Source organism: Actinopolymorpha sp. NPDC004070, assembly GCF_040610475.1.
GTDB lineage: Bacteria > Actinomycetota > Actinomycetes > Propionibacteriales > Actinopolymorphaceae > Actinopolymorpha.
In genome coordinates this window covers 115088-576460 of sequence record NZ_JBEXMJ010000001.1, presented here as the reverse complement: position 1 = coordinate 576460, position 461373 = coordinate 115088, and the positions used below count along the sequence as shown (strand labels likewise).

Genomic DNA, 461373 nt, shown 5'->3' with positions numbered 1-461373 from the left:
ACCATATCCGCGCATACCGACACCGGAGACGTAGCGCGCCGGTCACCCTCCGAAGTCCGGAGTATTCGTACCGGCTCGGTCAGTTGTTGTCGGGGTTGCGGAGTACGCGCAGATGGCCCCGCCGGCCCAACTCGGGCGACGGCTCCGGCGCGGTGTCGCGCGGGCGAGCCGCCTCGCGGACCGCGTTGGCCAGCGCCTCGAGGTCGTCGGCGGAGGGCCGCAGGGACTCGGGGTCGGGGGCGAGCCGGATGACCTCCCAGCCGCGCGGGACCGTGAGACGTTCGGAGTGCTCCGAACACAGGTCGTAACAGTGCGGCTCGGCGTAGGTGGCGAGGGGCCCGAGCACGGCCGTGGACTCGGCGTAGACGTAGGTCAGCGTCGTCACGGCAGGGCGGGAGCACGCCGTACGAGAACATTTCCTGAGCGTGCCCACGAGGGGGGATGGTACCGGTCCACCGCCTCGGCAGACCACCTAACACGCTCATACCTGTCGCAGACCGGCAAAGCGGCTGGTTGCCGCGGGCCGGTCGGTATCGGACCGGGCATCACCGGTCACCGTGTGTCGTACCGGACCGGCAGTGCGTCTCACCGGCCCGGTCGCCGCGGCGAATCGGTCCGACCTGCGTACCCCGAGGCGCGTCCGCGGGGCACGCCCTAAGCTCGGATCGTGAGCGCACCCGAGGCACCAGACGACGCCGGTGCCGGCCGATCGGTACCCCCCACGGACCCACCCGGATCCTCGCTGCCGGCGGCCGACTCCGCCGCTCCCACGGCCGGCGGGCCGAACGGACGGCCCGCACGCCGCCGGGACCGGCACGGCCGGGGCATGCGCGGGCCGATCGCCACCCGCGGGCCACTGGCGCCGAGCGGCGTCCCCATCGCCCGCAGCCGTGCCGAGCGTTTCGACGAGTTCGTCCTGGATGCGGTCGAGGAGCTCGAACGCCGGTTCGCCACCGAACTGGACGGCGTGGAGTTCGCCGTCGAGGACGTTCCGGACCCGCGCCGCGACCACGGGCTGGTCGACATCCCGCTCGGTGCCGTGCTGGCGTCGTCCGGACGCGACGAGCCCGCCCGGATCGTGGTCTACCGCCGCCCGATCGAGCTTCGCGCGGTCGGAGTGACGGAGTTGTCCGAGCTCGTGCACGACGTCGTGGTCGAACAGGTCGCCGACCTGCTGGGGCTCGGGCCCGCCGACATCGACCCGGACTACGGCGAGGAGTAGGCCGGCTCGCAGGGGCGGCACGGCCCGCGGCACGCGCACCCCCCGGCCGTACGCCGGAAGGCCTCCGGCGCTGCCCCCGGCCTACTACCGGAACATCGGGTCCACGGTCTCCCGGACCCCGATCCCCGCACCGATGTCGGAGCGGGCCGCCGGGCGCACCACGGTCGACTCGGCGGAGGTCAGCGTCCACGACGAAGCCATCGGCCCGTCGGGGTCGTCCTCCACCCGCAGCCTGGTGCCGAACAACGGGCCGCCGCTGTCGGGCGTGACAACCACGGTGTAGCGGCTGACGTCCTTCGGCTCCAGCTTGGTCTCCACGGTGCTGCCGGGTCGGACCGTCACCTTCGTCGACCCCACCTCGCGACCGTCGTCGGAGTACAACCGCACCGAGGCGTTCACCGCCTGCTGGGAGGGGCTGGACAGCAGCAGGCTGGCGGACCTGCCCTCCCCCGCGTCGGTGGACGGCACCACGGCCGGACCGGCCAGCGAGGCCGACGCCGCGGAGTACGCCACGTCGTGCGGCTTCGAGCCGGAACCGAACACGCTCCGGACGGTGGCCGTGACGGGAACGTCGGACTCCACCCGCACCGCACCCGCCTGCTTGCGGAGCGCCTCCTGCAGGGGGATCTCCGCGACCGTGCCCGGCTTGACCTCCAGGTCGCCGAGCCCGGACGGGCGGAAGGTGCCGTCAGGGCCGAGCACGGAGAGGTTCACGCTGGCGGTGGAGTCTGCCGGGGCCACCACGCTGAGGACGCGTTCGCCGTCACCGGGAGCGACGCCGGGCACGAGGACCTGCTTGGCCGGCGCCGACGCCGAGGGGATCCAGTCGACGCCCATCGCGGTGTCGGCATCCTGGGCGTCGTTGCGCAGTGCCGCGGCGACCCGGCCGCGCTGGGCCACCACCGCCACCGCGAGCCGCTTGCTGGTGGGTGCCAGCTTGTCCAGCTCGACGACGGTCTGCCGGCCCGGTGCGACGGTGAGCCCGCGGGCGGCGTCGGCGTCGACCGGGCCCTTCTCGTCGTACAGGCGCAGGTCTACCTGGGCCGAGCCCTCGTCGCTGTTGGTGAGGTACAGGCGGCCGTGCTGACCCAGCGCGCTGCCGGTGCCGACGAACCAGAACTGCGTGCCGGGCTGGGTGCACGGTGCCTCCGCCAGACCGCGCAGCGGGCCGGACCCGGACCGGGTGAACTGGCCGGCGGCGGCTCCCGGGGCCACCGCACCCTGGGCATTGACCAGCAGCGGCGGCGTGCGGTCCTTCCGGACCTCGTAGGCGGCCAGGCGTTCGCGCTGGTCGACCGAGGTCAGCGGCTTGGCCGACCCCAGAGGCAGGACGGCGAGCTTGCCGGGTGCGGCGGCACCACGGCGGGCGGCCTGCGCACCCACACCGGGTGCGTCGATCCGCGCCGGTGCGGCCACGGCGGTCACGTCGGTCGCGCTCTCCGAGGGCACGTAGCGGGACTCCGGGCACACCAACGTCGTGCGGTCGAGCGGAACGCGGGTGGGCCGGCCGGCCGCCTGAGCCGGCTCGCCGGCCGAGGTCAGCGCCGGGGTGGCCAGCGTCGCGCCGCCGACCAGCACAGCCGCGGCCACCACGACGGCGCCGAGCCGGACGAAGGGGTTGCTCATCGGTTTCGGGCCCCCTCACGAGGACGGTCGGGATCTCGTGGGCCGGTCGGGGTGCCGCCGGTCGGGGGGTCGCCGGCCTGTGATCCGGACTGTGGGCCGCCGGTCCGGGTGGTTCCGCTGAGCGTGCTGCCGGTCAGGGTGTCCCCCGCCGAGGACGCACCAGCGGGTGCACCCGCCGCGGCCGACCGCCTTCCGGGCCTGCCGTCGGTGCCGAACGAACCGCCGACGCGCCGGCCGCCCGCCTGCTCCATCGGCTGCGGGTCCCGCCGCTGCCGGGTGGGCAGGGCGAGGATCAGGAACACCAGGACCAGGAAGCCCTGGACGGCGAGGAGTTCGCCGTGCAGCTTCGGCGTCGAGTCGAGGACCAGCCGGCCGCCGTTCGCGGGCAACTCGAACGCCTGCGCCCAGCCGTCGTGGCGTACCGGCTTCAGGTGCTCACCGGCCAGGCTGGCCCGCCAGGACGTGTCGTATGCCTCGGCGAGCACCAGCAACCTGCCCGCGGGCCCGTCCGGCACCGTGATCGCGGCGCCGTCGGGGTCCACTCCGACGACCTTGGCCGACGTGGCTGCGGACGCGGATCCGGACGCGCCGGCACCGCCGGCCGTCGCCCGCGGGTCGAGGATCCGCAGCCGGCCGACCGGGAGGTCGACCTTCCAGGCGGCCGCGCCGTCGGGCGCGCTGGACCGGAGGAGACCCGGCGTCGCGTCCAGGCGTTCGGCCGACGCGGCGTCGGCGGGGGCGGGGAGGTAGACGTACCCGATGTCGTAGGAGGCCAGCCGGGCGGCGGTGGCTTCCCGCTGGGTGTCGCCGAGCAGGTCACCGACGGTGCTGTCCAGCCGGTCGAGTGTGCGGGCGGGTGTGCCGGTCTGGGCGTCGCCGAGGCGGGCGGCCGTGCCGCGCAGCAGTGCGTACCTGACCGAACCGTCGTCGGCCTGGACGACCAGCGCCCGGGGCTGGGCAGCGGACTTCTGCGCGGCCCGCATGTAGGCCGGGACCGCGGGCCCGGCGTCCCGGTTGAGCGGGCCGTCCGCGCCGCGGATGATCCACCACCCGGCGACGAGCAACGGGGCGATGACCGCGACCACGACGGCCACACCGATGCCGGGCTGACGCCAGGAGAAGCTGCGCTGCCGGAAGACGCGGCGGGCGCCGTCGGCGCCGTGCACGATCGCGAGGATCCAGCCGGCGAGGACGAGCACCGATGCCAGACCGGGCCAGGCCGGGACTCCCACCGGCGCCCACTCCACGCCGACGGTGAGCCGGCTCTGCACCAGGCCGAGCGCGAGCCCGGCCAGGCTGAGCCCCCAGGCCGCGAGGACGCCGCGCGCCCGGTCACGGCGCAGCAGCGCCACCAGCGCCACCGCGCACAGCAGGCCGAACATCCACACCGGGGCCACGCCGGGTCCGCCCGGGCTGCCGAACGCCAGCCGCAACGGAGCCAGCCGGGAATCGGCCAGTCCCGGTGCCGCCAGCCCGGCCTCGCCCAGCAGGACGCGGGGGTCGCGGGCCACGACCGGAAGCCAGGGCAACAGCGCCAGCGGCGGCACCGCGAGCGCCACGACGATCCGGCCCACGCTTCCGGGCTTGCGCAGGGTGGGCAGCGCGATCGCCACCAGCCCGAGCAGCAGCGCCGCGACGTATCCGACGGGGACGAACGCGGTGAGGACGGCGAGCAGCAGGCCGGCGGCCCAGGCGGCGCTCCAGGAGCCGACGGTCACCCCCGGTCCGTACGTCCGCAGCACCGCCAGCGCGACCAGGGGCAGGACCACGATCGCCACGCAGGTGCCGATCCGGCCGGCCGCGACGGCACCGGTCACCACCGGCAGCAGGGCGTACGTCGCCGTCGCCCACAGGCGCAGCGGCCGGGTCGCGACCACCGGACGCATCAGGAGGTAGCAGGTGATCGCGGCCAGCGGCACCGAACCGAGCAGCAGCACGTCGACGGCCAGCCATGCCTTGCCGAGGAACAGCGAGCTGACCAGGGCGAGGACGCTGAGGTAGGGCGGCGCGGCGCGGCTGCTGCCGAGCTCGACCGGGTGCCAGCCTTCGTACGCGCGGCGCCACAGGTCGGCCGCGCCGTCGGGGGCGGGCAGCAGCGCGCCACCGCCGAGCGTGCCGCCGCCGAGCAGGTTGCGGCACGCCACCAGCGTCACCACGGTCACCGCCAGGACGACCAGCAGCGCCGGCCGGGCGACCAGCCACCGCCAGACGCCCGGGGTGTCGTCGTCGAGTTCCTCGGTCTCCTCCGCGACCGGGCCGGTCTCGATCACCCGCCGGGACCGCCGGCCGGTGCCGACGTGGGTGCCGGACCGGGCCGAGACCAGGGCCATCAGCCCGTCGAAGGCGTGTTGCAGGCCGATCCACGGCGGTGGGAGCAACCGGCGGACGGCGCCGCTGCCGACCTTCGCGGTCCGGGCGCGCCGGCGCCGGCCACGCAGGATCAGGTCGGGCCGGGAGTAGGCGCCGACGAAGGCGCGGAACTCGTCGTACGCCGCGTCGGGCCACTTCGCGACCAGCAGGCCGAGCACCCGCAGCAGCGAGCCCACCGCCAGCCGGACGAGGAGGAAGGGGACCCGCCAGGCCGCGGAGTCGACCAGCAGGGTGTAGAGCGCGTTGCGGCGGTCGGTCAGCCGCGGCCGGTGGGGAACGGCGTCCAGCAGGCGGTGGCGTTGGCGACCCGCCTCCGCGTGGTGCACGACGGCGTCGGGACAGGTCAGCACCTGGTGGCCCGCACGCACGACGCGCCAGCAGAAGTCGACGTCGTCGCGGAAGAGAGGCAGCTGGGGATCGAAGCCGCCGAGGTGCTCGAACACGTCGCGGCGGACGAACATGCCGGCGGTGCTCACCGCCAGGACCTCGCGTACGCCGTCGTGCTGGCCCTGGTCGTACTCGCCGAACTCCAGACCGGTCTCGCGGGCGCCGCTGCCGGCGATGGTCACCCCGACCTCGAGCAGCCGCCGGCCACTGGGCCAGTCGCGCAGCTTGGGGCCGAGGACCGCGGCCCCGGAGGCGGACTCGGCCTGGCGGACCAGCGCCTCCAGCGCACCGGGGGCAGGGGCACAGTCGTCGTGCAACAGCCACAGCCACTCGCCCGGCTCGGCCGGAGGAAGCGCCTGGACGGCGCGGGCGACGGCGGCACCGAAGCCGGTGCGTGCCGGCGCGTCGATCACCGGACCGCCGAGCCTGCCGACCAGCAGGTCGCGGGAGTCGTCCAGGCTGCCGGTGTCGACGGCCACCACACGGTCCGCCGGACGGGTCTGTGCCTGGATCCCGGCGATCAGCTCATGCAGCCACGGCGCGCCGTTGTGGGACACGACGACGGCGGTGACGATTGGGCGCGACGACGCCTCGGCTCCTGAACGCTCGCTCATGCGGAAAGCGGGACCTCACAGAGTGGGGGGCTCGGTGCAAGGCCACACACTACGCGACGCTTCCGGCGAACGACCTCAGCCTGGGACAGGCCGGGCATCCACCTGTGCGTGGACGCCCCGGATCAGCGCTCGGACCGGTTCTTACGGCTCGGGACCGCGAGCACATGACCCGCGGTCCCGAGCCCGACGGCCTGAGGGCTGTCGCTCAGACCGCGCGTTTCTTCATCCGACGGCGCTCCCGCTCGGAGAGGCCGCCCCAGATACCGAAGCGTTCGTCATGCTCCAGTGCGTAGGTCAGGCACGCGGATCTGACCTCGCACACCATGCACACCCGCTTGGCTTCGCGGGTGGATCCGCCTTTTTCCGGAAAGAACGCCTCCGGGTCGGTCTGCGCGCACAGCGCGCGGTCCTGCCAGCTGAGCTCTTCCTCGGCGCTGCCGTGCAGCAGGCTGGGCTCTGCCACGGTCCTCGCCTCCTCGACCCACGTCCCCGTGAGCAAACAATCCCCGTTGCCGACCAGTTACTCGGGTTACTCGCTGCGCAGACCGGGTCGACGTCGCCGTCCGTTCCCGCACCAAACTCCGAGTGGTGCTTCCGTGTCACACCGTTCTGGTACTTCCCCGGAACGGCGGGAATGACACAGCTGAAATTACATGCCGGAAATCCCGCTACGTCAACTTGAGGTCTGCTATAAGCGGACATAGCCACCCGGAGCGGGGCGGAAACCTCAACCGGACAAGACGATCGAGGGTGCGGAAGGGAGAAAATCCCAACCACACAAAGGGATCCGATCGCCGACAACGCGATCGGGCCCGGCCAGAAGCTGGGTTCTGGCCGGGCCCGATCGTCACGCCCACGGTGGCGCGTCGCGCTTCACGCCTCAGCGTGGCGGCTGCGACCACCAGCTCTGCTGCTCCTCCCGGGGCTGCGCCTGGTCACCGCGGCCGGCGCCGTGCTCACCCTGCGCCTGCGGGGCCTCGTCCGGACCCGGCTCGCCGTCGGGCCCGTCGAGATTCCCCAACCGGACGACGCGGGTGTGGTCGTCGTCCTCGTCGTCGGCCTCGGCCGGCCGCCGGGCGCCCTGCTCCTCCGGCCGGGCGGCCGGGGCGTCGGCTCCTTCGGGGTAGTCGCGGCCGAAGAACTGCGTGCTGTCCGGGTCACGCCGGGCAGCGCGGCCCGCGGGCCGGCCGTAGTCGGGCTCACTCTGCTCGTGCCGCGGGTCGCGGGTGTCAGGGTCGGCGTGGTGGTCGCGGGGCTCGGTCGCCCCGGCCTCCTGACCGGCGTCCTGACCGAACGACGGGTAGGGGCCGTGCTGCCCGCCGTCGCCGGTCTCGGAGAAGTCGCGACGCTGGTCGTGGCCGCCGTACTCGCCCCGGCCGTACTCCGGCCGGCCGTACTGCTGCTGCTCGTACTGCTGGGCGTACTGACCCTGGCCGTACTGGCCCTGGTCGTAGCCCTGCTGGCCGTACTGCCCCTGGTCGTGACCGTGCTGGGCATAGCCCTGCCGGCCGTACTGGTCCTGCCCCTGGGCGTACTGGTCGTAGCCAGGCTGTCCCTGCTGGGCGTACTGGCCGGGCTGGCCGTACTGACCCTGGTCGTAACCAGGCTGGCCGTACTGACCCTGGTCGTAACCGGGCTGGCCGTACTGGCCCTGGTCGTAACCGGGCTGGCCGTACTGGCCCTGGTCGTAACCAGGCTGCGCGTACTGGTCGTAGCCCTGCTGGCCGTACTGGCCCTGGTCGTAGCCCTGCTGGGCGTACTGCCCCTGGTCGTACTGGCCCTGGTCGTACTGGCCCTGGTCGTACCGGCCCTGGTCGTACTGGCGCTGGTCGTACTGGCGCTGGTCGTATCCGCCGGCATACGCCGACTGGGCGTACTGGCCCTGGTGCTGCTCGTCACGCTGGTCGTGTCCGCCACCGTGCTGCCCACCGCCGAACTGGCCGAGGAGGCCGCCGGACTTGTCCTGCGCGCGCCTGTCCTTCCGGCTCTCGCGCTTGCCGCCGGTCTTGCTCCCGATCTTGTCGCCGAGCTTGCCGCCGGTCAGGCTGCCCACCGGCTGCGGCAGTGCCTTCAGCGTGGTGAACATGAAGAAGAGCGCGGCGCCGGCGATCGCGAGATACGCGAGCTGCTGCACCGCGGTGGCCAGCTTGCCGTCGATACCGAAGGCTCCGGCACCGTTGGGCAGGCGAACGTCGGCCGCCATGCCGCCGAGCCAGGTCACCAGCCCGAGCAGGGTCAGGATCGCCAGCACGGCCAGCGCGACCAGGGTGATGACGCGCGCCTTCGGCGTGGGCTCGCCGAGGTGGGTCACGAGGACCACCGCGAGCACAAGGAGGGCCACGAGGACCGGCTGTACGAAGCGGCCCTGGTAGGCGAACGCCGTCAGCGCGAAGCCGGAGCCGCTGTCGATGCCGAGTCGCGACACCGCCACCAGTCCGACCAGGATGCCGGCGCCCAGCAGCACCCATGCGAACAGCTCACGCTGCGGCTTGGTCGTCTCGGTAACCACGTGCTACCCCCAAATCTGGGTGTGAAGTCGGCTGCAGCCTCCCACACGTGGGCCTGTCATGGGGACCCACGTGGTGGGCCCATGATCGATCCCATGGGCGGCTGGTCGCAGCGAGCCCCCCGGCGACCGGCACCACTATGGCGCAGATCGCCCGATCCGTCCCGACCGGCCTGTGGACAAGACGCGGCGACCGCCCCATGAGGGAGAGGGGGCACACTGGTGGCGTGCGGATCACGGTTCTCGCCGGCGGTATCGGCGCCGCGCGCTTCCTGCGCGGCCTGCTCGCCCACTCCCCCGACGCCGAGGTCACGGTCATCGGCAACACCGGTGACGACCTCACCCTCTACGGCCTGCGCGTCTCGCCCGACCTGGACACGGTCATGTACACCCTGGGCGGAGGCAACGACGACGCCCGCGGCTGGGGCCGCGCGGACGAGTCCTGGAACGCCCTGGAGGAGATCCGGGCGTACGACTCGGTGCCGTCGTGGTTCGGGCTCGGTGACCGCGACATCGGGACCCACCTGGTCCGTACGGCGATGCTGGCCGAGGGCCGGACCCTCTCCGAGGCGACCGCCGCGCTGACCGCGCGCTGGCGGCTGCCGGTACGCCTGATCCCGATGACCGACGACCGGGTGGAGACTCACGTGGTCGTGGAGGACCCGGACTCCCCCGGCGGCCGGCGCCGGCTGCACTTCCAGGAGTACTGGGTACGTCACCATGCGTCCCTGCCGGTGCTCACCGTCGACGTCGAGGGAGTCGGGGACGCGACCCCCGCGCCCGGCGTACTCGAGGCGATCTCCGGTGCCGACCTGCTCCTGCTGCCCCCGTCCAACCCGGTGGTGAGCGTCGGGCCGATCCTGTCCGTGCCCGGTGTCCGCGATGCCGTGCGCTCCGCCTCCGCGCCGGTGGTCGGGCTGTCCCCGATCGTGGGCGGCGCGCCGGTACGCGGGATGGCGGACAAGCTTCTCCCCGCCATCGGCGTCGACACCTCCGCGGCCGGCGTCGCGCTGCACTTCGGCGCCCGCGCAGGCGGCGGGCTGCTGGACGGCTGGCTGGTCGACGAACGCGACGCCGACTCTGTGGGTCGGATCCGCGAGGCGGGCATCGCCGCCCGCGCCGTGCCGTTGATGATGACCGACGTCGCCGCCACCGCCGCGATGGCCGACGTCGCCCTGGAACTCGCCGAGGAGGCTCGCCGGTGAGCGACGACCCGCGTACCGGCTCGATCCTCGTCACCCCCGTCCTCGGGATCCCCGAGGTCCGGGCCGGTGACGATCTCGCCGCCCTGGTGGCCGAGCACGCCACCGACGTCCGCGACGGCGACGTGATCGTGGTGTCCAGCAAGATCGTCAGCAAGTCCGAGGGCCGCGTGGTCGCCGGGGACGACCGGTTCGCCGCGATCCGCTCCGAGACCGTACGCGTGGTCGCCGAACGCGGACCCACCCAGATCGTCCAGACCCGGCACGGGTTCGTGATGGCCGCCGCCGGCGTGGACGCGTCCAACGTCGAGCCCGGCCGGTTGCTGCTGCTGCCGCTGGACTCCGACGACTCCGCGCGCAGGCTGCGGCGAGGGCTGACCGAACGCCTCGGCGTACGGATCGGCGTCGTGGTCACCGACACCTTCGGCCGGCCCTGGCGGCTCGGCCAGACCGACCTCGCCATCGGCGCCGCCGGCGTACGCGTGGTCGAGGAGCACCGCGGCCGGGTCGACGCGTACGGCAACGAGCTCGTCGTCACCGCCCCCGCGCACGCCGACGAGATCGCCGGCGCGGCCGAACTCGTCAAGGGGAAGAGCGCGCAGGTCCCGGTGGCGATCGTCCGCGGACTCGCCGCGCTGGTCACCGACGAGGACGGGCCGGGCGTGCGTGCCCTGGTCCGGTCCGCCGAGGACGACATGTTCCGGCTCGGCGCGCGGGAGGCCCGGCGGGAGGCACTGCGGCTCCCGGTCACCACCGGACCGCCGGCCGACGTGGCGGTGGACGCCGACCAGGTACGCCGGGCGCTGTCCGGAGTGATCGGTGAGCCGGCCGAGTCCACCGAGCCGGCCGAACAGGCCGACCTGGCCGACCTGGCCGACCTGGCCGAGCCGGGGGCGCACAGCCGCTGGGGCGCGGTCGAGATCACCGAGGCGCGGGATCTCAAGCCGATCCTGGACGCGCTCGGCCTGCCCTCCTCGATACCCGTCCTGGTCGTCGTCCACGTCCGCGCGGACGGCGGGTCGGGCCGTACCGACGCCCTCCTCGGGGCCGGCGGACTGCGCGAGCGGCTGGTGCGTTCCTGCGTGGTCGAGGGGCTCGCCTGCCAGTGGCTGCCGGCCGAGGTCGCCGCGCCCGCGGTACGCCACGTCCTGCCCGCGGACGCCGAACCGATCGGGGCACTGGCGATCGGCGCTGCCGGGACGAGGGCTCAGAAGGCGCGGTAGTCGCGCGGGGAGAAGCGCGGGCCGCGGCGCGGTGCGGTGATCCCGGCGAGTTCGATCAGCCGGGTGACGCGGTAGCGGTGGCCGCGCCAGCGTTCCAGCACCGCCAGCATGGTCTCGTCGTCGTACCGTTCACCGGCCAGCGCCCAGCCCACCGACTTGGCGACGTGGAAGTCGCCCACCGACACCGCGTCGGCGTTGCCGTGCGCCCGCTGCATGACCTCCGCGGCGGTCCACACCCCGACCCCGGGGACGCTGCGCAACCGGCGTTCGACCTCGGCGAAGTCCAGCCCGACCGTCCGCTCCAGGGCCGTCGCCACCCGGGCACAACGGACGAGCGTCTCGGCCCGCTGCGGACCGACTCCCGCGCGGTGCCACTCCCACGACGGCAGCCCGGCGAGCGTACGGGCGTCCGGCTGAACCCACAGCGGGAACGGCGTCGGGCCGGGCGCGCGCTCACCGAACCGCCATACGAGTTCGCGCCACGACCGCCACGCCTCGGTGGAGGTGACCTTCTGCTCCAGGATCGCGGGGGTGAGGGACTCCATCACCAGGCCCGTACGGCACACTCGCCAGCCGGCGAACCTGCGGTGCAGGCGTTCCAGCAGCGCGAGCCCGGGCTCGAAGCCGGCCGGGTCGTCCTCCGCGCCCACCAGCCCGGGCAGGTGGTCGAGGATCCAGCCCGCGCCGGGACCCCACGCGCGTCCCTCGATCGCGCCGTCGGCGGGCCGGGCCGAGACCGCGACGGTGGCCACGCCCTCGGGGGTGCGGGTGCCGCGCCAGATCGCGCCGTCGGGCCCGGTGCGGTGCACGGGGTCGCCGCCGCCACGCCGGAGTCCGCGCAGGGTCAGCACCGGGTCGACCGGAGCGTCGGTCACCACCGTGCGGGTGCGTTCGACGGTCGGCGCGGACATGGGTCCAGTCTGCTGGACGCGGCGCCGCACACCGACATCGACATCGACACCGACGCGGCGATCACCCCGGGATCAGGCAGCGCGGTGATCGGCCGGAGCGGCGGTCAGGCGTACCGATCTCCGTGGGTCTGGCGAACCCGGGCCACGAGATCCTTCACGCGCTCGGCGTCGTTCTTCGGGCAGACCATCGTGACGTCCGGGGTGTGCACGACGATCGTGTCGCGCAGCCCGACCGTGGCCACCAGGTGCTCGGGGTCGTCGCTGACCACGATGTTGCCCTCGGAGTCGACCAGCACCGTGACAGCGTTGCTGGCGTTGTGCGCCGGGTCGTTGGCGAGCGTGCGCGCCAGCGCCGGCCAGGCGCCGACGTCGATCCAGTCGACCGACATCGGGACCACCACGACCCGGGCGTCGTCCTCGCCCCGCGCCGCCGGCTCCATCACGGCGTAGTCGATGCTGATCTTGGGCAGCTCGGCGTAGGCCTTCTCCGCGACGGTCGTCCGCTCGGGGGTGTCCCACGCCTTGGCGATCCGGGTCACGCCGTCGTAGGCGCCGGGCAGGTGCCGGTGCAGCTGGGTGAGCAGGGTGTCGGCCCGCCACACGAACATGCCGGAGTTCCACAGGTGGCGCCCGCCCGCGACGTAGGCCTGCGCGGTCGCGGCGTCGGGCTTCTCGGTGAACGCCGTGACGCCGAACACCGCGGGCCCGCCGCCCGGACCGGCGCTGTTGGGCGCGTCCGGCAGCGGGTCGGCGCGTTCGATGTAGCCGAGGCCGGTGTGCGCCGACGTGGGCGGGACGCCGAACGTCGCCAGCATCTGCGGGTGGGCCTCGACCGTCTCGAACGCGGTGCCGAGCGCCTCGCGGAACGACTCCACGGGTTCGATCACGTGGTCGGCCGTGACGAACGCGGCCACCGCCTCCGGATCACGCTCGACGATCACCGCGCAGGCCAGGCCGATCGCATTGGCGGTGTCGCGGGCGACCGGCTCGCCGAGGAAGTTCTCCTCCGGAAGCTCGGGCAGGTGCTCCATGATCACCTGTTGGTGAGCCGTGCCGGCGCAGACGAAGATCTGCTCGTCGGGGACGAACCCCTCCAGCCGCTCGTAGGCGAGCCGGAGCAGGCTCTTGCCGCCCCGGACACTCAGCAGTTGCTTGGGGAAGCTGGCGCGGGAGAGCGGCCACAACCTCGTGCCGGATCCCCCCGCGTTGATGACGGCGTACCGCATGACCGCGAGCCTACGGGACACACCTGCCCACCGTGGCGGATCACGCCGCCCGGCGTGGCGAATCGGTCGCGAAGCGTGGCCGTACATGATCGGCGAGAGATCGCGACCACCCGGCCGGGGCGTCCGGTGGATCAGGCCGGATCCGCGAGGCATGCCCCAGCGCATGGCCTAGGCTCGGCGGGTGGCGACCCCCAACACTCCTGCACGCGTGCTGGCCGCGGCCCTGGCGGCCGACCCGGCGACCCCGTTCCTCACCTTCTACGACGACGCCACCGGCGAACGCGTCGAGCTGTCCCTCGCGACGTTGGACAACTGGGTCGCCAAGACCGCGAACCTCCTCCAGGACGGCCTGGGCACCGACCCGGGCGAGCGGGTGGCGATCATGCTGCCGCCGCACTGGCAGGGCGCGGTGTGGATGCTCGCAGCGTGGTCGGCCGGGCTCACCGTCACGCTGGACGACGGGGCCGGCGGCGACCCCGACATCCTGGTCACCGGCCCCGACCGGCTGGCCGAGGTGACGGCCGGGCCGGGCGCGGGTGCCCGCGACACGGTGGCGCTCGCGCTGCGCCCGCTGGGCGGGCCGTTCACCGAGCCGCTGCCGGCGGGAGTGCTGGACTACGGCGCGGAGGTGCCGGGGTACGCCGACCAGTTCACGGCGTACGTCCCGGTCGATCCACACGCGCCCGCGCTGGTCACGCCCGGCGCCACCCTCACCGGCGAGGAACTCCTCGCCGCCGCCACCAGGCGCGCGGAGGAGATCGGCCTGGAGCCGAGCGGACGGCTGCTCACCGACGCCAACCCGGCCGATCCGTACGGCTGCCTGGAAGCGCTGCTGGCACCGCTCGCCCAGCAGGGGTCGGTGATCCTGGTCCGCAACCCCGACCTCGGGCAGGTCGACCGGCGCTGCGAGGTGGAGAAGGTCACCGTGACCCGGCTCCGCGCGGCCGGCACGCCCGGCGCCTGACCTCGCCGACCGCGGGCACCGGCCCGGCCCAGAGCCCGGAGCGGCCCGGAGCGGGTTCTACTGGTGGTCGCGCCGCCTCCGGGCGTACGCCTCGAACGCCGTGAGCGCGCCCGGATCGGACAGCGCGCCGGTGCTCGCGGCCTCCTCCACCGGCCGGCCCTCCAGGATCCGCTTGACCGGCACCTCCAGCTTCTTGCCCGACAGCGTTCGTGGGATCGCACGCACGGCGACTATCTCGTCCGGCACGTGCCGGGGCGACAACTCGCGGCGCAGGTCGGCGGCGAGCCGACGGCGCAGGTCGTCGTCGAGTTCGGCACCCTCGGCGAGGACGACGAACAACAGCAGCTCCTCACCGGCGTCGGTGTCGGCGCCCGCGGGCCGGGCGTTCTCCAGGTGGACCACGAGGCTGTCGGCGATCTCGGGGAACCCGTCGACCACGGAGTAGAACTCCGCGGTGCCCATGCGTACCCCGCCCCGCTTCAGCGTCGCGTCGGAGCGGCCGGTGATGACGCAGGTGCCGCGCGGCGTGATCTCCACCCAGTCGCCGTGCCGCCACACACCGGGGAAGTCGGCGAAGTACGCGGCGCGGTAGCGGGAGCCGTCCGGGTCGCCCCAGAACCCCACCGGCATGGACGGCATCGGCCGCTCCAGCACCAGCTCGCCCAGCTGCCCGACGACAGAGTGCCCGGCCGGGTCGTACGCCGCGACGGCCGCGCCCAGGCACGCGCAGGACAGCTCGCCCGCGTACACCGGAAGCAGTGGCGAGCCGCCGACGAACCCGGTGCACAGATCCGTCCCGCCGGAGAACGACTGCAGCTGCAAGGTCGGGTTGACGTTTTCGTACACCCAGCCGAAGCCCTCGGGCGGCAGTGGCGCACCCGTCGACCCCAGACCGCGGATCCGGGACAGGTCGGCCACCTCGGCCGGACGCAGCCCGGCCCGGCGGCAGCTCATCAGGAACGGCGCACTCGTCCCGAAGAACGTCACGCCGGTCTCGTCGGCCAGCCGCCACAGGTGGCCGAGATCGGGCTGGGCGGGGTTGCCGTCGACCAGGACGACGGTGGCGCCGACGAGCAGCCCGGACACCAGGACGTTCCACATCATCCAGCCGGTGGTGGAGAACCAGAAGAACCGGTCGCCGGGCCCCAGGTCGAAGTGCAGGGCGAGGGTCTTCAGGTGCTCCAGCAGGATGCCGCCGTGCCCGTGCACGATCGGCTTGGGCAGCCCGGTGGTGCCCGAGGAGTACAGGAGGTAGAGCGGATGGTCGAACCCCACCGGCTCGAACTCCGGCTCGCCCGGGTCGGGACCGGCCAGCAGGTCCGCCCAGTAGCTCGCCTCGGGTATCCCCCGCGCGGCGTCCTCGGACAGGTAGGGCACCACGACCACGTGCGCGAGCGTGGGCAGCGCCGCGCGGATGGCGGCCAGCTCGTCGGTCCGGTCGATGTCCTTCGCGCCGTAGCGGTAGCCGTCCACCGCCACCAGCACCTTCGGCCCGATCTGGCTCCACCGGTCGACGACGCTGCGGGTGCCGAACTCGGGTGCGCAGGAGGAGAACACCGCGCCCAGGCTGGCGGTCGCGAGCAGCAGAACCAGGGTCTCCGGGATGTTCGGGAGGTACGCCGCGACCCGGTCGCCGTGTCCTACCCCGAGCCGGACGAGCCCGGCCCGCGCCCGGGCCACCTCCGCGCGCAACTGCGCCGCGGTGAGCTCGACAGGTTCCCGGGTCTGCGACCTGGCCACCACCACCGGCCCCTCGTCGGGGAGGTCGGCCAGCATCTGCTCGGCATAGTTGATCCGGGCGCCGGGGAACCACCGCGCACCGGGCATGGCGTCACCGGTGAGGACGGTGTCGCCGCGCCGGCCGCGCACCTGGAAGTAGTCCCACACGCTGGCCCAGAACGCCGGCAGGTCGTCCACCGACCATCGCCACAGGGACGCGTAGTCGGCGAACCGCAGCGAGCGTTCGCGGTCCAGCCACCGGAGGTAGTCGCCGATCCTGGTGCGGTCGAGGACGTCGGCAGGCGGGCTCCACAGGACCCGGCCCTGCTCGCTCATCCCCTGCTCCCGGCCCCGTCGTCACGGCGGGCCTCCGGATGGTGGAACACCCACCCCTCCCAGGCCGCCGCGACCGTGGACCGCATGTCGTGCGCGGCCGACCAGCCGAGCACCTCGCGGATCCGGTCGACGCCGGCGATCGATGCCGCCGGGTCGCCCGGCCGGCGGGGGAGGATCTCGGGCTTGAGATCGGTGTAGCCGGAAACGTCGAGGACGGTCTCCACGATCTCGCGGGTGGACGCCCCCCGGCCGGTGCCGACGTTGAGGATCTCGCGGGCCTGGTGCCCGGCCGTGAGGTGCCGGGCCGCGGCGACGTGTGCCGAGGCGATGTCACCGACGTGGATGTAGTCGCGGATGGTGGTGCCGTCGGGGGTCGGGTAGTCGTCGCCGAAGATCTTCGGCGGCAGGCCGGCGGTCAGGCGTTCGAACACCATCGGGATGAGGTTGAACGCGCCGGTGTCGGCGAGTTCGGGGGCGGCGGACCCGGCGGCGTTGAAGTAGCGCAGGCTGATGTGCCGCAGGCCGGAGCTTCGGGCCACGTCGGCGATCAGCCACTCCCCCACGAGCTTGGTCTCGCCGTACGGGGAGACCGGCCGGCAGGTCGCGTCCTCGGTCAGGACGTCGGTGTCCTGGTCGCCGTAGGTCGAGGCGCTGGAGGAGAAGACCAGGGCGTCCACGCCCACGTCGGTCATCGCCCGCAGCAGTGACTCCAGCCCGCCGACGTTCTCACGGTAGTAGAGCAGCGGGTTGTCGACCGACTCACCCGGCTGCTTCTTGGCGGCGACGTGCACGACGCCGCTGATCTCGTACTCCCGCAGGAGCTTGGCGACCAGGCTGGTCGCCTGCACCGACCCCCGGACGAGCGGGACGTCGTCGAGGTCGGCGATCCGGGCGGGCACCCCGGTGGACAGGTCGTCGAGCACGACGATCTGTTCTCCCGCGGCATGGAGTGCATGGACGACGTGCGCGCCGATGAAGCCGGCGCCTCCGGTGACGAGCCAGGTCATGGCTGCACCTTAGTAGGCGTACGCCCGGCGCCTGGAGCGATCCGGAACCGCCCGGAGCCACCCCTTCGCCCCCCACGGGCGACCCGGACGATCCCGACGTCCTCAGGCGATGCGGCTTTCGGTGAAACGGTTCGCGGCGCTGGTGGTGCGGTGGTGCTGCGGTTTTGTCGCTGGCGTTGCGTTCGTTCGCGTTGCGTTCAGGTGGCGTTCGTGGTGCGGCCTCGTCGGGGGTCAGGCGGTGCGGTCCCAGACGACGCGGCGGCCGGTTCCGACCCCACTCACCCGGGCCGGCCCGGGTGCGCGGTGTCTACCGCCGCGGTCGCGCGGGTTGCGCCACAGCCGTCCCAGCGGCGACAGCCAGGAACTGGCCCACGCCGCCTCCGCGCAGGTCCACTCCTGGGCGCAGTAGAGACACCGTGGCCCGTCCACGCGGCGGGTGCCCACGAGGCGGAGCTTGGTCCACGCCTGGTCGGGTTGGTGGAGCAACAGCAGATACCTGGCCTGGGCGTCGAGGAGCTCCTTCGACCACTCCACCCATCCGTAGCCGGGTACGAAAACCGGTGCCTCGCTCCGGTGCGGCGACACCGCCGTCGACGCCACGAATGACGTCGCCATCGACATCGACCTCCCTCTTCTCCTTCTCGGCGAGTCTGCGTGGACCCGCCCTCTGCGTCGATGGATCGTGGAGGCGGCCCGCCCGGCCCGGGCAACCACCTGCCATCTCGGTTCGTGCTGGAGATCGTACGGACTGTCACGGCGCGATGACAGTAACTCTGCCGATTTCGTGTGCAAATTTTCCCTTTAATGATCACCCTCCAATGAACCGCCGGCCGGCGGCGAGGCCCCCGGCGACCTGCGGGAACGATCAGCGCGCGCCGTCCGTACGGACGGCGACGGCCGGTGAACAGACCACGCACCAGCGCCGCGGGAGCGGGTGGTGGGTGGTGCACGAACCGGCCGGGCGGCTACCGTCAGGGCGCCGAGCCCACGGTGGGTGCGGCGGGCCGGAGCCTGGCGCGCCTGCCGGCCCGTGCGCCGCCGGCGCCGCGTCCCCTGCGCCCACGTGCACCCGCGGGCAGCCACGGGCACGCGGCCGGCCGACGCACACGCTCTAGGATGAGCCGACTCCACAGACAGGGGTGATCCCGCTGCCGACCGCGTTCCTCGTCGGACCCGTCGTCTCCGCCGGACCGGGACCCCTGCCCGTCGCCCGCCATCTGCGTGCGCTGGGTTACGACGTGGTCGAGGTGGACGCGCTCGCGCAACTGCCGGCCGCGGTGGCCTCCGCGCCGCCCGGACGGGTCGCCCTGGTCGACGGCCGGTTCGTGGGTCACCTGCACGCGCTGCGACGGGCCGTGTGCGACTCGCGACCTCCGGCAATCTCCGGCCCCGGAACCCTCGCCGTCGCACCCTCGGCCCGCGCCCACCTGCTCGACGCCCTCACCGCGGCGACCGCTGCGACCGCGGCGACCCCGACGACCGCCCGGACGGCTTCGGCGACTCCGACGGCCCCGCCGGCTCGCCCGAACTCCCCGCGCCCGGGCGACACCCCCGTGGACATCGCCCGGGTCGCCGACGCGCTCGCCGCACGCGTCACCGTGGCCAGGACCGACCCCGCTCCGCTGGTGGCCGGCATCGCGGAGTCCCCCCAGGAGCGGGCGGCCCTGGAGGCCCGCGCCAGCGCCGTGGACGAGGAGGCCTACCGGCTGAAGAGCGCGGTGAAGGCCGAGGACACCGCGTTCACGACGTTCTTCGTCCGCAGCTACTCCGGGTACGCCGCCCGGTGGTTCGCCCGGCTAGGGCTGGGACCCAACCACGTCACGATCCTGTCGCTGATCGTCGCCCTCGGCGCCGCGGCGACGGTCGCCACCGGCACCCGCCCGGGCTACGTCCTGGGCGCGCTGCTGTTCCACGCGGCCTTCTCGCTGGACTGCATCGACGGCGACCTCGCCCGCTACACGGTCTCCTTCAGCAAGCTCGGCGCGCGGATGGACCTCACGTTCGACCGGGTGAAGGAGTACGCCCTCTTCGCCGGGCTGGCGATCGGTGCGGCCCGCGACGGCGACCCGCACATCTGGTGGCTGGCCGCGGCGGCGATGGCGTTCCAGACAGTGCGGCACCAGATGCACGCGGCGTACGAGGAGGTCAGCGCGGGACCCGCCGAGGACGCGCCGGCTCTCGCCGACCAGGTGCAGGCGCGCATCGGCGGAAGCCGGTGGAAGGTCTGGCTGCGCCGCGGAATCGTGCTCCCCCAGGGCGAGCGGTCGGCGCTGATCTGTCTGCTGGTGGCGTTCACCAACCCGCAGGTGGTGTTCGTGGTGCTGCTCGCGGTGGGAGTCGTCGCCGCGGCGTACGCCTTCCTCGGCCGGTTCCTGCGCAGCCTGCGGCGGGTCCGCCGGCCGTGGTCGAAGTCGGCCGGACTGTCCCTGGGCGCGCTGGTCGACGTCGGGCCGGTCGGCTGGGTCGTGCACTCCTCCCTGCCCGGCCGCTCGCTGCCCGCGCCGCTGGCCGCGCTGGTCGCCCTGCTGGTGCTGGTGTTCTCCCTCGCGGTGATCCCGTCGGTGGGCGTGGACTGGGTGCTGATCGGCACGTTGTGGTACGTCCTGATCGTGGGGTTCGCCAGCCGGCAGCCGCTCAACGGCTGGGCCGACTGGGTGCTGCCGCCCACGTTCCGCGCCGCGGAATACTCCCTGGCGATCGTTCTCGCCGCCGCGCTCGCCCCGGCCGCGCTGCCGGCGGCGTTCGGCTACGTCGCGGCGTGCGCGTTCCACCACTACGACACCATCTACCGCCTGAGCGAGGACGGCACCCATCCCCGCCGCTGGCTCACCGTCGTCACCGGCGGGCACGACGGCCGGATGCTGGTCCTCGCGCTGCTCGCCCTCGGCGGGGCGACGGTGTTCGCCGTGGGCCTGACCGTCCTCGCAATCGCGCTCGCGGTGGTGTTCGTGGCCGAGAGCGTCACCGCCACGGCGGCGCAGATCCGTGACCGTGACGCGACCGGGATCCCGGCCGCCGAAGCCACCGCTGGAGCCGCCCGATGATCGGCCTGGTCCTCGCCGCCGGCACCGGCCGGCGACTGCGCCCGTACACCGACACCCTCCCCAAGGCCCTGGTGCCGCTCGCGGGCGCGCAGCCGCCGGAGGCCGACTACCCGCTCACGCCGCTGGACACGATCCTCGCCAACTTCGCCGCCGTCGGGGTCACAGAGGTGGCGGTGGTGGTCGGCTACGCCGCGCAGGCCGTGCACGAGCGCCGGGACCATCTCGAACGCACCCACGGCGTGACGCTCGACCTCATCCACAACGACCGGGCCACCACCTGGAACAACTGCTACTCGCTGTGGTGCGCGCGCCACCTCTTCTCCCAGGGCTGCCTGCTGGCCAACGGCGACACGGTGCACCCGGTGCAGGTGGAGCACGCCCTGCTCGCCGCGGCGGCCGGCTCCGCGGTGGGCGACGGCGGCGCCACCCCCGACCTGCTGCTCGCCCTGGACACGGTGAAGCCGCTGGCCGAGGAGGAGATGAAGGTCGTCTGGTCGCCCGACCGCGGCGTCACCCGGATCACCAAGGAACTCGACCCGGCGACGGCGACCGGTGAGTACATCGGGGTCAGCCTGATCGCGCCGGGCGCGGCCGAGCCGCTCACCGCCGCGCTCGAGCAGACCTGGCGCAAGGACCCGACGCTCTACTACGAGGACGGCTACCAGGCAGCCGTCGACGCGGGCTTCCGGGTCGACGTCGCGCCGATCGGCGACCTGCCCTGGGTCGAGATCGACGACCACGCCGACCTCGCCCGGTCCGCCCGGGTGCTGGCGGCCATCGCCGAGACCACCGCCGACGGCACGGACGCCGCCGGCACGACGACCGCCACGACCGAGCCCGGGCTGGAGCGGTAGTGCCCCTGCTCGCCCGGATGATCCCCACGCCCGTCGTCGTCGACGTACGCCGGGGCGCCATCGCAGGCCTCGCCGACCTGCTCGCCGACCAGCGCATCTCCGCGGCGGGCCGGGTGGCCATCGCCGTCGGCCCGCGCTCGGGTGAGTCGCTGGCCGCCCAGGTGCGCCCTTACCTCAGCGAGGCCGACTTCTTCTCCGTCGCCGACGGCACCGTCGACGCCGCGCTCGACCTCGCCTCCCAGGTCCGCGGCGGGTCATACGACGCGATCGTCGGGATCGGCGGCGGCAAGGTGCTGGACGCCACGAAGTTCGCCGCTGCCCGGGTCGGCCTGCCGATGGTCGCGGTGGCCACCAACCTCGCCCACGACGGCATCGGCTCGCCGGTCAGCATCCTGGACAACGACGCCGGTCGCGGCTCCTACGGCGTCGCCGCGCCGCTGGCGGTTGTGGTCGACCTGGACGTCGTACGCCGGGCGCCGGCGCGCTCGGTCCGGGCGGGCATCGGCGAGGTGGCCTCCAACCTGTCCGCGATCGCCGACTGGGAGCTCGCCCACGAACTGCAGGGCGAGCCGCTGGACGGCCTGGCGGTGGCACTGGCCCGTACGTCCGCCGAGGCGGTGCTGCACCACCCGGGGACGCTGACCGACGACGACTTCCTGCGCGTGCTCGCCGAGGGCCTGGTGCTGTCCGGGGTGGCGATGGTGGTCGCGGGGTCGACGAGGCCCTGCAGCGGCGCCTGCCACGAGATCTCCCACGCGATCGACCTGCTCTTTCCGGACCGCGCGGGTGCGCACGGTGAGCAGGTCGGCGTCGGCGCGGCGTTCGCCTCCACGCTGTGGGACGATCCCGACGGCCGGGCCCGGGGCGACCTGATCACCCGGTGCCTGGTGCGGCACGGACTTCCTGTCGACCCGGCCGGGCTCGGGTTCAGCTGGGAGGAGTTCGCCGCGATCGTGGCCAGGGCGCCGCAGACGCGTCCAGGTAGGTTCACCATCCTGGAACACCGCGACCTCGACCAAGCAGGGGTGGCGGCCGCCGTGCGGGAGTTCGCCCGGCACCTGCACGAAAGCCGCGAAGGTGAGGAGAGCGGACGTACATGACCAGCCTGCCGACGATCGCCGAGCTGCGCGCCAAGGCGCATCCGCCGGGCCTGCTCGAACGCCGCAGCGGCGAGCACTGGGCGGGCCGGCTCTACATGCGCCGGATCTCGCTGTACGCCACCCGCGGGTTCCTCGCCACCGGCCTGTCCCCCAACCAGCTCACCGGCCTGATGATCGTGGCCGGCATCGCGGCCGGATTCGCGCTGCTGATCCCCGGCCTGCCGGGCGCGATCCTCGCCGCCGTGCTGGTCCAGCTCTACCTCCTGCTCGACTGCAGTGACGGCGAGGTCGCCCGCTACACCGGGCGTACCAGCACCACCGGGGTCTACCTCGACCGGGTGGGCCACTACATGTGCGAGGCGGCGCTCCTCGTGGGGCTGGGTTTCCGGGCCGCGCAGGTGCATCCGACCGGATACGCCGTGCTCGGCCTGGTGGCCGCCCTGGGCGCCGTTCTGATCAAGGCCGAGACCGACCTGGTCGACATCGCCCGCGCCCGGAGGGGCCAGGAGACGGTGACCGAGGACGCGGTGGAGCCGCGTGGCTCGGCGCTGGCCAAGGCCCGGCGGGTGGCCCTCGTGCTGAAGTTCTACCGGCTCATCCTGGCCATCGAGCTGTCGCTGGTCATCGTGGTGGCCGCGATCGTCGACGCCGTACTGGGCAACCTCCTCGCCACCCACGTGCTCACCGTGGCGGTCGCGGTGATCGCGGCCGTCCAGGTGGTGCTGCACCTGGTGAGCATCCTGGTGTCCCGGCGGCTCGCGTGAGCGTGACACCGCCGGCGAGTACGCCACTGCGGGTGGCCGCCGTCTTCCTCACCATGGGCGACCGGCCGGTCGAGCTCGAGCGGGCGATCCGCAGCGTCGCCGACCAGCTCGGCGAAGCCGTGGAGATCGTGGTCGTCGCCAACGGCGTACCCGCCCCGGACGTGCCGGAAGGCGTCAGGGTGGTGACGTTGCCCGCCAACGCCGGCATCCCGGGCGGCCGCAACGCCGGGCTGGCCGCGGCGAGTGCCGACATCGTGATGTTCGTCGACGACGACGGGTGGCTCCCCCGGCCGACCACGGTCGAGCGGCTGCGTGACCTGTTCGCCGAGGACCCTCGGCTTGGGATCGTGTCGTTCCGCATCGTCGATCCCGAGTCCGGGGTGAGCCAGCGCCGGCACGTGCCGCGGGTGCGCGTGGGCGACCCGAACGAGTCGTCGGAGGTCACGACGTTCCTCGGCGGCGCCGCGGCGATCCGGCAGGCCGTCTTCGACGACGTGGGGACGTTCCCGGCGGCGTTCTTCTACGCCCACGAGGAGACCGACCTCGCCTGGCGGGCGCTGGACGCGGGCTGGCGGATCCGTTACGACGCCGACTGTGTGCTTTGTCACCCCGCGACGTCGCCGGCGCGCCACTCGGCATACTTCCGGCTGAACGCCCGCAACCGCGTCTGGCTGGCCAAACGCAACCTGCCCAAACCCGTCGCTGCCGCCTATCTGGTCACCTGGGTGGTCCTGACCCTGGCCCGGACGCGTACCATCTCGGGGCTGAGCGCCTGGTCGTCCGGCTTGCTGGAAGGCCTCCGCACGCCGTGTGGGCGCCGCAAACCGATCGCGTGGCGCACCGTGTGGCGCATGACCCGCCTGGGAAGGCCTCCACTGGTATGACGATCTGGCAGAACCCGGCCGGCCACCAGCCGTGTCGTACGCTCGGCGGCATGCGTTCGGTGCATTCCGGGAGGCATCGGTGACCACCACCACGACCCCCGCCTCGCCGTCGGAGCTCGCTGCGCAGTACGGCCTGGCGCCGAGCTCGGCCCGCCCGCCGCTGGGTGACTACATCCGGCAACTGTGGCAGCGGCGGCACTTCATCACCGCGTTCGCGACCTCGCGCACGGTGACGATGTACTCCGGAGCCCGGCTCGGGCAGCTCTGGCAGGTCCTCACGCCGCTGATGAACGCCGCGGTGTACTACCTGATCTTCGGCGTGCTGTTCAACACCAAGCACAACATCGACAACTTCACGGCGTTCCTGGTGACCGGCGTCTTCGTGATGTCGTTCTGCACCCGCTCGGTCACCTCCGGGGCCCGGGCGATCTCCGGGAACCTCGCGATGATCCGGGCGCTGCACTTCCCCCGGGCGACGCTGCCGTTCTCCTCCACGATCGTCGAGCTGCAGCAGATGCTGGTGTCGATGATCGTGCTGTGCCTGATCGTGCTGGCCACCGGCGAGCCGATCACCTGGTCGTGGCTGCTGGTCGTTCCGGCGCTGGCGCTGCAGACGATGTTCAACATCGGGCTGAGCCTGGCGATGGCCCGGATCGGTGCCACGATCCCGGACATCAGCCAGCTGCTGCCGTTCATCACCCGCGTCTGGCTCTACTTCTCCGGCGTGTTCTTCCTGATCCCACAGCGGGTGCACAACCCACTGATGCGGGAGATCATGATGGCCAACCCGGCCTCGGTCTACATCGAGTTGGTCCGGGACGCCTTCATCGAACGCCACGACGCACCGCACCACGCCTGGCAGCTCGCGGTCGCCTGGGCGATCGTCGGGTTCGTGGTCGGGTTCTGGTACTTCTGGGGAGCTGAGGAGAAGTACGGCCGTGGCTGAGCATCTGACCGGTGAAGTGACGGACGCGCACGGCCGGCCCGTGCGCCGCGAGGCCACCTCGGGCGAGGCCACCTCGGGCGAGGCGGCGCCGACCGTGATCGTGGACGACCTGCACATCACCTACCGCGTCTACGGCGCGACCGCGGGCAAGGGCAACGCCCCGGCGGCGTTCAAGCGGATCCTCAAGCGGCAGAACTCCCCGGCGCTACGGGAGGTGAAGGCCATCCGCGGGGTGACGTTCACCGTGCGCCGCGGTGAGTCCGTCGGCCTGATCGGCCGCAACGGCTCCGGCAAGAGCACCCTGCTGCGCGCCATCGCGGGCCTGCTGCCGCCGACCAAGGGCGCGGTCTTCACCGACGGGCAGCCCACCCTGCTCGGCGTCAACGCCGCCCTGATGACCGGCCTGAGCGGGGAGCGCAACGTCATCCTCGGCTGCCTGGCCATGGGCCTGACGCCCGAGCAGGCCAGGGAGCGCTACGACGACATCGTGGAGTTCGCCGGCATCGGCGACTTCATCGACCTGCCCATGCAGACGTACTCCTCCGGCATGCAGCAGCGGCTCCGGTTCGCGATCGCGGCGGTGAAGAGCCACGACGTGCTGATGATCGACGAGGCGCTGGCCACCGGCGACGCGGAGTTCCGCAAGCGCAGCGAGGAACGCATCCGCGAGCTGCGCGACGAGGCCGGGTCGGTGTTCCTGGTCAGCCACAGCCTGGACGTCGTGACCGAGACCTGCAGCCGGGTGATCTGGCTGGACCAGGGCCAGATCAAGATGGACGGCGACGCGGAGTCGGTGGTCAAGGCCTACAGTTCCGCCACCAGCCGCTGACCCGGAGGTCACCCACGGAGCCCGTCGGAAAATGTGCCGCGGGCGGGCTCAGGCCGTTTTCGCCGGCTCCGGCGTCGGCCGGCCCAGCGAACGCGGGCTGACCAGGAAGCCCGCTCCCCAGGTCATGTGCATCGTGGCCACCACGACGGGCAGCCACGCCCGCCCGCGCAGGGACATCCCCCGCCCCTCGACCGCCGAGGCGGCGACCACGAGGAGCAGGTAGCCCGCGGGGAGCACGAAGCCCAGCAGCAGCCACGGCACGCCCGCGAGCAGGCCGGCCAGGCCGAGCACGAGCCCCAGCCCGCAGCCCAAGACGGCCAGCGGCGGGGCGAGGTAGCGGTAGTTGAACGTGCCGGGGTGGGTACGCCCGATCGCGCGGCGCCACTTGCCGGTGAGGTAGAACTGCCGCACCAGGGCGCGCAGGTTCGATCTCGGCCGGTAGGTCACCCGAAGGTCCGGGCTGAACCACACCGTCCCGCCGGCCTGGCGGATCCGGTGGTTGAGCTCCCAGTCCTGGGCCCGGGCGAAGACGTCGTTGAAGCCGCCCAGCCGGTCGAGGGTCTCCCGGCGGAAGACGCCCAGGTAGACGGAGTCGGCCGGTCCGGCCTCGCCGCCGACGTGGAAGCGGGCGCCGCCGAGCCCGATCGGGCTGACGTACGCCTTGGCAGCGGCCTCCTCGAAGCCGGGTTCGCCCTCGGCCGCCATCACGCCACCCACGTTGTCGGCTCCGGTCTCGGCGAGGAGCTCGACCGCGCGCCGGATGTAGCCCGGCGACAGGATGCCGTGCCCGTCCACGCGGACGACCACCTCGTACCGCGCCACCCTGATGGCGGCGTTCAGCCCGCTCGGTGTGATCCCGGCCGGGTTCTGCACCAGCCGGACGCGGGAGTCCTCGGCAACGAGTTCCTCGGCGATCTGCTGGGTGCGGTCGCGAGACGGGGCGATGGCGATCACCAGTTCCATCCGGCCGGGATAGTCCTGGGACAGGACCTGCGCCACGGCGGTCCGCAGATGGCGCTCCTCGTTCAGGACCGGCATCACCACCGAGACGCCCGGCCAGGCGGTGTCGGCGGGTTCAGGAGGCCCGGGCTGGGGTGTTCCCGTCACGGCGGCCCTTTCGAAACGACGGCGGTGAAGATCGGTGCGGCAGCGGGCCGGCCGGAGCCCCCGGCGGACCGGCGGGGGACCAACTTACCGACCCGGCGCACCGCGACCGTCCCGGGGCGGCGCGCCGCACCCGGCCCCGGCCCGACCGCCGGGCGTCGCTCAGCCGGCGGAGCAGACCTCGCCGAGCTCGTGCACGGCCTGCTTGTCCTCGCTGCCCGACCCGCCGCCGGAGCTGCCCGATCCGCCGGACGCCCCGGAGCTGCCCGAGGCGGCGCCCGCGCCCGAACCCGATCCCCGGCCCCCGCTCGCCGTGGCCTTCCCGGCGGACTTCGCCGTGGGACCGGCGCTGGGCGTCGCCTTGGACGCCTCGATCGCGGCGTCCACGTTCTTCCTGATCACCGAGAAGTCCGGGCGCGCGGTCTTGATCAGCGGCGGCACGAACTGCACCGAGACGATCTTCTGCCGCTTCGCCTTCAGCGCGAGGTCGACCATGGTGTCCAGCTGACTGGCCGGGATGTCGGTGGAGACGATCTGCTGGCCCGCCTCGGCGATCTTCTGGAACTTCAGCAGCACCGTGGGCGGGTCGAGCTGGTGCAGCATGGCGGCCATCACGCAGCGCTGCCGGGCCATCCGGTCGTAGTCGCTGGTGGTCGCCCGTGACCGGGAGTACCACAACGCGTGGTAGCCATCGAGCCGCTGGTCGCCTGCCTTGATGATGCCGCGTACGGTGCCGTCCCGGCCGGTGATGGGCACGTCCGCCTTGACGTTCACGCGGACGCCGCCCACCGCGTCGACCAGCTGCGTGAATCCGCCCATGTCGATCAGGGCGTAGTAGTTGACCTTCAGCCCGGTCATCTGCCGGATGGCGTCCTCGGTGGCGGTGATCCCTGGGTTGGGGTCGCCGGGGAACAGCTGCTTGTGGTCGGTGGCCCAGGTGTAGATGGCGTTCAGCAGGCACTCGTCCCCGCAGTCGAAACCGTTGGGGAACTGCCTGTGCATCACCGAGCCGGGCGGGAACGGCACCCGCTGGAGGTTGCGGGGGAAGCTGAACATCGCGGCCTGGCCGGTCCGCTCGTCGATGGACACCAGCGTCATGCTGTCCGGGCGCAGGCCCACCCGGTCCTTGCCGGCGTCGGCACCGAGCAGCAGCAGGTTGTACCGCCCCGCGGTCGGGTCGGTCGTGGTGGTGCCGGCGAAGATGCGGGAGATGGAGTCGCGGGCCACTCCGACGTAGTGGGCGGAGGTGAGCACCAGGGTCACCGCGACCACGGACGCCGCCACCATGGTGACCGTCGAGGTCAGCCGCTGCTTCTGCCGCATCCGGAGCGGGCGGCCGAGCCGCCAGGCGTCCACGAACAGCGCCAGCCAGCCCACGGCGACGACGACCAGCGCGATCTGGCCGAAGCGGAGCACACCGGGGTTGGAGATCAGGGAGATCAGCAGGCGCGGGGAGACGAGCCCGACCAGGGCCAGGAGCACGGCGACGGAGAGTACGGCCGCCGCCACCCTTAGCGCGAACTTCCCGACGGCGCGGTTGCCCGCCACCAGCTGCGCCGATCCGGGGGCCACCAGCGTCATCAGCAGCAGGCAGATCGCCCGCCGGAGCCACCGGCCGCTCTCGGCGCCTCGCGGGTCGTTCGGGCCGCCGCCCGACCCGCCGCCCGGCGACCCGGGCGGTCCGGAGGGCTTGGAGGGCCGCGAGGTGTTCCGGCCGGCGGAGGTGGGGCGGGGCCCACCGGAAACGCCGGCGGAGTTGCCGCCGCGTGACGGCGCGTGGTGACGCGAGGACGTGGGGGTCCGGGAGGACGGGTGGGTACGGGAGGAGGGAGGCCGTGCGCCGCGCCGCTGGTCGCGGACATCCCCCGAGCGCGGCCCACGCCGCTGGTCCCACCCCGTCATGGCGGCATACCAACACATCGGGTGGCGCGATCATCCCCGCCACGCCGACGGGACGCCAACTGAGCAGGATGTGCCGGATCCAGGCCGACCGGGTACGGTGCCTCCATGCCGAACGGCGGCCGCCCCCAAGGACCGCGTGAACCCGACGACCAAGGTCGGGAGTCCGCACAGTACGGCTGGCTCTACGATGGAGCCGGCCGGGAGCGATCCGCGCGCGAGAACCGCTCCCGAGCCCGCCGGGGCGAGGCGCCGCCGCCGGAGTCGACCCAGGTGATGCCCACCCGTTCCGGGCCCGACCGCGGCCGGGGCGACCACGCCGGATACGCCGGCGACCGCGGGGACCAGTACGGCAACGACTACGGCGGGCGTGGCAACGACTACCGGGACGAGTACTCCGACCCCCGGGACGACCGCGGCCGTTCGGGCGCGCGGGAACAGGCCGGGCGGTCCCGCGGTGGCGGCGGCCGCGCCGCTCCGCCGGCGAGGGGTCCGGGTGGGCGGCTGCTGCCTGAGCCACGGCCACCACGCCGCCGGTCGGGCATCCGGCTGCGGCGGATCCTGCTCCTCCTGCTTGTCGCCTGGCTGGTCATCCTGGTCGGCGTACCCATCATCGCCTGGAGCCGGGTCACCAAGGTGCCGTACGAACCCGCCGGCGAGCGCCCCGCGAACAGCTCGGGCACCAACTTCCTGCTGGTCGGCTCCGACAGTCGGCAGGGCCTCACCGCCGAGCAGCGCAACGCCCTCGGCACCGGGCGGGCGGCCGGTCAGCGCACGGACACGATCATGATCCTGCACGTGCCGAGTCTCGCCGGTTCGCCGACGCTGGTGTCCCTGCCTCGCGACTCCTACGTCCCGGTCCCCGGGCACGGCCGGAACAAGATCAACGCCGCCTTCTCCATCGGCGGTCCCAAACTTCTCACCGAGACGGTGGAGAACGCCACTGGCCTGCGGATGGACGACTACGTCGAGATCGGGTTCGGCGGCTTCGTCGGCGTGGTCGAAGGGCTCGGCGGCGTCACCATGTGCCTGCCGAAGGCGATCAAGGACGAGAAGGCGCACATCGACCTGCCGTCCGGCTGCCAGAACCTCAACGGCCCGAACGCCCTGGGATACGTGCGTGCCCGCTACTTCGACCCCAAGGGCGACCTCGGCCGGGTGGAGCGTCAGCGGCAGTTCCTGTCCGCGGTGGTGAAGAAGACCGCGAGCCCCGGCACCATCGTCAACCCGGTCCGCTACACCCGGGTCGGGCTGTCCGCCGGCGACGCGCTGACCGTCGGCGAGGGCACGAACATCGTCGACATGGCGCGGTTCGGGCTGGCGATGCGGTCGTTGTCGTCCGGCAGCGGCACCACCCTCACCGTGCCGGTGTCCAGCACGTCGGTGAGCACGCCAGTCGGAAGCGCGGTCCGCTGGGACCGCCAGCGGGCGCTCAACCTCTTCCACGCGCTGCGCGACGGCGGACCGATTCCGCCCAGCCTGATCCCCCACGACTGACCGCCGCCGCCGAAGATCTTCGGCCGGTCCTCCTCCCGTCCGCCGCTGGTCCGTCGTATGTCCCTCGTGGACCCTCGCCTGGTCCGCTCCCCCGCCGACATGCTCGGGACCTCGCTCCGGAATCCCGGTGCGGGCTCACCCAAGCTGCTCGTGGAGGACGTCCCATGGCCCCGCGGACACCTCAGTTGTCCCCGCGTTCCCTCATCCGTTCGGTCACTCTCGCCAGCGAGTACGGCGCTGAGTGGGTCGAGGTCCTGGCCCGGGAGATCGAACGCAACCACCGGCCCGACCGGTCCCGGCTCACCGTGCGGTGGGTCTGGCGCGTGCTACCGGTTCCGCGGCTGCGGCAGGCGCGATGCCTTGTGTGCGCCGACCGCTGGATCTGCCCGGACGTCGTCTGGGCGGAAGGGCTGATGTCGTCGGGCCGCCGCGCCCTCGACTGACGATCCCTCCGGCCCGATCGGCTGCTGGAGATCAGTGCGCCGCGGACGGCGTGCCGGGTCTTCGCCGGCTGCGCGTGCTACCTGAGGCCGCCCGGCTACTTCAGCACCTGGCGGGCGAGCACCACCCGCTGGATCTGGTTGGTGCCCTCGTAGATCTGGGTGATCTTCGCGTCGCGCATCATCCGCTCGACGGGGTAGTCCTGCACGTAGCCGTAGCCGCCGAGCAGCTGCACCGCGTCGGTGGTGACCTCCATCGCCATGTCGGAGGCGAAGCACTTGGCGGCGGCGCCGAAGAACGTCAGGTCCGGGTCGGTGCGCTCCGAGCGCGCGGCGGCGGCGTAGGTCAGCTGCCGGGCGGCCTCCAGCTTCGTCGCCATGTCGGCGAGCATGAACTGCACGCCCTGGAAGTCCGCGACCGCCTGCCCGAACTGCCGGCGCTCCTTGACGTACGACACCGCGTAGTCGAGCGCGCCCTGCGCGATCCCGACCGCCTGCGCGGCGATGGTCACCCGGGTGTGGTCCAGCGTGCGCAGCGCCAGCTTGAACCCCTCCCCCACGACGCCGACGAGCCTGCTCGCGGGCAGGCGTACGTCGTCGAGGTAGACCTCACACGTGGGCGAGCCCTTGATCCCGAGCTTCTTCTCCGGTGCCCCGAAGCTCACTCCCGGGTCGGTCTTCTCCACCACGAACGCGGAGATGCCGCGAGCCCCGCGGTCGGGGTCGGTGCTGGCGAACACGGTGTAATAGTCGGACACGCCGGCGTTGGTGATCCACCGCTTGACGCCGTTCAGCCGCCAGCCGTCACCGTCGCGGACCGCGCGGGTGCGCATCGCCGCCGCGTCGCTGCCGGCGTCGGGTTCGGACAGGCAGTACGAGAACATCGCCTCCCCGGCCGCGACCGGGGTGAGGTAGCGCTTGTTCAGTTCCGGCGAGCCGGCGAGGAGCAACGGCATCGTCCCGAGCTTGTTCACCGCCGGGATCAGCGAGCTCGACGCGCAGGCCCGGGCCACCTCCTCGATCACGATGGCGGTGGCCAGCGCGTCGGCGCCCACGCCGCCGAAGATCTCCGGGATGTGCGGTGCGTGGAAGTCCGCGGCCCGCAGCGCGTCGTAGGACGCCCGGGGGAAGGCGGCGTCGCGGTCGACGGCGGCCGCGTGCGGGGCCACCTTGTCGCGGCAGAGGTCCCGGCAGGCGGCGCGGACCGCCTCGTGCTCGTCGGTGGGCGCGAAGAGCGGGACGTCGTTCACGGATACCTCCTCAGGCCGGTCACCTGGGCGGCCTCCCCGGGCGGGCTCCGGGGCGGTCGGCGACCGCGTTCCTGCGCCAGCGGCGGACGCGGTCCACCGGCCGGCCGACGGCGACACTACTGCCAGGTAACATACGCCCGCCGGTGCGGGACGAGAAGCCCACCGGGGTCGGCGAACCCAGGGTCGGACCACTGTGCGACGACTTCGCTACAAACCGCAGCCGACGGTACGGCAGGATACGGTAGCCTGCCGGTCGCGGGTCCATGGTCGCCGACGCACGGCAACCGCCGGACCAGGCCAACACCGGCCGCAAGACCGGCCCTCATCCCGGCACCCACCATCGCCGGGACATCCGCACGCTGGAGGCTCGACTCGTGTCCTACCGCATCACCGTTCTCGGTACCGGCTACCTCGGCGCCACCCACGCCGCCTGCATGGCCGAGCTGGGTTACGAGGTCCTCGGCGTCGACCTCGAGCCGGCGAAGGTCGCCTCCCTCAACGAGGGGCAGGTGCCGTTCTTCGAGCCGGAGCTGGAGCCGCTGCTGCGCAAGCACGTGGAGTCCGGACGGCTGCGGTTCACCAGCTCCTACGCGGAGGCCGCGGAGTTCGGCGACGTGCACTTCCTCTGCGTGGGCACGCCACAGCGTGACGGCGAGTACGCCGCGGACATGTCCTACGTCGACTCCGCCATCGAGAGCCTGGTCCCGCTGCTGACCCGGCCAGCGCTGATCGTCGGCAAGTCCACCGTGCCCGTGGGCACCGCGGGCCGGCTGGCCGGCCGGATCGCCGAGCTGGCCCCGCCGGTGCCCGTCGAGCTGGCCTGGAGCCCGGAGTTCACCCGCGAGGGCCTGGCCGTCGAGGACACCCTGCGTCCCAACCGCCTGGTGTTCGGCGTCCGGTCCGAGCACGCGGAGAAGCTGCTGCGGGAGGTGTTCGCGCCGGTCATCGACGCGGGATCCCCGGTCGTCGTCTGCGACTACGCCACCGCGGAGCTGGCCAAGGTGGGTGCCAACTCCTTCCTGGCCACCAAGATCTCCTACATCAACGCCCTGGCCGAGCTGTGCGACACCACCGGCGCCGACGTGACGCTGCTCGCTGACGCCCTCGGCCACGACGAGCGCATCGGGCGGCAGTTCCTCAACGCCGGCCTCGGCTACGGCGGCGGCTGCCTGCCCAAGGACCTGCGCGCCTTCATGGCCCGGGCCGGCGAGCTCGGCGCGGAGGAGGCACTGACCTTCCTGCGCGAGGTGGACGCGATCAACATGCGCCGCCGGCAGAAGGTCGTCGACGTGACCGCCGACGTGCTGGGCAACCAGTGGATCGGCAAGCGGGTCGCGGTGCTCGGGGCGGCGTTCAAGCCCAACACCGACGACATCCGCGACTCCCCCGCCCTGAACGTGGCCGGCCGGATCCACCTGCACGGTGCCGCGGTGAGCGTCTACGACCCGAAGGCGATGGACAACGCCCGCCGGTCGTTCCCGACGCTGCGGTACGCCGAGTCGGTGATGGACGCCTGCCAGGGCGCACACGTCGTCCTGCACCTGACCGCGTGGCAGGAGTTCCGCGAGCTCGACCCGGCCGTGCTGGCGAAGACGGTCGCCGTGCCCACCGTGATCGACGGGCAGAACTGCCTGGACCGCCCGACCTGGCGTCGCGCCGGGTGGACCTATCGCGGTCTCGGCCGGTCCTGACCGGCGTTCACCCGCATCCACCTGCGCTCGTCCGCCGATCACCGGCCGTCGGACCCTCCGGCGGCCGGTGTTCGCCGTCGGCCTCGTTCGGGCAGGTCGCGTGCCGTAGCGGCCGCGACCGGGCATGATCGGATGCGTGACGCAACCCTGGACCGATCCGCAGATCGTCGACGAGATCCTCGCCGAGTGTGAGACCTGGGCCGTGGTCGGCCTGTCCACCAACGCAGAACGCGCGGCCTTCCGCGTCGCCCAGACCCTGCAGAAGCACGGCAAGCGCATCGTCCCGGTGCACCCGCGCGCGGAGACGGTGCACGGTGAGCAGGGCTATGCCAGGCTTTCCGACATCCCGTTCCCGGTCGACTGCGTGGACGTGTTCGTACGATCCGAGCTCGCCGGCGCCGTCGCCGACGAGGCGGTCGCGATCGGCACCAAGGCGGTGTGGTTCCAGCTCGGCGTCCTCGACGAGGACGCCTTCGACCGCACCACCGCGACCGGAACGGTCATGGTGATGGACCGCTGCGCGGCGGTCGAGCTTTCCCGTCGCGACGGGAAGAACGGGAGATCCTCATGACGGTGGTCGACACCACCACGACGTTCGGCGCGCACGTCGCCGAGCGCCTCGAACGCGACCGGCTCATCTGGCTCACCACGGTGAGCGCCGACGGCACGCCGCAGCCCAGCCTGGTGTGGTTCCTGTGGACCGAAGGTGAGCTCCTCATCCGCAGCCAGCCGGACAAGCCGAAGCTGCGGCACATCGCCCGCAACCCTCGGGTCGGCCTGCACCTGGACAGCGACAGCACGGGCAACGACGTCGTGGTGCTGACGGGCGAGGCCCGCACACCGGCGGAGCCGCCGACCGAGGAGGAGGCGGCCCGCTACTTCCGCAAGTACGCCCAGGGCATCGAGGCGCTGGGCATGACCGAGGAGACGTTCGCGCAGGAGTTCAGCGTGCCGATCCGGGTCGCGGTCTCGAAGGTTCGAGGGTGGGTGTGAGCCGTGGCCGACGACTACTCGTACGAAGTCGCCCTGCACACCGGCGACGCGTGGCGGATCACCGACACCGGTGACCTCGCGAGGATCCCCGACCGGGATCCGAAGGAGACCGCCAGGGCCCTGCTGCAGGACTGGCTGCTGGCCAACCCGAACAGCCTCATCGGCGGTCAGCGGCTGGAGGTCTTCGGTGACGACCCCGGTTCCTACCCCGCCCAGGCGCGGTCGGGAGCGCGGGTGTGGGTCTTCCGCGGCCGCCGCGTCGCCCACGAGGAGCTGCCGACGGCGGCCGCCTACCTCGTGACCGAGCAGGAGGACCTGGGCGAGCCCGACCTCGACATCCGGATCTGAGTCCGCGGGGCTCAGGGGTCCGGGTCCGTCCTAGGCGGTGAGGTCGGGGGTTCGGTAGAGAGTCGTGCCGTCGACGGTGATCTCCACGTCGCGAAGGTAGGGCCGCAGGTCGTCCGGGCTGACCTCCAGGCCGAGCCCGGGACCGTCCGGCAGGTGCACCTGCCCGCCGTCGTCGGGGACGATCGGCGTCGTCGTCGCGGCCAGGGCCAGCGGCGACGCCTCGACCGGAAACTCGCACAGCACGTGGTCGGCGAGCCCGGCGTACGGCTGCAGTGACGCCGACAGCGCCAGCGGCGAGGTGAAGGTGTGGTTGACGAACCTCACCCCGGCCTCGACGGCGTACGCCGCGACCTCGCGGGCGGGGCCGATGCCGCCGATCCGGCCGGTGTCGATCTGGACGAACCCGATCCCGCCGTAGTCGACGAGGTGCTGGGCGAGGTGCGGGTTGTGCGCGCCCTCCCCGCCGGCCAGCCGTACGCCGCGGCAGCGCCGGGCGAGTTCGGCGTACGACCGGAGCGCACCGGTCTCGAACGGCTCCTCCAGCCAGGTGACGTCGCACTCCTCCAGCGCGGGCAGCCGGGCGGCGGCGGCCTCGACGTCCTCGCCCCACACGGTCCCGGCGTCCACCAGCAGGTGCCGGCCGGGCCCGAGGCCGGCACGGGCGGCGCGTACCTGCTCGGCATCCGCGGCCACGTCACCACGCCCGTAGGGTCCCCAGCCGAACTTCGCCGCCCGGAAGCCGTCCGCGCGCACCTTCGCCGCCTTGGCCTCCGTCTGCTCCGGAGTGTCGCCGAACAGGGCCGAGGCGTACGCCGTCTTCGGGTACGCACGCGGGTAACCGAGCAGGGTGTGGACGGGCACCTCCAGCCGCCGACCGACCAGGTCCCACAACGCGATCTCGACGCCGGACAGCACGTGCGCGGCCTGCAGCAGGTCGAGGCTGTTGGCGCGGACGTCCCGGCCGATCCGCACGATGTCGCCGGGGTCCGCCAGCCGCTGCCCGAGCACCGACGCAGCCACCGGCTTGCACGCGCTGTGCGACATCGGGCAGATCAGGCCGGCGATGGTGGGCAGCGGCGCCGCCTCGCACTCACCCCAGCCGGTGTGTCCCCCGGCGCGCACCCGGACCAGCAGCATGTCCTGGCTGCCGTCGCCGATGTCCTCGATCCGCGGCATCGACAGGTAGAAGAAGTCGATCTCCTCGACCACCGGAGCCGTCATCGGCCGTCGCCCCCTTCGCTTCGGACCCTGCGAAGGACGACCACGGCCGACCCCTCCTCGGGCAGCGACACGGTCCACCCGGACGCCTGCAGGTCAGCGCCCGTACGCCGGTCACCCCCATCGAGGGCGTCCGGGCCATCGGGGGGGCCGGGCAGGTCGAGCGTCAGCGAGTCCAGCCGGTCGACCACGACGTCGCGGTCGCCGCCGTTGGTGACCTCCACCCAGGCCTCGGTCACTCCGGTGCCCTCGTGGTGCAGCGTGTGGCCGCGGACCCGCAGCCCCTCGGACGGTCCGTCGGTACGGACGCCCTCGCCGAGCGTCACGGGGGTCGGCGAGCTCAGCGACATGGGTCCTCCGCGGTGTCGGGGCGGGGCCGAAGCGGTGCCGGGTGGGCACTCCCGGGCGGTCAGCGGAAGCCGATGGTCCGGCCGCGCCGGGACTTCAGTGCCGCACCCTTGGCCCGCGCCTGGTCGGCGAGATCGGTCTGGAACGTCTTCATCTGCTCGAGCAGGTCCGGGTCAGTGGCGGCCAGGATCCGGACGGCGAGCAGTCCGGCGTTGCGGGCGTTGCCCACCGCGACGGTCGCCACCGGCACCCCGCCGGGCATCTGCACGATCGACAGCAGGGAATCCAGCCCGTCCAGGTGCTTCAACGCGACCGGGACGCCGATCACCGGCAGCGGCGTCACGCTGGCCAGCATCCCCGGCAGGTGCGCGGCACCGCCGGCGCCGGCGATCAGCACCCGCAGGCCGCGGTCGGCTGCCCGCTCGCCGTAGTCGATCATCTCCCGCGCCATCCGGTGCGCGGAGACGACGTCCACCTCGTAGCTGACGCCGAACTCCTCCAGCGCCTTGGTGGCCGCCTCCATCGTGGGCCAGTCGGAGTCCGAGCCCATCACGACTCCGACCGCGGGCCCGTCCTGCGCCGGGCCCGGCGCGGCGGGCGGGGCCTCCGCGGGCGTTCCCTTACTCATCGATCTCTCCCGTGAGATAGGCGGCCGCGTGCCGGGCACGGGCGCGTACGTCGTCCAGATCGTCGCCGAAGGTGGTCACGTGGCCGATCTTGCGGCCCGGGCGCACCTCCTTGCCGTACAGATGTACCCGGAGCGCGGGGTCGCGGGCCTGGCAGTGCAGCAGGCCGCGGTGCATGTCGGGGTAGTCCCCGCCCAGGATGTTGACCATCACCGTCCAGGGGGCCCGGGCCTGCGGTGAACCCAGCGGCAGGTCGAGGACGGCACGCAGGTGGTTCTCGAACTGGCTGGTGACCGCGCCGTCGATGCTCCAGTGGCCGGTGTTGTGCGGGCGCATGGCCAGCTCGTTGACGAGGATGCGGCCGTCGCGGGTCTCGAACAGCTCCACGGCGAGCAGACCCACCACGTCGAGTTCGCCGGCGATCCGCAGCGCGATCCCCTGGGCGTGCACGGCGAGCTCCTCCGGCAGGCCCGGCGCGGGCGCGATCACCTCGTGGCAGATGCCGGCGCGCTGCACCGACTCGACCACGGGGTAGGCGATCGCCTGCCCGGACGGGGACCGTGCGACGAGCGCGGACAGCTCCCTGGCGTAGTCGACGCGTTCCTCGGCGAGGACGGGGATGCCGGCGTCGAAGACACCCGTCTCCTCGGCGGCGCGCGCGTCCTCGACCACCCACACACCCTTGCCGTCGTACCCGCCCCTGGTCGTCTTCAGCACCAGCGGCCAGCCGCCGAGCTCGGCCGCGACGTACTCCAGGTCGGCCAGGCCCTTGGGGGTGGCGTGGCGGGGGCAGGGCACGCCGAGCGCGGTCAGGCGTTCGCGCATCGCGCCCTTGTCCTGCGCGTACAACAGCGCGTGCGGTCCGGGGCGTACGGCCACGCCGGCGTCCACCAGCTGGTGCAGGTGATCGGTGGGTACGTGCTCGTGGTCGAAGGTCACCGCGTCACAGCCGGCCACGAAGTCGCGAAGGGTACGCAGGTCGCGATAGTCGCCGACCGTGACGTGCCGGGCAACCTGGGCGGCGGACACCTCCGGGCCCTCGGCGAGCACCCGGAACGTCACCCCCAGCGCGATCCCGGCCTGGTGCGTCATCCGGGCCAGCTGGCCGCCGCCGATCATCCCTACGGTCGGGACACCCACGAGGTTGGACACGTCCGCGAGGCTACCGGGCGGCGCCGGGCGTGCCCGGACCGGGCGGGCGGTGGGGTTGCCGGTAACCTCCCCCGGGTGAAACCGCTCGACGCGCTCCAGTCCCGGGTTCGCCGGCTCGCCGAGGAGCTGGCGAAGTTCGGCACGGTCGGCGCGGTCGCGTTCGTCGTCGACCTGGGCGGGTTCAACCTGCTGCGCTACGGCCTGGACCACCACGGCCCGCTGGAGCACAAGCCGCTGACCGCGCGGACGATTTCGGTGGTCCTCGCCACGTTGGTGGCGTACTTCGGCAACCGGCACTGGACCTGGAAGGACCGTCCGCGCCGGGCCCTGCACCATGAGTACGCGCTGTTCTTCCTGCTGAACTTCGCCGCGCTCGTGGTCAACCTGGCGATCCTCGGAGTCGCCAACTACGTGCTCGGCCTGCACGACCCGCTGTCCAACCTGGTCGCCAACCTGGTGGGGATCGGCCTGGGCACGCTGATGAGGTTCTGGTCCTACCGTCGCTTCGTCTTCCGCGCGCCGGTCACGGTGAACGCCGACGGCGAGCCGGACCCGCGGCTGTCCTCGCCGGTCTGAGCGTCGGCCTGGTTCACGGTCTGGTCACCCGTCTGCCTGCCGGCTTCCCTGCCGGCTTCCCTGCCGCTCTGGCCGACGCCACCGCGCGGCAGGAAGACCGCGAACACCGCGGGGCTGCGGGAGATCATCTCCAGCCGGCCGCCGCCGGCCTCGGCCAGGTCGCGGGCCAGGGCGAGACCCAGCCCGGTGCCGCTGCGGCCGCTGACCGCCCGCTCGAAGACCCGCTGTCCGAGCTGCGCGGGTACGCCCGGACCGGCGTCGGACACCTCCACCACCACCGAGCCGCTGGGCGGCGGACCGGTGGTGCGACGGCGGACCACCACCGTGCCGCCGCCGTGGTGCAGGGCGTTCTCCAGCAACGTCGCCAGCACGTGCCCCAGCGTCCCGGGGGTCGCGTTCACCGACAGGCCGGGCACACCGGTCACGTCGATCCGCCGGCCCACCCGGTCGAATGCCGGCCGCCACTCCGCCACCTGCTGGCGTACGACATGGTCCACGTCGACCAGGGTCCGCTGTGCGACGTGGGTGTCCCGGCTCTGCGACAGCAGCCGGTCCACCACGTGCGACAGGCGTTCGACCTGGCCGAGCGCGATGCCGGCCTCCTCGCGTACCACCTCGGGGTCCTTGGTGGCGAGGATCTCCTCCAGCCGCATCGACAGCGCGGTCAGCGGCGAGCGCAGCTGGTGGGAGGCGTCCTGGGACAGCTGGCGTTCGGCGGCCAGCAGGTCGGTGATCCGGATGGCGCTCTTCTCCAGCGCGCCCGCAACCCGGTCGAGCTCGGGCAGGCCGTACCGGCGGCGGTGCGGACGCGGGTCGCCCGAGCCCAGGCGTTCGGCGGCGTCCGCGAGCTCCTCCAGCGACCGGGAGATCCCCCGTGCCTGCCAGACCCCGATGGCGATCGCGACCAGCACCGCGATCGCCCCGAAGGCGACCAGGGTGAGGCGTTCGGTCCAGCCGGCGCCGAAGTAGTGCCCCCTGAACGCGGCGATCGGCAACGCGAACAACGTCGCCGTCACCACAGCGATGACCACCGTGGTGACGACCAACCGGCGACGCATCCGACCCTGCCTACCCGGCCGCTCGGCCGCTCAGCCGCGCTCGAAGCGGAAGCCGACTCCGCGCACGGTGGTGATGAACTTCGGGTCCGAGGCGTCGTCGCCCAGCTTCCTGCGCAGCCAGGAGATGTGCATGTCCAGCGTCTTGGTCGACGACCACCAGGTGGTCTCCCAGACCTCGCGCATCAGCTGGTCACGGGTCACCACCCGGCCGGTCTCCCGGACCAGGACGCGCAGCAGGTCGAACTCCTTCGCGGTCAGGTGGAGTTCCTCACCCGCGAGCCAGGCCCGCCGGGACTCGGCGTCGATGCGTACGCCGACGCCCTCCTCCGTGGGCCCGTCCGACCAGCCCTCCGGCTTGCCCCGCCGCAGCAGCGCGCGCACCCGGGCCAGCAGCTCGGCCAGCCGGAACGGCTTGGTCACGTAGTCGTCGGCGCCGGCGTCCAGGCCGACCACCGTGTCCACCTCGTCGGCACGTGCGGTGAGCACGAGAACGGGGACGCGGTTGCCGTCGACCCGCAGCCGCCGGCAGACCTCCAGGCCGTCGACGTCGGGCAGGCCGAGGTCGAGGACCACCAGGTCGAACGGGCCGCCGGACAGGATGGCCAGCGCCGGCTCGCCCGCCGCGGTGACCTTCACGTCGTAGCCTTCCCGGCGCAGTGCCCGGGCCAGCGGGTCGGAGATCGCCGGATCGTCCTCGGCCAGCAGGATCTGGTGTCCGTGCCGGCCAGGATTGTCGTTCACCTGGGCGCCGCTCACGCCGATGCGCTCGCCCTCGGCGCCGGGCTCACCCGGCGGTCGCTCGAGCGTGCGCCGCCCACTCTGCTCCCCCACCACAGACGCGCTTGGTGTCATGGGGCCGATCGTACGACCGCGACCATGGCGGGCCGCCGCTCACCCGCCCGGGGATCTCGCCCGGCCGGGGCTGGGTGCTGCAGGCGATGCTCCGGGGCATGCTCCGGGGGCGGCCTCGGCGGCGTTCTTACCGGGCGTTCGGTGGCATTTCAGGTGGGAAGTTACGAGCCGGGAGGGATGTCCGGTGTGCCCCACCGTCCTGCGCGAAGATCGGCTGGGCACCGGAATCGGAGGAGTCGCAGTGACCGTCCGCGGAGGAATCCTGCCGAGGCTCCGGCCGTTCGGGACGGTCCCTCCAGACCTGCCGTGGGCCCTGGTTAGCACGCCGGGACGCCTGGGTAGGTCGTCACCGGCGCGACCTGGCGGGCCCCGCCTACGGAGCGCCCGGGTGGCAGGGGGTCTGCGTGATGAGGTCGACGCCTCTCACCGCGCGTGGCCGCTCCGGGTCCGCGCCGGCCTGGAGCAGGGCCGCCGCGACGACGGCGGCAGCGATCGTGACCGTGACCGCCTCGGCACTGGCCGGCGGGTGCTCGGGACCGTCGCCGTCGTCGGACAGGTCCCCCTCGCCGACCGCGACGCCGTCGCCCATGATCGGCACGATGGAGGCCGACGGAGTCGGCGCCTCCGGGATGAGCGATGTGGTGGTCGGACCCGGTCGCCACCCGCTCTACCGCAACTCCCTGGACACCGCCACCAGGATCAGGTGCGTCGGTGCCTGCGCGCGTGCCTGGCCGCCGGTGCTCGTCCCCGCCGGGATGACCATCCCGGAGAAGGTGGCCGGGGTGAACGGCACCTTCGGCGTGGTCCGCCGCCCCGACCGGACCCTCCAGCTCACGCTGGACGGCAGGCCGCTGTACCGCTATGGCGGGGACCGGGTGGACGGGTCGGTCGGCGGCAACGGGTCGAAGGTCGACTTCGACGGCCGCAAGTACACCTGGTGGGTGGTCACCACCCTCGGCACGGTGCCCTCGCAGACGCCGACACCGACCAGCACCGAGGATTCGCACTACCAGGGGTACTGAGAGCACCGGTCCGCACTGCTCCCGGCGTACTCCCGCCCGACTCGCTCTACTGCCCGGGCCGGAGGTTCGCCGGGGAGGGGACGGTACGGCTGCGTGGCCCGGCCCGCAGCACCTGCGAGGGCACCGTGTGTCCGACCAGCCGCTCCGCGGTCGCCGCCACGTCGAGCAGCAGGTCGAGGTCGACGCCGGTCTCCACACCCATGTCCTCGAGCATGTGCACGACCTCCTCGGTGGCGATGTTGCCGCTCGCCCCGGGTGCGTACGGGCAGCCGCCAAGCCCGCCGACGCTGGCGTCGAAGTCGGTCACACCGAGCCGCAGCGCGGCCAGCAGGTTGGCCAGCCCGGTGCCCCTGGTGTTGTGGAAGTGCAGGGCGAGCGACGTGTCCGGGAACGCCTCCCGGGTGCGGCCCACGAGATCCTCCACCCGGGTGGGCGTGGCCATGCCGGTGGTGTCGCCGTACGCCAGGGAGTCCGCTCCCGCGGCGAGCGCCGCCCGGGCCACGCCGACGGTCTGCTCGACCGGGATGTCCCCTTCGTACGGACAGCCCCACGATGTCGCGACGATGACCTGGCAACGGGCCCCCCGGCCGTGGGCGTACTCGACCAGCGGTTCGAGCTCGGCGAGGGACTCCGCGGTGGTGCGGTTGAGGTTGGCGCGGTTGTGCGTGTCGGAGGCGGAGACCACCACCTCCAGCTCGGTGAAGCCGGCCTCGACCGCCCGCCGCGCACCGACCAGGTTGGGCACCAGCGCCGAGTAGGTGAGGTGCGGGTTCTTCGCCGCGGCCGCCCACACCTCCGCCGCGTCACCCATCTGCGGAATCGCCTTCGGGTGAACGAAGCTGACCGCCTCGATCCGGCTCAGGCCGGTCTTCGACAGCGCGTCCAGGAGCTCGATCTTTCCCGCGGTGGGTACGGGCGGTTCGTTCTGCAGCCCGTCGCGCGGACCGACCTCGCGCAACCAGACCCGGCTGGGCACCTGCATCGTGGCCACCTCCCCCACCAGTGTGGCGCACGGGAGCCAGGGCCTGACCTGGGCGGCCGCGACGCCTCACGCCGCGACGCCTTGCGCCGTGCTGATTCAGGCCTCCGGGGCGGACCAGGGCACGACCCAGGCCCCCTCGTCGGAGTCGGCGCCGCCGCCGGCGTCTGCGTGGCCCGGGTTCGCCTCGCCGCGGGTCTGCCGGGGAACGCCCGGGGGCCCCGCCCGTAGGCCGGCGTCCTCACCCGCGCCCGGGCCGTCCCCCACGTTCGCGGGGCTGTTGTCCGCGCTGTTCGCGGGGCTGTCGTCCGGTCTGTGTTCCGGGCCGGGCTCCCATGTGGGGCCGGGTCCGCTCGCGCGGTCCAGCAGGACGAGCGCGTACGCATAGCGCCGGCGCAGCGCCTCCTGGGCCGCGTCGTCGAGGCGGGCCAGCCGCGCGGGGCTGAGGTTGTGCCGGATGTCGGCGCGCTTGACCAGAATGGCGGGCGGTGTCTCCACCAGCCGGTCGAGGTGGTCCTCGTACGACTCCCCCGACCGACGGGTGAGCGCGTCCACCATGTCCACCACGTCGGCCGGGACACCCAGGTCGACCAGCTGGGCCAGGCTGAGCTCGGTGTCCTCCACGCAGTCGTGGAGGAGCGCGGCCAACTGTTGTTCGGGGGTGCCGCCGCCGTCGCGGGTGAGCCGGGCCACTGCGCGGGGGTGCTCCACCGCGGGCCGGCCGGAGGGGTCGAACCGGTCGTGGTGCACGACCTCGACCAACTGCTGTGCCGCGCCGAGGTGGTTCACCGGCTGCCGGAGGTAGGCGTACGCGTGCTGCCAGGAGGAGAACAACTCGTCGAAGACCGGCTCGGTGGCCACCGCCAGCGGGATGAACCGCTCACAGGTCTCGTGGTAGATCTCCCGCTGCGACTCCACCGTCGGGTAGATGTGCAGCCGCTGCACCAGGGCGTACCTCCCGGCCAGCCGCACCATCGGGGAATCCACCAGTCCGGCGACGCGGCTGCCGAAGCGTTCCTCGACGTGCTCCATCGTGCAGGGATAGTCCTCCACCAGGTGGTGCAGAAGACCGGCCGTGAGCAGGCCGAGTTCGGTGACATTGAACTCCCGGACCAGCAGGTCGGCCACCTCGTAGCGGGTGGGACGACCGCCCCAGTGGTCGGCGAACCGGACGGCTCGCCGAAGGTGCGGTGTGGTGCCGGTCGGCAGGTAGCGCGACAGAACGCGGGAGGCCTCCGCCCACGTGGCCCAGCCCCGATAGACCTTCATTCCATTCCCCATTCCCCCGGTGACCCTCTCATTCCCCGGGCCAGACCGGCGGACGCTTCTCGTTGAACGCCGCGATGCCCTCCTTCCGGTCCGGGGAGAACGCGGTGGCCCGCCAGGCGGCGTCCTCGATCGCCAGCCCGGCGGCGAGTGCGGCGTCGGCACCGAGGCGCAGTGCCTGCTTCGCCTGCCGTACGCCGACTGGTGAGTTCGCGGCGATCTGGGTGGCGACGTCCAGCGCCGTCTGCCGGGCTCGTCCCGCGGCCACCAGCCGGTCCACCACGCCGAGCCGGTCCGCGTCGGCGGCCTCGATCCGGCGGCCGGTGAGAATCAGGTCGGCCGCCCGCGACCAGCCGACCCGGCGGGCCAGCAGTTGTGTGCCCCCGCCGCCGGGGACCAGGCCGACCGAGACCTCCGGCAACCCGAACACCGCGGTCTCGTCGGCGACGATGAGGTCGCAGGACAGGGCCAGCTCGAACCCGCCGCCGAGGGCGTAACGGTGCACCGCGGCGATCACCGGCATCGGCAGGTCCAGGATGCTCCCGAACAGCCGCCGGATCACCGGCCGCTGCCGCCACAGGTCCTGGTCGTCGAAGTCGTTGCGCTCCTTGAGGTCGGCCCCCACGCAGAACGCCTTCTCACAGGCGCTGGAGAGTACGACCGCGCGGACCCGCCGGTCGGCCGCGAGCGACGTGGCGGCCCGGATGATCGCCTCGGCCTGGGCGGTGGACACCGCGTTCAGCGCCTCGGGACGATCGAGGGACAGCTCGGCCACGTGGCCCGCGTCGTCGACCCGGCGGACCTGGACACCCTTGGACGTCGAGGACATGCCGGCAAGCCTAGGGGGCGAGCGCGGAATTCTTCCGCGGAAGAATCCCCCCGCTCCTCCGCGCGGTGGTCGGTCAGTACGGCCGCTCGTAGTCGCGGCGGGTCCGGGGACCGTCCGAGCGCGTGCGCTGCCGGCGGGTCGGCGTCTCGTCATCGTCGTCCTCGCGGGCGAAGACGAGTTCGGACAACGTGCGCTGGACCGTCTCCACGTGCGGCACGTCGGGCAGGGTGACCCGGCCCTGCTCCCCCGCCGACCAGACGACGAGGGTGCCGCAGCCGAGGATCCGGTCGGTGAGGCCGCGTTCGCTGGCCACGTCGTTGATGCGGGTGAGCGGGATGTCGCGGCCGGTGCGGGTGATGACGCCGGTACGGGTGATCAGCCGCCGGTCGGTGACCGCGTAGGTGGAGGACAACCAGGTGAGGGCCGGCCAGACGGCGTAGACGAGTACGCCCACCACGGCCGCGGCGACGATGAACATCTGGACGAACGGCTGGTAGGCACCGCCGGGCACCAGTGAGATCAGCACCAGGGCCGCGCCGAGGGTGAGGAAGAACAACACGACCGGCCCGATCATGATCTTCCAGTGCGTACGCATGCTGAGGTAGACCTGCTCGCCGTCGCCCAGCATCTTCGACGGGATGCCCATCAACGCTCCTCACTCACCGGCTCACCGGGCGAACCGGAGGTGTTTCCGGGGCGCTCGATCGGCCGGGCTCACGAACTCGGCCGAACCCGCTGGATCCGACCGAATGGGTCCTGACCTCCGATCATGCCCGACCGATACCGGTCAGCGCACGTGCACCACGTCACCGGCACCGAGCGCGTGGTCACCGTCGGTGGTACGCACCACGAGCCGGCCGCCCTCGTCCACGTCCATCGCCCGCCCCTCGAGCCAGCGGTCGGGCGCCAGCTGGACCCGCACGTCCCGGCCCACGGTCGCACACCGGGCGCGGTAGGCGGCCCGCAGCCCGCCATGCAGATCGTGGGACAGGTCGCGCGGATCGTCGGCACCGGTCCGCCACGCCGCGTACAGCGCCTCCAGCGTCCGGACCACCGCGACCAGGAGGGTGGCGCGGTCGGTGGTGGTGGCGCCGGCAAGCCGCAGCGAGGTGGCGTGGGTGCCGGGAAGCTCGGCGGCGGTCGTGGTGACGTTCAGCCCGACGCCGACCACGGCGGCCGATCCGGTGGGGGTCTCCACGCGCTCGAGCAGGATGCCGCACAGCTTGCGGTCGTCCAGGAGTACGTCGTTGGGCCACTTCAGCCGGAGCCGTACGCCGGCCACCGACTCCACCGCCTCGACCACGGCGCACCCGGTGAGCAGCGGCAGCCACGGCCAGTGCTGGGCGGGGACCTCGACCGGGCGCAGCAGCAGCGAGAACATCAGCCCGGACCGGGGCGGAGAGGTCCATTCGCGCAGGAGCCGGCCGCGGCCCGCGCTCTGGTAGTCGGTGGTGACCAGCGTGCCCTCGGGCGCGCCGACGACGGCGAGCGCCCGGACGTCGGCGTTGGTGGACCCGGTCTCGGCGACCACCCTCAGGTCGGCGACCAGCCGGCCGGGACGCACCAGCGTCGACCGCAGACCGGCCGCCGCGAGGGGCGGCCGGTCCAGGTCGACGTACGGGGACGACATCCCGCCAGCCTAGGCCGCCGGGCGATGCCGGTTGCGAGGACCCGACGGCGCGGGGTCCTCCGCGGCGTACTACTTGAGGAAGATCTCGACCACAGGGACGAGCTGGTCCGGCCGCTGCACCGGAAGCTCCAGCGTCACCGTCCCGTCCGGCACGCCCTTCACGCCGATGTTGCTGTCGGTGTCCTCCCGGGCGTACTCCCGGAACTTCACCTCCGACGCGTCGTGCAGCAACTGGGCGTACTTGATCCGGCCGGCGAGCCCGGGCAGGTGCGCGTGCCGGAACGGCCAGCCGAACAGGTGCAGGTAGAGGCGGTCGCCGCGTTGGGTGTAGCGGCCGTCCTGCGGCGGGGTGAACTCCGAGGGTCCCGCGCCGTAGATGGACCGGCCGTGCAGGCGGGTCCAGCGGCCGATCTCCGTCAGCGTGGCGAGGGCCCGCTCGTCGAACTCGCCGCGCCCGGTGGGGCCGACGTTCAGCAGCAGGTTGCCGTCCTTGGAGACCGAGTCGACCAGCATCCGCACCAGCAGGTCCGGCGACTTCCAGTCCAGGTTGTCCCGGTCGTAACCCCAACTGCCGTTGAGCGTCTGGCACGCCTCCCACGGGACCTCGCGGCCGTCGATGGTGGGCGGGGTGGCCGGCTGGAACTGCTCGGGCGTGGTGAAGTCGCCGGGGTAGTCGAGCCGGTTGTTGATCAGGATGTCCGGCTGCAGCCCCCGCACCAGCTTGACCAGCGCCTCGGAGTCCCAGTCGTCGCGGCCCTTGCCGGGCAGGTCGTACGCCGACATGCCGGGGTAGGAGAAGTCGAACCACATCACGTCGATGTCGCCGTACCGGGTGAGGAGTTCCTCGACCTGGCCGTGCAGGTAGCGGCGGTACTTCTCGATGTCGCGCTTACCCGCCTGCGAGGCGCGGAAGTCGGCGTCGTCGACCCGCGGGTGCAACGTGTCCACCGGGTACTCGGGGTGGTGCCAGTCGATCAGCGAGTGGTAGAAGCCGACCCCCAGGTCCTCGGCGCGGAACGCGTCCACGAACGGCCGTACCAGGTCGCGGGCGGCGGGAGTGTTGGTCGCCTTGTAGTCGGTGAGGCCGGAGTCCCACAGGCAGAAGCCCTCGTGGTGCTTGGTGGTGAGGACGGTGTACTTCATGCCGGCCTCGGCGGCGGCCTTCGCCCACACCCGTGGGTCGTACAGGTCAGGGTCGAAGTGGTCGAAGTACGGCTGGTACTGCTCGTCGGTGAGCTTCTCGCGCTTCTTCACCCACTCGTGCCGCGCGGGCAGGGCGTAGAGACCCCAGTGCACGAAGAGCCCGAACCGGCGGGCCCGGAGCTTGTCAACTGATGCTTGCGGTGCCGGCATGGCGCAGCCTTCCTGCGACGACGAAGCGCGCGGTCGATAGGTCTGATGTCTACCAACGCACCCGCCGGACGAACAAGCGCTCGCCCTGACCGAAACCTGCCGGTCCGCGTCCCCCGGGCGATCCCCCCGGGAAGGCAGCCGGCCTCAGCCTGCGAATCAGGCCGCGGAACCGGCCCCCACGATCAGCCGGTGTTCTGCAGGCCGGCCGCCACGCCGTTCACGGTCAGCAGCACCAGTCTGCGCAGCCGCTCGGTCTCACCCTCGGACAGCTTCTGCGTACGCAGCGCCCGGAACGCCCGCAACTGCAGGTAGGACAACGCATCCACGTAGGGGTTGCGCAGCTCCACCGCGCGGCCGAGCACCCGGCGATTTTCCAGCAGGCGTTCGTGTCCGGCGACCTTCAGCACCCACTCGGTCGTACGGGCGTGTTCGGCCAGCACCTGCTCGGCGAGGTCGGGCCGGTCGCCGAGCTCGAGGTAGCCGCGGGCGATCCGGGCGTCGGTCTTCGCCAGCGACATCTCGACGTTGTCCAGCGTCACCGCGAACAACGGCCACTGCGCGTACGCCTCACGCAGCGCGTCCAGGTCGCCGACGGCCTCCAGTCCGGCACCCACGCCGTACCAACCGGTGAGGTTGACCCGCGCCTGCGTCCACGCGAACACCCACGGGATGGCCCGCAGGTCCTCCAGCGAGGACAGCGCGAGCCCGCGGCGGGCCGGCCGCGAACCGATCGGCAGCTGGCCGAGCTCCTCCACCGGCGTGACCCGGGCGAACCACTCGGCGAATCCGTCGCTGCGTACCAGCCGGTGGTAGGTGGCCCTGGCCGCCTCGTCCATCGTCGCGGCCAGTCCGGCGAACTTCTCCGCGGCGTTGGCGGTGCGCTTCTCCACCGCGGGGGTGGAGGCGAGCAACGTGGCCGCCGCGACCTGCTCGATGTGCCTGCGGGCGATGATCGGGTCGCCGTAGCGGGCGAAGATGACCTCGCCCTGTTCGGTCAGCTTGAACCGGCCGCTGACCGAGCCCGGTGCCTGCGCCAGCACCGCGCGGTTGGCCGGGCCGCCGCCGCGGCCGAGCGCGCCGCCGCGGCCGTGGAAGAGGGTGAGCCGGATCGAGTTGCGGTCGGCCCACGCGGCCAGCGCGGCCTGCGCCTCGTACAACGCGAGCGTCGCCGACAGCGGACCGGCGTCCTTGGCGGAGTCGGAGTAGCCGAGCATCACCTCGAAACGCCGGTCGGTCTCGGCCAGCCGGCGCTGGATCGGCTCCAGCTCCAGTGCCTGGTCGAGGATGCCGATCGAGGCGCGCAGGTCGTCCTCGGTCTCGAAGAGGGGTACGACGTCCAGGGCGAGCGGCCGCCCGTCCAGCGCGTACCGCGCGAGCTCCGGCACCGCGGCGAGGTCGTCGACGGACTGGGTGAACGACACGACGTAACGGCGGCACGCGTCCGGGCCGAACCGCTGCTGGATCTGCGCCATCACCCGGAAGACCGCGAGCACTTCCTCGGTCTCCGGCGACAGCTCGTCACCGGCGCGCAGCTCGGCGAGGGCGCGCGCGTGCACCTTGGAGTGCTGGCGTACCTCCAGCTCGGCCAGGTGGAAGCCGAACGTTTCCACCTGCCAGATCAGGTGCTGCAGCTCGCCGTAGGCCTGCCGCGGCGCGCCGGCCGCGTCGAGGGAGGACTGGACGGTACGCAGTTCCCGGAGCAGCTCACCGGCGTTCGCGTAGGCGAAGTCGGCGTCGCGCTGCCGGGTGGCGGCGAGCTTGCGCGCGGCCAGCAACAGCACCTGCCGGTGCGGCTCACCGGGCGACCGGGTGGCGACCTCCTCGGCCAGGTCGGGGAAGGCCGCGCGGGCGTCGGCCAGGATACGGCGCACGCCCGCGGCCGGCGGGGTGGTCTCGGCGTCGGCGGTCAGCGCGCGGCCGAGCCGCTCGCAGACGCGTTCGAGGGCGCGAAGGACGTGGTCTGCCTGGATGGCCATAGCCTTCTGGGTGAACGCCGCGGTGACGAACGGGTTGCCGTCCCGGTCACCGCCGATCCACGAACCCAGCCGGACGAACGCCGGAACCCGCGGCGGCTGCGTACCCGCCTTGGCGCCCGCGATCTGGTCGTCGAGCTGGCGGTAGACCTGGGGCAGGACCTGGAACAGCGTGTCGTCGAACACCGTCATCGCCGTGCGCACCTCGTCCAGCGGGCCGGGCTTGGTCACCCGGATCTGGGACGTGCGCCAGAGGACGTCGATCTCCTCCAGCAGGCGGCGTTCGTTCTCGGCCAGCTCGCCCGCGCCGAGCCGGCTGTCGTCGCGCTGGGCGAGCAGGGTGGAGATGCGCCGGATCGTCGAGGACACCGCACGCCGGCGGGCCTCGGTGGGGTGCGCGGTGAGGACCGGGCGGAACTCCAGCCCGGACAGCAGATCCAGTGCCTGCTCCTCGCCGTACTGCGCGGTCACCTCGGCGACCGCGGCGGCGACCGAGTCGCGAACCGGCGCCTCGCCGGTGTCGTACTCACGCAGTGCGCGGACCCGCTGGAACTCCTCGGCGAGGTTGGTGAGGTGGAAGTAGCAGGTGAACGCCCGGGCGACATTGTCGGCCCGCTCGATGTCCCAGGAGGAGACCAGTTCCTCGCAGGCGGCCGCGGCCTGGTCGGCGCGCTCGTGGTCGTCGTCGTGGACGGCGATGGTCAGCTCACGGAGCTTCTCCACGTCGTCCAGGAGGTCCTGGCCGCCGTACTCCTTGAGCACGGTGCCGAGTAGTTCCCCCAGCAGGCGGACGTCGGCGCGCAGCGGAGCCGGCATCTCGAAACGAGCATGGACACGGGAAGCCTGGGACGTGGGCATATTGGCAAGCGTAGTCCGCCCGGGTGTGAGCCCCTCGGCGCGCCGGTACGACCGCGGAACGGCCGGTAGAGGCGGCGGGTTTGGGCGGACCTGGCGGTTGTCGTTCCGCATCCGGACGGTATCCGAGGGTAGGTGTCGGCCTGTCCGGGGACTCCGCCGCGAGCCGGATCATCGGCCATGCGGGACCGGCGGAGTAGAGTCTCGGCCGCACCGAAAGAGCTGGGTTGGGGAGGTTCGATGGCAGCCGGGCAGCCGGACAGCGCCCGCGAGCAGGGCACCGGGGACAGCAACCCGGCAGGCGCCGACCGCGACGGCGCGATCGACATCCACTCGACCGCGGGCAAGCTCGCCGACCTCGAACGCCGGCTCGACCAGGCCGTGCACGCGGGCTCGGCGCGGGCGATCGAACGCCAGCACGCGCGCGGCAAGCTCACCGCCCGGGAGCGCATCGAGCTGCTGCTCGACGAGGGCTCCTTCGTCGAGCTCGACGAGTTCGCGCGGCACCGGTCCACCAACTTCGGCCTGGACGGCAACCGCCCCTACGGCGACGGCGTGGTGAGCGGGTTCGGCACGATCGCCGGCCGCCAGGTGTGCGTGTTCAGCCAGGACTTCACCGTCTTCGGCGGCAGCCTCGGCGAGGTGTACGGCGAGAAGATCGTCAAGGTGATGGACCTCGCCCTCAAGACCGGGTGCCCGATCATCGGGATCAACGAGGGCAGCGGCGCCCGGATCCAGGAGGGCGTGGTCTCCCTCGGCCTGTACGGCGAGATCTTCCGCCGCAACACGCTCGCGTCCGGGGTGATCCCGCAGATCTCGATGATCATGGGCACCTGCGCGGGCGGGCACGTCTACTCCCCCGCGCTCACCGACGTGACGGTGATGGTCGACCAGACCTCGCACATGTTCATCACCGGGCCCGGCGTGATCAAGACCGTCACCGGTGAGGACGTGTCGTTCGAGGATCTGGGCGGTGCGCTCGCCCACAACACCAAGAGCGGCAACGCCCACTACCTCGCCACCGACGAACGCGACGCCGCCGACTGGGTCAAGGCGCTGTTGTCGTACCTCCCGCAGAACAACCTCGAGGAACCGCCCGTCTACGACGAGGAGCCGGCCGTCGAGGTGACCGACGCCGACCGCGAGCTGGACACGCTGATCCCCGACTCGGCCAACCAGCCCTACGACATGCACACGGTGATCGAGCACGTCCTCGACGACGGCGAGTTCCTGGAGCTGCACCCGATGTTCGCTCCCAACGTCGTCTGCGGCTTCGGCCGCGTCGACGGGCGCAGCGTCGGCGTGGTGGGCAACCAGCCGCTGCAGTTCGCCGGCTGCCTGGACATCGACGCGTCGGAGAAGGCGGCGCGGTTCGTGCGCACGTGCGACTCCTTCAACGTCCCGATCCTCACCTTCGTCGACGTACCCGGCTTCCTGCCGGGCACCGACCAGGAGTGGAACGGCATCATCCGCCGGGGCGCGAAGCTGATCTACGCCTACGCCGAGGCGACCGTGCCGCTGGTCACCGTCATCACCCGCAAGGCCTACGGCGGCGCGTACGACGTGATGGGGTCCAAGCACCTCGGCGCGGACGTCAACCTCGCCTGGCCGACGGCGCAGATCGCGGTGATGGGTGCGCAGGGCGCGGTGGAGATCCTCTACCGCAAGGAGCTGGCCAAGGCGGAGGACCCCGACGCCCAGCGGGCGAAGTTCGTGCAGGAGTACGAGGACACCCTCGCCAACCCCTACGTCGCGGCCGAGCGAGGCTACGTTGACGCGGTGATCTTCCCGCACGAGACCCGGGTGGAGATCATCCGCGCGCTGCGCCTGCTGCGGAACAAGCGGGAGACCATGCCGCCGCGCAAGCACGGCAACATTCCGCTGTAAAGGCGTGGTTGACAACCCGGCAACGGTATTTCCGACGGGCAGGCGGAGGAGGAGCACGCGATGACTGGTGAATCGGGCGGTACGCCGGACGCCGGCGCGGCTTCGATCGACTCCTCGGGCATGCCGGAGCCGGTGCTGCGAGTGGTGAAAGGCAACCCCACCCCCGCGGAGTTCGCGGCCCTGGTGGCGGTGGTGACGGCCAAGCAGCGGGCGGCGGCCGCAGCGGCCGCAGACGACCGCCGGCGGGGCCGGCGCGGCGCGAAGTCCGGGTGGGCGGCGTACTGGCGCCGGACCTCCCAGCAGCCGGCCCGGCCCGGCCCCGGCGCCTGGCGGGCCAGCGCCCTCCCCCACTAACGCTTCGCCGAACGCCGAACCGCAGAACGCCGTACAAATCCTGCGTGTACGACATGGAGCGTCCCCTAAGCTCTCGCCTCATGGGGCGCACTGACGAGATCGCTGACAGGTACGTCGACGACTACGCCGCGGCCGACCCGGTGGGCGCGACGTTCGCCGGCATCGCCGGGTACGACGACCAGCTCACCGACTACTCCCCCGACGGCTTCACCCGTCGCGCCGACCTGGCCCGCGCGGCCGTCCGCGAACTGGAGGAGACCGAGCCGGCCGACGAGCGGGAGACGGTCGCCCGTGCGGCCATGCTCGAACGCCTCGGTCTCGAACTCGAACGCCACGACGCCGGTGTCACCACCAGCGACCTCAACGTCGTGGCCAGCCCGCTGCAGGACGTCCGCGGCGCGTTCGACCTGATGCCCACCGACAGCGAGGCGGCGTGGGCCGCGGTGGCTGCCCGGCTGGCGCGGGTTCCCGAAGCGCTCGGCGGCTTCCGGCGCACGCTCGCCGAGGCCGCCGCCGGCGGGCGGGTCGTGTCCCGCCGGCAGATCGAGGCGTGTGCCGACCAGTGCCGGTCCTGGCTTCCGCCCGAGGACGACTTCTTCGGGTCGCTGGTCGCGCAAGCGGAGGTTGACAGCGAAGGTGCCGCCGCCGGGCCCGCGCTGAGGGCCGACCTCTCCCGGGGTGCAGAGGTGGCCCGGCAGGCGGTCGCGGACTTCGAGCGGTTCCTGCGCGACGAGCTGGCGCCGAAGGGCCGGGCAACCGACGGAGTGGGTGAGGAGCAGTACGCCCTCGCCTCCCGCTACTTCCTCGGTGCCGCCGTCGACCTCGCCGAGACCTACGCCTGGGGCTGGGACGAGCTGACCCGGATCGAGACGGACATGCGCGGCGTCGCCGACCGGATCGTCTCCGGCGGCACGGTCGCGGACGCCGTGGCCGCGCTCGACGCCGACCCTGAGCGCCGGATCGCCGACAAGGACTCCTTCCGCGACTGGATGCAGGAACTCGCCGACCGCACCGTCACCGAACTCGCCGGCGTCCACTTCGACATCCCGGACGAGATCCGCCGGATCGAGTGCCGGATCGCGCCCACCAGCGACGGCAGCATCTACTACACCGCGCCGAGTGAGGACCTCGCCCGCCCGGGCCGGATGTGGTGGTCGGTCCCCAAGGGCGTCACGTCGTTCGCCACCTGGAAGGAGGTGACCACGGTCTTCCACGAGGGCGTGCCCGGTCACCACCTGCAGGTCGCGCAGACCGTCGTACGCAAGGACCTCCTCAACCGCTGGCAGCGCCTGCTGTGCTGGGTCTCCGGACACGGTGAGGGCTGGGCGTTGTACGCCGAACGCCTGATGGACGAGCTCGGCTACCTCGACGAACCCGGCGCGAAGCTCGGCATGCTGGACGCGCAGGCGTTCCGGGCCGCACGCGTGGTGGTCGACCTCGGACTGCACCTCGGCTACCCGATCCCGCCGAACGCCTTCGGCTGGCGGGTCGGTGAGAAGTGGACTCCCGAACTCGCGCTGGAGTTCATGCTCGCCCACACCCGGATCGACGAGGACTTCCTGCGCTTCGAGGTGAACCGCTACCTCGGCTGGCCGGGGCAGGCACCGTCGTACAAGGTCGGCGAGCGGATCTGGTTGGCCGCCCGCGACGACGCCAAGGCACGCAAGGGTTCGACCTTCGACCTGAAGGGGTTCCACCGCGCGGCGCTCGACCTCGGTTCGCTCGGCCTCGACCCCCTGCGGGACGCCCTCGCCCGTCTGTGATTCCTGCGTGGGCGCGCCGCGCGTCTCACGCCCATGGCGAAGCGTCCGACCGCCGCTCACCAACTGGCGCCGTTCCCCTCCACGAGTGCCAGGACGGCGAACTCCCCCACTACTGCCAGTACGGCGAACAACGGATACCAACGGTATTTCCACTGCGCGGCGAACCAACCCGTCCACGCGAAATAGCAGGCAAGACCTCCCAGCAGGCCCATCACCCCGACACCCCAGTCATCCGGCTCCAAACCGCGTTGCAGCCTGAACCATATTGCTAGCACGGCTATGAGGAACGCGAAAATTGCTGGATACATCACAAAGAAACGAAGGTCGTCGAAGGAGCGATATCCGAGTCCTCGTCGGAACGCCGCGCGTCGGGGGGACCTCTCCATCCCGCTCTCTCGTTCGGCCCGCTCGAGTTCCTCGATACTCCTTCGCATGCGGCCTTGCCGGTAGATCCGGCCCATTGTCAACAGGAACTTGTCAAGGATCCTGTCGACGCCTCGAAGGAGCGTCATCGCTCTGACTGCCCTCCTCGCGCTCGTTCTATCGGAAATCCGGAGCTTATCGGACGGCCAACCTCGCCGTCTCGATTCATCCACAGCGTGACCGCACGAGCGTCCACAGGCAGCCGTTCGGCGCAGTTGTCCACAGCGCCTACGCCGAGAGACGAGCTACAGGTTGCCACGGACCTATGCTCCCTGACGTCAGATCCGTCGAGCGAAAGCGCGGTGCCGTGAGCCTCACCGTTGTTCCTGATGACCTCGATGACTTCGCCCGACTCCTTGGGAGGGCAGGTGACGACGCGGAGGCGATCCATGCGCACGCCCGTCGGTATGGCGCGATTTCGCTGACGTCGAAAGGGTTCATAGCGCTGGTGAAGGACTGCCACCAGGAGTTCTACGGCCCTCTGTGCACCCAGCTCGGCGAGCTCTCCCACCTCTTGGAGAATGCAGAGAGGCAGGTCCGACTGGCGGCATCGCGCTATCGATCGACCGATCTCGAAGCGGCGCAGCGACTCGATGGTGCGCTGCCTCCGACCCGACGGTGAGGCGTGGCCATGAACACGGACAACACCTATGGCGACACCGGGTTCGCCGACGTCGTGGATCCGCAGGAAAACCTCGTTCACCCGAGCGGCATCAACGGCTATCCCGCGACACTCCTCGACGCCGTCGACGATGTGATGGCCCTGACAAGCCCGTCGGCCTGGATCCTCGAACTCGTTTATGGAACGCTCGGTACGGACCCCTTCCAGGAGGTCGCGGCCCGGCTGGCAGGAGATTGGAAGTGCTTCGCCGACTGTGTTGACCTGTGGCACATGCTCGGTGACGCCTACGGAGCCGTTGCCACCAACCTGCGCCGCGGTAACGCTCTCCTCGACGCGACCTGGGACGGCAACGCGGCCGACGCCGCCTTCGCCTACTTTCGAGACCTCACGACCTATCTTGACTCTCTCGATCGGGCGCTCAAAGTCGGCTCCGAAGAGTACGAGCGTCTCGCGCTGCTCGTGTGGTACGGCGCAAAGGGGCTCGGCGAACTACTCCAGACACTCGTTGACTTCGCGCTGTGCGCAGCGACTGCTCTCGCCGCAGGCGGCGCCACCGCGGCAACGGGCATCGGACCGGTCGTGGCGGCGGCAGTTGCGGCGGCGGCGCTTACCAAGATTGGTCAGACGTGGATTCTCATCACGAGGATCCTGACCAGGATGGAGGTTGGCATCTTCGCGGTTTGCGGGAGCATTGCCCGGGTCTGTCACACCATCAAGCACCTGCCCCGGCCCCCTGTTGATCCCGCATTGTCCACGGCTCCCGCGGCCGGTGACTGGGGTGCACACGGTCATGGGTCCTGACGCGATGTCCGGTGGACGGTTCGGGGTGGACTACGAGAAGGAATTGGACGGGCTCCGGCGGCTCGCCGACGATCCTGGTCGTGATCGTCTCATCCGCCGGTCGCTGGACATACTCGCCGCGGACAGCACCCGCCCCGTGCTGCGCGACTTCGCCGAGGACGTCCGCCACGGGCGGATGGGCCTGGCCGAGGCCGCTTCCTCCTCCGCGTACGCGGGGGAGTTCACCACCCACGTGCGCGGTTTCCTCGACTGGTACACCCAGCTGTCCAGCGACGAGCGAGCGGCGCAGGCCGCCGCGGGCGAGGCCTACCTGGCCTCGCTCACAGAGGAGGACAACCTCGAGGAAGCCTCATGACCCCTTGGAGAGCGACCGGCTCACCACTCGGCGAGCGAGCCGTCGTCGCGCCGGAAGGTCGGGGTACGCCACCGGTGGCCCACCTCGGCGGCCCGCGCGACCTCCTTCTCGTCCACCTCGATGCCGAGCCCGGGCTTGGTCGGCCGGGTGACGTAGCCGTCGGCGAACCCGAACACCGACGTGTCCACGAGGTAGTCGAGCAGGTCCGAGCCCTCGTTGTAGTGGATGCCGAGGCTCTGCTCCTGGATGAGCGCGTTGGGGCTGGCGAAGTCGACCTGGAGCGAGGCGGCCAGGGCGATCGGCCCGAGCGGGCAGTGCGGCGCCAGAGCGACGTCGTACACCTCCGCCTGTGCGGCGATCCGGCGTACCTCCGAGATCCCGCCCGCGTGGGAGAGGTCCGGCTGCGCGATCGCGATGCCTGCGGACAACACGTCCTTGAAGTCCCACCGGGAGTACAACCGCTCCCCGGTGGCGATCGGGATCGACGTGGAGGAACAGATCTGGCCGATCTGGTCGGTCAGCTCCGGGACGAGGGGCTCCTCGACGAAGAACGGCAGGTAGGGCTCCAGCAGCGGCAGGGTCCGCCGGGCCATGGCCACCGTGAACCGGCCGTGGAAGTCGATGGCGATGTCGAAGTCCGGTCCGCATGCCTCCCTGATCGCCGCCACCCGGTCGACCAGGGCCAGGCACTGCGCGGCGGTGTCCACCCGCCGCATCTCCCCGCCGCCGTTCATCTTGATCGCGGTGAAGCCCTGGTCCTGCATGTTCTTCGCCGCGTCGGCCACCACGTCCGGCCGGTCACCGCCGATCCAGCCGTAGACCCGCATCCGGTCGCGGACGTGACCGCCCAGAAGTTGGTAGACCGGAACGCCGTGCACCTTGCCGGCGATGTCCCACAGCGCCTGGTCGATCCCGGCGACCGCACTGGAAAGGACTGGGCCGCCGCGGTAGAAGTTGCCCTTGCTGAGCACCTGCCAGTGCTCCTCGATCCGCAGCGGGTCCTGGCCGACGAGGTAGTCGGCCGCCTCGTCCACCGCAGCCGCGACGGTGTGCGCGCGACCCTCGACGATCGGCTCGCCCCAGCCCGTCACACCCTCGTCGGTGTCGATTCGCAGGAAGCACCACCGGGGCGCCACGAGATAGGTCGTCAGGCCGGTGATCTTCACCGCGGAACTCCTTCCACGCATTCGTCGATGCGAGCGACCACAGCTCGCACAGGGAGCGGGGTCGCCGTCGCGTACATCCGCGACGACGCTACCGGAGACATCACCGCGGTGGACCGTGCCCGGCCGGTCGCGACCGGACCCGGCCCACCGGCTCCGGCCACCCACCGAAGCCGGGCGGACGCCACGGGGCTCAGCCCGTGGCGGGGCGTCCCGCCGCCACGAAGGCGGGGGGCTAAGGTCGGCGGTGCGGTTGGTTCGCCGGTCCGCTCGCCAGGACCGGTGAGGCAAGAGGGAACCCGGTGCAAGCCCGGGACTGCCCCGCAGCGGTGAGTGGGAACGACAGCCGTGAGATCGCACTGGGCGGCATCATCAGCCACCTGGGAAGCGACGGCCAGTAGGACCACCGGCAGATGACGGCCGGTACGCCCACGAGTCCGAAGACCTGCCATCCGTGCGTGGGCCGACCGGCCCGCGGTGGTCCGTGGCCTCGTGGGAAGGCGACCGGGCGACCGGCACGACGCCGCCGTCGTTCGACCTCGTCTCCCCTCGTCCGCCCCGGACCGTCCGAGTTCCCGAGGGAAGGACTCCATGGAAACCGTGCGTACGACCGTCCTCGGCTACCCCCGGATCGGGGCGCGCCGTGAACTGAAGCGAGCCACCGAGGACTACTGGGCCGGCCGGATCGACGCCGCGGCACTGCACCAGGCCGCCGCCGACCTGCGCCGCGACACGTGGGAAACCCTGCGCGACGCCGGCGTCGATCTCATCCCGTCGCACACTTTCTCGTTCTATGACCACGTACTCGACCACGCCGAGTTGTTCGGCGCCGTGCCGCGCCGGTTCGCCGGGCTGGAGGGGCTGGACCGGTACTTCGCGATGGCCCGCGGCACCGAGGGCGTGCCGCCGCTGGAGATGACGAAGTGGTTCGACACCAACTACCACTACCTCGTCCCCGAACTCGGGCCGGACACCACGTTCCGCACCGCCGGTGCGCGGTCCCGGCCGGTCGCGGAATACCAGGAGGCGGCCGCGCTCGGCGTCACCACCCGGCCCGTTCTGCTCGGCCCGCTGAGCTTCCTTCTCCTGGCGAAACCCGCGGTTGACGCACCGAAGGACTTCCGCCCGCTCGACCTGCTCGAGCCTCTGCTGGACGCCTACGTGGGGCTTCTGGACGCACTGGCCGACGCCGGCGTCGAGTGGGTCCAACTGGACGAGCCGGTGCTCGCCGCCGACCGTGACGCAGCCGAACTCTCCGCGCTGAGGACGGCGTACGAACGCCTGGGATCGACCGCCCACCGGCCGAAGCTGATGGTGGCGACGTACTTCGGGCCGATCGGCCCGGCACTGCCCGTCCTGGCCGGCACCCGGATCGACGGACTGGCGCTCGACCTCGTGGCCGGAGCCGCCGACGCGGACCGGATTGCCGCCGCCGGGCTCGGTGACCGCACGGTGGTGGCGGGTCTGGTCGACGGCCGCAACATCTGGCGTACCGACCTGTCCCGTGCCATGTCCGTCGCGGCGTCCCTGCTCGGCTCCGTCAGGGACCTGGTGGTCGGCACCTCCTCGTCGTTGCTGCACGTGCCGCTCGATCTCACCCTCGAGGAGGACCTGCCCGCCGGGCTGCGCGACCGGCTCGCCTTCGCCCGCCAGAAGGTCGACGAGGTGGTCCTGCTCGGCCGCGCCCTGCGCGAGGGCCACGGCGCGGTCGAACGCGAACTCTCCGCGGCCTCGGCCGGCACCGGCACCCCTGCGGAGACCGTGGACGGCCGGGTCCGGGCCAGGCTGGCCGGCCTGGGCACGGGCACTGCCCGGCGCGACTACGCCGACCGCGCCCGCTTGCAGGCCGAGGCCGGCGGGCTGCCCCCGCTGCCGACGACCACGATCGGCTCGTTCCCGCAGACCGCCAGGATCCGCCGGGCGCGGGCCGACCTGCGAGCCGGCCGGATCGACCAGGCCACCTACGACGCGCGGATGCGGGGCGAGATCGACGAGATCATCGCGTTGCAGGAGGACATCGGACTGGACGTGCTCGTCCACGGTGAGCCCGAACGCAACGACATGGTGCAGTACTTCGCCGAAAGGCTGTCCGGATTCGCCAGCACGTCCCACGGCTGGGTGCAGTCCTACGGCACCCGCTACGTCCGGCCGCCGATCCTCTACGCCGACGTGGCCCGGCCGGAGCCGATGACGGTGGAGTGGACCACGTACGCCCAGTCCCGGACCGGCAGACCTGTCAAGGGAATGTTGACGGGGCCGGTCACCATGCTGGCCTGGTCCTTCGTACGCGACGACCAGCCGCTGGCCGAGACCGCCCGGCAGGTGGCGCTCGCGCTGCGCGACGAGATCCGCGACCTGGAGGCGGCAGGTATCCGCTACATCCAGGTCGACGAACCCGCCCTGCGTGAACTGCTCCCGCTGAGGGCGGCGGACCAGCCCGCCTACGTCGACTGGGCTGTGGCCGCGTTCCGGCTGGCCACCTCCGGGGTCGCGGAGCGAACCCAGATCCACTCGCACATGTGCTACTCGGAGTTCGGGGAGATCGTCGACACCATCGACGCCCTGGACGCCGACGTCACCAGCGTGGAGGCGGCGCGGTCGCGGATGGAACTCGTCACCGACCTGGCCAAGGCCGGCTACCGGCGCGGCATCGGCCCGGGCGTCTACGACATCCACAGCCCGCGCGTGCCCACCGTGGACGAGATCGAGGAGGCGCTCCGGCTGGCACTGGAGGCGGTGCCGCCCGACCGGCTGTGGGTCAACCCCGACTGCGGTCTGAAGACCCGCACCTACGCCGAGGTCGAGCCGGCGCTCCGGCACCTGGTCGAGGCCACCCGCCGGGTCCGCGCCACGCTGACCAGCTAGCCCGCCCTGCCTGGGCCACCCAGGATCAGCCCGCCCGGGCTGGGCCCACCCAGGATTGGCCCGCGGGCTGGGCCTACCCAGGATTGGCCCGCGGGCTGGGCCTACCCAGGATTGGTTCGCTCGGACCGGGCCCACCCAGGCTTGGCCCACCTGCGTCCGGTTGGTACTCCGCCCGGCACCGCTCGTCGCGAGCGGTGCCGGGCGGGCCGGACCGCTCCCTCCCCCGCACTGTGGCGGGCGACGGCCTACCCTGCTGCACGTGGCGCAGTACGCCTCGCAACCCACCCTGATCCTGCGGACCGGCCCGGAGATCGCCGAGTATCCGCCGAGGACGACGTTCGGTCCCCGGACCCTCGTCGACTTCGAGTTCGTCTGGCTGCTGCGCGGCAGCGCCCACTGGCAGTGCGGCGACCACCGGCTCGACCTGCACCCCGGCACCCTGCTCCTCGCCAGGCCGGGCATGCGCGACCACTTCCGCTGGGATCCCGAACACCCCTCCGCCCATGCGTACGCGCACTTCCGCGTCACCGACGCCGGCGGACTGGGCGACCCCGACCACTGGCCGCTCACCAGGTCCCTGTCACCCGCGGACCCGATGGCGGCACTGTGCGGGTACGCGCTGTGGCTCGCCGGCGACGCCCCGAACCCCGACCTCGCCCGAACCGCGGAGGTTCTGGGCTGGCTGCTGGACCTGTTCGTCCGCGGGCCGGTACCCGACGACGTGGCCCCCGACGCAGGGCTGTCGCCGCATCTGCGCCGGCTGGCCGACTCGGTGGCCGCCGCCTGGCGCGACCACGGCACCCGCCCGCTCTCACTCGGCGAACTCGCCGCGGCCGCCGGGGTCTCGCCGGGGCACCTGAGCCGGCTCTTCCGGGCGGACTACTCCGTCGGCCCGGTCGCCGCGATGGAACTCGTCCGCCTCGCCCGGGCCGCCACCCTGCTCCAGCGCAGCAATCTCACGGTCGCGGCGGTCGCGAACGCGTGCGGCTTCAGCAGCCCGTTCCACTTCTCCCGGCGCTTCCGCGCGGTCTACGGCGTACCGCCCCGCACCTACCGGACGGCCCACGCCACCGACGACCCACACGAACCACTCACCCGGGCCGGCCTGCTCCGGCTCGCCCGCCGGCTCCTCGCCGACCACACCTGACCAGGCTCATACAGGACGGGACACACCACACCGGAACCGGCTCATACCGACACCGGGTGGCGGCCGGCGTAGGTGCGGGCCAGCGTGAAGGTGCGCTCGGCGACGTCGCGGATGCTGCTCCGGTCGAAGCCGTACAGCGCGCTGCGCAGCACGTCGCCGAACGGCGAGGTCCAGTGCCGTGGGATCCCGCCCCGCCCGGCGAACGCCCCGGCGGCCGACCCGACCGTGGCGCCGTTGGAGTCGGTGTCCAGGCCCGCCTGCACGGCCAGCCCGATCGCCGTGCCGTAGTCGTCGCCGGCGTAGAGCAGGGCGAGCGCGCAGACCGCGGCGTTGTTGATGGTGTGGATCCAGTGGTAGTGGCCGTACCGCTTCCGCAACTGCGCCGACGCGTCGTGCCAGTCGGGGTAGGCGTCGCGCGCCTCGACCGCCCAGCGCAGCGCCTCGGCCAGGCGGGACCGCGACGGTACGTGCCGGATCGACTCCTCCACCGCCTCCCGCAGGGAGCCGGCGGTGAACGCCGCGGACACCAGTGCCGCCGCCCACATCTCGCCGTAGATGCCGTTGGCCACGTGCGACAACGAGGCGTCGGCGAACGCGAGGACGGCCGCGTCACGTGGCCTGCCCGCACAGACGTACCCGAACACGTCACCGCGGATCTGCGCACCGATCCACTCGCGGAAGGGGTTGTCGACCACGGCCGACCTGCCGGGCTCGACGCCGCACACCAGGTTGCGGTAGGTGACGCGTTCGGCGGTGTAGGTGAGGTGGTACGGCAACCGCTGGAGCCACTCCCCCGCCACGTCGGCGGTGGTGAAGCCGAACCCCCGGCTCTCCAGCAGGTGCAGGCCGAGGAGGGTGTAGTCGAGGTCGTCGTCGCGGGGGGCGTAGCGGATCCGGCCCTTGGTGCTCTCCCCCCACGACGGGTGCAGCGCGTAGCCGTCGGGCATCGGCTGGAGCCGGCTCACGTAGTCGCGGAGCGGGTAGTTGCCGGTGAGCTCCAGGTACGAACGCAGCCGCTCCGGCGTCCAGAACTCACCGTCCTCGACGGGCTTGCCCAGACAGTTGCCCGCGCACCGCCCGAGCCAGGCGGCCTGGATCCGGTCGCGGAGTTCGGCGGCGCCGATCGGCCGGACCGGTGCGGTGCAGCCGGAGGGGAGCTCGGCGAGGATCTCGGGGAGAGTGGAGGGTTCGACGTAGGGCCAGTCCGGCCGTACGGGCGCGTCGGCCAACTGGTCGAGCAGTGTCCGGGCGCGGTCCGGCGCCACCTCCCACGCCGGGCCGGTCAGTTGTGCGGTCACCGCCGACACGTCGTGACCGGACTCGCTCCGCTGGGCGAGTTCGTGGTCGAGAACAGTCGGCAGGCTGGAGTACTCGATTGCCACGGGCTCTCCTCACAGGTCCGTTACGGGCTCCCGCAGGTGCCGATGCGGGCCCGTCCCGCGTCCGGCGGGCCGAAAAGATGCTCGAAGCGTGCGATGAGGATCCGACACGAACCCCGCTCCGTTTTGCCGCCGGTCCGGCAGCGGACCCCCATGATCGCGATGATCCCCAGAGTGCGCTGCGGGGCCCGGCATTTCACAACCGCGGTGGTCGGCCCGCTCGGATCGGGCGGGTTCGTAGAATGCGCCGATGACCGCAAGCTCCTCCGGCAAGGTCCGGCTGGTTCTGGCCTCGGCTTCGCCCGCCCGGCTCGCCACGCTGCGAGCCGCCGGGATCGAACCCGACGTGATCGTGTCCGGCGTGGACGAAACGGTGGACACCGAAGCGACCGACACCGCCGGGCACGCGCTCGTCCTCGCCTGCCGCAAGGCCGAGGCCGTGGCCGCCGGCCTCGTCCGAGGCGACGCCGACGCCGGCCGCTCCGGCGGTCAGGGCGGCCTGGTGGCCACGTCCACGCTGGTCCTCGGCTGTGACTCCGTACTCGAGTTCGACGGCGAGACGCTCGGCAAGCCCGGAACCGCCGCGGAGGCCCGGCTCCGCTGGCTGCGCATGCGCGGTCGAAGCGGCGTCCTGCACACCGGCCACTATGTGATCTCGGCCGAAAGTGGCCGGACCGCCCAGGGCACCGCCTCCACGACGGTGTGGTTCGCCGACGTCACCGACGAGGAGATCGAGGCGTACGTCGCGACCGGCGAGCCGCTGGCGGTGGCCGGAGCGTTCACCGTGGACGGCCTCGGCGGCGCGTTCGTCGAGCGGGTGGAGGGCGACCACCACAACGTCGTGGGAGTCTCCCTGCCGTTGCTGCGCAGGCTGCTGCGCAGGCTCGACGTCACCTGGCCCGAACTCTGGAACCGTTCCCACTGATCCCACCGGATCCCGCCTGGTCCCGTTCGGGACGTCAACCCCGGCTTGCGTACGGCGAGTGCGGCTGAGACGCCGCCGCACGCAGGCCGGGGTCGCGGGACCGGCCGGGCGGTGGGCCCGTCGTCAGGACTTCGGGCGCAGCCGGAGGTTCTGCATGCCGCCGTCGACACACAACTCGACGGCCGTGCTGGCGGCGGCGCCCGGCGAGGCGAGGTAGACGATCCCCTGCGCCACCTCCTCGGCCGACACCAGCCGGCCCATCGGCTGCCGGGCCTCCAGCGCCCTGCGCTCGGCCTCGGGGTCCTCGGCCTTGTCCAGCAACCGGCCGACCCACGGGGTGTCCGCGGTGCCGGGGTGGACGCAGTTGACCCGGATGCCGTCGTCGAGGTGGTCGGCCGCCATCGCGAACGTCAGCGCCCGCACCGCACCCTTGGACGCGCTGTAGAGCGCCCGTTGCGGGATGCCCGCGGTGGCCGCGATCGAACAGGTGTTGACGATCACCGCCGACGGTGACTGCCGCAGGTGCGGGAGGGCCGCCCGGCTGACCCGGGCGATGCCGACCACGTTGACGTCGAACACCCGGTGCCACTCGGCGTCGTCGTTGTCGGCGACGGTGCCCTGCGCGCCGATCCCGGCGTTGTTGACCAGGACGTCGAGCCGGCCGAACCGGCGTACGACCTCGGCGATCGCCGCGGTGACCGACGCGTCGTCGGTGACGTCGCAGGCCACACCCGCCAGCGGTGCGGGTACGTCGTCGGGCTTGAGGTCCAGGCAGGCGACCTGGGCCCCCTGCTGGGCCAGCCGGCCCGCCGTGGCCAGGCCGATGCCGGAGGCGCCGCCGGTGACCGCGGCGACCAACCCGTCGAACTCACCCATCGAACTGCTCCCCTCGTTCGTACTCACGCTTCACGCGTCGACCAGTCGCTGCCGCTGCTTGCCCAGGCCGTCGATCTCCAGCTCCATCACGTCACCGGAGCCGAGGTAGGGGAAGCGCCCGGACAGCGCGACACCCTGCGGCGTGCCGGTGTTGATCAGGTCACCGGGGTCGAGCACGAGGTACTGCGACAGGTGCCAGACGAGGTAGGCGACGTCGAACACCATGTCGGCGGTGGTGGAGTCCTGGCGGACCTCGCCGTTGACCGACGAACCGAGCCGCAGCTTCTGCGGGTCGACCTCGTCCGCGGGCACCAGCCACGGCCCGAGCGGGTTGAACGTCTCCGCGCACTTGCCCTTGGACCACTGCCCGCCGGACTGTTCGATCTGGAAGGCGCGCTCGGAGACGTCGTTGGACACGACGTAGCCGGCCACGTGCTCCAGCGCGACCTCCGGGGACTCGAGGTAGCGCGCGGTCTTGCCGATCACCACGCCCAGCTCGACCTCCCAGTCGGTCCGGGTCGCACCGCGCGGCACCACCACGTCGTCGTACGGGCCGACGACGGTGTTGGGGTGCTTGAAGAACAGGATCGGGGTCTTCGGCGGCGGGTCACCGGACTCGGCGGCGTGCGCGGCGTAGTTCTGGCCGATGCACAGGACCGCTCCGGGCCGGGCGATCGGCGGACCGACGCGCAGTCCGCTGCCGTCGCCCGGGTCGTCGATCGGCGACAGCCGGTCGGAGGCCACCGCCTCGCGAGCCGTGGCGATGCCGCCACCGGCGAGGAACGCCCCGTCGATGTCGTTGGTCACCGGGGACAGGTCGAGGAGCCGGCCGTCGTCCGTACGGACCGCGGGCCGCTCGGCGCCGGGGGCGCCAAGTCGCAACAACTGCACGTACGTGCCTCCTTGTCGCGGCGTCTCGGCGGACGTCGCACGTGGTGACGGCACCGCTCCCGGCGACTCACCGGATCGTCGCCGCCGGAAGCGGTGCCGTCGCGAACATCGGGACCGGCAGCCAGGACGTGCCCGACAGGCACGCCCCGGACGCCGGGGTCAAGGGTCAGCTCCAGCTGGACAGGCCGCGCTCGACCAGCCACTCCGCACCCGTGCGGGAGACGTCGAAGGGGTCTCCGGGCGCCTCGTCGAGCTCGATGACGTGGTAACCCACGTTGGTGCCGGCGGCGATCGCGGCGGGGTTGTCGACCGACCCCTGGCCGACGGCCGTCTGCAGCTGGCCGCGCACACCCGGGCCGTCCTTGACGTGCAGGGTGAAGACGCGGTCGACGTAGGAGGAGATGACCTGGGCGGGGTTCTGCCCGGCGGTGTGTGCCCAGTAGACGTCCACCTCCAGGAACACCCGCGGGTCGAGGTGGCCGACGAGGATGTCGTACGCCGGGGTGCCGTCCTCGACGGGCTGCCACTCGAAGTCGTGGTTGTGGTAGCCGACCTTGACCCCGCGCGCGGCGGCCCGCTCGGCGGCGGCGTTCAGGCCCTCGGCCAGCAGCTTCACGCCGTCGGCCTTGGCGAGCACGTCGTTGCCCATGCCGCCACCCACACCCGCGACCGCGCCGGGCACCGGCGCGACCAGCCGGTCGGTGCCGAGGATCTCCAGCTCGTCGTAGACCCCGTCGGCCTCGTCGCCCGCGGACACCGAGCCGTGCACGGCGACGACCTTCAGGCCGTTGGCGTCCAGCTGCGAGCGGAACTCGCGCGCGTCGGCCAGCCGCTCCTCCAGCGGTCGCTGGGGGTTTCCAATACCGAACGGCTCGACGGCCCGGAAGCCCTGCTCCGCGGCCCTGGCCAGGGCGGCGCCGCGATCAGCGGCCATCGCGTCGCGCACGGTGTACAACTGCAGGGCGAGGGGTGTCGCCATAACTTCACACTCCGTTGTCGGTTGGACGGTGGATCGGCCGCCAGGGTCGAGACAGTCGGGCACCATCCTGCCGCAGCAGCCTCTGAGCTCGTCCAGCGTCCCAGTGCCTGAGACGTGGCGTCCGCCAGAGGCCGCCCAGGTCAGCGGGCGTGTCGCCGCTCACGTCGGCGCGTGCGGGCCCGGACGGACGTCCGGGATCGGACAGCCGCCGTCACATCGGCGGGACGCCGCGCCGTTTGTCCGGGGTACGCCGGTCCTTGGTCTGCGCCGCGGCCAGCCGGGCCACGATCTCCGCACGCAGGTCGGCGGGCTCCACGATGGCGTCGATCACCAGGTCGGACGCCAGCCGGAGAATGTCGATGTCGTGTTCGTACTCCGCCCGCAGCCGTTCGACGTAGGCGGCCCGCTCCTGCGCGTCCTCGATCTGGGCGATGCGGTTGTAGTAGACGGCGTTGATCGCCGCCTCCGGCCCCATCACCGCGATCTTCGCCGTGGGCAGCGCGATACACGCGTCCGGGGAGAAGCCCGGCCCGCACATGGCGTACAACCCGGCTCCATAGGCCTTCCGTACGACCACCGACACCGTGGGGACGGTCGCGTCGGCCACCGCGGTGATCATCTTCGCACCGGCCCGGATGATGCCCTGGCGTTCGACCTCGCTGCCGATCATGAAGCCGGGCACGTCGGCGAGATAGACCAGTGGCACGTTGAACGCGTCGCAGAGCCAGATGAACCTCGCCGCCTTGTCCGCGCTGTCCACGAACAGCACGCCACCGCGCACGGCCGGGTTGTTGGCGACGATGCCGACGACCTGTCCCTCCAGTCGGCCGAACCCGACGATGAGTTCGGCGGCGTAGAGCGGCTTCACCTCGAAGAAGCTGTCCGCGTCCAGCAACGCGTCCAGCAGGACGTGCATGTCGTACCCCGCGCTGTCCTGTGCCGGCACCAGGTCGGCGGTGAACGGCCGGCCCGGCGGGCGGGCGTCGAACTCCGGCGGCTGGTCGCGCCAGGTCGCGGGCAGGTAGGAGAAGTACTCCCTGGCGAGCTCGATCGCCTCCTCGTCGTCGGCGGCGAGCAGGTCCCCGCAACCGGAGACGGTGGTGTGCATCCGCGCACCACCCATCTCCTGAAGCGAGACCTTCTCACCTACCACCATCTCCGCCATCCGCGGCGAACCGAGGTACATCGACGCGTTCGACTCCACCATGATCACCAGGTCGCAGAACGACGGGATGTAGGCGCCACCGGCCGCCGACGGTCCGAACAGGCAGCAGATCTGGGCGACCTTGCCCGACAGCGCGACCTGGTTGGCGAAGATCCGGCCCGCGCCCCGGCGGCCGGGGAACAGCTCCACCTGGTCGGTGATGCGCGCGCCCGCGGAGTCGACCAGCCAGAAGATCGGCAGCTCGTCGCGCAGCGCGACCTCGGTGACGCGCACGATCTTCTCCACCGTCCGCGCGCCCCAGGATCCGGCCTTCACCGTGGGGTCGTTGGCGACCACCAGCACCGGCCGCCCGTCGACCAGTCCGCGCCCGGTGACCACGCCGTCGGCCGGCAGCCCGTCGGCCAGCGCGTTGGCGAGCTGGCCATCCTCGACGAACGTGCCCTCGTCGACGAGCAGTGCGATCCGCTCGCGGACGTAGAGCTTGTTCTGGTCGGCCAGCTTGGCCGCGCCCTTCTCGGTGGGCCGCAGGGTGGCTTCCCGGGCGGCGGCCATCTCGCGCGCGCCGTTCGTTCGTACGGGCACACCCGGCCGGAGGGGCTCACCCGCTCCTAGGGGCTGATCAGTCACGCCAACTCCCCGTTCTGCCGACTTTCCGCAGCCGTTCCCCGCAGGCTAGGCCATCCCCCGTGGGTCCCGCCGAACCCGCGCCAGAACATGCTTCAGGCGACCGGGAGTCCGAGCCCGCGGGCGATCACCATGCGCTGGATCTCGCTGGTCCCCTCGCCGATCTCGAGGATCTTCGCGTCACGGTAGAAGCGGGCCACGGGGTACTCCTCCATGAACCCGTAGCCGCCGAACACCTGCGTAGCGGTGCGCGTCGCGGTCACCGCGGCCTCGCTGGCGAACAGCTTGGCCATCGCGGCCGCCTGCTTGAGCTCCGCGGCCGGTCGCCCGGCGTCCTTCATCGCCGCCGCCTTGTACGTCAGCAGCCGGCTGGCCTCGATCGCCACCCGCAGGTCGGCGAGCTGGAACGACAAGCCCTGGTTGACACCGATCGGGCGGCCGAACGCGATCCGGTTCTTCGCGTACTCCGTGGCCTCGTCAAGGCAGCCTTGCGCGAGCCCGGTGGCCAGCGCCGCGATGGCGATCCGGCCCTCGTCCAGCGTCGCCAGGAACTGCCGGAGACCGGAGCCGCGCTCGCCCAGCAGGTGGTCGGCCGGGACGCGGCAGTTGTCGAACGACAGCGGGTGGGTGTCGGAGGCGTGCCAGCCGAGCTTGCGGTAGGCGGGCTCGACGGTGAAGCCGGGCGTGCCGGCGGGGACGATGATCGCGGAGATCTCCGGACTGGCGTCGTCGGCCTGGCCGGTGCGGGCGGTCACCGTCACCAGCGACGTGATGGGTGTCCCGGAGTTGGTGATGAACTGCTTCCCGCCGTTGATCACCCAGGAATCGCCGTCCAGACGGGCGCGGGTGCGGGTGGCCCCGGCGTCCGAGCCCGCCTCGGCCTCGGTCAACCCGAACCCGGCGAGCGCCTGGCCGGTGGCAAGGTCGGGCAGCCATCGGGTCTTCTGCTCCTCGGTGCCCCACGCCAGGATCGGGCCGATGCCGAGCCCGACCGCGGCCTCCAGGGTGAGCCCCATCGACTGGTCGACCCGGCCGATCTCCTCGATCGCGACGCACAGGCTGGTGAAGTCGCCGCCGCTCCCGCCGTACTCCTCCGGCACCACCAGGCCGAACAACCCGAGCTTGCCCATCGCCGCCACCGCCTCGACGGGGAAATGGTGGGCTTCGTCCCAGCGGGCGACGTGCGGGGCGATCTCGGCCCGGGCGAAGTCGCCGACCACCTCGCGGAAGGTCTCGTGCTCGGGAGAGAGCTCGAAGGTCATGGTGGGCTCCCAGGAGCTCGCAGGTTTACGCTTACGTAAACGTAAGCCGAGGCCGTCGATCCGCGCAAGGGGACGAAGGACATGCCGGGAGCAGGAGCAGACGCCCCGACCTGGACGATCACGCAGCTCGCCGAGGAGTACGACGTGACGCTGCGGACGATCCGTTTCTACGAGGACAAGGGTTTCCTGGCGCCGGAGCGCCGGGGCAGTCAGCGGATCTTCCACGCGCGCGACCGGGTGCGGCTGGGGCTGGTGCTGCGCGGGCGGCGACTGGGGTTCTCGCTGCGGGAGATCGAGACGATCATCGGGATGTACGACGCGGAGCCGGGCGAGCAGGGGCAGTTGCGCTACCTGCTGGAGCAGATCGGCTCGCGCCGCCGGGAACTGGAGCAGCGCCGCCGCGACATCGACACCACGCTCGCGGAACTGGCCGAGGTGGAGCGGCGCTGCAAGGAGGACCTGGAGCGGCTCGGCGCCGAGTGAGCGAAGTGGTCGGCGAGGAACGAGCCGCCCGCGCAGCGAACGAGGAGCCGAACGCGACCATCGAACCAGAGCGGCTCGGCGCCGAGTGAGCGATGTACCCGTGAAGCTTCACGCTTCGCCGTGAGCCGGGTCCGGCGCTCCGCGCAGCCGAGATCCCAAGCTGGGAAGACTTACGGGTGCTATAGGCCCCACAGGTCTTCCCAGCTCGGCGACACAGCCGCACGAAGGAACGTCCCTGGATCAGTCACGGAGCTCACACCGGATCATGGGCTTGCGCATATACCGTAGGGGGGTATGGTGTGCGGCATGGAGAAGGTGAGATCCGTGAGCGCACCGCAGCCTGAGAACGCACCGCCCGGTCGGGCCGGGCAGGACGAACGGGCCGCGCATGCTGGCCATGCCCCCGCACACACCGGGCATGACAACCACATGGCGCATGCCGGACACAGCGAGCAGGCCGAGCAGGCCGAGCAGGCCGGGCACGCCGGGCACGGCGGGCACGACAAGCACGCCGGACACGACCCGGAGATGTTCCGCCGGAAGTTCTGGCTGAGCCTGCTGCTGACGCTGCCGATCGTGGCGACCAGCGAGATGGTGATGCGATGGTTCGGCTACTCGCTGGACTTCCCCGGGATCACCTGGGTCGGCCCGGTGCTGGGCACGGTCGTCTTCCTCTACGGCGGCTGGCCCTTCCTGGCGGGAGCCGTCGCCGAGCTTCGCGACCGCGCGCCGGGGATGATGCTGCTGATCTCGCTCGCGGTCGTCGTCGCCTACGTCGCGTCCGCGGCCAGCAGCCTCGGCTGGTTCGACCTGGAGTTCTGGTGGGAGCTCGCCGCGCTGATCACCATCATGCTGCTGGGGCACTGGCAGGAGATGAAGGCGATCGGCCAGGCGCAGGGTGCCCTTGCGGCGTTGGCGAAACTGCTGCCCGACGATGCCGAGCGCGTCACGCCGGACGGCACCGAGCGGGTGCCGGTCGACGCACTGACGGTCGGTGACGTCGTACTCGTCCGGCCGGGCGCCCGGGTGCCCGCGGACGGACGGGTGGTCGACGGGGGCGCCGAGGTCGACGAGTCGATGATCACCGGGGAGTCCCGCCCGGTTCCGCGTACGGTCGGGGACCGCGTGGTCGCCGGCACCGTGGCGACCGACTCCGCCGTCCGGGTGGAGGTGCAGGCGGTCGGCGAGGACACCGCATTGGCCGGGATCGCTCGCATGGTCGCCCAGGCGCAGGCCTCCGGTGGCCGGGCACAGGCACTGGCCGACCGGTTCGCCGCGCTGTTGTTCTACGTGGCGGTCGCGGCCGGCGTCGTCACGTTCGCCGTCTGGTGGCTGCTCGGCGACCTCGACAACTCGGTGGTGCGGAGCGTCACCGTCCTGGTGATCGCCTGCCCGCACGCACTCGGCCTGGCCATCCCGTTGGTGATCGCGCTGTCCACGGCGTTGGCCGCCCGCGCCGGCATTCTCGTCAAGGACAGGTTGGCACTGGAGCGGATGCGTACCGTCGACGCGGTTCTGTTCGACAAGACCGGAACGCTGACCAAGGGACAGCACAAGGTCGTCGCCGTGACCACCACGTCCGCGCGGACCGGGGACGCCTCGCCGCTCTCAGAGGATCGGCTGCTCGCGGTGGCCGCGGCGGTCGAGGCCGACAGCGAGCACCCGCTGGCGCGCGCGGTCGTCAGTGCCGCGAAGGAACGCACCTCCCCGGCGACGGCGAGCGACTTCCGCTCCCTGGCCGGTCGCGGGGTGCAAGCCAGAGTTGACGGTACGTCGTACGCCGTCGGCGGGCCGGCGCTGCTGCGGGAGTTCGGCACGGCGGTCCCTGACGACCTGCACGACACCGTTGCCGGCTGGGAGGGGCGCGGCGCAGCCGTTCTCTACCTGGTGCGGACGGACACCGGCACCGGCACCAACACCGGCGCCTACACCGGCGCCCACGTGCTCGGCGCCATGGCGCTGGAGGACGAAGTACGCCCGGAGGCGCGGGAGGCGATCGCGCACCTGCGGGAGCTCGGCGTCACCACCATCGCCATGGTGACCGGCGACGCCCGTCCCGTCGCCGAGGCGGTCGCGGCGGACCTCGGGTTCGTCCCGGGGGTGGACGAGGTGTTCGCCGAGGTGCTCCCTGCCGACAAGCAGCGCGCTGTGGCCAGGCTGCAGGAACGCGGGCTGGCGGTCGCCATGGTGGGCGACGGCGTCAACGATGCGCCCGCCCTCGCCGCGGCCGACGTCGGCCTCGCGATCGGCGCGGGCACAGACGTGGCGATCGAGTCCGCCGGTGTGGTGCTGGCCGCCTCAGACCCGCGGGCGGTGGCCGGCGTGGTCCGGCTGTCGCGCGCGTCGTACCGCAAGATGGTGCAGAACCTCGGCTGGGCGGCCGGCTACAACGTCGTCGCGATCCCGCTGGCCGCGGGCGCCCTGGCCTGGGCCGGTGTCACCCTCAGCCCCGCCGTCGGTGCGGTGCTGATGTCGGTGTCCACGATCGTGGTGGCGCTGAACGCCCAGCTGCTCCGCCGCGTCCGGCTCTCGCCGTAGGCACAGGCGTCCGGATGGCAACACGGCCCGTCCGCCGCGCACCGAACGCCGCTACAATCGTCCGATGAGCGAGACGTCAATCTCGAAATTCGAGACGATCGAATCGGCGTTCGGTGCGGCAGCCGGGACGTACGACAGTGCACGGCGCCGGCTCGTTCCCTGCTTCGACGACTTCTACGGCACGGCCCTGCGGTTCGCCACCCTGGACCTGCCCGAGGCTCCGCACGTTCTGGACCTCGGCGCCGGTACCGGGCTCTTCTCGGCGCTGGTCGCCGCGGTGCGGCCGCGCGCCCACCTGACCCTGGTCGACTCCGCCGAGCCCATGCTGGCCGAGGCCACGAGAGCGCTGTCCGCCCGCGGGGTCGCCCACGAGGTACGCCACCAGGACCTCGCCGAGCCGCTCCCCCACGGCCCCTACGACGCGGTGATCTCCGCCCTGGCCATCCACCACCTCGGCGACGACGGCAAGCGCGACCTCTACCGCCGCGTCCTCGGCGTCCTCGCACCCGGCGGCGTCTTCGTCAACGCCGAGCAGGTCGCCGGGCCGACTCCCCGGCTGGACGAGCTGTACGACAGGTGGTGGGAGGACGACGCGCGCGCCCGCGGGTCCGGCGACGCCGAGCTCGCCGCCGCCCGGGCGCGGATGGCCTTCGACCGCCCCGCCACCGCCGCCGACCAGGTGGGCTGGCTGTGCGAGGCAGGCTTCACCGACCCGGCCTGCCCGTACGCCCACTTGCGGTTCGCGGTCCTGGTCGGCTGGTCACCGAGCTGATCACCCGGCTGGTCGCCCGCCTGATCGCGCGACCACCGCCGTCCCCTCTGTCCTAGACTCCGGGAAGTCATGGGGTCGCGCGGGCATGGGGCGACGGCGGCGAACGCTGCGTCGGACCGCGACCCGCAGAGGGAGGACCACAGGGTGTCGACCATCAGCAAGGTGCTCATCGCCAACCGTGGCGAGATCGCCGTCCGGATCGCGCGGGCGTGCCGGGACGCGGGCGTGGCCAGCGTCGCCGTGTACGCCGATCCCGACCGGGACGCGCTGCACGTCCGGGTCGCCGACGAGGCGTACGCACTGGACGGCGCGACCCCGGCGGACAGCTACCTCGCGATCGACAAGCTGGTCGACGTCGCCCGGCGTGCCGGAGCAGACGCGGTGCACCCCGGCTACGGCTTCCTCGCCGAGAACGCCGGGTTCGCGACCGCGGTCGCCGACGCCGGCCTCATCTGGATCGGGCCCCCACCGGCCGCGATCGACGCCCTCGGCGACAAGGTCAAGGCCCGCCACATCGCGCAGAAGGTCGGCGCCCCGCTGGTTCCCGGCACCGCCGACCCGGTCGCCGACGCCGAGGAGGTGCTGGCGTTCGCCCGCGAGCACGGCCTGCCGGTGGCGATCAAGGCGGCGTACGGCGGCGGTGGCCGGGGCCTGAAGGTCGCCCGCACCGAGGAGGAGATTCCCGAGCTGTTCGACTCGGCGGTGCGGGAGGCGGTCTCGGCGTTCGGGCGCGGTGAGTGTTTCGTGGAGCGCTACCTCGACCGGCCGCGGCACGTGGAGACGCAGTGCCTGGCCGACACCCACGGCAACGTCGTGGTGGTGTCCACCCGTGACTGCTCGCTGCAGCGCCGCCACCAGAAGCTGGTCGAGGAGGCCCCGGCGCCGTTCCTGTCCGCCGAGCAGCTGGACACTCTCTACTCCGCCAGCAAGGCGATCCTGCGCGAGGCCGGCTACGTCGGCGCGGGCACCTGCGAGTTCCTGGTCGGCCAGGACGGCACCATCAGCTTCCTCGAGGTCAACACCCGGCTGCAGGTCGAGCACCCGGTGTCGGAGGAGGTCACCGGGCTCGATCTCGTGCGCGAACAGCTGCGGGTCGCCGCGGGTGAGCCGCTGGGCTACGACGACCCGGCCGTGCGCGGGCACTCCATCGAGTTCCGGATCAACGCCGAGGACGCCGGCCGCAACTTCCTGCCCGCGCCCGGCACGCTGACCCGCTGGCACCCGCCGTCCGGTCCCGGCGTACGACTGGACGAGGGATACGACCAGGGCGAGACGGTGCCCGGCGCGTTCGACTCGCTGATCGCCAAGCTGGTCGTCACCGGGCGCGACCGCGAGCACGCGCTGGCCCGCTCCCGCCGGGCGCTCGCGGAGTTCGTCGCCGACGGCATGCCCACCGTGCTGCCGTTCCACCGCGCGGTGCTGGAGTCGCCGGCGTTCACCGCGGCCGACGGCGAGTTCGCGGTGCACACACGCTGGATCGAGACCGAGTTCGACAACACCATCGCCCCCTACGATGGGCCCACCGAGGCCGCCGAGGCGCCCGAGCGCGAGCGGATCACCGTCGAGGTGGACGGCAAGCGGCTGGAAGTCGTGCTCCCGGCCGGGCTCGGTGCCACCGGCGCGGCCCAGGCCGGCGGCGCCCGCAAGCCGCCGCGCCGCGGCGGCGGCGCCCGCGCCGGTGCCAGCGCCTCCGGTGACACCCTCACCTCTCCCATGCAGGGGACGCTGGTGAAGGTCGCGGTCGAGGAGGGCCAGGCGGTGCAGGCCGGCGACCTGATCGTCGTCCTCGAGGCGATGAAGATGGAACAACCGGTCAACGCGCACAAGGCGGGCACCGTGGCGGGGCTGTCCGCACAGGTCGGCAGCACGGTGACGGCCGGCGCCCCGCTCTGCGAGATCAAGGAGTGACGGCGGCCGCCGTGACACCCCGCCCGGCGTCGGCGCAGGTCGGGCGCGATCGGGATTTTGTCCGGACGGACGGGGAACGCACACGCCCGCCCGGACGTCTCCTACGCTGAGGGCAACCTAAGAAAGGGCACCCCGTGGAGATCCTGATCCTGCTCGTCGTCGTGATCGGAGTGGTCGCGTTCGTCTCCAACCGGCGCGCCACGACGCGGCGCCGGGAGGTCGAGGCGGCCGAGCTCGCCAAGGTGAAGTCCTTCGCCGAGGAGGACGTCACGAAGTTCGGCGAGGAGCTGCAGCGGCTGGACACCGACGTCGCCGGGCGCGAGCTCGACGAGGCGACCCGCCAGGACTACGAACGCGCGCTCGACCAGTACGACGTCGCGAAGAAGGCCGTCGACACAGCGGCCAGGCCCGAGGACATCAAGCAGATCACCACGATCCTGGAGGACGGTAAGTACGCCGTCGCCTGCGTGCGGGCCCGGATCAACGGCCAGCCGCTTCCGCAGCGGCGCCCGCCGTGCTTCTTCAACCCCCAGCACGGCCCGTCCTTCGAGGACGTGGAGTGGGCACCGGCCGGCGGCGCCTACCGCACGGTCCCGGTGTGTGCCGCCGACGCGGAGCGGGTGAAGGCCGGTGCCGAGCCCGACATCCGCAAGGTCACCGTCGACGGCGAGCGCGTTCCGTACTGGCAGGGCGGTCCGGCGTACGCGCCGTGGATGCAGGGCTACTTCGCCGGCTTCGCGACGTCCGGCCTGCTGCCGGCGTTCCTCATGGGCTCGATGATGGGCGGCATGTGGGGCGGCTACGGCGACGGAGGCTTCGGTGACGGCGACGGCGGAGACGGCGGAGACGGTGACTTCGGCGACGGTGGCGACGGCGGAGACGGTGGCGACGGCGGGGACGGTGGCGACGGCGGGGACTTCGGCGGTGACGGCGGAGACTTCGGCGGTGGCGACTTCGGCGGTGGCGACTTCGGTTTCTGAGGTCGAGATACAGCGACGGCCCGATCAGCGGGCTGTTCAACAATCCCCCCCTCCTCGCGTTAGGCTCGCGAGAGAGGGGGATTTGTTTCTCCCCTCGATTTCCGTCGACGGGAGGTAACGGAAAATGTCGTCCCAGCGGCTCCCTATTGAGGAGCACCCCGATATAACCGAACTCCAGGGACGTTACGAAAGAATTGGCCAGAAGCCCGCCGTGCAGATGGGCGCCGGGCTGATCGTACTGGCCGGGTTGTTCGTCGCGTTGTCGCCGTGGATCGCGGGATTCGCCACGTCGACCCCGCTCACGGTCAACAACCTGGTCGTCGGGCTCACCGCGGTCGCGCTGGCACTCGGCTTCGCCGCGTCGTTCCGCTCGACGCACGGACTGAGCTGGGTGGTGCCGCTGCTCGGTGTGTGGACGATCCTCGCACCCTGGGTGATGTACAACGCCGATCACAGCCTTCGGGTGATCTTGTGCAACGTCATCGGCGGCGCGGTGCTGTTCTTGTTGGGCATGGCCGTACTCGGTTCGGGGATGATACGCCGCAAGAACGAACGCACCTGACCGGCCCGACCGTCATAGGGCCGACAAGCAACCGACGATTGACAGCAACGATCGGTACCCGGAGAACACGCAGTACTAACTGTTGACACCTGAACCGTTCGAACCGGAAAACCAGACGAAGATCGATTTCGACCAAAGGCGATCCCGCCTCGCTCGCGGCCGCGGCGTCGGCGCGCCGACAATAAGTCGGGGCGTGGTCCCCGCGGCCGCGTCAGCTGTCCTTGCGCGGAGCCTGCTGGCCGCGCACGTGCAGCCGGCGGGCCGCCTCGGCGATCGAGCCGCTCAGCGACGGATACACGGTGAACGCGTGCGCCAGCTGGTCGACGGTGAGCCGGCAGGACACCGCCACCGACACCGGGTGGATGAGTTCACTGGCGTGCGGCGCGACGACCACCCCGCCCACCACGATCCCGGTGCCCGGGCGGCACATCAGCTTGATGAACCCGTCGTGGATGCCCTGCATCTTCGCCCGCGGGTTCCGGGTAAGCGGCAGCTTGATCCCGACGGCCTGGACCCGTCCGCTGTCGAGGTCGTGCTGTGACCAGCCGACGGTGGCGATCTCCGGCGCGGTGAAGACGGTCGCCGCGACCTCCTCCAGGTCCAGCGGCGAGACGGCGTCCCCGAGCGCGTGCGCCATCGCGATCCGGCCCTGCATGGCCGCCACCGACGCGAGCATCAGCACGCCCGTGCAGTCCCCCGCCGCGTAGACGCCCCGCGCGGTGGTCCGGGACACCTTGTCCACCTCGATGAACCCGCGCTCGTCGGTGGCCACCCCGGCGGTTTCCAGCCCGAGGTCGGCGGTGTTCGGGATCGAGCCGACGGCGAGCAGGCAGTGCGTACCCTCGACGACCCGGCCGTCGGTCAGCGTCACCACCACGCCGTCGCCGCGCCGCTCCACGCGTTCGGCACGGGAACGCGACAGCACGGTCATCCCCCGGCGGGTGAAGACGTCCTCGATGACGGTGGCCGCGTCGGCGTCCTCGGTGGGCAGCACCCGGTCGCGGCTGGACACGAGCACCACGTCGCTGCCGAGGGCGTTGTAGGCGCCGGCGAACTCCGCACCGGTGACGCCCGAGCCGACCACGACCAGCCGTTCGGGGAGCTCGTCGAGCTCGTACACCTGGTCCCAGGTCAGGATCCGCTCGCCGTCGGGCTCGGCGTCGGGCAGGATCCGCGGCCGGGCGCCGGTGGCCAGGAGTACGACGTCGGCCGCCAGCTCCTCCGTACCCCCGTCGGCCAGTGTGACCGCCACGCGGTCCGGACCGGCCATCCGGCCGGATCCGCGCACCACCCGCACGCCCTCGCGCTGCAGGGCGCGGCCGACGTCCTCGGACTGGTTGTGGGCCAGGGCCTTCACCCGGGCGTTGACCTTGGCGATGTCGGTGCTCACGTCGCTCACATCGCCCGAATCGGGCGCGGACCGGCCGATCCGGACACCGAGCTCGCCGGACTCGCGGACCTGGTTGATCACCTCAGCGGTCGCCACCAGCGTCTTGCTGGGCACGCAGTCGGTCAGGACGGCCGAACCACCCAGCCCGTCCCGGTCGACGACGCACACTTCGGCTCCGAGCTGGGCTGCGACCAGGGCGGCCTCATAGCCGCCGGGTCCGCCTCCGACGATCACGACACGGGTCACGGGACCCTATTCTCCCCCACGCCGTTTCACCCGCCGGGTACCCTCGGCATCCGTGACCCTGTACGCCGCCTACGCGGCCAATCTCAGCCCCCAGGAGATGGCCGTGCGCTGCCCGCATTCTCCCCTTCGCGGCACCGGCTGGATGACCGGCTGGCGGCTGACGTTCGGCGGGGAGGACCACGGCTGGGAAGGCGCGCTGCCCACGGTGGTGGAGGACCCGGTCTCGGAGGTCTTCGTGGCGCTGTACGACCTCGCGCCGGCGGACGAGGCCAGGCTGGACGAGTTCGAGGGCGCCACCCTCGGCCTCTACCGCAAGGTCAGGGTGTGGGTGCAGACCCTCGACGGCGGAGTGTCCGCGACCAGTTACGTACTGGACGCGTTCGAGGGCGGCCTGCCGTCGGCCCGCTACCTCGGCATCCTCGCCGACGCCGCAGACCACGCCGGCGCGCCGTCGGACTACACCGCCGCCCTTCGCCGCCGGCCCTGCCGCGGCATCGGCCAGTGACCTGCACGGCGCCGGGCATGGCCTAGGGTCGCCTGTCGTGAACGACGTACTCCCTGACCCGCACGCCGACCCTTACTCCGCCGCCCGCGACGCCTCGGCCCTGCTGGCCGAACTCACCGGCACGCCGCGGCACGACGTGGCGGTCGTCCTCGGCTCGGGATGGCGCCCCGCGGTCGACCTGATCGGCGAGACGGCGAGCGAGATCGCCTTCACCGACCTGCCCGGCTTCGCCCCGCCCAGCGTCGAGGGGCACGCGGGCACCCTGCGCAGCGTCCGGATCGGCGACGGCGACCTGCGGGCTCTGGTGTTTCTGGGCCGTACGCACCTGTACGAAGGGCACGGCGTGGACGCCGTCGTTCACGGGGTGCGGACCGCGGTGGCGGCCGGCTGCCGGTACGTCGTCCTCACCAACGGCTGCGGCGGCCTGCGCCCGGAGTGGATTCCCGGCACGCCCGTCCTGATCGGCGACCACCTGAACCTCACCGGCAAGTCCCCGCTGTCCGGCGCGAACTTCGTCGACCTCACCGATCTGTACTCCGCCCGGCTGAGGGCGCTGTGCCGTGAGGTCGAGCCGGCGCTGGAGGAGGGTGTGTACGCCCAGCTGCCCGGCCCGCACTACGAGACGCCGGCCGAGATCCGCTACCTGCGCACGATCGGCGCCGACCTCGTCGGGATGTCGACCACCCTGGAGGCGATCGCGGCCCGGGAGGCCGGCGCCGAGGTGCTCGGCCTGTCCCTCGTCACCAACCTGGCGGCGGGGATGACCGGCGCTCCGCTGGACCACGCCGAGGTGCTGGCGGCAGGACGGGCGGCGGCCACCCGGATGGGCGGCCTGCTCGCCTCCGTCCTCACCCGACTCCAGGCCGAGTAGGGCCCGTCCCGGGTCGGCGCGAGTGTCGCGAATGCCCCGGATGTCGCGGGCTCAGGCCTTCCGGTCGCGCTGGTTGGCGCCCGCGACGCCGTAGGGGTAGTCGTCCACGATCGGCTCGCTGGCCTCGGTGAGCAGAGCGGTCTCCTCCTCCGACAGGTGCAGACCGGCTGCGCCGAGGTTGTCGTCGAGCTGCTCGACCGTCCGGGCACCGAGGATGACCGAGGTCACCGCCGGTCGGTCGGCCAGCCAGGCCAGCGCGACCTGCGCCATCGAGATGCCGCGGCTGTCGGCGACCTTGCGTACGGCGTCGATCACCCGCCAGGTGCGCTCGTCGGCGTTGCGCTTGGCATAGGCCTCCATGCCGCGGTCGGGGTTCTCCCCGAGCCGGGTGGCACCGGTCGGTGCGGAGTCGCGCTGGTACTTGCCGGTGAGCCAGCCGCCGGCCAGCGGCGACCACGGCAGGATCCCGATGCCCTCGTTGCGGCAGACGTCGGTGAGCTCGAGCTCGATGCTGCGCTGCAGGAGGTTGTACTGCGGCTGCAGGGTCACGATCGGCGCGAGGCCGTGGACCTGGGTGAGCAGGGACGCCTTCTGCAGCTGCCAGCCGAGGAAGTTGCTCACCCCGACGTAGTGGATCTTGCCGGCGCGTACGGCGTCGTCGAAGAACCGCAGGGCCTCCTCGATCGGCGTCAGCGGGTCCCACGCGTGCGCCTGGTAGAGGTCGATCGTCTCCACGCCGAGCCGGCGCAGGCTCGCGTCCAGCGCGCGGGTCAGGCTGAGCCGGGACAGGCCGAGCTCGTTGCCGCTGCCGCCGCGGCTGAAGCGGCCCTTGGTGGCGAGCACGATCTGCTCCCTGGCACCGGGCCGGGCGGCCAGCCAGCGCCCGATGATCTCCTCCGAGACGCCGCCGGAGTAGACGTTGGCGGTGTCGACCAGCGTGCCGCCGACCTCGACGAACCGGTCGAGCTGGGCGTGCGAGACCGACTCGTCGCTCTCGCTGCCGAACGTCATCGTGCCGAGGCACAGGGTGGAGACGAGCGTGCCGGTCTTGCCGAGCGTGCGGTATTCCATGGTGGGACCTCCTCAGATCGCTGCACCGTCCACCATGCCGAGCAGCGATTAAGCTGTCCAACAGCAGAAACCGATCTCGTCGATCAGTCGTGACGATGAGTCGCCGACGCGTTCGTGAAAGTCCCTCTCGACCTCTGGGCAGGTGTGTATGGAGATCCGTCAGCTGGAGTACTTCGTGACGGTCGCCGAGGAGCGCCACTTCACCCGTGCCGCCCAGCGCCTGCACGTCGCACAGTCCGGTCTGTCGGCCTCCATCCGTACGCTCGAACGCGAGCTCGGTGCCGAGTTGTTCATCCGCAGCACCCGCAACGTCGACCTCACCGACGCCGGGCGCGCGCTGCTGGTCGAGGCCCGTCACACCCTCAACGACCTGGCCGCCGCGCGGGAGGCGGTCGCCGCCGTGCAGGGGCTGCTGAGCGGCCGGCTCGTCGTCGGGACGCTCCAGTGCCTTGGCGCGCTGAGCGTTCCGGACCTGCTGGCCCGCTTCCACCAGGACCATCCCGGCGTGGAGATCCGCCTGCGCCAGGGCGGCAGCCACGAACTGCTGGCGCAGGTACGCGCCGGTGACATGGACGTCGCGATCGTGTCCGTACCACCCGCGGGCGAGTCCGCCGGCGTGGTGCTCACTCCCCTGTCCAGCGAACCGATGGTGCTCGCCTGTGGGCCTGGGCACCGCCTCGCCGAGCAGGAGCAGGTCGGCCTGGCCGACCTCAAGGACGAGTCGTTCGTCGACTTCCACCCCGGCTGGATCACCCGCGACGTCACCGACCACGCCCTGGCCGGCGCCCGGATCGAGCGCCGGGTCGCGCTGGAGGTGAACGACGTCCACTCGCTGCTGGACTTCGTGGGCGCGGGCCTGGGCATCGCCCTCGTCCCGCACAGCTTCACCGGCAAGCAGACCCGGGCACGGTTCGTTCCGCTGCAGGCGCCGGTGCCGGTGTGGCAGACCGCGGTCGCGGTGGCGGCCGGGCGCCGGTGCAGCGCCGCCGCGCAGGCGCTGCTGCGTGACCCGAGCCTGCGCTGGCCGGCCCAGGGCGGGACCGGTGCGCGCTCCGGCCGGCCCGGGAGGGCGGGATCCGTCGGGCCCGTCGGACCCGGTGGAACGGGTGCCGACGTGGCGGCCCGTACGGCGTGACGGGCGAACCCGTCGGATAGCTTGGGCGCTTCCGCCGGCCGGAGCCGGCCGGACCCGGCCGGACCCGCGCCGGTCTGGTCAGGTTCGGGATCACCAGCCGGCGGGACGCCATGGCGCCGCCGGTCGCGAGGAGGATGTGTGCGCACCACCGAAACCGGTCCCGACCTGCTCGAACAGGCCCGCGCCTGGCTGGCGGAGGATCCCGATCCGCAGACGCGCACCGAGCTGTCGGAGCTGATCGCGGCGGCCGAGGACACCGGCGAGCAGAGCCGGTCGGAGGCGGTCGCCGAGCTGGCCGACCGGTTCACCGGACCACTGACGTTCGGTACGGCCGGGCTGCGCGGGGCGCTGGGTGCCGGGCCCAACCGGATGAACCGCGCCGTGGTCATCCGGGCCGCCGCCGGGCTGGCCGCGTACCTGCGGACCGAGGGTGCCGCCGGTGGCGCGGTGGTGATCGGGTACGACGCCCGCCGTAATTCCGACGTCTTCGCCGCCGACACCGCGGCCGTCCTCGCCGGCGCCGGGCTGCGCCCGCTGGTCCTGCCCGAGCCGCTGCCCACTCCGGTGCTGGCGTTCGCGATCCGGCACCTGGACTGCGTGGCCGGGGTGATGGTCACCGCGTCCCACAACCCGCCGCAGGACAACGGCTACAAGGTCTACCTCGGCGACGGCTCGCAGATCGTTCCGCCCGCCGACACCGAGATCGCCACCGCCATCGCCGCGGTCGGCCCCCTGGCCGAGGTCCCGCGCGGACAGCACTGGGAGACGCTCGGGCCGGAAATCGTCGAGGCCTACCTCGACCGGGCGGCCGGCCTGCTGGGTCCCGGCCCGCGCGACGTCCGGATCGCCTACACACCGCTGCACGGCGTCGGCGGGACGGTGGTGCGCGCCGCCCTGACCCGCGCGGGTTTCGCCGAGCCGGAGGTCGTCGCCGCGCAGGCCGACCCGGACCCGGCGTTCCCGACCGTGGCGTTCCCGAACCCCGAGGAGCCGGGCGCGATGGACCTCGCGTTCGAGCTGGCCGGGCGGACCGGCGCCGACGTGGTCCTCGCCAACGACCCGGACGCCGACCGGTGCGCGGTCGGCGTACCCACCCCGGACGGCGTCCGCCGGCTCACCGGAGACGAGGTGGGCGCCCTGCTCGCGGTCCACCTGCTCGACTCCGGAGCCCGGGGAACGCTCGCCACGACGATCGTCTCCTCCTCGCTGCTGGGAGTGGTCGCCGCCCGCCGGGGCGAGCCGTACGCGGAGACGCTCACCGGCTTCAAGTGGATCGGCCGAGTGCCCGGTCTGGCGTTCGGCTACGAGGAGGCGCTCGGCTACTGCGTCGACCCGGCGGCGGTGGCCGACAAGGACGGCATCACCGCGCTGCTGCGCATCGCCGAACTCGTCGCCGCGCAGAAGCAGGCCGGGCGTACTCTCCTGGACCTGCTGGACGACATCGCCCGCGAGTACGGCCTGCACGCGACCGCCCAGCACGCGGTCCGGGTGAGCGACCTGAGCCAGATCGACGCGACCCTGCACCGGCTGCACGCCCACCCGCCGCAGGTGCTCGGCGGCCGCTCGGTGGAGCGGGTGGACGACCTGTCCGAGCCGGCCGCCGACAGCCTCCCGGGCACGCCGGGTGTGCGGTACGTCCTGGCCGGCGGGGCGCGGGTGGTGATCCGGCCGAGCGGGACCGAGCCGAAGCTGAAGTGCTATCTCGAGGTCGTCGTCGCCGAACCCGGCGCGGACCTGGCCGCTGCCCGGGCGGAGGCGGACGCCGGGATCGAGGCCCTGCTCGCCGACCTCGCCACCCTCGTCGGCTGAACGCCTGCTGGTTCGGCGGCGCCTGAGAGGGCCCGGGGTCAGCTCGCCAGCTTGGCGATCACGGCGAGGAGGACGCCCGCGCCGACCAGCGCGAACTCCGGCCACCGCCACTGGCGGTGTACCTCGGTCGTGCCCCGGGACGCGTCGGCGTACTTGTCCGCCAGCATCTCCAGCCGGCGGATGGCGTAGTTGGCCGGCGACAGGCCGGACAGGGCCGAGGCGTCCAGCTGGCCCGGGCTCTCACCGCCCTTCGGCCTCCCGGACATGGCGGCCTCGACCGCGTCGCGCCTGGACTTGCGCATCGCCCGCCGGTCCGCCCCGGTCACCCCGACCGCCGACGAGCGATAGGTGCGGTCGCCGACGGGGAGGGTGAGCACCGGCGCGACGTTGACCGACTCGACCAGGTGCCACGGGATGTGAATGTCGCTGAGAATGTTGCGCAGTACCAGCTCGCGTTCGAACGCCACCACCGCCGGCCGGCACAGGCTGAGCCAGACCAGTGCGCAGACGGCGACCACGACACCCGCCGCGCTCAGGCCGGACAGCGTCCGCCACTCCACGGCGATGTCGACCAGGATCAGCACGCCGATCGCCAGCGTGACGTAACCGAGCACCCGCCCACCGATCGGCGCGAAGCGTTCGATCACTTTGCGCGACCCCTCGGTCTCCCTGCGCGTCAACCCGGCCACCGGCGTTCCTCCAGACCTCGTGATCCGTTGATTGTGCCTGCTCCGGCCCGACGGCGGTAGGAAGCCTCCGCCGCACGCCCCGACGCGCGCCCCGACGTGCGCCCCGCCGCGCGCCCGGGGCACGGCCTCCCCCACGCCCTCCTACACTGGCCCGGTGACGACCACGGCAGCCTCCGCGACGCCCTCGGCCACGACCAACGGGTCGGGGTCCGCGGCCGGCGCGATCTCGCCCGGCCAGGTCGCCGAGATCACCGCCTCCGACGCGAGCCTGCGCCGGTTCCTCGCCGGCCTGCCCGGCGTCGACCAGGTGGGCGCGGAGGCCCGCGCGGCCACCCTGGCCACCCGGTCGATCAAGACGACAGCCAAGGCCTGGGCCCTCGACCTCGCGGTCACCATGATCGACCTCACCACGCTGGAGGGGCAGGACACCCCGGGCAAGGTGCGTGCCCTGTGCGCCAAGGCCCGCCGGCCCGACCCGGCCGATCCGGAGTGCCCGTCGGTCGCGGCGATCTGCGTCTACCCCGACATGGTCCCGTTCGCCAAGGACGCGTTGGCGGGCAGTTCGGTCAAGGTCGCGAGCGTGGCCACGGCGTTCCCGTCCGGGCGTTCCAGCCTCGAGGTCAAGCTGCGCGACACCGCCGACGCGGTGGCCGCCGGCGCCGACGAGGTGGACATGGTGATCGACCGCGGCGCGTTCCTCGCCGGCCGGTACGCCGAGGTGTTCGAGGAGATCACCGCCGTCAAGCGGGCCTGCGGATCCGCCCACCTGAAGGTGATCCTGGAGACCGGCGAGCTCGCGACGTACGACAACGTCCGGCGCGCGTCCTGGCTGGCCATGCTCGCCGGTGGCGACTTCATCAAGACCAGCACCGGCAAGGTCAGCCCCGCCGCCACCCTCCCGGTGACGCTGGTGATGCTGGAGGCGGTGCGCGACTTCCGGGCCGCGACCGGCCGCCAGGTCGGGGTGAAGCCCGCCGGCGGGATCCGTACCAGCAAGGACGCCATCCGCTATCTCGTGCTCGTCAACGAGACCGCCGGTGAGGACTGGCTCGACCCCGACTGGTTCCGGCTGGGCGCCTCCAGCCTGCTCAACGACCTGCTCATGCAGCGGTCGAAGCTGCGTACCGGCCACTACGCCGGACCCGACTACTTCACGCTCGACTAGGAGAGCCGTTGTCCGCAGGCAAGTTCGAGTACGCCCCGGCGCCGGAGTCGCGGTCCGTCGTCGACCTCAGGTCGTCGTACGGCCTGTTCGTCGGCGGCGAGTTCGTGCCCACCGTCGACGGCCGGATGTTCAAGACGGTCAGCCCGGCCACCGAGGAGGTGCTGGCCGAGGTCACCGAGGCCGGCGCGGAGGACGTCGACCGCGCGGTCCGGGCCGCCCGCACCGCCTACGACTCGGTGTGGGGCCCGATGTCGGGCCGGGACCGCGGGAAGTTCCTGTTCCGGATCGCCCGGCTGATCCAGGAACGCGCCCGCGAGCTCGCCGTGCTGGAGTCGCTGGACAACGGCAAGCCGATCCGGGAGTCGCGTGACGTCGACATCCCGCAGGTCGCCGCGCACTTCTTCTACTACGCCGGCTGGGCCGACAAGCTGGAGTACGCCGGCTTCGGCGCCGATCCCCGGCCGGTCGGCGTCGCCGGTCAGATCATCCCGTGGAACTTCCCGCTGCTCATGCTGGCGTGGAAGATCGCGCCCGCGCTGGCCTGCGGCAACACCGTCGTGCTCAAGCCGGCCGAGACGACGCCGCTGACCGCGTTGCTGTTCGCCGAGATCTGCCAGCAGGCCGACCTGCCGCCCGGTGTGGTCAACATCGTCACCGGTGCGGGCGCGACCGGCCAGGCGCTCGTGGAGCACGAGGGCGTGGACAAGATCGCGTTCACCGGCTCCACCGAGGTCGGCAAGGCGATCGCCCGCGCCGTCGCCGGAACGCCGAAGAAGGTCACCCTCGAGCTCGGCGGCAAGGCCGCCAACGTGGTGTTCGACGACGCGCCGCTCGACCAGGCCGTCGAGGGCATCGTCAACGGCATCTTCTTCAACCAGGGCCACGTCTGCTGCGCGGGCTCGCGGCTGCTGGTGCAGGAGAACGCCTACGACGAGGTGCTCGACCGGCTCAAGCGCCGGATGGCCACCCTGCGCGTCGGCGACCCGCTGGACAAGAACACCGACGTCGGCGCGATCAACTCCGCCGAGCAGCTGCGCCGGATCGCCACCCTCAGCGAGGTGGGCGAGGCCGAGGGCGCCGAACGCTGGTCGGCGCCGTGCGAGCTGCCCGACCGGGGCTTCTGGTTCGCGCCCACGATCTTCACCGGCGTCACCCAGGCCCACCGCATCGCCCGGGAGGAGATCTTCGGACCGGTGTTGTCGATCCTCACCTTCCGCACCCCCGCCGAGGCGGTCGAGAAGGCCAACAACACGCCGTACGGCCTGTCCGCCGGGGTGTGGACCGAGAAGGGGTCGCGCATCCTGTGGATGGCTGACCGGCTGCGGGCCGGGGTGGTGTGGGCCAACACCTTCAACAAGTTCGACCCGACCTCGCCGTTCGGCGGCTACAAGGAGTCCGGCCACGGCCGTGAGGGCGGCCGGCACGGCCTCGCAGCCTACCTCAAGGCCGCCGGCCCCAAGGCCACCGACCGGAAGGAGGCGGCGCGGGCATGAGCACCACCCGATCCGGCGAACGCCTCGCCGTTCGCAAGACCTACAAGCTGTACGTCGGCGGGGCCTTCCCGCGCAGTGAGTCCGGGCGGAGCTACGTCGTGCACGACGCCAAGGGACAGTTCCTCGCCAACGCCGCCCTCGCGTCCCGTAAGGACGCCCGGGACGCGGTGGTCGCCGCGCGGAAGGCGTTCGGCGGCTGGTCGGCCCGCACCGCGTACAACCGCGGCCAGGTCCTCTACCGCGTGGCGGAGGTGATGGAGGGCCGCCGGGCACAGTTCGTGGACGAGGTGGCCGCCGGCGAGGGACTCCGCCGGGCCGAGGCCGAGGCCGCCGTGGACGAGAGCATCGACCGGTGGGTGTGGTACGCGGGATGGGCGGACAAGGTGGCCCAGGTGCTCGGCTCCACCAACCCGGTCGCCGGCCCCTACTTCGACTTCTCCGTACCCGAGCCGACCGGCGTCGTCGCCGTGCTCGCTCCCCAGCAGTCCAGCCTGCTCGGACTGGTGAGCGTCCTCGCCCCGGTCATCACCACCGGCAACACCTGCGTGGTCCTCGCCAGCGCGGAGCGTCCACTGCCGGCGGTCACCCTGACCGAGGTGCTGGCCACCAGCGACCTGCCCGGCGGTGTCGTCAACCTCCTCACCGGCACGGTGGCCGAGGTGGCGCCGTGGCTGGCCGCGCACTCAGACGTCAACGCCCTCGACCTCACCGGCACCGAGAACGCCGAGCTGGCCACCGAACTCGAACGCGCCGCCGCCGACAACCTCAAGCGCCTGGTCCGCGTACCCGACCACACCCAAGACTGGACCGCCGCGCCCGGCATCGACCGGATGACGGCGTTTCTGGAGACCAAGACCGTCTGGCACCCGATGGGGATCTGAGGAATGACAACCGAATTCGTCGCCGACCCGCTCGTGCCCCTCGAACTCACGCTCGGCATCGGCAAGCGCTACACGCTCTACCAGCCCGGCTGGTACACCGCCGACGACGGCTCGGCCGGGTTCCTCGGCTCGAACAAGCAGCTCTACGGCTTCACCACCTTGGACGACCTGGTGGAGTTCGTCGACTCCGGCGCGGTCAACGAGCTCACGCCGAGCGCGCACTTCAAGGGGCTGCGGATCTGGACCACCGAGGAGTACGCCCGCCGGTTGTGCACGTACGACCTGACCCGGCTGCCGGAGATCGCCGACGGTGAGCTCACCGCCGACGAGCAGGCCGGTCTGGGATCGACGCTGGCGTTGATGCTGGACCTGCTCGACTACATGGACGTCGAGACCGAGGCGTCCCAGGCCCTGCACGACGACGAGGACATCAGCAAGCTCGCCTCCGGCGACGAGGTCCTCTCGGTGTTCCGGGCCGCGCACCACCGCCAGCACGTCGTCGAACTGCTGGACGCCAACTGGTCCGAGTGCGTCTCGGAGGTGTCCCGCCGGGTGATCACCCCGAAGCTTCCGGAGGGTCCGGCCGGTCGCGGGCCGGCGGGTACCGGTGGGCCGGGCGCGACACTGGCCGGCGTACGCGGTGCGGTGAACGGCACGGCACCTTCGGACGGACCGGTTCCGCTGGAGGAGGCCGCTCCGGCGCTGACCCTGTGGTTCGGACTCGCCGACGAGGGCTTCTACGCCCTGCGCGGCACCGCGCTGACCAACGGGCACCCCGACTACCTCGGTACGCCCGCGCCCGACGGTGCCCGGCTGGCGGTGTGGACCGACGTCGACCGGATGCAGGCGGAGGTGGCGCGGGGGTCGGCGAGCGGTGAGCTGCCCGGACTCGACCTCGGCGCGGTGGCCGCCCGTGACGACGTGAGCTTCACCCCGCACGACGACAACATCTTCGACCTGGTCGAGCTCGCCGAGTCGGTGAACCCGCAGATGGACGCCGACGCCGCCGACCGTCTGGTCAGCGCGTGGTCGGAGGTGCTGCGGCTGGCCGAGTGGGGCGGCTGGCGCGACGTCACCGATCTCCTCGGCCCGAACTCCCCGGCCGGTGCGTTCATGGTGTCCTGTGCGCTCGACCTGGCCCAGGACCGGCCGGGTGCCGCGCATGCGCTGGCCACCGTCGACGCCGAGGCGGCCGCGGCCGGCTGGCGGGCTGTCGTACCCGCCCTCACCGCACGGCTCGACCAGCGTTCCTGACCTCCGTGCGCCGCGGGTGTGCCCGCGCCGACCGCAGCGACGTGCGGCCGGTGCGGGCATCGCGCACAATGGCCGGGCACGCGAACTGACCACCACCGGGAGGACGTCTCATGGGAGCACTGGAACGCCCACGTCAGGGTCGGATGATCGCGGGGGTCTGCGCGGCCCTGGCCCAGCGCTTCGGACTGTCCCGCGGAGTCGTGCGGGTGCTGTTCGTGCTCTCCTGCGCGCTGCCGGGACCACAGGTGCTCGTCTATCTCGCGCTGTGGATCCTGCTCCCCAACGCCGACGCCTAGCAGCTTGGTGAAGTGGTGGGAGACCTGCGAGGGTCACCGGCCCCCGTACGTCTCCACACTTCGGCGCGGTGGGTCACCTCGCGCAGACCGTGGACGCGTGCTCACCACAGGAGGCCGCGGCGGGCGAGTTCGACCTCCAGCTCGAGCCGTCTGGTGCTGCCCAGGGGTGCGGTCGCGGTTCCGGTCTCCACCCCGAGTGCGCCGCAGGCCATCAGCAGCGTCTCGTCGTAGGCGAGTTCGGTGACGTGCAGGTGGAACGCCCGCGCCGACACCCGGTGGTCGGCATGCAGGCGGACACTCTCCCCGGCCAGCCGGCGCAGGTCGGCGGCGAGGCGTTCGATCGGCGGCCCGTCCGGCACCTGGCCCGAGTCCACGGTGTCCCACCAGCGTTCCAGCGGGTCCCGGCGGCTGTCCGCGCCGCTCCACCAGTGTTCGAGAGCGTCCCGCCAGCGGCGCAGCACGGCGCCCAACGCGGACTGCTCTCGCTCGCCGGCCACGGCACGACCTCCTCAGCAGGCCTGGGCACGTGCCTTGGGAATGCCCCCAGAGGATCCTCCAACCCTCCCGGTATCACGCGTGGCGGGCGAGGTCAGAAGGTCCCTTGGTTCATCTGGGCAAAGGCCCGCTCGGCGCCGAGCGCGGCGTACCCCGGCTTGATCACATTGTTGATCAGGGCCAGCCGCTGGTCGAACGGCAGGAAGGCGCTCTTCATCGCGTTGAGGGTGAACCACTGCAAATCCGCCAGCTCGTACCCGAACGCGTCGGCAAGTCCGGCGAACTCCCGCGACAGCGACGTACCGCTCATCAGCCGGTTGTCGGTGTTGATCGTGACGCGGAACCGCAACCTGGTCAGCAGCCCCGCCGGGTGCTCGGCCAGCGAAGGCGCCGCGCCGGTCTGCACGTTGGACGAGGGGCACATCTCCAACGGGATGCGCTTGTCCCGCACGTACGCCGCGAGCCGGCCCAGTCGGACGTCGCCGTCGGCGGTGTGGGTGATGTCGTCGACGATGCGGACGCCGTGTCCCAGCCGGTCGGCCCCGCACCACTGGATCGCCTGCCAGATCGACGGCAGCCCGAAGCCCTCACCGGCGTGGATGGTGAAGTGCGCGTTCTCCCGCTGGAGGTACTCGAACGCGTCCAGGTGCCGGGTGGGCGGGTAGCCGGCCTCGGCACCGGCGATGTCGAAGCCCACCACGCCCTGGTCGCGGTAGCGCACCGCGAGTTCGGCGATCTCCATCGACCGGGCGGCGTGCCGCATCGCGGTGACGATCTGGCGCACCACGATGTGCCGGCCTGCCTCCGCCGCCCGCCGCTCCCCCTCGGCGAAGCCGGCGCCGACCGCGCGCACCACGTCGTCGAGGTTCAGCTCGCCGTCCAGGTGCAGCTCCGGCGCGTAGCGCACCTCGGCGTACACGATGCCGTCGGCGGCGAGGTCCTCCACGCACTCGGTGGCCACCCTCGTCAGCGACTCGGCGGTCTGCATGACGGCGACGGTGTGGGCGAAGGTCTCCAGGTAGCGCTCCAGCGAACCCGAGTCGGCCGACTCGCGAAACCACTCACCGAGCCGGTCGGGCTCGGCCGGAAGCTCGTGCCCGATCCGGGCGGCGAGCTCGGCCACCGTCCGCGGACGCAGCCCGCCGTCGAGGTGGTCGTGCAGCAGGACCTTCGGCGCGCGGACGATCTCCTCGGGAGTGATCTTCATCGTCGGATGGTCTCCTCAGGCGACTCGGGTTGCTCGGTGTGGCCGTTCAGTCGATCCGGCCGAGGATCAGCTTCTGGTCGGTGCGGGCGCCTCGCGGTGCGATCTCCACCGCGCCCTCCAAGGCTTCCTGCGCCCGGGCGAACTTCGCCGGGTCGTCGGCGTGCAGGGTGAGCAGTGGCTGCCCGACGCGGACCACCGCGCCCGGCTTGGCGTGCAGCTCCACCCCGGCACCAGCCGACACCGGGTCCTCCTTGCGCGACCGCCCGGCGCCGAGCCGCCACGCGGCCAACCCGACCTGGTAGGCGTCCAGGCGTACGAGCACGCCCTCCGCGGGCGCCGGCACGACCTCGGTGTGCGCGGCCCGCGGCAGGTCCGCGTCCGGGTCGCCGCCCTGGGCGCGGATCATCGACCGCCACACGTCCATCGCCGTACCGTCCTTGAGGACGTCGCTCGGGTCGGGGCCGCCGGCCGCACCGGCGGCGGTGAGCATCTCCCGGGCCAGCGCCACGGTCAGCTCCACCACGTCGTGCGGCCCGCCGCCGGCGAGTACCTCCACCGACTCGCGTACCTCCAGCGCGTTCCCGGCCGTCAGGCCGAGGGGGGTGCTCATGTCGGTGAGCAGCGCGACGGTACGTACGCCGGCGGACCGGCCGAGCTCGACCATCGTGGCGGCGAGCGTGCGGGCATCGTCGGCGTTCTTCATGAACGCGCCGGAGCCGACCTTCACGTCCAGGACGAGCGCACCGGTGCCCTCGGCGATCTTCTTGCTCATGATCGAACTGGCGATCAGCGGGATCGACTCGACGGTGCCGGTCACGTCGCGCAGGGCGTACAGCTTGCGGTCCGCGGGCGCCAGCGTGTCGGTGGGTGCGCAGACGACCGCGCCGACGTCGCGCAACTGGGACACGATCTCGTCGTACGACAGCGACGCCCGCCAGCCCTTCAGCGACTCCAGCTTGTCCAGGGTCCCCCCGGTGTGGCCGAGCCCGCGTCCTGACAGCTGGGGTACGGCGACGCGGCACGCGGCGACCACCGGCGCCAGCGGCAGGGTGATCTTGTCGCCGACGCCGCCGGTGGAGTGCTTGTCGGCGGTCGGCCGGCCCACGCCGGCGAAGTCCAGCCGCTCACCCGAGGAGATCATCGCCTGGGTCCAGCGGGCGATCTCGGCGGGCTCCATGCCGCGCAGCAGGATCGCCATCAACAGCGCCGACATCTGCTCGTCGGCGACCACCCCGCGGGTGTAGGCGTCCACCACCCAGTCGATCTGCGCGTCCGCGAGCCGGTGGCCGTCCCGCTTGGCGCGGATGACGTCGACGGCGTCGAAGTGTTCGGTCACGGGCGGGCCTCGCTCCCGGTCTCGGATCCGGTCTGGTACTCGGTCAGGTGGTCCGGCCCGAACGCGTCGGGAAGGACCTCGGTCATCGGCAGCACTCCGCGCGGGGTGTCCACCAGCAGCCGCGGGCCGCCGTGCTCCCACAGCAGCTGGCGGCACCGGCCGCAGGGCATCAGCAGGGCGCCCTGCCCGTCGCAGCAGGTGAATGCGACCAGCCGGCCGCCGCCGGTGGCGTGGAGGGCCGAAACCAGCCCGCACTCCGCGCACAGCGTCATGCCGTACGACGCGTTCTCGACGTTGCAGCCGACCACGACCCGGCCGCCGTCGGTGAGCGCCGCGGCCCCGACCGGGTAGCGGGAGTACGGCACGTACGCCCCGGCCATCACCTCCCGGGCCGCCGCCCGCAGCCCGGCCCAGTCCACCTCTTCGCCGCTCACGTCACCGTCCACGTTCGTACCCCACGTTCGTATCCACGTCCTCGTGTCCCCCACTCGTTCCCGGATCCGGGCTACCGGCACACCCGACCGGGACCGGCTCGCGGCCCAGGGCAGGACCCCTGCCAGGTCGCAGCCGGGTCCCAGCCGAGAGCTAGCCCTTCTCGTAGGGTTCGCCGTCCGCCTTCGGGGGCCGCACCCGGCCGACCGCCCCGGCCACCGCGACGACCGTCGCGAGGTAGGGCGCCATCACCAGCAGCTCACCCGGAATGGGTGTCTGCAGGATCTGCAGCTGACCCTGCAGCTGCTGGGTGAAGCCGAAGAACAACGCCGCCACCGTCGCGCCGAGCGGGTTCCACCGGCCCATGATCAGCGCGGCCAGCGCGATGAAGCCCTGGCCCGCCGTGAGGTCCTTGTCGAAGCTGCCGGTGAAGCCGATGGTGAAGAACGCACCGCCGAGGCCGGCCACGATCCCACCGGCCAGCACCGCCTGGTAGCGGATGCGGAGCACGTTGATCCCCACCGTGTCGGCGGCGCGCGGGTGCTCGCCCACCGACCGCACCCGCAGTCCCCAGCGGGTCTTGAACAGCACCACGGTGACGACCGCCACCGCGACGTACATCGCGTAGACCAGCAGCGTCTGGGCGAAGAACGTCTGCCCGATCACCGGGATCGCAGACAGCACCGGGATCGGGACGTTCGGGAGTACGCCGGGGTTGTTGTAGCGCTGGGAGTCCGACTTCACGAACTGGTCGAACAGGAAGCCGGTGATGCCGGAGGCGAACACCACCAGCACCACGCCCAGCACCACCTGGTTGACGCGGTAGCGGATGGCGAACACCGCGAGCATCGCCGCGATCAGCACACCGGCCAGGATCGCCGCGAACGCACCGGCCCAGAAGCTGCCGGTGGCCGACGTCACCACCGCGGCGGCGAACGCCCCGGCGAGGAACTGTCCCTCGATCGCGACGTTGATGACGCCCGCGCGCTCGCACAGCACGCCCGCGAGCGCGCCGAGGATCAGCGGGGTGGCGAGGTTGAGCGTCCCCTGCAGCTGGTTGGTGAGCGGGAACGTCTTGCCCGCCGCCGCCCAGCACAGGAACGTCACCACCAGGGCGAGCGCGAAGCCCACCCACAGCAGTCGCGCCCAGCGGCCGCGCACGCCGCGGAACAGCTGGGTGAGCGCCACCACCAGCGCGTATGCAGCCAGCGCGAGCGCCACCGGCAGAGCTGGAAGGGAGATGTCGGGCAGCTGCGCGGCCGCGAACTGGTCGGACAGGCCGAACTTCGCGGTCTTGGGTGCGGTGAACACCGCGAGCAGCACGCCGAGGACGGCGAGTACCAGCGCGAGGATGCCGGTCCGGATCCGCCGGCGGCGCTCCTCCGGCGACTCGATCGCGGCGGACCTCTCGGGCCGGGTGAGGGTCGTGGTCATCGGGTCGGCTCCTCGTCCCTCACGCGTTCCAGCCCTTGGCGAGCACGGCTCCCGCGCCCTCGCCCCGGATCCGGAACACCGCGCGGACCAGTGCCGGCGCGGCGATGAACAACACGATCGTCGCCTGCAGCACCGTGGTCAGCGTGAGCGGCGTCTGGGTCTGCAGCTGCATCTGCAGGCCACCGGCGTTCAGGGCACCGAACACCAGGCCGGCGACGACCGTGCCGATCGGTGACGCCCGGCCGAGCAGGGCGACGGTGATCGAGTCGAAGCCGACGGTGCCGGCGATCCCGTCCGTCAGCGGTGAGTTGGTGCCGAGCACCTGCTGGACGCCGGCCAGGCCGGCCAGCGCGCCGGCCCCGAGCATCGCCAGCGTGTACGCCGTACCGACGCTCATCCCGGCCGTCCGGGCGGCGTCGGGGTTGGCGCCCACCGCCCGCAGCTGGAAGCCTGTGGTCGACCGGGTGAGCAGCCACCACACCGCCCCGGCGGCCAGCAGCGCGACCAGGAAGCCCAGGTGCAGCCGGGAGCCCGGAATCGCCGGGAACTGCGCGGACCCGTCCACCACCGGGCTGATCGGGTCGTTGCGGCCCGGACGCTGGAAGGCGTTGGTGGTGAGCAGCCACTGCAGGAGGTAGAGCGCGACGTAGTTGAGCATGATCGTGAGGATCACCTCGTGCGCCCCGGTGCGGGCCTTGAGCACACCGACGATGCCACCCCACAGCGCCCCGCCGAGCACACCCGCGACCAGCGCGACGAGCACGTGCAGGCCGGGCGGGAGGTGCAGGGTGAAGCCGACCCAGGCGGCGCACAGCGCGCCGATGATCAGCTGGCCTTGGGCGCCGATGTTGAACAGCCCGGCCCGGAACGCCAGCGAGACGCCGAGGCCGCCGCAGATCAGCGGGGTCGCCTGCACCAGCGTCTCGGCGAGTTGCCGCAGTCCGCCGAACGCGCCGGAGAACAACGCACCGTACGCGTCGGCCACCGCCGACCACGACGCCGACAGCGCGTCGGGCGGATAGGCGAAGAAGTACGTCCAGGTGGACAGCACCTCGGCGTCGCTGACGATGATCAGCACCGCGCCGACCGCCAGCGCGAGCACGACCGCGGCCACGCTCACCACGAGCTCGCGGGCCCAGGCCGGACGGGTGCCGCTCACGAGGCGTCCTCCAGCGTTCCCACGGCGGTCGGGTTGGCCTGCGCCAGCTGTGCGGCCTCCTCGACCGGTACGCCGGCCATCATGCAGCCCAGCTGGTCCCACGGCGTGTCCGTACCGACGATGCCGACCAGCCGGCCGCGGTACATCACCGCGATCCGGTCCGCGAGAGCCACGATCTCCTCCAACTCCGTGGACACGATCACCACCGCCGTGCCCTGGTCGCGCTCGGCGACGATGCGGCGGTGGACGAACTCGATGGAGCCCACGTCCAGGCCGCGGGTGGGCTGCGCGGCGATGAGGAGCTCCAGCGGGCGGGACAGCTCCCGGGCCAGCACGACCTTCTGCTGGTTGCCGCCCGACAGGGCGCTCACCGGTGTGTCCACCGACTGCGTACGGACGTCGAACTCCTCGACCCGGTGGTCGGCGTTGTCGCGTACGGCGGCTTGGGACAGCGATCCCCGACGGGCGAACGGCGCACCGCGGAAGAGGTCAAGGATGAGGTTCTCCGCCACCGAGAACGAGCCGACGAACCCGTCGTGGGAGCGGTCCTCGGGGATGTAGCCGATCCCGGCGGCGAGGTGCTGGCGCGGTGTCGTACCGACGAGCTCCCGCCCGCCGAGGCGTACCGATCCGGCGGCCACGTCGACCAACCCGACCAGAGCCTGGACGAGCTCGGTCTGGCCGTTGCCCTGGACGCCGGCGATGCCGAGGATCTCCCCGCCACGCACGTCGAACGACACGTCGTCGACGGCGACCAGGCCCTGGCCGTCCACGACGCTCAGGTCCTGCACCGTCAGCTTGGGCTCGGTGGGGGCCGCCGGCGCCTTGTCAACCTGGAGTTGCACCGGACGCCCGACCATCAGCTCGGCGAGCTCGGCCTCGGAGGCGTCCGGGGCGACCGTGCCGACCACGGACCCGCGGCGGATCACCGTGATCGTGTCGGCGATCGCCCGCACCTCCTTGAGCTTGTGCGTGATGAAGACGACCGTGGTGCCGTTCTCCCGCAGTGCCCGCATCACCTCGATCAGCTCGTCGATCTCCTGCGGGGTGAGCACCGCGGTCGGCTCGTCGAGGATCAGCACCTTGGCCTCGTTGGCCAGTGCCTTGAGGATCTCCACCCGCTGCTGTACGCCGACCGGGAGGTCCTCCACCCGGGCGTCGGGATCCACGGCCAGGCCGTAGCGCTCCGACAGGTCGCGCACCAGGGACCGGGCCGCCCGCTGGTCGAGCAGGCCGAGGCCGCGGGTGCGTTCGCGTCCCAGGACGACGTTCTCGGCGACGGTGAAGACGGGCACCAGCATGAAGTGCTGGTGGACCATCCCGATGCCGGCCGCGATCGCCTCACCCGGTGAGCCGAACGACACCGGAGTGTCGTCGACGAGCACTTCGCCCTCGTCGGGACGCAGCAGCCCGAAGAGCATGTTCATCAACGTGCTCTTCCCGGCGCCGTTCTCGCCGAGCAGACAGTGGATCCGCCCGGACTCGAACGTCAGGTCGATGTGGTCGTTGGCGACGAGGGACCCGAACCGTTTGGTGAGCCCGCGGAGTTCGAGCTTCATGCACTACTCCAGCCTGAAGGTGCGCATCCGTGCGGCGGGGAGGGCCGGTGCGCCGCACCGGCCCTCCCCCACGGCTGACAGGAGTCGCGCCGCGGTCACTTCGACTGCGGCTGCGCCTTCGACTTGATGGTGATCTTGCCGTCGATGATGTCCTGCTTCAGCCGGCCTATCTCGTCCTTGAGCTCGGACGGGATCTTGCTGTCCCACTGGTGGTACGGCGACAGGCCGGTGCCGTCGTTCTTGAGCGTGCCGACGTAGGCGGTGCTGTCGAACTTGTCGTCGGCCGCGGTCGTCACGACGTCCTTCACCGCGACGTCCATGCCCTTGTAGACGCTGGTGAGCAGTACGTCGCAGTACTCCGCCGCGCTCTTGCAGCCGTCGGTGTCCACCCAGATCGCGTTGACCTTGCCGCCGGAGGCCTTCGCGGCCTGCAGGCCACCCAGACCGGCGGGGCCGGCGACCGGGAAGATGATGTCCGCGCCCTGGCTGATCAGGTTGCTGGCGGTGTTCTTGCCCTGCGCCTTGTTCTCGAAGTCGTTGGTGAACAGGCCCTTCTGGGACTGCTCGCTCCAGCCGAGAACCTGGACGTTCTTCTTCTTCACCTTGTTGTAGTACTGCACGCCCTCCCAGTAACCGTCCATGAAGATCGTGACGGTGGGGATGGGCAGACCGCCGAAGGTGCCGACCTTGCCGGTCTTCGTCATGCCGGCGGCGAGGTAGCCCGCGAGGAAGCTGGACTGGGCGGTGTCGAAGAGCAGCGACTTGACGTTCTTCGGCACCTCCTTCAGGCCGGTCTTCTTCAGGTCGGTGGCGGCGATGTCGTAGTCGACGATGCCCCACTTGATGTTCGGGTTGGCCGCCGCCGACTTCGCCGTCTGGTCACCGAGCTTGAAGCCCACGGTCACGATGGCGTTGCACTTCGCGTCGACCATGCCGCCGACGTTCTTGGAGTAGTCGCTGTCGGACTTCGACTCCGCGGTCGAGGTCTTGATGTTCAGTTCCTTCGCCGCGTCCTGGAAGCCCTGGTAGGACGTCTGGTTGAAGGACTTGTCGTCGAAACCTCCGGAGTCGGAAACCATGCAGGCGCGGAAGTCCTTGGCCGACGCGTTCGACTTCGAGCCGCCGTTCCCGCCCGAGGCCGAGTTGCTCTCGGTCGGCTTGCTTCCACAGCCGGTGACCACCAGAGCCACCGCACCAAGGACCGCGAGGCCCTTCAGGTACTTCGTCAAAACGCCTCCTCAGCGTGCCCGATCGGGTGGGGTACCCGCGCACGCGAACGGGCGTCGACGAAGGACGCCGCGCGATACGCATGGGTGACTATAAGGTGCGCCGAGGGAAGGTGAAGAACCGCGGCTTCGGATCCCGGCCATGTGATCCTCCCGTGACCTTGGCCGCGGGCCGGAGCATCTTCCGCTCCGAGTGCGATACGGGCGAATCCGTCTCGTCCGGCGCGGTCGTCCGGGTCGCCACGAATGCCTGAGTTCGTTCGCCGGTTATGAGGCTGTTACACCGGGCGCACACGCGGGAGGGCGGACGGTTCTCACCGCAGTGGCTCAGGCTTCAGTCGTCGTCCTCGTTGGCGAGCAGCGCGGCGCCGACCAGAGTGCGTACGCCGACGGAGATGGCGTGCTCGTCGATGTCGAACGTGCCCTGGTGGATGTCGAACGGCCGGGTGCTGCCTGCCGGGCGTACTCCCAGGCGGGCAAGGGCTCCGCGGGATCTGGTGAGGTACCACGCGAAGTCCTCACCGCCCAGGCTCTGCTCGGTCGTGCCCACGGCGTCGCGGCCCATCGTGGCCTCCACCGCCCGCTGCAGAAGGCCGATCGCGAAGGGGTCGTTGACCACCGGTGGTACGCCGCGGTGCACTTCGGCCTGCACGCTCACGCCGTAGGGAGCCACGATCTGGTGCGCGAGCACGGGAACGAGTTCGGCGGCTGACTCCCAGACATTGACGTCCAGGCAGCGCAGGGTGCCCTCGGCCTCGCCCTCCATGGGGATGGCGTTCGGCGCGGCGCCGGCCTGGATGCGACCCCAGACCAAGGTCAGCCCGCCGCGCGGGTCGACCCGCCGGCTCAGCGCCAGCGGGAGCTGGCTCACCAACGTGGACAGGGCGTGGACGAGGTCCGCGGACAGGTGCGGCCGGGCGGTGTGCCCGCCCGGGCCGGTGAGGCGTACGTGCACCCGGTCGGCGGCGGAGGTGACCGGCCCGGCGCGCAGGCCGACGGTGCCCACCTCCAGCCGCGGGTCGCAGTGGACTGCGAAGATCTGCTCCACCCCGGCCAGCGCGCCGTCGGTGGCGAGCACGTCCAGCGCGCCACCGGGGATGATCTCCTCGGCGGGCTGGAACACCAGGCGCACACGGTTGCCGAGCATCCCGGCCGCGGCGAGCTCGCCGAGCACCAGCCCGGCACCGAGCACGATCGCGGTGTGCGCGTCGTGGCCGCAGGCGTGGCACACGCCGGGACGGCTGGAGCGATAGGGAACGGTCTTCTCGTCCACGACCCGCAACGCGTCCAGGTCGGCACGCAAGGCGGCCTTGGCCGGCCCGAGGTCGGGCCCGCCCACGTCACAGAGCAGCCCGGTGCCCACGGGCAGGCGGACGGGGGCGAGGCCGGCCGTTTCCAGGCGGTCGCTGACCACCCGGGTGGTCCGGAACTCCTCGCGGCCGGGTTCGGGATGGGTGTGAAGATCGCGCCGGAATGCGATCAGCTCGTCGGCGTAGGTCTTGGCGAGCCGGTCCACCTCGGCAACGACAGCTGAGTCGAGGGGCACCAAACGATTGTCCACCCCGCCCGATTTGTCCCGCACGCCCACCCTGCTTTCGCCGTCGGTTCCGGCTCCTCACCCACCGTCTCACCCCGCGCCCATCCGGCCGGGCCCGAAAACCAACGTGGGATGGCAGTCCGCGCGACGGCCCCCGGGACGATCCGCGGGGAGGGATCAGATCGCGTCGGCCGGGGTGTAGACGCCCCACACCTCCCGCAGCGCGTCGCAGACCTCGCCGACGGTCGCCCGGGCGGCCAGCGCCCGCTTCATCGGGTAGAGCACGTTGTCCGAACCCGCGGCCGCCGACCGCAGCTCCGCAAGGCAGGCTTGCACCTCCTCCGCGTCCCGGTCGGCGCGCAGTTTGGCCAACCGGCCGCGCTGGCCCTCCTCGATGGCGGGGTCGACCCGCAGCGGCTCGTAGCGCTCGTCGTCGGGAACGACGTACCTGTTGACGCCCACCACGACCCGTTCGCCGCCGTCGATGTCGCGCGAGATCTGGTACGCCGCCTGCTCGATCTCTGCTTTCTGGTAACCCTTCTCGATCGCTGCCACGGCGCCACCGAGGTCCTCGACCGTCTGCATCAGCGACCGCGCGGCCTCCTCCACCGCGTCGGTCATCGACTCCACGGCGTAGGAGCCGGCGAACGGGTCGACGGTCGCGGTCACGTCGGTTTCGTACGCCAGCACCTGTTGGGTACGCAACGCCAGCCGGGCGGCCTTCTCGCTGGGCAGCGCGATCGCCTCGTCGTAGGCGTTGGTGTGCAGCGACTGCGTGCCGCCCAGCACCGCCGCGAGTCCCTGGACGGCGACCCGGACCAGGTTGACCTCGGGCTGCTGCGCGGTCAACTGCACGCCCGCGGTCTGGGTGTGGAACCGCAGCATCTGCGACTTCGGGTTGCGCGCGCCGAACCGGTCGCGCATCACCTGCGCCCAGATCCTGCGGGCGGCGCGGAACTTCGCCACCTCCTCCAGCAGGGTCGTACGGGCGACGAAGAAGAACGACAGCCGCGGCGCGAACTCGTCCACGTCGAGCCCGGCGGCGATCGCGGCCTGGACGTACTCGATGCCGTCGGCCAACGTGAACGCGATCTCCTGCGCGGGCGTGGCACCCGCCTCGGCCATGTGGTAACCGGAGATGGAGATCGTGTTGAACCGCGCAAGCTCGGCTTGACAGTAGCCGAAGATGTCCGACACCAACCGCAGCGAGGCCTTCGGCGGATAGATGTAGGTGCCGCGGGCGATGTACTCCTTCAGCACGTCGTTCTGGATGGTCCCGTTCAGCCGGGCGGGGTCGACGCCGTGTTCCTCGCCGACGAGTTGGTAGAGCAGCAGCAACACCGCGGCCGGTGCGTTGATCGTCATCGACGTGGACACCTGGTCCAGCGGGATGCCGTCGAAGAGCAGCCGCATGTCCTCGACGGAGTCGATCGCCACCCCGACCTTGCCGACCTCGCCGTGCGCGATCGGCGCGTCGGAGTCGTACCCCATCTGGGTGGGCAGGTCGAAGGCCACCGACAGGCCGGCGGTGCCCGCCTCGATCAGCTGGTGGTAACGGCGGTTGGACTCCGCCGCGGTGCCGAAGCCGGCGTACTGCCGCATCGTCCACGGTCGGCCGGTGTACATCGTCGGGTAGACACCCCGGGTGTACGGATAGGAGCCGGGCTCGCCCAACTGGCTCGCGGGCGTCCAGCCGGCGAGGTCGCCGGGTCCATAGACGGGCTTGATCGGCAGGCCGGACTCCCCCACCCGCGCCGGGCGTGAGGGGGAAGGTTTCGACGCAGCGGCATCGGTCATGGGTTCTCGCCTCCGCGACGAGGATATCCACGAGCGGCGTCCTCCCACGCCGACGCGTCGCGGTGGAGCACCTCGACGTCCTCACGCAGGTCGGTGGGCAGCCAGGCCATGGCGTCCGCGGCGTAGTAGAACCCCTGGCGGCCGGTAGACGGCGCCCCCGGCCGGGCCCGGGTGAGGACGGCCAGGGCACGGGCCTCGCTCGCGTGCAGCCAGACCTCGGTCCCGTCGGTGGTGGCGTAGTCGGCGCCCGCCTGGGCGTAGCGGATCGCGTCCTGCGGCCGGCCGATCCAGTACGACACCACCGACTGCAGGCCACGCGCCCACGCCCGCAGGCCGTTGTGGTCGGCGAGGTCGGCGCACACGAACGCGGCGTGCGCGTGCGCCATCGCGTTGGGAGCGTCCACCCGGTCGTGGGCGAGCTTGGCCAGCATCCCGGAGACGAGGGCGGCGGCGAAGTACAGCCGGCGTACGTGCGTGGGACGCTGCGGGCCCTCGAGCAGGGTGAACAGCAGGTCCTGGGTGGCGGCGAGAGTGCCCAGGATCCGCGGCAGCGGCCGCTGCTGGTAGGCGTGGGTGAGCTGGCGCACCTCGGCGTACACCTGCTCCAGGCTCTCCTCACCGAGGGTGGTGCGGGCGACCAGCAATCCGAACCCGCGCGCCCGCCTGGCGGCCCGCTCCAGGACGTCCAGATCGTCGGCATCCCGCGCGACGGCGGCGTCCTGACCGGACCTGGTTGCCGTCCCGGTCGCACCGGCCGGGCCGGCGAACGGGCCGGTCGCGAGCGTCGGACCGGTCGTGGCGTACGGCGCGACCAGCTCGGCGGCGGGCCGGCCGAACATCGCCTGCAGCACCCGGCGGGTGACCGGCGTCATGCCGGTGCGCTGCCCGGACGCGAGCCGGCGCAGGTGCCGCGCGGACATGCTCGCCCCGCGTTCACCGGTCTGCCGGGCGAGCGTCTCGAACGCCTCGGCCAGCTCGTCGTAGGTCTGGTCGCGCTGGCGGATCAGGTGCTCCAGCACGGTGCGAGGGGCGGTGTCTCGTCTCCCCGTCATCCACTCCTCCTGGTGGCCAGGCCCCCGCTCGTCGGAACGCCCGCCCACGAACGCTCCAGGAAGTTGTACCGGCAGGCACCGACCGACGCCCACGCCGAGCGCGGAGGTTCCCGACGAGGTCCGGCACAGGTCCCCCGGGTGCCATCCGGGTCCGGCACAGGTCCGCCACAGGTCCGCCGTGGGACCTCGCCTGGTCACGCCCACCCACCGAATGCTTGAGCCCTGCCCGAGGTCGGTGACTCCGAAGCCGAGTGCCGGCGAGGGCTGCGTCCGCACACCACACCCCGCGCGATCACGTGGCCGGGTCGTGGTTCGCACGATCACGAAGGAGGCAGGCAGATCCATGACGACAGAGGCCCCGCCGGCGGAGGACCGGCAGCGCGACGAGCTGATCGAGTCCGCACGGATAGCCCTGAAGTCCGCCGGTTACCGTTCCCATCCCCGCGTGGGCATGGCCGGCAAGCAGTACGGCATCGAGATTCCCTACCCCTCGCTGCCGGAGATCTCGGTCGTCCTCCGCTGTGACCGCTGGGACGGGCGGTGGGTCTTCCGCCGGACCGGATGCCGCCCGGTCGCCGACGCCGACGACCTGGAGAGCCTCATCGCGTGGGTGAAGGAGCTCGTCGAACCACCGTTCGGCATCCAGCAGTGAGACGGCCGGCCGCGGCTCTCCCCGCCCAGGTCAGCTGGTCATACTGGGGTGGTGCGTATCACCAGGAAGATCTCCGCCCTGCTGCTCGCGGTGGCGGGCTGGAACGTCGTCACCTACGCCACGTTCATCCGCAATCTGGCCAGGACCGAAGGGCGCCCGACGGGCTTCTACGTCGCCCACACGGTGCTGATCGTCGTCAACCTCGCCATCGCGGTCGTCCTGGGCCGAATCGGCTGGCAGGCCCTGAAGGCGGAGCGGACCGGCGCCGGCGAGGCGGGGCCGGGTCAGGGCCGCGACGAGGTGTCCGCCGGCCGCTGAGCTCCGGTCCGCTGAACGGTCGGCTGCGTTCGGATCGGCCGCGCTCGGGTCGGCTGGCTCAGGTCGGCACGTCGGTGGTGTTGCCACCGGACACCACCACGACCACGGTCTCGCCCGCCACCGGCGTGAACGCGCCGGACAGCAGGGCCGCGAACGCCGTCGCCCCGCCGGGCTCGGCGAGGACGCGGCAGCGTTCCCAGAGGAACCGCCGCGCGGCGACGATCGCCTCGTCGGGCACCAGCAGCGGCGTGGTGCGGGAGGGCGCGGCGACGGCGTACCCGTGCCGGCCGACCAGCCCCGCACCCATGCTGTCCGCGGCCACGCCGCCGACCTCGACCGGCACAGGTCCACCGGCCGCCACCGCGGCCGACAGCGACGGGCAGCGCTCCGGCTCCACCGGCACCACCGCGGCCCGGCCGGCCAGCGCCAGCCCGGTCCCGGCGTACAACCCTCCCCCGCCGCAGGACACCAGCACCGTGGACACCTCCGGCACCTGCTCGGCGATCTCCAGGCCGAGCGTCGCCTGACCCGCCACCACCTCCGGCGCGTCGTAGGCGTGCACCCGCACCACCGAACGCCCGGCGGCCCAGCGTTCGGCGGCGGCGAACGCCTCGGGGTAGTAGCCGTCGACCACGACCACCTCCGCGCCGTACGACGCGACGCGTGCAGCCTTCACCGGAGGCGACGTGGCCGGGACGAAGACTCGCGCGGGCACAGCCACCCGGGCGGCAGCCCAGGCGACGGCGGCGCCGTGGTTACCCCCGGACGCCGCCACCACTCCGTCGCCGGCGGGCGGCCGGAGGAGAAGTGTGTTGAGGGCACCCCGGGCCTTGAACGAACCCGTGTGCTGAAGCAACTCCAGCTTGACGAGGACCCGCGCAGGTACGCCGAGTTCCGCCCCGTCGAGTTCCAGAACGGGAGTACGCCTGACCTGTCCGCGCAGCCGCTCCGCCGCCGCGGCGAGTTCGCGTTCTCCCGGCAGCCGCAGGATCTCGGCACGGCCCACGTCATCGGCCGTGTCGTCCTGCGTATGGCCCGTGTGGCCCGTGTGGCCCGTGTGGCCCGAACCGTCCTCGCGGTCGGTGTGATCCGCGCGGTCGGTGTGGTTCACGTTCTCCCGCTCCGCAGACATCACCACCGGTGACCGTCCCCTTCTCCAGCGTCAGGTACTACCCTGTGCGGCACCATGCCCCCAGCCGATCATCCCAGCCCCCGTGAACGGGCCGGCCTGACCGTGGGACACGTGTGTCCTGTGCGCCCGGTGCACGCCGTTGTCCGTGCCGGTACGCCCAGCCGAATCGCCCGCCTGGTCTGCGTTCTCGTGCTCGGTGTGGCGACCACCCTCGGCCTGACCGCCGTTCCCGCCGGTGCGGCACCCGGCGCACCCGATGCGAAGCCGACGCCCACCACCCCGCCCGTGCCTGGACCGTCCGCGACGCCGGTTCCCACCGCCAACCCGTTCACCGGTCCGGTCGGTGGCGCGGCGCTCGGACGCCGCGGTGTGGTGGTGGACCGAAAGTCCGCTCCGGCGCCGCCGAAGGTCGACGTCGCGTCCTACGTCGTGGCCGACCTCGACACCGGCCAGGTCCTCGCTTCCAAGAACGCCCACGTCCCCCTTCCCCCGGCGAGCACGCTCAAGACCCTGACCGCGGTCACTTTGCTGCCCCGGTTGGACAAGCGAGCCCGCTACACCGCGGTGCCCGCCGACACGCGGGTGGAGGGCAGCCGGGTCGGGATCGAGACCGGTCGCGCGTACACCATCGACCAGTTGTTCTACGGCCTGTTCCTGCCCTCCGGCAACGACGCCGCCAACGCGCTGGGCAACGCCGCCGGGGGCACCCGCACCGCGGTCGAGATGATGAACACCGAGGCGCGCCGGCTCGGCGCGTTCGACACCCACGCGGTCAACACCAGTGGGCTGGACGAGCCCGGCCAGGTGTCGTCCGCCTACGACCTGGCGCTGGTCGCGCGGGCGGGCATGGCCCGCCCCGACTTCCGCCGCTACGCCACGACCCTGCGCTACAACTTCCCGGGCAAAGGGAAGAGGACGTACCAGATCCAGAACCTCAACAAGCTGCTCGGCCACTACCCCGGCGCGATCGGGGTGAAGAACGGCTACACCACGAAGGCACACAACACGCTGGTGGGCGCGGCGGAGCAGGACGGCCGCCGGCTGGTGGTGGTGATCATGCGCTCCAAGTCGCCGTACTGGACGCGCGCGGCCGCCTTGCTGGACTGGGGGTTCACCGTCGGCGCGAAGGCGAAACCCGTCGGCAACCTGGTCACCGGCGACGACGTGGCCCGGGCCGCGGCCGCCCGGGCGCCCAGGCCGGCGGCGCCGAAGCCCGGTTCCACCCGGCCGGCCAGCCCGGCGGCCACGCCCACCCCGGTGCCCACCCTCGCCCCCGGCGCGGCCGGAGCGACCGACCCGGGCGTGGCCATCGCCGCGGCGGAGTCCGCGTGGCCGCGGCTGCCGGTCTGGCTGTGGCTGATGCTGCTGGTGTTCCTCGGCCTCGCGGGCCTGCGGGTCTACAGCTACGTACGCTCCCGGCGCTGACGCTCGGTCCTGCGCCGCCGCCGTTCGGCTTTCCGGCGCTCCCGCCGGGTGGCCAGCCAGCCGACGGTGAGGCCGCCCGCGAACGCGCCGAACGCCGCCGACAGTCCCCGGCCGATGCGCTGGGCCCGTCCTCCGGCAGAGGTGGGCCCCACGCCGGCCGCGTCACCCACGCGTGCGCCCTGCCCGCGTACCTGCCTCACTCCGCCGGCCTTCTCCGGATGGGCCATCTTCTCCACCGGCACGCTGGTGACCGCCCAGGCGGCGCCGAGCACGGTCAGCCGGTCGAAGTAGTTGATCCACACCAGCAGCGCCACCAGCACCGCGAACGCGCCGTAGAGCGGGTTGCCGGTCACCGTGCCGAGGATCAGGCCCGCGATCTGCTTGAGCACCTCGAACCCGAGGGCGGCCAGCAGCGCGCCGCGCCACAGCTTCTTCGCCGGTACGTCGTGCCGGGGCAACAGCCGGTAGAGCGTGAAGAACAGCACCGAACTCGCGGCCACGCCGACCGCGGCCGCCACCGCCCACAACAACACGCCCACGCCGGGCACCCTGGTCAGGTGGGCGAGGCTGAAGACGAAGTCGGCGAACGCCGTGACGGCCGTACTCACCCCCACCGACACCAGCAGGACGATGCCGACCGCCACCAGCACGACCAGGTCGAACACCTTGTTGAGCACGAAGTTGCGGGTGTCCTCCGCGACGGCCGCGAACACCGCCTGCAGCGACGTGCGCAGCGCGGAGATCCAGTTCAGTCCGGAGTAGAGCAGCACCGCCAGGCCGATGATGCCCACGCCCGCCTTGTTGCGCGCGATGGCCTGGACGTCGAGCTGGTTCCTGCCGGTGCCGATCATCCCGGGCAGCACCGACGACATCGCCGAGGTGACGGCGTCCCTCGCCCCCGGGACGTACTCCACCACGAAGCCGACGGCGGCGAACACCAGCGCGACCAGCGGAAAGAAGGACAGGAAGGCGTAGTACGTCGCGGCCGCGGCGAGCTGGCTCCCCAGCACCTTGTTGTAGTGCGCCAGCGCCCGGGCCAGGTGGTCGACCAGCTTCGAACGCACCCGCATCCGGGCCACCTTGTAGTCCAGGCGTTGCCGCACCCGCGAAACGTCCATGCCAACGTCCCTTCCCCGTGCGGCCTGCCGGCACCGCGAGCGAGCTGACCGGAAACTGACCGGACGCCGACCAGAGGCCGACTGGAGCCGCTCACGACGGCAAGATCAGTGTGCCCCGCCGGGGACGGTCGGACGGGTCGATCGCCCGCGCCGCGCCGGACCGGTCACGCGCCCGGCCGGCCCGCCCAGGGTGTGTTGCCGGACTCCCCGGCCTCCCCCGGCACGCCGGTCGGCTCCTCCGGTGGCACCGGGCCGGGCAGCGGCCCGCCCAGGGCGAAGTCGCGCTGCGGCCGCCACACCAGGTCGGCTCCGTGCTCGAACAGGCTGAACGTCTGCACGGTGAAGGCGCAGGTGTAGCTGTCCAGTGCCTCGTACGCCTTGTCGAGTACGTGGTCGGGCAGGTCGTGCGCGATGGTGACGTGGGGGTGGTACGGGAACGCGAGGTCGCGCCGCAGCGCCCCGCTGCGTACGCCCTCGGCCAGCAGCTCGCAGGACGAAATGCCCTCCGCGACCGCCACGAACACCACCGGCGACACCGGCCGGAAGGTCGCGGTCCCCCGCAGCCGCATGGTGAACGGCTGCGCGGACTCCGCCACCGCCAGCAGGTGGCGTTCGATGGCGGCCATGGCGTCGTCGTCGACCTGGGTCGGCGGCAGCAACGTCACATGGGTGGGGATGGCATCGGCGAGCGGGTCACCGAACGCGGCCCGCCAGCGTTGCAGCTCTCCGCCGTAGGGTTCGGGGATCGCGACCGCGACACCGATCGTGCGCACGGGTGTCGCCGCCCTATCGTTTCGCCACGACGAAACCGAGCCGGTCCTCGACCTCGCGCATTGTCTCCGCGGCCACCGTCCGGGCGCGCTCGGCTCCGCGGGCGAGGATGTTGTCCAGGCTCTCGGGGTCTTCCAGCAGGGCCAGCGTGCGCTCGCGGTAGGGCGTCACGAACTCCACCACGGCGTCGGCGACGTCCCGCTTGAGGTCGCCGTAGCCCTTGCCGGCGTAGGCGTCCACCAGCTCGGGGACGGGGCGCCCGGCGAGCGCGGACAAGATCGTGAGCAGGTTGGAGACCCCGGGCTTGTTCTCCCGGTCGAAGGCGATCTCCCGGCCGGAGTCGGTGACCGCGCTGCGGATCCGCTTGGCGGAGGTCTTCGGGTCGTCCAGCAGGTCGATGATGCCGTTCGGCGACGAGGCCGACTTGCTCATCTTGGCGGTGGGGTCCTGCAGGTCGTAGATCTTGGCGGTGTCGGGCAGGATGAACGGCTCGGGCACCCGGAATGTCTTGCCGAACCTCGCGTTGAAGCGCTGCGCGAGGTCACGGCTCAGCTCGAGGTGCTGGCGCTGGTCCTCACCGACCGGGACGGCGTCGGTCTGGTAGAGCAGGATGTCCGCGGCCATCAGCACGGGGTAGGTGAACAACCCGACCGTGGCGCCCTCGACGCCCTGCTTCTGCGTCTTGTCCTTGAACTGCGTCATCCGGCCGGCCTCGCCGAACCCCGTCAGGCAGCCGAGGATCCAGGCCAGCTGGGTGTGCTCGGCGACATGGCTCTGCACGAACAACGTGCAGCGCTCGGGGTCCAGGCCCGCGGCCAGCAGCTGGGCCGCCGAGCGCAGGCTGCGTTCGCGCAGTTTCGCCGGGTCGTGGCCCATCGTGATCGCGTGCAGGTCGACGACGCAGTAGAAGGCGTCGTGCTCGTCCTGCATGCCGACCCACTGCCGGACCGCCCCGAGGTAGTTGCCCAGGTGGAAGGAGTCGGCGGTGGGCTGGATGCCCGAGAACACGCGCGGTCGCGACATGCTCTGAATTGTGCCAGCCCCGCCGCCGGGCACCGACCCGCCGTCCACACCTGGACCCGCGCGGGCGTGCGGCATACTGGATGATCACCGTGATCGGCGGTACGCCCGTTCGCGAGCGTCCGTTCGACCCCGGCGGTTCGCCCGGGGCGCCCCCGCTCGTTCGCCCCTGGTCAGGCCCGCTCGGCCGGCCTGGCGGGCTCGGCCTGCTCAGCTCGCCCGGTCGCCTCGTCGGAGCCGTTGGCGGCGGAGCGGTGACCGTTGTCCCCAGCCCCCTCGGACGCCTCGCCGGCCCCGGGGCGTTCCGGCGGCCGGGGCGTGAACCGCAGCCGCGCCACCCGCCGGCCGTCCATCTCGATCACCGTGAACCCGTGCCCGTCGAACTCCGCCGACTCCCCCACCGACGGCACGTGCCCGAGCAGCGACACCACGAAGCCGGCGACCGTCTCGTACGGCCCGTCCGGCACGGTCACCCCGGTCTCGTCGGCCACGTCGTCCAGGCCGATCCGGCCGTCCAGCTCGACTTCGCCGGAGACCAGCCGGCGGGACGCGGCCTCCGCGGCGGTGTCGTACTCGTCCCGGATGTCCCCGATGAGCTCCTCGACCAGGTCCTCGAGGGTGACGATGCCCGCGGTGCCGCCGTACTCGTCCAGCACGATCGCCAGGTGGTGGCTGGTCGACCGCATCTCCGACAGGGCCGGCAGGACCCGCTTGGTACCGGGCAGGAAGAGGACGTCCCGGGCCAGGTCGCCGACCCGGACCGAACGGTTGGCCACCTCGGGGTTGAGCAGGTCGCGGACGTGGACGAAGCCCACCACGTCGTCGGTCGACCCGCGCACCACGGGATAGCGCGAGTGCGGGCTCGCGGTGACCTCCTTCACCGTCTTGTAGACCGGCGTGGAGGCGTCCAGGAAGTCGGTTTCCGTACGCGGCAGCATGACCTCGCGCAGCTGGCGGGTGCCGGCGTCGAACACCTCGTCGACGATGGCCCGCTCCTCCTCGCCCAGCGTCTGGTGCCCCGACACCAGCTCCCGCAGCTCCTCGTCGGTCATCTGCTCCCGGCCGACGCTGGGGTCGCCGCCGAGCAGCCGGACCACCACGTTGGTCGACTTGGACAGGAACCAGATGACCGGCCGGGCGAGGGTCGCGATCGAGGCGATCATCGGCGCCAGCGCGGACGCGATCCCCTCCGCCCGCTGCAGCGCGAGCCGCTTGGCCGCCAGCTCGCCCAGCACGATCGAGACGTACGACACCGCGATCGTGATCAGCACCAGCGCGACCGGCTCGGAGGCGCGCGGCGGCACGCCGGCGTTCTCCAGCACCGGCGCGAGGTACTTGGACAGGTTGGCGCCGGCGAACGCCGAGGCCAGGAAGCCGGAGAGGGTCACGCCGATCTGCACGGCGGACAGGAACTGGTTGGGGTCGGCGGTGAGCCGGGCGATCACCTCACCGCGCCGGCCGCGCTGCGCGAGGGACTTGACCTGTCCCTCGCGCAGCGACACCAGCGCCATCTCGGCTGCGGCGAAGACGCCGCCGATGAGGACGAAGATCAGGGCCAGCCCGATGTTAGCCAGAACGGCGTTCATGGATGCGTCACCGGGTGGTCAGTGGGTGCCCGGCCGCCGGGATTCGCGTGGTACGCCGGATACGCGTGTCATGCGAAGTGTGCGTGCTATGGCCAGCCGGACCGCTGCTTGTCGCCATGCGCCCAAGAGTAACGACTTCCTTCCCTGACATTCGCCGACCGCTCCGGGTATCCGGCTCGGTCGATCACGACGCCGTGGTTCCCGCTAGGGTGCCTCTGACGTGCGCGCCGCCGGATCGGTTGCGCGTACGCCGGACGAAACTCACCGCGGGCGCTGTGGTCGAGACGCCGGTCGGCGACGGCCGCGCGGAGTCGGCGCGGCCCGGAGACGGACGTGACATGAAGAAAACCGTGACCCGGTTGGCCGACGGGCGAGAGCTGATCTACTTCGACGAGTCCGACAGCGCCGTCCGCGACGCCGTGGACACCCGGGACCTGCCGGCGCGCCCGCCCGCGTCGGAGCTGCGTTACGACCCGCTGGTCGACGAGTGGGTGGCCGTCGCCGCCCACCGGCAGTCCCGCACCTTCCTGCCGCCCGCCGACGAGTGCCCGCTGTGCCCCTCCCGGCCGGGACATCCCTCGGAGATTCCGGCCGAGAGCTACAACGTGGCGGTCTTCGAGAACCGCTTCCCGTCGTTCTCCGGAGGTCCCGGCGCGGCCGAGGCGGCCGGCGTCGGCGGCCTGACGGACGAGGCCGACCTGTTCGCCCGCCGTCCGGGCGTGGGGCGCTGTGAGGTGGTCTGCTTCACCTCCGAGCACGGCGGCTCGTTCGGGGCGCTGTCCCCCTCCCGGGTGCGCACGGTCATGGAGGCCTGGGCCGACCGGACCGCCGAGCTGTCCTCCCTGCCCGGCGTCGAGCAGGTCTTCTGCTTCGAGAACCGCGGCGAGGAGATCGGCGTCACGCTGCACCACCCGCACGGGCAGATCTACGGCTACCCGTTCGTGCCGCCGCGCACCCGGCGGATGCTCGAGGCCGCCCGCTCCTACGCCGAGCGGACCGGCGGCAACCTGTTCGACGACGTGCTGGCCGCCGAACGCGCCGCGCAGGTGCGGGTGGTCGCGCAGACCAGGCACTGGACCGCCTTCGTGCCGGCCGCCGCCCGCTGGCCGGTCGAGGTGCACATCCGTCCGCATCGCCGGGTGCCCGACCTGGCCGCGCTGGACGACGCCGAGCGCGCCGAGTTCGGCCCGCTCTACCTCCGGGTGCTGCGGGCGCTGGACCGCTACTTCGCCCCCGAGGGCGGGCCCGACCTGCCCCTTCCGTACATCGCCGCGTGGCACCAGGCGCCGGTGCACACCGACCGCGACCTGGCCGCCCTGCACCTGCAGGTGTTCTCGGTCCGCCGGGCCGCCAACAAGCTGAAGTACCTCGCGGGCTCGGAGTCCGCGATGGGCGTGTGGATCAACGACGGCCGCCCCGAGGACGTCGCCGCCCGGCTGCGCGCCCTCGTCGACGAAGGAGGACTGGGATGAAGCTTCTGGTCACCGGCGGCGCCGGCTACATCGGCGGGATCGTCGCGACACTGCTCCTGGAGGCCGGGCACGAGGTGACCGTGCTGGACGACCTGTCCACCGGGCACGGTGACGGGGTGCCCGAGGGCGCGGCCTTCCACCAGGGCGCGATCACCGACGCCGGCGACGTGCTCGACCCGTCCTTCGACGGCGTACTGCACTTCGCCGCCAAGTCGCTGGTGTCGGAGTCGGTCCGCCGGCCCGAGCTGTACTGGCGTACGAACGTCTGCGGCACCCTGGCCCTGCTGGACGCGATGCGGGCGGCAGACGTCCACCGGATCGTGTTCTCCTCCACCGCCGCCACCTACGGCGCGCCGGACACGACGCCGATCACCGAGGACGTCCCGCCGGTGCCGACCAACCCCTACGGCGCGTCCAAGCTGGCCGTGGACGCGATGCTGACCAGCGAGGCGCAGGCGTACGACCTGGCCGCGGTCAGCCTGCGCTACTTCAACGTCGCCGGCGCCTACGGCGACCACGGTGAGCGGCACGACCCGGAGACCCACCTGATCCCCAACCTGCTCGCGGTGGCCGCGGGCGAGCGCCCGGCTGCACAGGTGTTCGGCACCGACTACCCCACCCGTGACGGGACCGCCGTCCGCGACTACCTCCACGTGGTCGACCTGGCCGACGCGCACCTGCGGGCGCTGACCGCCGCCACCCCCGGGCGGCACCTGATCTGCAACCTCGGCACCGGCACCGGTTCGACGGTGCGGGAGGTGCTCACCGCGGTCCGGGAGGTCACCGGGCACGAGGTGCCGGTCGAGGAGTCGCCGCGCCGTGCTGGTGACCCGCCGTCCCTGGTCGCCTCGCACGACCGGGCCACCGCCGAGCTGGGCTGGAAGCCCCGGCGCGACCTGACGTCGATGGTCGCCGACGCGTGGAGCTACCGGCAGCGGCACGCGAGCAACTGAGCGACCCGCACTCGGACAGCACGGACCACAACGGAGCAGACGGAGGACGTACGCGATGAACGCGCGCACCACGCTGGACGCCGAGTTCGAGTCGGCGTTCGACAACTCGGCGGCCGGCATCTGGGCGGCACCCGGCCGGGTCAACCTGATCGGGGAGCACACCGACTACAACGACGGGTACGTCCTCCCGCTGGCCCTGCCCCAGGGCGTGGCGGCCGCCGCCGCGACCCGCTCCGACGGCCTGGTCCGGATGGCGTCCCGGCAGACCGACGGCCGGGTGGAGGTCCGCCTGGACGCGCTCAAGCCGGGCACGGTGGACGGCTGGGCCGCCTACGTGGCCGGGATGGTGTGGTCGCTGCGCGAGGCCGGGCACGACGTCGGCGGGCTGGACATCCTGGTCGACGGTGACGTACCCCTCGGCGCGGGCCTGTCCTCCTCCGCCGCCCTGGAGTGCGCGACCGCGATCGCGGTGACAGACCTGTACGACGTGAAGGTCGACCGGCCCGCCCTCGCCGGGCTGGCCCAGCGCGCGGAGAACGACTTCGTGGGCATGCCCTGCGGGATCATGGACCAGTCCGCGTCGTTGCTGTGCACCCGCGAGCACCTGCTGTTCCTGGACACCCGCACGTCCGCCACCGAGCAGGTGCCGTTCGACCTCGGCGCGCACGGGCTGGCGCTGCTGGTCGTGGACACCCGCGCGCCGCACCGCCTGGTCGACGGGGAGTACGCCGCCCGCCGGCGTACCTGCGAGGAGGCCGCGAGCAAGCTCGGCGTCCGGGCACTGCGCGACGTCGAGGGCCTGCAGGCCGCGATGGACCAGTTGGGCGACACGGTGGAGGCGCGGCGGGTACGCCACGTCGTCACCGAGAACGCCCGCGTCCTCGCCACGGTGGAGCGCCTGCGCACCGGCAGCCCCCGCGACATCGGCCCGCTGCTCACCGCCTCGCACGAGTCGCTGCGTGACGACTACGAGGTGACCGTCCCCGAGCTGGACACGGCGGTCGACGCGGCCCTGGACGCCGGTGCGCTGGGAGCGCGGATGACCGGCGGCGGGTTCGGCGGCTGCATCATCGCACTGGTCGACGCCGACGCCTCGGACACCGTCGCGGGCCGGGTGGCGGAGGCGTTCGCGGCCGCGGGGTTCGGCGCACCGTCGTCGTTCGTGGCCCAGCCGAGCCAGGGTGCCCGGCGGATCCGCTGAGCGGAGAGTCGATGCCGAACTGCTGCAGCCCCGCCGCCGGCCGCCAGCCCTCCCCCGGGGACGAAGCCTCCGCCGGCGGCACGTCGTACGAGCTGCCCTTCGAGGTGCCCACCCGCGACCCGCGCGAGGTGGCCCGCGGGATGGTCTCCCTCCCCGCGGGTGAGTTCGCGATGGGCGGCGCCGACGAGGACGCCTTCCCCGACGACGGGGAGGGTCCGGTCCGCCAGGTGCGGGTGTCGGGGTTCCGGCTGGACGAGACCGCGGTCACCAACCGCCAGTTCGGCGCGTTCGTCAAGGCCACCGGATACGTCACCGAGGCCGAGCGCTTCGGCTGGTCGTTCGTCTTCCACCTGTTCGTCGGGCCGGAGCAGCGCGCCCACGTCAAGGACGCCGGGGTGCCGGGCGCACCGTGGTGGCTGGCGGTGGAGGGCGCGACCTGGCGTACGCCCGAAGGTCCCGGCAGCGACGTCCGGACCCGCCCGCAGCACCCGGTGGTGCACACGTCCTGGCAGGACGCGAACGCCTACGCCCGGTGGGCCGGCAAGCGGCTGCCGACCGAGGCGGAGTGGGAGTACGCCGCCCGTGGCGGGCTCGCCCGCGCGCGCTACGCCTGGGGCGACGAGCTCACCCCCCGGGGCCGCTGGCGGTGCAACATCTGGCAGGGCCGCTTCCCGCGCGTGGACACCGCCGAGGACGGGCACACCGGGACCGCGCCGGTGAAGTCGTACGCCCCGAACGGTTTCGGGCTGTACGAGGTGGCGGGCAACGTGTGGGAGTGGTGCGCGGACTGGTGGAGTACCAGCTGGCACGCCCAGGACCGGCCGGAGACGCGGATCGATCCGGCGGGGCCGCCCGCGGGTGACACCCGGGTGATGCGCGGCGGGAGCTACCTGTGCCACGCGTCCTACTGCAACCGCTACCGCGTCGCCGCGCGGACGAGCAACACACCGGACAGCTCCAGCGGCAACCTCGGTTTCCGCTGCGCGGCTGACCTAGGCTGATCGCGACACCGACACAGGAACTCTTGCCCTCAGCAACTCGCCGAGAACCCAGGAGCAGACCATGCCGGACACGCCGACTTCTCCTCCCTCCTCCGCCCGCCGTCGCGCCGTCGTCTTCGGGATGGACGGCGTACGCCTCGACGTCCTGCGCAGCGCCCACACGCCGCACCTGGACGCCATCGCCGCCGACGGTTTCCTCGCCCCGATCCAGGTGGATCCCAGCGGGCCGACCATCTCCGGGCCCGTCTGGGCGACAGTGGCGACCGGTGTCCTCCCACCGGTGCACCGGATCTTCGACAACAACCTCGACGGCAACCGCCTGGCGGCCCATCCGACCTTCCTGACCCGGGTCGAACACGCTCGCCCGGGCGCGCGCACGCTCGCGCTGGCCGACTGGCCGCCACTGGTGAGTACGGACCACGGCGGCCCGATCTTTCCCGGTGGCCGGCTGATCCCGCCCGGGGGCACCGAGCACCACGGGCTGGCGACCTGGGAGCAGTGCGAGGACCGGCTCACCGACGAGGCGGTCGAGGTGCTGGGCAGCCAGGACGTGCACGCGGCGTTCGTCTACTTCGTCGGGCCGGACGCGGTCGCGCACGAACTCGGCGTCGGCCCGGAGTACGTCCACGCGATCGAGGCCACGGACGCGCGGATGGGCCGGATCCTGGCCGCGATCCGGGCCCGGGCCACCGCTGCCGCCGAGGAGTGGACGGTCGTCGTGGTGACCGACCACGGGCACCGCGACGAGGGCGGTCACGGCGGTGACTCCGAGGTGGAGCGGACGGCCTGGATCGCCGCGTCCGGTCCTACGGTGCCGGCCGTCCCGCCGGAGGGACTCGCCCATGCCGACATCCATCCGCACGTGCTGACCGCACTGGGCATCGACCTCGACCCGTCGTGGGGCCTGTCCGGCCGGCCGTTCGACGTCGACGTCCAACCCGCCTGAAGCGCACCGCCGACCGCGCGGCGGCCGAACGCACGAGCTGGGAAGACTTGTCGGGCCTATGACACCCACAAGTCTCCCCAGCTCGTGCCGAAGCGGTTCGTCAGCGGGGCAGGGCCGGCCTCGCCGAGGTCGGCCGTCCGAACCGGGACGAACGCCTTCCGCGCGACCGTCGCGGTCGGCTCGAATGGCCCGATGAGGATCGAGACCATCGAGACGTTCCTGGCCGACCAGATCGCGATCGTCCGCATCCGCACCGACGACGGCGCGGAGGGAGTCGGGCAGACGTCGCCGTTCCGGCCCGGCCTGTCCGTACGTGTGCTGCACGAGATGGCCGCGCCGCACTTCCTCGGCCAGGACCCGTGGGACCTCGAGGCGCTGGTGGAACGCTGCCTGCGCAAGGAGTACAAGTTCCCCTCGACGTTCCTCTACCGCGCGCTCTGCGGCATCGACACCGCGCTGTGGGACCTGCTCGGCAAGGTGACCGGCCAGCCGGTCCACAAGTTGCTGGGCGGGCAGGTGCGCGACTTCGTGCCCATGTACGCCTCCAGCATGAGCCGGTCGATCACGCCGGAGGCGGAGGCGGAGCGGCTGGTGGCGCTGCGGGAGGAGTACGGCTTCCGCGCCGCCAAGGTCCGGGTCGGCGACGTGATGGGCGCGGACCGGGACGCCTCCCCCGGCCGGACCGAGAAGCTGATCCCGCACGTCCGCAAGGTCCTGGGTGACGACTTCACCATCCACGCCGACGCCAACAGCGGCTTCTCGGTGTCCCGCGCGATCAGGGTGGGCAGGATCCTGGAGGACAACGGCTACGGCCACTTCGAGGAGCCCTGCCCCTATCCCCTGCTGGAGAACACCGCGCAGGTCGCAGCAGCGCTCGACATCCCGGTGGCCGGTGGCGAGCAGGACAACTCGCTGGTGCAGTTCCGGCGGATGATCGAGTCGCACGCGGTGGACATCGTGCAGCCAGACATCGGCTACATCGGCGGTGTCGCCCGGGCCCGCCGGGTCGCCCGGATGGCCGAGGACGCGGGGATTCCGTGTACGCCGCACTGCTCGAACACCTCGATGCTGCAGGTGTTCACGCTGCACCTCGCGGCGTCAATGCCGGCTTGCCACCAGTTCCACGAGTGGGGCATCGAGGACACGCCGTGGACGCGCGGTGTCTACGAACCCGACCTCCGTCTGGAGAACGGAGGGGTCAAGGTGCCGTCGGCGCCCGGCTGGGGTGTGGAGATCACCCCGGAGTTCCTCCGCGACGCACACCGCGAAGTGTCCAGCCGATAAGGGTTCCCGGACACATGGCCAGCGGCTCCGGGCTCACTGCTTGTCGATCAGCTCGCGCAGCTTCAGGGCGGCGTTCTCGATGTCGTCGTAGTCGTTCTGGCCCGCCCTGGACTCCGCGCTGATCACTCCGCAGCGGTGGACCTTCACGAAGTCGCCGTACGGGAACTTGTAGTGCGACTTGGTCTCGGCGTTCTGGTCGTCGTCGACGCCGAGGTACCACTTGCCGTACTCCTCGTAGCCGTGTTTGTCGAGGTAGGCGTTCTCGTCCGCCGCCGACGGCTGGTGTTCGCTCCAGGCGTCCCGCTCGTCGGTGATGTACTTCCCGTCCCTGACGAGTTGCTTGGCGTGTTCGAACGCGCTCCTGTTGAGTTTGGTAGCCACGGGTGCATCCTTCCGCGCGAGGCGATCACGAAACGCGGGCGAGCACGTCGGCGACCCGGCGGAGCCCGGCCGGGCGGAGACTCGCCGGCGCTGGAAGACGACGTCGCCCACCCGGCCGGCCGGAGCCGGCCCGGGTGGGCGACGAAACGTACGACGTGGCCGTAGGAACAGACCTACTGCTTGGCCACCTTGACCTTCAGCGTCTCCGCCAGCGCAGCCAGGAAGTCGTCGGTGCTCAGCCACTCGGCGTCGCCACCGACCAGCAGCGCGAGGTCCTTGGTCATCTTGCCGGCCTCGACGGTCTCCACGCAGGCCTGCTCCAGCGTCTGCGCGAACGCCGACACCTCCGGCGTGCCGTCCAGCTTGCCGCGGTGGGCGAGCCCCCGCGTCCAGGCGAAGATCGACGCGATCGGGTTCGTCGACGTCTTCTGGCCCTTCTGCCACTGGCGAAAGTGCCGCGTCACCGTGCCGTGCGCCGCCTCGGCCTCGACCGTGCGGCCGTCCGGGGTCATCAGCACGCTGGTCATCAGGCCGAGCGAACCGAAGCCCTGCGCAACGGTGTCGGACTGCACGTCACCGTCGTAGTTCTTGGCCGCCCAGACGAAGCCGCCCTCCCACTTCAGCGCCTGCGCCACCATGTCGTCGATGAGCCGGTGCTCGTAGGTGATGCCGGCCTCTTCGAACTTGCCCTTGAACTCCGTCTCGAAGACCTCGGCGAACAGGTCCTTGAAGCGGCCGTCGTAGGCCTTGAGGATGGTGTTCTTGGTGGAGAGGTAGACCGGGTAGCCGCGCTGCAGGCCGTAGTTCAACGACGCCCGCGCGAAGTCGCGGATCGAGTCGTCGTAGTTGTACATCGCCATCGCGACGCCGCCGCCGGGGTACTCCGCGACCTCGAACTCCATCGGCTGGCTGCCGTCGGTCGGGGTGTAGGTGACGGTGAGCTTGCCCGGACCCGGCACCACGAAGTCGGTGGCCTTGTACTGGTCGCCGTGGGCGTGCCGGCCGATGATGATCGGCTTGGTCCAGCCCGGCACCAGGCGGGGGACGTTGTCGATGATGATCGGCTCGCGGAACACCACGCCGCCGAGGATGTTGCGGATCGTGCCGTTCGGCGAACGCCACATCTTCTTCAGGCCGAACTCCTCGACCCGCGCCTCGTCGGGGGTGATCGTGGCGCACTTCACGCCCACGCCGTGCTGCTTGATCGCGTTCGCCGCGTCGACCGTCACCTGGTCGTCGGTGGCGTCGCGGTGCTCGATGCCGAGGTCGTAGTAGTCGAGCTGGAGGTCGACGTAGGGCAGCAGCAACTGCTCCTTGATGTCCTTCCAGATGACCCGGGTCATCTCGTCGCCGTCAAGCTCGACGATCGGGTTCTTCACGCTGATCTTTGACAAGGGGGCTCCTCCGGCCAGGACGTGGATCGGGGTGGGGGCAACCCCGCCGGCCATCCACGCCGAGGGTGGGGTTAGAGGTTCTGGACGTCGGACTGCTTGCTGCGGACGGCTTCCGCCGCCTCCTTCAGCGCGGCCAGCTCGCTGTCGGTGAGGTCGGTCTCGACGACCTTGCGTACGCCGGTCCTGCCGAGCTCGGCGAGGACGCCGAGGTAGACGCCGTCGATGCCGTACTCACCGTCGACCCATGCGCACACGGGCATGACGTCGCCGGAGTCCTCCGCGATCGCCTTGGCCATCCGGGCCGCCGCGGCCGAGGGCGCGAAGTACGCCGAGCCGGTCTTGAGCAGGGCGACGACCTCCGCCCCGCCGTTGCGGGTGCGGTCCACGAGGGCCTCGATCTCCTCCGCGGACAGCAACTCGGTCAGCGGCTTGGTGGAGCCGTCGACCTCGACCGTGCACTTGCTGGGGACCGGCACCATGGTGTCGCCGTGGGAACCGAGGGTCAGCGTGGTCACGGCGCCCACCGGGACGCCGAGCTTCTCCGCAACGCTGTTGGTGAACCGCGCGGTGTCGAGCATGCCGGCCTGGCCGAGCACGCGGTTGCGCGGGAACTGCGTGGCCAGCTGCGCCAGCGCGGTCATCTCGTCCAGCGGGTTGGACACCACGATGACCACCGCGTTGGGCGCGTGCTTGGCGACGTTCTCCGCGACCTGCCGGACGATCTTGGCGTTGGTCTCGATCAGGTCCATCCGGCTCATGCCGGGCTTGCGCGGCAGGCCGGCGGTGATGATCACGATGTCGGAGCCGGCGATCGCCTCGTAGCCTCCGCCGTCGCGAGCCGTCGTCTGGCCGGTCACCTTGGTCTCGAAGCCCTCGACCGGGCGGGACTGGTTGATGTCGAGGGCCAGCCCCTCGGGCCGGCCTTCGAGAATGTCGGTGAGGACGACCTCGTCGAAGATGTCGTACTCGGCGAGTCGCTGCGCGGTCGTCGACCCGTAGAAACCCGCACCGACGACAGCGACCTTGCCGTTACGCGCCATGTGTGCTCGCCTCCTGGAAGATGCCGCCCGGATGTGCGGCGTCGGACTCAGCGTTCTCGGCGTACTCGGGAATTGTCTTGGCGTCGAGATAGTTGTCGAAGCCTAACCGAGCAGCCGTTCCGATGGCTGTTCGGGGTCATTCGGAAAGTCATCGGATGTCCGGCACGGCCAGCGCCAGCACCAGAGCCGCACCTCCCATGATCGCGAGCGTCACCACGTCGGTCATCCGGCTCCGCAGCACCAGCAGGCCGGCTCGCCGGGTGGTCAGCACCAACCGGAAAACCGCCGCCAACAGGACCGAGCAGGCGAACAGTGCCGTACCGGGCCGGAAGTCGACCACCACCACGACCACCAGGGAGGCGACGACCCCGGCCAGGACCACCAGCAGCGGCCACTGCCGGCGCGGCCAGGGACGAATCGGCGGAAGTGGGCGGCCCCGTGGACGACCCCAACGTTTCCAGAACGCCTGCCTGTCGGCGGGCGTTCCCCCGCCGGCCCGGCCAGGGGGCACCTGGGTTGCCGGCCGGGCCGCTTCCTCGCCTGGCTGGTCGACCATGACCGCCCTCCTGGGACTCCGGTGGGATTCCTCGCAGAACGGCAGGCTACCCGCCCCGGGTGCGCCCGCTGCCCGCAACCGCCCGCGTGGCCGCGGCGCGCCCAGGACGCAGGGGCGGCTGGGGGCCGTGCGGCGGGTCCCAGGGCACCTCGGAGACGACCTCAGGGCACCTCGGAGACGAAGGAGGTGACGCTGGTGAGGAACGAGCGGAGGTACGGTCCGAAGTCCCGGCGTACCGGTTCCGGCGTACCCGGCAGCTCCGACGGGTGCGGCAGGAGGGAGCACAGCGCCAGGGACGTACGGCGCCGGTGGACGGGGTTCTCCGGGGTCGAGGGAAGCACCCCGACCGGCAGCTTCATCCCGGTGAGCTCGGCCTCGGTGGCCCCGCGCAGGACCTCGCCGGAGAGCAGGTCCTTGGCGATCCGCGGCGACGCGCCGAGCTCGGTCAGGCCACGGCGGGTGCGTACGTCCACCACGGCCTCCCCGACCGACGCGGGCCAGGCCAGGACCAGCCGGTCCACCCGCTCCGGGCAGGTCAGCGCCAACCGGACGGCCACCGAGCAGCCGTTCGACCCGGCCACCACGCTGAGCGGGCCCGATGGCAGCAGCGGCACCAGGTGCTCGACCTCGGCCAGCCAGGAACGCGCCCGCGGCAGCCGGTCCGGCGCGAGCACGGTGAAGCCCCGCTCCTCCAGGCCGGCGACGATTCCGGGCTCGTGCCAGAACCGCTCGGCGTCCATGTCGTCCCAGAGGCCGCCGTGGACCAGCAGCAGTGTCGTCACGTTTCCCACTCTGCCGACCTCGCCGCACCCGGGCAACGCCGCGGCGAGGATGCGCGGTATGCCCGGGGATGGGTGAGCTGGACGGCCACCGCGAGCTACGCGGCGTTGGGGACGTCACCGGAGGTGCCGGGCCAATGCCCGGCGGCACGTACGGGCCGGCGACGAGCTCCCCCACCCGTAGGCGCTCCGGTCGTACGCGCTTCGGTCGTACGCGCTCAGTGGAAGAAGTGCCGGGTCCCGGTGAAGTACAACGGCACCCCGGCCGCCTCGGCCGCCGCGATCACCTCGTCGTCGCGCACCGAACCACCGGGCTCGACCACCGCGCGCACGCCGGCGTCCAGCAGCACCTGCAGCCCGTCGGCGAACGGGAAGAACGCGTCCGAGGCGGCCACCGACCCGGCCGCTCGTTCACCGGCACGCGCCACCGCGAGCCGGGCGGAGTCGACCCGGTTGACCTGCCCCATGCCGACGCCCACCGTCGCCTCGCCGCTGGCGAGCAGGATGGCGTTGGACTTGACCGCGCGGACCGCCCGCCAGGCGAACACCAGGTCGGCGAGCACCGAGTCGTCGACGGGGTTACCGGCCACCAGTCGCCAACCGAGCAGGTCGTCTCCCGGGGCGTCCACCGCGTCCACGGTCTGCACCAGCGCACCACCGGAGACCTGGCGGATCTCCACCCCGGCGCCGGCGGGCGGTGGGCAGCGCAGCAGCCGGATGTTCTTCTTCCGGGTGAGGATCGAAAGCGCCGCCGGCTCGAACTCCGGCGCCACCACGACCTCGGTGAACACCTCCGCGACCTGCCGCGCCATCGCCTCGGTCACCGGGCGGTTGGTCGCGATCACCCCGCCGAACGCCGACACCGGGTCGCAGGCGTGCGCCTTGGAGTGCGCCTCGGCGAGGTCGGCAGCCACCGCGATCCCGCACGGGTTGGCGTGCTTGATGATCGCCACCGCGGGCGCCGCGAAGTCGTAGGCCGCGCGACGGGCCGCGTCGGCGTCGACGTAGTTGTTGTACGACATCCCCTTGCCGTGCAGCTGCTCGGCCTGGGCCAGGCCGGGCGCGGTGGAGGCGGAGGAGTAGAGCGCGGCCCGCTGGTGGGGGTTCTCGCCGTACCGCAACACCGCCTGGCGGTTCCAGGTGGCGCCGAACCACGCGGGGAAACCGGTGCCCTCGTCGGTGGGCGCCACGACGTTGCCCAGCCAGGACGCGACCTGCACGTCGTAGGTGGCGGTGTGCACGAACGCCTCGACGGCGAGCCGCTGCCGCTGGTCCAGCGTGAAGCCGCCGGCGGAGACCGCGGCCAGCACGTCGGCGTACCGCAGTGGGGAGGTGACCACCGCGACGCTGGCGTGGTTCTTGGCTGCCGCGCGGGTCATCGCCGGGCCACCGATGTCGATCTGCTCGATCACCTCGTCCGGACCGGCGCCGGAGGCGACCGTCGCCGCGAACGGATAGAGGTTCGACACCAGCAGGTCGAACGCCTCGACGTTCAGGGCGGCGAGCTGGCGAACGTGGTCGGGGTTGCGGGTGTCGGCCAGCAGCCCGGCGTGCACCCGCGGGTGCAGCGTCTTGACCCGGCCGTCCAGGCACTCCGGGAACCCGGTCAGCTCCTCCACCCGGGTCACCGCGATCCCCGCGGCCTCGATGGTGGCGGCGGTGGAGCCGGTGGACACGATCGTCACACCGGCGTCGGCCAGCCCGCGAGCGAACTCCGTCAGTCCGCTCTTGTCGTAGACGCTGACCAGCGCGCGGCGGATGGGACGCCGGCCCTCGTCGGCGGCGGCCGATCCGGCGGTGGTGCTGGTGGTGTCGTTCACGGGATGGTGACCTTTCTGCCCGAAACGGTGTAGCCCTCGCGCACCATCGAGCCGACGACGTCGACGAGCTGGCGGCGCTCGGCCACCTTGATGCGTTCGGTCAGCGTTTCCTCGGTGTCGTCGTCGCGCACGGGCACGGCGACCTGGGCGATGATCGGACCGGCGTCGACGCCCTCGTCGACGACGAACAAAGTGGCTCCGGCCAGGCGGACGCCGTAAGCGAGCGCGTCTCGCGGCCCGTGCATCCCGGGGAACGCCGGCAGCAGCGAGTTGTGGCTGTTGACGTACTTCCCGCCGAACGCCGTCAGGAAGGACTCACCGACCAGCTTGAGGAAACCGGCCGACACCACCAGGTCGGGTTCGAACGCGGCGACCTTCGCGGTGAGCGCGGCGTCCCAGTCGGCGCGCTCGGGAAAGTCGCGCACCCGCAACGTGAACGTCGGAACGCCGGCGCGGTCGGCGCGGGCCAGGCCCTCGACCCCGTCGCGGTCCGCGCCGACGGCGACGACCGTGGCGCCGTACGCCGGATCGCGGGTGGCGTCGAGCAGGGCCTGCAACAGGGTGCCCGAACCGGAGAGCAGGACGACGAGGCGGGCGGACAGGATGAACTCCTCGCTGATCGGTCGGCCGCGGACACTCGAACTGGAGCGGCGCCGGCGACCTACCCGGGGCACGTTCGCTTCGAGTCCGACGTTCCGTCACGATAGCGGTAGACGCGCGAACGACGGGAGAAGCCCCTGTGAGCAGTACCGACAATCCCCCCGAGGGCCGTCACGAGGACGAGTCGGCCGGCACGCCCCCGGCGGGGGCACGGGCGGCGGGTACGGCGACGAGCAGGAGCGGCCGCGCGGGCGCCGGTACGGGCACCACCCCCGGCGCGGACGAATCCGGCGACTCCGGACTCGCCCCCATTCCGCCCGAGGGCACCGTCGCTCCCCCGGACACCGAACGGGTCTTCGGCCGGCCGCGCACCGGTTCGCCGTACGCACGGATCATGCCCACCGGCGACAACTCGAGCGGCACCGGTGGCGGCACCGGTGGCAGGGCTGGGCACGGCGGCGCGAGTGGGAGCGGGAACGGCGGGAACGGCGGGCATGGCGGGAACGGAGGGTTCGGCGGGAACGGCGGCGAAGGTGGCAACGGCCCGGCCGGCGACCGCCCCGGCGGCGCTGCGCAGGGCGGCGAACGGCCCGGCGGCGGTTGGGGCGGCTGGAGCGGCGGCCCCGGCGGTCCGGCGGGCGGCGGCGGACAACCCGGCGGACAGCCGGGCGGCCCGCACGGACCGGCCGAGTCGGAGGACCAGCGCCGGCAGGTGAACGTCTACGGCCGCATCGCCTTGATGCTCGGCATCTTCGGCCTGCTGGCGAGCATCTTCGTTCCGCCGCTCGGCATCTTCGCCGGTGGTGTCGCGATCGGACTGGGAGTGGCCGGGCGGCGCAAGGGGCGCCGCGCGGGCCGGACGGTTCCCGGCGCCGGACCGGGCCTGGTCCTCGGCGTGGTCGCGGTGGCGATCGGCCTGGTGCTGTCGGTGGTGTGGGCCGTCTTCTGGAGCGAGATCGTGGACTACCAGGAGTGCGTGTCCGGCGCCAACACCCAGACCGCCCGGCAGAACTGCCAGACGACGTTCGAGAAGAGCATCTTCGACCGGCTCTCGCCGCCGGCTCGCTCCTGAACCGGGGTCCTCGCGTCCTCGCGTCCTGGCCGTGGTCCTGCCTCGGCCCCGGCTCAGTCCTGCTCTGTCGCGTCCTGGCCGGCTGCGCCCTGATCGGCTGTGTCCTGCTCGGCCGCGTCTCCACGCCGCCGGCCGGGCAGCCGGTCGAGCGGGTTCCACCGGGACGCCGCCCTGCTCGCCGGCACCGCCACCGCCCCGGCGATCCCGAGCGTGCTGACCGCGATCAGCGCCGTCTGAGCCGCGGGCACCCCGACGTCGGCCAGCCGCCCGGGGCCGACCGAGCCGCCGGCCAGCAGGGCTACCAGCGTGTAGAGCACCCCGCCGGCGACCCCGGCCAGTCCGGCCCGGGCGGCCGCTGTTTCCACGCCGTACTCCGGATACCTGCGTACGGCCGCCAGCCCGGCCACCGCGCCCGCCGCGATCGGCAGCACCAGTACCGCGGCCAGCCAGCCGGGCGGCGTCGTGGTCACCGGCAGGGCGCCGAGCAGCGGAAATGCCGGCAACGAGCCGAGCAGCACACCCGACGGCGCGACGACCGTGCCGGTCCCGACCGCGAAACCCGGACCGAGGGCGTACGCCGTACCGAACACCGCGGCGTTCGGGAGGTACGCCAGGCACGCCACGAGCAGCAGCACCAGACCGACCGGTCCGGGCGCCAGCGACCTGGTGAGGTCGGCGACCCGGCCGGCGTGCACGGCCAGGGACGCGGCGACCAGCACGGTGCCGCAGGTCAGCAGTGCGACAAGGCCGGCGGTACCGCCGTAGAGGACGGCCCGCACACCCTCGGGCAGGCGCGCCCAGAACGACTTGGCGTGCCCGGTATCCCAGGTCGTCCCGGCGCCGCCCACCACGGCGGCGAGCAGAGTGGCGAACCCGAAGGCCCGCAGGAGGTCGGGAGCGGCCTCGTCGGCGCGGGTGGCCAGCGCAACGAGCGTCACCAGTGCGCCGTAGGCGACCGCCAGGGATGCCACCCCCAGGCAGGTGTCGCGCACCCCGCGCAGTTCGGCGGTGCGGGCCACCCAGCCACCGGCCCGCCACAGCAACAGAACAGGCAACGCGGTCAGACCCCAGGGCGCGAGGTTGTACCGGCCGTCGGACAGGCCGATCGGCACCCAGTGGGCCGACAGCCAGGCGTCCACGCCGACCCGGAAGGCCCACGACCCCGTACCGCCGGTCGTGGCGAACCAGCCCACGACGGCGATCGCCGCACACGGCAACACCCCCGCCAGCACCGCCCAGCCGGCCACCAGAAGCGCCCCCACGGGCGCCGGCCTGGGGTGCCCACCACCGGGTGGGCGTCCTGGTACGCGCGCGACTGAACGCGCCAGCAGGTCGGTCATCGCAGACATGGTCCCAGCCGACGCACGTAAGCGCCGCCTCGGACACGCCGCACGGGCGAACCACCCGGCAAAAGATCCGACACGACGTGGGAGGATTCGCACCGGAAAAGTCACAGATGTTTCTCGATCAGCCGGTATGAGAAGCCGTGACAGGACCGGTTTGACTATGTTCGTCCTGACACCCGTGGTGCGCGGCTGACGTTTCCCCAATCTGAGGGCACCAACGCTGCAACCACCGGCCGGGGTGCGGTGTCATCTGGAGAGAGTCGGCGGGAGTGGCGGAGGGCGCATGGCGGAAGCCGACGACTTCGACGCCTTCTACCACGCCACACGGCAACGACTCCTCCACCAGATGTACGCGATGACCGGAAACCTGGCCGATGCTCAAGATTGTGTCCAAGAGGCGTACGCCCGAGCCTGGCAACACTGGACGGACGTGGCCGGCCACGCCAACCCCGAGGCCTGGCTGCGCACTGTCGCCTGGCGCATCGCCGCCAGCAGGTGGCGCAAGATCAAGAACGGTGTCGCCGCGATGGCCCGGCACGGACCGCCGTCGCACGCACCCGAACCCAGTCCCGACAACGTCGCACTCGTCGCCGCCCTCAAGGAGATCCCCGAGGCGCAGCGACGCACGATCGTGCTCCACCACCTGGTCGGAATGTCTGTCGAGGAGGTCGCCCGGGAGATGAGTGTTCCGAGCGGCACCGTCAAGGCCAGGCTGTCCCGAGGCCGCGCCGCACTCGCCGCGCTCCTGCGCGAGAGCGATCCCAGAGCCGAGAGTGCGACTGAGGAGACCGAGCATGCCCGCTGACTCAGACCGCCGGGTCGATGACCAGCTGACCCGGCTGCGCTCCGACCTGGACGTCGTCGAGTGGCCCGATCCCAGCCAACTGCGACGGCGCGGTGTCCGCCGGCACGTCCAGCGTGCCGCGAGCACCGGCATCGCCGTCGTTGCGGGCGTCGGCCTGCTCGGCTACAGCGTGATCGCCGGCATCCCCAGCGAACACGACCTCACTCCGGTCAGCGACCCACCGGCCACGCTGCCGGGGATGCCACGTCCGACGCCTACCGGCATTCTCGGCACCGCGATCCGGATCCCCCCCGGGCCTCCGGCGGCCCGGCTCACCGCCAGCGGCGCGGCTTCCCGGTACGCCCGGCCGAAGCCCACCCACGCTCCGTCCGAGCGGCACCGGCACGTACCCACGTCCAAGTCGTCGTCGACGCCCCCGCCGTCGGTTCCCACGTCCTCCTCCACCGGCACCGCGACGCCGCCCGCGAGTCCCGAACCCGCGCCGACGACCGCTCCGCCGGCCCCAACGGCTCCGCCGTTGACCGCCGACGCGCTGCTCGGCGCGGCGGAGATGCCGAAGGTCGACGACTCCGGGTCCTCCTGGGCCGACGCCGGCACCAGTGCGGCCGAAGGGTCGCCGGCGGCGCACTGCCAGTCCGGTGACCTGGCCGGGCTCGGCGCCGTGCAGACCGTGCGCCGCGACTTCACCTGGGGCGCCGAGGGCACCGTGATCGGCGCCAACGTGGTCGGCCGGTTCGACACCGGTGCGGAGGCTGAATCCGCGTACGCCACGTTCCGCGGCTGGCTGGCCGCCTGTGCCTGGGGGCAGCCGTACGGGCCGACCAGCGCCGACGCCGGCGACCAGGCCGGCTGGTGGTGGTTCGGCCACGACAACGGCGACGGCACCGGCCGGATCGAGGTCGTCGGACTGGTGCGTTCCAACGCCCAGGTGTCGGTGGTCGTCTGGCGCGAGGACGGCCTGGACTTCACCTACGACGCCGACCCGATGGCCGCGACGCTGACGGCGACCGCCGGCCGGCTGGCGACCAGCGGCGGCGGCTGAGCACCGGGGAGCCGAACTCCTGCTGACAGCCGACGAGGCGGGTCCCTGGCCGGGGACCCGCCTCGTCGGTCGTTCTCGTCCGTGCGCCGCGTCCTCGCGTTCCCGGCCTGTCGCCGGCCCTCGCGGGGGCGCGGGTCGTGCTACCCGCGGCTCTCGACGACCTCGCGTACCAGCCGGGCGGCCTCGCTGGGAGTGCGGCCGACCCGCACACCGCAGGCCTCGAGCGCCTCCTGCTTTGCCTGCGCGGTGCCGGACGAGCCGGACACGATCGCGCCGGCGTGGCCCATCGTCTTGCCCTCGGGCGCGGTGAAGCCCGCGACGTAGCCGACGACCGGCTTGGTGACGTTGGCCTTGATGAATTCCGCGGCCCGCTCCTCCGCGTCCCCGCCGATCTCACCGATCATCACGATGACCTCGGTCTCCGGGTCGGCCTCGAACGCCGCCAGGGCGTCGATGTGGGTGGTACCGATGATCGGGTCACCACCGATGCCGACTGCGGTGGAGAAGCCGATGTCGCGCAGCTCGTACATCATCTGGTACGTCAGCGTGCCCGACTTGGAGACCAGCCCGATCTTGCCGGGGCCGGTGATGTCGGCGGGGATGATGCCGGCGTAGGACTTGCCCGGCGAGGCGACGCCCGGGCAGTTCGGGCCGACGATGCGGGTGCGCCCGCCCTTGGCGTGCGCCCGGGTGTAGAAGTCCGCGGTGTCGTGGACCGGCACGCCCTCGGTGATCACCACGACCAGCGGCATCTCCGCGTCGACGGCCTCGTTGACCGCGGCCTTGGTGAAGGCCGGCGGCACGAACGCCACGCTGACGTCGGCGCCGGTCTGCTCCATCGCCTCCTGGACGGTGGCGAAGATCGGGAGCGAACGGCCCTCGACCTCGACCTTCTGGCCGGCCTTGCGCGGGTTGGTGCCCCCGACGATGTTGGTGCCGGCCCGCAGCATCTTCGTCGTGTGCTTCATGCCCTCGGAGCCGGTCATCCCCTGGACGATGACCTTGCTGTTCTCGGTGAGGAAGATCGCCATGGTTGAAGTCTCCTTACCGCGCCGCGGCCAGTTCGGCCGCGCGACGCGCGGCGCCATCCATCGTGTCGACCTGCTCGACGCCCTCCAGCGCGGCGCCGGAGAGGATCTGCCGGCCGAGTTCGGCGTTGTTGCCGTCGAGCCGGACGACGAGCGGCTTGGAGACCGCCTCGCCGCGCTCGGCGAGCAGTTCGAACGCCGCGACGATGCCGTTGGCCACCGCGTCGCAGGCGGTGATCCCGCCGAACACGTTGACGAAGACGGCGTTGACGTCGGGGTCGGACAGGACGATCTCCAGCCCGTTGGCCATCACCTCGGCGGACGCGCCGCCGCCGATGTCGAGGAAGTTGGCCGGCTGGACGCCGCCGAACTCCTCACCGGCGTAGGCCACCACGTCGAGGGTGCTCATCACCAGGCCCGCGCCGTTGCCGATGATGCCGACCTGGCCCTGCAGCTTCACGTAGTTGAGGTGCTTGTCCTTGGCCCGTTGCTCCAGCGGGTCGGTGGCCGCCTTGTCCTCGAACGCGGCGTGGTCCTCGTGCCGGAACGCGGCGTTGGCGTCCAGGGTCACCTTGCCGTCGAGCGCCTCGATCGTGCCGTCGGCCAGCTTCACCAGCGGGTTGACCTCGACGAGCGTGGCGTCCTCGGCGACGAAGGCCTTCCACAGCGCGAGGATCGCGGGGACGGCGGCCTCGGCGACGTCGGACGGGAAGTTGGCTGCGGCGACGATCTCGCGGGCCTTCGCCTCGTCGACTCCGGCCACCGGGTCGATCGCGATCTTGGCCACGGCGTCGGGATTGGTGCGGGCGACCTCCTCGATCTCCACCCCACCCTCGGCGCTGGCGATGCAGAGGTAGGAACGGTTGGACCGGTCGACGAGGAAGGAGAAGTAGTACTCGTCGGCGATCGCCGCCGCCGGCGCCACCAGGACGCGGCGGACGACGTGGCCCTTGATGTCCATTCCGAGGATGGCCTCGGCCTGGGCCACCGCCTCGTCGGGGTCGGCGGCGAGCTTGACCCCGCCTGCCTTGCCCCGGCCCCCGGTCATCACCTGGGCCTTGACGACGACCCGCCCACCGAGTTCCTCGGCAGCCGGCCGGGCGTCGCCGGGTGTCTCCACGACCCGCCCGAGTGTGACGGGTACGCCGTGCTTGGCGAAGAGTTCCTTCGCCTGGAATTCCATCAGATCCACGAGCGCGCTCTTCCTGGTCGGTTCGCATCGCCTTGGCTGGCGGGCCCTGCGAAGGCCCGGCCGCGAGCCTAACGCCGCCGGGTCGGCACGCCGCGAGCGGGGCACTGAGCGGGGCGCGCGGCGTACGAGCGGTGACGGACCCCCGTGCGGGGGTGCTGACCTGCGACTGGTCCCGCCGACGGAGTCGCGTCGGACCCGTCCCCCGGCCGCGAACGGAACCGCGAACCAGGAGGGGCGCTCAGGCCGGTGACGCCTCCGTACCTTCCACGCTCTCCCCGCCCACACTCTCCCCGGTCTGCGCGCTCTCTCCGGTGTGCGAGGCCTGCGCGGCCTGTGCGGTCTGTGCCACCGACGCGTCGGCATCCTCGGTCTGGTCCCCGAGGTGGGTGCTCACCCAGCCCACGATCTCGTGGGTCGACGCACCGGGGGTGAAGACGCGGGCAACTCCCATCCGCGCCAGCGTGGCGATGTCGGCCTCGGGGATGATCCCTCCCCCGAACACGACGATGTCGTCGGCTTCCCGCTCGCGCAGGAGATCGGTCAGGCGCTGGAACAGGGTCAGGTGCGCACCGGACAGGACGGACAGGCCGATCCCGTCGGCGTCCTCCTGGATCGCGGTCTCCACGATCTGCTCCGGCGTCTGGTGCAGGCCGGTGTAGATGACCTCCATGCCGGCGTCGCGCAGCGCGCGGGCGACGACCTTCGCTCCCCGGTCGTGGCCGTCCAGCCCGGGCTTGGCGACGACCACCCGGATCGGCGAACGCCCTTGTTCTGCCTGCACGTCACCCACGCACCTCTCGACTCGGCCGACACCGCCCCGGCACCCGCGCCGACATTCTCGCCGCTTCCCGCGGAGTTCTCGCGGAAAGGCCGGCGCGAAGCCCGGAACCGACTCGGCGATCGCCTCGGACTTCTGCCCAGAACTTATGGCATCGGACCCGCGTTTCGGTGACGCGCGGTGTCTCCCGTGCGGCAGGCAGGTGACACCCGGTGCCCTCTCGCACCGGAGTGGTGACACCGCGTGTCCTGCCCTGTCTGGATTGCCCGACTCGTAGCATCTGGTGGTCCGCTTCCGGCCTGGCCGGTACGAGTTGTTTGGCCTGTTGACACCAATCCGTTATCGTCTGCCGCGTTTACTGCCGAAAAACGCGAAACTCGAGATCGGCAGACCCGGCTTCAGGAAGGTTGCTCACTCGTGGCCGAGACCGCGAAGCACCGCCGTGACCGATCGGCGGGCCGCACTCGACCGTCGCGAGACACGTCTGGTTCCCGGACCACCCGTCCGGCGACCCCGGCGAAGTCACGTGGCGCCGCTCCCGTCCTCCCGCCCTCCTCGACTCTGCGGCTTCCCCCGAAGCAGGCACGCTCGGGTGGGCACCGCAAGGCCGAGAGTGGGCGAAGTTTCCCCACCGTCCCGATCCTCGCCGGCGTGGCGACGTTCGCCGTCGCCTCCGGCGCCGCGGTGGCAGGTTCCGGGGTCGTGGCCGCGGGCTCGGGCACGTTGGCCCGGGGTGAGACCACCGTCGAACGCGCACTGCCGGCGAGCATCGCTCGCAGCGTGAGCCAGGTCCAGCAGGCCCGGCAGGACGCGGCCGAGCGGGCCGACCGTTCCAGGCGCACCGCCAAGCCGACCGCCGACGCGGCCGACCTGGCCGCCGCGCACCGGGCCCGTGCGGCCGCCGACCAGGAGCGGGCCGCCTGGGCCGCGCGGCACAGTCAGGAGATCCAGTCGATCGAACGCACCGCGGCCGGTGCCACCGAGCGGCAGACGATGGAACGCTCCGTCGAGTGGACGCTTCCGGTGCGGAAGTTCCGCCTGTCCGCGGGGTACGGCCGGGCGGGCTCGATGTGGAGCCACCTGCACACCGGACTGGACTTCGCGTCCCCGCTCGGCACGCCCGTCTACTCCGTGGGCAACGGCGAGGTCATCGGTGCGGGGTGGGAGAGCGCGTACAGCGCGTTCGGCAACCGAATCCAGGTCAGGCACGAGGACGGCACCGTGACGTGGTACTGCCACCTGTCGCGGATCGCCCGCCGCAGCGGCCCGGTGCGCGCCGGCACGCTGATCGGCTACGTCGGGAGCACCGGCAACTCCAGCGGACCCCACCTGCACTTCGAGGTGCATCCCGGTGGCGGCACCGCGATCGATCCGCTGCCCTGGCTGCGCCAGAAGGGTCTGCTCTGACTCGACGCCGGATCGCCGGCGGACCCACGAAGGGTCCACCGCGGATCCACACGGATCCACGGTGGAAGGCCGCTCCGCTGACCTCACGTCAGCGCAGCGGCCTTCTCTCCTCTGCCGTCGGCAGTGCCGTCGGATGCGTCGTCAGATGCGTCGTCAGATGCGTCGTCAGAGCTTCTGCAGGGGCGCGTAGCGGAGCAGGAACCGCTTGACGCCCTCCGACCCGAAGTCGACCGTGGCCTCGGCGTTGTCTCCCTGGCCCGCGGTGGCCACCACCGATCCCATGCCGAAGGTGTCGTGCACCACCCGGTCACCGGCCGACAACGCGACGATCGGCCGCTGCCCGGGCCGACTGGCCTGCCGGTCGGTACGCCGGCTGCTGACCGACCTCGACCCCCATGAGATCTGGTCGGCCTCCGTACGACGCCACTCCACCAGCTCGGCGGGAATCTCGTCGAGGAAGCGGGACGCGGGGTTGTGCTGCGGCGCCCCCCACGCACTGCGGACGACGGCCCGGGAGACGTAGAGGCGCTTGCGCGCACGGGTGATGCCGACATAGGCGAGCCGGCGTTCCTCCTCCAGCTCCTTGGCGTCGCTCTGGGATCGCTGGTGCGGGAAGACGCCGTCCTCCAGGCCGGTGAGGAAGACGACCGGAAACTCCAGGCCCTTCGCGGTGTGCAGGGTCATCAGCGTGACCACCCCACCGTTGTCCTCGCCGTCGGGAATCTGGTCGGAGTCGGCGACCAGGGCGACGCGCTCGAGGAAGTCGGCGAGGGTGGCCGGCACCCCTTCCGCCACCGCCCCTTCGGTGAACTCCCGGGCCACGGCCACCAGCTCGGAGAGGTTCTCCACCCGGGTCTCGTCCTGAGGGTCGGGAGAGTTCTCCAGCTCCTTCAGGTAGCCACTGCGGTGCAGCACCTGTTCCAGCAGGTCGGCGGGCGGCATTCCTTCGGCCACCGCTGCCACCAGCTCGTCGATCATCGTCACGAAGCCACGGATGGAGTTGGCCGAGCGGGTGGCCAGGCCGGGCACCTCGTCGGTGCGGCGCAGCGCCTGCCAGAAGGTGGTCCGCTCACGCTGGGCGAACGCCTCCACGCACGCCTCGGCACGGTCGCCGATCCCCCGCTTGGGGACGTTGAGGATCCGGCGCAGCGAGACGGTGTCCTCGGGGTTGGCGAGCAGCCGGAGGTAGGCGAGCGCGTCCCGCACCTCGCGGCGCTCGTAGAAGCGGACCCCGCCGACGACCTTGTAGGGCAGGCCGACGCGGATGAAGATCTCCTCGAACACCCGGCTCTGTGCGTTGGTGCGGTAGAAGACCGCGACGTCCTTGGGCTGGGCCGCGCCCTGGTCGCCCAGCCGGTCGATCTCCTCGGCGACGAACTGCGCCTCGTCGTGCTCGTCCTCGGCGACGTAGCCCACCACGGACTCTCCGGAGCCGGCGTCGGACCAGAGGTTCTTGGCCTTGCGACCTGCGTTGCGGCTGATCACCGCGTTGGCGGCGGTCAGGATCGTCTGGGTGGAGCGGTAGTTCTGCTCGAGCAGGATCACCCGCGCGTCGGGGAAGTCCTCCTCGAACTGCAGGATGTTACGGATGGTCGCGCCGCGGAAGCCGTAGATCGACTGGTCGGCGTCACCCACGACCATGAGCTCGCCGTGCGGCCCGTCGCCGTCGGCGCTGGTCAGCTCGCGGACGAGGACGTACTGCGCGTGGTTGGTGTCCTGGTACTCGTCGACCAGGACGTGCGCGAACCGGCGGCGGTAGTGCTCGCGGACCTCGGGGAACGCCTGCAGCAGGTGCACCGTGGTCATGATGATGTCGTCGAAGTCGAGGGCGCTGGACTCGCGCAGGCGCTGCTGGTAGAGCCCGTAACACTCGGCGAAGGTGCGCTCGAGGTGGTTTTCGGCGCGGCGCGCCGCCTCCTCGTGGTCGATCAGCTCGTTCTTGAGGTTGGACACCCAGTTGAGCACCGAACGCGGGTTGTAGCGCTTGGAGTCCAGGTCGAGGTCGCGGCACACCAGCGTCATCAGCCGGCGCGAGTCGGCGTCGTCGTAGATCGAGAACGACGAGGACATCCCGAACCGCTTGATCTCCCGGCGCAGGATGCGCACGCAGGAGGCGTGGAACGTGGAGACCCACATCGCCGCGGCCGCCCGGGGCCCCACCAGCTCGGCGACGCGTTCGCGCATCTCCCCCGCCGCCTTGTTGGTGAAGGTGATCGCCAGCACCGAACTCGGCCGCGCACCCCGCTCGGCCAGCAGCCACCCGATCCGGCGGGTGAGCACCCGGGTCTTGCCCGACCCCGCGCCGGCCACCACGAGCAGCGGGTGTCCCTCGTGCACGACCGCCGCCCGCTGGGAGGGGTTGAGCCCCTCGAGAAGCGTCTCCGGATCGTGCCGGGGACGCCGGGCGGACGCGTCGTCGCCGTCCCCGGCCCGGCCGGGCCGGGCGGCGGACTCGCCGTGGGACTTCGCGTCGGAAGCCGTGGGGGCAGTGGCGTCGGAGTCGGTCATCTGGTGGGTGTGCGAAGACAGGGCGCTCATCGTGTGGCCCAGCCTACGAGTGCCCGCCGACACCGCCACCCGACAGGCCGGACATGTCCGTATGGCCCGGTCGGCGAGCGGGCCCCAAGCAGGGCCCCGCCCACCGAGACCGGCGAGACCGCCCTACGGCGAGTCCGGTGTCAGCGGCTCGTCGTCGAGGTGGGCGGCGAACTCCGCCGAGCGGGCCTCGGAGGCCGCTTCGTACCGTTGCAGCCTGTCCTCCCAGCCGGAGCTCACCCCGAACGCCGCGGCCGCGAAGTCGGCGTCGCGCACCGCCGCCGCGGCCTCGTCCCGCTGGTCGGGCGTGACCACCCGGGCCGGGTCTCCCGCGGCGAGGGTGTGCGGGGGTACGAAGAACCCGTCAGGTACGTGCGTACGGGCGTGCACCAGCGCGCCGACCGCGATGCACGCGCCCGGACCGAGGCGGGCGCCGTGCAGAACGGTGACCCCGGCGGCGAGATAGCAGCAGCGTTCGACCGTGCAGCCCAGCACGGTCGCGTGCGGGCCGACGAACACGTGGTCGGCCAGCCGGACCGGGCGCTCCTCGTCGCCGATCGCGCTGGCCCGCAGGACCGCGTGCTCGGCGACGACGCAGGACTCGCCCACCTCGACCGAGGAACCCTCGGCGTCCAGCACGGCGCCGTACATGATCCTGGCCCGCGGACCGACGACTACCCGGCCGACCAGGGTGGCGTTGGGGGCGACGTAGGCCGACTCGTGGACGGTCGGCTCGGCCCCTCGGTGACGGATCAGCATTGCGCCATCGTCGACCATGTCACCGGGACAGGAAAACCCGCCACCCCCTTCCGGTGTCGTCGTTCAGGGAGTGACGGGCTTTCCCGCCGTGAGTTTCGCCGCGTCAGTTGCGCCGCGTCGGTCTCACCGACTCGTCACACCTTGTGGTCCTCCGGCTTGTCCCAGAAGTACAGCTCCGGGTCGTAGACCGCCGGGGATGGCAGGATCCACGGGTTCACCCATCCGCCGAGCGCGAGGTTCTCCCGCTTCGGGACGTTGTGCAGGCCCTTGCGGGTCAGCACGATGCGCGGGTAGTTGGCGACGATCCCGTAGAAGAACGGGCCGTCGTCGATGTGGATCTTCTGGATCTCCCACATGATCTGGATCCGCTTCATGTTGTCCGGCTCGACCCGGGCCTGCGCGTACAGCTTCCACAGCCGGTCGATCGGGTCACCCTTCTCGGCCAGCATCCACGGCGGCGTCCGCTTCCACGGCGAGAGGTTCTCCTGCTCCTTCATCTTCTTCGGGTCGCCGGTCTGCATGACGAACGCCTGTCCGTGCAGCGGTGCCCAGTGGCCGGTCTCGACCGGGATCACCCAGCCGGGGTAGATCAGCGGCGAGCAGTCGCCCACCTCCCAGGCGGTGGTGGTCATCAGCTCACCGCGTCCCCACCGGTCGCCGAAGGCCTCCGGCGGCACCGGGTTGATGACCGTCTTGACGCCGACGGCCTCCCAGTCCCGCTTGAGGTGGTTGTTCTTCTGGACGTGCTCGGCGCTCGCGTCCGCCGGGTAGTCCAGGGAGATCTGCAGCTTGGAGCCGTCGGGCAACTCCCGCTTGCCGTCGCCGTTCTTGTCCACCAGGCCGAGCTTGTCCAGCATCGACTTGGCCTTCTCCGGGTCGTACTTCACGTACGCGTCGCGCCATTCCGTGTACTTCTGCTTCGCCTCGTCGTTGATGGTGAACATCTGCCCCTTGGGGCTGAGCGTCCCGGTGGTCACCTCACCGGTGTCGAAGTAGATCGCCTTGCGCGCGTCCGGCCGGTTGATGGCGTGGGAGAGCGCCTGCCGGAACTCCGGCTTGCGGATCACCTCGCGCATCTTGTCGTCGGGGTAGTCGTAGTTGAGGAAGCAGATGGAGCCGGTGCCGGATCCGCTGTCCCAGAAGCTGACCTGGACCCCGGTGCGCTTCTCGGCCTGCTTGAGCCCGGAGATGTCACCGAGGACGAGCGAGGTGTGGCCGCCGTGCACGTAGTCGTACCTGCCGTTGCTCATCTGCAGCTTCTGGACCTGCGGGTCCTTCACCACGGTGAACCGCACCTGGTCGACGTAGGGCAGCTGCTTGCCCTCCTTGTCGACCACCCAGTAGTAGGGGTTGCGTTCCAGGACGACGCTGCGGCCCTCGTCGTAGGTCTTCGTGTACCAGCCGGTCATCACCGGTGAGCCCGGGTTGATCTGCCAGTCCAGGTGCAAGTCGTGCTTGACGTACCAGTCCTTGCCCTTGATCTTCTTGTTGTACGTGGGGTGGTACTTCATCAGCACGTGCTTGGGCGCCATCCACTGCGGGCCGATACCGCGGTTGACCCAGGCCGCGAGGCGCTCAGGCGTGATCGGTGCGGGCGCGTCGAACTTCATCCGCAACGTGTAGTCGTCGGGAGCGGTCAGCGTGGCGACGGTGTTGCGGCCGGACCGCACGTCGTCCGGCGGAACCTCCGGGTGCTCGGTGTTGAGCACCATGTCCTTCCACCAGTACATGATGTCGGCGGTCGTCCACGGCTGGCCGTCTGACCACTTCAGCCCCTTGCGGAAGTGGAAGGTCCAGTCCGAGGCGTCGGCGTTGGACTCCCAGCTCTCCACCAGGCCGGGCCCGATGTCCAGGCCGTCGTTGAGGAACCGCAGCAACGAGTGGCCGTAGGAGTACTCCTTGATGGCACCGGAGTTGCTGGCGTCGATCACCATCTGGAGCTGGCCGCCGTAGTTGCCCGGCTCCGCCCAGCGGTGGGGAATGACGTACGGCGAGGAGGGCAGCCGCTTGTCGACCGATGGGAGCTTGCCCGCCTTGACCTGCTCGGCCAGCATCGGTGCCTCGGAGAACTTCTTCGGCGGGGGAAGCGGCTTGGTCACCGAACCCTTGGGCGTCTGCCCGGAGCCCGCCTTGCCACCCGCGGCCTTGTCCGACCCGCCGTTACCGCCGGTGGAGTCGCCCCCCGAACATGCAGCCAGCATGAGCGACCCGGCGGCCACCGCCGAACCGTACAGAAAACCGCGCCTGCTGACGCCGTTGCCATGCAACATCGGTCACACCTTCCTTGCGAACGAAGCCGCGCTCCGCTTCGGCACGGCTCGGCGACCTGGTACGAGTGACGAGCGCGCGGACACGCCTCGCCACAGCCAGGTCCGGAAGGCCCATCATGGACAGCGTCGGAGCCTGATGGCAGACAGTCGACAACCCCTGGGCGACCAGGATCGGTCACGACCGTGATCGGACACCCATACGTTCAGGTCGTGAACTCAAAGGCCAACGCGGGAAGGCGTTCCGCCACGCGCGGGCGGAACGCCTTCCCGCGTCCGCAGCCGGCGTCAGTTGTCCGCGTCAGTTGTCGGCGTCAGCGGTCGACGTCAGCGGTCGACGTCAGCGGTCGACGTCAGCGGTCGACGTCAGCGGTCGACGTCAGTGGTCGGCATCAGCAGTCGAGGGCGCGGAACACGTAGCCCTGGTCGGCCAGAGTGGTGAGCGCCTCGCCCAGTGCGTCGACGGTCTGCTGCCGGTTGCCCCCGCCGTCGTGCATGAGCACGATCGCGCCCGGACGCGCATCTTCCACAATCCGCCGTGCGATCGTGGCCGACCCGGGGCGGGTCCAGTCGCGGGTGTCGACGTCCCACAGCACCACCCGCAACCTCAGGTCGGCCGAGACCGAGCGGACATCGGAGTTCACCGCGCCGAACGGCGGTCGCAGGCACTTCGAGGTCGGGCCCCCCTTGATCTCCTCCTCTATCCCCGACCACGACTTCGCCCGCAGCGACGCGTGGTCGAAGGTGTGGTTGCCGATGGTGTGCCCGGCCTTGCGCACCTGGTCGACGACCCCCGGGAACGCCTTCTGCTGCTGGCCCAGTTCGAAGAACGTCGCCTTCGCCTTGTGCTGGGCGAGCACCTGGAGGATCTTCGGCGTCCACTCGCTCGGACCGTCGTCGAAGGTGAGGTACAGAACCTTCGGGCCCGCGGCTCCTCCCGGCCCCGGGGTGTGACCCGGAGTCGACGGCGAGTCGGGCGTGCCGGCGGTGGAGTCACCGGGCAGGACCGGCCGGCTGGTCGCACCGGGCGAGGTGGGCGGGATGGTCGAGTGGGGCGAATCGGTGAAGTTGGGCGAATCGGTGGAGTTGGTCGAGGTGGGCGCAGGGGAGGTGGTCTCACCCGACGGTGCACCAGGTGACGCGTCACCGGACGGGGAGGCGGTCTGCTGAGGCAGCCCCGTCGGCGGCATGCCGCGGGCAACCGAACTCGGCGTCGGCCGGCGCGGGTCGGACGATCCGTCCTCGGGAGTCGACGGTGCACATCTGACCAGTGCCAGCCCGACGACGATGATCCCCGCCACCGTCGCCGTTCGCCGCAGCGCGGAACCCCGGCCCCTACTGGAACCGACGGTGGCACGCCCACCGGAAAGGCCGCTTGCGAGTGAGGAAATCCGTCCGACCAAACCGCGCCAGCGCGCGGCAGCCCGGGTTCCAGCCATCGCCCATCACTCCCCCGTGTCACTGCCTAGCGTGAAGGAGGAAGACGGGGGTTAACAGTCCCGGCAGGTCCCGGGAGCTGGGGACCACCGGCAGGACAGATCCCTTCTGTCAAAGGGAATCGGGGCGGCCCGGTCGCCCGGTGCCGTTGCGATCGCTGTCGGACCTCGATCGGTTCTGTGTGACAGTTACCTGTTTACGACCCGGCTGCAGGTCCGGCCGCTGCCGGCAATTTCCACGCCCGGCGTTCCTACCGCCCACCGATCGTCAACGCACTTCGGGTGGGTCCAGGTCCCGTGGCCCACGTTGTCACACGGATAGGACGGGGTTCCGCACACGTTCGACGGGTCGTACCAGTCGTAGTTGTGGATATCCGCGATGTTCCACTGTCCGACCCGGCTGGAATGTCCACTCACGGTTGACAGTGACCGGCCGGAATTGACGGCGGCCCGACGGACACGACCGAGGGCGGCCCCGGGATGAATCCGGAGCCGCCCCACCTTGCGGTCAGGCCATGTGCAGTTGTGTCAGGTTGCGCTTGACAGGGCTCGGCCTACAGGTCGGGCCGCTGGACGACGCGCAGCGCGTTGATCACCGGCAGCCGGTACGAACGCCGCGGGTGGAAGGTCACCTGCAACGCCCCGCCGTCGTCGGGCACGTCCACCACGATCGAGTGCGTGTCGGCCCGGCGGCCGCCCACCTCGTCGGCGATGTCGTACCCCACCAGCGCCCACTGGCCGTTGACGTCCACGTCGAACATCCGCCAGTCCACCCGCGGCGAGCGGGCCAGCTCGGCGAAGTCCATCGTGACCTCGTACTTGCCGGCCGGCAGCCGGTCGAACCGATAGGCCTCCATGCCCTGCCGCTGGTCGCGGTAGAGCGGGTCGTCATCGGTACCCCGGATGTCCACCTGCGGGCCGACGGCGTTCAGGGTCGACGTACCGACCCAGCCGAACCGGCCGGAACGGTACTGCTGGTCGGCCACCCACGGCAGGCCCTTGGTGTCGGTGTAGGCGTCGCCACCGGCGTTGACGCCCTTCCAGTAGCCCGACACCACCAGCTGCACCGGCAGCTGGACGAAGCGCTGCCGGCCGCTGTTGGTGTCCAGGATGACGTTGGCCCGGTAGACACCTGGTTCCAGCCCGGTGGTGTCGACCGTGACGGTGACCTCCTGCTCACCGCCGACCGGAACGCTGCCCTTCGTCGGCTTCTCCGACAGCCATTGCACGTTGGTCGCCTGGGGCACTCCGGTCTCGATCAGGAAGGCCTTGTTGGACACCTGGGAGGTGATCCACAGGTTTCCTGCGTGGTCGAGCTCGGCGCCGGCGCCGGCGAAGCCGTCGTCCTCGGGGAACCCGAGCGTGGTGATGACACCGCAGGTGTCCGGGTTGACCTCGAGGATGTCGTCGGTGGGCGAGTTGGTGGTCACCCACAACACCCCGGCCGTGGAGTTCCACGCCAGCCCGGACATCGACGCACCGTCCAGTGAGCACTGCCCGAGCACCTCGCCCGGGTTCGAGGACGACGCCCCGGCGACGTGGTAGAGGACGTCCTCGTTCCATCCGCCGATGTAGAAGCTGTCGTCGTCGGCCCGGTAGGCGAGGCCGCGCTGGGAGGTGTTGGTCCACGGGGACCCGGTGAGCGTGTAGTCCACCTCACCGGAGGCCGGGTCCCAGCAGTGGATGCCGTTGTCCCCACCGACGTCGACCTGGCACATCCGGTCGCGCCGGGAGTCGTAGGCCATGTCGGCGTTCCACTGACCGGCCCAGTCCGCCGGGAGCGACCGGACGGGCTCACCCGTGGGAGTGAACTCGTGGTTGATCACGTTCGCCGGGTCGGAGACCCAGACGTCACCGTTGAAGCCCACACCCCAGGCGACCGCGGCATTCTGGACCGGCCAGGACGCCAGCACGTCGCCGGCGGCGCTGGGCCGGGCCCGTTCGCGCTCGGCCTTGGTGTAGCGGCCGGCCGCGGTTCTCGCGTTGGCGTCCTTGTCCGCAGCCCTCACCCTGGTCTTGCCCTTGGCAACCTTCGCCGCCTTCGCCGCCGTACGCTGGCCGCCGCTTTCCAGTGTGGTCCACCTCAGCAGAGCCGAACCGGTGTTGGAGATGGTGACGGTGGCCTGCTGCTTCACACCCGGTGGCAGGACCCACGACAGGTCGGGTGAGTCGACCTCGGCCCTGGCCGTCGCCAGGACGAAGTCCTTCTTCACGGTCTGGCCCTCGGCGATCGACACCCCGGTCGTGTGCGCGACGTAGTTGGTGGCCCTCGCCCGCAGGGTGTAGTCACCGACCCGGACCTGGCCGAAGTACACCCCGTCGGCACCGGTCTTCAGTTCGCGTACGACGGTGTCGCCCTCCAGGACGTCGACGGTCGCGTTCGCGACCGGGTTGCCGTCGTTCTTGTCGGTCACCTTGCCGGTGACGAACCCGTTCGGCGGCAGGGTGAACCGCACGGACCTGCCGTTCGCCAGCACCGGCGAGTCGTAGCTGTACTGCAGGGCGTCGGTGCCGTCGGCGTTCTCGATACCGGTCGTCGCCGACGCACCCCGCTCCAGCGGGTCGTTCTCGTCGATGTTGCGCCAGTTGAGAACGATGTCGCCCTTCTCGTGCAGCACGATCTCCGCGTCCACCCTGGCGTCGGAGTCGCTGCCGTAGATCCCCGCGTTGCGCCACTCGACGACGAACGTGCGGTTCGGTGCCGAGCCGGAGGTGCCGGTGTAAAGACCCGAGTCCTCGTCCAGCACCAGGTCGTCCCAGAACGCGTAGATCGCCGCGTTCGGCTCGGCTCGGGTCGGGATCTGGGAGTTCTCCAGGTCCGAGCTCGGCGAGGCGAAGGTCAGGTGGCCGTTCGTCGAGGCGTAGGCCTCGGTGTAGCCCGCGCCGTAGAGCACGCCGCGGAACGGCAGGTCGATCGGGGCGGCGTCGTCGTCACCGATCAGCCCCACGTTGGTGTCACCCTCGACGTAGTCCGCGGACTCGACGACGCAGCGGTAGCCGTAGTCGTCGGTCCGGTCGGCCAACGAGAAGTCGACCACCTTGTCACCGTCGACCGTGACGTCCTTGGACTCTGCCGCGATACATCCCGAACCGGCGACGGTGACCTTGTAGGTGCCCTCCGGCACCGCGTCGAAGGAGTAGCGCCCCTGCTCGTCGGTGGTGGCCGGCGGCAACGGTGTGCCCTCGACCCTGACCTCGACCCCCGCGACCGGCTGGCCGCGCGCGTCGGTCACCGTGCCGCTGAGCGAGTGCGACGGTGCGGCGACGAGGGCGAAGTCCTTCGTCGTCGTGTCGTCCTTGCCGACGGTCACCTGCGCGGTCTGGTCGACGTAACCGAAGGCGTGCACCGAGACGGTGTAGTCACCGACCGACAGCGTGAGCCGGTAGGTGCCGTCCTCGCCGGTGGTGGTCCTCCGCGACAGCGGCCCCTCCACCGAAACGGTGGCACCCGCGATCGGCGCACCGCCGTCGGCGGCGGTGACCGTGCCGGTCAGCACACCGGTGTCGCCGCGGGGCGCGGCGGTGACCGCGGCCAGGGCGTCGACCTTGCCCTCGCCCCAGACGTTGTTGTTCTCCGCCGTACCACCACAGGTCGTGTCGTCGACGTCGACCGCGGTCTCGTTCAGCAGGGCGCGGGTCGCGGCGACATCGCCGGCGAGCGCCGGTGCGGCCGACCAGAGCAGGGCAACGGTGCCGGACACGTGAGGTGCCGCCATCGACGTGCCGCTGTAGTAGTCGTAGCCGTTGCCGGGGACCGACGATCGGACGTCCTCACCCGGCGCGGACACGTTGGGGCGGATCTCACCGTTCGCGCCAGGGCCGCGGCTGGAGAAGTCGGCGATGTCCCCGGCCTCGTTGAACGCGCCGACGCCGAAGGCGTACGGCGAGTCCGCCGGCGAGCCGGTGGTGTCACAGCCGGGACCGTCGTTGCCGTTGGAGAACACCGCGAACTGGCCGCCCGCGGTCCACGCCCGGACGATCTCGTCGAACCACGGGTCCACGTCGGATCCGTTCCCTCCGCCCCAGGAGTTGTTCACCACGTTGGGGCGCAGGTCCGGACGCGGGTTCTGGTTGTTCAGGTCGGTGGGCGCGAGGGTCCACTGACCGGCGGCGAGCAGCGAGGTGTCGGAGCAGGAGTCGCTCTCGCAGCCCTTGGCGGCGATCCAGTTCGCACCGGGCGCGACGCCGACCTGGTTGCCGTCGCCGTCGTCGCCGACCATCGTGCCCATGGTGTGGGTGCCGTGACCGACGTTGTCACACGGCTCGGTCGACGGAGAACCACACACCTCGGCCGGGTCGAACCAGTTGTAGTTGTGGTCGAAGGTGCCGTCTCCCCGGTTGCCGCGGTACTTCCCGACCAGCGCCGGGTGGTCGTACTGCACACCGGTGTCGACGTTGGCGACCGTGATGCCCTCACCGCGTACGCCGTAGTCGCTCCACACCTCGTCGGCCTTGATCGCCGCGACACCCCACTCGACGGCGTTGACCTTCTTGCCGGTCACCTTCTTCGCCGGCGGCAGCTTCCAGCTCCGGGTCTCGGTGATCTTCTGTACGCCGGGCAGGGTGGCGAGGGTACGGGTCAGGCTCGACGTCGCACCGCGCACCAGGATCCGGTTGGCGGCCCAGTAGGCCGTGTAGCCGACGCGCTTGGCCTTCAGCGTGCTCTTCGCCCGCGCCTGGCTCTTCGTCGCCGTGGCCTGCAACGCCCTCACGACCGCGGCGCCGCGAGCGTCCCAGTCCTTCACCTTGGTTGCCTGCTTCAGGTCCGCCCGCTGGGAGAAGACCAGCCACACGTCCGCCGAGCCCTTGGCCGCCAGCCTGGTCTGGACCGCCTTGCTGATCGGCGCGGGCTTCGTCGCCTTCGTCGTGGGTGGCTGTCCGGCCACCGCGGCCGCCGGCGCCAACAGGCCGGCCAGTACGGCGAGCACGGCACCGGTGGCGAACACCAGTGACCGTCGCGCGGCCGGGCGACGGCCCGGCGGGCGGCTCACCAGGTGAGGCGAGCCTGCTCGATCCCTGCGTCTGAACACGTACCCCTCCTTGTGGGGACTCGGGAGCGTCCGGCCCGAAAACGGGACGGTCAGGGAGGACATGGCGGACGGATCGACCACCACGGGCAATACGTTCCTGCGCAGAAAACTCGGGAACGGGCGGCCGGGACAGGGCGTAGCCGGGGCGCTCGGTGGGCATTTCCGGGTCGCCGACCAGTTCCCGGCCGTTTCCGGCCGTGGCCGCGCGATCGCGGTCCGGCTCCGTGGCCGGCACGGAACCGCGGGAGGTCACTGATCGCGTTCCCTCCCTTACGCAGACGGAGCCCGACATGCCAGACTTTTGCGAAACGGGGGCGTGATCTGGAATTTCTTCGGCTGCGCCTGCCGGTCGGTGGCACCCGACACCCGGGGGGGTGCAGCAACGTGCAGAACCTTTTCGTCGACGCCGCAGACCCGACAGGTCAGGCGACCGGACCGGTCGACGGGAGTGACGCGGACGGAGGCGGGCACACGCCCGCACCGACCTCACCGGGCCACACGACCTCCGAGCAGACGCGGACCGTTCCGGTGCCGGGCACCGGCCTCGTCCTGTGCGTCGGCCTCGATCCCGACCAGTGGTCGTCGATCATCCGCAGCGTGAACGCCGACACCGCGGTCATGGTCGTCGCCAACGCCGAGAGCGCACTGCGGGTTCTCGCGCCGGGCGGCGTACTGCCCGAACAGTCGCCGGGCCGGCGGCCTCACCTCGGCCACGACCCGTACGACGGCCACGACGGCTACGAGGGCCGTCCCGCTCCACGACCGCTCACCCTCGGACCCGCGCACGGCCGGGAACCGTCGCGGGAGAGGGACAGCGAGCCGAGAACGACGGCTTCGGGCGTGGTCGAGTTCGGTCCGCTGCGGCTCGATCACGACCTCCGCGAGGCGTTCTGGCACACCCGGCCGATCGAGCTGTCCGCCCGGCAGTTCGACCTGCTCGCCACCCTGGCCGGTGCCGGCAACCGCGTATGGACGTTCGCGGAGCTCACCGAGACGGTGTGGCGGCGCCCCTACGTCGGGGACGTCGACGCGGTCGCGTCCGCGGTGAAGCGGCTGCGCAGGCGACTGCAGGGCGTCACCTCGGAACTGGCCGTCGCCTCGGTCCGGGGGGTGGGCTACCGGATCGCGCTGGTGCCGACGACGCTTCCGGTGCGCTCCGACGTTCCGGCCCCGGCTTGGTAAGTTCTCGGAGGTGACCACCGTCATCCCCGACTCCCAGATCAGCCGCGTTCTCGTCGTCACCGCCCATCCCGACGACGTCGACTTCGGCGCGGCCGGCACGATCGCCCACTTCACCGCCGCCGGGCTGGAGGTCGTCTACTGCATCTGCACCGACGGCCAGGCCGGCGGGTTCGAGGACGACGTGCCGCGTTCGCAGATCCCCTCCATCCGGCGAGCCGAGCAGACCGAGGCGGCCCGGCGCGTCGGTGTGCACGACGTACGGTTCCTGGGCCTGGTCGACGGCGAGCTCGAGGTGAACGCCGACCTCGTTCGCGCGCTCACCCGGGTCATCCGCGAGATACGCCCGGACCGCGTGCTCACCCAGAGCCCCGAACGCGACTGGTCGTTCATCGCCCGTAGCCACCCCGACCACCTGGCGGCCGGCGAGGCGGCGGTGCGGGCGGTCTATCCCGCGGCCCGCAACCCCTACGCCTTCCCCGAGCTCGCCGAGGAGGGCCTGGCGGCCTGGACCGTCCGGGAGATGTGGCTGTCGGGCCACCCGACCACCAATCATGTCGTCGACGTCACCGAGACGTTCGACCAGAAGATGGCGGCGCTGTACGCCCACCGGAGCCAGCACCCCGAGCCGGACAAGCTCGAGCCGCGCCTGCGGGAGGGATTCGGCCGGGTGGCCGCCGCGGCGGGACTACCGCAAGGACACCTTGCCGAGGGCTACTTCGTGGTGGAGACCGGCTGACCCTCGGCCGGGCCGGCAGAGTCAAGCGGGGGTCAGCGGGGTCAGCGCCAGAAGACCGCGACCGCGACGTTGAGCAGCGTGAGCGCGGTGAGCCCGAAGAACAGCCCGGCGGCGATCGTGGGCTTCCTGCGGTTGACCCAGGCCAGCACGGTGATGACCAGGACCACGAGGAGCTTGACGCCGATCTTCGGGTTGTTGACGTGCTCGCCGAGGCCGCCCTGGATGACGCCGACGAGGAGTACGCCGGTCACCAGCTGGGTCAGCGCCCCGTGCAGGACCGCGGGGAGGATCCGGCGCTCGGGGCCCTTCATCTGCACCAGCAGCCCGCCGAGCAGGCTCGCCAGTCCGACGAAGTGGAGGAACAGGAGCAGGTGACGAAGGAACTCCACGGTGACGGTGCCTGCCTTCCGAGCGCTGAGGGCCGCGTGCCTGCGCGATACTACAACAGGTAGTAATAACTGCCCGGCACCGCACCGGAGTCCCCGTCCGGGTGGACAAGCAGATCACACCCGGACGACTCAGCGATCACACCAGGCGGCGGTCGGTGGCCCAGCGGGTCAGCTCGTAGCGGTTCGACAACTGCAGCTTGCGCAGCACCGAGGACACATGTGTCTCCACGGTCTTCACCGAGATGAAGAGCTCCTTCGCCACTTCCTTGTACGCATAGCCGCGGGCGATCAGCCGGAGCACCTCACGCTCCCGCTGGGTCAGCCGGTCGAGCTCCTCGTCGATGCTGCCGGGGTCGACGGCGCCGGCGAACGCGTCCAGCACGAAGCCCGCGAGCCGCGGCGAGAAGACCGCGTCCCCGTCGGCGATCCGGCGTACACCGTCGACGATCTCCTCACCGGTGATCGTCTTGGTGACGTAGCCGCGCGCACCGGCCCGGATCACCCCGATGACGTCCTCGGGTGCGTCGGACACGCTCAGCGCGAGGAAGCGGACGTCCGGGTCGGTCGCCAGCACCCGGCGGGCCACCTCGGCGCCACCGCCGCCGGGAAGGTGCACGTCCAGCAGGACGACCTCGGGCTTGGTCTCGAGGATCACCTTCACCGCCTCGTCGACGTCGCCGGCCTCCCCCACGATGTCCACGGCGGCGCCGATCTCGGTGCGTACGCCGGTCCGGAACATCGCGTGGTCGTCGACCAGGACGATGCGGCGCCTGCTGTCGGGGTTCGTGCTCACGGTTCTTCCTCTCACCGTCGACTCTGACCTGATCTGGTCTGGTCGGCTCGTACTCTGGCGTCGCGGTCGTCCACGACGAGGCGCACCTCGGTGCCCTCGCCAGGAGCGCTGCGGACCTGTGCCCGCCCGCCGTGGCGTTCCATCCGTTCGTAGATGCTCCGCCGCACCCCGAGGCGGTCCTCGCCCACGCGGTCGGGGTCGAAACCCACCCCGCGGTCGCGGACGTAGACCTCCACGCGGTCCTCCTCCACCTCGGCGTAGACGTCGATCCTAGGCGCGCCGGAGTGCTTGGCGGCGTTCACCATCGCCTCCCCGGCGGCGCGGACGACCGCGGTGAGCGCGGGGTCGAGAGGTGCGTCACCCACCATCACGACCTCGACCGGGACGCCGTGGTTGTCCTCCACCTCCGCCGCCGCCCGCCGCAGTTCGCTGCGCAGGGTGGCGTCGGCGTCCTCCTGGTCGCCGTACAGCCACTGGCGAAGATCGCGTTCCTGGGACCTCGCGAGCCGGACCACCGCCCGCTGGTCGTGCGCCTGCTTCTGGATCAGCGCGAGCGTCTGGAGCACCGAGTCGTGCAGGTGCGCGGCCATGTCGGCGCGTTCCTGCGAACGGATTCGCTCCCGGCGCTCCTCGGACAGGTCGCCGACCATCCGCCACATCCAGGGACCGGCGATGAGGACCAGACCGATCACGGCGCCGAGGAGGACCGGGAGCCCGGCGTTGACGGCGTTCATCCCGGCGGCCGAGGACAGACCCCACGTCAGCGCGACGATGACGAGGAGGAGCCCGACGCCGGTACGCAGGACGGTGACCCAGCCGCCGGTCATGAACAGCGGCCACAGCCAGCGCAGCTTGGTCGGCGCCGAGGAGGTCCAGCGCACCCGCTGCGACTCGTCGGCCTGCCGCCACAGCAACGCGAGGCCGCCGCCGCCGACCAGCAGGGGCCAGAACACCTGCGCGGAGACCCCGCCCAGGTGCGGGAAGAGTGCGATCACGCCGATCGCCAGCACGGCGATCGAGACCAGCTGCCCGGGATCCTGCACGCGGCGGCGGCGCGGGCCCTCGGTGCGCTTGCCCTGCCGGGTGGCCGCCTCGACCCCGACCGGCTGGTCGCCCGTGCGTACGGCGGTGTCCTGGGGGAGGACCACCCACAGCGCGGCGTACAGGAGAAGCCCGAAGCCGCCCATCATGGCCAGCCCGATGAACCCCAGTCGCACATGGATGGGCTGCAGCCCCAGATGGTCGGCCAGCCCACCGGCAACTCCGCCCATGACCTTTCCGTCGGTACGCCGCACACAGCGAGGGGGCGCGTCCTGCGCGCCCGCCACGGTGGGGGTACCGAGGATTCCGGCACTCGGGTCGGTGAAGATGGGGTCCTCCTCGGGCAGTCCTCCCGACGATGGTCACACGAGTCGGGCCCGCGGAGCCACCGGGACGCCCCCTGTCGGGTCCGGAGGTCCGAGGGGGCAAGCCCAGGGACATCCCGGATGCGGCTGCGACGGTCACGGCGAAGGATCTAAGGATGGCTGACACGACTCCGCCCGCGGAAAGCGGCGACACCGCACCTGGTGGCGGCGTACCCGGCGGGGCCCGTGCATCCGGTGAGGCCGGTGCACCCGGGCAGGGCGGTGGAGGCGCCGAGCCGGACGAGTCGGGCACCGTACGCACACCGGACGCTTCGCATGTCCCGGACCCGGCGGACGGGTTCGGCATGTCCGGCGAAGCTTCCGACGGACCTCCCGGCGGGGAAGGGCCGAGCAGCGCGGGCGGCCGCCAGGGTCACGACCAGGGCGGGCCGCGCGGACGCGACGACCGGGACGCGCGCCGCACCGACGGCGTGGTGCGCGACCTGCGCCGGCTGCACCGCAGCGACGAAGGGCGTGTGGTCGGCGGGGTCTGCGCGGGGCTCGGGCGTGAGCTCCAGGTCGACCCCGTTCTGCTGCGGGTGGTGCTCGCGGTGCTGGCGCCGTTCGGCGGGGTCGGCCTGCTGCTGTACGCCGCGGGCTGGGTGCTGATCCCCCGGGTGGGCGAGGACCGGTCGATCCTGGAGCAACAGCTCGGCCGGCGCCGCGACGGCAAGCCGGACGGTCCGGTGTTCGTGGCCGGCCTGGTCGTGATCGGTCTGGTCGTGGTGAGCATCCCCTGGTGGGGGCTCCCCTGGCACGTGCCCGCGCTGCTGGTGCTCAGCGTGCTGGGGCTGGTGGCCCTGCTGCGCCGTCAGTCCGACGGCGTCCAGGTTCCCGGCACCCCACCGGGCGCCGGCGCACCCGGCGCACCCGGCGCACCCGGCGCACCCGGCGCGACAGTGCCTGCGAACGAAAGCACCCCGCCCGGTGGCGGCGTACCGTCCGGCTCCGCGCACCGGTCTGGTACCGAGGGTTCTCGCCCGTCGGCGGCTGCCGAGGCGGCCGCCACCGCGATGACCCGGCCGCTCTCGGAGGTCGCCGACAGCCTGGAGCAGGCGGGCCACGCGGGTGCCGCGGCCGACCCGGACGCGGAGGTCACCCGGCCGCTGACCGCCACGCCCGCACCGGAGGCATTCCCCGGTCGGCCGGCCCAGTCACCGGACCAAGAGGGCGTCGACGAGCACACCCGTCCACTGCAGGTCGGCTCCTGGCGGTCCGGGGAGCCGACTCCGCCGGGATTCTGGGACCAGCCCGACCCACTCGGCCTGGACGCAACCACCGCTGCCGACGACCGGCCGGGCGAGGATGCGGCGACCCATCCTGCGTCCGGGATCCCGCCGCTACCACCACCTCCTCTTCCACGGCGCCGGCGGCGTTACGTGCTGTTCCTCGTGACCATGCTGGGCGCGATGCTCGCCTGCGCGGCACTGGCCGGCTGGCAGGAGAGCAGCCGGCTGCCCAGCGGGAGGTACGCCGTCACCGTCCCGGCCGGTGCGTACGTCGCCGCGGTGCTGGCGGTGGTCGGCCTCGGGCTGATCGCCGGCACGTGGTTCGGCCGTTCCCGTGGGCTGATCGCCGTGGGGGCGATCCTCACCGTCGCGTTGGTACCCGTCACCGCGGCCGACTTCGACGTCACCGCCGCCGCCCACGACCACCGGGTGCGGCCCACCACGCGCGAGCAGGTCCGGCCGAGCTACGACTACTCCACCGGCCGGGTCCGGCTGGACCTGACCCGGGTGCCGCTGCGGGACGGTCGGGACGTCCGGACCAGCGTCGACCTGGGCACCGGCGAGCTCGTGGTCAGGGTGCCGCCCCGGGTCGACGTCCACGTCGACGCCGACGTGGGAGTCGGTGATCTGGAGGTCTTCGACCGGACCGTGTCGGGGGCGGACAACACCCTGAAGACGACCGACCTGGGAACCGACGGCGCCGGCGGCGGCGACCTGTGGCTCAAGGTCGACCTCGGAGTGGGACACCTGGAGGTGCACCGTGGCTGACCCCCGACGGCGTAGCGCCGACGTCGTTTCCCTGGTGGCCGGTCTGGTGTGCTGCGGGATCGCGTTCAGCTGGCTGCTGGTCTCGGCCGGCAAGATCGGGCTGCGCGACCTCGGCTGGCTGATGCCGACGATCTTCATCGGCGCCGGGCTGTTCGGCGTCCTTCTCTCGATCCGGCGTAGCCGGCGACTGCGCCGTCCCGAACGCCGGCTCTGAGGCGAACGAGACCGTGCGCCCTCGGCCGGACGAGTCCACCACGAGCCGCCCCCGCACCCACCCCGACCGCCGCGCGGCAGGACACCCGGAACCACGTCGGGGTCGGCTCAGGGGGTGGTCGGGACCGTTCCGGATCGTCCGGTCCGCTCCGGTCCGCGAAGGTGGAGCCATGAACGAGATTGCGACCCAGAAGAAGTTGGTCCGGACCAGGGACGAGCGGATGATCGCCGGTGTCTGCGGCGGGATCGCGCGCTACGCCGGACTGGACCCGGTGATCATCCGGCTCGCGCTGGCGGCCTCGATCCTCCTCGGCGGCGCGGGCGTCGTGCTCTACATCGCGGCCTGGATCATCGTCCCCGAGGAGGACACGGCGACGGTGTGATCTCCTCCGTCACCTCCCCAGCCGCCTCCCCGGGCACCACATCCCCGCTCGGCACTTCCCCGGCCAGCCCATCCCGACGACAGCACCATCCCCCGCACCGAAACGACGACGCGGACTCTTCGCCGAAGAGTCCGCGTCGTCGCATGCGGGGTGCCGCTGCCGGGGTGTGCGGGTCAGCCTCGCCCGTGCGGCACCGCCCAGCCGGACGGGTCCGGCCCCTTGGGTACGACACCGGTCGGGTTGATCTTGTGGTGGGTGGCGTAGTAGTGCCGCTTGATCTGGTCGAAGTCGACGGTCTCCCCGAAGCCCGGGGTCTGGTAGAGATCGCGGGCGTACGCCCACAGCACGGGCATCTCGGTGAGCTTGTTCCGGTTGCACTTGAAGTGGCCGTGATAAACGGCGTCGAAGCGCACCAGCGTGGTGAACAGCCGCACGTCCGCCTCGGTCAGTCGGTCGCCACACAGGTAGCGCTGACCACGCAGGCGGTTCTCCAGCCAGTCCAGCCGGGCGAAGAGCCGGTCGTACGCCGCTTCGTAGGCCTCCTGCGAGGTGGCGAAGCCGCACTTGTAGACGCCGTTGTTGACGTCGTGGAAGACCAGGTCGGCAACCTCGTCGATCTCGGCTCGCAGGTCCTCCGGGTAGAGGTCGGGCGCATCCGGCCGGTGAAACGCCTTCCACTGCGTGGAGAAGTCGAGGGTGATCTGCGGATAGTCGTTGGTCACCACCTCACCGGTTCGCACGTCGACCAGGCACGGCACCGTCACCCGGCCCTGGAAGCCGGGGTCGGTGGCGTGGTAGGCCTCGGCGAGGAACTCCATACCGAGCACCGGGTCCCGTCCGCCCGGGTCGAGGGTGAACCTCCAGCCGCGTTCGTCGCGGATCGGGTCGACGGTCGCCAGGGAGATGGCGTCCTCCAGGCCGAGCAAACGACGAACGATCACCGACCGGTGCGCCCACGGGCAGGCCTTCGACCACACCAGGCGGTAGCGGCCGGGCTCCGCGGGCAGGCCGGAGGATCCGTCGGCGGTGATCCGCCCGGTGAACCGGTTGGCCTGCCGGACGAACTCTCCGCGTGCTCCGGCCTCCCGGCCGAACTGCGCGGCGCCGCCCTGGCTCGCGGTCTCGCCCTCACTGGTCCCGCTCCGGCCGGTCCCACTCCGGTCGGTCCCGCTCTGGGTGGTCCCGCTCTGGCTCTGGGTGCTGCTGGCGTCTTCGGGCATGGCCCCAGTGTTCCGGACTCAGCGGAGAGCGGCCACCGTCATCCCCGGGCTGGTGGCACCGCCACGCGAGCCGCCAGGGCTCATCGCCGCCAGTGCGTGGGGAACGTCCGCGAGGTCGATCACCGCGCCGACCAGCCGGTCCGGCCGCAGGCGTCCCGCCGTCACCAGGTCGAGCATCGCGGGGTACTCGTGGGCCTGCAGGCCGTGGCTGCCCACGACGTCGAGTTCGTACGCCACCACGCGGTCCATCGGCACCGGGGTCGGGCCGCCGAGCAGCAGGCCCACCTGGACGTGCCGCCCGCCGCGGGCCAGGCCGAGCACCGACGCCGCGCAGGTTCGCGGTGAGCCCAGGCAGTCCAGCGAGACCCGTGCTCCCCCGTCGGTGAGGTCGTGCACGACCGAGGCGACCGCGGCGGGTTCGGGGTCGACGGACGCGTCCACCACCTCCTCGGCACCCAGGGCGCGGGCGAGGTCGAGCGCGGCCGCCGAGACGTCCACCGCGACCACCCGGGCGCCCGCCGCCACGGCCACCTCGACCGCGGACAGCCCGGCACCTCCGCATCCGTGCACGGCCACCCAGTCGCCCGCGCCAACCCGGCCTTGACGCAGCACCGCCCGGTAGGCCGTACCGAACCGGCATCCCAGCCCCGCCGCGGTGGTGAACTCCAGCACGTCCGGAAGCAAGACGAGGTTGACATCGGCGTGGTCGACGATGACGTACTCGGCGAACGAACCCCACCGGGTGAAACCGGGCTGGGTCTGCCGCGCGCAGATCTGGTGGTCGCCGCGGGCGCACTGCGCGCACTGCCCACAGGCGTGGACGAACGGCGCGGTCACCCGCTGACCGGGCCGAAAGCCGCGGACCGCGGACCCGACCTCGGCGACCACGCCGGCGAACTCGTGCCCTCCGACGTGCGGCAGGCTCACGTCGGAGTCGTGTCCCTGCCAGGCGTGCCAGTCACTGCGGCACACCCCGGTCGCGGCGACCTCGACCACCGCTTCGTACGGGCCGGGCCGCGGTGAGGGCACGTCGCGTACGGAAACCGGCCCGCCGAACGTGTCGTACCAGACCGCGCGCACCTACCCGCTCACTTCCACTCGCCCGCTCACTCCCACTCCCCCGCTCACTCCCACTCGATGGTGCCGGGCGGCTTGCTGGTCACGTCGATCACGACGCGGTTGACCTCGAGGACCTCGTTGGTGATCCGGGTCGAGACGCGTTCGACCAGGTCCCACGGCAGCCGCGCCCAGTCGGCGGTCATCGCGTCCTCGCTGGTGACCGGGCGCAGCACGATCGGGTGGCCGTAGGTGCGCTGGTCGCCCTGCACACCCACCGAGCGCACGTCGGCCAGCAGCACGACGGGGAACTGCCAGATGTCGCGGTCCAGCCCGGCGGCGGTCAGCTCCTCGCGGGCGATCGCGTCCGCCCGGCGAAGGATGTCCAGGCGTTCGCGGGTGACCTCGCCGATGATCCGGATGCCGAGGCCCGGGCCGGGGAACGGCTGGCGCCAGACCATGCTCGGCGGAAGGCCGAGCTGCTCACCGACCGCGCGTACCTCGTCCTTGAACAGCGTGCGCAACGGCTCGATCAACTCGAACCGCAGGTCGTCGGGCAGTCCGCCGACGTTGTGGTGGGACTTGATGTTGGAGGCGCCCGCACCGCCGCCGGACTCGACGACGTCGGGGTAGAGCGTGCCCTGCACGAGGTAGGCCACCGCGGCCTCGCCCTCGGACAGGTCGCCGAACACCCGCACCTCGGCGGCCTCGAACGTACGGATGAACTCCCGGCCGATGATCTTGCGCTTCTGCTCCGGATCGGCCACCCCGTCCAGCGCGCCGAGGAACTGGTCGGAGGCGTCGACCACGTCCAGGTCGCTGAACACCGCCTCGAAGTCTCGCTTGACCTGCTCGGTCTCGCCGAGCCGCATCATCCCGTGGTCGACGTACACACAGGTGAGCCGGTCGCCGATGGCGCGCTCGACGATCGCGGCGGCGACCGCGGAGTCCACACCACCGGACAGCGCGCACAGGGCGCGCCCGTCTCCCACCTGTTGGCGGATCCGCTCCACCTGCTCGTCGATGATGTTGAGCATCGTCCAGGTCGGCTGGCAGCCGGCGATCTCCAGCAGGAAGTGCTCGAGCACCTTCTGCCCGTGCTCGGTGTGCAGCACCTCCGGGTGCCACTGCACGCCGGCCTGTCCCCGGGCGACGTTCTCGAACGCCGCCACCGGTGTGGTCGCCGTCGCGGCGAGTACGTCGAAGCCGTCGGGCGCCGCGGTCACCGAGTCGCCGTGCGACATCCAGACGGTGTGCTCGGCCGGCAGGTCCGCGAGCAGCGTGCCGGGCGCGGTGACGTCGACGCGGGTACGGCCGTACTCCCGAGCACCGGTGTGGGCGACCTCCCCGCCGAGGCTGCGGGCCATCGCCTGGAAGCCGTAGCAGATGCCGAACGCCGGCACCCCGGCCTCGAACAGCGCCGGATCGACCTGCGGGGCGCCCGGTGCGTAGACCGACGACGGGCCGCCGGACAGGATGATCGCCTTCGGCTTGCGGGCCAGGATCTCCGCCACCGGCGTGGTGTGCGGAACGATCTCGGAGTAGACCCGGGCCTCGCGCACCCGGCGGGCGATGAGCTGGGCGTACTGCGCGCCGTAGTCGACGACGAGAACGAGGTCGTGATCGGTCACGATGGCCTTTCGTACGGGCCTTGCACAGGCTGCGCTGACCTCGGCGAGTCTAGAGCCTGCCCTGCGGATCAGGGTCGAGTGGTGAGCGGGTCATCCGCGCCCGGTCGGTGACGGGGCAGGTGACGGACCGTGCCGTCCCGTACGCCGAAGGTATGACGACCCCGGCGACCGGACGGGCATCCTGGGCGGCCGACGCGCGCCCTGGCGACGACGCGGCGGGCCTTCACGCGCCGAAAGACTTGCCGGCATGCAGATGAACCAGACCTCCGGGCCCGGCCACGGCGCCGGCCGAGCAGGGCCACCGAAGCCCCCACGTGCGCCGTTCGTACCGGCCCTGTCCGGCCACGGCCTGGAGAAGCGATTCGGGGCGACAGTCGCCCTGGCCGACGTGAGCCTCACCGTCGGGCGGGCCGAGTCCGTGGCGATCATGGGCCCGAGCGGCTCGGGCAAGTCCACCTTGCTGCACTGCCTGGCCGGGATCATCCGGCCCGACTCCGGCGAGGTGGTTCTGCACGACGGGAGCGGTGCCGGCGGCGACGGCCGGGGCGGGCAGCGGGTGGACACCATGAGCGAGCGGGAACGCAGCCGGCTACGGCGGACGCGGTTCGGGTTCGTCTTCCAGTTCGCCCAGTTGCTGCCGGAACTACCGGCCGAGGAGAACATCGCGCTGCCGCTGATGCTGGGCGGAACGCCCCGGCGTGCGGCGGTCGCCCGGGCGCACGCCTGGGTGAAGCCGCTCGGCCTGACCGGGATGGAGAAACGGCGTCCGGGAGAGCTCTCCGGCGGCCAGGCACAACGCGTCGCCCTGGCCCGGGCGCTGGTCATCGAGCCCGCCGTGGTCTTCGCCGACGAGCCCACCGGCGCCCTGGACCAGGCGACCGGCGAGGAGACCATGCGACTGCTGGTGTCGACCAGCAGGGCGAACGGCGCCGCACTGGTGGTGGTGACGCACGACCCGAACGTCGCGGCCGCGTGCGACCGGGTCGTGGAGGTGCGCGACGGCCGGCTGCTGACGCCGGTGGGCTCCGCGGCCGGCCCGGCCGGCGGGACGGGGGCGTACCGGTGACCAGTGTCAACCTCAGCTTGCGTCTGCTGCGGGTCGGCGGCCGGCGCGGGCTGCTCGCCGTGGGCCTGACAGCCGGCGCGGTCGCCGTGTGCACGGCGCTGCTGCTCGCCGCCGTCGCCGCGAACGTCGCGTTCGCCGGCCGGGCCGACCGGGACGCCTGGCGCCATCCCGGCCACGCCGCCGCACCGGGGAAGGCGGTGGCACTGGAGGGCACCAGCCTGGACTACGTACGCGGGCAGGTGGTGACCGTGGTCGACCTGGCTGCCCTCCGTGAAACCGGCGGCACCGGTGCACTGCCCGCCCCTCCGGGCATGGCCCGCTTCCCCGCACCGGGCGAGGTCTGGATGTCGCCCGCGCTCGCCCGGCTGGTGTCCTCGTTGCCTCCGGGTCAGCTCGCCGACCGGTTCCCGGCTCGGACGCCCACCGGTCTACTGGGCGCCGACGCCTTGGTCCACGGCGGCGAGCTCGTCGCGGTCGTCGGACGGCACGCGAACGACCCGGCCATGCACGGTGACCGCAGCGACCTGGCCGACGCCACCAGCCCGGCGCCGATCGCGTCCTTCACCGACGGGCGGCCCAACTACGCCGCCGGCTTCTACCGCATCCTCACCGGGCTGGCCACCGTCCTGCTCGGCGTACCTCTGCTCGTCTTCGGCGGCGCCGCCGCCCGGCTCACCGTGGCCCGTCGCGACCAGCGGCTCGCGGCCCTGCGACTTGTCGGTGCCACCCCCGGCCAGGTGGTCGCGATGACGGTGGCCGAGTCGATGGTGACGGCGTTGGCCGGCGCCCTCGCCGGGTCGCTGTTGTACGTCGCGATGATTCCGGGGCTGACCCGGATCTCGATCTCCGGCGGCACGTGGGCGGCCGGCGACCTGTGGGTCGGCGTACAACTGATCCTCGCCGTCGTGGCCGCGGTGGTCGTCCTCGTCGGCGTGAGTGCGGTCGCAGGCCTGCGCCGGGTCGTGGTCAGCCCGCTGGGCGTCGCCCGGCGGCAGACGCCACCGGGCCTGCGTGCTGTCCGGGTCATCGCCTTCGTGGCGGCGGTGCTGGGATTCCTCTTCGCCAGCAAGCTGTTGCAGGGCTCGGTCGCCACCGTCTTCACGGTGATCGTGGTGATGCTCGCCGTCGGGTTCTGGACGCTCAACCTGGTCGGCCCCTGGGTGGTCGGCCTGATCGGCCGGATCGCGGCCGCCGGCGCTCGCCGGCCGGCCCGGCTGCTCGCGGGACGCCGGCTCATGGACGACCCACGTGCGGCCTGGCGAACGGTGAACGGCATCGCGCTGACCGGGTTCGTCGCCGGCTTCACCGTGCTCCTGAACCCCGGGCCGGGCGGGCTCGGCCATTCCACCGACCAGCAGTTGCGGGCCAGGGTTCCGGCCCAGCACGCGACCGCGGTGGTCGCGGACGCCCGGGAGCGGCTGGCCGGGATTCCGGCCGCTCGCGTACGGCTCACCGAACCGGAAGGGGCCGGGAAGAGCGCACCTTCCTACCGTTCGGTGGTCGTCAAGGTGCCCGGCGGACAGGAGCGAACGGACGAGGCACGTACGGCACTCGCCGGGCTGGTACCCGGCCGGCCGTTCGCCGGCCCGGCGGACGCCGACCGCGGCGGCGAGCAGATGCTGGCCGACATCCAGACGGGTTCGCGCACCGTCCTGTTCGCGTCGTTCCTGCTGGGCACGGTCAGCGCCGGCATCAGCGGCGTCTCCTCGATCCTGGACCGGCGGCAGACGTTCGCTCTGTTGCGGCTGGCGGGGACCCCACTGCGGGTACTGGACGCCGCCAGGCGCCGCGAGACGCTCATCCCGCTGGTGGTGATGGGCGGCGGTGCGCTGGTGACGGGACTGGTGATGGCCGCGCCGTTCGCGCTGGCCAACCCGGTGCGACCCGAAGGGCTGGTGACGCTCGCCCTCACCGTGCTCGGCGGACTCGGCGCGGTGATCGGCGCCAGTGAGCTGAGCCGGCCGTTCCTGCGCGCGGTCACGACCGACCCCGCACCACGTCCGGACTGACCGCTTCGACAGGTGCGGCAGCCGGAACGACACAGTGGCCGGAACGACGGAGTGGCCGGAACGGTCCGCAACTCATGCGAACCAGGGCGTAACCGGATGCGAACTCGGTCGTTCATCCACCAGACGGTGTACTCCGGGCAACCGGACAACGCCGTCAGTGCGGCGGGAACCGCTCGCGGCCTCGCGGACCGTCGCACCGGAGGACCCGGCTCCCCGCCTGCTGGAGCCGGGTCCTCCCACGTTCGGCATCATGTGCACAGCCCCGTGCCGGGACCTGTGCTGGGACAGGTCCCGAGACATGGTTGAGACGCGTTCGGGGCAGCCGAAACGGAACCCACACCAGGAACGAGACGTCAGAACCGGCATGATGCTTTCCGTACTTCGACGCGGTGCGCCACTGGCCGCACTCATGGGGGTTCTCGTTCTCGGCATGGCAGCATGCGGGACCGAGCGAGCGCCGACCACGGAGGCACAGGCAACGTCCACGCCCACCAACAGCGCACACCCGACCCCGGGACCCACCATGAACTCCTCGCTCTCGCTGCACCGCACGGGTGGTGTCGCCGGCTTCAACGACAAGCTCGTGGTCGACGCCGACGGCAGCGCCACCCTCACCAGCCGGGGCAAGGAGCCCTTCACGTGCAGCGTGAAGTCGGCGACGATGACCCGGATCGCCGCGGCCGCGAACCGGGCCGAGAAGGCTCCCCGGCCCAAGGCGGAGCCGGACACCAAGCGGAAGCTGCGGACGCCCACCCCCGACGCGATCCACCTCTATCTCACCGTGGGCGACGAGCAGGTCTCCTACGAGGACGCCAAGGGCGCCGACCAGTCCTACCGCGACCTGTTCGACCTGATGAACGACGTGATGAGCTCCGCCTCCACGCTGCGCAAGGGCGGCGGCGCGGCACAGGCCGGATCCGTCTGCTCGTAGGTCCTGCACCGCCGGCCGCGGGCGGGTGTCACCCTCCGAGTGTCAACCCCGGCTTGCCCGCCGCGGCGCGGTGAGGCGCAGGGCACCGGGCGCGCCGGCCGGCACGACCGGACGATGCGGTGCCACCGGGTCGATCCGTTGGTACTCCCCACCGAGCTCCGGTCGCGGGTCCGTGTCACCCCTGTTGGGCCAGTACGACACCGCCCGCTCCGCCTGCGCGGTGATCGTCAAGGACGGGTTGACACCCAGGTTCGCCGACACGGCGGCTCCGTCGAGCACGTGCAGTCCGGGATGTCCGTACACCCGTTGGTAGCCGTCCACGACACCGTGCTCGGCGTCCGTGCCGATCACACAGCCGCCGATGATGTGCGCGGTGATCGGCCGGTCGAACACCTCACCGACGGTGCCGCCCGGCGTCCCTCCCACGAGTTCGGCCAGGCGGCGAACGACCTGGTTGGCCACCGGGATCCAGGTCGGGTTGGGCTCGCCGTGTCCCTGCCGGGAGGTGAGCCGCCAACCGAAGGCGCCGCGCCGCAGCCGTACGGTCAGGGAGTTGTCCAGTGACTGCATGACCAGCGCGATGACCGTGCGTTCGGACCAGTGCCGCAGGTTGGCCAGCCGGGCCAGGTCGCCCGGATGGCGGGCGACCTCACGCAGCCACGTCCGCCAGCGGCGGCCCCCATCGCCGCCGTCGGTGAGCACCGTCTGGAGCAACCCCATCGCGTTGCTGCCGTGGCCGTACCTCACCGGCTCGATGTGCGTGTGCGGATCCGGGTGGAACGACGAGGTGATCGCGACCCCGCGCGAGTAGTCGGTCTCGCGCCCCCTCGCGATCGCGCCCAGAATCGACTCGGAGTTGGTCCGGGTCAGCACACCCAGCCGGTCGGACAGGTTGGGCAGCCGGCCCTCGGCCTTCATCCGGTGCAGGAGCCGCTGGGTGCCGAGCGCGCCGGCCGCGAACACCACCTGGTCGGCGTGGAACGTACGCGGCGCCCAGTCGCGCCGCAGGCGGCGCCGGCGCGGCATCCCACCGGGCGTCGGCTCGGTGTCCACGGCGTACCCGCCGCCGGCCAAGGGGCGTACCGCCGTCACGGTGGTGAGCGGATGCACCTTCGCACCGGCCTCCTCGGCGAGGTACAGATAGTTGGTCGTCAGGGTGTTCTTGGCGTTGTGGCGGCAGCCGGTCATGCACTCACCGCACTCGATGCAGGAGCGGCGGCGAGGTCCCGCACCGCCGAAGTAGGGGTCGTCGACCTCGGTGCCGGGCGGCGTGCCGGGAGTACCGAAGAACACCCCGACCGGTGTCTGCCGGAAGGTGTCGCCCACGCCCATCTCCTCGGCGACCTTGCGCATCACCACGTCGGAGGGTGTCATGGTCGGGTTGACAGTGACGCCGAGCATCCGCTTGGCCTGGTCGTAGTGGGGGGCGAGCTCGGCCCGCCAGTCGGCCAGCCCGCGCCACTGCGGGTCGTCGTAGAACTCCGCCAGGGGTTCGTACAACGTGTTGGCGTAGACCAGCGAACCACCGCCGACGCCCGCACCGGACAGCACCAGAACGTCACGCAGCAAGGTGATTCGCTGGATGCCGAGGCAGCCGAGCCGGGGCGCGAAGAGGAAGTCGCGCAGTTGCCAGGACGTGCGCGGCAGTGCCCGTACGCCGTCGTCCCCGGAGACCCCGGCGACCCCCGCGCCGGCACCGCGCGATCCGTCGGTGCCGTGGTCGGCGGTGCTCTTGTCCGCGAACCTCGCGCCGGCCTCGAGCACACCGACCCGATAGCCCTTCTCCGTGAGCCGCAGCGCCGCGACACTTCCGCCGAAGCCGGAGCCGATCACCACGACGTCGTAGTGCTGCATGGCCGGGTCGCGACGCGGGCGGATCACTTGTGGCCACCCTTCCGCATCGCCCGCAGCGCGAGGGTGAGCCCGCGGGCGAACGCGTCGTAGGACGTTGCGGCCGGCGGCGTCATCGGCACCCGTTGCACCGCGATGGTCTGGGCCTCGGTGTACTTCAACAGCCCCTCTGCTCCGTGCCGGCGTCCCATCCCGGAGTCGCCGACGCCGCCCATGGGCGCGTCCACGCTCCCCCATGCCGCGGCGTACGCCTCGTTGACGTTGACCGTGCCGACGTGCAGGCGTTCGCCGACCGCACCGGCCCGGCGTACGTCGCGGCCGTAGACCGCGGCGTTCAGCCCGAATGCGGTGTCGTTGGCGCGCGCCACCGCTTCGTCCTCGTCGGCGACGGGGTAGACCGACACGACCGGGCCGAACGTCTCCTCGGCGAAGCAGGTCATGTCCGGGGTCACCTCCGCGAGGACGGTGGGAGCGAAGAAGTACGGTCCCAGGTCGGGCCTCGCGACCCCGCCGGTGAGAACCCGCGCGCCCTTGTCCCTCGCGTCCTCGACGTGCGCGGTGACGGTGCACAGCTGGTCGGCGGAGATGAGCGACCCCATGTCCGGACCGAAGTCCAGCCCCGGGCCGACCCGCATCGCCTCCACCCGGGCCACCAGGCGTTCGACGAACCGGTCGTACACGGCAGCCGCGACGTAGAGGCGTTCGATCGAGATGCACAGCTGGCCGGCGTTGGAGAAGCATCCCCGCACCGCGCCCTCGGCGGCGACGTCCAGGTCGGCGTCGTCGAGGACCAGCATGGCGTTCTTGCCCCCGAGCTCCATGGTGGCCCCGATCAGCCGCTCACCGCACCGGGCGGCCACCGAGCGCCCGGTCTGTGTTGATCCGGTGAAGCAGACGAAGTCGGAGTGGTCGATCAGGGCGTTCCCGATGGAGGAACCCGCACCCACCACCACCTGCCACAGGTCGGGCGGCAGGCCGGCATCGGCGACCAGTTCGGCGGCGGCCAGGGCACACAGCGCGGTGAGGCTGGCCGGCTTGGTGACCACGGCGTTGCCGGCCACCAGCGCGGGCAACGCGTCGGAGATCGCCAGCGTGAACGGGTAGTTCCAGGGGGCGATGACGCCGACGACTCCCTTGGGGTGGCGCAGCTCGGTGGCCCGGGTGAGGAACGGGAACATGCCCGCCCGCCTGGTCGGCAGCAGGTGCTGCGGGGCGACCCGGGCGTAGTAGCGCGCGGTGTTCGCGACGTCCGCCAACTCCTCGAACGCGTGCTTGCGGGCCTTCCCGGACTCCCACTGCACGAGGTCCAGCAGGTCGCGCTGCCGGTCGAGCACCAGGTCGTGCACCCGCAGCAGGAGGTCGGCACGCTCGGCCACCGGCACCTGAGCCCATTCCGCCTGCGCCGCGCGGGCCCGGGAGAACGCCTCCGCAACGTCGCCGGTGGTCGACACCGGCACCTGGCCCAGGGGCTTGCCGGTCAGAGGCGAAACGGCGTCGAGGGTCTCCCCCGACGTCGCGAACACCCGTCCGGTGAGCTCGGCCACCCGGCCGGAGGTGAGTTCGCGCGCGGAGGTGGGTTCGGTCATGGTGCCAGCCTAGGCGGGGCGGGGGCGCTCATGACGCGGATCATCGCGCGGATCATCGCGCGGATCGTCGCGCGGGTCATGACGCGGATCATCGCGCGGACCGGGCGAGTGGGTGATCAGGGTCACCGCCGGCCGCGCCGCGCACGGGAGCCCCGCGCTCGGCCGCGACCTCCTCGGCGCAGACCCGGGCCAGCGCCTCCACGGCGGTGGCCATCCCGGACAGAACGTCGTCGTCCAGCCGGGCGAACATCCTGCGCTGGTACGCCCGGCGCACCTCGTCCACGTCCCCGAGCAGAGTCCGTCCGGCGTCGGTGAGATCCACCCGCCGGACGCGGCGGTCGTGGCCGTCCGGGATGCGGTGGACCAGGCCGCGAGCCTGCAGCCGGTCGACGATCCCGGTGAGCGTCGTGGGGCCCACGCCGAGCGCGTCGGCCAGGTCGTGCGCCGACAGCGCCCCGGACGCGCCGAGAACGAAAAGTGCCCGCAGCTGGGTCATCGTGAGGTCCACTGAGAGCAGATCCGGACCGCACAGCCGCAGCAAGGACTGACGGAAATCGTCCTCAGCCGCCTCGATCCGGGCAATCAGCCCGGCTCTGTACTCCACGCCGCGTACCCCCTTCTCGTCCCTACGGAGGATCTTCTCCGGTAAGACCCTGATATAGCTCGTCTGACGACGATATTCCGTCCGAGGCGAAGTATTCTCGGCAACGGCCAGACCCGGCCGCCCAACCAGCACGTCGTGCCGCCGGGGCAGCAGCTAGCTCGTCCGAGGGGAAGCCATGTTCAGACTGGCCAGACTGAGTCTCGCCTACCGGAGCCTCGTCGCCCTGGTTTCGGTCGCCATCCTCGGCTTCGGCCTGGTCGCCACCGGCGCGCTGAAGCAGGAGCTCATCCCGAGCCTGGAGATCCCCGGCGCCTACATAAGCACCGTCTACCCGGGCGCCTCGCCGGAGATCGTCGAACGCGAGGTCACCAAGCCGATCGAGTCCGCGGTCGCCGGCGTCGACGGCCTGGACAAGACCACCTCCACCTCCAGCGACGGCTTCTCCCTCGTTCAGGCCGACTTCACCTACGGCACCGACATCGGCCGCGCCGTGCAGAACATCCAGCAGTCGATCAACCGGCTGTCCGCACAGCTGCCCAGCGACGTCCAGCCGACCGTGCAGGCCGGCAGCTTCAACGACCTGCCCGTCGTCCTGCTCGCGGTCAGCTCCGACCAGAGCCAGCAGGACCTCGCCCGCGCGCTGGACGACCGGGTGGTTCCCGAGCTGGACAAGATCGCCGACGTACGCCAGGTGATGGTGACCGGTGTGCGCGACCGGCAGGTCTCGGTCACCGTGGACGAGAAGAAGCTGGCCGACCGCAGGGTCAGCCTGCAGGGCGTGATCGGCGCGCTGCAGGCCAACGGCGTCGACGTGCCGGGCGGGCAGTTCGACTCCGGCGACCGGTCCCTGTCGGTGTCCGTGGGATCGCCGTTCACCTCGGTCGCGGACATCCGCAACCTCCCGGTGCTGCCGGGCGGCGGCGTGGGCGGTGCCGCCGGGGGCGGGGGCGGCGCCGGCGGGCCGGCCGGTGCGGGTGGCACCGGACAGCCCTCCGGTGGGCAGCCGGGCAGCGGCTCCGCGTCCGGGTCCGGCACCGGGTCCGCCGGGTCTGCCTCGCAGTCCGCTGGATCCGCGGGTGCGGCCGGTGCGGCCGGTGCGGCCAGTCAGGCGGCTCCGGCCGCCCCGACGCCGGTGAAGCTCTCCGACGTGGCCACCGTCAAGGAGAAGCTGGCGCCGACGAGTTCGATCACCCGCACCAACGGCCGGCCGACCCTCGGCATCGCGGTCACCAAGACCTCCGACGGCAACACCGTCGCGGTGTCCCACGCGGTCCAGGACCGCCTGGACGAACTGCGTACCTCCATCGGCGGCAACGCCAAGCTGACAGTGGTGTTCGACCAGGCGCCGTTCATCGAGGACTCGATCCACGGGCTCACCACCGAGGGCGCGATCGGTCTGCTGTTCGCCGTCCTGGTGATCCTGGTCTTCCTGCTGTCCCTGCGGTCGACGCTGGTCACCGCCGTGTCCATCCCGTTCTCGCTGCTGGTCGCGATGCTCGGGCTCTACGCCGGCGGCTACTCCCTCAACATCCTCACGCTCGGCGCGCTCACCGTCGCCATCGGCCGCGTGGTCGACGACTCGATCGTCGTACTCGAGAACATCAAACGGCACCTCGGCTATGGCGAGGACAAGCTCCGGGCGATCCTGGACGCCGTGCGCGAGGTGGCCGGCGCGGTCACCGCGTCCACGGTCACCACGGTCGGCGTCTTCGCCCCGATCGCGTTCGTGGGCGGCCAGGTCGGCGAGCTGTTCCGGCCGTTCGCCGCCACGGTGAGCATCGCGCTGGCCGCGTCGTTGCTGGTGTCGCTGACGATCATCCCGGTCCTCGCGTACTGGTTCCTGCGCCGCCCCACCATCGACGCCGGCGACGAGGAGCGGGTACGCGCCGAGGCGGTGGCCAGGGAACGCCGCAACCCGCTGCAGCGCGCGTACGTTCCGGTGATCAGCTGGACCACCCGGCACAAGGTGATCACCCTGCTGGTCGGCGTCCTCGTGTTCGCCGGGACGATCGGCGCCGCGCCGCTGCTGAAGACCAACTTCCTCGACGACAGCGGGCAGAACACCGTCACCGTCAACCAGGCCATGCCGGTCTCCTCCTCCCTGGCCGCCACCGACACCGCGGCCAGGAAGGTGGAGAAGGTCATCGCCGGCCTGGACGAGGTGGAGTCGTACCAGACGACCGTGGGTACGGCGGAGTTCGGCAGCTTCTCCACCGGTGGGCGCACCAACCAGGCGACGTTCTCCCTCACCACGAAGGACGACATCGACCAGACGGTCTTCCGCGACCGGCTGCGCAAGGACCTCGATCGTCTCCGCGGCGTCGGGACGCTCACGGTCGAGGGCGCACAGTCCGGGCCGCCCGGGTCCAGCAATCTCGAGGTCGAGGTCACCGCACCCACCACCGCGGCACTGCGTACCGCCGCGGCGCAGGTGGAGAAGGCGGTCCGCGGTGTGGACGGCGCCTCCGACGTGACCAACAACCTCAGCTCGGAACGCCCGACCGTCCAGGTCGAGGTGGACCGGGCGAAGGCCGCCGCGGCCGGGCTGTCGGAGGCCCAGGTCGGGCAGGCCGTACGCCAGACGTTCGAGGGACAGCAGGCGGGCACCGTCACCCTGGACTCCGAGCAGAGCGACGTGATGGTCTACGCCGGCACCACGCCCAAGGACCTCGCGGCCATGCGCCGCCTGCCGTTGCCCACGCCGCTCGGGACCACCGTGCGGCTGGACTCGGTGGCCAAGGTGTCCGAGGTCGCCAAGGCCGCACAGCTCACCCGGACCGACGGCCGGCGTACAGCCACCATCTCCGCCACCCCGAACACCTCCAACGTCGGCAAGGTCTCCACCGACCTCAAAACCGCCCTGAGCAAGCTGAAGTTGACAGGTGGCGCGACCTACAAGCTGGGCGGGGTGAGCTCTGAGCAGAGCGACGCGTTCGGCCAGCTCGGGATAGCGATGCTCGCCGCCATCGCGATCGTCTTCCTGGTCATGGTGGCGACGTTCCGCAGCATCGTGCAGCCGCTGATCCTGCTGGTGTCCGTGCCGTTCGCGGCCACCGGCGCGCTGGGGCTGCTGCTCGCGACCGACACCGCGCTCGGCGTACCCGCCCTGATCGGCATGCTGATGCTGGTCGGCATCGTGGTCACCAACGCGATCGTGCTGATCGACCTGATCAACCAGTACCGCGACCGGGGCATGAGCGTGCGCGAGGCGGTGATCGAGGGTGGCCGTCGGCGGTTGCGGCCGATCCTGATGACCGCGCTGGCGACCATCTGTGCGCTGGTGCCGATGTCGCTCGGCCTCACCGGTGGCGGGGTGTTCATCTCCCAGCCGCTGGCGATCGTGGTGATCGGCGGCCTGGTCAGCTCCACCCTGCTGACCCTGGTGCTGGTGCCGACGCTCTACACGCTGGTGGAGGAGTTCAAGGAACGCCGCCGCCGGCGCCGTGGAACCGACACCCGCGAGAGCGACGTGACGCGGCTGGACGGCGCGCCGCGGCGCAACGGGGCGCACGCGGGACAGGCACGCGAGGACGAGTACGCCGACGAGAGCGAGTACGCACTTGCCGGCGGGCATGCGGGTGGGCACGTCCGGAGCACGCACGCCGCGGCACACCACCACGCCGCGCACAGCCACCTGACCGACCGAGGTGGGCACGACGGCGAGGACGCGGCCGTGCGCGCCAACGGCGTTCCCGCTCGCGGCGGGGCCGGGAACGGCTCGCCTGCTCCGGCCGACACCTCCGGGGCTGCGATGGCCGGCAGCGCGGCCGGTGTGGCCGGGGCGGTGGCAGGCAGCGCGGTCACGACGGTGAACGCCAACCGTTCCCCGTCCGCGGACGGCGCCGGCCCCGGAGAGCCTGTCCGGGTCCAGGTGGAGGTCGTCGTACGTACGGTTCCCTCCGAACCGGACAACCGTCCCTCGACCGACGGCTGACCCGGCGCTGCCTTACCGAGCTGGGCCGGATTCTTCCGCGGAACAATTTGGGGGCGCCGGTCGGGAAGTGTGGAGACTTACGGGGGTCGGAGCCCCCGTAAGTCTCCACACTTCGCCCCAACGACAGAACCGCCCCCGACCTTGCTCAGGTCGGGGGCGGATGGCGCGCTTGTGAGGTTGCGAGTTACTGGACGACGACCTCGATGCGCTGGAACTCCTTGAGGTCGGTGTAACCCGTGGTCGCCATCGCCCGGCGCAGCGCGCCGACGAGGTTCATGGTGCCGTCGGAACGCCGGGACGGCCCGAAGAGGATCTCCTCCAACGTGCCGATCGTGCCCACCTCGACGCGGGCTCCGCGCGGCAGTTCGCCGTGGTGGGCCTCCAGACCCCAGTGGAACCCGTGCCCGGGCGCCTCCTTCGCTCGGGCCAGCGGCGAGCCGAGCATCACCGCGTCCGCCCCGCAGGCGACCGCCTTGGCGAGGTCACCGGACCGGCCGACCGAACCGTCGGCGATCACGTGGACGTAGCGGCCGCCGGACTCGTCCAGGTAGTCGCGACGTGCAGCCGCGACGTCGGCCACCGCCGACGCCATGGGTACGGCGACGCCGAGGACGCTGCGGGTGGTGTGTGCGGCACCGCCGCCGAAGCCGACCAGGACGCCGGCCGCGCCGGTCCGCATCAGGTGCAGCGCCGCCTGGTACGTCGCGCACCCGCCGACCACGACGGGCACGTCCAGCTCGTAGATGAACTGCTTGAGGTTGAGCGGCTCGATCTGGGAGGAGACGTGTTCGGCGGAGACGGTCGTACCGCGGATCACGAAAATGTCCACGCCGGCGTCGACCACGGTCTTCCACAGCTGCTTGGTCCGCGGCGGCGACAGAGCACCGGCCACGGTGACACCGGCGGCGCGGATCTCGGCCAGCCGGGCGGTGATCAGGTCCGGCTTGATCGGCTCGTCGTAGATCTGCTGCATCCGCGCCGTGGCGGCGTCGGGGTCCAGCTCGGCGATCTCGGCGAGCAGCGGCTCGGGGTCCTCGTAGCGGGTCCACAGGCCCTCGAGGTTGAGGACGCCGAGCCCGCCGCGGCGGCCGAGCTCGATCACCGTGCTCGGTGAGGCCACCGAGTCCATCGGCGCGGCGATCACCGGCATCTCGAAGCGGTAGGCGTCGATCTGCCAGGCGGTCGACACCTCCTCAAAGTCGCGGGTGCGCCGGCTGGGCACGATCGCGATGTCGTCGAAGGAGTACGCCCGGCGACCGCGCTTGCCACGGCCGATCTCGATCTCGGTCACGGGCCCGATTCTCCCCTACGCCGTGAGCACGGCGGTCAGGCCCCCCGGATCGCTCAGCGGCCCCAGTAGTTGGGCGCCTCGACCGTCATCCGGATGTCGTGCGGGTGGCTCTCCTTCAGCCCGGCGGGAGTGATCCGCACGAACTTCCCCCGCTCCTGCAGCTCGGGCACCGTCCGTGCACCGACGTAGAACATCGACTGCCGCAGCCCGCCGATCAGCTGGTGCGCGACGGCCCGGAGCTGCCCGCGGTAGGGCACCTGCCCCTCGATGCCCTCGGGGACGAGCTGGTCGTCGGAGGGGACGTCGCCCTGGAAGTAGCGGTCCTTGGAGTAGGAGCGGTTCTTGCCCCGGGAGCTCATCGCGGCCAACGAGCCCATGCCGCGGTAGGTCTTGTACTGCTTGCCGTTGATGAACACCAGGTCGCCCGGGCTCTCCTCGCAGCCGGCGAGCAGCGAGCCGAGCATCACCGACTCCGCACCGGCGACCAGCGCCTTGGCGATGTCGCCGGAGTACTGCAGCCCGCCGTCGCCGATCACGGGTACGCCGGCCTGCTTGGCGGCACGGGCTGCCTCGTAGATCGCGGTGACCTGCGGCGCACCGACCCCGGCCACCACCCGGGTCGTACAGATCGAGCCCGGCCCGACGCCCACCCGCACACCGTCCGCGCCGGCGTCGACGATCGCCTGCGCGCCCGCCCGGGTGGCGACGTTGCCGCCGATCACGTCCACGTGCGCCGCGGCCGGATCGGCCTTGAGCTGACGGATCATGTCGAGCACGCCGGAGGTGTGGCCGTGCGCGGTGTCCACGATCAGCAGGTCGACGCCGGCCTCGACCAGGGTCATCGCCCGCTTCCAGCCGTCGCCGAAGAAGCCGACCGCCGCGGCCACCCGCAGCCGGCCGGTGTCGTCCTTGGTGGCGTGCGGGAACTGGTCGCGCTTGACGAAGTCCTTCAGGGTGATCAGGCCCTGCAGCCGCCCGGCCTTGTCGACCAGCGGCAGCTTCTCGATCTTGTGCTTGTGCAGCAGGCCCATCGCCTCGTCAGCGGAGATGCCGACCACGCCGGTGACCAGCGGCATCGGCGTCATGATGTCGCGGACCAGGCGGGAGTGGTCGCTCTCGAACCGCATGTCGCGGTTGGTGACGATGCCGAGCAGCTCCTGGTCGCGCCCGACGACGGGCACACCGGAGATGCGGTACTGCCCGCAGATGGCGTCCGCCTCGCCGATGGTGGCGTCCGGGCCGATGGTGATCGGCTGGGCGACCATGCCGGCCTCGGAACGCTTGACCAGGTCGACCTGCTGGGCCTGGTCCTCGACGGAGAAGTTGCGGTGGAGTACGCCGATGCCGCCCTGGCGCGCCATGGCGATCGCCATCCGGGCCTCGGTCACGGTGTCCATCGGACTGGACAGCAACGGGATCCGCACACTGATCCGGCGGGAGATCCGACTGGTGGTGTCGATTTCGTTGGGAATGACGTCGGACTCGCCTGGCAGCAGCAGGACGTCGTCGTAGGTCAGGCCGAGGGTGGAGAAGGGGCCGGTGACGTCGCCGTCTTCTGCCCGGGGATCAAGATTCATGCTTCCTCCGGTCGCGAGCGTCCCTTCATGCTAGCGAGGGTTCCGAGTGGGCCCACTGCGCGGGGCCGGTGTGTCATATGCGGCATTTCCCGTACGCCCGGAGTTGCGGCGTCACGGGCTCTGCGGCACCGGTGGAGCCGCGGGCGGGTGCCGTGGGATCCACCGGCCCATCAGGACCGCGCCGACCAGGCCCACCCCGCCCATCAGGAGCACGGCCGGGCCGAGCGCCACCGAGGCGCTCACCGCGCCGATCACCAGTGGGCCCGCGCTGTTGCCGGCGTCCGCGCACAGCCGCCAGGCGCCGAGGAACGCCGTCCGCCCGACCGGCGGGGACACGTCGGCGCCGAGGGTCATGATGATGCCGCTGCCGATGCCGTTCCCGAACCCCATCAACACGGCGACCCCGGCCAGCGTCACCGCGTGGTGGGTCATCGGCAGCAGCAGGTGGGCGAGTCCGAGAATCACCATCGAGGGCACCGCCACGAACGCCCTGCCCCTGCGGTCCATCACCCGCCCGGCCGGATAGAACAACAGCATGTCCACCGAGCCGGCGATCCCGAAGATCAGGCTGGTGGACGCGGCGTCCAGGCCGATGGAGTCCGCCCACAGCGGGATCACCACCTGACGCGACGCCCGGACCGCACCCACCAGCAGGGCGCCCATGCCGAGGGTGCGCAGAACGCTCGCGTGGCTGCGGGCCACGTCGATGGTGCGGACCGGGCCGCCGGGCTGCGCGGCTCTGCCCTCGTGGGCGGGCTCGGGCAGGGCCAGCAGGAGAAGCCCGGCGAGCACCGCGGTGGCGGCGTGCAGTCCGTACGCCCCGTCGGTCCCCCACACCCGGACCGCGAGCGCGCCGAGGAACGGCCCGGCGAACATGCCGATCCGCTGCACCCCGCCGAGGGTGGACATGGCCCGGGCCCTCAGGTGGAACGGCACCACCTCCGCGAGGTACGCCTGCCGGGCGAGGCCCCACACCGCTCCGGCGAGACCGGTGCAGAAGATGCCCAGCGCGAGCAGCCACTCGGTGGAGGCCAGCATGCAGGCGCCGAGCGCGCCGACCACCAGAGCGGACGCGGCCAGCATCGCCCGGCGTTCGCCGATCCGCCCGGCCAGCGCTCCCGCCGGCAGGTCCCCGACGAGCTGGCCGACGCCGGCGGCGGCCACGACCAGGCTGGCGGAGCCGACGGAGGCTCCGAGGTCGCGGGCGGACAGCGCCACGATCGGCGCGATGGCGCCCTGCCCCACGCCGTAGAGCAGGGACGGCAGGTACACCCGCACACCGAGGGACCTGAGGGTGACCTGGGTGGACATCAGACCTATTGTCGCCGATTCCGGGTTCGGGCGATTCGCGCGGGTCGGCGCCGTGAACGCCCGCCGGAGCGACAGCGGCCGAGGGGCCGGGACTCCTCCGCGGAGGTGTCCCGGCCCCTCGGCCGTCACATGCTGCCCGGCGTACGCCGGTGTCAGCTGGAGTCAGCCGGTCTCAACCGGCTGCCGGATCAGTGACCGTGGCCGTGGCCGTGGCCCTGTCCGGCGGCCTCCTCGGCCTCCTCCGGCTTGTCGACGACGAGCGTCTCGGTGGTGAGCAGCATCGCCGCGATGGACGCCGCGTTGGCGAGCGCCGACCGGGTCACCTTCACCGGGTCGATGACGCCCTGGCCGATCAGGTCACCGTACTGGCCGGTAGCGGCGTTGTAGCCCTTGCCGGGGCCGTTCTCGCGGACCTTCTCCACGACGACGTAGCCCTGGGCGCCGGCGTTCTCGGCGATCCAGCGCAGCGGCTCACGGACGGACTGGCGTACGAGTTCCACACCGATCTTCTCGTCACCGGTCAGCTCGGACAGGTTGTCGAGCGCCGTCGCGGCGTGCACGAGGGCGGCGCCACCGCCGGTGACGATGCCCTCCTCGATCGCTGCCCGGGTCGCCGACACGGCGTCCTCGATGCGGTGCTTCTTCTCCTTGAGCTCGACCTCGGTGGCCGCGCCGACCTTGATCACGCACACGCCGCCGGCCAGCTTCGCGAGCCGCTCCTGCAGCTTCTCGCGGTCCCAGTCGGAGTCGGTGTTCTCGATCTCGGCCCTGATCTGGGAGACGCGGGCGGCCACGTCCTCGGCGGAGCCGCCGCCGTCGATGACCGTCGTGTCGTCCTTGGTCACCGTGACCCGGCGGGCGGTGCCGAGCACCTCGAGGCCGACCTGGTCGAGCTTGAGCCCGATCTCGGGCGCGACGACCTGGCCACCGGTGAGAGCGGCGAGATCCTCGAGCATGGCCTTGCGGCGGTCACCGAACCCCGGAGCCTTGACGGCCACCGAGTTGAAGATGCCGCGGATCTTGTTGACCACGAGGGTGGCCAGGGCCTCGCCCTCGACGTCCTCGGCGATGATCACCAGCGGCTTGCCCGCCTGGACGACCTTCTCCAGCAGCGGGAGCAGGTCGGCCATCGAGGAGATCTTGCCCTGGTGGATCAGGATGTACGCGTCGTCCAGGACGGCTTCCTGGCGCTCGGCGTCGGTCACGAAGTTCGGCGAGATGAAGCCCTTGTCGAACTGCATGCCCTCGGTGAGCTCGAGCTCGGTGCCCAGGGTGTTGGACTCCTCGACGGTGATCACACCGTCCTTGCCCACCTTGTCGAAGGACTCGGCGATCAGCTGGCCGATCTGCGCGTCCTGCGCGGAGATGGTGGCCACGTGGGCCATCTCCTCCCGGGTGTCGACCGACTTGGCCTCGTCCAGGAGGAACGTGTTGATCGTCTCGACCGCGCGGTCGATGCCCTTCTTCAGCACCATCGGGTTGGCGCCGGCGGCGACCGCCCGCAGCCCGACGTGCACCATCGCCTGGGCGAGCACCGTCGCGGTGGTGGTGCCGTCACCGGCGATGTCGTTGGTCTTGGTGGCGACTTCCTTGACGAGCTGGGCGCCGAGGTTCTCGAACGGGTCCTCGAGCTCCACCTCACGGGCGACCGTCACACCATCGTTGGTGATGGTGGGAGCGCCCCACTTCTTGTCGATGACGACGTTGCGGCCCTTGGGGCCCAGCGTCACCTTCACGGTGTTCGCGAGGGCGTCGACGCCACGCTCGAGGGCGCGCCGTGCGTTCTCGTCGAACTCCAGGATCTTCGGCATGGGTGTAAATGTCCTTCCACGACGCCCTACCGGGTGTGCCGGCGGTGGCCGGGCCCGGCTGGTGCCGGTCGTCAGTCGTCCGTCGAACGTGTACGTCTGGGGCCGCCCGTGACCAGGTCCGTGGACCTGAGGTCAGGCGGCACGAGCCGGCGGCAGGAGGGCGGTGGCGACGCGACCACTCGGTCGCGACCAGGTGGTCGCGGGTCGCGCCCGCCGGGGGATCCGGGCGCGGGGCCCGCCCTCCTGCCGGGGCGTTGGCCTACTTCTCGACGACGGCGAGGACGTCGCGCGCGGAGAGGATGAGGAACTCCTCGCCGCTGTACTTCACCTCGGTGCCGCCGTACTTGCTGAAGATCACCTTGTCGCCGACAGCGACGTCGAGCGGGACCCGGTTGCCGTTGTCGTCGATGCGACCTGGACCGACCGCGACGACTTCGCCCTCCTGGGGCTTCTCCTTCGCGGTATCGGGAATCACCAGACCCGACGCGGTTGTCTCTTCGGCGTCGAGGGTCTTGATGACGATGCGGTCCTCGAGCGGCTTGATGGAGACCGACACTACTGACCTCCCCCTTCACGGGATGTCACGGTGAACACGAGTTCGTGAGTTGTTTTCACCTGTGGAGCAACGCTGGCGAGCCGTCGTCGCGGTGCCGGCCGCCTCGTCGCGGGCTGTTGCTGGCACCCTAAGGTCGAGAGTGCCAAGGCCGAATCTATGCGGTTGTTAGCACTCGGTCAACCTGAGTGCCAGGCGGGTCGGAACGGAATCCGAAGAACCGCGACCTCGTGACGGCAGCCGGCGGGACTGGACCGACGAAGGAGCGGAGCAGCCGATGGACCTCGAGGTGTTCCGGGCGCTGCGCGGACCCGCCGGCCGGGCCCTGCTCGCCGAGGCCCAGACGGCCTACGACGAGCGCGCCGCGATCAGCCTCGCCACCCGGCTGCGCCGCGACCACCCCGCCGACCTGGTGGCCGCCGCACTCACCCAGGCGGCCCTGCGCCGCCGGGCCCGGGCCAAGTTCGGTGCCGACGCGGACCGGATGTTCTTCACCCGCGACGGACTGGAGCAGGCGACCACCTCCGGGGTGGCGGCGTACCGCGCCGAGCGGATCGCGGCCGTCCTCGGGGGCGAAGGCAGCTCCGCGGGCGGCTTGGCGGGCGGCTCCACGAGCCCGGCGGAAGCCGCGCGGGTGGCCGACCTGTGCTGCGGCATCGGCGGGGACCTGCTGGCGCTGGCCCGGGCCGGCCTGGCCGTGACCGGGTTCGACCGGGACCCGCTGACCGCTGAGATCGCCCGAGCCAACCTGGCCGAAGTGGCCAACCTGGCCGACGTGGTCAACCTGGCCGACCCGGCCGGCACGTCCGGTCCGGCACGTGCCCAGGTGGAGGTGGTCGACGTCACCGGCGTGGACCGTTCGCCCTACGCCGGGGTGGTGGCCGATCCGGCCAGGCGTTCGGGCCGGGGCAGGGTCTTCGATCCGGCCGACTATTCCCCGCCCTGGTCCTTCGTGACCGACCTGCTCACCGGCACCGCCTGCGTCAAGACGGCGCCGATCATCCCGCACGCCCTGGTTCCGGCCGACGTGGAGGCGGAGTGGATCAGCGAGGGCCGGGAGGTGAAGGAGGCGGCGCTGTGGTCCGGTGCCCTCCGGTCGCGCGCCGAGACGTCCGGCGCACCCGTACGCCGGCGCGCCACCGTGCTGCCGGCGGCGGCCTGCCTCACCGACGCGGACGACCCGGGCGAGGCACCGGTCAGCGAGCCGCTCGGCTTTGTCTACGAACCCGACGGCGCGGTGATCCGCGCCGGGCTGGTGACCGCGGTGGCGCCGCTGGTCGACGGCTCGCTGCTGCACCCGAAGATCGCCTACCTCACCTCCGACCGGTGGGTGCCGACGCCGTTCGCCACCGCGTACCGCGTCGAGGAGGTTCTGCCCTACGACGTGAAGGTGCTCAAACGCGCCCTGCGCACTCGCGACGTCGGTGCGCTGACCGTGAAGAAGCGCGGCGTGGACGTCGACCCCGACGTGCTCCGCAAGCGCCTCGCCCCGCGCGGCTCGACCGCGGCGACGCTGCTGGTGACCAGGACGGCCGGCGGCAGCGTCGCCCTTCTGGTGACGCCGCTGGTGAGCCCGCCGGTGGCGCCGCCGGCCTCGTGAGGGGCGTACCGCCGGGCCAACGCCGCGGCGAGTGGGCCGGGCGCACGCGTTAGTGTCGCTTCGCGGAAGGAATCGTACGAACCGCCCAGCGGTCCGTCGGAGACCCGCGAACCAAGCATGACGAAGGCGGACGCAGCGGCGGACGCGTCGACCGAGCGGAAGGACCTCCATGGCCAAGGAAGCGATCCGGACCGACCAGGCACCCAACCCGGCCGGTGCCTACTCCCAGGGAGTCGTGGCCAACGGTTTTCTCTACACCGCGGGCTTCGGCCCGGCCGACCCGAAGACCGGCAAGCTCGTGGAGGGCGGTGTCGCCGAGCAGACCGCCCAGGTGATGCGCAACGTCGCCGCGGTGCTCGCCGAGCGAGGGCTCACCTTCGCCGACGTGGTGAAGGCGACCGTGCATCTCGCCGACCTGGCCGACTTCGCGGACTTCAACCGGGTGTACGAGTCGTTCCTCGAGGAGCCCTACCCCGTGCGCACCACGGTGGGGTCCCAGCTGAACAACATCCTGGTGGAGATCGACGTCGTGGCCGCACTGCGGTCCTGACCCACCCTGCCTCGCACGCCGAACCGGCCCGCGATCTCGTTTCCGAGAGGCGGGCCGGTTCTCGCGTGGGTGGTGTGCGTACCGACGGCGGATCCGCTACCGGCAGTGCTGCGCGGGCAGGTCACCCACGTGCACGGGAAGCCGGCCGTGGCCGCGGGCCTTCCCGGTCAGCACGTCGACGAGTGCGTGGAACGCTTCCGGCGTACGTCCATACAACCCGATCCGCGCGTTCGTGGCGGAGCTGCGCGCCAGGCCGTACGGCGTGTCCAGGGCGACGACCACCGCGCCCGAGCCGGCCTCACCCCGGCCCAGCAGGTGTACGACGTCACCGCCCTCGCCCACCGTCAAGCCTGCCTTGCGGGCGGCCTCGGTGAGCCGGGCACGGTCGGTGGACCGGCCACCCACGACACTGATCCGCTCACCGACCAGGCGGCCTTCACACCTGCCCGACACCACGGTGAGTCCCTGCAGCGAGGCAGCGTAGGAGACGTCCTTCGCACCACCGAGTTCGACCTGCGACGGCGTCTTCTGTGCCGTCGACCCCGCGTGCAGCATCAACGCGACCGAACGCGCGGCGGCCTCGTCAAGGCGCGCTTGCGGCAGTCGGCCCGAACGCAGCGCCGCCAGAACCGCGTCGTGCGTCTTCGCCGCACTGGCCGGAAGCAGGAGGACGTCGGCACCGGCGAGCAGGGCACGCACGCCGGCCTCGGCGCTGCCGTACTTGTTCGCCACCCCGGCCATCTCCAGCGCGTCGGTGAACACCGCGCCCTGGAAGCCGAGCTGCTTGCGCAGGATGCCGTCGATCATCGGCTTCGACACCGACGCAGGTGTGCCAGGGTCGACCGCGCGCACGTCGATGTGGGCGACCATGACCGCCGACGCGCCGTCGTCGACCGCCGCGGCGAACGGCACCAGGTCGCGGCGCTTCAGCGTGTCCAGGGAGGCGTGCTGGACCGGCAGGCTGACGTGGCTGTCCGCGGGGACGCTGCCGTGGCCGGGAAAGTGCTTGGGAACCGACAGGATCCCGGCGTCGGCGTACCCCCGCAAGGAGCCCTTGACGATGGCGGAGACTTCCTCGGGGTCGTCCCCGGCGGAGCGGCTGGCGATGGTCGGGTCGTCCGGACCCGTCGTCACGTCGGCGTCGGGCGCGAAGACCATGGTGAAGCCGAGCTCGCGGAGCTCCTCCCCGCTGGCCCGGGCCACGCGGCGGGCGAGCTTCGGGTCGCGGGCGGCACCGAGCGTCATGTACGACGGGAACTCCGTCAACGGCTCCTTGATCCTTGCGACCGGTCCGCCCTCCTGGTCCACACCGACCAGCAGCGGCCAGGTGCGCCCTTCCTTGCGGGCCTCCGCGTGCAAGGCGGCGTTGACAGAACGCACCTGGGCGAGTGAGGAGATGTTGTATCCCATCACGATCACGCCACCGACGTGGTACTTGCGCAGTGACTCGATCGGCGCTTCGGTGCCCTGGAAACCGGCCACGATCACCTGGCCGGCCTTCTGGCTCGCGCTCATGCCCGCGACGATCTGCTGGGCGCGATGCCACTCCGCCTTCGTCGGCCCCCACGCCAGCGCTGACGTGTCCGGCCTCGCCACCCGCGTGGGCGTGTCCCGGCTCGGGCCGCTCGCCGGGTTGGTCTTCTGATCCTTCCGGGCACCGTGGTCCGCGCCTCCGGCCGCGCCACGGTCACCGCCGTCGCCGGCTCCACCACAGGCAGTGGCCATGATCAGCAGGAGTGCGAGCACGACGGCGCGGGCCGTCCTCGGTCGCCATCGGCGTAGGAGCATCCGGTCATGGTGCCAAACCTCCGTAGGGCCCGCCGGCCCTACCGCCGGCATTGAAGAATCAGGTGAGTTCGTGGCCACCGACGATTGTGGACACCCGCCCCGCCCCGCCGTTCGCCCGGGGTCTCACCGCGCGGTGACGCGGAGCGGGATCGACGGGCTGACACCACCGCCGGTGAGGGTGGCGCTCGCCCAGAAGGCGACCGGTCCCGAACTCGCCGAACCGGGCCGCACCCGCCAGGTGGCCCGGACGACGCCTCCGGTGGAGAGCCCGCCGAAGTCGGTGGCGCCGGACACCGGCGTCACCGCCCAGTCAGCCGGCAGACCGGCCGGCGCCAGCGTTCCCGCCACCGTTCCCTGACCGCTCCCGGTCGTCCCTCTGGCCGTCTCCGGCTGGGCAACCGCGGGGATGATGACGGGATGACGGCGATCCCACCGGCGGCGGAGGAGGTCGACCTGACGGTGGCGCGGGCGCTGTGGGCGGCCGGCGACCCGGTGGTCGACGTACGAAGTCCGACGGAGTACGCCGCCGGCCACGTCGAGGGCGCGGTGAACGTCCCGCTGGACCGGCTGCCGTTCCTCCTCGCCACCCTGCCACCCGGCCAGGTGCTGACGGTCTGTTCGCTGGGCAACCGCTCACGCCAGGGTGCGGAGCGGCTGGCTCGTCTCGGCCGGCCGGCGGTGTCCCTGCGTGGCGGCACCAAGGCCTGGGCTGCGGCCGGCCTGCCCACCCGAACCGGCACCGAACCCGGCGAACGCACCCGTCCCCGCCGCTCGCCGGTGTCCCGTTGGTGGCGCCGCGGTCGTGGGTCCCGCGGGGACGGCGACTGAACGACGTGTGTGCTCGGCCTGTTCGTGCTCGGGTTCGGCTGAGCCCGCTCGGGACCGGGCCACCTATCCTGGGTGGACGACGCAGCGGAACCCGACGTGGCAGGCCGCGGTGGCGGAGTCGCTCGGCTGCCGGGCCGCCGGGCGGTACCGCAGGCAGAACGTCGGGGAGCAGAGATACGACCCGCCCTTGACCACCCTGAGCACGCGGTCTCCGCTTGCCGTTTCCTCGGTGGCAGTCTCGGCGCCGCTGCCCGGCTCGGCGTCGGCGGCGGCCGTGCGCTGTCGAGGGAGCGGCACGGACCCGTCGGGGCGTGCGAGGAGGGGTACGCAGACCGCCTTGGCCGCACGGTCCGGCTCCGGCGCGCGGTAGAGGTCCCTGGTCCACTCCCACACGTTGCCGGTCATGTCCAGCAGGCCGTACCCGTTGACCGGGAACAGCCCGGCCGGTGACGTCCGCCGGTACGGGCCGAGCCCCGCGTGGCGCCACGGGAAGTCGCCCTGCCAGATGTTGGCCATCAGGCGCCCGCGCGGGCTGAAGTCGTTCCCCCAGGCGTAGACCGCACCGTCCAGCCCACCGCGCGCGGCGTACTCCCACTCGCTCTCGGTCGGAAGCTGCTTGCCCGACCAGGCGGCGTACGCCTCGGCGTCCTCGTAGGCGACGTGCGTCACCGGGTGGCGTTCGCGTCCGTGCGGGGCGCTGCCGGGGCCTTCGGGCCGACGCCAGGACGCGCCCGGAACGTAGGACCACCAGCTACCCCAGTCGGACAGGTCAACCGGACCCGGCGTGGGGTGGAAGACCAGCGAGCCCGGCCTCGCCAGTCTGGGGTCCATACCTTCCACATCGTCCGGACCGTCCGCACCGGGAGGGCGGCGCTCGTCGAGTTCGCGTTCGGCGACCGTGACGTAGCCGGTGGCCCGTACGAACCTGCGGAACTCCGACACCGTGACCGGGTGCTCGTCCATCCAGAAGCCGGCCACCTCGACCGTGCGGACCGGGCGCTCCTCGGGGTAGAAGTCGTCGCTGCCCATCGCGAAAGTGCCGCCGGGCACCCACACCATCCGCCTGCCGGGACGGGCACTGGTCCGGCTCCTCGGCCGGGTCGAGGACCCGCTTCGGTGCCGGCCGGCGAGTTGAGACGTGGGCTGAGGCCTGTCGTGAGCGTTGGGCTGAAGGGTGGTGTGCCCCCTGACCCGGCCTGGCGCCCGTCCGCCGGGCTGGTCTCCGGGAACGACGCCGGATCCCGTCGCGGAAGGAGTGGTCATGGCGGCTCCGGTCGGCTGTGGCGCGTTCCCTACCCGCCTCCTATCCGCTGCTCCGGCCCGCCAATCGTACGACCGGGATCCACGCCGCAACGGGCGCAAGAACGCCTTGACACCGGGTCGGGCACACGGTCACCGGCAACCGGGACGAACGAGACGATCACCCCGAGCCGGAATCAACCGTACGAAAGGGAAACGCCGACTCAGGGAACGCCGACTCAGCCGACGTCAGCCGGCGACGGTCGTGACCGGAAGCGAGGAGTCGGCCACCAGGTCCAGCCGGGACGCGGTGCGTCCGCGGGCCAGCATCTGGGCACCCAGCGCCGCGACCATGGCGCCGTTGTCCGTGCACAGCTTGGGCCGCGGCACCCGCAGCCGGATCCCGGCCGCGGCGCAGCGCTCCTCCGCCATCGCCCGCAATCTGGAGTTGGCAGCGACGCCGCCACCGATCAGCAGGTCGTCCACACCCCTGCTGCGGCAGGCGTCCACCGCCTTGCGGGTGAGCACGTCGCACACCGCCTCCTGGAAGGACGCGGCCACGTCGGCCACCGGCACCGGCTCACCGGCACGCTCGCGGGTCTCCACCCAGCGCGCCACCGCCGTCTTCAGGCCGGAGAAGGAGAAGTCGAACCGGTGCCGCGCAAGGTCACGTTGACTGGTCAGCCCGCGCGGGAAACGGACGTACGCCGAGTCGCCGGCCTTGGCCTCCCGGTCGACGTACGGCCCACCGGGGAACGGCAGCCCCAGCAGCCTGGCCACCTTGTCGAACGCCTCGCCGGCCGCGTCGTCGACCGTGGAGCCGAGCGGGTCGACGGTGTCGGTGACGTCCTCGACCAGCAGCAGGGAGGAGTGGCCGCCGGACACCAGCAAAGAGACACACGGCTCGGGCAGCGGGCCGTGTTCGAGGGTGTCCACCGCGACGTGCGCGGCCAGGTGGTTGACGCCGTACAGCGGCTTGCCCAGACCGAGCGCCAGCGCCTTCGCCGCCGCGACGCCGACAAGAAGGGCACCGGCGAGACCGGGCCCGCTGGTCACCGAGATCGCGTCCACGTCGGCGAGCCGGACACCGGCCGTCTCGCAGGCCCGGTCCAGCGACGGGATCATCGCCTCCAGGTGCGCCCGGCTGGCGACCTCGGGCACCACGCCGCCGAACCTCGCGTGCTCCTCCAGGCTGGAGGCCACCGCGTCGGCGAGCAGGGTGCCGCCCCGGACAATCCCGACACCCGTCTCATCGCACGACGTTTCGATGCCCAGCACCAGCGGTTCGTCGCTCACGCGACCACCTCGGCGTCGTCCACGTTCACACCACACTCGTTCACACACAGCACGACCGCGAGCCTAGCCCGCCGTCGTGGCGGGCCGAACTCGCGGTCGGCGTTCGTTGCTGCGGTCGTACGGTCAGATCGTGTGCTGGTCGGGGTTGGTCCAGAACCACGTCTCCGGGTCGTAGACCGCGGGCGTCGGGTGGATCCAGGGTGCGGCGAACCCGCCCATGGCCAGCTCGTTGCGCGCGGGGACGTTCTTCATGTCCTCGTGCACGAGGAGGATGTACGGCGTGTTCGCCACGACGCCGAGCAGGTACGGCCCGTCGGTGATGTGGATCTTCACCATCTCCCACACGAGCTGGTGGCGCTTCAGCTCGTCCGGCTCGACCTTGGTCTGGTCGTAGATCTTCCACAGCTTGGCGACCGGGCCGCCCGGCTCGGCGTCCATCCGCGGCGGTGTGCGCTTGTACGGGTCGACGTCGAGCTGTTTCTTCTCGTTCGGCCCACCGCGCTGGTTGTAGAACTCACCCTGCAACGGAGCCCAGCGCGAGGACTCCATCGGCACCAGCCACTGCGGGTAGACCAGGCAGTTGGGCCCGTCGCCGGTCTCCCACGTGGTGTTGGTCATCAGCTTGCCGAAGCGCCACTGGTCGCCGAACCCGTCCGGCGGGACCGGGTTGAGCCGGGTGTCGATCCCGATCGCGTCCCAGTCCTTCTTGAGCAGGTTGTTCTTGTGCTGGTGCTCCGGAGCGGTGTCGGCCTGGTAGTCCAGCCGGACGACGAGCTTGGAGCCGTCGGGCATCTCCCGCTTGCCGTCGCCGTCCTTGTCCACCACGCCGATCTCGTCGAGGATCTTCTTGGCCAGCTCGGGGTCGTACTTGATGTAGCTGTCCCGCCACGACTTGTAGACCTTCTTGCCCTCGTCGTTGACGTGGAACTCGATCGCCTTCGGGCTCATCGTCCCGGTGGTGAGCTCACCGGTGTTGTAGTAGACGGCCTTCTGCACCTCGGCCCGGTTGTACGCGTGGGACAGGGCCTGGCGGAACTTCGCGTTCCGGATCAGCTTGCGCATCTTCGGCTCGTAGTAGTCCTGGTTGAAGAACACCAGCGAACCGCTGCCGTCACCGGCGTCCCACAGGAGCACCGCGAGCTTGGTCTTGGCCTGCGACTGCTTGAGCGAGGAGATGTCGCTGAGGAACAGCGAGGTGAACCCGCCGAAGAGGAAGTTCAGCTTTCCCTCGACGGCCTGCAGCTTCTGCACCTCGGGGTTCTGGACGACGTTGAAGTTCAGCGCGTCGAGGTAGGGAAGCTGGGCACCGTCGGGCGAGACGCACCAGTAGTACGGGTTGCGCTCGTAGACGACCCGGCGGCCGTCCTTGTACGACTGGCACTTCCAGCCGGTCATCACCGGGCACTCGGGGTTGCGGTACCACGCCCGCTTCTGGTCGAACTGGCCCTTGTCGGTGGCCCAGTCCTTGCCCACTGACTTGTTGTACTTCGGGTGCCACTTCTTGAGGTAGTGCTTGGGCTCCATCCAGCCCGGCCCGTTGCCGCGGTTGACCCACATGGCCAGCCGGTCGGCGGTCAGCGGCGCGGGCGCGTCGAACTTCATCGAGATGGTCAGCGCGTCCGGCGCCGTCATCGTCATCACGGTGCCCTTGCCCGAGCGCGCCTCGTCCGGCGGGACCTCACTGTGCTCGGTGTTGAGGACCATGTCGGTCCACCAGAACATGATGTCCTCGGTCGACCACGGGTGTCCGTCGGACCACTTCAGCCCCTCGCGGAAGTGCAGCGTCCACTCGGTGGCGTCGGCGTTGGACTCCCACGACTCCACCAGGCCCGGGCCGATGTCCTGGCCGTCGTTGAGCCAGCGCAGTAGGGAGTGGCCGTACATGAACTCCGCATGGGTGGTGGAGTCGCTGGCGGAGGTGACGGTGCTGATCACACCGCCGTACTTCCCGGGCTGCAGCCAGTTGTGGGGTACGACGTAGGGGTGCTTGGGCAGCCGCTCCTCGAGCTTGGGCAGCTTGCCGGCCTGCACCAGCTTGGCGAGCTCCGGCGACTCCTTCAGCTTCGCCGGTGCCGCGACCGGCTTGACGCGGGAGCCCTTGCGGACCTGCGAGGTCGGCTTGCCGCCGCCCTTCGGGCCGCCGCTCTCGGTCTTGTTGTCGCCGCCCGAACACCCCGCGAGGACCACGCTGCCGGCCGCGACCGCGGACAGGTGCAGCAGGGCGCGGCGGCTCAGGCCGAGTCGGTCGTTCATGGTTCCCTCCCGACCGGCGGTACACCTCACCAAGAGCCGCCGGCGTCCAACGCACGGCGAAAGCGTGCGAGCAATCGATTTCCCGCATGAACGTAAGAGTTGATCACCGGCGGGTCAAGGGATGTGGGCTAGATCGTCCGGGACCGGCAACCGGGCTTTGTCCGGGCGACGGCTGCGGGCGCTCCCGGGGCCGCCCGCCGATCCGTCGACCGGCGGGCTACCACTCCGGCGGGAAGCCAGTCAGCGGGGAGCTAGTCCAGCGGGGCGAGCCGGAGCACCAGGGCGTCGGCCACCCCGTGGTAGTAGCCGCGCCGCCGGGCGATCTGCTCGAACCCGATCGCCTCGTACATCGCCAGCGCGGCGGCGTTGTCGTGGCGTACCTCCAGCAATGCCTCCGCACAGCCGCGGTCCCGGGCCTGCGCGAGCAGCGCGTCCAGCAGCGCCCGCCCGATCCCCTCCCGGCGGCGGTCCGGTCGTACGGCGATGCGTTGGACGTCGGCCGTGGCCGCGACCGCGAGCAGGGAGGCGTACCCCGCGATCGTGGTCTCGCCGGTGCCGGTGACGGTGTCGGCGCCGGTGCCCCAGCAGGTGTCGATCTCCGCGATGTCGGCGACGTCGGCGACGTCGGCGCTGTCGGCGCTGTCGGCGGACGTGTCGGCGTCCTCGGCGACAAGGACGCACCTGGTGTCGGGTACCCCGGCGAGCTCGCCCTCCAGTGCCTGTTCGCCCCAGGCGTCCCGGCCGAAGCAGGCCGTCTCCAGCGCGCGCAACCTCGCGAGGTCCGCGGGACGAGCCGGCCGGATGGCGATCACGTCGGGACCCGGTCCTCGCGTGCGGTCAGGACGCGCTTGCCACGGGTGCGGGGCTCGACCGCGTCGGGGCGGCGCAGATACATCGGAGTCGCTGGTACGACCTTCGCCGCACCGGAGACCACCAGTTCGGCCAGCACGGCGGCGTCGGGGTCCATGGGACCGGCCGCCGTCGGGAACGCCGCGGGGTACAGCGTCGCACCGCGCCCGACCACGGGGTCGGCGGTGGCGAGGACGTCCGGCCGGTCCACGAGGGGACCGTCGACGCGGGTGTGCCGGTCGGCGTACCTCCCCCAGTAGACCTCCTTGCGCCGCGCGTCGGTCGCCACGCAGAACGGCCCGGAATCGACCTCGGCGGCCGCCGCGAGCACGTCGAGCGTGCACACGCCGTGCACCGGAATGTCCAGGACGTGCCCCAGCGTCCGCGCCGTCACCAGGCCCACCCGCAGCCCGGTGAACGGGCCGGGGCCGACGCCGACGGCGACGTCGGTCAGGTCGGTGCGGTCCGCACCGGCCTGGTCGAGCACCGCAGCGATGCCGGGCGCGAGGAGCTCGCCATGTCGCATGGCGTCCACGACCGTGGAGGTCGCCACCACCGACGTCCCGTCGTGGAGCGCGACCGTGATCGCCGGGGTGGCCGTGTCGAACGCGAGGAGCAGCACGTTGGCCAGGCTAGCCCGGCCCGCTGGCCAAGGTCAGTTCGGGACGGACCTGACGTCGGCCGCGAGCCCCTCGGCCAGCGCGTCGCGCAGCGCGACGTCCAGCCAGCGCCGGCCGACGGGGACGACCCGGACCTGCCGGACATCCTCGCGTTCGTCCTCCGGCTCGCCCGCAGTCCCGTTCGCGGTCCGGTCCGCGGCCTCGGACACGCCTCCTTCGCCCGTGGTCTCCTCCCCCACACTGCGGCTGACCACGACCTCCAGCCGGTCCTCGGCCAGGCCCTCGGCGAGTCCCTCGCCCCACTCGACCACGGTGACCGCGTCGGTCACGGAGGTGTCCAGGTCGAGATCGTCGAGTTCGGCCACGCCGCCCAGGCGGTACGCGTCGACGTGCACCAGCGGCGGGCCGCCGACCGTCGACGGGTGCGCGCGGGCGATCACGAAGGTCGGCGAGGTGACCTGGCCGCGAACGCCCAGCCCGTCACCGATCCCCTGCGTCAACGTGGTCTTGCCGGCACCGAGCTCACCCGTCAGTAGCACCAGGTCACCGGCGCGCAGGATCCTCGCCAGCCGCCGGCCGACCTCCTGGGTGTCCTCGACGCTGACCGCCGTGATCTCCACCGGGAGCCGCTTGGCCAGGTGGATGTTCGGCCCGTCCTGGCCGGCCACGAGATAGCCGCGGTGCCGCCAGAACGTGAGCGTGGCCGGCAGCTCGGCGCGGGCGACCAGTCGTACGCCCGCGAGCCCGTGCTCGGCCGCGACCTCCTCGGCACAGCCGACCATCGCGGTGGCCACGCCGCGATGCTGGAACCTCGGGTGCACCGACACCCGGCGCAGGTCGAGCCACCCGTCGTTCTCGGCGAGCAGCATCGCACCGGCGGGGCGGCCGTCGACCTGGGCCAGCAGCCCGCCGTAGGAACGCACCGCGTCCTCGACCGACTGCACGGTCTCCCGCAGCGCGGTTCCCGGTGGGTCCAGGGGCGGCCGGGCGCCGAACGCCGCGTGGATGACGGCCACCAGGGCAGCCGCGTCCGTGGGCTTGGCCTCGACGACGTGCAGGTCGGTCACCGTGTGCGCTCCGCTTCGTCCGCTCGGTCGGTTGTTCTCGGTTCGGGTTGTTCTCGGTTCGGGTTGTTCTCGGTTCGGGTTGTTCTCGGTTCGGCTGGTTCTTCGTACGGGCTTCGTACGGCGGGTTCGCCCGTCGGTCAGCCGGTCTCGTCCACGGGTCGCCTGGTCATCGAACCCGCCGCGGCGGCGGCCCGGCCGAGCAGGTCCAACAGCGCGGCGTTGACCACGTCCGGGTGCTCGATCAGGAACATGTGCCCGCTGTCGGACAGCTCGACGTACTCAGCGGCCGGATGCCGCTCGGCGATCTCCCGGCTGTGCTCCACCGGGGTGATCAGGTCCTCGCGGCCGCCCATGACCAGCGTCTCCACGCCGTGCAGCGCCTCCAGCGCGTGGTACTTGTCGTGCGTGGCGAACCCCGGGTAGAAGTCGGCCACCACCTCGATCGGCGTACCCGCGAGCATCTCCGCCACGAACTCCACCCGCGCCCGGGAGACCTTGGAGCCGAAGGAATAGTGCTTGGTGAGGAAGTACGCCACGTCGCTGCCGGCCTTGCGGCCCCGCTCGATCAGGCCGGGCGCCCGGGAGATCGCGGCCACCGCGGCCGGCGTCAGCCGGTGCACCAGCCGCCCCACCGGGCCGGGCACGCCGAGCGTCACCGAGTCCAGGCCGCCGGCGCTGCTGGCCAGCAACGCGACACCGACGACCCGCTCGGCGAAGATCTCCGGGTGCTGGTCGGCCAGCGCCAGCACCGACATGCCGCCCATCGAGTGGCCGACGAGCATGATCGGGCCCTCCGGGGCGAGTGCGGTGAGCACCTCGGCGAGGTCCTTGCCGAGCTGGTCGACGTTGCACAGGTTGCTGGGTGAGCGGCCGGAGCGGCCGTGGGAACGCTGGTCGTAGAAGACCAGCCGCGCCTCTCCCACCAGCGCGGCCCGCTGGAAGTGCCAGCAGTCGAGGTTGAGGGCGTACCCGTGGCAGAAGACCACGGTGAGCGGGTCGGCCACCCGGGGGCTGGGCTCGTCGACCTCGGCGTACAGCTCCAGGCCGTCGGTGGTCTTCACGATCGTCGGGTCGCCGCGCCGGGTGCCGAGCGGACCGTCGTCGCGCAGGCCGGCGGTGCGGCGCCGGCCGACGACGTAGCGTTCGAGCGCGATCCCGGCGGCGGCACCGGCCGCCAGCATGCCGGTGGCGGCGCCGAGCACACCGGTCCGGCTACCGAGAAGCTCGACCATCCGGTCCGCGCCCTCGGACCGGCCGGTGCCGCCCGCCCTGCCCGGCCGGGCGGCCCTGGCAGCCTTCGCGACCCGGGACACCCGGGCGGAGCGGCCGAGCCTGCCCACCTGACCGGCGCGCTCGACGGCGCGGCCGACGGGGTTCTGCTCGTCGTCTGCCATCAGGCCCGCCCCCCGACGTAGTGCCGGGGAACCCGGGCGCCGACGCGGGTGACGATCTCCCAGGAGATCGTGCCGGTGGCGTCGGCCCAGTCCTGGGCGGTCGGCTCTCCGGAGGTCCCCGTGCCGAACAGGATCACCTCGTCTCCGGCGACGGTGGCGTCGTCGCCGAGATCGAGTACGAACTGGTCCATGCACACGGTGCCGGCGATCGTACGCCGCCGGCCGCCGGCCCACACCGGCCCGACGTTGCTCGCCGCCCGCGGCACCCCGTCGGCGTACCCCAGCGGCACCAGGCCGAGCGTGGTCTCGGCGGAGGTGACGTACCGATGGCCGTACGACACGCCCTCCCCGGCCGGCACGCGTTTGACCAGCGCCAGCCGGGCCCGCACCGACATCGCGGGGACCAGGCCGAGCTCCTCCGGCGAGGACACCTCGGGCACCGGGGACAGGCCGTACACGGCGAGGCCGGGGCGTACGAGGTCGAAGTGGGTGTCGGGCCGGGTGAGTGTCGCGGCGGAGTTGGCGAGGTGGCGCACCTCGGGGCGGACCCCCACCCGCTCGGCGAACGCCACCGCCTCCTCGAACACCGCGAGCTGCCGGTCGACCGACGGGTGGCCCAGCTCGTCGGCACACGCCAGGTGGGACCAGATCCCGGCGACCCGGACCGTGCCCTCCGCCTCGGCGCTCAGCGCCGCGTCGATCAGGGCCGGCCAGTCCTTCCGGCCCGCGCCGCCGCGGTTGAGCCCGCTGTCGATCTTCAGGTGCACCTGCGCGGTGGTGTCAGCGTGCTCGGCCGCCTCGGCGATCTCGTTCAGCTGCCAGGCGGAGTAGGCGGCGACGTCGACGCCGGCGGCCACCGCAGGCTGCCAGCGCTCGCCCGGCGCGGCCAGCCAGGACAGGATCCGCGGCGCGGTGAGCCCGGCCGCCCGCAGGGCCAGCGCCTCCTCGACCGTGGCCACGCCCAGCCATCCGGCTCCGCCGTCGACCGCGGCCCGGGCCGCCGGCACCAGGCCGTGGCCGTAGCCGTCGGCCTTGACCACGGCCAGCACGGCGGGGCCGCCGACCCGGCCGCGGATCGCCTCGACGTTGGCGCGGATGGCGGCGAGGTCGATGCGTGCCTCGGCACGGCCGGTGGCGCTGCCGTGCTCGGGCGCGGCAGCGCATGCGGCGGCGCCGTCCGCGCCCTGCCGGCCCGCGGCGGCGCGGGGTGATTGCGTTCGACCTGTGTCCATCTCTTTGCCCGTTCGACCTTGGTGCTCGTTTCGACGTGCTGTGTGCTCGAACTGTTGCCCAACGTCCGGCAGCCCGCGATCCGGGCGACCTGCGTTCACGACGGCTCCAGTGTTCCAGGCCGCACCCCCAGGGTCGGCCCGGGCAGGGCCGCCACGCCTGCCCGCGCACTCCCAAGGTCGGTCCAGGCAGGCCGCCGGGTCACCGCGCGCCTCCCGGGGCTGGCCGGACAGACCCGGTCGGGTCGTCAGGATTCGTTGCCAAAGGGCCCTAAGCTCGGCCCTTGTGAACGAACGCCGGAATCCGGGCGGGCCGGCCAACCCGTACGGCGCGCTGACCGACGTGCCGGACGTGCTGGTGGGGCAGGTCGAGCGCGTCGGTGGCGGCTGGCTGACCGGCGTCACGGCGGTGATCCCGCCCTCGGGGACCATCGGCGCCGTGGACGTCCGCGGCGGCGGGCCAGGCACCCACGAGACGGACGCGCTGGCACCTGGGACGCTGGTCGACACCGTGGACGCGGTGACGCTGGCCGGCGGAAGCTCGTTCGGGCTGGCCGCGGCCACCGGCGTGCAGCGCTGGTGTGAGGAACAGGGCCGCGGCGTCGCCATCGGCCCGGAAGCCGTGGTGCCGGTGGTGCCGGCCGCGATCGTCTTCGACCTGGGCAAGGGCGGGGACCTCCGCAACCGCCCGGACGCCGACCTCGGCTACGCCGCCGCCACCGAGGCCGCCGGCGGGGTGGTCCGCACCGGCTCGGTGGGGGCGGGTACCGGTGCGTCGTTCAGCCTCCCCCGGCTCAAGGGCGGCGTGGGTACGGCGAGCGTGCGGCTTCCCGGCGGCATCGTGGTCGGCGCGCTGGTGGTGGCCAACGCCTACGGCTCGCCCTGCCTGGACGACACCGGTGCGCTGCTGGCCGCGCAGTACGTCGCCGACGAGGCACTCCGGCCGGGAGTCCCCTCGCCTGCCGAGCATGCCCGGGCGCAGGCGGACCCGGCGGGCGGCGCGGGTGCTTCGGCCGACTCTCCGGACGTCCTCAACACCACCCTCGCCGTCGTGGCCACGAACGCCCGGCTCACCCACCCGCAGACGCTGCGGATGGCGGCCGCGGCCCACGACGGCCTGGCCCGGTCGGTCCGGCCGGTGCACACCCTGGTCGACGGGGACACCGTCTTCGCCCTGGCCACGGGCACGGCCGAGGTGGTCGCCGCCGCGCCGGTGGCCTGGCCCGGCGCCGCCGAGATCGGTGGCGCGGCCGCGGTGCAGGCGGCCGCCGCCGACGCGGTCACGCTCGCGATGGTGGACGCCGTCCTCGCCGCCACGCGGGTCCGCACCCCGGCCGTGGACCTGCCGGGCTACCTCGACCGCTATCCCTCCGCGCGCCCGCCCGGGCGTTCGGACCGCAGCCTGCCGTCGGCGTAGACCAGCGCGCGCCCGAAGATACCGGCACCGTCTCCCGGCCGACGGGTGCGTCCGCGCCGACGAAGGCCCGCAGCGTGAGCGGCCCCAGGTCGAGCACGAACTCGGTGAAGTGGCCGCGCGGCACCTCCCGGACCACCCGCGCGCCGGCACACCGCTCCACCACGGTCGTCAGGCGTCCCCGGCGGCCGCGTCCCCGGCGGCGCTCCGGACGAACCGGTAGGCGTCCGGAAGGGCGGCGGCGATGTCCTCGGCGACGATCGGGCCGCCGCGCGAGGCGAGTACGCCGGCCGTCTCGTGCAGGAAGCAACCCACGCTGCCCGCGTCCAGCGGCGACAGCCCGCCGGCCAGCAGCGCACCACAGATGCCGGACAGCACGTCGCCGGACCCGGCGGTCGCCACCCAGGGTGTGCCCACCAAGTTGACCCGGACGGGACCGCTCGGCGCCGCCACCACCGTGGTCGCGCCCTTGAGCAGCACGGTGGCGTTCCAGCGGTCGGCGGCCGCCCGCGCGTAGTGCAGCCGACGGGCCGTGACGTCCGTACGCTCCACCTCGAGCATCCGGGCTAGCTCACCCTCGTGCGGAGTGAGCAGGACCTCGCCCTCGCACCGCCCGAGCACGTGCCGCAGGCCGTCGGCGTCGACCAGCACGGGCACGCCCCCGGCCAGCGCGCGGGCGACGTCGTCGGCGCGTTCGGGCGCCTCGCCCAGACCGGACCCGACCACCCAGGCCTGCACCCTGCCCTCGCCCACGACGACCTCGGGCCGGCGTGCCCGGACCAGCCGGGCGGGTTCGTCCGGCCCGACGTAGCGGACCATGCCGAGGGGCCCGCCCAGGGCGCCGCTGACCGCGAGCACCGCCGCGCCGGTGTACTGCTCGGAGCCGGCCACCACGCCGAGCACGCCGCGGGAGTACTTGTGCGAGGTGCGGTCCGGCGCCGGGAGCAGGGCGGCCACGTCGGTGGCCTGCAGCGACTCCGCCGCCGGCTCCGGGAGGTACGGGCCGAGCCCGATGTCGACCAGGTGGACCACCCCGGCGGCGGAGGCGCCCGGGTCGACGAACAGGCCCACCTTGTGGGTGCCGAACGTCACCGTCACCGCGGCGCGCACGTGCGGCTCGGGCGTCTCACCGGTGTCCACGTCGATGCCGGACGGCACGTCGACCGCGACCACGGGTACGTCGTACCGCTGGACCAGGTCCATCACCGCGACGGCGTCCGGGCGCAGGCCGGGCTTGCCCCCGATGCCGACGATGCCGTCGAGCACCAGATCGGCGCGGGCCACCGCGTCCTCGCGGTCGTCCTCGGACACCACGTGACCGCCGGCAGCACGCAGTGCGGCCAGGCCACCGGCGTGCGTCTTGTCCGGGTTCAGCAGGATCGCGGCCACCCGGGCGCCGCGCCGGGCGAGCCGGGCTCCGGCGTACAACGCGTCGCCGCCGTTCGCCCCCGACCCCGCCACGATCAGGACGTCGGCGCCGTAGGCGCCGCCGAGGAAGTCCACGCAGGCGTGGGCAAGTCCGGTCGCGGCGCGGTCCATCAACGTGCCCTCGGGCACGGTCGCCATCAGCGCGGCCTCGGCGGCCCTGATCTGGACGACGGTGTGCGCGGTGCGCATCGGCTGTGGTCAGCCCCTCTCGAGTACGACGACCGCCGAGGCGATCCCGGCGTCGTGCGACATGGACAGGTGCATGGAGGTGACGCCCAGCTTCTCGGTCTGCGCGGCCACCGTGCCGCGGACCGCGAGCCAGGGCCGGCCGTCGTCGTCGGTGATCACCTCGGCGTCGTGCCAGCGCATGCCGACCGGGGCGCCGAGCGCCTTGGCCAGCGCCTCCTTCGCCGCGAACCGCGCGGCCAGGCCCGCGATCGGGCGGGTGCGCTCGACGTCGGTGAACAGCCGGGTGCGTAACCCGGGCGTACGGTCCAGGGTCGCCTCGAATCGGTCGACGTCGACCACGTCGATTCCCAGCCCGACGATCATCCCTCCATCCTTGCGCATCACTCCCGCCGTATGCGTAAGGCAGGCCCTTGCCCTCACAGGTGCCGGTCACGGCGGACCGGTTGGCCGGGGCCGAAGACCTCGCGGTCGGCCTCGTCGCCCAGCGACGTGGACGCCAGGCGCTGCAGCAACGCGGACAGCTCGGGGTGCTCCTCCGGTCGCCAGCCGTCGAGCCGCCGGCCGAGCGCAGCCCGCCGGGTGGCCACCAACTGGTCCACCGCCGCCAGCCCGGACGGGGTGACCTCGAGGTGGCCGTCGTCTCGGGTGACGTACCCCGCGGCCAGCAACGTGTCGACGTGCGGCCGGGCACGTTCGGGTGGTACCCGCGCCATCGCGGCCAGGTCGGCGGCCCGCACCGGGCCGGCGCGGGCGATCCGGCACAGCGCCCACAGCGAGCCGGCCGGAAGTGCGACGCCCGCGGCCTGACCGAGCTGCTGGTACATCCCGCGGGCCCGATCGTCGCGGCGCACCAGCAGACCGAGCGCGCGTTCGATCTCCTCCTGCGACGTGCACACGGTCGTCCGCCCGGGCATGCCCTCGCCGTAGTCGGCGGTGGCGGTGGTGGCGGCCGTCGCCCGCAGCGGAAGCTCCCGCAGGTACCACGCCAGGACGAACGCCGCGAGCGCCACCGGTGTCGCCCACACGAAGACCGAGTGGATCGACACCGCGTACGCGTGCAGCAGCGCCTGCCGCACCTCCGGCGGGAGCGCGGCCATCCGGGCCGGTTCGCGGGCGATCGCGGTCGGGTCGAACCCACCGGGCAGCGGCCGCCCGTGCAGGGCGGACGCGACGTTGCCGAGCAACTGGTTGGAGAAGATCGCACCGAACACCGCCGTGCCGAACGCGCCACCGATCGACCGGAAGAACGTCACCCCCGACGTGGCCGCGCCGAGGTCTGAGTAGTCGACCGCGTTCTGCACCGCGGTGAGCAGCACCTGCATCACCAGCCCCAGCCCGGCGCCGAGCACGAGCAGGGAGCCGGCGATCGCCTGGGTGGTGGAGTACTCGTCCAGCCGGGAGCACAGGAACAGCCCCACCGCGATCGTCGGCGTGCCCACCAGCGGGAAGACGCGGTAGTGGCCGGTACGGCTGACCACCAGCCCGCTGGCCACCGACGTGGCCAGCAGCCCGAGCACCATCGGCAGCAGGTAGATCCCCGACAGCGTAGGGCTGACCTGGTGCACCACCTGCAGGAACAGCGGCAGGAACGCCAGCGCGCCGAACATCACGAACCCCACCACGAAGCCGATCGCGGCACCGATCCGGAAGACCGGCAGCGCCAGCAACCGGGGACTGAGGACCGGCTCGGCCGCGCGGCGTTCGACCGCGAGCCAGGCGCCGACGAAGCCGGCGGACGCCACGAACAGCCCGGCGATCACCGGCGAGGTCCAGGCGTACTGAGTGCCTCCCCACGACGTCGCCAGCACCAGGCAGGTCGCGGCTCCGGCCAGGGTCAGCGCACCGAGGTAGTCGATGCGGTGCCGCACCCCCGCGCGGGCGGCCGTCCGGGGCGGAAGCACCACCGCGACCACGGCCAGCGCGACCGCACCCAGCGGCACGTTGATGTAGAACACCCACCGCCAGCCGAGGTTGGTCACGAAGAAGCCGCCGAGCAGCGGGCCCGCGACGCTCGCGATTCCGAACACCCCGCCGAAGATCCCCTGGTAGCGGCCGCGTTCGCGGGGGCTCACCACTTCGCCGACCAGGGCCATGGTCAGCACGATCAGCCCGCCGCCACCGACGCCCTGCAGCGCCCGGAAGCCGATCAGCTCCCCCATCGACCGGGCCTGTCCGCACAGCACCGAACCGACCAGGAAGACGAGGATCGCGGCCTGGAAGAGGCGTTTGCGGCCGTACTGGTCGCCGAGTTTGCCCCACAGCGGCGTGGAGACCGTCGAGGCCAGGAGGTACGCGCTGACCACCCAGGACAGGTGGGTGAGCCCGCCCAGGTCGCTCACGATCGTGGGCAGCGCGGTGGCCACGATGGTCTGGTCGAGGGCGGCCAGCAGCATGGCCAGCATCAGTGCGGTGAAGATCGCGGCCAACCGGCGGGGAGGCGCCGCCGTCGGCGCCTCGGCGATCTGGCTGGCTGGTCCGCTCATCCGCCGGTCCCGGGGTCGGGCCGCCGCGGCCGGCGGCCTGTCGTCTCTCCCGCGAACCGTAGCTCGGCGCCGCCGCCGCGAAGGCACCCGAACGCATCGTTGGTCACGTTACGTGCACACTTGGCGCCGGGGGCGCGACCCGAGGTCGGTGAGGCTGTCCTCGCTACCGTCTGCCGGTCGTACTGGCTAGCGTTCCCCCATGAGTGACGCGCGGGCCGAAACCGGCACGGAGGACATCCACGCGAACGACGCGGGCCAGGGCATCGGCAGCGTCTCCAACAGGCTGAACTGGCTGCGTGCGGGCGTCCTCGGCGCCAACGACGGGATCGTCTCCGTCGCGGGCATCGTCGTGGGCGTCGCCGCCGCCACCGCCGAGGTCTCGGCGATCCTGGTGGCCGGCGTCGCCGGTCTGCTGGCCGGGGCCTTCTCCATGGCTGCGGGCGAGTATGTCTCGGTGAGCACTCAGCGTGACACCGAGAAGGCGCTGCTGGACAAGGAGCGCTGGGAACTCGCCAACATGCCCGACCAGGAGCTGGAGGAGCTGGCGAGGATGTGGGAGGCCAAGGGCATCTCGCCCGGGCTGGCCCGCAAGATCGCCGAGGAGCTCACCGAGCGGGACGCCCTCCGGGCGCACGCCGAGATCGAGTTCGGGATCGACCCCGACGACCTCACCAGTCCCTGGAACGCCGCCCTGGCGTCGTTCGTCGCGTTCACCGTCGGCGCGCTGCTGCCGTTGGCGGCGATCATCTTCCCACCGACCAGCCTGCGGGTCCCGATCACGTTCGGCGCCGTCGTGATCGCCCTGGTGATCACCGGCACCGTCAGTGCCCGCCTGGGCGGCGCCAAGGCCCGCCGCGCCGCCATCCGCACGGTCGTCGGCGGCGCGCTCGCGATGGTGGTGACCTACGTCGTCGGCCACCTGGTGGGCGTCGGCGTCTGACAGCCCGGGCGCCGGGCAGGCTCTACTCGACCGTCACCGACTTGGCGAGGTTGCGCGGCTGGTCCACGTCGTTGCCCCGCGCCATCGCGAGCTCGCAGGCGAAGATCTGCAGCGGGACCGTCGCGACCAGCGGCTGCAGCAGGGTGGGCACCCTGGGCAGGCTGATCAGTGTGTCCGCCCACGGGACGACGGACTCGTCACCCTCCTCGGCGAGCACGATCGTGCGGGCGCCGCGGGCCCGGATCTCCTGCACGTTGCTGACGATCTTGTCGTGCAGGACGTCACGGCCGCGCGGGGGTACGACCACCACGACCGGCAGCCCCTCCTCGATCAGCGCGATCGGCCCGTGCTTCAGCTCGCCCGCCGCGAACGCCTCCGCGTGCATGTAGGCGAGCTCCTTGAGCTTCAGCGCACCCTCCAGCGCCACGGGGTAGCCCACGTGCCGGCCGATGAACAGCACCGACTTCGCCGTCGCGAGCTCACGCGCCAGCGCCCGGATGTCGGACATCGTGCCCAGCACCGCTCGTACCGCCGCGGGCATCCTGTCCAGCTGGTCGACCTCGGCGGCCACCTCGTCACCGAACTTCGACTCGCGCACCTGGGCGAGGTAGAGGCCGATGAGGTAGCAGGCCACCACCTGGGTGAGGAACGTCTTGGTCGCGGCCACCCCGACCTCGGGGCCGGCGTGGGTGTAGAGCACGGCGTCGGACTCGCGCGGGATCGTCGAGCCGTTCGTGTTGCAGATCGCGAGCACCCGGGCCCGCTGCTCGCGGGCGTGCCGCAGCGCCATCAGGGTGTCCATCGTCTCTCCGGACTGGGAGATCGCGATCACCAGCGTGGCGCGGTTCAGGATCGGGTCGCGGTAGCGGAACTCGCTGGACAGCTCGACCTCGCAGGGGATGCGGGTCCAGTGCTCGATGGCGTACTTCGCGGTGAGGCCGGCGTAGAACGCCGAACCACAGGCGATGATGACGATCTTGTCGATCTCGCGCAGCTCGTCGTGGGACAGCCGCATCTCGTCCAGCCGGAGCCGGCCCTGCGGCGTGAGCCGGCCGAGCAGCGTGTCGGCGACCGCCTTCGGCTGCTCGGCGATCTCCTTCAGCATGAAGTAGTCGTGGCCACCCTTCTCGGCGGCGGAGATGTCCCAGTCGACGTGGTAGTCGCGGGTCGGCGCCGGCTGGCCGGCGAAGTCGGTGACGGTCACCGAGTCCGCGGTGATCTCCACCACCTGGTCCTGGCCCAGCTCGACCGCGTTGCGGGTGTGCTCGATGAACGCCGCCACGTCGGAGGCGAGGAAGTTCTCCCCCTCACCGCGGCCCACGACCAGCGGGGAGTTGCGGCGGGCGCCGACCACGACGTCCGGCGCCTCCGCGTGCACCGCGACCAGGGTGAACGCGCCGTCCAGCCGGCGGCACACGCGACGCATCGCCTCGGCGAGGTCGTGGCCGCTGGGCTCCCAGGCGTCCTCCAGCAGGTGGGCGACCGCCTCGGTGTCGGTCTGGGAGGTCAGCTGGTGCCCCTGCGCCTCCAGCTCCGCACGCAGGGCCGCGAAGTTCTCGATGATGCCGTTGTGGACGACCGCCATCCGGCCCGCGCAGTCGATGTGCGGGTGCGCGTTGGGGTCGGTCGGCGCCCCGTGGGTGGCCCAGCGGGTGTGGCCCATCGCCGTGCCGCTGGCCGGCAGGGGGTCCTCGCTGAGCGCCGCCTGGAGGTTGGCGAGCTTGCCGGCCCGCTTGCGGACCCGCACCCCGCCGCGGTCGGCGACCGCGACCCCGGCCGAGTCGTACCCGCGGTACTCCAGCCGCCGCAGGCCCTCGACCACGACGTCGACACCCTTGGTCGAACCCGAACCTACGTACCCGACGATTCCACACATGGAAGCTCAGGGTAGCCACCGGGGGTGAACGCCGGGCGACCATCGGGCAAGAGACGGCCTTCCGAGTACCGCCTGTGACCGGGCCGAACGGCGGCCAGGGAAGAATCAGGGACATGCAGCGCATCCGGGAGGCCCGCCTCGTGAACGGCACGACCACGCCGTACGTCGAACTCGACCGGGCCGCCTGGTCCCGGCTGGCCGCCTCCACCCCCCTCCCCCTCACAGCCGAGGACGTCGAACGCCTGCGCGGCCTGGCCGACGAGATCGACCTGACCGAGGTCCGCGAGGTCTACCTCCCGCTCACCCGGCTGCTCAACCTCTACGTCCAGGCCACCGGCGCCCTGCACCAGGCCACCCAGACGTTCCTGACCAGTGAGCCCCCGCATTCGGGAGAGAACGCCGGAACCGGGGGGAAAAACACGAACGGCGGAACCGGCACGAACGGCGGTGCCGCCCCGACGGCCGCGCGGACGCCGTTCGTCATCGGCATCGCCGGCTCGGTCGCCGTGGGCAAGAGCACGGTCGCCCGGCTGCTGCGCGAGCTCCTCGCCCGCTGGCCGGACCACCCGCGGGTCTCGCTGGTCACCACCGACGGCTTCCTGCTCCCGAACGCCGAACTGGAACGCCGGGGCCTCCTGCAGCGCAAGGGTTTCCCCGAGTCCTACGACCAGCGGGCGCTGCTGAGGTTCGTGGTGGCGGTGAAGTCCGGTGCCCCGGTGGTCACCGCGCCGGTCTACTCGCACCTGAAGTACGACATCGTTCCGGACAAGCGTCTCGAGGTGCGCGCACCGGACATCCTGCTCATCGAGGGCCTGAACGTCCTGCAACCGGCGCGCGCCCACGAGGACGGACGGCGCGGCCTCGCGGTGAGTGACTTCTTCGACTTCTCGATCTACCTCGACGCCTCGCCCGCCGACGTCCGCGAGTGGTACGTCAGGCGGTTCCTGGCGCTGCGGGAGACGGCGTTCCGCGACGAGGAGTCGTACTTCCGCAGGTACGCCGACCTCAGCCACGCCGAGGCGGTCGAGCGCGCCTGCCGGCTGTGGGACACCATCAACGGCCCCAACCTCGAACAGAACGTCCAGCCCACCAGAGGACGGGCCCGGCTGGTGCTGCACAAGGGCTCAGACCACTCGGTGACCCGGGTGCGGCTCCGCAAGATCTGAGCGGCCGGGCTACAGGTCGCGCTGCCACTCCTGGCAGTAGTCCATGATCCGGTAGCCGAGCTCGACGTTCACCGCCACCATCGGGCCGTTCTGCACGGCGTTCCAGGTGTCGATGCGGGCCACCTCCGGGTGCGCCTCCGCCAGCGCCCGGGTGTTGGCGACCTTCAGCGCCAGGCCGAGCCGGTGACCGCGGTGCGCGGCGAGCACCAGGGTGTCCCACTGGTAGGCCCGGCCGGGCTCGTGCCGGGGTACGGCGAGCTGGGTGTGGCCGGCGAGGGTTCCGTCCGGCGCGACGGCGACGGTGGTGTGCAGGGCCCGGCCCTGTGCGGCCGCGCGATCCTCGCTCTCCCGCAGCCGGGCGACGTCCCAGACCTCCTGCTCGTAGTCCATGTCACCCATCGGTGCGTCCACCGACAGCCGGCCCTTGAGCTCGGCGTACTGCTCGGCGTACTCCGCGGGACACGGACCCGACCAGGACACCAACCGGTAGTCCGACGCGCGCTGGGCGGCCTTGCCGGCGAGCGTGCGCAGGTGCACCGGCTCGACCGGCAGCCGCAACTGCCGGCGCAGCTCGGTGTTGCGCAGGGTGAAGCCGACCCTGTGGGCGAACGCCACACCCGGCCACTCCTCCTGCGGTGCGCCGTCGGGGACGTTCACCTCGGTCATCAGGCTGGAGCGGCCCTCGGCACGCGCCCGCTCGGCGACGTGGGCGTACAACGCGCCGCCCACGCCTCGCCGCCGGTGCTCCGGTGGGACTCCGATCTCGAAGATCGCCAGCCGTGGGTTCTCCCGCAGCGGGAGCTGGAGCTCGCCCGCACCGACGACCTCGCCACTGCCGTCGACGGCGACGAACGCCTCCCTGCGCATGCTGGAGTCCGGCGAACGGTAGAGGACCAGGACTTCCGGGAGGGTCCACGCGGGCGGGTCCAGCAGGCCTGCCATCAGGCCGGTGTGGAACACCTTGTGCCAGCGGGCCATGGCGGCGTCGTCGCCGATGTCGACCGGCGAGATCGTCACCGGCGCGGCGTCATACGCCTCGCCACCACTGCCCGGCTTCGTCTGCTCTTGGACGTCGTTGTCTTCGCGCACGCGGGGAGCCTGTCACGACCGACTTCCGCCCCGCAACGGCGTTTCGTCAACGCGTCACAGGTCGACGCCGGTACCCGGCTGCAGCCGGGTGAAGGTCGCGTCCAGCGGCCGCGCGGCGACGCCCAGCCAGTTGTCCACCACCATCGCACCCTTCTCGTTGACCATGGCGTCGTGGATGGCGTACGCCCGCTCCGGTGCGACGGCCCGCGCGTAGTCGATCAATTCCGAGGCCTTGAGCCAGGGCGCGTCGACCGGCAGGAGCAGGGTCCGCACCCGCTCGTCCGGCACGGTGAAGGAGTCGCCGGGGTGGAAGACCTCGTGGTCGACGAGGAAGCCGACGTTCGGCACCACCGGGATCTCCTTGTGCAGAAGGGCGTGTTCGGCGCCGTGCACCGAGACCTCGAAGCCGGCGCACTCGAACCGGTCGCCGGCCCGCACCACGCGTACGCGTTCGCCGCCGTCCTCGTCGCTCCCGGCACCGAGCTGTGCGGCCACTCCGGCGTGCGTCCAGACCCGAAGGTGGGGGTTGGCGCGCAGTGCCGCCCGTACGCCGTCGACGTCCACGTGGTCGAAGTGCTCGTGGGTCACGAGGACCGCGTCCGCGCCGTCCAGCGCCTCCGGACCGCTCCACGTCCCGGGGTCGACGACCAGGGTCGCGCCGTCCTTCTCCAGCCGTACGCAGGCGTGTCCGAGCTTGGTGAGCCGCACGTGTCAACCTCCCGTTGCCGTACCGAAAAGGGGCCGGACTCCGGCCGGCCGAGAGCCGGTCCGGTCCGTCGAGGTGTGGTGCTACGCCGCCGGCCTACAGAGCCAGCGCGCGCTGAACCGTCTGGGCGAGCCGGTCGGCCACCTGCTGCGCGTGTTCGACCGTCGGCGCCTCGACCATGACCCGTACGACGGGCTCGGTGCCCGAGGGCCGGAGTACGACCCGGCCGGTCTCCCCGAGCTCGGCGGTCGCGGCAGCCACCGCGGCGGCCACGTCGGGGTCGGCGTCGGCACGGGTCCGGTCGACGCCACGGACGTTGACCATGACCTGCGGAAGCCTGGTCATCACCGAGGCCAGCTCGTCCAGCGGCCGTCCGGTGGACGCCATCCGCGCCAGCAGGTGCGCCGCGGCCAGTACACCGTCGCCGGTGGTGGCGTGGTCGAGCAGGACGACGTGCCCGGACTGCTCGCCACCGAGGTTGAACTTGCCGGCCTTCATGGCTTCCAGGACGTACCGGTCGCCGACCTTGGTCTGCTCGACCGCGATGCCCTCACGCTGCATGGCCTGGGAGAACCCGAGGTTGCTCAACACGGTGGCGACCACGGTGTCGGAGGCGAGCCGGCCGGCGTCGCGCAGGCTGAGGGCGAGGATCGCCAGGATCTGGTCGCCGTCGACGACGTTGCCGAACCGGTCGACCGCGAGGCACCGGTCGGCGTCACCGTCGTGGGCGATGCCGACATCGGCTCGGTGCTCGGCGACCGCGGCGATCAGCGACTCCAGGTGCGTGGAGCCGCAGCCGTCGTTGATGTTCAGGCCGTCGGGCTCGGCGTGGATCGCGGTCACGTTCGCACCCAGCCGGCCCAGGGTCTCCGGTGCGGTGCGGTAGGCGGCGCCGTTGGCGCAGTCGACCACGACCCGGAGCCCGTCGAGGCGGTTGGGCGCCGACCGCACCAGGTGGGCGACGTAGGCGTCGAACCCGTCCCGGTCGTCGGTGACCCGGCCCACGCCCGCGCCGGTGGGACGCTGCCAGGGCTCGCGCAGGCGGGCCTCGATGAGGTCCTCGAGGGTGTCGTCGAGCTTGTGCCCGCCCTTGGAGAAGAACTTCACGCCGTTGTCCGGCATCGGGTTGTGCGACGCGGACAGCATCACGCCGACGTCGACGCCCATGGCGTCGGTCAGGTGTGCGACCGCGGGCGTCGGGATGACGCCGAGACGTACGACGTCGATGCCGGCGCCCGCCAGGCCTGCTACGACCGCGGCCTCCAGGAACTCCCCGGAGGCACGCGGGTCACGGCCGACCACTGCCCGTGGCCGGTGTCCCTCGAACGCGCCGACCTCGCCGAGCACGTGCGCCGCAGCGACCGACAGGTCGAGGGCGAGTTCGGCGGTGAGCTCGCCGTTGGCGAGCCCCCGCACCCCGTCGGTGCCGAACAGCCGGCCCACGGTGAGGACTTACCGCTTGGAGTACTGGGGAGCCTTGCGGGCCTTCTTCAGGCCGGCCTTGCGACGCTCCTTGGCCCGCGGGTCACGCGTCAGCATGCCGGCGCGCTTCAGCGGCGGGCGGTTGGCCTCGGCGTCGACCTCGTTCAGCGCCCGGGAGATGCCGAGCCGCAGCGCACCGGCCTGGCCGGTGACCCCGCCGCCGTCGATGCGAGCGATCACGTCGTACTGAGCGTCCAGGTCGAGCAGGACGAACGGCTCGTTGACGTGCTGCTGGTGGACCTTGTTGGGGAAGTACTGGTCCAGCGTCTTGCCGTTGATCCGCCACTGGCCACTGCCGGGGAAGACCCGCACCCGTGCCACGGCCTCCTTGCGACGACCGGTCGCGGCGGCCGGGCCGATGGCAGCCGGGCGAGGCGCGGCCGAAGCGGCCTCGGGAGCGCTCTCGGAGCTGTAGGCGACGGTCGCGTCGCCCTCGGTCTGGCCGGCGGCGCCCTCGACGGTCGCGCCCTCGGCCTCGACAGTGGTGGTGGACTCAGCCACGGGATTCCTCACTTCGGCGCAGTCGGTTACTGCGAAATCTGGGTGATGGCGTAGGTCTGCGGCTGCTGGGCCTGGTGCGGGTGGTTGGGGCCCGCGTAGACCTTCAGCTTCTTCAGCAGCTTCCGGCTCAGGCGGTTCTTGGGAAGCATTCCCCACACCGCACGCTCGATCGCCTTACGGGGGTCCTTCTCCAGCAGTTCGCCATAAGGAACCGCGGAGAGCCCGCCCGGGTAACCGGAGTGCCGGTAGGCGAACTTGGTCTCGCGCTTGTTGCCGGACAGCGCGACCTTCTCGGCGTTGACGATGACGACGAAGTCGCCGGTGTCCACGTGCGGCGCGAAGGTCGGCTTGTGCTTGCCGCGCAACAGCGTCGCCGCCTGGCTCGCGAGCCGACCGAGGACGACGTCGGAGGCGTCGATGACGTGCCACTCGCGTGGGACGTCGCCGGGCTTGGGGCTGTAGGTGCGCACAGTCGTCGACCTTCGCTGATCGTCGGGGTGAGCCGTGCCATGGCGACACGGCTGGTCTTGGTGTCGAACTTCTCCGGAACGGAGAGTGCGCTCGCACATGGCAGCAGCCAGCAGGCGCAACGACCGCCCAGAATACTCGGGGCTCGGCGGACTGGTCAAAATGGGTCCGGGTTCTGCCCCTGGGTGGGCCCGGGGATCGCCTCCGGCCACCGTCCAGGCTCGGCTCCGATGAGCAGGATACCCCCGCTTGGCCTGGTTCCGTAGGCCCCCGGGCACATGCGAATGGTCACCGCCCGCGCACGTTCGGCAACTAGGCTGAGGTGGTGCTCGCCGCTCGTCGTCGCCGCGCCGGGACGACCGTGACGTTCCGGCCGACCGGGGCGGTAAGGGCGATCGGCGCGGTCAGGGCGGCCGGGGCGAACGCGGTGGGCGCGGCGACCGGAGCGGTCGCCGCCGCGGTCGTACTGGCCGGACTGGTCACCGCGTGTGCGGTGCTGCCGGTCGCGGCTCCCTCACCTACCCCCTCACCGACCCCCACCGTGCTCAACGGACCGAAGCCGACGAGCTTCGCGTATCTGCGCGCTCCGAAGAACGCGGTGCGGGGTGACAACCTGATCGCGTCCCAGCGGACACTCGTCACTCATCTGGACATCCCGTGGGGAGTGGCGTTCCTGCCCGACGGCAGCGCCCTGGTGACCGAACGCGCCAGGCGCCGCATCCTCCGGGTCGGGCCGGGACGCACCGCGAGCGGCGAGCTGACCGTCAGGCCGCTGACCACGGTCGAGGGCGTGTACTCCAACAACGAGGGCGGCCTGCTCGGCATCGCGGCCTCGCCCCGCTTCGCTCGCGACAGGACGGTGTTCGTCTACTACACGACGAAACAGGACAACCGGATCGCCCGGCTGCGCCTCGTCGGCCCCCGGCCCCGGCCGGAGGCCATCGTCACCGGCATCCCGCTGGCCGGCGTGCACAACGGCGGCCGCCTGGCGTTCGGCCCGGACGGCTATCTGTACGCCAGTACAGGCGACGCCTCCAAGGCGGGCGCGTCCCAGGACGTGCACAGCCTCGGCGGGAAGATCCTGAGGATGACCACCGAAGGCAGGCCCCCGCCCGGCAACCCGTTCCCCGACTCCCTGGTCTGGTCGTACGGTCACCGCAACCCCGAGGGAATGGCCTGGGACGCGAGCGGCCGGATGTACGTCGCGGAGATCGGCGAGTCGATGTGGGACGAGCTCAACCTCATCCAGCCGGGCCGCAACTACGGCTGGCCGAAGGTGCAGGGCATGGGCCGGATGGCGGGCATGACCAACCCGCTCGCCGTGTGGCGGCCCGAAGTCGGCGTCACCAACGGCATCGCGATCATCGGACACGCCGCACTGATCACCTGCCTGCGCGGGCAGCGGATCTACCTGGTCGACCTGGGCCGGCCGGTGGACTTCGCCAGCACCCGCATCGTCGGCGTAGGCACGGGCGAGGCGAGCATCCGCTGGCGCCCGGCCGCCGGTGTGCTGGGGCGGCCGCTGGCGGCGCTGATCGGGAAGTACGGCCGGCTGCGGGCGGCGCTGGTCGCACCGGACGGCAGCGTCTGGCTCACCACCTCCAACCGGGACGGGCGCAACCAGCCGGTGGCCGCCGACGACCGGATCATCCGGCTCACCCTGCGCCCGGCGGCCCTACCCGCCGCCTCCGACGGTTCCGGCACACCCGAAGGCACAACTGGGAGCACATCCGGTGGCACGCCCGGTCCGACGCCCGGTCGGCCCGGGACCGCACTTCCCACCCAACCCGGGCCGGCGCCGCGTTCACCCACCCCGACGTACGGACCGCCGCACAGCCCGATGCCCAGCTCGATGCCGAGCCCGAGGGTTCGCTGACGGCCGGCCGGGCCGCTGCGGAGAACCGACGGGACGGATCGGACGATCGCGTACGAAGCACCGGCTTTCGCTGTCGGACGGAAAGCGCCCCTCGGCTCGTTTCCCCGTCCCGACCGGGGGAATCATCGCCTGCGATGATCGACCTTGACCCCGTGCTCCGCCTCTGGCGAGGCACCACGCCCTGGCAGACACCACTGCCGAACTGGGGACGGGAGAGCGCCGGATCGGCCTTTCGGTCCCTGGTCCGCGCGTACGGGTTGAGCCTCACCGCCTACGAGCCGCCGGACGAGGAGTGGATCGTCGTCCGCAACGGCGAGGCCACCGGGATCGCCTCCGCGTTGTTCCCGCTCGCGTTCGTCACCGACGGGCTGGCCGAGATCGTGCGCGCGGCGCTGCCGCAGCTGACCCTGGTGGCACTCGCCTCGACCGTCGCGGTCGACTACCGCGCCTCGGCCGACGTCCTGCGCGACACGTTGTTGCACGACGGGTGGACGAACGACTTCTCCCCCGAAGGGTTCTGCGTCTCCGACCTGCTGGTGGAAAGCGTCCAACCCGTCTAGGGCCTCCCCCGAAACAGGGTCGCCGGTCCGGCACATGTCCGTGCCGGACCGGCGTACCTCCGCTGAGTCACCGCACGCGGCGGACCCGGCCCTCGTCCCACACCGGTTCGTCGGACTCGTAGACCTCCCCGTCGGCGCCGAACACCAGGAACCGGTCGAACCCGCGCGCGAACCACCGGTCGTGCGTCACCGCCAGCACAGTTCCGGCGTACGACGCCAGCCCTTCCTCCAGCGCGTCCGCGGACGCCACGTCGAGGTTGTCCGTCGGCTCGTCCAGCAGCAGCAACGTCGCACCGGACAGCTCCAGCAACAGGATCTGCAGCCGTGCCTGCTGGCCGCCCGACAGCGAGTCGAAGGTCTGCTCACTGGCCTCGGCGAGCTCGTAGCGATCCAGCGCCCGGGCCGCCTCCTCCCGCGGCATCCCCGCGCGGTGCTCGTCCCCGCGGTGCAGGATCTCCAGCAGGGTGCGGCCGACGAGTTCGGGATGCTCGTGCGTCTGCGCGAACCAGCCCGGTCGCACCCGGGCGCCCAGCTTCGCGCGACCGGTGTGCGCGACGGGGGTGATCACCGCGTCCCCGACCGGCAGGTGCTCGCGTTCGGGCAGCGTGCCGCCGGCGGCCAGCAACCGCAGGAAGTGGGACTTGCCCGAGCCGTTGGAGCCCAGCACGGCCACGCGTTCGCCGTACCACACCTCCAGGTCGAACGGCTTCATCAGACCGGTGAGCTCCAGGTCGGTGCACACCACCGCTCGCTTGCCGGTGCGGCCCCCGCGCAACCGCACCTTGACGTTCTGCTCGCGCGGCACCGCCTGCGGCGGGCCCTTCTCCTCGAACTTCCGCAGCCGGGTCTGTGCCGCCTTGTACGCCGCGGCCGCGCCGTCGTTGAGCGTGGCCTTGAGCTTGTACAGCGCCACCAGGTCCTTGAGCTTCTGGTGCTCCTCGTCCCAGCGACGGCGCAACTCCTCCAGCCGGGCGAACCGGTCCCGCCGTGCCTGGTGGTAGCTCGCGTACCCCTGCGGGTGGGTCCAGGCGGTGTTGCCGGCCGCACCCAGCTCGACCGTCACTACCCTGGTGGCGGTGTTGGCCAGCAGCTCGCGGTCGTGGGAGACGTACAGCACGGTCTTCTGGCTCTCCCTGAGCCGCTCCTCCAGCCACCGCTTGGCGGGGACGTCGAGGTAGTTGTCCGGCTCGTCGAGCAGCAGCACCTCGTCGGGTCCGCGCAGCAGCGCCTCCAGCACCAGCCGCTTCTGCTCACCGCCGGACAGCGTGCGCACCTCGCGGTAGCGCGCCCGGTCGAAGGGCAGGCCGATCGCCTCGGTGCAGCACACGTCCCACAACACCTCGGCGTCGTACCCGCCTGCGTCCGCCCAGTCCGACAGGACCTGTGCGTAACGCAGCTGGGTCCGCTCGTCGTCGCGTTCCATCATCGCCAGCTCGGCGCGGTCGACCGCGGCCGCCGCCTCGCGGATCCGCGGCGGTGCCACCGACAGCAGCAGCTCGGCCACGGTGGTGGCGTCGCGCACACTTCCGACGAACTGCCGCATCACCCCCAGGCCACCACCCCGGGTCACCGCGCCGTCGTGGGGGGCGAGGTCACCGGCGACGATCCGCAGCAGAGTGGTCTTGCCCGAGCCGTTCGCACCGACCAGGGCGACCTTGGCGCCCTCGCCGACGCGGAACGACACGTCGTCCAGCAGCACCCTGCCGTCGGGGAGCTCGTACCTGATCCCGGCCACATCCACATGTCCCACGGGACCCAAGTGTGACGGTCGCGCGCGCCGGGAGCGAACTCGTTTTCCGCCTCGGTCCGCGCAAGGGCCGCGGATGCCGGAGTTCGCCGGGTTCGTTCCCGCTGTCCGTCAGGCAGCCGACAGGCGGGCGGTCAGCCGGGCGGCCGGGCGGGCCGTCAGGCGGGCGGTCGTACGGCGAGCACGCGGAACCCCTTGGCGCTGGCGTGCCGCTCGCACCGCCAGCCCTGCTCGGCCAGCCACCGCTGGAGGGAGTCCGCACCGAGGTTGCGGCCCACCACCAGCCAGGCCACCCCGCCGGGCGCGAGCCGGGGCAGCCAGCGTTCGAGCAGCGCGTGCAGGGCCGGCTTGCCGATCCGGATCGGCGGGTTGGACCAGATCTGGTCGAAACGTACGTCGTCGGGTACGTCGTCGGGCGCGGCCACCCGGACCCGGTCGGCGACCCCCAGTCGGTCGGCGTTGTCGCGGGTGAGGTCCAGCGCCCGGGTGTTGACGTCCACCGCCCACACGGTGCTGCCCGGAACCTGGGTCGCCAGCACGCTCGCGATCGGGCCCCAGCCGCAGCCGAGGTCGAGGAGGACGCCCGGCTGCGCGGGCGGCGTCACCTCACGCAACAGCACCGAGGTGCCGAGGTCGAGCCGGTCGCCGGAGAAGACACCGGTCGAGGACCCCAGCGTGTACGTCTGTCCGTACGCCGAAAACGTCACGGTCCGGGGCGTGGCCTTCGACCCCGGGGTGGCGGCGAAGTAGTGGTCGCTCACGGTGCCGGTGTCCTCCTTCGGCGGGCCTGCTCCGCCCTGGCGGCGAGTTCCTCGGCCGGCGGGTAGCCGACCTCCTCCAGCGTCAGCCCACGCGCCGGTACGACGTGCACACCGGAGTCGCGGACGCGCCCGGACAGCACCTGCGCCGGCCAATCGACCGGACGTCCGCCCTCGCCCACCCGCAGGAGGGCACCCACCAGCGCCCGGACCATCGAGTGGCAGAACGCGTCCGCCACCACCCGGCAGGCCAGCAGCCCCGATGGTTCGCGGTCCCACCCGAGCTCCAGGAGCCGGCGGATCGTGGTGGCGCCCTCCCGGCGCCGGCAGAACGCGGCGAAGTCGTGCTCGCCGAGCAGCCGGCCGGCGGCGGCGTTCATGGCGGCCAGGTCCAGCGGCCGGCGGTGGTGCTGGAGCACCTCGTGCCGGCGGAGCGGATCCTCCGCGGCCGGGTCGGCGCAGACCCGGTAGGCGTAGCGCCGCCACAGCGCGGAGAAGCGGGCGTCGAAACCGATGGGGGCCACCCGCACGTCCCTGACGCGCACGTCCGGCGGGAGGGCGCCGAGCAGCCGGGTGGTCAGCGCGCGCTCGGGGCTGCGGGTGGACCGGCCCGACGCCGCCGTGAAGGACGCGGAGGGTACGTCGACGTGACACACCTGGCCGCGGGCGTGCACGCCCGCGTCGGTGCGGCCCGCGCAGGTGACCGCGGCCGGGCCGGGCAGGCGCAGCACCCGGACCAGTGCCTCCTCCAGCTCACCCTGAACCGTGCGCTGTCCCGGCTGGGCGGCCCAGCCGGCGAAGTCGGTGCCGTCGTAGGACACGTCCAGGCGCAGGCGCACAGCCGGTTCACGCCGGTCGTCCTGCCCGGCCCGCTCCCCCGCCTCGGCCCGGTCGCTCGGCTTGCCCGGAAGGCACGCGAGCCCGCCGTCCTCCTGGGTGGGAGGCACAGCGGGCTCGTCGTGCGCGGGTGGTCGGTCGGCCGTCAGGACTTGCCGTCCTGGTCGCCCTCACCGGCCTGCTCGGCGCCGCTGGAGTCGGCCGAGTCCTGCGCCGGGGTCTCCGCCGAGGTGTCCTGCGCCGGGGCCTGCGCCTCGGTCGTGGTCTCTTCCTCGGTGGCGGCCGCGGCCGGAGCCGGCGTCGTCGTCGCGGCGCGGTTGCCGCTCGGCGACCTGGAGGTGATCGGGCCGCTCTCGACCAGCTCGATCACCGCCATCGGCGCGTTGTCGCCCTTGCGCGGGCCGATCTTGGTGATACGGGTGTACCCGCCCGGGCGGCTCTCGAAGCCCGGGCCGATCTCGGCGAACAGCGTGTGCACGACCTGCTTGTCGCGGATCACCGAGTGCACCTGACGACGCGCGTGCAGGTCACCTCGCTTGGCCTTGGTGACCAGCCGCTCCGCGAACGGGCGCAGCCGACGGGCCTTGGTCTCCGTCGTGGTGATGCGGCCGTGACGGAACAGCGACGTCGCGAGGTTGGCCAGCATCAGCCGCTCGTGCGAAGCGCTGCCGCCCAGACGGGCGCCCTTGGTGGGAGTAGGCATCGAACAGGTTCTCCTTCCTGCACCGGCCGGATCAGGTACCGGTGGCAGTGCGGGCGAGTACGCGGAGGTCTCGCCCGCGGGTGGGTGGGGTCACAAACTGCTGGCGACCGGGCGGTACGTCAGGCGCTTCGCGCCTCAGTACTGCTCGGTCTCGGCGTAGCTCTCTTCCTCCTCGTCGAAGGAGTCGACCGCCGCCGTGGGGTCGAACCCGGGCGCGCTGTCCTTGAGGGACAGGCCCATGCCGACCAGCTTCTGCTTCACCTCGTCGATCGACTTGGCGCCGAAGTTGCGGATGTCCAGCAGGTCCTGCTCGCTGCGCGAGATCAGCTCACCCACGGTGTGGATGCCCTCGCGCTTGAGGCAGTTGTACGACCGGACGGTGAGGTTGAGGTCCTCGACCGGAAGGGCCAGGTCGGCCGCGAGCTGGGCGTCCACCGGCGACGGACCGATGTCGATGCCCTCCGCGTCGACGTTCAGCTCCCGGGCCAGCCCGAACAGCTCGACCAGGGTCTTGCCGGCGCTGGCCACCGCGTCACGCGGGCGCATGCTCGGCTTGGTCTCGACGTCGACGATCAGCCGGTCGAAGTCGGTGCGCTGCTCAACGCGGGTCGCCTCGACCTTGTAGGTGACCTTGAGGACCGGCGAGTAGATCGAGTCGACCGGGATCCGGCCGATCTCGGCGTCCGCTCGCTTGTTCTGGACGGCGGAGACGTAGCCGCGGCCGCGCTCGACGACCAGCTCCATCTCCAGCTTGCCCTTGCCGTTCAGGGTGGCGATCTGCAGCTGCGGGTTGTGCACCTCGACACCGGCCGGGGGCGCGATGTCGGCCGCGGTGACGTCACCGGGGCCCTGCTTGCGGAGGTACATCGTCACCGGCTCGTCGTGCTCGCTGGAGACGACGAGCTCCTTGAGGTTGAGGACGACCTCGGTCACGTCCTCCTTCACCCCGGGGATGGTGGAGAACTCGTGCAGGACGCCGTCGATCTTGACGCTGGTCACCGCCGCGCCGGGAATCGACGACAGCAGCGTGCGCCGCAGGGAGTTGCCGAGCGTGTAACCGAAGCCGGGCTCGAGCGGCTCGAGGACGAACCGCGAACGGTGTTCGTCGACGACTTCCTCGGTCAGGGACGGTCGCTGTGCGATGAGCATGTTTCGTTCCTTTCCGCGACATCCGCCATATGACGTCGCGAATGGTGGTACCCCGGGGGCCGCGTGGCCCCCGGGGGTTGGGATCAGACCTTCGAGTAGTACTCGACGATCAGCTGCTCCTGGACCGGGATGTCGATCTGGGACCGGACCGGGAGCTGGTGGACGAGGACCCGAAGGCTGCCGGGGAGAACCTCCAGCCAGCCGGGAACGGGGCGCTCGCCGTGGGTTTCGCGGGCGATGACGAACGGCGTCGACTCACGCGACTTCGTTCGTACGTCGATCACGTCGTGTGCACTGACCTGGTAGCTCGGCACGTTGACCTTCTGGCCGTTGACCTGGAAGTGGCCGTGCACGACCAGCTGCCGGGCGTGGCGCCGCGTACGGGCGATGCCCGCGCGGTAGATCACGTTGTCGAGCCGGCACTCCAGCAGCTGCAGCAGGTTGTCACCGGTCTTGCCCGCACGGCGGTGGGCCTCCGCGTAGTACTTGCTGAACTGCTTCTCCAGGATGCCGTAGGAGTAGCGGGCCTTCTGCTTCTCCCGCAGCTGCAGGAGGTACTCGCTCTCCTTGATGCGCCCGCGGCCGTGCTGGCCAGGCGGGTAGGGACGGCGCTCGAACGCCTTGTCGCCGCCGACGAGGTCGATTCCGAGTCGGCGCGACTTCTTGCTCATCGGACCGGTGTAACGGGCCATGGTTGAGTCCTACTCCTTCGTGATACGCGCAGGCCGGATCAGACGCGACGCCGCTTCGGCGGGCGGCATCCGTTGTGGGGCACGGGGGTGACGTCCTGGATCGTGCCCACCTCGAGGCCGGTAGCCGTGAGGGAGCGGATCGCGGTCTCGCGGCCGGAGCCCGGACCGCGGACGTAGACGTCGACCTTCTTCATGCCGTGCTCCATGGCCCGGCGAGCGGCCGCCTCGGCGGCCATCTGGGCGGCGAACGGCGTCGACTTGCGCGAGCCCTTGAAGCCCACGGTGCCGGCGCTGGCCCAGGCGATCACCGAACCGTTGGGGTCGGTGACGGTCACGATCGTGTTGTTGAACGTGCTCTTCACGTGCGCGTGCCCGAAGGCGATGTTCTTCTTCTCCTTGCGGCGCACCTTCTTGGCGGCGCCGGCGGTCCTGCTCTTGGGAGGCATGAGCTCGGCAAACTCCTGAAATCGAGGTGGGGATCAAGTCCCGGAATCGGTTGACGTTGCGGGCTGGTGGAGCCTGCGGCCTACTTGCGGCCCGGCTTCTTCTTCCCGGCGACGGTCTTCTTGGGGCCCTTACGGGTGCGCGCGTTGGTGCGCGTGCGCTGACCGTGTACGGGGAGACCGCGGCGGTGCCGCACGCCCTCGTAGCAACCGATCTCGATCTTGCGCCGGATGTCGGCGGAGACCTCACGACGGAGGTCACCCTCGGTCCGGTAGTTCGCCTCGATCCAGTCGCGGAGCTTCACGAGCTCCTCGTCGCCCAACTGGTGGACGCGGAGGTCGGGGTTGACCCCGGTTCCGTCCAGCGTCTCCAGGGCGCGGGTGCGACCGATGCCGAAGATGTAGGTGAGTGCCACCTCGATGCGCTTGTCGCGCGGAAGGTCGACACCGACGAGTCGTGCCATGTGGGGCAGGTTTCCTTTCGGTTGGCGGAGGTCTAGCTCACGTGCCGCGTCCCGGTCTGCCCTGGAACGCCGAGCCGTTTCGACTCCGGCGTTCCGACCGGGCCCCGGCCTCCGACCGGGGGTGACACCGGTGCGGATGCACCGATGAGCGGTCACGCTTGGTTGGGTGTGGCGAACCGCACCCGCCGGCGAACCGCGCCAGGCTCAGCCCTGGCGCTGCTTGTGCCGTGGGTTCTCGCAGATCACCATGACCCGGCCGTGCCGCCGGATCACCTTGCACTTGTCGCAGATCTTCTTGACGCTGGGCTGGACCTTCATGACTTCTTCTCCGGACGGGAGCGCTGCTCCCATCAGTCCACTCGGCGGGCTGGCCCCGCGTACGGGAATGTCGGCTCCACGGGGGCGGCACCCCCGCTGCTGCTTAGCGGTAGCGGTAGACGATCCGCCCACGAGTCAGGTCGTAGGGTGAGAGCTCCACCACCACGCGGTCCTCGGGAAGGATCCGGATGTAGTGCTGCCGCATCTTGCCGCTGATGTGCGCGAGGACCTTGTGGCCGTTCTGGAGCTCCACGCGAAACATCGCGTTGGGGAGCGCCTCGACAACCGTGCCCTCGATCTCGATGACACCTTCCTTTTTCGGCATGTCCTCCGCACTTCGCCTGGCTTGTGTGAACGTCGCGGGCGTACGTCTTGGTCGCTGCCCACCCGCATCTGTGCCCGCCCACGCACAATCGACCAGCCGCTGGGCAGGGAAAGACCGACGTCAGAGTTTACGTCACAGGTGGGCAGGATGCGAAACCGGCACCGAACCGACCTCCAGTCGGCCCTCGCCGGCCCCCGAAATGTCACCGGAACCCCACCGAACCGGGCCGAATCGACCGGCTCGGGCGGCTGTCTCGATCCTAGCTGCTTCCAGCGGGTGTCCGTCCATCCGGACCAGGCCCGATCAGGCCTGGTCACGCCCGATCGGGCCGGAGTGAGCCCGCTCAGTCCCGGACGTACCGCCGGGCCACGGTGATCGTGCCCAGGACCGCGCCCCACGGGCCGGCCACCCAGATCGGCCAGAAGTACTCCAGCCCGTTGGTGATGCTGACCAGGAGCCAGACGACCAGATTGACCGCCACGGCCGCCGCCCAGATGGTCCACATGACCGCGAGCCCCTTGTCCCGGCGGGCCGAGCGGGCGGGATGGTCGGCGGCCGGCGGCCGGCCGGGAACCACCGCCTGGGTCCGAGGCGCGCGGGTCACCGGCAGGTCGCGTACGAGCGGCTCCAGCTCGCCGTAGGTCTGTGCGGAGTAGAGCGCGTCCAGGCGGTCCTGGAACTCCCCGAGGGACAGCCGTCCCTCCGCGTGCGCGTCGCGAAGCCGGGAGGCAATCTTCTCCCGGTCGTCGTCGGAGGCGCGCATGTCCGGTCCATATGGCACGTGGACAGTCTGCCCGGACGCGTGCGGGACCGCATCCGGGATGACCCCCCAGGGTGAGGGGAGTACTCCCCCTCACCCATGGTGGGGTTCGCCCTACCCGAGGGATCGGTGTCGCTACCCGGGTCGCTGGTACGCCGTACCCACGTGAAGCGGATCGAGAATGCCGGCCCTACCCGACGGGCTGGCTGTCCTGCCCGCCGACGGCGATTCCGAGCTCGGCGAACTTCGCCGCTCCCCCGTCCAGCGCGGTGAGGACCCACGGGCCGGTCTCCGTCAGCGCCACCGTGTGCTCCACGTGCGCCGCCGTGCCGCCGTCACGGGTGACCACGGTCCAGTCGTCCTCGAGGACGTCGGTGTCCTGGGAGCCCAGGGTGATCATCGGCTCCACCGCGATCGTCAGCCCCGGCTGCAGCCGCGGGCCCTTGCCGGGCTTGCCGAGGTTGGGGACGTTGGGCGGCATGTGCATCTGGGTGCCGATCCCGTGGCCCACGTAGTCCTCGACGATGCCGTAGTCGCCCTGCCCGCGTACGTAGGTCTCCACCGCGGCGGACACGTCGCTGAGGCGGCCGGCGGCGCGCACCGCGGCCAGTCCGCGCCACAGGGCCTCCTCGCAGACCCGGGCGAGCTCGAGCAGCCGCGGCTCCACCTCCCCCACCGGGACGGTGATCGCCGCGTCGCCGTGCCAGCCCTCCACGATCGCGCCACAGTCGATCGAGATGAGGTCGCCCTCACGCAGGGTCCGGCCGCCCGGGATCCCGTGCACCACCTCGTCGTTGACCGACGTGCAGATCGAGGCCGGGTAACCGTGGTAGCCGAGGAACGACGGCACCGCGCCGCTGGCCCGGATCCGTTCCTCCGCCAGCGCGTCCAGGTCGGCGGTGGTGACGCCCGGCGCCACGGCGGCGCGCAGCGCCTCCAGGGTCTGCCCGACCACCAGGCCGGCCGCCCGCATGAGCGAGATCTCGGCCGGCTTCTTCAGGTGCAGCCTGCGGTCTGAGAACACGGTGCCTCCTGTCGCCCCGCTTACTTCGCGAGCGCGGACAGCACCCGTTCGGTCACCTCGTTGACCTCGCCCATGCCGTTCACCGGCACCAGGAGCCCACGTCCGGCGTACACGTCGAGCAGCGGCTCGGTCTGCTCGGAGTAGACCTCCAGCCTGCGCCGGATGACGTCCTCGGTGTCGTCGCTGCGGCCGCTCTCCTGGGCGCGGTTGAGCACCCGCTTGACCAGTTCGTCGGGGTCGACGGTGAGCACCAGCACCCGCTCCAGTGACACCCCCTCGTCGGCGAGGATGTCGTCGAGCGTGCCCACCTGGGCGAGCGTGCGCGGGTAGCCGTCGAGCAGGAAGCCGCCTTCGGTGTCCGGCTCGTCCAGCCGGGCCCGCACCATGCCGTTGATGATCTCGTCCGGAACGAGCTCACCCGCGTCGAGGTAGCGGGCCGCCTCCCGGCCGAGGAGCGTGCGGTCCTCGACGTTGCGCCGCAGGATGTCGCCGGTCGAGATGGCCGGGACGTGCAGTCGTTCGGCGATCTTCTTCGCCTGGGTGCCCTTGCCCGCGCCGGGTGGACCCATGATGAGCAGGCGCGTCAACGCAGGAACCCTTCGTAGTGCCGCTGCTGGAGCTGGCTCTCGATCTGCTTCACCGTGTCGAGACCCACCCCGACCACGATCAGGATGGACGTGCCGCCGAACGGGAAGTTCTGGTTGGCCCCGATGAGTGCGAACGCGATCAGCGGGATCAGCGCCAGCACACCGAGGTAGAGCGAACCCGGCGCGGTGATGCGCGAGAGCACGTACTGCAGGTAATCCTCGGTGGGCTTGCCGGCCCGGATGCCCGGGATGAAGCCGCCGTGCTTCTTCATGTTGTCGGCAACCTCCGTCGGGTTGAACGTGATGCCCACGTAGAAGTACGTGAACGCCACGATCAACAGGAAGAAGCCGAGCATGTAGGCCGGGTGGTCGCCCCGGGAGATGTTGGTGGTGATCCATTGCGCCCACGGGGCGTTCGGATTGAACTGCGCGGCGAGCACCGGCACGTAGAGCAGGCTGGACGCGAAGATCACCGGGATGACGCCGGCCTGGTTGACCTTGAGCGGGATGTACGTCGAACTGCCGCCGTAGGCGCGCCGGCCGAGCATCCGCTTGGCGTACTGCACCGGGATCCGGCGCTGGGCCTGCTCGACGTAGATGACGGCGCCCATGATGACCAGGCCGATCGCGATCACCGCGAGGAAGGTGACCCAGCCCTTCTGCTGGCGGATGCCCCACAGCGCGGTCGGGAAGCCCGCCGCGATCGACACGAAGATCAGCACCGACATGCCGTTGCCCACGCCGCGGTCGGTGATCAGCTCGCCGAACCACATGATCACGCCGGTACCGGCGGTCATGGTCAGCACCATCGTCACCAGGGTGAGGATGCTGTCGTTCGGGATGATCGTCTCGTTGCAGCCCTGGAACATCCGGCCCGATCGCGCGAGTGCCACGATCGTGGTCGACTGCAGAATCGCCAGGCCGATGGTGAGATATCGGGTGTACTGCGTGATCTTCTGGGTGCCGGAGTGCCCCTCCTTCTTGAGGGTCTCCAGGCGTGGGATCACGACCGTGAGCAGCTGGATGATGATGCTCGCCGTGATGTACGGCATGATCGTGAGCGCGAAGACCGACAGCTGCAGCAGTGCGCCGCCGGAGAAGAGGTTGAGCATCCCGTAGATGTTGTTGCCACCACCCGACAGCGCGGGGTTGAGGCAACGGCGTACGGCCGCGGCGTCCACCCCTGGGGTGGGTAGCACCGAACCGACCCGGAACAACGCGATGATGAAGAGCGTGAAGAGCAGCTTCTTGCGCAGGTCCGGCGTCTTGAACGCGTTGACGAACGCGGTGAGCACCCAGTCCTCCTGCGTACCGCCTGGCGGCGGATCCTCGTGATCGGTGGACACCACTGGGAACCGACGCGACGCCGCCCCGGAGCCCTGACGTTCCCTCGGACAATACAGCCCGCTCGGGCCGGCGACGCCACACGGGGCGCCCTGGCGGGGTTCCTTGGAACCTTACCGCCAGTGGCGCCCCACCTTGTCGCGTGTGTGACGAACTTCTACAGCTCGGTGACCGTGCCGCCCGCCGCGGTGATCTTGTCACGGGCGCTCTGGGAGAACTTGTGGGCAGTCACCTCGAACGCCGCCGACACCTCGCCGGTGCCGAGAACCTTGACCGGACGGTCCGGGCGGACCGCGCCGTGGGCGACCAGCGCCTCGACGGTGACGTTGCCGCCGTCGGGGTAGAGCGCGCTGATCTTGTCCAGGTTGACCACTTGGTACTCGGTACGGAAGGGGTTCTTGAAGCCCTTCAGCTTCGGCATCCGCATGTGCAGCGGCATCTGGCCGCCCTCGAACATCGGGGGGATGCTGCCGCGGGCCTTGCTGCCCTTGGTGCCCCGCCCGGCGGTCTTGCCCTTGCTGCCCTCACCGCGACCCACGCGGGTGCGCGCGGTCTTCGCGCCGGGCGCCGGCCGCAGGTGGTGGACGCGCAGCGGCGTACCGCCGGCCTCCCGCTCGGCCGTGTTGTTCCTGGCCTGGCTAGCCATCGTCAGTCGACCTCCTCGACCGCGACGAGGTGGGAAACCGTCGCGATCATGCCCCGGATCTCCGGACGGTCCTCCTTGACCACCACGTCGTTCAGGCGCTTGAGCCCGAGCGACCGGAGGGTGTCCCGCTGGTTCTGCTTGCGGCCGATCGTCGATCGGACCTGGCGGACCTTGAGCTGCGCCATCACGCGCTCACCTCCGCCCGGGCCCGCAGCAACGCGGCCGGAGCGACGTCCTCGACCGGCAGACCGCGGCGAGCCGCGACCTTCTCCGGCGCCTCGAGCATCCGCAGCGCCTCCACCGTCGCGTGGACGATGTTGATCGCGTTGGAGGAACCGAGGGACTTGGACAGGATGTCGTGGATGCCCGCGCACTCCAGCACGGCTCGCACCGGTCCACCGGCGATCACACCGGTACCGGGCGAAGCCGGGCGAAGGAGGACGACACCGGCCGCCTTCTCGCCCTGCACGGGGTGCGGGATGGTGCCCTGGATACGGGGGACCTTGAAGAAGTGCTTCTTGGCCTCCTCGACGCCCTTGGCGATCGCGGAGGGCACTTCCTTCGCCTTGCCGTAACCGACGCCCACGGTGCCGTCACCGTCGCCGACGACGACCAGCGCGGTGAAGCTGAAGCGCCGGCCGCCCTTCACGACCTTGGCGACACGGTTGATCGAGACGACCCGCTCGATGTACGCGGTCTTCTCCGCCGCCGAACCGCCCCGACGTTCGTCCCGGCGGTCCCGGCGGTCACCAGTGCCGCTACCGCGGCGCTGCTGGGGTCCAGCCATGGTTACCTCTCTTCTTCTGGTCGAACGTCAGAACTCGAGCCCGGCTTCGCGGGCTCCGTCCGCGAGCGCGGCGACGCGCCCCTGGTACCGGTTGCCGGCGCGGTCGAACACTACGGCGGACACACCAGCGGCCTTCGCCCGGTCGGCGACCAGCGCGCCGACCTGGCGGGCCCGCGCGGTCTTGTCGCCGTCCGAGGCACGCAGGTCGGCCTCCAGCGTGGAGGCGGACGCCAGCGTGTGGCCCGCGGTGTCGTCCACGACCTGCGCCACGACGTGGCGAGCGGATCGGGTGACGACCAGGCGGGGACGCTCGGGCGTGCCGAAGATCTTCTTCCGCACCCGCAGCTGGCGGCGCAGACGCGCGCGCGTCTTGGCGTTGGCGGTCCTGTGGCTGCTGAGACTGGCGGCCATCGCTTACTTACCCGCCTTTCCGACCTTGCGCCGAACCTGCTCGCCGGCGTAACGAATGCCCTTGCCCTTGTACGGCTCCGGCTTGCGCAGCTTGCGGATGTTGGCGGCGACCTCACCGACCTGCTGCTTGTTGATCCCGGAGACCGAGAACTTGGTGGCCGTCTCCACGGCGAACGTCACGCCTTCGGGGGCGTCGAACGTGATCGGGTGGCTGTAGCCGAGCGAGAGCTCGAGCTGGGTGGGGCCCTTGGGCACCACCCGGTAGCCGACGCCGACGATCTCGAGCTTGCGCTCGTAGCCCTGCGTCACCCCGACGATCATGTTGGAGACCAGCGTGCGACTGAGCCCGTGGAGCTCCTTGCTCCTGCGCTCGTCGTCGGGACGCCTGACCTCGAGCTGTCCTTCGTCCTGGACGACCGTGATGGGTGCCGAGACGGTGTGCGCCAGGGTTCCCTTGGGCCCCTTCACGGTGACCGTCTGGCCATCGATCGCCACGTCGACGCCCGAGGGCACCGGGATGGGGAGCTTGCCGATGCGGGACATGCGGTGTCCTTCCTCCTTCCCGTTCCCGTTACCACACGTAGGCGACGACTTCGCCGCCTACGCGACGCTGGGTGGCCTGCCGGTCTGTCAGCAGCCCCTGCGACGTCGAAATGATCGCGATGCCGAGTCCGCCGAGCACCTTCGGCAGGCCGGTCGACTTCGCGTAAACCCGCAGGCCCGGCTTGGAGATCCGCCGGATACCCGCGATGGAGCGCTCCCGGCTGGGACCGAAGCGCAGCTGCAGCACGAGGGTCTTGCCCACCGCGCCGGCCTCCGGCTCCTCGACCCGCCAGCCGGCGATGTAACCCTCCTGCTGGAGGATCTCGGCGATGCCCGCCTTGAGCTTGCTGTAGGGCATCGAGGTGGTGTCGTGATACGCCCGGTTGGCGTTGCGCAGACGGGTCAACATGTCTGCGATCGGGTCGGTCATGCTCATAGGTCTGGCCACTTTCTCACCACGGTTTCCGGGGCTCCGGACCTGAGGTGACTAGTTGGGAAGGCGATGCCTGTGGTCGGCTTACCAGCTGCTCTTGGTCACACCGGGCAGCTCGCCGCGGTGTCCCATCTCGCGCACGCAGATCCGGCAGAGACCGAACTTGCGGAAGACCGCACGCGGCCGACCGCACCGCTGGCAACGGGTGTAGGCGCGCACGCCGAACTTCGGCTTGGCCTTCGCCTTGTTGATCAGGGCTGTCTTAGCCACGTCAGGACTCCTTGAACGGGAAACCGAGGTGCCGGAGGAGAGCGCGCCCCTCCTCGTCATTCGATGCGGTCGTCACCACGGTGATGTCCATGCCACGCGACCGGTCGATCTGGTCGGGGTCGATCTCGTGGAACATCACCTGCTCGGTGAGGCCGAACGTGTAGTTGCCGCGGCCGTCGAACTGCCTGGGCGACAGACCCCGGAAGTCGCGGATGCGCGGCAGCGCGAGGGAGAGCAACCGGTCCAGGAACTCCCACATCCGGTCGCCGCGCAGCGTCACGTGCGTGCCGATCGGCATGCCCTCGCGCAGCTTGAACTGCGCGATGGACTTGCGGGCCCGGGTGACCGCCGGCTTCTGGCCGGTGATGTTGGTCAGGTCGCGCACGGCGCCGTCGATCAGCTTGGAGTCGCGCGCGGCGTCACCGACACCCATGTTGACGATGACCTTGGTCACCGTCGGGACCTGCATGGGGTTGGCGAAGCCGAACTCCTTGCGCAGGGACCCGGCAATCTCGTTGCGGTAGCGCGCCTTGAGGCGAGGCTGTACGCGCTCCTCGGTCGCAGCCGTCATCAGATCTCCTCGCCGGTCTTCCGAGCGATACGCACGCTGCGGAAGGCCTTGTACGTCGAACCGTCGGCGCGGGTCTTCTCCACCTCACGCCGGTCGTAGCCCACCCGGGTCGGCACCTTCTTGCCGTCGACCTCGACCAGCAGGGTGACGTTGGAGACCGGAATGGAGGCCTCCTGCGTCACGATCCCGCCGGTCGTGCCCTGACGGCCGCCGCCCTGGACCACCTTCGTGTGCCGCTTCACGCGGTTGGCGCCCTCGACGAAGACCCTGCCCTTGGCCGGGTCCACGTCGATCACCTTGCCTTCGACCCCACGGTCGCGGCCGACGGTGACCCGTACGAGGTCGCCCTTCTTGATGTGCAGCGAATTCGCCATGGTCTAGAGCACCTCCGGAGCGAGCGAGATGATCCGCATGTAGCGCTTCTCGCGAAGTTCACGCCCGACCGGCCCGAAGATGCGGGTCCCGCGGGGCTCGCCGTCGTTCCTCAGCAGGACCGCGGCGTTCTCGTCGAAGCGGATGTAGGACCCGTCCGGACGCCGGCGCTCCTTGACGGTGCGTACGACGACGGCCTTGACGACCTCGCCCTTCTTGACGTTGCCACCGGGGATGGCGTCCTTCACGGTGGCGACGATGACGTCGCCGATCCCGGCGTACCGCCGACCGGAGCCGCCGAGGACGCGGATGCACAAGATTTCCTTGGCTCCCGTGTTGTCGGCGACCTTCAGTCGCGACTCCTGCTGAATCACCACAGTCTCCCTGTCGGACGACCCAACCGGCACCGCCGGCTGTCCAACTTCTTCGACGACCGGCGTCGCCGATCGGCTCTGGTCTTCGCGGGCATGATGCCGCTCGAAATCCTTACTTGGCCTTCTCGAGAATCTCGACGATCCGCCAGCGCTTCGTCGCCGACAGCGGCCTGGTCTCCATCAGGAGCACCCGGTCGCCGACGCCGCACTCGTTCGCCTCGTCGTGGGCCTTGAGCCGGTTGGTCCGGCGCATGACCTTGCCGTAGAGGGCGTGCTTGACGCGGTCCTCGACCTCGACCACAACGGTCTTGTCCATCTTGTCGCTGACGACCAGGCCCTCGCGGGTCTTGCGGAAGCCACGCTTCTGCTCGGTCGTCGTAGCACCCGTCTGCGCGGCGGACACCGATCCCACCTCTTCGTTCGTGCTCATGCGGCTCCCTCCGCCGTCGAATCGGACTCGACCGCGGCGGTGATGCCGAGCTCGCGCTCCCGCATCACCGTGTAGATCCGCGCGATCTCCCGCCGCACGGTGCGCAGCCGGCCGTGGCTCTCCAGCTGGCCGGTCGCGCCCTGGAAGCGGAGGTTGAACAACTCTTCCTTCGCCTCGCGAAGCTTGTCCGCCAGCTCGTCCGCGCCGAGGTTGCGCAGCTCAGTGGCCTTGGATGTCGTGGCCATCAGCCTTCACCTGCCTCACGCTTCACGATGCGGCACTTCATGGGCAGCTTGTGAATCGCCCGCTGCAGTGCCTCACGAGCGACCTGCTCGTTGGGGTAGGCCAGCTCGAACATCACCCGGCCCGGCTTGATGTTGGCGATCCACCACTCCGGCGAACCCTTACCGGAACCCATCCGGGTCTCGGCCGGCTTCTTGGTCAGCGGGCGGTCGGGGAAGATGTTGATCCACACCTTGCCGCCACGCTTGATGTGCCGGGTCATGGCGATACGAGCCGCCTCGATCTGCCGGTTGGTGACGAAGTGGCTCTCCAGGGCCTGGATGCCGTACTCACCGAACGCCACCGACGTGCCGCCCTTGGCCATGCCGCGCCGCTTCGGGGTGTGTTGCTTGCGGTGCTTGACCTTCCGCGGGATGAGCATCGTCAGCCCTCCTGTCCGGTGCTTGTCGTACCGGAGGCCGCACCGGCGGACTCGGGAGCGCTCGCCTCGGTGCTCGCCGCGGCGGGCTGCTGCTGCCGCCCGCTGTCGCGCCGCTCACGTCGCTCGCCACCACCGGCGCCACCGCCACGGCGGCCGCCACGCGGCGGACGCTCGCCACCGGGACGACGCTGGGCCGCGTTGCGGGCCTCCATCTGCTTCTGCTCACGCTCGGCCCGGGAGACCGGGACCTCGCCCTTGTAGATCCAGACCTTCACGCCGATCCGGCCGAACGTCGTACGGGCCTCGTAGAAGCCGTAGTCGATGTCGGCACGCAGCGTGTGCAGCGGAACCCGGCCCTCGCGGTAGAACTCCGACCGCGACATCTCGGCGCCGCCGAGGCGACCCGAGCACTGGACCTTGATCCCCAGCGCGCCGGCCTTGTTCGCGCTCTGCAGCGCCTTGCGCATGGCCCGGCGGAACGCCACCCGGCTGGCCAGCTGCTCGGCCACGCCCTGGGCGACCAGCTGCGCGTCGACCTCGGGGTTCTTCACCTCGAGGACGTTCATCTGCACCTGCTTGCCGGTGAGCTTCTCCAGCTCGCCGCGGATGCGGTCGGCCTCGACACCACGCCGGCCGATCACGATGCCCGGACGTGCGGTGTAGATGTCGACGCGAACCCGGTCGCGGGTGCGCTCGATCTCGACCTTGGAGATGCCGGCCCGGTCCATGCCCTTGGTGAGCAGGCGACGGATCGACACGTCCTCGGCGATGTAGGACTTGTAGAGCTTGTCGGCGTACCACCGGCTCTTGTGGTCGGTGGTGACTCCGAGGCGGTACCCGTGCGGGTTGACCTTCTGTCCCACTAGCGGGTCCTCCTGTTCCTCTGCTGGCCGGCGGCCGGCTGCTCGTCTGTCGGCTCCACGACCACGGTGATGTGACAGGTCCGCTTTTCCAGCGGTCCGGGCCTACCCTGAGCGCGGGCACGCCAACGCTTCATCGTCGGACCCTCGTCGACGTACGCCCGAACGACCCGCAGCGTGCCGCGGTTGAGCTGGAGGTTGTGCTCGGCGTTGGCCATCGCACTCTCCAGCACCTTCAGCACCGGCTCGCTGGCCGCCTGCGGCGCGAAGCGCAGCAGGTTGACCGCGTCCTCGGCCCGGTGGCCGCGGATGAGGTCGACGACCCGGCGGGCCTTCCTCGGGGTGATGCGAACGAATCGCGCGACGGCCCTGGCCTCCACGGCCGCTTCCATGGCGTCACTCCTGACTGTGGCGGTCACCGGCGCCGGCTCCTTCGGTCGTCCTTCTCGTGACCGCGGAACGTCCGCGTCGGGGCGAACTCGCCGAGCTTGTGCCCGACCATCGCCTCGGTCACGAAGACCGGTACGTGCTTGCGTCCGTCGTGAACGGCGATCGTGTGGCCCAGCATCGCCGGCACGATCATCGAGCGGCGCGACCAGGTCTTGATGACCTGCTTGCTCCCCTTGTCGTTCTGGGCGTCCACCTTCTTGATCAGGTGGTCGTCGACGAAGGGGCCCTTCTTGAGGCTGCGTGGCATCGTTCAGGCTCCCTCTTACCGCTTGCCGCTCTTGCGGCGACGGACGATCAAACGGTCACTTGGCTTGTTGCGGCGGGTGCGACCCTCGGGCTTGCCCCACGGCGACACCGGGTGCCGGCCACCTGAGGACTTGCCCTCGCCACCACCGAGCGGGTGGTCGACGGGGTTCATCACGACACCGCGCACCGACGGCCGCTTGCCCTTCCAGCGGTTGCGGCCGGCCTTGCCGAGCGAGATGTTGCTCTGCTCGGCGTTGCCGACCTCACCGACGGTGGCGCGGCAGCGCACGTCCACCATCCGGATCTCACCGGAGGGCATCCGCAGCGACGCCATCGCACCCTCGCGGGCGACCAACTGGACGCTGGCACCGGCGGAGCGACCGATCTTGGCTCCCCCACCGGGCCGCAGCTCGATCGCGTGCACCGTGGTGCCGACCGGGATGTTGCGGAGCGGAAGGTTGTTGCCGGGCTTGATGTCGGCGCCGACCCCGCTCTCGACCCGCTGCCCCTGCTGGAGCCGGGCCGGAGCCAGGATGTAGCGCTTCTCGCCGTCCACGTAGTGGAGCAGCGCGATCCGGGCGGTGCGGTTGGGGTCGTACTCGATCTCCGCGACCTTCGCCGGCACGCCGTCCTTGTCGAACCGCCGGAAGTCGATCAGGCGATAGGCGCGCTTGTGACCGCCGCCCTGGTGCCTGGTCGTGATCCGGCCGGTGTTGTTGCGGCCACCCTTCTTCGGAAGGGGGCGCAGCAGCGACTTCTCGGGCGTCGTGCGCGTGATCTCCGCGAAGTCCGCGACACTCGCGCCACGACGACCGGGTGTCGTCGGCTTGTACTTACGGATAGCCATTCGTCAGTCCTCGCCTTACGAAACCGGTCCGCCGAAGATGTCGATCCGCTGGCCGTCGGCCACGGTGACAATCGCTCGCTTGGTGCTCGCCCGCTGACCCCAGCCGTAGCGGGTACGGCGGCGCTTGCCCTGCCGGTTGAGCGTGTTGACCTCGGTCACCTTCACGTCGAACACCTTCTCGACCGCGATCTTGATCTCGGTCTTGTTGGCGCTCGGGCTCACCAGGAACGTGTACTTGTTCTGGTCGAGGAGGCCGTAGCTCTTCTCACTGATCACCGGCGCGACAAGCACGTCGCGGTGGTCCTTGTGCAGGTTGCTCACGCGTCCTCCCCTGCCTCAGTCGTGGTGTCCGTGGCGTTCGCACCGGTGAAGGTGGCGTACGCCTCGCTGGTGAAGACCACCTCGTCCGACGTGAGCACGTCGTAGGTGTTCAGCTGGTCCGGCACGATCAGGTGCACGCTCGGCACGTTGCGCAGGCTGTGCCAGGTGAGCGCGTCCTCACGGTCGACCACGACCAGGAGCTGCGCGCCGCCGGCGATCTTCGCCAGCGCCGCGACCGCGGCCTTGGTGGACGGGGCGTCGCCCTCGACCAGCGAGCTCACCACGTGCACGCGGCCGTGGCGGGCCCGGTCGGACAGCGCACCGCGCAGGGCGGCGGCCTTCATCTTCTTGGGCGTGCGCTGGTCGTAGGACCGCGGCTGCGGGCCGTGGACCACACCACCGCCGGCGAACTGCGGCGCCCGCCGCGAGCCCTGCCGGGCACGGCCGGTGCCCTTCTGGCGGTACGGCTTCGCGCCACCGCCGGACACCTGCGAGCGACCCTTCGCGGCGTGCGTGCCCTGACGGGCCGCCGCCTGCTGGGCCACCACGACCTGGTGGATCAACGGCACGTTGACCTGGACGTCGAAGATCTCCGCCGGCAGGTCGACCGAACCGGTCTTGCCGCCGGTGTGGTCGACGACATCGATGCTCGTCGCCGTCACTTGGCCGCTCCCTTCGCCGCGTTGCGGATGAGCACCAGACCACCGCGGGCGCCGGGGACGGCGCCCTTGAGGAGCACCAGACCCTTCTCGGCATCCACCGCGTGGACGGTGACGTTCTGGGTGGTCACCCGGACGCCGCCCATCCGGCCGGCCATCCGGACGCCCTTGAAGACGCGACCGGGGGTCGCGCAGGCGCCGATCGAACCCGGGGAGCGGTGCTTGCGCTCCACACCGTGGCTCGCCCGCAGGCCGTGGAAGCCGTGCCGCTTCATGACGCCCGCGAACCCCTTCCCCTTGCTGGTGGCCGTCACGTCGACGTCCTGGCCCGCCTCGAACACCTCGGCCGTGATCTCCTGGCCGGTGTCGTAGGAGGCCGCGTCCGCCGTGCGGAGCTCCACCGTGTAGCGGCGCGGCGTCACGCCGGCCTTGGAGAAGTGGCCCTGCTCGGGCTTGTTGACCTTGCGGGGGTCGATCGCGCCGTACGCGATCTGGACCGCCGCGTAGCCGTCCCGGTCCGGTGTGCGCACCTGGGTGACCACACACGGGCCGGCCTTGACCACGGTCACCGGCACGAGGCGGTTCTGGTCGTCCCAGACCTGCGTCATGCCGATCTTCTCGCCCAACAGGCCGCGTACCTCACGGGCCGCGCCTTGGCTCACACTGTTCACGCTGCTCATAGGTGCGTCCCTCAGAGCTTGATCTCGATGTCGACGCCGGCAGGAAGGTCGAGTCGCATCAGCGAGTCGACCGTCTTCGGCGTGGGGTCGATGATGTCGATGAGCCGCTTGTGCGTCCGCATCTCGAAGTGCTCGCGACTGTCCTTGTGCTTGTGCGGCGAGCGGATGACGCAGAAGACGTTCTTCTCGGTGGGCAGCGGCACCGGGCCGGCGATCTTCGCGCCAGTCCTGGTCACCGTGTCGACGATCTTGCGCGCCGATGTGTCGATGACCTGGTGGTCGTAGGCCTTGAGCCTGATGCGGATCTTCTGTCCCGCCATGGCTGTTTCGCGTCCTTCTCTCGTACGCCGGGAGCCGTTCGCCCCCGAGATGCCTGTTCCGGCTTCGCTCCGGTTGGCCGCGGCCCGATGCTGCGCCGCCAGGCTCCCGGGTGGAGCCCCGCGGCCCGCGCTGGCTGTCTGTCCTCCGACCCCCGCGGTCGGGTGTGTCGCACACCCTGCCCGCATGGATCCCATGGAGGCGATCCGCTGTGGGGAATCTCGAAGGCTCGGACCCGCCGAGCGCGAACATTGCCCTGCGACTTCCACGTCACCTCGATCGGACTCCGATCGAGGCGCCAGGCGCACCCTCGAGGGGCGAGACCTCCGTGTCGGCAGTGTCCGGGGAGAGAACCCCACCAGAACACGCCACGGCGGCCAGCCGTAGGCAACTGCAGCAGTATGCCAGAGTCCCCGGTTTGTTGACCAATCGGGGCCTCACAGCAAGCGGGGTGGGCCGCTGGGGAGCGGTCCACCCCGCTTGCTGGTGGTGTTACTTGATGATCTTGGTGACCTGACCCGCACCAACGGTGCGGCCACCCTCACGGATGGCGAAGCGAAGCTGCTCCTCCATCGCGATGGGCTGGATCAGCTCGACCCGCATCTCGGTGTTGTCGCCCGGCATGACCATCTCGGTCCCCTCCGGAAGGTGGACGACACCCGTGACGTCCGTGGTCCGGAAGTAGAACTGCGGGCGGTAGTTGTTGAAGAAGGGCTTGTGACGGCCACCCTCCTCCTTCGAGAGCACGTAGACCTGGGCCTCGAACTCCGTGTGCGGGGTGGTGCTGCCCGGCTTGGTGATGACCATGCCGCGCTCGACGTCCTCACGCTTGATACCGCGCAGGAGCAGACCGACGTTCTCGCCGGCGCGCGCCTCGTCGAGGATCTTGCGGAACATCTCGACCGCGGTCACCGTGGTCTTGGGGGCGTTGCCCGGACGGATACCGACGAGCTCGACCTCCTCGTTGACCTTGAGGACACCGCGCTCGACCCGGCCGGTGACGACCGTGCCGCGACCGGTGATGGTGAAGACGTCCTCCACCGGCATCAGGAACGGACGGTCGATCTCACGCTGGGGCTCCGGCACCGACTCGTCGACGGCCGCCATGAGCTCCATGATCTTGTCGGCCCACTCCGGGTCGCCCTCGAGCGCCTTCAGCGCCGAGACCCGCACCACGGGAGCGTCGTCGCCGGGGAACTCCTGCGACGAGAGGAGCTCGCGAACCTCGAGCTCGACGAGCTCCAGGATCTCCTCGTCCTCCACCATGTCGGCCTTGTTCAGGGCGACCACGATGTAGGGAACACCGACCTGACGGGCGAGCAGCACGTGCTCACGCGTCTGCGGCATCGGGCCGTCGGTCGCCGCGACCACCAGGATCGCGCCGTCCATCTGCGCCGCACCGGTGATCATGTTCTTGATGTAGTCGGCGTGACCAGGGCAGTCGACGTGAGCGTAGTGCCGCTTCTCCGTCTGGTACTCGACGTGGGCAATCGTGATCGTGATGCCACGCTGCTTCTCTTCCGGCGCCTTGTCGATCTGGTCGAAGGCGTAGAAGGGATTGACGTCCGGCATCTTCTCGTGCAGCACCTTGGTGATCGCCGCGGTGAGAGTCGTCTTGCCGTGGTCGATGTGCCCAATGGTGCCGATGTTGACGTGCGGCTTAGTGCGCTCGAACTTCGCCTTCGCCACTTCGGGCTCCTCCTGGTTTCTTACTATCTACGCCGTTCGGACTAGGCGCGGAACTATACGGACTGATGGCGTGGGCGGGTTACTCGCCCCGTACCTTCTTCACAATCTCTTCCGCCACGGTCCTGGGAACCTCGGCGTAGGAGTGGAACTCCATGTGGGGCACGGCACGACCCTGGGTCTTGCTTCGCAGGTCGCCAACGTACCCGAAGGTCTCCGACAGCGGAACAAGCGCCGTGATGACCCGGTTGCCGGCGAACTCGTCCATCTTCTGGACATGCCCGCGGCGGCTGTTGATGTCACCGATCACCTCACCGAGATAGTCGTCCGGTGTGGTGACCTCGACCTTGAAGATCGGCTCGAGCAAGGTGGGCTTGGCGCGACGCGCCGCCTCCTTGAATGCCATCGAGCCGGCGATCTTGAAGGCGAGTTCGGAGGAGTCGACGTCGTGGTAGGCGCCGTCCTGCAGGGTGACCTTGATGTCGACCATCGGGTATCCGGCGAGCACGCCGAACTCCATGGCCTCCTGGATGCCCTCGTCGACCGCGGGGATGTACTCCCGCGGGATCCGGCCACCGCTGACCGCGTTGACGAACTCGTAGCCGCCGTCGCCTTCGCCACCGGTGGGCTCGAGGTCGATGATCACCCGGCCGAACTGCCCCGAGCCACCCGTCTGCTTCTTGTGGGTGTACTCAACCTTTTCGACCTTGTTGCGGATCGTCTCGCGGTAGGCCACCTGCGGCTTGCCGACGTTGGCCTCGACGCGGAACTCTCGCTTCATCCGGTCGACCAGGATGTCCAGGTGCAGCTCGCCCATTCCGGAGATGATCGTCTGACCGGTCTCCTGGTCGGTGCGGACCTGGAAGGTCGGGTCCTCCTCGGCCAGCCGCTGGATGGCGCCCGACAGCTTCTCCTGGTCGCTCTTGGTCTTCGGCTCGATCGCGACCGAGATCACCGGAGCCGGGAAGTTCATCGACTCCAGGATGATCGGCGCCTCCGGGCCACAGAGCGTCTCACCGGTGGTGGTCTGCTTCAGACCCATCACCGCGACGATCTGGCCGGCGGACGCCTTCTCGATCTCCTCACGCTTGTTGGCGTGCATGCGGTAGATCTTGCCGATCCGCTCCTTGCGGTCCTTGGTGCTGTTCAGCACCTGGGTGCCGGCGGTGAGCGTGCCGGAGTAGATGCGCAGGTAGGTCAGCTTGCCGAGGTGCGGGTCGCTCATGATCTTGAACGCCAGCGCGGCCAGCGGGCCGTCCTCGTCGGGCTCGCGCTCGATGATCTCGGACTCGTCGCGGAGCGAGTGCCCCTGGACGGCGCCCACGTCGAGCGGCGACGGGAGGTAGTCGATCACGGCGTCGAGCAGGGGCTGCACGCCCTTGTTCTTGAACGCCGTGCCGCAGAGCACCGGAGTGATCTTGTCGGCGATGGTCGCGCGCCGGATCGCCGCCTTGAGCTGCGGCACCGTGGGCTCCTCGCCCTCGAGGTAGAGCTCCATGATCTCGTCGTCGGCCTCGGCGACGGTCTCGATCAGGCGGTCGCGCCAGGTGGCTGCGGCCTCCTGGTGGGACGCCGGGATCTCCTCGATCGCGTAGTCCTCGCCCTTCTGCGTCTCTCCGCGCCAGGTGAGGGCCCGCTGCTCCACGAGGTCGATGACCCCGATGAAGTCGGCCTCGGCACCCAGCGGGAGCTGCAGCACGGCGGGGACGGCGTTGAGCCGGGTCACGATCATGTCGACGCAGCGGTGGAACTCCGCGCCCACGCGGTCGAGCTTGTTGACGAAGCACATCCGCGGGACCTTGTACCGGTCCGCCTGGCGCCACACCGTCTCCGACTGTGGCTCGACGCCCGCGACGCCGTCGAACACCGCGACCGCACCGTCGAGCACCCGGAGGTTGCGCTCCACCTCGACGGTGAAGTCGACGTGGCCCGGGGTGTCGATGATCGTGATCGTGTTGTCTTTCCAGTGACAGGTCGTCGCGGCGGACGTGATCGTGATGCCGCGCTCCTGCTCCTGCTCCATCCAGTCCATGACGGCAGCGCCCTCGTGGACTTCACCGATCTTGTACGTGATGCCGGTGTAGAACAGGATCCGTTCGGTGGTGGTGGTCTTGCCCGCGTCGATGTGGGCCATGATTCCGATGTTGCGGACCTTGGCCAGATCAACGGTGCGAAGGTTGGTCGCCATCAGGCAGTCGGTTCTCTCGGGTCTCGGCAGTTCAGTCGGCAGATGGGAGCAGATGCGGCCGGTGTCGGCGCGTCCTGCCCGTAGCAGGCGCCTGGTCTACCAGCGGTAGTGCGCGAACGCCTTGTTGGACTCCGCCATCTTGTGGGTGTCCTCGCGACGCTTGACGCTCGCGCCGAGCCCGTTGGAGGCGTCCAGGATCTCGTTCATCAGGCGCTCGGACATGGCCTTCTCGCGGCGGGACTGGGAGTAGCTCACCAGCCAGCGCAGGGCCAGCGTCGTCGAGCGACCGGGGCGGACCTCGATGGGCACCTGGTAGGTGGCACCACCGACACGACGGCTCTTCACCTCGAGCGACGGCTTCACGTTGTCGAGCGCACGCTTGAGGGTGATCACCGGGTCGGTGCCGGTCTTCTCGCGGCAACCCTCGAGCGCGGTGTAGACGATGCGCTGCGCGAGCTGCTTCTTGCCGCTCCGGAGGATCTTGTTGATCAGCTGACTCACCAGCGGCGACGCGTAGACCGGGTCGACGATCGGCTGACGCTTCGGAGCCGGACCCTTGCGCGGCATTAGCTCTTCTCCTTCTTGGCGCCGTAGAGGCTGCGGGCCTGCTTGCGACCCTTCACACCCTGGGTGTCGAGGGAGCCGCGGACGATCTTGTAACGCACACCGGGGAGGTCCGCCACCCGGCCACCGCGCACGAGCACCATCGAGTGCTCCTGGAGGTTGTGGCCGACGCCGGGGATGTAGGCCGTGACCTCGATCTGGCTGGTCAGCCGCACACGGGCGACCTTGCGCAGAGCGGAGTTGGGCTTACGAGGGGTGGTGGTGTAGACGCGCATGCACACGCCACGCCGCTGGGGCGAACCCTTGAGCGCCGGCGTCTTGTTCTTGGACACCTTGTCCTTGCGGCCCTTGCGGACCAACTGCTGGATCGTGGGCACCGCGTCGTTCCCTCTTCTGCTCGGTGGACTGTCTCTCCGGTGTGACTGTCTTCGCGGCGGCGGCGTCTCACTGGGCTCACCGCGCGACCCCCGCGGTCGGGTGTGTCGCCACGGGGCCCAGTCGCCGAGATTGCCTCGAACGACGGATCTGAAGACCTCACGCACGCCCTCAAGGGCACACATGAATGCCCAGCTACAGCCAGGCACGACGTCGAACATTACCCGCATGGCCCTCGAAGGTCAAAACGGATCGTTCCCGGCCCCGTCGCACACCCTACACACCAGGGGAATGCTACGCGTCTCCCGGCGCGCCGGGCCGACCGGCCCCTCCGCACCGGCCCGGCGGGCCGACTGGAAGCGGGGTCTGCCCGAACCGGCCGGGACTCCGACGGCCGAGCTGCCGGGTAACCCGTCGCGGGCGGTCGCCCGGCCCGTCGCCGAGCCGGACGCCGCCCGCGGCGTCGTAGTGGATGGTTCTGCTGCTGTGCATTCGGGCCGAAGCCGACCAACAGGTCGGTCCGACACAGACCTCACCGATCCCCCGATCCACCCGGCCCGGCCATGACGGCCGGGCCGGACGGATCGAACGGGTCAGCTGGTGTAGCCGCCGAAGTCGAAGTCCTCCAGGCGGACCGCTTCGCCGGAGCCCGCGCCGAACGAGTAGTCGGCGTCGTAGCCCTCGTAGCCCACCATGGAGTACATCGCGGCCTTCGCCTCCTCGGTCGGCTCCACCCGGATGTTGCGGTAACGGTCCATGCCGGTACCAGCCGGGATGAGCTTTCCGATGATGACGTTCTCCTTCAAACCCCGCAGCGAGTCGCTCTTGCCGTTGATCGCGGCCTCCGTGAGGACCTTGGTGGTCTCCTGGAAGGACGCGGCCGACAGCCACGAGTCGGTCGCCAGCGACGCCTTGGTGATACCCATGAGCACCGGACGACCGGAGGCCGGCGTGCCGCCTTCGGCGACGACGCGACGGTTCTCCTCCTCGAACCGGATCCGCTCGGCCAGCTCGCCGGGAAGGAGTTCGGAGTCGCCCGACTCGATCACGGTGACCCGCCGCAGCATCTGCCGGACGATCGTCTCGATGTGCTTGTCGTGGATTGCCACACCCTGCGAGCGGTAGACCTCCTGGACCTCGTCCACGAGGTGCTGCTGGACGGCGCGCATACCCAGGACGCGGAGCACGTCCTGCGGGTCGGGCGTACCGTGCGTGAGCTGCTGACCCACCTCGACGTGGGTGCCTTCCTCGACGAGCAGGCGGGACCGCTTGGAGACGGGGTAGGCCGTCTCCTCGCTGCCGTCGTCGGGGATGACCACGATCTTGCGGCTCTTCTCGGAGTCCTCGATCCGAACCCGGCCGGAGGCCTCCGAGATGGGCGCCTTCCCCTTGGGCTGGCGCGCCTCGAACAACTCGACCACACGCGGCAGACCGTGCGTGATGTCCTCACCCGCGACACCGCCGGTGTGGAACGTACGCATGGTCAGCTGGGTACCCGGCTCACCGATCGACTGGGCAGCGATGATGCCGACCGCCTCGCCGATGTCGACGAGCTTGCCGCTGGCCAGCGACCGGCCGTAGCAGGCCGCACAGGCACCGACCCGCGAGTCGCAGGTGAGCACGCTGCGCACCCGCAGCTGCTCGACACCGGCCTGGACCAGCCGCTCGATCACCTGGTCGCCGAGGTCGGTACCGGCCGGAGCCGCGACCTGGCCGTCGGCACCGGTCGCGTCCTCGGCCAGCACTCGGGCGTAGACCGAGGTCTCGACGTTGTCGTCCTTGCGGAGGGTCCCGTCGGGCTGGCGGGTGGCGATCCGCTTGATCAGGCCGCGCTCGCTGCCGCAGTCGTCCTCGCGGACGATCACGTCCTGGCTCACGTCGACCAGCCGCCGGGTGAGGTAACCCGAGTCCGCAGTCCGTAGCGCCGTGTCGGCCAGACCCTTGCGGGCCCCGTGCGTGGCGATGAAGAACTCGACCACGGACAGGCCTTCGCGGTAGTTGGACTTGATCGGGCGCGGGATGATCTCGCCCTTGGGGTTGGCCACCAGACCACGCATCGCCGCGATCTGCCGGACCTGCATCATGTTTCCGCGGGCGCCGGAGTGCACCATCATGTAGATGGGGTTGATCTTGTCGAACCCCTCCTCCATCTCGCGGTGCACCTCGTTGGTGGCCTGGGTCCAGATCTCGATGAGCTCCTGGCGACGCTCGTCGTCGGTGATCAGGCCGCGCTCGAACTGCTTCTGGACCCGGGCGTCCTTCTCCTCGTAGCCCGCGAGGATCTCCGGCTTGCGCGCCGGCGTGATGACGTCCCCGATGGAGATCGTCACGCCGGAACGGGTCGCCCAGCGGAACCCGACGTCCTTCAGGCCGTCCAGGCAGGCCGCCACCTGGACCTTGGGGTAGCGCTCCGCGAGGTCGTTGACGATCACGCCGAGCTGCTTCTTGCCGACCTCGTAGTCGACGTACGGGTAGTCGGCGGGCAGCACCTCGTTGAACAGCGCCAGGCCGAGCGTGGTGTCGAGGATGATCGGCTGACCGGGCTCCCAGCCCTCGGGCAGGGTCGCACCGGCCGGCGGAACGATGTCCTTGAGCCGGATCTTGATCCTGCTCTGGATCTGGATCTCGCCCCGCTCGAACGCCATCATCGCCTCGGCCACCGAGCCGAACGCGCGTCCCTCACCGGGCATGTTGTCCCGTGCCATGGTGAGGAAGAAGATGCCGATGATCATGTCCTGCGTCGGCATCGTCACCGGCCGGCCGTCGGCCGGCTTGAGGATGTTGTTGGTCGAGAGCATCAGCACCCGGGCCTCGGCCTGGGCCTCGGCCGACAGCGGCAGGTGCACCGCCATCTGGTCACCGTCGAAGTCGGCGTTGAACGCCGTACACACGAGCGGGTGGATCTGGATGGCCTTGCCCTCGATCAGCTGCGGCTCGAACGCCTGGATGCCGAGACGGTGCAGCGTCGGCGCCCGGTTGAGCAGGACCGGGTGCTCGGCGATGACCTCCTCGAGCACGTCCCACACCACAGGGCGGGCACGCTCGACCATCCGCTTGGCGCTCTTGATGTTCTGGGCGTGGTTGAGGTCGACCAGCCGCTTCATCACGAACGGCTTGAAGAGCTCGATCGCCATGCCCTTGGGGAGGCCGCACTGGTGCAGCTTCAGCTGCGGGCCGACCACGATGACCGAGCGGCCGGAGTAGTCGACGCGCTTGCCGAGGAGGTTCTGGCGGAACCGGCCCTGCTTGCCCTTGAGCATGTCGGACAGCGACTTCAGCGGACGGTTGCCCGGCCCGGTGACCGGACGGCCGCGGCGGCCGTTGTCGAACAGCGCGTCGACGGCCTCCTGCAGCATCCGCTTCTCGTTGTTGACGATGATCTCGGGCGCGCCGAGGTCGAGCAGCCGCTTGAGGCGGTTGTTCCGGTTGATCACCCGGCGGTACAGGTCGTTCAGGTCGCTCGTCGCGAACCGGCCACCGTCGAGCTGCACCATCGGGCGCAGGTCCGGCGGAATGACCGGCACACAGTCGAGCACCATGCCCAGCGGGTTGTTGTTGGTGGTCAGGAACGCCGAGACGACCTTGAGCCGCTTCAGGGCCCGGGTCTTCTTCTGTCCCTTGCCGCTGCGGATGATCTCCCGCAGGTTGACGGCCTCGGCCTGGAGGTCGAACGACTCCAGGCGGTCCTTGATCGCCGCGGCACCCATGTTGCCGGAGAAGTACTTGCCGAACCGGGACCGCATCTCGCGGTAGAGGATCTCGTCGCCCTCGAGGTCTTGGACCTTGAGGTTCTTGAACCGGGTCCAGACCTCCTCGAGCCGGTCCAGCTCGCGCTGGTTGCGGTCGCGGATCTGGCGGATCTCGCGCTCGGCGGCCTCCTTGACCTTGCGGCGCGCGTCGGCCTTGGCGCCCTCGGCCTCGAGCTGGGCGAGGTCCTCTTCCAGCTTCTTCATCCGGGTCTCGACGTCGTTGTCGCGGCGCTGCTCGATCTGCTTGCGCTCGACGTCGATCCGCGCCTCCAGCGAGGGCAGGTCGCGGGACCGGGCCTCCTCGTCGACCCGGGTGATCATGTACGCCGCGAAGTAGATGACCTTCTCGAGGTCCTTCGGGGCAAGGTCGAGCAGGTAGCCGAGGCGGCTCGGCACGCCCTTGAAGTACCAGATGTGGGTGACCGGCGCGGCCAGCTCGATGTGGCCCATCCGCTCACGGCGCACCTTGGTGCGGGTGACCTCGACGCCGCAGCGCTCGCAGATGATGCCCTTGAAGCGGACACGCTTGTACTTACCGCAGTAGCACTCCCAGTCGCGGGTCGGCCCGAAGATCTTCTCGCAGAAGAGGCCGTCCTTCTCGGGCTTGAGCGTGCGGTAGTTGATGGTCTCCGGCTTCTTCACCTCTCCGTGTGACCACTGCCGGATGTCGTCGACCGTCGCAAGGCCGATTCGAAGCTCGTCGAAGAAGTTGACGTCGAGCACTGTGTTCTCGAACCCCTTAGTTGTTGAAGGCCTACTCAGATTCGGGGTGAGCGGGTGCGGCCCGAGTCACCGGACCGCACCCACACGTCACCTCAGACTTCCTCGACGCTGCTCGGCTCCTGCCGGGTCAGGTCGATTCCGAGTTCCTCCGCGGCGCGGAAGACGTCCTCCTCGCTGTCGCGCATCTCCACGGCCATGCCGTCGCTGGAGAGCACTTCGACGTTGAGGCAGAGCGCCTGCATTTCCTTGACGAGCACCTTGAACGACTCCGGGATACCCGGTTCAGGGATGTTCTCGCCCTTGACGACTGCTTCGTAGACCTTGACCCGGCCTGTCACGTCGTCGGACTTGATGGTGAGGAGCTCCTGCAGCGCGAACGCCGCGCCGTAGGCCTCCAGTGCCCAGACCTCCATCTCACCGAAGCGCTGACCACCGAACTGCGCCTTACCACCCAGCGGCTGCTGGGTGATCATGGAGTACGGGCCGGTCGACCGCGAGTGGATCTTGTCGTCGACCAGGTGGTTGAGCTTCAGCATGTAGATGTAGCCGACCGCCACCGGCTCCGGGAACGGCTCGCCGCTTCGGCCGTCCAGCAAGGGTGCCTTGCCGTCCGAGCCGACCATGCGAACCCCGTCCCGGTTGGGGAACGTCGAGGAGAGCAGGCCGGTGATCTCCTCCTCGCGGGCCCCGTCGAAGACCGGGGTCGCGACGTTGGTGCCCGGCTCCGCCGCGCCGGCACCGATGCCGGTGAGGCGGGTCTTCCACTCCTCGTCGTCGCCCTCGACCTGCCAGCCGGACTTCGCGACCCACCCGAGGTGGGTCTCGAGGACCTGGCCGACGTTCATCCGGCCCGGCACGCCGAGCGGGTTCAGGATGATGTCGACGGGGGTGCCGTCCTCGAGGAACGGCATGTCCTCCACGGGCAGGATCTTGGAGATCACGCCCTTGTTCCCGTGCCGGCCGGCAAGCTTGTCACCGTCCTGCACCTTGCGCTTCTGGGCCACGTCGACCCGGACCAGCTGGTTGACGCCCGGGGGCAGCTCGTCGCCTTCCTCGCGGTCGAAGACGCGGACACCGATGACCGTGCCGCTCTCGCCGTGCGGAACCTTCAGCGACGTGTCGCGGACCTCACGGGCCTTCTCACCGAAGATCGCCCGGAGCAGCCGCTCCTCCGGCGTCAGCTCGGTCTCGCCCTTGGGCGTGACCTTGCCGACGATGATGTCGCCGGGGACGACCTCGGCGCCGATCCGGATGATGCCCCGCTCGTCGAGGTCGGCCAGCATCTCCTCGGAGACGTTCGGGATGTCCCGGGTGATCTCCTCCGGCCCCAGCTTGGTGTCACGGGCGTCGACCTCGTGCCGATCGATGTGGATCGAGGTGAGGACGTCTTCCTGGACGATCCGCTGGGACAGGATGATCGCGTCCTCGTAGTTGTGGCCCTGCCACGACATGAACGCGACCAGAAGGTTGCGACCGAGCGCCATCTCGGCGTTGTCGGTGCACGGCCCGTCGGCGATCACCGAACCGACCTCCACCCGGTCGCCCTCGGCGACGAGCGGACGCTGGTTGATGTTGGTACCCGCGTTGGACCGGCGGAACTTCGCCAGCCGGTACGTCTGGTACGTACCGTCGTCGCACGCGACTTCCACGAAGTCGGCGCAGGCCTCGCGGACCACACCGGCCTTCTCGGCGGTCACGACGTCACCGGCGTCGACGGCGGCGCGGTATTCCATCCCGGTGCCGACGAGCGGCGACTCCGAACGGATCAGCGGCACCGCCTGGCGCTGCATGTTGGAACCCATCAGCGCGCGGTTGGCGTCGTCGTGCTCCAGGAACGGGATCATCGCCGTGGCGACCGACACCATCTGCCGGGGCGAGACGTCCATGTACTGGACCTCGGCGCGAGCGATCGCGTCGACCTCACCGTGCCGCTTGCGGACCAGCACGCGGTCCTCGGCGAAGGTGCCGTCGTCGTTCAGCACCGCGTTGGCCTGGGCGATGACGAAACGGTCCTCCTCGTCGGCGGTGAGGTACTCCACCTCGTCGGTGACCCGGCCGTCGACGACCTTGCGGTAGGGCGTCTCCACGAACCCGAACGGGTTGACCCGGCCGTAGGTGGCGAGCGAACCGATCAGACCGATGTTCGGTCCTTCCGGCGTCTCCACCGGGCACATCCGGCCGTAGTGGGAGTGGTGGACGTCGCGGACCTCCATGCCGGCCCGGTCACGGGACAGACCACCGGGGCCCAGCGCCGAGAAGCGACGCTTGTGCGTCAGCCCGGCGACGGGGTTGGTCTGGTCCATGAACTGGCTGGACTGGGAGGTGCCGAAGAACTCCTTCAGCGCCGCGACGACGGGGCGGATGTTGATCAGGGTCTGCGGCGTGATCGCCTCGACGTCCTGGGTCGTCATCCGCTCGCGGACCACCCGCTCCATCCGGGCCAGGCCGGTGCGGAGCTGGTTCTGGATCAGCTCGCCGACGGTGCGCACCCGGCGGTTGCCGAAGTGGTCGATGTCGTCGTCCTCGACGACGATCTGACCCTGCGGCGCGTCGAGCTCGGTCCGGCCCTCGTGCAGCGCGACGAGGTAGCGGATCGTGGCCACGATGTCGTCGATGGTCAGCACCGACTGGTCGTGCGGCAGCGTCAACCCGAGCTTCTTGTTGATCTTGTGCCGGCCGACCTTGGCGAGGTCGTACCGCTTCGGGTTGAAGTAGTAGTTCTCCAGCAGCGCCTGCGCCGCCTCCCGCGTGGGGGGCTCGCCGGGCCGCAGCTTGCGGTAGATGTCGAGCAGCGCGTCGTCCTGGCCGGAGGTGTGGTCCTTCTCCAGCGTGAGACGCATCGACTCGTAGTCGCCGAACTCCTCCAGGATCTGCGCGTCGGTCCAGCCGAGCGCCTTGAGGAGGACGGTGACGTTCTGCTTGCGCTTACGGTCGAGCCGGACACCAACGGTGTCGCGCTTGTCGACCTCGAACTCCAGCCAGGCACCCCGCGAGGGGATCATCTTGGCTGTGAAGACGTCCTTGTCGCTCGTCTTGTCGAGCGAGCGCTCGAAGTAGACGCCGGGCGAACGCACGAGCTGGCTGACCACGACACGCTCGGTGCCGTTGATCACGAACGTCCCCTTGTCGGTCATGAGCGGGAAGTCGCCCATGAAGACCGTCTGGGACTTGATCTCGCCGGTCTCGTTGTTCATGAACTCCGCGGTGACGAACAACGGGGCCGCGTAGGTGAAGTCGCGGTCCTTGCACTCGTCGACGGAGTTCTTCGGCGGCTCGAACCGGTGATCACGGAACGAGAGGGACATCGTTCCCGAGAAGTCCTCGATCGGGGAGATCTCCTCGAAGATCTCCTCCAGACCGGAACGGTCGGGAACGTCGTGACGGCCCTCCGAGAGGGCCTTCTCCGAGCGGGCCTGCCACCGCTCGTTGCCGACCAGGGTGTCGAAGCTCTCGACCTGCAACGCGAGCAGGTCGGGAACCTCGGCGGGCTCCTTGATCTTGGCGAACGAGACGCGATGTGGCGCGGCGACGCGATCGGAGGTGGATGTGCGGGCGGACGTGGTGGACGCAGTGGAACGCGAAGCGGCCAAGAGGGGTCCTTCCGAGGCTTGCGGACTCGTCTCTCACATGCCGGACCGACCTCAGGGTGAACCCAGGCACGGTCGGAAGGCAGGGCAAAGCGACAGTGTAGCCCGCTGGCGCACTGCTGTCTAGTACCTCGGATTACGCGGAGAATTTGCCACCGAAGCTCCATCGCCATCGGCGAGCTCTTTGCGCGGCCAGCCCCCGCACGGCCTCTCCGGAAGCATGGACCGACTGTGAGGCCGAGTCAAGGAGGTGACGGGGGGTTCGGTGATCTTTTCCCGGGACGAACCGGCAGATCACAGGCCCTTCATCTCGCTGACCAGCCACCGGTCGCCCACCCGGCGCATGGTCATCCGGACGCGGTTGAGGTCGGTCCGGGGCTCCGCCGTCCGGTTGCTGGTCGTGGTCTGGTTGACGAACAGGAGGGTGACCACCCGGTCGGGGGTCGCCGACACCACCGACACCGACCTGACCTCCGCGACCACGACCGCGTGGGTCTGCGCCGCGGTCGGCCTGACCAGGCTCGTGGCGGTCTGGGTGTACTTGTCCCGGAAGCCACCGGTCAGCAGGGCCAGGGACCGGCCGAAATCCGCGTCCAGGTGGCGGTAGTCGTAGCCGAGGACGACCTGGGCGGCGGTACGGGCGGCGCCCGAGGCCCCGGTCCGGGCGGAGTCCACCTCGTCCGCCACCTTCGCCCGGTATCCGAGGACCGCGGTGGCGGCCAGGACGAGGGTCACGGCGCCGGCGAGGACGGCGACCGGCCAGGTGCGCCGGCGGGCAGCCGCGACCGGGTCAGCTGCGGACGTCTCAGCTGCGGACGTCCCGGCTGCGGGCGTCCCGGCTGCGTTGGTGTCGGCCACGCTCATCGTTCGGTACTCCTGCTCTCCCCGTTCCATGATCCAGCTGCGGTGTTCCGCTCCCCCGCTCCCCGCGCACTGCTTCCCCCGCGCCGGTCAGCCCACGAACTGCAGCTCGACCACCCGCCAGCCCGCCTTCTCCCGGCTGAGGTCGAGCTGGAGCCGGTACGTCCGGAGCTCGGGCTTGTCGGCGCCGACGTGCGTCACCTGGGCGTCGGCGACGACCAGTACGCGCGCGGAGTCCTGGTCGAAGCTGGTGATCCCGGCCTCGAGGATCTGGCCGTGGGAGACGGTGCGGTTCCGGGTGACCAGCGTCCGCAGCTGCTTCGCCGCGTGGGCGTACTGGCTGTGGAAGTCGCCCGAGGCGAGGTCCAGCACCTCCCCCGACTGCCGGTCGAACGTCCGGTAGTCGACGGTGGTGAAGTCGGCCACCAGCTGCCGGGCCGCGTGCAGGGCCTGCGCGCGTGAGCGGTCCTCGCGGTGGGTCGCGAGGACCCGGGAGCCGAGGAAACCCGAGGCCACCAGGCCGGCGAGGAGTAGTGCCGCCAGTACGGCGACGACGGGACCGAGCGGCCGCGGCCGGGGCAGGGCTCGGTCCGGCCCGCCCTCATCCGCCCGGCCCTCGTCCACCGGACTCTCGTGGACCGTCTGGACGCCGGCGTCCGGGGTCTCGTCCAGCAGGTTCGTCATCGCGTCATCGGTCCGATCAACAGCCACTTCCACGACTCCTTTCCGAAGGCACGTTGCTCTCCCCCGAGTGAGCCGATCCGGGCCGGCTCTCCCCCGGGGAGCCGGACCACTCCGGTCGCCGGGTCGTACGCCGCCGGCCGGACCCCCGACCGTCCGGACCCCGACCGTCCAGCGTCGGACTGCGGCGCCCCCGGCCGCGGAGACTTCGGGCCCGTTCGCGGCGCGCCGGCACCGGCCCCCGGAGCGTTCTGGGCCCCGCGTTCCGTGGTCGTACGGTCGGTGCACCGCGCGTCGGTGTTCACCGGTGTCGGTCCCAGCTCCTGCGGGCTCCGCCGCCTCGTGCCCTGGTAGCCCTGGCGGCAGGACCCGGGCGAGGTCGCGAGCTGGAGCCCGAAGTGCGCCGTGTAGTGGCCGGTGCCGGGGTCGCGGGCGACCACGGTGTAGCCACCGCGGACGACGTACGGGTAGAGGATCAGCGCCTGCTGGACCCCCCGCAGCCGGACCCGGACGAGCTGCCCGGTGCTCGCGAGGTTGGCGAGGAGTACGGACACGTCGCCGGCGTTCTCGTCCACCAGGCCCTGCACCTGCTGGGCGGTCAGGACGCCGGACGCCAGCACCTCGCGCAGGTCCGGGTCGGCTCCGGCCACCGTGTCGGACAGGTCCGCGAGGTCGCCGGCGAAGCTCCTGATCGCGGTGCCGGAGTCCCGCTGGGTGTCGAGGACGGTGCCGCCGCGGTCGATCAGGTCGACGGTCTGGGCGAGGTTGGCGTCGGCCGTCTCGACCAGGGAGTTCCCCGCGTCGACCAGCCGGGCGAGATCCGGGCCGGTGCCGGCGAACGCCGTCCCGAGCTCGTCCAGGACCGTGACCAGGTCCTTCTTCGGCACCGACGAGGCGAGCCGGTCCAGGTCGAGCAGCAGCGTCGTCGTGGGCAGCGGCGTCCGGGTGTCGGCGCGGGCGATCCGGGTGCCGTCGCGCAGGTACGGCCCCCCGCGCTGCCGGGGCTGGAGATCGACGTACTGCTCACCGATCGCCGAGCGGTTGGCGACCACGGCGAGGGTGTCGGCGGGTACGCGGGTGCCGGCGTCGAGAGTGAGCGCGACGTCGACGCCGGACCTGGTGGGACGCAGCCGGTCGACTCGCCCGACGGCGACTCCGCGGTAGGTGACCTCCGCGCCGGTGAAGATCCCTCCGGCGTCGGCGAAGTCGGCATCCACGACGTACGTCCCGCCGAGGAGCGTCCGCCCGAGTCCGGCGTACCTGATCCCGGCGACGGCGGTACCCACCAGCGTCAGCGCCACGAACACCACCAGCTGGATCCGGACGGTGCGGGTGATCACAGCACACCTCCGACGAGCAGCCGGCCGAGGTTCGGGTCGTAGGCGGGAACGACGTACGCGGCGCCGTCGGCGCAGGCCAGCGGCGGCAGGCAGCCCGGCCCCGGTCTCTTCGGGTGCGGCACCGGCAGCGTCGGCAGGGACGTCGGCAGGGAGGTGGGCAACGCGGTCGGGAGCGGGACTCTGGGCAGTGACGTCGGGACCGGCACGGTCGGGCGGGTGGTGGGCGCCCTGGTGGGGAGCGGGACGCGGGGCAGCGGCGGAACCGGCAGCGGAGCACGACCGGACAGCAGGCCCTGCAGGTCGACGTCGAGGGTGAGCTGGAGGTTGGTGTAGTCGCCGGCGACCGCGTTCGCCGTGGCGTCGGAGAACGGATAGGTGAACAGCAGCTGCAGCGACTTCGGCAGGCTGTCTCCCGCGCGGGCCAGCTCGGTGAGGATCGGGTCCAGCGCACGCAGGTTGGCCAGCAGGTCCTCGCGGGAGGCGACGATCACCCGCGCGCCGACGTCGCCGAGCCGGGACAGCTCCACCAGCATCCGGGTGAGGTCGCGGCGCTGGTCGGCAAGGACCTTCAGGGCGGCAGGCAGCTGGTCCACGGCCGCGGCCAGGGTGGTCTTCTGCGCGGCCATGGACGCCGACAGCCGGTCCAGGTTCTCGATCGCCCGGGTGATGTCCTGCTTGTGGGCGTCGAGCTGCCCGAGGAAGGTGTTCAGGTTGGTCAGCAGCCGGCGTACGTCCGGTTCGCGGCCCGACATCGCCTTGTTCAGCTCGACCTCGATGGTCTTCAGCTGCGCCACTCCCCCGCCGTTGAGCAGCAGCGACAGCGCCGAGAGCACCTCCTCGACCTCGACGTCGCGGCCGGTACGGGCGAGCGAGATCACGTCACCGTCACCGAGCCGCCCGTAGCCGGCCCGGTCGGCGGGCGGCGACAGGGAGACGAACTTCTCCCCGAGCAGACTCGTCTGGCGGATCCGCGCGGTCGCGTTGTCGGGCAGCCGCACCGTCCGGGCGAGCCGGAGCCGCACGTCGGCGGTGTAGCCGTCCAGGTAGACCTTCTCCACCTCGCCGACCGTGACGTCGTCGACCTTCACCGCCGAGCGCGGCACCAGGTCGAGCACGTCCCGGAACCGCACCGTCACCTCGTAGGCGTCCCCGCCGGCTCCCCCGCCGCCGGGAAGGGGGAGGTCGTAGACGGTGAAGCCGCAGCCGGTGAGCAGGACGCCGACGAGGAGGAGTACGCCGGTCCGGAGTACGGCGGTCGGGCGTACGGTCGCGGCCCCGCGCCGCCCCGGCACCGCGCTCATCGGAGGATCCCGCCGAGCGTGCGGTCGCTGGTCGGGGCGGACTGCCCGGCCGTGCCCGCGCCCGCCGCGCCCGCCGTGCCCGTGCCCGATGTGCCGGTCCCCGATGTGCCGTCGGCGGCCGGCCCGCCCGGCACCTGCGGCAACGGCAGGTCGTCGAGGACCTTGGTCAGGTCGTCGCACACCGACTTCGGCTGCCCGGACTGGCGCAGCAGCGCGCACAGGTAGGCACCGGGGTCGTCGGTCTGGGCGAAGTTGTTCCGCGTGTCCAGCGTGCCCGTACGCGGGTTGTAGGTGTGGTCGAGGTTGGACAGGGCCACCGGCGCGGTGTCCAGCACCTCGCGCAGGGCGTCCTGTTGCCGTACGAGCGTCTTCGACAGCTCGGTGAGACCGTGCACGTTGGCGCGTACCTCGGCGCGGTTGTCCCGGACGAACGCCGCCACGTCGGTGAGGGCGGCGGCGAGTTCGGCGAGCGCGGCGCGCAGGTCGCCCCGCTCCCCCGCAAGCTGGTCCGCGACGCCGGCCAGGTCGCTGTTGAACGCACGGACCTGCGTGTCGCTGGCCGCCAGTGCGCCGGTGAACTTCTGCAGTTGCCGTACGGTCGCGAACAGGTCCTGCCGCCCGCCGGACAGCGTCTGGGTGGCGTCGGCGAGGTCGCCGACCGTGGAGTGCAGCTTCCCGCCCTGCCCGCGCAGGTTGTCCGCGCCCACGGTGAGCAGCCGGGACAACGAGCCCTTCTGGTTGGCGCCGTTCGGGCCGAGGGCGACCACCAGGTCGTCCAGGCTCTGGTAGATGCGGTCCAGTTCGACGGGAACGGCAGTGCGCGGCAGCGCGATCTCGGCTCCGTCGGCGAGCACGGGCCCGCCGCGGTAGACCGGGGTGAGCTGGACGTACCGGTCGCTGACCATCGACGGCGAGATCACCACCGCCCGGGCGTCGGCGGGGACCTTCTGCTTCGCGTCGTACGACATCTCGACCCGCACGGCGGTCCCCTCCGGGCGGACCTGGTCCACCCGGCCCACCGGCACGCCGAGGATGCGTACGTCGGAGCCGGCGTAGAGGCCGACCGTCCGCGGGAAGTGCGCCACCAGGTGCCTGCGCGGCGGGTCCGGCCACACCGCGTAGGTGAGCCCGGCCACCGCGGCCAGGGCGAGGACGACGGCGACTGCCCGCCCGCGCGCCCGGGCCCACTCCCACCCGCGCGCGGACGCCTTTTTCGGCGAGCTCCCGCGCGGGCTCCTCGACAAGTTCCCACGCAGGCTCCCACGCAGCGTGCCGGGCACCCGGATCATCGGCCACCTCCGGGGAGCCGCGGAGCGGCGGGAAGCGGCACCAGGTTGGGGATGTAGGTGTCGAACCACGGGCCGGTGCCGACGGTGTTGGTGAACACCCGCAGGAACGGCGCCAGCGCCCGGATGCTCCGGTCCAGGCTGTCCTGGTTGGCGCGGAGCATGCCGACCACCGAGGCCAGCCGCTTCAGCGCCGGCTCCAGCCGGGCCTGGTTGTCCGCCACCAGGCCGCTGATCTGCGCCGACAGCTCCTGCGCGGTGACCAGCAGCTGGTGGATCAGCGCCCGCCGGGCACGCACCTCGCGCAGCACCAGGTCGCCGTCGCGGACCAGCGCGACGAGTTCGGTGTCCCGGTCGGCGAGGACGCGGGACACCTGGTTGGCGTGCGCGAGCAGCCGGTGCAGCTCCTGGTCGCGCGAGGCGATGGTGCGCGACAGCCGGGACAGCCCGTCGAGCGAGCCGCGGACCTCCGCCGGTGTACCCGCGAACGTCGTGCTCAGCGTGTCCAGCGCGGTGGCGAGCTGCGCGGTGTCGATCCGGCCGGTGGTCGTGGCCAGGTCGCCGAACGCCTCGACCACGTCGTACGGCGAGACGGTGCGGGACTGCGGGATCTCCGTGGCCGGGTCCAGCCTCCCCGGTCCCGACGGCACCAGGGAGAGGTACTTGCGGCCGAGCAGCGTGCGGATCCGGATCGCCGCACCCGTGTCGCGCCCGAGCCGGACCCGGTCGTCGGTGATCCGGAACTCCACCCGCACGTGCGACCCGGCGAGCTCGACCGCGCGGACGTGCCCGACCTTCACTCCCGCGACCCGAACCTCGTCGTCGGCCCGGAGCCCGCCGGCCTCGCCGAACCGCGCGGCGTACGTCGTACCGCCCCCGATCAGCGGCAGGTCGGCGGCGTGGAACGCGACGTAGACCAGGGCGGCGAGCACGAGGAGCCCCACCGCGCCGACGGTGGTGTAGTAGCGGGGCGACCGCGACCTCATCGTTGGCACCTCGCGTCGGTGACGTGCAGGCCGGCCCGGGGTAGCTCCTGACCCGACGGCAGGACGATCCGCCCGTCGAAGTCGCACAGATAGAAGTTGAACCACGAGCCGTACGTCGCGGTCCTGGTGAGCCGGTCGAGCTTGCCGGGCATCCGCCGCAGCGTGCGCTGCACCAGGGCGGAGTTGTCGTCCAGGGTTCCGGCCACCCTGCCGAGCTGGGTGACGTCGGTCCGCAGGTCCGGGCGGGCGTCGCGGAGGAGCCCGGCGGTCTGCCGGTTGAGCGCGACGATCGAGTCCAGCGAGTCGCCGATGGCCTTGCGGTCCGCGGCCAGCCCGGACACGAACCGCTGCAGCTGCACCACCAGGTCGGACAGTTTCCGGTCGCGTTTCGCGACGGTGGCGAGCACGGTGTCGAGGTGGTCGATCAGGTCGCCGATCACCTGGTCCCGGTCGGCGAGGGTGCTGGTGAGGGACGCGGTGTGCGCGAGCAGGCTCTCCACCGTGCCGCCCTCGCCCTGCAGCACCTGGATGATCTCGTACGCCAGCTGGTTGACGTCCTGCGGCGACAACGCGGCGAACAGCGGCTTGAAGCCGTCGAAGAGCACGGTCAGGTCCAGTGCCGGACGGGTCTGGGCGACCGGGATGGTGCCGCCCTCGGGCAAGGGCGCGGCGCCACCGGCTCCCTCCGACAACGCGACGTAGCGCTGCCCGACCAGGTTGCGGAACCTGATGGTCGCCAGGACGCTGCGGGCGAGCACCTGGTCCGCGGCGACGGTGAACGTCAGCCGGGCCAGCGCGCCGTCGCCGCCGCGCCCGGGCAGCACGTCCACCGCCCGCACCTCACCGACCCGGACCCCGGCGATGCGTACGTCGTCGCCCTTCTCCACGCCGGTCACGTCGGTGAACACCGCGTGGTACTCCCGGGAGGCGCCGAACCCGACGTTGGCGATGGTGACCGCGAGCAGAGCCGTGGCCAGCGTGGTCACGGTGACGAAGACGGCGAGCTTGGCAGCCGCCGCCGCCGTCGTACGGTCAGCAGCCGCGGCCGTTGTCGTACGGTCGGAGATCCTCGGGCGGAGCCGTACGCGGCGGAGGAACGAGCGGCTCATCCGATGCTCACCCGGGTCCCCCGGACCAGCGGACCGTACAGCAGGGTGGTCACGTCGGGTACGTCCTCGGGCGGGGTCCGCAGCACCGGCGCCACCAGCGCGTCGACCACCCGCTGCTCCTGCGCGGTGCCGGCGTACCCGCTGGACAGGTCGAACACCGGCGCCGCACCGGACGCGGAGCCGGAGCCGCCGGAAGCGGAGCCGGGGCCGCCGACTCCCTCCCGTACGCCGCTGCCCGGCGCGGGGTCTGCCTGGGAGTACGGCGGATCCGGCAGCGAACGGCAACCCGGCCCGCGGTCGTCGTCGTACGCCGGCCGGTCCTGCGGCCCGTAGCCGCGGTGCTGGTCGACGATCTCCAGCGTGATGTGCAGCGAAGGCGCGCTGCCCGGGTAGTGCTCGCCGCCGCCGAACGCGTCGTCGATGCGGGGCACCCAGTTCGCCAGGCCTTCCAGCAGACAGGAGTACTCCGGGGAGTACGTCGCCAGCAGGTCCAGCGTCGGCCGGCTCACCTCGCCGACCCGGATCAGGCCGGCCTCGTTGTCGGCCAGGAACCTGCGGGTGGACGCGCTGGTGCCGGCGAGGTCGGTGAGGAAGTCCTCCAGCACCCGCTGCTTGACCACCACGGTGTTCCCGGTCTTCGTGGCGTTGCGCAGCAGCCGCACCAGGTCGGGAGTGGCGTCGGCGTAGACGTCGGCGACGTCGGCGAGGGCGGACACGTCGTGGGTGAGCTGCGGCAGGTGCGGGTCGAGCTTGCCGAGGTAGGCGTTCAGCCGGGTGAGGTTGGCGCCGATCCGGTCGCCGCGCCCCTCCAGCGCGGTGGCGAGCGCCGCCAGCGTCGCGTTCAACTGGGCCGGGCGGAGGGTGCGCAGCAGCGGGTAGACGTCCTCGAGCACGGCGGCGAGCTCGATCGCCACGCTCGACCGGTCCGGCCCGATCACGTCGCCGGCCGCGAGCCTGCGCGAGGACGGCGTGGGCGGCAGGACGAGTTCGACGTACTTCTCCCCGAACAACGTCTTCGGCACGATCCGGGCGGTCACGTTGGCGGGGATCGCGGCCAGGCTGTCCGGCGTCAGCGCGAGGTCGACCCGGGCCTGTCGGCCGTCGGAGGCGACGTGGCGTACCTCCCCCACGATCAGGCCTCGGACCTTCACGTCGGCCTGCCGGTCCAGCTCCAGTCCCACGTGGTCGGTCTCGAGGGTCACCTCGGCGGTGTCGGTGAACGCCTGGGTGAAGAAGGCGTACGTCAGGCCGCCGAACCCCACCAGGAGGGCGAGGAAGACGATCCCCAGCACCCTTGGGCCCAGCCGCCCGGACCGCCGCAGCCGCCGGGCCATCGTCGCCAACCGCGTTCGACCGGTCATCGTCTAGCCCGCCAGCCGCACGGTGGTGCTCGCGCCCCAGATCGCCATCGACAGCGCCAGGTCGACGACGTTGATTGCCACGATGGACGTGCGGACCGCCCGGCCGACCGCCACGCCGACTCCTGCCGGGCCGCCGGTGGCGTGGTAGCCGTGGTAGCAGTGGATCGAGATGATCACCACCGCGAACACCAGCACCTTGCCGAACGACCAGAGCACGTCGTGCGGCGGCAGGAACAGGTGGAAGTAGTGGTCGTAGGTCCCGGCGCTCTGGCCGTAGGCCGAGGTGACGACGAGCCGGGTCGCCGCGTACGACGAGAACAACCCGACGACGTACAACGGGACGACCGCGAGCAGCCCGGCGACGATCCGCGTGCTGACGAGGAACGGCAGCGACGGGACGGCCATCACCTCCAGCGCGTCGACCTCCTCGCTGACCCGCATCGCGCCGAGCTGGGCGGTGAAGCCGCAGCCGACCGTCGCCGCGAGGGCGATGCCGGCGATCAGCGGGGCGATCTCGCGGGTGTTGAAGTACGCCGAGACGAAGCCCGCGTAGGCGGAGGTGCCCAGCTGGTCGAGTGCGGCGTACCCCTGCAGGCCGACCTCGGTGCCGGTGAAGAACGCCAGGAACGCGATCACCCCGACCGTGCCGCCGACGACGGCCAGCGCACCGGTGCCGAAGCTCACCTCGGCCAGCAGCCGCAGCACTTCGCGCCGGTAGCGGCGTACGGTCGCGGGCATCCACCCGGCCGCCCGCACGTAGAAGGCGAGCTGGTCGCCCAGCATGTCCAGGCCGCGCACCGGTCGCCAGGCCACGTCAGGCGCCCTTCGGCGGGACGACCTGGAAGTAGATCGCCTGCATCACGAAGTTCGCGAAGAACAACAACATGAACGTGATCACCACGGTCTGGTTGACCGCGTCGCCGACGCCCTTCGGCCCGCCGCCGGCGTTCAGGCCCTTGTACGACGCGACCACGGCGGCGACCAGCCCGAACACCAGCGCCTTGACCTCACCGGCCCACAGGTCCGGCAGCTGCGCCAGTGCGGTGAACGACGCGAGGTAGGCGCCGGGGGTGCCGCCCTGCAGGACGACGTTGAAGACATAGCCGCCGATCACGCCGACGACGCTCACCAGGCCGTTGAGGAAGACGGCGACGAACATCGCGGCGAGCACCCGGGGCACGACCAGCCGGTGCAGCGGGTCGATGCCGAGCACCCGCATCGCGTCGATCTCCTCCCTGATCGTGCGCGAACCGAGGTCGGCGCAGATCGCCGACCCGCCCGCGCCGGCGATCAGCAGCGCGGTCGCGATCGGCGACGCCTCCCGCACCACGGCGAGCACCATCGCCGCGCCGGCGAACGACTGGGCGCCGAACTGTCGGATCAGCCCACCCACCTGCAAGGCGATGACGGCGCCGAACGGAATCGCCACCAGTGCCGTCGGCACGATCGTGACGCCGGCCAGGAACCACGCCTGGCGGACGAACTCCTGCCACTGGAACGGCCGCCGCGGCAGCCCGCGGACGACGCCGAGCCCGAACGCGAACAGCCGGCCGCTCGCCTGCAGCGGTGCCGTCGGCTGCCAGCTCACGGGGTCACGTCGTTGTCGGCACACCACTTCCCGGGCGGCCGCTGACTGGGTCTCGGCTGCCCGTCGGACGGCCCGAGCTGGAGCGGGATCGGCGGCAGCGCTGCCAGCTCGGCGCCGGCCGCCCGCTCGGCCGCGAGCTCGTCGGCGTCCTTCTCCTCCGACATGCCGATCGGGCCCACCCGCTGGGCGTTGAGGAACTGCCGTACGACCGGTTCCTGCGAGCACAGGCACATCTCCCGCGGACCGAACATCGCGAGGTGCCGGTGGTAGAGCAGCCCGATGTTGTCGGGCACCGTCCGCGCGGTGTTGATGTCGTGGGTGACGATGAGGAACGTCGCGCCGGTCTGCTGGTTGAGGTCGACGATCAGCTGGTTGAGGTACGCCGTCCGCACCGGGTCCAGACCTGAGTCGGGCTCGTCGAACAGGATGATCTCGGGGTCCAGGACGAGCGCCCTGGCCAGCCCGGCCCGCTTGCGCATCCCGCCGGAGATTTCACCGGGCAGCTTGCGCTCGGCGCCGAGCAGCCCGACCATCTCGATCTTCGACATCACGACGGAGCGGATCTCGTTCTCGGACCTGCGGGTGTGTTCGCGCAGCGGGAACGCCACGTTGTCGTAGAGGTTCATCGAGCCGAACAACGCGCCGTCCTGGAAGAGGACACCGAACAGCCGGCGGACGCGGTACAGCTCCCGCTCCCGGCAGGTCGCGATGTCGTGGCCCTCGATGAGGATGTGGCCCCGGTCCGGTTTGAGCAGGCCGACCAGGCACTTGAGGAAGACCGACTTGCCCGTGCCGGAAGGCCCGAGCAGGACGCTGATCTCACCGGACGGAAGCGTCAGGCTGACGTCGCGCCAGACCGGCTGGCCACCGAAGGACTTGGTGAGCCCGTCCACCCGGATCTCGACGCCCACCTGAAACTCCTCACGGCCGGTCTGCGTGCGTACCGGCCGCCGCAGACCCCCCGGTGGCGGCGACCGATACGCACGCCCCCCTCAACGAGCCGAAGGTGGGGAGGTTACGGCCGCGTCGACGACCAATTTCCGGTCCGCGGACGCGAAGAGGGCGGCCACCCCGTCGGGGTGACCGCCCTCTTCGCAGACAGACGACGCGGCCGCGTGGACCGCGGACGAACGTCGCTTACTTCAGGGTGACCTTGGCGCCAACAGCCTCGAGGGACTCCTTGGCCTTCTCCGCGGTCTCCTTGTTGACCTTCTCCAGGACGGGCTTCGGCGCGCCCTCGACCAGGTCCTTGGCCTCCTTCAGGCCGAGGCTGGTGAGCGTGCGCACCTCCTTGATGACCTGGATCTTCTTGTCGCCCGCGGCCTCGAGGACGACGTCGAACTCGTCCTTCTCCTCCTCGGCCTCAGGCGCGGCGCCGCCGGCCGCGGGGCCCGCCGCGACGGCGACCGGAGCGGCCGCGGTCACGCCGAAGGTGTCCTCGAACTGCTTCACGAACTCGCTGAGCTCGAGAAGCGTCATCTCCTTGAACGCGTCGAGCAGCTCGTCGTTGCTGAGCTTAGCCATGAGTGGCGTACCTTCCGTGTGTCGTGCAGTGGTGACGGTCAGACCTGGTCAGGTCAGGACTCGCTGGACTCGCCGGCGTCCGACGCGTCGGAGCTGGCTTCCGGTGCGGCCTCGGCGTCGGCCTCGGGGGTGGCGTCGGCACCTGCGGCCGGGCCCTCCTCCTCGACCTTCTGACGCAGCGCCTCGGCGAGCCGGGCGGCCTGCGACAGCGGGGCCTGGAACAGCGAGGCGGCGCCCGAAAGCGACGCCAGCATCGCGCCCGCGAGCTTCGCGAGCAGGACCTCGCGGGACTCGAGGTCAGCGAGCCTGGTGATCTCGTCGACGGCGAGGGACCGGCCCTCGAGCACGCCGCCCTTGATGACGAGATTGGGGTTGGCCTTGGCGAAGTCACGCAGACCCTTGGCGACCTCGACCGGGTCGCCGCTGATGAACGCGATGGCCGAGGGACCGACGAGAAGCTCGTCGGCGATCTCGACTCCCGCCTCCTTCGCCGCGATCCTGGTCAGCGTGTTCTTCACCACGGCGTAACTGGCGTTGTCACCGATGGAGCGCCGCAGTTCCTGCAGCTGCTTCACGGTGAGTCCGCGATACTCGGTCAGGACCGCGCCGGCGGAGTCGCGGAACTGGTCCGTGAGCTCTGCGACGGCGGTTGCCTTGTCCGGCTTCGCCATGGATCTCCTTCCTCTGAGGGGCCTGCGACCGCGGCCTGGAAGGAATCCACAGAATGGGAAAAGCCCCGTACGCATGCGTACGGGGCGAACACGAACTCGAGGGCCAGGACTCCGCTCGCGGTCACCCGCGACCCGGAAACCTGATCTCGACTTCGTTACCACGTGACGCCTGCGCGGGCCGCCCGACGTGCGGGACCTTCAGCCACCCCGGAGGGAGGCAAACCAGCGGTCTTCGGCAGCCGCCAGAATACGGGACGCCTCCCCCGGCCGCCAAATCGGCCCCGGCCCGGGGCCGTCTCCGGTCGCCCGGACCCTTCCGGCCGTCCGGAGACGCGGGATGAATCTCCGCCTAGCGGCTGAGTACCGGGTGTGACTCCACTACCTGCACCGTGGTGTCGGCGTCGAACGTGACCGGCACGATCGGTTGTGGCGGGACGGTGTCCACGACGACCGTTCCCGTCCAACGCACCTGCAGGTGGACCTTGCCCTGGCCCGCGGTGCCGAATGTGTTCGTCACGTAGTAGCCAGGGTGACCATCGGGGAGCGTCCCGTCGAACTGCCGCCCCGCCCCCTTGACGGTGTGCCTGCCTCCGCCGGCGTCCTCGAAGGTCCAGGTGTAGTCCGGGGTGGCGGTGATCTGCCCGTGGAGTTCGAAGGTGCGCCCCTGCGACGGCGGCACCGTGATGTCGAAGGTCTGTGTGCCCGGGTCGTCGACCGAGACGATCGTCGGCAGGTTGACCAAGGTCTTCGGAGCCGGGTGCAGCGAGATCCTCGGCTTGGGCAGGTTGCGTTGGATCTCGTACTTGAAGTCGTAGCTGAGCTGCTCGATCGGAACCCACTCCGGGGTGGGGTAGCAGTCGGCCGTCCCGTGCCACTTCGCGCGGTCTCCGCGGTCCTTCCACTGGTAGCGCACGACCGAACGGACATAGATCGGCTCACGCGGATTCGGTGACAGGTCCGGGTTGCACCAGATCGCCAGCGGGCTGCAGTCACCGATCCCGGCGCCCCTGCAATCCCACTCCGGCTGGTTGATCAGGATCTCCTGCACCCAGTCGTTCGGACCGGGTGGCTGCGAGGGGGTCGGCGTGCCCTTGGGAGGCTGGTAGTAGCCCCGGCCGGACTCGCTGTACTGCCAGCCGACGTCTCCGCGCGGGATGTCCGCACGCGCGGCCGGTGCCGGCACGACCAGCCCGAACGCCATCAGGAGAAGGCCGCCCAGCGCGACCCCGACGATCTTCGTCATTGCGACTTCCCCCCGGCTGTCAACTGCCAGTTGCCGCTGATCTTCCGCACGCCGTATGAGTACGTCACTCGCTCGGCCGGGCCCTGGTTGACCACCGAGCCGGCGGAGTTGTACTGCTTCCAGGCGGTGGAGAGGGACCGCACGTGCACCATGTAGGTCCCACCGGATTCGGAGAACACCTCGACGTGGTTTCGGGTGTAGAGACCGCCCACGAACTTCCCACCGCCGCCGTAGGTGGACCTGATGCTGGCGGCGAGCTGCACGCAGTCCAGACATCCGCTGGTGTACATCTGGCGAAGCCTGGAGACGTCGCCGGTCTCGATCGCCTTGTTGACCGTAGTGACGTACCTCGTCACGAACGCCCTCACCGCCGCGGCCTCCGGTCCGGTGGGCGCCGGACCGAACGTCTCGATCCTGCCGGGCTTGGTCGGGCTGGCCGACGGGCTCGGAGTCGGGGTCGGTGTGGCCGACTTCGTGGGGGTGGACTTCGCGGTCGGGGTGTCCATCGTCGCCGGCTGCGGAGAGTCCCCGCCGCACGCCGCCGCCGACAACCCGAGAACGACACCGGCGACGACCGCGACCGCCCTGGTCGATCGTCTGTTGGTCAGTCCAGATGTGAAGCGCACGCGTACCCCCGTGTGTGCCCGTCGCCTCGCCACCCGTCCGCGACAAAGCGCTCATATCCTAACCGCGAGTGATCAGCGCCCGGAAGCGTCGACGATGGCTCGACGCACAAATGTCACCGGGCGTTGCCCTGGCACGGCGACAACTTCCGCTCACCGGACGACCAAGCATCCGGCGTACGGAGAACCGCGGAGAAGGCAGAACGCCCCCGCACCGAGAGGTGCGAGGGCGTCCTGGACGGGATCGCGTTAGGCCGAGGCCTCAGCGGTCGAGACGGTCTTGGCCGGGTCGACCGGAACGCCGGGACCCATCGTGGTCGACAGCGTGACCTTGCGGATGTAGCGGCCCTTGGAGGCGGACGGCTTGAGCCGGAGCACCTCGTCGAGGGCGGCGCCGTAGTTCTCCGCGAGCTGGTCCTCGCTGAAGGACGCCTTGCCGATGATGAAGTGCAGGTTGGCGTGCCGGTCGACGCGGAACTCGATCTTTCCGCCCTTGATGTCGGTCACGGCCTTGGTGACGTCGGGCGTGACGGTGCCGGTCTTCGGGTTCGGCATCAGACCGCGGGGGCCGAGCACCCGGCCGAGCCGGCCGACCTTGCCCATCAGGTCCGGCGTGGCGACAACGGCGTCGAAGTCCAGCCAGCCGCCCTGGATCCGCTCGATCAGGTCGTCGGAGCCCACGTAGTCGGCGCCGGCGGCGGTGGCGTCCTCAGCCTTCTGTCCGGTGGCGAAGACCAGGACCCGAGCGGTCTTGCCGGTGCCGTGCGGAAGGTTGACGGTGCCGCGCACCATCTGGTCGGCCTTGCGGGGGTCGACACCGAGACGCATCGCGACGTCCACGGTCTCGTCGAACTTCTTGTTGGCGTTCTGCTTGGCCAGCGCCACCGCTTCGCGGGGGTCGTGCAGTGCGGCCTGGTCGACCTTCTCGGCCGCGGCGCGGTAGGACTTGCTGCGCTTCATGATCACTCCTGGAATCGGTGGTGGAGTCGTGGTGCGGGCCAGCGCGGGCCCTCCCACCAGGACGCCGGACCGTGGTCCGGCCGGTCGAGCTGTCTGCCGTACGGACTACTCGGAGACCGTGACGCCCATCGACCGCGCCGTACCCTCGACGACCTTCATGGCGGCGTCGATGTCGTTGGCGTTCAGGTCGGGCATCTTCATCTCCGCGATCTCCCGCACCTGGGCGCGCGAGATGGTGCCGACCTTCGCGGTGTGCGGGGTCGGGGAGCCCTTGTCGAGGCTGATCGCCTTCTTGATCAGCTCCACGGCCGGAGGGGTCCGGGTGACGAAGGTGAACGTCCGGTCCTCGTAGATCGTGATCTCGGCGGGGATGACGTTGCCCCGCTGGGACTCGGTCGCGGCGTTGTAGGCCTTCGTGAACTCCATGATGTTGATGCCGGTCGGGCCGAGCACCGTACCCACCGGCGGAGCGGGGGTGGCGGCGCCAGCCTGCAGCTGGAGCTTGAGTACGGAGGCGATCTTCTTCTTCGGAGGCATAGGTGTTCGGGTCCTCTTGGGTGGTGAAAGGGGCGAGAGTCCGGCCGGGTCGTCAGACCTTCTGGATCTGCGTGAACGACAGCTCCACCGGGGTCTCCCGGCCGAAGATCTCGACGAGGGCCTTGACCCTCTGTGCGTCGGGGTTGAGCTCGGTGATCGTCGCGTGCAGGGTCGCGAACGGCCCGTCGACCACCATGACCGAGTCGCCCACCGCGAAGTCGACGACCTCGGCCTTCTTCTTCTTGTCCGGCTCCCCCTTGGTCTCCTCGACCGTCGGGGCCAGCATCTTCTCAACCTCGTCGAGGCCGAGCGGCACCGGCTGGTGGGCGTGGCCGACGAAGCCGGTCACCGAAGGAGTGTGCCGGACGGCCGCCCACGACTCGTCGGTGAGGTCCATCCGGACCAGCACGTAGCCGGGGAGGACGGTGCGCCGCACCATCCGCCGCTGGCCGTTCTTGATCTCCGCGCGCTCCTCCTGGGGAACGACCACCTCGTAGATGTAGTCCTCCATGTTGAGGGACTGGATGCGGTTCTCGAGGTTGGTCTTGACGCGGTTCTCCATGCCCGAATAGGTGTGGATCACGAACCAGTCGCCGGGCTTGGACCGCAGGGCCGCCTGGAACTCCGCGAGCGCGTCCTCCGCGGTGGGCTCGGCGTCCTCGTCGGCCTCCTCGGCCGCGGTCTCGCCGGTGTCGCCGGATTCGGCGGACTCGCCGACGGTCAGGCCCTCGGTCGCCTCGTCGGCGCCGGCCTCGGCCGCGTCGGTCTCGTCGGAGCCGGTCTCGGAGCCGGTCTGGGGGCTGGTCTGCTCGGAGTCGGCGGAGGCCTCGTCGGCAGGCTGGCCGGCCGAGGCGTCGGCGGCGGCTGCTGCCTGCTCCGAATCCGCGGCCTGCATGTCGCGGATCTCGTCGTCGAGGTCGGACACTCTTGGTACTCCGTCTTCTTCAGCGATTTCTTGATCGTCCGGCGGTGGTGCGGGGCTCCCGGGCGGCGTACGCGCCGTCAGCCGAAGATCTTGAACATCAGCTGGCCGATGCCCAGGTCGAGCAGCGAGACGATCGCGATCACCACGAGTACGAAGACCAGCACCACCGACCAGTAGGTCGTCAGCTGGTCACGCGTGGGCCAGATGACCTTGCGAAGCTCAGCCACCACCTGGCGGTAGAACAGACCGACGCGCGCGGCAGGGCTGCCGCCGCCTTCGCCCTTCTTGTCCGGGCGAGCACGCTCCGGGGTCGCGGTGGATCCGCGGGTCTCCGTCACTTTCGTCCTCACCGGTCTCTGGCCCGGCCGGACACTCCGCCCGGGCTGGGAGGTCGCACTACATGAGGAACGAACGAACGTCCCCGTTAGTGCTACCACCCACGCATCGTCCGCCGGGGGCGACGCGCGCGACTTCGGCCGAACCGGCCGAGGCCTGCAGGGCAGGAGGGACTCGAACCCCCAACCGCCGGTTTTGGAGACCGGTGCTCTACCAATTGAGCCACTGCCCTACGGAGATCGGAAAGCCTCCACGTGGCGCGCCGGGCAATCTCCCGGGCACGCTTCGGAGAGGTCCTCAGACCACCGATGGAAGAGTGTACGGGGTGGCGGCGCCGAAGGTCGAACCGACCCGGGCGGTTTGTACCGCCTCGACTCGCCGACACCCTCGCCCCGCCACCGCCTGTACGCACGCGAGGTGCCACGATAACTGTCATGACCAGCCCCGGAACCAGCCCCGCAAGCAGCTCCGAAAGCAGCCCGCCCGCGCCGGTCGTGGACGAGTCCCTCGCAGCACCCGCGAGCGACCGGGCCAGGATCGCCGCCCGGGTCGCCGCCATCGCCGAGTCGGCCACGCTGGCGGTCGACGGGAAGGCGAAGGCGATGAAGGCGGCCGGGCGTCCCGTGATCGGCTTCGGCGCCGGTGAACCCGACTTTCCGACCCCCGACTACATCGTCGACGCGGCTGCCCAGGCCTGCCGCGACCCGCGCAACCACCGCTACACCCCTGCCGGTGGGCTGCCCGAGCTGCGCAAGGCGATCGCGGCGAAGACCGAGCGCGACTCCGGGTATGAGGTGACGCCCGCGCAGGTGCTCGTCACCAACGGCGGCAAGCAGGCGGTCTACGAGGCGTTCGCGCTGCTGCTGGACCCGGGCGACGAGGTGCTGCTGCCCGCGCCGTACTGGACGACCTACCCCGAGTCGATCGGGCTGGCCGGCGGCGTGACGGTGCCCGTGCTGGCCGACGAGACCCAGGACTACCTCGTCACGGTCGAGCAGCTGGAGGCCGCCCGCACCCCGCGGACCAAGGTCCTGCTGATGTGCTCGCCGTCCAACCCCAGTGGCGCGGTCTACCCCGTGGAGCGGCTTCGCGAGATCGGCAGCTGGGCCGCCGAGAACGGCCTGTGGGTGATCACCGACGAGATCTACGAACACCTCACCTACGACGGCGAGAGGTCCGCGTCGCTGCCGGTGCTGGTGCCCGAGCTCGCCGACCGCTGCATCGTGGTCAACGGCGTCGCCAAGACGTACGCCATGACCGGCTGGCGGGTCGGCTGGCTGATCGGCCCCACCGATGTGGTGAAGGCCGGCGTCAACCTGCAGTCCCACGCCACCGGCAACGTCAGCAACGTCGCCCAGCGTGCGGCGCTGGCGGCGGTGTCGGGCGACCTGTCCGCGGCGGCGACGATGCGCGAGGCGTTCGACCGGCGCCGGCGCACGATCGTCGAGCTGCTCTCGGACGTGCCCGGCTTCACCTGCCCCACGCCGAAGGGAGCGTTCTACGCCTACCCGTCGGTGAAGGGCGCGCTGGGCAAGCTGATCCGCGGCCGCCGTCCGGCCACCTCCGCCGAGCTTGCCGAGCTCATCCTGGAGGAGGTCGAGGTCGCGGTGGTTCCGGGCGAGGCGTTCGGTACGCCGGGATACCTGCGGTTCTCGTACGCGCTCGGCGACGACGACCTGGTGGAGGGCGTCACCAGGATCCAGAAGCTGCTGTCCGAGGCGCAGAACTGACGTGAGCGGAGCCCGCCCCGGCGTACGCCCGCTCGACACGCTCCCGAAGGCGCATCTGCACCTGCACTTCACCGGGTCGATGCGGCACGAGACGCTGGTCGAGCTGGCCGGGCAGCACGGCCTCCACCTGCCCGAGGCGTTGCGGGACGAGTGGCCGCCGCAGCTGCTGGCCACCGACGAGAAGGGCTGGTTCCGCTTCCAGCGGCTGTACGACATCGCCCGGTCGGTGCTGGTCACCGCCGACGACGTACGCCGGCTGGTGCGGGAGACCGTCGAGGACGAGGCGCGCGAGGGGTCGGGTTGGCTGGAGATCCAGGTCGACCCCTCCGGCTATGGGAGCAGGTTCGGCGGCATCACCGCGTTCACCGAGCTCGTGCTTGACGCCGTACGCGATGCCGCCGACCGGACCGGGGTGGGCGTCGGCCTGGTGATCGCCGCCAACCGCACCCGGCACCCGCTGGACGCGCGGACGCTCGCCCGGCTGGCCACGCAGTACGCCGGGCACGGCGTGGTCGGGTTCGGGCTGTCCAACGACGAGCGGCGGGGGCGGACCGAGGAGTTCGCCCGGGCGTTCCGCATCGCGACCGAGGCGGGGCTGGGCTCGATGCCGCACGGCGGTGAGCTGTGTGGCCCGGACAGCGTGCGCGCCTGCCTGGACCGGCTCGGCGCGACCCGGGTGGGGCACGGCGTGCGCACGGTGGAGGACCCCGCGCTGCTGGACCGGGTCGCCGCGGCCGGGGTGCCGCTGGAGGTCTGCCCGGCGTCCAACGTCGCGCTGGGTGTCTACCCCGAGGCCGACGTCGTGCCGCTGCGGAAGCTGTTCGACGCCGGGGCGCAGATCGCGCTGGGTGCCGACGACCCGCTGCTGTTCGGGGTCCGGCTGGTCGGGCAGTACGAACTGGCCAGAGGGCTCGGTTTCACCGACGCCGAACTCGCCGAGCTGGCCCGGATGTCGGTACGCGCCTCGACGGCGCCGGCACCCGTGCGGGACCGGCTGCTGCACGGCGTGGATCGCTGGCTGGCCCCCGAGGAGACGTCCGGGACGCCTGAACCACCCGAACGCGAGCAGCTCCGGGCGGGCGGCAGCGCTCCCCTGCCGGACACGAGTGGGCCGGAGTGGTGGGCGGACCGGATACGGGCGCTCGGCCTGCCGGTCGAGAAGCCGCTCGGCGCCGGCATGGACGGCGTCGTCTGGGCCGTGGACGACGACACGGTGGCGAAGGTCTGGTTCCGTCACTCACCGGCCGCCCTGCACCGGCTGCGGGACTTCTACGCCGACCTGGACGCCGCCGGGCTGCCGTTCGTCACGCCGTGCATCCACGCCGTGCGGACCGTCGACGGTACGCCGGTCACGATCGAACGCCGGCTGCACGGCCGGCCGCTGTCGGAGTTCGTCGAGGCCCACGGCCCGACCGAGACGGCCCTGCGTACCTTCGTCGACGTACTCGCCGCCCTGCGCGACACCAAGGGCGGCCCGTCGGCCCGGGCGTTGCCGGTGATGGCCGAGGCGGACACCTTCTACCGTGACGCGGGCTCGTCCTGGCCGGCCGCGCTGCGCGCACTGGTCGACCGCAGGGCCGAGGTGTACGCCGACGTGCTGCGGTCCGCGGTGCCCGACTTCGACGCGCTGCTGGAGCGGGTCCGGGCGGGACTGCGCGCCCTGCCCGACGGCGAGGCCGCGATCGTGCACGGCGACCTGTGCCCACCGAACGTCCTGGTCGAGCCGGTCGGCGAAGGCGATGGTGCCCTGCGGGTGACCGCGGTCCTGGACTGGGGCTTCCTGACCACTGCCGGCGACCCGGCGTTCGACGCCTCCTTGGCCGCGGGGTTCTTCGACATGTACGGCCCGCGGGCACGGGAGATCGACGAGACGCTGAGCGGCCGGATAGTCGCGGAGTTCGGTTACCCGCCGCCGTTGCTGCACCTCTATCGCGCCTGCTACGCGATCGCCGGAGCCAACGCGTACGACCCGGCCGGGGGTGACGGGCACTTCGCCTGGTGCGCGGACCAGTTGCGCCGGCCGGACCTCCGGGCCGCCCTCGGCCTGTGACCGGCCGCCCGGCCCGGGCGCGCGACAGGGTGGGTCTACAGCTCGCAGCCGACCAGGACGGGTTCGTTCACGAGGTCGACACCGAACCTGCCCAGGACGCCCGCCCGGATCTCCCGGGCCAGTGCCAGCAGGTCGGCGGTGGTGGCGGAGCCGGTGTTGGTGAGGGCCAGCGTGTGCTTGCTGGAAAGGCGAGCCGGTCCGGTGCCGTACCCCTTGCCGAACCCGGCGTGCTCGATCAGCCAGGCCGCGCTCGTCTTGACCTGCCCGTCCCCTGCCGGGAAGCGGGGCGCCTTCGCGGGCAGCCCGGCCGCCGCCTCCGCCGGGATCACCGGGTTGGTGAAGAACGACCCTGCGCTCCAGGTGTCGTGGTCGGCGGCGTCGAGCACCATGCCCTTGCCCGCCCGCAGGCCCAGCACCGCGGCCCGGACGTCGGCCGACGGTGCCCGCGTGCCGAGTTCGACCCCGAGGGTGCGGGCGAGCTCGGCGTACTGCACCGGCGCGCCCAGCTCCCCCAGCCGGAGCTGGAACACGACCTCCAGGACGACGTAGCGCTGGGGTGACCGCTTGAACCTGCTGGTGCGGTAGCCGAAGCCGCACTCCCGCGCGGCGAACGTGCGTACGGCCGCGTCCTCCCGGTCCCACACCCGCACCTGAGCGAGGGTCTGCGCGACCTCCTGGCCGTAGGCGCCGATGTTCTGGATCGGCGCGGCGCCGACCAGCCCGGGTATCCCCGACAGCGCCTCGACACCCACCCAGCCCTCGGCGACGGCTCGGGCGACCAGGCTGTCCCAGTTCTCCCCCGCCGCGACCCGGACGACGGCGCCGCCGCAGGAGTCCTGCGACTCCACCCGTACGCCCCGGGTGCACACGTGCAGGACGGTGCCCGCGAAGCCCTCGTCGGCGACCACGACGTTGCTGCCGCCACCGAGCACCAGCAGCGGCTCGCCCGAGGCGTCGGCCTCGCGCACCACGTCGAGCAGGGCGGCCTCGTCGGCGACCTCGACCAGCCGCTTGGCCGGGCCGCCGAGACGGAGCGTGGTGAGCCCGGCGAGCGGGACGCCGGTGCGTTCGGGCACGGACCGGCGTTCGGGGGTGGAGAGATGATCGGGCACGGGTCAGTCCAGCCGGACCATGGCCCGGGCGGCGCCGAAGACCTTCTCGCCGCCGGCGACGGCGGTGAGGTCGACCCGTACCACGCGGTCGGGCAGCTTGTCGGCGACCTTCGCCCCGAACGTCACCGTCACTCCCTCGTCGTCGTCGGGGACGGTCACCGGGCGGGTGAACCGGACGGAGTACTCCACCACCCGGGCCGGATCGACCGCCCACTCGGTGAGCACCCGGGCACCGGCGCCCATGGTGAGCATGCCGTGCGCGATCACGTCGGGCAGGCCGACCTCGCGGGCCACCCGGGCGTTCCAGTGGATGCGGTTGAAGTCGCCGGAGGCTCCGGCGTAGCGGACGAGGTCCTCGCGGCGCACCCGGACGCTGACCGAGGGCAGCTCGGTGCCCTTCTCCACCTCGTCGTACGCCGGAACGCGTGCGGCGGTCATGCGGCCTCCTCGCGGTGGACGACGCTCGCCCGCGCGGTGCAGACAGGTGCGCCGTCGGCGGTCCGGATGTCGGTGCGGGTGAGGATCAGGTCGGTGCCGGCGACCTGGCGCACGCTCTCGATCGTGAGCGTGGCCACCAGCTCGTCGCCGGGGTGGATGGGCCGGTCGGCGGCGAACTTCTGGTCGGCATGCACGACCCGGTGGAGCGCGAGCCCGGTGGTGGGGTCGGCGAACAGCTCGTTCAGCAGCTGGAACGCCACCACGATCGGGAAAGTCGGCGGGGCCACCACGTCCGGGTGGCCGAGCGCGCGAGCGGCGTCGGGGTCGCGGTAGACGGGACTGGGGTCGCCGACGGCATCGGCGAACTCGCGGATCTTCTCGCGGCCGACTTCGTACGGCGTCTTCGTCGCGTAGGTTCGGCCGACCAGCGTGGAGTCGACGGGCATGTACGCGACCGTACCGGAGCGGACCGGCCGGAGTCCCCGCGCCCGGTCAGGTGTCCGAGCACACTCCCGGCGCACTCCCGGCGCACTCCCGGCGCACTCCGGGCACGCGAAAAGGGCCGCTCCCACCATCGGGTGGGGCGGCCCTTTCGACGCGGAGCGTCGAGAACCTAGCGAGTCTCGCGGTGCGCGCGGTGGGTCCGGCAGCGCGGGCAGAACTTCTTGATCTCGAGCCGGTCGGGGTCGTTACGACGGTTCTTGCGCGTGATGTAGTTGCGCTCCCGGCACTCGGTGCACGCCAAGGTGATCTTGGGGCGGACGTCGGAACTCTTGCTAGCCACGGGATGCCTCTTGTGATCCGTCGGGACAGTCGGTCCTGCAATGGTACGCAGTCATGCAAGAACGGCCACGCCGGTGGTCTCCCACCGGCTGGCCGCGGTCGTAGCGGTGGCCGGACTCGAACCGGCGACACAGCGATTATGAGCCGCTTGCTCTACCGTCTGAGCTACACCGCCGCCGGACCGGTTGGCCGCCCGAGTGGGCGGCTCCGGCCACAGAGCCCCAATACGGAATCGAACCGTAGACCTTCTCCTTACCATGGAGACGCTCTACCGACTGAGCTATTGGGGCGAGCGACAACCGAGAATACAAGAGCTCCGAACCCCCTCGACACCGGGATACCGCCGAAGCGGCGTCCTTGGTGCGAACCGCCCGATCCGGGCACGACACGACCTGTCGGTCACATCCACTCGGACCACGCGAACCGGAGCCGGCAACAGGCGTCGCCGGCCCGCCGGGCATCGATCTCCCTCGGCAGCCGGGGATACCTTACGCGGTCGGCTCGTCGACCGCGACGTCGACCACCACCCCGTCGGGTCGGTGCAGGGCCACGCTGTTGCGGCCGCGGGCGAAACCGGGACCGGAGGGCTCGGCGAAGTGCCGGACCGGCCCGTCCTTCCGGCCGTCCTCCCGCCCGTCGTGACCGCCGACCTGGCCCGGGCCCGCGTGCACCTCCAGCGTCCCGCGCGCAGGGATCGTCACGCCCGGCCCGATCGGCAGCCGTACGCCCGGGTCGTCGCGTACGTACCATCCCCCGAGGTCGACCGGCTCGGCGGTCAGGTTGCGCAGGATGGCGTACCGGCCGCTGTCGGCGGCCTCGGCGGAGCCGTTCGTCGTGGCGTCCTCGACGCGTTCGACGACCACCGTCTGCGCCGGGAACGCCGGCTGCCCGTCCAGCACCGCCCGGGCCACCCCGGGGTAGTTCTGGATCACCGCGGTCGCGCCCTGAGCGGCCAGCGAGGCGACCGCGGCAGGGTGGTTCGGGCACCAGAACGCCGGTCGCATCCCGGCCGCCCGGATGCGCACCAGGTCACCGGGACGCAGCCGCCGGAAGTTCGGGATGAAGTAGTCCATCCAGCCACCGACCTGCTGGAGGGTCTCGTCGCCGGGCACCGACTCGACGATGCCGCCGAGCGGAACCGCGTGGTCGATCTCGGCGGCGAACTTCGCCAGCGGGTCGAAGTAGAACGACGTGGCGACGAAGCGCCGGTGCCGGTCCGGTGCGGTCAGCCAGCCGCCCGGGGTGTTGCGCAGCACCTCGGCGACCGCCGGCACGAAGTCCGGATGCCGGTTGGCGCCCTTGAGCTCGGCCCACAACCCGATGCCGTACTCGTCGAGTGCTGCGAGCGCCTCGGCGAGCGTCGGGATGCGTTCACCGGCGAAGCTGTCGGCGAACCAGGAGCCCGCGTCCAGTCGCCGCAGCTCGGCGAGGGTGAAGTCCCCGGGCTGCCAGGGCGCCCGGTCGGGGAAGACCGTGGCCACGTCGGTGGTGCGTACCAACGTGTTGTCGTGGAAGAGGACCGGCACGCCGTCGCGGGTCAGCACCACGTCGACCTCGGCGAAGTCCGCACCCTCCCGCGCGGCCGCCCGGATCGCCGCGACGGTGTTCTCCGGCGCCACCCCCGACGCACCGCGGTGGGCGACGACGAGGACAGGCGGCGTGTCGTGGTCGCGGGCCACGTCGGCGTGGTCTCCGTTGTCGTGGGAAGGAGCGGGCGTACGCATCGAGCGAATCCTCCTGGCGGTGCACCGGTGCCGGACATGGCGAAGCGGGCCCGGGACGAGTGGGCCCGCTGATCGTGGTCGATCTCTGCTGGTTTCTCGCTGATCTTCGCTGATCTCTGCCGATCAAGATTGGCCGACACCGACCGGGAACGTCCAGTCGGGTGCTCAGGGCCGGCCACCGAACCGAGGCGCCGAAGGTCCCGAACCGCTGGCGCGGTCGGCGACTGCCGCCGTCGGCGAATCACGGAGCCGAGCCGGGCAGCCTGCTCGTCAGCCCGCCAACACCACCGGGCCGATCACCGGACCCGCTCGGCCCGGCGCGCCGAGGCGGATCCGGTGGGCCGGCAGCTCACGCCGAGTAGACCGACGGCTCAGTGCTTCGAGCGGCGCGCCATCGCCGCGGTGGCGGCGGCCACGCAGACCAGACCGGCCACCATGCCCATCGCCTTCAGGGCGCGACGCGGACGGCGAGCGCCGCCACGCATGTCTTTCATCCGGGACCTGGACCCCATCATCGTGCACCTCTCTTCGAGTCACCACGGCACACCCGTGGACTTCGGCGAGAGTCTCCTTACCCCCTCGGCAGCACATCCCCCTCCGAGGGTGAATATTCCGTGTCACCGGCCGCGTCACCGGGCCCGGCCGGAAGGGCGTGCAGCCACCGCACCGCCGCCACCGGGTCGCCGGCACCGAAAACCAGCGAGCCGGGCACCACGCCGTCGGCTCCGGCCCGCGCCAGGGCGGGAACAGTGTGCGTACGGATGCCGCCGTCGACCACCACCTGCGGGGCCGATCCCGCGGCGCCGCCCTCCGCACGCGCGGCGACCAGCTCCTCGACCCGCGCCGGCGTCGCGGGGTCCTGGTCGCACCCCTTCACCCCGACCACCGTGCCCATCACCAGCACCCGGTCGGCGTCGCCGAAGTGCGCGACCGCGTGGCTGGTGGGTTCGTGCGTCTCCAGTCCGAGGCCGGCCCGCACGCCGCGGGACCGAATGGTCCGCAGGGTCGTACGAATGTCGGGGCAGGCGCTGGTGTGCACGGTGATCAGGTCGGCACCCGCGTCGGCGAACCGGTCGATCCAGTCGTCGGGGCGGGCGACCATCAGGTGCACGTCGAGCAGCCCGTCGGTGCGGTCACGCAGGGCGGCCACCACGTCGGGACCGAAGAGCAGGTCGGGCACCGCGTGCCCGTCGAACACGTCGAGGTGGAACCCGTCGGCGACCTCGGCGAGCCGGTCGACGGCGGCACCGAGGTCGAGCAGGTCGGCGGACCAGAGCGAGACGTAGGCCTGCACTGAATCTCCTTCGGCGGCTGGCGAGGCTCGGGTTCGACCTCGTACGGCGGGGAACATCGATCTCGGCGATCTTCGGTTAGACTCGGTTCGAGTTCAGAAACGAATGCGATCGAAGCGACCCGAATCGAAGGGTACCCGCATGTCGAGCCCCGCCGCACCATCGCCACCCACGACCTCTCCCGAGCCCTCCCGCGCGCCGCTGCGGCTCGGGGTGATCGGCTGTGGCCGGATCAGCCAGGCCGTCCACCTGCCCGCGATCGCCAAGGCCGAGGCGGTCACCCTGGTCGGTGTCGGCGACACCAGCCCGCGGCTGGCACAGGGAGTGGCGGCGAGGTACGACGTGCCCGCCTTCGCCGCTGTCGAGGAGCTGCTCGGCCGGACCTCCCCGGACGCGGTACTTGTCGCCGTGCCCGACCGGTTCCACCACCCGGTGGTCACCGCCGCGCTGAACGCCGGCGCCCACGTCCTGGTGGAGAAGCCCGCGGCGGCCACCAGCGCCCAGGCCGCGGAGCTCGCGGACCTCGCCGACGCCAGGGGGCTGAAGCTGCAGGTCGGGGCGATGCGGCGGCACGACCCCGGAATCGCCTACGCCCGCGCGGCGGTGCCCCGGCTCGGCACCCTGCTCAGCGTCAGCAGCTGGTATCGCATCCAGTCCCGATTGCGTCCCCCGACGGAGGCCGCGCTGTTCCCCGCCATGGTCGTCGACGACGACGTACGCCGGACCGAGGCGGAGTTCAAGGCCGACCGGGCGCACTACCTGCTCGACACCCACGGCGCGCACGTCTTCGACGCCCTCGCCAACCTCGCCGGTGTGCCCACGTCGGTGCGGGCGCAGTTCGCCGGCCACGGGCGCGACTGCAGCTGGCACGGGACCGGCCGGCTGCCCGGCGGCGGGCTGGCGTCGTTCGAGATCACCGCCGACATCCATGCCGACTACGCCGAGGGGATGGACATCCACGGCGAGTACGGCCAGATCAGCGTCCGTTCGACGTTCCCGTTCTTCCGGCAGGCCAGCACCGTGTCGGTGCACCTGGAACGCGACGGCGAGACCCGCAGCCCGGTGTTCGGAGCCGCCGATCCGTACCAACTTCAGCTGGAGGCGTTCGCCACGGCGATCGCCACCGGCGCACCGGCCAACCCCTCCGGCGCGGACGGCGTGACCGCGCTGCGGCTGATCGAAGCGGTCCGCGACAGCGCTGCCGCCGACGGCAAGGAGGTAGCTCCATGACCGACGCCGCGCCCCCTTCCGGGAGCCACACCGTGGGCGAGTGCGCCGAGCTGGGAATCTTCGCGCGTACCTTCCCCCGGCCGACCGCGGCCGAGGTCGCCGCCGCCGTCGCCGCGCACGGCTTCACCACGACCCAGCTGAACCTCTCCGCGTTCGGCCGGCCGACGATCCCCGACCCCCCGACCGACCCCCTGCACCCGGACGGTCCGCTCGACCACGCGCGGGTCGCGGCCGATTTCGCCGCCGCGGGCGTGCGCGTCTGGGGCGTCTCCGCGACGTACAACACGATCCATCCCGACCTCGCCCTCCGGCGCCGGCAGACGGCGGCCGCGGCCGCGTTCCTGCCGTACGCCGCCCGGCTCGGCGCCGAGGTCGTGACCCTGTGCACCGGCACGCGGGACCCCGACGACATCTGGCGCCGGCACCCGGGCAACGACGACCCGGCAGCCTGGCACGACCTGCGCGAGACACTCGACGTCCTGCTGCCCGCCGCGGAGCAGGCCGGCGTCCGGCTCGGCGTCGAACCCGAACCCGGCAACGTCGTCGCCGACGCCGCCCGGGCCCGCCGGCTGCTGACCGAGCTCGGCTCCGACGCCCACCTCGTCGGCATCGTGCTCGACCCGGCCAACCTCCTCGACCCGGCCACGGCCGGAGACCAGAAGCGCATCCTCACTGCCGCGTTCGACACCCTCGGCGACGCGGTCGTGTGCCTGCACGCCAAGGACGTGGGGACCTCGGGCTACGCGGCGGCAGGCACCGGGCTGCTCGACTACGACCTCGTGCTCGCGCTGCACGCGGCACTGCCCCACCGGGTGCCGGTCATCGTCCAGGACGCCACCGAGGACGACGTGCCGCGGGTCCGAGACTTCCTGCGCGCGCACGAGCCGGCGCGATGACCGGACCGGGCAGCAGGGTGTTCACCGAGGAACGCCGCACGCACATCCTCGAACTGGTCGCGTCCCGCGGCCGGGTGCGGGTGGCCGAGCTCGCCGACCTTCTCGGAGTCGCCGAGCCCACCGTCCGCAAGGACATCGCCGACCTGGACCGCCAGCACCTGCTCCGGCGCACTCACGGCGGCGCGCTCGCCATCCGGCCGACGTACGACCCGGAGCTGGCCACCCGGGCCCGGCACAACGTCGAGGGCAAACGAGCCATCGCGAAGGCGTGCCTGGCCTGGATCTCCGACGGCGACGCCGTCTACCTCGACAGCGGCACCACGATCCTCGCCCTCACCGAGGAGCTGCGGCTGGCACTCACCGGGCCGGCCGGCGGGCGGGGCGAGGGCGAGCCGGCCGAGGGCCGTCACCCGCGGCAGGTCAACGTGCTCACCAACGCGGTCGGCGTGGCGCAGGTGCTGGCCGACGTACCCACGATCCGGCACACGGTCCTCGGCGGGCACTACCGCACGCTCGGCGGGTGCTTCGTCGGCCCGCTCGCCCTGGAGGCGGTGCGCCAGTTCACCGTCAACACCGCCTTCATCGGGGTGACCGGGCTGTCCACCGCCGGCTTCACCGTGTCAGACGTCGCCGAGGCCGAGCTCAAGAACGCGGTGATGGACCAGGCCCGCCGGGTGGTCGTGGTGATGGACCACACCAAGGTCGGCGCACACGACTTCCGGAAAGTCTGCGCCCTGGACCGGGTTGACGCGATCGTCACCGACCGGCGCCACGACGACCTTGCCCGGCAGTGCGCCGACGCCGGAGTCGAGCTCGTCGTCGCCTGACGGGGCGGCCACCTGCCGGCCGCGTGGGTTGTCGGCAAGTCGCCGACTACCCATCGACGTAAGGCCCCGAGGGGGCTAGCATCATTTTCGAGCCGGACGCTTAGTTCGGCTCACCAAACTTGCGGCTCGCATCCGGCCGGACAACCGAAGAGCACCACGGACAGGGACGACGGGCGGGACACACACCTGGAGGTGTCGTGTTCCGCCCGTATCTTCGCGTGCTTCGCACGCCCAGCGTCCCCGTCCTGCTCACCGCCGGATTTTTCGGCGCCCTCCCGATCGGCATGCTCAGCCTCGGCGTGCTCATGCTCGTCCGCTCCGGGACCGGTTCGTTCGCGGCGGCCGGCCTCGTCACCGGAACGCTGAGTGCCGGCAACGCGGTCGGCCTGCTGGCCCAGGGGCAGCTGATCGACCGAGCCGGGCAGACCCGCGTGCTCGTGGGTTTCGCGTCCGGATGTGCGGGCCTTCACGACGACGGTCGCCGCCTCGCTGCTCGGGGCCGCCGCCAGCAGCGCGGCCGGTGGCGCACTCGACCGGCAACTCGGCCCCTGGTCGCTGTTCGTGGTCGGCTGCCTGGTGATGACGGCGACCGCCGTCGGCACCTGGCTGCGGCGTCGAAGCCTGTCCGCTCCGCCACGTCCCTGAAGCCGGCCCACCGTCAGCGCGCCGCTGTTGTCCCCATCGCCGTGCCAACCGTGGCAGCGATGGACGTACCGATGTGGTCAACGAGCGCGGTGACGCGTGGGACATGGGTGTACAACCCGGCGAACGTCACCACCACCATCGCCAGCGCGAGCACGTGTTCGTACCACCGCCCGGTGGTCAGCGGCCCCCTCCCCATCCGGTTGGGCCGCCCGTCCAGCCAGCTGAACGGCTTGGGGATCGACCCGACGGTGAGCGCGTCCGCTCCGATGTGCACCAGCACACCCACCATTGCCGCGAACGGCAGCCAGCTCGCGTCGGCCGCGGCCCCGTTGCGGACCAGCCACCAGCCGAGGGCGGCGGAGACCAGCAGGTTGACCGGCCAGGACTTCTCGTACTGGCCGGGAATCACGAAGTGGCACGCCCGCAGGGCCAGGCCCACGGCGAGGGCGAGGACGGCCATCAGGGTCCACTGGTTCAGCCCGGCCAGGAAAACCAGCAGCCCCCAGAACAGCGGGGCGACGATGAAGTCGTGGGTGCCGCCACGGTGTCCGCGGCCGAGCCAGCAGACGACGACACCGAGGGCGCGGGACAGCGGACCCCACATCCGGGTCACGGTCGAGGAGTGGTGGTCCAGGTCGGGAAGGAGTGCCATTCCGCCGCAGCAGGCGACCCAGGCGAGCTGACCGGCCATCCGGTCGAGGGGCACCAGCGGCAGGGCCACGGCACCGACGGCCATTCCACAGACGGCGTGCGTATGTCCCATCACCGCCGAAACGATCTCACTGCCGCAGGGACGCACCCGCACTGGGTCGAGGCCGAAGATCGTCCACGGTGCTCATCCCCGGTCCCGCTGCCGGGGTCACCGTCCGGGGACCGCTCGCACCGCCCCGAGGGAAGGCGCCATCCAGGGCGACGACCTTGCCCGCGGCAGGTGCCTGCTGGGCAGCGGGCGCCTGCGGGGCAGCGGGCGCCTGTGCCGCGGGAGCGGCAGTCTCCGCGGGTGCGGCCGGCGCGGGCGAGGCCGCGCCGTCGTGGTCACGTACGCCGACGGAGCCGGGCCCGTGACCGGCCGGGTGGTCGCCGTCGGGAACGTGGATGGAGTCGGTCCCGGGTGCGTCGACCCCGCCGTAGGTGTGGAGCAGCTTCACGCGGTACATCGCCTGGTCGGCCGTGCGCAGCAACTCGTCCACGCTGTCCGCTCCGGCCGTGGACGCGCCGAGCCCGATGCTGACCGCGACCTGGACCTCGCGCTGGCCGAACCGGACCGGACGCCGGACGTCGGCGGCCAGCCGGCGGGCCAGCACGGCCGCGTCCTCCTCGGTCGTGTCGCGCAGAGCGAGGACGAACTCGTCGCCGCCGACGCGCGCCACCACGTCGTGCTTGCGGACGTGGGCCCGCAGCCGCCGCGCCACCTCGACCAGCACCACGTCACCGACCTCGTGCCCGTGCTGGTCGTTGATGTGCTTGAACCGGTCGATGTCGCAGAACAGCACACACACGTCGCGGCGCTCGGCGACCAGCTGGTGCAGCCGGGACCGCAGCTCGGCGCGGTTGGACAGCCCGGTCAGCGGGTCGTGGGCGGCGAGGTGGGCCAACTGCTCCTCACGGTCGTGGCGTTCGCTGACGTCCTCGAGGTGGACGAGCTTGAAATCGGGTACGCCGGTGGCGTCGACCACCACCGAGCAGTTGGTCGACACCCAGACCACCCGGCCGTCGCGCCGCACCATGCGCAGGTCGCCGCGATAGGTCCGGCGGGGGTTCGACCACAGGTGCCGGTCCTTCGGGTGGGTGACCTCGGGCAGTCCGAGCCGGCGCAGCTCCTGGTCGGAGTAGTCGAGCATGTGGCACAGCGCGGCGTTCACCCGCCGCAGCGCGCCCTCGTCCGCGGCGGCCAGGCTGACCACGGCCATCCCGCTCGGCGCGCTCTCGAAGACCTGCCGGAAGCTCTCCTCGCTGGCCTGCAGCGCCCGGTGCTCCTGCTCCAGGCGTTCCATCGTGGACAGGACCTCGGAGTGCAGCCGGGCGTTGTCGACGGCGACGGCGGCCTGCGCGGCGAACATCTCCAGCAACTCTCGCTGCAGCTCACCGGGCACCCGGCCGTCGATGGGCAGGTCGACGCTGAGGACGCCGACAAGCTCACCGTCTGGCGCGTACAGCGGGGCGACCAGGGCGTCCTCGGGGTGCCAGGCACCAGGCATCTCGACCGCACGGGCGTCGTCGGAGACCCACACCGGCACCTCCGAGGGCACCTCGACGCCGTGGGGGACGAACCGCAGCGTGCCCCAGGGCACGGCCGTGGCGAGCAGGCTCTCCCACGCGTCGCGCGGGCCGCTCTGACCCTCCAGCGCCGCGCGAACGTCGGGCGGGCCGGCCACCGCCGCCACCCGCAGGCAGTCGTCGTGTACGACGTTGATGGCGGCCACCCCGAACCCGAGGCTGCTCACCACGCTGTCCACCAGGAACTGCAGGGTCGCGGACAGGTCACGAGCCGAGCTGAGCTCCCGGCTGACCCGATGCAGCATCCTGAACGCGTCGAGTCGTTGCCGCAGGCCGTGCTCCTCGTCCACAGCGCCCCCATGCGGTCGTTCGATCACTGGAGGGAGCCTAGCCTGATCCGATCACGTCGGCTCGTACGCAGTGTCGCGGAGTGGGCCGCCCCCGTCCCGGCCCACTCCCGAACCGACTTGCTCCCCACTGCTGAAGGCCGGGGCGCCCCGGCCGACCCCGGCCTTTCCCTGCGTCCCCGGACCGCGAGGCCCCTGCCCTTCGGCGCACGTGCCCGCGCGTACGCGTGGGCCGCACCCCTCGACCGGCCCGCGCGCCGCGCCGTCGCCCCCCCGACGCTTCCCGCTACAGGTGGTTCGGGGCAGGCGCGGACGCGGATTGGGCCAAAGCCTGGAGAAGTACGAGAGAGTTTCCGGGTCTGGCTCCAGGGACTCCGGGTCTGGCTCCAGGGACTGAGCCGTCCGCGCAGCACCGACCTCCCGGAGTGCGAACCCGGACGACCCGGAATACGGCGGCGGTCAGTCGTTCCAGCTGGCGGGCTCGGGCTCACGGGTGCGCGCCCGCGATCCCGCCACGCTGGCCACGCTGGTCACGGTGAGCGTGGCGGCGATGAACGCCAGGGACGCCACGATGCCGATGTGCGGCAGATGGACCGGGCCGATGTCGTTCAGCCCTTCACTCTCCATCGCCTCCAGGATGAGCTTCACGCCGATGAAGCCCAGGACGACGGCCAGGCCGTAGCTGAGGTAGATCAGCCGGTCGAGCAGGCCGCCGAGCAGGAAGTACAGCTGGCGCAGCCCCATCAGCGCGAACGCGTTGGCGGTGAAGACGAGGAATCCCGCCTGGGTCAGGCCGAAGATCGCCGGGATCGAGTCGAGGGCGAACACGACGTTCGCGGCGCCGATGGCGAGGACGACCACCACCATCGGGGTGAACATCCGGCGGCCGTCGACCCGGGTGGTCAGCTTCGACCCGTCGTACTCCCCGGAGGTGGGGACCACCCGGCGCATCAGCCGGACGAGCCGGCCGTCGTGGAAGTCGGCCTCCTCCTCCTCGCCCTGCGCGGCCAGCTTGACCGCGGTGTAGATGAGCAGCGCGCCGAAGATGTAGAACACCCACTCGAACGCGTGCACGGCGGCGGTGCCGGCGGCGATGAACGCCGCTCGCAGGACCAGGGAGATCGCGATGCCGATGAGCAGCACCTTGTGCTGGCTGACAGCGGGGACGGCGAACCGGGACAACAGGATGACGAAGACGAACAGGTTGTCCACGCTGAGGCTGTACTCGGTGATGTAGCCGGCGAGGAACTCCCCGGCCGGCCGGGACCCGGCGGTGAGCAGCAGCCCGAGACAGAACGCGCCGGCGAGCCCGACGTAGAGCAGGACCCACAGCGTCGCCTCGCGCATGCTGACGGTGTGCGGACGCCGGTCGGCCCAGACCAGGTCGGCGACGATGATCGCGGTGATCCCGACAACCGTGAGCACCCACACCCACAACGGCACGTGCACGCAACACCTCCGGCGTTGGACGGACGTCTACGCCGGAGGTCTCCTCCGCCCGGGCGCCCAGCGTCCGGACCGGTGGCCCCGGGCCCGTCGTGGACGAGCCGTGATGACGACACCACCGCGTGGGAGTACTCCCCTCCAACTCAGCGAGCAGTGTAGTGGCGACTCGCCGAACTCGAACGAGCCCGGGATGAACGAAGTCTCCCGGGGGCGTGCTTGACGAATCTTCTGAGGCGCACTAAATAGGAGCTAGTTGAGTCGAACGGACTCAAGGTAGTTGTAGCGAGACAGATCAGACAGATCAGGTTCGTAAGTTTCTGAACGCTTTTCTGGGAGTCACGATGTTGATGCGCACCGACCCGTTCCGGGAGCTCGACCGTCTCAGCCAGCAGTTGCTGACCTCCGCGGCCCGGCCGACAGCCGTCCCCATCGACGCCTACCGCAAGGGCGACACGTTCTACGTCCACTTCGACCTTCCCGGCGTACGCGTGGAGGACGTCGACCTCACCGTCGAGCGCAACGTCCTCACCGTCCGCGCCGAGCGGCGCGGCCCGCAGGACGAGGAAGTCGAGGTGCTGGTGGCCGAACGCCCGCAGGGCACCTTCACCAGGCAGCTGTTCCTCGGCGACACGCTGGACACCGACCGGATGGAAGCCGACTACGAGGCCGGCGTACTCACCGTCAAGCTGCCGGTCGCCGAGCAGGCCAAGCCGCGCAAGGTGCAGATCAGCGGCGCGACCGAGCGCCAGAAGATCAGCGCCTGACGCGCCGCATCGAGACGGGTTCCCTGGGCGGGTCGGCCGAGGTCGCCGGCCCGCCCCTGGGAGCATCTGCGGTATGCCCGTCGGTACGGTCGAGCCCGCTTCCGCCATCTCCCGCCGACTCGACGCACTCGCCCGAGCTGCCGCGGGCGCGGGCGTGGTCCCCGGCCTGAGCGTCGCGCTCGCCGACCACACCGGCCCGGTCTGGAGTTCGGCGTACGGCGTCACCGACCTCTCAGCCCCTGCACCGGTCGGTACGGACACCGTGTTCGAGGCCGCGTCGCTGACCAAGCCGGTCGTCGCGTACGGCGTCCTCCTCCTCGTCCAGGAGGGCCGCCTCGAGCTCGACCGTCCGCTGGACCACTACCTGCCCGAGCCGTACCTGCCCGGCGAACCCGCCGCGGCCGGCATCACCGCCCGGATGGTGCTCGGCCACACCTCTGGCTACCCGAACTGGCGACCTGCCGGAGGTCCACTCACCCTGATGCACTCCCCCGGCAGCCGGTTCGGCTACTCGGGCGAGGGCTACGTCCAGCTGGGACGGGTGGTCGAGCAGGTCGCCGGCCAACCGTTGGGCACCTTCCTGGCCGATCGCGTCCTCTCGCCGCTGGGAATGACCAGCAGCGCGCTCACCTGGCCCGACGACCTCAGGTCCGGTGAACTCGGGGACAGAGTGGCCCGCGGTCACACGGCGACGCGGGAGGTCCTCGCCAAGCAGCAGTCGGAGGAGGCGGTCGCTCCGTCGTCCCTGCACTCCACGGCCACCGACCTCGCACGTTTCCTCGCCTGCTTCCTCTCCTCCGCCGCGACGCCCGGCGGTGCACCGACCGCCCCCTCGCCGACCGCCCCCTCGCCTGCCGGATCCGCGGCCTCTTCGACCGGGCCGCTGCGCCCGGAGGGAGTGGAGTCGATGCTCGCGCCGCACGTCCGGCTGGACCGGCCGCTGGCCTGGGGACTGGGGTGGGGCCTGATCCTCGAAGGCGACCCCACCAAGGAGCGGATGTTCTGGCAGTGGGGCGACAACCCCGGCTACAAGGCGTTCGCCGCCGGCTCACCGGGACCCGACGTCGGCGTGGTCGTGCTGACCAACGGCGACCAGGGACTCGACGTCGCTGCCGGGCTGGTGCGCGAGGTGCTGCCGTCCACCGCTCCGGCGTACGTGCGGGTGGCGACCAACCGCCTCACGCCCGGTCGAGGATGAGATCCGCGGCGTTCCAGGCCATCGCCATCACCGGGCCGTTCAGGTTGCCCGAGACCATGGCCGGCAGCACCGAGGCGTCCATGATCCGAAGGTTGTCCACTCCACGGACCCGGAGACGGGAGTCGACGACGTCCTCGTCGTTCGGGCCCATCGCGCACGTGCCGATGGCGTGGTAACCGCAGTAGCCGGAGTCCAGCATGGCGTCGACGACGTCCTCGTCGGTGCGTACGCCCGGGAACGTCTCGGCCGAGAGCCGCGCGGCGATCGGCTCGTGCGCGAAGAACTCCCGCATCCGGGCCAGGACGTCGACGGCGACCCGGCGGTCGTGTTCCGAACCGAAGTAGTTGGGCTCGACGTCCAACGGCGCGTCCGGGTCGGCCGAGGTGATGCGCACGCTCCCCTCCGCGGTGGGGCGCAGGATCTCCGCCACAGCGGACAGGCCGGGCTCGCGCTCCACCGTGACCGCCTCCCCCGCCTGGTAGGTCGCCACGGACCACGGGCCCATCAGCACCTGCGCGTCCGGACGGTCCAGGCCGGGCCGGCTCTTCAGGAACGCGAGCACGTCGTACGCCGGTGTGGCCAGCGGGCCGTCCCGGCGGACCAGGTATCTCAGCGCGGTCAGCCCCTGCCGGGCCGGTGAGGACAGCATCCGGTTGGTGCCGAGGTTCTCCCGGAGCCGGAACTTCAGCGGCAGGCACCGGTGCTCGCGCATCCGCTCACCCACCAGCGCCCGGTCCAGGCGTACGTCGACACCGGCCGCGCGCAGCACCTGCGCCGGGCCGATCCCCGACTGCTGCAGCACCTTGGGCGTACCGAGGCTGCCCAGGGCCAGCACCACCTCACGCGCCGCGGAGAACTCGACCGTCGCCCCCGCGGCGTCGCGGGCACGCACCCCGACCACCTTGTCGCCGCCGAACACCAGCCCGGTGACCGTCGTCCCGGTGCGCACGGTGAGATTGGCCCGGTGGCGTACGGGGCGCAGGAACGCGGTGGCCGCGCTGACCCGGCGGCCGTCGCGGATGGTGGCCATGGTGTGCCCGATGCGTTCACCGTCGGACTCGCGGGCCTCGTCGAGGTCGTTGACGTCCCGCACCGGCGTGAGCCCGACGGACCGGCCGGTCTCGACCATCTCCACCGAGAGCGGGTCGGGCCGCCGGGGCGGCGACACCCCGAGCGGACCGCCCGCACCGCGGCTGTCCGACGGGCCGAGGATGTTGTCCTCGAACCCGCGGAAGATGGGCAGCATCGTGTCCCATCCCCAACCGGGGTTGCCGAGCCGGACGAGGTTGTCCCAGTCGTGGCGGTCACCCCGGTTGTAGACCAGGCCGTTGATCGAGCTCGACCCGCCGAGGACCTTCCCCCGCGGCCACACCTCCGGTCGCGCCCGCGGGCCGAAGGGCCGGGTCTGGTAGTGCCAGGCCTTGCCGGGGTCGTCCATCAGCTTCCCGAAGCCCTTCGGCACCCGGAACAGCGGATGGCGGTCCGGCCCGCCCGCCTCGACCAGGAGCACCCGCACGCCCGGGTCGGCCGACAACCGGCTGGCCAGTACGCATCCCGCAGACCCGGCACCGACGATGACGTAGTCGTACACGGTGGTCGTCCTCCCGCCCTCGGTGGCAACTCCACCGAGCATGGCCGCTCGGCCGGAGCGGCGCATCACCCCAGAGGATGAGTACGCCGCTCCGGCGGCGGAGGTGGAAGTAGTTGGGCGGGCCAGGGAAGGTAGACGACCTTCCGATCGGCCGCGTTGACAAACTTCATGGTGTTTCCCCCGTTGAGGATCTCGGGCGGTCCGTTTCCGCCGTTCACTCCTTCCGAAGCGCGCGTACGACGGTTCGTTGGCGGTGGATTGCGAACGCCGGGTCGACAGCAGGCCACAGCCCGTGGCGGCACGCGTCGGCCGGCCCGCCGAGCTGGACCGGCTGCTGGCCCGTTCGCTGACCCGGCGAACGCCCGGGCACCGCGGCGGAGTTCGCCCGGGAACTCGGGCGCTTCCTGGCCGACGGCCCCGACAACCCCGACGACCTCGACGGCGCCGGCGGCCCGCATGCGCTCCGCCGTGGGCGGGAGGTGCCGACCGTGCCGCTCGCTGAGTCGGTGTTCACGGTCCGGCCAGGTCCGGTCGGCGCAGGTCGCCGGGGGTTGCGGGCAACGACGAGTGCGGACAAGGCTGCTCGGGACCCGATCGGACTGTTCCGGGAAGGCTGACAAGCCAGGGTTGACAGTCCGGCGTTGCAGGCAGCGTCGAACGGAGGAGGCAAGTGATGCTTGACATCGGGGTGGTGGGCGCCGGCATCCGGGGCCGCATGTTCGCCCGGGCGCTCGGCCAGCTTCCGGACGTACGTGTGGTGGGGGTCGCCGACCCGACGCCGGCCGGAGCAGAGCTGGCAGCCGAGCTCGGCGCGAGCTCACATGCGAGCCACGAGGACCTGCTGGCAGGGCACGACCTCGCCGGTGTCGTGGTGGCCACCCCGGACTTTGCGCACAGGGACGCCGCCGTCGCCGTCGCCCGGGCGGGGATCGGCCTGCTGGTGGAGAAGCCGCTGGCCACGGAGGTCGAGGAGGCCAAGAAGATCGAGGCCGCGGTGGAAGCCGGCGGCGGCCCCGCCATGGTGGCGTTCGAGAACCGATGGAACCCGCGCTTCGTCACCGTCCGACAGCAGATCACCGACGGCGCTGTCGGCGACGTGCTCTTCCAGTGTGCCCATCTCAACGACACCAGGTTCGTACCGGAACGCATGCTGTCGTGGGCCGCGCGGACCACCCCGGCGTGGTTCCTCATGCCGCACACGGTCGACCTGGCGCTGTGGCTGTCCGGGCGTACTCCCCGCTCCGTCTACGCGACCGGGCTGCGACGGGAGCTCGCCCGGGACGGCATCGACACCTACGACGGCGTACACGCGCTGGTCACTTTCGACGACGGCACCACCCTGGCCCTGCAGTCGCACTGGGTGCTGCCGGAGTCCTACCCGAGCGTGTTCGACTTCCGGTACGAACTCGTCGGCAGCAAGGCCGCGGTGCGGGTGGACGGATCCGACGAGGGCATCCACTTCGCCGGGCCGTCCTTGCAGTGGTTGCACCACTCGACGGTGGAGCGCGACGGCCGGCTGGTAGGGGTGGCCGCGGAGATCGCCCGCGACTTCGCCGGCCTGCTGCGCGGCGAGCCGGTGACCGTGCCCACCGTCGCCGAGGGTGTCGCCGTCACCGCCGTGGTGGCCGCCGTGCACGAGAGCGTCACCGCGGGCCAGGTCGTACGCCTCTGACCCCGGGTCCGAGCCCGGTGTCCGGCTTCAGCCTGGCCACGACCGCACCACGGGTGCCGGACGGCCCAGGTTGACCGCGGCGATCACTGGGCACCATCGTTGTCCGGTGCCCGCACTTCCCAACGACCACCACGCACCGCACTTCCACGTGCGGTCGGTGGATGGCTACGTCAACGACCCGAACGGCCCGGTCCACTACCGCGGCTCCTACCACCTCTACTTCCAGCAGGTCTTCGACACTCCCCGCACCGGACCCGTGCACTGGGGCCACGCGACCAGCACCGACCTGGTGACCTGGACGCTGCATCGTCCCGCGCTCACGCCCAGCCCCGGCACACCGGACGAGGGCGGTTGCTGGTCGGGTAACACCGTGGCGGCGGACGACCGGCTGTACGCGTTCTACTCCGCCTGCGACTCGGTGAACCCGTTCCAGCCGGTGCGGCGAGCGGAGTCCGCCGACGGGTTCGAGTTCACCGGGTCGATCCCGATGGTCGACGCACCGGACGCGTCGGAGTCGCCGGTGCAGTTCCGGGATCCGTTCGTGTGGTGGCACCACGGCCGCTGGTGCATGCTCGTCGGCGCCGGGCTTGCCGGGGACGAGGCCGACGGCGGTGCGCTCGGGCAGGCCAGGCTGTACGAGTCGTCCGACCTGACGAACTGGACCTACGTCGGGCCGTTCGCCGGCCGGCGGCGTACCGGCGAGGGCACCGACCACGACACCGGGATGATGTGGGAGTGCCCGCAGTACGCCTCGCTCGGCGAGTGGGGCGTACTCCTCGTCGGTGCGTGGGACCGCCACGAGGGCATCACCCACGTGCTCGCGCTCACCGGCCGCGACGAGGCCGACCGGCTCGCCGACCCCGGACCGGCCGTGCGGATCGACCAGGGGCCGAACTTCTACGCCCCGTCGGTGATGCGCGACCCGGACGGACGGGTGCTGGTGTGGGGCTGGGTCACCGAGGGACGCGACGCCTCCGCCTCGATCGAGGCGGACTGGTCCGGGATGCTCACCCTCCCCCGGGTGCTCACCGTGACCGACGAGGGCGAGCCGCGTTGGCATCCGCCGGCCGAACTGGCCGCGCTTCGCGACGGCGCGGTCGCCTCGCTGGAGGGCCCCTTCGACGCCGACTCGTCCGTGGACGTGGAGGACGTGCCCGCGCAGTTCGAGCTGGACCTCGCGCTCACCGCGTCCGGAACCGACCGCGAATCCACGCAGGTGCGACTGGTGACCGGCGAGGCCGAGCACCTGGACCTGCTGGTCGACTGGCGCGCCGGCACGGTGACCGTCGACCGGGACTCGGCGAGCCTGGACTCAAGATCGCACCGGGGCACCTTTTCCATCGCGGACGCGGTGACGGGCGGGGAGGCCGGGGGGCCGGTGAGCGTCGAGCTTCGCCTGCTGGTGGACGGGTCGGTGGGTGAACTGTTCGCGGCCGGCCAGGCACTCACCTGCCGCTTCTACCCGCAGTCGCCACCGCCGTGGACCCTGCGGGTCACGGCCGGCGACGGCGGCCCGGTCGACGGGCGTGTCACGGCGTGGCGGCTGCGCAGGTCGGTGGGATAGGTCGATGGAAACGTACGACGAACTGCTGGAGGAGGCACGCGCACTCGCCTCCCCCGGCCGGCGGCGCGTGCTCGGCATCGTCGGCGCGCCCGGCGCCGGGAAGTCCACCCTCGCCGAGCGTCTGGTCGCCGACCTCGCGCCGGCCTCGGTGTACGTGCCCATGGACGGCTTCCATCTCGCCCAGGCCGAACTCGACCGGCTCGGCCGGGCCGGCCGCAAGGGCGCGCCGGACACCTTCGACGCCGCGGGCTACCTCGCCCTGCTCCGGCGGCTGCGCGACCCGGCCGAGGGCACCGTCTACGCGCCGGCGTTCTCGCGTGTGCTGGAGGAACCGGTGGCGGGTTCGCTGCCGGTTCCACCGGACACGCCGCTGGTGGTGACCGAAGGCAATTACCTGTTGCTCACCGACGAACCGTGGCGGCAGGTGCGCACACTGCTGGACGCGTGCTGGTTCGTGCTCACCGAGGAGGACGTCCGGATGGACCGGCTGATCCGCCGGCACCGGGAGTTCGGCAGGTCCCCGGCGGTGGCACAGGCGTTCGCGACCGGTTCCGACCAGCGCAACGCCGACCTGGTGGCGGCCGGGATCGACCGCGCGGACCGGGTGGTCGACGTCACCGCGTGGGACCTTCGCCCGTTCGCTGCCGACGGCGTGCCCGACGGCAGAAACGGCGCCGGCGGGACTGGCGGCGGTCACGACGGCGGTCACGACGGCGGTCCGGCCTGACCCTGGCGGAGCCGCGCGTCCGCCTGCCGCGTACGACGTCGACGGTCAGGTACGCCGCGCACACCGCGACCAGCACCCCGTCGGCGGCGAACAGCCGGCCCATCGGCAGCCACACCGAGCCGACGCCGAACGCCGCGAAGACCGTGAGAGCGGCCCCCTCGGACAGCACGCCGGACAGCGACGTCACGGTGGCCCGGGCGGGCCCGCTGATCGCGTGCTGGAGCCGCGCGTCCAGCAGCAGCCTCGCCAGGTGGAAGGCGCCGATGCCGACTCCGATCGCGACCACGCCGACCGTGGACGTGGCGGCCGCCCCGGCGCCGACGAGGAAGCCGGCCACGGACAGCGCGACCGGCGCGACGGCGTACCGCCACCGCCGCGCGGCGACCAGCAGCGCCGCCACCACCATGGCGACGCCGGGTACGACCATCAGCAGCGGGACGTACGAGTCGGTGACGCCGACCGTTCGGGCCAGCAGCGGGAGGTACTCGTCGAAGGCGACCAGCCCGGGCAGCAGGCCGGTCAGCACCGTGAGCCGGCGTACGGCCGGGTCGCGGACCGCCTCGGCCACCCCCGCCCGGAGGGTCGCGGCGTACGCGCGTACCCCGGTCGGTTCGGACTCGAGCCCGGACCGGGGCACGTCGGGGAACGCCAGCGCCACCGGCACCTGCGCCAGCCCCATCGCCACCGAGGCCCACCCCACCACGGCGTAGCCGCCGACCGCGAAGAACGGAGCGGCCAGCGCGGTCGCGACCAGTCCGGCAGTACCCTCGGCGACCGCGGCCCGGCCGAGCAGTCGGTCGTAGGTGGACTCGGCCCCGACCGCTGCGAGTTCGTCGTACACCAGCGCCTGCAGCGTGCCCGATCTGAGCGCTCCCTGCGCGGACCACAGCACGAAGCCGACCGCGAAGGCGGGGAAGGACGGCAGGCAGATCCACAACCCGAACCCGGCGGCTCGCAGGACCGCACCGACGGCGAGCAGGTGACGTCGCGAGAGCCGATCGGCGAGGACGCCCGACGGCACCTCCAGGACGAACGCGGCACCCGCCCACAGCCCGAGCAACACCGATATCTGTCCGGTGGACAGCCCGCTGTCGGAGAACAGCAGGGTGTACAGCGGGTACAGAAAAATCGCGTCGTCCAGCGCGGAGAAGGCGACGAACAGTCGGCCGACCCGCCGGGCACGAGCGGCCGGCGGATCAGCCGACGGTGCGAGCCCCGCCGCGCGGCCGCGGGAGTTGGGAGCTCAACGAGGCCAGTTCATGGGGAGACCCTAGGTTGTCGGGGCGCGCGGCACGGGGTTCAGCGCGTGCGCCGGTCTGCTCATCGCCGGTGCCAGGCGGCGAGCACCTCGGCCTCCTCCTTCGCCGTCAGCCCGGCACGCAGGCCCGCCGGGTCGGCTCCGTCCGCTCCGTCAGGTCCGTCAGGTCCGTCAGGTCCGTCAGGTCCGTCAGCAAGGTCGCGGCCGGCTTCCCGTGCCCAGACCAGGGTGTCGCGTGCGGTCTGGCCGAGGTCGCGGACCGCAAGCCCCGCGGCCAGGGTCGCGCTGACGTCGTGGTCGAGCATGCCGGCGTACTCCGGACGCGGTAGCCAGACCGGCAGCGACCGCGGCCCCGCCCACGGGTTCACCTCCTGCGCCACCAGGAACTCCTGGTCCACCCAGGTCAGCTCCGGCTCCGCACTCGCCCCGGCGCCGGCCCCTGCGACCGCGTCGGAGACCCCGGCCGCGACCCGGTCCAGGAACTCCCCGCGTCCCACGGTCGGGCCGGTGGCGTCGAAGACGCCCACCACACCGCTCTCCGCGGACCGGACGATCCAGGCCGCAAGGTCTCGTACGTCGATCACCTGCACCGGGTCCCCAGGGGCGCCCGGCGCGAGCACCTCACCGCCCCGTGCCAGCCGCACCGGCCAGTAGGTGAACCGGTCGCTGCGGTCACCGGGGCCGACGATCAGTCCCGCGCGGACCACGTTGGCCCGGTCGGCCAGCGCGGCGAGCACCGCCTGCTCGCAGGAGACCTTGGCCGGTCCGTAGTTCTCCACGTCGGCCTCGTCGGCGTCCGCGGACAGCGGGTCGTGCACCTGACCGGTGTGCGGGTTCTGCCCAGGGGTGGAGTTGTCGGTGTAGACGCTGATGGAGGAGACGAACGTCCAGTGGCGTACGCCCTCGCCCAGTGCGGCCACCGCCCGGCGGACCTGGCTGGGCAGCCGGGCCACGTCGACCACCGCGTCGAACTCCCGGCCGGCCAGCGGGGCCAGCCCGTCGGGGGCGTCGCGGTCCACACGGACGAACGACACTCCGGCGGGCGGCTCACCGCTGCTGCCGCGGGCCGCGCAGGTCACCTCGTGGCCACGCGCCACCGCCTCGGCGGCCACCGCCGCGGACAGGAACACCGTCCCGCCCAGGACCAGGATCCGCATCGGTCTCCTCCTCGTCGTCGCACGGCGGCCGGCTCGGGCGCCGGGCAGCCCGGTGGGCACGCCGCGAATGCCGGAAGCCTGGCCGATCCCGCAACGGGTGCGCCAGCCGATTCCGCCGACGGCGATCGCGCTACGCCGTCGGCGGAACCAGTTGCGAACCAGGGGCGAACCAGTACTACTTCCGCAGCGGCACCCTCGACGCCAGCGTGCCGGCGCCCGACGCCGCCTCCCAGCCTGCCAGCACCCGCGGGTGCCCTGCCGGCGCGCGGTCCAGCGGCACCTTCACCGCGGCGCGCCCGGCGCCGTCGACGGAGACCACCGCGCTGCCGGCGGTGCCCTTGTCGTCCACGACGAACACGTGCGCCTCACCGGCTCCGGTGCTGCGCACGTCGGCGATCACCGTTCCACGACTCCACCGGGCACCGACCAGCCAGCCGCTGTCCCCGAGGGGTGCGGCCGTACCACCGGACAGCGGCACGTTGACCCGTACCGACTGCTCGACCGTCTGCGGCGACTCCACGCTGCGCAGCGCGGTGTTGGGCACCACCGGGTCGGCCGTCGGCCGGTCCGCGGGCGGCTGGTAGCCGGCGAGCCGCGCGAGCCCCCAGCGGTACGGGTCGCCCTGCACGCCACCCCAGGTGGACCAGCCGATCCGGGTCTGGCCGGTCTTGTCCTGGGTGTCGGAGTCGTAGACCAGAACGTTCAGCCTGAGCTTCTCCGGGTCGACCGACGCGGGGAGTTCGGCCAGCGGGATCGCGGCCTCCACGGTGTAGCCGGTGTACGGCGAGCTGACCGTACTCGCGAACTTCACGCCGGGGGCGGTCTCCGCGATCGGACCCTGGTGGTTGTCGGCGTCGCGCAGCGCGCACGCGGGCCCCTCCGCGGTGAACGGCAGCACGCCCAGCTTGAACGTCGAGGCGGTGTTCTCGCTGGTGCCGCGGGGATCCAGGGCGATCTCCACGCTGTCGGTACGCCAGTGCCGCTTGCAGTCGCTGGTCGCCAGCGGCGTGCCCTTCGCTTCGTCGCGTACCTCCACCGCCACGTAGATCGTGTCGCCCGCGCGGGTCACGTGCGCGGTGCCCGAGCAGTCGGCCGCGGAGTCGCACGGCGAGCCCTCCCACAGCCGGGAGATGTCCAGCGCCTCGCCGGGGTACTCCCCCTCGCCCACCTTGCCGTCCACGGTGGGTGCGGCCGGCGCCTGTTCGACCGTGGTCGCCGGCACGAGTTCCAGGGCGGGGTTGCTCACCGAGGTCGCGCCGTCGGAGGTGGTCGTGGTGACGGTGTACGCATAGTCGCCGGGCGCCGAGCCCTCGGTGCCGCCCGCGTTGGAGGTGGGCAGTGAGGCGTCGGCGTTGCGTACGGTGAACGTCACCTTCGTGGTGGCGCCCGCGGCCAGGTCGGTGAACGGCTTCTGCGCCGCGTCGGCGGCGAACCCGTCCGGCAGGTTCAGCGTGACGGTGCCGGACCGGGTGGTGTCGGAGTTGTTCATGACCGTGTAGTCGATCGCCCGCTCGCCACCGGAGGCGATGGTGAGGACCGGGACGACGAAGCCGCGCAGTTGCGGCGCGCCGACCTGCCGGGCCCACGCCTCGAACGAGGAGACCTGCGGGAGGAGCTGCTGCTGGGTCGCGACGTCCGGGGTCAGCTGGACCTGTGCCGCGGCGTACCCGGTGCCGGCCGTCGTGGTGAGGAACGCCTCCAGCCGGGACCGCTCGCTCACCGGGTCACCCTCGGGCTGGGTGGCGGGCGGCGTCACCGTGAACGTCGCGGTGGCCGAGCCGCCGGGGCCCACGCGACCCAGGGCTCCGTCACCCTCGACCTGCCAGCCGTCCGGGGCACGCAGTGCCACCGACGACTGGCCCAGGTTGGCGCCGCGGGGCGCCGTGACGTACACCTTCACCGTGGTGGACCTGCCCGGGCGTACGTCGAAGTCGCTGTCCACCTTCAGCTGCGTACCGAGCGGGACGGTGCCTTCGGGCCGGGTCAGCGCGCCGTCGAGGATCGCGTCCGGTTCGGCGGCGGCAGGCGTACCCACCTTGGGATACGGGACCCGCGATGCCACCTGGGTGAACCGGTCGCAGCCCAGCTGCGCCGGGTCGGAGGAGGGGTCGGGGAAGCCGGCCCAGCCCTGCGAGGCGTACTCCCGCTGGGCTTCGCGTTCGATCTGCGCCCAGGTCTTGCCCTGCTCACGGGAGACGTTGCCGGAGAAGACGCCGTAGATGTCCTGGGACGGGTCGACCGGGGTGAACGTGTTCACGCACGACGGGCCGACCGGCCCGGTGCCGCGCGCCCGGCTCAGCAGCACCTTCGCCGGCGCGAACGGCTTCAGCTTCTCCTTGGTGATCTGGTCGGGGAACGCCTTGGGGTCGGCCGCGGCGTAGTAGGCGGCGATCGCCAGCCGGGCCGCCTCCTGGTGGTTGCCGTGGTTGCCGGGCGAGGGCGCGGGGTCCATCGTGACCAGGATCTCCGGCCTGGTCTGGCGGACGATCCGGACCACTTTCGCCAGCGCGTCCTGCTGGTCCCACAACTTCTCGGTCAGGGGCGCGGACACGGTGTAGAAGAAGTCGACCTTGTCCAGGTTGAACACGTCGGTGACGCCGGCCTTGCCGACCGCGCGGCGTTCCTCCGCCTCCCGGATCAGGCCCAGCGCGGGGCCCTCCTCCGGGCCGACCGCGTTGCCGCCGCCCTCCCCCCGGGTGACGGTGACGACTCCGGTGCGTACGCCGTTGTCCTCACCCCACTGACCGAACGTGGACAGCGCACCGGACTCGTCGTCGGGGTGCGCCCCGACGAACAGCGCGCCCAGGTCGACCGGCGTACCCCGCGAGGTGTCCGCGCCGGTCGCCGCCGTGCCGGCCGCGGCGTGCGCCACCTTCGTCGGCGCGACGGGCGCGGTGGCCGCGATGGCTGCGGTCGCGGTCATCGCCGACGCGGTGGCCGGCCCGGCGGCCGCTACCAGCCCGGCGACGACCATGCTCGCGACCGCGCTCACCGCCGTCCGCGTTCGAACGGGTGGAAACCCCATGCTGTTCCTCCTCATGCCGTGCCGACCGAGCGGCACGGCGCGTGACCGGCGGCGTATGTCCGCGCCGGAGCGCCGACGGACACACTTCCCCCCGCGGCGCTCGCGTGATCGTCTCGCGCCACCCGTGATCTTGGAAAGAGTGCGAACGCGAAGGCCTTCCTCTCGTACGGGTGTGCACGCGCAGCGGAGCCGGATGTGGCCAATGCACCCGCGCTCGCCGTCATCACGGCGGCCGCGTGGGTAGCGTGCGGACGCAAGCCGTTGCCGCGCAAGCAGATCGCAGGAGGCCAGCGTGCCGAGGAGACTGTCCGCAACCGTCGCGCTCGTGTGCGGCCTGGCACTGCTGCCCGCACTGCCCGTGCTGCCGGCGTTCGCCGGCTCCGACGGGGCGCTCCGCACCGGGCGAAGCTCGGGCGAGGGCCACCGCACCGAGCGGACGTACACGCCGAGCAGCGAGAACATCGCCAACCCCGAGCGTGGTTTCTACCACCACACCGAGACGCACGTCCGCGCCGACGGTTCGGGGTACGAGCCGCTGAACCCGGTCACGCTGCTCCGCTGGCGTGAGAACGAGCACGTCACCCAGATCCTTCGCGTCTTCTACCTGGAGAAGTTCGCGGGCACCGACACGATCGACCCGGCGTACCTGTCCCGGGTCCGGGCCGACTTCGCCACCGCCCGCGCGGCCGGGATCAAGGTGATCGTGCGGTTCGCGTACGCCCAGCCGAAGGACGACTGGCCCTACCAGCCGCCGTACGGCGACGCACCGAAGGACCGCGTCCTGGCCCACATCGCTCAGCTGGCGCCGGTGCTGCGGGCGAACGCGGACGTGATCGCCACCGTGCAGGCCGGCTTCATCGGGCTGTGGGGCGAGGGCTACTACACCGACTACTTCGTCGCCGATCCCCTCCACCCCGAGAACGTCACGCCGCAGGACTGGGCCAACCGGCGCGAGGTGTTCCTCGCCCTGCTGCGCGCTCTGCCGCACACCCGCGCCATTCAGGTGCGCACGATGCAGATGAAGCAGAAGACGGTCGACAGGCCCACCGGCGGGGAAGGCGCACTCACGCCCGAGGAGGCCTTCTCGGGCACCCCGGTCGCCCGCATCGGGCACCACAACGACTGCTTCCTCGCCAGCCCGGACGACTTCGGCACCTTCCTCTCCGACCCGATCACGCTGGACCAGGAGTACCTCGCCCAGGACTCGAGGTTCGTCCCGGTCGGCGGCGAGACGTGCAACGTCGACCCGCCGCGTTCGGAGTGGCCCAGCGCGGTGGCGGAGATGGAGCGCTACCACTACGACTACCTCAACTCCGACTACAACCGCGACGTGCTGGGCAGCTGGGGCGCGAACATCGAGGAGGCACGGCGACGGCTGGGGTACCGGCTGCGGCTCACCACGGGCGACTTCGCTGACGGAGTACGCCCGGGGCACTCGTTCACTGTCAACCTGAGCCTGCGCAACGACGGATTCGCCGCGCCGTACAACCCGCGGTCGGCCCGGCTGGTGCTCACCGGTTCCCACCGGTCCTACGAGGTTCGGCTGCCGGTCGACCCGCGCCGCTGGGAGCCCGGCACGCCGATCGAGGTGAACACCCGGATCTGCGCCAGCCTCCCGCCGGGCAGGTACGCCCTGTCCCTCGACCTGCCCGCGCCCGAACGCCGGCTGCAGTCGCAGGCCCTGCTTCCGGGCACCGACACGAGCTACCACGCGGCGTACGCGATCCAGCTTGCCAACACCGGCGTGTGGGACTCGCGGACCGGCTACAACGACCTCGGGCAGTCCGTCGTCGTCGGCCGCGACCAGGCGCCCTCGACCTCGTGCACCGGCGGGTTGCGGCCGCGGCCTCTCCCGATGCGGTAGGAACGCCGGACGCGCCCCCGCCGGTTCGGCGGGGGCGTAGGCCTCTCCCTTCGCGGCGAGTGACGTTGTCGGCCGGTCGCTGGATAGCCTTGCCGGATGCGTGAACCTGCCTGCGTCGGCGCCCTCATCCGTGACTCCCAGCACCGGGTCTACGCCCAGCGCCGGAGTCCGGACCGTCGGCTGCTGCCCGGGATCTGGGATGTCGTGGGCGGACACCTCGACCCCGGAGAGACGCCGGAGGAGGCGCTCGCCCGGGAGATCGAGGAAGAGACCGGCTGGCGGCTGCGCAGCATCGAGGCGGTGGTCGCCGACTGGGAGTGGTCCCACGAAGGTGTCGTACGCCGGGAGCTCGACTACCTGGTCGAGGTGGACGGCGACCTGACCGCTCCCCGGTTGGAGGAGGGCAAGCACGACGCGTACGCCTGGGTGGGACCGGCGGACCTCGAACTGATGATGGTCGACCGCACCGACGGCGACCGGCGACTGCGGGACGTGGTGGCGAAGGTGATTCGTACCAGGCTCACCGACCGGCTCCGGCTCGAGCCCGCCGGACCCGAGCACGCCGAGGATCTGTGGACGATGCACCAGGACGCGGCGGTCGCGGAATGGCACGCGGGTCGGTGGACCATGGAACAGGCCCGGGCCAACGCGGCCGGGTGGGGCGCCGCATGGGAACGCGACGGAGTGCACAAGTGGGTGGCCTACGCCCGGGCCGACGGCGACCTCGCCAGGCGCGACGAGTTGATCGGGCGGGGTGGGTTGTCCCGCGCGGTCGTGGATGGTGCGGAGTGCCTCGAGCTGGGGTGGAATCTCCGGGACCGCTTCTGGGGCAAGGGGTACGCGAGCGAGATCGGCCGGGCGGGACTGGCGTTCGCGTTCGATCACCTCGGCGCCGATGAGGTCGTGGCGTTCACCGAGCGGCACAACGTGCGGTCCCGTGCGGTGATGGAACGCATCGGCATGCGGTTCGTCCGGGAGTTCACCGCGCCGGGGCTGGTGGAGGGCCGCGAAGGCGTCCACGATGACGCGGTCTTCGCCTTGTACGCGACCGACCGCACGTCGCGCCAGGTGTAGCGATCCGGGGTGCCCTGACCGCTCGGACCGACCGCGCCCGAACTCACAGCGCCCGAACTCACAGCGCTCGAGCTGACAGTCATCCGACCGACTGCGCTCGGCCGCGCCCTTCACGGTCGCTGCACCTTCTGCTGCGGGTCCACCCACTCCGGCGGAACGTACTCCGGGTGGCCGTGAGCGCCCATCCGCACCTGCCAGCCTCGGTGGTGGACGAAGGTGTGATGCGTCTTGCACAGGAGGACTCCGTTCGCCAGATCCGTCGGCCCGAAGTCGTCCCAGGGGTTCATGTGGTGCGCGACGCAGCGGCGTTCGGGCACTTGGCAGCCCGGGAAGTGACAGTGGGACCCGTCCCGGACTGCCAAAGCCCGGCGTTGCGCCTCGGTGAAGAACCGATCGGCCATGCCGACGTCGAGGACCTCACCGTCGCCGCCGAGGACGACGGGGATGATGTTCGCGTCGCAGGCCATCCGCCGGATCGTGGCCACCGAGATGGGCTCGCCGCGTAGCCCGAAGATCCGCGCCGAACCGCCACCGCCGCACTTGCTACAGCCGTCGTGCCGATCGACGTGGCCGTCGGGGTCGTCGGGGTCGTTGGGCTCGCTGGGACGGTGGGCAGCCTCCGACCCCGCCGGACTCTCATGCAGTTCGGTGTCGGCGTCGTCTCTTGTCCCGAGGTCCCAGTCCCCGGGCCCGATATCCGTTTCCGGATCAGGCCCGAGTCCGTACCCGGGTCCTCGCGGTTCGGGTATCGGGTCCGCGATCCCGGTCGGATCTGGTCGATCGGGTGGGCGCTTCTCTTCGTCTGACTGGCCGCGCCGGCCAGGTGTCCTCCCCTGGCCACCGGGGCGACCCAAGCGCGGGTCTGTCGTCTCGACCGGATCGGCCACCGCGCGCGGGTCGCTGGTGGCAGCCGGCCGGGCTGTCTCGTCGGGGCTGTTCGCCAGGTCCGGGTCGACGACCTCTTCGTCAACGTCGGGTTGCGACGCAGCTCCCGCAGTGGCGTTGGTGCTCGCATCGGGCGCCGCTGTGCGCGTGGCGTTGTCGCTCGGCTCGGCGTCGCTCGGCTCGGCGTCGCTCGGCTCGGCGTCGCTCGGCTCGGCCCTATTGCCGGGCTCGGCGTTGTTGCTCGGGTCCGCGTTGTTGTTCGGGTCCGCGTTGTTGTTCGGGTCGGCCTCCCCGGTGCCGCCGGTGCCGTCGGTCTGCTTGCTGGGGTTGGAGCTGGCATCCTTGGCATCCGTAGTGCCACGGCGGCTCGTGCCAGACCCGGACTGTCCCGCCTCAGCACCCTTGGTGCGCTTGGTGTCCTTGCCCTCGGCGGCCCGGCGCTTGGCGGCTTGGCGTTTGGCATCGGGGGTCTGGCAGCCACACGGCATGGGGCGGACGGGGTTGAGGTCGTCGATGGTGCCGTACCCGACGCCGTTCATCAGGTTGTGCAGATCGATCAGCACGGTGACGCAGTCGCGTCCTCGGCCGCGGTTGGGCGAGGCTTCCCATTCAGCCCACCTGGCGACCAACTCCGCGAACGCGTCGCCACGCTTTTGGTCCAGGGGACGGTCGTCGGGCTCGGGACGGGTGTCACGGGCAACCAGCGCCTCGACCAGCTTGCGGAGGACTTCCATCTCCAGCACCGGCAGCTTGATCACCACGGTTTCCGAACCGGGGGTACCGTTCGGCGCGTACTTCAGGGAGCGGGAGCATTCTGCGGCACGTTCGGCATCGTCGAGTTCCTTACCCAGCCGGCGTTCGGATTCCTCCGGCGCCAGGTAGTGCAGCAACGCCCGGCCCAGCAGGCGCACGTCGTCGGGGTTACGCCGCTTCGACTCCTCGATCAGATACTCCTCGGCCTCCACGCGCTGTTCGAGGCTGACCCACTTGGGCAGGTCCTTGATCGCCCCCGCGATCACCTGCGCGTGCCTGAACGAGAGTTCTCCACGCGCCAGCGCCCGGGCGGTGAGGGTGATGGTGCGGTCGAGGTCGCGGGCGAGGGCGACGGTGGCGTAGGAGTCCTTCTTCCCCATCCGCTGGGCGCTGCGCAGCCACGCCGCCGTGCTCGCCGCACCCGTCGTCTTGCCGACGTCGCAGGCCTCGGCCCTGGCCACCATCGCCAGCTTCAAGGCGGCCATCATCGCCTCGCCGACCTGGTGCAGGTCGAACAACCGGCCCAGCTTCTCGGGCCGAAGTGACAGCATCGGCGCCGCCAGCGCGTCACCGACGACAGAACGGACCTGAACCAGCGCAGCCTCCAGACGCTGATCGGCGTCAATGCCGCCGTCCCAGCCCGAAGGATCCTGCACTGTCGAACTCATGCACGAATGCTATCGGCCACCACCGACAGGAATCTTTTGTCCACAAGGAGACTGCATTCGACGCCGATCGGCTACCTGTGGACAAAAACCTGGCACTGACCCCGGTCGCACAACGGGCTCCCGGCTTGAGGACGCCTACTCGACAAAGACGCCCTCCTCGAAGAAGGCGCCGCCAGAACAGCAGGCCCGCGTCTTCCAGGGCAGTCACGGCTACCGGATTCAGCGGACTCTCGCGAACTGAAGTCGACTGAGGACCTGAGGCGTCATCGGCACTCCGGCCGTCTGCAGCGCCATCAGCGCCGCACCCCCGAGCGGATCGAGGACGGCTTCGGCCGTACGGATGCTCGGCGCGGATCCTGCGGACAGCAGCCGGCTGATCCGGTCGGCGAATCCGGGGTCGGTGGCCAGCGCACCCGCCAATGCCACCGGCACGGCGATGTCGCTGACCAACGGAGCGAGCAGCCGGACGCCGACAGCGGTCTTCTCCGCGAGGCGGGTCACCGCGCCATCTGCGAGCGGCGAGGTGTCCACGGCGGCAGTGACCGCAGGCGCCAGGCCGCCGTAGCGGCGCTTCACGTCGTTGTAGTCCTTGCCGCCGAGCCCGAGTGCGATCCGCCGAAGGTCAGTGACGTCGCCGGCTCCCCACCACGCCAGCACCGTCTCCACCAGTTTCCGATCCGCGTCGACGTGCTCACCGAGCAGGATGCGATGCATCACGTCGTAGACGAGGTGCCGTGCTCCGCCGGCATAGTGCTGGAATCGCCCACTGCCGAGCACCGTGCCGTCCGCGGTGATCGCCGCGACCATCGAACCGGTGCCGCCCACGACGATGATCCCCGGCTCTCCGGCGAGCGCGCCCCGATGCGCGATGACCGCGTCGTTGACCACGTGCTGCGGGCAGGTGAGCGCACACCCGTCGAAGAACGTGCCGATCCAGTCCGCATCGCCGTCGATGGGGTACCCCGCCACACCCGCCGTCATCGCGACCGCGTCCTCGACCGCGAGCCCACCACTGGTGACAGCGGCGGCGATCGTGGAGCAGACGTTCTCGGCCGCGGTGTGATTGTGCGAGGGCGACCCACCTGCCCCGACCTGCCGTGCCAGCAGCACCCCCTCGAGGGTGAAACAGCCAACCCTGGTCTGCGTCCCGCCCGCATCGACCGCGACGACGTAGGGCACGGATGTCGGCATGATCAGCAGGTTAGCCGATGCCGGGTTCCTCGACTCCTTCGACGAAGAGCAGCCGGCGGTCCAGTGCGGTCCGGCGGATCGCCAGCGCCTCGGCGTACTCGTCGGAGTCGTACCACTCTCGCGCCTGTGCCATCGACGCGAACTCGACCACGACCACCCGCGCGGACTCCGTCCACTTCCCTTCCGGTACGAAGGGTTCGGCACCGCGCACGACGTAGCGGCCACCATGGCGGGCGATGGACTCGGCCGCGAGCGTGCGATAGCGCTCGGCGGCGGCATGGTCGACGATGTCGGCCTCGGAGATCACGTAGGCGGGCATGCCGCCAGCTTCGCACGAGGCTCGGGCATCAACGGCCGTTGGTGTTTGGGCATCGTGCCGCCGAGCGGCAGCACGCGGACTCAGACGCCCGCGAGCTCGGGCTGGAGTACTGCCTCGACGTCCACGGTGACGTCCACCAGATCGCTCACCACCACACCGCCCCGGTCCACCGAGTCGTTCCAGCTGACCCCGAAGTCGTGCCGGTTGATGCTCGTACGCCCGACGAACCCGGCTCTGCGACGCGGACCGAGGTCACGTCCGTCCTCCCACCACGGCGTGTCCCACTGACCGAGGTAGGTGACGTGCAACGTGACCGGGCGGGTCACTCCGCGGATCGTGAGGTCACCGGTCACCTCGTACTCCGAGGCGCCGATCCGCTCCACCTTCCCGCCGGTGAACGTCCAGGTCGGGTGGTTGTCGACGTCGAAGAAGTCCGCGCTGCGCAGGTGTGCATCCCTGGCCGGCTCACCGGTGTAGACCTTGGTCGCGTCGATCACCGCCTCGATCCGCGTACGGTCGAGGTGGTCCGGGTCGACGACGATCGACCCGTGCACGTCCTTGAACTGCCCGCGCACGTAGGCGACCATCATGTGTCTCGCGGTGAACTCCGCGCCGGTGTGCCCCGGCTCGAACACCCAGTGGCTCTCCCCCATGACTCCCCCTCGACACGGTGTTGTACGTCGTACGTATGTCGTTGTACGTCGTCATCCGGGCCGGTCCGACATCTGGCGCGAATCACCCGATCGGTGGAGCGGACCGGCGCCCGGCTCACCTTCAATCGTGTCACGCGGAAAGTCACCCAGCGGAGGCCGCGACCGCCGGGGACTCACTCGGCTCGGCCGCGGCGATCACGCCGTCCAGGACGCGCAGCGACGCGGCCATCTCCTCGATCTGGCGCAGTATGCGGGTGCGCTCGACCTGCAGGTCGCCCACCAGGCCGGCGGAGGGGATCACGCGCTCGCCGTCGGACCGGATGCACGGCAGCAGCTCGACGATCTTCGCACTGCACAGGCCCGCGGAGTACAGCAACTGGATCTGGCCGACCCGGGCGAGCGCCGAGGGGTCGTACTCGCGGTAGCCGTTCGGGCAGCGCCGCGACGCCAGCAGGCCCTGCTCCTCCTAGTAGCGCAGCGCGCGCACGCTGACCCCGCTTCGCCTGGACAACTCTCCGATGCGCATGCGGGAAAGCGTAACTCCGATCAGGTCTTGACCCTCACGCCGACGTTACGGTTTAGCGTCTGGGCTCATGACGACCACACCGGCCTCTCCGGGCCAACCCCATGGCCGGCTCCATGGCCAGCCCCAGCAGGGGCCGACGACCTGCTCCCCTATCTACGCCAGGCGCTCTCCCTGGCCACCGCGAACGCGGACGCGGGCCAGCTGCCGTTCGCCGCCGTGGTGGTCCGCGACGGCCAGGTGCTCGGCACCGGGGTCAACACCGCCGTCCGCGACTCCGACCCGATCGCACACGCCGAGGTCGAGGCGGTACGCGACGCGAGCCGAAAGCTCGGCGACGGCGACCTCACCGGAGCGACCGTGGTGTCCACCTGCGAGCCGTGCGCGATGTGCCACACCGCCGCGCTGGTGGCCGGCGCGACCTGGATCGTGTACGCCGCACCGAAGGAGTACGTCCCCGACTTCGGCGGTACGCCGCGACCGGACCTCACCCGGCTGCAGGGGATCCTGCGGGACGCCGCGCCGGAGACCGTGGAGCACCAGCCCGTCCTCGGAGCGCGAGAACCGTTCGACCGCTACCTGGCGGTGCTCGCGGCGAGGGGTGAGGGGCGGTGAAGCTTGGCGTAAACGTCATCAACTTCGGTGCGAGTGCGGGCCCGGACGCGCTGCTCGGCTAGGCGAGATTCGCCGAGCGGACCGGCTTCTCCCTCGCGATGATCTCCGACCACGCGGCGCTCACCCAGGACGTCGCCGACCTGTACCCCGAGCCGTTCTACGAGCCGTTCACCGCGATGGCCTGGCTGGCCGGAGCCACCGAGCATCTCGAACTCGGCACGTCCGTGGCGGTCGCGCCCTACCGCAACCCGCTGTTGACAGCACGGATGACGACCGCCATCGACCAGTTCAGCAAGGGGCGGGTTGGGCTCGGGGTCGGAGTGGGCTGGTCGGAGTCGGAATTCGCCGCACTGAACGCACCGCCGTTCATGCGCAGAGGTGACGTCACCGACGAGTACCTCGCTGCTGTCAAGGCGCTCTGGACATCCGAACGCGCCACGTACGAAGGCGAGTTCGTGTCGTTCCGCGACGTGTACAGCTGTCCGCCGCCGGTACGCTGGCCGCACCCGCCGATCTGGGTGGGCGGTGCCAGCCGGGCGGGCCTGCGGCGCGCGGTGACCTACGGCGACGCGTGGCACCCGATCAACCCGCGACCGGGATGGCTGCGTACGAAGGAATTGCCGGGCCTGTGCGAGGAAGCCGACGCCGCCGGACGTGAAGCGCCGATGCTGTCGGTACGGATCCGGGCCAACCCCGGTGACACGAGGCGTGACGACGACCGGCTGACCGGCGAGGGCACCATGTCGCAGATCCTGGACGACGTGGCGGACCTCGTGGACCTCGGCGCGGAGTACGTCACGCTGGACACCGTTCTCGAACGACCCTCGGTGCGGCGTCCGCTCGAGGAGGACTGGCGGCTGCTGGAGAAGGTCGCCAACGCACTCTTCGACGCCGGGATCGCCACCCCGGCAGGAAAGTGAGCGACCAGGCCGACGTGGGCGACCTGAACTACCTGAACTACCTGACCCGGGCAGGCGAGCCGACAGGTCACATCGACTCCAGCTCCCTGCCCTTGGTCTCCGGCACCGCCCGGGCGACGAACAGGAAGGACAGAACCGCGAACAGGGTGTAGAGCCCGTACGCGAACCCCAGCCCGATCTGCTGCAGCACCGGGAACGTCGTCGACACCGCGAAGTTGGCCAGCCACTGCGCGGCGGCCGCCACGGCCAGCGCCTGCGCACGAATGCGGTTGTTGAACATCTCGCCGAGCAGCACCCACACCACCGGTCCCCAGCTCAGGCCGAAGAACACGACGTAGACGTTCGCCGCGATCAGGGCCAGCGGCGACATCACGCCCTCCAGCACGGGTTTGCCGTGCACGACGGGCGCGGTCCCGAACGCGAACGCCAACGTACCAAGGGTGATGGTCATCCCCGCCGAGCCGATCAGCAGTAGCGGCTTGCGGCCGATCCGGTCGATGGTGGCGATCGCGATCAGGGTGGTGACGATGTTCGTCACCGAGGTGATGACCGTGATGACGAGCGAGTCCTCCTCGCTGAACCCGACCGCCTGCCACAACACCGAGGAGTAGTAGAAGATCACGTTGATGCCGACGAACTGCTGGAACACCGACAGCAGGATCCCCACCCACACGATCGGCAGCAGGCCGAGCCGCGGACCACGCAGGTCGCCCAGTCGGGACCGCCGGTCCGTGCCGAGCGTGCGCCGGATCTCCACGATCTTCGCGTCGACGTCGCCGCCGACGTACTGCACCAGGACCTCCCGCGCCTCGGTCAGCCGGCTGCAGGCGACGAGATAGCGCGGCGACTCCGGGATCTGCAGCGCCAGGATGCCGTACGCCAGTGCGGGCACCATCAGGGACAGGAACATCCAGCGCCACGCGGCCAGGCCGAACCACAGTTCCCTGGTCGCACCGCCCGCCGCCGCGACGAGCCCGAAGTCGACCAGCAGCGCCATGAAGATGCCCGTCACGATCGCCAGCTGCTGCAGGGAACCGAGCCTGCCGCGGATCCGCGCGGGTGAGATCTCCGCGATGTACGCCGGTGCGATCACCGACGCCGCCCCCACGCCCATGCCGCCGATGAACCGCCAGACCGCGAGGTCCCAGATCGCGAACGAGAACCCCGATCCCAGCGCGCTCACCAGGAACAGCACGGCCGCGATGACCATCACCCGGATCCGGCCCATCCGGCCGGCCAGCGGACCGGCGAACCACGCGCCGAGAGCCGAGCCGAGCAGCGCGGCGGCCACCGCGAACCCCAGCACTCCGGGCGAGGCGTGAAAGGTGTCCCGGACCGCGGCGACCGCGCCGTTGATGACGGCGGTGTCGTAGCCGAAGAGGAACCCACCGAGGGCGGCGACCATGGCCACCAGCACGGTGGCACCTGAACCCCCGGCGCTGGACGCGCCCGAAACGTCGGGATCTGGTCGGCTCATCCCGATCTCCTCACCCGGCGGGGTGGCGAGCCGGGCCGGATCACCTCGGCTCACCACTCACCGTAACCGAGCGATCCGGCTGCGTCCTCGCGCCGCGACGAAAGCGACGCCGAGGACGCGTGCGGCCGACAGCGGTACGGGACCGCTGCCGGCCGGAGACCTCAGGCGGGCTGGTCGGGGTTCGGCGCCCGCCGGTCCCGCCTGCCGTCGTGGTCGACATCGCCTTCTGAGCCGTGCGCCCGCTCGTCGGGGTTCTGGCCGTACGCCCGCTCCTCACCCTGCGGATCGGTGGGGTACTCGGCGGCCGCCTCGTCATGACCGCGCTGGTCGTAACCCGCCTGGTGATGACCCGCCTGGTCGTGACCCGCCTGGTCGTGACCGCCCTGCTGGTCGTAACCCGCCTGGTGGTAACCCGCCTGGTGGTGACCCGCCTGGTCGTCGCCCGGACCGGTGTGGCCCCGCTGTGCGTAGTCGCTGCCCCGCATGTGCTCCACGGAGCCTCGCGGCCCTCGGTGACGCTCGCCGCCCGTCATGTGCTGATCGGCCTCGTCGACGGGTCCGTCGGCCACGTGCTCGCCGTGCGGCTGGTGCTCACGGCCGGCCAGGTTGCCGGTCCGGTCGTCGGCGCGCACATCCCCAGGCTCGTCGGCGCTCACGTCCCCACGCTCGTCGGCGCTCACGTCCCCACGCTCGTCGGTGCGGTCGTCCGCCCGCTCGTCCGCCCGGTCCTCGTCGCGCAGGTCGGGGTCGATCTCGTCGGCCCGCCGAAGGTGTTCCTCGGCCTCCGCTCGGGTGGAGTGTGCACGCTCTTCCCGTGCCCGGGCCTCTTCCTCGAGGCGCTGGGCCTCGGCGAGCTGCTGCTCGGCAGCGGTACGGACCTCCTGCGCGCGGTCGCCCAGCTGTCCGGCCTCCCGGTCGTGAACTGCGGCCTGACGGCTGACCTCCACCGCGCGGTCGCGGGCCTCCTGCGCCGCGATCCGGCGTTCCTCCTGCTTCTTCGCCCGCGCGCGCAACGCGACGACCACGCCGACGATGATCAGTACGACCACCACGATGACGGCAATGACGATGCCTGTGCCCATCTGGACCTCCGGTGTTCGGGCGCTCGGCCCGATCTGCCCGCGCACCGTTGCCGACCGGCCCGCAGGAGAGTGCGTCGTTCGGTCACCGGCATGACACAGCCAGCTGTGACCGCGCCGGTGCGGCGATCGGACGCTAGCACCGGTGAGACCGCTTTGCAGGAACGCTCAGTCGGCGGCCCGGCTCCCCCACCCGGCTCGGTCGTTCAGGTGCGGGAACGGCTGCGGGGGAACCGGCCGGTCGAGGAAGGCGCACAACGGCTCCCAGCCGTCGCCGACGTGGTGGACGAGCAGCCGGTCCGCCGGGACGCTCGCCCGGACCTCCTCGTTGTGGCGTTCGAACGCCGAGATCAGCCGCTCACGGTCGTGCGGTTCGCCACCGAGGAGATGCTGGACGACCACCTCCTGCGCCATGGCGTTCCACCCGTCGGCCGCGGGGTCCCCCCAGCCGAGGGCGATCGGCCGGTACACGGTGGCGTGGTAGCTGGCGAACCACCGCTCCGGCTCGCGCACCGTGAGCAGGACCTTCGCCTCGGGATAGGCCGCGAGGAGCTCGCGCCAGAACACGCTGCCCGGCCAGTCGACGGTCGCCGAGTAGTCGGCGTAGATCCGCTCCCAGTCGAAGTCCGGCCCGGCCTTCAGCGCCTCGCGGAAGAGGTCGGCCTGCTCGGGGTGGTCGAACACCTCGTGCATGTGGTGGCAGGGCAGTCCGAGCAGCTCCAGCGCCTGCTTCATGGAGGTCGTTCCCGTACGAGCCCAGCCGGCACCGATCACCTGCAGCGACATGTCCGCAGTATGGCAGCGCTCGCCGCCGGCTCACAGAGACCGCGACGGCCGGTACGGGCGAACGAAAGCACGGCAAGTGGGGGGCGCCGCTACGCCACTCCTCCTCCGCCTTGCCGACCGGGCGCGGATGACCCGCTCACTACTCGACCCTGATCCGCAGGCCAGACCCTAGGCGGCGTGGCCGTGACCGGCCGGGTCCACGATGTTGGCGAGCTCGGTGACCGCGCCCTTCATGCGGCAGAAGTACGGCCGCCGGTGCCAGGGCATCAGCTCGGCGTCCAGGACGTCGCCGACCACGCAGGTGACGTTGTCACGCCCGCCGGCGACCAGGGCCGCACGGACGAGCCTGTCCGTGGCCTCCTCCGGGGTCCCACCCACCAGAAGCGAGCGAACCTCGTCCTCGTCCACGAAGTCGCTGAGCCCGTCGCTGCACAACAGCACCCGGTCACCCGGCCGGAGGTCGAGCAGCACGATGTCGGCGTCCGGACGGTCGCCTCCGTCGAGGAACCGCGTGACGGCGGAGCGGTACGGATGGACCCTGGCCTGTGCGGGGGTGATCCTTCCCTGGTCCAGCAGGGACTGGACCAGGGTGTGGTCGACGGACACCTGACGCAGGCGTTCCTCGCGCAGGACGTACGCCCGGGAGTCTCCCGCATGGGCCATCGCGAAGGTGTGGCCGTCGGTCAGCACAGCGGTGAGGGTGGTGGCCATGCCGGCGCGGGCCGGATCGGCCTCGACGCCGTCGACCAGAACCTGGTGTGCCCGGTCGACCCACGCCCGGAGGAGGCCGGGAAGACCGGGAAGACCGGGAAGACCGGGAAGACCGACACCGGGAGTCGCGGATTCGCCGGTTGCCGGGTCGGGCAACAGCGACATCGCGCCGAGCAGATGCGCCACGCTCGCCGAGGCGACCTCACCCGCGGCGTGCCCACCGACCCCGTCCGCGACCAGCAACAGGTGTGGCCCCACGAACGCTGAGTCCTCGTTGTTGGCGCGGACCAGGCCGAGATGAGTACGCACCGAGTAGGCGAAGCGCATAGGACATCGTGCCACGCGCGGTCGGTGCAGCCCACCCCCGAGGCGACACTGGTCAGACGAATCCGGCCGTCAGGTGCGGTCGAGCAGGCGCCCCAGTGCGGCGTCCAACCGGTCGAGCCGGTCCGCGATCCAGGGCAGCGCCACCGGATCGGCCGCGGTGAGCGCCTTGTCCCGCTGCTCGCCCTCGCCGTACAGCATGCTGGTCGCGACCCGCAGGCTCAGCCGTTCGTCCGGGTCGCCGAACGCCGCGCCGGGCAGGGTCGCCACGTCGAAGGAGTCCAGCAGCAGGGTCGCGAGCCCGCTGCCGGTGCGGACCGACCACCGCTCGGCGAGCTGGCCGGCGTACGCGGAGAAGTCCGGGTAGAGGTAGAACGCCGCGCTCGGCGGGTGCACGGACGCGCCGGCCGCGGCGAACCGGTCGGCCACCGCGAGGGCCACCCTGGCGTGCAGCGACCGGCTGGTGGCGATGCGTTCGGTGAGCTGTTCCGGCTCCTCGAACGCCCAGGCGGCGGCGTGCTGCACCGGGTTCGCCGGGCCGGACCACACCTCGCTGGCGACCGCGGCGACCTCGGCTCCGAGCCGGTCGCCGAGCGGGCCCTCCGGCATCCGCGCGACGCCGATCCGCCAGCCGCCGAGGGCGAGGTTCTTGCTCAGGCCGGTGGTGACGACGGTGCGTTCTGGTGCCAGCTCGGCCGGGCTGAGGAACTCGCGCACCGGGTCGTGCACGAGGTCGCGGTAGATCTCGTCGGACACGATCAGCAGGTCGTGCCGGCGGGCAACGTCGGCGACGGCGCGGATCGTCCCGCTGCCCGCGAGCGTCCCCGTCGGGTTGTCGGGCAGAGTGAGCACGACCAGCCCGATCGGGCGGCCGGCGTCCCTCGCGGTGGCGGCGGCCGCGTCGAGCAGGTCGGGGTCGGGCACGCCGCCCTGCCCGTCGGGGGTCGGCACGTGGTGCACCTCGCGGTCGAGGAGCTGGGCCTGTGCGGCGTAGCTCACCCAGCTCGGCCGGGGCAGCGCGACCCCGCCGGCGCTCGCCTGCAGTACGGCGTACAGCAGCGGCTTGCTGCCGGGACCCGCGACCACCTGCGCGGCCGTCGTCGGCAGGCACCGCCGACGCCAGTAGCCCGCGGCGGCCTCGCGCAGTGCTGGGACGCCGGCGACCGGCCCGTAACTGCCGGACGCTCCGGCAGCCGCGGCCGTGCTCAGCGCCGCCACCAGGTCGGGGTGCACGGGAAGTCCCGCCTCGCCGAACCCGAGGGGCAGGACGGGCCGCCCGGCGGCCAGGCGTTCCGCCGTGAGCTGGTTGATGGCGAGCGTCGCCGAGACTGCCATGGGCGTCACTTCATCACACGTATCGCTCGTGCAGCGCGGCCAGGTCGATGCGGCCCGCGAGGTCGTCGGCGACGGCGAGGTTGGCGCGTACGACGTCCGGGTCCCGCATCCCCACCAGCGCCACGTCGACGTGCGGGTTCGACAGCACGAACTGCACCAGCGCGCTGGAGTAGTCGAAGGTGTCGGCGGGATTCACCATCGCCAGCCAGCGCTGGAACGTCCCCGAGGTGGTGGTGCGCATGGTGACCCTGCCGAGCCCGTGCCGGCGGGCCTCGAGCAGGCTGCCGAACGGCCGGGTGGGGTCGTACGGATGCTGGAAGAGCAGGTTGTAACAGATCTGCACGGTGTCGAACCGGCCGCTGCGGATCAGCCGGTACACCGAGTCGTTGTTGTCCTCGGTGGTGAAGCCGACATGCCTGGTCAAGCCCTCAGCCTTGACGGAATGTAACTGTTCGGCTACGCCGCCGGGAGCGAGGATGGCGTCGGTCTGCTCGGTGGTGAACGAGTCGCCGTGGATCTGCAGCAGGTCGACGTACGGCCGGGCGAGGCGTTCCAGGCTGGCCTCCAGTGAGGTACGCACGTTCACTCCGTACGGCACCTTCGTGGCCACGAACAACGGGCGGCCGCCGCTGGAGTCCACCCCGCGCAGCGCCTGCCCGAGCACCCGCTCGCTCGCGCCGCCGCCGTAACCGGGCGCGGTGTCGTAGTAGTTGATGCCGCCCTCCAGCGCCACCTCGATCGCCGCGAACATCGCCGCCCGGTCGTGCGCGTCGTCGGGGTCGAACCGCCCGAGGTAGTTCGTCAGGCCGAGGGTCGCCCCGCCGAACCCGATCCGGCTGACCCTCGCACCGGTGCCGCCGAGTGTGGTGTACTCCATCGCCGCCTCGCTCCCGTTCGTCCGTTCGTGATCATGTGCCATTCTGGTCGCCGACGACAGGGAGGAACCCGGTGCGAGTCCGGGGCGGTCCCGCCACTGTCACCAGGAAGCGACCTCTCCATGCAGGGGCCACTGCCGCGCGAGCGGTGGGAAGGCCGGAGCGGAAGCCACGATCTGGGAGCCAGGACACTCCGTTCGTCGGTACGACCATCCAGGGCGCGGACTCCTGTGGAAGGACTACTCGTGGCTGCCGTGAATTCTGCCGACTCTGTCGGCCCCGACAACTCCGACGGCTCGGTGCTGGGCCGAACCCTGCGCGCCGTCCGTCCACCGGACGCCGACGCGGTGGCCAGGGCCCGCGCCCGGCACGACGCGCTGGCCAAGCCGCGCGGCGCGCTCGGAGCCCTCGAGGACCTCGGCGCGCAACTCGCCGGCATCGCCGGGACCTGCCCGCCGCCCCTTCCCGAACCGGCCGGGCTGGCCGTCTTCGCCGGTGACCACGGCGTCCACCGGCAGGGCGTCTCGCCGTGGCCGCAGGAGATCACCGCCGCGATGGTGTCGACGTTCCTGTGCGGCGGCGCGGTCGTCAACGCGCTCGCCCGGCAGGCGGGCGCCCGGGTGCAGGTGGTCGACGTCGGGGTCGCGGCCGATCTCCCGCCGGCGCCCGGACTGCTGGACCGCAAGGTACGCCCGGGCACCGACGACCTCAGCGAGCGTCCGGCGATGAGCCGGGCCGAGGCGGTGGCGGCGGTCGAGGTCGGCATCGAGGTCGCCACCGACCTGGTGGCCGGCGGCTGCCGGTGCCTGCTGACCGGCGACATGGGCATCGCCAACACCACTCCCGCGGCGGCGCTGATCGCGGCGTTGACCGGAGGTACGCCGGAGCAGGTGACCGGACGCGGAACCGGGATCGACGACGCCACCTGGGCAACGAAGGTCGCCGTCGTCGGCCGGGCGCTCGACCTGCACCGGCCCGACCCGGCCGACCCGCTCGGCGTCCTCGCCGCGCTCGGCGGCCTCGAGCACGCCGCAACGGCAGGCTTCCTGCTGGGTGCGGCCGCCGCCCGGGTGCCGGTGGTGCTGGACGGCATCGCCGCCGGCGCCGCCGCCCTGGTCGCCCGGGCGCTCGCTCCCGACGCGGTGGGTGCGTTCGTCGCCGGCCACGTGTCCGCCGAGCCGGCGGCCCGGCGGGCGCTGGCGGCGCTGGGGTTGCGTCCCGTTCTCGACCTGGATCTGCGGCTCGGTGAGGGGTCCGGCGCGGTGCTGGCGCTGCCCGTCGTCCGGGCCGCCGCCGCCGTCCTGACCGAGGTCGCCACCCTGGAGGAGGTGGCCGCGGGCCCGGCCACGGACGGGCGGGGCGGCCCGCGGCCACGGCGGATCCTGGTGTTGGGCGGCGCGCGCTCGGGCAAGTCCACGACCGCCGAACGGCTGGCCGGGCAGGCCGCGAAGGTCGGTCCGGCTGGGGAGTCCTTGCCGGTCACCTACCTGGCCACCGGACCGCGGCCCACCGCCGACGACCCGGAGTGGGCCGAGCGGGTACGCACTCATCGTGAGCGCCGTCCACCGGGCTGGACCACGGTGGAGACCTCCGACCTGGTGGCCCATCTGAAGGCCGACGACCCCGAGCGTACGAAGCCGTTGCTGATCGACTGCCTGTCCACCTGGCTCACCCAGATGATGGACCAGACGGGCTGTTTCGGCACCGAGCACCTCTCCCCCGGCACGACTCGTACTCAGGACCCGGCCGCCGCGCTGGCGGCGGAGGTGGACGCGCTGGTCGAGGCCTGGGGGTCGACGAACCGTACGGTCGTCGCGGTCAGCAACGAGGTCGGCGGCGGCGTCGTACCGGCCACCACCTCCGGCCGGCTCTTCCGGGACGAGCTCGGCGTGCTGAACGCCCGGATCGCCGCCGCGTCGGACGAGGTGTGGCTGCTCACCGCCGGCATCCCGCAGCGACTGCGGTGAGCAGCGCGACGAGTGCCGCTCCGGGCGAGAAGGCGGCGAGAGGTCGCGGCCTGGTCCTGGCGGTGACGATGTTCACCGCCGTACCCGTTCCGGACCGCTGGGCCAGTACGCCCGTCGATCGCGACACGGCCCGCCGGGCGGTGTGCTGGCTGCCGTTCGTCGGCGCCCTCCTCGGCGCGGTCGCCGGGCTGCCCCTGCTCGCCGCCACCGCGCTTGTGCCTGACGCCACCGGCGCGCTGCTGGGCGCCGCGCTCGCCGTCGCCACGCTGGCGCTGACCACCCGCGGCCTGCACCTGGACGGACTGGCCGACACCGTGGACGGACTGGGGAGTTCCGCGCCGGCCGAGCGCGCGCTGGCGATCATGCGGCAGCCGGACATCGGGCCCTTCGGGGTGGTGACCGTCGTACTCCTGCTGCTGGTGAAGGTGGCCGCCCTGGCGGCTCTGGCGAACCACGCTCCGGTGGCCGCCCTGCTCGCGCTCGCCGCGGCCGAGTGCGCGGGCCGGCTGGGCGTGGTGTGGGCGACCGGCGCGGGTGTGGCGTCCGCCCGGCCCGGCGGGTTCGGGGCGCTGGTGGCCGGTACGACGACCCGGCCCGCCCACCTGCTGCTGACCTCGGCCGCCGCCGCCCTCAGCCTCGCTCCGCTCGGGTGGGACGAGCCCCGGCTCGCCGGGCAGCTGCTGCTCGTCCTGGCCGTCGGGCTCGGCGCCGCCGTCGCCTGGCGCCGGCACGTCGTCCGCCGGGTCGGCGGGGTGACCGGGGACGTGTTCGGTTCGGTCGTGGAACTCGGCGCGGTCGCGGGTCTGCTGGCCGCCGTACTCCTGCGCTGAGGCGGGACACCACCGACCCTTCCGCAATCCTCAGGCCCAGGCCCTCCGCCGCCGTACGCACGACCACACCGGGAGCCCGACATGCCAGCCAGCACCTCCTTCGCCCCGGTCCGGCTGCGGCCCAGGAGCACCCTGGTCCTGGCGCTGGCCTCCGCGGTCGGCCTGGTTGGTTTCGGCTGGCCGTTCCTGGTGGTGACGCCCGCGGGGACCGGCGCGAGCCACGGCCAGGACGCGGCGTACCTGTTCGTGGCGCTGCTGCCACTGCTGCTCGGCCTGGTCTGGGCCGAACTCGGCGGCGGAGGCATGGACGTCAAGGCGGTGGCGATGCTCGGGGTGCTCGCCGCCGCGGGCGCCGGGCTGCAGACGCTCAGCCCGGGCACCGGCGGGTTCGACCCGGCGTTCTTCCTGCTGGTCGTGGCCGGGCGGGTGTTCGGGCCGGGCTTCGGCTTCGCGCTCGGCGTGGTGTCCATGCTCGCCACCGCCCTGCTCACCGGCGGCGCCGGGCCGTGGCTGCCGTTCCAGATGATCGGCCTGGCCTGGGTGGGGCTGTTCGCCGGCTGCCTGCCGGCCGCCTCCGGCTGGGCCGAGCGCGGACTGCTCGCGGCGTACGCCGGGCTGAGCGGCTTCGGTTACGGCGCCCTGCTCAACCTGTGGTTCTGGCCGGCCGCGGCGTACCTGCCCGACGGGGCGGCGTACGCGCCGGGCGCCGCTCTCGGGACCAACCTGCACCACTACGCCGTCTTCTACGCCACCACCTCCCTCGGCTGGGACACCGCGCGGGCCCTGCTGGGTGGGGTGCTGGTCCTGGCCGCCGGGCGTCCGGTGCTGGCGACCCTGCGCCGGGCCGGGCGGCGGGCCGCCTTCACCGGCGGACTCGACAGCGGGACCGAACCCGGCTGACCGTGCGGGTCTACCGCGCTGACAGTGATCTGTGCGGGCTCTCTCAGCGACCGGGGTCATCCTCGACGAGGCCGGGGTGGACGGCGGCGGGCCGTGCTGTGCCAACGCTCGGGAATCATCTCGACGGGCGGTCCGGGACCACCTGGATTGCCGTGGGCGGTACGGACCGGCACCGGTTCGCGCCCGCCGCCGATCCCGCCGGCACCGGCCCGGCCTCCGCCCGGCGCCGGCCCGAGACCCACCACCCGATCCGCCGCCCGACCCGCTCCCCGACCCCAGGAAGGCCCGCGTGCTCATCCGTCTCCTGCGCGCGCACCTGCGCCCCTACACCAGGCCCATCGCCCTGGTCGTGGTGCTGCAGCTCGTGCAGACCCTCGCCACCTTGTACCTACCCAGCCTGAACGCCGACATCATCGACAACGGCGTGGTCAAGGGCGACACCGGCTACATCATGTCCACCGGTGGCGTCATGCTCGCGGTGACCCTGGTGCAGATCATCTGTGCCGCGGGCGCGGTCTACTTCGGTGCGCGCACGGCGATGGCGCTCGGCCGCGACGTGCGGGCCGCGATCTTCGACCGGGTGCAGGAGTTCTCCGTCCGCGAGGTCGGGCAGTTCGGGGCACCGTCGCTGATCACCCGGACGACCAACGACGTCCAGCAGGTGCAGATGCTGGTCCTGATGACGCTCACCCTGATGGTGTCCGCACCGATCATGTGCGTGGGCGGGGTGCTGCTGGCGCTGAACCAGGACGTTCCGCTGTCGGCGCTGCTGCTGGTGGTCGTGCCGGTGCTGATCCTCGCGGTGAGCGCGATCATCCGGCGGATGCACCCGCTGTTCCGCCAGATGCAAGAACGCATTGACACCGTGAACCGCGTCATGCGCGAGCAGATCACCGGCATCCGGGTGATCCGGGCGTTCGTGCGCGACTCCCACGAGCAGGAGCGGTTCGCCGGTGCCAACAACTCGCTGATGGACGTCTCCCTCGGTGTCGGCCGGCTGATGGCGTGCATGTTCCCGATCGTCATGGTCGTGATGAACCTCTCCAGCGTGGCCGTCATGTGGTTCGGCGCGCACCGGATCGACAGCGGCTCGATGCAGATCGGCGCGCTGACCGCGTTCCTCAGCTACCTGATGCAGATCCTCATGTCGGTGATGATGGCGACGTTCATGTTCGTCATGGTGCCGCGGGCGTCGGTGTGCGCCGAGCGGATCAGCGAGGTGCTGGACACCGAGACCAGCGTGCGACCGGCCGCCTCGCCGGTACGCCAGTTGCACGGGCACGGCCAGCTCGACCTGCGGGGCGTGGACTTCCGCTACCCCGGTGCCGAGGCGCTCGTGCTCGCCGGCGTCGACCTGACCGCCCGCCCGGGCCAGACCACCGCCATCATCGGGAGTACCGGCGCGGGCAAGACCACCTTGCTCAACCTGATACCCCGGCTGTTCGACGCCGACGGCGGCCAGGTGCTCGTCGACGGCGTGGACGTCCGCGAGCTCGACCCGGCGCTGCTGTCGCGCACCGTCGGCCTCGTGCCGCAGAAGCCGTACCTCTTCTCCGGCACCGTCGCGTCCAACCTCCGCTACGGAAACCCCGACGCGACCGACGAGGAGCTGTGGAACGCCCTGGACATCGCCCAGGCGCGCGACTTCGTGGAGGCGATGGAGGGTCAGCTCGAGGCGCCCATCGGACAGGGCGGCAGCAACGTGTCCGGCGGGCAGCGGCAGCGGCTGGCGATCGCCCGGCTGCTGGTGGCCCGCCCGGAGGTCTACCTCTTCGACGACTCGTTCTCCGCTCTCGACTACGCCACCGACGCCGCCCTGCGGGCCGCGCTGCACCGCGAGATCGGTGACGCCACGATCGTCATCGTGGCCCAGCGGGTCTCCACGATCCGCGACGCCGACCGGATCGTCGTGCTCGACGAGGGCCGCGTCGTCGGAACCGGCACCCACACCGAGCTGATGGACACCAACCAGACCTACCGGGAGATCGTGCTCTCCCAGCTCACCGAGCAGGAGGCCGCATGAGCACGCAGGTGAAGCCGGCCAGCCCGCCCAAGCGCGGGATGGGACCGGACCGTCGCCACGGCCCGATGATGGGCGGCGGGATGTCCACCGAGAAGGCGATGAACTTCCGCGGCTCGAGCAAGCGGCTGGTCGCCATGATGCGTCCCGAGCGCCCGGTGGTCGTCGGCGTCCTCGTCCTCGGCGCGATCAGCGTCGGGCTGTCGGTGCTCGGGCCGAAGATCCTCGGCCACGCCACCAACCTGATCTTCGCCGGCGTGGTGGGGCGCCAGCTTCCGGCCGGGATCACCAAGGAGCAGGCGATCGAGGGGCTGCGCTCACGCGGGCAGGGCGACGTCGCCGACCTGCTCCGCACGGTGGACGTCGTACCCGGACAGGGCATCGACTTCCACGCGGTCGGCATGGTGCTGATGGCAGCGCTCGGGATCTTCGTGGTGGCGTCGTTGTTCGCCCTTGTCCAGGGCAGGTTGACAGCGGTGGTCGTACAGAAGCTGGCGTTCCGGCTGCGCGAGCAGGCCGAGACCAAGCTCGCCCGGCTGCCGCTCGGCTACTTCGACCGGCAACCGCGCGGTGAGGTCCTGTCCCGTACGACGAACGACATCGACAACATCGCCCAGACCCTGCAGCAGGCGCTGAGCCAGATCGTCACCTCGGTGCTCACCATCATCGGTGTGCTGGTGATGATGATCTGGATCTCGCCGCTCCTCGCGGTCATCGCGCTGGTGACCGTGCCGGTGTCGGTGCTCGTGGTCGCGCTGATCGGCAAGCGCGCCCAGCCGCAGTTCATCAAGCAGTGGGCGACCACGGGAACGCTGAACGCCCACATAGAGGAGATGTACACCGGCCACGCACTGGTGAAGGTGTTCGGCCGGCAGCGGGAGGCCGCGCAGACCTTCGCCGAGCAGAACGAGGCGTTGTTCACCTCCAGCTTCCGGGCGCAGTTCATCTCCGGGCTGATCCAGCCGGCGATGTTCTTCATCGGCAACCTCAACTACGTGCTGGTCGCCGTGATCGGCGGGCTGCGGGTGGCGTCCGGGACACTGTCGCTGGGCGACGTGCAGGCGTTCATCCAGTACTCCCGGCAGTTCAGCCAGCCGATCACGCAGGTCGCCTCGATGGCCAACCTGCTGCAGTCCGGCGTCGCCTCGGCCGAGCGCGTCTTCGACCTGCTCGACGCCGAGGAGCAGCAGGCCGACCCGTCCCCGTCGCGGCGGCCACAGCAGGTGACCGGCAAGGTGGCGTTCGAGCACGTGTCCTTCCGGTACGACCCGGACAAGCCGCTGATCGAGGACCTGTCCCTGGTGGTCGAGCCCGGCCACACGGTGGCCATCGTCGGCCCGACCGGCGCGGGCAAGACGACGCTGGTCAACCTCCTCATGCGCTTCTACGAGGTGACCGGCGGGCGGATCACCCTCGACGGGGTGGACGTCACCGAGATGTCGCGGGACGACCTGCGCGCCCGGATCGGCATGGTGCTGCAGGACACCTGGCTGTTCGGCGGCACGATCGCCGACAACATCGCCTACGGCGCCGGCGACGTGCCGCGGGAGCGGATCGTGGCGGCGGCGCAGGCCACGCACGCCGACCGGTTCATCCGGACCCTGCCGGACGGCTACGACACCGTGATGGACGAGGAGGGCGGCAACGTCAGTGCCGGTGAGAAGCAGCTGATCACCATCGCCCGCGCATTCCTCACCGAGCCGTCGATCCTGGTGCTGGACGAGGCGACGTCGTCGGTGGACACCCGGACCGAGGTGCTCATCCAGCACGCGATGACCTCGCTGCGGGCCGGGCGTACCAGCTTCGTCATCGCCCACCGGCTGTCCACCATCCGCGACGCCGACGTGATCCTGGTGATGGAGAACGGCCGGATCGTCGAGCAGGGCAACCACGAGAAGCTGCTGGCCGCCGGCGGCGCGTACGCCCGGCTGTACGCCGCGCAGTTCGCCCAGGCGGTGGCCGAGGTCGACTGACCGGCGCACAGCGAGCTGAGGAAGGGCGGCCGGACCGGAGAGGTCCGGCCGCCCCTGTTTTACAGGGGTTTCGCGCTTGCCGTGCTCTGTCAGCCGAGCCTACGCAGGTACGCCGCGGTCTCCTCGTTGCCGCCGTGCTCGGCCCAGCCGAGCGGCGTCGCGTCGAAGGAGGCGTCGCGCAGCCCGTGATCCGCGCCCTGCTCCACCAGGAACCGCACGAGCGGAAGGTTTCCCGCGTGGGCGGCCTCGTGCAGCGCGGTGCGCCGCAGCGGCGGGCCGAGCACACCGCCGCGTACGCCGGTGTTCACGTCGAAGCCCTGCTCCAGCACGAGCCGCATGGCCTCCACGCTGCCGGTACGGGCCACCAGGACGCCCGCGTCCGGGAACTGTTCCCGCACGTGCGCGGGCAAGCCGGGGTTGACAGCGGTGAGCCGTTCGACCCCGGCCCGGTCACCGGCCACGCACGCGCCCACGAACTCCTGCACCGCGTCCACCCGGCCGCGGTCGGCGCCGGCGTCGAGGAGCATCCGGGCGATCTCGCGTTCGCCCGCCAGGGTGGCCAACTGCAACGCGGTGAGCTCGCCGTAGTTCGGGTGGTAGCCCCGGCCGTCGGCCGCGACACCGTGGTCGAGCAGCAACCTGACCCGGGCGGTCATCCCGTGGTCGGCGGCCCACCGAAGCTGTTCCTCGACCATCGCGGTCGTCGACGGATAGGTGTGGCCCAGCCGGCGTCGCCACGGGCTCTCGTGCTCGCGGCCCAGCCCGAACTCGAACAGCACCTCCAGGTGGTCGTTCGCGGGGGTGAACTGCCTGTTGTACAGGGCCTGGTTGTCGTTCGGGTCCGCGCCCGCCCGCAGCAGCAACCGGGCCAGGTCGACCGCCCGCGGGTGCGGTGGCTGGTCCTGCTCGCCACCGCCGAACGCGCCGGTGAGCGCGGTGAACGCCGACGTCATTCCCTGCCACAGGCGGCCGGAGTCGGGGTCGGCACCGGCCGCCAGCAGCACTTCCGCCGCCTCGACCGGTTCGCCCGTCTCCAGCCGCGAGTACGTCAGGTACATGAGCGGCGGCCAGCCGTACGGACCGCCGGACTGATCGACCTGGGAACGATCCCACTCCAACGCATCACGGAGTCCGGCCGCGTCACCGGCCGCCGCCATCGTGTGCAGGGAGAACCTCGCGACCTCCGGGTGGGCACGCAGAAGGTCCCGCGCCCGGGCCGGCCGGTGCCGGGTGTCCCGGGTGTAGTTCAGGCAGGCGAGGTCGAGGAACCGGTCGGCGAGCGCCGGCAGGTCCCGGCCGTCGGAGGAGCCGGCGCCCTCGGCACCGTCGTCGGTGTCGTCCACCGGACGCGGCCAGTACGAGTACTCCGCCACCACGTCGAGGTGCGCCCGGAGCCGTTGCCAGCTGGGGAATCCGTAGCTGCGGGCGACGACGAGCTGGGCGTCGCTGAGGGAACATCCACCGGTGAGGTCACGGCGGGGGTCGAACTCACCGAACACCGCGAGCGCCTCGGCGTCACCCGCCCGGGTGCCGCGCTGCAGCGACCTGGCCTGGTTCCTGAGATGCTCGAGGCTGGGATTGTCGGGGAGCGGACGAGTCGGCACGGCGGCCTCCTTCTCTCACGCCCGATGTCCGCATGATCAGGCCGAAAAGGAGGAACCTCGGCTGAAAGACCAACTCAGGTGGGCTGTGCCCTTCCCGCGGACCGGATGCGCCCCGACGCGCGCCAACACCGTACACACGGGCGGCTCCCCCGCGCCAGTCCCCCGGACCGGGACCACGAGACGATGACCCCATGACCCCGACCACGCCGACGACGCCGACGGCCCGGATCACGACCTTCGGCCATGGCACCGCCACCGCCGAGGCGACCGTCGACCTGCTGCGCGGCGCCGGGATCTCCACGGTGGTGGACGTCCGGACCGCGCCGGGCAGCCGCCGCCACCCGCAGTTCTCCCGGTCCGAGCTCCAACGCTGGTTGCCCGAACACGGGATCGCCTACCGGTGGGAGCGCCGGCTCGGCGGCTTCCGCAAGGTGGCGCCGGACTCGCCGGACTCGGCATGGCGGAACGACTCCTTCCGGGGGTACGCCGGGCACATGCGCACGGCCGAGTTCCTGGCCGGAATCGACGACCTGCTCGCCGGCGTCCAGGCGAACTCCGCGGACGCCCGGGGCAGCCCCGATGCCACGGACAGCGCAGGGGCCACGGCGATCATGTGCAGCGAGAGCCTGTGGTGGCGGTGCCACCGGCGGATGATCGCCGACTTCCTCCAGTTGGTGCGCGGCGTGGAGGTGCGGCACCTGTTCCCGGACGGCTCGGTGGCCGCGCACCAGCCAGGCCCGGGCGTGCGGCAGCGTTCGGACGGGCTGCTCGTCTACGACGGCGGGCAGGCCAGCGTGTTCGACGATCCGGAGTAGCGGGTGCCGCAAAAATCTTCGGTGCTTCCCCGTCCGGTTGGCGGCCTTCACCCCGGATGCACCACCGGACGAGTCCGGACATCGAGGCTTCCGGCGCCCTCCAGGTTTTTGTCACCTGTCATCAGTGATCGCCGCTGTTCGGGCCTTGTGTGCAACGGAAAACGGCCCGCCTACGACTCGGCGTACGACTAGCGTCACCAGTCGTGAGCACACAGTTGCCGTTGCGAGCCAGGCTCGCGGCCCGCGCCACCCGTGGCGTGGCGGCCATCTCCCGGGCGGCCGGGCGTGGTGACGGATCGGTCATCGGCGGCCGCGTCGGACTCGGCATCGACCCCCGCCTTCTCCATCGGCTCGCGGCCGGCCGGCAGGTCGCGGTGGTGTCCGGCACCAACGGGAAGACCACCACCACCCGGCTCACCGCGGCGGCCGTCGGCGTACTTGGACCCGTGGCCAGCAACCCGTTCGGTGCCAACCTGCCGAACGGCCACGTGTCCGCGCTCGCCCTGGCGCCGGACACGAAGTACGCCGTGCTGGAGGTGGACGAGCACTACCTCCCGCACGTCTGCGACGGCGCCCGGCCCCAGGTGCTGGCGATGCTCAACCTGACCCGGGACCAACTCGACCGGGCCATGGAAGTGGCGATGATCGCCCGGCTGTGGCGGGACACGGTGAGCGGTCGTCACCTGCACGTCGTGGCCAACGTCGACGACCCGATGGTGGTGTGGGCGGCGAGCACGGCCGAGGAGGTCAGCTGGGTGGCCGCCGGTCAACGCTGGCACGACGACTCCGCGGTCTGCCCCGAGTGCGGCAGCGCCATCGAACGCGTCCCGCACGCCGACGGTGTGGCGATCCACTGGCGCTGCACCGGATGCGCGCTGGCCCGGCCTCAGGCGCAATGGACGCTTGACGACCAGGCCGTGGTCGACCCGGACGGGAACCGCCACGACGTCAAGCTGAGCTTGCCCGGGCAGGTGAACCTGGCGAACGCGGCGATGGCACTGGCGGTCGCGTCGCGGATCGGCGTACGCCCGAACGACGCGCTGCCCCGGTTGGCGGAGGTCACCTCGGTCGCCGGGCGCTACGCGATCGTCGAGCGGGACGGCAAGGCCATCCGGCTGCTGCTGGCGAAGAACCCGGCCGGCTGGCTGGAGGCGTTCGACATGGCCGAGCAGGCGCCGACACTGCTGTGCATCAACGCCCGCGACCCCGACGGGCTGGACACCTCCTGGCTGTTCGACGTGGACTTCGCGCCACTGCGCGGGCGCAGGGTGCTGATCAGTGGCGACCGCGCGTACGACCTGGGTGTCCGGCTGGCCGTGAACGGCGTCGACTTCACCCACGTCCGCTCCTTCACCGACGCGCTGGCGACGATGCCGGACGGGCGTGCGGAGGTGATCGCGAACTACACCGCCTTCCAGCAGATCAGAGCGGAGCTGAATCGTGTCGACTGACAGCGCACTGCGCATCGTGTGGGTGTATCCCGATCTGCTGTCGACCTACGGCGACCGGGGCAACCTGCTGATCCTCGCCCAGCGGGCCCGGCTGCGCGGGATTCCCGTGCAGACGGAGGAGATCCGTACCGACGAAGCGATCCCGACCGACGCCGACGTCTACCTGCTCGCCGGCGGGGAGGACGCGCCGCAGACGCTGGCCGCCGAACGCATGCTCGCCGACGGCGGTCTGCGGCGGGCGGTCGAGCACGGGGCGATCGTCTTCGCGGTGTGCGCGGGCTACCAGCTGGTGGGTTCGTCGTTCGCCGCGCGCGGACGGCAGTACGCCGGGCTGGACCTGTACGACCTGAGCTCGGACCGCGGCCCGAGCCGCGCCGTCGGCGAGCTCGCAGGTCCGGTCGACCCGGCCCTGGCCCTGCCGCTGCTCACCGGCTTCGAGAACCACGGCGGGCGTACCCACCTCGGTCCGGGTGTGCGCCCGCTGGCCACCGTCTCGGTCGGGGTCGGCAACGACGGCCACACCGAGGGCGCCTGGACGAAGGGCTTCGTGGGGACCTACGCGCACGGACCGGCGCTGTCCCGCAACCCCGCGCTCGCCGACCTGGTGCTGCGGTGGGCGACCGGTCGGGACTCCCTGGAGCCACTGGACGACAGCTGGCACGACAAACTGCGCAACGAACGCCTGGCCGCCCTCGCCGCACGGGGCAAGGCCGTCCGCCACACCGCCTGACCGGGTCGACCGTCAGTCCCGGCCGGCGGTCAGTGTCCGGGTGAGCTGGTGGGAGCGGCGTAGCCGGCCGTCGTCGGTGAACTCACCGAACAGGGCGATCTCGGTGTCGACGGTGTTTCCGCGCACCACTGCGTGGAACGTGAGTCTGGCAGCGATCCGGTTGCCGCGGCGCACGGCCTCGTGCACGTGGAAGGAGAAGTCGCCGAGGTTTCGGTGTACCGGTCGCAGGTGGGCGACCAGCCTGTCCCGGTCCCATCGGTTCCCGTCCACGATCTCGACGACATCCTCGGTGTGGTAGCGATCGTGCACCGTCTCGACGTCCTCGCCCCCGAGCAGGTCGCGGGTGAACGCGGTGAAGAACTCGGCGACGAACTGCTCGGGACCAACGCGCGCCGGGTCGGGCGGACCGAACGACTCGGAGGACCCGAGCGACTCGGGCGGCCCCTGCTCGTCGGGATTCGTACGTACGGTCATCTCTGCTTCCGCCTTCCCTGATTGAGCTCTCGCGATCGCGAGCCGACTCGCAGGATCGTCGTCGCGGTTCAACTCTTACAGCAGTGTCGGACGTGATCGCGGCGGCGGCCGGTGTGACCCGGCAGACGGTCTACGCGCACTACCCCTCGCGGGAGGTTCTCCTGGCCGCCGTCGTCGACCGGATCAGTACGGAGGCACTCGCCGCCATCGACGCGGTCAGGCTGGACGAGGGTCCGGCGGTGGACGCGCTGCTGCGCCTGGTCGAGACGAGCTGGCAGACGTTCGAGCGATATCCACTGCTCCTGCGGATCGCACCCGGCGACCTGGACCCGGGTGCGGGCCAGGAACGGCACCAGCCGTTCGTCGACCGGCTGCTGCGACTGGTCCGGCGCGGGCAGCGGACCGGCGAGATCGACCGCGGTCTGCGCCCGCACTGGCTGGTCACGGCGGTGATCGCACTGGGGCACGCAGCCGGTGAGGAGGTCCGGACCGGACGCATGTCGGCGCGGGCCGCCACCGCAGCACTGCGGGTCAGCCTGGTCCGTCTCCTGGGCGTGCAGGGGGCCGACGCAGCGGCGGCTCCCCGCATGCGGCGCGGCGGGAAAGGTCCCGCCCGAGGTCACAGCCCGCGCTGACGCAGCCAGCGCAGGCACGCGAGGCCCTGCGCTCGCTGGAATGACCGCACCGTCGGGATCCCGGGCGGGGGTGGCTGCAGCGACCTCGACACGAAGTAGCCCGCCAACCCCGCGATCACGGCGGTGACCGCATCCTTGTCGGCCGTGCGGGCCAGCGGGTGGCCGGCCAGCAGTTCCTCGGGTTCGCCCGCGCCCTGCATGGCCATGCTGGGCAGCATCAGCACCAGGTCCACCCAGGCGGCGCCGACCGTCGCGGCCGGCCAGTCGACGAAGTACACGCGTTCGCCGGTGAGGAGAACGTTGTCGGCACGAATGTCTCCGTGCAGGAGCGTGTCACCCTGGGCGGCCGCCTGCCAGCGCGTCTCCCACGCGGCCAGGTCGGCGAGGCGTTCGGCGGCCCAGGGGTCGACCTCGGCCAGCCGCGGATCGGGCCGGTCGAGCAGGCAGCGCCAGCCGGAGAAGTCCTCGTCCAGAACGTCGATCGCGGGTAGGTCCAACCCGGGCGGTGCCGGAGTCATCGCGGCGGCGAGGTCGGCCAGGGCAGCGAGTACGCGATCCCGCTCGGCCGGGACCCACGGCAGGGTGGGCGGATCACCGGCCAGCGCCTCGAACACCAGCACCACCCAGTCGCCGTCGTCGTGCGACCACAACAGCTTCGGGACGGGGGCGGACGCGGGAAGCCGGCCCGAGATCGCGGCCTCGCGGCGGTGCATGCTCGGCGAGACCGGGTTCAGCGCCGAGCTGACCGCTTTGGCGAACACCTGCCGCCCGTCGGCGAGCCGGAGCACCGAGGCCAGCCCGGGCGAGAACCCGCCCTCCTTGCTGGCCGCCGCGACGACCGGACTCTCCAGCCGGGACTCGATCTCGGCGCGGAGCGGGCCCGGAACGTCCCGCCACAGCAGCCGGTTGCCGCCACGTCCGTGCAACGTGTCGACGTGCGGCTCGTCCTGCCGGGCGGACGGCTCCCGATCTGTCATCCCCCGATACTGGCAGCGGCCGAACTCAGCACGCGAGCGGTTAACGAGCCGGCTCAGCCAGCGAGGAGAGGAGCTCGGGCAATCTGCCGAGCACGCGGGCACCGGCGAGCGGGTCGGCGTAGTCGCGGCTGTGCACGATCAGTCCGTCGCGGATGGTCATGACCATCACGTACTTCAGGCGGAAGGGTTCTTCCGTCTCGACGGTGACGCCCTCGAGTTCGTACTCGACGACGACCGTCTCGGGGTCCTCGGTCTGGTGGATCCGCACGTTGTCCAGACGGGTGTACCGGCGCGAGGACGCCCCGGCGGTGAATCGCTCGCGAAGCTGTTCGCGGGTCACCTCCGTACGAGCCGGGTAGAGCACCTCGGGTGCGAACGGCATCTCGATCACGACCGTCGGCGCGTAGAAGTCCGCCAGGTCTCCCATCCGTCCGCTGACAGTCGTCTCGAGAAACTGTTCGACCGTCCCGCGTGCGCTGACCGGGTTGTCGCTGTCCATGTTCACTCCTCCACGTCACGTCCACGCCTCACGCGGCGCCCGCACCGGGTGTGCACCGGGTCTGCACGCCGGGCGTGGATAGAATCGGAGACCGATCTCCGGTTGTCCCGGAACCTTAACGGAGACAACTCTCCGTTTGCAACGGTCGCGGCGGCCGGATCGGCGACACAGAGGAGTACGTATGCGGCAACCAGGTGTCCGCGCCGACGCCCGGCGCAACCGGGCACGCCTGGTCGAGGTGGCGGCGCAGGCATTCGCCACCGGCGGACTGAGCGTTCCGATGGACGAGATCGCCCGGCGGGCCGGGGTCGGTCCGGGCACGCTCTACCGGCACTTCCCGACCAGGGATGCGTTGTTCGAGGCGGTGGTGCAGGAACGGCTCGAACGCCTGGTCGACGCCGCCCGCGCCCGGCTGGACGCCGAACACCCCGGGGAGGCGTTGTTCGAGTTCGTCGACCTGATGGTGACCGAGGCCGCTCCGAAGAAGGACCTCGTGGACGCCCTGACCGGAGCCGGTGTCGATGTGCGCGCCCGGCTGGGCGCGACCGCCGCCGAACTCCGTACCCAACTCGACCTGCTGCTTGCCCGGGCCCAGCGCGCCCGCGACGTGCGCGCCGACGTCACCGCGGCCGACCTCCTGGCACTCCTCGCCGGGATCCTGCACTCCCAGCACGCCTCCGGTGACCACACCCCCGCGGACCCGGCCCGCGCGCTCACGGTCGTCCGGGACGGGTTGCGAACCCGCCGGCCGCGCACGTAGCCGCTGCGAGCCTGGGTGGCGGCGCTACTCGGCGCGGCCGGCCCAGGTGCCGCGGACGTGACCGAGGTGCCGGTGCATCAGTACCCGCACGGCCTCGCCGTCGCCGGCTTCCAGTAAATCCAGCAGGGCGAGGTGTTCGCGGGCCGAGGCCTCCAGCACACCGCGTTCGGCCAGGTTTTCCAGACCGAACAGTCGGGTGCGTTCCCGTAGGTCGGCCACGGTGTCCACCAGGGTTGCGTTCCCGGCCAGCCGCAACAGGTCGATGTGGAACCGCCGGTCCGCATCGACGTAGCCGATCAGGTCACCGGCCCGGGCGGCGTCCACGATCGCCTGCGCGAGCGATCGGAGTTCGGTGTACACCTCGGCCGGAACCTTGCCCGCGAGCCCGGCCGTGGTCGGCACCTCGATCAGCCGGCGGAGTTCGGTGATGTCGTCCAGCTCGGCCTCGGACACCTCGGTGACCCGAAACCCCTTGTTTCGTACGACTTCCACCAGGCCGGTCCGGGCCAGGTCGAGCATCGCCTCCCGTACCGGCGTCGCGGACACCCCGAACCGCGCGGCCAGCGCGGGCGCGGAGTAGACCACGCCCGGGCGCATCTGGCCGGACACCAGCGCGGCGCGAAGGGCAGCGGACACCTCGTCGCGCAGGCTGCGAAACCCCCGCAGGGACGGGAGTTCCGGCGCGTTCGTGTCGGTCCCGTTCATCTTGGTTCCGTTCACCGCGCTCACAGCGAGAACCCGTGCGGGAACGGATCCTCCGGATCGAGGAAGTACTGCGCGGTGCCGGTGAGCCAGGCCCGCCCGGTCACCGTCGGCACCACGGCGGGCAGGCCGCCGACGGTCGTCTCCGCCAGCAGCCGGCCGACGAAGGTCGTGCCGATGAAGGACTCGTTGACGAAGTCGCGGCCGAGCTCGAGGTGCCCGCGGGCGTGCAGTTGCGCCATCCGCGCACACGTCCCGGTCCCGCAGGGCGAACGATCGAACCAGCCCGGATGGATCGCCATCGCGTGCCGGGAGCGGTGGGCGTTCGAGCCGGGCGCGGCGAGGTAGACGTGGTGACAGCCGGCGATGTCGGGGTTCTCCGGATGGCTCGGCGGTGCGGTCTCGTTGATCGCCGCCATGATCGCCAGCCCGGCGTCAAGGAGCGCTTGCTTGTTCGAGCGGTCGAAGGTGAGCCCGACGCGTTCGGTCTGCACGATGGCGTAGAAGTTGCCGCCGTACGCCAGGTCGTAGGGCACCTCCCCCAGGCCCGGCACCTTGACCGACAGGTCCAGCCCGGCGGCGAACGCGGGGACGTTCCGCAACGTCACACCGCGGGCCACCCCGTCGGCCACCGCGACCTCGGCCACCACCAGTCCGGCCGGGGTGTCAAGCCGAACCTGCGTCACCGGCTCCGCCACCGGGACCATGCCGGTCTCCACCAGGACGGTGGCCACCCCGATGGTTCCGTGCCCGCACATGGGCAGGCAGCCGGACACCTCGATGAAGAGTACGCCGAAGTCAGCGTCGGGGCGCGTGGGCGGCTGCAGGATCGCCCCGCTCATCGCGCTGTGCCCGCGGGGCTCGTACATCAGCAACGTCCGCAGGTGGTCCAGGTGCTCGACGAAGTGCTGCCGGCGTTCGAACATCGTCGCGCCCGGGATCACACCCACGCCGCCGGTGATCACGCGGGTCGGCATCCCCTCGGTGTGGGAGTCGACGGCGTGGAAGAGGTGGCGGGTCCTCATCGTCGCGCCTCACCAGCCGGCGCGATGTCGAACGCCGCCACCACCTGCTCGGTCGCGGCCCGCACGACCGCCTCGTGCTCGGCCGTCAGCGCCAGCCGCGGATGCCGGCACGGACCGCCGTACCGGCCCGCGATGTCCATGGACAGCTTGATCGCCTGCACGAACTCGACCTTGGAATCCCAGCGCAGCAGGGGATGCAGCGTGCGGTACAGCGGTAGTGCGGTGGCCAGGTCACCGGCCCGCGCGGCGTCGTACATCCGCACACACTCGCGGGGGAAGGCGTTCGGGAAACCCGCGATCCAGCCGACCGCACCGGCGACGGCGAGCTCGAGCGCCACGTCGTCGGCGCCGATGATCAGGTCGAGGTCGGGTGCGAGCTCGGCGATCTGGTAGGCCCGCCGCACGTCGCCGCTGAACTCCTTGACGGCGACGATGTGGCCCTCACCGTGCAGCCGCGCAAGGAGTTCGGGGGTGAGGTCGACCCTGGTGTCGTAGGGGTTGTTGTACGCCACGACCGGCAGGCCCACCTTGGCGACCTCGGCGAAGTGCGCGAGCACGATCCGGTCGTCCGCGCGGTAGGCGTTCGGCGGCAGGCACAGCACGGCAGGTGCCCCGGCCTCCGCGGCGTCCTCGGCCCAGCGCCGGGCGGCCTGCGCGCTGTAGGCCGACACGCCGGGCACCACGGCCGCGTCGGGCACCGCCTTGAGCGCGGTACGCAGGACCGCTGAGCGTTCCTCGTCGGTGAGCGAGGCGTACTCCCCCAGCGAGCCGTTCGGGATCACCCCGGCGCAGCCGTTGTCGACCAGCCAGCGCACGTGCTCGGCATACCGGTCGTCGTCGACGGTGAGGTCGTCCTGGTACGGCAGCGCGGTCGCCACGAGCACGCCGTGCCAGGGCTCACTGGGCGGGTCGGCCTGGATCGCGGGCGTGGTCGCGGGCTGGGTCTGCGTCGTCATCGGGCTGTTCCTCCGGGGGTTTCGTCGCTGGACACGGAGTCCTCGGCAGGCGTGGAGTCGTCGGGTACGGCTTCGGGCGCGCTTCGTGGGTCGGCGAGGGAGGCGAGAACGCCGAGCGGCACCGGCTGGGCGACCGGCCGGCGGGCTAGCGCCGCGACGTCGCCGACGCCCGGTGGCGAACCCGTCAGCCGGCCGACCAACGCCGCGGTGGGCACGGCACACGTGCGGCCCTGGCACCAGCCCATCCCGGCCCGGGTGAGCAGCTTCGCCGAGCGAGGATCGACGACACCGAGGTGGCGGACCGCCGCCCGGACCGCGCCGACCGGAACCTCCTCGCACCGGCACAGCACCGTCTCGTCGGGCACGTCGTCCAACCAGGCCGACGGCATCGGATGTACGGCGTCGAGCACGTCGGCGAAGGCGCGCAACCTGTCCTTGCGCCGCAGCAACCGCGCCTTGCGCTGCTCCTCGACCGGCCGCCCTGACGCGGCCGCCACCGCGAGCGCCGCGAGTTCCCCCTCCACCAGGGCCAGGGCCGCGCCACCGACGCCTGTCGTCTCACCGGCGGAGTAGAGGCCGGCGCACGTCGTCCGCTGGTCGGCGTCCACCGCGACCGCGGGCGTGCCGCACGTGCCCGTCCCGACCTCGCAGCCGACCTCGACCAACAGGTCGAGTTGCGGGGTGAAGCCGTACCCGACCGCGAGCGTGTCGCACTCGACGCGGCGTTCGCTGCCGGCGACCGGGCGGCGCTCCGTGTCCAGTCGCGCGACCGTGACGCCGGCGAGCCGTTCCTCCCCGTGCGCGGCGACCACCGCGTGGCCGGTGCGGTACGGGACCCGGTGCCGGGCCAGGTCGCGGGCGTACCCCGCGGCCTCGGCGAACCGGGCCGGTTGTCCCGCCAGCGTCCGCGCGTGGCGCAGGTAGACGCGCGCCCGGCTCGCCTCGTACACCCCGGCGACTTCCACGCCGGCCCGCGCCAGCCCGCTGGCCACCGGCAACAGGAACGGCCCGCTGCCCGCGACCACCACCCGACCTGCAGGGCCGCCGAGCGCCACACCACTCCCCTTGAGCAGAGCCTGGGCGCCACCGGCCGCGACGACACCAGGCAGATCCCAACCAGGAAAGGGGATCTGACGGTCGTACGCGCCGGTGGCCACGACCACCGCGGGCGCGACCACCCGCGAGGGGCTGGGCTCGGGTCCCTCCGCCACCGCGTGCACCGTCCACACCGGGTCGGCAGGCCGCGCGGCCGCGGGCGCGGGGATCGCCGGGGGCGTGCGTTCCAGTGTCCACACCTGGTGGCGGGGGCGGTAGTCGATCCGCCCGGCGACCACGTGCCGGTCCAGGTCGACGCGCAGCGTGCGAAAGCGCGGGCTCGCGGCCGCGCCCGAGGCACCCTGCGCGGAGTGCCGGTAGTACTGCCCGCCGGGCCGCTCCCCGGCGTCGAGCAGGACGACGGACAGCCCGTGCTCGGCCATCGCGTTCGCGGCCGTGAGACCGGCCGGGCCCGCGCCGACGACCACGGCGTCGCACCTGGTGGGCGGCGCCGATCCGGTCCGGCTCGCCGACTCGCCCGCCGGCTCGGCGACGTCGGGGCTCACCGGCCCGGTGGTCACCACGTCACCCGGACGGGCGGGTTCCAGGCAGGCGCGCACCCGGCGCCCGTTCGCGGTGACCAGGCAGTCGAAGCAAACCCCGATGCCACAGAAGATCCCGCGCTGCCGGCCCTCGCGGGTGGTACGCCACGACGTCCGGCCGGCCGCGATCAGCGTCGCCGCGATGGTCTGCCCGTGGTCGAACGCCACCGGCTGCCCGTCCACGACCAGCTGCCCGGACCGCGCCCGCGGCGCCGGCGCACCGTTGTCATCGGTCATGCGCGTACCTCCCCCGGCTGTTCTTCGTACTCCACCACGTCTCCGGGCGGAACGGCGTCGAACCGGTCCGCACGGAACGGCCCGAGGCCGACCGCGGGTTCGGTCCCGGTGAGAGCCGCCGCGACCAGCGACCCGGTGACCGGCGCCAGGCCCACGCCCGCACCCTCGTGCCCGCAGGCGTGGAACAAACCCTCCACGCGCGGGTCCGGTCCGATGACCGGCAGATGGTCGGGCAGGTAGGGCCGGAAGCCGCGGTACGCGCGGATGACCGAAACCCTGTCCAGGAAAGGGAAAAGCCGCATCGCCTGGGCGGCGAGCCGGGACAGGACCGGCACCGACAGGGCACGGTCGAAGCCGACCCGCTCGCGGCTGGCGCCGATCAGGATCGTGCCCCCGCGAGTTCCCTCGACCACGGTGGACGTCTCCAGACCGGCCGAACTGCTGGCGACATTGGCCACGTAGTCGGCGTCGTAGACCTTGTGCCGGATCAGCGGCGGCAGTGGCTCGGTGACCAGGATGAACCCGCGGCGCGGCTGGATCGGCAGCGGCACCCCAGCGAGGGACGCGACCTCGCCGCTCCACGTTCCGGCGGCGTTGACGACCGCTCCGGCGGCCAGTCGCCCGGCTGTGGTGACGATCCCGGTGACCCGGCCGTCCGCACCCTGGTCGATGCCGGTGACGCGGACGCCGGTGTGCACCCGGGCGGCGTGCTCTCGGGCGCGCCGCAGCAGACACGCGGCCGCGAGCATCGGCTGCACCTGGGCGTCCTGCGGGTAGTGGACGCCGCCGGCGAGGCCGGGTGCGAGGTGGGGTTCGAGCTCGGCCAGGCCCGCGCCGTCCACCTGCTCGGCGAGGACACCGCGCGAACGCTGCGCGTCGGCCAGTTTCGTCAACGCCACAAGGCCGTCCGGCGTCTCGGCCACGACCACCCCGCCCTTGGGATCGTACTCGACGTCGGCCGGTGCGAGGTCCTCGGCGAGCTCGTGCCACAACCGCAGCGACGTCAGCGCGAGGTCGAGTTCGGGCCCGGGCTCCTTGTCCGAGACCAGCAGGTTGCCCTCACCCGACCCGGTGGTGCCGCCCGCGATCGTGCCGGCGTCGACGACCACGACGTCCAGCCCCGCCCGCGCGGCGTAGTAGGCACAGGCAGCGCCCACCACACCGGCACCGACGATCACCACGTCGGCGGGCGGTCCGAGATCAGGCACCGCAGTACCATGTCACATCACAGTGCCCGCCCACCCCGGCGCAGGTCGGGGTGGCAGGAACCGGCCGCGCTCCCGATCGGCCGACCCGCCGAGCCGTCGACGTAGGACACAGTGACGTCTTAGTTGCGAGTGGACCGTCGCGCGTGAGGTTCCGGGACCCGGGCGCCGCCCCGTAAGGTGGTCGCGCAGCCGCACGAGTCGACGTTCTCGCGGTGGCCGGATCTGCCCAGCTGGCACGAGGAGACCGCACATGACCACGGGAAACCTGTCCAAGACTCGCCTGGCCCGGATGCACGACACGATGGCCGGCCACGTCGCACGCGGCTTCGCGCCCGGAGTGGTGACCCTGGTCAGCAGACGCGGTGAGACCCACGTCGACGCGATCGGGCTCACCGAGGTCGAGGGCCGCACCCCGATGGCGCGGGACACCATCTTCCGGATCTCCTCGATGACCAAGCCGGTCACCGCGGTGGCGACGATGATCCTGGTCGAGGAGTGCCAACTCCGCCTTGACGACCCGGTCGACACGTTGCTGCCGGAGCTCGCCGACCGCCGGGTGCTGAAGCGGATCGACGGGTCGATCAGCGACACCGTGCCGGCGAACCGGCCGATCAGCGTGCGTGACCTGCTCACGTTCCAGCTCGGCTTCGGGATCTTCTTCGCACCGTCGGGCAGCTACCCCATCCAGGACGCGATCGCCGAGGCCGGCATCGGTGACGGACCGCCCCGGCCGGGCGAGCTGCCCGGGCCGAACGAGTGGATCCGCCGGTTCGGCACGTTGCCGCTGATGTACCAGCCCGGCGAGCGCTGGATGTACAACACCGGTTCGGACATCCTCGGTGTGCTCATCGAGCGCGCCTCCGGTCAGTCGCTGGAGACGTTCTTCCGCCGCCGGATCTTCGAGCCCCTCGGCATGAAGGACACCGCGTTCAGTGTCCCGGCGGACAAGCTGGACCGGTTCGCCACCAGCTACGAACCTGATCCCGACACCGGTGCCCTGCGGGTGTACGACCCGGCCGCCGGTGGTCAGTGGGCGACCCCGCCGGCGTTCCAGTCCGGCGGCGGCGGACTCGTCTCCACTGTCGACGACTTCGCCGCGTTCGGCCAGATGATGCTGGCCGGCGGGCGGTACGGCGACGAGCGCATCCTGTCCCGCACCACGATCCAGGCGATGGTCACCGACCACCTCACGCCGCGGGTGAAGGAGGAGTCGGGCTTCTACCCGGGCTACTTCGACAGCAGGAGCTGGGGACTCGGCCTGTCCGTCGTGACCCGCCGCGACTCCCCGTCCGCCGTACCCGGGCAGTTCGGCTGGGACGGCGGCCTCGGCACGTCGTGGTACTCCGACCCGCGTGAGGGACTCACCGCGATCCTGATGACCCAGCGGTCGGGGTTCCCGCAGCTGTCGGAGATCTACCTCGACTTCTGGACCTCGGTCTACCAGACCCTCGACGACTGAGGGCCTGGTAGGCCGGGTTCAGCCCTGGTCGACCGCGGATCCGCGTCAGCCCTTGGCGGGCCCGCGTCCCGACAGCGGCGCGATCTGCGCCTCGGTCGCGCTCTGCTGGGTGGCTCCGCTGATCGCCTCGATCGGCCCGGCCCAGTGCACGCCGTACTGGTCGAAGCGGTTGCGGTCACGCAGGTACGACACGGTGGCCTGGCGCTGGAGGTACCGCTGGTAGGGCCGGCCGCGCAGCGCCGCGTTCAGCTCACCGAGGTTGCGGACGTAGACACCCTTGAACGTCGGCCCGTCCGCGCCGCAGCCGTTCGCCTCGCACGGCTCGGTCAGCACGCCGTCGGGATTGAGGAACTCACTGCCGGTCGAGGCGTCGGCGAGCTCGCGCGCCTGGGTGAGGTAGGAGTGGTCCTTCGTCGCCGCCGCCAGCTCGGTCAGGGCCCCGAGCACGATGCCCTGGTTGTAGGTCCAGGTCGTTCCGCCGTTGTTCTGGCAGGTCGTGCCGTCCAGGCCGTCGTTGATCAGGTTGTCGGCGTTGATCATCCCGCTGGCCCGGAACCACTGCCAGATGTTCAGCGCCCGGTCGAGGTACTCGCTGTCACCGGGCATGCGGTTGTGCAGACTCGCCGCGGCCTTGACGAACAGCTCGTTGGTGACGGCGTTCTTGTAACGCTGGTTGACGTTCCACACCACACCGCCGCCGCAGACGTCGTCTCGGGTGCTCCACATGTAGTCGACGTCGAACTTCGCCGTCTCCAGGTAGCGCTGCTGCCCGGTCAGGTCGTACGCCCTGATCCACGCCAGCGCCCACCAGCCGGTGTCGTCGACGTAGTCGTTGGTGAAGTTGCCGCCCTGGGCGTGCAGGTTCTTGTCGTAGGTGTTGGCGACGATCCAGTCGTAGGACCGGTCGCCGGTGGCCAGCTGGTAGTCGAGGACGGCGGTCAGCGCGTTCGCGGAGTTCCACCAGCCGGTGGTCTTCCACAGCCCGGTGTCCCGGTTGTAGAGCTTGACCAGCGCCTCCACCGCACGCTTGGTCGGTGTCCCCTGGGTGCTCGGGCGTTCCACGCCGGTCCAGGCGGTGCACCGCACGTCGTCGCGGTTGCCGGCCTTGCCGCAGGCGCGGAGTACGCCGGTGCGCCGGTTGTCCGGGTCGTTCACGTTGAACATCGCGGTGGTGGTGCCGCGCTTGCCCGCGGGGATGGTCGCGTCGCCGAGCTTGGTGTCGGCGACCGTCTTCCCGCCGTCGTAGGACCGGTCCAGCCACACTTCGTCGGTGGGGTCGCCGTTGTTGATGCTCGCCCAGCCCATCGCGTCCAGGTCGGACATGTGCAGCTCGATCGAGCGTCCGTAGATGGTCGCTCCGTCGGCCAACCGGTCTTCGCGCGCTTGGGTCACCGGAGCACCGTCGCACAGCGTCCCGCAGACCGGGGCGGCGAGGGTCGCGACCGGGAGCTGGGCGGCCGTGACCGCCTTCGCCGCCGGGTGCGCGGGCGCCACGCGGACCGGTTGCGGCGCCGCCGCGGCGGTGCCGGTCACAACTCCGAACCCGAGCGCGAGCGTGCCGGCCGCAGCCAGCATCCGCGGCAACAGGTGGGATGACCGGGACGGTGTTCTGGACACGGAGCCTCCTGGGCAGGACGCGGAGCGGTCCCGGGGAATCTAGGCGCGGTGCGCGTACGCCCACAAGATCATCACCGGCAAACTGGCCGGACTCGGATACGCCATGGCTCGGCAGCGCCACCACCGTGGCGACAATGGGGCATGGCTGACCAGAACCGGTTCGAGGCCGACCCCGCTCGGGTCGCGATCGTCCTGCCCGGCGGCTACTACACTCCGGCCCGCCCGCTGCTGCACTTCACCGGCGCGATCCTGCACGCCCGCGGCTGGACGGTGCAGGAGGTGTGGTGGGAGCCGCCGGCACTGTCCGACCGCGTGGCGGTCGCCGGCTGGGTGTGCGACCAGGCGAACGCGGCGCTGGACCGGGAGAAGGCCGAACGGCTGCTGCTGGTGGGCAAGTCGCTCGGTACGTTCGCCGCCTCGGTCGCGGTCGAGCGGAACCTCCCGGCGATCTGGTTGACCCCGCTGTGCGGCGAGGGGCACGTGACGGGCGCGCTGACGGCGGCCACGGCACCGACGCTGCTGGTCGGCGGCACCGGCGACCCCACCTGGAACGGCGACCTGGCCCGGTCGACGAAGGCGGAGGTGCTGGAGATTCCCGGTGCCGATCACGGCCTGGAAACGGAGGCCGATCCGGTCAATTCGGCCGACATCCTCCGCCAGGTGGTGGCGACCACGGACGGTTTCGTGGCGAGGCTGTGACGGGTCCGAGCAGGGCGTCGATACTGGTCGGGTGCGGTACGGGGGAACGCGTGCGGTGGTGCTGTGTGTCGTACTCGTGGCACTCGCCGGCGGGCTCGTGGCCTGCGGGTCCGGCAGCCACGGACGCAACTGTCCCCGCGCCCAGGCCGGCCCCGATCTGTCCGGCAGAACGCTGCCCGGCACCTCGCTCAGCCGCCGGACGATGCGCTGCGCGAACCTCGAAGGTGCGACCCTCGACGACCAGCGCGTCAGCCGGGCGACGCTGCGCCGGGCCAACCTGCACCGGGCGAGCCTGACCGCCGCGAGACTCAGCCACGTCGACCTGTCCGGTGCCGACCTCACCGACGCCGACCTTGAGACGGCGACGCTGCGAGGCGTCGACCTGGGGGCCGCGGATCTGCGCCGGGCCGGCCTGCGCGGCGCCAACCTCGCGGCCGTGGGGTTGATCCGGGCACGCCTGAACGCCGCGGACCTGAGCCAGTCGGTGCTCGCCCGGACGGACGCGACGGGAGCGGACCTGCGCGACGCCGACCTGTCCGGCGCCCGGTTCGTCGACTCCGACCTCACCGGCGCGCGGTTGGAGGACGCCGACCTCACCGACACCGTGTGGTCGGACGTGGTGTGCCCGGACGGCTCACGCTCATCCGGGCAACCACAGACCTGCGTCGGCCACCTCGAACCCGCCGGGTGACGCCGGCCGGCCGTTCGGCACACGTCCCTCCGGCTGAGCTCCACTACCTGGAGATCGAGACGCCGAAGAACGCCCGTGCCGGCACCGGGAACGCCAGCGTCTGCGGCGTCAGCACCGGGAACACACCGGGACCGCCCACCCCGGAGGGGGTCCCGGTCAGCACCATTGTCAATCCCTGGTTGGCGTTAGTTCCCACCGCCGAGATGACCAGATCCGCGCGGTTGTCCCGGTTGAAGTCCCGGAACACCATCGCCCAGCCGAACTCGTTGCCCGCACGCACGGTGCCCGGGACACCCCCGGTGCCCTGCTGGTAGGCCTTGGCCGTCGCGAGGTTCAGGCCGCCGGCGGCACCGAGGATCACGGTCGCGAATCCCGCGTCGAGCGTCGTGCCGATGTCCTCGAACGGCACCCCGATCGCGAGGTCGGCCCGGCCGTCGCCAGTGGCGTCGCCGAGCGCGACGCTGTAGCCGAAGTAGTCACCCGCCTCGGGGCCGCCCGGCACTCCGGGTGAGTCCTGGTTGATCACCGTGACGCCACGGCTGACGTTGAGGCCGGTTGCACTGCCGTACCAGACACGCACCTGCCCGGCGAGATCATGCGCACCCACCGGCTCGGTGGGGCTGCCCACCGCCAGGTCGCCGAAGCCGTCGCCGTTGATGTCGCCGATCGAGGCAGCGGTGGACAGTGACGTGGCGATCAGCTGCGACGGCGAGCTGCCGAGGCCGCCGGCGCCGCCGAAGTAGACCTGCAGGACCACCCCACGCGTACGGGAGACGGTGTAGGCGACGTCGGAGAAACCGTCGTGGTTGAGATCACCGGACGCGAGCGCGGCGCGCCCGAACAGGGCTCCGCCGGTGGCCCCGAAGTTCTTCAGCACGATGCCACCGGGATTGCTCAGCGTTGCGCTTCCGTACATCACCTTGGGCTGGTCGCCGAGAACCGCGAGGTCGGGGAGGCCGTCCCCGTTGAACCTTCCGGTCGTCACCTCGTCGCAGTTGGAGATGACGCGCGAGGCGCGCGACAGCCCCGACGACGAGCCGAACAGGACGTAGAGCGCCCCGACTCCCCCGAATCCGGCCTCCGTCTCGGTGGGCGCGCACACGGCCAGGTCGGCGAACCCGTCGAAGTTGAAGTCGGCCGAGGCGAGCGTGGACCCGAAACCCTCGTCCTGCTGCGGTGTGCCCGGCACCCAGGACAGCGACTCGTCGATGCGCTGCCGCCTGGACGGGTTGAGCGTGGTGCCAGTGCCGTAGACGATGGGAACCATCCCGGCGAACGGGAACCCGGAGACGGTCGCCTGCGAGCCGAGAGCGAGGTCGACGAAGCCGTCGCCGTCGAAGTCGTTGGACCGGGCCACGGCGGCAGGACGAGGCGACGGTGTGGCGGCGGGTGTGGCAGCCGGTGTCGCGGTGGTCGTGGAACCCGCTGCCGGCGGGGCGATCACCACTGCCGCGAGCACCACCACCGACAGGCAAGCCGCGATTGACACTGCCCGTACCCGCCTGGAAACCGAACGCATCCTGGGCAACTCCACCCCAACAAGGTCGTCATGGCAACCGTGCGTCCGAGTGTCGCAGCCGAAAATCGTCGTACGCCGTGAATGACGAAACTCTCCTGCCGGCCGCCTCCCCGTCGAAGGGAGGACTCCCGGACGTCATGGCCTCCCGCACCTCGGCGGCCGATCGCAAGGCCGCCTTGACGATGGCCTCCGGGTAGCCGAGCACGAGGCGATGCTCCTCGAACTCGTCCACGTCCACGACCTCCACCGCACCGTCCCACGTACGTACGACGTCGAGGTCCAGGTCGACCAGGTGCACCACTCCACCGTCGTCCACCTGGGCAGGGGTGGTGATGTCGACGTAGCAGGAGTAACGCGAGGCGCGGCCGGCTTCGGCCCTCCCGGCGTACCACCGCGCTGCCCAGCCCAGTCCGTACGGAAGGAAGGAGACCCAGTCCTCGGAGACGACGTTCGGGGGCTGCCCCAGCCCGCGGTCCACGGGATGGCCCTTCCTTCCGCCGATCCAGGCACCGGTCCCGTCCGCGGCGAGGAACACCGCTGTCACCCGGTAGTGCAGCGCCGCCGGCCACTTGCGGAACTCGAGGAGCAGGTCGTCGCCGGCGGTGAAGGACGCGTACGAGGCGCGGGAGGCGTACGGCATCGCGCAGGTATGGACCGAGGACCGCGGGTCACGCGGAACAGATCCACCGGGGACAGACCTCGCCCCACCGCCGCACCAGTCCGCGGGTGTCATGTCCCAGGGCTGTCCAGGACGCGTACCCGTGAACGGTTGCTCGTGATCGGTGCTCGTGATCAGTGCGCGGCGTCTCCTCGGCGTGGCACGCGTTCGGCGCGCCCTGACGCCGCCGAACGGTACGCCGCGTCCAGGAACGCCACGGTGGCGGCCGCCAGGTCACCGGGTGCGCGGTTGGTGCCGCGTCCGGCGAGCAGTTCGGCGAACGCCCGTGCCGGTGCACCCGTCGGGTACGCCGGACCCTCACTCGGCGCCGGGCACTCCACCCGCTGGCCGCCCGAACGCACCAGGGTGGCCGCGCCGGTGGCGAGGTCGTGGAACACCGTGCCGCGGGTGCCGTCGTAGTGGATGCGGTGCCGGGGCGGTTGACCGTCCACGGCGGTCCCGGTCGAGGTGACGGTCCCCAGGCCGCCGCCGGCGAACCGGAACGCCATCACGTCCACCAGGTCGACGGGCAGCCCGCGGGCGTCCTGGTAACAGAACACCTCCTCGACCTCGCGGCCCGTCGTCCAGGTGACCGCGCCCATCAGGTGCGTCACCTGGGTGTGGCCCTGCCCGCCGCCGGAGCTGGCCGGGTCGGCGTACGTCGTTGGGTGCGGCACGTCCGCCTCGCCCGGGTCGTCGCCACCACCGAACAGCGACTGGGTGGCGGAGTTGAACTGCGCGGCGACGCAGACGAGATCACCGATCTCCTCCCGCACCGCGTCGCGCACGAACGTGGCCGCCGGAGTGTGGTGGTAGGTGTAGCCGACGGTGAGATGCAGCCCACGCGACTCCGCGAGGTCGACGAGGTCGAACGCGTCGGCCGCGCTGGTGGTGAGCGGCTTCTCCACCAGCACGTGCACGCCGGCTTCCAGCGCGGCCTTCGCGAGCGCGTGGTGGGTGGTGTGCGGGGTGGCGATCACCAGGCCGTCGACGACATCGGCGGCGAGCAGGTCGGCGACGTCGGCGAAGACGTGAGGTACGCCGAACCGCGCGGCGACCTCCCGGGCCCGTTCGGATTTCGGCTCGCAGACCGCCGCCAGCTCGGCACCGGGATGGGCAGCCAGTGCGGGGAGGTGCGCTGTCGTCGCCCACCAGCCGGTGCCGACCACTCCCAGGCGCGGCTTCGTCATCGCGCCACTCCGGGCACGGCGGGCACGGCCGGCACAAGCGTCACGTCCGGATCGAGCGCCAGCCCGAAGCCGGGCTTCTCGCCCACCGTCAACCAGCCCTTGTCAGGAACGTCCTCACCGAGCAGCAGTGGGGCGTGCTGGGGTGCCAGTTGCTCACCGTCGGCGGACAGCACCGGGAACTCCGCCAGGTCACCGCCAGGCTGGGTCACCACGAAGTGGTAGTTGGGCATGCCGCACGTGTGCGGAATCACCCGTACGCCGTACACGCGGGCCACCGCGGCGATCCGCAGCACCTCCGTCATTCCACCGCACCAGCCGAGGTCGGGCTGGATGACGTCCACTCCCGCCTCGCAGAGCAACCGGAAACCGTTCGCGGTGTACTCGTGTTCGCCGGTGTTCAACGTCATCGTCGGCGGCATCCGGTCCCGGATGCGGCGCAGGCCGGCGTAGTCGTCGGGTGGCAGCGGTTCCTCGATCCAGGTGAAGCCCAGCGGCTCGACAGCGTGCGCGAGCCGGACGGCGTAGTCGACGTCCAGCGCCATCCAGCAGTCGTACATCAACGGGAAGTCGGCCGGCACAGCATCACGGGCCTCCCGGGCCAGGGCGACGTTGTTCCGGAACCCTGCCTCACCCTCCGACGGGCCCCACACCAACGGGAGCTTGGCGCCCGCGAACCCCAGCCGGGCCGCGGTTTCCGGCCTCGGACCGGTCGCATAGACCTGGACCGCATCGCGGATCCGGCCACCGAGCAACGCGTGCACGGGCTCGCCGACGACCTTGCCGTGCAGGTCCCAGATCGCCAGGTCGACCGCCGAGATCGCGTGCAGCACAAGGCCTTTCCGACCGTACCGCAGGGTGCTGGAGAACATCCGGTCCCACGTGCGCGTGTGTGCGCTCGCGCGTTCACCGATCACCAGCCGGGCAAGGTGCTGGGAGATGACCGCCGCCGTCGCGAGTCCGGCCGTCGTGGAGACACCGACCGCGCCGGACTCCGACTCGACCTCCACCACGACAGTGCCCCCGTCGGCGGCACCGATGCCCGCGTCGCGGTTGTCCCGGAACTCGGCGTACTTCGTCATCGGGTTGGCGACCTTGCCGCCCAGCCAGTGGTCGCGCCGGACCGGCTCCCGGTCACCACCGTCCTGGCGAACGGGAGACTTCTCAGCGCTCTCGGCGCGGACGAACGACGTACGTACGTCGACGATGCGGTCAGCTGTCACAGTGCAACTGTTCGTTGGCCGCTCTCCACCTGTCCAGGGAGGTGGCCGTAGCTGGACCGGCGGCGGCACGACGTGGCCGCTACGTTCACCACATGCAGTTTTCGGTGACGACAGGAGCGGCCGGGCCCGGACTCGACCCGGCCGGACTGGCCCGGCTGGCCGCACAGGCCGAGCGAGCCGGCTGGGACGCGTTCTTTCTGGAGGACTACCTCGTCTACCAGGGGCAGGCGGACGTGCCGACCTACGATCCGTGGGTCTGCCTGGCCGCGATGGCGATGGCCACCAGCCGGATCCGGCTCGGCACGACCGTCACGCCACTCCCCCGGCGCAGGCCCTGGAAGCTCGCCAGTGAAGCGGTGTCGCTGGACGTGCTGTCGGCCGGCCGGCTGATCCTCGGAGTCGGTGGCGGCGACGGAAACGAACCCGGCTTCGCAGCGGTCGGTGAGCCGGCGCACCCGCGCGAACGAGCCGAGCGCGTCGACGAGGGGTTGGCGATCGTCGCCGGGTTGTGGACCGGACGGCCTGTTCACCACGACGGCTCGCACTACCGGGTCGACGGGCTGCGATATGCCGCCGTTCCGGTCCAGCGGCCGCGCATCCCGATCTGGATCGGTGGCGACCTGCTGGCTCCTGGCGTTCGCCGCCGGATCGCCCGGTGGGACGGCTGCTGCGCCTACAAGGGTCCGCCGCAGGCGAGTGACGGACCGCTCACGCCCGCCGACGTCCGCGAGCTGCTGGAGTTCGTCGCCGGGGAGCGCGGACACCTCGACGGGTTCGACGTGAAGGTCAGTGGCATCGACGATCCGGACGGGATCGCCGCCCTCGCCGATGCCGGCGCGACCTGGTGGGGCCACTGGCTGGCGCCCGGCGACCCCGCCAGGGTCGAGGACGCGATCATGGCGGGACCACCGCGGGCGTGAGCGGAGCCGACGGTCAGCCGGCGAAGTCGGGTGCGTCCTGGTGGAGCATCCACACGTGGCCGAACGTCATGCGCCCAATCATCGACCGCCGGCCCGGCGCGGCGACTGTAAAAAACGCAGCCCTGGCGGCACCGCAAGGTCGCCTTGACGCCGGGCCGTAGCGCCGGGCAGCCGCAGACCGGACGGGCGGCTGCTGTCAGGACACGGGAGAGCGCTCGGACTCGATCTGCTCCAGGGACTTCCCGGACGTGTTGGGCATGAAGAAGTACCCCACGGCGGCACTGATCAACAAGAACAGCGCCAGCAACGCCGCGACCGGACGGATCCCCGCACTCGCGAGCGCGGGGACGAACAGGCTCCACACGCCCAGGCAGGTACGCGCGACGCCGAAGGTGAAGCCCTGCGCCGTACCCCGCAACATGGTCGGGAACAGCTCCTGGCTGAACACCTTGTAGAACGCCTCGCCGGCCAGCGCGCCACCCACGGCGAACAACACGATGTTGAGGATGATCACCGGCACGGTGAACGGGAACACCAGGTAGGCGCCGTACGCCACCACCTGCATGACACCGCCGACGCCCCACATGATCCGCCGCACCTCGTGGGAGTGGTCGGCGTACTTCATGAACAGCAACGGCGTGGCGATCATCCCGATCGCGAACCCCACCGCGGACAACGCGACGCTGGCCGCCTGGCTGCCCGCGTGCAACGTCTTGATGATGTACGGCGTGAAGATCCCGCCCGTGCCCGCGGCGAGGTTCCAGAACACGTAGATGGTCGCCGTCCACAGCAGCGCCCGCAGGTTGGCGCCGCTGAACAACGCCCGCACCCGGTGGTGCGGCGGCACCTGCCCGCCGGACTTGCCGGCCTTGCTGTCCTTGCTGTCCTTGCCGGCCTCGGAGGCCGACTGCCAGCGCGGGGACTCGGTGAGCCGCCGGCGCAGTGCCCAGGTGACCAGGGCGACGACGAACAGGTGCAGGAAGACGATCCGGATGCCCAGCAGGTCCAGCGGCGCAAGCAGGTACGCGAGGATCAGCACGATCAGCGGACCGGCTCCCCACGCGACCTGGGTGAAGCCGAGCAGCTTGCCGCGCGCCTTCGCCGGGGAGAACTCAGCCACCAGGGCGAGCGAGGTGGGCACGTCGGCGCCCACGGCGATGCCGACCACCAGGGTTCCGACGAACAGCATCGGCGCGTTGAACGCCAGCGCGATGCACAGGATACCGAGCGCGTACACCAGCAGGTCGTACTTGTAGATGCGTTTGCGGCCGAGCTTGTCGCCGAGCCGGCCACCGACGAACGCGCCGATCGCACAGCCGATGGCGTTCGGACCGATCGCGGCCAGCGCTCCCACCGCACCACTGCTCAGGTGCAGATAACTTTGGAACAACGCGAGTCCGGCACCGAGGGCGACGATCGAGCCGGCGTCCAGGTAGGACGCCATGCCGGCCAGAATCGACCACGTCCACTGCTGGCGGCTGACGGCGTCGTCCGCCTGCTCGTGGTGCTGGTGCTCGTGCTCACCGCGCGCCTGTCGTGGTTCCACTGCGACTCCTCGGGTTGGTCGAGGTACGTCGGGCTTCGGACTCCCACCCCGGGCGTAGGCGAGGCTAGCGCCGGACTGACCAAGCCGCGCGAGCCCTGAGCGCAGGTTCGTCGGGCCCGATCAGGACAGCGACCGGTGCCGGTCAGCCCTCGCCCGGAGCGGGGCACGGGCGCCACGACCGGGAACGGACGCCGTCGCGGGTTCGAGCAGGTACTGGTTCTGGTAATGACCTGATAGGCAGGCAACGAACCGACGACGAACCCTCGACGGACCGACGATGAACCCTCGATACACCGCACTGATGGAGACGACATGACGATCCCCGCACGTACCCTCGGCCGCTCCGGCATCTCCGTGAGCCCGATCGGCTTCGGCTGCTGGGCGATCGGAGGCCCGGCGTTCCGCGACGGCAACCCGATCGGCTGGGGGAAGGTCGACGACAACGAGTCGGTGGCCGCGATCGAGGCCGCCCTGGACGCCGGGGTGACCTTCTTCGACACCGCGAACGTCTATGGCGCGGGCCACAGCGAGCGCGTCCTGGCCCGGGCGCTGGCCGGCAAGCGGGACCGGGTGGTGATCGCCACGAAGTTCGGCAACCTGATCGACGAGGGCGCCCAGCAGGCCATCGGACGGGACGCCTCCCCCTCCTCGATCCGCGCGCAGTGCGACGAGAGCCTGGCGCGGCTCGACACCGACGTGATCGACCTCTACCAGTTCCACATCGGCGACTACGACCTCGAGCAGGCCGAGGACGTCGTGGCGACTTTGGAGGAGCTGGTCCAGCTCGGCAAGATCCGGTCGTTCGGCTGGAGCACCGACGACCCGCAGCGGGCGGCGGTCTTCGCTCGCAGCGAGCACTGCGCCGCGATCCAGCTGCACGCGAACGTCATCGACGACAACCCCGAGATGGTGAAGCTGATCGAGTCGGAGAACCTCGCCGGCATCAACCGCGGGCCGCTGGCGATGGGCGCGCTGACCGGGAAGTTCAACCGGGACACGAAGTTCGCCGACGACGACGTACGCCGGCGGTTCGACTTCGCCGGCAAGGAGGGGCGCACGCTGGACGCGCTGGAGCACATCCGCGACGTGCTCACCTCCGGTGGCCGTACCCTCGCCCAGGGCGCGCTCGGCTGGCTGCTCGCCCGCAGCGAGGCGTTCGTGCCGATTCCCGGCATCCGCACGGTGGCCCAGGCTCAGGACAACGCCGGCGCGCTCCAGCACGGTCCACTGTCCGCTGAGCAGATGGCCGAGATCGACACCGCGCTGAAGTCGCTGTCCCTGCGCTGAGCTTTCTCACGTACGCACGAACGCCCGGCGGTCAACCGACCGCCGGGCGTTCTGCTTGCTGAGTTCTGGCCTCCGAGACTGTCAGAAGCCCCAGGCGTGGTACTGCTCGACGTCCATCCAGGCGTTCACCCGAGGGTGGTCGCGGTTGGGGTACGGGTTGCCCGTGTAGTGCCTGGACAGCCGGTCGATGCCGGCCATGTCCGGGTCCGGTTCCAGCGTCACCGTGCCCTGCAGGCTCACGTGGCGGTACCACGAGTCGCCGTCCAGCACCGTCAGCGAGACCCGCGGGTCGGCACGCAGGTGCTCCAGGCGCTTGCGGGTCGCGTCCAGGTTGAGCAGCACCCGGCCGTTGTCCCAGAGGTACCAGGTGGCCACCGACACCGGCCCACCGTCCGGGCGCACCGTGGCCATCACGGCGGGGTTGGGCCTCTTCAGCATCTCTTCGACGTCGGCGGGGACGGGCGGTTTCGGCACGGCAACTCCTTCGGTCGGGGGCACCCCACGTCAGGGGCGTACTTCTGGAGCCAACCACCCGGGCGGTACGCATTCCACCGGCCCGCGTCCCTCGGCGTGTCGTCGCGAGCACACAACTCGCGACCGGTCCCGGTCGACATGATCATCGGCTCTACGCGTTCGGCGATCACTCCTGTACGTTCAGCGACCAGCGCGGCGCATATCGTGCGCACCGCGTACCCCGCATCGTCGCCACGTGCTCCGCCTGGTCCGGGCCGGCGCGCCGCACCTTCGGCGCCGCCCAGGACATGCCTGTCCGCATCCTCGGCCGACACCGAAGAGAGCCCGCCATGCCGCGCTCGCCCGTATCGACCTCCGTCCGAACCCCGCTGCGCCGGCACCTGCTCGCCGTCTGCACCGTGCTGGCCCTCGTCTGCGGGACGGCTGCCGTCAGCACCGCAGCCGCGCGGATGCCGCTCGCCCACGCCGCGGCCAGCCCGCTCCCCGCCACGAAGCCGGCGGCCGCCCGCACCGCGCCGGGACAGCGCGACTACGTGAGCCTGGTCGACCCGTGGGTCGAGGCCGACATCGCCCGCTACTTCTTCTTCCAGTCCGCGAGCAACCCCTTCGGCTTCGTGAAGCTGCGCCCGGACACCAGCACGAACAGCAGCGGCGGCACCGGCTACCGGACCACCGAGCACGAGATCAAGGGCTTCAGCCACATCCACGACTGGCAGTTCTCCGGCGTCCAGGTGATGCCGACGTCCGGAGCGAGCGTGCCGAAGACCGACGGTGACACCGGCTGGCAGTCGCACGTGGAACACGACGCCACCGAGGTCGCCGAACCCGGCTACCACAAGGTGCATCTGGACCGGTACGACGTGGACGCCGAGCTCACCGTCACCGACCGGGTGGGCATGCACCGCTACACGTTCGGCCGGGCCGGGCAGAGCGAGATCATCGTCAACCTCGGCGGTCTGCTGGGCGAGGCGGTGATGACCGGCGCCCACGTGACGAAGGTGAACGACCACGAGATCGAGGGCTACGTCGACCAGCACGGCGGCGCCTACGCCGAGCACGACACCCGGCTGTACTTCGTGGTCGCCTTCGACCGGGCGTTCGACTCCATGCGGGGGTGGGCCGACGGCAGCCTGGCGCGTGGCGGCGCGCCGCTGGAGGAGCTCGCCGGCGACGACATGGGCGTGTACGTCCGCTACAACCAGCTCGCCGCGGGAGACGTCGTGCAGCTGAAGGTCGCGCTGTCGCTCACCGGCACCGACGGCGCGCGGAAGAACCTGCGGTCGGAGCTGCCCGGCTGGTCGTTCGACCAGGTGCGGAACGCCTCCCAGCGGCACTGGAACGACATGCTGGGCCGGATCGACGTACGCGGCGGGACCCACCAGCAGCAGGTGAAGTTCTACACCGACCTGTTTCACGTGCTGTGCGGGCGAAGCGTCGTCAGCGACGTCGACGGCAGGTACATGGACGACACCTGGAACCACGACACCGTCCGGCAGATCCCGCTGGACGCCGACGGCCGGCCGCAGTTCGCGATGTACAACTACGACGCGCTCTGGCTCACCCAGTGGAACCTCAACTCCGTCCTCGGCCTGGCCTATCCGGAGATCTACAGCAGCTTCGTCAAGTCGCAGTTGCGGATGTACCAGGACGGTGGGCTGCTCCCCCGCGGTCCTGTGGCCGGCAACGACTCGCTGATCATGACCGGCTCACCCGTCACGTCGTTCATCGTCGGCGCGTGGAACAAGGGGATCCGCGACTTCGACCCCCAGCTCGCCTACCGCGCGATGATGGACGCGCAGTCCGTGGGCGGCCTGTTCGACAAGGGTGCACTGGAGTACTCCGGTTGGAGCGGTGCCGGCGGCATCCGCAGCTACCTCGACCGCGGCTACGTGCCCTACCGGTCCGGTGCGGGGCTCAACGGCGGGGCCGGTCAGACGCTGGAGTACGCCTTCCAGGACTGGACGTTGGCGCAGTTCGCCCGCGAGCTGGGCGAGAAGGGCGTGAACGTCGCGCAGTACGCGAAGGTGCGCGCGTCCTCGCAGGCCTCCGACACCGACTACGCGGCCGGCCGCGCCGTGGACGGCCGCCCGATCCGATCCGGGGGAAAGAACGGGCAGAACGTCGAGTGGGCCTCGGCCGGTGAGCAGCACCCGTGGGTCGAGCTGCGCTGGGACCAGCCCCGGACGCTGCGCACGATCGTGCTGAGCGACCGTGCGGACCCGGACGTCAACGTGAACGCGGGCAGGCTGACGTTCAGCGACGGCAGTTCGGTCGACGTCGCCGACGTGCCGGACGACGGCGAGCCGCTCCGGGTGGACGTCGGTGGCCGCAAGGTCTCGTGGGTCCGGTTCGAGGCCACCGGCGGCTCGGGCCCGTCGGCCGGTGCGAGCGTCGGCCTGAACGACCTCGAGGCGTGGGACGACACTGACGCCTCGACCTACCTGATGGACCGTTCCCGCAACTGGCGCAACCTGTTCGACCCCTCCACCGGGTTCATCCGGCCGAGGAACGCCGACGGCAGCTTCCTCGCCGACTTCGACCCACTGAGCCCGAGCGACTTCGTGGAGGCGAACTCCTGGCAGGCCACCTGGTTCACCTCCCACGACGTCATGGGGCTGGCCAACCTGATGGGCGGGGAGACCGCGTACGCGGACCGGCTCAACTACGCGTTCGAGCGTGCCCGTCCCACGAACTTCATCGGCGTGTACGGGCAGGGTTACGTGAGCTACGGCAACCAGCCGGGCCTGCAGGTCGCGCACCTGTTCAACTACGTCGGCAAGCCGTGGTTGACGCAGTACTGGGTGCGGCAGGTCAAGGATCGTACGTACGGCTCGACCTCCACCAACGACGGGTACGGCCACCACGACGAGGACCAGGGTCAGATGGGTGCGCTCAGCGCCCTGATGGCGATGGGGTTGTTCGAGGTGACCGGTGGCGGGCACGCCGACCCGGTGTACGACATCACCTCACCGGTCTTTGACGAGATCACCATCACGCTGAACCAGAAGTACTACAAGGGAAAGCAGTTCCGGATCCTCACCCACGGCAACAGCGCCGACCACCCCTACATCCAGCAGGCGAAACTGGACAACCGGCTGCTCACCTCGTCGTGGTTCCGGCACAGCCAACTCGCCGACGGCGGCACGCTGGAGCTGTGGCTCGGAGCGACCCCCGACAAGCGGTGGGGAACGGGCAAGCTGCCGCCGTCGGAGTCGGCGTCGCAGGGAAAGCGGCCGACGTACGCGACCGGCATCGCGATCGAGGGTCCGGCCACGATCCGCGAGCCCTACGGCAAGGTCCGCTACGACGCGGTGCTCACCCCCGCGGACACCACCTGGCAACGCGCGCACTGGAAGGTGACCGACCTGGACGGCTCGCCCACGGACAAGGCCGAGATCGACCAGGACGGCCAGCTCACCGTCAACCGCCGCGACGGCCAGGTGCTCGTGACGGCGACGAACGCGGACAGCGGACCCACCGTCCGCGCGACGAGGAAGGTGACGCTCGACCTGGACGTCGGGCTGCTACGTGGCAACGCGGCCCGCTGGCCGGGCGTGAGTGCGACCGCGTCGTCGGAGTACAGCGACGGCTACCGGGCCGACAAGGTGCGCGACGGGGTGATCGGCTCCAAGGACGGCGGCGACTGGGCCTCGCGCGGCGAGCGCGACCCGTGGGTGCAACTGGACTGGGAAAGGCCGGTCCGCGCGGACCGGATCGTGCTCTACGACCGACCCGGTGACGACAACGCCAACGCCGGCACGCTGACCTTCAGCGACGGCAGCAGCATCCCGGTGTCGGGCCTGCCGGTGGGTGGCGGGCCGAAGACGGTGACGTTCGGCCAGAAGACGTTCACCTGGGTGCGTTTCCACGTGCAGGGAGGCACCGGCCTCAACCCGGGCATGTCCGAGATCGAGGTGTACGCCGTACCGTCCGCGCCTGACGCGCCCCGGGACGTGTCGGCCGAGCGCGAAGGGTCGCAGGCGACCGTCTCCTGGCGGCCGCCGGCCTTCGACGGCGGTGCACCGATCACCGGCTACGTCGTCCGCGCCTACCGCGACGGGCAGGTCACCGGAACGGTCGACGTACCCGAGACCGCCGACCACGCGGTGGTGACCGGACTGGCCAACCCGCGGTCCTACGACTTCACCGTGGCGGCCCGCAACCTGCTCGGCACCGGCCCCGAACGCGGTGAGCCGGTCCTCGCGACCGGCATCGGGATCACCGGTCCGCCCACGGTGGCGCAGCCGTACGGCTCGGTGCGGTTCGCCGCGACCTTCACCCCGGCCGACACCACCCGCAAGGAGGCCACCTGGACCGTCACCGAACCGGACGGATCGGCCACCGACAAGGCGACCATCACCGACGCCGGCGTGCTCACCGTCAACCACCGCGACGGCGACGTGCTCGTCCGGGCCACGGCGGTCGACGCGGGCCACGTCAGTGACACCGCCACCGTGACCATCGCGCTCGACCCGGACCTCGCACGCAGCAATGCCGCCCGCTGGCCGGGTGTCACCGCGACCGCATCGTCGCGGTACGACGCGAACTACGGACCCGGCCGGGTGCACGACGGGTTCGGGGCGGGCGCCGGCGAGTGGGCCTCCGCGGGTGAACAGAACCCGTGGGTGCAACTGCAGTGGGCGCAACCTGTGCTTGCCGACCGGATCACGGTGTACGACCGGCCCGGGGTCGACGACGCGAACGGCGGCACGCTGAGCTTCAGCGACGGGAGCACCGTGCCGGTCCGCGGTCTCCCCGGGGACGGGAAGCCGCTGGCGGTGGATTTCGCGGCGCGGACGTTCACCTGGGTACGTTTCCAGGTCGAGGCCGGGACCGGCCCGAACGTGGGACTGGCCGAGGTCGAGGTGTCCGCCCGGCCGTCCACGCCGACCGTCCCGCTCGACGTGAGCGCCGCTCCGGCCGCGGGCACCGTGGGCACCGTGGGCACGGAGGGTGCGGCCACGGTGTCGTGGGTGCCGCCCACGTTCGACGGAGGCACACCACTGACGGGCTACGTCGTCACGCCCTACCGAGACGGCACCGCGCTGGGACCGGTGCAAGTAGAGGCCGGAGTGGAGAGCGCACGCGTGCCCGGGCTGGCAGCCGGTCAGGCGTACGAGTTCACGGTCGCGGCCACCAACGTCGTCGGCGCCGGGCCCGCGTCCGCGCACACCGACCCGGTGGTGATCCCTGCCGCCGGAACAGGCGTCAAGGGCACCGCCACAGGCCTGGTGGGCGCGCGGCCCGGCACGTCCGTCGTGTCGGTGAGCACGGATCCGACCGGCCGGAAGACGACGGCCCGGAAGACGACGGCCCGGGAGACGACCGGCCGGCTGCTGACGTTCGGCCACTCCTACGTCGCCGGTCTCGGTGCGTCCCGGCCGGACCGGTCCTGGGCCGCGACGGTGGCCGCCCACACCTGCCGGCCGCTCACCAACCGCGCCGTTTCCGGCAGCCTGTCCGCCCAGACCGAGGAGGAGATCCTGGCAGCGGCGCCGGCCTTTCAACCTACCGACGTGGTCGTGGTGGAGACCGGCATCAACGACGTCCGGCTGTACGGTCCCGACCCGCAGCGGCTGAGCGAGTACCGCAGCCACCTGCGCACGATCGTGTCCCACGTGCGCACCGCGGAGACCGGGCGGCCGGTCCCGGTGGTGCTGGTCGCCGACCCCGGGATCGCTCCCACCGCCTGGGAGCAGTACGCGCCCTACGACAAGGGCAGCCAGCAGGTCGCCGACGAGTACGCGCAAGCTGTTCTTGACGTCGCCGGTGAGTTCCCGAACGCTCGGGCGGAGGACGTGCGCGGCGCGTGGTCGCCGGCGCGGCACATCGCGGCCGACGGCGTACATCCGAACGACGCCGGCCATGCGCTGATCGCCGACGCGATGCAAGCCGCCCTTGACAGCCAGGGACTCGGTCGCTGCCTGCCCGTACGGCGCATCGAGATCGGTGGCCCGGAGGTCGTCGCCGAGCCCTACTCCTCGACCCGGCTCACCGCCTCGTTCAGCCCGGAACGCTCGCTGCACAAGGCGACCTGGACCGTCACCCAGCCGGACGGTGCGCCCACCGACCTGGCGGCGATCGACGACGACGGTGTGCTGACGGTCCGGGACCACGACGGTGAGGTGCTCGTGTCGGCGACCGCCTCCGACGGGTCGGGCGTACGGGCGACGAAGCGGATCCGGCTGGCCCTCGACGTCGGGTTGTTGCGCTCGAACGCCGCCCGCTGGCCGGGAGTGACCGCGACGGCATCCTCCTCCTACAACGACAACTACGGTCCGGACAAGGTGCGCGACGGCGTGGTCGGCAGCCCCGACGCCGGCGACTGGGCTTCTGCCGGCGAACAGAACCCGTGGGTGCGGCTGAGCTGGGACGAGCCGGTCACCGCCGACCGCATCGTCCTGCACGACCGGGCCGGCATCGACGACGTACACGGCGGGACGCTGACCTTCGACGACGGGAGCGCCGTGGTGGTGCACGACGTGCCGGTGGACGGTGCGGCCGCGACGGTGACCTTCGACCGGAAGACGTTCCGGTGGGTACGTTTCGAGGTGGAGGGCGGCAGCGGTCCCAACGTGGGCCTGGCGGAGTTCGAGGTGTACGCCCTGCCCTCACCGCCGGAGGCGCCCACGCGGGTGTCGGCGGCTGCGGGCGTGGGCAGTGCCACGGTGACGTGGAGCCCACCGCGCTTCGACGGCGGCGCACCACTGACCGGCTACGTCGTGACGCCCTACCTCGACGGCACCGCGCTGGCCCCGAGGACCGTGGCCGCCGACGTCACCGAGCTGAGCGTGCGCGGGTTGTCGGCCGGTGCGGCGTACACCTTCACCGTCGCGGCCACGAACCTCCTCGGCACCGGACCGGCCTCCTCCCCCACTGCCAAGGTGATCCCCACCTGAGTGCCCGGAAAGAGGACTACACCGAGGCGGCGGCGTGGCAGGCGCCGTAGCCGTCCGCGCGGGCGACGATCCGGCCCTCCCGGATGCGGACGGCGGTCTCGGTGGCGTCGCTGACGGCGGACACTCCGGCGGCCGCGGCGAGTGTCCCCGACTCGTCGTGCACGAGCCGGAGCCTCGGCCAGACGGACGGCGGGACGGCGGCTCGCAGGCCGGCGCGCAGGTCGGCGACGACCAGCCGGGCGAGCGGGCCGAGCTCACCGGGGTTGCCGGTGACCAGGGCCACCGTCACCGCGCTCTCCGGCGGAGCCGCGCGCAGGGCTTCCTCGACTGCGGCCAGCCGATGGAGTCCGAGGACCGCGACGACACCGTCCTGTTCCAGCACGGCCGGTTCCAGCACGGCCGGCTCCTCGCGCAGTGCGTCGGTCATGGCCGGCGGCGTCCAGGGCCGGTCGACGGGACGGGCCGGTGAGACGTGTGGCAGGTGGGCCGGCCGCCACGTGTCGTCGAGGTCGAGCTCGGCGAGCTGCTCGCAGGCGCGGACGACGGCGAAGGGCTCCCCGAACCCCGGCGCGGCGGCGGCGAGCTGACCGGCGCCGTGCAGGGTCGTGAGGGCGAGCTCGGCCACCTGCACCATGCGCGCGGCGGCCGGCCGCGAGGACGGGAACCGTTCCAGGCACAGTCCGAGCAGGATGGCGCTGAGACTCGTCAACTGCGAGTACGGCCGGCTGACCCGTTCGTCGGACACGATCTCGGGTATCAGGTCCCGGCCCAGCCGGCTCGCGCTGCGCTGGTCCTCGGTGGCCAGTGGGAGCCGGGCCATCCAGGCCCGCGCGAAGTCGCCCAGCGCCGCCCCCGCGGTCGTGGCGGTCGGTGGATACTCCTGCTCCGGTGCCCGCTCCACGTCTTGTGCCAGTACGGCGAAGTAGAGAGCCCGCTTGCTCGGGAAGTTCGAGTAGATCGCACCGCGGGTCAGCTCGGCGCGTTCGGCGATCTGGTCGATCTTGGCGTCCCGGAAGCCGCGTTCGGTGAACTCCTCCCGGGCCGCGGCGAGCACCCTGCCCCGGTTGTGTTCCTGCATCTCCGCCCTGTTGCGCCGGACCATCGCGCCCCTTCGTGCCCTTCGTTGCCGTGACTGCCGGCGTTGCCGTGACTGCCAGCGTAGGCTACTGTCGCCGTTCAAATGTCGTCACCATCTGATCTGACCATCTGGAGTAGGGAGCACGCGTGAGCGCCATCCCCGAGATCGACCTGTCCGAGCCCGCCGTCGTGCGGGACCCCTTCACGGCGTACGGGCAGGCACGCGAGGCCGGCCCGCTCGCGCGGCTGGTGACCGCCGGCTTCGGCGCGATGTGGACCGTCATGAGGTACGAACACGCGAAGGCGATGCTGACCGACCCGCGGTTCGAGCTCAACGCGCACACCTACCTGCGCCCGGACGTCCCCGAGCACTGCCGGAAGTACATGCGGACCATGCAGGAGATGGACGGACCCGAGCACACCCGCCTGCGCCGGCTCGTCTCACCGTCGTTCACCGCGCGGCGCGCCGCGGAGTTCCGGCCGCGCGTCGAGCGCATCGTCGACACCTTGCTCGACGACCTCGCCGACCAGGCCCTACGGGCCGGCGGAGACGCGGTGGATCTGCTGGACCACTTCGCCCGGCCGCTGCCGATCGAGGTGATCTGCGAACTCGTCGGCATACCGGCGGAGGACCGAAGCACGTGGCGGACCTACGGCGCCGCCGTCGCCGCCGGCCACGGCCCCGCGTTCGCGCGGGCCATCCCGGCGATCATGGACGACGCGGCGGCCGCGGTCGCCCGGCGCAACCGTGAGCCCGGCGCGGACCTGCTGTCGGAACTGATCGGCGTCCACGCCGACGACCAGGACAACCTCAGCGAGACCGAGCTGGTCACCCTCGTCTGGCACCTCGTCCTGGCCGGGCAGACCCCGGCGAACCTGGTCGCCAACGCCGTGGAGACCCTGCTCGCCCACCCCGGCGAACTGGCCGCACTGCGCGCCGACGAGAGCGTGATGCCCGGCGCCGTCGAGGAGCTGACCCGGTGGTGCGGCCCCCAACTGCTGACCCTTCCGCGCTACGCCTGCGAGGACGCCGACATCGCCGGTGTCCCTGTCGCCAAGGGAGAACCCGTCACCGTCGCCCTCGCCGCCGCCAACCGCGACCCCCGCGTCTTCACCGAGCCCGACCGGCTCGACCTGCGCCGCCCGGCCGGCCGGCCGGGCCACCTGGGGTACGCCCACGGGCCGCACTTCTGCCTCGGCGCGGCGCTGGCACGGGTCCAGACCGAGGCGGCGCTCACCGGGCTGCTGCGGCGGTTTCCCGCGCTCGCGCTCGCGGACGGGGGCGCCCGGCGCGCACCGGACCCGGGAACCTGGCGCCTCACCGCCCTGCCCGTCTCCCTCTGACTCGGCCTGGCCTGCCCGTCGAGGTCGGTGTGGACGCCACATCGCCCACCGCCGGGTGTCGCTGCGACGCGAGCCCCTCCGGCCCTGAGCACTCGCGGCGCTGAGCACTCAAGACCCGAGACGGGCTCCGACGCCGAGGTCCGCGGCCAGCCGGCGAAGCCGATGCTCGGCCGCCGCCACCTCCTCCATCGACTGCACGACGCCCTCGTCCGCGTCGGCGTACCGCGTCATCCATCCGGTCAGCGAAGTGCCGGTGACAACGGTGTCGACCAGTACCGCGAGCAGGCCGAGCTCGCTGCCGAGCTTGTGGGCGAAGAGGTTCTCCCCCAGTGCGCCGACAAGCGTGCCGCCGTGCGCGGCGTAGGACGCGAGCGTGTGCCGCACGGAGCGAGGGTCCCGGAACGCGAACGTCACCGCGGCGAACCCGGTCTCCAGGCTCGCGCTGTCCGGCCCGATCACATCCCAGTCGGTGAGGACCGGACCGGTGGGTGTCATCAGGACGTTGAAAGGAACGATGTCCCGGTGGGTGAGTACGTGGTCGCCGATGGCGGAGTACGTCGTCCGCAGGCGTTCGGTCTGGTGTAGGTAACCATCCAGCCGCTCGTCGAACGTCGTTGCCCACGGGCGGCCCTGACGCCGTGCCCGCGCGGCCCACTCGTGCCATCGGCCGGCCGGATGCACGTAGTAGAAGGGTTCCAGGTCACCGGCGTCCCCGGCGTAGAGCTCGAGGCTGTGCAGGACGGCGAGCGTGCGTCCCAGCCAGTCGGTCAGGTCGTCGGCCGCGCTGACCTTGCGGTGCTCGACCCACTCGGTGACGCGGTACGCGCCGCGGCCGGCGACCCGCGACGTCCAGCCGTACGCCTGCGTCGGCGGCGGCACCGGCCGAGGCGTGCGGATGCCGGCGGCCGCGGCGCGTTCCTCCAACTCCCTCGTCCGGACAAGCTCGTCGGCCCACGGCGGATCCTCGTCGGGCCAGAGTTCCTTGACCAGGAAGCGGCCGGCGCTCGTGGTCATCCGCCAGGTCCGGGACACCGTGTGCTGGACCAGCACCAGCTCCCCGGTCGGCGTACCCAGGTCGAACGCCTCGGCGACCTGCCCTGCCGTCACGTGCGTGACGGCATCGGCACTCACGCCCTGCGCCAGTCGTCCACTCCGATCCTCCACAGCACGTGCCGCCGGATCGGGTGTCCCTCCGGGACCCGCGGATGGTCGAAGTCACCGTCCGGGTCGCGGTGCATGCCGATCTTGCGCATCACCGATTGCGAACGCTCGTTGACCGGTGCGGTGAACGACACCACCTCGGTCAGGCCGGCCTTCTCGAACGCGAACCCGAGCGCCGCCCTGGCGGCCTCGGGTGCGTACCCGCGCCCCCAGGCGTGGTGGGCAAGCCGCCAGCCGATCTCCACCGCCGGCACGAACGGCGCGTCGAAGCCGACCGGGGACAGCCCGGTGAACCCGATGAAGTCGCCGGTCTCGCGGACCTCCAGCGCCCACAGCCCGAATCCGTCCCGCTCGAAGCCGGCTTCCATCCGGTCGACGAAGACGTCGCTGTCGGCCCTGGTCAGGGGATTGACGAAGTGCTCCATCACCGCGGGGTCGGCGTTCATCGCCGCGAACGGAGCGCGGTCACTTTCTCGCCAGCGGCGCAGCAACAGCCGCTCGGTCATCAGTTCAGGTCCCTCAGCCACCCGGAGATGATAGGCCACGTCTCGACGTAGACCGCCTGACTCGTCACTCCCCGCATCACGCCTGGCTGCGTTGTCATCGTCGCGCGTAGAACACCGCTACGCGACTCCTCCTCCGCCTTGCCAGCCGCACGCGGATGAGCCACTCGTTTCACCGGCGCCCTACGCCGAAACGCGCCCTAGCGAGAAGGGGTGAAGCGGACGAAGGAGATTCGCTCGCCGACGGCGCGGTAGTCGTCCTGGCTGCCGTCCACCTCGAAGCCCATGAACCTGGCCAGCCTGGGCGCGAGCCGCGGATACCGTACGGCGTAACGAGCCATCAGCTCCCCGCCCTCCGACGGCGGCAGCGGAGTCGCGGTCATCGCCTGTGCGCCCCGGCCGACCTGAACGGTCACGTCGGGGTTGGCGAGGATGTTGCGGTACCAGTCCGAGCGCCGCCCGTACCCCGACGGCCCGACGTAACTCCCGTCGCGCGGGTCGTGGTCGATCGCCTCGATCACCACCCGGCGCGGGCGGCCCGACACCCGGCCGGTGTGGGTGAGCAGCATGAACCGGCCGCCCAGCAACCAGCCGAGGTGTGCCCGGTAGAGGTGGATGGGCGACCGGAAGAAGAGCCGGCGGAGTCCGCTCGGCGGCTGCGGGGCGTCGAGGACCTTCATGACGTCTCCTCCTCTCGTGCGAGGAGCCGTTCCGCTGATTTGGTCACTCGCCCAAATTAGCACGCCCGCGTGTCCGAGGTGTCCGGGAAACGTGGGATTGCCAGGCGACGTGCGCAGGGAGGGACGTCCCGCGCTGGCCGGAACAGGCCGGGGCCGTGGGACATTCGCCGCCCTAACGGTTAGCCTCCTTAACTGTGAAAGATGACGAACCTTCGGTCGAGCGTGCCGTGCGCGCGATCGTCCGATTGGCGCGGTTGCTGGAGCGGGCCGACGCCGGGCTGAGCCTCGCGCAGTTCCGGATCCTGGAGCTGGTCTCCCGGGGGACCGAACGCTCCACCCACATCGCCACCCGGCTCGCCACCAGCAAACCCGCGATCACCGTCGTCGTGGACGGGCTCGTCGCCGCCGGACTGCTCACCCGGCGGGGCGAACCCGGTGACCGGCGCGTCGTCCGCCTCGCCCTCACCGACCAGGGACGGGAAGCGCTCGCCCAGGCCGAGGCCGCCTACGGCGACCGGTTGCGCCCGCTGCTGGCGGAGATCTCCGCCCCGGACGCCCTGCTCAGCCAGCTCGCCGAGGTCGACGACGCGATGGACGCGCGCTGGGCCCGGCACTCCCCCGCCGCGAAGGCCCGCACCGCGAAGGACCCAGCCGCCGCGCAGGCCCGCGCCCCGAAGGAAGCAACAGACCTCCAGACCTCACCGTCGCCGGAAGCCGAGGTGCCCACCACCAGATGACCGCCGCCACGACAACCTCGTCCAACGGCTCCCCGCAGCCGGGCCGGCGCCCGTCCGCCGGCAACAGCCAGCCCGCACACCCTGACCAGCCCGCACACCCTGACCAGTCCGGCAAGCCCGGCCGCCCGGGCACACCCGGAGCTCCCGGCGAATCCTCCGCCGACCGGTGGGTACGCCGGCTCGCCCGCTACTGCTGGCGGTCCAGGCCGCTGGTCTTCGCCAGCTTCGGCGGGGCGATCGTGGCCATGGCCGCGAGCGCGTTCGTCCCACTCGTCCAGCGCCAGATCGTCGACAACGTGATCATCGCCCGGAGTGCGCCGATGCTGCCGTGGATCGGCGTCATGCTCGTGCTGGGCCTGACGACGTTCGGCGCGGGTTTCGTACGCCGCTACCTGGGTGGCCGGCTCGCGCTCGACGTCCAGCACACCATCCGCGGCGACCTCTTCCGCGCGCTGTCGAAGCTGGACGGCGCCCGCCAGGACGAGCTGCACACCGGGCAGGTGGTCAGCCGGTCGATCAGCGACATCATGATGGTGCAGGGCCTGCTGCAGATGCTGCCGATGATGCTGGGCAACATCCTGCTGTTCGTCATCTCGCTGTCCATCATGGTGTGGCTGTCGCCGCTGCTGACGCTGGTCGCGCTCGCGGTGGCGCCGGCGCTGTTGCTGATCGGCTACCACAGCCGCAGCCGGTTGTTCCCGGCCACGTGGGACGCCCAGCAGCAGGCGGCGGAGGTCGCCGGCATCGTCGACTCCACGGTCACCGGCGTCCGGGTCGTGAAGGGCTTCGGCCAGGAACGCCGCGAGCTCGGCCGGCTCGAACGCCAGGCGCGCAACCTGTTCGGCTCCCGGCTGCGGGCGATCCGGCTGACCAGCCGCTACGGGCCCACGCTGCAGGCGGTCCCGCTGCTGGGCCAGGTCGGCATCCTCGCCCTCGGCGGTTATCTCGCCGTACGCGGCAACATCACCCTCGGCACCTTCCTGGCGTTCTCCAGCTACCTGAGCCAGCTCGTCGCGCCGGTGCGGATGCTGTCCAACTTCCTGGTCATGAGCCAGCAGGCCCGGGCGAGCGTCATCCGGGTGTTCGAGGTGATCGACTCCCGGCCGGTGATCACCGAGAAGCCGGACGCGATCGAGCTCCCGGTGGGTCCCGGCGCGGTCGAGCTGCGCGACGTGTCGTTCGGCTACTTCGCCTCCGACCCGGTGCTGTCGGGCCTTTCTCTGCGGGTGAACGCCGGTGAGACGGTGGCGCTGGTGGGTACGGCAGGATCGGGCAAGTCGACGATCTCGCAACTGCTTCCGCGCTTCTACGACGTACAGCGGGGCTCGGTCCTGGTCGACGGGCACGACGTCCGCGACCTCACCCTCAGCTCGCTGCGGGCCCGGATCGGCCTGGTGTTCGAGGACAGCTTCCTGTTCTCCGACACCGTGCGTTCCAACATCGCCTACGGTCGTCCGGACGCCACCGACGAACAGGTGCGCGCCGCCGCCCGCGCCGCGGAGGCCACCGACTTCATCGAGGCGCTGCCCGACAGCTACGACACCGTGGTCGGCGAACGCGGGCTCACGCTGTCCGGCGGGCAGCGGCAGCGAGTCGCGCTGGCCCGCGCGCTGCTCAGCGACCCGACCCTGCTGGTGCTCGACGACGCGACGTCGGCGGTCGACTCCCAGACCGAGGCGGAGATCCACGCCACCCTGCGCCAGGTGATGGCCGGGCGGACCACGATCATCATCGCCCACCGGCGTTCGACGCTGCAGTTGGCCGACCGGATCGCCGTGCTCGACGAGGGACGCGTCGTCGACGTCGGCACCGACGAGGAACTGACCAGCAGGTGCGCGCTCTACCGCCTGCTGCTGTCCGGACCCGGTGAGGATGCCGAGGGTATCGAGGCCGGCGAAACCGAGGTCGAGGATGAGCAAGCCGCGGTTGACACCCAGGTCGACGGGATCACCCCCGCCCTGTGGGTACGCCGCGGCGACGACACGCCCAGCCACCTGACCCGGGTGCAGCAGGCCACCGGTCTCGGCGGCGGGTTCGGTGGCGGCGGAGGTCGCGGTGGCGGTGGCGGCGTGGGCGGCGGCTGGCTGGCCAGCATGCCGCCGACCCCGGAAGTGCTGGCCCAGGTGGCGAAGCTGCCGCCGGTCCGCGACGTCCCCGGGGTCAGCATGGAGGACGCGCAGAAGCCCGATCCTGGCTTCACCCTGCCGCGCACGCTCCGGCCGTTCAGTCGGCCGCTGCTGCTGGCGCTGGTGCTGGTGGCGGCCGACGCGATCGCCTCGCTGTGCCTGCCACTGCTGATCCGGCACGGAGTGGACGCGGGCGTGCAGCGGCAGGCGGTCTCGGTCGTCCTGGTGGCCGCGGCGGCCGCGCTCGGCATCGTGATCACCGACTGGCTGATCAACATGGCCCAGACCAGGGTGGCCGGCCGTACCGGCGAACGCGTGCTGTACTCGCTGCGGGTCAAGCTGTTCGCCCATCTGCAGCGGCTCGGGCTCGACTACTACGAACGCGAGATGGGTGGCCGGATCATGACCCGGATGACCACCGACATCGACGCACTCTCGTCGTTCCTGCAGACCTCACTGCTGACCGCGGTGGTGGCGATCCTGCAGTTCGTGGGCGTCCTGGTCGCGCTGGTGTGGATCAACTGGGAGCTCGCCCTCGCGGTCCTCTCGTTGATGCCGGTGCTGATCGTGGCCACGCTGATCTTCCGGGCCAAGTCCTCGATCGCATACCAGGAGGCACGAGAGCGGATCAGCGTTGTCAACACCAGCTTGCAGGAGAACGTCGCCGGGATGCGGGTGGCTCAGGCGTTCGGCCGGGAGGAGCACAACGCCAACCGGTTCGAGGAGAAGAGCGACGCCTACCGGATCAGCAGGTTGCGGGCCCAGCGCTACATCGGCACGTACTTCCCGTTCGTGCAGTTCCTCAACCTGGCCGCGGCGTCGGTCGTCCTCGGTGTGGGTGCCGGGCTGGTGCACAACGGCAGCCTCACCGCCGGTGCGCTGATCGCCTACCTGCTCTACCTCGACCTGTTCTTCTCCCCCGTACAGCAGCTCTCCCAGGTCTTCGACGGCTACCAGCAGGCCCGCGTCGGCCTGCGCCGCATCGGTGAACTGCTGCGCACCCCCACCACGACACCGCAGGCCGAGCACCCGAAGGAGGTCGGCCGGCTCACCGGCGAGATCGTCTTCGACGACGTGCGGTTCCACTACCAGAACGCCGCGGGCGACGCCCTGTCCGGCATCGACCTTCGGGTGCGCGCGGGCGAGACGGTCGCGCTCGTCGGCGAGACCGGCGCCGGGAAGACCACGCTGGTGAAGCTGGTAGCGCGGTTCTACGACCCGACCGGCGGTGCCGTCCGGGTGGACGGCACCGACGTGCGCGAGCTCGACCTCGACGGCTACCGCCACCGGCTCGGTTACGTGCCCCAGGAGGCGTTCCTCTTCCCCGGCACGGTCCGCGACGCGATCGCGTACGGGCGGCCGGAAGCGACCGACGCCGAGGTCGAGGCGGCCGCGCGAGCGGTGGGTGCGCACCAGGCGGTCGCGCGGATGCGGGACGGCTACCTCCACACGGTGGGCGAACGCGGGCGCAACCTGTCCGCCGGGCAGCGGCAGCTGCTCGCGCTGGCCCGGGCGTACCTCGTCGACCCCGACATCCTGTTGCTGGACGAGGCGACCGCGGCGCTCGACCCCGGCACCGAGGCGCTGGTGATCCAGGCGACGGAGACGCTGACCCGGCAGCGGACCACGCTGCTCATCGCACACCGGCTCACCACCGCCGAACGCGCCGACCGGATCGTCGTGGTCGACCACGGTCAGGTGGTGGAGGACGGCACGCACCGGGACCTGGTGGCCGCCGGTGGCCGGTACGCGCAGCTGTGGCGGGTCTACTCCGGCGCCGAACCAGCACACGCCCCCAGCTCGGGAGTCGTCTCCGCCTGAGGTCCATGAGCGGGTCGTCCGCCGCCCGTCCGGCGGCCCGCTCACCCGCTCAGGTGGGGAGGTGCCATTCGATGCGGGCCTGGTCCTCGCTCTGAGACACGGTGACCCGGGCGCCGCATTCGCGGGCGCGGTCTTCCAGCCAGGCAATGCGTTCCGCCTCGATGGTCGCTGCCTGCGGGGGTGTCTGGTCGGAGACGGTCAGCACGAGATGGTCCACCGTGACCTCGATGCACACCTCCACCGACGTCGGTGAGAGGTGCGGGGTGAGTGCGAGCGAATGCCTGACCGCGGTGGCGAGTTCACCGCGCACCGACCTGACGACGGTCGTCCGGTCCAGGTGGCCGGCGAGCACCAGCCGGGGATGCAGGCCGACCGCCGAGCAGGCGGAGTCGATCTCCTCCAGCAGTGGCTGCCAGTCGGTCGACGCCTGGTCCGTCGCCGCGTCGTCCGGCGTCTGGAACACGGTGTCCCGCATCGCCCGTACCGTGTCCTCCAGCTTCTCGACAGCCGACTGCAGCCGGCTGCGGACCTCCGGTTGCCGGCTGAGACCAAGCGCGCTGTGCAGGTCGAGCTCGGACTGGGACACGCGTTCGATCACACCGCCGCACAGCTCGGCGGCGATCCGGTCGCGTTCTCGCAACAACAGCAGCTGGTCGCGGTCCTCCTCCGAGTGCAGGCGCAGCAGCGCAAGCGAGGCTTGACGGGCGAAGCTGCGTACCAGCTCGACCTGTTCACTCTGCTCCAGCGCCGCCAGGCCCTCCGGAGAGCCACGGCGCCAGCCGACCCCGAGGACACCGAGGATCCGCTCCCCCGTCTGCAGCGGCAGCAGCATCCCCGGCCCCATCGAGGCGAGACGCTCGGCGCACCGGGCCGGCGGGTTGTAGCCCTCGACCGTGGACAGGTCGGCGCTGATGATCTCCTCGCCGGTACGAAGCACCCGGGCGGTCAGGCTGTCCGGCGACATCTCGGTGACCGGGAAGTCGTCCATGCCGAACCCGTCCACGGCGATGATCAGCGGTACGTGCGGCCGGACCGGGTCGGCGCACATCACCGCGGAGACGTCGGCACCGCACAGTTCCCGGAAGCCACCTCGCAGGATCTCGCGCAGCGCCTCCTTCGGGTCGACGTGCTTCAGCAGCAGGCTGGTCACGGTGGCGCTGGTGGAAAGCCAGTGCTGGCGCCGGCGTTCCCGGGCCGCGATCCGGGCCTGCTCGATCGTCGCTCCGGCCGCGTTGGCGAGGACGGTGACCGCGGCGGCGTCCTGGTCGGTGAAGGTGCCACCGCGCTTCGCGGCCACGACCAGCGCCCCGCACAGGGTTCCGCACTCCGGGGACAGGATGCGGTCGCCGAGCAGCCCGCCGGCCGGCGTATCGGGCCGGTCGCCGGCACCAGCGCGGTCACGCCGGTGCCCATGTGACCGTTGCCGCGGCAGGGGCAGGCTGTGCACGTCGGTGATCTGCGTGGGCCCCTCGGCGTCGAGCACCTTACGCAGCACGCCGGACTCCGCGCCGAGCAGCAGTGCGTCGTACGTCGGGCGGTGCGCGCCGTGCGACACCGCGAGTTCGGGTTCCTCCCCGTTGACCAGGACGATGCCCGAATACTCCGCGTCGGTGAGCGCAGCGGCGGATTCGGCGATCCGTTCCAAGGATCCGCGTACTCGCTCGTTCGCGATGAGAGTCACCTGAAAAACCTCGCTTCTCTTCTCCCATCCTCGCGCGCACCGGGGCCGGAGTCGTCACCGCGAGCCAGCATCTCTCCTTCGTGGTCCCGGGCTTCCATCGTTACGCGCAGGCAGGAATGCCTTACCGGGTACGGTCGACTGCCCGCCATCCTGCCTGCTGCGGGCGCGGTTTTCCGGCCGTTGGGGGCCGTTGGACCTGTGGTCGCGTGCGCGGCGCCGGTCCTGCGCGCACCTGGGTGCTTCTGGGTGGGTTCCGGTGTGGAGCGCCCGCGCTTTCCGCTGCCGGTGCCGTCGTTCGTCCGCCCGTGGTGGGAAGAACTGGGTGCCCTACCGGTTGTCCTGTTCCTGCGCCCACGGGGTGTTCGCCCACGGGTCGTAGTCGACCTCGAGGGGCTCCTGCGGTGGGCGTTGCGCCTCGGGGACGTGCTGGAGATTGACCCGGATGCGGTACCAGACCGAGCTCCGTCCGCGCATGCCGTCGACCAGGACGTCGGCGGGTTCCAGGTGCCCCACCACGGCTTGGTGGCGGGCCTTCCAGCGTTCCAGCCCTTCCAGGGCCTCTTCTTTCGTCTTCGCGCGGGCTATCTCCACCAGCGGCATCGTCTGTTGCCGGCGGCCGGTCCCCTTGGGCGGCTTCTCCGCGGGGCCGAGTCGCCGGGCGAGGTCGAGCAGCGGTTCCAGGGATCCGTGGGAGGTGCCGATGCCCACCCACGGGTCGCCGAGTGCTTCGTAGCGTTCGAGGACCGTCGGCAGGGTGTACGTCTCGGGCCGGCAGTCGGGCACCTCGTCCCACCGCAGCGGGGTGGACACGCGGGCGTCGGGTGTCGGCCGTACCGAGTACGCTGATGCGACCGTGCGGTCCTTGGCGTTCTGGTTGAAGTCGACGAAGACGCCCTGGCGTTCCTCCTTCCACCACTTGCTGGTGGCGAGATCGGGTGCGCGGTTCTCCACCTCACGGGCGACGGTCTCCGCGGCGAGCCGTACGTCGCGGAACGTCCACTGGGGTTCGGTCCGCGCGTAGATGTGGAAGCCGCGCGACCCGGAGGTCTTCGGCCAGGCGATGAGGCCGTGGTCTTCCAGTACCTCGCGGGACACGAGCGCGACGTCGAGGATCTGCTTCCACTCCACGCCGGGAACGGGGTCGAGGTCGATGCGCAGCTCGTCGGGGTGGTCGAGATCCTCCGCGAGGACCGGGTGGGGGTTGAGGTCGACGCAGCCGAGGTTGATCGCCCACGCGAGTCCGGCGGCGTCGCGCACCACGGCTTCCTCCGCGGAACGCCCGGAGGCGTAGTGGAGCTCGGCCACCTCCACCCAGTCCGGCCTGTTGCCGGGCGCGCGCTTCTGGAAGAACGCCTCCTGCTCGATGCCCTTCACGAACCGCTTCAGGATCATCGGGCGGCCCTCGATGCCGCGCAGCGCTCCGTCGGCGACGGCGAGGTAGTAGCGCACCAGGTCGAGCTTGGTGTGGCCACCGGCAGGGAAGACCAGCTTGTCCGGGTTGGTGACGGTCACCTCACGCCCGGCCACCTCCAGGACCTGCGACTTCGACATGGGCTCACGATAGGCGGAACCACGCCGATCGCGAGGATGCGACGCGGCACGCGGGCGAGCTGCCCCGCACGAGGCGGCCGGGTCCTGTTGCCGTCCCGTGGCCGCCGCCCGGCCCCGCCGCCCGGCCCCGCCGGGCGGAACCGCTGTCACGGTCGTTGCACTTTCTGCTGCGCGTCCACCCACTCGGGCGGGATGTATTCGGGGTGGCCGTGTGCGCCCATGCGGACCGTCCAGCCCTTGTGGTGGACGAAGGTGTGGTGGGTTTTGCACAGGAGGACTCCGTTGTCGAGGTCGGTCGGGCCGAAGTTGTCCCAGGGGTTCATGTGGTGGGCGATGCAGCGGCGTTCGGGGACTTGGCATTCGGGGAAGTGGCAGTGGCTGCCGTCGCGGACGGCGAGGGCGCGGCGTTGTGCTTCGGTGAAGAAGCGGTCGGCCATGCCGACGTCGAGGACTTCGCCGTTGCCGCCGAGGACGACGGGGATGATGTTGGCGTCGCAGGCCATCCTGCGGATCGTGGCGACCGAGATCGGCTCGCCGCGCAGGCCGAGGATCCTGGCTGATCCACCGCCACCGCACTTGCTGCAGCCGTCGTACGGATCGATGGCAGCCTCCGGCCCCGCCGCACCCTCGTCCAGTTCGGTGTCGGCGTCGTCTTGTGCCCCGAGGTCACAGTCCTCGGGCCCGGTATCGGTTTCCGGGTCAGCTCCGGTGGCGGTGTTCGGTTGTGGGTGCTGGCCGGGTTCTCGCGGTTCGGGTATCCGGTCCGCGAGGCTCGTTGTATCCGGTGGTGGTTTCTCCTTGTCCGGTTGACCATTGCGGCAACTCGTCACCCTCTGGCCACCGGGACGACCACGGTCCTCGGCGTCGGCCGCCTCGGTCGGTTCGCGCGAGTCCGTCGTCTCGCCCGGATCGGCGTCCGTGTGTGGGTCGCTAGCGTCGGCTGGCCGGGTTGTCTCGCCGGGGCCGTCCGCCAGGTCCGGATCGACGACCCCTTCGTCAACGCCGGGTTGCGCCGTAGCCCCCGCGGTGGCGTTGGCGCTCGCACCGGGCGCCGCCGCGGGCGCGACGTTGCCGCTCGGCTCGGCCTTGCCGCTCGGCTCGGTGTTGTCGCTGGGCTCGGCGTCCCCGGCGTCCCTGGTGCCGCCTGTGTTGCCGGTCTGCTTGCTGGGCTTGGAGCCGGCAGCGTTGGCCTCTTCGGTGGCGCGGCGGCTCGTGTCTGGCCCGGACTGTCCCGCCTCAGAACCGGCGGTGCGCTTGGCGGTCTCGTCCTGGGGCTGGCCCTTGGCCTGGCGGTTGGTCTTTCGTTTGGCTTGGCGTTGGGCGTCGGGGGTTTGGCAGCCGCACGGCATGGGGCGGACGGGGTTGAGGTCGTCGATGGTGCCGTACCCGACGCCGTTCATCAGGTTGTGCAGATCGATCAGCACGGTGACGCAGTCGCGTCCTCGGCCGCGGTTGGGCGAGGCTTCCCATTCAGCCCACCTGGCGACCAACTCCGCGAACGCGTCCCCACGCTTCTGATCCAGCGGACGGTCGTCGGGTTCGGGGCGGGTGTCACGGGCAACCAGTGCCTCGACCAGCTTGCGGAGGACTTCCATCTCCAGGACCGGCAGCTTGATCACCACGGTTTCCGAACCGGGGATCCCGTTCGGCGCGTACTTCAGGGAGCGGGAGCGTTCTGCGGCACGTTCGGCGTCGTCGAGTTCCTTGCCCAGCCGGCGTTCGGATTCCTCCGGCGCCAGGTAGTGCAGCAACGCCCGGCCCAGCAGGCGTACGTCGTCGGGGTTACGCCGCTTCGACTCCTCGATCAGGTACTCCTCGGCCTTGACGCGCTGTTCGAGGCTGACCCACTTCGGCAGGTCCTTGATCGCAGCGGCGATCACCTGCGCATGCCGGAACGACAGCACCCCACGCGCCAGCGCACGGGCGGTCCGGGTGATGGTGCGGTCCAGATCCCGTGCCAGGGCGACGGTGGCGTAGGAGTCCTTCTTCCCCATCCGCTGGGCATTGCGCAGCCAAGCCGCCGTGCTCGCCGCACCCGTCGTCTTGCCGATGTCGCGGGCCTCGGCCTGGCGCACCAAGGACAGTTTCAGCGCGGCCGCCCGGGATTCCTCGACGGTCAGTTCGCTGATCAGCTCACCGAGCTCGCGGGCTTCCAGGGTGGTGGTGGGGGTGGACAGGGCCTCGTCGAGCCCGGCGCGGAACAGGGCGACCGCAGCCCTCAACCGGGCAGCGGCACCACTGCCGCCTGCGCCGGGAAGATCCTGCGTCGTCGAATACATGTTCGAACTCTACAGGCTGCCACCGACAGCTCACCCGTTGTCCACAACGCGACCCCGAGAACACGCCGATCCGCTACCTGTGGACAAAAACCTGGCACGAGGCCGGGGGCGGCGGACCCGCGGGTCATCGATCCGTGGACACCGCCGAGACCCAGTCAAGCCGCAGCAAGCAGGACAGGTGGTCCCCGGGCCCGCTACAGGGGCTGGCAGGTGGGCGCCGACCAGGCGCCCACCTCGCGACCTTCTAGCGCTCCTTCAGCATGCGTACGTACGCGTCGTGCAGGTCGTTCCAGCCGAACTCGACGGCCTCCATACCCCGGATCGGACCCACCGGGTCGCCGTCGAGCAGGTGCTCGGCGACGTCGAGGCACAGGTGCCAACCCGCCGCGACCCTGGCAAGCATCTCCGGGTCGCCCACCCGGTGCCGCAGTGTCAGCAGAGTGCCCGCACCCTGAGCGGCGAGCTCCCACCGCAACAGGTCGAAACCCCAGGTGTACTCGAGCAGCCGGGGCGGCTCGGCCCGGAGCACTGTCGAGGCAACGTCGTCCGTCGTGGCGCCGTCGACCATCGTCAAGGTCGCGTCGCCGGCGAGGCCGAGGTCGCGGTCGGGTACGAACGGCGCCCACTCGCGCAACTGGTCGGGTTCGGTCAGTGCCGCCCACACGCGTTCGGGCGAGTGGCGGAGTTCGCGGGTGAGGACGAGCGTCCACCCGTCGTCCTCACGGGTGGCCTCCACCGGGGCCGGCGGGCTGGGTCGAAACGTCGATCGGTCCATCGATCACTCCTCACCAAGGGACGGTACACACAGAGGGAAGGTCGCCGGCGGCCGTGCCGACAATGCGTCAGCCTCTCGCGGCACCTAATATGCTGTTCCGGTTATATAGCCGTCAAGTCCTGTCCGCCCTCGCCGGAATCCCGCCCGAACCCCACGGCGCACCCACGCGATGACTTTCCGGCCGTCACGGAGTCCCTTCCGGCGACGCGATCCGACACACAATCCGACACAATCCGGTTGCTCCCGACATGGGCCGTGGGCCTACCGTCGTACTCGCTGCGCGGCGGCACCACCGGTTCGGCCGGCACAGCCCGGAGGCGGCTCCGGCAGTACGACCGAAAGGGGACCTCGTGACATCGCAGTCGACCGCACTCGGCCCCCGCGCGAGCCGACGAGAATGGATCGGGCTGGCCGTACTGGCACTGCCGACACTGCTGCTCTCCCTCGACATGAGCGTGCTCTACCTCGCCCTCCCCCACATGAGCGAGGATCTCGGCGCGACGGCGACCCAGCAACTGTGGATCATGGACGTCTACAGCTTCATGATCGCGGGCTTCCTCGTCACGATGGGCACCCTCGGCGACCGGATCGGCCGCCGGCGACTGCTGATGATCGGAGGTACGGCGTTCGCGGTCGCGTCCGTGCTCGCGGCGTACTCCACCTCCGCGGAGATGCTGATCGCCACCCGCGCCCTGCTCGGCATCGCGGGCGCCACTCTCATGCCGTCGACACTGTCGCTGATCGGAACGATGTTCCGCGACCAGCACCAGCGAGGCGTCGCGATCGCGGTGTGGATGACCTGCTTCATGGTCGGCATGACCGTCGGGCCGCTGGTCGGTGGCGTACTCCTGCAGAACTTCTGGTGGGGCTCGGCGTTCCTGCTCGGCGTACCGGTGATGGTGCTCCTGCTGGCGACCGCGCCCGCGCTGCTGCCGGAGTTCCGCGACGACGAGGCGGGCCGCATCGACCTGCTGAGCGTCGCCCTGTCGCTGGCCACGGTGCTGCCCGTGGTGTACGGCCTGAAGGAACTCGCCCACGGGGGCCGGCACCCCGGTCCCGTGCTGGCGGTCGTGGTCGGCCTGGTGTTCGGCGTACTCTTCTGCCACCGTCAAGTCCACCTTGACGATCCGCTGCTGGACCTGGAGCTCTTCCGCTCCCGCCGGTTCAGCACCGCCCTGTGCATGAACTTCGGCGGCGCGATCGTGATGGCCGGAACGTTCCTGCTGATCAGCCAGTACCTCCAGCTCGTCGCCGGCATGTCGCCGCTGCGCGCGGGCCTGGCCACCGTCCCGGTGAACGTCGCGATGGCGATCAGCTCGATGCTCACCCCACAACTGGCCCGACGGTTCCGGCCGGCGGTCGTCTCCGCGGGCGGGTTCGCGGTCGCGGCGCTGGGGCTGGTGGTGGTCGCGCTGGCGGCCGGGAGGTACGGACTCGTCGTGTTGCTGGTGGGTTTCGCGCTGGCCAGCGTCGGCATCGCCGCGCCGTCCGCGCTCGGGGTCAACCTCATCGTCGGCGCGGCACCACCCACGAAGGCCGGCGCCGCGTCCGGCATGTCGGAGACCAGTGGCGAACTCGGCGTCGCCCTCGGCGTGGCCACCCTCGGCAGCATCGCCGCGGCCTTCTACGTCGCCCAGGTGAGCGTCCCCGCCGGCGTTCCCACCGCGGCGGCGGATGCGGCGCGGGAGAGCCTGTCCGGCGCGGTGGTCACCGCCGGCGGACTGCCCGAGCCGCTGGCAGCCGCCCTGCTCGGGTCGGCTCGCAGCGCGTTCACCGACGGCCTGGCGGTCGCCGCGGTCGTCGGTGCCGTGGTCCTCACCGCGGTCGCCGTCGTGTCCGGGGTGATGTTCCGTCAGCTCCGGTCGTACGGCGACGAGCCCGTCGCCGAGTCAACCGAATCTGCCGGCTCCGAGCCGATCGACACCGACACACCTGCCTGAGCCGGCCGTTCGCGCGCCCGGCGCCGGGTGAGCGCCACTCCCACCAGACACAGCGCTCCCCCGGCGAACGCCAGCGGCACCGGCACCTCGCCGAGCAGCAGCCAGCCGAGCAGGATGGCCACCGGCGGCACGAGGTACGTCGTGGCACCCATCCGGCCGGCGCTCGTCCGCGACAGTGCGTACGCCCAGGTGGTGAACGCGATCGCGGTCGGGAACGCGCCCAGGAACACCACCCAGCCCAGGGTGGACGGACGCGCCGCCACGGCCTCGCGTACCAGCTCCGGACCGAACGGCAGACAGGCGATCGTCCCGATCACGCACGCCAGCCAGGTCACCTGAAACGCCGGCAGCCGCGCGAGCAGCGGCTTCTGTGCGACCACCCCGACGGCGTAGGCGACCGCGGCGACGAGGCACAACAGCACCCCCACGGTGTCCGCGGAGGAGCCTGCGGAGGTCGCCACCCCGATCACCACCACGCCGCCGAACGCGACGGCGCTGCCCAGCAGCAGCGCGGCCGGGAACCGCTCCCCGAGGAACGCCCCCGGCCAGCAGCGCGATCAGAATCGGCCCGACGTTGACCACCATCGCCGCGGTGCCCGCGTCGACCCGGCGCTCGGCTGCGTTCAGCGCGACGTTGTAGACGCCGAACCACAACACGCCGCACACCACCAGCCGCGGCCACAGCGACCGCGCGGGCCAGGGGAGGACCGGGTCAGCATCACCACGCCCAGCACCACGCTGCCGACGAGCAGCCGGCCGAGCGACAGCGCACCGGGCGAGAGTTCGGCGCCGACGTGGCGGATCGCCACGAACGCCGAAGCCCACAACACCACCGTGGTCGCCGCAGCGATCACCGGTAGCCACCCGGATGGACGGGCCCCCGATGATGCGGACGGCGTGGACGGGACAGCGGAGGATTCGGTCGAGGTCACCGGACGAGCGTAGGCAGCCGACTCTTCGGCCCTTGCCGAACGCTTCGGCGAGGCGCGGAATCCGTGGTCAGCGCTGGGTCGGCCGGGCCTGGACGAAGACCCACTGGTGCCCTTCGAGGTCCTCGGCGACGTAGCTACGGACGGCGTGTACGGCGATCCCGCTGACGATCCGTGCCCCGTGGTCCCTGGCGTGGGCGAAGTGGGCGTCGAGGTCGTCCACGTACACCCACGGAACGTGCGTACGCCGAGGCAGGACGGGTTCGGCGCTCTCCTGCTGGAACAGCATCACCAGGCTGTCGCCCACGTGGAACTCGATCCAGCCCGGGCGCTCGCCCTCCTCCGGCGGGCGGTCGACGTCCCAGGAGCCCAGCCCGAACACCTCGTCCAGCCAGCGCGCCGCCGCCACCGGATCCTCGTACGACAGTGCCAGTCCCAACCGGCCGATCTCGCGAGGTGTGCGCGGCGCGGTGTCGCGGCGCCGGCTCCACGCCGAGAAGGTGCGAAGCATGTTCGCCCACCCGAACCCCACGGACGCCGGGTCGCCGCCGGGACGGAGGTACTGCGAGACCAGGACCCGGGTGCCGCCGGTCCCGGTCGGCTCGAACCGCACGTCGGTCTCGGTGTCCTGGACGCTGCCGCGCAGGACCAGCCGGGCGCCCGGCTCCCAGACCGTGATCCGGTCGGTCTCCAGGACGTCGCCGGTGGACTCGTCGTAGATCTCGAGTACGCGGCCGCCGACGCCGCGCTCCATCCGCAGCTCGGCCAGCCGGGAGCTGTCGAAGTGGTTGATCGGCCCGCGTACCCACCACAGGTCGATCTCCTCGGTGAAGATCGCGAACGCGGTGAACCGGTCGACGTCGACCTCCACGGACGCTTCGGCGCAAGTGCGGCTCACGACCGGCCCCGGCGTTCGACGTGACGGCGGAACGAGCCGAGTTGCTCGGTCCAGTGGGCCTGCACCTGGTCCAGCCAGGCCGACACCGCGGCGAGCCGATCCGCGCGGAGGGAGAAAATCCGCCCGCGGGCGTCGTCGGGTGGCCGCTCGTCGGTCACCAGACCTGCCCGCAGCAGGACGCGCAGGTGGCGACTCATCACCGGCGCGGACGTGCCGAGCTCCCGGGCCAAATCGCCGGCGCGGTAGGGGCGTGCGCCGAGGAGCTCGACGACGCGGCGGCGGGTCGGGTCGGCCAGGGCGCCGAACGCCTCGTCCACCCGGGATTCCGTTTCCTTCACCACGCCGAAATAGTTGCACTTGCCTCTAACAATTGGCAAGCTGCGCCACATGACCGAGACGAAGCTCCCCACCGTGGTCCCGATGCTCGCCTACGAGAACGCGAGCGCGGCGATCGAGTTCCTCACCGCCGCGTTCGGCTTCACCGAGCGCTTCCGGCTCACCGACGACGACGGACGCATCACGCACGCCGAACTCGCCTACGGCGACGGCGGCGGGGACGGCCAGGGCGTCGTCATGCTCGTCGACTTCGGCAACGGGTACGAAAGTCCCGCCACGCACGTGCGGACCTGTGAGACCACCAGGCGCTGGATGGACACTCCGTACATCGTGAACGGCGTGTTCGTCCAGGTCACCGACGTGCGCGCCCACTTCGACCGGGCCAAGGCCGGCGGGGCCACGATGCTGTCGGAGGTGAGCGACACCGGCCACGGGATCCTCTACCGGGCCGCCGACCCCGAAGGCCACCGCTGGATGTTCAGCCAGCCCAGCGCCTGACCCGTTCTTCCGCCCGCACCCGTCGATGTACGGTCGCGACGTGGCACAGATCGGCATGGAGCAGATCGGCGTCGTCGAACGCGTCTGGCGGTATCCGATCAAGTCGGTCGGCGGCGAGTCGCTGCGCCAGGCGGACGTCGACGAGCGCGGGCTGGTCGGTGACCGCGTGTACGCCGTCCGCGACGCACGGGGGAAGTTGGGGTCGGGCAAGAACAGCCGTCGGTTCACGAGGATGGACGGCCTGCTTCACCTGTCCTCGCGGCTGCTTTCCGACGCCGACGAACCCGTCCTGCTGGACGTGGACGGCACGGCGGTACCGGACGCGAACGGCTTCCTGCGCAGCTACCTGAACCAGGACGACGTCGAGCTGGCCCGCGAGGGCGAGATCTCCCACTTCGACGAGCTGCCGGTCAGCGTCCTCACCACCGCGACGCTGGACTGGGTTCGGGCCGCCGTGCCCGACGTCCCCGTGGACGAGCGCCGCTTCCGGCCCAACCTTCTGGTGCGGACCCCACCCGGCTGCCCGCCGTTTCTCGAGGACGGCTGGCCGGGTCGTGCGGCCAGGATCGGCAACGTACGGCTCACGTTCGTCCGGTCCTGCGTACGTTGCGTCATGGTCAACGCCGACCAGCCCACGCTCCCGCACTCCTCGGACGTGCTCCGCACGATCGCGGCCGGCCACGACAACTGCCTCGGCACACTCGCCACCGTCGCCGCGCCCGGTGCGATCACCGTCGGTGACACGGTCGCCCTGGAATCGCAGGACGCCCTGTAGTCACCCCTTTGCACCAAGTGTCCGCCCGGGCGTCCGCCGCAGCAGGCAGCGAAGTCGCGACGGATCCCGTACGGTGGGCAGTTCGGCGGGCCCGAGGTGCGACCGGTCGCCTCCGCTCGCCACGACCAGACGTGAGGAGACGGACGCCGATGACTCAGCGCCCGCAGCCGGACCCGCCCGCAGTCGACCTGAGCGGCCTGCTGGGCTCACTGCAGACTCTGCTGCTTGCCGGCCCGCGGCTGGAGGAGTTCCTCAACAAGGTTGCGTCGCTGGCCTCCGCGGTCACCAGCCCACCCGCGTCGTGCGGCATCACCGTGCACCAGGGCGGAGAGCCGATCACGGTGGCCACCAGCGACGATCGAGCGTCGGTGGTCGACCAGAAGCAGTATGCCTTCGGCGAAGGCCCGTGCATCGACACGCTCAACACAGGCCACATCATCGAGGTGAAGGACCAGGCCGCCGACGAGAGGTGGCCGAAGTACAACCCCGCCGCTGCCGAGCTCGGCGTCCAGTGTTCCCTCAGCCTGCCGCTGAACGTGGACGAGGAGACCCTCGGCGCCCTCAACTTCTACGTGTTCGACCACCCGAACGCGTTCGACGGCGACCAGCGGGCCCGGGCGGAGACGTTCGCCGCGCAGGCGTCGACTGCGCTGGCGCTCACCGTGCGTCACACCGAACAGGCCGACCTCACCACCCAACTCGAGCAGGCCCTGGTCTCCCGTACGTACATCGACCAGGCCGTCGGCATCGTGATGGGGCAGCAACGATGCGACGCCGACCAGGCGTTCGACATCCTCCGCAGGCACTCGCAGAACAACAATCGGCGGCTACGCGAGGTGGCCGTCGACCTCATCAACCGGGTGAGCGGGAAGCCTCCCGTCCCTCCCCGGCCTTTCGAACGCTGAGTACAGCGCTACAGTGGCACGCGGTTGGGAAAACAGCCGGTGGCCGAAAGGCCGCATCCGTGCACCCCTGCCGAAGGACGGCCATGATCAAGCCGACCCCGACCCTCCAACCGCGCTGTGACTCTCCGGACATCGTTCCGGTCGGCGCCCGCGAAACTCTCCCGGACAACTTCCCCGGGAACCATTCCGAAAACCTTCCCGCGGCCGGAACGCTCGTTCCCGCCGTCGAGGTTTCCTGCACCGAGATCGGCCGCCACCTCGTCGTCGCCCTGTCCGGTGACATCGACGTGGCGACGGCCTCCCAGGTCCGCTCGGATCTGCTGCCGCTCATCCACCACGGCCGGCCGGTCGTGGTGGTCGACCTGAGCGGGGTGCCGTTCCTGGACTCCACCGGCCTGGGCACGCTCCTCGCCGTTCACCGCCGCGCCGACGCACTCGACGTGGCGCTGCGCCTGGCCGCGCCGCCCCGCGGTCCGCGCCGGGCTCTGCACATCACCGGCCTGGACCGGGTGTTCGACGTCTACCCCACCCTGGACGATGCGCTGCGCCCCGACCGCGCCGAACCCCGCAGCACCGAACCAGTCGGCACCGAACCAGTCGGCACCGAACCAGTCGGCACCGAACCGCTCGGTGCCGCGTCGACGGGAACCGAAGCCGCCGGCGCCTGAGTGGCCGCCCGCCGGCGCTCCGCCCGCAGACGGCGGCCGCCCCGGGCGTACCACCCGGCGAGCAGTGCCACCGCGAGCAGCACCTCCACCGCGTCTCCGCCGTAGAACATCACCTGCGCACCGAGCCGAACCTGCTCGGCGCCACCGGCAGCACGGGGCAAGGTCTCGGCGTACATCAGTTTGGCGAGTACGTCGTGACTGCCGGCGACGAGCAGCAGCACGACCGCGGCGGTACGCGTGGAGGGGCGGCGGGGCATCGGGTCGCGGCCGGCGACGTACCACGCGAGCAGGCATCCGGCCAGCACCATGTGTACGTCGACCAGCAGGCCGAGCGCGCGATCCCGGCCGGCGGCGGCGAACAGTGGGGTGAGGTAGAACGCGTACATCCCGCCGACCTCGAGCACCAGCACGACCGGCGCCCAGGTGAGGACGCGCGCGGCCCGGCTGTGCAGGACGGCGAGCAGCAACCGCCGCGCGTCTCCGGTGAGCGTCCGCAGGGCGAGCGTCACCGGCGCGGACAGCGCCAGCAACAGCGGCGCGAGCATGGCGAGGACCAGGTGCCGCACCACGTGCGCCGGGAACGGCGCGCCCGGCGGCATCAGCGGTGTCAGCGTCAGCACCGGGGTCAGGGTGGCGAGCAGGCCGGCCAGCCCGGCCGCGGCCGCTGCCGTACGCCGCCACGGCCACCGACCCCCGCGAGCTCGTACCCGGCCGGCCGCGCGACCGTACGCCACAGCGCCGGCGACCACCGGAACCAGCGCCAGCCAGGTGCCGCCCATCGCGTGCCCGGTCATGCCGTGGCCGGTCATCGCCAGCCTGTCATGGCATGCCGGTCATCGAGGGCCCGTCATCGTTCGGCGATCGCACGTGGCGCGCCGCGCAGCAGGAACAGCCCGACGAGCAGCCCGAGGAGGCCGGTGAGGTTCCACACCAGGTCGTACGGCAGGAGCTCGACGCCGTACCGGATCTGGTGCAGGCCCAGCACCTTGTGCTGGAACAGCCCGTCGTACACCTGGAAGCCGCCCCAGCCGAGCAGCCCGCCGGCCCACACCCGCTTCGGCACCGTGGCGTGCCGCCGGTGCAGGTCGGCGTACATGAACAGCCCGCCGACGATCGCCAGCCAGCCGGCGGCGTGGAAGTAGCCGTCGGAGACCAGCCCGGCCGTCGGGGTGGAGCGGTCGTAGAAGTGGTGCCAGTGCAGCAGCTGGTGGAAGAGCGTCTCGTCGAGGAACGCCGCAACTCCCATCCCGATCAGCACACCCGCGAGGATCGAGCGGCCGGTGCCGTCGTAGGGCGGGCGGGAGTACGGGATGCCGCCGCCGACCCGGTCACGCGACCCGCTGTCGCTGGGCGGGGTTTCCGACACTGCGGCCTCCTGTCGACGCGGCGGGTGGACGAACGTGTCATGCGCCTACCCGGCACCGGCCCGGGTAACCACCGGCCGCTCGCCCATGACAGGCACTCGCGGCCGGTGGCCGCCCGTCACCTCAGGTGTCGTCGACTCCCGGTGATCGGCTCAGGTGGCCGTGGCGTCCCCGACGCCGGCGGACAGGATCTCGGCGATCCGGTCGCCGGTCGGGTGCGACTCGAGGTCCTCCAGAGTCGCCGGCAGGGCCAGCGACCAGTTGTCGCGGTGCGCGTCGGCGCCCGGCATGTTGGGACGCTCGGGCTCCACCAGCGCGTCGTCGAGTGTGGCGGTGAGCAGCGTGGCGGGAGCTCGGGCGAGCAGTTCGTACGCGGCCAGCACGGCGGCGTCGGAGCCGGCGTCGTCGTCCAGCCCACCGGTCTTGGCCAGCCGGTCGCGGATCGCAGCCGTGCTCTCCTCGTTCGGCTGCTGGCCCAGGCGGCGCTGGCTCTCCAGGTCGCTGCCGTCCCAGAGTCCGGCCACCGTGGGCAGGTCGTGGGTGGTGACCGCGGCCATCGACTTCGCCGGCCAGGTGGTCGGGTCGTCCTCCTCGAACCACAGCAGGCGGTACGACAGGATGTCGCGTTCGGACAGCTGCTCGCGGACACCCTCCTCGACCGTCCCGAGGTCCTCGCCCACCACGGCGGCACTGGCGCGGGTGCTCTCCAGCGCCACCAGAGAGAGCAGGTCACGGGTGGGGTAGCGCACGTAGGCGCCACCGCCGGGTCCGTTGTGGTCGGGGATCCACCACAGCCGGAACAGCCCCATCACGTGGTCGACCCGCAGGCCACCGCCGGCGGACATGCCGGCCCGGATGGTGTCGATGAACGGCTGGTAGTTGGCCGCCCGCAGCCGCCACGGGATGAACGGCGGCAGCCCCCAGTCCTGTCCGAGCTGGTTGAACTCGTCCGGCGGGGCGCCGACCGACGCCTCCAGCGCCACGAGGTCCTGCCACTCCCAGGCGTCGAAGCCGTGCGGGTCGAACCCGATCGGCAGGTCCTGCATCACCGCAAGGTCGCGGCCGGCCGCGGCGAGCTGGCCCTCGACCAGCCACTGCAGCCAGGCGTGGAACCGCACCCGGTCGGCGTGCTTCTCCCCGGCCTCGGCGACCGCGGGTCCCTGCGGACGGGCCAGCTCGGCCGGCCACTCCTGCCAGTCGGCGCCGTGCTGCTCGACCAGCACCGACCAGGTGGCGAACTGCCGCAGCGAGGCCGGCTGGTCGGCGTACCACCGATCGAACTCCGGGCCCGCGCCGCCGGCGCGCCAGATGGCCTCCAGGGCGGACTGCTTCAACTGCCACACGGCGTCCCGGTCGATGGTGCGGTGGTCGTTCAGCTCGCGGCCGGCCGCGGCGGCAAGGCGTACGTCGTCGGCCGCGAGCTCAGCGCCGGGCACGTCCTCGACGTGGAGGTAGAGAGGGTTGCGGAACCTGCGGCTGGCGGGGAAGTACGGACTCGGCTGCTGTGGCAGGGACGGCGCTGGCGCACCGATCGGGTTGACGAGGAGGAAGCCCGCCCCGCGTTGCCGGGACCAGCGGGCCAGCCGGGCCAGGTCGGCGAGGTCGCCCATCCCCCAGCTCTGCCGCGACCGCGTGGCGTACAGCTGGGAGGCCCATCCCCATGCCCGCCAGCCTTCCGGCAGGTGGCAGCGGCGGGGGGCGACGATCAGCCCGCGTTCGGTGCCGGAGGGGCCGACGAACGTGTGGTAGCCGAGGGGAAGGTCGGCAGGGGTTCGGGTGCGCACCTGGACGGTCCCGCCGTCTTCCAGCACGACCTCTCCGGGGCCGGTGTGAGTCTGCTCATCTTCGTCGACGATCAGCGGCCCGGCGGCTTCGGTGGGGGTGCCGATGATCTCCCGCAGGCGCTCGACCACCTCGGTGGGGACCTGCTGCTCCTTGTCCGTCGCGTCGACGTACCGGCTCTCGATCCCCCATGCGTCGGGCATCGCACCTCCAAGATCTGCTGGAACCCCGTCATCATCCCGCAGATGGGAAATCTCGCACGGCGGCCGAACCGAAGTGGCCACGGAGCCGGACGGGGAGCCGGACACAAACCCGGACAAGGAAAAGGCCCGCACCACATGGGTGCGGGCCCTGCCTTTAACGGTCAACGCTCGGAAAGGGCGTTGCCTTCAGATCCGGATCAGACCGGACGGATGTTCTCCGCCTGCGGGCCCTTCTGGCCCTGCGTGACGTCGAACTCCACCTTCTGGCCCTCGAACAGCTCACGGTAACCCGTGGACTGGATGTTCGAGTAGTGAGCGAAAACGTCGGCGCCGCCGCCGTCCTGCTCGATGAAGCCGAAGCCCTTTTCCGAGTTGAACCACTTGACCGTGCCAGTCGCCATGCTTGCTCCTTCAGGGATGCGTTGCCGAACCCGCACCGTGTGTACGGGTCGGAGTCGCCGCTACGAGTGCCCCTCCGGAGGAAAGTCCGGAAAACAAAGCGCCCGGCGGTCGCAACCGACGAGCGCGTAAACGTTCATGGGTACCACAACTGCAACTCAAGCCATGAGGTTAGCACGTCGGTGATCCGTTCGTCGCGCACCCTCGCCACGAGGCCGCAGATCGTGTCCTCAGCCCCGCCGTAGTGGTGGCGGACTACCGTCCGACCGCAGGAGAATTGGTCCCATGACCAAGCGCAAGCCGCCGGGAATCGGCTTCGAGTCGTGGGCCGACCAGCAGATCCGTGAGGCGACAGAACGTGGCGAGTTCGACAACCTGCCCGGGGCGGGCAAACCCCTCGCCGACCTGGACAAGCCCTACGACGAAGTGTGGGTGATGCGCCATCTGCACAAGGAAGGACACTCCACCGAGGACCTACTCCCCCTCCCCCTGCAGTTGCGCAAGGAGGTCGAGCGGCTGCCCGAGACGGTCCGCACATTGCGTACGGAGCGTGAGGTACGCGAGGTGGTGGCCGACCTCAACCTCCGGATCGTCGCCTGGCTGAGGGCGCCGCTCGGGCCGCCCATTCCGGTCCGGCCGGCCAACGCCGACCAGGTGGTCGAACGCTGGCGGGCCGAGCGCACGGAGCGGGCGGGGCAAAAAGGAGACATCGCTCACATCGGCGATCCCGGCCCGGCCGAGCAGGCTCTGGCGAAGGCGCGGCGCAGACGGTTCGGGACCGGTGAGCCTGCGCCGGGCAGTCGCCCGGTCTGGTGGCGCCGAGCCCTGCGCCGTGGCCGCTCCACCTGACCCCGCTCCGGCGCCGGGTGCGGGGTCCGGCTCAGTCCTTGCGGCCGGACACGGCCACCGAAAGCCCCAACCCCACCATCGACAGGCCGCCGGCCCCGCCGACGACTTCCAGCCGTCGAGGCGAGCGGCCGAACCACGACCTGACCGCGCTCGCGGCGAAGGCCCAGGCGCTGTCGGACAGCATCGCGATGGCGAACGACACCAGGCTCAGGACGAGCATCTGGGCCGGCACGGCCCCTGCGTCCCGGTCGACGAACTGCGGCAGCACGGCGGCGAAGATGACGAACGCCTTCGGGTTGGCCACACCGACCACGAACCCCTCGCGCGCCGCCCGCCACCCGCTGCGTGGGGGCTCGGCCGCGGCGAACGCCTCGGCCAGTGAACGCCGGTGGCGGAACGCCTGGATCCCCAGCCAGACGAGGTAGGCGGCGCCGGCGTACCTCATCCCGCCGTACTCCACGGCGGCACCCTATGGTCACCTCACCCACCTTCGAGAGGACCCGCACCATGAGCAGCGAGCACACCGGCAGCGCCGCACCCACCCGCACCTCGATCGCGCCGTGGCTGGCCGTACGCGACGGGCAGGCAGCGGTCGACTTCTACCGGGCCGCGTTCGGTGCGGTCGTGGCCTACCGGCTCGACGACGACGGCGGCCGGCCGGTGGTCGCACAACTGGAGGTGGACGGTGCGGCGTTCTGGATCCAGGACGACCCCGAGAACAGCCCGACAGCGAGCGTCCCGCACGGGTCCGGCGGGCCGGTGCGGATGATCCTCACCGTCGCCGACCCGGACCGGCTCTTCGATCAGGCGGTCGCCGCCGGCGCCACCACGATCGCCGAGGTGCACGAGGACCACGGCTGGCGGGTGGGCCGGATCGCCGACCCGTCCGGCCACCACTGGGAGATCGGCCGCCAGACCGGCTCCGGCGCCTGACCGTCCCCCTCGTTTCCACATCAGGACGCTCTGCAGCGCGCCGTTTACAGGAGGATCAAATATGACTTAATGTGTGCTCGCCCATTGAAGATCACCCAGTGGCGATCACACGGTCGGCGATCAGATCGGTAGGCACCCCATGCCCTCTGCCCAGAAGCTGCGCTCGGTCGCGGTGGCCCTCGCCTGCACGGTCGCGACCATCCCGATGGTCGCCGCCTGCGGGTCGTCCGGCTCCGACAAGCCGTCCGCCGGACCGGTGACGCTGACCATGAGCGCGTGGGGCGGAGACGTGGACAAGAAGGTCTACGAGCAACGGCTCGCCCTGGCGCACAAGAAGTACCCGAACATCAAGGTCAAGCTCCAGATGGCGCCGGGTGGTGAGGACTACTCGCAGAAGATCTCCACCGCCATCGCCGGCGGCAAGGGCCCGGACATCCTCGAACTCGCCGAGCAGACGTCGGCGTTCGCGACCAAGAACCAGATCCTGCCGCTGGACGACAAGGTGAAGGCGAGCAAGCTGGACCTGACGAGGATGTTCGGCCCGACGGTGCCGAAGATCTTCCAGTACGACGGCCGGCAGTACGCCATCCCGGACCGTTCCGGCGCGATGGTTCTCTACTACAACAAGAAGTCGTTCGACCGGGCCGGGGTGAAGTACCCCACCGCCGACTGGTCCTGGGACGACCTGCTCGCCGCTTCGCGCAAGCTCACCGTCCGGGACAACGGCAAGGTGAAGCAGTGGGGCTTCGCCACCATCTCCTGGTGGCCGTACTGGATGACGTTCATGTACCAGAACGGTGGCCGGATCCTGGACGCCAAGGGCGCGCCGGCGGTGAACACGCCGCAGAACGTCGCGGCCATGAAGTGGTACAACGACCTTGCCTGGAAGGAGAAGGTCTCCCCCACCCCGCGTGACTTCGCCAACTACGGCCAGGGCGTCGGGCCCGACCAACTGTTCGCGCAAGGAAAGCTTGCCATGGAGATCACCGGCTTCTGGAACATCTCCGCGGCCAACAGCGTCAAGGGCCTCGACTGGGACATCTCCCCGCTCTGGCACGGCAAGAAGCCCGCGACCAGTGCCTTCTTCAACGGCCTTGCGGTGTCCCGCAGCTCCAAGCACGCGGCCGACGCGTGGAAGGTGATCGAGTTCATGGCGAGTGAGGAGGGCCAGCGGCCGATCATCGACAACGCCGAGGACGCGCCGGCCAACGTGCTCGTCCAGCGCAGCGACGCGTTCCTCAAGCCGAAGTGGGCCAAGCGCGACGTCGACATGAACGCCTTCGGCGACTCAGCCGACGCGATCTTCGTGCCGCCGCTCACCCCGCAGTGGAACGAGATGCTCAAGGTCTTCACCGACAACATCGAGCTGATGATGAACAACAAGGTCACCCCGGAGAAGGCGCTGGCCACGATCCAGCAGCGGCTCGGGCCGGTCATGAAGCAGGGCAGCTGACACCTCGGTGAGCACCGACACCTCCTCCGTGAGCACCGACGTGACGGGCGGGGCGACGGCCACCTCCGCGGGCCCGACGTCCCAGCCGCCGCGGTGGACGCAACGCCGCCGCGAGGCGCTGTGGTTCTACGTGATGGTCTCGCCCTGGCTGGTCGGGTTCGTCGTCTTCCTCGCCGGGCCCCTGCTCGCCTCGGCATACCTGAGTCTGACCGACTACGACCTGCTGACCCCGCCCCGGTGGGTGGGCCTGGCCAACTACGTGCGGATGTTCACCAAGGATCCGTTGTTCTGGAAGGTTCTGCGTAACACCGCGTACTACACGTTCCTTGTCGTCCCGCTGTCCACGGTGGTCTCGGTGGCGCTCGCAGCCCTGCTGAACAAGCCGGTTCCGGGGATGCGGGTCTACCGGACGATCGTCTACCTGCCCGCCCTGGTGCCGCTGGTGGCGAGCGCGATGCTGTTCGGCTGGGTGCTCGCTCCCGACGCCGGGCTGGTCAACCGCGCACTCCGGCTCGTCGGCATACACGGCCCCGCCTGGCTGCTGGAGGAGGCGTGGGTCGTCCCGGCGCTGGTGCTGATGTCCCTGTGGGGCGTGGGCACCGGCGTCGTCCTGCTGCTGGCGACCATGCAGGGCATCCCGGCCGAACTCCTCGAGGCCGCCACCATCGACGGCGCCGGACCGCGCCAGCGGTTCTTCCGCATCGTGTTGCCGATGTTGTCACCGGTCATCCTGTTCAATGTCGTGATGGGGCTGATCGGCGCGTTCCAGGTGTTCAGCCAGGTCTACATCCTCACCGGCGGCGGGCCGAACAACGCCAGCGAGACGCTCGTGCCGTACATCTTCGAGGAGGGCTTCAAGAACTACCGGATGGGGTACGCCTCGGCCCTGTCCTGGTTGCTGTTCGCGGTGATCATGGTGTGCACGGCGGTGGTGTTCCGGTCGTCCCCGCGCTGGGTCTTCTACGAGTCGGAGGTACGCCGATGACCGCGCCCGCACTGGCCGAGACCGCCCTCCCGGAGGACGCGGGCCGGGGGCGGCGGAGCAGGCCGGTCGGCAGTCACGGCCGGCGGGAGGCGGCGGTGTCGTACGGCGTCCTCACCGTGGTGTCGGCGGTGCTGTCGGCGCCGTTCGTGTTCATGGTGTCGATCGCGCTGTCCTCCGACGTGACCGTCCAGAAGGTGGCGTTCACCCTGCTGCCCAGGGAGTTCCACTTCGACAACTTCGTGCGGGTGCTGGGATCCGACGCCGACATGGCCCGGTGGATCCTGAACAGCCTGATCATCGTGACGTTCGCCTGCCTGGGGCAGATGTTCGTCAGCGCCATGGTGGCCTACGCGTTCGCCCGGCTGCGGGCGCCCGGGCGCTCGGCGCTGTTCGTGGTGCTGCTGTCCACGATGATGGTGCCGATGGAGGTGACGATCATCCCGCAGTTCGTGTTGTTCCGCGGGCTGGGCTGGATCGACACCCTGCTGCCGCTGATCGTGCCGAACCTCTTCGGCGGTGCGTACAACATCTTCCTGATGCGGCAGTTCATCACCCGGATCCCGCGCGAACTCGACGAGGCAGCGCAGGTCGACGGCCTCGGTCACTTCGGGATCTTCGCCCGGATCGTGCTGCCCCTGATGCGGCCGGTGATCGTGGCGGTCGGGGTGTTCAGCTTCTCGGCCTCGTGGGGTTCGTTCTTCGGCCCGCTCATCTACCTCAACACCGAGAGCAAGTACCCCTTGGCACTGGGCGTGCAGTTCCTGTCCGGCACCTCCACCAACGCGCAGACTCCGCCGTACAACCTGGTGATGGTGGGTGCGCTCTTCCTCACCCTGCCGATGGTGGCGGTCTACTTCTTCAGCCAGAAACACATCTACGAGGTCAACCTCGGCGCGGGCAGCGCGGGCATCCGCTGAGGGATCGGCCGGCCCCACCTCCCGTTCCCACCGGCCGGTCAGGCTCCCCGGCGGGTACGCCGCAACTGGGACAGGTCGTCCACCGCCCGGGTGAGCAGCGCGCGCATCTCGCGTTCCGCGCGCGCCGGGCTCCCCCGCCGGACCGCGGCCAGCACGGACCTGTGCACGGGCACGGAGTCCTCCGCGGCGCCGGAACCGTGCATGTGCCGGTCACGGACGGACAGGCCGACCTCGATGACGACCTCCATGCGTTCCAGGAGTTCGTTGTGGGCGGCGGCCAGCAGGGCGCGGTGGAAGGCGAGGTCGGCCTTGGTCATCGCGTCCGGGTCGTCACCGGCGGCCACCATCGCGGCCAGCGCGGCGTCCAGGGCGGCGAGGTCGTCGTCGGTGCGGCGTTCGGCGGCGAGCCGGGCACCCGCGGGTTCGACGATGCCGCGGATCTCGTGCAGGTTGGAGAAGAACGCGACGTCGGAGCGGCCGGAGAACTGCCAGCGCAGGATGTCGGCGTCGAGGAGGTTCCAGTCGGCGCGCGGCCGGACGTAGGTGCCGCGCTTCTGCCGGGCGGTGACCAGGCCCTTGGCGCCGAGCACCCGGAACGCCTCGCGGACGACGGTGCGGCTGATGCCGAGCTCGGACTCCAGGGCGACCCCGTCGATGGTCGCGCCCTCGGCGATCTCGCCGGAGAGGATCCGGCGGCCGATCACCTCGACGGTGTGCCCGTGGATGCCACGTCCGTCGTACTCCGCCATGCCCACATCCCTGGGTTCAGCACACCCGCCGAATATCCCCGCCGAATATACCCGCCGCCGGCACTGTGTCCCCGCCGTCGCCGGATCACTCCGGAGGCTGCTCGGACGGCGGCTGCCACAACAAGGCGCCCGCCCCCAGCCAGCCCACCAGGCTGACTCCGGCGAGGCACCAGAGGAGCAGACCGAGTTCGGGCCGCAGAGCGAAGGTGATCAGACCGAGGCCCGCGAATCCCGCGCAGGCGTACTTCAGTCCGTCGACGTACGGATTGCCGTCCAGCCGCTCCTGACCGTCACCGAGGCGGTAGAGGCCGCGTTCGTGGTCGCGACGCGCCCGCCAGCGTACGCGGAAAAGGGGATGCCGTGTCGCTCGGTCGGCGACCAGAATTGGGACATGCTGGTCGATCACTTCCCCCCGGTGGGCCTACGCCTGACGACGCCCCGGCTGGAGCTGCGGCTGCCCTCGACGGAGGAGCTCGCCGACCTTGCCGACGTGGCCGCCGAGGGCATCCACGACCCGGCCGCCATGCCGTTCCTGGTGCCCTGGACCGACCAGTCGCCGGCCGAGATCGCCCGCAGCGTCATCCTGCACCACTGGCTGCGGCTCGGTGGCTGGACTCCGCAGGCCTGGTCGCTCAACCTCACCGTGTTCTTCGAGGGCATGGTCGTAGGGCTGCAGACGATCGGCGCGTCCGACTTTGCGGTGACCAGGACGGTCAGCACCGGATCGTGGCTCGGCAGACGCCACCAGGGTCAGGGCATCGGCACCGAGATGCGCGCGGCCGTGCTCGACCTGGCGTTCACCGGCCTCGACGCGGACGAGGCGGTGTCGGGCGCCTTCGACCACAACCTCACGTCGTACGGGGTGTCCCGCAAGCTCGGCTACGTCGACGACGGCACCAAGCGGCACGCGGTCCGCGGCGAGCTCACCGTCGAGCGCAGGCTGCGGTTGACACGAGCCGAGTGGGAACGCCACCGGACCGTCCCGGTCATCATCGAGGGCCTCACCCCGTGCCTGCCGCTGCTCGGGGCCGGCTGACCTCCGCGTCGCCGTCGCCCAGCGCCATCGTGAGCTGCCGTCGGCGGGCCGGGTCCTGGCTGCGCGGATACAGGCCCTGGTAGGCGTAGCGGGCCGCGCCGGTCGGGTAGGTGTCCGGCCCGGCCCAGATGCCGATGACGTTGCGCCGGGGCGAGCTCGACCTGTTGGCGCCGCCCCCGTGCAGGATGTTGACGTGGAAGATCACCGCCGAGCCGGCCGGGCAGGTGACGGTCCGGCGTTCGAGGTCGGGGGGTAGGTCCTCCTCGCGGATGTCCTGGTCGCCGACCGCGACGTTCTCGTCGGCCAGCAGGTGGCTGCCGGGCAGGACGACGGTGGCGCCGTTCTCCTCGGTCATGTCGTCCAGGCACAGCATCGCGGTGAGCAGGTTGGGCGTGGAGTGGTAGAGGTACGGGAGGTCGCGGTGCCAGACGAAGGCACCGCTGGCCCCGGGCGCCTTGTTGACGCACTTGTAGTTGTGGAAGTGGAACTCCCTGCTGCCGAACAACGCCTGCAGGACGTCCAGCAGCGGGTCGTACCTGATGAGTTCGGCGAACACCGGCTCGAACACCGGTAGCTCCATCACCAGCCGCACCGCCCGGCCGAGCCTGGTGACGTCGCGGTCCTCGTCGCCGTCGGGGCGGGCGTACTCGCGTTCCAGTTGTACGTGCGCCCGCAGGTGCGGCGGCAGGCTGTCCGGGTCGTCGACGATCCTGCCGACGGCCGTGCGCAACGCTGTCAACGTCTCCTTGTCGAGGCAGTCCTCGACCACGAGGTAGCCGTCCCGGGCGTAGTCGGTCCGCCAGCGTTCGGGTTCGCTTCTCATCAACCGGCTCCCCTTGGTCGTCTGCCCGTCGGTCCTCGTCCGGACTGGCCCGGTTCGAGGGCAGTTCCCACTCTTCCACCGCCCTCCCGTGCCTGGCCCGGCCACAACCGGCCACCGGCTCGGTACGCGGTCGGAACGTGACCGGGACATGTGCGCGGCGTCCGACGTCACGACCCGTTCAGGACGTCATGATGTCGGAGTGAACCTCGACGAAGCGGCGCGGGAGTTGTACGGCCTGGCACCGGAGGACTTCACCTCGGCCCGCAACAAGCTGGCCGACCAGGCCAAGGCCGACGGTGACCACGCGGCGAGCAAGGCGATCCGGGAGCTGAAGAAGCCGACGCTCGCCGCCTGGCTCGCCAACCAGCTCGTACGCGCCGAAGCCGACCGCATCGACGACCTCGTACAACTCGGTGACGACCTGCGCGACGCGCACGCGTCCCGCGACGGCGACCGGATGCGTGAGCTCACCTCCCAGCGGATCTCGCTGGTGCGCGACCTCGGCCGGGCGGCCCGCGACCTCGCGAAGAAGTCCGGCCACAAGGTGACCGACACGGTGGGCGACCGGCTGGCCGAGACCCTCGACGCCGCCTCGGTCGACGCCGAGGCCGCGCGGCTGCTGGGTACGGGCCGGCTGACCAGTGCGCTGCGGCACGTGGGATTCGGCGTGGTCGACGAGTCCGGCGAACCGGCCGAGGTGACCCCGATCAGCACCGCACGGGAGCGCCGGGCGACCGGCAGGAAGGCCGCGAAGCCCGGTAGACAGACCCAGGCCGACAAACGCGCGGAGGAACGCCGGCGCAAGGAGGCCCGGGAGAAGCTGGATCGGGCGGAGGCGGAGCTCGCCGAGGCCGAGGAGGCCCGGGCGCAGGCGGAGGCCGAGCTGGACGCCAACGAGCACCACGTCGAGGACATGCGTACCGCGGTCGAACGCCTGACCGACGAGCTCGAGAAGGCCAAGGCCGAGCTGGAACGCGCCGAGCACAGGACCGGCTCGCTGGAACGTGCCCTCACCAAGGCCAGCCGTGCCGCCACCACCGCTCGCCGCCGGCGCGACGCACTGTCGGACGACTGACGGAGCCCCGCTCGAGAACGGCCCCGAGGACCGCCCGGAGGACCGACCCGAAGAGATCTCGGAAAAATTATGGGCAGCGGCACTATCGGATAGTTAAGCTATCCGCATGCGGATGGCAGAGCTGAGCCGAGCGAGCGGGGTTCCGGTCCCGACGATCAAGTACTACCTGCGCGAGGGACTGCTCCCCGCCGGGCAGCTCACCGGCCCCAACCAGGCCAGTTACGACCAGTCCCACGTCCGGCGGTTGACCCTGATCCGTGCGCTGACCGACGTGGGCGGGATGTCCATCGCCACGGCCCGGGTCGTCCTCTCCGTGATCGACGACCCGGACCGGACGGTCCGGCAGAAGCTCGGCGCCACCATCAGGTCGCTCGGCGACATCCAGGCAGGCGGCCGGGCCGACGGCACCGGCAGGTCCGGCAACACCGCCGACGCCGACAGCCCCGACGAGGAGCAGGTACAGGCGACGAAGAAGGTCGACGACCTGCTCGAACGCCGCGGCTGGCACATCGACGAGACGAGTCCGGCCCGGGCCGCTGCCGCCGACGTGCTCGCACGGTTCGACCGGCTGGGACAGGACCGGGCGCTCGCGGCCCTCGACGGCTACGCCGAGGTTGCCGAGCTCGCCGCCACCACCGACCTCGACGTCATTGCCGGGATCGACGACGGCGACGAACTGCTCGAGACCGCTCTGGTCGGCACCGTCCTCGGCGACGCGCTCATCATCGCGCTGCGCCGGCTCGCGCAGGAACACCTGTCCAGCAAGCGTTTCCGCACACCACCGCGCTGACCGCGCGCCATCCGACCGGGGGAATTCCATGACCGCTGTACCCCAACCACCCGTGCCGTCGACTTCCAGACCCGGCCGACCCACCCGACCCGGCAGATCCACCCGACCCGGCCGACCCGGCCGACCCGGCCGCCGCGACCGGTTCGCCGGAGTGACGTTCTCGCAGGCGTACGGGTGGCACCGCCCGCTGATGATGCTGGCCGCCGCGATGGCGGCGGTCGCGGTCGTCGGCGTCGCCGGCCTGTTCGCCGACCACCGCGTCCTCACCGGCATGCCCATCTGGGCCAAGCCGACGAAGTTCGCGCTCTCCATCCTGATCTACTCGGTCACCTGGGCATGGCTGATCTCCCAGCTTCGCCACCTGCGCCGGACCGCGTGGTGGATGGGCACGATCGCCGCCGTCGGCCTGGTGGCGGAGATGGTGGTCATCGTCGGCCAGGTCCTGCGCGGGACGACGAGCCACTTCAACGAGACCACGCCACTGAACGGCGCACTGTGGCAGGCGATGGGCATCTCGATCGCGTTCGTGTGGGTGGCCACGCTGGTCGTCTGCGTGATCCTGTTCCGCAACCCCGGCCCGGACCGCGCCCGCAACCTCGCCGTCCGGGCCGGCGGAATCCTCGCCCTGCTCGGGATGGGGCTCGGCTTCTTGATGGTGATGCCGACGGCGGAGCAGATCGCGACGGATTCCGACATCGCCGGCGCACACACGGTCGGGCTCGCCGACGGCGGCCCCGGTCTTCCCCTGCTGGGCTGGAGCACCGTCGGCGGCGACCTGCGGATCCCGCACTTCGTCGGCATGCACGCGCTGCAGTTGATCCCGCTGGCCGCGCTGGCGCTGGAGTTCCTGGCCCGCGGCCTGCCCGTCCTGCGGGTGCCCGCCGTCCGCATGAGGCTGCTCGTGGTGATCGTCTCGGCGTACGTCGCGGTGCTGGCACTGCTCACCTGGCAGGCGCTGCGCGGGCAGTCGATCATGCACCCGGACGTGCTCACCGACACCGCGTCGGTCGTGATCCTGGCGGGCGTGGTCGTCGGTGTCCTCGTGTCGCTGCGGGCGGGCCGGGGCCGGGCAGCCGGTGAGGTCGGCCCCGACGCCGGTCACCAGCAGACGATCGTCTCCCCGGTCAGGTGATCGGAGGCCGAACTCACCAGGAACACCACGATCGAGGCCATGTCGTCGGGCTGGGCGACCTGTTGCAGACGCGACCGGTCGCTCTGGTCCGCGACGTTCCTGGTGGCGAGGAACCGGCCGGTGTAGGTCGGCGCGGGTGCGATGCAGTTGACGTTGACGTCGAAGGGCCGCAGCTCCTCGGCCAGGCAGCGGGTGTAGTGGGAGTTGGCCGCCTTGGCCGCGGCGTAGATGATGCCGTTGCGGGCGGGGACGTGCCCGGCGACCGAACCCACGTTGACGATCTTGCCCGTACGCCTCTCCCGCATGTGCCGTCCGGCGAACTTGCAGGTGTACATCGTGGTGAGCACGTTGCGTTCGACGACCGCGCGGATGTCGTCGGGGTCGATGTCGAGGGCGTCGTTGGGATCCGGTCGTGGTCCGGTGGCGCCGATGTCACCGCCGGCGTTGTTCACCAGGATGTCCAGCCCGCCGAGTTCCTCGACGGTGCGGGCAACGAGCCGTTCGGCGGCGGCCGGGTCGGTCAGGTCCGCGGTCACGAAGGCGGACCGCCGGCCGAGAGCGCGCACCTCCGCGGCGACCGCCTCACCGGACTCCGCCTCGCCGAACTCCGCGGCCGCGTGGGCGTCCACGTCGTGGATCACGACGTCCGCCCCGAGCCGGGCCAGATGCAGTGCGTAGTGCCGGCCGAGGCCGCGGCTGGACCCCGTCACCAGCGCGGACCGGCCGGCCAGGTCCTGGGTGTGTCGGTCGGCCGTCATGCCCGCCCTCCGTGCCAGTCCTGCAGGGTCCGGACGTAGGCGATGCTCTGCAGCAGTTGGCGTTCCTCGTAGGCGATGATGTCCTCGACCGACTCGCCCCGCTCGTACGGGGTACGCCAGTCACCGCCCGCGGGCCGGGCGTTCGCCTGCACGACACCCAGCGCCTGCGCGAGCTGTGCCGATGTCCGCGGCGGGTAGTCGGGCCAGAAGTCGGCCGCCAGGACGCGGATGTGCCGGGCCTCCAGCGCACCCAGCTCGATCGCCATGCTCACACCGGGCGCGTGCTCGGCCAGCATGGCGAGCAGGGCCGGGAAGTCGGTCAGCCCCTGGCCGAGCGGGCACCTGACGAGGCGGTAGCCCTCCTCGCTGAGCCAGGTCCAGTAGTCCTTCAGGTGCACGTTCTTCACGTACGGCGCGACCCGCCGGAAGTAGTCGATCGGCTCCTCCGCCGTCGCCAGCGGGTTGCCGGTGTCGAGGTTGATCCCGAAGTGGGCCGAGCCGATCGACTCGCACAGGCCGAGGAGCTCCTCCGACGCGAGGTCCTGGTGGTTCTCCACGGCGAGGACGACACCCGCCTGCTCGGCGAGTTCGGTGGCCGCGTGCAGCTTGGCCGTCACGTCGTCGAGGAACGCCGGCCAGCGACCGGCGAGCGGGCGACGGTCGCCGCCGATCTTCGCCCCTCCGATGACGGTACGCACGACCGGGGCGCCGACCCGTACGGCCAGCTCGCACACCCGGCCCAGCGCCTCCGGGTCGAACCCCGCGGTGTCCACGGTTACGAAGAGTCCGTGCTCGGCGGCGTACTCCCCCAGTGCCTCGGGACTGGCCTCGCGCGCTCGGTCCGCGGACTTCTCGGCGCGGTCCGGCGTCTCGCCGGGCTCGCGGCGGGTGCCCGGCGCGGTGTGGGAATCACCGGCCAACATGGTCGCCGGTAGCTCCACCCCGGCCAGGCCGAACCGGATCGCCTGGTCCATCACGTCCCGCGCGGTGACCGGCGGACGGCCGGCCTTGGGGTGCAGGCCCATGCTGTAGGTCGTTCCGTAGACCGACAGCCCGACCCGAAACGGGGCGGTGCTCTCCGTGGCGCTCACTGGGCGGTCCAGCCGCCGTCGACGACCAGCGTCGAACCGGTCATGAAACTCGACGCCGCGGACGCCAGGAAGATGGCCGCGCCGGCGAGCTCCTCCGGATTTCCCCAACGCCCCAACGGGATCCGGTCGACGAAGTACTTGTTCGTCTCGGGGTTCTCGATCACCGGGATGTTGAGGTCGGTGGCGAACGGCCCCGGGCACAACGCGTTCACGGTGATGCCGTGGCCGGCCCACTCCAGCGCGAGCACCTTGGTCAGTTGCATGACCGCGGCCTTGCTGGAGCAGTACGCCGACCGGTCCGGCAGCGCGGAGACGCCGAGCATGGAGCCCACGTTGATCACCCGCCCGTAGCCCTGCGCCTTCATGTGCGGCGAGACCGCCTTGGCGCACAGGTAGGGAGCCTTGAGGTTGGTGGCCTGCACGAGGTCCCAGCTCTCCTCGTCGAACTCCTCCACCGGCTTGCGGATGTTCACCCCGGCGTTGTTGACCAGGATGTCGAGGTGCCCGAACGCAGCCACCGTCGCGGCCACGGCGTTGTCCACGTCGGCCGCCCTGGTGACGTCGGCGCCGATGCCCAGCGTGCGCCGTCCGGTCTCCTGACCGATGTCGGCCGCCGCCTTCTCCGCCTGGGCCTGCTGCCGGCTGACGACGGCGACGTCCGCGCCGGCGCCGGCCAGAGCCTTGGCCATCACCAGCCCCAGACCGCGGTTCCCGCCGGTGACCAGCGCGACCCGGCCGCCGAGCTCGAACGACTCCAGACCCATGAACGCGAACCTTCCTCGTCGGTGACACGAACGCCGCGGTGATCCTCGCGGCGTCTCCTGCCGCGTCAACCTAGCGCTGACACCGGCCTTCGAGGGGGTCTCAGTCCGGGACCGGAAGGCCGGTTCCCGACGTGCGCATGGCTAGGGTCTGGGACGTGTCCGGATCCGACCACGCCGACCCGGTGGACGCCGAGCTGAACCCTGCGCCCTGGGCAGCCGTGTCCCAGATCAAGCGCGTCGGCACCGACGCACTCACCGACTGGAAGCCGGGACCGTGTTTCGATGGGAGCTGACCGCGGGCGCCGTGGCCGAACTCGCCCTGCTGGCCGGGCTGTGGGCCACCGCGGGGCTGGGCGTACCCGGGCTGCTCACCGGAACCACCTACGCGCTCGTGAGCTGGGCCGTCCTGTCCGTGGCCTTCCGGCGTCCACGGACCGGTAGGTTCGGGCCGGCCAACGCCGTCACCCTCGTCCGGGTGGTCCTCATCGCCGCCGTGGTCGCGCTGGCCGCCGACCACCTCGGCCGGCCGTCGCCGGCCGCGCTCTCCGCGATCGCCGCCGTGGCGCTCGTCCTGGACACGGTCGACGGCCGGGTCGCCCGGGCCACCGGGACCTCCTCCGAGCTCGGCGGGAGGTTCGACATCGAGGCAGACGCGCTCCTCGTCCTCGTACTGAGCGTGTTCGCCGCGGCTCTGCTCGGCAGCTGGGTGGTGGCGATCGGCTGCCTGCGGTACGTGTTCGTCGCCGCGTCCTGGGTGGCACCGTGGCTGCGCGGCCCGCTGCCGCCGAGCCAGGCCCGCAAAGTCGTCGGGGTGTTTCAGGGAATCGCGCTTCTGGTCGCCGCCTCCGGCCTGCTCCCCCGGTCGGCGTCCGTCGCGGTGGTCGTACTGGCGTTCACGTCGCTGGTCTGGTCGTTCGGTCGCGACGTCGTGCGACTGTGGCAGCACCGTACTCGTCGAACCTCGCCGCAGCGCCGTCGCCGTGCGCAGGCCTGAGCGGTCGTCGGGCTCGACCGGTTGTGTCAAGGACGGACCTGCGTATTGTGTGGAACCGGAGTCCGTAACTGCATCGGTGCGTCGATCCGACCTGCGGGGGAACCGACGACGACGGCCCGTTCCTGTCGCGGGGAGAAGGGCGATGCATGATCCGGCAACCACCATCCGTACGCACCCACCGGTTCGTCTGTTCGAACGACCGCCTGAACGGCTGCCTGGACGTCCGCGATGGTTGACAACGCGCACGGGGATGCGCTGGGGGAGGCACTGGCTGCCATCGTCGCCGAGGGAGGCGACGAGGCACCGCTTCGGGTGTGCCGGGCCGGCGTCGCGGCGTTGCCGATCGACGGTGCGGCCATCACCATGATGACCGCCCTGGATCGCCAGGAACCCGTCTGTGCCAGCGACGAGGTCGCCGGTCGCATCGACGAGCTGCAGTTCACCCTCGGCGAGGGGCCGTGCATGGAGGCGTTCGAGTCCGGCCGCCCGGTGCTGATCCCGGACCTGAAGGAGCGGGTCGACCGCCGCTGGCCGGTGTTCTCGCTGCACGCCCAGCGCACGGCCGCCCGTGGGCTGTACGTACTCCCCCTTCAGCTCGGCGCGATCAAGGTCGGTGTAATGGACCTCTACAGTCTTGCCCCCGGCGGGCTGCCGCTGAAGGCGCTGACGAACGCGCTGCGGATGGCCGACGCGGCCATGTGGACGCTGCTCGACCGCCGGGGCGACCCCAAGGAAGGTCAGGCGGCATACGAGGCCGAGGTGATGACCGGACTCGTGGACCTTCCCCTGCACCGGGCGGAGATCCACCAGGCGACCGGCATGATCCTGGCCCAGACCGGAGTGTCCGCCGAACAGGCCCTGGCCATGCTGCGGGCGTACGCCTTCGCCAACGAACGGCCCATCGACGAGGTCGCCCGCGAGGTCGTCGCGCGACGACTTCGGCTCGCAGGAGGAACGCCATGACCAACGGAACTCCCGAGGGGGTGTCAATGCCGTGAGTGAGGGATATCGCAGCCAAGCGCGCGAGCTTGCCGAGGTCCTGGTGACTCTTGCCGACTCCCTGGTCGACGACTACGACGTCATCGACCTGCTCCACCGGCTCACCGACGAGTGCGTGCATCTGCTGCCGATCGACGCCGCCGGGCTGATGCTGTCCGACCATCGCGGCACACTCCACCTGGTGTCGTCCTCGAGCGCACAGGCCGACCTGCTCGAACTGTTCCAGTTGCAGGCCGAGCAGGGACCGTGCATGGACTGCTTCCGTACGAGCAGCCAGGTGATCGTCCCCGACCTGGCCGGGGAGAGCAGGTGGCCGCGGTTCGCCGCGGAGGCCTCTGCCGCCGGCTACCACGCGGTGCACGCTGTGCCGCTGCGGTTGCGTGACGAGACGATCGGCGCGCTGAACCTGTTCAACGAACAGGCCGGGCCGCTGGAGTCGGACGAACTCCGGATCGGCCAGGCGCTGGCCGACATCGCCACCATCGGCATCCTCCAGGAACGTGCCGTCCACCACAACGACGTCCTGGTCGGGCAGTTGCAGGCCGCCCTGAACAGCCGCATCGTCATCGAACAGGCCAAGGGCGTGATCGCCGAACGCCATCGGATCGACGTGGCCGACGCGTTCACCGTGCTGAGGGGATACGCCCGCGGCCACCGCCGCAAGCTCACGGAGGTGGCCGTCGAGATCGTGGAGGGCAAACTGTCGATCGCTCGTCGATGAGGTCTGCCGAGGTGGTCTGTCGATGAGGTGTACTGCGTCGACGACTACTGCGTGGTGGCGGCCACCTCGTCGGCGCTGAGCCGGCCGCGCGCCGGATCGGCGGCGCCGGCCCGCACCGATCGCCGGGTCTTCAGCGTGTCGCCGCGGCGGGCGTCAGCGGCCGACGCGGGCGGATCGGCCGGGCGCCGCCAGTGCCAGTCGGTGACCGCCTGGTAGGCGGCCGCGACCGACAACAACCGGTCCTCGCCGTAGGGCAGTCCGCCGAGGATGGTCCCGATCGGCAACCCGGCGCCGGTGAACCCGATCGGGAACGCGATCTCGGGCAGGCCCAGGATGTCGAACGGCACCGGGCCGGTCTGCACCACCACGTCACAGTGGTCGAAGATCTGGTCCAGAACGCGTTCCAGCAACAACAGCTTGGCACGCTGTCCGGTGAGGAACTCGTTGCCGCCCAGCAGTGCACCCTGCAGCCAGCCCAGCACCGAGACCCCGAAGCCCGGCAGGTTCTCCCGCAGGTAGGGCATGAACGGCTCACTGCGTTCGGGCAGCCGGACGTTGTTGAACTCGTTGCCGGTGAGCAGGTCCCACTCCTCGGGGAAGGGCACGTCCACCAGCCGCACACCTGGGATCGATGCCAGCTTCGTCAAGTACGCCTTGCGCGCCTGCGCCGTGTCCGAGGTCCCGTCGGCGAAGCCGGGAAGGACTCCGATCCTCGTCCGCCACCGCAAGCTCACCTTGCCCCCTCGGCGGACCGGGGTGGCAGCGGTGATGAGGTCGGGCACCGGTGGGAGTCCCTGCGTACGCGGGTCCTGCGGGTCCTCCCCCGCCATCGCGGCGAGCATGATGGCCGCGTCCTTGGCGTCCCGGGCCAGCGGTCCGGGATGGTCGCGGGTGTAGGTGAGCGGAACGATGCCGTGCAGGGAGACCCTGCCCATGGTCGGCTTGAGACCGGTGAGGTTCTGGGCGTTCGACGGCGCGGTGATGGAGCCGCCGGTCTGGGTTCCGGTGCCGGAGGTCGCCATCCGTCCGGCGACCGACGTGGCGGTGCCGGTGGAGGACCCACCGGGGTCCACCCGCGGGTTGGCCGGCGCCCAGGCGTTCACCGTGGTGACCACACCGGCGGGAGTGGTCGCCCGAGTGGTCGCCAGTGGGCCCATCTGCGTCTTGCCCAGCACGATGGCGCCGTTCGCGGTCAGCCTCGCCACCGGCGTCGCGTCGTACGGCGGTACGAAGTCCTCGAACAGGAAGGAGTTCGCCGTCGTGCGGACGCCTCGCGTGTAGTAGTTGTCCTTGATCGCCAGCGGAATGCCGTGCAGCGGGCCCAGGTGTCTCGACCTTCCCGCGACACGCGAGGCCGCCATCGCCTGCTCGACCAGAACCACGTTGAACGCCTGATAGGTCGTGTCGTAGGTGCCGATCCGGGCGAGGTACGCCTCGAGGAGCCGCTGCGGGGTGAGCCGTTGCGCCCTGATCATCCAGGCCGCCTCGGCCAGGGTGAGCTCGGTCGGGTCGGCCACCGCCTCCGGGCGCGGTCGGGCGTAGGCGTTCGGCTGGTCGAGGTTCGGGGCGCGGCGCGCCGGCGTCAGGGCGGCAACGCTCGTCGCCGCGCTCGTCGTCACGGCGGTCGTCGCGGTCGTCGCGGCGCCGGCGGCCGAGGGCAGCGCGATCGCACCTGCCGTACCGGCGGCACCGGCCGCGGCTAGGGCGGCCGAGCGAGCGAGGAAGGCCCGGCGGTCCACGCGCCGGTCGACGGGTTCGTTCGCCATCACCGCCGCCATTCGGTACTGATCGAGGGATAGAGCATCGGCGCGTGCTGCTGGGACAGCGCGTCCGCCGTCTCCGCGTCGGCACCCGCCGTGGCCGGAAGCTGGTAGCCGGCAAGGGTGCCGACGGTCCCCCGGACGAACGAGCGCAACGACGCCAGCGCGGCGTCGCGGCCGGGCGCGCCGGTCAGTGGGTCCGGGTCGGTGCCGGCCGGAAGCTGGTCGAGATCGATTCCCAACGATGCGAGCCGGACGCGAATCATCACGTCCAGCTCGGCGTCGGTCGGTGGGGTGGGTGGCATGGCTCTCCTTCGAGGGCGGGAATGCGCGACCAACTCTCGGGCCGACCTGTGTCCGACACGTAACACGCCGATCTCCCGCCTGTGAAGGCGATCATGCTGGCCGGGGCCGGTCGTGGCCTTCCTCGAAAACGACGAGCACCTCACCGGTGGTGGCGTCCACGACGGCGGTGCCGTCGAACCGCACCTGCTGCCGCAGTGCCCGGCGTTCGGCCCTGGAGAGGGTCGCCGGGCCTTCGACCGCCGCCTCGATGTCGCGCCAGGTGAGCACCCACACCAGTCGGCTGGTGAGTGTCTGTGCCGCGCGACCGCCGGCGAGCATCACCTCGGTGCGCGGCCGCCGGGGTGGCTGCCAGGTCGCACCACCCCGGCTGTGTTCGTACGACCGAACCGCCTCGCCGGCCGACAGTGTGGGAACGGTTCCAGCCGGCGCGGGAACGAGGTCGAGCCCCAGCTCCGGGTAGTGGCGCGCGTGCCCGGCACGAACTCGTGCGTCGCCGGCGGCCGCGGTGGTCACGCCGACGCCGGGGACGACCACCGCGGCGGCAACCACGGCCAGCAACAGGGTGCGCCTCGGGGCACGCCGCGCGGTGTCCGGCATGCGCACAGTGTGCGCCCGTCCCGGCGGCCTCGCGAGCCGTCCGGACGTGACGGATGGTCCCGCACCTGCGCAGACTGAGCGGATGGCGACCGGCATACGCGAAGCACGCGCCGAGGACGCGCCGCGGGTGGCCCGGATCTACGTCGACTCGTGGAACTCCGGGTTCGGCGACCTGATGGGTACGGTCGGGCTCGACGACGACCGGATCCGGCGCTGGGAGAACGACCTGACGAGCGGCCGGACCCGCTGGTGGGTCGCGGAAACCACCACCGGGCGCATCGTCGGCATGGTCGGAGTCGGCCCCAGCCGCGACCCGGTCGACCCCCACCTCGGCGAACTCGACACGATCGCCGTCGATCCCACGTACTGGCGCGGCGGGGTCGGAAGCGCCCTGATGCGCACGGCGCTCGCTTCGCTGGCGGAGTCCGGCTACCGCGAGGCGGTGCTGTGGACGGTCGCGGGCTACACCCGCGGTCAGGCGTTCTACGAGGCGACCGGCTGGCGCCGCGACGGGGGCACCCGCGACGACGGACGCCAACTCTCCTTCCGGCACAGCCTTCGCGGCGTCGAGGTGAACGTCGACGTGAACCCTGGAAAACCGTAGAAGTCCGGCAGGATCGGGCTTGACCTTGACGTGCGGGTCAGGGATTAGCGTCGCGGCGCGGCGGGTGATCACCCGCCGCCGACGCATGCCGACGCATGCTCGACCGCACATCGAGGAGCCCACCGTGTCCAGCCCCGCCCAGCACGCGCCCATCCCGCCCCGTACGTCACGCGAGGTCCGGCTCGCCTCCGTACCCGACACGCTTCCGCGCCCGGAGGATCTGTCCGTCGTCGAGACACCCGCCCCGGTGCCCGGCACCGACGAGGTGCTGCTGCGCAACCGGTTCTTCCACGTCTTCCCCGCCCTGCGCACGTTGATGGGTGACAGTGTGGAGGATGCGCCGCTGCCGCCGCTGCGGGTCGGCGACACCTTGTTCGGCGGCGCGATCGGGGAGGTGGTCTCCGCACCTGCCGGTGCGACCGTCCGCCCCGGAGACCTGGTGTCGCACTCACAGGGATGGCGGGAGTACGCCGTCGTGCCCGCGTCCGAGGCCGCTCCCCTGGGCGACGTCCTCCCCGACCCGGCCGCCCACCTGTCGCAGGGATCCACGGCGTACGACGCACTCACCGACGCGGCGGGCGTACGCCCCGGCGACACGGTGTTCGTCTCCGGCGCGGCCGGCTCGCTGGGCTCGATGGCCGGGCAGATCGCACGGCTGCTCGGCGCGGGCCGGGTCGTCGGGAGTACCAGCATCCAGGCGAAGGCCGACCGGCTCGTCGCGGACCTGGGCTACGACGCCGTTCTGCTCCGCGGCCGGGACGACGAACCGGTCGCCGGGCAACTGGCCAAGGCCGCACCGGACGGGATCGACGTCTACTTCGACAACGTGGGCGGCGAACAGCTCCAGGCGGCGGTGGCGGCGGCCCGCCCGGGAGCGCGGTTCGTCCTCCTCGGCGCGCTGTCCTCGCAGCTCTCACCGGTGCGGCCCAGCCCCAGCGCGCCGGTCGAGATCGACTCGTTCGCGGTGATCCTCAAGCGCCTGCGGATCCGGGGGTTCAGCGGGCTGGACACCGCGCCGTCGGTGCGGGCGGAATGGACCGAAAGGTTTGCCGAGTGGCTGCGCGCCGGAGCCATCTCCTTCCCGCACGTCCGGATCAAGGGCATCGAAAACGCCCCACAGGCGTTGTACGACGCGGCAGCAGGTAAGCACCTGGGCACGGTGGTCGTGGCGTTGTAGGCACCCGCGGGCCCGCGATCTCGACGGAGGAGACATGCGAATCGGCGATGCGGCAGCGGCGGCCGGGACGACGGCACGGGCCCTGCGCTTCTACGAGAAACGCGGACTGCTCCCCGAGCCGGCCCGGACGGTGGCCGGGTACCGCGAGTACACCAGCCGCGACGTGTCCCGCGTACGGCTCGTCCGGGAACTGCTCGCCCTGGGCCTGACCGTGGAGGACGTGCGCGGCTGCGCGGACTGGCTGGACAGGTCCTCGATCGACGGTCTGCCGAAGCGCTGCGCCGCGACCGCGCAGACCAGCGAGCGAGCCGGGATCGCCCAACGCCGGCTGGCCGCGCTGGACGCCGAGATCGCCCGGCTCACCGAGACCCGCGACCGGCTGGCGGACCGGATACGCACGAGCGCCCCGACCGGATGACCACCTGACCGAAACCTCTGGACTACTACGCTAGCCGATGTATCGTACGGCGTAGTAATTGCCGATCGCCGTGGAGAACGACGCGGCGGAGACGGTGGAGGAGGAACGGTGGCGCCGGAGACCGACGCGTGGGTGCTCGTGTTGACCAGCCTGGCCGGCGGCGAGAAGCACGGGTACGCGATCACGCAGGACATCGCCGAGCGGGTGGGGGTGACGCTGGGCCCGGGCACGCTGTACGGCGTACTCGCCCGGCTGGAGGAAGGCGGCCTGATCGAGGCACTCCCGGCGCAGGCCCGGCGCCGCCCCTACCGCCTCACCGCCGCCGGGACGGAGGCACTCAGCGAGCAGCTTCGCCAGATGCGGCTGGTCGCCGACCTCGGGGCCCGCCGGCTGAGAACGGCGGCGGCACGGTGAGGTCGGGGCTACGGGGGCGGGCCACGATGGTGGTCGCGTTGTATCCCCCGGCGTGGCGCGAGCGGTACGGCGAGGAGTTCGTGGCGCTCCTGGAGGACACCGGCGTCCACCTCCGCCAGGTCCTCGACGTCCTTCCGGCGGCGGCGTCGGCATGGATCCGGCCGGCGGCCCACCTGCACGACCGCGCCGCCCGGATGCGCGCCAGCGTCGCCACGACGCTGTTCGCCTGGGTGACGCTCACTGCCGGCGCCGTCGTCTTCGGCCAACTGCACGACGATCCCACGCCCGGCACGCTCGCGGGCGGTGGACTGCGCGCGGTGTATGTCGCCTGCGCCGCGGCTTCCGTGCTGGCTTTGGCGCTCGGCGGGATGCCGCTGGCGGGCGCCGTCGTGCGCGCCACCCACCGGCGGGTGCGGACCGTCGCCGCGCTGGGCGTACCCGTCGTCGCGGCCGCCGGCTTCCTCACCGCCGCGGTGACGGTCAGCCGGCTCGTTCCGCACTCTCCACGGCCGGGCGTGGGGATCGGGACGACCTGGTTTCTGGCGTTGACCGCGGTCGGTGGCGCGGCGGCGCTCGCCTCGGCCGTCGGACCGGCGTCGGCGCTGCGCCACACACCGGTGGCCGGGCGGCCGCTCGTGGTCGCGCTGGTGGCGGGCGCGGCCGCCATCGTCTCGATGGGGGCCACCGCCGCCATCGGCCTGGCCGCGGTGCTCGTCCCGGCCTTCACGAATCCGTCGACGCCGAGCGGACCGTCCACTCCCCTCCTCGCCTACGCCACCGGGACGGCACTGGCGCTGGTGGTGGCGGCGACCTCCTGCGCGCGGGGTCTGCGGGCCGCCACGCCGAACGCCAGGAGCGATCGTGGCCAGGGCTGAGCGACGCCGGCGCGGCCGACTGCGCCGCGTGCTCACCGTCGCCCTCGGGGTCCTCCTCGCCGTGGTGGTGATCTGCGCGGGGTACATCGGCTACGTCGCGGTCCGCAGCGCCCGGCCGGTGACGCTTCCTGCGCCGACGGGTAAGTACGCCGTCGGGCGGACGGCGTACGACTGGACCGACGCCGGGCGGACCGACCCGCTCGCACCGCACCCCGGCTCAGCTCGCGAACTGTCGGTCTGGCTGTGGTATCCCGTCTCCCGGGCCGACGCCCGGCGCGGGCATCCCGCCCGCTACGCACCGGGCGCGTGGAGCGACCTCCACTTCCCGGGCCTCGTCGGGGTCGGTGAGAGCAGCTTCGACAGGGTCCGGATCCACGCGCGGGAAGGCGTTCCGGTCGCGAAGGGGCGGTTCCCGGTGGTGGTGCTCGAGCCCGGCCTGGGCTTCGCCGCGCCGCAGTACACCACGCTCGCGGAGAACCTCGCCGGCCACGGCTACCTCGTCGCGGGGGTCACGCCGACCTACAGCGCGAACCACAGCGTCGTGCACGGCCGGCCGGTGGGAGCGACCGAGGCGGGCAACCCGAATGACCTGGACGGCAGCTCGGCCCGGGCCACGACCGAGGCGAACCGGCTCGTCGCGGTGTGGGCCGCCGACGCGAGGTTCGCGGCCCGCCGGGTGGCCGCGCTGGACCGGTCCGGCGGCGGGCACGTCGACCTTCGTGGGCACGTGGGCACGGGCCGGGTCACCTACGTCGGGCACTCCTTCGGCGGAGCGGCGTCGCTGGAGGCCTGCCGTACGGACCCGGCCTGCGCGGGAGCCGTCGACCTCGACGGCAAGCAGTTCGGACCCGTCGTACGCGTCGGGCTGCGGGCACCGCTGATGCTCATCGGCAGCGAGAACTCCTGCATCACCGGCACCTGCTCGACGACGACCGATAACGACCGTGACGATCTGGGAACCGCGCGCTCCCTGCTGTCGGCGAGTACGGGCGAGGAGTACGCGTACGCGATCACCGGGGCGCGCCACTTCAACTTCACCGACTACGGGGCGTACTACCTCGCCCGGCCACTGCGTGCGCTGCTGGCCCTGGGGTCCGGCGACGGCGACCGCGCACTGACGGTGCAGAACGCCTACCTGGTGGCGTTCCTCGACCATGTGGCGCACGGCTCCACCCGGCCTCTGCTCACCGCCTCCAGTCCGCAGAGCTTTCCGGAGGTACGCGTACTCCTCCACCGCGGCCCGCCGTCACCGTGACCGGACCGGGGCTCGTCCGAACGTCTCCCACTCGGCCGCGAGCCGGCTCAACCGGCCGAGCACGACGTCGCGCCGGGACGCGTCGACGGACTGCAGGTGGTCGGGCCAGCCGTACAGGATCAGCCGGATCTCGGCCGCGGCCGTAGCCGCCCGCAGGGTGGCGTCGAGCGGGACTCCTCGTGCCCGCGCGTAGGCGGCGAACATCGCCTCCCGCGGAGGTTCGCCCCCGTCGAACTCCGCCCGCTGCCACAACAGCGCGAGGTCTCCCGGCCCGTGACCCAGACCGACCTCCTGCCAGTCGATCCACACGAACTCCTCGTCCTGCTCGTCACCTTCGAGCAGCAGGTTGGCGACGTGCCAGTCTCCATGGCACAGACAGGTCGGCAGCCGGGGCAGCGCGCGGTCGAACTCGGCCCGCCGGTCCAGCAGCGGACCGGCGAGGTGCTCGTGCCCCAGTCGGCGCCAGGCCGCACGGACAGCACCGGCAGCATCGGCCGCGGCGGGTCCACCCACCTCGGTGCGGGTCAGCAGGCCGAACCCGGTGACGCTCTCGGCGACCTCCGGTCGGTGCAGGGCGCCAAGCTGGGCGGCCGCCCGCTCCCAGTCGCGAGCGGCCCACCGGTCCGGCGGGGCCGCGGGCCGGGCGCGGGTGAGCAGCAGCACGGTCTGCCCGTCGGCCGTCTCCACGCCCGCGAGCAGTCGCGGCGTGCGCACCGGCAGCAGGGCCGCCACCTCGCGGTAGAAGCCGAGCTCCCGCCGGGCGCGGTCACCGCCGCCAGTGACCTTGAGGACAACCTCCCGGTCGCCGTCCAGCGACAGCAGGTGGACGGCCGACCCGGACGCACCTCCGGCCAGGCGGCGATGCCTGCGCACGCCGTCGAGCCCGGACGGGAGGTCGGGCCCGAGCGCGGCGAGTGCCCGGACCACGGATCGCGGAAGAAGGTCTGGCGGCATACCCGGCGGTCGGTTCATCGGTTCCTCCGTGGTCGGGCAGGACGGCCATGGCCGGTCAGGCATGGACGGCCGACCATGGAGAACCCGGTATAGCAGCGGGCACCGACACCTCGTCAGTGCCGACCGGCCGGCTTCTGCCCGCCCAGCACACCCAGCCGGCTTGTGCCGACCCGGCACGCACGACCGGGTCGGCTTCCGTATGGTGAGCCGGTGAACGACACCCCCGTTTCGCTGCACCGGATGACCGACGAGGACCGGCCCACGATCGACCGGCTGTGGCAGTTGTACGCGCACGACCTGTCGGAATTCCGTGGCACGCTGCCCGACGCCGCGGGCCTGTTCAGGTGGACCCGGGTCCCCGCCTACTTCGACGACCCGGACAGGTGTGGCTACCTCGTCCTGTGGGGCCGGCAGCCGGCCGGGTTCGTGCTGATGCGCGGGCTGAAGGGCGACAGTCACGTGCTGGGCGAGTTCTTCGTCGTCCGGGCGGTACGCCGCCGCGGGGTGGGCCGCGACGTCGCGCTCGAGTTGCTGCGCCGGCACCCCGGCAAGTGGGAGATCGCGTTCCAGGAGGAGAACCCCGGAGCGGCGAGGTTCTGGCGGCGGATCGCGGCCGAGGCGGCCGGAGACCGCTGGACCGAGGAGCGCCGCCCGGTGCCGGGAAAGCCGGAGATTCCGCCGGACGTCTGGCTGTCCCTCACGGTCTGAACCCGCTTCGCCCGCCTGATCAGGGAATTCGCGAATACTCCCTACCTGCGGCACGGAAATTCCGAACCGAGAACGAGAAAGTCCTCATTGCCCGGCGGTTAATTGTGTGACGGAAAGCCGGATGAATTCCGCCTGTCCGCGGACCCGTTCGAGTCGGCCGGCTCCGACCGCGCCGGCGGCCCGACCCGGCCCTCACCCGGCCGGGCACGCACCGACAACCAGCACTACCCGCGGCGCTGCATCCTGGCACCGGCGTTCCGGCGGATGCGCGCGGTGCAGCCGGATGCGCTGGTGCTCGCGCAGCTGGGGCGATACGCCACCGCCCCGGACGTCCTGAAGACGGCCTGGGCACCCACCCTGGACGCCAGCGGCGCCCTGACCGGTCGGGGGCGCCGCGCTTCAGTCGTCGGCGGGCTCGGGCGTCACCGTCACCGTGGGCAGCTCGGCCACTCGGAGCCGGGCTGAGCCGTAGGGCAGCAGCCGCAGTTCCATCACCGGCGCTCTGGTGGCGACCGGTCCGGCCGGTGGCGGGCCGGCGGAGTTGTCCCGCATCCGCCACTGGCGCAGCGGGGCTCCGCGTCCGCGCACCACGACCGGAGCCGCGTCCACCGCGAAGGGCACCGGCCCGACGGGCCGGCGTTGGACCGGCCAGGAGCCGACGGCATCGACGCCGTCGATGCCGTCGACGCCGTCGACGCCGGCCGGATCGTCCACCAGGGCGCCGAGGTTCCAGAACGTGCGGGGCGTGATCTCCCATTCCGCGAGCCCGGCGTGATCGGGTACGGGACGCCAGATCTCACCGACCGCGTGCACCAGCACCAGCGGCCCGAGCCGGAAACCGACTGCGCCGTTGTCCCGCGGCACGGTCCGCACCCGCATCGGCAACCGGAGGTGGACCACGTCGCCGTCGGCCCACGTACGCCGCACGGTGACGAAGCCGTCCTGGTCGGGCGTGACCGGCATCGGCTCCCCGCCCACGGTCAGGCTCGGCTCCTGGCACCAGCCGGGGATCCGCAGCCGCAGCGCGAACTCCCGCACCGGCCCCGGGTCCACCGCGATCTCCACCTCCTCGTCGAAGGGGTAGCTGGTCCGGACGTCCAGCCGCACGGGGTGACCCGCCACCTCCGAGTCCACCTGGCACGGCGCGTAGGAGACCACCGCCAGGGTCTGGTCGTCGGCCCGCATCCACAGCGACCGGGCGAACTTCGGCCAGCCCTGGTGAAGGTTGGCGGTGCAGCAGCCGAAGTGGGGTTCGAGGCCGAAGACGTTGGCGTCGGGTCCGCTGAAGCTCCAGTCGCGGTCGGCGAAGGAGACCAGCACCTGGTTGGCCTGCTGGTGGTACTGGTGCGCGAGCATCCGCGGGTCGCTGCTGGCGGCGAGAAGATTGAACGCGGTCTGCTCCAGCAGGTCGGCATGGCTGCCGTCGCCGAGGATCCGCACCAGGTGCTCGAGGGTGAACATCCACTCGACCACCAGGCAGGTCTCCACACCGTGGTGGGGCTCGCGGCCGCCGAGCCACTCGTCCCCGGAGAAGCAGCCGTGCACGAGTCCGTGCAGGCGCATCAGGTTGGCCAGCATCTCGCGAAGCTCCTCCGCGTGCCGGACCAGGCCGGCGTCGCCGTCCTCGTCGACCAGCGCGGCGACGGCCGGTGTCTTCAGCCCCATCGCGACGTTGACACCGTGGACCAGGTGGCGGAACGCCGGAGCGGGCCCGGCGGGCAGGTCGCGGGTGAGGAAGGTCGCCCAGTCGTGGGTCTGGGCCAGAAGCAGCCGGCCGAGGTCGAGCAGCCACTCCTCCCCGGTCCGGTCGTACAGCCACATGACCGACAGGACGTTGTCCGCGCCGCGCGCGCGTCCCCAGCCGTGCAGGGGACGCCGCGGCAGGGTCCGCGCCTGGAAGGCGAAGTAGCTGCGCAGGAACGGCGGCACGCGGTCGTCTCCGGTGGCGTCGGCGTACTGCGTGAGGACCTTCAGCGCCACCATCCGCGGCCACCAGTCGTCGTCACCCGGTGGCCCGAACCAGCCGTCGTCGCGCTGGCCGGCCAGGATCGCCTCGATCCACTTCTGCGCCCTGGCCTTGAGCTCGCCGTCGTCGAGGACGTACGCCAGCGGCACCAGCCCGTCGAGGTAGTAGGGCCCGCGCTCCCAGCCCTCGCCGTCACCGCCGAGCCAGGCGCTGTCCGGTCCGACGTCGGGCCAGATGTCCTCCAGCTGCCCGGTCTGGCCGTCGGCCTGCAGCCGCAACTGGTCGGCGAGCCAGCCGCGGGGCCGGATCGCGCCCAGCGGGAGTTCGGTGAGGCGGGCACGGCCGCGTGCGCTCGACACCCGTCAGCCCTCGACCGGCCACTCGGCGGGCTGGAGCGGTGCACCCAGCCGCTCGCAGATCTCCCGCCACCGCTCGACCATGCCGGCCGCCCACAGGTGCGGGCGGAAGCCGAGCCGAAGGTAGGTGTGCAACGCCGGCAATCTGAAGTCGTCGGTCTGCAGGTAGACGCACTTCGCGCCGACCTCGACCAGGCGTGCGGTCGCGGCGGCGGTGACCACCCGTCCGAGGCCTCGGCCGCTGTGGTCGGGGTGCGCGGCGATCCAGCCGACCTCGTGGCCGTTCGGATAGAGGTCGGGCACCGGCCGGCGCTGCGACATGCCCGTCGCGACGACCGTCCCGGTCGGCTCGTGCACGACCAGATGCCAACCGTCGGGGACGACCGTCTCCAGCGTCTCGGCGAGCTTGTCGTCGTCCCAGGTGCCGAGCTCGACCCGCGCCATCAGCTCCCGGAACGCGGGAACGTCCTGGTCGGGGCGGCCCTGGCGGAGGACGTACCCATCCGGCAGCCGGGTGGCCTCGGTTTCTGGCAACTGCCCGGCCGGCCAGAGCATCCGCAACTGCCGCGGTGGTCCCCCCTCGGTCCGACCGCCTTCTGCACCCATACGCACCTCCTGCATCCGTGACGTTCGAGCCAACCTACCCGCCTGCACCGACACGACCCCTGGCACCGGGCACAGGGCACAGGGCACAGGGCACCGAAAAGCGTGGGTCCCCGTGCACCACGGTGCACGGGGACCCAGGCCACGAACCGGCTCAGCGGCTCAGCGTCTCGTCACGGTCAGCGTTCCCCTCCCAGCAGCAGCGAGTTGAACAGCAGCTTGTACGAGCCGTGGGCCTGCGCCCGGTGCTGCACGCTGGTGCCGAGCAGGACCACTCGCCCCTTGCCGTACGTCACGTCGGCCACCGCCGCCTTGCCGGCGACCAGGTCCTCACCGAGCAGCCAGCCGCTGCGCAGGATGTTCTCCTGCGGGTAGGTCACCGGCGTGCTGACCGCGCCGGCGTCACCGGTGACCGTGAACGCCGGGCTGGTCGAGGAGTACGCGTCCAGCTTCTCCGGAAGGCCCCACGTCACCGGCGTGGTGGGCTGCACGTTCGTCGCCACCACCGAACCCGGCGAGTAGTACTTCGTGGACGGCACTCCCTCGGTGACGTCGGTGACCGGGAAGCCGCCGAACGCCTGGATCGGCAGCTGGGCGGCGTCGTTGACGGTGACGAGCGTCCCGCCGTCCTCGACGAACCTCTTCAAGTTGGCCACACCCGCGGCGGTCATGCCGCCGGTGTACTCCGGCGGCAGCGAGCCCTCGCGCAGGCCGTTCAGCATCCGGGAGTACGTCGCGTCCGGCAGCACCAGCACGTCGTACTTCTTCGACAGCGAGCCCGCCCGCACGTCGGCGTCGTGCACCTGGGCGTACGGGAACTTGAACTGCTCCAGCACGTAGCGGGTCCAGCCCTCGTCGGAGTTTCCGCCCCAGCCGTGGTAGAGCCCGACCCGCGGCCTGCTGACCGGCACCGTCTTCGCCGGCTCGGCGGCCATGCCCGCGACCGTCAGCCCGAGGCTGCGGGCCTGACCGCGCACCTTGGCCTCGCTGGACCGGTCGGCCGGGACCAGGAACGTGCCCGCCGGCCAGGTGCCCTGGTCGGTCTGCACCGCCTCGGTGGTGCGGGTGACCTTCTCGTTGGAGCGGAGCAGGTTCATCGCGGCGGTGTAGGAGTCGTTGACCCGCGGGTCGAGGGCGTACGCGTAACCCGGCGTACGGCTCGGCATCGTCGGCGCGGGCACGCTCGCCCAGGTCACCTGCCTGGACGGCACGTCGAGCTTCGCGTCCACCTTGTCGACGGTGACGCCCATCTGGTACGGCAACGTCCAGCCGGCCATGTCGTACGGGCGTTCCGGCGTGCCATCGGGGTTGCGCCGGTCGGGGTAGCTCTGCGGGTTGAGCAGGTCGACGACGTAGGGCCGGAACGGCTGCGCCTCCCGCACGACGTAGCTGCCCGCGGGATAGGTGCGGTCGCCGACCGCGAACGACTTCTCGGCCTGCTCGACCTCGACGTCACCCCAGCGCAGGACGTTCACCATCTTGGCCGCGGTGGCGAAGTCGGTCTGGTCGGCCGGGATGACGTACGCGACGTTCCCGCCCGCCTCGATGGCCTGTTTGCCCATTCGGTAGGCGCCGTACAGCCAGCCCTCCCGGTCGGTGGCAGCGGTGTTGAGGTAGGCCCAGCCGGTCGACTCGATGTAGGAGCAGCTGTCCTTCAGGTGCCACCAGCCGCCCTTGTAGGGGCTCGGGTAGAACGCCGACGGCTGCGACGTCGACACGCCCTGGTAGGGGAACTCCTTCGGGAACTTCGCCGGGTCCTCGAACTTCGGCGTCGCCGAGGCGTGGGCGGTCTCGCTCAGCAGGCCGATCTGGTTGTGGAACGCCGGCACCGAACGCAGCCCGCCGTTCCACCACTGGTCGTACTGCTGGCGGGACACCGCGCCGACCTTGCCCTCGCGGTCCAGCCGCTGGGTCATCGCGTCGCCCATCAGGTTGATGCCCCGGATCACCTCGGCCGGGATGTTGGGGTTGCTCGGGTCCTTGAACGGCGGGATGAAGATCCGCGCCGGGTACGCCGCCGTCTGGTGGGTGTTGTAGACCATCTGCGGATACCACTGGTGCCACAGGACGTCGCCCTGGTTGCGGGTCTCCTGCAGGTTGAACATGAACCAGTCGCGGTTGTCGTCGTGGCCGGCGTACTTCTGGTACAGCTCGGGGTAGCTCGAGTCCTGGTAGGGCCCGCCCACGTGGTCCATGTACCACTGGGAGATGTGCGTCGTACCGTCCGGATTGACGTTCGGGTTGAACAACGTGATGACGTTCTCGCGGATCGACTTCGCCTCCGCGCTCTCGCTGCGCACCAGGTCGTAGGCGAACTTCGGCGCGGTCTGCGTCGGTGCGACCTCGGTGGAGTGGATGCCGAAGTCGACCCAGGCGACGGTCTTGCCCTCCGCGGCGAGGTCCTTGGCCTGCGCGTCGGTGAGGCCGCGTGCGTGTGCGAGGCGTTCGGCGATGCCGCGGTACTTCTTCAGGTTGTCCGGGGTGAGGTTGTCCGGCGCGGACACGATGCCCAGCACCTGGTCGCGGCCCTCGGAGGTCTTGCCGATGCTCGTCATCTGCAGCCGGTCGCTGGCCTTGTCGAGCGCACCGAAGTAGTCGGTGATCTGTTCGTAGGTGGCCAGCTTGTAGTCGGCGCAGGGCTCGAAGCCGAGCACCGAGGCGGGGGTGGGCAGGTTGTCCTCGCGCGGGTCGCTCGCCCTGGTCAGCGACCCCGAGGCGGAGGGGCCGACGGCCGCGGCCAGCGCCGCGACGAGCGGAATCACGAGTCCTGCTCGAAGTTTGCGTCTCATGCGTACCTCAGGACACCAGTAGGAGGAGCACTCAGGACACGAGTAGCGACACCTCGGCCATGGAAAGTGATCAATCTAGGGACGGATCCGCTCAGTCACAAGAAGATGTCTGAACGTGGCCGGGTGACCGTTTCCTTGCCACCCCATGGGGAGTTCGTGGTACGCGACCAGTAGGCACACCGACGTCGACGGCGGGGCCGGACAGCTGGTGTTCGGGCTGGCAGCCAGCGGGCCGTCGCCGACGAGCTGATGCCGCCGTCGGGCAACCTCGGCGCCTGGCTGCGGGTCCTGGTACTGATGGCGACGGCGGCGGTGGTGGTGGCCCTGCGGTGGCGACGAGATGGATCGCCCCGGCGCACTCTCCACGGTGAACGTCCACGGGGGTTCGTTCACGCGAAGGACAACGATCTGGAGGACCGGCCATGTCACACCACCGTCGAATCACCGCCGCCGTCGCGGCCCTGGGGACGACCACCCGCAGTTCCGCCGCGGTGGTCGCGATAGCCGCCTTGGCGCTTGCCGTCGGTGCCACGACCGCGGGCGGTGCCACGACCGCCGGTGCCGCGACCGCCGGTGCCACGACCGCCGGTGCCACGACCGCCGGTGCCACGGCCGCCGATGTGCGCAGACCGTCGCCGCACTGGACACAGACGCCGATCGACCGTGACGACGCGATGCTCGTCGACATCGACGCCAGGTCGGGCGCGACCTGGGCCGTCGGCAAGGACCTGCTGACCGGTTCGGAGGAGACGCGTCCGCTCGCCGTTCGCCGGGTCGAAGGCCGGTGGGTCACGACGCCACAGCCGGTGCGCTTCGACGCCACCCTGGACCAGGTGGCCGTCGCCGGCGCGAACGACGTCTGGGCCGTCGGTGGGGACAACTCCGATCCGTCGAGGCCCAAGCCGCTCGTGATGCGCTGGAACGGACAGGCGTGGCGGGTGGTGCCCGGTCCGTCGGTGCCGACCGGTTCGTTCGACGAAGTCAAGATCGCCCCCGACGGCTCGGTCTGGGTGGCCGGTTGGGCAGCCGTCGACGGCGCCGAACGCGCGGTCGTCTACCGGTACACCGACAACACCTGGCACCCACTGAACGAGGGACTGCAGGACGCCATCAACAGCAACACACTGGCGGTCCTCTCCGCCGACGACGCCTGGGTCGGGCTGAACGCCGGCCTCGCCCACTTCGACGGCGACAGGTGGACGTTGGTCAGCGACCTTCCCACGGACGGGTCGGAGATCCCGAGCGCCATGGCGGCCCTGGGGCCGCACGACATCTGGCTGGTGGGGGTGAGCCACACCGGCGGCCCGGAGGGCGAACGCCCGCTCGCCCTGCACTACGACGGCTCCTCCTGGACCCGCGTGGCGGTTCCCGGCGGCCCGGCGCAGTTGTACGACGTGGCGCTGCGCAACGGCCGTCCGCTCGCGGTCGGTGAGAGGTTCGAGGTGAACGACGACATCGTGTCCAGCAGTCCCCTCGTACTCGAGTACCACGGATCGGGGTTCGGCCGGGTGCAAGCTCCCACCACCGCTCACGGTGCGCTGACGGCAGCGGACGTCGTCGCGGGCCGGCTGTGGGCGGTCGGCGTGCTGGACTCGCCCGCGACCGGAAGCTACTCCCCGTTCGCCGCCGTCGCCGGCTGGCCCGTCGCCTGGTAAGCCCTTCGCGGCCGCTGCCCTACAGTGGGGCCCCATGCGCCACGGCATCGTGATCCTGCCCGAACACCGCTGGTCGGAAGCGGCCCCGCGGTGGAGGCGTGCCGAGGAGTACGGTTTCGACCACGCCTGGACATATGACCACCTCGCCTGGCGCAGTCTCGCCGGTGGGCCGTGGTTCGGCACGGTCCCGACCCTGACCGCCGCAGCGACGGTGACCTCGCGGATCAGGCTCGGGACCTACGTCGCCTCGCCCAACTACCGGCATCCGGTGCCGTTCCTGCGCGACGTTCTCGGCCTGGACGACATCAGCGGAGGCCGGTTCCTCCTCGGCGTCGGCTCCGGCGGCACCGGTTTCGACGCGACCGTGCTCGGCCAGGACCCCTTGTCCCCGCCCCAGCTGGTCGCGCGGCTGGGTGAGTTCCTCGAGTTGCTGGACCGGCTGCTGACCGAGGACGACGTGAGCTATGCGGGCGACTACTTCACGGCCGTGAACGCGCGCACGCGGCCCGGCAGCCTGCACGACCCGAGGCTACCGATCCTCGTCGCCGCCAACGGGCCCAGGTCCATGCGGCTCGCTGCGCGGTACGGCCAGGGCTGGATCACCTACGGCAAGGGCGGCCAGGGTGACCTGCCGCAATGGTGGCGGGGGGTGGCGGAGCTGGCCGCCCGCTTCGACGACATCGCCGTCCAGAGCGGCCGCGACCCGGCCACCGTCGACCGCTACCTGTCCCTGGACAGCGACGAGCATCTCGCGCTCGCGAGCGCGGAGTCGTTCGCCGACGCGACGGGCCGGGCGGCCGAGCTCGGATTCACCGACGTGGTGGTGCACTGGCCGCGTCCTGACGGCATCTACGCCGGGGACGAGGCCGTGCTGGAGAAGGTCGCGAGCGACTATCTGTCGGCCTCGTAGCGGGCAGCTGTCAGCCTCGTAGCAGCGCCGAGAGCTCGCCGGCGTCGGGCTGGGCGTCGGTGCCGCCGGCGGCCCGGGTGGACAGCGACCCACAGCCGGCGCCCAGCGCGAGGCACTCCCCCAGGTCGGCGCCGGACAGCATCCCGTGCACGAATCCGGCGTCGAAGGAGTCCCCCGCGCCGGTGGTGTCGACGACGCTCATGTCGTACGCCGGGACCGCCACGTCCGCGCCGTCGCGTACCGCCAGCGCGCCGCGCTCGCCCCGCTTGACGACGATGGTCCCGCCCGGGCGCATCCGCTCGGCCAGCGCGTACGCCGCTCGGAACGCGGGCAGGCCGCCGGTGAGCCGCTCCGCCTCGGCCTCGTTCACGAACACCACGTCGGCATGCCCCAGCAGCGGCAGCAGGTCGGTCCAGCGCTGCGCGGGGTCCCAGTTCGGGTCGAACGAGGTGGTCAGCCCGGCCGCGCGGGCGTCGTCGAACAGCGCCGGGAGGTCCGGGCGCAGGTCGCGTTGCAGGAAGACGCTGCCGACGTGCAGGTGCCTGGCCCGGTGCAGGAGCTCGACCGGCACGTGCTCGCGCCGGGTGGTCCCGATGCTGCCCGGCGCGGTCAGCAGCGCGCGGTCGGCGCCGGTGTTGAGGATCACCGTGACGCCGGTGGGTGTGCCCGGGTCGACGACGACCGCGGAGGTGTCCACGTCCCTCTCGCGCAGGGCGTCTCGTACGACCTGACCGAACATGTCCGTGCCCACCACGCCGACCATCGTGGTGGCGTGCCCGAGCCGGCGTACTCCACAGGCGAAGATCGCCGAGGACGACCCCAGCGTCACCCGGCACTCGTCCACGATCTGCTCGTGCTGGCCGAACGTCGGAACGGCGTCGGCGCCGGACACGATCACGTCGACGTTGAGTTCGCCGACGACGAGTACCTCGGTGGGTTCGGGCATCGGCGAAGCGTAGCCGACCTGTCCGCGCTCGCCGGGCGGTCGCAGGCCTGGTGACCGGGTGCGGCAGGTGGCAGATGGCGGACACACCGGCTTGACCCGGGTACGTACGGTGAATACGTTGCGCAGACATCTGGAGTGGTGCTCGTCCGCACGTAACGGAGCCTCACGATGGTGTTGGTCGACGTCGAGCGCTACGCGCGGGACGGTTGTCTGGTCAGTCGTTCGGTGGTCGCACCCGACCGGCTGGCGTCGCTGCGCCGCGAGGCCGATCGGCTGCTCGACCTGTGTACGCGCGATCCTGAGCGCTACCGCGAACGGATCGAGTGGGAGGTCGACCACCTCGCGCCGGCCGCGCGGGCCAGGATGCGGGGCGTGATCCGCAAGCTGGAACCCATCAGCGACCTCAGCCCGGTGTTCGCCGAGCTCGCCCGCGACCCGGCGATCACCTCGACCGCCGAGGCGGTGCTGGGCGGACCGGTCGAGTTGTTCGAGGACAAGCTGAACCTCAAGCTGCCCGGTGGGTCCACCTATCCCTGGCACCAGGATTGGAGCTGCTGCTGGCGCGCGCACACCGACGAGCTCGTCACCTGCTTCGTCTACCTCGACGACGCCGACGAGACCAACGGCTGCCTGCAGGTAGTGCCCGGCAGCCACGCCGGCAAGCCGACCCACCCGTTCCGCGCCGGCGGGCACTTCGAGGTCGACCCGGCGGCGGTGCCGAGGGATCGGATCCGGCCGATCCCGTTGCGTGCGGGCGACATGATCAGCTTCGACTCCTACCTGCTGCACTACTCCGACCTGAACCGCAGCACGGTGCCGCGGATGGCGATCATCTACACCTACAATCCGGCCCGGCTCGGTGCGATCAACGAGGGACGGTTCCCCGCATGCCGTTGAGCCGCAGGAGTTTTCTCGGCCGTTCCGCGGCGGGCCTGTCGGCGGTGGCCGCCGGTTCCGTGCTTGCCGGGTGCTCCTCGGGCGCGACCACCGAGGGGACCGTGGTGTCCAAGCCGGTGGACGGCAAGCTCAACGTCACCTGGTGGAGCCACAACAACCCGAGCTTCGTCACCGCCAACACCACGATGATCCGGCGGTTCGAGGCCGAGAACCCCGGCATCCACATCGTCTACCAGTACTTCCCGTACGACGTGCTGGCCCGCAAGCTGCAGGCCGCCTACCGCGCCCGCAACGTCGCCGACATCCAGCAGATGTTCGGCACCTGGGTCACCGAGTACGCCGTGAACCAGCTGCTGGACGAGGTGCCGTCGGAGCTGTCGGGCAGTGAACCGACGTCGAGGTTCTGGCCGGCCGCGGTGGGTGCCTACACCCACAAGGGCAAGCTGTACGGCGTTCCGCACGAGTACAACCTGGAGAATGGCGGCATCCTCTACAACCCGAAGCTGGCCGAGCAGGCCGGTATCAAGGAGCCGCCCTCGACGTGGGCAGACCTGGTGGAGGCGGGCGAACGGCTGACGAAGATCGACTCGAAGGGACGCGCCGACCAGGTGGGGTACGCCTTCACCGGCAACGACTCCATCACGTTCACGTTCCTGTCGATGATCCTGCAGCTCGGCGGCGACTTCTGGGACAGCGACGGCGTGCACGTCGACTTCCACAGCCCGCAGGCGCGTAAAGCGTGGGTTGACGAGACCGAACTCGTCACCAGACACAAGGTGGACAACACCACGTGGTACACCGGCGACCCCTACACGATGTTCTTCCGCGGCCGGGCCGCGATGGCGCACCAGGGCCCGTGGGTGGTGGCCTCCGGGCGTGCGGACTTCCCGAAGTTCACCGACCTCGCCTACGTCGCCGAGCCGCCCTACGCCGGTGACACGCTGAAGTTCGCGGCCGAGTCCGGCTGGGGCGAGGTGGTCAACGCGAGGGCGGATCCGAAGGTACGCGAGGCGGCCTGGAAGTTCGTCGGCTTCATGGCCCGCCCGGACAACGCCCGCATCTGGAACCTCACCTCCGCCACCGTCCCGGCCCTGAAGGAGTTGCAGAACGACAGCCAGATGCTGGCCAAGGCGCCCTACCTCAAGGTGCCGTTCGGTGTCCTGCCGAACGGGCGGTGGGTCGGCCGGGTGCACGACCGTGACCAGTTCTGGACCTTCGTCCACGACGCGTTCGTGAGCGTCGAACTGCACCGGCAGGATCCGGTGGCGGCGATCGCCGACGCGGAGAAGCAGATCAACCTGATGATCGACGAGAAGATCGGGCCCTGACATGGCGGCCACGACGACCACACCCACCCCTGCGGCGGGGCCCTCGCCCGCCCCCACGCCCACGGCCAACCGGCTGCCCGGACGCCGGCGGCAACTGGCGTTCGTCTACGGCTGGCTGGCTCCCATCCTTGCGTTGTTCGCCGTCTTCTCGCTGGTCCCGATCATCATCGCGATCTGGCTCAGCCTGCACAGGTACAACCAGCTCGCACCGGTGTCGCCGTTCATCGGCCTGCGCAACTTCACCTACGCTTTCACCGACGATCCGGCGTTCCTCAACTCCCTTGCCGTGACCGGCAAGTACGCCGTGGTCGCCGTGCCGCTGAACATCGTGCTGTCGCTCGCGGTCGCGCTCGCCCTGAACCACATCACCCGGCTGCGGGCGTTGTTCCGTACCGTCTTCTTCCTGCCGGCGATCGCCTCCGCGGTGGCCGCATCCTTGGTGTGGGTGCCGATCTACGACCCGCAGGCGGGCTGGCTGAACGCCGTCCTCAACCTGCTCGGGCTGTCGGGCAGGTCGTGGCTCGGTGACCCGGGCACCGCGCTGTGGTCGGTGATGCTCACCTCGGTGTGGCAGGACCTCGGCTTCAACGTGATCGTGTTCCTGGCCGGGCTGCAGGCGATCCCGCTGGACTTCTACGACGTGGCGAAGGTCGACGGCGCCGGTGTGGTGTCCAGATTCCGGCACGTGACGCTTCCGCTGCTGCAGCGTACGTTCGTGTTCGTCTTCTGCCTGACCACGATCGGCTACCTGCAGGAGTTCACCCGGGTCCAGGTGATGACCGCCGGCGGGCCGCTGCGGTCGAGTGAGACCGTCGTCCTGCACATCTACCAACGTGCCTTCGGTGACTTCCAACTGGGGTACGCCACGGCGATGTCGCTGATCCTGATGCTGATCATCCTCGTCATCGCGCTGGTCCAGATGCGCATCCTGCGATCCCGTTGGGAGTACTGATGGCGAGCCCGCTGACCAGCCGCGTCCCGGCGGCGGCGCCCACCCCCGCGTCCACCACGAGCGGCGACGGACGGTCCCGACGACGTTCCGGCGGGGTGGGGCAGATCGTGCTGTACGTGGTGCTGAGCATCGCGGCGATCGGGTTCGTCGCGCCGTTCGTGCTGATGGTGAGCAACTCGCTGAAGACCGCGCAGGAGATCATCCAGGTCCCGCCAAGTCTGCTGCCGGAGCACCCGACATTCGCCAACTTCGCGTTCGTCCTGCAGAACTCGCCGTACCTCGTCTGGTATCGCAACAGCCTGCTGGTGGCGGTGGCGGTGACCGCGCTCACGTTGTTCACGAGTTCGATCGCGGGCTACATCTTCGCGAAGTTCTCCTTCCCCGGAAAGAACGTCGTCTTCGTCGTGCTGCTGTCCACGATGATGATCCCGGCGCCGGTGCTGCTGATCCCGAGCTACCTCGTGATGAACTTCCTGCACCTGCTGAACACCCTGTGGGCACTGGTGGTCGGCAGCATCGTCAGCGCGTTCGGGATCTTCTTGATGCGGCAGTTCATCTCGGCCATCCCGGACGACCTGGTGGACGCGGCCCGGCTCGACGGCGCGGGTGAGTTCGCGATCTACTGGCGGGTGATCCTGCCGCTGACCGGGCCGGCGCTGGCAGCGCTGGGCATCTTCACCTTCCTCGGCTCCTGGAACGACTACCTGTGGCCGCTGATCGTGATCAACGACCAGGACAAGATGGTCGTCCCGCTGGCGCTGACGTACTTCAACAGCCAGCACTCACAGCGCTCGGACCTGGTGATGGCGGCGGCCACCATGGCGGTCGTTCCGGTCTGTGTGGTCTTCTTGTTCTTCCAGCGGCGGATCGTGAACGCGTTCGTGCTGACCGGGATCAAGTGAGGCGGGTGGCGTAGGCCGATGTCGGGGATCAAGGTCGTGCTGATCGGAGCGGGCAGCACGGTGTTCACACCCGGACTGCTCGCCGATCTCGCGGCCTCACCGGTGTTCGACGGTGCGCAGGTGCACCTGGTCGACATCGAGGAGGACGCCGCAACGACGATGGCCCGGCTCGGCCGGCGCATCGCCGCCGAGCGCGGTGCCCGGCTGACCGTCGAGGCGCACGTCGACCGGCGGGAGGCGCTGCCGGGGGCCACGCTGGTCGCCACCACCATCGCGGTCGGCGGTGCGGACGGCTGGCGCGCCGACCTGGACATCCCGCTGCGGTACGGCATCCGGCAGACGGTCGGCGACTCGGTGGGGCCGGGCGGAGTGCTCCGGGCGTTCCGGCAGGTACCCGAGCTGGTGCGGATCGGTCAGGACGTGGCCGACCTCGCTCCGGACGCCTGGCTGGTCAACTACGCCAACCCGCTGACGGCCAACGTCCGCGCGATCACCGGCTGGGCGCACCGGCGCACCATCGGCCTGTGTCACGGCACGATGCACACCCGGTCCATGCTGGCGCGGGTGCTCGACGCGCCACGGGAGGAGGTCACCGCCGTCTTCGCCGGGCTCAACCACCTGTGCTGGCTGCTCGAGCTCCGGCACGGGCGGGAGGACCTCTATCCCCGGTTGCGCGAGCAGGTCGCGGAGGTGGCTGCGAAGGGCGATCGTGAGCACCCGCTGGGCGAACCGGTGACGGCCGACCTGCTGGACCTGTTCGGGCTGTATCCCGCTCCCGGTGACCGGCACGTCGCGGAGTTCTTCGGTTGGTACCTGCGTGGGTCGGATCGCCCAGCCGGTGAGCTGCCGTGGGGGTTGCAACCCGGGCTTGACGCCACCCGCTCCTACATCGACGAGAAGTCCGACCTGTGGGACAAGCTGCACGCGCAGGCGTCGGGGTCGCTGCCGCTGGACGCGGTGTCGGAGGGCCAGGAAGCCGAACGCCTGGTCGCCATCGCGGAGGCGCTCTTCACCGGTCGCGATCTGGTCGAGCTCGCCGTCAACGTCCCGAACGCGGGTGCGATCGGGAACCTCCCGGGCGAGGCTGTCGTCGAGGTGCCCGCCGTGGTCGGCGCGGCGGGCGTCACGCCGTTGGCGGTGGGTGACCTCCCGCCCGCACTGGCGGCCGTACTCACCGAGCGCAGCCAGCAGCAGGAACTCACGGTACGTGCGGCGATCGAGGGATCCAGGGAATTGGCCCTGCAGGCGCTGGCGTTGGACCCACTGGTGCCGAGCCCGCAGGTGGCGAAGGCGCTGCTGGACGACGCGATCACCGGCCACCACCCGCTGCTGGACTCCTTCGGGTGAGGAGTCCCCGCTCATCGAGGAGTTGACGTGCCGCACCGCCCCGAACTCGTCGTGTTCGACGTCAATGAGACCCTGACGGACCTGTCCCCGCTCCGGGACCGCCTGGAGTCCGTGGGCGCACCGCGCCACCTGCTGGACTCGTGGTTCGCCGCGACCCTGCGCGACGGGTTCGCGCTGACCAGTGCGGGTGAGTACGCCGACTTCGCCGCCGTCGCCAAGTCGACCTTGCGCACCGCGCTGGCGGGGGCCGCCGGCGCTGGTTTCACCGACGAGGCGAAACGTGAGGAGGCCGTGGCGGAGGTGCTCGCGGGCTTCCCGGCTCTCGACGTACACCCCGATGTTCCGGCCGGGCTGCGGCGCCTGCACGAGGCCGGGGTTCGGCTGGTGACGCTCACGAACGGGGCCGCGGAGATGTCGCGTGGCTCGTTCGAGCGGGCCGGTGTCCTGGAGCTGTTCGAGCGCCGCCTGTCGGTGAGCGAGCCGCGTCGCTGGAAGCCCGCACCCGAGCCGTACCTGTGGGCGGTCGGTGAGTGCGGCGTTCCCGCCGACCGGGCGGCTCTGATCGCCGTCCATCCCTGGGACACCGACGGAGCCGCTCGCGCGGGGCTGACCAGCGCGTGGATCGATCGTTCCGGCACGCCGTACCCCGACGTCTTCCGCTCCCCCGACGTGACCGGGCCGGACCTGCCCGCCGTCGTGGACGCCTTGCTCGCGCTGCCCCCTGCCTGATGCCCCACGTTCGCCCGCAGGTCATCAGAACGGCGGGAGGTCATCCTCGGCCGTCCTCGTGCCGGCGGTGGCCATTGCGGGCTCGGTTGGTGTCACCGGGTCGGTGAGGGAGGGTGCTCGGCTGCTGTAGCTGCGGTCGAAGGGGTCGGTGAGGGTGTGCTCTCCCGGCCCCGTCTGCTGGAGCTTCCAATCCCGTTCGGTCTTGGCCTTGTGGTGACGTGGGCACAGGGGTGCGATGTTGTCCACGCTCGTTTTGCCGCCGTCGGCGTGTTCGGTGTTGTGGTCCAGGTGGCAGGTCGCTGCCGGGCGTCTGCAGGTGGTCCACACGCAGCGCTGGTCGCGGGCATGCACCAGCTCGGCTTGCAGTCCGCGCAGGAACCTCGCCGGTATCGGATGCAGATGCAACAGGCGTCCGGTGACCGGGTGGGTGACCCCGACGCTGAACCTGGCTTCGGGGTTGGTGAGATTGTTCGCCAGCAACCGCTCCGCGACCTCGGTGATCACCGGGCCCCACCCGCCGAGCTCCCCGGGCCGGGTGGACAGCCCCATCAGCGTGGTCAACGGGACGTTCAGCTGGATCTTCGCGCGCGTTCGGATCGGCCCCCAACTCGGCTGCGAGGAGGACCACGGCGGCGGTGGCGGTGTCGAGTTGTCCGGTGGCGGGCCGGTCGACTCGCCAGGTCGGCGGCCCTGTTGCGGAATGTGATCCGTGGCCGAACCGCTGTCGGAACCACCGGCGGGAGGGGCTGTCCCTTCTGCCGCTGCGTTCTCCGCGGTCGCGCTGCGATCGGCGGCCTCGTGGGCGGCAGTGTCGTGGACCGGGACGCCGTTGTTCGCGGCCGCACCGCACACACTGCACCTGGCGACCGGAGCCGGGGAGCAGTCACCACACTCACACCAGCTGTCGTGCAGGTCATGGTCGGGGAACCGGTGAACGGCACAGTGCCCCTGCTCGTCCTGATCGGTATCGCCCTGCGCCGGCTCGGTATTGGTCTCGGGCCGCACGTCATCTTGGGCCGACGACTCATCCTCGAGCTGCTCAGTGTCGCCCTGCCCCTGCCGCGCACTGCCTGCGGCGGGGCACTGCTCTGGCTCGTCCTGCTCTGGCTCGTCCTGCTCTGGCTCGTCCTGCTCTGGCTCGTCATCTGCTGACTCGGCTGGCGGCTGGTCCTGCTCGGCGTGGCTGTCGGTGGCCGTGGGGGCGGAGCAGTCGTTGATGTCGGCGGTGCCGGTGAGCAGGGAGGCGGCGACGTCTGCGCGGAGTTGGCCGAGGGTGCGGGAGTCTCCGGTTGATTTGACCGCACGGGCGATGGCGTCGATGTAGCCGTACGCCTCCGCGGCCTGGTCGGCGGAGAGGCCGCGGACCGCGAGGTCGGCGACACCATCGACAGCGGGCCAGATCGCGACGTTCCGCCCGGTGCGGGCTTCCCGGTGTCGCTTCGCGGCGGCTTCGGGGTCGGCCTTGAGCACCTCCGCCTCCACCTTGGCGCGCAGCAACCCCCCGCGAAGCTCCAGCACCTTGGGGAAGAGGGCGTCCTCGATGGCTCCCCACAGGTCGCGTTTGGCGTCGGTGATGCGGTCGATGATGATGCGGACCTCGTTGAGCTCCAACTGCCCGGACGCCAACGCCGCACGCACCCGTGGGAGGCGGGGCAGCGTGGTGGCCAGTCCCACGTACTGGGCCGCCCGGTAACCGGTCCACCCCAGCAGGGGTTCCAGCACCACCGAAGTCATCGGGTCCGAAGTGTCACTGCGCCCGGCCGGTCCCCCACACATGCCAGGCTCGGCGTAGGTCAGCTCGTTCACTCCCGTCAGGCTGGTGGACTCCGCCCAGCAGACCATCCGCCGCGTCCCCTTGACGTACTCCTCCAGCTCCCACCCGTTGCACTCACCGACGTCGACCGAGGCGATCGCCGCCGCCAGCTCCGGACCACCCGGAAGATCAGCGAACCCGGCAGGCAGCACCCCACGACCGCCCGGGTCCCCACCCGGGCGGTCGTCGTCGCAGTACTCACCGCCGTCGCTCATGCGTTCGATTTTACCCGACAAGATCGGCCGATTCTCGCCAGGAACCGCTTGTCCACAAGGTGTTTCGACATGAGTTTTCGAATGGCTTGTACGATGTATCAGGCCGACGTCCGTTCATCTGCCATGGATCCACTTCACCCTGGCTGCGAGTGGCATCCTGGTCGGGTGAACAACGAGCTCGACGTTTCTGTCGCTACTCAACTGGTTTCCGGCGCCGTCGGCTTCAACCTGAGTCAGCTGTGCGTGGGAGTGGCGGACCTACAGCTGCACCTCAACGATCAGGCCTGCCGCAGCTGCTGAAGAGCCACTCCCGGCCGACCGAGTCTTCTGCGTCGGCGGCGGCGGGCTGGACATCTACTCCGAGCACTGAGCGACTACGACGACTTGGCAGTAGACCACCGTGGGGGCGTACATCCAGGAGCCTTAGTCAGGAAGGTGAATGCGCACGAGGTTGCGGCCGCGCACGGTGAAGATGTCGCCGGACTCCTCGTCAACCGCGAGTTGCGGTTCGTTGTACCAGTCACCCGCGAGCCCCGAGACCAACGTCGTCGTGGTGGCATCCGCATTCATCTGGGCCAGCACCTCGCTGGTCACCAGGAGCACAGCGCCGGCCCGCACCGTGAGGTAGCCGGGCCGCCCGGCCGGTGTCCGACCCGCACCGATCCTCGTGCGAGTGACCGGATCCCCGACCAGCAACACGCCCTGCGCCGTGACGCCGTACAGCAGACCGCGATGGTGGACCAGACTGACGTACCCGGTCGCACCGGGCACCGCGGCCCACGTCCACACCACCGTGCGGGTCGTGAGGTCGAAGCCGACCAGCACCGCCTCCTTCGCCACCGGCGGCGCGCCGTCCACGCTGATCTCGGTGCCGAGGTAGGCGAGGTCACGGTAGCTCGCCACGGCCGCGACCGCCTGGTCGGCGACAAGGTCGTCGTACCGGTCGATCCCACCGGAGCGCACGTCGACGACAGCGAACGCGCCACCGGGAATGCCGTACTCGTTGCGTACGCCGATCAGCAGCAACCGTCCGGGCGGATGCAGGCGCATCGAGCGCGGCCGGTTGGCCAGGCCGCCCATTTTGCCGATCCTCACGACGTTCGCCGAGCGGTGGTCGTACGCGTCGACGAGCGCGCCGGGGTAGATCGCCATCACGGTGCGGCCGCGGACCAGGGTCATCGACTTCGCCTCGCCGTCCACCCGTACCCGCCGGCTCGTCCCCCGGGCCAGGTCGTGCACCTGCAAGCCGAAGTTGCCACCCACGAGCACCTGCGAGGATCCACTGTCGTACGACACCGACTGCGGCGGCTCCGGCCCGGTCCGCAGGCCGACGTCGGGAAGGTCCACCACGTTCACCGCGCCCCCGTCGGCGGCGTCGTACGTCCACCACAGCCCGGCGCCGGAGGCTCCGTGCACCACGCCGTCGCGTACGAATACTCCGCGCGTCTCCTCGGCGGCAACCGGAACCGCGAGCCGGGTGAGCGTGCCCGTGTCCAGCTCGTACGCATACAGCGCGCCGCTCGGGCGGGCGGTGAAGTACGCGGTGCTTCCATCGATCGTGATCGCGTCGATCGTGCGTTCGCCGGTGGCGACGACAGTGGTGCGCGTGGGGTCGGCGCGGTCGATCACGACGAGCTGACCGTGTGGCTCGGTGCCGGCCACCACGTGGTCGGCGCTCACCGCGACGTCGTAGACGAACGACTCACCGTGCAATGCCGACGGCAGGATGTCGGACCGGGCGCCGGTCACCGGGTCGATCGCGACCAGCCGGGCCGACGTGCCGGTGCCGGCGTACACGGTGCCGTCCGGTCCGGCCGCGACACAGCGGACGTACTGCAGACCCGGCACCGCCTGACCAAGGTCGCGGACGGCGGGACTGCCGGAGCCGGCTGTGGGATCGATCTCATAGACCTTCCCACCCGGGAAGGTACCGGCGTAGATCTTCCCGGCCGGTGAGGCGGTGAGGTCGAACGCGTACTGCTCGTTGCCCAACCGGCCAAGGCGTTCCACGGCGCCGGTGGCGAGGTTCAGCCGGTGGATGTCGGCGACGGCGTACATCCCGGCGTATACCCGACCACCGACCGCCACCGCGCCCCAGCCACCGAGCCCGGTCGTCAACTCGTGGTTGGCAACCACCCTCCCGGTGCTCAGGTCGTACTCGGCCAGGATCGGTGGCTCGAGGCCGCGCGTCACCACGAAGCCGCTGTCACCGGCGACCGTCATCCCCACGATCGGTGCGCCCAGCACCGCCGGGCCGAGGTCGTCGACCGTCGGCGCGGCTTCCGCCGCCAGAGCGGGCGTCGCGACGGCCGGAAGCGTCGAGGCGACCGCGCCGACACCGGCCACCCCGGCCGCTCCGAGCAGGCGGCGCCTGGTGAGGCCGTCGTGGTCGCGTTCAGGCGTGGTCATCAGCTGCCCTCCAGTCCGATCCGAACGAGGTTGCGCCCGCGAAGTGCGTACAGCGCGGATCCGTCTGGCGCCGCCGCGATCATCGCCCCGCTGTAGCTTTCGGTGCGAAGGTCGTCCACCACGGTCGTGGTCGCGAGCGTCGAACGGTCGACCTGGAACACGTGGCGAGTGTCGGCTCCGTAGATGGTCCGTCCGACCAGCACCAGTGCCGGTGCGCCGTCGGCGACCTGCGCGGTGCGCACCACCTGCCTTCGGCGCGGGTCGTACTCGAACATCAGCCCGGTGTCGGTCACGCCGTACACCCGGTCGCCCGTGGCCACCAGGTCGACGATCTCCCTGGCACCGGGCACCGGAACCGTCTCGTACGTGACGGAGCGGGTAGCCAGGTCGAAGACGGCCAGCTTCGCCTCGGGTGCTCGCGGCGTCGTCCCCAGACCGTTGCGGATACTGCTGCCGAGGAAGACCGTTCCGCCCTTGATCGCGACCGACCGCACCGACTGGTCCGGCACGACGTCGCGGTACACCGCCAACTGCCCGCCGCCCGGATCGTAGAGGCCGAGCGCGCCGCCGTACCTGCCGTACTCCGGTTGGGTTCCGATCGCGAGCAGCCCGTCGCTCGGTGAGTACGCCGCGTCCAGAGGCCGGGTCTGGTCGTTGCCGAGGGTGGTGACCCGGACGGGCTCGCCGCCGGGTGACATCCGGAACAGATAGGCCAGGGTGTAGACCGACAGCCACAACTGTCCTCGCACAGGCGTCATCGCCTTCGCCTCGCCGGGCAGGAACACCCGCTTCGACGTGCCCGTCGCGAGGTCGTGCACCTGGATCCCGGCCTTGCCGCTGACGTAGACGCGGGGCCCGTCGGTGGCGATCGCCATCGCGAGTTCGGGCGCCGGCGGCATGCCCGCCTGGGTGATGTCGACCCCGTCGTACTTCCCCGTGTCGAGGTCGTAGCTCACCACGTTGCTGGTAAGGACGCCGCGCAGCGTACGTCCGTCGAGGATGATCCGGCCGAAGTACGCACCGTCGTAGGGAACCAGCAGCGACGTGAGCGTGCCGGTGTCCCGGTCGTACTTGTAGAGGGTGCCGGACGGGCGGGTGCCGAAGTAGACGTCGTTGTTCGCCGCATCGATGGTGATGGCGGTGATGTAGGAGTCGTTCGGCGCCTGCACAACCTCGTAGCGCGCCGGGTCGGCGGTGTCGATCAGCAGCATCGTCCCGGTCGCGGACAGGCCCGCCGCGAGCACGCCGTCCGCCAGGGCGAGGGTTGCGACGAACGTACGGTCGGCGAACTCCGGGGGCAGGATGTCCCTGCGAGCACCGGTTGCACGGTCGATGGCCATCAGGTGCGCGTGGGCCCCGACGCCGGCGTAGATCGTGGTGTCGTCGACGGCGATGCTGCGAACGTACTGCTCACCCGGCACCGCCGGCCCGTAGTCGCGCTTCGCACCTGTCGCCGGGTCGTACTCGAAGACCCGGCCGCGCGAGTACGTCCCGCCGTAGACCTTGCCGTCCGGTGAGCTGTCCAGCGCCCAGATGAAGTCGTCCGGCCGGACGTCGGCGACCTTCGTGACCGATGCGCCGGCGGTGTCCACGCGGTAGAGGTCACCCGGTGCGTAGGTGCCGACGTACAGGTCGGTGCCCACCGCGGTCGTCGCCCACGCGCCCTGTCCGGTCGGCAACGTGTAGCGCTGGGTGACCCGCTTCTGCGCCGGGTCGTACGCACCGACGACGGTCGGGCTGACCCCGCCGGTGTTGACGTAGATGCGGTCCCCGATGGGCTCGGACCCGTTGAGGACGGTGACCGAGGACGCCGGGCCCAGGTCCGTGACGGGCGCACTCGCGGGCTCGGCCACACCTCGCGCCGGGCCGAGCGCGCCTGCGGGAAGGGCGGTCGCGACGGCGAGAGCGACGGCGGCGGTGGCCGCGGTAGCGGTGACGATCGCGGAACCTGGCATGGCGTTTCTCCCGCGGGCTCGGGGCGGACGAACGACGACGTTGCAGGCGATGGAGCGATCTTTCGGTCCGGACTGTAATTAACGATCGTCGTCCCCGACAGCCCTTGCCCTGTCGTCGTCCGCGTTCGGCCGTCCGGCCGATCGGTCGTTCGGTCGTTCGGCCGTTCGGCCGTTCGGCCGTGCCAGGCGGACTCGGTTCGAAGACCCGACTCAGTTCAGGAAGCCGAACGACTGTGCGAGGTTCGCCTCGGCGATCCTCCGCATACCCTCCCGGTTGGGGAAGTCGGTGTCGAGGATGAGCAGAGGGTTCGCGACGAGCGACAGGTGCATCGCGAGGCGGTAGAGCGCGAGCCGCTGCCTGTCCAGGTCGTCCCGGCGAAGGGCCGCATAGTGCGCGCCGAAGCGGATCCGCAGGAAGACGTGCTCCCATTCGACGTCGAAGAACATCAGGCCCTCGATGTCGATGAGGACCGGGGCACCGTCGGACCCGACCATCACGTGATCCGGTCCCAGCTCGCCGTGGATGAGGCCGTACTCGGTGCGAGGGCGGATGGCACCCGCCAGCAGCCGGAGGACGTCGGCGAACTCGTCGTGCGCTCTCGCCACTCGCCGGTCACGAGACGCTGCCCCGGCGAGATCGGCGAGCGCGTTGTCGAGAACGACCTGCTCGCACGAGGAGCCGACCGGGCGACCTCCGCCCTTGACCATGGCGACCTTGCCGTACGTCGGTCCGAGGTGGGCGTGCATGCGGCCGAGGGCGTCACCCAGCCGGCCCACGACCGCGCTCGCCGCTGCCGGATCGTCCACCAGCAGCGTCTCAAGGTTCGGACCACGGAGATCCTCGACGACCGCGACGTCCGCCGGGAAGTGCGCCCGGCTTCGGTCCGCGAGGTAGACCCGCGGGCTGCGTACGCCCACCGCGTCCAGGTGAGTGCGCGCGGCCTCGAACAACTCGAAGCCGGAGGCGTGCGAGAACGGGTCCGCCCAGTCCTCGTCGTCACCCTTGCCGTCAGCTTTGCCGTCACCCTTGCCGTCACCCTGGTCGGCACCGTCGCCGTCGCCGCTCGGCGAGGACGGCCAGTAGTTCTCGTCCGGGTCCCAGCTGTAGACGATCGCCGTGCTGTCGTCGTCGAACGCGAGGCGGTACACGCCCTTCTTGGTGCCACCGGCCAGTCGTTCGGTGGCAACCAGCCGGCGGCGGTTGCCGAACACCGCGCGGGCGAGCGCGGCCAGGTGCTCAGGGTCGGCGAACCTGCGTTCTGCGGTCACCGGTCGATCCTCGCCGCAGAAACGACAGCGGCACAAGACAATTCGGACATACGCGAAACTCACAGGTCAGGCACAGGTCAGGCACAGGTCAGGCACAGGTCAGGCACAGGGTGGCTCGAGCACGAGGCCGAGGTTCTTCGGGCCGCGGAAGTCCAGCCGTACGGTCTCGCAGGCGCCACCCAGGCCCCGGTGGTGGGCGACGATCGCGGCGAGGAGGTCGGTCTGGCCCAGCTTGTGGGATCGATCCCAGAAGTTGCAGCAGGGCACCACCAGAACCGGACGCGTAACGGCCGAATCCACCACCTCCCGCAGCGCCTCGTCCGGGTGGAGACCGACCACGACGTCGTAGAAGTCGGCCATCTTCGCGGAGTACTCCTCCGCCCGCCCGGGCACGCCCTTCAGCGTCCATCCGCGCGGGTCCACCACCTCGCACTCCATGCCGTACCGCTTGCGCAGCAGACGCGCCAGCATGCCCTGGCCACCGGCGACGTCCGCGACGTACTTCGCCGCCGGGAACCGCTCTCCGACGTACGCCGCGACCACCTCGAAGCGGGCCGGGTCCCCGTGGAACCGATGCCGGCTCATTCCCCGCCCTCCCATGTAATCCCTGTCATGTGATCGCCATTGAACCGCCGGGTGACGTTCCATGTCGCGGAGTCGTCCGAAACGTCCGGCTGATCCCCGACACGTCCCACACGGCGAACGTCTGTTCGAAGCATCGGGTAGGGTCGAGGCGTGACCTCGGCGTTCCAGGGCTCCCTGCTGGACTACGCCGACGAGCCGGGCCTGGCCGAGCTCGCCGGCGCCGTCCGCCGCGTGCCGCTCAGCTACGGAGCGTGGATCGACCTGCGGCCGGGCTGGGTGCGCGGCTCCGACCAGCTGTTCGAGCGGTTGAGTGAGGTCGTTCCGTGGTACGCCGAGAAGCGGCAGATGTACGACCGGGTTGTCGACGTCCCGCGGCTGCTGTGCTTCTACGACGAGGACACTCCCCTTCCCGACCCGTTGCTCGACGAGGCCAGGGCCGCGCTTGACGCCCACTACGCCGAGGAGCTGGGTGAGCCGTTCCGCACCGCCGGGCTGTGTCTCTACCGCGACGGCAGTGACAGTGTCGCCTGGCACGGTGACCGGATCGGCCGCGGCCGCACCGACGACACCATGGTGGCGATCATCTCCCTCGGCGCCCCGCGTTCCCTGCTGCTGCGGCCACGCGGCGGCGGTGAGACGATCCGCCACCCACTGGGCCACGGCGACCTGATCGTGATGGGCGGTTCCTGTCAGCGCACCTGGGAGCACTGCGTGCCCAAGACCAGGGGCGTGGTCGGGCCGCGGATCAGCATCCAGTTCCGCCCGCGCGGCGTGCGCTGAGCCCCGGCACCCACACCCCCGGGCTCGATGGGCGAGACGGCGCAGACCATGCCCGGACAGGTCGGCCGCCGCCCGCCCGGCTTCGTGGTTGGCTGGCGGGCATGCACATCGATCTCACCGGACGGGTTGCCATCGTCACCGGCGCCGGGCGCGGGATCGGCCGCGCGCTGGTGCGCCGGCTGGCCGCCGAAGGGGTCACCACCGTGGCGCTGGACGTCCACCCCGGCGACCTGGACTCCCTCGGCGCCGAGCTCACCTCCGAGACCAGCGTGCCGGCGAGCCAGTTCGTCTGTGACGTCACCGACGCGGCGCGCATCCAGGAGGTCGTCGAGGAGACCGTACGCCGATACGGCCGCATCGACATCCTGGTCAACAACGCCGGCATCGTCGCGGGCGGCCCCGTCGACGTCCTGTCGGAGGAGAGCTGGCGCCGCTGCCAGGACGTCAACCTCACCGGAACGTTCCTGATGTGCAAGGCCGTCGTGCCGGTAATGAAGGAGCAGCGTTCCGGGCGCATCATCAACGCCTCGTCGTTCGCCGCCATCGTCCCCAGCGCCGGGGGCTCGGCCTATGCGGCGGCGAAGGCGGCGGTGGCGCACTTCACCCAGGCACTCGCCGGCGAGCTCGGCCCATGGGACATCACCGCGAACGCCTACGCCCCGGGCATGGTCCCCACCCAGATGAACCACTTCGCCGAACGCTCCCCCGACGAACAGGACAGGCTGCTGGACCTGCTCACGATCCGCCGCTGGGGTACGCCGGACGACATCGCCAACCTGGTCTGCTTCCTCGCCTCCGACCAGGCCGGGTACGTCACCGGGACGCTGATCGACGTCAGTGGCGGCAAGCTCGCCACCCAGATCCCCCGCGCCGCCTACGACCGCGCGGCCCGCGCGACCTGACCGGCCGCGCGGCCAGGGCCGGGGCGGCTCACGCCTTGAGGTGGTCCCGCAGCCAGGTCGCCGCCTGGGCCACCGCCGCCCGCGCAGCCCCGGTGTCACGGAGCGCGTCCAGCATCACGAAGTCGTGGATCATCCCGGCGTACCGCACCGCGGTCGTGGGCACCCCCGCCCGGCGCAGGTTGACCGCGAACGCCTCTCCCTCGTCACGGAGCACGTCGGCCTCCGCGGTGATCACCAGCGCGGGCGGCAGGTCGCGCAGGTCGTCGGTGTCGGCACGCAGCGGGGACACCGTGACATGGGCCCGCTCCTTCTCGTCGGGGGTGTACTGGTCCCAGAACCACCGCATGGCGTCCCGGCGCAGGTGGTAACCCTCGGCGAACTCCTCGTACGAGCCGGTGTCGAACGCCGCGTCGGTCACGGGGTAGAACTCCACCTGCGCGGCAAACCGCACGTCCCCACGTTGTTTCGCCAGCAGGGTAAGGGCGATCGCCAGGTTGCCGCCCACCGAGTCACCGGCCACCGCGATGTGGGAGGAGTCCAGTCCCTGCAGGGCGCCCTGGGCGCACACCCACTGCGCCGCCGCGTAGCACTGCTCCAGCGCGACGGGGTAGCGCGCCTCCGGTGCCCTGTCGTACTCCGGGAAGACCACGGCTGCCTGCGCCTGCGTGGCGAGCTCGCGGACCAGCCGGTCGTGGGTCTGCGCGTTGCCGAACACCCAGCCGGCGCCGTGCACGTAGACGATCGCCGGCAGCAGGCCCCGTGCCCGCGGCGGGCGGAGGATCCGCACACGCACGGACCCGGTGGGGTCGCCGCCATCGCCGTACGGCACGGTCACCCACTGCTCGGCCACCTCGGGCCGGTCGACGCCCTCGCCGGACTGGACCTCGTCCAACGCCGCCCGGCCCTCTTCTGGCGGCAGCTCGTACAGATAGGGCGGTGCGTCGGTCGCCTCGGCGAACGCCTGCGCGGCCGGGTCGAGTGCGATACCTCGCGGGTTAGCCGTCATGGCTGCTCCTGAGACCGAAACGGGCGACTCGGAACGTACGACACACAACGTACGACGAGATCGCCCGCTTCGGAACCGAACGCCTACTTCAGGGCGCCCCTCGTCAGCCCGGCGACGAACTGCTTCTGGAAGAAGATGAACACCAGGATCACCGGCAGGGACGCCAGCAGCGCACCGGACAGCAACATTCCGTAGCGGAAGTCGTACGGTCCGATCAGCGAGGAGATCCCGAGGTTCATGACGAACATCTTCGGGTTGGTGGTGATGATGAGCGGCCAGAAGTAGTCGTTCCACAGTCCGAGGAACGTCAGGATGCCGAGCACGGCGAGGCCGGGACGGACCAGCGGCACGACGACCCGCCACCAGATGCCGAACTCGGTGGCGCCGTCCACCCTCGCCGCGTCGAGCAGCTCGTTGGGAATCGACAGGGTGTACTGCCGCATCAGGATGATCCCGAACGCCGTCACCGCCCGCGGGATGATCAGGCCCTGGTAGGTGTTGAACCAGTCCAGCGTCCGCATGATCTGGAACTGCGGGACCAGCAGCACCTGGCTGGGCAGCAGGATGGTGGCCAGCATCAGGAACAGCAGCGGGGTCTTGAACCTGAAGTCGTGCTTGGCGAACGCGAACCCCGCGAGCGAGGCGAGCATCACCGCGAGGAACGTGCCCACCACCGCGACGATCGCGGTGTTGAGCATCCACCGGGCCACCGGGAAGCCGTCGAACAGCTGCACCATGTTGGTGAACGTCCACGTCCGCGGCCACAGCGTGAGCGGTACGCCGAAGATCTCGGAGTTGCTCTTGAACGCGCTGAAGGCCATGTAGAGGTAGGGCAACACCTCGACCAGGACGCCGATCAGCAACAGCACGTTGACGATGACGAACGACACGACCGGCCAGCGGCGCTTCGTCCCCGCCATGGGCGCGGTGTCGGCCTGCGTGCGCGCGGATGCCTTGGAAATGGCCTTGTGAATGACTGCCACCTACTTCACCTCACTCGCCGGGCGCGGACCTACCGCGGAAGACCTTGATGTTGACCAACGACACGATCAGCAGGAAGAACGTCATCACGTAGGCGATCGCGCTCGCGTAGCCGACGTTGAAGAACTGGAAGCCCTGGTTGTAGATGTAGAGCGTCACCGTGAGCGAGGCGTCGGAGGGCCCGCCGTTGGTGAGCAGGAACGGCAGGGCGAACAGGTTGTACGACCCGATGATCGCCTGCAGGACCACGAACAACGCGATCGGCCGCAGCAGCGGCATGGTGATGTGGCGGAACGCCTGCCAGCTGCTGGCGCCGTCGATGGCGGCCGCCTCGTAGAAGTCCTCGTCGATGCCGTTGAGGCCGGCCATCCAGTACAGCGCGTTGATGCCCGTCCACGTCCACAAGCCGATCAGCACGATCGCGAACATCACCAGCTTCGGATCGGTCAGCCAGGCGAACGGCCCGACTCCGAACCAGCCCAGGGCCGCGTTGAGCAGGCCGAACTGCTCGTCGAGGATGCGGGCGGCGATGACGGTGATGACCACTTCGGAGGTCAGCACCGGGAAGAAGAAGGCCGTGCGGTAGAAGGTCTTCCACTTCACCGACCTGGAGTTGATGGCGAGCGCGATCAGCAGGGACAGGCCGCCGATCAGGACCACGCTGCCGAGCGCGTAGATCGTGGTGTTGCGCAGCGCCATCAGGAACCGTGGGTCCGACATCAGGTGGATGTAGTTGCCCAGCCCCACGAACGTGCGGTTCTCGAACCCGAAGCCCTTGGTGAAGCTCAGGATGAACGAGTAGATGATCGGGTACAGGCCGAACACCAGGAACAGCAGGAAGAACGGCGCGATGAACAGGTAGGGCGACACCTTCCGCTGCCGTCGCCACCACCACGTTCGCGCCGGTTCCAGCGGCGCGGTCAGGCGCGCGCCCAACGTCGACGTCGCCATCAGGCAACCTCTCCTTCTCTCACGGTCCCCACGACAACGGCCCCTGCGACAGCCCCCATGCCGGCCCTCACGCCGTCACGAAGTTGATGGTGTCGACCGACTCCTGCTGCGCCTTGGTGAGCGCGGACCGCGGAGCCATGCGCAGGTTCTGCATCGGCGGGGTGAGTCCCACCCGCACGAACGTGCTGGTCGTCTCCGGCCAGTACGGCGACATGTAGGCCGTCGGGATCTCCGGCGACACCGCCTGGATCATGGCGCCCACCCGCTGGTTGTCGAAGAACGGCAGCGGTTCGGACAGCCGCTTGTCCTTGAACGCGGGTTTGTAGGTCGGCCACACCTGGCGGATGCCGAAGTCGGTGAGCAGCGCCTGGGAGTTGGTGTGCTCCCACAACACGAAGTCGCGCGCCTCCTCGGCGTACTTGCTGGTCTTCAGCACCGTCACGCCGGTGCCGCCCCAGGTCGCGGTGCGCGCACCGCCGGCCTCCCACCGCGGGAACGGCATGAGGTGCCACTTGCCCTTGGTCTGCGGGATGTTCTGCTGGACGAACCCGCTGAACTGCCAGGAGGGACCGAGCAGGGAGGCGATCTTGCCCTGCTCGAGCGCCACGTTGTACGACTGGCCGGCCGGGCGCAGCGTCGACCATCCGTCCTTCATCGCGTTCTGCATCCACGCCAGGGTGCGGACGCCCTCGGGGGTGTCCAGTGCGGGCGAGCCGTTCTGGCGGAAGAAGCCGCCGCGTTGCTGCAGCGTCTGCATCCACCACTGGCTCCAGTCGAGGTAGGCCTGGTCGATCAGGTAGCTGCCGGTGTCGCGGTGGAACCGCTTCGCCTCCTCGGCGAAGTGCTCCCAGGTGGTGACGTTGGTGTCGACCTTCGCCTTCTTCCACACGTCGTGGCGGTAGCTGAGCAGGCAGGCGTTGAGCTCGTTGCCGATGCCGTACGTGCGGCCGCGCCAGCTCCACGGGTCGGTCGCGGACGGATGGTAGAGGTTGTCCCATTCACCCATCTGCTTGAGCTTTGCGGCCAGATCGACAAACAGCACGTTACCTTTGATGAAACGGGGGAACTGACTGATTTCGACGTCGGCCATGTCCGGGCCGCCGGAGCCGGCCTGGGCGGTGATGAGCAACTGGTCGTGCATCTGCGTGTACGGCAGGATGAGCCAGTTGATCTCGAAGTCCGGGTTCTTCTCCTTCTTGTACCGCTCGAAGGCTTTCTTCTGCCACGCGATACGAGTGTCGGTGAATGCCCAGAAATTCAGCGTCTTCTTCGCCCCGCGATTGACGTTGGGCGCCTGCCCGCAACTACCCAGAACCGACCCGCCGGCGACCGCGGCACCTGCTCCTACAGCACCTTTGAGCAGTGCCCGTCTGGTCAAGGACGCCATCTTCACCAGCCCTTCGAAGCGTCGAACCGGCCCGCTACCTGCAATATGGGGCAGTTCGTTTTCCTACTGATGGAAATACGGTTGACGCGACACACACAAATCCGCCGTCGGAGGCGTTGAGCGTACGACGGGACGCATTGCACGGCTACCCGGGTGGCCAGCTTCGGACAGCATTGGATTCAAGTACTGACGTGGATTGGGAACTGAACTTTCAAGTAATGAGCGCTCAACAAACTGGGTTGCCCTTTTTACGTCGGCAAAGCCGGGCGAAGGCGACCGTAAAAACGGACGGCGCGGCCGACCCCGGGCACGGGACGCCGCGGCCGTGGACGGGCCACCGGCGACTGCACTAGCGTCCCAGGACATGCCGCACGCACCAGGCAAGCCTGGCAACACCAGCCCGTACGAAATGTTCCGGACACTCGCCGACGACAACCACCCGAAGCACGGCTACCGGCCCGGCGAGGACGTCGCCGCCTGGCGGGCGCGGGCACTGCCGGACGTACTGGCCACCCTCGGCCAACCGCCCGCTCCGGCGTCGGAGCGACGCGCCGACCTGGTGGCGGAATGGCAGGACGGCCCGGTGCTCACCCAGCGCTGGCTGGTCTCGGTGAGCGAGCACCTGGAGGCCTACGCCTACGTCAACCGGCCCGCCGACCTCTCCTCCGGCGAACGGCGTCCGGCGCTGCTGTGCTGGCACGGCCACTCCGCTGGTGGCAAGGAGGTCATCATGGGCAACGCCTCCTCCCCCGAGTACCGCGACGCCGACCTGGACACCCACACCTCCTACGGGCGCCGGATGGCCGAGGACGGGTTCGTCACCTTCGGCATCGACTGGATGGGGTACGGCGACCAGGACGACCGCCGCAAGCCACACCACCACGACGTGGCCGGCAACCGGGACTGGTGCAACCTCTACTACCTGCAGGCCACGATGCTCGGCATGACCCCGCTCGGCATCAACCTCGCCCACGGGCGGAGCCTGGTCGACCACGTGGCCGGCCTGCCGTTCGTGGACGCGGACCGGCTGGGCGTGATGGGGCTGTCCGGCGGCGGCACGATGACGTTGTGGAGCGCGCTCACCGACGAGCGGCTGCGCGCGGCCGAGATCATCTGCTACAGCGACCTGTTCGCCGTCTTCGGCTTCCGCGACCTCAACTACTGCGGCTCCCAGATCACCCCGGGTCTGTTCACCCTGGTCGATCTGCCGGACCTGCAAGGACTGCTTGCGCCCCGTCCGCTGCTGGTTGACATCGGTGCGTACGACGAGTGCTTCCGGCTGGAGTCGGCGATGGCCTGCCACGAGCGGGTACGCGAGATCTACAGGGCGGCGGACGCGGCCGACCACCTCGAGCTCGACCTCTTCCCCGGCGGGCACGGCTGGGGCGGCAACCGGTCCGTGGCGTTCTTCTCCCGACACCTCGGACCCGACCGATGAGCGGCACCACGGCGGACCGGCGTACCGGCCGTACAAGACGTACGAGATATGCCCTCTGCGGCCTGTCCAACCGCGGGCTGTCGCTGTTCGCGCTGCCCCTGCTCGGCCTGGACGCCACGGGCACCCGCAGGGCCGAGCCGTCGGAGCTCACCGAGGTGTCTGAGCACGGCGAGCTGGTCGCGATCCTGGACGTGGACGCCGAGCGGGTACGCGCGTTCGGCGACCTGACCTCCACGAACGTCCCGTACTACGCGCCGGCCGAGTTCGACCGGATGGTGGACGAGGTCGATCCGGACGTCGTGCTGGTCACCTCACCCGACGCCACCCACGCGATCTACGCGATCGCCGCGCTGCGCCGGGACCGTGACGTCATCACCGAGAAGCCGATGGCGGCAAGCTGCGCGCAGGTGCGCGAGATGCTCGCCGCCGAACGCGCCAGCCGCGGGTCGATCAGGGTGGCACACAACCTCCGTTACACCGAGCGCAACCGGCAGCTGAAGCGGATGCTGCTCGACGGCGCCGTGGGGAGGGTGACCAGTGTCGAGCTGACCTGGAGCGTGGACACCTACCACGGTTCGAGCTACTTCCACCGGTGGAACCGCGAACGCCGGATCTCCGGCGGATTGTCCATCCACAAGGCCTGTCACCACTTCGACATGGTCAACTGGCTGGTCGGCGACGTGCCGCAGCAGGTGTTCGCCTACGGCGCGCTCAACTACTACGGGCCGAACAGCCCGCACCGCCCGGACCCCGACAGCGCCGCCGACCCGGATCTCGTGGGCCCGCGCCGGGGTTGCCCGTACCACCAGCGCTGGCTGGCCGACGGCGACGTCCCCGAGGACGACCACCTGAAGCCACGCACCGGCCTGGGCGGCCTGCCGTACACCGTGCAGTATCCGCCCGGGACCCGGAACTGGATCTACGACGAGGCCATCGACATCGAGGACACCTACTCCGCGGTCGTCCGCTACCGGTCCGGCGCGAGCCTGAGCTACTCGGTCCTGTTCTCCGGTGGGTGGGAGGGCTACCGGCTGGCGATCAACGGCACGCACGGGCGGCTGGAGACGTGCAGCATCGACTTCCGTGACGGGAAGGGCGAGACACCGGAGTCGGGGCAGATCGTGCACTACCCGATGTTCGAGCCGGCGCGGCGCCACGACGTCGCCGGTGGCGAGGGAGGGCACGGCGGCGCGGACCCGCTGATCCGGCACGACCTGCTGCTCGGCCCGTCGAAGGAGTCGCTGGACCTGCGCATACCGGCCGACAGCCGGGAGGGTGCGCTGGCGGTGGCGATGGGCGAGGCGGTCTGGCGTTCGGTGGCCGACAACCGTCCGTACCTGATCGACGAACTACTCGACGAGACCGCACGCACGTGAGCCTGCGACGACGGGGAGGTACGGCGATGGTGAACGACCTGGCCGCCGGGCGGCACGTGGTGGGCGAGCAGGCCTGGCGCGACGGGTTCTTCCTGGTGGAGGATCTGGTCGGCGCCGGCGACTGCGCGCGGTACGCCGCCCGGCTCGGCGACTACGCCAGTGGCCGGCTGGCGGCTCCGGACGGCATCAGGCTACAGCGCGAACCCGCGCTCGACCGGTCCGGCGAGGTGCGTCCCGACGGCGGGGACATCCGCAAGGTGGACGGGCTGTTCCACGACGACCTGCTGCACGGGCTGATCACCAGCGACCAGGTTCTGCGCTTCGTCCGGGCGCTGGTCGGTGAGCCTCCACGGCTGTTCCGCGCCACCGCGCTGATGAAGCCGGCTGCGGTCGGGTCGGAGAAGGGGCAGCACCAGGACTCTCCGTACTGGCCGATCGAGCCGATGTCGCTGTGGTCGTGCTGGATTCCGTTCGACGACGCCACGACGGACAACGGCTGCCTGACCGTCGTCCCCGGCAGTCACCGGCGCGGCGCACTGCCGCACGTGCAGACCCAGGACGACTTCGTCGTACCCGCCGAGCACTACGACCCGGCCGCGCTGGTACCGGTGCCGATGAGGCGCGGCTCGGCGTTGTTCTTCCACAGCCTGCTGCTGCACGGGAGCGCGGCGAACACCTCCGGCGACCCGCGCCGTGCGGTGACCATGAGCTACATGGGCCCGGGCCACCGCTACACCGGCGCACCGCCGGTCCCGGACTACCCCACCTTCCAGGCCTGACTGGTAGCTGCCGGAGAGCTCGGAGCACCCGGCAGGGAAGGGGATTCGGCGAAACGGCCCCTGCGCCGCGTCGGCTTCTGGTTTTCTGATCACGGACTTGTGGATCAAGGTCCGTTGTCTCGTACCAGAGTTGATCGAGGGGGGCCACATGCCGTCGCCGACGGGCAATCTTCCAGGGCGGGTAGCCGGGGACTACGCGTGGGTGGGCCGGTTCGGCGGCCAGCCGCGCGACCAGTTGCTGTTGTTCGATCCTGGTGACTACTTCCGTACGGGCAAGGACTGGTGGGTCGGTTCGATCCAGGACGCGACCCTGCGATGGACGCGGGTGGGCAACACCGCCGGCTTCGGGAACTCACCGGAAGGCTGTGCGGTCTGGAGTGTACGGACCGCACCGGGTCAGGATGGGATCCTGTTCTACTACCCGGGTGACCGGAACTGGTGGCTGGGCCGCACGGTCAACAACCAACTGCAGTGGAACGTCGCCGGAAACACCCGGGGCTTCGGGCAGGTGTGGGACGGCCGGCCCTTCTGGACCGGCGACTTCACCGGCGACGGGCGTACCGACATCATGTTCTACTACCCCGGCGACCGGAACTGGTGGCTCGGCCGCAGCGACGGCAACGCCCTGCAGTGGAACGTCGCCGGAAACACCAGCGGCTTCGGCCAGGTGTGGGACAACCGGCCCTTCTGGACCGGCGACTTCACCGGCGACGGCCGTACCGACATCATGTTCTACAGCCCGGGCGACAAGAACTGGTGGCTGGGCCGCAGTGACGGCAACACACTTCAGTGGGGGTATGCCGGAAACACCAGCGGCTTCGGGCAGATCTGGGACGGCCGGCCGTTCTGGACCGGCGACTTCACCGGGGACGGCCGTACCGACATCATGTTCTACTACCCCGGCGACAAGAACTGGTGGCTCGGCCGCAGCGACGGCGGCCAGCTCCGCTGGAGCGTCGCCGCCAACACCAGCGGCTTCGGGCAGATCTGGGACGGCCGCCCCTTCTGGACCGGCGACTTCACCGGGGACGGCCGTACCGACATCATGTTCTACTACCCCGGCGACAAGAACTGGTGGCTCGGCCGCAGCGACGGCAACACACTCCAGTGGAGCGTCGCCGCCAACACCAGCGGCTTCGGCCAGATCTGGGACGGCCGCCCCTTCTGGACCGGCGACTTCACCGGCGACGGGCGCACCGACGTCCTCTTCTACACGCCAGGCGACAGGAACTGGTGGCTCGGCAACTCCGACGGCGCCCAGCTGAACTGGACCCGCGTCGGCGTCTCCGTTCCCGTCTACAGCCCGCCCCCGCCTCCTCCGCCGCCCCCGCCCGCGCAGGTGCGGGTGCCGAACGTCGTCGGCGTGACCGAGAAGGCGGCCAACGACCTGCTCGGTGCGGTCGGGCTGGGGATCGGCTTCGTCTGGAACCCCACCGGCGAGATCGACATGAACCGGCTGAAGGTCGTCGCGCAGGACCCTCCGCCCGGCACGCTGGTCAACCAGGGCAGCAAGGTCAACCTGAACGTCACCGCCGAGCGGCCGCCGGGGCTCAAGTCGCTGAAGCTGACGAACCTCAACACCGACAACCGCAGTGTCTGGCTGCACCACTGGAGCGCCCAGACCAACAGCTGGGAGGAGCTGGGTGAGCTCGCGAGGGGTGCGAACAAGACCGTGAGCTTCGAGTCCGGGTACGCCCATCTGGTGGTGGCCGTCGACAAGGGACTGATCAACTGCACCGACGGCAGCCCGACGAACCTGAGCTGTCAGCGGTTCGAGGTCGGTGTGCTCGGGGACAGCAACGGAGTCGCCGCGGAGGCAGCGATCTACTAGCTGGCTCGACGTCGCCTTCCTCGGTGGCTCGACGTCGCCTGACCCCGCCGTCACTCGGTAGGGTCAGGCGACGTCGACGCGAGGAGCGATGCCCGGTGGTCGAGCAGTGGCGGGAACGGCTGGAGCAGCGAGAACAGCTGGAGGCGAACGCCGGCTCCTACGCACGGGTGGCGCTGGACAACATCGACCGGGAGTTCCCGTACGCCCTCCCACACACGATGCGGGCGCCGGGTGACTTCCCGCACCGGCCGCGCGCACAGCACCCGGTCTTCTACGGCAGCTACGACTGGCACTCGTGTGTGGAGATGTACTGGCTGCTCGTGCGCCTGCTCGCGACGGGCAGCCGCGGTGTCCCGGTCGGGGCGCTGCCGGAGGAGGAGATCCGGGCGGCCCTCGACAGCCATCTCAGCACCGACGGCCTGGCCGCCGAGGCCGCGTACATGGTCGACAGTGTCGGAGGTCGCCGGGAGCGCCCCTACGGGTGGGGATGGGCACTGCGGCTCGCCCACGAACTCGCCGGCTGGGACGACCCGGACGCCCGGCGGTGGGCGGAACGCTTCACCCCGCTCGCCGAGACGCTGACCGGGAACTTCCTGCGGTGGCTGCCCGACGCGACCTATCCGGTGCGGTACGGCGTGCACTCCAACAGCGCCTTCGCCGTCTCCCTGTCGCTTCCGTACGCCCGGGCCCGCGCGGCCGCCGGCGACCCGGAGCTGCTGGACGCCTTCGTCACGGCCACGCACCGGTGGTTCGGTGACGACCGCGACTACCCGGGTGCGTGGGAGCCGTCCGGCAACGACTTCCTCTCCCCCGCGCTGACCGAGGCCGAGCTGATGGCCCAGTTGGTGCCCGCGGAGGAGTTTCCCGGCTGGCTCGAACGGTTCCTTCCCCGACTCGCCGACGGACGTCCGGCGGCCCTGTTCACCCCGGCCGTCGTGTCCGACGACAGCGACGGCCAGATCGCCCACCTGCACGGCCTGAACGCGAGCCGCGCGTGGTGCTGGCGCCGGATCGCCGAGTCCCTTCCCGCCGACGACCCGCGGGTGGGCGTCGCGCTCACGGCGATGCGGCAGCATGCCGACGTGGCATTGCCGCACGTCGCCGGAAGCGACTACATGGTGGAGCACTGGCTCGCGGCCTACGCCGTCCTCCTGCTCACCTGAGGAGCGCGGCGCAACCACACAAGGTGAGGTGAGGCCCCGCGACCAGGCCGGTCGGGCTCACTGCGTTGGTCCCAAGCCGACAGGTCACCGGTCTCGTGCCCCCACCGACCGGCCGTGCCTACGGTGCGAGCGTCGACGTAACAGGGCGCGCGTTCAGAGGAGGTCCCATGCTTCGCAAGCTGCATGAAATGGGAATCAGGTCCGAGCACGCATACATCGCCGGGTTCGCCAGTATCGGACTTTCGGTCGCATCCTGGATGGTCTCGAACCGGAAAGAGCGGGCCGGCATCGACCGTGCGGACCGGTGGGGGATCTTCGTCGGTGAGTGGGCCCCGACCTTCTTCGCGTTGGGAAACGGCCTGCGCAGCTACGAGCTTGCAGAAGAACACGAGCAGACCCGGATTCCCCAGCAGGCGAGCCACGAAGACCACCACGAGAGAGCCGGCGTGTAGTCGATTCTCAACCTGAGCGCGGGTGGGACGTCAGTCGAGCCAGGCGACGTCGTCGACCTGGAACCTCGCGCTCCAGGGCGTGTCCGACCCGATCGCCCGGAAGCCGACCTCGATCCGGGTGATCCGGTCCCGCGCCGCCCAGTCGCCGACGTCGACGCGCAGCTCGTTCCACCTGTCCGGCGTGAAAGATCCCACCGTCACCGACCGGCGCTCGGCTCCGCTGACCAGCGTCAGCGTCGCCTCGTATCCGGTCGCTCCGGGTGCGCCTCCGTAGGAGTCCACCCAGGCGACGACGGCCTTCGCTCCGGACAGGTCCAGCGGGGTAGCCGGGTCGACGGCGACGGTCCTGCTCTCCGAAGCCGGAGCGGCGGCACCGGTCGCCTCCAGCGCACCGGCCCCGCCGTGTGGGGACCCGGGCCCGTTGGCGAAGCTGCCCACGCTCGCCACCGACGTCACGTTGTCCCCCGCCTTCCACCCCTGCACCCCGTCATCGAAGGTGAACAGCGACGTGGGCGTGGCGGCGGGCACCGTGAACTCCACCGGCAGCACCAGTCCGTCGTAGGCCGCGCACACGACCGGATGGTCGGCGTCGGCCGGGTCGAACGACGTCACGGTGGTGTCGTACGTCTTGGCTGCTCCGGTCCCGATCCCGTCGACGTCCAACATGTCCGGTGACACCGCCACACCGTCGCAGGGGCGCAAGCTGAGCTTGCCGGCCAGCGGGCGTACGTCGTTGTTGGTGACCCTCACCGACAGCCTCGAACCGACCGGGTGGTGAGCGGCGACCGTCGCCGAGACGTCGAGGTTCGGGACCGCCCCGCCCGGCGCGACCTCACCGGACACCGCGACGTCGTCCACGTCGAAGCTGCCGCGCCAGTCGTCGTCGGTGGACCCGCGCACCCATACCTTCACCCGGGCCAGCTGTGACCGCTCCTTCCAACCGGACAGGTCCAGGGACAGGACGTTCCAGCCGCGCCGGGGGTCCAACCGTGCCAGGCCGTACGCCACCTGCCCGTCGGCCGCGTACGCGCGCACCTTGGCGTAGAAGACGTTGCCCGGCTTGAACTCTCCCGCTGCGGGTGTCGGCACCCGCACGGCGAGACTCAGGTGCGGCGTGGCGGTCGCGTCCACCGGCTGCGGGAGAACGACGTCGGCGCCCTTCCACGTCTTGGCGTCACGGGACCACGCCGGCAACGAGGCCGCGTCGAACCGCACCCGCAGCGCGCGGCGTCCGTGGTAGCCGCCGGCCACCGTCGAGACAGCGGCCGCGTTGTCAGACACGCGCCACCCGTCCGGACCGGTCTCGAAATCGGCGAGGACGTGCGGGCGTACCGGCCTCGCGCCGTTGCTGGTCCCGACCTGGGAGGGTGGTGTGCGCTCGGCGAGCTTTCCCGGGTCGAAGCCGGGGACGACGTCGGCCCAGTCCCGGATGCCGATCACCGACTTGGCGAAGTCGGTGACCTCCAGGGACCGCGCGGTGTCGATGCCGGCGAACACGTCGTAGCTTCGTTTGCGCCGCCCCGGCATCGCCGCCTCGGACCGCTGGTCGTCCCACGTCCACAGGCCGAGCCGCAGACCGCCCTCCTGCTGGTGGTCGACGTGCCGGTGCAGGATGAACGCGTCGATGCCGTCCAGGAAGCGGATCTTGTAGTAGGCGTACGCGTAGCAGGCGGCCTGCAGGCGTTCGGCATCGGCGGTGTCGCCGGGGGTGTTGCAGCCCTGCTCGGACAGGATGATCCGCCGTTTCGCGCCCGCGTAGGTGAGGTCGTCCTGGGAGAGGTAGTCCGGCAGCACCTCGATGTTCCTGAACGTGATCTGTGGGGTGTCGAAGCCGGGTGTCGCGGCCTTGTCGTTCCAGAACGCCGGGTCGAACAGGTTCTCCGGATAGGGGTGGTAGGCGACGTTCCAGCCGACGTCTCCGGTGCGCTTGGTGAGGGCGTTCAACTGGTCGACGACGTCCTTGCCGGCGTAGAACCTGGTCGGGTTCGCCGGGTCGGGATTGTCGCCGCACACGGTGGTCCAGCAGTGGGTGAGCGAGACGTAGGTGCGAGCACCGGACCAGTACTTCCGCGTTGCCTGCCAGGCGATCCGCACCGCCCGGGCGTAGGCGGGGAGGAACTGCTCCAGCGGCGTGTCACCGGAGTTCGCCCACACCCACTGGGCGTCGACCTCGTTGCCGACGATGTAGCCGACGGCCCGTCCGTGTGCCTGGTCCGCGCGGGTGTAGCGGTCGGCGAGAAACTCCACGGCCGCGGTGAAGTACGCCACTCCCTCCGCCGTCTTGGTGTTGAACGCGTAGACGGTGCCGGAGCCGACCGCGGCGTCGGGGTCGTGCAGGATCGGCCAGGCGGAGTTCGGGTCGCCGCTCTGGTAGAGGATCAGGATCAGGTTGACGAGGATCCCGTTGTCCGACAGGGGTTTGATCTGCCCGTCGAGGCGCGCGACCGCGTCCGCATCGAAGTAGAACGTCCGTCCGCCGGACTCGAACGGCACGACCTTCGACGGGTCGTCACCCGGCCCGTTGCGCATGATCTCGTTGAACGCCACGTTGATCCCGGCGTGCTGGACGCCGAGTTCCTCCGCGTCGTCGGTCATCTCGACCTGCAGGCCCTTCTTGCTCGCCGCCTTCGGGTAGTCGAAGTCGCGCGCGGGAGTGAAGTCGAGTCGGTCGACATACCGAGGGCCGCCGACGACCCTCGCGTCCGCGCCCGACCCGGCCACGGCGACGTACTGGTCGTACAACCGGTCGCGCCCCGCCTGGTCGGTACGAGGGAACGACGCGGCGAACGCGCCGTCGGCTCCCGACGTCGTCCGCGCCACCGCCGTGCCGTTGTCGTAGTCGGCCGCGTCCGCCTCCGCGCCGAGGACGTAGATCGCCACCTGTGCGCCGGCCTCGGCGACGCTTCCGCCGACCTCGACGGTCGTGTCGTGTGCCGACACCGCCGTGATGCCCTCCGACGAGGTGGCGGCCGCCGAGGTGGTGGCGGGGGCCGACGCGATCGCGACGGCGGGCATGGCCGCCACCGTGGCGGTCAGCAGACCTGCCAGCGCGAGAGCGACGGTGAGCGGGCTCCGACGGCGCAACCGCCCGGGCATGGCGAACCTCCACAAGGATGTCCTCGGCGGCGCTGTGGGCGTCACCGGATCGGCCGGCCTCACTTGTTGCCGCCCACCCCGGGCAGTCCGCCCTGCAGGCCGGCGAGGAAGTACTTCGACAAGAAGACGAACAGGATCAGCAGCGGGATGCTGGCGATCGCGTAGCCCGCGAACAGCGGGCCGTACTCGGTGGCGTTCTGGGTCTGGAAGAACTGCAGCCCGGCGGACACGGTGCGCAGTTCGTTCTCGGTGACGGTGAGCAGCGGCCAGAAGAAGTCGTTCCAGACGCCGATCACCGTGACCAGCGCAATGGTCCCGACCACCGGCAGGGACAGTGGCAGCGCGATCGAGACGAACAGGCGCGGCCCGCCGGCGCCGTCGACCCGGGCCGCGTCGAACAACTCCTGTGGCAGTTGCTCGACGAACGTCTTCATGAGCAGGGTCCCGAGGACCGCTCCGCCGACCAGATGCGGGATCACCAGGACGACGCGCGTGTTCAGCAGGCCGAGGTCGCGCATCAGCACGAACATCGGGATCAGGCTCGCGATTCCCGGGACCATGAGCAGGGCTGCGACCAGCCCGAACAACACGTTGCGGCCGAAGAACCGGTACCGCGCGAAGACGAACGCCGCGACCGTGCACAACACGAGCGCCCCGACGATGGCCGCGGCCGCCACCACGACCGAGGTGACGAAGTACGGCCGGATCTGCGCCCAGGCGCGGGTGTAGTTGTCCAGGTGCAGCGGCAACGTGGGCAGCCACCAGGACTCGTAGTACTGCTGGTTGGTCTTGAAGGAGGTGACCAGCATGAACAGGAACGGGAACAGCCCCACGAACACGATCAGGCTGAGCGCCGCCTTGATCGCGGTCTGGTGGCGCCGGCGACGTCTAGAGCGGACGGACATCGGCGTCGCCCCTCCTGCGTACGAACACGATCACAACGCTCAGCGCGATCGTCATCGCGAACAACGTGGTCGACAGGGCGGCGGCGTAGCCCCACTGGCTGCCCTGGAACGCAACGCCCAGCATCCGCAGGACGGGCACCTGCGTGGCGTTGTCCGGCCCTCCGCCGGTGAGCAGGTACGCCGCGAAGCCGTACTGCAGAACGCCGATCGTGGCGAGGAACACCAGCAGCTTCAACTGACCCGTCATCAGCGGCAGGTCGATCGCGACCAACCGGCGCAGCCGGCCGCACCCGTCGAGTTCGGCCGCCTCGAAGATCTCCGCCGAGACGTTCTGCAGCGTCGTGAGGAACACCAGGAACGGCAGGCCGGCCACGAACGGGAACCCGATGAACAGCAGGGACAGCAGCGCGTACTTAGGGTCGCCGACCCAGTTCTGCGCCAGGAAGCCCAGGCCCGCGCCGCGCAACACGCGGTTGATCACGCCGTTGGTCGGCTCGTACATCGCCGCCCACAACAACACCGTGACCACGCCCGGGAACGCCATCGGCGCGATCAGCAGGGTGCGGAACGTGAACTGTGCCCGCTTGCTGTCCAGACTGATGATCAGCTCCGCCGCCTGCAGCGGAAGCGCCCACGCGATGGTGACGCCGAACACGAAGATGAAGCCGAGGTTGCGGAACGACTTCCACCACAGGTCGTCGGCCATCATCGTGGTGTAGTTGCCGAGTCCGACGAACGGTGAGTCGAAGCCCGGACGCCACTCGTAGAAGGAGTGCCAGATGCCGCTGGCCGCCGGGTAGTAGGCGAAGACCGCGAGGGTGGCGAACAGCGGCACGAGCGCGAGGTAGGCGTACCACGGAAAGCGGGTACGCCGACGCCGGCCGGGCCGGGACCCTCGTCCCTGTTGGCCTTCGCGGTCACTCGAGTCGCGCCGGTGCTCGACCGCCGCGGTCGCTACTTCGCCCACGGCTCCTTGTCCCACTTGTTGTCCTTGACGGCCTGCCGCTGGCCCTTGGTCCACATGTCCTGCAGGTAGGACTCCTGCTGGGACAGGGACTTCGTGCCCAGCAGCCAGCCCTCGTACAGGCTGAGTGTCGTCACCCCCGGCGGCCCACCCGGCACGGCCAGCGGAATCGAGTCGCCCCAGGTGCCGTCGGCGAACGCCTTCGTGGCGTCGGCGCCGCTGGCGCCCTCCACCGCGGAGATGCCGCCGGTGCGCGACAGCCAGGGCTGGATGTTCTTCGGCGTACTCACGAACTGCAGGAACTTGATCGCCGCCGCCAGCTTCTCGCCCTTGACGGTCGACGGGATCATGTAGCTCGTGCCGCCGACCCCGGCCCCGAAGCGGGCCGGCGCACCCGTGGCCAGCGGCGTCGACGCCTTCGTGATCTGCGGGAAGGGCATGCTGGCAAAGGAGAACTTCACGTCCTTCAGCGCACTCACCCCGAAGTTGACGCCCCACGCCATGCCGGCCTTGCCGGAGGCGAAGTCGCGCAGGCCGACGACCGCTCCGTTGAGCCCTTCGGTGTTGCCGGACCAGTCCTTGTCCACGCACGCGTCCCACATCTGCTTGATGAGCTTGTGGGACTCCACCACCTGCGGCGTCCTCGTGGTGAGCTCACCGGTCAGCACAGCCTTCGCCATCGACTTCCCGGCGACCACCGGTGCACCGGTGGACGAGGACGCCTTACCGGGCTTGCCGTCCACGGTGTAGACGTTGATCTTGTCGACCCAGCTGTCGAGGAGCATCCCGCTGATCGTGGCCATGGTCCAGCCCGGCCCGAGGTCGGAGCGGTCCATCGCGAGCGGGGTGTACCCCGCCGCTTTCAGCCGGCCGCACGCACCGATCAGATCCTCGAAGGTCTCGACGGGTGCCTTGATTCCGGCCTTGCCGAACGCCTCGCGGTTGTAGAAGACGCCGGTGCCGACCAGGTTGAACGGTACGAACTCCACGTGCCCGTCCGCGTTGCGGCTGGCCGGGTTGCCGATGCCGTAGTAGCGCTTGCGGAAGACGTCCAGCCACTGCCGGCTTCCCGGCCCACTCCTGATGTAAGGGTTGGGCTTCTTCAGGTACTCGTCCAGCGGGGCCACCATGTAGGGCTGGTGCGGGGCCTGGTTGAAGACGAGCTCCGGCGCGGTGCCGGCCGCCAGGTGGGTGGAGATCGTCTGGCTGAAGCTGTTCAGGGGAAGGACCACGGTCTTCACCCTGATGTCGGGTTCGGCCTTCTCGAACGCCGCGACCAGATCCTCCCAGGGTTTGCCGAACGACGAACCACTGTCGTTCCACTGGTTCGGGCCCTCCACCGTGATGGTGAGTTTGCCGCCGCCGGTCGAGCCCGCGGAGTCGCTGCCGGCACAGGCCGCGCCCGACAACGCGAGCAGCAGTGCCACCGCGCCGAGCAGCGCCGAGCGGAGGGCGCGTGACCTGTGCGTGCGCGGGACCGCTGGAACGTGGAGCGCGACCATCCTGGTCCCTTCCGGCACAGAGGTGGGGCGATACACACACGAACGCGGGAGCGATTCCACGCATCCTCTGTTGCCGGTCGGGCAGTGTCCAGATCACTGTCCGCAGCCGGTCCGGCACCTTTCGGCGTCATCCGCGTGCAGAACGCTGGTGCCGTCAGGCTTTCTGCCGTACGACATTCCACGACGGGCGGCTGTTGAGCGCCTCCACGTCCATGTCGCTGAGCCGCCGCTGCGCCTCGCGCATGGTGCCGAGCTCGTCCGCGGTCAGCACGTCGGCGATGTCATCGAACCCCTCGGGCGCGCGTTCGGTGACCAACTCGATGGTCGCCTCCATCGGCAGCTCGCGCTGGGCGAGGACGAGTTCGTTGGTCTCCGGCCTGCGCTCCGCTTCGTACGCCGCCAGCCCGGCAACCGGGTCGGCGGCCACGGCCAGCTCCCTCGCCAGCACCCGGGCGTCCACCACTGCCTGCGAACCGCCGTTGGAGCCCACCGGGTACATCGGATGCGCGGCGTCTCCGAGCAAGGTGACCCGGCCGGTCCCCCAGCTGGAGAGCGGGTCCTTGTCCACCATGGGGTGCTCCAGGATCCGCTCCGTGCCCGAGATGATCGCCGCGACGTCCGGGCCGGGAAGCCGCCAACCGTCGAAGTGCGGGAGCACGTCCTCCAGCCGCCCCGGCCGGGACAGGTCCGCGTCGGGAACGGGGCCAGGCGCGTCGAGGGTCACCTCGGCCACCCAGTTGAGCAGCGCCCGCCCCCGGTCCCGGGCGCCGGCCGACACGGGGTAGACCACGAACTTCACCGAACGGTTGGAGCCCGCCACGATCATCGTCGCGCCGTCGAGGAAGGGCTCGGCCTCCACGATCCCGCGCCACACCCGGATCCCGCTCCACAGCAGTGGCCCGTCGTCAGGGTGGAGTTGCGCGCGGACCGTCGAGTGGAGGCCGTCCGCGCCGACGAGGACGTCGCCCGTGCGCGAGACGCGCTCGCCCGTCCGCACGTCGCGCAGCAGGGCCGTGACGCAGGCGTCGTCCTGCTCGAACGCCTCCAGTGCCAGCCCGGTCGAGATGCCGCCGAGGCGTTTGCGTACCTCCGCGAGGAGCATCATCTGCAGCTCGCCGCGGTGGATGGAGTACTGCGGCCAGGCGTACCCTGCGAACCTCCCGCGAGGGATCGTCACGATCGTGCCGCCGAACCGGTCGGTGTAGGTCATCCGGCTCGTCGCGATACCGGTGTCGGCGAGCGCGTCACCCAGGCCGAGTTCGACGAGCTCGCGGACGGCGTGCGGCTGCAGGTTGATGCCCACGCCGAGCGCACGGGGCTCCACGACGTACTCGATTACCTCGCAGTCGATCCCGGCCGCGTGCAGGCTGAGCGCGGCGGTCAGTCCCCCGATCCCGCCCCCGATGATCAGTACCTTCACGCTCTCCTCCCCCGTCTGCTGGAAAATCTTGACGTAACCAGGTCGTCAAGCCACTTCCACAGGTGAAACCGGCGCACGTCCGCCTACGAACATCAGCGCGGGACCAGGCACGTGGATGTACCAGCCTCCTGGCATCGCGACTCCCGACCGAGATGCGCCTACCTCTGGTTGACGTGCTTGCCGACCCCGTTGCTGGTGCCTGAGCGGCGGTAGGAGGTCGCTCTACGCTGTGGGGGCTCCACGGTGTCCGCCGAGGCCGGGCCGGCGTCGTGCGGCGCCATTACCGCCTGGGCAGCCTTGGCCGCCGAAACCCCCGCCCGGTCGTTCGACGGCGCAGTGAAGTAGCCCTCGTAGCTGCGCCTCTTCTTCCGCTTGACCCGGTTCGCCACCACGCCGAGGATGCGGGCGTCGACGTGCTGAAGGGCCTCGATCGAGGTCTCGAGCTGGTCGGTTTTGGTCGAGCCGACCCGGGTCACCACGAGCGCGCCATCGGTCGCCCGTGCCAGCACCGCGGCATCGGTCACGGGCACGAGCGGAGACGAGTCGAAGATCACGATCACGCCCTTCGCCACCAAGCCTCTGACGAGGTCGGCGAGTCGGCGCGTGCCGAGCAGTTCACTGGGGTTGGGCGGGGTCGGACCGGAGGTCACCACATAGAGCGGCAGGTCGGGCCGCCAGTGCTGCATTGCGGCCTCGATCGGCACGTCACCGAGGAGCACGCTGGTGAGGCCGACGCCGCCTGGTAAGCCGAAGAGCGTGGCAACCATCGGTTTGCGGAGGTCACCGTCGATGAGGACGACCGTCTCGCCGGATTGGGCGAGCGCTATAGCGATGTTCGCGGCCACGGTGGACTTACCCTCGGCGGGGACCGAGCCGGTCACCACAAAGCTGTCGATCCGCTCGTCGATCGAGAGGAAGCGAATATTGGTCCGCAACCGGCGGAACTCCTCGGCCCGCGGGCCGGTCGGCTCGTCGATGATCAGCGGCCGTTCAACCGTCTTCGGATCGTCTGCGATCTCGCCGACGACCGCCACGCCCGCTACTTCGGCGACCTCTCGTCGACCGCGGATCGTGTTGTCGAGCCTATGGCGCAGGACCGCGAGTCCCACGCCGGCAGCGAGACCGATCAAGACCCCTAGTGCCAGGTTGAGACTGGTCTTCGGCGAGACGGGCGCCGTCGGCAGCGAGGCGCTCTTGGTGACGGTCGCCTTGATCGGCGAGGATTTGCCGCCCTTCGGGGTCTCGATGGCAGCGATGAACTTGGACACCTGACTCGCGACGGCATTGGCGATGTCCCGAGCCTGCTTGGGTGACGGGTCGGTCACGGCGATGTTCAGCAGAACAGTATTCAGCGGAGATTCCGCAGTGATCTGTTTGGCAAGTTCGTCGGCAGTGTAGGGAAGGTGGAGGGACTTGATGACTGCGTTCGTCACGGTCGGGCTGTCCACGATGTCGGCGTACGACTTCACCCGTTGCTGAGTGAACATGTTGCCCTGGCTGAGATCAGCCGCGCCCGCGTCGGCGCTGCTGATCGAGACGAAGAGTTGAACATCCGAACGGTACACGGGCGTCTGGGACATCGAATATGTCGTGGCAGTCGCCACACCCAACGCTGTCAGGAGCACCGCAAGCAACCAGTGGGCCCGCAGTGCCTGCAGGTACGCCCTGATGTCCATACTGCTCCGAAGGTTTCGATTGGTCGGCAGGCCCGGTTCGGTAGTTTAGCAGCGCATGCAGCAGGATCCGATCTTGTCCGAATGCTGCGGTGGCGTACGCGGGAGGCTCGGCCCACGCTGCTCCGGTCGGCAGGCCTTGGTCGCTGCGGGTCCTCCTAGTGATCCGTATCACACGAACTGCGATCTTGACTTTAGCTAAGATCGTCCGTATCGTGCCCGTTTGGTCGAACGAAATCTTGGGGTTGGGGAGTAGCTCTTTCGGCAGGAGTGCTTGAGGGGGCTGGCACACTGGTCCCTTTTTCGGAATTCCGTTTCGGCGAGACGGTCGGTATCGGTACGGTCACACACTGTTGCCCCAATGGCCGGTCCGCCAGCGGCAGCGACCATGTCGCCTCCCGCGGAGTCCGTACGTCGATATTTGCTAACGGCCGGGGGGTTGGAACGCGCAATGAAGGTGACGATCCTGGGCGGTAATTACGCTCCCGAGCCGACCGGGATTTCCCCCTACACGGAGGGTCTGGCGCAAGGCCTCGTGGCACGGGGGCACGATGTGCGCGTGATCACCTCCCACCCTCACTACCCCGAGTGGCGCGTGAAGGAGGGTTACGGCGGTTGGTCCGTATCTGAGGAGGTCGACGGAGTCCGCGTCCAGCGCTTGGCGCACTATGTGCCGGCGAGACCGACCGGTGGGCGCAGGCTGCTCTCTGAGCTGAGCCTCGGAATACGCTTTCTGACCGCGCGGTGGCATCGTCCCGATGTTGTGTTGCTCGTGTCGCCGCACCTGATAACCAGCGCGGTCGCCGCGCTCCGCGCCCGTTGGTCGCGGGGTCTCGCGACCGGCATCTGGATCCAGGATCTCTACAGCCTGGGCATTACCGAGACGAGCCAGGGCGGCAGGTCTGCGGCGGCAGCGCTGAAGGCGCTGGAGTCCCACACGCTTCGGTCCGCGACCGGAGCCGTCGTGATTCACGACAGATTTCGCTCCTTCGTCACCCAGACATTGGGCGTGGCGACCAGGCGTGTCGAGGTGATACGCAACTGGTCCCACGTCGATCCACCGATGGAGGTCGATCGGGCCGCCGTCCGGCGCCGACGCGGCTGGGACCCCGACGTTACCGTGGTCCTTCACGCTGGCAACATGGGCGCAAAGCAGGGCCTTGAGAACGTCGTTGAGGCTGCTCGGCTCGCTGCCCAACAGCGCGCCCCTGTTCGATTCGTGCTGCTCGGCGACGGCAACCAACGCGCTCGCCTGCAATCCCTCGCCGGCGACGTGACCTCCATCGACTTCGTACCACCCCTTCCGGACGATGAATTCCGGCAGACGCTGGGGAGCGCCGACATTCTCCTCGTCAACGAGCGTGCGGGAGTGAAGGAGATGGCGGTGCCGAGCAAGCTCACGACGTACTTCTCTACATCGCTCCCAGTGCTCGCGGCTACGGATGAGGGGAGCATTACCGCTAGCGAGATCGATGCTTCCGGAGGAGGAACGAGAGTCCCCGCTGGCCATCCCCAGGCCCTTCTGGACGCCGTCCTCTCGCTCCGGGCAGATCCAGCGCGGGCGCGCGCCCTCGGGGCGGCAGGACGCCGCTTTCGCGACAGCGTTCTTACGCAGGACGCGGCGCTTGACCACTTTGAGCAATGGATTACGACCTTGGCTAAGGAGCCTCACGACAGGGCTCGGGAACAAAGTAGCGAGTCGATAGAGGTGATGGCTCAGTGAAGCGAGCGCTTATCACAGGCATTACCGGTCAAGATGGTTCCTACCTTGCGGAGCTATTGCTCGCCAAGGGGTACGAAGTCCACGGCCTCATCCGGCGCGCCTCCACATTCAACACGAGCCGGATAGACCACCTCTACGTCGACCCGCACGAACGGGGCGCGCGACTTTTCCTGCACTACGGCGACCTGAGCGACGGCACACGGCTCGTGACGTTGCTGCAACGGATCAGCCCGGACGAGGTATACAACCTCGCCGCCCAATCGCACGTAAGGGTGTCGTTCGACGAGCCGGAGCAGACGGCGGACACGACCGGAACGGGGTCGGTCCGGCTGCTGGAGGCAGTGCGCCTGGCAGGCATCAAGACCCGCTACTACCAGGCGTCCTCATCCGAGCTGTACGGCGCTACCCCGCCGCCGCAGAACGAGACCTCACCCTTCTATCCGCGGTCGCCCTACGCGGCGGCGAAGCTCTACAGCTACTGGATTACCAAAAACTACCGTGAGGCCTACGGGCTCTTCGCGGTCAACGGCATTCTGTTCAACCACGAGTCCCCGCGCCGCGGCGAGACGTTCGTCACCCGAAAGATCACCCGGGCCGTCGCCGCGATCAGGGCTGGCAAGCAGCGCCACGTGTATCTGGGGAATCTCGAGGCGGTTCGCGACTGGGGTTATGCACCCGAATACGTCGAGGGTATGTGGCGCATGCTCCAGGCCGACCAGCCCGAAGACTACGTGCTCGCCACCGGAGTCGGCGTCACTGTCCAGGAATTCGTGGAGATCGCCTTCAGCCATGTTGGGCTGGACTGGCGGGAGCACGTCCGGTTCGACAAGCGCTACCTGCGTCCCACCGAGGTAGATGCACTGATCGGGGACCCGACCAAGGCGCGAGTCGATCTCGGGTGGAAGGCGACGGTCGACGGCCGGGCGCTGGCCAGGCTCATGGTCGACGCCGACATCGAGGCGCTTGAGCATGCTGGTAGCCCGTGGATCGACCGAGTTGCTCTCGCATCGTGGAGGGCCGCGTGACCGACGGCGTCGACTACACGCCCGGCGAGCTCGACCGCGACGCGACGTTGTATGTCGCTGGCCACCGCGGGCTCGTCGGTAGTGCGATCTGGCGCAAGCTTCGAGCCAGTGGCTTCACGCGGCTTGTAGGCAGGACCTCGGCGGAGCTCGACCTGCGCGACCGGGATGCCACGTTCGCGTTCATGGCAGAGACGAAGCCGAGGTACCTGGTCCTCGCTGCAGCCAAGGTCGGCGGCATCCTGGCCAACAGCACCTACCCGGTGGACTTCCTCAGCGAGAATCTGCGCATCCAGACCAATGTTCTCGACGCGGCGCTCGCCAACGATGTTGAGCGGGTGCTTTTCCTCGGGTCGTCGTGCATCTACCCCAAGTACGCCGAGCAGCCCATCCGCGAGGATTCCCTGCTGACCGGACAACTTGAGCCGACCAACGACGCCTACGCCATCGCCAAGATCGCCGGCATCCTCCAGGTGCAAGCTGTCCGCCGCCAGTACGGTCTGCCGTGGATCTCCGCGATGCCGACGAACCTCTACGGTCCGAACGACAACTTTTCGCCGACGGGATCACATGTGCTGCCGGCACTGATTCGGCGCTACGACGAGGCGGTCCGCACCGGTGCAAAGACAGTGACGAACTGGGGCTCCGGCACGCCCCGGCGGGAGTTCCTGCACTCCGACGATATGGCCGACGCCTGCCTCTTCCTGCTGGAGCACTACGACGGACCGAGCCAGGTCAACGTCGGTACCGGCAAGGACGCGACGATCCAGGAGATCGCCGGCCTGGTGGCCGACGCGGTTGGCTACACAGGCCACACGGAGTGGGACGCGTCCAAGCCGGACGGAACGCCGCAGAAACTTCTCGATGTATCGAAGCTCAGTGAGGCAGGCTGGTCTCCAAGAGTCGGCCTGCGCGAAGGGATTGCCTCGACAGTCGAGGCCTACCGCATGATCGCGCGGGAGAAGGCAGATGTCCACTGACCAGGATGCTTCCACGATCCCGGTCATCGACCTGTCGAAGGCCCCGGGTGAACGACAGGCGTGGGACAGGCCTGCACTTGTCGTCTACCTGTGGAGTGTCTTCGAGCTGCTATTCATCACAAATCCCTGGCAGATCAGCTCGGGCCTGCGGGTACGCGTGTTGCGGCTCTTTGGCGCCGAGATCGGACGAGGTGTGATCTTCCGGCCTCGAACCCGCGTCAAATTTCCGTGGAAGCTACACATCGACGACCGCTCCTGGATCGGGGAAGGGGTGTGGTTCCACAACCAGGACCACATCTACGTTGGGCACGACGTGGTCATCTCGCAGGAGACCTTCCTTACAACCGGCAGCCACGCGCACCGGCGCGACATGGCGCTGGTCACGCGACCTATCCACATCGATGCTGGTGTCTGGGTAACTTCGCGCTGCATCGTGCTGGGCGGGGCACAGATCGGCCGCTCCGCGCTCGTCACGCCGGGCACGGTCGCCAAGGGCACCGTCCCCGCGAACACGATTTGGAACGGCTCGGCTGTCTGCGTGCGGTTCACATGAAGATCGCACACGTCGTCACGCTCGTATCCCCCGATGGCGCCTTCGGTGGCCCCGTGCGGGTCGCAACCAACCTTGCGCGGGCGATGCAGGACGCGGGCCACGAGGTCACCATTCTCGGCTCGCACCGGGGCTATGACTTGCCGCCCACCCAGCTCGAAGGCGTGCCGGCGAGACTGTTCCCGGCGCGTCGGCTTCTTCCCGGACTCGGCTTCTCCGGGCTTGTCTCCCCTGGGCTCCTCGCTCACCTGCATAGGCACATTGCCGAGTTCGACATCGTGCATCTGCATCTCGCACGGGACCTTGTGACACTTCCGTCCGCGCTGCTCGCGAGGAGGCGAGGGGTCCCCTACGTTACCCAGACGCATGGCATGATCGACGCCTCACGACGACGGCTGGCCCATGTGCTCGACGCACTCGCCACGCGGACGGTACTGCGACAAGCGCCGACGTTGTTCCACCTGACCGAGCAGGAGCGCGACGACCTTGTGCAGGTCGCCCGGACCTCGTCCTTGCCGCTCGCCCAGCTGCCGAACGGCGTTCCTGTGTCAAAGCTTCAGGCAGACGTTGAGAGTGGGCGCGAGGTGCTGTTCCTGGCACGGCTACATGCCGTGAAGCGGCCCCTCGCGTTCGTCGAAGCCGCTATCGCGTTGAAAGAGCAGTTCCCCGAGACGCGCTTCACGCTCGTCGGCCCGGACGAAGGCGAAGCTGCTGACGTCATGCACCGCATCGAGTCCGCGAATGCGGGCGGAGCCATATCGTGGGAAGGTTCGCTGGCGCCGTCGCAAACACTCGAACGCATGAGCCGGGCAAGCATCTACGTCCTCCCGTCCATCGAGGAACTCTTCCCAATGTCGGTACTCGAGGCGATGTCGATCGGGCTACCTACCATCGTCACAGACACATGCGGCCTGATCCCCGAACTACATGATCCAAACGCGGTCGTAGTAGTCAATAGCAGCCTCGACGGACTGGTCACCGAGCTTAAGCGGCTGTTGAGTGATCCTACCGCTCGCGTCGCCCTTGGCGACCAAGCACGACGCGAAGTAGAGGACCGTTTCTCGATCTACAATATCGCGGCAATCGCCACAAGCGCGTATCGGAGTGTCACATCCCAGGCCGAGAGGCTTGAGCTATGAAGACGGTATGGATTGTTCAACCTTATGTGCCTCGATATCGCATTCCGCTATTCGAACAACTCGGGGCTCAACTCTCAACGGCGGGCGTGGAACTTCGAGTTGCAGCAGGCGCTGCGAACGACGTGCAAGCCGAGCGCGGCGATGAAGTGCGACCTGATTGGCTCGTACCGATGGCCTGGACACGGTTTGGGCCAGCGCAGATTTCGCACGCGCGACGGCTCTATCGTGGCGCAGACGGAGTCGTCTTCCCCCATCTCGGATCCAATCCCGAACTGTCCGCTGCGCTAATCGCACGAACGCTCGGCAGAGGCACACCGGTCGGCGTCTGGGGTCATATCAAGACGTATGTCGACGATCCGAATCCACTAGACGTGGCCATCGAACGCTGGCAACTACACCATGCCGACCGAGTTTTTGCCTACACCGCCGGCGGCGCACGTTATGCATCCGACGCAGGGGTGGAACCGGGCAAGATTGTCACCCTCAACAACACTGTCGACACGCACCAACTCAAGGAAGCGATCGAGATACTGGACGATCGCGAGGTTCTTGACTTTCAATCGCGATACAACCTAGTTCCGGATCGGACGATCGCATATATCGGCGGGCTCGATGAGTCCAAGCGAATCGACATGCTGGCCGAGACTCTCGACAGACTTTGGGAACTCCATCCCACTGTCAAGTTGATTGTCGGGGGACGGGGAAGGTCCGCTGGGCTACTCAACCGTGCCGAAGTACGCGGCCAGGTAATCCGTCTGGGTTACGTCGACGAGAAGATGAAGGCGCTCATTGCGTCGACCGCACAAATACTCGTCAACCCAGGCCGCGTCGGATTGCTTGCCGTCGAGGCGCTCGTCATGGGACTTCCAGTTGCCACGACCCAGTGGCCGTACCATGCGCCAGAGGTTGAATACCTGGTCGAGGGCGAGACCATACACTCGTCGGCAAACGATGCCGAATCTTTCCTTGGGCTAATTCTTGAGCTCCTGCACGACCAACCGCCGAAGGCGTTTCGTACGACCGGCAAAGCCCCATTGATGTCTGACATGGTGGCTACGTTCGCCCGAGGAATCCTCGCCATGCTGGATCGGTAGGAAGACGAGACTACTGGCTGCTCGCCGCGCTCGAGCTTGGCCCGGGCAGCGGCGACGTAGCTGGTTTCAAGCATGGCCCGCGGTAGGGCGTAACTATCGCTGGCGCAGAGATTTGTCATGTTGTAGCCGTGGTGTCGTCACCGGCTGGGCATTGCGCGGGAGGAGGGCATAAGACACCAAGCCAATCCCGCACATGTAGAAGCACCACCAAATCGCGGCAACCGTGTCTGTTCGTACCGCCACTAGAGCAAAGCTCGAGGCTATGACGGTCATGAGCAACTTCAGTGTCGATGCTTCCACAGCATTTGCTAGGACCAATGTTAGGCGTCGAAGTAGCAGGCCGGCGAGGACGCTGCCGATTGCGACAACGATAAGGCCGCCATCAAAGTACAGGACGCCGGCTAACGACGAAACTGGGCAAACGGGGTTTCCGCAGCCACCGCCCCAGAAACGGGTCAGCACCTCGTCCCGGTATGACTGGAACCACGCTGAGGGCATAGGCCATGTCACGAAGGCGAGAAGAGTCCCCCGGCCCGCCCCCCACGGATCAAAGCCGGATTGGAGGCTAGGGCCTGCCAACGCGATGTAGTCGAACATTTCGGTGTCATACGAGGCGAACACCGGGACCAAGGTACCGACAATCCCCTCTTGTTGGATGTATTGCAATAGTGCATCGACAAAGGACTGCCCTGGCGCCCTAGCGCCAGCTGAGCGAACCATGGGAATTGCGGCGAGCACGACTACCATCGCCAGGCCGACTGCGAGGTGCCATAGGTGAAGGCGAACTGGGCGCCTGACGAGGGCGGCGATGACCGGCGCAAGAACTGCCGGGATGAGGAACCGGCGATTCCCTAGTGCTGAAACTCCGATCACGGAGACAAGGGCGGCTAGTGTGACTGCCCACCATTCCGCGGAAGACATCTTTTGGCTTCGGTGCGAAATCAGATACAAAGCTGCCGCAACCGACCCGGAAAGCGGCAGCGTCGTGACGACTTCTGGGATCCCTCCCAAGGTTTCACTCAGGCTTGCACTTCTACCGGCCATAAGCTCGCCGAATACCGAAGGGCCGTATCTCGCCGCCATGAATACCGCGTAAACGACAACTCCTCCTGCGCTCGCGACCGCAAGCCTACCCAGGGTCATCGGCTGAGCACCCACGGGTCGTGGCCGTTCGCCGGGACGTGATCGGTTACCGCCAGAGGCGAGGAAGACCCCGAGCCCGAGCGAGACCAGGCATGTCATGCCGACGGTGAGTGCGAGGTCTTGCCCTGCGGACACGTCATAGCCGTAGAAGCCAGTCGGTAGCCTGTCGGAGAAGAGCGGGCGAATGCCAAAAATCGCGACCAACATGAGTGCAGCCATGAAGTCAGGTGAAACTAGTCGGAGTACACCCCTCACTGGGGAGCTCCGCGCTACGTACACAAGCACCAAGATTGACACTGCAAGGCTGGCGACGATCATGGGCTCTCCACGGGGCGAAGCGCCGACAACAACCCGTACTTGTTCAGCAGCCCTCCGTTGAGGAGTCGCAGGTTGGCGAATTCATCCAACGTACGAGAACTTTTCATGTGCGCCCTCCTCGTCAACTTGCCGATCCTCTTCGCGCTGTCGAACTATGATGTCCAGCGACAGGTTCTCTAGCATCGCGCGCAACAGCATTCACCTTTACCGAGAGCACCGCCGCATGGAGCACTGTACTTACGCAGTAGCCAATCATTGCACCGACGGCGGCGCCGAGCAGAGCGCCGATGGCAACTGCACATAAGCACGTGACAGTAGCTGCGAACGCGATGCCTGCCACAAACGACTGTTTGCCAATACCTTGAAGAATTGCTGCCAAAAGAGCAACCAGCGAGGCAAAGGGCAATCCCACGATGGCAAGCTGAATGACAAGCTCCGCTCCGGCGTAGGCGGTCCCCAGTAGATGGTGGACTACAAGCGGAGCGATCATCACTCCCCCCAGCCCAATGACAGTGGCGAGCAAGGCAAAGAGTGCCATTTGCCGTATGAGCTTCGGTGAAACCCTGAAGGAGTCTCGCGACGCAGCCGGCAGCAGTGCCGCCGCTAGTGCATCCGGCAAGAGCCTGAGCGGACCAGTGATTCTGGCACCCGCACCGTAAAGGCCAGCGTGCGTAGTGCCGGCGACGGCGCCCACGATAAGTGCATCGAGGTTGCGCAGCTGACCCGCCACCGAGTTGAACCAGAACGGGAACGAGAGACGGAGGATGGCGCGGGTAGGCACCGCGGCGGTAGGTAGGATACGGCGTCGAATGTAGAGACGTGCGAATACCAGGGAGCAGACAGAAGCAGTTGCGGCGGCGAGGCCGAATGCAACGACCGGTGCCGTTCCGAATGCGATCAGCAGCATGAGGCCGGCCAAGGTCATAAGGCGACGCAGGATCAGGTTCGTCATGTTAATGTTGGCGTCGCCATCTGCGAAAGAAATAGTGAGCCATGCATCGCCATTTCGCTCGGCGACAGCCCATATGACGTACGGAATGAAGATAAGAGAAGGTGTACCCGTACTGATAGCGAGGACGATACACAAGGTGACGCCGGATAGGACAGCAATCAGTGTGATACGACCGTTGAGACGTAGCGCGTTCCAAACAATTGGGCTATTCCTGGACCGAGAGCGCTCCTTGATCGTGAGAGTGGATAGCCCCATGTCGATGAGCGCTTGGGCCACGATCACCGCCCCGTATGCGGCAGCGAAGATGCCGAACTCTTTTGGTGCTGCGTGCCGCGCCAAGACGACTACGGTGACTGCCTGTATCAATGCTGCCGCAATACGACCTATCGACGCCCAGACAAACTGCCGCTTGACGCTGTAAGCGTGACGTTCTGAATTAGCCATCAATTTTCCGTTGTCGACTCAAGCTACTTTAATTCTGCGGGTCGGGTTGGGTTCTCCCGCGTACCTGGACAGTCGTCCTCTTCCCGCCGAGCAAGTGGCTATCCGGCAGTCACTCTGGCACGTTTGCATATGCACGAGCAGTCGGGTCGCGACCCTCCATACGTTGCCGTAGGCGGTGCGGCATGGCGGACGCGAGCGCCGATATCTCATCGCGGTGCCGGCGGGAGGGGGTGAGGACCAAGTGGCGCGCGCCGCGACCGCCAAGTCAACTGGATGTGACTCGACGCTGGCGTACATCGAGTCGGCGCCCGGGCAGGGGCGCCACCAGAGGCTGGCCGAAGTCAGCCGGTCGACTATCCGGGAGCGGATCTGGTTGGCCGTGTGGATGTGGACCCGCCTCCCATACGATCTGCCACTTCTCGGACTCTTGCTGACGAAGGCATCATACGGACAGAGTGAACGTCACCTTCATGCTGGCGATAGGCGGGTGGCTACACGTCCTGTCACGGCCCAACGCCGCTCTGCTCCGAACGGCCCGCCCTGACTGGTGCCGTGAGTATCGCTCAGGTGAGCTGCGGAACTACTCGTGGTGATGCGGGTCTGACATGCCGTACCAACCGGTTCCAGAGCTAGAAGGGCAGGTAGACCTACGCTGCCGAGCGTTCGGTGTCTAGATGACGGCCAGGATGGCGGCGATGGCCTCGTCGATCTCATCGGCCGCCCGCGTGTAGTCCTTCTTTCTCTTACCTATCGGGTCGGCGACGTCGAACAGGTCGGGCGCAGCTGGTTGCGAGTGGCCCCGGCGCCCCCGAGCCACACGGGCGAGGTTCGACACCCGTTCCTCCAAGGAACGGCCCTGAACCGGAAGCGGGTCCAGCGTCCGCACGAGCCACGCGAGTTCTCGCCAGGTGAACGTCCGGTCGAGCGCCGACGGCACCAGCGACACGACTTCGTCGCGATGCTTACGGGTCGCGGTGAGGATGAGGTCCGCGTGCGCCACGACACCCAGGTCGAGCGCGCTGGAGACGGCGTTGTCAGATGGTACGCCGCGCTGCCTGAGCTCAGCGGCCGCGTACGGATGGATCCGCTGCCCGGCCGTCGCCCTCGTGCCGGCGCTCGTCACGGGGACCTCATTGGAGGCCGGCCCGAAGCGGCGCCAGAGACCGGCCCACATCAGCCGTTCAGCTATCGGAGAACGGATCTGGTTGGCCGTGCAGACATGGAGTACGCCTGTCACTGCCGATCTTCTCCCACCTAGACGCCTGGAACGGCCGATGTTACCCCAGCCGTCTGTCACTCCACGTCTGGCCGCTGGGGTGCCTCCTCCGCCGGATAGTCTCCACGGCGGTTCGAAGCCAGGCTTCGACCAGAGGGCGCCAGTCGGGTGGTGGAGGATGTCGGCGGATGCTGCGGCCATCTCGTCGTCAGACCGGACGTTGGCCATCAGCGGCGACCGACCGGACGACGTCCCGCAACTGTGCGGGTGCACCTGGTGGCGTCGTCGGGTAGCGGCACCGCCGGACCACGCCAACTCATCCTCGACCGCCGTTCACCCCCCGTACGAAGACCTGCAATTCGAGGACATCCCGACTGCGGTCGGCCGTGAGCTCGTCGACAACCAGGCCGACGGTGATGATCTGCCCGATACCCCGGCCGAGTTTGGCCGCGGCTGCTGAGCTCGAAGAGCACGCCGACCGGAGGGTGAACGCCGTCTCGTTCCTCAACGCCACACCCTGTCAACGCTTCGCGAAAACTGACCCCATGCGGCTTGGCGGGTTCTAGTGCTGGTCGCAACACCTCCTGGTAGATCAAGGGGCGTGTTGGTGGTGAGGCGAGGACGCAAACGTCGGCTGGATGTGGAGTCGGAGTACTGGCGGCTGGTGCTGTCGGGAGTCGGCACCGTGCGGGCGTGCCAGATTGTGGACCTCGGGCGTAAGACCGGGTACCGGTGGCGAGCGGAGAACGGGGGTGTTCCGCCGGTGCGGTTGCCCTGTCCCGGCCCTCGGCTGGTATTCGACACCCGCGGCCGGGTCCGCGACGAGACAGCCGAGCAGCTGTAGTGATGGACAACGTCCTTTGACAGAGTCCTGCCCCGACGCGGATCGCGTCGGGGCAGGAACTTGACTTCAGCGGGCCGGATCAGCCGAGCATGCCCGGCTTGGCACTCAGGTGGTGCGGGCCGCGGCGGGCGCGGCGCCGACCGGTTCCGGCTCCAGGGCGACCGGCGGCGGAGCGTCCTCGGTGCCGGGCACCTCGGTGCCGTTGATCGGGCACCTGCTCGTCTCCGGGATCCGGATCAGCGAGATGGCGCCGATCGCGCAGGCGGCCATCATGTAGAACGCCGGCGTCAGCGCGACTCCGGTCTTCGCCGTCAGCCAGTCGTTGACGGCCGGCGCGGTTCCACCGAACAGCGAGGTCGAGACGTTGTAGGCGATCGCGAATCCGGCGTACCGGATGTGCGTGGGGAACATCGCCGGGAATGTCGCCGAGATGGTCGCCAGCTGCGGGACGTAGAGCAGGCCGAGGACGGCGAACCCGATCACCGCACCGACCACGTTCGTGGCCATCAGCAAGAACATCGGCACGACGGCGACGAACAACCCGCCGAGCGACAGCCACCACATCGGCTTGCGGCCGAAGCGGTCGGAGAACCCTCCGGCGAAGGGCACGAACAGCATCATCGCCAGCATGCCGATGATCGGGACGACCAGCGACCAGTTCGCGCTCAGCCCGATCTGGGTCTTGAGGTAGGTCGGCATGTAGGTGAGCAACGTGTAGTTGACGACGTTCAGGGCGATCACCAGACCGCCGAGCTGAAGGATCGGCCGCCAGTACTCCGTGATCAGGCTGCGGAACGGGTGGTGGATTTTCTCCTTCTCACCGGACTTCTCCAGCTCCTGGAACACCGGCGTGTCCTCGAGCTTGGAGCGCAGGTAGACACCGATCAGACCGAGCGGTGCCGCCACGAGGAACGGCAGCCGCCAGCCCCACGCGTGCATGGTCTCGTCGCCGAGTGCCAGTGAGCAGCCGAGCATCAGCAGGGCGCCGAGGGAGAAGCCGGACAGGGTGCCGAACTCCAGGAAGCTGCCGAAGAAGCCGCGACGCCGGCTCGGCGCGTACTCCGCCATGAACGTCGCGGCACCGCCGTACTCGCCACCGGTGGAGAACCCCTGGATCATCCGCAGGATGACCAGCAACGCGGGCGCCCACAGTCCGATGGACTTGTAGGAGGGGATGAGCCCCACCGCCAGGGTCGCACCGGACATCAGCAGGATCGTCAGCGCGAGCACGTGCTTGCGGCCGAGCCGGTCACCCAGCGGGCCCCAGATCAGACCGCCCAGCGGGCGGACGAGGAAGGACACCGCGAACGTCAGCAGAGCAAACAACGTCGCGTTCTGGGTGTCACCCGGGAAGAACGCTGCCGAGATGTAGATCACGCCGTACGAGTAGATGCCGTAGTCGAACCACTCGGTTCCGTTCCCGATGGCCGACGCGGCGATCGCTCTGCGCAACACTCCCGATGGTTGCTCTTCTTCCACGGTCGGTCTGGCGGATTTCTGTGAACTCACTAGTCCTCCTCGGCCGTTTCCGGACCGCGGCACGCTAGCAGTGTCCTGTGCAACCTTTCAAAACCTGAACTATCTCAGGCAAGATCAACTTGCGCCTGCATGCGGACGGGACCCCAGCGTGACAACTGCCCGCCTGAACAGCGGGCGGGCGAGCCGTGAACCGCCGTTATGGAGCGGGGATTCCGCGGCTCCCCAGGCGCGGCGGATTAGTTGTCCGGTAGCGGACAGTGCTTGCCCGCCAGCCGGCCGCAACCCGCTTCGCCCTAGTATCGAGGGAAAGATCACGGAGGGACACCGGTCCCGCCGGACCGTCTGTCCATGAGGAGACTCATGAAGATCACGGACGTCAAGACTTTCCTGGTGCACGACCGCGAGCGTCCGACGCGTAACTACACGTTCGTGAAGATCTACACCGACGAGGGTGTGACCGGTCTCGGTGAGGCCGGAGTCACAGGCCGTGAGTTGGCCGTACGCGGGATGGTGGAGAGTTTCGCGCCGATCCTTCGTGGCATGGACCCCACCCGGATCGAGCACATCTGGCAGACGCTGTGGCGCGGCCACTTCTTCCGGGGCGGGCACGTTCACTCCGCCGCGGTCGCGGCCATCGACATCGCGTTGTGGGACCTGCGTGGCAAGGTGCTCGGAGTCCCTGTCTACGACCTGCTCGGTGGGCGGACCCGCGACTACGCGCGCTGCTACTGCCACGTCCAGCAACCCGGCGCCGGACACGGCCCGCGCGGTGCCATCGACGCGATGGTCGACTACGCCAAGGGCCAGGTCGAACAGGGCTGGCAGTTCATCCGGTTCGGAGCCGGTGAAGGAAGCCGGCAAGGCGCGGAAGGCATCTACGAGCAGTCCCGCGCGGTGCGGTGGACCGTCGACGCCTTCGGCGCACTGCGGGACGCGGTCGGGCCGGAGGTCGAGATCTGCGTCGACTTCCACCAGCGCACCACCCCGCCGTACGCCATCGAACTCGCCCGCGAACTCCAGCCGATGCGGCCGTTCTTCATCGAGGACCCGCTGCGCGCGGAGAACCCCTCGGAGTTCGCCTACCTGCGCCAGCACATCTCCGTGCCGATCGCCACCGGCGAACAGTTGCCGAGCAAGTGGGACTGGCGTGAACTCGTCGAACAGGACCTGATGGACTACTGCCGGGTCGACCTGTGCATCTGCGGCGGGCTCACCGAGGCCCGCAAGGTCGCCGGCTGGTGTGAGACCCACTACATCGAACAGGTCCCGCACAACCCGCTGGGACCGGTGTCAACCGCGGCCTGCCTGCACTTCGACCTGTCCACGCCGCTGTTCGCCGTGCAGGAGCTCACCTGGCGACCGGACATCCTCGCCGACATCGTGACCACCGACATGCGGCTGGAGGGCGGCAACCTCTACAGCGGGGGCTCCCCCGGCCTCGGCGTGGAGCTGAACGACGAGGCGGCGCTCGCGGAGCCCTACCAGATGGCGGGCGCGCACATCCTGCACCGAGAGGACAACTCCGTCTCGGACTGGTGAGTGCGCATCGGCGGATGCGAGACGCGAACACAACGAGACGAGGCGGGGGAAGGAAAGCCCATGCAGGTGAAGGAAGTGCGCACCACCTACTCGGTGCGTCCGCACGCGGCCAGGCCGATCCGCGACGCTCTGCAGACGCTGACCGGCGGCGGTTCGGTGGTCGTGGAGGTCGAGTCCGAGGATGGCCTGGTCGGGCGCGGGTCGTCGTCGTTCGGCCGGATCGACGGGGCGCCGAAGGCGTTGTCGGTCTTCGTCGACGAGGTACTCGCACCGCTGGTGGTCGGCCGGGACGCGACGCAGATCCCCGCGATCATCGAGTCGCTGAAGGTGGAGACCGAGTACCACGGCACGGCGGGGTTCGCGACGTTCGGCATCAGCGTGATCGACGTCGCGCTGTGGGATCTGCTGGGCAAGGCCCACGGCGTGCCGACGTACCAACTGTGGGGCGCCCACCGCGACCGGGTTCCCGCGTACGCGATGGTGGGCTGGTCCAACTACGACCTCGACGAGCTCCGGCAGCAGTGCGGCGAGGCGGTGGAGCAGGGCTTTCGCGGTGTGAAGATCAAGGTGGGTGCCGGTGACCTGGACGACGACGTACGCCGGATCGAGGCGGTCCGGTCACAGATCGGGCCCGACGTCTCGCTCATGGTCGATGCCAACCAGGTGTTGACACTCAGCGAGGCGCTGCGCAGGGGCGAGGCGTTCGGCGAGTTGGGCGTGACGTGGTTCGAGGAACCCCTGCCCGCACAGGACTTCGGCGGCTACACCGAGCTCACCAGACGGCTGCGCATCCCGGTCGCCGCCGGTGAGAACCTCTACGGTGCCGGCCAGTTCCGCGAGTTCTTCGAACGCCGCGGCTGCGACATCGTGCAGCCCGACCTTCGCCGCGCGGGCGGACCGACCGAGATCCGTGCCGTCGGCGCGCTGGCCTCGGCCTTCGGAGTCCCGTACGCCTCACACGGCGGCGGCCCCGCCGCGCTGAGCCTGCTCCTGTGCGCGCCGACGGCGATCTGGCTGGAGACCGGCCTGCGGTCCTCGCCGACGGCGTACCCTCGGCTGGAGAACGGCTGCGCGCTCGCTCCGCAGGGACCCGGTTTCGAGTGGGAGTGAGCTCTGCCGCGCGCTCGCCGAGCACGGGCGCGCCCTCCGACGACGCGCACGACCGGCGACTGCTGTCAGGTGTCGTCGGGCAGGCAGGTGCGGTCACCGTCGCGGTCACCGGCGGCGCCGCCTCGGCCGCGCAGGCGCTGGTGAACGGCCGGCTGGCCACCGGTCTCGGCACGCCGGTGGCGGCGGCACTGGTGAGCAACGGGCTCGCCACCGTGCTGCTGCTGGTGATCTCCGTCGCCTCGCCGGCGGTACGCACGTCGTTGCGGCGCATCCTTCGCGAACGGCTGCCGTGGTGGTGCTACCTGGGCGGCGTCATCGGAGCGGTCTCGGTCGCCGGCACCGCGTTTGCCGCGCCGATCCTCGGAGTGGCGTTGTTCACCGTCGTCTCGGTCTGCGGCACCGGAGTGGGCGGTCTCGCCGCCGACCGGGCGGGGCTCGGCGCCGCCGGCCGGCTGCCGGTGAGCGCGGGCCGGGTGGCCGGGGCCGCGCTGGCTGTCGTCGCGATGGCCGTTGCGCAGGCCGGTCATGCGGCGGCCGGCGTGGCGCTCGGGGTGATGGCGTTCGTGCTGGTTCTCGGCATGGGACGCTCGGTCCAGGCCGCGTTGAACGCCAGGCTGGCGGCGGTCGCCCGCAACGTGGGTGCGGCGTCGCTGGTGAACGCGACGGTAGGAACGCTGGCGCTTGCCCTGGGCGCCGGGGTGCTGGCCACCGCGGGCGCCCTTCCGTTCGCCGGGTGGCCGACGACCTGGTGGGCCTACCTCGGCGGTGCGCTCGCGCTCGTGGTGACCGGCGCGAACATGATCGCCGCCCGCTCGATCGGCGTACTGCGGACGGTGCTGGCGGCCCTGTCCGGACAGCTGGTCTGCGGAATCGCGCTGGACGCCCTCGTGCCGTCCGAGCCCATGCCGACCCGATGGCTGCTGCTGGGTTCGGTGCTGATGGTGCTGGCGGTCACCGTGTCCAGCGTGACCGCCGCGCGGGACAAGCAGACCTCGATCAGCCGGTAGCGGGCCAACCAGCTGCGTGGGCAAGCACGGCTTGCACCACCTCGTCGACCGTACGTCCGTCGGTGTCGACCCGGTGGTCGCCAACCCGGGCTTGCTCCAGCGCGGCAGCGGTCGTCGCCGCCTCGTCCGCGACCCGCCGCAGCACCGAGTCCGGCTGTCCTCGCAGGGGATCGCCTGGCTGCCACCAACTGCCGCCCCGGCCGCGCATCAGGATCCTCCGGGTGAGCTCGTCGTGCCCCGCGTGCAGCCGGCACACGGTCAGCGTGGCGCTCGGCAGCGCGTTCGCGTACGTGCGGACGGCTGCGGGATCGTCGGCGGGCCCGTTGACGACCAGGCGCCGCGCCCCGGCGGCCCAGAAGGTCTCCCAGACCGCGGCAAGGTTGTTCGCCCTGACCTGATGGTCGTCCACGTCGGTGTCACCGATCCGGAAGTGGCCGAGCTGGTCCAGGTCGACGAGTGCCGCACGTACGCCATCGTCCTGCGCACGCTCGAACAGCTGCCAACCCACGGTTGACTTGCCGACACCGGTGGCGCCGCACACCCACAGGACAGAGCCGGGTGCGTGGCTGACACGCCGTGGAAGGGGGTCGGCGACCGAAGCCCTCGCCTCGACCGCCGGCCACTCCCCCGCCCCGGCGCGCACCCGGTGCACCACCTCCGCGACGGACAGGCCCGTGGTGTCGACGTACACGTCGGCGAAGTCGCCCGCATCCAGTGCTGCCGCCTCCCGCAACACCTCCTCCACCAACTCCGTCTGGGCGCCACGGCCGACGAACCGCGCCCGGAGTACGTCACCGTCGGCGCGCAATCGGCACACGGTCACCGCCGACCGCGGCAGCGGGCCCACCGGTTCGTCGCGACCCGGGTCGATGAGTCCCGACGCGACCACGCAGTCGGCCCCGGCGGCCGCGCAGCCGGCCACGACCGCGGCGAGGTTCGACGCCTGCATCCGGTGCCGCCCCGGATCGCCCGCAGGCTCGGGATAACACATGCCGAGCTGGTCCAGATCGACGAAGCCCGCGTGTACGCCGGTGTCGACCAGGTGCGTGTAGAAGTCCCAGCCGACCGCCGACTTGCCCACTCCGGGCGGCCCACAGATCCACAGCACGGGGACCGAATCGCTCATCCCGGCGAGAGTACGCTCCGCTCCCCCGCGGGTGCGAACGACTTACGCCTCGTCGGTTTCCTCGTACAGGCGCAGCAGTTCGTGCCGGCGGCGCGGCACCGGCAACAGGTCCCGCACCTGGTCGATCCGCCCGACCGGCCACCGCCGTGCGATACGTTCGACGGCCGGGTCCCCGATCTGCGCGCGCAGCGCACCAGGGAAGTCTCCCCAGACGACCTTGAACGGGCGGTTCCACAACTGGTGCACCTCGGTGGCGACCGGCTCGGTGACACCCAGCGCGTTGTGCATGGCGGCGAGCTTCTCGTACGCCACCGCCAGGGACTCCTCGCGTTCGAGCCAGGTGCCGGCGTGAAGAGCGCGGGAGAGTACGGGAGTCAGTTCGGCGCCGCAGGCCAGCCGGGAGAAGGCGGTGCCGAACCACTTCGAGTACGGCGCGTACTGGCGTTCCATCAGAAAACACAAGGCCATCAGGTCGTGCACCAGCTGGGCACCGATGAGCGCCGACCCGAGTTCGTCACCCGCGAAGCCCGTTCGCCCCACCAGGTTGGCCTCCGGATGCACCCGCCACCAGCCCGCGAGCAGGAGGTAGAGCCACACGTCGTGCGGGTAGCAGGCGAACCGGTCGCGGACAGCCCGCAGGCCGACGTCGTCGTGGTGGACGGCGCCGGCGGTCAGCATCCGGAGCCGATCCTCGGGAAAGGTGAGCCAGTCGTGCGCCTCGGTTTCCTGGCCGAGGTCGAAACCCAGCTGGGCAAGGACGTAGCCGTCCAGGGTGTGGATCTCGTACTTCGTCGGATGCTCGGCGAACCGAGCGGGCACTCCCGTCCGCAGCGCCTCCTCGACCGCCGCGCCGTGCCGGGCGTGATCCTCCTCGCGCAGGAAGAGCAGCACGCGGGCATCCCAGTCGTGGTCGGCGGACATCTCGTCGTCGAAGCCCAGCACCTCCGAGCCACGGCCGAGAAGTGTCGCGCTGTGTGGCAACCCAGGAAGCCTCGCGTCCAGGACCGGCCGGACGGCCTCGTGGTAGAACCGCGCGCTGAGCTCCCTGCCGGAGACGAATCCAGTCATGCGGAAGGACTTTACGGAGTCTGGAACCCCGCGCGGGTGAGGACGGACCGTCCACGTGCGGACAACACGTAGTCAGTGAAAGCCCTGCCACCGCTGGGGTTCTGGCCATCCTTCAGTACGACGATCGGGTAGGCGTTGACCGCCTTGGCCGACTCGGGAAACTCGACGCCGTCGACGTCGGAGGCCGCCGACCGTGCGTCCGTACGGTAGACGAGGGCCGCGTCGACCTCGCGG

414 protein-coding genes, 3 tRNA genes, 2 pseudogenes and 2 riboswitches (1 of these 421 running past the window's edge) are annotated in these 461373 nt (G+C 71.0%); of the genes and pseudogenes, 159 read left to right on the top strand and 260 right to left on the bottom strand.

Going from position 1 to position 461373, the window contains the following annotated elements; all coding sequences use genetic code 11:
* Positions 1 to 79: 79 nt before the first annotated feature.
* On the bottom strand, positions 80 to 433 hold the full coding sequence (locus tag ABZV93_RS02620) for a DUF3499 domain-containing protein (protein ID WP_354929130.1): 354 nt from the start codon (positions 431 to 433) through the stop codon (positions 80 to 82).
* 234 nt (positions 434 to 667) lie between these two features.
* On the opposite strand from ABZV93_RS02620, the gene ABZV93_RS02615 reads away from it, so the two are divergent.
* Positions 668 to 1222: a metallopeptidase family protein gene (locus tag ABZV93_RS02615; RefSeq protein ID WP_354929127.1), complete on the top strand. Its 555-nt coding sequence runs from the start codon at positions 668 to 670 to the stop codon at positions 1220 to 1222.
* Between the two features lie 84 nt (positions 1223 to 1306).
* On the opposite strand, the gene ABZV93_RS02610 is transcribed toward ABZV93_RS02615, so the two are convergent.
* The 4 genes from ABZV93_RS02610 to ABZV93_RS02595 all read right to left on the bottom strand — a co-directional run bounded on the left by ABZV93_RS02610 (position 1307) and on the right by ABZV93_RS02595 (position 8728).
* Positions 1307 to 2848 (bottom strand): DUF5719 family protein, encoded by a 1542-nt coding sequence (locus ABZV93_RS02610; protein ID WP_354929124.1) that lies wholly within the window; start codon positions 2846 to 2848, stop codon positions 1307 to 1309.
* On the bottom strand, positions 2845 to 6219 hold the full coding sequence (locus tag ABZV93_RS02605; protein WP_354929121.1) for a glycosyltransferase family 2 protein: 3375 nt from the start codon (positions 6217 to 6219) through the stop codon (positions 2845 to 2847). The genes ABZV93_RS02610 and ABZV93_RS02605 overlap by 4 nt, the downstream gene beginning before the upstream one ends.
* Positions 6220 to 6424: 205 nt before the next feature.
* Positions 6425 to 6682, bottom strand: a complete 258-nt coding sequence (locus tag ABZV93_RS02600; RefSeq protein WP_354929118.1) for a WhiB family transcriptional regulator — start codon at positions 6680 to 6682, stop codon at positions 6425 to 6427.
* Between the two features lie 417 nt (positions 6683 to 7099).
* Positions 7100 to 8728: a hypothetical protein gene (locus tag ABZV93_RS02595; protein WP_354929115.1), complete on the bottom strand. Its 1629-nt coding sequence runs from the start codon at positions 8726 to 8728 to the stop codon at positions 7100 to 7102.
* 224 nt (positions 8729 to 8952) lie between these two features.
* Here ABZV93_RS02595 and cofD point away from each other — a divergent pair, with 224 nt between their 5' ends.
* On the top strand, positions 8953 to 9930 hold the full coding sequence (gene cofD / locus ABZV93_RS02590) for a 2-phospho-L-lactate transferase (protein ID WP_354929112.1): 978 nt from the start codon (positions 8953 to 8955) through the stop codon (positions 9928 to 9930).
* On the top strand, positions 9927 to 11150 hold the full coding sequence (locus ABZV93_RS02585) for a coenzyme F420-0:L-glutamate ligase (RefSeq protein WP_354929109.1): 1224 nt from the start codon (positions 9927 to 9929) through the stop codon (positions 11148 to 11150). The genes cofD and ABZV93_RS02585 overlap by 4 nt, the downstream gene beginning before the upstream one ends.
* Here ABZV93_RS02585 and ABZV93_RS02580 read toward each other — a convergent pair.
* Together ABZV93_RS02580 and ABZV93_RS02575 are read right to left on the bottom strand one after the other, a co-directional pair.
* Entirely contained in the window at positions 11135 to 12061 is a 927-nt protein-coding gene (locus ABZV93_RS02580) for a DNA-3-methyladenine glycosylase 2 family protein (protein ID WP_354929106.1), read from the bottom strand. The two genes, ABZV93_RS02585 and ABZV93_RS02580, sit on opposite strands and share 16 nt — an antisense overlap.
* A 104-nt stretch (positions 12062 to 12165) precedes the next feature.
* Positions 12166 to 13287 carry a sugar phosphate nucleotidyltransferase gene (locus ABZV93_RS02575; RefSeq protein WP_354929103.1) on the bottom strand — a complete coding sequence of 374 codons (1122 nt, stop codon included), beginning with the start codon at positions 13285 to 13287 and terminating at the stop codon, positions 12166 to 12168.
* Positions 13288 to 13468: 181 nt separating this feature from the next.
* Here ABZV93_RS02575 and ABZV93_RS02570 point away from each other — a divergent pair, with 181 nt between their 5' ends.
* A complete protein-coding gene (locus tag ABZV93_RS02570; protein WP_354929100.1) occupies positions 13469 to 14251 on the top strand; it encodes a TIGR03089 family protein in 783 nt (260 codons plus the stop codon).
* Positions 14252 to 14308: 57 nt separating this feature from the next.
* On the opposite strand, the gene ABZV93_RS02565 is transcribed toward ABZV93_RS02570, so the two are convergent.
* The 3 genes from ABZV93_RS02565 to ABZV93_RS02555 form a co-directional block, all read right to left on the bottom strand.
* On the bottom strand, positions 14309 to 16306 hold the full coding sequence (locus ABZV93_RS02565; RefSeq protein ID WP_354929097.1) for an acetoacetate--CoA ligase: 1998 nt from the start codon (positions 16304 to 16306) through the stop codon (positions 14309 to 14311).
* Positions 16303 to 17313 carry a UDP-glucose 4-epimerase GalE gene (gene galE, locus ABZV93_RS02560; protein WP_354929094.1) on the bottom strand — a complete coding sequence of 337 codons (1011 nt, stop codon included), beginning with the start codon at positions 17311 to 17313 and terminating at the stop codon, positions 16303 to 16305. Before galE (ABZV93_RS02560) ends, ABZV93_RS02565 begins: the two co-directional genes overlap by 4 nt.
* A 231-nt stretch (positions 17314 to 17544) precedes the next feature.
* The gene (locus ABZV93_RS02555; RefSeq protein WP_354929091.1) at positions 17545 to 17928 is read right to left on the bottom strand and encodes a hypothetical protein; all 384 of its coding nucleotides are present in this window, start codon (positions 17926 to 17928) and stop codon (positions 17545 to 17547) included.
* Between the two features lie 524 nt (positions 17929 to 18452).
* Here ABZV93_RS02555 and ABZV93_RS02550 point away from each other — a divergent pair.
* The 7 genes from ABZV93_RS02550 (at position 18453) to ABZV93_RS02520 (ending at position 25734) form a co-directional block, all read left to right on the top strand.
* Positions 18453 to 20357 (top strand): DUF5941 domain-containing protein, encoded by a 1905-nt coding sequence (locus tag ABZV93_RS02550; protein WP_354929088.1) that lies wholly within the window; start codon positions 18453 to 18455, stop codon positions 20355 to 20357.
* Positions 20354 to 21211, top strand: a complete 858-nt coding sequence (locus tag ABZV93_RS02545) for an NTP transferase domain-containing protein (protein WP_354929085.1) — start codon at positions 20354 to 20356, stop codon at positions 21209 to 21211. Before ABZV93_RS02550 ends, ABZV93_RS02545 begins: the two co-directional genes overlap by 4 nt.
* Before the next feature lie 17 nt (positions 21212 to 21228).
* The gene (locus ABZV93_RS02540; protein ID WP_354929082.1) at positions 21229 to 22311 is read left to right on the top strand and encodes an iron-containing alcohol dehydrogenase family protein; all 1083 of its coding nucleotides are present in this window, start codon (positions 21229 to 21231) and stop codon (positions 22309 to 22311) included.
* A complete protein-coding gene (locus ABZV93_RS02535) occupies positions 22308 to 23075 on the top strand; it encodes a CDP-alcohol phosphatidyltransferase family protein (RefSeq protein ID WP_354929079.1) in 768 nt (255 codons plus the stop codon). Before ABZV93_RS02540 ends, ABZV93_RS02535 begins: the two co-directional genes overlap by 4 nt.
* Positions 23072 to 23959: a glycosyltransferase gene (locus ABZV93_RS02530; protein ID WP_354929076.1), complete on the top strand. Its 888-nt coding sequence runs from the start codon at positions 23072 to 23074 to the stop codon at positions 23957 to 23959. Before ABZV93_RS02535 ends, ABZV93_RS02530 begins: the two co-directional genes overlap by 4 nt.
* A 79-nt stretch (positions 23960 to 24038) precedes the next feature.
* On the top strand, positions 24039 to 24905 hold the full coding sequence (locus tag ABZV93_RS02525) for an ABC transporter permease (protein ID WP_354929073.1): 867 nt from the start codon (positions 24039 to 24041) through the stop codon (positions 24903 to 24905).
* Positions 24898 to 25734, top strand: coding sequence for an ABC transporter ATP-binding protein (locus ABZV93_RS02520; RefSeq protein ID WP_354929070.1), 837 nt, complete (start codon positions 24898 to 24900; stop codon positions 25732 to 25734). Before ABZV93_RS02525 ends, ABZV93_RS02520 begins: the two co-directional genes overlap by 8 nt.
* A gap of 48 nt (positions 25735 to 25782) precedes the next feature.
* On the opposite strand, the gene ABZV93_RS02515 is transcribed toward ABZV93_RS02520, so the two are convergent.
* The gene (locus ABZV93_RS02515; protein WP_354929067.1) at positions 25783 to 26841 is read right to left on the bottom strand and encodes a glycosyltransferase family 2 protein; all 1059 of its coding nucleotides are present in this window, start codon (positions 26839 to 26841) and stop codon (positions 25783 to 25785) included.
* 159 nt (positions 26842 to 27000) lie between these two features.
* Positions 27001 to 28419 carry an LCP family protein gene (locus tag ABZV93_RS02510; protein ID WP_354929064.1) on the bottom strand — a complete coding sequence of 473 codons (1419 nt, stop codon included), beginning with the start codon at positions 28417 to 28419 and terminating at the stop codon, positions 27001 to 27003.
* Positions 28420 to 28845: 426 nt separating this feature from the next.
* On the opposite strand from ABZV93_RS02510, the gene ABZV93_RS02505 reads away from it, so the two are divergent.
* Positions 28846 to 30234 (top strand): LCP family protein, encoded by a 1389-nt coding sequence (locus ABZV93_RS02505; RefSeq protein WP_354929062.1) that lies wholly within the window; start codon positions 28846 to 28848, stop codon positions 30232 to 30234.
* A 164-nt stretch (positions 30235 to 30398) separates the two neighbouring features.
* Positions 30399 to 30677, top strand: coding sequence for a hypothetical protein (locus tag ABZV93_RS02500; RefSeq protein WP_354929059.1), 279 nt, complete (start codon positions 30399 to 30401; stop codon positions 30675 to 30677).
* 95 nt (positions 30678 to 30772) lie between these two features.
* Here ABZV93_RS02500 and ABZV93_RS02495 read toward each other — a convergent pair whose 3' ends face one another.
* Positions 30773 to 31924, bottom strand: a complete 1152-nt coding sequence (locus tag ABZV93_RS02495; protein ID WP_354929056.1) for an acyl-CoA dehydrogenase family protein — start codon at positions 31922 to 31924, stop codon at positions 30773 to 30775.
* Positions 31925 to 32298: 374 nt separating this feature from the next.
* Between ABZV93_RS02495 and ABZV93_RS02490 the strand changes: the two genes are divergently transcribed.
* The 4 genes from ABZV93_RS02490 (at position 32299) to ABZV93_RS02475 (ending at position 34956) form a co-directional block, all read left to right on the top strand.
* Positions 32299 to 33615 carry a UDP-glucose/GDP-mannose dehydrogenase family protein gene (locus ABZV93_RS02490; RefSeq protein ID WP_354929750.1) on the top strand — a complete coding sequence of 439 codons (1317 nt, stop codon included), beginning with the start codon at positions 32299 to 32301 and terminating at the stop codon, positions 33613 to 33615.
* Positions 33616 to 33751: 136 nt separating this feature from the next.
* On the top strand, positions 33752 to 34186 hold the full coding sequence (locus ABZV93_RS02485) for a CoA-binding protein (protein WP_354929053.1): 435 nt from the start codon (positions 33752 to 33754) through the stop codon (positions 34184 to 34186).
* On the top strand, positions 34183 to 34608 hold the full coding sequence (locus tag ABZV93_RS02480) for a TIGR03667 family PPOX class F420-dependent oxidoreductase (protein ID WP_354929050.1): 426 nt from the start codon (positions 34183 to 34185) through the stop codon (positions 34606 to 34608). The genes ABZV93_RS02485 and ABZV93_RS02480 overlap by 4 nt, the downstream gene beginning before the upstream one ends.
* 3 nt (positions 34609 to 34611) lie before the next feature.
* Entirely contained in the window at positions 34612 to 34956 is a 345-nt protein-coding gene (locus tag ABZV93_RS02475; protein ID WP_354929047.1) for a hypothetical protein, read from the top strand.
* Positions 34957 to 34986: 30 nt separating this feature from the next.
* Here ABZV93_RS02475 and ABZV93_RS02470 read toward each other — a convergent pair whose 3' ends face one another.
* From ABZV93_RS02470 to ABZV93_RS02455, 4 genes are all read right to left on the bottom strand, one after another.
* Positions 34987 to 36177 carry a mandelate racemase/muconate lactonizing enzyme family protein gene (locus ABZV93_RS02470; protein WP_354929044.1) on the bottom strand — a complete coding sequence of 397 codons (1191 nt, stop codon included), beginning with the start codon at positions 36175 to 36177 and terminating at the stop codon, positions 34987 to 34989.
* Positions 36174 to 36524: a hypothetical protein gene (locus ABZV93_RS02465; RefSeq protein ID WP_354929041.1), complete on the bottom strand. Its 351-nt coding sequence runs from the start codon at positions 36522 to 36524 to the stop codon at positions 36174 to 36176. The genes ABZV93_RS02470 and ABZV93_RS02465 overlap by 4 nt, the downstream gene beginning before the upstream one ends.
* Before the next feature lie 59 nt (positions 36525 to 36583).
* Positions 36584 to 37072, bottom strand: coding sequence for a 5-(carboxyamino)imidazole ribonucleotide mutase (gene purE, locus ABZV93_RS02460; protein ID WP_354929747.1), 489 nt, complete (start codon positions 37070 to 37072; stop codon positions 36584 to 36586).
* Between the two features lie 70 nt (positions 37073 to 37142).
* Positions 37143 to 38300: a 5-(carboxyamino)imidazole ribonucleotide synthase gene (locus ABZV93_RS02455; protein WP_354929038.1), complete on the bottom strand. Its 1158-nt coding sequence runs from the start codon at positions 38298 to 38300 to the stop codon at positions 37143 to 37145.
* A gap of 75 nt (positions 38301 to 38375) precedes the next feature.
* Here ABZV93_RS02455 and ABZV93_RS02450 point away from each other — a divergent pair, with 75 nt between their 5' ends.
* Entirely contained in the window at positions 38376 to 38876 is a 501-nt protein-coding gene (locus tag ABZV93_RS02450) for a GtrA family protein (protein WP_354929035.1), read from the top strand.
* On the opposite strand, the gene ABZV93_RS02445 is transcribed toward ABZV93_RS02450, so the two are convergent.
* The 3 genes from ABZV93_RS02445 to ABZV93_RS02435 all read right to left on the bottom strand — a co-directional run bounded on the left by ABZV93_RS02445 (position 38795) and on the right by ABZV93_RS02435 (position 41375).
* Positions 38795 to 39934, bottom strand: coding sequence for a HAMP domain-containing sensor histidine kinase (locus ABZV93_RS02445; protein ID WP_354929032.1), 1140 nt, complete (start codon positions 39932 to 39934; stop codon positions 38795 to 38797). The two genes, ABZV93_RS02450 and ABZV93_RS02445, sit on opposite strands and share 82 nt — an antisense overlap.
* Before the next feature lie 30 nt (positions 39935 to 39964).
* Positions 39965 to 40786: a response regulator transcription factor gene (locus ABZV93_RS02440; protein ID WP_354929029.1), complete on the bottom strand. Its 822-nt coding sequence runs from the start codon at positions 40784 to 40786 to the stop codon at positions 39965 to 39967.
* Positions 40787 to 41159: 373 nt separating this feature from the next.
* A complete protein-coding gene (locus ABZV93_RS02435) occupies positions 41160 to 41375 on the bottom strand; it encodes a hypothetical protein (protein ID WP_354929026.1) in 216 nt (71 codons plus the stop codon).
* Between the two features lie 10 nt (positions 41376 to 41385).
* On the opposite strand from ABZV93_RS02435, the gene ABZV93_RS02430 reads away from it, so the two are divergent.
* Positions 41386 to 41808 (top strand): hypothetical protein, encoded by a 423-nt coding sequence (locus ABZV93_RS02430; RefSeq protein WP_354929023.1) that lies wholly within the window; start codon positions 41386 to 41388, stop codon positions 41806 to 41808.
* A gap of 46 nt (positions 41809 to 41854) precedes the next feature.
* Here ABZV93_RS02430 and ABZV93_RS02425 read toward each other — a convergent pair whose 3' ends face one another.
* From ABZV93_RS02425 to ABZV93_RS02395, 7 genes are all read right to left on the bottom strand, one after another.
* Entirely contained in the window at positions 41855 to 42790 is a 936-nt protein-coding gene (locus ABZV93_RS02425; protein WP_354929020.1) for a hydroxymethylglutaryl-CoA lyase, read from the bottom strand.
* A gap of 96 nt (positions 42791 to 42886) precedes the next feature.
* Entirely contained in the window at positions 42887 to 44056 is a 1170-nt protein-coding gene (locus tag ABZV93_RS02420; RefSeq protein ID WP_354929017.1) for an HD domain-containing protein, read from the bottom strand.
* A gap of 28 nt (positions 44057 to 44084) precedes the next feature.
* Complete coding sequence (locus tag ABZV93_RS02415; RefSeq protein ID WP_354929014.1) at positions 44085 to 44882, bottom strand: enoyl-CoA hydratase-related protein; 798 nt, start codon at positions 44880 to 44882, stop codon at positions 44085 to 44087.
* Between the two features lie 73 nt (positions 44883 to 44955).
* Positions 44956 to 45528 carry a PH domain-containing protein gene (locus ABZV93_RS02410; protein ID WP_354929011.1) on the bottom strand — a complete coding sequence of 191 codons (573 nt, stop codon included), beginning with the start codon at positions 45526 to 45528 and terminating at the stop codon, positions 44956 to 44958.
* 141 nt (positions 45529 to 45669) lie between these two features.
* Complete coding sequence (locus ABZV93_RS02405; protein ID WP_354929009.1) at positions 45670 to 46512, bottom strand: biotin--[acetyl-CoA-carboxylase] ligase; 843 nt, start codon at positions 46510 to 46512, stop codon at positions 45670 to 45672.
* Positions 46513 to 46581: 69 nt separating this feature from the next.
* Positions 46582 to 47865: an alpha-L-fucosidase gene (locus tag ABZV93_RS02400; protein WP_354929006.1), complete on the bottom strand. Its 1284-nt coding sequence runs from the start codon at positions 47863 to 47865 to the stop codon at positions 46582 to 46584.
* A 182-nt stretch (positions 47866 to 48047) separates the two neighbouring features.
* Complete coding sequence (locus ABZV93_RS02395) at positions 48048 to 50696, bottom strand: phosphoenolpyruvate carboxylase (protein ID WP_354929003.1); 2649 nt, start codon at positions 50694 to 50696, stop codon at positions 48048 to 48050.
* A 237-nt stretch (positions 50697 to 50933) separates the two neighbouring features.
* On the opposite strand from ABZV93_RS02395, the gene ABZV93_RS02390 reads away from it, so the two are divergent.
* The 3 genes from ABZV93_RS02390 to ABZV93_RS02380 all read left to right on the top strand — a co-directional run bounded on the left by ABZV93_RS02390 (position 50934) and on the right by ABZV93_RS02380 (position 54697).
* Positions 50934 to 52580: an acyl-CoA carboxylase subunit beta gene (locus ABZV93_RS02390; protein ID WP_354929000.1), complete on the top strand. Its 1647-nt coding sequence runs from the start codon at positions 50934 to 50936 to the stop codon at positions 52578 to 52580.
* A 60-nt stretch (positions 52581 to 52640) separates the two neighbouring features.
* Positions 52641 to 52934, top strand: coding sequence for an acyl-CoA carboxylase subunit epsilon (locus ABZV93_RS02385; protein ID WP_354928997.1), 294 nt, complete (start codon positions 52641 to 52643; stop codon positions 52932 to 52934).
* Positions 52935 to 53014: 80 nt separating this feature from the next.
* The gene (locus ABZV93_RS02380) at positions 53015 to 54697 is read left to right on the top strand and encodes a DUF885 domain-containing protein (RefSeq protein WP_354928994.1); all 1683 of its coding nucleotides are present in this window, start codon (positions 53015 to 53017) and stop codon (positions 54695 to 54697) included.
* 56 nt (positions 54698 to 54753) lie between these two features.
* Here the strand turns inward: ABZV93_RS02380 and ABZV93_RS02375 are convergent, their stop codons facing one another.
* Entirely contained in the window at positions 54754 to 55209 is a 456-nt protein-coding gene (locus ABZV93_RS02375; RefSeq protein ID WP_354928991.1) for a hypothetical protein, read from the bottom strand.
* Positions 55210 to 55385: 176 nt separating this feature from the next.
* Here ABZV93_RS02375 and ABZV93_RS02370 point away from each other — a divergent pair, with 176 nt between their 5' ends.
* From ABZV93_RS02370 to ABZV93_RS02360, 3 genes are read left to right on the top strand one after another with little or no spacing between them, the layout of a single operon-like run.
* Complete coding sequence (locus tag ABZV93_RS02370) at positions 55386 to 55742, top strand: type VII secretion target (RefSeq protein WP_354928988.1); 357 nt, start codon at positions 55386 to 55388, stop codon at positions 55740 to 55742.
* Positions 55743 to 55751: 9 nt separating this feature from the next.
* A complete protein-coding gene (locus ABZV93_RS02365; RefSeq protein ID WP_354928985.1) occupies positions 55752 to 56543 on the top strand; it encodes a hypothetical protein in 792 nt (263 codons plus the stop codon).
* Positions 56533 to 56898, top strand: coding sequence for a hypothetical protein (locus ABZV93_RS02360; RefSeq protein ID WP_354928982.1), 366 nt, complete (start codon positions 56533 to 56535; stop codon positions 56896 to 56898). The genes ABZV93_RS02365 and ABZV93_RS02360 overlap by 11 nt, the downstream gene beginning before the upstream one ends.
* Positions 56899 to 56918: 20 nt before the next feature.
* Here ABZV93_RS02360 and dgoD read toward each other — a convergent pair whose 3' ends face one another.
* The gene (gene dgoD, locus ABZV93_RS02355) at positions 56919 to 58064 is read right to left on the bottom strand and encodes a galactonate dehydratase (protein ID WP_354928979.1); all 1146 of its coding nucleotides are present in this window, start codon (positions 58062 to 58064) and stop codon (positions 56919 to 56921) included.
* 234 nt (positions 58065 to 58298) lie between these two features.
* Positions 58299 to 58529, top strand: a riboswitch (cobalamin riboswitch).
* Positions 58530 to 58652: 123 nt separating this feature from the next.
* Between dgoD and metE the strand changes: the two genes are divergently transcribed.
* Positions 58653 to 60926, top strand: a complete 2274-nt coding sequence (gene metE / locus ABZV93_RS02350) for a 5-methyltetrahydropteroyltriglutamate--homocysteine S-methyltransferase (RefSeq protein ID WP_354928976.1) — start codon at positions 58653 to 58655, stop codon at positions 60924 to 60926.
* A 259-nt stretch (positions 60927 to 61185) separates the two neighbouring features.
* The gene (locus ABZV93_RS02345; protein ID WP_354928973.1) at positions 61186 to 62073 is read left to right on the top strand and encodes a helix-turn-helix transcriptional regulator; all 888 of its coding nucleotides are present in this window, start codon (positions 61186 to 61188) and stop codon (positions 62071 to 62073) included.
* A 41-nt stretch (positions 62074 to 62114) separates the two neighbouring features.
* On the opposite strand, the gene ABZV93_RS02340 is transcribed toward ABZV93_RS02345, so the two are convergent.
* Positions 62115 to 63455, bottom strand: a complete 1341-nt coding sequence (locus ABZV93_RS02340; protein WP_354928970.1) for an ADP-ribosylglycohydrolase family protein — start codon at positions 63453 to 63455, stop codon at positions 62115 to 62117.
* A 247-nt stretch (positions 63456 to 63702) separates the two neighbouring features.
* Between ABZV93_RS02340 and ABZV93_RS02335 the strand changes: the two genes are divergently transcribed.
* Entirely contained in the window at positions 63703 to 64377 is a 675-nt protein-coding gene (locus tag ABZV93_RS02335; protein WP_354928967.1) for a nucleoside triphosphate pyrophosphatase, read from the top strand.
* A 123-nt stretch (positions 64378 to 64500) separates the two neighbouring features.
* On the opposite strand, the gene ABZV93_RS02330 is transcribed toward ABZV93_RS02335, so the two are convergent.
* From ABZV93_RS02330 to ABZV93_RS02310, 5 genes are all read right to left on the bottom strand, one after another.
* Positions 64501 to 65253 (bottom strand): SDR family oxidoreductase, encoded by a 753-nt coding sequence (locus tag ABZV93_RS02330; RefSeq protein WP_354928964.1) that lies wholly within the window; start codon positions 65251 to 65253, stop codon positions 64501 to 64503.
* A 30-nt stretch (positions 65254 to 65283) separates the two neighbouring features.
* Positions 65284 to 66144, bottom strand: coding sequence for a fumarylacetoacetate hydrolase family protein (locus tag ABZV93_RS02325; protein WP_354928961.1), 861 nt, complete (start codon positions 66142 to 66144; stop codon positions 65284 to 65286).
* A 166-nt stretch (positions 66145 to 66310) separates the two neighbouring features.
* Complete coding sequence (locus tag ABZV93_RS02320; protein WP_354928958.1) at positions 66311 to 67123, bottom strand: sugar phosphate isomerase/epimerase; 813 nt, start codon at positions 67121 to 67123, stop codon at positions 66311 to 66313.
* A gap of 211 nt (positions 67124 to 67334) precedes the next feature.
* On the bottom strand, positions 67335 to 68915 hold the full coding sequence (locus ABZV93_RS02315; protein ID WP_354928955.1) for an acyl-CoA carboxylase subunit beta: 1581 nt from the start codon (positions 68913 to 68915) through the stop codon (positions 67335 to 67337).
* A gap of 92 nt (positions 68916 to 69007) precedes the next feature.
* On the bottom strand, positions 69008 to 70174 hold the full coding sequence (locus ABZV93_RS02310; RefSeq protein ID WP_354928952.1) for an acyl-CoA dehydrogenase family protein: 1167 nt from the start codon (positions 70172 to 70174) through the stop codon (positions 69008 to 69010).
* Between the two features lie 81 nt (positions 70175 to 70255).
* On the opposite strand from ABZV93_RS02310, the gene ABZV93_RS02305 reads away from it, so the two are divergent.
* From ABZV93_RS02305 to ABZV93_RS02280, 6 genes are all read left to right on the top strand, one after another.
* A complete protein-coding gene (locus tag ABZV93_RS02305) occupies positions 70256 to 70657 on the top strand; it encodes a MerR family DNA-binding transcriptional regulator (RefSeq protein WP_354928949.1) in 402 nt (133 codons plus the stop codon).
* A gap of 429 nt (positions 70658 to 71086) precedes the next feature.
* The gene (locus ABZV93_RS02300) at positions 71087 to 73195 is read left to right on the top strand and encodes a heavy metal translocating P-type ATPase (RefSeq protein ID WP_354928946.1); all 2109 of its coding nucleotides are present in this window, start codon (positions 71087 to 71089) and stop codon (positions 73193 to 73195) included.
* Positions 73196 to 73259: 64 nt separating this feature from the next.
* Complete coding sequence (locus tag ABZV93_RS02295; protein WP_354928943.1) at positions 73260 to 73967, top strand: class I SAM-dependent methyltransferase; 708 nt, start codon at positions 73260 to 73262, stop codon at positions 73965 to 73967.
* 144 nt (positions 73968 to 74111) lie between these two features.
* Positions 74112 to 75875, top strand: a complete 1764-nt coding sequence (locus tag ABZV93_RS02290) for a biotin carboxylase N-terminal domain-containing protein (protein WP_354928940.1) — start codon at positions 74112 to 74114, stop codon at positions 75873 to 75875.
* Positions 75876 to 76009: 134 nt separating this feature from the next.
* Entirely contained in the window at positions 76010 to 76855 is an 846-nt protein-coding gene (locus ABZV93_RS02285) for a hypothetical protein (protein ID WP_354928937.1), read from the top strand.
* Positions 76856 to 76979: 124 nt separating this feature from the next.
* Positions 76980 to 77417, top strand: coding sequence for an SPW repeat protein (locus ABZV93_RS02280; RefSeq protein ID WP_354928934.1), 438 nt, complete (start codon positions 76980 to 76982; stop codon positions 77415 to 77417).
* A 211-nt stretch (positions 77418 to 77628) separates the two neighbouring features.
* On the opposite strand, the gene ABZV93_RS02275 is transcribed toward ABZV93_RS02280, so the two are convergent.
* On the bottom strand, positions 77629 to 79053 hold the full coding sequence (locus ABZV93_RS02275; protein ID WP_354928931.1) for an NAD(P)H-quinone dehydrogenase: 1425 nt from the start codon (positions 79051 to 79053) through the stop codon (positions 77629 to 77631).
* Positions 79054 to 79105: 52 nt separating this feature from the next.
* On the opposite strand from ABZV93_RS02275, the gene ABZV93_RS02270 reads away from it, so the two are divergent.
* Together ABZV93_RS02270 and ABZV93_RS02265 are read left to right on the top strand one after the other, a co-directional pair.
* A complete protein-coding gene (locus ABZV93_RS02270) occupies positions 79106 to 79558 on the top strand; it encodes a gamma-glutamylcyclotransferase (protein ID WP_354928928.1) in 453 nt (150 codons plus the stop codon).
* Positions 79559 to 79595: 37 nt separating this feature from the next.
* Positions 79596 to 80429, top strand: a complete 834-nt coding sequence (locus ABZV93_RS02265) for a purine-nucleoside phosphorylase (protein WP_354928925.1) — start codon at positions 79596 to 79598, stop codon at positions 80427 to 80429.
* 51 nt (positions 80430 to 80480) lie between these two features.
* Here ABZV93_RS02265 and ABZV93_RS02260 read toward each other — a convergent pair whose 3' ends face one another.
* Positions 80481 to 81500, bottom strand: coding sequence for an aldo/keto reductase (locus tag ABZV93_RS02260; protein ID WP_354928922.1), 1020 nt, complete (start codon positions 81498 to 81500; stop codon positions 80481 to 80483).
* A gap of 148 nt (positions 81501 to 81648) precedes the next feature.
* On the opposite strand from ABZV93_RS02260, the gene ABZV93_RS02255 reads away from it, so the two are divergent.
* Positions 81649 to 82635 (top strand): LysR family transcriptional regulator, encoded by a 987-nt coding sequence (locus ABZV93_RS02255; protein ID WP_354928920.1) that lies wholly within the window; start codon positions 81649 to 81651, stop codon positions 82633 to 82635.
* A 138-nt stretch (positions 82636 to 82773) separates the two neighbouring features.
* On the top strand, positions 82774 to 84444 hold the full coding sequence (locus ABZV93_RS02250) for a phospho-sugar mutase (protein ID WP_354928917.1): 1671 nt from the start codon (positions 82774 to 82776) through the stop codon (positions 84442 to 84444).
* A gap of 38 nt (positions 84445 to 84482) precedes the next feature.
* Here ABZV93_RS02250 and ABZV93_RS02245 read toward each other — a convergent pair whose 3' ends face one another.
* Entirely contained in the window at positions 84483 to 85133 is a 651-nt protein-coding gene (locus tag ABZV93_RS02245; protein ID WP_354928915.1) for a hypothetical protein, read from the bottom strand.
* Between the two features lie 223 nt (positions 85134 to 85356).
* On the opposite strand from ABZV93_RS02245, the gene deoC reads away from it, so the two are divergent.
* The 5 genes from deoC (at position 85357) to ABZV93_RS02220 (ending at position 90222) form a co-directional block, all read left to right on the top strand.
* Entirely contained in the window at positions 85357 to 86298 is a 942-nt protein-coding gene (gene deoC / locus ABZV93_RS02240; RefSeq protein WP_354929744.1) for a deoxyribose-phosphate aldolase, read from the top strand.
* Positions 86299 to 86306: 8 nt separating this feature from the next.
* A complete protein-coding gene (locus ABZV93_RS02235; protein ID WP_354928912.1) occupies positions 86307 to 87791 on the top strand; it encodes an aldehyde dehydrogenase family protein in 1485 nt (494 codons plus the stop codon).
* Positions 87788 to 88672, top strand: a complete 885-nt coding sequence (locus tag ABZV93_RS02230) for an aldehyde dehydrogenase family protein (RefSeq protein ID WP_354928909.1) — start codon at positions 87788 to 87790, stop codon at positions 88670 to 88672. Before ABZV93_RS02235 ends, ABZV93_RS02230 begins: the two co-directional genes overlap by 4 nt.
* A gap of 3 nt (positions 88673 to 88675) precedes the next feature.
* The gene (locus ABZV93_RS02225) at positions 88676 to 89926 is read left to right on the top strand and encodes a hypothetical protein (protein ID WP_354928907.1); all 1251 of its coding nucleotides are present in this window, start codon (positions 88676 to 88678) and stop codon (positions 89924 to 89926) included.
* A gap of 110 nt (positions 89927 to 90036) precedes the next feature.
* Complete coding sequence (locus ABZV93_RS02220; RefSeq protein WP_354928904.1) at positions 90037 to 90222, top strand: PspC domain-containing protein; 186 nt, start codon at positions 90037 to 90039, stop codon at positions 90220 to 90222.
* 101 nt (positions 90223 to 90323) lie between these two features.
* On the opposite strand, the gene ABZV93_RS02215 is transcribed toward ABZV93_RS02220, so the two are convergent.
* The 11 genes from ABZV93_RS02215 to ABZV93_RS02165 all read right to left on the bottom strand — a co-directional run bounded on the left by ABZV93_RS02215 (position 90324) and on the right by ABZV93_RS02165 (position 103456).
* Positions 90324 to 90719: a hypothetical protein gene (locus ABZV93_RS02215; RefSeq protein ID WP_354928901.1), complete on the bottom strand. Its 396-nt coding sequence runs from the start codon at positions 90717 to 90719 to the stop codon at positions 90324 to 90326.
* 92 nt (positions 90720 to 90811) lie between these two features.
* The gene (locus ABZV93_RS02210; protein ID WP_354928898.1) at positions 90812 to 91924 is read right to left on the bottom strand and encodes an adenosine deaminase; all 1113 of its coding nucleotides are present in this window, start codon (positions 91922 to 91924) and stop codon (positions 90812 to 90814) included.
* A 46-nt stretch (positions 91925 to 91970) separates the two neighbouring features.
* Positions 91971 to 93260 (bottom strand): thymidine phosphorylase, encoded by a 1290-nt coding sequence (locus ABZV93_RS02205; protein ID WP_354928895.1) that lies wholly within the window; start codon positions 93258 to 93260, stop codon positions 91971 to 91973.
* The gene (locus tag ABZV93_RS02200; protein WP_354928892.1) at positions 93257 to 93694 is read right to left on the bottom strand and encodes a cytidine deaminase; all 438 of its coding nucleotides are present in this window, start codon (positions 93692 to 93694) and stop codon (positions 93257 to 93259) included. The genes ABZV93_RS02205 and ABZV93_RS02200 overlap by 4 nt, the downstream gene beginning before the upstream one ends.
* Before the next feature lie 151 nt (positions 93695 to 93845).
* Entirely contained in the window at positions 93846 to 95126 is a 1281-nt protein-coding gene (locus tag ABZV93_RS02195) for an ABC transporter permease (protein ID WP_354928889.1), read from the bottom strand.
* A gap of 19 nt (positions 95127 to 95145) precedes the next feature.
* Entirely contained in the window at positions 95146 to 96285 is a 1140-nt protein-coding gene (locus tag ABZV93_RS02190) for an ABC transporter permease (RefSeq protein WP_354928886.1), read from the bottom strand.
* Positions 96282 to 97844 (bottom strand): ABC transporter ATP-binding protein, encoded by a 1563-nt coding sequence (locus ABZV93_RS02185; RefSeq protein WP_354928883.1) that lies wholly within the window; start codon positions 97842 to 97844, stop codon positions 96282 to 96284. Before ABZV93_RS02185 ends, ABZV93_RS02190 begins: the two co-directional genes overlap by 4 nt.
* Before the next feature lie 95 nt (positions 97845 to 97939).
* A complete protein-coding gene (locus ABZV93_RS02180) occupies positions 97940 to 99073 on the bottom strand; it encodes a BMP family ABC transporter substrate-binding protein (protein ID WP_354928880.1) in 1134 nt (377 codons plus the stop codon).
* Positions 99074 to 99404: 331 nt separating this feature from the next.
* A complete protein-coding gene (locus ABZV93_RS02175) occupies positions 99405 to 100616 on the bottom strand; it encodes an amidohydrolase (RefSeq protein WP_354928877.1) in 1212 nt (403 codons plus the stop codon).
* Between the two features lie 168 nt (positions 100617 to 100784).
* Complete coding sequence (locus tag ABZV93_RS02170) at positions 100785 to 102404, bottom strand: methylmalonyl-CoA mutase family protein (RefSeq protein ID WP_354928874.1); 1620 nt, start codon at positions 102402 to 102404, stop codon at positions 100785 to 100787.
* Positions 102401 to 103456: an XRE family transcriptional regulator gene (locus tag ABZV93_RS02165; protein ID WP_354928871.1), complete on the bottom strand. Its 1056-nt coding sequence runs from the start codon at positions 103454 to 103456 to the stop codon at positions 102401 to 102403. Before ABZV93_RS02165 ends, ABZV93_RS02170 begins: the two co-directional genes overlap by 4 nt.
* Before the next feature lie 343 nt (positions 103457 to 103799).
* Between ABZV93_RS02165 and ABZV93_RS02160 the strand changes: the two genes are divergently transcribed.
* Both ABZV93_RS02160 and ABZV93_RS02155 read left to right on the top strand, forming a co-directional pair.
* A complete protein-coding gene (locus ABZV93_RS02160; RefSeq protein ID WP_354928868.1) occupies positions 103800 to 104108 on the top strand; it encodes a hypothetical protein in 309 nt (102 codons plus the stop codon).
* Positions 104109 to 104159: 51 nt separating this feature from the next.
* The gene (locus ABZV93_RS02155) at positions 104160 to 104426 is read left to right on the top strand and encodes a hypothetical protein (protein ID WP_354928865.1); all 267 of its coding nucleotides are present in this window, start codon (positions 104160 to 104162) and stop codon (positions 104424 to 104426) included.
* Between the two features lie 58 nt (positions 104427 to 104484).
* On the opposite strand, the gene ABZV93_RS02150 is transcribed toward ABZV93_RS02155, so the two are convergent.
* The gene (locus tag ABZV93_RS02150) at positions 104485 to 105432 is read right to left on the bottom strand and encodes a serine/threonine dehydratase (protein ID WP_354928862.1); all 948 of its coding nucleotides are present in this window, start codon (positions 105430 to 105432) and stop codon (positions 104485 to 104487) included.
* Positions 105433 to 105687: 255 nt separating this feature from the next.
* Here ABZV93_RS02150 and ABZV93_RS02145 point away from each other — a divergent pair, with 255 nt between their 5' ends.
* A complete protein-coding gene (locus ABZV93_RS02145; protein ID WP_354928859.1) occupies positions 105688 to 106983 on the top strand; it encodes a serine hydrolase in 1296 nt (431 codons plus the stop codon).
* On the opposite strand, the gene ABZV93_RS02140 is transcribed toward ABZV93_RS02145, so the two are convergent.
* The 4 genes from ABZV93_RS02140 to ABZV93_RS02125 all read right to left on the bottom strand — a co-directional run bounded on the left by ABZV93_RS02140 (position 106962) and on the right by ABZV93_RS02125 (position 111478).
* Entirely contained in the window at positions 106962 to 108101 is a 1140-nt protein-coding gene (locus ABZV93_RS02140) for a YihY/virulence factor BrkB family protein (RefSeq protein ID WP_354928856.1), read from the bottom strand. The two genes, ABZV93_RS02145 and ABZV93_RS02140, sit on opposite strands and share 22 nt — an antisense overlap.
* Positions 108102 to 108265: 164 nt before the next feature.
* The gene (locus ABZV93_RS02135) at positions 108266 to 108874 is read right to left on the bottom strand and encodes a 2'-5' RNA ligase family protein (RefSeq protein WP_354928853.1); all 609 of its coding nucleotides are present in this window, start codon (positions 108872 to 108874) and stop codon (positions 108266 to 108268) included.
* Positions 108875 to 108887: 13 nt separating this feature from the next.
* The gene (gene trpS / locus ABZV93_RS02130; RefSeq protein WP_354928850.1) at positions 108888 to 109895 is read right to left on the bottom strand and encodes a tryptophan--tRNA ligase; all 1008 of its coding nucleotides are present in this window, start codon (positions 109893 to 109895) and stop codon (positions 108888 to 108890) included.
* A 170-nt stretch (positions 109896 to 110065) separates the two neighbouring features.
* Entirely contained in the window at positions 110066 to 111478 is a 1413-nt protein-coding gene (locus ABZV93_RS02125; protein WP_354928847.1) for a hemolysin family protein, read from the bottom strand.
* A gap of 338 nt (positions 111479 to 111816) precedes the next feature.
* Between ABZV93_RS02125 and galT the strand changes: the two genes are divergently transcribed.
* The 6 genes from galT to ABZV93_RS02095 all read left to right on the top strand — a co-directional run bounded on the left by galT (position 111817) and on the right by ABZV93_RS02095 (position 118335).
* A complete protein-coding gene (gene galT, locus ABZV93_RS02120) occupies positions 111817 to 112950 on the top strand; it encodes a galactose-1-phosphate uridylyltransferase (RefSeq protein WP_354928844.1) in 1134 nt (377 codons plus the stop codon).
* Positions 112947 to 113903, top strand: a complete 957-nt coding sequence (gene galE / locus ABZV93_RS02115) for a UDP-glucose 4-epimerase GalE (RefSeq protein ID WP_354928841.1) — start codon at positions 112947 to 112949, stop codon at positions 113901 to 113903. The genes galT and galE (ABZV93_RS02115) overlap by 4 nt, the downstream gene beginning before the upstream one ends.
* Positions 113904 to 113958: 55 nt before the next feature.
* The gene (gene galK / locus ABZV93_RS02110) at positions 113959 to 115104 is read left to right on the top strand and encodes a galactokinase (RefSeq protein WP_354928838.1); all 1146 of its coding nucleotides are present in this window, start codon (positions 113959 to 113961) and stop codon (positions 115102 to 115104) included.
* A gap of 11 nt (positions 115105 to 115115) precedes the next feature.
* Positions 115116 to 116105: a formylglycine-generating enzyme family protein gene (locus tag ABZV93_RS02105; RefSeq protein ID WP_354928835.1), complete on the top strand. Its 990-nt coding sequence runs from the start codon at positions 115116 to 115118 to the stop codon at positions 116103 to 116105.
* Between the two features lie 61 nt (positions 116106 to 116166).
* Positions 116167 to 117051 carry an alkaline phosphatase family protein gene (locus tag ABZV93_RS02100; RefSeq protein WP_354928832.1) on the top strand — a complete coding sequence of 295 codons (885 nt, stop codon included), beginning with the start codon at positions 116167 to 116169 and terminating at the stop codon, positions 117049 to 117051.
* A gap of 84 nt (positions 117052 to 117135) precedes the next feature.
* Entirely contained in the window at positions 117136 to 118335 is a 1200-nt protein-coding gene (locus ABZV93_RS02095; protein ID WP_354928829.1) for a mandelate racemase/muconate lactonizing enzyme family protein, read from the top strand.
* Positions 118336 to 118368: 33 nt separating this feature from the next.
* On the opposite strand, the gene ABZV93_RS02090 is transcribed toward ABZV93_RS02095, so the two are convergent.
* The 7 genes from ABZV93_RS02090 to purN form a co-directional block, all read right to left on the bottom strand.
* Positions 118369 to 118716 carry a hypothetical protein gene (locus ABZV93_RS02090; protein WP_354928826.1) on the bottom strand — a complete coding sequence of 116 codons (348 nt, stop codon included), beginning with the start codon at positions 118714 to 118716 and terminating at the stop codon, positions 118369 to 118371.
* A 173-nt stretch (positions 118717 to 118889) separates the two neighbouring features.
* Positions 118890 to 120110: an NADP-dependent isocitrate dehydrogenase gene (locus ABZV93_RS02085; protein ID WP_354928823.1), complete on the bottom strand. Its 1221-nt coding sequence runs from the start codon at positions 120108 to 120110 to the stop codon at positions 118890 to 118892.
* A gap of 71 nt (positions 120111 to 120181) precedes the next feature.
* The gene (locus ABZV93_RS02080) at positions 120182 to 121150 is read right to left on the bottom strand and encodes a malate dehydrogenase (protein ID WP_354928820.1); all 969 of its coding nucleotides are present in this window, start codon (positions 121148 to 121150) and stop codon (positions 120182 to 120184) included.
* A 148-nt stretch (positions 121151 to 121298) separates the two neighbouring features.
* Positions 121299 to 121706 (bottom strand): DUF3017 domain-containing protein, encoded by a 408-nt coding sequence (locus tag ABZV93_RS02075; RefSeq protein WP_354928817.1) that lies wholly within the window; start codon positions 121704 to 121706, stop codon positions 121299 to 121301.
* Between the two features lie 161 nt (positions 121707 to 121867).
* Entirely contained in the window at positions 121868 to 122488 is a 621-nt protein-coding gene (locus ABZV93_RS02070) for an alpha/beta hydrolase (protein WP_354928814.1), read from the bottom strand.
* A 215-nt stretch (positions 122489 to 122703) separates the two neighbouring features.
* The gene (gene purH / locus ABZV93_RS02065) at positions 122704 to 124305 is read right to left on the bottom strand and encodes a bifunctional phosphoribosylaminoimidazolecarboxamide formyltransferase/IMP cyclohydrolase (RefSeq protein WP_354928811.1); all 1602 of its coding nucleotides are present in this window, start codon (positions 124303 to 124305) and stop codon (positions 122704 to 122706) included.
* Positions 124302 to 124907, bottom strand: a complete 606-nt coding sequence (gene purN / locus ABZV93_RS02060; RefSeq protein ID WP_354929741.1) for a phosphoribosylglycinamide formyltransferase — start codon at positions 124905 to 124907, stop codon at positions 124302 to 124304. The genes purH and purN overlap by 4 nt, the downstream gene beginning before the upstream one ends.
* 137 nt (positions 124908 to 125044) lie before the next feature.
* Here purN and ABZV93_RS02055 point away from each other — a divergent pair, with 137 nt between their 5' ends.
* Positions 125045 to 125977, top strand: a complete 933-nt coding sequence (locus ABZV93_RS02055; protein WP_354928808.1) for a hypothetical protein — start codon at positions 125045 to 125047, stop codon at positions 125975 to 125977.
* Between the two features lie 53 nt (positions 125978 to 126030).
* On the opposite strand, the gene ABZV93_RS02050 is transcribed toward ABZV93_RS02055, so the two are convergent.
* Positions 126031 to 127239, bottom strand: a complete 1209-nt coding sequence (locus tag ABZV93_RS02050; RefSeq protein WP_354928805.1) for a DUF6350 family protein — start codon at positions 127237 to 127239, stop codon at positions 126031 to 126033.
* A 367-nt stretch (positions 127240 to 127606) separates the two neighbouring features.
* Between ABZV93_RS02050 and ABZV93_RS02045 the strand changes: the two genes are divergently transcribed.
* Both ABZV93_RS02045 and ABZV93_RS02040 read left to right on the top strand, forming a co-directional pair.
* Positions 127607 to 128128, top strand: coding sequence for a SigE family RNA polymerase sigma factor (locus ABZV93_RS02045; protein ID WP_092653955.1), 522 nt, complete (start codon positions 127607 to 127609; stop codon positions 128126 to 128128).
* Positions 128118 to 129170, top strand: coding sequence for a hypothetical protein (locus tag ABZV93_RS02040; RefSeq protein ID WP_354928801.1), 1053 nt, complete (start codon positions 128118 to 128120; stop codon positions 129168 to 129170). Before ABZV93_RS02045 ends, ABZV93_RS02040 begins: the two co-directional genes overlap by 11 nt.
* Before the next feature lie 140 nt (positions 129171 to 129310).
* Here ABZV93_RS02040 and sucD read toward each other — a convergent pair whose 3' ends face one another.
* The 3 genes from sucD to ABZV93_RS02025 all read right to left on the bottom strand — a co-directional run bounded on the left by sucD (position 129311) and on the right by ABZV93_RS02025 (position 132171).
* Positions 129311 to 130201, bottom strand: coding sequence for a succinate--CoA ligase subunit alpha (gene sucD, locus ABZV93_RS02035; protein ID WP_354928798.1), 891 nt, complete (start codon positions 130199 to 130201; stop codon positions 129311 to 129313).
* A 13-nt stretch (positions 130202 to 130214) separates the two neighbouring features.
* On the bottom strand, positions 130215 to 131390 hold the full coding sequence (gene sucC, locus ABZV93_RS02030) for an ADP-forming succinate--CoA ligase subunit beta (protein ID WP_354928795.1): 1176 nt from the start codon (positions 131388 to 131390) through the stop codon (positions 130215 to 130217).
* Positions 131391 to 131628: 238 nt separating this feature from the next.
* Entirely contained in the window at positions 131629 to 132171 is a 543-nt protein-coding gene (locus tag ABZV93_RS02025; RefSeq protein ID WP_354928792.1) for a cobalamin B12-binding domain-containing protein, read from the bottom strand.
* Between the two features lie 648 nt (positions 132172 to 132819).
* Between ABZV93_RS02025 and ABZV93_RS02020 the strand changes: the two genes are divergently transcribed.
* Complete coding sequence (locus ABZV93_RS02020; RefSeq protein ID WP_354928789.1) at positions 132820 to 133575, top strand: M23 family metallopeptidase; 756 nt, start codon at positions 132820 to 132822, stop codon at positions 133573 to 133575.
* Between the two features lie 165 nt (positions 133576 to 133740).
* Here the strand turns inward: ABZV93_RS02020 and pcrA are convergent, their stop codons facing one another.
* From pcrA to ABZV93_RS01995, 5 genes are all read right to left on the bottom strand, one after another.
* Complete coding sequence (gene pcrA / locus ABZV93_RS02015) at positions 133741 to 136113, bottom strand: DNA helicase PcrA (RefSeq protein WP_354928786.1); 2373 nt, start codon at positions 136111 to 136113, stop codon at positions 133741 to 133743.
* 123 nt (positions 136114 to 136236) lie between these two features.
* On the bottom strand, positions 136237 to 136869 hold the full coding sequence (locus ABZV93_RS02010; protein ID WP_354928783.1) for a gamma carbonic anhydrase family protein: 633 nt from the start codon (positions 136867 to 136869) through the stop codon (positions 136237 to 136239).
* Between the two features lie 134 nt (positions 136870 to 137003).
* Positions 137004 to 139139 carry an ABC transporter substrate-binding protein gene (locus tag ABZV93_RS02005; protein ID WP_354928780.1) on the bottom strand — a complete coding sequence of 712 codons (2136 nt, stop codon included), beginning with the start codon at positions 139137 to 139139 and terminating at the stop codon, positions 137004 to 137006.
* Positions 139140 to 139528: 389 nt separating this feature from the next.
* Positions 139529 to 140437 (bottom strand): polysaccharide deacetylase family protein, encoded by a 909-nt coding sequence (locus ABZV93_RS02000; protein WP_354928777.1) that lies wholly within the window; start codon positions 140435 to 140437, stop codon positions 139529 to 139531.
* Positions 140438 to 141126: 689 nt separating this feature from the next.
* Positions 141127 to 145602 carry a S8 family serine peptidase gene (locus ABZV93_RS01995; RefSeq protein WP_354928774.1) on the bottom strand — a complete coding sequence of 1492 codons (4476 nt, stop codon included), beginning with the start codon at positions 145600 to 145602 and terminating at the stop codon, positions 141127 to 141129.
* 384 nt (positions 145603 to 145986) lie between these two features.
* Between ABZV93_RS01995 and ABZV93_RS01990 the strand changes: the two genes are divergently transcribed.
* Together ABZV93_RS01990 and ABZV93_RS01985 are read left to right on the top strand one after the other, a co-directional pair.
* The gene (locus tag ABZV93_RS01990; protein ID WP_354928772.1) at positions 145987 to 146784 is read left to right on the top strand and encodes a winged helix-turn-helix domain-containing protein; all 798 of its coding nucleotides are present in this window, start codon (positions 145987 to 145989) and stop codon (positions 146782 to 146784) included.
* A 10-nt stretch (positions 146785 to 146794) separates the two neighbouring features.
* On the top strand, positions 146795 to 147520 hold the full coding sequence (locus ABZV93_RS01985; protein ID WP_354928769.1) for a PIG-L deacetylase family protein: 726 nt from the start codon (positions 146795 to 146797) through the stop codon (positions 147518 to 147520).
* Between the two features lie 41 nt (positions 147521 to 147561).
* Here ABZV93_RS01985 and ABZV93_RS01980 read toward each other — a convergent pair whose 3' ends face one another.
* From ABZV93_RS01980 to ABZV93_RS01970, 3 genes are all read right to left on the bottom strand, one after another.
* Positions 147562 to 147909, bottom strand: a complete 348-nt coding sequence (locus ABZV93_RS01980) for a hypothetical protein (RefSeq protein WP_354928766.1) — start codon at positions 147907 to 147909, stop codon at positions 147562 to 147564.
* 136 nt (positions 147910 to 148045) lie between these two features.
* Positions 148046 to 148702 carry a response regulator transcription factor gene (locus ABZV93_RS01975; protein WP_277869296.1) on the bottom strand — a complete coding sequence of 219 codons (657 nt, stop codon included), beginning with the start codon at positions 148700 to 148702 and terminating at the stop codon, positions 148046 to 148048.
* Positions 148703 to 148713: 11 nt separating this feature from the next.
* On the bottom strand, positions 148714 to 149997 hold the full coding sequence (locus ABZV93_RS01970; protein ID WP_354928762.1) for a PspC domain-containing protein: 1284 nt from the start codon (positions 149995 to 149997) through the stop codon (positions 148714 to 148716).
* A gap of 227 nt (positions 149998 to 150224) precedes the next feature.
* Between ABZV93_RS01970 and ABZV93_RS01965 the strand changes: the two genes are divergently transcribed.
* From ABZV93_RS01965 to ABZV93_RS01955, 3 genes are all read left to right on the top strand, one after another.
* Positions 150225 to 152105, top strand: a complete 1881-nt coding sequence (locus tag ABZV93_RS01965) for a PspC domain-containing protein (protein ID WP_354928759.1) — start codon at positions 150225 to 150227, stop codon at positions 152103 to 152105.
* Complete coding sequence (locus ABZV93_RS01960) at positions 152098 to 152319, top strand: hypothetical protein (protein ID WP_354928756.1); 222 nt, start codon at positions 152098 to 152100, stop codon at positions 152317 to 152319. Before ABZV93_RS01965 ends, ABZV93_RS01960 begins: the two co-directional genes overlap by 8 nt.
* Before the next feature lie 169 nt (positions 152320 to 152488).
* The gene (locus ABZV93_RS01955; protein WP_354928753.1) at positions 152489 to 152701 is read left to right on the top strand and encodes a PspC domain-containing protein; all 213 of its coding nucleotides are present in this window, start codon (positions 152489 to 152491) and stop codon (positions 152699 to 152701) included.
* Positions 152702 to 152874: 173 nt separating this feature from the next.
* Here the strand turns inward: ABZV93_RS01955 and ABZV93_RS01950 are convergent, their stop codons facing one another.
* The 3 genes from ABZV93_RS01950 to guaA are packed head-to-tail and all read right to left on the bottom strand — an operon-like array spanning position 152875 to position 156611.
* Entirely contained in the window at positions 152875 to 153921 is a 1047-nt protein-coding gene (locus tag ABZV93_RS01950; RefSeq protein ID WP_354928750.1) for a glutathione S-transferase family protein, read from the bottom strand.
* A gap of 18 nt (positions 153922 to 153939) precedes the next feature.
* Positions 153940 to 155001, bottom strand: coding sequence for an alcohol dehydrogenase catalytic domain-containing protein (locus ABZV93_RS01945; protein WP_354928747.1), 1062 nt, complete (start codon positions 154999 to 155001; stop codon positions 153940 to 153942).
* A gap of 44 nt (positions 155002 to 155045) precedes the next feature.
* Positions 155046 to 156611 (bottom strand): glutamine-hydrolyzing GMP synthase, encoded by a 1566-nt coding sequence (gene guaA / locus ABZV93_RS01940; protein WP_354929738.1) that lies wholly within the window; start codon positions 156609 to 156611, stop codon positions 155046 to 155048.
* 244 nt (positions 156612 to 156855) lie between these two features.
* Between guaA and ABZV93_RS01935 the strand changes: the two genes are divergently transcribed.
* The 3 genes from ABZV93_RS01935 to ABZV93_RS01925 all read left to right on the top strand — a co-directional run bounded on the left by ABZV93_RS01935 (position 156856) and on the right by ABZV93_RS01925 (position 160614).
* A complete protein-coding gene (locus ABZV93_RS01935) occupies positions 156856 to 157674 on the top strand; it encodes an ABC transporter ATP-binding protein (RefSeq protein ID WP_354928744.1) in 819 nt (272 codons plus the stop codon).
* Positions 157671 to 159683, top strand: a complete 2013-nt coding sequence (locus ABZV93_RS01930; RefSeq protein WP_354928741.1) for an FtsX-like permease family protein — start codon at positions 157671 to 157673, stop codon at positions 159681 to 159683. The genes ABZV93_RS01935 and ABZV93_RS01930 overlap by 4 nt, the downstream gene beginning before the upstream one ends.
* A gap of 523 nt (positions 159684 to 160206) precedes the next feature.
* Positions 160207 to 160614, top strand: coding sequence for a hypothetical protein (locus ABZV93_RS01925; protein ID WP_354928738.1), 408 nt, complete (start codon positions 160207 to 160209; stop codon positions 160612 to 160614).
* A 42-nt stretch (positions 160615 to 160656) separates the two neighbouring features.
* Here ABZV93_RS01925 and ABZV93_RS01920 read toward each other — a convergent pair whose 3' ends face one another.
* From ABZV93_RS01920 to ABZV93_RS01910, 3 genes are all read right to left on the bottom strand, one after another.
* On the bottom strand, positions 160657 to 162468 hold the full coding sequence (locus ABZV93_RS01920; RefSeq protein WP_354929735.1) for a GMC family oxidoreductase: 1812 nt from the start codon (positions 162466 to 162468) through the stop codon (positions 160657 to 160659).
* A 23-nt stretch (positions 162469 to 162491) separates the two neighbouring features.
* Positions 162492 to 164051, bottom strand: coding sequence for a succinic semialdehyde dehydrogenase (locus ABZV93_RS01915; protein ID WP_354928735.1), 1560 nt, complete (start codon positions 164049 to 164051; stop codon positions 162492 to 162494).
* Positions 164052 to 164139: 88 nt separating this feature from the next.
* On the bottom strand, positions 164140 to 164655 hold the full coding sequence (locus tag ABZV93_RS01910) for a MarR family transcriptional regulator (RefSeq protein WP_354928732.1): 516 nt from the start codon (positions 164653 to 164655) through the stop codon (positions 164140 to 164142).
* Positions 164656 to 164830: 175 nt separating this feature from the next.
* On the opposite strand from ABZV93_RS01910, the gene ABZV93_RS01905 reads away from it, so the two are divergent.
* The gene (locus ABZV93_RS01905; RefSeq protein ID WP_354928729.1) at positions 164831 to 168589 is read left to right on the top strand and encodes an efflux RND transporter permease subunit; all 3759 of its coding nucleotides are present in this window, start codon (positions 164831 to 164833) and stop codon (positions 168587 to 168589) included.
* A 184-nt stretch (positions 168590 to 168773) separates the two neighbouring features.
* On the opposite strand, the gene ABZV93_RS01900 is transcribed toward ABZV93_RS01905, so the two are convergent.
* The 5 genes from ABZV93_RS01900 to groES all read right to left on the bottom strand — a co-directional run bounded on the left by ABZV93_RS01900 (position 168774) and on the right by groES (position 175135).
* Positions 168774 to 169880 (bottom strand): GuaB3 family IMP dehydrogenase-related protein, encoded by a 1107-nt coding sequence (locus ABZV93_RS01900; protein ID WP_354928726.1) that lies wholly within the window; start codon positions 169878 to 169880, stop codon positions 168774 to 168776.
* Positions 169881 to 169933: 53 nt separating this feature from the next.
* Positions 169934 to 171457, bottom strand: coding sequence for an IMP dehydrogenase (gene guaB, locus ABZV93_RS01895; protein ID WP_354928723.1), 1524 nt, complete (start codon positions 171455 to 171457; stop codon positions 169934 to 169936).
* A gap of 111 nt (positions 171458 to 171568) precedes the next feature.
* Positions 171569 to 172768: an MFS transporter gene (locus ABZV93_RS01890; protein WP_354928720.1), complete on the bottom strand. Its 1200-nt coding sequence runs from the start codon at positions 172766 to 172768 to the stop codon at positions 171569 to 171571.
* Positions 172769 to 172956: 188 nt separating this feature from the next.
* Positions 172957 to 174579, bottom strand: coding sequence for a chaperonin GroEL (gene groL, locus ABZV93_RS01885; RefSeq protein ID WP_354928717.1), 1623 nt, complete (start codon positions 174577 to 174579; stop codon positions 172957 to 172959).
* Positions 174580 to 174838: 259 nt separating this feature from the next.
* Positions 174839 to 175135 (bottom strand): co-chaperone GroES, encoded by a 297-nt coding sequence (gene groES, locus ABZV93_RS01880; protein ID WP_354928714.1) that lies wholly within the window; start codon positions 175133 to 175135, stop codon positions 174839 to 174841.
* Between the two features lie 274 nt (positions 175136 to 175409).
* Between groES and ABZV93_RS01875 the strand changes: the two genes are divergently transcribed.
* Both ABZV93_RS01875 and ABZV93_RS01870 read left to right on the top strand, forming a co-directional pair.
* Positions 175410 to 176732 (top strand): SAM-dependent methyltransferase, encoded by a 1323-nt coding sequence (locus ABZV93_RS01875; RefSeq protein ID WP_354928711.1) that lies wholly within the window; start codon positions 175410 to 175412, stop codon positions 176730 to 176732.
* Between the two features lie 169 nt (positions 176733 to 176901).
* Complete coding sequence (locus ABZV93_RS01870) at positions 176902 to 177282, top strand: Rid family detoxifying hydrolase (RefSeq protein WP_354928708.1); 381 nt, start codon at positions 176902 to 176904, stop codon at positions 177280 to 177282.
* A 96-nt stretch (positions 177283 to 177378) separates the two neighbouring features.
* Here ABZV93_RS01870 and ABZV93_RS01865 read toward each other — a convergent pair whose 3' ends face one another.
* Together ABZV93_RS01865 and ABZV93_RS01860 are read right to left on the bottom strand one after the other, a co-directional pair.
* The gene (locus ABZV93_RS01865; protein ID WP_354928705.1) at positions 177379 to 179070 is read right to left on the bottom strand and encodes a glycoside hydrolase family 3 N-terminal domain-containing protein; all 1692 of its coding nucleotides are present in this window, start codon (positions 179068 to 179070) and stop codon (positions 177379 to 177381) included.
* 123 nt (positions 179071 to 179193) lie between these two features.
* Positions 179194 to 179418, bottom strand: a complete 225-nt coding sequence (locus ABZV93_RS01860; protein WP_354928703.1) for a hypothetical protein — start codon at positions 179416 to 179418, stop codon at positions 179194 to 179196.
* Positions 179419 to 179487: 69 nt separating this feature from the next.
* Here ABZV93_RS01860 and ABZV93_RS01855 point away from each other — a divergent pair, with 69 nt between their 5' ends.
* Complete coding sequence (locus tag ABZV93_RS01855; RefSeq protein WP_354928700.1) at positions 179488 to 179898, top strand: rhodanese-like domain-containing protein; 411 nt, start codon at positions 179488 to 179490, stop codon at positions 179896 to 179898.
* Between the two features lie 63 nt (positions 179899 to 179961).
* On the opposite strand, the gene ABZV93_RS01850 is transcribed toward ABZV93_RS01855, so the two are convergent.
* The 8 genes from ABZV93_RS01850 to alr form a co-directional block, all read right to left on the bottom strand.
* On the bottom strand, positions 179962 to 180957 hold the full coding sequence (locus tag ABZV93_RS01850; protein WP_354928697.1) for a formylglycine-generating enzyme family protein: 996 nt from the start codon (positions 180955 to 180957) through the stop codon (positions 179962 to 179964).
* A 429-nt stretch (positions 180958 to 181386) separates the two neighbouring features.
* Positions 181387 to 182433 carry a tRNA (adenosine(37)-N6)-threonylcarbamoyltransferase complex transferase subunit TsaD gene (tsaD, locus tag ABZV93_RS01845; protein WP_354928694.1) on the bottom strand — a complete coding sequence of 349 codons (1047 nt, stop codon included), beginning with the start codon at positions 182431 to 182433 and terminating at the stop codon, positions 181387 to 181389.
* Positions 182434 to 182556: 123 nt separating this feature from the next.
* Positions 182557 to 184686, bottom strand: coding sequence for an ABC transporter substrate-binding protein (locus ABZV93_RS01840; RefSeq protein WP_354928691.1), 2130 nt, complete (start codon positions 184684 to 184686; stop codon positions 182557 to 182559).
* 251 nt (positions 184687 to 184937) lie between these two features.
* Positions 184938 to 185498, bottom strand: coding sequence for a ribosomal protein S18-alanine N-acetyltransferase (gene rimI / locus ABZV93_RS01835; RefSeq protein WP_354928688.1), 561 nt, complete (start codon positions 185496 to 185498; stop codon positions 184938 to 184940).
* Positions 185495 to 186157 (bottom strand): tRNA (adenosine(37)-N6)-threonylcarbamoyltransferase complex dimerization subunit type 1 TsaB, encoded by a 663-nt coding sequence (tsaB, locus tag ABZV93_RS01830; RefSeq protein WP_354928685.1) that lies wholly within the window; start codon positions 186155 to 186157, stop codon positions 185495 to 185497. The genes rimI and tsaB overlap by 4 nt, the downstream gene beginning before the upstream one ends.
* A 33-nt stretch (positions 186158 to 186190) precedes the next feature.
* Positions 186191 to 187222 carry a tRNA (adenosine(37)-N6)-threonylcarbamoyltransferase complex ATPase subunit type 1 TsaE gene (gene tsaE / locus ABZV93_RS01825; protein ID WP_354928682.1) on the bottom strand — a complete coding sequence of 344 codons (1032 nt, stop codon included), beginning with the start codon at positions 187220 to 187222 and terminating at the stop codon, positions 186191 to 186193.
* Between the two features lie 137 nt (positions 187223 to 187359).
* Positions 187360 to 188616 (bottom strand): alpha/beta hydrolase, encoded by a 1257-nt coding sequence (locus ABZV93_RS01820; RefSeq protein WP_354928679.1) that lies wholly within the window; start codon positions 188614 to 188616, stop codon positions 187360 to 187362.
* Complete coding sequence (gene alr / locus ABZV93_RS01815; RefSeq protein WP_354928676.1) at positions 188616 to 189848, bottom strand: alanine racemase; 1233 nt, start codon at positions 189846 to 189848, stop codon at positions 188616 to 188618. The genes ABZV93_RS01820 and alr overlap by 1 nt, the downstream gene beginning before the upstream one ends.
* A 283-nt stretch (positions 189849 to 190131) precedes the next feature.
* Here alr and ABZV93_RS01810 point away from each other — a divergent pair, with 283 nt between their 5' ends.
* Complete coding sequence (locus tag ABZV93_RS01810) at positions 190132 to 191262, top strand: P1 family peptidase (RefSeq protein ID WP_354928673.1); 1131 nt, start codon at positions 190132 to 190134, stop codon at positions 191260 to 191262.
* 168 nt (positions 191263 to 191430) lie between these two features.
* Here the strand turns inward: ABZV93_RS01810 and ABZV93_RS01805 are convergent, their stop codons facing one another.
* The 3 genes from ABZV93_RS01805 to ABZV93_RS01795 are packed head-to-tail and all read right to left on the bottom strand — an operon-like array spanning position 191431 to position 195359.
* Positions 191431 to 192876 (bottom strand): NAD(P)H-hydrate dehydratase, encoded by a 1446-nt coding sequence (locus ABZV93_RS01805; RefSeq protein ID WP_354928670.1) that lies wholly within the window; start codon positions 192874 to 192876, stop codon positions 191431 to 191433.
* A gap of 9 nt (positions 192877 to 192885) precedes the next feature.
* Positions 192886 to 193239: a holo-ACP synthase gene (locus tag ABZV93_RS01800; RefSeq protein WP_354929732.1), complete on the bottom strand. Its 354-nt coding sequence runs from the start codon at positions 193237 to 193239 to the stop codon at positions 192886 to 192888.
* 53 nt (positions 193240 to 193292) lie between these two features.
* Positions 193293 to 195359 (bottom strand): MDR family MFS transporter, encoded by a 2067-nt coding sequence (locus ABZV93_RS01795; protein WP_354928667.1) that lies wholly within the window; start codon positions 195357 to 195359, stop codon positions 193293 to 193295.
* 199 nt (positions 195360 to 195558) lie between these two features.
* Between ABZV93_RS01795 and ABZV93_RS01790 the strand changes: the two genes are divergently transcribed.
* Positions 195559 to 196299, top strand: a complete 741-nt coding sequence (locus ABZV93_RS01790) for a VIT family protein (RefSeq protein WP_354928664.1) — start codon at positions 195559 to 195561, stop codon at positions 196297 to 196299.
* Between the two features lie 22 nt (positions 196300 to 196321).
* Here ABZV93_RS01790 and glmS read toward each other — a convergent pair whose 3' ends face one another.
* Positions 196322 to 198175, bottom strand: coding sequence for a glutamine--fructose-6-phosphate transaminase (isomerizing) (glmS, locus tag ABZV93_RS01785; RefSeq protein ID WP_354928661.1), 1854 nt, complete (start codon positions 198173 to 198175; stop codon positions 196322 to 196324).
* Between the two features lie 113 nt (positions 198176 to 198288).
* On the opposite strand from glmS, the gene coaA reads away from it, so the two are divergent.
* Positions 198289 to 199341, top strand: coding sequence for a type I pantothenate kinase (gene coaA / locus ABZV93_RS01780; protein WP_354928658.1), 1053 nt, complete (start codon positions 198289 to 198291; stop codon positions 199339 to 199341).
* 9 nt (positions 199342 to 199350) lie between these two features.
* On the opposite strand, the gene ABZV93_RS01775 is transcribed toward coaA, so the two are convergent.
* From ABZV93_RS01775 to rplM, 5 genes are all read right to left on the bottom strand, one after another.
* On the bottom strand, positions 199351 to 200430 hold the full coding sequence (locus tag ABZV93_RS01775; RefSeq protein WP_354928655.1) for a GNAT family N-acetyltransferase: 1080 nt from the start codon (positions 200428 to 200430) through the stop codon (positions 199351 to 199353).
* A gap of 54 nt (positions 200431 to 200484) precedes the next feature.
* Positions 200485 to 201138 (bottom strand): MBL fold metallo-hydrolase, encoded by a 654-nt coding sequence (locus ABZV93_RS01770; protein ID WP_354928652.1) that lies wholly within the window; start codon positions 201136 to 201138, stop codon positions 200485 to 200487.
* A gap of 94 nt (positions 201139 to 201232) precedes the next feature.
* On the bottom strand, positions 201233 to 202579 hold the full coding sequence (gene glmM, locus ABZV93_RS01765; RefSeq protein ID WP_354928649.1) for a phosphoglucosamine mutase: 1347 nt from the start codon (positions 202577 to 202579) through the stop codon (positions 201233 to 201235).
* Positions 202580 to 202588: 9 nt separating this feature from the next.
* Entirely contained in the window at positions 202589 to 203119 is a 531-nt protein-coding gene (gene rpsI, locus ABZV93_RS01760) for a 30S ribosomal protein S9 (RefSeq protein ID WP_354928646.1), read from the bottom strand.
* 26 nt (positions 203120 to 203145) lie between these two features.
* Entirely contained in the window at positions 203146 to 203589 is a 444-nt protein-coding gene (gene rplM, locus ABZV93_RS01755; protein ID WP_354928643.1) for a 50S ribosomal protein L13, read from the bottom strand.
* A gap of 323 nt (positions 203590 to 203912) precedes the next feature.
* Between rplM and ABZV93_RS01750 the strand changes: the two genes are divergently transcribed.
* Both ABZV93_RS01750 and ABZV93_RS01745 read left to right on the top strand, forming a co-directional pair.
* Entirely contained in the window at positions 203913 to 205463 is a 1551-nt protein-coding gene (locus tag ABZV93_RS01750; RefSeq protein WP_354928640.1) for a PQQ-dependent sugar dehydrogenase, read from the top strand.
* Positions 205464 to 205597: 134 nt separating this feature from the next.
* Entirely contained in the window at positions 205598 to 206023 is a 426-nt protein-coding gene (locus ABZV93_RS01745; RefSeq protein WP_354928637.1) for a hypothetical protein, read from the top strand.
* A 67-nt stretch (positions 206024 to 206090) separates the two neighbouring features.
* Here the strand turns inward: ABZV93_RS01745 and ABZV93_RS01740 are convergent, their stop codons facing one another.
* From ABZV93_RS01740 to ABZV93_RS01440, 61 genes are all read right to left on the bottom strand, one after another.
* Positions 206091 to 207773, bottom strand: coding sequence for an ATP-binding cassette domain-containing protein (locus ABZV93_RS01740; protein ID WP_354928634.1), 1683 nt, complete (start codon positions 207771 to 207773; stop codon positions 206091 to 206093).
* Between the two features lie 155 nt (positions 207774 to 207928).
* Complete coding sequence (locus ABZV93_RS01735) at positions 207929 to 208531, bottom strand: methyltransferase (RefSeq protein ID WP_354928631.1); 603 nt, start codon at positions 208529 to 208531, stop codon at positions 207929 to 207931.
* Positions 208528 to 209367, bottom strand: a complete 840-nt coding sequence (truA, locus tag ABZV93_RS01730; RefSeq protein ID WP_354929729.1) for a tRNA pseudouridine(38-40) synthase TruA — start codon at positions 209365 to 209367, stop codon at positions 208528 to 208530. Before truA ends, ABZV93_RS01735 begins: the two co-directional genes overlap by 4 nt.
* 143 nt (positions 209368 to 209510) lie before the next feature.
* Positions 209511 to 210068: a 50S ribosomal protein L17 gene (gene rplQ, locus ABZV93_RS01725; RefSeq protein WP_354928628.1), complete on the bottom strand. Its 558-nt coding sequence runs from the start codon at positions 210066 to 210068 to the stop codon at positions 209511 to 209513.
* A 135-nt stretch (positions 210069 to 210203) separates the two neighbouring features.
* On the bottom strand, positions 210204 to 211217 hold the full coding sequence (locus ABZV93_RS01720) for a DNA-directed RNA polymerase subunit alpha (RefSeq protein WP_092653852.1): 1014 nt from the start codon (positions 211215 to 211217) through the stop codon (positions 210204 to 210206).
* 83 nt (positions 211218 to 211300) lie between these two features.
* Positions 211301 to 211909 carry a 30S ribosomal protein S4 gene (rpsD, locus tag ABZV93_RS01715; protein WP_354928624.1) on the bottom strand — a complete coding sequence of 203 codons (609 nt, stop codon included), beginning with the start codon at positions 211907 to 211909 and terminating at the stop codon, positions 211301 to 211303.
* A gap of 38 nt (positions 211910 to 211947) precedes the next feature.
* Positions 211948 to 212355, bottom strand: coding sequence for a 30S ribosomal protein S11 (gene rpsK / locus ABZV93_RS01710; RefSeq protein ID WP_092884124.1), 408 nt, complete (start codon positions 212353 to 212355; stop codon positions 211948 to 211950).
* 80 nt (positions 212356 to 212435) lie between these two features.
* Entirely contained in the window at positions 212436 to 212816 is a 381-nt protein-coding gene (gene rpsM, locus ABZV93_RS01705) for a 30S ribosomal protein S13 (RefSeq protein ID WP_092653846.1), read from the bottom strand.
* Between the two features lie 204 nt (positions 212817 to 213020).
* Positions 213021 to 213134, bottom strand: coding sequence for a 50S ribosomal protein L36 (gene rpmJ, locus ABZV93_RS01700; protein ID WP_020575560.1), 114 nt, complete (start codon positions 213132 to 213134; stop codon positions 213021 to 213023).
* 103 nt (positions 213135 to 213237) lie between these two features.
* Positions 213238 to 213459, bottom strand: coding sequence for a translation initiation factor IF-1 (gene infA / locus ABZV93_RS01695; protein ID WP_092653844.1), 222 nt, complete (start codon positions 213457 to 213459; stop codon positions 213238 to 213240).
* 343 nt (positions 213460 to 213802) lie between these two features.
* Positions 213803 to 214240 (bottom strand): DUF1707 domain-containing protein, encoded by a 438-nt coding sequence (locus ABZV93_RS01690; RefSeq protein ID WP_354928618.1) that lies wholly within the window; start codon positions 214238 to 214240, stop codon positions 213803 to 213805.
* Between the two features lie 169 nt (positions 214241 to 214409).
* Positions 214410 to 215243, bottom strand: coding sequence for a type I methionyl aminopeptidase (gene map / locus ABZV93_RS01685; protein WP_354928615.1), 834 nt, complete (start codon positions 215241 to 215243; stop codon positions 214410 to 214412).
* A gap of 20 nt (positions 215244 to 215263) precedes the next feature.
* Positions 215264 to 215821, bottom strand: coding sequence for an adenylate kinase (locus ABZV93_RS01680; protein WP_354929726.1), 558 nt, complete (start codon positions 215819 to 215821; stop codon positions 215264 to 215266).
* Positions 215822 to 215826: 5 nt separating this feature from the next.
* Positions 215827 to 217125, bottom strand: coding sequence for a preprotein translocase subunit SecY (secY, locus tag ABZV93_RS01675; protein WP_354929723.1), 1299 nt, complete (start codon positions 217123 to 217125; stop codon positions 215827 to 215829).
* 206 nt (positions 217126 to 217331) lie between these two features.
* Positions 217332 to 217820 (bottom strand): 50S ribosomal protein L15, encoded by a 489-nt coding sequence (gene rplO, locus ABZV93_RS01670; RefSeq protein WP_354928613.1) that lies wholly within the window; start codon positions 217818 to 217820, stop codon positions 217332 to 217334.
* 2 nt (positions 217821 to 217822) lie between these two features.
* Positions 217823 to 218005, bottom strand: a complete 183-nt coding sequence (rpmD, locus tag ABZV93_RS01665) for a 50S ribosomal protein L30 (protein ID WP_092653835.1) — start codon at positions 218003 to 218005, stop codon at positions 217823 to 217825.
* Entirely contained in the window at positions 218005 to 218607 is a 603-nt protein-coding gene (gene rpsE, locus ABZV93_RS01660) for a 30S ribosomal protein S5 (protein WP_354928610.1), read from the bottom strand. The genes rpmD and rpsE overlap by 1 nt, the downstream gene beginning before the upstream one ends.
* Before the next feature lie 27 nt (positions 218608 to 218634).
* Positions 218635 to 219018 carry a 50S ribosomal protein L18 gene (gene rplR, locus ABZV93_RS01655; protein ID WP_179789354.1) on the bottom strand — a complete coding sequence of 128 codons (384 nt, stop codon included), beginning with the start codon at positions 219016 to 219018 and terminating at the stop codon, positions 218635 to 218637.
* A gap of 3 nt (positions 219019 to 219021) precedes the next feature.
* Positions 219022 to 219561: a 50S ribosomal protein L6 gene (gene rplF / locus ABZV93_RS01650; RefSeq protein ID WP_354928606.1), complete on the bottom strand. Its 540-nt coding sequence runs from the start codon at positions 219559 to 219561 to the stop codon at positions 219022 to 219024.
* A gap of 28 nt (positions 219562 to 219589) precedes the next feature.
* On the bottom strand, positions 219590 to 219997 hold the full coding sequence (gene rpsH, locus ABZV93_RS01645) for a 30S ribosomal protein S8 (RefSeq protein WP_092653827.1): 408 nt from the start codon (positions 219995 to 219997) through the stop codon (positions 219590 to 219592).
* 81 nt (positions 219998 to 220078) lie between these two features.
* Positions 220079 to 220264: a type Z 30S ribosomal protein S14 gene (locus ABZV93_RS01640; protein ID WP_092884135.1), complete on the bottom strand. Its 186-nt coding sequence runs from the start codon at positions 220262 to 220264 to the stop codon at positions 220079 to 220081.
* A 1-nt stretch (position 220265) separates the two neighbouring features.
* Positions 220266 to 220835 (bottom strand): 50S ribosomal protein L5, encoded by a 570-nt coding sequence (rplE, locus tag ABZV93_RS01635; RefSeq protein WP_354928602.1) that lies wholly within the window; start codon positions 220833 to 220835, stop codon positions 220266 to 220268.
* Entirely contained in the window at positions 220835 to 221209 is a 375-nt protein-coding gene (gene rplX / locus ABZV93_RS01630) for a 50S ribosomal protein L24 (protein ID WP_092884137.1), read from the bottom strand. The genes rplE and rplX overlap by 1 nt, the downstream gene beginning before the upstream one ends.
* A gap of 3 nt (positions 221210 to 221212) precedes the next feature.
* A complete protein-coding gene (gene rplN / locus ABZV93_RS01625) occupies positions 221213 to 221581 on the bottom strand; it encodes a 50S ribosomal protein L14 (protein WP_092653819.1) in 369 nt (122 codons plus the stop codon).
* Positions 221582 to 221693: 112 nt separating this feature from the next.
* The gene (rpsQ, locus tag ABZV93_RS01620) at positions 221694 to 222011 is read right to left on the bottom strand and encodes a 30S ribosomal protein S17 (RefSeq protein WP_202889419.1); all 318 of its coding nucleotides are present in this window, start codon (positions 222009 to 222011) and stop codon (positions 221694 to 221696) included.
* On the bottom strand, positions 222008 to 222256 hold the full coding sequence (gene rpmC / locus ABZV93_RS01615) for a 50S ribosomal protein L29 (RefSeq protein WP_092653817.1): 249 nt from the start codon (positions 222254 to 222256) through the stop codon (positions 222008 to 222010). Before rpmC ends, rpsQ begins: the two co-directional genes overlap by 4 nt.
* Positions 222256 to 222675 carry a 50S ribosomal protein L16 gene (gene rplP / locus ABZV93_RS01610; protein ID WP_092653815.1) on the bottom strand — a complete coding sequence of 140 codons (420 nt, stop codon included), beginning with the start codon at positions 222673 to 222675 and terminating at the stop codon, positions 222256 to 222258. Before rplP ends, rpmC begins: the two co-directional genes overlap by 1 nt.
* Positions 222676 to 222677: 2 nt before the next feature.
* The gene (rpsC, locus tag ABZV93_RS01605) at positions 222678 to 223538 is read right to left on the bottom strand and encodes a 30S ribosomal protein S3 (protein WP_354928595.1); all 861 of its coding nucleotides are present in this window, start codon (positions 223536 to 223538) and stop codon (positions 222678 to 222680) included.
* The gene (gene rplV, locus ABZV93_RS01600; RefSeq protein ID WP_092884563.1) at positions 223538 to 223915 is read right to left on the bottom strand and encodes a 50S ribosomal protein L22; all 378 of its coding nucleotides are present in this window, start codon (positions 223913 to 223915) and stop codon (positions 223538 to 223540) included. The genes rpsC and rplV overlap by 1 nt, the downstream gene beginning before the upstream one ends.
* Positions 223916 to 223950: 35 nt before the next feature.
* Positions 223951 to 224232: a 30S ribosomal protein S19 gene (gene rpsS, locus ABZV93_RS01595; protein WP_092653811.1), complete on the bottom strand. Its 282-nt coding sequence runs from the start codon at positions 224230 to 224232 to the stop codon at positions 223951 to 223953.
* A 15-nt stretch (positions 224233 to 224247) separates the two neighbouring features.
* Entirely contained in the window at positions 224248 to 225078 is an 831-nt protein-coding gene (gene rplB, locus ABZV93_RS01590) for a 50S ribosomal protein L2 (RefSeq protein ID WP_092653809.1), read from the bottom strand.
* A gap of 15 nt (positions 225079 to 225093) precedes the next feature.
* The gene (gene rplW, locus ABZV93_RS01585; protein WP_354928590.1) at positions 225094 to 225399 is read right to left on the bottom strand and encodes a 50S ribosomal protein L23; all 306 of its coding nucleotides are present in this window, start codon (positions 225397 to 225399) and stop codon (positions 225094 to 225096) included.
* Positions 225396 to 226061 (bottom strand): 50S ribosomal protein L4, encoded by a 666-nt coding sequence (gene rplD / locus ABZV93_RS01580; RefSeq protein WP_354928587.1) that lies wholly within the window; start codon positions 226059 to 226061, stop codon positions 225396 to 225398. Before rplD ends, rplW begins: the two co-directional genes overlap by 4 nt.
* Positions 226058 to 226738 (bottom strand): 50S ribosomal protein L3, encoded by a 681-nt coding sequence (rplC, locus tag ABZV93_RS01575; protein WP_354928584.1) that lies wholly within the window; start codon positions 226736 to 226738, stop codon positions 226058 to 226060. Before rplC ends, rplD begins: the two co-directional genes overlap by 4 nt.
* 11 nt (positions 226739 to 226749) lie before the next feature.
* Complete coding sequence (rpsJ, locus tag ABZV93_RS01570; RefSeq protein WP_020575534.1) at positions 226750 to 227058, bottom strand: 30S ribosomal protein S10; 309 nt, start codon at positions 227056 to 227058, stop codon at positions 226750 to 226752.
* A 490-nt stretch (positions 227059 to 227548) separates the two neighbouring features.
* On the bottom strand, positions 227549 to 228745 hold the full coding sequence (gene tuf, locus ABZV93_RS01565) for an elongation factor Tu (protein ID WP_092653801.1): 1197 nt from the start codon (positions 228743 to 228745) through the stop codon (positions 227549 to 227551).
* Between the two features lie 79 nt (positions 228746 to 228824).
* Complete coding sequence (fusA, locus tag ABZV93_RS01560) at positions 228825 to 230930, bottom strand: elongation factor G (RefSeq protein ID WP_354928579.1); 2106 nt, start codon at positions 230928 to 230930, stop codon at positions 228825 to 228827.
* A gap of 96 nt (positions 230931 to 231026) precedes the next feature.
* Positions 231027 to 231497: a 30S ribosomal protein S7 gene (gene rpsG, locus ABZV93_RS01555; protein WP_354928576.1), complete on the bottom strand. Its 471-nt coding sequence runs from the start codon at positions 231495 to 231497 to the stop codon at positions 231027 to 231029.
* The gene (gene rpsL / locus ABZV93_RS01550) at positions 231497 to 231871 is read right to left on the bottom strand and encodes a 30S ribosomal protein S12 (RefSeq protein WP_092653795.1); all 375 of its coding nucleotides are present in this window, start codon (positions 231869 to 231871) and stop codon (positions 231497 to 231499) included. The genes rpsG and rpsL overlap by 1 nt, the downstream gene beginning before the upstream one ends.
* Positions 231872 to 232462: 591 nt before the next feature.
* Complete coding sequence (locus ABZV93_RS01545; protein WP_354928573.1) at positions 232463 to 236341, bottom strand: DNA-directed RNA polymerase subunit beta'; 3879 nt, start codon at positions 236339 to 236341, stop codon at positions 232463 to 232465.
* Between the two features lie 92 nt (positions 236342 to 236433).
* Complete coding sequence (gene rpoB / locus ABZV93_RS01540) at positions 236434 to 239931, bottom strand: DNA-directed RNA polymerase subunit beta (protein ID WP_354928570.1); 3498 nt, start codon at positions 239929 to 239931, stop codon at positions 236434 to 236436.
* Positions 239932 to 240222: 291 nt separating this feature from the next.
* Positions 240223 to 240792, bottom strand: coding sequence for a hypothetical protein (locus ABZV93_RS01535; protein ID WP_354928568.1), 570 nt, complete (start codon positions 240790 to 240792; stop codon positions 240223 to 240225).
* 87 nt (positions 240793 to 240879) lie between these two features.
* Entirely contained in the window at positions 240880 to 241500 is a 621-nt protein-coding gene (locus ABZV93_RS01530) for a hypothetical protein (protein WP_354928566.1), read from the bottom strand.
* Positions 241470 to 242810 carry an MlaD family protein gene (locus tag ABZV93_RS01525; protein WP_354928564.1) on the bottom strand — a complete coding sequence of 447 codons (1341 nt, stop codon included), beginning with the start codon at positions 242808 to 242810 and terminating at the stop codon, positions 241470 to 241472. Before ABZV93_RS01525 ends, ABZV93_RS01530 begins: the two co-directional genes overlap by 31 nt.
* Positions 242807 to 244111, bottom strand: coding sequence for an MCE family protein (locus ABZV93_RS01520; protein WP_354928560.1), 1305 nt, complete (start codon positions 244109 to 244111; stop codon positions 242807 to 242809). The genes ABZV93_RS01525 and ABZV93_RS01520 overlap by 4 nt, the downstream gene beginning before the upstream one ends.
* The gene (locus ABZV93_RS01515) at positions 244108 to 245400 is read right to left on the bottom strand and encodes an MCE family protein (RefSeq protein WP_354928557.1); all 1293 of its coding nucleotides are present in this window, start codon (positions 245398 to 245400) and stop codon (positions 244108 to 244110) included. Before ABZV93_RS01515 ends, ABZV93_RS01520 begins: the two co-directional genes overlap by 4 nt.
* A complete protein-coding gene (locus ABZV93_RS01510; RefSeq protein ID WP_354928554.1) occupies positions 245397 to 246383 on the bottom strand; it encodes an MCE family protein in 987 nt (328 codons plus the stop codon). The genes ABZV93_RS01515 and ABZV93_RS01510 overlap by 4 nt, the downstream gene beginning before the upstream one ends.
* The gene (locus ABZV93_RS01505) at positions 246380 to 247492 is read right to left on the bottom strand and encodes an MCE family protein (RefSeq protein ID WP_354928551.1); all 1113 of its coding nucleotides are present in this window, start codon (positions 247490 to 247492) and stop codon (positions 246380 to 246382) included. The genes ABZV93_RS01510 and ABZV93_RS01505 overlap by 4 nt, the downstream gene beginning before the upstream one ends.
* A complete protein-coding gene (locus tag ABZV93_RS01500) occupies positions 247489 to 248853 on the bottom strand; it encodes an MCE family protein (protein ID WP_354928548.1) in 1365 nt (454 codons plus the stop codon). The genes ABZV93_RS01505 and ABZV93_RS01500 overlap by 4 nt, the downstream gene beginning before the upstream one ends.
* A gap of 3 nt (positions 248854 to 248856) precedes the next feature.
* Positions 248857 to 249636, bottom strand: a complete 780-nt coding sequence (locus ABZV93_RS01495) for an ABC transporter permease (RefSeq protein ID WP_354929719.1) — start codon at positions 249634 to 249636, stop codon at positions 248857 to 248859.
* 31 nt (positions 249637 to 249667) lie between these two features.
* Entirely contained in the window at positions 249668 to 250441 is a 774-nt protein-coding gene (locus ABZV93_RS01490) for an ABC transporter permease (RefSeq protein ID WP_354928545.1), read from the bottom strand.
* Positions 250438 to 251352 (bottom strand): ABC transporter ATP-binding protein, encoded by a 915-nt coding sequence (locus tag ABZV93_RS01485; RefSeq protein WP_354928542.1) that lies wholly within the window; start codon positions 251350 to 251352, stop codon positions 250438 to 250440. The genes ABZV93_RS01490 and ABZV93_RS01485 overlap by 4 nt, the downstream gene beginning before the upstream one ends.
* Positions 251353 to 251578: 226 nt before the next feature.
* Positions 251579 to 251965, bottom strand: coding sequence for a 50S ribosomal protein L7/L12 (gene rplL / locus ABZV93_RS01480; protein ID WP_354928539.1), 387 nt, complete (start codon positions 251963 to 251965; stop codon positions 251579 to 251581).
* A 53-nt stretch (positions 251966 to 252018) separates the two neighbouring features.
* Positions 252019 to 252636, bottom strand: coding sequence for a 50S ribosomal protein L10 (rplJ, locus tag ABZV93_RS01475; RefSeq protein ID WP_354928536.1), 618 nt, complete (start codon positions 252634 to 252636; stop codon positions 252019 to 252021).
* Positions 252637 to 252985: 349 nt separating this feature from the next.
* Positions 252986 to 253879 (bottom strand): hypothetical protein, encoded by an 894-nt coding sequence (locus tag ABZV93_RS01470; RefSeq protein ID WP_354928533.1) that lies wholly within the window; start codon positions 253877 to 253879, stop codon positions 252986 to 252988.
* The gene (locus ABZV93_RS01465) at positions 253876 to 254505 is read right to left on the bottom strand and encodes a DUF6318 family protein (protein ID WP_354928530.1); all 630 of its coding nucleotides are present in this window, start codon (positions 254503 to 254505) and stop codon (positions 253876 to 253878) included. Before ABZV93_RS01465 ends, ABZV93_RS01470 begins: the two co-directional genes overlap by 4 nt.
* A 246-nt stretch (positions 254506 to 254751) precedes the next feature.
* A complete protein-coding gene (rplA, locus tag ABZV93_RS01460) occupies positions 254752 to 255462 on the bottom strand; it encodes a 50S ribosomal protein L1 (protein ID WP_354928527.1) in 711 nt (236 codons plus the stop codon).
* Positions 255463 to 255567: 105 nt separating this feature from the next.
* Positions 255568 to 255999: a 50S ribosomal protein L11 gene (rplK, locus tag ABZV93_RS01455; protein WP_354928524.1), complete on the bottom strand. Its 432-nt coding sequence runs from the start codon at positions 255997 to 255999 to the stop codon at positions 255568 to 255570.
* 52 nt (positions 256000 to 256051) lie between these two features.
* Complete coding sequence (nusG, locus tag ABZV93_RS01450; RefSeq protein ID WP_354928521.1) at positions 256052 to 256924, bottom strand: transcription termination/antitermination protein NusG; 873 nt, start codon at positions 256922 to 256924, stop codon at positions 256052 to 256054.
* Positions 256925 to 257001: 77 nt separating this feature from the next.
* Positions 257002 to 257262: a preprotein translocase subunit SecE gene (gene secE / locus ABZV93_RS01445; protein WP_354928518.1), complete on the bottom strand. Its 261-nt coding sequence runs from the start codon at positions 257260 to 257262 to the stop codon at positions 257002 to 257004.
* Between the two features lie 157 nt (positions 257263 to 257419).
* Positions 257420 to 257492 (bottom strand) — tRNA-Trp (locus ABZV93_RS01440).
* Between the two features lie 202 nt (positions 257493 to 257694).
* On the opposite strand from ABZV93_RS01440, the gene ABZV93_RS01435 reads away from it, so the two are divergent.
* On the top strand, positions 257695 to 258990 hold the full coding sequence (locus ABZV93_RS01435; RefSeq protein ID WP_354928515.1) for a pyridoxal phosphate-dependent aminotransferase: 1296 nt from the start codon (positions 257695 to 257697) through the stop codon (positions 258988 to 258990).
* A gap of 1 nt (position 258991) precedes the next feature.
* Complete coding sequence (locus tag ABZV93_RS01430) at positions 258992 to 261040, top strand: adenosine deaminase (protein ID WP_354928512.1); 2049 nt, start codon at positions 258992 to 258994, stop codon at positions 261038 to 261040.
* 35 nt (positions 261041 to 261075) lie between these two features.
* Here ABZV93_RS01430 and ABZV93_RS01425 read toward each other — a convergent pair whose 3' ends face one another.
* The 9 genes from ABZV93_RS01425 to ABZV93_RS01385 all read right to left on the bottom strand — a co-directional run bounded on the left by ABZV93_RS01425 (position 261076) and on the right by ABZV93_RS01385 (position 266391).
* Entirely contained in the window at positions 261076 to 262152 is a 1077-nt protein-coding gene (locus ABZV93_RS01425) for a UDP-N-acetylmuramate dehydrogenase (RefSeq protein WP_354928509.1), read from the bottom strand.
* Positions 262153 to 262155: 3 nt separating this feature from the next.
* The gene (locus ABZV93_RS01420; protein ID WP_354928506.1) at positions 262156 to 262590 is read right to left on the bottom strand and encodes a MaoC/PaaZ C-terminal domain-containing protein; all 435 of its coding nucleotides are present in this window, start codon (positions 262588 to 262590) and stop codon (positions 262156 to 262158) included.
* Positions 262587 to 263036 carry a MaoC family dehydratase N-terminal domain-containing protein gene (locus ABZV93_RS01415; protein ID WP_354928503.1) on the bottom strand — a complete coding sequence of 150 codons (450 nt, stop codon included), beginning with the start codon at positions 263034 to 263036 and terminating at the stop codon, positions 262587 to 262589. Before ABZV93_RS01415 ends, ABZV93_RS01420 begins: the two co-directional genes overlap by 4 nt.
* 167 nt (positions 263037 to 263203) lie before the next feature.
* Positions 263204 to 263374 carry a 50S ribosomal protein L33 gene (rpmG, locus tag ABZV93_RS01410; RefSeq protein WP_092653746.1) on the bottom strand — a complete coding sequence of 57 codons (171 nt, stop codon included), beginning with the start codon at positions 263372 to 263374 and terminating at the stop codon, positions 263204 to 263206.
* A 101-nt stretch (positions 263375 to 263475) separates the two neighbouring features.
* Positions 263476 to 263548: transfer RNA gene (locus tag ABZV93_RS01405), tRNA-Met, on the bottom strand.
* Positions 263549 to 263590: 42 nt separating this feature from the next.
* Positions 263591 to 263663, bottom strand: a tRNA-Thr gene (locus ABZV93_RS01400).
* Between the two features lie 198 nt (positions 263664 to 263861).
* Positions 263862 to 265097, bottom strand: a complete 1236-nt coding sequence (locus ABZV93_RS01395) for a glycerophosphodiester phosphodiesterase family protein (protein WP_354928500.1) — start codon at positions 265095 to 265097, stop codon at positions 263862 to 263864.
* Between the two features lie 371 nt (positions 265098 to 265468).
* Complete coding sequence (locus tag ABZV93_RS01390; RefSeq protein WP_354928497.1) at positions 265469 to 265591, bottom strand: hypothetical protein; 123 nt, start codon at positions 265589 to 265591, stop codon at positions 265469 to 265471.
* 77 nt (positions 265592 to 265668) lie between these two features.
* The gene (locus ABZV93_RS01385) at positions 265669 to 266391 is read right to left on the bottom strand and encodes a ribulose-phosphate 3-epimerase (RefSeq protein WP_354928494.1); all 723 of its coding nucleotides are present in this window, start codon (positions 266389 to 266391) and stop codon (positions 265669 to 265671) included.
* 139 nt (positions 266392 to 266530) lie between these two features.
* On the opposite strand from ABZV93_RS01385, the gene ABZV93_RS01380 reads away from it, so the two are divergent.
* From ABZV93_RS01380 to ABZV93_RS01365, 4 genes are all read left to right on the top strand, one after another.
* Positions 266531 to 267619: a Gfo/Idh/MocA family oxidoreductase gene (locus ABZV93_RS01380; RefSeq protein ID WP_354928491.1), complete on the top strand. Its 1089-nt coding sequence runs from the start codon at positions 266531 to 266533 to the stop codon at positions 267617 to 267619.
* Positions 267616 to 268515 carry a sugar phosphate isomerase/epimerase gene (locus tag ABZV93_RS01375; protein ID WP_354928488.1) on the top strand — a complete coding sequence of 300 codons (900 nt, stop codon included), beginning with the start codon at positions 267616 to 267618 and terminating at the stop codon, positions 268513 to 268515. The genes ABZV93_RS01380 and ABZV93_RS01375 overlap by 4 nt, the downstream gene beginning before the upstream one ends.
* Positions 268512 to 269342 (top strand): DeoR/GlpR family DNA-binding transcription regulator, encoded by an 831-nt coding sequence (locus ABZV93_RS01370; protein ID WP_354928485.1) that lies wholly within the window; start codon positions 268512 to 268514, stop codon positions 269340 to 269342. Before ABZV93_RS01375 ends, ABZV93_RS01370 begins: the two co-directional genes overlap by 4 nt.
* Positions 269343 to 269798: 456 nt before the next feature.
* Complete coding sequence (locus ABZV93_RS01365; RefSeq protein WP_354928482.1) at positions 269799 to 269987, top strand: hypothetical protein; 189 nt, start codon at positions 269799 to 269801, stop codon at positions 269985 to 269987.
* 13 nt (positions 269988 to 270000) lie between these two features.
* Here the strand turns inward: ABZV93_RS01365 and ABZV93_RS01360 are convergent, their stop codons facing one another.
* The 3 genes from ABZV93_RS01360 to ABZV93_RS01350 all read right to left on the bottom strand — a co-directional run bounded on the left by ABZV93_RS01360 (position 270001) and on the right by ABZV93_RS01350 (position 274000).
* The gene (locus ABZV93_RS01360) at positions 270001 to 270750 is read right to left on the bottom strand and encodes a metal-dependent hydrolase (protein WP_354929716.1); all 750 of its coding nucleotides are present in this window, start codon (positions 270748 to 270750) and stop codon (positions 270001 to 270003) included.
* Positions 270751 to 270766: 16 nt separating this feature from the next.
* Complete coding sequence (locus ABZV93_RS01355; RefSeq protein WP_354928479.1) at positions 270767 to 272581, bottom strand: diguanylate cyclase; 1815 nt, start codon at positions 272579 to 272581, stop codon at positions 270767 to 270769.
* Positions 272582 to 273010: 429 nt separating this feature from the next.
* On the bottom strand, positions 273011 to 274000 hold the full coding sequence (locus ABZV93_RS01350; RefSeq protein WP_354928476.1) for a TerC/Alx family metal homeostasis membrane protein: 990 nt from the start codon (positions 273998 to 274000) through the stop codon (positions 273011 to 273013).
* 338 nt (positions 274001 to 274338) lie between these two features.
* Here ABZV93_RS01350 and ABZV93_RS01345 point away from each other — a divergent pair, with 338 nt between their 5' ends.
* Positions 274339 to 274761, top strand: coding sequence for an Hsp20/alpha crystallin family protein (locus tag ABZV93_RS01345; RefSeq protein ID WP_354928473.1), 423 nt, complete (start codon positions 274339 to 274341; stop codon positions 274759 to 274761).
* A gap of 73 nt (positions 274762 to 274834) precedes the next feature.
* The gene (locus ABZV93_RS01340) at positions 274835 to 275959 is read left to right on the top strand and encodes a serine hydrolase domain-containing protein (protein WP_354928470.1); all 1125 of its coding nucleotides are present in this window, start codon (positions 274835 to 274837) and stop codon (positions 275957 to 275959) included.
* Here the strand turns inward: ABZV93_RS01340 and ABZV93_RS01335 are convergent.
* On the bottom strand, positions 275940 to 277616 hold the full coding sequence (locus ABZV93_RS01335) for a GMC family oxidoreductase N-terminal domain-containing protein (RefSeq protein ID WP_354928467.1): 1677 nt from the start codon (positions 277614 to 277616) through the stop codon (positions 275940 to 275942). The two genes, ABZV93_RS01340 and ABZV93_RS01335, sit on opposite strands and share 20 nt — an antisense overlap.
* Positions 277617 to 278223: 607 nt before the next feature.
* Between ABZV93_RS01335 and ABZV93_RS01330 the strand changes: the two genes are divergently transcribed.
* From ABZV93_RS01330 to ABZV93_RS01320, 3 genes are all read left to right on the top strand, one after another.
* A complete protein-coding gene (locus ABZV93_RS01330) occupies positions 278224 to 279222 on the top strand; it encodes a Gfo/Idh/MocA family oxidoreductase (RefSeq protein WP_354928464.1) in 999 nt (332 codons plus the stop codon).
* 106 nt (positions 279223 to 279328) lie between these two features.
* Positions 279329 to 280786 (top strand): glycoside hydrolase family 32 protein, encoded by a 1458-nt coding sequence (locus tag ABZV93_RS01325; protein ID WP_354928461.1) that lies wholly within the window; start codon positions 279329 to 279331, stop codon positions 280784 to 280786.
* Positions 280787 to 280790: 4 nt separating this feature from the next.
* Positions 280791 to 281513, top strand: coding sequence for a nucleoside/nucleotide kinase family protein (locus tag ABZV93_RS01320; protein ID WP_354928458.1), 723 nt, complete (start codon positions 280791 to 280793; stop codon positions 281511 to 281513).
* Here ABZV93_RS01320 and ABZV93_RS01315 read toward each other — a convergent pair.
* The 3 genes from ABZV93_RS01315 to ABZV93_RS01305 all read right to left on the bottom strand — a co-directional run bounded on the left by ABZV93_RS01315 (position 281401) and on the right by ABZV93_RS01305 (position 286953).
* The gene (locus ABZV93_RS01315) at positions 281401 to 282675 is read right to left on the bottom strand and encodes an MFS transporter (protein ID WP_354929713.1); all 1275 of its coding nucleotides are present in this window, start codon (positions 282673 to 282675) and stop codon (positions 281401 to 281403) included. The genes ABZV93_RS01320 and ABZV93_RS01315 overlap by 113 nt on opposite strands.
* Before the next feature lie 158 nt (positions 282676 to 282833).
* Positions 282834 to 283928 (bottom strand): NAD-dependent epimerase/dehydratase family protein, encoded by a 1095-nt coding sequence (locus ABZV93_RS01310; protein ID WP_354928455.1) that lies wholly within the window; start codon positions 283926 to 283928, stop codon positions 282834 to 282836.
* A 175-nt stretch (positions 283929 to 284103) separates the two neighbouring features.
* Positions 284104 to 286953, bottom strand: a complete 2850-nt coding sequence (locus ABZV93_RS01305) for a sugar-binding protein (RefSeq protein WP_354928452.1) — start codon at positions 286951 to 286953, stop codon at positions 284104 to 284106.
* Between the two features lie 292 nt (positions 286954 to 287245).
* On the opposite strand from ABZV93_RS01305, the gene ABZV93_RS01300 reads away from it, so the two are divergent.
* The gene (locus ABZV93_RS01300; RefSeq protein ID WP_354928449.1) at positions 287246 to 288817 is read left to right on the top strand and encodes a DUF4832 domain-containing protein; all 1572 of its coding nucleotides are present in this window, start codon (positions 287246 to 287248) and stop codon (positions 288815 to 288817) included.
* Positions 288818 to 288913: 96 nt separating this feature from the next.
* On the top strand, positions 288914 to 289891 hold the full coding sequence (locus tag ABZV93_RS01295) for a GNAT family N-acetyltransferase (protein WP_354928446.1): 978 nt from the start codon (positions 288914 to 288916) through the stop codon (positions 289889 to 289891).
* A gap of 110 nt (positions 289892 to 290001) precedes the next feature.
* Here the strand turns inward: ABZV93_RS01295 and ABZV93_RS01290 are convergent, their stop codons facing one another.
* The 5 genes from ABZV93_RS01290 to ABZV93_RS01270 form a co-directional block, all read right to left on the bottom strand.
* Positions 290002 to 292197, bottom strand: coding sequence for a DUF222 domain-containing protein (locus ABZV93_RS01290; RefSeq protein ID WP_354928443.1), 2196 nt, complete (start codon positions 292195 to 292197; stop codon positions 290002 to 290004).
* A 219-nt stretch (positions 292198 to 292416) separates the two neighbouring features.
* Positions 292417 to 293388, bottom strand: coding sequence for a BadF/BadG/BcrA/BcrD ATPase family protein (locus tag ABZV93_RS01285; RefSeq protein WP_354928440.1), 972 nt, complete (start codon positions 293386 to 293388; stop codon positions 292417 to 292419).
* Between the two features lie 10 nt (positions 293389 to 293398).
* Positions 293399 to 293707, bottom strand: a complete 309-nt coding sequence (locus ABZV93_RS01280; protein WP_354928437.1) for a DUF1330 domain-containing protein — start codon at positions 293705 to 293707, stop codon at positions 293399 to 293401.
* Between the two features lie 80 nt (positions 293708 to 293787).
* Positions 293788 to 294360 carry a YceI family protein gene (locus tag ABZV93_RS01275; protein WP_354928434.1) on the bottom strand — a complete coding sequence of 191 codons (573 nt, stop codon included), beginning with the start codon at positions 294358 to 294360 and terminating at the stop codon, positions 293788 to 293790.
* Positions 294361 to 294502: 142 nt separating this feature from the next.
* Positions 294503 to 294736, bottom strand: a complete 234-nt coding sequence (locus ABZV93_RS01270; protein WP_354928431.1) for a hypothetical protein — start codon at positions 294734 to 294736, stop codon at positions 294503 to 294505.
* Between the two features lie 177 nt (positions 294737 to 294913).
* On the opposite strand from ABZV93_RS01270, the gene ABZV93_RS01265 reads away from it, so the two are divergent.
* Complete coding sequence (locus tag ABZV93_RS01265) at positions 294914 to 295498, top strand: nucleoside deaminase (RefSeq protein ID WP_354928428.1); 585 nt, start codon at positions 294914 to 294916, stop codon at positions 295496 to 295498.
* A gap of 74 nt (positions 295499 to 295572) precedes the next feature.
* Positions 295573 to 296418 (top strand): annotated as a pseudogene (locus ABZV93_RS01260) (TIGR03619 family F420-dependent LLM class oxidoreductase); the annotation flags it as partial.
* Positions 296419 to 296485: 67 nt separating this feature from the next.
* Here ABZV93_RS01260 and ABZV93_RS01255 read toward each other — a convergent pair.
* From ABZV93_RS01255 to ABZV93_RS01230, 6 genes are all read right to left on the bottom strand, one after another.
* Positions 296486 to 297895, bottom strand: a complete 1410-nt coding sequence (locus tag ABZV93_RS01255) for a sugar porter family MFS transporter (RefSeq protein WP_354928425.1) — start codon at positions 297893 to 297895, stop codon at positions 296486 to 296488.
* 161 nt (positions 297896 to 298056) lie between these two features.
* Positions 298057 to 298977: a hypothetical protein gene (locus ABZV93_RS01250; protein ID WP_354928422.1), complete on the bottom strand. Its 921-nt coding sequence runs from the start codon at positions 298975 to 298977 to the stop codon at positions 298057 to 298059.
* A 165-nt stretch (positions 298978 to 299142) separates the two neighbouring features.
* Complete coding sequence (locus ABZV93_RS01245; RefSeq protein WP_354928419.1) at positions 299143 to 299760, bottom strand: sulfotransferase family protein; 618 nt, start codon at positions 299758 to 299760, stop codon at positions 299143 to 299145.
* Positions 299761 to 299928: 168 nt separating this feature from the next.
* The gene (locus ABZV93_RS01240) at positions 299929 to 300798 is read right to left on the bottom strand and encodes a protein phosphatase 2C domain-containing protein (protein WP_354928416.1); all 870 of its coding nucleotides are present in this window, start codon (positions 300796 to 300798) and stop codon (positions 299929 to 299931) included.
* Between the two features lie 69 nt (positions 300799 to 300867).
* The gene (locus ABZV93_RS01235; protein ID WP_354928413.1) at positions 300868 to 302130 is read right to left on the bottom strand and encodes a pyridoxal phosphate-dependent aminotransferase; all 1263 of its coding nucleotides are present in this window, start codon (positions 302128 to 302130) and stop codon (positions 300868 to 300870) included.
* A gap of 13 nt (positions 302131 to 302143) precedes the next feature.
* Positions 302144 to 303007, bottom strand: coding sequence for an aldo/keto reductase (locus ABZV93_RS01230; protein ID WP_354928410.1), 864 nt, complete (start codon positions 303005 to 303007; stop codon positions 302144 to 302146).
* 17 nt (positions 303008 to 303024) lie between these two features.
* A riboswitch (cobalamin riboswitch) is annotated at positions 303025 to 303220 on the top strand.
* A gap of 30 nt (positions 303221 to 303250) precedes the next feature.
* Between ABZV93_RS01230 and cobT the strand changes: the two genes are divergently transcribed.
* The 5 genes from cobT (at position 303251) to ABZV93_RS01205 (ending at position 310695) form a co-directional block, all read left to right on the top strand.
* Positions 303251 to 304972: a nicotinate-nucleotide--dimethylbenzimidazole phosphoribosyltransferase gene (gene cobT / locus ABZV93_RS01225; RefSeq protein WP_354928407.1), complete on the top strand. Its 1722-nt coding sequence runs from the start codon at positions 303251 to 303253 to the stop codon at positions 304970 to 304972.
* Complete coding sequence (locus tag ABZV93_RS01220; protein WP_354928404.1) at positions 304969 to 305802, top strand: adenosylcobinamide-GDP ribazoletransferase; 834 nt, start codon at positions 304969 to 304971, stop codon at positions 305800 to 305802. The genes cobT and ABZV93_RS01220 overlap by 4 nt, the downstream gene beginning before the upstream one ends.
* An 81-nt stretch (positions 305803 to 305883) precedes the next feature.
* The gene (locus tag ABZV93_RS01215) at positions 305884 to 306702 is read left to right on the top strand and encodes an ECF transporter S component (protein WP_354928401.1); all 819 of its coding nucleotides are present in this window, start codon (positions 305884 to 305886) and stop codon (positions 306700 to 306702) included.
* Positions 306703 to 306991: 289 nt separating this feature from the next.
* A complete protein-coding gene (locus ABZV93_RS01210; protein WP_354928398.1) occupies positions 306992 to 308725 on the top strand; it encodes an ABC transporter ATP-binding protein in 1734 nt (577 codons plus the stop codon).
* Between the two features lie 65 nt (positions 308726 to 308790).
* Positions 308791 to 310695, top strand: coding sequence for an ABC transporter ATP-binding protein (locus ABZV93_RS01205; protein WP_354929710.1), 1905 nt, complete (start codon positions 308791 to 308793; stop codon positions 310693 to 310695).
* An 89-nt stretch (positions 310696 to 310784) separates the two neighbouring features.
* Here the strand turns inward: ABZV93_RS01205 and ABZV93_RS01200 are convergent, their stop codons facing one another.
* On the bottom strand, positions 310785 to 312299 hold the full coding sequence (locus tag ABZV93_RS01200; protein ID WP_354928395.1) for an ankyrin repeat domain-containing protein: 1515 nt from the start codon (positions 312297 to 312299) through the stop codon (positions 310785 to 310787).
* A gap of 191 nt (positions 312300 to 312490) precedes the next feature.
* On the opposite strand from ABZV93_RS01200, the gene ABZV93_RS01195 reads away from it, so the two are divergent.
* The 3 genes from ABZV93_RS01195 (at position 312491) to ABZV93_RS01185 (ending at position 315295) form a co-directional block, all read left to right on the top strand.
* Positions 312491 to 313114, top strand: a complete 624-nt coding sequence (locus tag ABZV93_RS01195; protein ID WP_354928392.1) for a DUF488 domain-containing protein — start codon at positions 312491 to 312493, stop codon at positions 313112 to 313114.
* 203 nt (positions 313115 to 313317) lie between these two features.
* A complete protein-coding gene (locus tag ABZV93_RS01190; protein ID WP_354928389.1) occupies positions 313318 to 314565 on the top strand; it encodes a MurT ligase domain-containing protein in 1248 nt (415 codons plus the stop codon).
* The gene (locus tag ABZV93_RS01185; protein ID WP_354928386.1) at positions 314555 to 315295 is read left to right on the top strand and encodes a glutamine amidotransferase; all 741 of its coding nucleotides are present in this window, start codon (positions 314555 to 314557) and stop codon (positions 315293 to 315295) included. The genes ABZV93_RS01190 and ABZV93_RS01185 overlap by 11 nt, the downstream gene beginning before the upstream one ends.
* Before the next feature lie 12 nt (positions 315296 to 315307).
* Here ABZV93_RS01185 and ABZV93_RS01180 read toward each other — a convergent pair whose 3' ends face one another.
* On the bottom strand, positions 315308 to 315769 hold the full coding sequence (locus ABZV93_RS01180; protein WP_354928383.1) for a nuclear transport factor 2 family protein: 462 nt from the start codon (positions 315767 to 315769) through the stop codon (positions 315308 to 315310).
* A gap of 83 nt (positions 315770 to 315852) precedes the next feature.
* Here ABZV93_RS01180 and ABZV93_RS01175 point away from each other — a divergent pair, with 83 nt between their 5' ends.
* A complete protein-coding gene (locus ABZV93_RS01175) occupies positions 315853 to 316404 on the top strand; it encodes a TetR/AcrR family transcriptional regulator (protein ID WP_354928380.1) in 552 nt (183 codons plus the stop codon).
* On the opposite strand, the gene ABZV93_RS01170 is transcribed toward ABZV93_RS01175, so the two are convergent.
* Both ABZV93_RS01170 and ABZV93_RS01165 read right to left on the bottom strand, forming a co-directional pair.
* Complete coding sequence (locus ABZV93_RS01170; RefSeq protein ID WP_354928377.1) at positions 316389 to 317381, bottom strand: phosphotransferase; 993 nt, start codon at positions 317379 to 317381, stop codon at positions 316389 to 316391. The genes ABZV93_RS01175 and ABZV93_RS01170 overlap by 16 nt on opposite strands.
* 40 nt (positions 317382 to 317421) lie before the next feature.
* The gene (locus tag ABZV93_RS01165) at positions 317422 to 317880 is read right to left on the bottom strand and encodes a nuclear transport factor 2 family protein (protein ID WP_354928374.1); all 459 of its coding nucleotides are present in this window, start codon (positions 317878 to 317880) and stop codon (positions 317422 to 317424) included.
* Positions 317881 to 318061: 181 nt separating this feature from the next.
* Between ABZV93_RS01165 and ABZV93_RS01160 the strand changes: the two genes are divergently transcribed.
* The gene (locus tag ABZV93_RS01160; protein WP_354928371.1) at positions 318062 to 318640 is read left to right on the top strand and encodes a helix-turn-helix domain-containing protein; all 579 of its coding nucleotides are present in this window, start codon (positions 318062 to 318064) and stop codon (positions 318638 to 318640) included.
* A 24-nt stretch (positions 318641 to 318664) separates the two neighbouring features.
* On the opposite strand, the gene ABZV93_RS01155 is transcribed toward ABZV93_RS01160, so the two are convergent.
* From ABZV93_RS01155 to ABZV93_RS01135, 5 genes are read right to left on the bottom strand one after another with little or no spacing between them, the layout of a single operon-like run.
* Entirely contained in the window at positions 318665 to 319345 is a 681-nt protein-coding gene (locus ABZV93_RS01155) for a GntR family transcriptional regulator (protein WP_354928368.1), read from the bottom strand.
* A 20-nt stretch (positions 319346 to 319365) separates the two neighbouring features.
* On the bottom strand, positions 319366 to 320367 hold the full coding sequence (locus tag ABZV93_RS01150; protein ID WP_354928365.1) for a proline racemase family protein: 1002 nt from the start codon (positions 320365 to 320367) through the stop codon (positions 319366 to 319368).
* The gene (locus tag ABZV93_RS01145; RefSeq protein WP_354928362.1) at positions 320364 to 321323 is read right to left on the bottom strand and encodes a dihydrodipicolinate synthase family protein; all 960 of its coding nucleotides are present in this window, start codon (positions 321321 to 321323) and stop codon (positions 320364 to 320366) included. Before ABZV93_RS01145 ends, ABZV93_RS01150 begins: the two co-directional genes overlap by 4 nt.
* Positions 321320 to 323197: an FAD-dependent oxidoreductase gene (locus tag ABZV93_RS01140; protein WP_354928359.1), complete on the bottom strand. Its 1878-nt coding sequence runs from the start codon at positions 323195 to 323197 to the stop codon at positions 321320 to 321322. Before ABZV93_RS01140 ends, ABZV93_RS01145 begins: the two co-directional genes overlap by 4 nt.
* The gene (locus ABZV93_RS01135) at positions 323194 to 324405 is read right to left on the bottom strand and encodes an FAD-dependent oxidoreductase (RefSeq protein WP_354928356.1); all 1212 of its coding nucleotides are present in this window, start codon (positions 324403 to 324405) and stop codon (positions 323194 to 323196) included. The genes ABZV93_RS01140 and ABZV93_RS01135 overlap by 4 nt, the downstream gene beginning before the upstream one ends.
* A 250-nt stretch (positions 324406 to 324655) precedes the next feature.
* Between ABZV93_RS01135 and ABZV93_RS01130 the strand changes: the two genes are divergently transcribed.
* Positions 324656 to 325864: a serine hydrolase domain-containing protein gene (locus ABZV93_RS01130; protein ID WP_354928354.1), complete on the top strand. Its 1209-nt coding sequence runs from the start codon at positions 324656 to 324658 to the stop codon at positions 325862 to 325864.
* 45 nt (positions 325865 to 325909) lie between these two features.
* On the opposite strand, the gene ABZV93_RS01125 is transcribed toward ABZV93_RS01130, so the two are convergent.
* Positions 325910 to 327481 (bottom strand): glycoside hydrolase family 76 protein, encoded by a 1572-nt coding sequence (locus ABZV93_RS01125; protein ID WP_354928351.1) that lies wholly within the window; start codon positions 327479 to 327481, stop codon positions 325910 to 325912.
* A gap of 141 nt (positions 327482 to 327622) precedes the next feature.
* Here ABZV93_RS01125 and ABZV93_RS01120 point away from each other — a divergent pair, with 141 nt between their 5' ends.
* On the top strand, positions 327623 to 328180 hold the full coding sequence (locus ABZV93_RS01120) for a hypothetical protein (RefSeq protein ID WP_354928348.1): 558 nt from the start codon (positions 327623 to 327625) through the stop codon (positions 328178 to 328180).
* Positions 328181 to 328211: 31 nt separating this feature from the next.
* Positions 328212 to 328871: a pentapeptide repeat-containing protein gene (locus ABZV93_RS01115; RefSeq protein ID WP_354928345.1), complete on the top strand. Its 660-nt coding sequence runs from the start codon at positions 328212 to 328214 to the stop codon at positions 328869 to 328871.
* A 43-nt stretch (positions 328872 to 328914) separates the two neighbouring features.
* Here the strand turns inward: ABZV93_RS01115 and ABZV93_RS01110 are convergent, their stop codons facing one another.
* The 4 genes from ABZV93_RS01110 to rhmD form a co-directional block, all read right to left on the bottom strand.
* Positions 328915 to 330360, bottom strand: coding sequence for an FG-GAP-like repeat-containing protein (locus ABZV93_RS01110; protein ID WP_354928342.1), 1446 nt, complete (start codon positions 330358 to 330360; stop codon positions 328915 to 328917).
* Positions 330361 to 330418: 58 nt separating this feature from the next.
* Entirely contained in the window at positions 330419 to 331030 is a 612-nt protein-coding gene (locus ABZV93_RS01105; protein ID WP_354928339.1) for a DUF402 domain-containing protein, read from the bottom strand.
* Positions 331031 to 331182: 152 nt separating this feature from the next.
* Positions 331183 to 332238 (bottom strand): Gfo/Idh/MocA family oxidoreductase, encoded by a 1056-nt coding sequence (locus tag ABZV93_RS01100; RefSeq protein ID WP_354928336.1) that lies wholly within the window; start codon positions 332236 to 332238, stop codon positions 331183 to 331185.
* Positions 332235 to 333458 carry an L-rhamnonate dehydratase gene (rhmD, locus tag ABZV93_RS01095; protein ID WP_354928333.1) on the bottom strand — a complete coding sequence of 408 codons (1224 nt, stop codon included), beginning with the start codon at positions 333456 to 333458 and terminating at the stop codon, positions 332235 to 332237. The genes ABZV93_RS01100 and rhmD overlap by 4 nt, the downstream gene beginning before the upstream one ends.
* 92 nt (positions 333459 to 333550) lie before the next feature.
* Between rhmD and ABZV93_RS01090 the strand changes: the two genes are divergently transcribed.
* Positions 333551 to 334378, top strand: a complete 828-nt coding sequence (locus ABZV93_RS01090; RefSeq protein WP_354928330.1) for an LLM class flavin-dependent oxidoreductase — start codon at positions 333551 to 333553, stop codon at positions 334376 to 334378.
* Positions 334379 to 334574: 196 nt separating this feature from the next.
* Here the strand turns inward: ABZV93_RS01090 and ABZV93_RS01085 are convergent, their stop codons facing one another.
* Complete coding sequence (locus ABZV93_RS01085) at positions 334575 to 335924, bottom strand: MFS transporter (RefSeq protein ID WP_354928327.1); 1350 nt, start codon at positions 335922 to 335924, stop codon at positions 334575 to 334577.
* Positions 335925 to 336236: 312 nt separating this feature from the next.
* On the opposite strand from ABZV93_RS01085, the gene ABZV93_RS01080 reads away from it, so the two are divergent.
* The gene (locus tag ABZV93_RS01080) at positions 336237 to 337211 is read left to right on the top strand and encodes an aldo/keto reductase (protein WP_354928324.1); all 975 of its coding nucleotides are present in this window, start codon (positions 336237 to 336239) and stop codon (positions 337209 to 337211) included.
* A gap of 81 nt (positions 337212 to 337292) precedes the next feature.
* Here ABZV93_RS01080 and ABZV93_RS01075 read toward each other — a convergent pair whose 3' ends face one another.
* The gene (locus ABZV93_RS01075) at positions 337293 to 337685 is read right to left on the bottom strand and encodes a PPOX class F420-dependent oxidoreductase (RefSeq protein ID WP_354928321.1); all 393 of its coding nucleotides are present in this window, start codon (positions 337683 to 337685) and stop codon (positions 337293 to 337295) included.
* 329 nt (positions 337686 to 338014) lie between these two features.
* Between ABZV93_RS01075 and ABZV93_RS01070 the strand changes: the two genes are divergently transcribed.
* Entirely contained in the window at positions 338015 to 344584 is a 6570-nt protein-coding gene (locus tag ABZV93_RS01070) for a glycoside hydrolase domain-containing protein (RefSeq protein WP_354928318.1), read from the top strand.
* A gap of 16 nt (positions 344585 to 344600) precedes the next feature.
* Here the strand turns inward: ABZV93_RS01070 and ABZV93_RS01065 are convergent, their stop codons facing one another.
* Positions 344601 to 345686, bottom strand: coding sequence for a helix-turn-helix domain-containing protein (locus ABZV93_RS01065; protein ID WP_354928315.1), 1086 nt, complete (start codon positions 345684 to 345686; stop codon positions 344601 to 344603).
* A 122-nt stretch (positions 345687 to 345808) separates the two neighbouring features.
* On the opposite strand from ABZV93_RS01065, the gene ABZV93_RS01060 reads away from it, so the two are divergent.
* Positions 345809 to 347005, top strand: a complete 1197-nt coding sequence (locus ABZV93_RS01060) for a cytochrome P450 (RefSeq protein WP_354928312.1) — start codon at positions 345809 to 345811, stop codon at positions 347003 to 347005.
* Between the two features lie 108 nt (positions 347006 to 347113).
* Here the strand turns inward: ABZV93_RS01060 and ABZV93_RS01055 are convergent, their stop codons facing one another.
* The 3 genes from ABZV93_RS01055 to ABZV93_RS01045 all read right to left on the bottom strand — a co-directional run bounded on the left by ABZV93_RS01055 (position 347114) and on the right by ABZV93_RS01045 (position 349349).
* On the bottom strand, positions 347114 to 348112 hold the full coding sequence (locus ABZV93_RS01055; protein ID WP_354928309.1) for a phosphotransferase: 999 nt from the start codon (positions 348110 to 348112) through the stop codon (positions 347114 to 347116).
* Between the two features lie 20 nt (positions 348113 to 348132).
* On the bottom strand, positions 348133 to 348693 hold the full coding sequence (locus ABZV93_RS01050) for a GNAT family N-acetyltransferase (protein WP_354928306.1): 561 nt from the start codon (positions 348691 to 348693) through the stop codon (positions 348133 to 348135).
* Positions 348694 to 348869: 176 nt separating this feature from the next.
* The gene (locus ABZV93_RS01045; protein WP_354928303.1) at positions 348870 to 349349 is read right to left on the bottom strand and encodes a nitroreductase family deazaflavin-dependent oxidoreductase; all 480 of its coding nucleotides are present in this window, start codon (positions 349347 to 349349) and stop codon (positions 348870 to 348872) included.
* Positions 349350 to 349543: 194 nt separating this feature from the next.
* On the opposite strand from ABZV93_RS01045, the gene ABZV93_RS01040 reads away from it, so the two are divergent.
* On the top strand, positions 349544 to 350086 hold the full coding sequence (locus ABZV93_RS01040) for a MarR family transcriptional regulator (RefSeq protein ID WP_354928300.1): 543 nt from the start codon (positions 349544 to 349546) through the stop codon (positions 350084 to 350086).
* Positions 350083 to 354033: an ABC transporter transmembrane domain-containing protein gene (locus tag ABZV93_RS01035; RefSeq protein WP_354928297.1), complete on the top strand. Its 3951-nt coding sequence runs from the start codon at positions 350083 to 350085 to the stop codon at positions 354031 to 354033. The genes ABZV93_RS01040 and ABZV93_RS01035 overlap by 4 nt, the downstream gene beginning before the upstream one ends.
* A gap of 49 nt (positions 354034 to 354082) precedes the next feature.
* On the opposite strand, the gene ABZV93_RS01030 is transcribed toward ABZV93_RS01035, so the two are convergent.
* The 4 genes from ABZV93_RS01030 to ABZV93_RS01015 all read right to left on the bottom strand — a co-directional run bounded on the left by ABZV93_RS01030 (position 354083) and on the right by ABZV93_RS01015 (position 360319).
* On the bottom strand, positions 354083 to 355714 hold the full coding sequence (locus tag ABZV93_RS01030) for a GAF domain-containing protein (RefSeq protein ID WP_354928294.1): 1632 nt from the start codon (positions 355712 to 355714) through the stop codon (positions 354083 to 354085).
* Positions 355715 to 356041: 327 nt separating this feature from the next.
* Positions 356042 to 357265, bottom strand: a complete 1224-nt coding sequence (locus tag ABZV93_RS01025) for a DNA polymerase domain-containing protein (RefSeq protein ID WP_354928291.1) — start codon at positions 357263 to 357265, stop codon at positions 356042 to 356044.
* A gap of 146 nt (positions 357266 to 357411) precedes the next feature.
* Positions 357412 to 359544, bottom strand: a complete 2133-nt coding sequence (locus ABZV93_RS01020; protein WP_354928288.1) for a DUF222 domain-containing protein — start codon at positions 359542 to 359544, stop codon at positions 357412 to 357414.
* Positions 359545 to 359788: 244 nt separating this feature from the next.
* Positions 359789 to 360319: an SRPBCC family protein gene (locus ABZV93_RS01015; RefSeq protein WP_354928285.1), complete on the bottom strand. Its 531-nt coding sequence runs from the start codon at positions 360317 to 360319 to the stop codon at positions 359789 to 359791.
* Between the two features lie 350 nt (positions 360320 to 360669).
* Between ABZV93_RS01015 and ABZV93_RS01010 the strand changes: the two genes are divergently transcribed.
* A complete protein-coding gene (locus tag ABZV93_RS01010; protein WP_354928282.1) occupies positions 360670 to 362259 on the top strand; it encodes an MFS transporter in 1590 nt (529 codons plus the stop codon).
* Here the strand turns inward: ABZV93_RS01010 and ABZV93_RS01005 are convergent.
* The 4 genes from ABZV93_RS01005 to ABZV93_RS00990 all read right to left on the bottom strand — a co-directional run bounded on the left by ABZV93_RS01005 (position 362172) and on the right by ABZV93_RS00990 (position 364427).
* Positions 362172 to 362720: a DMT family transporter gene (locus tag ABZV93_RS01005; RefSeq protein WP_354928279.1), complete on the bottom strand. Its 549-nt coding sequence runs from the start codon at positions 362718 to 362720 to the stop codon at positions 362172 to 362174. The two genes, ABZV93_RS01010 and ABZV93_RS01005, sit on opposite strands and share 88 nt — an antisense overlap.
* Positions 362721 to 362882: 162 nt before the next feature.
* Positions 362883 to 363113 (bottom strand): hypothetical protein, encoded by a 231-nt coding sequence (locus ABZV93_RS01000; RefSeq protein WP_354928276.1) that lies wholly within the window; start codon positions 363111 to 363113, stop codon positions 362883 to 362885.
* A gap of 145 nt (positions 363114 to 363258) precedes the next feature.
* Complete coding sequence (locus ABZV93_RS00995) at positions 363259 to 364086, bottom strand: VOC family protein (protein WP_354928273.1); 828 nt, start codon at positions 364084 to 364086, stop codon at positions 363259 to 363261.
* Positions 364083 to 364427: a metalloregulator ArsR/SmtB family transcription factor gene (locus ABZV93_RS00990; RefSeq protein ID WP_354928270.1), complete on the bottom strand. Its 345-nt coding sequence runs from the start codon at positions 364425 to 364427 to the stop codon at positions 364083 to 364085. Before ABZV93_RS00990 ends, ABZV93_RS00995 begins: the two co-directional genes overlap by 4 nt.
* 46 nt (positions 364428 to 364473) lie before the next feature.
* Here ABZV93_RS00990 and ABZV93_RS00985 point away from each other — a divergent pair, with 46 nt between their 5' ends.
* The 4 genes and pseudogenes from ABZV93_RS00985 to ABZV93_RS00970 all read left to right on the top strand — a co-directional run.
* Positions 364474 to 364920, top strand: coding sequence for a VOC family protein (locus ABZV93_RS00985; RefSeq protein WP_354928267.1), 447 nt, complete (start codon positions 364474 to 364476; stop codon positions 364918 to 364920).
* 40 nt (positions 364921 to 364960) lie between these two features.
* Positions 364961 to 365695, top strand: a complete 735-nt coding sequence (locus tag ABZV93_RS00980; protein ID WP_354928265.1) for an MOSC N-terminal beta barrel domain-containing protein — start codon at positions 364961 to 364963, stop codon at positions 365693 to 365695.
* 149 nt (positions 365696 to 365844) lie between these two features.
* Positions 365845 to 366600, top strand: coding sequence for a GAF and ANTAR domain-containing protein (locus ABZV93_RS00975; protein ID WP_354928262.1), 756 nt, complete (start codon positions 365845 to 365847; stop codon positions 366598 to 366600).
* 83 nt (positions 366601 to 366683) lie between these two features.
* Positions 366684 to 367094 (top strand): annotated as a pseudogene (locus ABZV93_RS00970) (STAS domain-containing protein); the annotation flags it as partial.
* 26 nt (positions 367095 to 367120) lie between these two features.
* On the opposite strand, the gene ABZV93_RS00965 reads toward ABZV93_RS00970, so the two are convergent.
* The 4 genes from ABZV93_RS00965 to ABZV93_RS00950 all read right to left on the bottom strand — a co-directional run bounded on the left by ABZV93_RS00965 (position 367121) and on the right by ABZV93_RS00950 (position 371018).
* Positions 367121 to 368077: a cytochrome c oxidase assembly protein gene (locus tag ABZV93_RS00965; RefSeq protein ID WP_354928259.1), complete on the bottom strand. Its 957-nt coding sequence runs from the start codon at positions 368075 to 368077 to the stop codon at positions 367121 to 367123.
* A 38-nt stretch (positions 368078 to 368115) separates the two neighbouring features.
* A complete protein-coding gene (locus ABZV93_RS00960; RefSeq protein WP_354928256.1) occupies positions 368116 to 368634 on the bottom strand; it encodes a DUF2243 domain-containing protein in 519 nt (172 codons plus the stop codon).
* Between the two features lie 150 nt (positions 368635 to 368784).
* Complete coding sequence (gene malQ, locus ABZV93_RS00955; RefSeq protein ID WP_354928253.1) at positions 368785 to 370617, bottom strand: 4-alpha-glucanotransferase; 1833 nt, start codon at positions 370615 to 370617, stop codon at positions 368785 to 368787.
* A 197-nt stretch (positions 370618 to 370814) separates the two neighbouring features.
* Positions 370815 to 371018, bottom strand: a complete 204-nt coding sequence (locus ABZV93_RS00950) for a cold-shock protein (protein WP_092653593.1) — start codon at positions 371016 to 371018, stop codon at positions 370815 to 370817.
* A 283-nt stretch (positions 371019 to 371301) separates the two neighbouring features.
* On the opposite strand from ABZV93_RS00950, the gene ABZV93_RS00945 reads away from it, so the two are divergent.
* Positions 371302 to 371865, top strand: a complete 564-nt coding sequence (locus ABZV93_RS00945) for a DUF1992 domain-containing protein (protein ID WP_354928249.1) — start codon at positions 371302 to 371304, stop codon at positions 371863 to 371865.
* 31 nt (positions 371866 to 371896) lie between these two features.
* Here the strand turns inward: ABZV93_RS00945 and ABZV93_RS00940 are convergent, their stop codons facing one another.
* Positions 371897 to 372325 carry a LysE family translocator gene (locus ABZV93_RS00940; RefSeq protein WP_354928247.1) on the bottom strand — a complete coding sequence of 143 codons (429 nt, stop codon included), beginning with the start codon at positions 372323 to 372325 and terminating at the stop codon, positions 371897 to 371899.
* 47 nt (positions 372326 to 372372) lie between these two features.
* On the opposite strand from ABZV93_RS00940, the gene ABZV93_RS00935 reads away from it, so the two are divergent.
* The 4 genes from ABZV93_RS00935 (at position 372373) to ABZV93_RS00920 (ending at position 376153) form a co-directional block, all read left to right on the top strand.
* Entirely contained in the window at positions 372373 to 372798 is a 426-nt protein-coding gene (locus ABZV93_RS00935; protein ID WP_354928244.1) for a VOC family protein, read from the top strand.
* A 139-nt stretch (positions 372799 to 372937) separates the two neighbouring features.
* Positions 372938 to 374251, top strand: coding sequence for a sugar ABC transporter substrate-binding protein (locus ABZV93_RS00930; protein ID WP_354928241.1), 1314 nt, complete (start codon positions 372938 to 372940; stop codon positions 374249 to 374251).
* Between the two features lie 7 nt (positions 374252 to 374258).
* Positions 374259 to 375236, top strand: coding sequence for a sugar ABC transporter permease (locus ABZV93_RS00925; protein WP_354928238.1), 978 nt, complete (start codon positions 374259 to 374261; stop codon positions 375234 to 375236).
* Entirely contained in the window at positions 375233 to 376153 is a 921-nt protein-coding gene (locus ABZV93_RS00920) for a carbohydrate ABC transporter permease (protein WP_354928235.1), read from the top strand. The genes ABZV93_RS00925 and ABZV93_RS00920 overlap by 4 nt, the downstream gene beginning before the upstream one ends.
* A 38-nt stretch (positions 376154 to 376191) precedes the next feature.
* Here ABZV93_RS00920 and ABZV93_RS00915 read toward each other — a convergent pair whose 3' ends face one another.
* Together ABZV93_RS00915 and ABZV93_RS00910 are read right to left on the bottom strand one after the other, a co-directional pair.
* Complete coding sequence (locus ABZV93_RS00915; protein ID WP_354928232.1) at positions 376192 to 376902, bottom strand: FCD domain-containing protein; 711 nt, start codon at positions 376900 to 376902, stop codon at positions 376192 to 376194.
* Between the two features lie 85 nt (positions 376903 to 376987).
* Complete coding sequence (locus ABZV93_RS00910) at positions 376988 to 377308, bottom strand: hypothetical protein (RefSeq protein WP_354928229.1); 321 nt, start codon at positions 377306 to 377308, stop codon at positions 376988 to 376990.
* Here ABZV93_RS00910 and ABZV93_RS00905 point away from each other — a divergent pair.
* Positions 377294 to 377938 carry a GNAT family protein gene (locus ABZV93_RS00905; RefSeq protein WP_354928226.1) on the top strand — a complete coding sequence of 215 codons (645 nt, stop codon included), beginning with the start codon at positions 377294 to 377296 and terminating at the stop codon, positions 377936 to 377938. The genes ABZV93_RS00910 and ABZV93_RS00905 overlap by 15 nt on opposite strands.
* On the opposite strand, the gene ABZV93_RS00900 is transcribed toward ABZV93_RS00905, so the two are convergent.
* Entirely contained in the window at positions 377904 to 378761 is an 858-nt protein-coding gene (locus ABZV93_RS00900) for a phytanoyl-CoA dioxygenase family protein (RefSeq protein ID WP_354928223.1), read from the bottom strand. The two genes, ABZV93_RS00905 and ABZV93_RS00900, sit on opposite strands and share 35 nt — an antisense overlap.
* A gap of 199 nt (positions 378762 to 378960) precedes the next feature.
* Here ABZV93_RS00900 and ABZV93_RS00895 point away from each other — a divergent pair, with 199 nt between their 5' ends.
* The 3 genes from ABZV93_RS00895 to ABZV93_RS00885 all read left to right on the top strand — a co-directional run bounded on the left by ABZV93_RS00895 (position 378961) and on the right by ABZV93_RS00885 (position 381758).
* Entirely contained in the window at positions 378961 to 379836 is an 876-nt protein-coding gene (locus ABZV93_RS00895) for a hypothetical protein (RefSeq protein ID WP_354928220.1), read from the top strand.
* Positions 379837 to 379942: 106 nt separating this feature from the next.
* Positions 379943 to 380626, top strand: coding sequence for a MerR family transcriptional regulator (locus ABZV93_RS00890; RefSeq protein ID WP_354928217.1), 684 nt, complete (start codon positions 379943 to 379945; stop codon positions 380624 to 380626).
* Between the two features lie 151 nt (positions 380627 to 380777).
* Entirely contained in the window at positions 380778 to 381758 is a 981-nt protein-coding gene (locus ABZV93_RS00885) for a hypothetical protein (RefSeq protein WP_354928214.1), read from the top strand.
* Here the strand turns inward: ABZV93_RS00885 and ABZV93_RS00880 are convergent.
* Genes ABZV93_RS00880 through ABZV93_RS00870 form a run of 3 tightly spaced genes read right to left on the bottom strand, consistent with a single transcriptional unit; the run spans position 381725 to position 384371 of the window.
* Positions 381725 to 382516 carry an SDR family oxidoreductase gene (locus ABZV93_RS00880; protein ID WP_354928211.1) on the bottom strand — a complete coding sequence of 264 codons (792 nt, stop codon included), beginning with the start codon at positions 382514 to 382516 and terminating at the stop codon, positions 381725 to 381727. The two genes, ABZV93_RS00885 and ABZV93_RS00880, sit on opposite strands and share 34 nt — an antisense overlap.
* Positions 382513 to 383607 carry a sugar phosphate isomerase/epimerase family protein gene (locus ABZV93_RS00875; protein WP_354928208.1) on the bottom strand — a complete coding sequence of 365 codons (1095 nt, stop codon included), beginning with the start codon at positions 383605 to 383607 and terminating at the stop codon, positions 382513 to 382515. Before ABZV93_RS00875 ends, ABZV93_RS00880 begins: the two co-directional genes overlap by 4 nt.
* Entirely contained in the window at positions 383604 to 384371 is a 768-nt protein-coding gene (locus tag ABZV93_RS00870) for a glucose 1-dehydrogenase (RefSeq protein WP_354928205.1), read from the bottom strand. Before ABZV93_RS00870 ends, ABZV93_RS00875 begins: the two co-directional genes overlap by 4 nt.
* Positions 384372 to 384526: 155 nt before the next feature.
* Here ABZV93_RS00870 and ABZV93_RS00865 point away from each other — a divergent pair, with 155 nt between their 5' ends.
* The 4 genes from ABZV93_RS00865 to ABZV93_RS00850 all read left to right on the top strand — a co-directional run bounded on the left by ABZV93_RS00865 (position 384527) and on the right by ABZV93_RS00850 (position 387085).
* Positions 384527 to 384664 carry a hypothetical protein gene (locus tag ABZV93_RS00865; RefSeq protein WP_354928202.1) on the top strand — a complete coding sequence of 46 codons (138 nt, stop codon included), beginning with the start codon at positions 384527 to 384529 and terminating at the stop codon, positions 384662 to 384664.
* Complete coding sequence (locus ABZV93_RS00860; RefSeq protein WP_354928199.1) at positions 384646 to 385365, top strand: CDP-alcohol phosphatidyltransferase family protein; 720 nt, start codon at positions 384646 to 384648, stop codon at positions 385363 to 385365. The genes ABZV93_RS00865 and ABZV93_RS00860 overlap by 19 nt, the downstream gene beginning before the upstream one ends.
* Positions 385366 to 385593: 228 nt before the next feature.
* Positions 385594 to 386328: a GAF and ANTAR domain-containing protein gene (locus ABZV93_RS00855; RefSeq protein WP_354928196.1), complete on the top strand. Its 735-nt coding sequence runs from the start codon at positions 385594 to 385596 to the stop codon at positions 386326 to 386328.
* Between the two features lie 31 nt (positions 386329 to 386359).
* Complete coding sequence (locus ABZV93_RS00850; RefSeq protein WP_354928193.1) at positions 386360 to 387085, top strand: GAF and ANTAR domain-containing protein; 726 nt, start codon at positions 386360 to 386362, stop codon at positions 387083 to 387085.
* A 44-nt stretch (positions 387086 to 387129) separates the two neighbouring features.
* Here the strand turns inward: ABZV93_RS00850 and ABZV93_RS00845 are convergent, their stop codons facing one another.
* The 3 genes from ABZV93_RS00845 to ABZV93_RS00835 form a co-directional block, all read right to left on the bottom strand.
* Positions 387130 to 388851, bottom strand: a complete 1722-nt coding sequence (locus tag ABZV93_RS00845; protein WP_354928190.1) for an amidase — start codon at positions 388849 to 388851, stop codon at positions 387130 to 387132.
* Complete coding sequence (locus tag ABZV93_RS00840) at positions 388851 to 389150, bottom strand: hypothetical protein (protein WP_354928187.1); 300 nt, start codon at positions 389148 to 389150, stop codon at positions 388851 to 388853. The genes ABZV93_RS00845 and ABZV93_RS00840 overlap by 1 nt, the downstream gene beginning before the upstream one ends.
* A 91-nt stretch (positions 389151 to 389241) precedes the next feature.
* A complete protein-coding gene (locus ABZV93_RS00835; RefSeq protein ID WP_354928184.1) occupies positions 389242 to 389748 on the bottom strand; it encodes a hypothetical protein in 507 nt (168 codons plus the stop codon).
* Between the two features lie 82 nt (positions 389749 to 389830).
* Between ABZV93_RS00835 and ABZV93_RS00830 the strand changes: the two genes are divergently transcribed.
* The 6 genes from ABZV93_RS00830 (at position 389831) to ABZV93_RS00805 (ending at position 394491) form a co-directional block, all read left to right on the top strand.
* Positions 389831 to 390352 carry a GNAT family N-acetyltransferase gene (locus ABZV93_RS00830; RefSeq protein WP_354928181.1) on the top strand — a complete coding sequence of 174 codons (522 nt, stop codon included), beginning with the start codon at positions 389831 to 389833 and terminating at the stop codon, positions 390350 to 390352.
* 124 nt (positions 390353 to 390476) lie between these two features.
* On the top strand, positions 390477 to 391529 hold the full coding sequence (locus ABZV93_RS00825; protein ID WP_354928179.1) for an NADP-dependent oxidoreductase: 1053 nt from the start codon (positions 390477 to 390479) through the stop codon (positions 391527 to 391529).
* Between the two features lie 34 nt (positions 391530 to 391563).
* Positions 391564 to 391947: a MerR family transcriptional regulator gene (locus tag ABZV93_RS00820; RefSeq protein WP_354928176.1), complete on the top strand. Its 384-nt coding sequence runs from the start codon at positions 391564 to 391566 to the stop codon at positions 391945 to 391947.
* A 108-nt stretch (positions 391948 to 392055) separates the two neighbouring features.
* Positions 392056 to 392361 carry a PadR family transcriptional regulator gene (locus ABZV93_RS00815; RefSeq protein WP_354928173.1) on the top strand — a complete coding sequence of 102 codons (306 nt, stop codon included), beginning with the start codon at positions 392056 to 392058 and terminating at the stop codon, positions 392359 to 392361.
* A gap of 26 nt (positions 392362 to 392387) precedes the next feature.
* Positions 392388 to 393236, top strand: coding sequence for a hypothetical protein (locus ABZV93_RS00810; RefSeq protein WP_354928170.1), 849 nt, complete (start codon positions 392388 to 392390; stop codon positions 393234 to 393236).
* A complete protein-coding gene (locus ABZV93_RS00805) occupies positions 393223 to 394491 on the top strand; it encodes a hypothetical protein (RefSeq protein ID WP_354928167.1) in 1269 nt (422 codons plus the stop codon). Before ABZV93_RS00810 ends, ABZV93_RS00805 begins: the two co-directional genes overlap by 14 nt.
* Here the strand turns inward: ABZV93_RS00805 and ABZV93_RS00800 are convergent.
* Positions 394483 to 395463, bottom strand: a complete 981-nt coding sequence (locus ABZV93_RS00800; RefSeq protein WP_354928164.1) for an aminoglycoside phosphotransferase family protein — start codon at positions 395461 to 395463, stop codon at positions 394483 to 394485. The genes ABZV93_RS00805 and ABZV93_RS00800 overlap by 9 nt on opposite strands.
* Before the next feature lie 192 nt (positions 395464 to 395655).
* Here ABZV93_RS00800 and ABZV93_RS00795 point away from each other — a divergent pair, with 192 nt between their 5' ends.
* Complete coding sequence (locus tag ABZV93_RS00795) at positions 395656 to 396153, top strand: GNAT family N-acetyltransferase (RefSeq protein ID WP_354928161.1); 498 nt, start codon at positions 395656 to 395658, stop codon at positions 396151 to 396153.
* A gap of 399 nt (positions 396154 to 396552) precedes the next feature.
* Here the strand turns inward: ABZV93_RS00795 and ABZV93_RS00790 are convergent, their stop codons facing one another.
* The 3 genes from ABZV93_RS00790 to ABZV93_RS00780 form a co-directional block, all read right to left on the bottom strand.
* Complete coding sequence (locus tag ABZV93_RS00790; RefSeq protein ID WP_354928158.1) at positions 396553 to 398478, bottom strand: beta-L-arabinofuranosidase domain-containing protein; 1926 nt, start codon at positions 398476 to 398478, stop codon at positions 396553 to 396555.
* 3 nt (positions 398479 to 398481) lie between these two features.
* Entirely contained in the window at positions 398482 to 399081 is a 600-nt protein-coding gene (locus ABZV93_RS00785) for a GNAT family N-acetyltransferase (protein WP_354928155.1), read from the bottom strand.
* A gap of 176 nt (positions 399082 to 399257) precedes the next feature.
* Positions 399258 to 401840: a M14 metallopeptidase family protein gene (locus tag ABZV93_RS00780; RefSeq protein ID WP_354928152.1), complete on the bottom strand. Its 2583-nt coding sequence runs from the start codon at positions 401838 to 401840 to the stop codon at positions 399258 to 399260.
* A 449-nt stretch (positions 401841 to 402289) separates the two neighbouring features.
* Between ABZV93_RS00780 and ABZV93_RS00775 the strand changes: the two genes are divergently transcribed.
* Together ABZV93_RS00775 and ABZV93_RS00770 are read left to right on the top strand one after the other, a co-directional pair.
* Positions 402290 to 403522 (top strand): hypothetical protein, encoded by a 1233-nt coding sequence (locus ABZV93_RS00775; RefSeq protein WP_354928149.1) that lies wholly within the window; start codon positions 402290 to 402292, stop codon positions 403520 to 403522.
* A 34-nt stretch (positions 403523 to 403556) separates the two neighbouring features.
* Positions 403557 to 404432, top strand: coding sequence for an LLM class flavin-dependent oxidoreductase (locus ABZV93_RS00770; RefSeq protein ID WP_354928146.1), 876 nt, complete (start codon positions 403557 to 403559; stop codon positions 404430 to 404432).
* 10 nt (positions 404433 to 404442) lie between these two features.
* Here ABZV93_RS00770 and ABZV93_RS00765 read toward each other — a convergent pair whose 3' ends face one another.
* Positions 404443 to 405378, bottom strand: coding sequence for a carbohydrate kinase family protein (locus ABZV93_RS00765; RefSeq protein WP_354928143.1), 936 nt, complete (start codon positions 405376 to 405378; stop codon positions 404443 to 404445).
* A gap of 168 nt (positions 405379 to 405546) precedes the next feature.
* Between ABZV93_RS00765 and ABZV93_RS00760 the strand changes: the two genes are divergently transcribed.
* The 6 genes from ABZV93_RS00760 to ABZV93_RS00735 are packed head-to-tail and all read left to right on the top strand — an operon-like array spanning position 405547 to position 411533.
* Positions 405547 to 406275, top strand: a complete 729-nt coding sequence (locus ABZV93_RS00760) for a phytanoyl-CoA dioxygenase family protein (RefSeq protein WP_354928140.1) — start codon at positions 405547 to 405549, stop codon at positions 406273 to 406275.
* The gene (locus tag ABZV93_RS00755) at positions 406266 to 407603 is read left to right on the top strand and encodes an ABC transporter substrate-binding protein (RefSeq protein WP_354928138.1); all 1338 of its coding nucleotides are present in this window, start codon (positions 406266 to 406268) and stop codon (positions 407601 to 407603) included. Before ABZV93_RS00760 ends, ABZV93_RS00755 begins: the two co-directional genes overlap by 10 nt.
* Position 407604: 1 nt before the next feature.
* Positions 407605 to 408555: a sugar ABC transporter permease gene (locus ABZV93_RS00750; protein WP_354928135.1), complete on the top strand. Its 951-nt coding sequence runs from the start codon at positions 407605 to 407607 to the stop codon at positions 408553 to 408555.
* Positions 408555 to 409457, top strand: coding sequence for a carbohydrate ABC transporter permease (locus tag ABZV93_RS00745; protein WP_354928132.1), 903 nt, complete (start codon positions 408555 to 408557; stop codon positions 409455 to 409457). The genes ABZV93_RS00750 and ABZV93_RS00745 overlap by 1 nt, the downstream gene beginning before the upstream one ends.
* Before the next feature lie 18 nt (positions 409458 to 409475).
* Positions 409476 to 410804, top strand: a complete 1329-nt coding sequence (locus ABZV93_RS00740; protein ID WP_354928129.1) for a hypothetical protein — start codon at positions 409476 to 409478, stop codon at positions 410802 to 410804.
* 27 nt (positions 410805 to 410831) lie between these two features.
* Positions 410832 to 411533, top strand: coding sequence for a haloacid dehalogenase type II (locus tag ABZV93_RS00735; protein ID WP_354928126.1), 702 nt, complete (start codon positions 410832 to 410834; stop codon positions 411531 to 411533).
* Between the two features lie 24 nt (positions 411534 to 411557).
* On the opposite strand, the gene ABZV93_RS00730 is transcribed toward ABZV93_RS00735, so the two are convergent.
* Positions 411558 to 413561, bottom strand: a complete 2004-nt coding sequence (locus tag ABZV93_RS00730) for an HNH endonuclease (RefSeq protein WP_354928123.1) — start codon at positions 413559 to 413561, stop codon at positions 411558 to 411560.
* A gap of 165 nt (positions 413562 to 413726) precedes the next feature.
* On the opposite strand from ABZV93_RS00730, the gene ABZV93_RS00725 reads away from it, so the two are divergent.
* Entirely contained in the window at positions 413727 to 413861 is a 135-nt protein-coding gene (locus tag ABZV93_RS00725; protein WP_354928120.1) for a hypothetical protein, read from the top strand.
* A gap of 123 nt (positions 413862 to 413984) precedes the next feature.
* Here the strand turns inward: ABZV93_RS00725 and ABZV93_RS00720 are convergent, their stop codons facing one another.
* The 4 genes from ABZV93_RS00720 to ABZV93_RS00705 form a co-directional block, all read right to left on the bottom strand.
* Entirely contained in the window at positions 413985 to 415970 is a 1986-nt protein-coding gene (locus ABZV93_RS00720; RefSeq protein ID WP_354928117.1) for a hypothetical protein, read from the bottom strand.
* Complete coding sequence (locus ABZV93_RS00715) at positions 415970 to 417925, bottom strand: hypothetical protein (RefSeq protein WP_354928114.1); 1956 nt, start codon at positions 417923 to 417925, stop codon at positions 415970 to 415972. Before ABZV93_RS00715 ends, ABZV93_RS00720 begins: the two co-directional genes overlap by 1 nt.
* A 210-nt stretch (positions 417926 to 418135) precedes the next feature.
* Positions 418136 to 419194 carry a phosphotransferase gene (locus ABZV93_RS00710; protein WP_354928111.1) on the bottom strand — a complete coding sequence of 353 codons (1059 nt, stop codon included), beginning with the start codon at positions 419192 to 419194 and terminating at the stop codon, positions 418136 to 418138.
* Positions 419195 to 419293: 99 nt separating this feature from the next.
* A complete protein-coding gene (locus ABZV93_RS00705; protein ID WP_354928108.1) occupies positions 419294 to 419779 on the bottom strand; it encodes a hypothetical protein in 486 nt (161 codons plus the stop codon).
* Between the two features lie 150 nt (positions 419780 to 419929).
* Here ABZV93_RS00705 and ABZV93_RS00700 point away from each other — a divergent pair, with 150 nt between their 5' ends.
* Both ABZV93_RS00700 and ABZV93_RS00695 read left to right on the top strand, forming a co-directional pair.
* Positions 419930 to 420559, top strand: a complete 630-nt coding sequence (locus ABZV93_RS00700) for an alpha-ketoglutarate-dependent dioxygenase AlkB (RefSeq protein ID WP_354928105.1) — start codon at positions 419930 to 419932, stop codon at positions 420557 to 420559.
* Between the two features lie 101 nt (positions 420560 to 420660).
* Positions 420661 to 421461, top strand: a complete 801-nt coding sequence (locus tag ABZV93_RS00695; RefSeq protein WP_354928102.1) for an SDR family NAD(P)-dependent oxidoreductase — start codon at positions 420661 to 420663, stop codon at positions 421459 to 421461.
* Between the two features lie 28 nt (positions 421462 to 421489).
* On the opposite strand, the gene ABZV93_RS00690 is transcribed toward ABZV93_RS00695, so the two are convergent.
* The 4 genes from ABZV93_RS00690 to ABZV93_RS00675 all read right to left on the bottom strand — a co-directional run bounded on the left by ABZV93_RS00690 (position 421490) and on the right by ABZV93_RS00675 (position 425777).
* Positions 421490 to 422467: an alpha/beta hydrolase gene (locus tag ABZV93_RS00690; protein WP_354928099.1), complete on the bottom strand. Its 978-nt coding sequence runs from the start codon at positions 422465 to 422467 to the stop codon at positions 421490 to 421492.
* A gap of 83 nt (positions 422468 to 422550) precedes the next feature.
* Positions 422551 to 423450 carry a carbohydrate ABC transporter permease gene (locus ABZV93_RS00685; RefSeq protein ID WP_354928096.1) on the bottom strand — a complete coding sequence of 300 codons (900 nt, stop codon included), beginning with the start codon at positions 423448 to 423450 and terminating at the stop codon, positions 422551 to 422553.
* A gap of 10 nt (positions 423451 to 423460) precedes the next feature.
* Positions 423461 to 424399 carry a sugar ABC transporter permease gene (locus ABZV93_RS00680; protein ID WP_354928093.1) on the bottom strand — a complete coding sequence of 313 codons (939 nt, stop codon included), beginning with the start codon at positions 424397 to 424399 and terminating at the stop codon, positions 423461 to 423463.
* Between the two features lie 67 nt (positions 424400 to 424466).
* A complete protein-coding gene (locus ABZV93_RS00675; RefSeq protein ID WP_354928091.1) occupies positions 424467 to 425777 on the bottom strand; it encodes an extracellular solute-binding protein in 1311 nt (436 codons plus the stop codon).
* Positions 425778 to 426150: 373 nt separating this feature from the next.
* Here ABZV93_RS00675 and ABZV93_RS00670 point away from each other — a divergent pair, with 373 nt between their 5' ends.
* The 6 genes from ABZV93_RS00670 to ABZV93_RS00645 all read left to right on the top strand — a co-directional run bounded on the left by ABZV93_RS00670 (position 426151) and on the right by ABZV93_RS00645 (position 432825).
* A complete protein-coding gene (locus ABZV93_RS00670) occupies positions 426151 to 427224 on the top strand; it encodes an alpha/beta hydrolase family protein (RefSeq protein ID WP_354928088.1) in 1074 nt (357 codons plus the stop codon).
* Positions 427221 to 428600 carry a Gfo/Idh/MocA family oxidoreductase gene (locus ABZV93_RS00665; protein ID WP_354928085.1) on the top strand — a complete coding sequence of 460 codons (1380 nt, stop codon included), beginning with the start codon at positions 427221 to 427223 and terminating at the stop codon, positions 428598 to 428600. Before ABZV93_RS00670 ends, ABZV93_RS00665 begins: the two co-directional genes overlap by 4 nt.
* Before the next feature lie 26 nt (positions 428601 to 428626).
* Positions 428627 to 429379 (top strand): phytanoyl-CoA dioxygenase family protein, encoded by a 753-nt coding sequence (locus ABZV93_RS00660; protein ID WP_354928082.1) that lies wholly within the window; start codon positions 428627 to 428629, stop codon positions 429377 to 429379.
* A 148-nt stretch (positions 429380 to 429527) separates the two neighbouring features.
* Positions 429528 to 431210 carry an FG-GAP-like repeat-containing protein gene (locus ABZV93_RS00655; protein WP_354928079.1) on the top strand — a complete coding sequence of 561 codons (1683 nt, stop codon included), beginning with the start codon at positions 429528 to 429530 and terminating at the stop codon, positions 431208 to 431210.
* 95 nt (positions 431211 to 431305) lie between these two features.
* Positions 431306 to 432373 (top strand): DUF2891 domain-containing protein, encoded by a 1068-nt coding sequence (locus tag ABZV93_RS00650; protein WP_354928076.1) that lies wholly within the window; start codon positions 431306 to 431308, stop codon positions 432371 to 432373.
* 167 nt (positions 432374 to 432540) lie between these two features.
* Positions 432541 to 432825, top strand: a complete 285-nt coding sequence (locus ABZV93_RS00645) for a hypothetical protein (protein WP_354928073.1) — start codon at positions 432541 to 432543, stop codon at positions 432823 to 432825.
* A 30-nt stretch (positions 432826 to 432855) separates the two neighbouring features.
* On the opposite strand, the gene ABZV93_RS00640 is transcribed toward ABZV93_RS00645, so the two are convergent.
* From ABZV93_RS00640 to ABZV93_RS00615, 6 genes are all read right to left on the bottom strand, one after another.
* On the bottom strand, positions 432856 to 435921 hold the full coding sequence (locus ABZV93_RS00640; RefSeq protein ID WP_354928070.1) for a DUF5722 domain-containing protein: 3066 nt from the start codon (positions 435919 to 435921) through the stop codon (positions 432856 to 432858).
* Positions 435922 to 435980: 59 nt separating this feature from the next.
* Entirely contained in the window at positions 435981 to 436826 is an 846-nt protein-coding gene (locus ABZV93_RS00635; protein ID WP_354928067.1) for a carbohydrate ABC transporter permease, read from the bottom strand.
* Complete coding sequence (locus ABZV93_RS00630; protein ID WP_354928065.1) at positions 436810 to 437793, bottom strand: sugar ABC transporter permease; 984 nt, start codon at positions 437791 to 437793, stop codon at positions 436810 to 436812. The genes ABZV93_RS00635 and ABZV93_RS00630 overlap by 17 nt, the downstream gene beginning before the upstream one ends.
* Entirely contained in the window at positions 437781 to 439292 is a 1512-nt protein-coding gene (locus tag ABZV93_RS00625; RefSeq protein WP_354928062.1) for an extracellular solute-binding protein, read from the bottom strand. The genes ABZV93_RS00630 and ABZV93_RS00625 overlap by 13 nt, the downstream gene beginning before the upstream one ends.
* A 154-nt stretch (positions 439293 to 439446) precedes the next feature.
* Complete coding sequence (locus ABZV93_RS00620; RefSeq protein ID WP_354928059.1) at positions 439447 to 440712, bottom strand: flavin-dependent oxidoreductase; 1266 nt, start codon at positions 440710 to 440712, stop codon at positions 439447 to 439449.
* 158 nt (positions 440713 to 440870) lie between these two features.
* On the bottom strand, positions 440871 to 442388 hold the full coding sequence (locus ABZV93_RS00615; RefSeq protein WP_354928057.1) for a polysaccharide biosynthesis tyrosine autokinase: 1518 nt from the start codon (positions 442386 to 442388) through the stop codon (positions 440871 to 440873).
* 358 nt (positions 442389 to 442746) lie between these two features.
* Between ABZV93_RS00615 and ABZV93_RS00610 the strand changes: the two genes are divergently transcribed.
* From ABZV93_RS00610 to ABZV93_RS00585, 6 genes are read left to right on the top strand one after another with little or no spacing between them, the layout of a single operon-like run.
* Positions 442747 to 444108, top strand: coding sequence for a glycosyltransferase (locus tag ABZV93_RS00610; RefSeq protein ID WP_354928055.1), 1362 nt, complete (start codon positions 442747 to 442749; stop codon positions 444106 to 444108).
* A complete protein-coding gene (gene gmd / locus ABZV93_RS00605; protein WP_354928052.1) occupies positions 444105 to 445133 on the top strand; it encodes a GDP-mannose 4,6-dehydratase in 1029 nt (342 codons plus the stop codon). The genes ABZV93_RS00610 and gmd overlap by 4 nt, the downstream gene beginning before the upstream one ends.
* Positions 445130 to 446110: a GDP-L-fucose synthase gene (locus ABZV93_RS00600; RefSeq protein ID WP_354928049.1), complete on the top strand. Its 981-nt coding sequence runs from the start codon at positions 445130 to 445132 to the stop codon at positions 446108 to 446110. Before gmd ends, ABZV93_RS00600 begins: the two co-directional genes overlap by 4 nt.
* Complete coding sequence (locus tag ABZV93_RS00595; RefSeq protein ID WP_354928046.1) at positions 446100 to 446663, top strand: hypothetical protein; 564 nt, start codon at positions 446100 to 446102, stop codon at positions 446661 to 446663. The genes ABZV93_RS00600 and ABZV93_RS00595 overlap by 11 nt, the downstream gene beginning before the upstream one ends.
* Positions 446660 to 447799, top strand: a complete 1140-nt coding sequence (locus ABZV93_RS00590; RefSeq protein WP_354928043.1) for a glycosyltransferase — start codon at positions 446660 to 446662, stop codon at positions 447797 to 447799. The genes ABZV93_RS00595 and ABZV93_RS00590 overlap by 4 nt, the downstream gene beginning before the upstream one ends.
* On the top strand, positions 447796 to 448893 hold the full coding sequence (locus tag ABZV93_RS00585) for a glycosyltransferase family 4 protein (RefSeq protein WP_354928040.1): 1098 nt from the start codon (positions 447796 to 447798) through the stop codon (positions 448891 to 448893). The genes ABZV93_RS00590 and ABZV93_RS00585 overlap by 4 nt, the downstream gene beginning before the upstream one ends.
* A 93-nt stretch (positions 448894 to 448986) precedes the next feature.
* Here the strand turns inward: ABZV93_RS00585 and ABZV93_RS00580 are convergent, their stop codons facing one another.
* From ABZV93_RS00580 to ABZV93_RS00570, 3 genes are all read right to left on the bottom strand, one after another.
* Positions 448987 to 450255: a hypothetical protein gene (locus ABZV93_RS00580; RefSeq protein ID WP_354928037.1), complete on the bottom strand. Its 1269-nt coding sequence runs from the start codon at positions 450253 to 450255 to the stop codon at positions 448987 to 448989.
* Positions 450256 to 450475: 220 nt separating this feature from the next.
* Positions 450476 to 451750 (bottom strand): lipopolysaccharide biosynthesis protein, encoded by a 1275-nt coding sequence (locus tag ABZV93_RS00575; protein ID WP_354928034.1) that lies wholly within the window; start codon positions 451748 to 451750, stop codon positions 450476 to 450478.
* 670 nt (positions 451751 to 452420) lie between these two features.
* Positions 452421 to 453167 carry a hypothetical protein gene (locus ABZV93_RS00570; protein ID WP_354929707.1) on the bottom strand — a complete coding sequence of 249 codons (747 nt, stop codon included), beginning with the start codon at positions 453165 to 453167 and terminating at the stop codon, positions 452421 to 452423.
* Here ABZV93_RS00570 and ABZV93_RS00565 point away from each other — a divergent pair.
* Entirely contained in the window at positions 453145 to 453426 is a 282-nt protein-coding gene (locus ABZV93_RS00565; protein ID WP_354929757.1) for a hypothetical protein, read from the top strand. The two genes, ABZV93_RS00570 and ABZV93_RS00565, sit on opposite strands and share 23 nt — an antisense overlap.
* Positions 453427 to 453915: 489 nt before the next feature.
* On the opposite strand, the gene ABZV93_RS00560 is transcribed toward ABZV93_RS00565, so the two are convergent.
* Positions 453916 to 455319 carry an MFS transporter gene (locus ABZV93_RS00560; RefSeq protein WP_354928031.1) on the bottom strand — a complete coding sequence of 468 codons (1404 nt, stop codon included), beginning with the start codon at positions 455317 to 455319 and terminating at the stop codon, positions 453916 to 453918.
* A 330-nt stretch (positions 455320 to 455649) separates the two neighbouring features.
* On the opposite strand from ABZV93_RS00560, the gene ABZV93_RS00555 reads away from it, so the two are divergent.
* From ABZV93_RS00555 to ABZV93_RS00545, 3 genes are read left to right on the top strand one after another with little or no spacing between them, the layout of a single operon-like run.
* On the top strand, positions 455650 to 456828 hold the full coding sequence (locus ABZV93_RS00555; protein WP_354928028.1) for a mandelate racemase/muconate lactonizing enzyme family protein: 1179 nt from the start codon (positions 455650 to 455652) through the stop codon (positions 456826 to 456828).
* Positions 456829 to 456888: 60 nt separating this feature from the next.
* Positions 456889 to 457938, top strand: a complete 1050-nt coding sequence (locus ABZV93_RS00550; RefSeq protein WP_354928025.1) for a mandelate racemase/muconate lactonizing enzyme family protein — start codon at positions 456889 to 456891, stop codon at positions 457936 to 457938.
* Positions 457935 to 458945 (top strand): DMT family transporter, encoded by a 1011-nt coding sequence (locus tag ABZV93_RS00545; protein WP_354928022.1) that lies wholly within the window; start codon positions 457935 to 457937, stop codon positions 458943 to 458945. The genes ABZV93_RS00550 and ABZV93_RS00545 overlap by 4 nt, the downstream gene beginning before the upstream one ends.
* On the opposite strand, the gene ABZV93_RS00540 is transcribed toward ABZV93_RS00545, so the two are convergent.
* The 3 genes in view from ABZV93_RS00540 to modA are tightly spaced (at most 42 nt apart) and all read right to left on the bottom strand, a layout consistent with a single transcriptional unit that may run on beyond the window.
* Positions 458935 to 460071 (bottom strand): hypothetical protein, encoded by a 1137-nt coding sequence (locus ABZV93_RS00540; RefSeq protein ID WP_354928019.1) that lies wholly within the window; start codon positions 460069 to 460071, stop codon positions 458935 to 458937. The two genes, ABZV93_RS00545 and ABZV93_RS00540, sit on opposite strands and share 11 nt — an antisense overlap.
* Before the next feature lie 42 nt (positions 460072 to 460113).
* Entirely contained in the window at positions 460114 to 461139 is a 1026-nt protein-coding gene (locus tag ABZV93_RS00535; RefSeq protein ID WP_354928016.1) for a DUF4037 domain-containing protein, read from the bottom strand.
* An 11-nt stretch (positions 461140 to 461150) separates the two neighbouring features.
* On the bottom strand, positions 461151 to 461373 hold the end of the coding sequence (gene modA, locus ABZV93_RS00530; RefSeq protein ID WP_354928014.1) for a molybdate ABC transporter substrate-binding protein. 623 nt of this gene lie beyond the right edge of the window; the window shows 223 of its 846 coding nt (coding positions 624–846); its start codon lies beyond the right edge, outside the window; it ends in the stop codon at positions 461151 to 461153.

Bases quoted from the DNA above. Each gene is read 5' to 3' on its own strand.
- ABZV93_RS01275 (WP_354928434.1), bottom strand. From the start codon at position 294,360: ATGGGGGAGAGCCACTGGGTGTTCGAGCCGGGGCACACCGGCGCGGAG.
- purE (WP_354929747.1), bottom strand. From the start codon at position 37,072: ATGGGCTCGGACTCCGACTGGCCCACGATGGAGGCGGCCACCAAGGCG.
- ABZV93_RS02105 (WP_354928835.1), top strand. From the start codon at position 115,116: ATGCCGAACTGCTGCAGCCCCGCCGCCGGCCGCCAGCCCTCCCCCGGG.
- ABZV93_RS02140 (WP_354928856.1), bottom strand. From the start codon at position 108,101: ATGGACGTTTCGCGGGTGCGGCAACGCCTGGACTACAAGGTGGCCCGG.
- rplR (WP_179789354.1), bottom strand. From the start codon at position 219,018: ATGGCCGCCAGTCTCAGCAGCCACAGGACCGCCAACGCCAAGACGCGC.
- ABZV93_RS01855 (WP_354928700.1), top strand. From the start codon at position 179,488: ATGACGGCGATCCCACCGGCGGCGGAGGAGGTCGACCTGACGGTGGCG.
- ABZV93_RS01360 (WP_354929716.1), bottom strand. From the start codon at position 270,750: ATGGGACATACGCACGCCGTCTGTGGAATGGCCGTCGGTGCCGTGGCC.
- sucD (WP_354928798.1), bottom strand. From the start codon at position 130,201: ATGGCGATCTTCCTCACCGAGAACAGCAAGGTCATCGTCCAGGGGATG.
- ABZV93_RS00595 (WP_354928046.1), top strand. From the start codon at position 446,100: ATGTCCACTGACCAGGATGCTTCCACGATCCCGGTCATCGACCTGTCG.
- ABZV93_RS01470 (WP_354928533.1), bottom strand. From the start codon at position 253,879: ATGACGAAGATCGTCGGGGTCGCGCTGGGCGGCCTTCTCCTGATGGCG.
- ABZV93_RS00540 (WP_354928019.1), bottom strand. From the start codon at position 460,071: ATGAGCGATTCGGTCCCCGTGCTGTGGATCTGTGGGCCGCCCGGAGTG.
- ABZV93_RS02100 (WP_354928832.1), top strand. From the start codon at position 116,167: ATGCCGGACACGCCGACTTCTCCTCCCTCCTCCGCCCGCCGTCGCGCC.
- ABZV93_RS01090 (WP_354928330.1), top strand. From the start codon at position 333,551: ATGCAGTTTTCGGTGACGACAGGAGCGGCCGGGCCCGGACTCGACCCG.
- ABZV93_RS00830 (WP_354928181.1), top strand. From the start codon at position 389,831: ATGGCGACCGGCATACGCGAAGCACGCGCCGAGGACGCGCCGCGGGTG.
- galK (WP_354928838.1), top strand. From the start codon at position 113,959: ATGAACGCGCGCACCACGCTGGACGCCGAGTTCGAGTCGGCGTTCGAC.
- ABZV93_RS00755 (WP_354928138.1), top strand. From the start codon at position 406,266: ATGCCGTTGAGCCGCAGGAGTTTTCTCGGCCGTTCCGCGGCGGGCCTG.
- ABZV93_RS01875 (WP_354928711.1), top strand. From the start codon at position 175,410: ATGGACCTCGAGGTGTTCCGGGCGCTGCGCGGACCCGCCGGCCGGGCC.
- ABZV93_RS00975 (WP_354928262.1), top strand. From the start codon at position 365,845: ATGACTCAGCGCCCGCAGCCGGACCCGCCCGCAGTCGACCTGAGCGGC.
- ABZV93_RS01160 (WP_354928371.1), top strand. From the start codon at position 318,062: ATGCGGCAACCAGGTGTCCGCGCCGACGCCCGGCGCAACCGGGCACGC.
- ABZV93_RS00785 (WP_354928155.1), bottom strand. From the start codon at position 399,081: ATGGGTGCAGAAGGCGGTCGGACCGAGGGGGGACCACCGCGGCAGTTG.
- rplJ (WP_354928536.1), bottom strand. From the start codon at position 252,636: ATGGCGAAGCCGGACAAGGCAACCGCCGTCGCAGAGCTCACGGACCAG.
- ABZV93_RS01720 (WP_092653852.1), bottom strand. From the start codon at position 211,217: ATGCTCATCGCACAGCGACCGTCCCTGACCGAGGAAGTCGTCGACGAA.
- ABZV93_RS01905 (WP_354928729.1), top strand. From the start codon at position 164,831: ATGTTCAGACTGGCCAGACTGAGTCTCGCCTACCGGAGCCTCGTCGCC.
- ABZV93_RS02305 (WP_354928949.1), top strand. From the start codon at position 70,256: ATGCCGGGAGCAGGAGCAGACGCCCCGACCTGGACGATCACGCAGCTC.
- ABZV93_RS00745 (WP_354928132.1), top strand. From the start codon at position 408,555: ATGGCGAGCCCGCTGACCAGCCGCGTCCCGGCGGCGGCGCCCACCCCC.
- ABZV93_RS02405 (WP_354929009.1), bottom strand. From the start codon at position 46,512: ATGTCGTCCCCGTACGTCGACCTGGACCGGCCGCCCCTCGCGGCGGCC.
- ABZV93_RS00750 (WP_354928135.1), top strand. From the start codon at position 407,605: ATGGCGGCCACGACGACCACACCCACCCCTGCGGCGGGGCCCTCGCCC.
- ABZV93_RS00985 (WP_354928267.1), top strand. From the start codon at position 364,474: ATGACCGAGACGAAGCTCCCCACCGTGGTCCCGATGCTCGCCTACGAG.
- ABZV93_RS00585 (WP_354928040.1), top strand. From the start codon at position 447,796: ATGAAGACGGTATGGATTGTTCAACCTTATGTGCCTCGATATCGCATT.
- ABZV93_RS02605 (WP_354929121.1), bottom strand. From the start codon at position 6,219: ATGAGCGAGCGTTCAGGAGCCGAGGCGTCGTCGCGCCCAATCGTCACC.
- ABZV93_RS02425 (WP_354929020.1), bottom strand. From the start codon at position 42,790: ATGCAGGTGCCCAGCCGGGTCTGGTTGCGCGAGGTCGGTCCGCGCGAC.
- rplA (WP_354928527.1), bottom strand. From the start codon at position 255,462: ATGAAGCGCAGCAAGTCCTACCGCGCCGCGGCCGAGAAGGTCGACCAG.
- ABZV93_RS00740 (WP_354928129.1), top strand. From the start codon at position 409,476: ATGTCGGGGATCAAGGTCGTGCTGATCGGAGCGGGCAGCACGGTGTTC.
- ABZV93_RS00575 (WP_354928034.1), bottom strand. From the start codon at position 451,750: ATGGCTAATTCAGAACGTCACGCTTACAGCGTCAAGCGGCAGTTTGTC.
- ABZV93_RS00580 (WP_354928037.1), bottom strand. From the start codon at position 450,255: ATGGCTGCACTCATGTTGGTCGCGATTTTTGGCATTCGCCCGCTCTTC.
- ABZV93_RS02435 (WP_354929026.1), bottom strand. From the start codon at position 41,375: ATGGGCGACGGCGTCGCGGTCGGCGAGGGGGACCTGTCCGACGACGGC.
- ABZV93_RS02220 (WP_354928904.1), top strand. From the start codon at position 90,037: ATGGGAGCACTGGAACGCCCACGTCAGGGTCGGATGATCGCGGGGGTC.
- ABZV93_RS02610 (WP_354929124.1), bottom strand. From the start codon at position 2,848: ATGAGCAACCCCTTCGTCCGGCTCGGCGCCGTCGTGGTGGCCGCGGCT.
- rpsS (WP_092653811.1), bottom strand. From the start codon at position 224,232: ATGCCACGCAGCCTCAAGAAGGGCCCCTTCGTCGACGACCACCTGATC.
- ABZV93_RS01215 (WP_354928401.1), top strand. From the start codon at position 305,884: ATGCCAGCCAGCACCTCCTTCGCCCCGGTCCGGCTGCGGCCCAGGAGC.
- rplL (WP_354928539.1), bottom strand. From the start codon at position 251,965: ATGGCTAAGCTCAGCAACGACGAGCTGCTCGACGCGTTCAAGGAGATG.
- ABZV93_RS02185 (WP_354928883.1), bottom strand. From the start codon at position 97,844: ATGAAGCTCGAACTCCGCGGGCTCACCAAACGGTTCGGGTCCCTCGTC.
- rplQ (WP_354928628.1), bottom strand. From the start codon at position 210,068: ATGCCTACTCCCACCAAGGGCGCCCGTCTGGGCGGCAGCGCTTCGCAC.
- ABZV93_RS01100 (WP_354928336.1), bottom strand. From the start codon at position 332,238: ATGACGAAGCCGCGCCTGGGAGTGGTCGGCACCGGCTGGTGGGCGACG.
- ABZV93_RS01865 (WP_354928705.1), bottom strand. From the start codon at position 179,070: ATGCTCCTACGCCGATGGCGACCGAGGACGGCCCGCGCCGTCGTGCTC.
- rpmJ (WP_020575560.1), bottom strand. From the start codon at position 213,134: ATGAAGGTCCAGCCCAGCGTCAAGAAGATCTGCGACAAGTGCAAGGTG.
- ABZV93_RS02255 (WP_354928920.1), top strand. From the start codon at position 81,649: ATGGAGATCCGTCAGCTGGAGTACTTCGTGACGGTCGCCGAGGAGCGC.
- ABZV93_RS01890 (WP_354928720.1), bottom strand. From the start codon at position 172,768: ATGTCCACCCAGGTCACCCTCAGGTCCCTCGGTGTGCGGGTGTACCTG.
- ABZV93_RS01305 (WP_354928452.1), bottom strand. From the start codon at position 286,953: ATGGGGTTTCCACCCGTTCGAACGCGGACGGCGGTGAGCGCGGTCGCG.
- rpsE (WP_354928610.1), bottom strand. From the start codon at position 218,607: ATGGCTGGACCCCAGCAGCGCCGCGGTAGCGGCACTGGTGACCGCCGG.
- ABZV93_RS02430 (WP_354929023.1), top strand. From the start codon at position 41,386: ATGGAGGCCGACGGAGTCGGCGCCTCCGGGATGAGCGATGTGGTGGTC.
- glmS (WP_354928661.1), bottom strand. From the start codon at position 198,175: ATGTGTGGAATCGTCGGGTACGTAGGTTCGGGTTCGACCAAGGGTGTC.
- ABZV93_RS01065 (WP_354928315.1), bottom strand. From the start codon at position 345,686: ATGGTCCGGCGCAACAGGGCGGAGATGCAGGAACACAACCGGGGCAGG.
- ABZV93_RS01205 (WP_354929710.1), top strand. From the start codon at position 308,791: ATGATGGGCGGCGGGATGTCCACCGAGAAGGCGATGAACTTCCGCGGC.
- ABZV93_RS00645 (WP_354928073.1), top strand. From the start codon at position 432,541: ATGCTTCGCAAGCTGCATGAAATGGGAATCAGGTCCGAGCACGCATAC.
- rplP (WP_092653815.1), bottom strand. From the start codon at position 222,675: ATGCTCATCCCGCGGAAGGTCAAGCACCGCAAGCAACACACCCCGAAG.
- ABZV93_RS02335 (WP_354928967.1), top strand. From the start codon at position 63,703: ATGACCGCAAGCTCCTCCGGCAAGGTCCGGCTGGTTCTGGCCTCGGCT.
- ABZV93_RS00670 (WP_354928088.1), top strand. From the start codon at position 426,151: ATGCCGCACGCACCAGGCAAGCCTGGCAACACCAGCCCGTACGAAATG.
- rpsM (WP_092653846.1), bottom strand. From the start codon at position 212,816: ATGGCACGACTCGTCGGTGTCGACCTTCCGCGCGACAAGCGCATCGAG.
- ABZV93_RS01070 (WP_354928318.1), top strand. From the start codon at position 338,015: ATGCCGCGCTCGCCCGTATCGACCTCCGTCCGAACCCCGCTGCGCCGG.
- ABZV93_RS00610 (WP_354928055.1), top strand. From the start codon at position 442,747: ATGGCCGGTCCGCCAGCGGCAGCGACCATGTCGCCTCCCGCGGAGTCC.
- ABZV93_RS00855 (WP_354928196.1), top strand. From the start codon at position 385,594: ATGGTTGACAACGCGCACGGGGATGCGCTGGGGGAGGCACTGGCTGCC.
- rpsK (WP_092884124.1), bottom strand. From the start codon at position 212,355: ATGCCTCCCAAGAGCAGGACCGCCGGCGCCGCCAAGAAGGTGCGCCGC.
- ABZV93_RS00930 (WP_354928241.1), top strand. From the start codon at position 372,938: ATGCCCTCTGCCCAGAAGCTGCGCTCGGTCGCGGTGGCCCTCGCCTGC.
- ABZV93_RS01045 (WP_354928303.1), bottom strand. From the start codon at position 349,349: ATGAAGGTCCTCGACGCCCCGCAGCCGCCGAGCGGACTCCGCCGGCTC.
- ABZV93_RS02545 (WP_354929085.1), top strand. From the start codon at position 20,354: ATGATCGGCCTGGTCCTCGCCGCCGGCACCGGCCGGCGACTGCGCCCG.
- ABZV93_RS01195 (WP_354928392.1), top strand. From the start codon at position 312,491: ATGACCCCGACCACGCCGACGACGCCGACGGCCCGGATCACGACCTTC.
- ABZV93_RS00950 (WP_092653593.1), bottom strand. From the start codon at position 371,018: ATGGCGACTGGCACGGTCAAGTGGTTCAACTCGGAAAAGGGCTTCGGC.
- ABZV93_RS00640 (WP_354928070.1), bottom strand. From the start codon at position 435,921: ATGCCCGGGCGGTTGCGCCGTCGGAGCCCGCTCACCGTCGCTCTCGCG.
- ABZV93_RS02535 (WP_354929079.1), top strand. From the start codon at position 22,308: ATGACCAGCCTGCCGACGATCGCCGAGCTGCGCGCCAAGGCGCATCCG.
- ABZV93_RS01145 (WP_354928362.1), bottom strand. From the start codon at position 321,323: ATGACGACGCAGACCCAGCCCGCGACCACGCCCGCGATCCAGGCCGAC.
- rpsH (WP_092653827.1), bottom strand. From the start codon at position 219,997: ATGAGCATGACCGACCCGATCGCAGACATGTTGACCCGTCTGCGCAAC.
- ABZV93_RS00555 (WP_354928028.1), top strand. From the start codon at position 455,650: ATGAAGATCACGGACGTCAAGACTTTCCTGGTGCACGACCGCGAGCGT.
- guaB (WP_354928723.1), bottom strand. From the start codon at position 171,457: ATGAATCTTGATCCCCGGGCAGAAGACGGCGACGTCACCGGCCCCTTC.
- ABZV93_RS02320 (WP_354928958.1), bottom strand. From the start codon at position 67,123: ATGGCGACACCCCTCGCCCTGCAGTTGTACACCGTGCGCGACGCGATG.
- ABZV93_RS02445 (WP_354929032.1), bottom strand. From the start codon at position 39,934: ATGCGTCGCCGGTTGGTCGTCACCACGGTGGTCATCGCTGTGGTGACG.
- ABZV93_RS01295 (WP_354928446.1), top strand. From the start codon at position 288,914: ATGCGTGAACCTGCCTGCGTCGGCGCCCTCATCCGTGACTCCCAGCAC.
- ABZV93_RS00550 (WP_354928025.1), top strand. From the start codon at position 456,889: ATGCAGGTGAAGGAAGTGCGCACCACCTACTCGGTGCGTCCGCACGCG.
- ABZV93_RS00660 (WP_354928082.1), top strand. From the start codon at position 428,627: ATGGTGAACGACCTGGCCGCCGGGCGGCACGTGGTGGGCGAGCAGGCC.
- ABZV93_RS02540 (WP_354929082.1), top strand. From the start codon at position 21,229: ATGATCCCCACGCCCGTCGTCGTCGACGTACGCCGGGGCGCCATCGCA.
- ABZV93_RS02575 (WP_354929103.1), bottom strand. From the start codon at position 13,287: ATGCGGTACGCCGTCATCAACGCGGGGGGATCCGGCACGAGGTTGTGG.
- ABZV93_RS01320 (WP_354928458.1), top strand. From the start codon at position 280,791: ATGGAAACGTACGACGAACTGCTGGAGGAGGCACGCGCACTCGCCTCC.
- ABZV93_RS01850 (WP_354928697.1), bottom strand. From the start codon at position 180,957: ATGGTGTGGGTGCCCGGCGGCACTTTCGCGATGGGCAGCGACGACTTC.
- ABZV93_RS02565 (WP_354929097.1), bottom strand. From the start codon at position 16,306: ATGAGCGAGCAGGGCCGGGTCCTGTGGAGCCCGCCTGCCGACGTCCTC.
- ABZV93_RS02170 (WP_354928874.1), bottom strand. From the start codon at position 102,404: ATGACCGATGCCGCTGCGTCGAAACCTTCCCCCTCACGCCCGGCGCGG.
- ABZV93_RS01330 (WP_354928464.1), top strand. From the start codon at position 278,224: ATGCTTGACATCGGGGTGGTGGGCGCCGGCATCCGGGGCCGCATGTTC.
- infA (WP_092653844.1), bottom strand. From the start codon at position 213,459: ATGCCGAAAAAGGAAGGTGTCATCGAGATCGAGGGCACGGTTGTCGAG.
- ABZV93_RS01840 (WP_354928691.1), bottom strand. From the start codon at position 184,686: ATGAACGACCGACTCGGCCTGAGCCGCCGCGCCCTGCTGCACCTGTCC.
- ABZV93_RS01510 (WP_354928554.1), bottom strand. From the start codon at position 246,383: ATGAGGTCGCGGTCGCCCCGCTACTACACCACCGTCGGCGCGGTGGGG.
- ABZV93_RS02165 (WP_354928871.1), bottom strand. From the start codon at position 103,456: ATGACGGGGAGACGAGACACCGCCCCTCGCACCGTGCTGGAGCACCTG.
- ABZV93_RS00625 (WP_354928062.1), bottom strand. From the start codon at position 439,292: ATGGTCGCGCTCCACGTTCCAGCGGTCCCGCGCACGCACAGGTCACGC.
- rplO (WP_354928613.1), bottom strand. From the start codon at position 217,820: ATGGCTAGCCAGGCCAGGAACAACACGGCCGAGCGGGAGGCCGGCGGT.
- rpsG (WP_354928576.1), bottom strand. From the start codon at position 231,497: ATGCCGCGCAAGGGTCCGGCTCCGAAGCGTCAGCCGATCGTCGACCCG.
- ABZV93_RS01250 (WP_354928422.1), bottom strand. From the start codon at position 298,977: ATGGGCACAGGCATCGTCATTGCCGTCATCGTGGTGGTCGTACTGATC.
- ABZV93_RS00880 (WP_354928211.1), bottom strand. From the start codon at position 382,516: ATGACGGCCGACCGACACACCCAGGACCTGGCCGGCCGGTCCGCGCTG.
- ABZV93_RS01310 (WP_354928455.1), bottom strand. From the start codon at position 283,928: ATGCGGATCCTGGTCCTGGGCGGGACGGTGTTCCTGTCCGCGGCGGTG.
- ABZV93_RS01820 (WP_354928679.1), bottom strand. From the start codon at position 188,616: ATGGCAGACGACGAGCAGAACCCCGTCGGCCGCGCCGTCGAGCGCGCC.
- ABZV93_RS01925 (WP_354928738.1), top strand. From the start codon at position 160,207: ATGAACTCCTCGCTCTCGCTGCACCGCACGGGTGGTGTCGCCGGCTTC.
- ABZV93_RS01120 (WP_354928348.1), top strand. From the start codon at position 327,623: ATGGCTGACCAGAACCGGTTCGAGGCCGACCCCGCTCGGGTCGCGATC.
- ABZV93_RS01435 (WP_354928515.1), top strand. From the start codon at position 257,695: ATGACCAGCCCCGGAACCAGCCCCGCAAGCAGCTCCGAAAGCAGCCCG.
- ABZV93_RS02415 (WP_354929014.1), bottom strand. From the start codon at position 44,882: ATGTCCTCGACGTCCAAGGGTGTCCAGGTCCGCCGGGTCGACGACGCG.
- ABZV93_RS02480 (WP_354929050.1), top strand. From the start codon at position 34,183: ATGACGGTGGTCGACACCACCACGACGTTCGGCGCGCACGTCGCCGAG.
- ABZV93_RS00680 (WP_354928093.1), bottom strand. From the start codon at position 424,399: ATGGCGACGTCGACGTTGGGCGCGCGCCTGACCGCGCCGCTGGAACCG.
- ABZV93_RS01390 (WP_354928497.1), bottom strand. From the start codon at position 265,591: ATGAAAGACATGCGTGGCGGCGCTCGCCGTCCGCGTCGCGCCCTGAAG.
- ABZV93_RS01340 (WP_354928470.1), top strand. From the start codon at position 274,835: ATGCCCGTCGGTACGGTCGAGCCCGCTTCCGCCATCTCCCGCCGACTC.
- ABZV93_RS02005 (WP_354928780.1), bottom strand. From the start codon at position 139,139: ATGTTGCATGGCAACGGCGTCAGCAGGCGCGGTTTTCTGTACGGTTCG.
- ABZV93_RS01935 (WP_354928744.1), top strand. From the start codon at position 156,856: ATGCAGATGAACCAGACCTCCGGGCCCGGCCACGGCGCCGGCCGAGCA.
- ABZV93_RS02580 (WP_354929106.1), bottom strand. From the start codon at position 12,061: ATGTCCGCGCCGACCGTCGAACGCACCCGCACGGTGGTGACCGACGCT.
- rplK (WP_354928524.1), bottom strand. From the start codon at position 255,999: ATGCCTCCGAAGAAGAAGATCGCCTCCGTACTCAAGCTCCAGCTGCAG.
- ABZV93_RS00570 (WP_354929707.1), bottom strand. From the start codon at position 453,167: ATGGCCGCAGCATCCGCCGACATCCTCCACCACCCGACTGGCGCCCTC.
- ABZV93_RS02360 (WP_354928982.1), top strand. From the start codon at position 56,533: ATGGGTCCTGACGCGATGTCCGGTGGACGGTTCGGGGTGGACTACGAG.
- ABZV93_RS02300 (WP_354928946.1), top strand. From the start codon at position 71,087: ATGGCGCATGCCGGACACAGCGAGCAGGCCGAGCAGGCCGAGCAGGCC.
- pcrA (WP_354928786.1), bottom strand. From the start codon at position 136,113: ATGAGCGCCCTGTCTTCGCACACCCACCAGATGACCGACTCCGACGCC.
- rpsJ (WP_020575534.1), bottom strand. From the start codon at position 227,058: ATGGCGGGACAGAAGATCCGCATCAGGCTCAAGGCCTACGACCACCAG.
- ABZV93_RS02260 (WP_354928922.1), bottom strand. From the start codon at position 81,500: ATGGAATACCGCACGCTCGGCAAGACCGGCACGCTCGTCTCCACCCTG.
- ABZV93_RS01950 (WP_354928750.1), bottom strand. From the start codon at position 153,921: ATGCCCGAAGACGCCAGCAGCACCCAGAGCCAGAGCGGGACCACCCAG.
- ABZV93_RS01395 (WP_354928500.1), bottom strand. From the start codon at position 265,097: ATGCGTACGCCCGCTCCTTCCCACGACAACGGAGACCACGCCGACGTG.
- ABZV93_RS00720 (WP_354928117.1), bottom strand. From the start codon at position 415,970: ATGACCACGCCTGAACGCGACCACGACGGCCTCACCAGGCGCCGCCTG.
- ABZV93_RS02010 (WP_354928783.1), bottom strand. From the start codon at position 136,869: ATGCTGATCCGTCACCGAGGGGCCGAGCCGACCGTCCACGAGTCGGCC.
- ABZV93_RS01180 (WP_354928383.1), bottom strand. From the start codon at position 315,769: ATGACCGTACGTACGAATCCCGACGAGCAGGGGCCGCCCGAGTCGCTC.
- ABZV93_RS02375 (WP_354928991.1), bottom strand. From the start codon at position 55,209: ATGACGCTCCTTCGAGGCGTCGACAGGATCCTTGACAAGTTCCTGTTG.
- ABZV93_RS01285 (WP_354928440.1), bottom strand. From the start codon at position 293,388: ATGCCGACATCCGTGCCCTACGTCGTCGCGGTCGATGCGGGCGGGACG.
- malQ (WP_354928253.1), bottom strand. From the start codon at position 370,617: ATGCCCGACGCATGGGGGATCGAGAGCCGGTACGTCGACGCGACGGAC.
- rpsD (WP_354928624.1), bottom strand. From the start codon at position 211,909: ATGGCCCGTTACACCGGTCCGATGAGCAAGAAGTCGCGCCGACTCGGA.
- ABZV93_RS01420 (WP_354928506.1), bottom strand. From the start codon at position 262,590: ATGACCGCCGCACGCGTTCCGGCGTACGACGAGGTGGAGAAGGGCACC.
- ABZV93_RS00565 (WP_354929757.1), top strand. From the start codon at position 453,145: ATGTCGGCGGATGCTGCGGCCATCTCGTCGTCAGACCGGACGTTGGCC.
- ABZV93_RS02330 (WP_354928964.1), bottom strand. From the start codon at position 65,253: ATGGGTGAGTTCGACGGGTTGGTCGCCGCGGTCACCGGCGGCGCCTCC.
- ABZV93_RS01235 (WP_354928413.1), bottom strand. From the start codon at position 302,130: ATGGCAGTCTCGGCGACGCTCGCCATCAACCAGCTCACGGCGGAACGC.
- ABZV93_RS02410 (WP_354929011.1), bottom strand. From the start codon at position 45,528: ATGGGCATCCCGTCGAAGATGCTGGGCGACGGCGAGCAGGTCTACCTC.
- ABZV93_RS00845 (WP_354928190.1), bottom strand. From the start codon at position 388,851: ATGGCGAACGAACCCGTCGACCGGCGCGTGGACCGCCGGGCCTTCCTC.
- rplE (WP_354928602.1), bottom strand. From the start codon at position 220,835: ATGACGGCTGCGACCGAGGAGCGCGTACAGCCTCGCCTCAAGGCGCGC.
- ABZV93_RS01870 (WP_354928708.1), top strand. From the start codon at position 176,902: ATGGCCAAGGAAGCGATCCGGACCGACCAGGCACCCAACCCGGCCGGT.
- ABZV93_RS02555 (WP_354929091.1), bottom strand. From the start codon at position 17,928: ATGGCGACGTCATTCGTGGCGTCGACGGCGGTGTCGCCGCACCGGAGC.
- ABZV93_RS01380 (WP_354928491.1), top strand. From the start codon at position 266,531: ATGTCGAGCCCCGCCGCACCATCGCCACCCACGACCTCTCCCGAGCCC.
- ABZV93_RS02395 (WP_354929003.1), bottom strand. From the start codon at position 50,696: ATGCCCACGTCCCAGGCTTCCCGTGTCCATGCTCGTTTCGAGATGCCG.
- ABZV93_RS00615 (WP_354928057.1), bottom strand. From the start codon at position 442,388: ATGGACATCAGGGCGTACCTGCAGGCACTGCGGGCCCACTGGTTGCTT.
- ABZV93_RS02400 (WP_354929006.1), bottom strand. From the start codon at position 47,865: ATGCCGGCACCGCAAGCATCAGTTGACAAGCTCCGGGCCCGCCGGTTC.
- ABZV93_RS01130 (WP_354928354.1), top strand. From the start codon at position 324,656: ATGACCACGGGAAACCTGTCCAAGACTCGCCTGGCCCGGATGCACGAC.
- trpS (WP_354928850.1), bottom strand. From the start codon at position 109,895: ATGTCGCGACCGCGCGTGTTCTCGGGCATCCAGCCCACCGCCGACTCC.
- ABZV93_RS00890 (WP_354928217.1), top strand. From the start codon at position 379,943: ATGCGGATGGCAGAGCTGAGCCGAGCGAGCGGGGTTCCGGTCCCGACG.
- ABZV93_RS01105 (WP_354928339.1), bottom strand. From the start codon at position 331,030: ATGCCGTACGCCTCCCGCGCCTCGTACGCGTCCTTCACCGCCGGCGAC.
- ABZV93_RS00765 (WP_354928143.1), bottom strand. From the start codon at position 405,378: ATGCCCGAACCCACCGAGGTACTCGTCGTCGGCGAACTCAACGTCGAC.
- ABZV93_RS01500 (WP_354928548.1), bottom strand. From the start codon at position 248,853: ATGACCGGTCGAACGCGGTTGGCGACGATGGCCCGGCGGCTGCGGCGG.
- ABZV93_RS01495 (WP_354929719.1), bottom strand. From the start codon at position 249,636: ATGCTGGGCGACCAGCTCGCCTTCTACGTGCGGGCGGCCGGGTGGATG.
- ABZV93_RS01170 (WP_354928377.1), bottom strand. From the start codon at position 317,381: ATGACAGATCGGGAGCCGTCCGCCCGGCAGGACGAGCCGCACGTCGAC.
- ABZV93_RS01035 (WP_354928297.1), top strand. From the start codon at position 350,083: ATGACCGCCGCCACGACAACCTCGTCCAACGGCTCCCCGCAGCCGGGC.
- ABZV93_RS02160 (WP_354928868.1), top strand. From the start codon at position 103,800: ATGACGACAGAGGCCCCGCCGGCGGAGGACCGGCAGCGCGACGAGCTG.
- galT (WP_354928844.1), top strand. From the start codon at position 111,817: ATGAAGAAAACCGTGACCCGGTTGGCCGACGGGCGAGAGCTGATCTAC.
- alr (WP_354928676.1), bottom strand. From the start codon at position 189,848: ATGGACACAGGTCGAACGCAATCACCCCGCGCCGCCGCGGGCCGGCAG.
- ABZV93_RS00715 (WP_354928114.1), bottom strand. From the start codon at position 417,925: ATGCCAGGTTCCGCGATCGTCACCGCTACCGCGGCCACCGCCGCCGTC.
- ABZV93_RS01800 (WP_354929732.1), bottom strand. From the start codon at position 193,239: ATGATCGTCGGGCTGGGAATCGACGTGGTCGACGTCGACCGATTCGAG.
- ABZV93_RS00900 (WP_354928223.1), bottom strand. From the start codon at position 378,761: ATGAGAAGCGAACCCGAACGCTGGCGGACCGACTACGCCCGGGACGGC.
- ABZV93_RS00820 (WP_354928176.1), top strand. From the start codon at position 391,564: ATGCGAATCGGCGATGCGGCAGCGGCGGCCGGGACGACGGCACGGGCC.
- ABZV93_RS00690 (WP_354928099.1), bottom strand. From the start codon at position 422,467: ATGACGGCTAACCCGCGAGGTATCGCACTCGACCCGGCCGCGCAGGCG.
- rplX (WP_092884137.1), bottom strand. From the start codon at position 221,209: ATGGCGAATTCGCTGCACATCAAGAAGGGCGACCTCGTACGGGTCACC.
- ABZV93_RS01505 (WP_354928551.1), bottom strand. From the start codon at position 247,492: ATGAGCCGCTCGTTCCTCCGCCGCGTACGGCTCCGCCCGAGGATCTCC.
- ABZV93_RS01790 (WP_354928664.1), top strand. From the start codon at position 195,559: ATGAGTGACGCGCGGGCCGAAACCGGCACGGAGGACATCCACGCGAAC.
- ABZV93_RS01415 (WP_354928503.1), bottom strand. From the start codon at position 263,036: ATGCCCGTCGACTCCACGCTGGTCGGCCGAACCTACGCGACGAAGACG.
- rplC (WP_354928584.1), bottom strand. From the start codon at position 226,738: ATGAGCAGCGTGAACAGTGTGAGCCAAGGCGCGGCCCGTGAGGTACGC.
- ABZV93_RS01370 (WP_354928485.1), top strand. From the start codon at position 268,512: ATGACCGGACCGGGCAGCAGGGTGTTCACCGAGGAACGCCGCACGCAC.
- ABZV93_RS00915 (WP_354928232.1), bottom strand. From the start codon at position 376,902: ATGGCGGAGTACGACGGACGTGGCATCCACGGGCACACCGTCGAGGTG.
- galE (WP_354928841.1), top strand. From the start codon at position 112,947: ATGAAGCTTCTGGTCACCGGCGGCGCCGGCTACATCGGCGGGATCGTC.
- ABZV93_RS02385 (WP_354928997.1), top strand. From the start codon at position 52,641: ATGACTGGTGAATCGGGCGGTACGCCGGACGCCGGCGCGGCTTCGATC.
- metE (WP_354928976.1), top strand. From the start codon at position 58,653: ATGGAAACCGTGCGTACGACCGTCCTCGGCTACCCCCGGATCGGGGCG.
- ABZV93_RS01955 (WP_354928753.1), top strand. From the start codon at position 152,489: ATGAACGAGATTGCGACCCAGAAGAAGTTGGTCCGGACCAGGGACGAG.
- ABZV93_RS01230 (WP_354928410.1), bottom strand. From the start codon at position 303,007: ATGGAGTACACCACACTCGGCGGCACCGGTGCGAGGGTCAGCCGGATC.
- ABZV93_RS02125 (WP_354928847.1), bottom strand. From the start codon at position 111,478: ATGAACGCCGTTCTGGCTAACATCGGGCTGGCCCTGATCTTCGTCCTC.
- ABZV93_RS00965 (WP_354928259.1), bottom strand. From the start codon at position 368,077: ATGACCGGCCACGGCATGACCGGGCACGCGATGGGCGGCACCTGGCTG.
- ABZV93_RS00905 (WP_354928226.1), top strand. From the start codon at position 377,294: ATGCTGGTCGATCACTTCCCCCCGGTGGGCCTACGCCTGACGACGCCC.
- ABZV93_RS02045 (WP_092653955.1), top strand. From the start codon at position 127,607: ATGGCGGAAGCCGACGACTTCGACGCCTTCTACCACGCCACACGGCAA.
- ABZV93_RS00810 (WP_354928170.1), top strand. From the start codon at position 392,388: ATGGTGGTCGCGTTGTATCCCCCGGCGTGGCGCGAGCGGTACGGCGAG.
- rpsQ (WP_202889419.1), bottom strand. From the start codon at position 222,011: ATGAGCACGAACGAAGAGGTGGGATCGGTGTCCGCCGCGCAGACGGGT.
- ABZV93_RS01240 (WP_354928416.1), bottom strand. From the start codon at position 300,798: ATGCGCTTCGCCTACTCGGTGCGTACTCATCTCGGCCTGGTCCGCGCC.
- ABZV93_RS00775 (WP_354928149.1), top strand. From the start codon at position 402,290: ATGTCACACCACCGTCGAATCACCGCCGCCGTCGCGGCCCTGGGGACG.
- ABZV93_RS00695 (WP_354928102.1), top strand. From the start codon at position 420,661: ATGCACATCGATCTCACCGGACGGGTTGCCATCGTCACCGGCGCCGGG.
- ABZV93_RS02365 (WP_354928985.1), top strand. From the start codon at position 55,752: ATGAACACGGACAACACCTATGGCGACACCGGGTTCGCCGACGTCGTG.
- ABZV93_RS00840 (WP_354928187.1), bottom strand. From the start codon at position 389,150: ATGCCACCCACCCCACCGACCGACGCCGAGCTGGACGTGATGATTCGC.
- rpmD (WP_092653835.1), bottom strand. From the start codon at position 218,005: ATGGCGCAGCTCAAGGTCCGCCAGGTCCGATCGACGATCGGCCGCAAG.
- ABZV93_RS00730 (WP_354928123.1), bottom strand. From the start codon at position 413,561: ATGAGCGACGGCGGTGAGTACTGCGACGACGACCGCCCGGGTGGGGAC.
- ABZV93_RS00870 (WP_354928205.1), bottom strand. From the start codon at position 384,371: ATGGGTCTGGAGTCGTTCGAGCTCGGCGGCCGGGTCGCGCTGGTCACC.
- ABZV93_RS02295 (WP_354928943.1), top strand. From the start codon at position 73,260: ATGAGCGAGACGTCAATCTCGAAATTCGAGACGATCGAATCGGCGTTC.
- ABZV93_RS02310 (WP_354928952.1), bottom strand. From the start codon at position 70,174: ATGACCTTCGAGCTCTCTCCCGAGCACGAGACCTTCCGCGAGGTGGTC.
- ABZV93_RS01280 (WP_354928437.1), bottom strand. From the start codon at position 293,707: ATGCCCGCCTACGTGATCTCCGAGGCCGACATCGTCGACCATGCCGCC.
- ABZV93_RS00665 (WP_354928085.1), top strand. From the start codon at position 427,221: ATGAGCGGCACCACGGCGGACCGGCGTACCGGCCGTACAAGACGTACG.
- ABZV93_RS02080 (WP_354928820.1), bottom strand. From the start codon at position 121,150: ATGGCGCGTAACGGCAAGGTCGCTGTCGTCGGTGCGGGTTTCTACGGG.
- ABZV93_RS01920 (WP_354929735.1), bottom strand. From the start codon at position 162,468: ATGCAGCACTACGACGTCGTGGTGATCGGCTCCGGCTTCGGCGGAAGT.
- ABZV93_RS01795 (WP_354928667.1), bottom strand. From the start codon at position 195,359: ATGAGCGGACCAGCCAGCCAGATCGCCGAGGCGCCGACGGCGGCGCCT.
- ABZV93_RS00635 (WP_354928067.1), bottom strand. From the start codon at position 436,826: ATGTCCGTCCGCTCTAGACGTCGCCGGCGCCACCAGACCGCGATCAAG.
- ABZV93_RS01335 (WP_354928467.1), bottom strand. From the start codon at position 277,616: ATGCGCCGCTCCGGCCGAGCGGCCATGCTCGGTGGAGTTGCCACCGAG.
- rpmC (WP_092653817.1), bottom strand. From the start codon at position 222,256: ATGGCCACGACATCCAAGGCCACTGAGCTGCGCAACCTCGGCGCGGAC.
- ABZV93_RS02370 (WP_354928988.1), top strand. From the start codon at position 55,386: ATGCTCCCTGACGTCAGATCCGTCGAGCGAAAGCGCGGTGCCGTGAGC.
- ABZV93_RS02470 (WP_354929044.1), bottom strand. From the start codon at position 36,177: ATGACGGCTCCGGTGGTCGAGGAGATCGACTTCTTCTACCTGTCGATG.
- ABZV93_RS01290 (WP_354928443.1), bottom strand. From the start codon at position 292,197: ATGAGTTCGACAGTGCAGGATCCTTCGGGCTGGGACGGCGGCATTGAC.
- ABZV93_RS01515 (WP_354928557.1), bottom strand. From the start codon at position 245,400: ATGATCCGGGTGCCCGGCACGCTGCGTGGGAGCCTGCGTGGGAACTTG.
- ABZV93_RS01535 (WP_354928568.1), bottom strand. From the start codon at position 240,792: ATGAGCGTGGCCGACACCAACGCAGCCGGGACGCCCGCAGCCGGGACG.
- ABZV93_RS00705 (WP_354928108.1), bottom strand. From the start codon at position 419,779: ATGAGCCGGCATCGGTTCCACGGGGACCCGGCCCGCTTCGAGGTGGTC.
- ABZV93_RS02500 (WP_354929059.1), top strand. From the start codon at position 30,399: ATGGCCCCGCGGACACCTCAGTTGTCCCCGCGTTCCCTCATCCGTTCG.
- ABZV93_RS00835 (WP_354928184.1), bottom strand. From the start codon at position 389,748: ATGCCGGACACCGCGCGGCGTGCCCCGAGGCGCACCCTGTTGCTGGCC.
- ABZV93_RS02225 (WP_354928907.1), top strand. From the start codon at position 88,676: ATGACAACCGAATTCGTCGCCGACCCGCTCGTGCCCCTCGAACTCACG.
- ABZV93_RS00770 (WP_354928146.1), top strand. From the start codon at position 403,557: ATGCGCCACGGCATCGTGATCCTGCCCGAACACCGCTGGTCGGAAGCG.
- ABZV93_RS01020 (WP_354928288.1), bottom strand. From the start codon at position 359,544: ATGTATTCGACGACGCAGGATCTTCCCGGCGCAGGCGGCAGTGGTGCC.
- ABZV93_RS02040 (WP_354928801.1), top strand. From the start codon at position 128,118: ATGCCCGCTGACTCAGACCGCCGGGTCGATGACCAGCTGACCCGGCTG.
- ABZV93_RS01805 (WP_354928670.1), bottom strand. From the start codon at position 192,876: ATGCGCACCGCGCACACCGTCGTCCAGATCAGGGCCGCCGAGGCCGCG.
- groL (WP_354928717.1), bottom strand. From the start codon at position 174,579: ATGCCGAAGATCCTGGAGTTCGACGAGAACGCACGGCGCGCCCTCGAG.
- coaA (WP_354928658.1), top strand. From the start codon at position 198,289: ATGCAGCGCATCCGGGAGGCCCGCCTCGTGAACGGCACGACCACGCCG.
- ABZV93_RS02390 (WP_354929000.1), top strand. From the start codon at position 50,934: ATGGCAGCCGGGCAGCCGGACAGCGCCCGCGAGCAGGGCACCGGGGAC.
- ABZV93_RS02230 (WP_354928909.1), top strand. From the start codon at position 87,788: ATGAGCACCACCCGATCCGGCGAACGCCTCGCCGTTCGCAAGACCTAC.
- ABZV93_RS02510 (WP_354929064.1), bottom strand. From the start codon at position 28,419: ATGACGCTGGTGGCCCCCGGATCGGCGCAGCTGGTGGCGGGCAACCGC.
- ABZV93_RS00920 (WP_354928235.1), top strand. From the start codon at position 375,233: ATGACCGCGCCCGCACTGGCCGAGACCGCCCTCCCGGAGGACGCGGGC.
- ABZV93_RS02440 (WP_354929029.1), bottom strand. From the start codon at position 40,786: ATGACACCAAGCGCGTCTGTGGTGGGGGAGCAGAGTGGGCGGCGCACG.
- rplF (WP_354928606.1), bottom strand. From the start codon at position 219,561: ATGTCCCGCATCGGCAAGCTCCCCATCCCGGTGCCCTCGGGCGTCGAC.
- ABZV93_RS01915 (WP_354928735.1), bottom strand. From the start codon at position 164,051: ATGACCGAACCCACCTCCGCGCGCGAACTCACCTCCGGCCGGGTGGCC.
- ABZV93_RS01965 (WP_354928759.1), top strand. From the start codon at position 150,225: ATGGCTGACACGACTCCGCCCGCGGAAAGCGGCGACACCGCACCTGGT.
- ABZV93_RS02380 (WP_354928994.1), top strand. From the start codon at position 53,015: ATGGGGCGCACTGACGAGATCGCTGACAGGTACGTCGACGACTACGCC.
- ABZV93_RS02465 (WP_354929041.1), bottom strand. From the start codon at position 36,524: ATGTCGCTGAGCTCGCCGACCCCCGTGACGCTCGGCGAGGGCGTCCGT.
- ABZV93_RS01165 (WP_354928374.1), bottom strand. From the start codon at position 317,880: ATGGACAGCGACAACCCGGTCAGCGCACGCGGGACGGTCGAACAGTTT.
- ABZV93_RS01745 (WP_354928637.1), top strand. From the start codon at position 205,598: ATGATCGACCTTGACCCCGTGCTCCGCCTCTGGCGAGGCACCACGCCC.
- ABZV93_RS01375 (WP_354928488.1), top strand. From the start codon at position 267,616: ATGACCGACGCCGCGCCCCCTTCCGGGAGCCACACCGTGGGCGAGTGC.
- ABZV93_RS01150 (WP_354928365.1), bottom strand. From the start codon at position 320,367: ATGAGGACCCGCCACCTCTTCCACGCCGTCGACTCCCACACCGAGGGG.
- fusA (WP_354928579.1), bottom strand. From the start codon at position 230,930: ATGGCGACCAACCTTCGCACCGTTGATCTGGCCAAGGTCCGCAACATC.
- ABZV93_RS00590 (WP_354928043.1), top strand. From the start codon at position 446,660: ATGAAGATCGCACACGTCGTCACGCTCGTATCCCCCGATGGCGCCTTC.
- ABZV93_RS01345 (WP_354928473.1), top strand. From the start codon at position 274,339: ATGTTGATGCGCACCGACCCGTTCCGGGAGCTCGACCGTCTCAGCCAG.
- ABZV93_RS01015 (WP_354928285.1), bottom strand. From the start codon at position 360,319: ATGGACCGATCGACGTTTCGACCCAGCCCGCCGGCCCCGGTGGAGGCC.
- ABZV93_RS02420 (WP_354929017.1), bottom strand. From the start codon at position 44,056: ATGAAGGTCTATCGGGGCTGGGCCACGTGGGCGGAGGCCTCCCGCGTT.
- ABZV93_RS01155 (WP_354928368.1), bottom strand. From the start codon at position 319,345: ATGAACGGGACCGACACGAACGCGCCGGAACTCCCGTCCCTGCGGGGG.
- ABZV93_RS02280 (WP_354928934.1), top strand. From the start codon at position 76,980: ATGTCGTCCCAGCGGCTCCCTATTGAGGAGCACCCCGATATAACCGAA.
- ABZV93_RS01140 (WP_354928359.1), bottom strand. From the start codon at position 323,197: ATGACCGATGACAACGGTGCGCCGGCGCCGCGGGCGCGGTCCGGGCAG.
- ABZV93_RS02210 (WP_354928898.1), bottom strand. From the start codon at position 91,924: ATGAAGATCACTCCCGAGGAGATCGTCCGCGCGCCGAAGGTCCTGCTG.
- ABZV93_RS01245 (WP_354928419.1), bottom strand. From the start codon at position 299,760: ATGTCGCTGCAGGTGATCGGTGCCGGCTGGGCTCGTACGGGAACGACC.
- rplB (WP_092653809.1), bottom strand. From the start codon at position 225,078: ATGGCTATCCGTAAGTACAAGCCGACGACACCCGGTCGTCGTGGCGCG.
- ABZV93_RS00655 (WP_354928079.1), top strand. From the start codon at position 429,528: ATGCCGTCGCCGACGGGCAATCTTCCAGGGCGGGTAGCCGGGGACTAC.
- ABZV93_RS01255 (WP_354928425.1), bottom strand. From the start codon at position 297,895: ATGAGCCGACCAGATCCCGACGTTTCGGGCGCGTCCAGCGCCGGGGGT.
- ABZV93_RS02505 (WP_354929062.1), top strand. From the start codon at position 28,846: ATGCCGAACGGCGGCCGCCCCCAAGGACCGCGTGAACCCGACGACCAA.
- ABZV93_RS00760 (WP_354928140.1), top strand. From the start codon at position 405,547: ATGGTGTTGGTCGACGTCGAGCGCTACGCGCGGGACGGTTGTCTGGTC.
- ABZV93_RS00535 (WP_354928016.1), bottom strand. From the start codon at position 461,139: ATGACTGGATTCGTCTCCGGCAGGGAGCTCAGCGCGCGGTTCTACCAC.
- ABZV93_RS00800 (WP_354928164.1), bottom strand. From the start codon at position 395,463: ATGAACCGACCGCCGGGTATGCCGCCAGACCTTCTTCCGCGATCCGTG.
- galE (WP_354929094.1), bottom strand. From the start codon at position 17,313: ATGACCTGGCTCGTCACCGGAGGCGCCGGCTTCATCGGCGCGCACGTC.
- ABZV93_RS01520 (WP_354928560.1), bottom strand. From the start codon at position 244,111: ATGAGCGCGGTGCCGGGGCGGCGCGGGGCCGCGACCGTACGCCCGACC.
- ABZV93_RS01025 (WP_354928291.1), bottom strand. From the start codon at position 357,265: ATGTCGAAGTCGCAGGTCCTGGAGGTGGCCGGGCGTGAGGTGACCGTC.
- ABZV93_RS02075 (WP_354928817.1), bottom strand. From the start codon at position 121,706: ATGGTCGACCAGCCAGGCGAGGAAGCGGCCCGGCCGGCAACCCAGGTG.
- ABZV93_RS00945 (WP_354928249.1), top strand. From the start codon at position 371,302: ATGACCAAGCGCAAGCCGCCGGGAATCGGCTTCGAGTCGTGGGCCGAC.
- ABZV93_RS00935 (WP_354928244.1), top strand. From the start codon at position 372,373: ATGAGCAGCGAGCACACCGGCAGCGCCGCACCCACCCGCACCTCGATC.
- ABZV93_RS01080 (WP_354928324.1), top strand. From the start codon at position 336,237: ATGACGATCCCCGCACGTACCCTCGGCCGCTCCGGCATCTCCGTGAGC.
- ABZV93_RS02195 (WP_354928889.1), bottom strand. From the start codon at position 95,126: ATGACCACGACCCTCACCCGGCCCGAGAGGTCCGCCGCGATCGAGTCG.